Below are 461,373 nucleotides of genomic sequence, written 5' to 3'. Positions count from 1 at the left end.
GTTGTGTCTTTTACCGCCAATCCGAACTCTGTTAAATCGCCACCATCAAGCAATTGTAAACTGGTGCCATTTAAGACACCTCCTGGAACGTGTATGGTAAGCTGATAGACAGGATCTGTTACAGGGCTCTCATCAGTTTTTTGCAGTTCCGCGAACACTCGACCAGATTCCGGACCACTAACAACTAACTCTCCAGATACATACTCAACGTCATATTGAGACGCCCCAACCAAAACAGACACTCTGCTTCCCTCGCTGGGCAATGTGGATAAAGCCGCCCCAGTTAAAGATGGCAGACCGGCCGTAGATCTTAAATCAGACACTAAAGTTTCGGAAATAGAGGCGAGTGAAACGTCAATCAATTCATTGGTATTTACAGAGAATTCAGCTGCAGTTTCCGATCCGTTTAAACGGGCGGATAGTGTAAAGCTTGTGTTGGAGGCTGCTAAGCGCAGCCCATCTGGACTGACTTGCGGCACTAGAATATCGGGGTCAACTTCAATCGATATATCGCTAACCGATCCCCCTGCGGTCAAGTCAACACGGACACCGCCCTCTTCTTTCGACAACGTTTGCGAATTGGCAGTCACAGCAGCATCAAGGCTGGATGTCACCTTGAAAGCGCGCGGCGAGCGCAAGCTTAACGAACCAACAATTTTAGTATCCACATTTAAAGCGGTTTCACTTGAAAGTTCAGAAAAGTTCTGGTCAAGCGAATTCACCGTTAACAGTTCACCCTCAGGGTTTGTAATGGAAATATCCAACCCATCTGATTGCACCAATACGATGCGAGAGCCATCCGCCGAAACGTCAGCGGTGATACCCGTTTGTTCGCTTCGTTGGTTAATCTTAGCAACCAAAGGAGACAAATTTGATTCCCCAAAAATACCGGAAATTGAAACCGGGCTTGAATTTCCAGATGAAAGTTCAAACGAGATATCTCCAGAAATAGAAGCGCTATCATCGAGCCGCAAAGAGGCGTAGGTTTTCGCTTCTGCAACAAACCCAAAAGGTTCTAGTTGAGTATTGATATCCTCAGCGATGGTTTTCATGTTGACGCCCGAATTCACGGCAATATCGACATTCACGACACCGTCTGCCGTGTCAGTTCCTAAGCCCGATGCGCTTATGGTGGTGGTCTCGAACGTTAACGTTTGCGCAGAGATTGGGTTGAAAATCCTGCCCTGCTGGATCAGCGACCCCAAGGATCCACCGGTTAGAATACTGGCAGCGCTTTCAACCGTTGAATAGCCACCCGGCAGCAGGTTATTGATCTCGGCACCACGATACCCGACCCCACCTGTTGGGTTTAAGTAATCCGCACGATATTCGGCTTCTGAAGTAAAACCGTTGGTTTCAGTAAGAAAAATATGGGCCTCACTGGTTGACAATGGGACCCCGGCAACCTGGCGCCCTTCGCGCGTGAACACCCGGAAGCCTGAAGCCGTTTCAGCCGCTTTAACAACCGCATTTGCCTCGCTGATTTGACCCTCAATTTCAACTTTGACCTGACCGGAAGTAAAGGCCGTGTTACCTGTAAGCTTTAAACCACCCTCAAATCCTGAGGCAAATAAACCAAGATCCCGCAGGCTTACCGAACCTGTCTCATTCGGTGTCGTGAAAGTTAAGACGCCTTTATTCAGATAATCCGCTAGATGTGCCTTATCGCGCGCATTTTCGCGCAAGTTATCTGAGATTAACGCTTCGTAACTATTGCCGCTGAGAACAAAAGAAAAACTTTTTAAGTCGCTTAGTTCGTTAAAATTCAAAGTCAAAGACGGGTCTTGTCCAAACGATGCCAGCTCTAAATTTTTTATCCCGGCGGGTATATAGGCGACAGCACCGCCATTTAAAAATTCTGAGTAAGAAACAGAGGAAAGAGAGTTATTCGTCACATCCGTAAGCGAGGCAAGCGGTGGAGTTTTCATTTCGATCGCTGAGCTGGACATTATGGCTGCGCCCGCATTGGCGCTATTTGGTGTTATAACAAAATTTGACGCCGCTGCGATTTGTCGTCCATCGGTTAATAAAAAGGATAATCGGTCCGCTTCACCATCTGCTTTCGTAAGACGAAAACTATCACCATCCTGAGCTGTGTTCCCGACCTTAACAATCACGCCATCTAAGTCAATTTGCGAGCGCCCCGTTCCCAACACATCATTGTTTTGGCTGTAAGCTGTCCAGAAGCCTGATCGCCCATTAAAACGAAACGTCGCATTTTCAACCAAATCAACCTGTCCTGGCACCGTCAACACGCTAATATCGAGGTCTTGGCTATTATTCAGATCAGGCACCACGTCAAACTGCCGCGCTGTAAACATCGCGCGTCCAAAGTCACCGTCATAATCAATACCATTGCCATGGGCCATATTAAGCTCTGTAACCAAGCGATCAGCAAGAGCATCAACTTGAGAATGCGTATCTTGAATGACGGACAAGGCCGTCGACAGCCCTTTGAGCCCGCCATCGTCAAGCGTTTTTACAACCCGTGAACTGCCAATCTTATAGCTAACGCCATTCTCATCGCCGTGTACTGGCTGGATTTTATAAGCGGTTTCTCCATCTAAAAGTACCGGTCCGGTAGAATGCTCTCCTAATCTTATATTGACATCAAAACGTGGGCTGTAATTGACCGTTATCCGTGCCTTTTGAGAAATTTCTGAGATGAGGCGATCGCGTTCATCCATCAAGGCATTTGGCGGTGAACCCCCTAAATTCGAAGAACGTAATTTACCATTCACAGACCCCAAAGATTCCACAAGCCGGTTCACCTCGTTCACTTCTTGATCAATCGTGCCGGAAATCTGGGTTTCTAAATCCCGTAAAACAAAAGCTGTAACGTTAAAGGCGTTGGCTAAGCCGTTGCCTTGCTCGATGGCCGCGGCGCGCGGCGCCAAATCACCGGGGCTTGCCTCAACATCCGATAAGGTGCGAAAAAATTCAGTAATCTGCGAGGATAAATCACCCTCTCCGGGCAAAATAGCATTTTCTAACCGCTCCATAGACTCCACAAAAGTTTGTGACGATTGAAACCGGCTTTCCGAGGAATTTGAGCTTGAAGCTAAAAAAACATTATAGGCCCGGCGCACCTCGCCCAAATTGACACCTAAACCAATTTGAGAGGTGATTGTGGTCAGCCCGCTTTGACTGCCTGAAACCTCGGTCAAATCAGCACTGCGCTTGCGATACCCTTCGGTATTCACATTCGAGATGTTTTGACCGGTCACATTCAGCGCTTGACGTTGCGCCTGAACCGCCGTTTTGCCTATGTCAAATAAGCTTGCCAACCAACTCTACCTCGTTATTTGCGTTCGAATTGTTGAACAAGCGCCTCTGCAATGCCAAGGCTGTTACGTTTTGAGATTGTTTGCGAAAACTCTTGATCCATCATATCTAAGAACGGCTTCGTTCCAGAATTGCTTAGAATATCATCTGATAACTTCGCAGCTCGGCTCGATTTCATCAATTCATTGACAAAAATCGCTTCAAATTGTTGCGCAACCTCTTCCAAAGAGGCTCTGCGATCAATGCGCTCAAGCGCCGAAGGCTCTGCCCTGGCGCTGTGCGAAACAAATGCTCTGACTTCATCCACCATCGTATTTCCTAAATAATAATCAACTGCGCACGCAGCGCGCCAGAAACCTTCAACGCTTCCAATATGGCCACCAAATCAGATGGCGTTGCGCCAACAGCATTGATCGCATCGACGATATCTGTCAGCTGAATGCCCGGATCAAACACAAAGGCTTTGGCCATTTTCTCTTCTGCATCCACGGCGCTGTCCGGGGTTACAACGGGCGCGGCCGGCGTGGCCACAACGCCTGCGTCATTAGCAACCACATTGGTCTGCGTTTGCACGTTTGGATCTTCGGTCACGCGCACGGTCAAGCTGCCATGAGTGATAGCGGCTGGCGTTACGCGCACATTTCCATTGATGATGATTGTGCCTGTCCGCGAATTCACAATCACCTGCGCGGGTGGTGTGGCAGGTTCCACTTCAACGTTTTCAAGCAGGCTGACAAAGGATACACGCTGCGTTGGATCCGCTGGCGCTTGCACGCGAATAGAGGAGCCATCAATCGGAACAGCCGTTCCCTGCCCAAAAATATCATCAACCGCGCGTGACAAAGAGCTGGCGGTTGAAAAGTCACTGCGATGAAGGTTTAAGATTAAAAACTCGTTTTGTAAGAAAGGTGTCTCGACCATTTTTTCAACAGTCGCCCCTTGAGGAACGCGGCCAACCGTAGGAATATTTACGGTTAATGATGATCCATCGGCCGCAGCAACGCCCAAGCCCCCGACAGCCAGATTTCCCTGCGCAATCGCGTATGTTTGCCCGTCTGCACCCAAAAGTGGTGTCATCAAAAGTGTTCCACCGCGCAAAGATTCTGATGCGCCCAGCGCCGATACGGTTACATCAAGCGTTTGACCAGGTTTGATAAACGGAGCCAAATCTGCCGTTACCATCACTGCAGCCGCGTTGGCCCCCGACAAACCAGAGGTTTCCGTTGACATGCCAAAACGCGACAGCATGGCCTGCATAGATTGTAAGGTGATCCCCAAATTGGCGTCGCCCGTTCCCGATAAACCGACAACCAAGCCATATCCAACCAATTGGTTATTGCGCACCCCAGCCAAACTGGCCAAATCTTTTATACGATCCGCATGGGCTAGGCTGGCCAGCCCTGAAAGCCAAAAGCAGAATGCAAAATTAACCAAAAGTCTCATTGTTTATCCTACTTAAATCGGTGAAACGACGCTGAAAACCTTTGACAACCAGCCCTTTTTAGACGTGTCCGCCAATTCGCCGGCGCCAATATAGGTTATTTCGGCATTGGCAAGGCGGTTAGAGTTCACGATATTTCCGTTGCCAATATCTTGCGGGCGCACGATCCCTTTAACGCGCACATACTCATCGCCATTATTCAGCGTCAGCTTTTTCTGGCCCAAAATTTCCAGATTTCCATTTTGGTACAGGCGCACGACCGAGGCCGATACCAATCCCGTTACAGCGTTGGATTGAGAGGCCGATCCAGAGCCCGTAAAGGCCTGCGTGGTACCCAACCCGTAATCTGTTGAGCCAGCATTGGGGAATACGCCTTTCGGCAATGTGACACCGAAGCTGTCATCTTTGCCACTCGTCGCAGATTGCGATTTAGTGGCCTGAAAGCTTTCATTCAACGAAATGGTAAGGATATCGCCAACTTTTGACGCTTTTCGTTCCGAAGCGAATAAGCCTTGAGCATTGCCATCAAAAATCGCCCCATCAGCCACCTGTGTGGTTTCGGTTTCTTCTGGGAACACCGGTGCGAACTCATCGCTGGCCAATTCTTCAACATAGGTCGAACAAGCCGAGAGCCCGATGCAAAACAGAACCGAAAAAAGAGTTATGATGCGCATTTATGTAAGCCTACAGGTTATTAGAGATGTATTTCATCATCTCATCCGCAGCGGTGATCGATTTCGAACTCACCTCATAGGCGCGCTGCGTTTCAATCATCTCGACCAATTGCTGCACAACGTTCACATTCGAACTTTCCAAAGACCCCTGCACCAATTTGCCGCGGCCTTCCGTGAACGGAATTCCGATGGCTGGCGCGCCGCTGGCAGCCGTTTCGACCAAGAAGTTTTCACCCAACGCTTTCAATCCGCGCGGATTGGCAAACCCCGCCAAAGTGACTTGGCCCAATTCGCTGGGCGCTGCCTCACCCGCCAGTAATGCGGTTACCAGCCCATCTTGCGAAATATTGATTTGTGAAGATCCAGATGGGATGGTGATTTGAGGTTGCAGCACATAGCCACTGGATGTGGTCATCAGGCCATCTGCGTTTCGCGAAAAAGTACCATTACGCGTATACCCAATATTCCCATCAGGCATAAGAACTTGAAAGAACCCGTCGCCATCAATGGCCACATCCAAGGCGTTATCAGTGGTAATCATGCTGCCTTGAGCGAATTTTTTCTCAGTACTCACCGCGCGCACACCCGTACCAAGCGCCAAAGAAGAGGTTAACGCCGTATCTTCAGAGGTTTGATCACCGCCAGAACGTGATATTTGATAAAGCAAGCTTTCAAAATTCACCCGGTCACTTTTAAAACCAACAGTATTCACGTTGGCAAGATTGTTTGAAATCACTTGCATGCGTGTTTGCTGCGCGGTCAAACCGGTTTTTGCGACATACATTGCTGAAGAAGACATTTTGGCACCTCTCTTTTGCAACTAGTAATGCAAATGATGTGCCAAAATTTAAAACGGGCGACGTTTATTGAAATAAACCAGGCCCCACTTTCAAACAACCATGGGCGGCTCTAAACCGTAAGCCTGCGCTACAAAAGGGCTTTCTTAAGTACCTGGAAGGCGCATAATGCGCGTGGTTGCTTCGTCTAGGTTTTTAGCTTCTTTGATAAATTTGACGTTCAGCTCAAAATATCGCTGGCCCTCAATATTCGCCAAAAGCGCATCTAAAGCAGTGGCGTTGCTACCTTCCAAAAAACCTTGGGCCACTTCGGCGCGCTGATCCGCAACCGGCATTTCATTTTTATTATAGGGGCGAATATAGCCATCTATCGATTTCACCAATTGCGCGTCTTCGGCCAATGTCGTCCCTAAGATCGCGATTTGTTGCCGTGTTCCGTCCGGCGCATCAATCGGCTCAATCAGCACCACGCCCGACTCGTCAATGATCAAATCACGATTTTGCGGCACGTTGATTTTATTCATATCGTTATCAAGCATGAAATTGCCGGCACCATCGGTCAAAAACCGATCTGCAGTTATGGCGAAATCACCGCGCCGTGATAAGGCGATATCAGCACCGTTTTTAGGCTCGATAAAAAAATACCCTTGATCGCGAATGGCGAAATCCATCCGCTCATCCGTGCGTTGGATTGCGCCGTTTTGCGAGGAAAACAGCGTTTCCTGGCTGGCCTGAGCGAAATATCGGCTTTGATATTGGTCCATATTGGCCAAAAAGGTACTTGCGCGCACAGTTGACAGGTCTTTTTTGAAACCTGGCACGTTTAAATTTGCCAGATTTTGCGCGTTTACCCTTTGGTCAAAGCGTGAATTCGAAAGAGAATTCAACGCTGTGTATATCATCCGATCCATATCAGACCCCTGCTATGCCCGCCTTAGCCTTACGAGCGAATATTAATGATCGCCTGCGTCAGCTGGGTCGAGGTTTCAATCGCTTTTGACGACGCTTGGAAGTTCCGTTGCGCTGTGATCAAGTTCACCAGCTCTTCGGTAATATCCACGTTTGAGCGTTCCAAAGAACCTGACTGGATCGAACCGAAGCCTTCCGCACCCGCTTCCCCGAAGGTCGGCGTACCAGAGGTGGCCGTTTCAACGAAGGTCGCGTTACCAATCTGCTTCAAACCGTTTTGGTTGTTAAAGTTCGCTAGAACGATTTTACCCAAAGGTCGGTTTTCACCGTTTGTATAGTTGGCGCGCAACAAACCGGTCGCATCAATGTCCAAACCATCCAAACGACCAGATGTAAAACCATCCTGCTCAAGGTTGTTCACCGCAAATGGCTGCGAAAGCTGTGTTGACGCACTATAATCCACATCCAGCGAGATCGAGAAACCCGCCGCCTGTTGTTCATAGTGAACACGGTTTAATGGGCTAATAATTTGACCCGTTTTATCAAACGTCAATTCGCCTTCATCAACATATAAAGGATAATAATCCGTCACTAAAGTTGCAGGAGGCGTTTCCACGATTTCACCCTCGGAATTCACATAGAGCGGTACCCCAGTTGGACTTAAAGCCTGAACCAAGTTCACAATTGTTGGAACAGAACCAACCCCCAGAGGAACATCGTCTAGACCAAGTTTCGCCGCCCCTTTTACCTTAATTGTGGATTGGTCACCCGCTGTTCCCGTGGTGAAAACAAAATTGTTTGTATCTGCTTGATATTTAACAGTTACCCCGCCGACAACGTTCCCAGTTTCATCATCCGAGATCTGGTTAATACGCGTTTGCAATTCTGCGGCTAGAGTAGAGCCAACATAATTTCCAGAAGGCACTTGAATGATACCGCTGATACCATTGACCGATACGTTAAATACATTTGCATTACCAGTGGACGACAAGTTAAAGATCTCGTTCAGCGGTTCGGTTGCTGGCGCTCCAACGGCGCGCGCTGGCTCGGAAGCTAATCCCCGAGCGTTCTCGAAGGTAATGTCGCTTTTACTTGCGCCCACACCCATCAGGCCATTGTCTCCAACCCCCATATACACGGTAGCCGTGTCAAAGCTTGAATTTACCACTGACCCGTCAGTCGAGCTAATCGCGTAGCGACCAACTTGAATATTGGACGCATTCTGATCGCTTTCGACGCCTAAAGCACCGTCTGCATTAATTGCTTCACCTGTAGTTCCAGACAAGAAGGTAAAGGTTTTGGTGTCACTATTATATACAACACTTGCGCCAAAACGCTTCGCGTTAATCTGCATTTCTCCGCCGTCAGCGACAAAAGAATCTGCACTTATCACCGCAGTAGAGCTGATTTCAGTTTGTGGAGAAGAATCTGACGCAGGGATACCAATATTATTCGTACCATCGGCGTCAGATGCACCGTATACTTTGAATGCCCTATAATTTGAATCTGTTCCAGGTCCAATAGCAGTGTGATTAACACCAAATTGGAACCGCTGGTTGACAGCATCATAGGTCATTTTGATGGGTGGGTTTTTCTCATCAACCCAAACGGTTTTGTTCGAGAAGCTCGTCGCATCTAATCCTAGCGCGGACAAAGAGTTATCTGCCAAGGCAAGTGAAGTAAGCCCCGAAAATACCTCGTCATGAGAAATAAATTCTGGAGAAGAGTTCTCAGGAACGGGTGTATAAGTTTTGCTAGGATCTAGAGTTATAACAGCACCGGGACCATAATTATCGTCACCATCGGAAATATTTCCAGAAACTAATTTAAACATTTTACCTGCTTCAACGCCTGAATCTTTATCAAACGTGCTATCAAAGGACAACACTGGTTTAATACGCCCAGTGCCCTCTAATGTAGTATTTACAGCAGTAAATATTGTGCCAAGCGTTTGATTTTCTTGGATTTCTGCAGTTTCGCTTACAATGTTATTTGTTGACAGTACAGATTCGAATAATGTGGTATCTTTTATCAAACCTTTTGCCGTCGTTTTTGCAGGATATGTAAGCGTAGCTTCTTCCGTCACATCATCTGGTAAAGAAGCTGTCCGGGTATTTGCGTTAGATGAAATTGTATCACCCGCCGCATAGGTTGTGTCACCAATTTTTACAGATCCTGAAAGAACTTTATATTCTTGGTTCGCTTTTAACGTAATACTCGCGTCTGTCGTGACAGGAATCTCGGGGTCGGACGTACTAAATGTCGCTAATGTGGATGTTGGTCCATAAGTCACCCCATCATACTCAACAGAGCCACTGGTGACAGTATATGAGACACCTGGCTGGAGGGTGGAAGACACTTCATCTACATCAAGACTAATTGGCGTGACTGTAAAGGCGTTCTTGGCTTCTCCCGGACCATATAAAACGCCTCCGTAAACGACCGAACCTTTTGTCACATTATAGGAAGATCCCTCTGATACCGCCATTTGAGCAGTTTTTGGCTGTAGTGTCGCTTCGCCACCAATGGCCTCCATTTGACCATCCGCGGACCGGTCTGCTTGGAATCTATCATTCGTGGTGATTACATTTGTAACGCCAGAGTCATTTCCCACGATTTGAGCCGTAAAGGTTGCGTCTGCAGTTGCTACAAGTGCCGGAGTGATATTTGCAACCGCTGAAGCAGAGTTAACTATTTGTGGAGTGAGCGTCGCTTCAACTGTGGTTGACGCATTCACCACTACTAGAGCCAACTCGGACGCGCCCGTTGCAGTAAATACCGTTGAGCCATCCCCTACGATATAGTTGGGAGCCTCGACCGCTTCTTCATCGCCAGCCTGCATAGATCCTGTAATGACTTTATATACAGCACCTTCTGCAGGTGTAATCGTATCCTCAACGTCTAACTCAGTATTAGCCTCCGCTGTGAAAGCCGCGCCCGCAACAATATTGCTACCCTTATAAGTTACCTCAGCGCTGGTGACATAAACACCGGCTTCAATTACTGGTGTATAAGAAACCTCGGCTTCGGTGCTTTTGGCTGCAGGAATTGTAGCGGCAGTAAAGTTTGCGCCTTTAGCAACATCAGCACCGTTATAGCTAATTTGTTGATCGGCGCTATAAACTCCACCAACCACAAGCCCAGGATTTGAAGTTCCGCTTGCGCTTACCGTCAAGCTCGGCACAACAAACGTTGCATCTGCATTAACGTCAGCACCATGATACTTTATGGCCACATCGGTTTTATAGGTCGCACCAACAGTAAGAGCCGGCGTGGTAGTGCCTGCAGCAGCGGTGATATCCTTAACCGCATCAATAACGCCAGCCTGAGAACCCAGAGGAGAGTAACTGTTACCGTTATATGAAACGGACCCAGTCGTTACCTTATAAGAGTGCTCCGCGGTAGGATCAAACACCACGTCTTTTGCCACATTTGTATTGGCGGAAGCGGCATAGGTAAGTCCATTATGCTTTACGACACCAGTCGTTATTTCATAGGTGGTTCCATCAATAACGTCTTCTTTGTCACCGCCTTCGTTAAGTTCTATTGTACTGGCACTCGATGTCAGGCTTGTGGTTGACGTATTGGTATCGAAGGTTGCGTTTGCACCAGCGTCAGCTGCAAAATTTGTTGTGCCGACCGAAGTTATGTAATATTTACTGCCAGCCTTCATTGCACCCTCTGCGGATACGGGAGCCGCACCAGCACCAGCTTCATTATGCTTAAAGGAATGGCCAGAGGTTGTGGTTTCCCGCAGAACAATTTTCTTATTGTTATAGCTATTCACAGCCCCTTGTGGCTGCAAATGTTCGCCCTCAAAGAAAGCTTCAACTTCGGTTGAATCATCACTCAGGATATAGGCTTTTGAAAACACATCTTTTTCGGCAGCTGCCCCTTTGGTCAGAACAAACCCACCATCCGGAAATCCTTCACCAGTCGTATTGATTGTGATCGAATTATCTTCGTCGATGCTAAGAATTGTCAGTTCCCGGCCGTTGATTACGCTCGATTGATTGTCAAAGTCACCCGCCAGTCTTACTACCTCACCAACCTCAAAATTACCTGTATCCGCAACATCAATTGTTAAAAGGTTATTCGATGAATCGTACACAACCGCGCCAAAATCCTGCACTTCTTGCTTATTATTATAAACATCCAAAGTTGGCACTTTGTTGTAATAAGAGTAAACTAAATGCTTTTCGACCGACGGGCTAGTGGAAGTACCGGTACTGGTATAATCAAACGATATGACTTCAGTTTGGTCATAAATCGACTTCATTTGCCCGCCACTAGAGCGCGTGAATAAATTTGAATTAACCCCTAAGTCGTTCCCTTGATTAACCACATAATCATTCATGGTGTCGATTATGCGTACCTGCGCATGAGCCATAAATTCTTCTCGTGTGAAGTCTGGAGACGACCCACTGGTATCAATACCCACCTGCGTGGTCACGTAAGAGGACTGCAAAAGGTCAATTGAAACAGGTGTATTCAACCCACTCAATGTCCCATCACCGGTGTTTAGGGTATAAAAATCAACAGTTAATGTATCATCAACGTTAGAACGGATTTGAAGTTTGTTATCATCTCCATAGGCGTTATTTATTGCGCGCTCAACCTCCTCTGCAAGCTGAGTAGCATTATAAAACCCAGGGCGCAGGTCAATACTGACCGGAACGTCACCGTCATCCACATTTACCAAAAGAAAATCTTTGCCCCAAAAGATTGAACTGTCTGGATTGTCAGCCTCTCTTGTGGCATTGAATTTTATTGGGTCGTTGGTTATTTCGATGAGCTTGTTGCCTTCTTCGCCAAAGTCAAAACCACTTTGAGAGCCTGTAAGTTTTGCAGGCTGAGAGGGTATTGTTTGGTTTAGGTCATCTTTTCGGTAGAGCGCGGAGCCCTTACCTTCCGAAAAGTAGTTATCATCAGGAATACTTGCCACGGTTGTTTCATTGCCGAAGCGATCGATATAAATCTGTTCGTTGTTATCGTTTACTGAAGCAACCAGATCCGGGTTAATCACGGTTTCGTCAATCACCAAGCGCGTATCATATTTGTTGGTGGGGTCATCCGCCGTCGCTGCTTGTGTTTTGATAAAATACACGGTCGCAATTGTAGGGTTACCCAAATCGTCAAAGATGGTCAGCGAGGTTGAATTTGTGAAACTTTCAGGATCTGAGGTGCTGAACTGATATCCATCCGCGAATTTTGGATTATCTGTAATCACAGGCGCATCCGCTGGCAAGTTGATGGCCAGATCGATGTTACTTGTCGCTTTTGGTTCACCCGAGGTTACCGGCAATTGCAAGGGAACCGCGTCATTGATGGTTTTCGAAGTCACAGATCCATCTTCGTTCACCGGGTAGGTCAGCAAGAACTGCCCTGTTGAATCAACAACGTTTCGGTTGTTATCCACGTTAAAAGAACCATTTCGCGTATAAACCACCTGGCTTGATGTTAACGAGGGTTTCAACGCAAAGAAGCCTTGGCCTGAAATCGCCAAATCAAGCGCGTTCAAGGAGGCGGCAATGTTACCTTGGGTAAACTGCTGCTTAACGCCTTTCAAGATCGAACCCGAACCAATCGATGAAGATGAGTTCTGCAATGGAGACGTCGCGAAGATATCCCCAAATTCAGCTCGGCTTCGCTTAAAGCCGGTGGTTCCGACGTTTGCAATGTTGTTTGAGGTGGCGGCAATATCAGCCTGCGAACCATTCAATCCGGTAAGTGCGGTATAAAACGACATTTGTTAGTCTCCCTTAACCCTGGTAACGTCTTCGATTACATCCGATACCGCAGAACATTTGCGGCATCGACGGTTTGATCATTTTCTAATTCAAGATTGGTGGCGCCGGTGTCTTTGTTCAGCTCGGCTCCAATCACTCTGGCAAATAAATTAGGCTGAAGGCTTTCCATGCCCTCGCCATAATTCACCATCACATCCACACGGATATTTTTACTTCCATCCCGATAGGCTTGCGGCAGATCGGTCCATTGAAAGCCAATCATTCCAGAAGCTTGGGGACCCATGACTTGCTCATTAAGCAATTCATTGGTGGCAGCGTCATAAAAATTCACCCGCGTATCAACTGCGGTTTTATCCAGCTCGAACACACCGTGTAATTCACCATTTGCATCGGCTGAGGTCTTGTCACCGGGCACCAAAACCGAGTGACCCATCACATTCGAAATCGAGGCAACGCGGAGTTGTTGAACCTCTGCGGCCATGGCTTTCATCGAGCTGGCCATTTCCTCAATACCAGTCACGGTCGAAAACTGGGCCATCTGCGCGATGAAATCGCCATTATCCATTGGAGCCATCGGATCCTGATTTTGCAATTGAGCTGTCATCAGGGTCAGAAAATCTTCTTGCCCCAATTTATCACTAGACTCGTTTACAACATCGCTGGCGCTTTTGATGCCCAGCTTGTCGAGGATCTCTTTTTGCGTCTGCGCGCTTGGGTTATTGCCGATTTCCATCATTTACACTCCAGCTTACTTGCCCATATCGATCGTGCGCATCATCAAGGCGCGCATGGTCGATAGAACTTCCAAATTATTTTGATATTGCCGACTGGCTTCCATCATCTCGACCATTTCTTCATCAGAATTGATCGGGGCCTTATACACAAAGCCATCTGCATCCGCGTTCGGGTGACCAGGTTCATAAAGCTTTTCTGCTTCACGCTCTAACGCCACGATTTCATCCGCAGTAACGCTTGCCATCCCGTCATTTTCATATTGATCGCTAAACACGGTTTGAAAAACCGGGCGAATTGGTTTGAAGGCTTCTTCGGGGGTACTTGCCTTACTTTCCATATTGGCCAGGTTTGAGGCAATCGTGTTCAGACGCACCATCTGGGCGCCCATCGACTGGCCTACAACGTCAAATATGTTCTTGATATTGTTCATCATTCGCCCTTTATCGCCGTCATCAAGCCGCCAAGCCGCTTGTTGAGAAAGTTAAGAGACGAGATGTAGCGCAAAGAATTTTCCGAAAACTCCATCTGCTCAACCGCCATTTCCACCGTGTTGCCATCGGCGGATGGGTTCATAGATTGACGGAACTTAAGCTTCTCAGACGAGGCTACACCGCTGAAACCAAAATGCTGCTCATACGACCTTTTCAGCGAACCTTCACCCGCTTTGGCCTTTAAAACCTGTTCAAAATCGATATCACGCGCCTTGAAACCCGGCGTTGCCGCATTGGCTATGTTTGAACCAATGATCATGTTCCGACGCTCGCGCAGTTTAAGCGCATCGGCGTTGAAGCTAATATAATCCTTGAGAACTTGCATATTCTAACGTACGTTCCTGCCAAACTTTGTTTCAGGAAGAAACTTGCAAGTATTGTGCCAAAATGGAGATGTTGGTTATGGCCAAGCCCCGGCAACCCGCAAAAAAAACCGCCCCAAAGTCAAAAAAAGCTGCGGCAGAGGCGCCCGACGTTGATTTGGGGAAACTGCTGTCAGAAAAACTGAGCAAGCTGCCTTTGGGAAAATCGCTATCAGTGCTGGAACAAATTTACCAAGATATCGACGATCTTACCATGCGCTTGGATGTATTGATCTACCGTATCCAAATTTTAAAAAAGCGAACTCTGGGGCTAAAACGTGGTGAGTTTATAGATATGAACGAAGTGCTCAATCTATTAGAAGGCACTGAGACCAATCTGGCAGCAAAAGCCAACCTGATGGCAAAAGCCGCCGGCGATGTTGCGGAAGAAGCACCGGCAGCACAAGAGGATACACCCGTTGAATGGGTTAAGCTAAAGCTCCTCAAGGAAACCGAAATCAACGGTATAAAGCTTTCTGCTGAATCGACCGTTGCCGTTGAACAAATAGCTGCAAAAAAACTTCTCGAAGATGGCGTGGCCGAGGCCGTCGAAGAGCCCGCGGAAGAAACCGCGTAAAATGCACCTAGCGCAATGAAATCCTTTTTAACACTGGTGGTTATCCTCTCAGTTGCCATTGGCATATTTTACACCGTCACCTCATCCAACCTGCTGGTGCGCTATTCTTATGACGTATATGCCTGCGCTTCCCCATCTGGAGAAACGATTGAACTGAAATTCAACGATATCGAAATCGGCGAGAACGTCGTTCTCACCAGCGCAAATGTCGAAAGTACTCTTGAAATTTTACAAGCATCTCAAGAAACCGTGATGTTCAAAAAACAAAGCGAAACTTTTACGCTGGAGCGCGAAGACAAGCGACTGTTGCGCGAACTGGACGCGCTAGTGTCAATTTTGTATTGTGACGTTTCAAGTTTTCGGATGTAAACTAAACAAAACATCAATTTCTCCGTTAACAAACTAAAGCGAGGGAAGATCAAGTGGCAAGCACAGGCAGCTCGACATCCGGTACGACCACCACTGGCAGTGAGATCATATCCAGTGTCAACCAATCTGGTTCGGGCATTAATCTAAAAAGCTTGGTCACGGGGTTGGTCAATGCGGAAACTTCCGTTGCGCAATCGCAGATTACCAAAAAGGTTGAAAACACGAACCTTGCAATCTCGGCCTTTGGAACATTGACATCAAAGCTCGACACCTTGAACACCGACTTGACCACGCTGAAAAGCAATACAGCGCGCTCAGTCGCCAGTTCAAATACCGCCGTTATCCTATCTGTCACAGATGAAACGATCGCAAACGATGTGTATTCTGAAATTGAAGTCTCAGCACTTGCAGCCGGTCAAGTCACAACCTTTGACTTGACGCATGCGTCCTTGCTCAATTCGGGATCGCTTAGCGCCTCTAGCACAATCGACACTGGCACAATCAGTCTTACAATCAACGGAAACAGTACAAATATTACCATCGGCTCATCCAATAATACCCTGCAAGATTTGGTGGATGAAATTAACGCAATCACTGGCATGCAAGCCACATTGGTTGATCAAACCGGCAGCGGCGGGTTGGCCCTGATCTTACGCTCAGACACGGGAACAGCGAACGCGTTTTCATTGAGCAGCTCAGATGGGTTACAAGAGTTCAACACATCAGGGTCCGATGCGAGTTCAAGCCCAATAACACTGACCCAAACAGCCGCGGATGCCGCCTTCACGGTGGATGGATTATCTATGACGCGCTCGTCAAATTCAGTCACCGATTTGTTTGGCGGATATCAGCTGGACCTGACGGCCGTGACATCAGATGCGGTAACGATTGCCTCATCGTTAGAAACAGACGATGCCAGCACGCGGATGCAAAGCTTTCTAGACAGCCTGAACACGATTAAATCATTCCTCACCGAAGAAACAAAACGTGGCTTAAACGGCGCAGAGCCGGGGGTGTTGGCCGGCGATGTAACGGCCCAATCCATCCTGCGTAAATTATCCTCATTGACCACAACGGCAATCACAGGGTTTGGCGGCACGGATTATTATCTGGCAAATTTGGGTGTGCAAACCGAAAGGGATGGCAGCCTCTCTTTAGATGAAGATGCGTTTGAAGCCGCGATCACCGCCAATCCAGACATCTTGGATGTGGTGTTTTCTTCAAAATATTCTTCGAGCATTGCAAATCTGACAGCCAGCGGGATCAGCGCTTACCCACCTGAGGCAGGGGCCTATAGTTTTGCCTATTCAAGCGGCAGCACGGCCACGTTAAACGGGGAAACTTTAACCGCGGTTACGAATGGCGATAGCCAAAAAGTGTTCACCGGCACCGCTGGCGATGCGGATAATCTCAGCGTCACGCTGGTTACCGATACCGCAACAAGCGGAACAGTATATTACGGACGCAGCTTGATCGACACACTGCAGGATTATGTCACATCGCTCACCGCCTCTTCGGGTGATATTAAAACCCGCACCAACGCGCTGAATGAAGACATATCAACCTTTGCGGATGATCAAAGCGATCTAGACGCAAAAATCGAAGCATTGACCAATGATTATAACACCAAATTCGGCTCGATGGAGGCCATGGTCACGCAGCTCAATAAAACCGGCAAATATCTCACATCCATGATGGATGCGTGGAATAAGAAAGACTAGAGCTGCCAAAGGCTTCCCCAGGTTAGCCCAATTTACATGCTATATTGCCGTTTTCAGCCTTGCAACGCTGTTGAGATAAAAGTTCGGCTTTGGATTTTAAAAAGATTGCCGCTTACTTTAAGGTACTGATTCACACGAAGACGAGTATGGCGCCACAAACCCCTAGTAGAGTAGGGATTTTATAATCCATTAGGTCTTGCGCATTATGAAGTATCACCGCGCCCAAAATTCGGCGCATCTGTATCTTGGCCGGCTTCGATAATACCGCGTCGAATTTCTCGGGTTCGGGTAAAATACGCGTGTAAATGATCGCCATCTTCGGTTCGAATAGCCCTTTGAAGCGCAAATAGCTCTTCTGTGAAGCGGCCCAGGATCTCAAGCGTCGCCTCTTTATTGGTTAAAAACACATCCCGCCACATCGTTGGATCAGAGGCTGCAATGCGCGTGAAATCGCGAAATCCCGCGGCTGAATATTTAATCACCTCGCTATCGGTGACGCGGCCCAAATCATCCGCCACACCCACCATCGTATAGGCGATAAGATGCGGCGTATGGCTGGTAACGGCCAGAACGCGATCGTGATGATCGGCATCCATAAAATCAACGTTAGACCCCATCGCAAGCCATAAGCGATGCAGCGCATCAACAGCCTGTTTGCTGCTATTCTCAGTGGGCACGATTAAACACCAGCGATTGTCAAACAAACTGGCAAATCCACTTTCAGGGCCCGAATGTTCGGTGCCGGCCAAAGGATGCGCAGGCACAAACTCAACCCCATCGGGCACATGCGGCATCACCGCATCGATCACCGCCCGCTTTACCGACCCCACATCGCTTAATGTGGCCCCAGGCTTTAACGAAGGTGCAATTTCGGCAACCAAATCGCCCATAACGCCAACGGGCACGCAAAGCACCACCAAATCTGCAGTTTCAACCGCCTCACTGGCGCTGTCATAGACGCGATCGCACAGGCCGATCCGGCGCGCTGTCTCGCGGGTTTTTGCAGAGCGAGCATAGCCCACAACCTCACCGACAACGCCGCTGCGCTTTATCGACCAATACATCGAAGAGGCGATCAACCCCAAGCCGATCAAAGCCACGCGCTGATAGATTTGGCTCATGACGCGGCCCCTTTAAATTGACCAACTGCCTCTGCAACGCGCTGACAAGCGGTTTCATCACCAATTGAAATCCGCAAACAATTGGGCAGTTTATATCCCGCCACGCCGCGCACAATCAGGCCTTGCGATTTCAAATAGCGGTCGCACTCTTCCGCCTCTGACTGCGACTGAAACTGCGCCAGAATAAAATTGGCTAAGGAGCGATCAGAAGAAACGCCATGCGCCTCCAAAGCCTGCGCCAACCAGGCGCGCAAACGATTGTTTTCATCGCGGCATTTTTGAACATAGGCTTGATCTTTGACCGCGGCTTCAGCCGCTGCCAATGCAGGCGCGGATAAGTTGAAAGGGCCGCGGATGCGCGACAGGGTGTCAATCACAAAATTGGCACCATATCCCCATCCCACGCGCAGGCCACCAAGCCCGTAGAGCTTAGAAAAGGTCCGCGTCATAAACACATTTTCATGCGCCTCAACGAGCTTTGCGCCGCCATCAAACCCCTCAACATATTCGACATAGGCGCCATCCAGCACGCAAAGCACATGCGCCGGCAGCCCCTCTACCAGACGCTGTATTTCGCGATCCGCCACCATGGTGCCGGTTGGATTATTGGGGTTGGCCAGAAACACCAAGCGCGTACGCTCGCTGCAGGCGGCCAATATTGCGTCAACATCCGTGTGACGATCGCGCTCGGGCACCTCAACTGGCGTGGCCCCAGCCGCCAAGGCAGAAATGCGATACATCGCAAACCCATGTTCGGTATGGATCACTTCATCGCCGGGCCCAGCAAATGCTTGGCAGAGCAATGTAATAATTTCATCGCTGCCCACGCCGCAAATCATGCGCTCGGAATCCAGATCATATTCTGCGGAGATCGCCGCGCGTAAGCCCGCATGATCTGTCGAGGGGTATCGATGCAACTCAAAAGAGGTGCGCCGAAAGGCTTCGATTGCAGCGTCAGAGGGGCCGAATGGATTTTCATTTGAGCTCAGTTTAACCACGTTGCTCACACCCTCAATATGAGAGGAACCACCCTGGTAAAGCTCGATTTGGCTGATCCCAGGCTGCGGTAAAATTTTTGCCATGCTCATCCTCCGTCTCTCTTTCTTCTTAACGATGCCCTGAAACCAACACCAGCGCCAAAACGCAAAAGGCCGCAGCAGTTTCCTGCCACGGCCCCAAACAGGAATGCGCTTTGATTAATTCTGCGCGTAATATTCGATCACGAGGTTTGGTTCCATCATCACCGGATATGGCACATCACCAAAGCTTGGCGTACGCACGAATGTGGCAGACATTTTAGAATGATCTGCGTCCACATAATCTGGCACGTCGCGCTCGGCCAATTGCGTAGCCTCGATCAAAACCGCGATCTGACGTGATTTTTCACGCACTTGGACAACATCGCCTTCTTTCACGCGATATGACGCAATATTAACGCGGCGTCCGTTCACGGTCACGTGACCGTGATTCACAAATTGACGCGCTGCAAACATCGTTGCCACGAATTTTGCGCGATACACTACCGCGTCCAAGCGACGTTCCAGCAAGCCTACAAGGTTCTCGCCTGTATCGCCTTTGATACGCTCGGCTTCGGCATAAATACGACGAAACTGCTTCTCGGTGAGATCGCCGTAATACCCTTTTAGCTTTTGCTTTGCGCGCAGCTGCAAACCGAAATCACTTAATTTAGCTTTGCGACGCTGGCCATGTTGCCCTGGGCCATATTCGCGGCGATTTACGGGGGATTTGGGGCGACCCCAAATATTTTCGCCCATGCGGCGATCAATTTTATGCTTGGCAGACGTGCGTTTGGTCACGGCTGATCTCCTTCTGTTAATTGTCGAAGGGCGTTGTCCTCTGAATTGCTTCCGACAGGCATCCCCTTGCGGGGGCCACCAACACCAATGAAGCCGCGCTTATATAGGCACAGAAGGCAGAGTCAATCCTGCACCTCTATTTTTATTGGGCGAAGTTTCGATGCCGGAAGCCGGCTATAACGCCACCTGTGAATGGCGAAAACACCCCACCAAATGATCATTCACCATGCCCGTTGCTTGCATAAACGCATAGACGATTGTCGGGCCACAAAACTTAAACCCCTCAGCCTTTAAATCTTTTGAAATTTGCGTGGATAAGGGCGTGTAATTGGGCACCTCGTCTAAACTTTTCCAATGGTTTATCAAAGGCGCAAACTTCACATAGGCCCATAAAAAATTTGCAAACCCGACGCGCTGTTCGATTTTCTGCCACACCCTTGCGTTCGAGAGGGTTGCCTCAATTTTACCTCGATGTCGAATAATCCCGGGGTTTTGCAGCAATCGTGCAACGTCTTTTTCGGACCAGCTTGCCAGTATATTGGGATCAAACCCAGCAAAGGCTTCGCGAAAATTATCCCTTTTTTTCAATATTGTGATCCAGCTTAACCCGGCTTGGAACCCATCCAAAATCAGTTTTTCCCAAAGCGCACGGCTATCGGTTTCTGGAACGCCCCATTCCGTATCGTGATAGGCACGATATACCGGATCTTGCCCATGCCACCCACAGCGCGACCGATCTTCCATTTTATTCATTCACCTTTTTTGCTTTGTTAGAGGTTTGTTATCTAATTTTTTGCAAGCTTTCCTCGGATCCAGAATGGAGTAAATCATGCAAATCGGCAATCCTCTGGATATATCCAGCGAAGACACGTCTCCTTTGGCTTTTGCAAACGCCCAAAATGAAAAAAACATTCTGCGCAGGGTGGTCCGGGCTGTAGACCAAAACGACACCCTGCTTGCCTTCCAGCCGATCGTCAAAAGCGCCGAGCCCAATTTAGTTTTCTGCTTTGAAGCGCTGGTTCGGATCCGCGAAGCATCAGGCCAGATTATACCCGCATCGAAATTCATGCCGCTGATCGAAGAATTAGAGATCGCGCGTACCATCGATTGCCATGCCCTTGCTCTTGGTTTGAGGCGTCTGCGCGATCACCCGAACCTATATCTTTCGATTAATATGTCAGCGCGCTCGATTGGATATCACAAATGGACTGACATTTTATCAAAGGCACTGCAACGCACCCCCTCTATCGGCAAACGGCTTATTTTGGAAATCACCGAAGGTTCTGCGATGCGGCTTCCAGAAATTGTGATCCCGTTCATGCGCGATTTATCGCAACGCGGAGTTGGTTTTGCCTTGGATGATTTTGGGTCTGGGGCCACGTCGTTTCGATATTTGAAAGATTTTCAGTTCGATTTTTTAAAAATTGACGGGCAATTCATCAAAGATGTCGAGCATAATGCGGATCATCAGGTTTTGGTGCACGCCTTATTATCCATCGCACGCCATTTTGGCATGTATACAATAGCCGAGGCGGTTGAAACATCCGCAACAAGCGCTTGGCTGAACAAGAGCGGCGTAATATGCCAGCAAGGGTATTTTTTCGGACGCCCAACGCTGAGGCTTGACTGGCCAGGAGCCGAGATCGCGTAGCGCGCGCGCCTCCCAGCTCCTTTGCACATCTTTATAAATCGCGGTGATGGGGCATATTGTATGTTCGCCCCTATAACGCTTAACGTGGCGTCAGCGCGCTCGATATCAGCAGAAAGCAATCTTGTGTTGCTGCGATGCAGCATTTGCTTTAAACACTCGCGCAAGCACGTTCAATTGTTTTATCAATGCAAATTTGGAGACCACCATGACCAATGTCGTAATCGCCTCTGCAGCCCGAACAGCGGTTGGCAGCTTTAACGGATCCCTTGCAACGACGCCCGCCCATGATCTTGGCAAAACAGTGCTTGAAGCCCTGGTCGCGCGCGCCGGTATCGAGAAAGCGGAGGTCTCTGAAACAATTCTCGGGCAAGTGTTAAGCGCAGGCCAAGGCCAAAACCCAGCGCGTCAAGCCCATATCAATGCAGGCTTGCCGATTGAAAGCGCGGCATGGGGCATCAACCAAGTCTGCGGATCGGGCTTGCGCGCCGTTGCCTTGGCCGCTCAACATATCCAACTGGGAGATGCGCAGATTGTTGCCGCGGGTGGACAAGAAAATATGTCGCTCTCTCCGCATGTCGCGCATTTGCGCGCCGGTCACAAAATGGGCGATGTCAGTTATATTGACAGCATGATCCGAGATGGTCTCTGGGATGCTTTCAATGGCTATCATATGGGTCAAACCGCAGAAAACGTGGCAGAAAAATGGCAAATTAGCCGCGAGATACAAGACCGTTTTGCCGTGAATTCTCAGAATAAGGCAGAAGCAGCCCAGAATGCGGGTAAATTTGTTGATGAGATCGTGCCGGTTGTGATCAAAACGCGCAAAGGCGAAATTGTCGTGGATAGGGATGAATATATCCGCCATGGTGCAACGATGGACGCGATGCAAAAGCTGCGCCCAGCTTTCGCGAAAGAGGGCAGCGTCACAGCTGCGAACGCATCAGGTTTGAATGACGGCGCAGCGGGTGCCTTGCTAATGAGCGCCGATGAGGCCGAAAAACGCGGGATCACACCTTTGGCGCGGATTGCCTCTTATGCAACGGTCGGACTTGACCCTTCTATCATGGGCGTTGGGCCGGTTTATGCCAGCCGCAAAGCGCTTGAAAAAGCCGGATGGTCTGTGGACGATTTAGATTTGGTTGAAGCCAACGAAGCGTTCGCCGCGCAGGCCTGTGCTGTCAACAAAGATATGGGCTGGGATCCTGATATCGTCAACGTCAATGGTGGCGCCATTGCCATCGGGCATCCTATTGGTGCCTCAGGCGCGCGGGTTTTGAATACATTGCTTTTCGAAATGAAGCGTCGTGATGCGAAAAAAGGGTTGGCAACTTTATGCATTGGCGGCGGTATGGGTGTGGCCATGTGCCTAGAGCGCCCCTGAATAAATCACAAACCACTAAGAAATGTTATTGCTAAATATATACAATATTTGTAATAATATTTCTAATGCAAAAATAGGAGAAGATAATGTCAAGAGTCGCGCTGGTTACAGGCGGAACCCGCGGAATAGGCGCCGCTATTTCGATCGCAATGAAAACCGCCGGCTATCAGGTCGCGGCAACTTATGCCGGAAATGACGCCGCAGCTGCGGCGTTCACGGCAGAGCATGGCATAAAAACATTCAAATGGAGCGTTGCCGATTATGATGCTTGCGTTGCCGGCATCGCCGAGGTTGAGGCCGCGCTGGGGCCCGTCGACGTGCTGGTCAACAATGCCGGTATCACGCGCGATGCACCTTTTCACAGAATGACGCGCGCGCAATGGAGCGAGGTTATTGATACCAACCTCTCTGGCGTCTTTAATATGACGCACCCGCTTTGGCCCGGCATGCGCGAGCGCAAATTTGGCAGAGTGATTACAATCAGCTCGATCAATGGTCAAAAAGGCCAATTTGCCCAAGCCAATTATGCGGCCTCTAAGGCTGGTGATTTGGGGATGACAAAAACCCTTGCCCAAGAAGGCGCACGATATGGGATCACCGCAAATGCAATCTGCCCGGGATATATCGACACAGATATGGTTAAAGACCTGTCTGAAAAAGTGATCGATGGCATCGTGGCGCAAATTCCAGCGGGGCGCCTTGGTCAAGCAGAGGAAATTGCACGCTGCGCGGTCTTTTTGGCCGCTGATGGCTCTGGCTTTATCAATGGCGCAACTTTAAACGCCAATGGCGCGCAATATTTGGCTTAAGCCAAGGCATCTGCTTACTTTATAGTTATGGTTTGGGCAGCGCTATGTGCGCAAAACGCTGCCCAAAATATGTGAGCGTTTCCCTAACACGGTCAGGGGAGGCCATGGCAGCACAGGCTGTTGCAAAAAATCTGCGGGCGATACCTGGATAGCCACCTCTGCCGCGCGACGCGCTCGCCCTTACAGAACCTCTTTGATCTGCAGCTATGGCGCGGCGTTTTTTAACGAGATCAAACAGGGCTTTCCATCCGCCACTTATAATAAAAAGCAGGGGCATGGGTAAATGACCTTTCTTCATCGGCGAAATGCGATTTTACAAAAGCTGTAAGCTGTAAGCTGTAAGCTTCGGTGGTGCAAAATGGTCCGGGGCGTATAGAGCTAAATCCGAACTGAAACATACCCCAATAATTGCAGATGTTTAAAAAATAACCCTCAACAGCGTCGCAAAAGCCCGTCGCCTAACATGGGGTAAACCGATTGAATGCCAAAGCTGCGACATATTCGATTATGCCAAGCCAACGCGCATGGCCATCGAATGACGCGTTGCCTGGCGCTATTTCCGGCCTAAAGCATCGCTGGAAAAACCTGATCAGGGGGTCTATGGCCATCCGCAAATGTCTTGATATTGATGATAACCTTTTCGCCCATTTCAATGCGCCCCTCTATCGTGGCAGATCCCATATGCGGCAATAAAACCACGTTTGCCAAACGGCGCAAATCAACGTTCACATCCGTGCCATGCTCGTACACATCCAATCCTGCACCGGCCAGCTCGCCGGCTGACAGCATCCGCGTTAGAGCATTTTCATCGATCACCTCACCACGGGAAGTATTTATGATCACCGCGCTTGGTTTCATAAGCTTCAAGCGCCGCGCGTTCATCAAATGAAACGTCGACGGCGTATGGGGGCAATTAATCGATAGAATATCCATTCTCGCCACCATTTGATCCAGACTTTCCCAATAGGTGGCCTCAAACTGGCTTTCAGTTTCTGAATGCAGGCGTTTGCGATTGTGATAATGAATTTGAACGCCAAAGGCGCGCGCGCGCTGCGCAACCGCTTGACCAATGCGGCCCATCCCAAGGATACCCAGGCGGCGGCCTCCCAAGCGCCCCCCCAAAAATCCGGTCGGTGACCAACCCGACCATTGGCCCGATTGCATCATGCTTAAACCTTCAGGAATCCGGCGCGTCACTCCGAGCATCAGCGCCATCGCCATATCCGCCGTATCCTCAGTCACCACGCCAGAGGTGTTCGAAACCAGAATGCCACGTTGATTGGCAGTTTTCACATCAATATGATCAACACCCGCCCCAAAATTAGCGATCAACTTTAGATCTGGGCCAGCTTGCGCCAATAAAGCCGCATCAATATCATCGGTGACGGTCGGCACCAAAACATCGATTGTCTTCATCAAAGCGCCCAGCTCGGCCCGCTCCATCGGAGTATCTTGGTCGCGCAGATGAACATCAAACAGCTCTTTCATACGCGTTTCGACCGCTTCAGGAAGACGGCGCGTCACGGCTACGCGAAGTTTATCTGATGGCATATGAGCCTCTTTACTGACACAGCTGTTACCCGCATAAAGTGACGTAAGTTGCATCAAGGCACAAGAACCTCTAGATAAAAAATTGAAACAGGATTTCGAGCGTCAAACATGCTGCGCATTATAGCCCCAATCGTTCTCAGCTTTTTATTGGCCAGCAGCCTTTGCGCACAAGAGCGCGGCCCAGTGACCAACCTGCCCATGCCGCGCTACGTGTCTTTGAAAGCCAGCAAAGCCCATGCCCGCCGCGGGCCTTCCTTATCGCACCGGATTGATTGGGTGTTTACACGCAAAAACATGCCTTTGGAAATTTATGCCGAATATGAAAACTGGCGGCGGGTGCGAGATATCGACGGCGCCGGAGGCTGGGTGCATTATTCGATGCTCTCTGGTGTCCGCAGTGCGATTGTAACGACCGACATGCACCCCTTGCTTTCACGCCCTGATCGCAGCAGTGCCTTGCGCGCACGGATTGAACATAATGTCATCGTCAGCATCGACGAATGCACCTTGGATTGGTGCCGCGCAAGATCCGGTCAATTTAAAGGATGGCTGCCAAAAGACACGCTTTGGGGTGTTTACCCAAACGAATTGCGCGATTAGCGGCGCTCTAAAACCATCACGTTTGCTTATTTAACGATTTGCCAATCTCCATCCGCGCTGCGACAGGCCTGGCCATAGCCTTGCTCTTTACGCCCACCAACGATGATTTCTTGCGTATATTCGCGGCACACCGTGTCAGCGCGATAAAACGTGCGCGTTGGCTTTACGCTGCCACTATTGCCGCTATCGGGGTTCTTCCACGCAACGGCTGTATTCGTGGGCGAGGTTTCAAGCGCGGTTTGATAATTATTATTCAACATCCGGCGATCCAACTCATCCAGAGAGGCCCCAATATCTGCCCCGATTACCATACCGGCCACAGCGCCCAAAAATGTCGCAAATTGCTGATTATCAGACCCCTCGGCCATCTGATTGGCTAAGGCGCCCCCCACAACCGCACCGCTCAGCGTGCCAATTGTTTCTTTACGGCCTGGCTCGCCCGGTGCTTGAGAAACACCGCCGCCGGCAGTTTGGCAGCCCGCCAAAGCGATCATAAGAACCGATATTATCACGCGTTTTCTCATAGCATTCTCCTGTTACGTCAGCGCCAGCGCCCGTCGATATAAATATACAAATATCATGCCGTAGAAACCAACTGATTTAAATAGCCAACTGACACCTACCGGCAAAAATCCGCACATAAAACACCCGCTGCAAAATGTAGATTTTGCTTGCACCAGACAGAGTAACAATGCCCGATGCCACGCAAACTATGATTTTCAATCAAAAACGTTCATAAAACCTAGATGAAACGCAGCAGGGTTGATCCAAAGCCCTGGCTATCCCCCGGCGTCAAAATTTGGGTAAAATTATTGTGATTGAGTGATAAGTATCAAGCTTTCGGCCGAGAGAACGGACAGCTTGAAATCATAGTCGCCCTTGGCAAGGCGTAAAAAGAAGTTGCCGAATCCATAAAAAAGGTGGGCACGAGGCCCACCAGTCTTTTAAGGGAGGAAATGAAGACAAAAACCAACTTCACATCTTATAATACGGCTTTCTTATCAAATCGTTTAGCTGAAGCGCGGAGCATTAAAATCGGAATGTCGGCAAGGTCATTGCGCCAAACGCTCGAAAACCTCTTCGACCTGCACCAGCCGTTTTTCAGAGATAGAAAGATACGCAGCTTCAGCAAGAAGCAGGGCCTGACGCCCATCTTCAAAGCCAACCTCTGCGGGTTTATGGTTTTTCACGGCCTCAACAAAAGCAGCGATCTCTGCCATAAAGGCTTCGTGATAGCGCTCTAAAAAGAAATGCAAATAGGGCTGGCTTGTTTCGCTTTCCTGCGCCGAGTAGCGGCGCAACTCATACAGCTTGCGATTATCGCTGATCAACATGCCCGTTGAACCTAGCAATTCCAATCGCTGGTCATAGCCATAAACCGCCGTTCGCGAATTATTAATCTGGCATTGTTTGCCATCCGCCGTCCGCATGACGATCATCGCGCTGTCAAGATCGTCTAGCTCCTCCATCAACGCAGGATCGATCAAACGCCCCCCCATCGCCATAACCTCTGTCGGGGTTTCGCCCAGAATAAAGCGGGCCAAATCAAAATCATGGATGGTCATATCGCGCAGCAATCCACCGGCGCTTTCATAATAGGATCTGGGCGGCATTTCAGGGTCGCGCGAGGTTATAATCACTTGATGCAAATCACCAATATCTCCGTTCAATAAACCTTGGCGCGCGGCCCGATGGCCCGGATCGAAACGGCGGTTAAAGCCCAGTTGGATCAACACATCGCTGCCCGAAATTCTTTCTGCGCAGGCATTGACGCGTGCGAGACTGAGATCAATGGGTTTTTCACACAGCACCGGCTTGCCCGCAGCCACCGCCATTTCAATAAAATCCGCATGGGTTTCGGTTGTGGTGGCGACCAATACAGCATCCACATGACCCGAGGAAAATATGTCTTGCGGGCTAGATGCTGCCGGTACACCGTGCTGTTCGGCCACGGCAGAGGCGCTTGGCACGTGGACATCATAGACCATAGCCAATTCAGCATCTGCGTGGCGCGCGATATTATCTGCATGCATGCGCCCTATCCGTCCACATCCCAAAACCGCTATGTTGAGCATTTCTTTTCTCCTAAAATAACAGGGTAATCGGTTCGTTCACAGGCTTTACACTGAGCGCTCTAATGTCAAGCCTCAGCAGCTGCGCCCGCAACGGCTTGAGCAACTTGAAAATATGCCCAAGCACTCGAACCAACATTAAACCAAAATGAGAAAAGCAAAACGCCCGGAAAAATATTCAAGACAGCGTCATGCCATTAAGAATAGCGCGGAATGACAAGTTTCGCCCTGCGGCGCGCTAAGCATCCGCAATCAGATCTTCAACTTCTTTGCGCAAATGTGACGGAATATTGACCCCGTTTTGGCGGGCGTCTTGACGCTTTTGACCACGGCTTGCGCCGGGCAGGCGCGTACCGCTTTGCTCCAAGATGGCCGAACATAAAGCGCTGAGGCGGGTTTCGAATGCCTGGCCACCGAATTTTTTTGGGTCAATCGCTATGATCATTTGCCCCACGCCAGGGGGCGCGCCTTCTGCGTCAAAAAAGGATGTGGCCTCAAAGCTATGATTGGCACCGATCAAACTGGCAGATAGAATTTCAACCATGAGACTTAAGGCGGCACCTTTGGCATCGCCAAGGGGCACCATTGAACCGGCCAAAGCCGCTTTGGGATCAGTCGTCGCTTGGCCATTTCGATCCAAAGCCCATCCTTCGGGGATCGAGTCGCCGGCTTTATCAGCCGCCATCACTTTACCTCTGGCGACTTTGGATAGCGAAAGATCAATTACCAAAGGCGCCGCATCGGCTCGAGGGCTGGCAAACGCAATCGGGTTGGTGCCAAACACCGGTTGGCTTCCCCCCCAGGGCGCCATCGCTTTGGGCGTATTGGCAAACATGAGGGCAATCATGCCTTGCTCTGCCAAGGCCTCGACATGCGCGCCCATTTGACCGGCATGATGTGATCTTATGATCCCCGCAGCCGCTATGCCTGTTTCTGGCAGGCGCGTCAGCAATTCCGAAATTGCCAAAGCGATCGCGGGAAAAGCAAACCCGTTTTGCGCATCAACTCGTATCAGCCCAGCGCTGCAGATTTCAAGCTGCGGAACCGCGGTTCCATTCACTTTGCCCGACCGCGCCTGCAACGCATAGCTTTTCACCCGCGATAACCCATGGCCTTTTTGTCCATCAATTTCTGCGGCAACCAAAGCTGCAGCAACCGTAGCTGCATTGGCCTCAGAAACCCCAGCTTGTACAAAAGCCCGGCTTACGAAGCGAACCGCATCCGCAACACTTAATGTGGTTATATTCTCGATATCAGTCATGCCATCTCCCATTTGCCTGCCCTCTAACCTGTTTCATTCGCGGTTAGAAGCTGGAAATGACCGATTTTGTTTCAAACAGAGGCCGCGTTCAGCGCCGCCAATACACCGCGCAGTTCAGCCAAACCCTTCAAGCGCCCGATATAAGGATATCCCGGATGCGTGCCAGCCCCCTTATCGCCCGCCAAAGCATGGCCGTGATCTGGCCGAAAATAAATCGGGCGACCCTGTTGTTCCGCATGCCGACGATGCGTTTCAGCCTGTAGAATTTCCATCACCTTTACCAGATCGACATCCCCGCCCAGATGATCTGATTCATGGAAAGATCCATCGGGTGATTTTGTGACATTGCGCAAATGCGCGAAATGCACACGTTGCGCAAAAGCGCGCGCCATTGCGATCAAATCATTCTTAGGATGCGCCCCGAAACCACCCGTGCAAAACGTGACCCCATTCTCATCCGCCTCTACTGCCTCTAAAATCCAAGCGATATCAGATTGCGTTGAGACAATACGCGGCAAGCCCAGAATATCCCAAGGAGGATCATCTGGATGAATGCACATATTTACGCCAAGCTCTTGCGCCGTGGGAATGATTTCCTGCAGAAACCGCTTCAAATTCGCCCTTAAATCTTTGTGTGTCAGCCCCTCATATGCCTGTAAAGCAGCGCGCAAGCCAGCCACATCATACCTATCATAAGCCCCCGGCAAGCCCGTCATAATCGAAGACAACAAACGGTCTTTATCTTCCATATCCGCCTTTTCGAACCATAGCTGAGCTTGCGAAATCACCTGTTCGGCGTGATCGTCTTCCGCGCCGGGGCGTTGCAAGATGAACATATCAAAAGCTGCCATCTCAACCGCAGAATAGCGCAGCGCTTGGCCGCCCGATGGCATCTGCCAATCCAGCGTTGTTCTGGTCCAATCCAGAACAGGCATAAAATTGTAACAAATCGTTTTAATGCCGCAGGCCGCAAGATTGGCCATTGATTGTCGATAATTTGCAAAAATACGCGGCAAATCGCCTTCGCCTTTTTTGATATTCTCATGCAGCGGCAGACTTTCCACCACTTGCCAAGATAAGGGCCGAGCGGCCTGCGCAATAAGCGCTTGCCGCGTTTTGATCGCCTCCTCATCCCATACGTCTCCATATGGAATTTCATGCAATGCAGAAACCAATACCCCCGCGCCAGATTGGGCAATATGATCCAAAGAAATCTTATCAAGCGGCCCGAACCAACGCCACGATTCAATCATTGATCTCTCCCGTTTTAAAAGCTGGAGCACAGGTAAAACGCACGGCTTTTTCAAAAGCCTTGCGCGCACCAGCGCGTTCCGGCTGAGTGTCCGGCACGATTGCATAAACCACGTGATTGTACAATTTGGATCTTAATCGCGCACCTCTCTCTCAAAGTGGGCTGCAAAGCCTCTGGATTGACCATCCCCACTTACGCAGCTGAGGTTCTAGGTTTTAGCTTGGTTTTCGCGAGTAGAAACAAAAAAAGGCCCCCCCAAAAAAAGGGGGCCAAAGTAACATTGAAACGTCTGGGAGGATCGCGTTCAATGATGCACAAAATTCGGGAGGAATTAAGGTTTGCGCATTACGGGTGTCATCAGAGACCGCGCCTGCACAGCCGAAGCTTGGTTTTCAGCGGCTCAAGGCTCGTTGTGAATACGCTCTAGCCCTTCACGCCTAGAGTTTCAGCGCAACTGCTTAATAAGTCCCCACAAAGAAACTTTTAAGCGGGGGGGATCTTTGATAAAAAAGATCCGGCCCAGCGCATAACGATTGATTGCAGGGCGCAACGCAGTCCAATTGGGCGGCGCGTTGGCCCCATGCGTGATTTGTTCAAAGCGAGCAAATGGCCTCAGACACCTATTGAGTTTGCCCAGTAACTTAGGTTTAAAATTTAACGACTTAAGATCTGAAACCATTTGCCAGAGAGATGATGCGTCAGATAAACAGATTGAGCGCCCCTGTTTAAAGCGCCTATTAAAACGCATGGCATCTGCCCTACAAATTTGGATATAAAATGACCTATACGCCCGCATCTTCACGCTATGACGCAATGGTTTACCGCCGATGCGGTCAATCCGGTTTAAAACTGCCGGCAGTATCTTTGGGCCTTTGGCATAATTTCGGCCATGATTTTCCACATCAAACCAAACGAAAAATCTGCCAAACAGCGTTTGATCATGGCATCACACATTTTGATCTGGCCAATAATTATGGACCACCGCCCGGCAGTGCGGAAGCAGCCTTTGGTGATATTTTGCGCCAAGATTTCGCCGGCTATCGAGACGAATTATTGATAAGCTCAAAGGCCGGGTATAATATGTGGGATGGCCCCTACGGAGAATGGGGCAGCCGCAAATACCTGATTGCCTCTTGTGATCAATCGCTTCGGCGGATGGGTTTGGACTATGTAGATATTTTCTATTCACACCGATTCGATCCAAATACACCTTTAGAAGAAACGATGGGCGCTTTGGATCATATCGTCCGCTCTGGGCGGGCACTTTATGTAGGCATTTCAAGCTATAACAGCAAGCGCACGCAAGAAGCCGTGGCAATTTTGAAGGCGCTGGGTACCCCCTGTCTGATCCATCAGCCAAGTTATAATATGTTCAATCGTTGGGTCGAAACCGATGGTCTGCTTGACAGCTTGGACAGCCTTGGCATGGGGTCAATCGCCTTCACGCCTTTGGCCCAGGGGCTTCTCACAAACAAGTATCTTAACGGAATTCCCAGCGATAGCCGCGCCATGCAAGAGAAAAGCCTTGATCGCGGCCGGATCGCCGATGCGCTGGTCGAGGCCTTGCGCGGTTTAAATGCTATTGCAGAGGCACGCGGTCAAACCCTGGCCCAAATGGCACTGGCGTGGGTGCTGCGCGAAGGGCGCGTAACCTCAGCGCTGATTGGGGCGTCAAAGCCCGAGCAAGTGGTGGATTGTGCCGGTGCGATCCAGAACTTAGAGTTTAGCGAAGATGAACTTCGGCGCATCAATGCCTATGCCACTGATCGAGACCTGAACCTATGGGCCGCCTCATCCGAGCTTGCATAATCAAAGCCCCGGATGGGCCTTGCCAAGTGGAGGATCGATGCCGGATGTGCCGCCCAAGAAGCGTGCGCCTCTTACGTCTTAACCATCATGATAAGCCGGGCCAGCAGCACAAGCGGGCTCTGTGGCAGATCTGCTCTGAAGCCTTTTTGCCCAAGTTTAATTTTAAAACTTTACACAAGCTTTCCCCGCGCTGCCACTGGGATACAGGCAACCACTTGGTCGCCCCGAATGGCGACTAATTGATCAAACATATTTACAGACACACAAACATGGTTGGGGATGACGCGGACGATCTCTCCTATCTCAGGTTTGCGCGCAGTTTGGGATAAATCTAAAAATCCGTGTTCTTCTGCAAATTTATCAATGCGAGCGTTTGGATATTCAATAATATGCCCATAGCCATCTAAGCCTCCTATATCCGAGGTGAAGGTTTTTGAACCCGCATCCAAAATACCGCGCTCGGCGCCAGCTCGGCTCACAACGCTGGTGAAAACGTGATAAGCGCACGCTTCTTGCGTGGCGAACCCCGCGGCGATCATCATCCGATCATTGAAAATACAGGTTCCGGCGCGATGCTCGGTTGCGCCGCGCAGCTGCCCGATATTCTTGAAATTTGGCGTTCCACCGGTCGAAACGATACCTGCTATGAGACCAAGATGGTTTAATCCCGCCTGCACCGCATCAAAAAAACTCTGGGTGTGTGGCCAGCCGTTTAACGGCGGGTAAAACAACAAGCCAGCAAACCTCAAATGCGGATCATCTTTAATCACCTGTGCCAAATCTAAAGCTTGCTGTGGGGTCTCAACGCCGGCACGGTTTTGCCCCGTATCGCATTCAATCAGAACCTCTAAAGGGCGCCCTGCATCTTGCGCAGCCTGCGCATAGGCGGTTAAGCTCACGCGATTATCAGCACAGACTTTCAAAGCGACGCGCTTTTGCAACGCAGCCAACCGACCCGAGCGCGCAGCGCCCAGCAGATTGGTTGCAATCACGATATCGCTTATCCCGGCATCCGCCATAATTTCAGCCTCGCCAAGTTTCTGACAAGTGATCCCCTGCGCCCCCGCAGCAATTTGCATTTTGGCCAAAATTGGCGATTTATGCGTTTTTATATGGGGCCGATTGGCAAGGCCTTGGGCGGCGCATAAACGCTGCGCTGTTTGGATATTTTGCTCAACCTTATCAAGATCAATAACAGCGCAGGGTGTGCCAAAATCGCGCATAATGGTTTGTTTCAACGTATGATCAATTGGCCTCATAACAGGTCTGCCCTTCAGATTTAACACTCGCAATTGAAGCTTACGTCGATCGGGCAAATAGCGCCACTTTAAACTCGCTAAGCGCCCTAAAATAGCGTAGCCTTTTGGCGATGAAAAAACAAAAGTTAGGCACCAGCGGGCTCAGCGTCACACCCGTGGCCTTTGGTGCATCGGCGCTGGGCAATATGCCCGATACCTATGGGTATGAGGTAAGTGAGGCGCGCGCGCAGATCACCTTGCAAAAAATCTTTGAGGGGCCAATCAATTTTCTGGATACATCAAATAATTATGGATTGGGGCGCAGCGAAAGCCGGATTGGGCAAGCGATCAAAGCGCGAGGGGGGTTACCTGACGGCTTTGTGCTAGCCACAAAGCTTGACCGTGACATGCAAACAGGGCGCTTTGACGCCGATCGGGTCGCGCGCTCAATCGAAGAAAGCCTGACGCGCCTTGGCCTGAATTGCATTCCACTTCTACATCTTCATGATCCCGAACACGCGCATGACTTAGACGAAGTAACCCGCGATGGCGGCGCAATTGATGCCTTGTTTAAACTTAAGGAACAGGGCTTGGTCACCGCCGTCGGTCTTGCGATGGGCGCGCTGGACATCATGTTTCCGATCTTAAAAGCATATCCGTTTGACAGTTTGATTAGCCATAATCGGTTTACTTTGTTGAACCGTTCAGCAGGCCCGATGTTTGACTATGCGCAAACGCAAGACATTGCTGTTTTCAATGCCGCTCCCTATGCAGGGGGCGTACTTGCCAAGGGCAGCCATATCCTACCAAAGATCACCTATCAGCCCGCCAATGCAAAGCAGTTGCAACCCGTACGGGCTTTGGAAGATGTCTGTTCCCGCCACAACATCCCCTTAGGGGCAGCCGCGTTGCAATTTTCTCTTAGTGAGAGGCGTGTGACATCTACAATTGTGGGCGTTTCCAGACCCGAGCGCGTGGAGGAAACGCTTGAATGGGCGGCGCTTGAATTGCCAGAACCCGCTTTGGCAGAATTGGCACAACTTACTTTTGACCTTGGCGATCCGGAGGCCGATCGCGTCTACAAGCCAGGCTAATATTCACCACGTCTCGCCGCGAAACTTTGGGCCGAAGCTATCCGCTCACGTAGGGCGTATCTGTTGGCCGATACCAAAGCTTTTGGTTGTGCAGGCTGCCTAACACAGATTGAATCTCCGAAATTTCTTTCTTTCCAGTCAAGCATGTCTTTTCGTTCGAAGACGAACTTTTCGACAATTGGTTCAACCGAAAACGCAGTGCGTCCTCTACGATTTCCAGCTCTTTTAATCCCATTTCAAAATTCGTATTATATCCCATGAGCCCATCCTGTTGACGCGTTTAAAGATCAAAAATTTCGTATACGAAACAGATATAAATTAATTGAAATTTTATCAAGGCCGCATTTGGTTAAATTTTTTAAAAGGCTTTTCTATTTTTTTTACACGCCATCGCGCTTAAAGGTACCCTCAGTTTTGAACGCCACACCGCTCTGTAGAATTCTCAAATTGGGTAACTGCACTGCCCTTTTTTATTGAATTGCACCCGCCGCATCTCTGTGAAGCACCGAGTGAAACGCATCGCCTAAGGCCGACACTAAAATTCACAGCGTTTTTACAGAGGCTTTCATAGACGCTTTTACAGACGCGTTATCAGCTCTGCCCCCATGACGAACAGCACGAACGCCACAAGCGTGGCGCCTAGGGTCAAAAACAACTTACCATTGCCCCCCTGAGCTGCCGGAAAAGGCATTTTCTTCCCTCTTGAGCGTCTAAAAAACAAAAGCAGGACAGCAATGACCAGAAGAATTGGAAGAAACCTTAAAACAAGCGCCATGATGTTTCCTTGAGATACGAGACGTCCAGATAATAGCCAAGATAAAAGGAATAAGAAACGTGAAAACCCGTTTTCAACCGCGGCATTTTTTAACTTTTGATCCAAAATGACCAAATCAACACATCCCACGCGTTTTGTTACGGGTCCACTCGTCCGAATGGGAACGTATATTCAAATGGCTGGCTAGCAGCGCGGCCCTCTGCGCAATGTAGGTTTGGGAAAAATGCGCCCACTGATGAGCGCATGTACAACGCCCCCTTAAAAGTCCATGCTTGAGGACCGCGGTTTTCACCGGTGTTCGAATTTTATCAGGTAAAGGCGAAAGCCAAGGCCGGAAATCGCCCATAAAAACGAGGCGGCAGCGCGCAATCTGCGGCTGAACGGCATCTTATATTTGAAAAATGCCATGCTCTATGATGTTTTTTATTGGCAAGCACCCAACCAGCCCATAGGTAGCGGTATGACTTGGATAGATCGGCTCACATTATTTTCGCAACTTGATTTGGCAGCCGTCTCTTTGCTCTTATTTTCTTTTATCGCCATTGGCGGGCTGATCGAATATGCGCCGCGCGCGCGCCCCTCGGTATCACAATTAATGGCAGAGCACCGGCGAAATTGGATGCAGCATATGGCCGCCCGCGATGTGCGCATTTTTGACGCGCAAGTTTTGAATGGATTGCGTCAAGGCACTGCTTTTTTTGCCTCGACCACAATGATCGCTACGGGGGGTGCATTGGCACTGATCGGCAATGCAGATCAATTGATCGGCGTCGCTATCGACCTTAATCTAAATGCCAGCTCTCAGGTGGTTTGGGAAATCAAACTGTTGCTGCTTTTATTTTTTCTCACCAATGCTTTTTTAAAATTTGTTTGGGCACACCGTCTGTTTGGCTATTGCGCCATATTGATGGCGGCGGTTCCAAATGACCCCAATGACCCGCTGACGCTACCAACAGCGCGCAAAGCCAGCGAAGTGAATATTACCGGCGCCCGCAGCTATAATCGTGGTTTGCGTGCGATCTATTTCTCGCTCGCTGCTGCTGCTTGGCTGGTGGGGCCAATAGCGCTTATTGTCGCCACTTTGATCACGCTCAGCGTTTTATTACGCCGTGAATTTCTTTCCCATTCGCGTCTGGTCTTGCTAGATCAAGCTTAGGGCCAACGCAAAACTGCTAAGGGGCAAAAGCATCAATTCCGTTTGATCGACCAACTTGCCTTGCATACCAATCTATGCTTCAATTTTAACTGCGGGCGAAAGTCGTCCAAACACATCCAAGTTGAAACTGATAGCAACACGCTTCGCGGGGCTTGACCTGTAGAGATAGACAGCCTACCTCAGCGCTGCGCATGAGAATCATGGGCCGAGTCTCCGCCACCTTGATAAAACGGATTAAAAAATGAACAGATTACTTCCCGGAATCGCCGCGATGGCGGCTATTGTCGTTGCCTCAAATATTTTGGTGCAGTTTTTGCTGCTCGATGGGCTTCTTACCTGGGGGGCTTTCACCTATCCGCTCGCCTTCTTGGTCACCGATCTGATAAACCGGCTCTATGGGCCTGGAGACGCGCGTAAAGTCGTATTTTCAGGGTTTGTGACAGGTATCTTCTGCTCCTTAATCGGCAGTCAAATTATGTTGCAAGGCGATGGCTATGAGTATCCGGCGGTGGCTTTGCGCGTCGCAATTGGCTCTGGAAGTGCCTTTCTCGTGGCTCAATTGGTCGATGTGTTCATCTTTAATCGGCTGCGCAATGGCCAATGGTGGCGCGCGCCTCTTGCGTCTACGATTGTGGGATCCATCGTGGACACCGCTTTGTTTTTTACGATTGCCTTTTCGGCAAGCGTTTCGGTTTTTTCCGATGCGGCCAACGATGAGATCTCATGGGCTTGGGACCTTGTGCCATTGCTAACCGTTGGGAGCGACGCCCCGCTTTGGGTGTCTTTGGCCGTCGCGGATTGGATCGTAAAATTGTCAGTTGCCCTGATAGCATTGGTTCCGTTTCGTATCCTGGCCGGCGCAAGTCGGTAGAAAAATAAGACCGGTATCCAGCACAGGCAACGGAGAACCTCCCTGTTTGGCGTGCATTAAATCTTTGCATGAAAAGATGGCTTTATACTGCTCTAAAAGGGATTTAATATAACGCATTCCAATGCGCCCATTCAGAGTTAGGTTCAAAAAATGCGGAAAAGAAAAGCAATCGATTTGCAACTGCCCTTTTTTCAACCTCTTTGGCGGCGCATTGGCGTGGTTGCAGCTTGCGTTTTATGGACGGGGCTCGAATTATGGGGGGATAATCAAATTTGGGCTATGCTTGCGCTCTGTCTGAGCCTTTATGCCGCCCATCAATTTTTTATCGCTTTCGATCCTCAGGAGCCTACTGAGACGTCAGATGAACACTCGAAGCAGAAGAAACCATAAGGATTTTCTACCAGCGCATCAAACAAACTTGCATGTCATAGCTGATGCAATTGCGACAGAGTATTGAGAGCTCTGGTATATAAAAAGCATCACCGCCCCAGAATATGCCTTAGAGTTTCCCGTTAACGCGGGTGCATGACATAACGAAAGCTGCCCGCGTCAGTTTTAGACAGTCGCGTGATATGGTCTGGGTCTCTATATGTCCTTTTCAATCCAATATCTCTTAATCATCTGCAAAAAAGGTCCTTCAGAGGCGCCTGCAAGCTGGGCATCAGCGAAGCCTACAGCGCAACTTTTCCAAAGGATTAATCCAGCTCTCGTATTCGGGCGCGATGTTCCTTCACTGTAATGAACCCATTCGCGCCCCCTCTCCATTTAAAATGAATTGGATGTTGAACTTCCCCAAGCCACGCACACAAAACGTATTTAGCAAAACAAAATCAACCATATAGCCAGAGATCACCAAAGGAGCTTTATTTATAATCGCGTCATTCATCCCCCCATATTATTTGAACCTAAGGAACCTGCGCTGTAATATTAGGCAATGGCTCCGTACTCAAAACCGTTTGCTTTTTCGATCAATTTTACGCCGCCCCTAAAGACGCTTTTTGCATCTTTTTTGTAAGGGTTTAGATTTAAAAACCGTCACGCTTCTTTAAAAGCCGCTGGAGCAATAATCCTTTATGGTTGAGCAAGCGCCATGCTTCCAGATATGCGTAAGCTTCGTGCAAAACGCATCGTGAAAACGTGGGTCTTCGGCAATATCACCGTATAAATTTGTATCACTCAACCATAGGCTTGGGCTTTCTTTTGCGCGCTTTGCCAATGCGCTTAAAAAGCTCCAATTCGGATCATTGGCGGCTATGGTCGAACCATCTTCACGTATCCCATAGCACATTCTTGCCCAAATTGCCTCAACCAGAGCAAGCCCTGCAACCGCAGTATCACAAGACAATGCCGCCCGAATTGTGGGGTGTAAAAAGCCGCTATGCCGCGCGGCGCCATCAAAAGCGACGCGCCTGACAGTATCCTTAATTTTTGGGTTAGCAAAGCGGCTGGCAACAAGGCCAACATAATCTTGTGGTTGCATGCCCGGAACTGCCGCCACGTGGGGCACAATTTCCCGGCGCTGCACTTGTTCAAAAAATGAAGATATTTCATCGTGTTGCATGCATTGATCTATGGTATTCAGACCTATTATCTCACCCAGATTTGCCAAAATTTGATGGCCAGCATTCAAAATTTGGATTTTCATAGATTCAAAAGTATGCACATCAGATGACATCGTTACTGAAACTTTTTCCCAGTTTGGACGCCCTGCGCAAAAATCATCTTCTATCACCCATTGGCGAAAATTTTCGTGAGTCACGGGAACCGCATCGTCAATCCCAAGGGTTCTAACCAGCTCACATTCCAAAGGCCCCGTCGCTGGAACGATACAATCAACCATTGAGTTTGGAAACGAACACTTCTGATCAATCCAGACAGCCAAATCAGGGTCAGAAAGGGCGGCCAAAGAAACAACAGTGCGCCGCAATATAGCACCATTGCCTTGTAAATTATCACAGCTTTGGCCGGTAAAAGGGCCCACACCAGCCTCTCGACGCAGCTTCAGGGCCGCTATCATCGCACCAAATACTGTTTTGGGGGTTTCTGGGTATTTTGCATCATGCTGAATATCTGGATGCGCCGCATCTAAAGAAGAGGATAGCGGATCGATATAATATCCGCCCTCTGTAACGGTTAAAGACACGATACGAATATCTTCTTGTGCCATACGCGCAATTAAGTCAGCATTTCCCTCTGCGATCGGCACATAATCGATCATCGAACCAATAATCTCAGCTGATTGACCTTTTGGGTCTAGCTCAATCAGAGTTGTCAAAAAATCCTGCGCGAGTAGTTTCTGTCGTTGTTTGGAATCGAACTCACGCACGCCGGCACCGACAATTGCCCAGTCCATCGCCTCGCCCGCTTGCATCAATTGGTGAAGAAACCACGCTTGATGCGCTCTGTGAAAATTTCCCAAACCAATATGCACGATACCGGCCTTCAGCCGCGCGCGATCATAAAGCGGCTTTTTCACATTCCCGGAAATCTTATCCAAAGTCGTATTAGAAAGTTTCAGCAAATCTTTTTCTAGCGTCGCCTTTATCATCCGTTCATCCACCGCTTAAGATCTATGTCTGAACAATAAGAAACGGCATAATCGGCATAATCGCCCGCAATGGCTTTGCCACATTTAGGAATAATTTCACCTGCCACGTCTATATTTAACGTTGAATTTTCTTCTTGTCGTCTCATTCAATCCGCTGTCCTTGCGCATCAAATTTATGGATAACGTCTTCACGTGGAGAAAGGCTGATTTTATCGCCATATTTGAAATTTACGTCGCCCGGCGCGCGAATGGTGATCGAGTCGGCCAGCCCTGTATCATGCACGTGTAAGAACGTGTCCGATCCTAGATGTTCAGCTACGCCAACGGTGCCATGCCAAATACCAGCTTCAGATAAAACGTCGATATGTTCGGGACGAATTCCAATTGTGGCAGCCCCGCGCCTCGACGCCTCCTCGCCTTGCGAAAAGTTCATCTTTGGCGATCCAATGAATCCTGCGACAAATAAATTCTTTGGTGTTTTGTACAGCTCGAGAGGGGACCCAACCTGCTCAATGCATCCCCCTTGCAAGACAACAATCTTATCCGCCATCGTCATTGCTTCGACCTGATCATGCGTCACGTAAATCATTGTATTTTGCATGCGCTTATGCATTTCACTGATCTCAAGGCGCATTCCAACCCGTAAGGCAGCGTCAAGGTTCGATAGCGGCTCATCAAACAGAAACGCTTTGGGATTGCGCACGATCGCACGGCCGATGGCAACCCGTTGACGCTGCCCGCCGCTCAATGCCGCGGGTTTTCGATCGAGGTAATTTAACAGGTTTAGCGATTTAGCGGCGGCATTCACTTTCTCGTCAATCTCGGCTTTGCTCATCCCTTCCATTCGAAGCGGAAAGCCAATATTCTTGCGAACGCTCATATGTGGATATAAAGCATAGGATTGGAAAACCATCGCCAGACCGCGTTTAGAAGGCGAAACCGCAGTCATATCTGCGCCATCGATGTGAAGTTCACCAGAAGTAAGATCTTCCAAGCCTGCGATCATGCGCAACAGCGTAGATTTCCCGCACCCTGACGGTCCCACGAAAACCGCAAACTCACCCTCTTCAATCGTGAGGTTCAATGGTGGAATGACCTGAGTTTCACCAAAGCTTTTGGTGACTTTATCTAATACGATTCTTCCCATGATCTTTCCTTATTTCACGGCGCCAAAGGTCAATCCTTTGACCAATTGTTTTTGACAAAACCACCCTAACACCACGATCGGTCCGACCGCGGCAGTTGAAACTGCAGACAAGCGGCCAAAGAATAACCCTTCAGGTGCGCGGTTCCCTTCGATGAGTTTTGAGAGCGTAGCCGCATCGATCGTTGTCAGCCGGACGGTCCAATAGGCTTCATTCCAGCAAAAAATAAAAATCAACAAAGCAGTTGAGACAATACCTCCCCAAGCCAGCGGCACCAATATCTCTTTAATTTCACCCCAGGTGTTCACACCATCCATCTGGCCTGCTTCGATGATATCCTTAGGGATTTCTTTGAAATATGTGAACAGCATCCAGATCGCTAAGGGCAGGTTGATCAAACTGACTACGGTGATAACCAAAATATGCGTGTCATAAAGCCCCAGCCCTTTGGCCAAGAAAATCATCGGGTAAAGAACAGCCGCGGCAGGTAACATCTTTGTTGATAGCATCCACATCAACACATCTTTTGTCGCCTTACTTGGATTAAACGCCATCGCATAGGCGGCAGGGATTCCGACAATAAGATTAAAAAACGTAGCGGAAATCGCAGTGATTGCCGAATTTTGAGCAAATCGCCAATAATCATAGTTTTCCGTCATATTTAGATAATTCTCTAGCGTCGGCGTGAAGAACAGTAAAAACGCTGGCTTCACCGCATCTGCATCGGTTTTAAAGCTCGTTAAAACCATCCAAAAGATTGGGAAAAAGAAGAAAAGCCCGACACACCACGCTAAGACAGGGCGCGCAAATTTTACAAATTTTGAGGTTTGTGCAACAATTGCCATTATTCTATCCCCTCATTCCATCAAGGTTTTGCCAAGCATCCGAAGCAGGAAGATCGCAACGATATTGGCCAAAATAACCGCAATAATGCCGGTGGCGCTGGCAGCGCCGATGTTGTTATTCGCAAATTCACCGATCAAATAAGGCAGGTTTTTATTGCCATTCCCGCGGCTGACAATCTCAATTTCAGCGTAGAGAGATAAGTGAAAAATCGCCTGAATCATCACCACAATTGCGATTGGCCGGCCCAGATGCGGCAAAGTTAGAAACCGAAATTGCGACCACGCACCCGCACCATCCAATATGGCGGCTTCCTTTTGCTGTATGTCCTCAGATTGCAGCGACGTCATAAAGATAAGCACTGCGAAAGGGGTCCACTGCCAGGTCACCATCATAATTACTGCATAGGCAGATGTTTGCGTTGCGCGGAAGGAAATCGGCTCAAACTCAGGCCAAAGTGAAAAGAAATTGCCCAGCAGAGGTGTATTTTGCAAATTTTCAATAAGCTGATTTAAGCCCTCTATGGCGAGCCCTTGCAAACCGAGCACAGGATCAAGGATCATGTTAATCCACAAAACCGCATTCACGGCCGGCATCACGAAAAATGGCGAAATTAGAAGAACCCGAACGATACCTTGGCCCGGAAATGACTTGTTGATCAAAACTGCGATGAACACGCCCAGCACCACTGTGAGTATGATAATGCTGCATACGATGAGAAGGCTGTTCTGAATTGCCAACAAGAAATCTTTGTTATTCAAAACAAATTCATAATTTCCAAATCCACGCCAGTTACTGATCGCTGGTTTTGTCCATTCGGGGCGGCGCAAACTGTTCAACACATATCGAATGAACGAAAAATACAGCGTCATAGAAAGCGGTACCAGCATCCAAACGAGAAGGAGCAGCACTGCGGGCGTCTGGAGTAGGCGTGGAAGGCTTCGATCTGACATTATACTCTGTCCATTATTGATAGAACCCAGCGTAGTACTTCAAAGAAGCTCTCATTGCTTGCTTTTTATACAAGCCATCTGGAAAAAATTGGGGCTCAGATGGATTATCTGAGCCCCAATTTCACTTTCGGGAGAAAGTTTAGTTATAGCCCGCTTCTGACATGATCGCTTCAGCTGCTGCTTGTGAGGCTGCAAGCGCGTCTTGCACGGATTTCGCACCTGATAACGCTGCCGCCATTTCCTGCGCAACCGCGCTGCCCACTTCTGGGAATTCTGGAATTGCTGCAAACTGAACACCAACATAGGGTTTCAGATCTGTCGCCGCAGGCGCCGCGGATTCAATCGCCGCCATTTCCGCTGCTGCAAAACCTGCAACGGCTTGGAATTCTGACAATGCATAAGTTGAAGCCCGTTGACCTGTTGGAACAGATCCCCAACCGAAATCTGGATGGTTACCTACGGCCTGAACATAGTCTTTGGACGTTGCCCATTCGATGAAAGCTTTTGCAGCATCAGCATTGGGTGATCCCGCTGGAACTGCCATCGCCCACGCCCATAGCCAGTTTGCACCAACAGGGTTACCCGCGTTTGGTGATTGTGCATATGCAACACCGTCAGCTGTTAAGAATGAGGCCGCGATTGTCGCATCAATCCACATGCCACATTTGCCCTCGTTATAAAGTGCAAGGATTTCGTTGAATGAATTTCCTTCTGAACCAGGAGGTCCATAATTCCCCAATAGATCTACATAGAAGTTGATCGCTTCTTCCCAAGCGGCTGTATCGATTGTTGGACGCATATCTGCGTCAAACCAGGCACCGCCGAATGAATTCACAACAGTTGTGATGAAGGCCATGTTGTCACCCCAACCTGGCTTACCACGCAGGCAGGCGCCGTAGACGCCATTGTCGGGATCATGCATTGCGGCCGCTGCACCTTTGATATTCGCCCACGAATCGTTATCACGAACCACAACACCAGCGGCATCCGTCAAATCTTTGCGATACATGACCATCGAAGATTCACCATAGAATGGAGCTGCATACATCGTACCCTCATGCGACAAGCCCGCGCGGATCGCCGGCAAAATATCGTCCATGTCATAATCTGCGCCAAAGTTGAGCGGTTCAATCCAACCCGCCGCACCCCAGATTGGTGCTTCTTGCATACCGATATTAATGATGTCGTATTGACCGCCACCAGTTGCGGTATCTGATGTCACTTGCTCGCGCAGAACGCCTTCCTCCAGCGCCACCCAGTTCAGTGATACGCCTGTTTCCGCTGTGTAGGCTTCTGCAACTTTTTGCATGTTGATCATGTGACCGTTGTTCACGATCGCGATTGTCAGTGAGTCTGCAGCGTAAGCCCCGCCAGCCATCATGGCCACCGCGCTTACCGCAAACAGTGATTTCTTAAAAGACATCCTGGAACCTCCCTAATTGGATGATGCTCGACATCCTAGATGGATAAGATACGCGACGTCAATATTTAATTTACGCGTGTAAAATTTTATAAATACTTGCGTTAATGCAATGGCTTATGCTGAGCCGCGCATAATCAAACGCCCTTCAAAGAGCTTCACTTCACGCTCTGGGCTTTTTTCATTCGAATCAATGATCTTCATAATCGTATCAACACTGCATTGACCTATTGCCGCATAATCCTGTGAAACAGTTGTCAAAGAAGGGCATGTATATCGTGAGAATGGGTGATCATCATGGCCGGCCACCCGCAAATCACATCCGTCAGCATGCCCCACGCGAAGACCCGCCTCAAAAGCCGCTGACAGCAAGCCTATGGCCAGCCGATCATTCGAACATAAAAGTGTATTTGTTCGAAGGCGGCCATCTGAAATGACTTTCCCTCCCTCTAAAAAACCAACTTCTTCAAAGTTCCAGCCCTCACCGTCAACCTGTATTAATTCAGGCTCACGACCGAGCTTCTCCATCGCAGCAAGATACGCCGTACGTCGCTTAAAAGCGTTGGGGTTTATTGGGTTTTTCATCTCAAAGAACGCTGGAGCCTCACCCGTTCTACACAGGTATTCAACAATTAAACCAATGCTTTGGTTATTGTCCGAGCCGAAAAAAGCTTCACCTGCTTCGTCAAGATTGGCATCAAATAATACGGTTGGCACTTCGCGCGTAAATTCATTTACCCGCCTTTGATCAGACGCTCGTCCTAACGGCGCTAGTAGCACGCCTGCCGGTTTAATAGATCGCAAGCTTTCAAGATTGGTGATTTCTTGTTGCGGCCCACCATGCGAGCTGAGAAGAAGTGGATTATAGCCTGCATCAATAATCAGCCCTTCGATCGTGCGCGCAATCCCTGCAAAGAACGGATCGGTCAAATTAGGCACAACCAATCCAATATTTTTTGTTTGCCGTCTGTTCTGATTAATTGCGTAGATATTCGGACGATAGTCAAATTTCTCTAAAGCCGCTTCAATTTTGAACCGTGTTGATTTTCGCACGCTTTCAGGCGCGTTAAAATATTTTGATAAGGTCGGTCTAGAAATGCCGCACACGGATGCAAAGTCTTCCATGTTTTTTATTTTATCGTTCATAGCGAACTCCACTCAATTCACGGAAGTTTAACCTCAATCAATAACTTCACACGGATATATTATTACTTAACTCGTGTAAATTTTAAATTTCTTTTTACACCAAGTGATAAATGAGGCTCCCAGTTTGTACAATTTTGCATAAATCCTGATTCAGGCTCGCTAATGGTTGCACTTGCAAACCGCCCAGATCTGCCTGCTAAAGTCCTTTGCCTGATTTTTAACAAAGTCGGCTTCAGGCACCATGATGTTCACCTCTTCCTCAAAAAAAACATCTAAGCTCGGGATAAATGAAGGGGCGGCTTTACTGTGTGGCGCATAGTATTGCCCTATAAGGCATCTTCACCTGATCCATGGCGCCTTTCTTTTGCCTATAATTGAGGCCGGCAGAACCAAGCCTGCAGATAAACTTATTGGCTCAGCGTGCAAAGAGAAGCCCCACGAAGGGATGCGATAAAAATGTTTTATTACGGCGTTAATGAAGGTGGGTGGTTGCCGACACACTTATGCGCGCACCATACGCCTGGCTCGCGGGCCGTTATAGGACGCCCCCCCCCAACTTAAATCAATAGTCTTTTCGCAGCGTGATTTTCTGTCTTTTTGCGGCAGCGCAGAGGGTGATTACAGCCGCTTAGAAGGCTGGTCTTCTTTGATCGGGATCAACGTTAAGCCATTTTTAAGGCAAAAGCCCCCTAACCGGATCTTCATGCACCTCGGTGATTGGTGGCCGCGCGACTACCAAGTCTTAATCAAAAACTGGGGGTTCGCTGATGCTCCAGATATTTTATTGCGGTTGGTGTATCAGCCTTTGCCGAGGTGGCATAAGTAAAGCTGAATGGACGTCAAATCTTCACAAATCAAGATCCAAAAACAATGCTTGGAGAATTCAAAGAATCTGCATAGCAAACCTGACCTCACTGGATACGAAGGGCTGGTTTACGTTTCTGCATTGTTAAATTGAACATGACTAAGACGTCCTTTCCGTGCGATTGAGGCATCAGATTATAGGTTTCAAAACCCCATGGAAACGTGGGAAATTGCGTCAGGGCTGGACATGTAAAAACGGAAATGTACACTAAAACTAGACGATAGTCGAAAGGTTGGGACATACGGTGCGCTATGGCAGAGTCTAATTATGGGTCTCGCGATAAACGAGGGCATTATAGGCCCCATGAGCGTGTGGGTTATCCTCCGATCTTTATTTGGCCGCTACAGCCGCGCGCCGCGCTAAAATGGGTTTTTGCGGTGCCAGGGTATTTAGTGCCTTGGAATGTTTTTTACATATGCGTGGGTGTTCTTTCCTGGTTTTTGCTCTCCCCGCCGTTAGAGGCTTATGCAAAAATATCATTTCAAACATTTTTTCTCGTTTTTTTAAAAAACAGTGCGTTGGTTGCGCTTTATTTTGGGGCGTTTCATTATCGCCTTTACACTCGGCGCTCTCAGGACACTGACTTTAAATTCAACCCCAGGTGGCCGGCCGCCAAATCAAAACAGTTTTTGTTCAATGATCAAAACTTAGATAATATCTTTTTGACATTTTTCAGTGGTGTTACAATCTGGTCTGGTTTTGAACTTGGTCTGCTGTGGTTCCCCGCAAATGGCTATGTGTCAGTTCTTTCGGTGAAAGAAAACTGGATTTACTTTATCGTGATGCTTTTGCTCATTCACTTATGGCGGGATTTGCATTTCTATCTGGTGCATCGCCTGATACATTTTGAGCCGCTATACTCGCTGGCCCATCGGATACACCATAAAAATATAAACCCTGGGCCTTGGTCAGGATTGGCAATGCATCCGATTGAACATATTTTTTATTTTTCATGTGCCGTTTTGTATTTATTTTTTCCGTTCCACCCAGCCTTTATTATCGTGACACTTGTGCATGCCGGATTAAGCCCTGCGCCGGGCCATGTTGGCTTTGATCGTATTAAGTTAGGTAAGGGCGAAAGCTTTGACCCAGATAGCTACGCACATTATCTCCACCACAAATATTTCGAATGCAACTATGCTGATGGTATATTGCCGCTTGATCGTTGGTTTGGAACCTTTCACGACGGAAGCGATGAGGCACAAACCCGCCTGAAAGATCGCCTGAAAGAGAAAAAATTAAAAAACAGGTTTAGCCGCTAAATATCGAAATACCTACGTCTAAAGCGGGATCACGGATTAGGCTGTAAGGGCGAACTTTTATGAGTTTATATGCACGTCGTAATACTGAATTCATATAGGCGTGGGTGATCCCAGCCCCCTCTCAACCTAGACCAAATGACACTACAATTTATTCTTTATCGTCTGCTCTGAGGGCTGTCTTTATTTTCAGAGCTTAAAAGTTGCCCCCAATGCCCATACTAAAAGTATGACTGGTATGTGCAAATGGCATTTGCAAAATACACTCTTTTAATTAAGCTTTTAATAATATTAGATAAATAGATCGCCAATTCTTGCCTAGGCCAAAGAATTATTTGGGGGTAAGGTGTTTTGGGATCAATTCAATCTACTTCAAGAAAGGCGTTAACGCTTTGAGGCTAGGTAAAAAATTGTATGATGTAATGATATCAAAATCTTTTGGCTGCGCTGTATTTTGTGAAACTTCGAGTGTAATCGACGCAAAATGCGGTACAACAGAGATACCAGCAAATTACCCACCCTATCCATCAACTAAAAGGAGAGAAGAATGAAACTCAAGCGTATGATCACTATCGGTGTTATGGGGCTTGGCCTTGCGACACCTGTGGCGGCCGAAGATTTCACCGGCACGCTGGCCAAAGTGGCTGAAAGCGGCGTTATAACCATTGGCCATCGTGAAAGCTCAGTGCCTTTTGCCTATCTAGATGAAAACCAGAAGCCAATCGGATATTCGATCGACCTATGTATGAAAATCGTCGACAAAGTGGCCGAAACAGTTGGCAAAGATCTGGAGATAAAATATGTGCCGGTTAACCCAAAGACGCGCCTCGCTTTAATGGCGAACGGCACCATCGATTTAGAGTGTGGCTCCACAACGAACAAGCTGTCTCGGCAACAACAAGTTGAATACCTCGCCACGACATTTGTAACCGGGACGAAGTTGTTGGTGAGAAAAGACAGTGGCATCTCATCGGTTGCCGACCTTGGTGGCAAAGCCGTAGCCCTAGCTCAAGGCACGACCAACGAATTGGCTGTAAAAGCCGCGGTAAAAGAATTAGGGCTAGATGTTAAGGTACTGCCTGTCAGAGATCACGCAGAAGGTATGTTATCTTTAGAAACCGATAGAGTTGATGTCTATGCTACGGACCACATCCTTCTCTTTGGCTTAATTTCTAAATCGAAAAACCCGGATGATTTTGAAGTTGTTGGAGATTTCTTGTCTTTTGATCCATACGGTTTAATGGTGCGTCGGAACGATAGCGCCTTTGAATTGGTGGGCAAAGCTGCTCTTGCCGATGTTTTCCGCTCTGGTGAAATTGACGCGATTTATTCCAAATGGTTCGATCCGCTTGGTGTGCCGGCAACGCCGCTTCTGAAAGCCTCCTTTACTCTGAACGCGCTGCCAGAGTAACCTTAAGCAGGTTCAAAATTTCGGGCGCCTGATCGGGCGTCCGATCCTCTCTAGCGGGAACAAAATGCCATATGGATTATAACTGGAATTGGTCAGTTTTATGGGATGAAACCTATCTTGGCTGGCTTATATCAGGCGTACAATGGACGTTCGCGGTCGCATTGGCAGCTTGGGTTATCGCTCTGACAATAGGCATAATAGTCGGCGTGGGCCGTACGCTTCCGTCAAAGCCGATTGCATTCATTTGCACCACATATGTCGAAATTTTTCGAAATGTTCCTTTGCTCGTCCAAATGTTTTTATGGTATTTTGTCGTTCCAGAATTGGTGCCTCAGGACATTGGGCGCTGGATGAAAAGGGATATGCCCAACCCCGAATATGTGACCGCCGTCGTCGCGCTAGGGCTATATACTGCCAGCCGCATTGCAGAGCAGGTACGGGCCGGCATTCAGGCAGTTGGCACTGGTTTGACATCTGCCGCCTATGCGAACGGATTTTCTGTATCTCAAACCTATCGCTATGTGCTTTTGCCTATTTCCTTCAGACTTATCGTGCCCCCAATGACCTCTGAATTCCTAACAATCTTTAAAAATTCTTCGCTGGCATTGACCATCGGTTTGCTCGAATTGACAGCTCAATCGCAACAAATAGCGGAATATACATTCCAGGGCTTTGAAGCCTTCACAGCAGCAACCGTAATATATATTTGCATTGCCTTGACAGCAACGTTGATAGCGCAGTTGCTGGAACGCCACGCAAAAATCCCTGGCTTCGTAGAAAAGACATAGATCATGGGCGATTTCGACTTTTCAGTTATTGTGGATAACCTGCCATTTCTTTGGAAAGGGTTGCAATTGTCATTATGGCTAACCTTTCTTGCCGTCATTGGTGGTATGATCCTAGGCACTGTATTGGCTTTAATGCGCTTATCTGGAATATTGCCTTTATCGCTTTTCGCAGCCACTTACGTTAACCTGATCCGGTCAGTTCCACTTATTCTTGTAATTTTTTGGTTCTACTTTTTGGTCCCCTTGGCCATTGGACGGCCAATTGGGGGATTTCATTCTGCGCTGATCGCTTTTGTTATGTTCGAAGCGGCATATTATTCGGAAATTATCCGTGCAGGGATCCAATCTATCCGCCAAGGTCAAATTCATGCAGGTCAAGCCACTGGGCTGAACTATTGGCAAATCCAGCGTTATATCGTGCTTCCACAGGCGTTTCGCAATATGATACCAATCCTCGTGACTCAAGGTATCATTCTCTTCCAAGACACATCTCTGGTATTTGTTGTGTCTTTACGTGATTTCATGACGGTGTCTTCAATCGTCGCCCGCACAGAGGGGCGGCTTGCAGAGATGTATGTCTTTGCAGCCCTAGTCTATTTCATTATCTGCTTCACCGGATCTCTATTGGTCCGCCGGCTTCAAAAGGCAAAATTCGCATGATTTCGATCGATAAAATCTCAAAGTGGTATGGCAATTTCCAGGTCCTTACAAAGTGCAGCACAACGGTTGAGAAAGGTGAGGTTGTGGTTGTGTGCGGGCCGTCCGGATCGGGAAAATCGACCTTGATAAAATGCGTCAATGGCCTCGAACCCGTTCAAGACGGAACTATCAAAGTTGAGAACATTGAAGTCACTAACAAGCGCACCGATTTAACAACCCTTAGATCCCGGATTGGCATGGTCTTCCAGCATTTTGAACTTTATCCCCATATGTCAGTGCGTCAAAATTTATGCCTGGCACAAGAAAAAGTGCTCAAACGATCCAAAGATGAGGCCAATGCAAAGGCAGAAGCATTGATTGCCCGCGTCGGTTTGTCCGAACATATTGAAAAATTTCCCGGTGAGCTTTCTGGTGGACAGCAGCAGCGTGTTGCGATCAGCCGCGCATTGGCAATGGATCCCATTGCAATGCTGTTTGATGAGCCAACTTCAGCGCTTGATCCTGAAATGATCAATGAGGTGCTCGATGTCATGATCGAACTGGCGCAGGAAGGCATGACCATGATGGTCGTTACGCATGAAATGGGCTTTGCACGCAAGGTCGCAGATCGGGTGGTGTTCATGGATGAGGGATGTATTGTCGAAGATCGCGTGACCAACGATTTTTTCAACAACCCTGACAGCGATCGGGCCAAAGACTTCTTGTCTAAAATCTTACACCATTAATGTTGACGTTTCGTCATCAGGTTTTTCACAATCGCCTGCATCTGCGCAATCAAACAACCATCGCCCACTCAGCTTAGAACAAACCACACTACAATTTATTCTTTATCACCTGCTATTAGAGCTGTCTTTATTTCTAGGGCTTTGGGAATTTTTCCTATGTCTTTAGGATCACTCTGCGATACCCTCTTTAAGCATTTTCTTTTTCTTTAGCCTTCTTATGCTAAGCCCTTAAGCTACCTCTTCGTGCCACGTTAGGGCACTTAAAGCTTAAACATATTGAACATTTTCGCTCTCCAGCAAGAGTTCAATTTCATTCGGCACTTTAAGGCCATTTGAAACCTTTTGGTCTAACTCCGTCTCCAACTCTAAGATTTCATGACATCTAATCGTAATTTCATCGAGATCTGCGAGTGGAATGGCAATTATTCCGTCAGGATCAGCGATAATCACATCGCCTGAGCAAACCTCTACACCAGAAACATTGATATTCAGCCCAACCGTACCTGGTCCTTTACTAACGGGTGATGCAGGCGTAAGCCCTGAACACCATGAAGGAAACCCTACCTTTTTCAGACCATTTAAATCGCGCATTGGCCCATCGGTAACGAACCCCGCTGCACCGCAATTTTTTAGCATACCAGCCACACGATCACCTGCTGCTGCACAACCCTGATAGCCACCAAAAGATGACACCACTATGTCTCCTTTTTCTATAAACTTTAAAGACGCGAGAAGAGCAAGGATATCCCCGGGACCAGTATCTACCGTCAAGGCTGGACCAATAATTCTCGGGATAGTTGAGCTTGAAGTGTCAAAGTATTTGATGGCTTTTGTAAAAGCCCCTTTACCCCACATGGCATCGTTTGCAACGCCCGTCGGAACCATATTCAACGCTTCGATCTGCTTGGCAGACGGTCTAGGCAGATTTTTTGAAATCCGTAACAATTTTGGTTCTTCTATCATTCATATATCCAATGTTTTGAAAGCAATCACGACTGGATTACAGCCTAAGTAAAAACTTCAAGTTGTCTAGCTAAGTAGGCTTAGAGCTTCTCTGATGCCCTTTTTAAGCCCTTCTTTTTTGACACCGTGCTTGTGCTTCGCCCTTAAGCTGTCTGCTCGTGCCCCCCTAGGGCACTCTGGTATAGGTCCGTTAAGCCAACACCTGTTCCATCTGCTCTCGCATGCCGTCATCTGGTCGACACTCTCTCCTGCCCAATGCTAAGGCAGTGCTTTTATAAAAATGTTATCAGTAGGTTATGTATCGGTAAACTGCTTAAATCAGCCTAAACCTGGTACCCACGGCCGGACTCGAACCGGCACGGCCATACAGACACTAGCACCTGAAGCTCTAATTCGCTTCGTGTTCATTATCAGACACTTACGTCAATTCCTGCGTATAAATTCACACGGTGAAGACAGCCTGTCAATACACGACCTATCCCTTAATGTGTGCCAATGTGGACCAAATGTGTGACAAGATGTGTCCAAGGAGTGGGACGACAGAAGACCACTCGATGTAGCTAATTCATCAAACTCATTCCAAACGGTAAGCAATCTGTTTCGATACAATAAGTGGTTACCATATGAGGGGTACGCATGGGCCACACCCCCTGTGCCCGTTATATATACTTGGGCTTTGACAGCGAGGTGAGCTGTGGGTGTGTTAACCAATATCATGTTGCTAGTTTGTAGAGGCTCCTCAAAAACGTCTGAGTAATGTATATAGGCTAGCTTATAGCCAACTTATCTGTTATTATTTCAATAGAGATAATATCTCTTAACCAATTAATTATAAACAATAATAAGGAGATTAAATGACTTCAAACAACTCTGATACCAATAATATCAACTATATGAACTCAAGGCCATTAGACGTTCACACATGGTCAGATTATTCTGAAGTGAATGACTTTGTGGATGATATTTACCTACTTCTCAAATCAATCAAAGGACACAAGAAGGGCAATAAGAGGCTGCTCAAAGTGCTGTTGCTTGATCTGTATGTAGCTTGGTGCGCTGACCCTAGTTTAAAGATCATGTTTAGCCGAGATAATAATGCCTACAAGGCCAAGTCCAGATACAATGAACTGCATATCAGCAAGAAGATCCTAGAGATCGTAGATGTTCTGATAGCGGAGGATATCATTTACGAAAAGCGAGGCTTTAATGATCGGGTCAGGGGAGTTGCTTTCAGATCACGTCTTTGGGCCACTGATTGGTTGATTGAAAAATTCAAAGCAGCAAGGTTCAGCCAATTCCACATCCATTCTCATGAAGCAAGGGAGCCTGTTGTTTTACGGGATAAAGCTAAAAAAGACATTGAAGATTACAAAAACACGCCCTTTGTGATCTCTGCAAGATCACTGCTTAAAGATTACAATCAACTCTTAGCCAATACCCATATCGATATTTATGATTTGGAAAAACCTGTCCTTGAAATTGGTGAGGGCAAAAAAAAGATGCGTCTTCAGATCAATCAGCAAGACAAGTTTGTAAGACGGATTTTTAACAACAGTAGATGGGATCAGGGAGGTAGGTTCTATGGTGGTTGGTGGCAAAGATGCCCGAAAGATTACCGTAAGAAGATCAAGATGGATGGCATCATGACTGCGGAGGTTGATTTCTCTGGGCTGCATATTGTGATGCTTTATGGGCAGCAAGGGATCAACTATTGGGCGGAGATCAATGAAGATCCGTATCAGCTGCATGGCATCAATGATATTGATCCAGATATAAACCTTAGAGCAGCGTTAAAACTGCTTATGCTCACAGCCATAAACGCTGATGATGAGGCAAAGGCCTTCCAAGCCTTTAGATTTCAAGCAGAGACTGGGCGCCCAGAAAAAAACCTTAAGAACGACCAACTCAAATCAATGCTAGAAGCTCTTAAGCGCAAGCATGAACCAATAGCGCATAAGATGGCATCAGGGGCTGGTATAGACCTCATGTTCCATGACAGCCAGATCACTGAGCGACTGATTAAGCGCTTCACCTATCATCACCAATGCCCAATTCTAACAGTGCATGACAGCTATGTGGTCCCTTTTGGATATGATCGTATTTTGCACAAAGAAATGCAGTCTGCCTTTGAGCTCATCACTGGAGTGACACATCCCGTAGTCGAGCACACCACTGATTACTTTGATACGATAGAGGATGAGCCCCATCCGCCTGATATCAAGCAACACGAAGGGTCTTATTCAGCCAAGCCAAGCAAGAGGCATCAGAAAGAGTTGGGGCTATTTAAAGAGTTTAAAGCAAAGCCAGATCAGGAAAGCTGGGTTCCTGAATGGACGATGGTTTTTTGATTTAATCACTCTGAAAATAGGTATCAAATTGGCACCAGTTTTGCAGTATCACTATGAGATGATGCAAATTAAGGCTAGTAAGGGTGCCATATTTTTTGATGCAATCAATAGAAACAATACGCTTTAAGAGCGTAAACTGCACTTAGGGCTCAAGCCGTAAATGCTTTCTATTGGAACTAATACTGAAGCCATAATGGCCCAAGCTGCAGCTTCTTCTGTCACTCGTGACATGGAGACAGCCATGCATCGCTTATCTACGGGTAAGCGGATTAATGCGGCTGCTGATGATGCTGCAGGGGTGGCAATAAGTTCTAGGCTGGATAGCACTGTGAGAGGCTTAAACCAAAGCATCCGTAATGCTCTTGATGCTCAGGCTCTGATCGACACTGCAGAAGGAGAAATGCAGGAAATAGAAACCATTCTGCAAAGGATTAGAGAATTATCGATACAAGCTGCCAATGATACCAACTCTGCGGATGATCGAACTAATTTGAATGCAGAGGCCCAAAGCCTTCTTACTGAAATTGATAGAATATCTTCCTCTACCACTTGGGCGGGGCAAAGCCTTCTTGATGGTACTTTTACTGATAAAAGCTTTCAGGTCGGGACAGGGACTATGGCTGCTGATCAGCTTGTGACATCTATTGCAGGAGTCAGTCCAAGCGACTTGGGAATAGGCCCTACCGAAGAAATCCAGGATAAAAAAACAATAAGCGTTGTTCCACTTGGGTCAGAGGTACAGGTTAATACCTCAACTTATGACTTTCAGAACGTTCCTGAAATCATAAGCTTAACTAATGGAAACCAAGTTATTATATGGCAATCACCCCACGAAGGATTTGGTTACCAAATATACGCACAAAGATATGACTCATCAGGAAACACCATCGGATCTGAATTTAATCTTTCGTCTGATAAAAACTTTAGTTCATCGTGGGTTTCCGCCGCAGCGTTGAGCGATGGTAGTTTTATAGCCACGTGGTCAACATATCGAAAAGATGGTTCTGGGTATGGAGTCTACGGGCAGCGTTTTGCCTCCAACGGCAATCTTCTAGGCGATGAATTTCTGATCAACACGGAAACTTCTGATATGCAAAGAAATTCATCCATTGCTGCTTTAGCTGATGGGGGCTTTGTTATAGCTTGGGAATCAGACCAACAGGACGGTTCCAATGCAGGTATTTATGCCCAACGATTTTCGTCTACTGGAACGAAAGTTGGAAGTGAATTCCAAGTGAACACGTATACTGAAGGTAGGCAAGATAACCCTTCAGCATTTTCATTAGAAAATGGCGGCTTCGGTATTACTTGGTCTGGCGGACCAGGTATCGTCACACAACTGTATAACTTGGATGGCACTCCCAACGGCTCTCCATTTAAATCTAGCGATAGTGGCTATTTATCTTTCGCTGGGGGCTTTTCTTCAGCTAGTTTGAGCTCAGGTGGCTCTGTAACAACGTTTTCACAGGATGGCAGTGTATATGCCCAAAAACATGATGCTGATGGAAATAAAGCCGGCTTAATTTATCAAGTAAACAATGATAACGAAAACTCACATTATTGGTCTACTGTTACTCCGATCAACTCTGAATACTATCTGGTGACATGGACTTCTAGCGACTCCGACGGCAGTGGAGTTTATGGAAGGGTAATAAACGAGCTTACGGACACCGTATCAGATGTGTTTTTATTAAACAAACATGAGACCTCAGCCCAACAACAGGCAGCAGCGGTTAAAATTGGTGATGATGAGTTTTCGGTTACTTGGTCATCAAATAATCAAGATGGAAGTGGGTATGGAGTATTCAAACAAAGGTTCCAGATAAGCGAAAATATCGTATCAATATCACTTGGAAAGAAAAATAGAATAAACTTTTTCAACCAGGAAAACTCCCTTACCTCGATCCAGCACATAGACCAAGCCTTGCAAACCCTGAACTCACAACGAGCCTCACTTGGCGCTATATCAAATCGCCTTGATCATATTGTGGCCAACAACACCAATGCTGCTACCAATGTATCCAAGTCATTAGGTCGCATTCAGAATGCTGACTTTGCTGCTGAAAGCACAAGCTTAGCGAAGAACCAAATTCTACAGCAAGCTTCTACTGCTATGCTGGCTCAAGCCAATGCTTCTAAGCAGAATATTCTAGAACTTTTGCAGAGTTGATTTTGGTTCTATCAAAGAACACCGTGATCTGTTCCATCCGATACCCATTCCCATAACTATTCCCAATTGAACTTACTGACGACCATCCACCAATCTGATCAATCAGATCCATTGGGCATTCCACAGATCTCAGACGGTCTCTGAATGTATGCCTAAGGCAATGCGCAGTAAGGCCATCAAAGTCCTTTTTGAGCCACTTATTGAGGGCATTAGACGCATGCGTAGCGTAGCACTTTCCATCTCTAATATATCTTGGAAACAGGTAGGTATCGTCTGCCTGCTTGAATGCTTGTTCTATAGCCAGCTTGGCATATCCGACCAAGGGCAAGGTTCTCTGGCTGCTCCTAGTTTTCAATCTTCTTGCTGAATTAGGCCGTATATAGATCAGGTCATTCTCAAGATCGATATCCTCAAGCTTCAACCCCACGATTTCTGCTAACCTACAGCCTGTTTCTCCTAAAAGTGGCATGAGCAACTTGACCTGACTACCTGAGGCTAAAGCCTTATCGTATCCCCATTTCAGCTGATCGTTGGTAAAGGTGCCTCGCTTATTGCTATCTTCACCTTCTCCCTTGATGAACAGTCTTGAAAAGGGGTTACGCTTATCCAAGTCCAGCTCTGCATAGGCGTAATTAAGAATAGCAGACAGGCTGTTGATACGTCTTCTGATAGTGGCGGTCTTGTTCCCTTTCATTTCCAGATGACGAACAAACAGCTTGGCATCCTCTCGAGTGTACCGGCTGACATCTCTATCACCAGCAAGAGATATGAACGGGTCTACAGCCACCTTGATTGGCTTATGATGGACTGATCGAAGGGATAGGTATTCACTCACGTAATCAGAGAGCAAGCTTGGCCTTGGCTTAAAGCTAGTTACGACAGCAATAACATCTATTGGGATGATGCCTGTCGTATTACTCCAAGACCCCTCCAATACATTACCCAGACGTTTTGCATAAGCTTCAGCTTCTTCAGGGCATTTAGACAGCGCTTGCCTGATGAATGGACCATAGGCTTTCACTGCGTGCTTAGGCACACGGCGGTTATAATAATAGGTGCCTGAACGGCATAATGTGTACGGAATGTGTGACACGACGGTCTCCCTCGATGATTAAACTCGAAGGAATTTCAATAAGTTGTCAGCCTAAATCTGGTACCCACGGCCGGACTCGAACCGGCACGGCCTATTAAGCCCAGAGATTTTAAGTCTCTTGTGTCTACCATTCCACCACGTGGGCAGGAACCAGATTTTTACACTTGCCGTTACTTTAAGTTCCAACCACCAAACAGTGTCACTTTTACGTCCACCGGTCGTTTTATTATCAAGAGCGCAGCACGTGCACACGCCTCATATCTCAAAGAACCACAGTTTATTCTCGAGCCAAACTCTGCCACCTGTTACGGTTGAAGACGATCAGCTCAAGGGCGTTGCTATCAAGGTAACTGCGAGGGGTAAAGTACCTTTTATGCTGGAAATGAGAATAAACGCCGCAAAGCGGTTAAAATAATTCAACCACATTAGCTTGATCGCAGCTTGATAAATTCACAGGCTCGCTTCTATTGCCCAGCCTACAATCTGTCCCAGCACGCGGCGGCCCATTAAAACGGCCAAAGGCACTGGCCAATCAATAGAAATTTTCAATGCAACCGCGAGCCAAGCGGCACCGCGCGATCTGGGCCCACCAACACAATACCGCCATCATCGCCAGAGACCCCCAGCACCAAAACTTCGGACATAAAGCGCCCAATCTGACGTGGTGGAAAATTGACCACCGCCAATATCTGCTTCCCAAGCAACTGATCAGGCGCATAATGCTGGGTGATTTGCGCTGAACTTTTTTTCACACCCAGTTCAGCGCCAAAATCGATCCACAGTTTAATCGCGGGTTTACGCGCTTCGGGATAGGGCGCCGCATCAACGATACGCCCCAGCCGGATATCAACCTTGGTAAAATCGTCAAAGGATATTTCAGCCATTGGCCAAATCTCGCGAACGGTTTACCGCTGCGGCCACAGTTTCGCGCATCAAGGCATCAAGCCCCCCTTTGGCTTGCATCAAAACCTCGAGACCGGCTTGCGTGGTGCCATTTGGGCTGGTGACATTGATCCGTAATTGCTCGGGCGTTTCCTGCGATGTGGCGGCCAAAGTCCCGGCGCCGGCCACTGTCGCCTTAGCCAATTGCATCGCCACATCTTCGCCAAGCCCTTGTGCACGGGCCGCCGCAGCCAAACAATCGATCATATAAAACACATAGGCCGGGCCCGAGCCTGACACCCCCGTGACCGCGTCCATCTGCGCCTCATGCTCCAAGCGAAGGGTCTGGCCAATGGCGCCCAAAAGGCCCTCGGCCAATACCAAGTGACGTTCTTCGATCCGGTGATTTCCCGATAACGCCGTAATACCTTGTCCAATCGCGGCTGGTGTGTTTGGCATTGCCCGAATAATTGGAGTGTGCGGGCCCAATATCGCTTCAAAACCGGCAATTGTAATGCCCGCAGCGATCGATAAAAATAAAGTGGTTCCATTACCGAATTTGGACATTTGAGGCAAAGCCGCTTGCATCAATTGGGGCTTTACCGCCACCAAAACCAACGCCGGATCAGATGGAAGAGCTGCATTCAAATGTATATCTTGCTGTTGAAGCCACGCTGACGGATGCGGGTCTAATGCCCAAACGGACTGAGCTGGAAGCCCTGAACTCAGCCATCCCTCCAGCATCGCTGACCCCATTTTTCCGCAGCCAAGCAGCACCAAACCACGCTGCGCAATATCTGAAAAATCCATAGCCCTCCCCTATGGGCACTCTGCCCAAATATAGGGAAAGTTTAGGCCCGCCCGTACGCCTCTGCAATAGCCACTTGCATCGCATCTTTCGCCGAATGATCGCCATAAACCACCAGTTGAAAGGCTGGGTAATACCGCTCGGACGTGGCAACTGCTGACGAAATTAATGTGCTTATTTGATCTGCGCTGGCGACTTGCCCGCCAGACAATAACAACCCATAGCGATAAACCATCAAAGATTGCTCGGTCCAATAGGTGAAAGCACCGGCCCAGCATTGATCATTGATTTCGTTCAAGGCCTCGAACAAGACGCCATGTTTATGCGCGGGCGGTTCCATCTCAAAAGTGCACACCATGCGCAAGGTTTCATCATAAGCCGACCAGGCCAAAGTAATAGAATACGTCCGCCAGCGCCCTTCAACAGCCATTGCGATTTGATCCTCTGCAATGCGATCGAAATCCCAAGCCTTATGCTCTGCGATATTTTCAACGATGTCGATTGGATGGATATCTTCTTCAAGAAAGCTTTCGGTCAATGCCATAGCGCCACCTCTTACGTTTTTAGTGGGGGGATATGGCAGTATCCCTACCACTTGGTGCCTGCTCTACAGAGTGCTGCCGATTGCTGCACCCCTACCACATATGGTTATATGGATTGACCTTCCTGTAAAGCTAAATCTTAGCAGGACCTACAATAAGTTGTGGATATCTTGGTTATGCCTACGACATAGGCGGATATCAGCCGTTATTTTAGCGCAAAAAATTAGGCTGGTTCCAAAAGGAACCAGCCGCATATTTCTGCTTAATCGGGTTCAAAAAAACCGCTCAGCGTCTTAAGAATTTTATTTTCCCTGCTCCAACGCCTCGAGCCGCGCGGCCAGCTCGGCATTTTCTTCACGCGCTTTGCGCGCCATAGCCTGCACCGCATCAAATTCCTCACGGGTGACAAAATCACGATCAGCCAACCAACGGTCAATCATTGACTTCATCGCCGTTTCAGCTTCTTCGCGCGCACCTTGTGCCACGCCCATTGCGTTGGTCATCAGTTGAGAAATATCGTCAAACATTTTATTTCTGGTTTGCATTGGACGCTCCATCGTTACATGTACCTCTTATATGGGGCTTTCCACGCATAGTCTCAAGCACCAGTTTACATTCTGCGGTGTTCATGAGATCGCTAGAGAGGCAAAATGATTATATTTCCTGATATCTCTCCTGAGATTTTCTCAATCTCTGTTTTCGGATTGTCCTTCTCCGTTCGTTGGTATGCTCTGTCCTATATTGTCGGTATTTTATTGGCATGGCGCATGGCGCTTGTCGCGTTGCGCCGATCAGAGCTTTGGCCCAAAAACCTTGCGCCAATGGCCGCTCGGGACTTTGAAGACCTGCTAACCTGGATGATCCTTGGCATATTACTTGGGGGGCGCTTGGGTTATGTGCTATTTTATCAGCCTGCCTATTACGTGGCACACCCTTTTGAAATTGTAATGATCTGGACGGGCGGTATGGCCTTTCACGGTGGTTTGCTGGGGGTCGTAATCGCGGCGTTTTTTTACTTTCGCCGCAATCTTGTTCCTTATGCAAGCGGCGCGGATGTGATCGCCCTATCCACGCCCATGGGGCTTTTGCTTGGGCGCTTGGCAAATTTTATCAATGCCGAGCTCTGGGGGCGGCCCACAGATCTGCCATGGGGGGTGGCGTTTCCCGGCCAAGCCGCACAAGCCTGTGGCCAAGCCGCGGGCCTCTGTGCGCGCCATCCCTCGCAGCTTTATGAAGCGGCGCTTGAGGGTTTGTTGCTGGGCCTGGTGTTGGCCGCGATGGCGTTTCGCTACGATGCGCTGAAGCGCCCCGGCTTGATCACTGGTGCTTTCTTTACAATATACGGGCTGTCGCGCTGCCTTGTTGAATTGGTACGCCAGCCCGATGCGCAGTTTCAAAGCCCCGAAAATCCTTTGGGATATGCGCTGAACTTTGACGGCTTTGGGCTTACGATGGGGCAGCTTTTATCCCTGCCGATGGCGCTTTTGGGCATGGCTTTGATACTGCGGGCTTTTCGCAAATCATGACTGCGCTTGCACCACTTCTTAAACAGCGCATCGCGCAAACCGGCCCCATTGCGATAAGCGAATATATGCAGACCTGTTTGCTGCATCCCAAGCATGGCTATTACACAACCCAAGCAGTTTTCGGCCAGCAAGGCGATTTCGTGACGGCGCCTGAAATTAGCCAAATGTTCGGCGAATTATTGGGCCTCTGTTTGGCGCAAACCTGGCAGGATCAAGGGCGCCCCGATCGCTTTATCCTTTTAGAACTGGGCCCTGGGCGCGGCACTTTAATGGCAGATATTTTGCATGCCACGCGCACTCTTGATGGGTTTCATGCCGGTGCCCAAATTCATCTACTGGAAGCCTCGCCTCAACTGCGCGCTTTGCAAAGAGAAAAACTGCAGCCGTTTCAACCCGTCTGGGCTGAGCAGGTTGCAGATCTTCCAAATCTTCCCATTTTCTGCATCGCCAATGAATTTTTTGACGCGCTTCCCATCCGGCAATTCCAATTCGAAGCCACTGGCTGGCACGAACGCCTGATCGGTTTGAAGGATGGGGCTTTTCACATTGGCTTAACCAGCGCGCCCACCCACCTTCCCGCATTAGACCATAGGGTTGGCGAAGTTCAAATTGGCGATATTGTTGAACTGAATACCGGCGGTCAAGCGATTGCCAAACAACTTGGCCATCATATAGAAGCGCAGGGCGGGGCCGCGTTGCTGATCGATTATGGCGATTGGGAAACTTTGGGGGATACGCTGCAAGCGGTGTACCAACATGACATAACCGAGTTTTTAAGCGCACCCGGATTGGCGGATCTTTCTGCGCATGTCGATTTTGCGGCTTTGGTATCAAACCTTACCTGCAAACACAGCCGACTCACCCCGCAAGGCGTTCTGCTCGAACGTCTGGGAATAACCGCCCGCGCGCAAGCTTTGGCCAAACGCTTAAGCGGCATGGCGCTAGACCAACATATCGCAGCGCATAAACGCTTGACCCATCCTGCGGAAATGGGAAATCTGTTCAAAGCCATCGCGCTATACCCATCCACAACCCACGCGCCTGCAGGATTCACTGAATGAGTTTGAAACGCCTAACATCCCCGCTTTTATCACCGATAAACCACGGGTTTTATACGCGGCTTGGCGGCGCCTCTTCAGGTATTTTTGAAGGGCTGAACTGCGGCACCGGATCTTCGGATCAAGCTGAAATCGTGCAGATCAACCGAAGCCGCGTGGCAGAAGATATGGGCGGTGATTTAAGCGATCTTGTCACGGTTTACCAAACCCATTCCGCAACCGCGCTGACAATCGCCTCGACCGGAAATCCAGAAACCGCAGCAGATGCCATGGTTTGCGCATCGCCCAATATCACCTTGGCTGTGCTGACGGCCGATTGCCAGCCCGTGCTATTCGCCGACCCCAATGCCAAAATCATTGGGGCTGCCCATGCCGGTTGGCGCGGCGCTTTGAACGGAGTGCTGGACGCCACAATCGACGCTATGGAAGGGTTGGGCGCACAGCGCGAAAACATTGTCGGCGTGATCGGACCCTGCATCAGCCAGCCCGCTTATGAAGTTGGTCAAGACTTCATCGAACGCTTCTTAGAAGCAAGCCCCGATAACCACTGTTTTTTTAGCAACGCCAAAGCCCCCGAGAAATATCTATTCAACCTGCCAGGCTATGGACTTTTCAGATTGCGAAAAGCGGGAATAAAAGCAGCCGAATGGACGCAATATTGTACCTATTCAGACCCCAAACGCTTTTTTTCATATCGGCGCGCCACGCATCAGAAACAAGCGGATTACGGGCGTTTGATTTCCACCATACGGCTTTCTTGAGCCTGCACCGCGTCTTGTAAAGTGGCGTTACGCTTTTTTGGCCAATCGCTCTTCTAAAACGTCAAAGGGCACGCCAGGCTCTTCCTTCGCGCCTCGGATAACCAAGGATGTTTTCACGCTTCCCACATTCTCTGCGGTGAGTAAATCCGAGGTAAGAAACGTTTGAAAACTGCTCAGATCAGGCGCAACGCATTTAAGCATGAAATCAACTTCGCCGTTCAACATATGACATTCGCGCACCAGCGGCCAGTCAACGCAGCGATCTTCAAAGGCCCGTAAATCTGACTCCGCCTGGCTTTGCAGCCCTACCATGGCAAAAACTTGAACTTCAAAGCCCAATTGCCGGCTGTCAACTTTGGCATGATAGCCTTGAACAAAGCCCTGATCTTCCAATGCGCGCACGCGGCGCAGACATGGCGGCGCTGAAATTCCAACACGGCGTGCCAATTCTACATTCGTCATTCGGCCATCGGCCTGCAACTCAGCTAAAATGAGCCTATCAATAGGGTCTAAACGGGTTAACGGCATTTAAATTCTCCACAAGCTACGTTTTTCTTACAGCAAGCAAGCCCTACGCGCAATAATATTTCACAAATCCGCAAGATTATTCCAACTCGTTAATTTATAGGCAGCAGCAAGAGTTTTAAATATCTTGGGGGTTTTCCAGCTTAAAAGACACCGTTATACCGTGCCGAGCAGAATTTAAATGATATCGGAATCATCATGTCAGAGACCCGCAATACCAAAGTTTTGATCATTGGATCAGGCCCCGCAGGCTATACGGCCGGTGTTTATGCCAGCCGCGCTATGCTTGAGCCCATTCTGGTGCAAGGGATTGAGCCGGGCGGTCAATTGACCACAACAACCGAGGTGGAAAACTGGCCCGGGGATACGGAAGTACAAGGCCCCGATTTGATGATCCGTATGGAGGCGCATGCAAAAGCGATGGGATGCGAAATTATCGGAGATATAATCAGTGACTTGGATCTCAGCCAACGCCCCTTCACCGCCAAAGGCGATAGCGGCGCGGTCTACACTGCAGATGCAGTGATATTAGCCACTGGCGCACGCGCGAAATGGCTTGGCCTACCGTCGGAAGAAAAGTTCAAAGGATTTGGTGTATCGGCTTGCGCCACCTGCGATGGATTCTTCTACCGTGGCCAAGAAATTGTGGTGATTGGCGGCGGCAATACCGCGGTGGAAGAAGCGTTGTTTCTCACCAATTTTGCAAGCAAAGTCACCTTAATCCACCGCCGCGATGAATTACGCGCAGAGAAAATTCTTCAAGACCGTTTGCTCAAGCATCCAAAAATCGAACCTTTATGGTTTCACCAATTGGATGAGGTGATCGGAACCGACAGCCCGCTCGGCGTTGAAGGCGTACGGGTGAAGAACGTCAAAACCGGAGAGATCACTGAAATTGCCTGCAAAGGCGTGTTCGTGGCCATCGGGCATTCCCCCGCGACAGAGCTGGTTAAGGATGTATTGGAGACCCATAGCGGCGGCTATGTGGTGGTCGAACCGGGCAGCACCCGCACCTCAATCCCCGGCGTGTATGCGGCGGGTGATCTCACCGATGATACCTACCGGCAAGCGATCACCAGCGCAGGCATGGGATGTATGGCCGCCTTGGATGCAGAGAAATTTCTAGCTGAAAACGACTAGAATATACCAGTCAGACTGTCACAGGACGCAATGCGGGCCTTTATATCTGGAAGTGAATATATTTCAGGGGCCTTGCCACGGGAAAATCGCCTGTCAAAGCTCCAGCATGATCGCTCGCCTGATCCTAAAAATATCTGCGTAAAAAACCGAGACAAGTGGTTTGGAGTTGTCTTAGAGCCGCAAATCAACCCTCAACAGCTCGCCTATTTTCTTGCTTTTTGAATTTTAATCGTTTGCACCACAGTCTCGGGTTGAGTTTGCGTTAAATCAATATGCAGTAAACCATTTTCCATGAGCGCTTCGCCCACATCCACACCGTCGGCCAAAACAAAACTGCGCTGAAACTGACGCGCCCCAATCCCGCGATGCAAAAACACACGCGTGTCACTTGTCTCTTGCTGCCGCCCTCGAATAAGCAATTGGCGATCCTCAAGCGTGATCGATAAATCTTCCTCGCGAAACCCCGCAACGGCAAGCGTAATCCGATAAGAGCTGGCCGAGGTTTGCTCAATGTTAAAAGGCGGGTATCCTTCATTCCCAGATTTCGCCGCGCGCTCAAGCAGCCGTTCCAGTTGCTCAAACCCCAGCATATGCGGGTAAGACCCCAAATTTAATTTTGCCATCGACACGTCCTTTTTAGAAGCGACAGTCCGTAAAAAGCCCCAATCTGGCGGCTCTTGCAGTAGATATGGGAAACCAAAATGATAAAGACAAGGGCTTTGCAGCCCAACGCCTTTCCGGTAAACTAGAAACGTAACAAGCCAGTAGATGTGAATGATCAATACCAGCGACCCCGCCTTAGAAAATGATGAAGTTTTAAAGATCCAATTGGCAGTGTTTAAAAGCGAACACCGCGATCTGGATGATGCGATAGGTGCTCTGGTTGAGAAGGGCACCGCAGATCAACTGACCCTGCAGCGGCTTAAGAAAAGAAAATTGGCGCTTAAAGATAAAATATCGCGTTTAGAGGACCGTTTGACCCCTGACATTATTGCCTAAGCTAGGGCAATCCTTATACTGCGCGTTTGAAGCCAAGGACCAAAGAATGACACAGCCGGACATCGGAATAATTATGGGCAGCCAATCAGATTGGCCAACCCTGCGCAACGCTGCCGAAATTTTGGATGATTTACATCTTCCCTATGAAACCAAAATCGTATCGGCCCATCGCACCCCAGACCGTTTGTGGACCTATGGTAAAACCGCGATCGATCGGGGTTTAAAGGTGATTATTGCCGGCGCTGGTGGGGCAGCGCATTTGCCTGGCATGATGGCGTCAAAAACCCCGTTGCCGGTGATTGGCGTGCCCATACAAACGAAAGCCTTATCAGGTGTGGATAGCCTCTATTCGATCGTACAAATGCCAAAAGGCTTTCCCGTAGCAACGATGGCGATTGGGGCTGCAGGGGCTCAAAACGCGGGGCTGATGGCCGCTGCAATTTTGGCCTTGAGCGATCCAGAGCTTGCGGCGCGTTTGGCGCAGTGGCGCGCCAATCTCACCGCTTCAATCGCGGATGAACCCCTTGATGAATGAGCCTTTAAAAACTGGCGCCGTGATTGGTATTTTGGGCGGTGGACAATTGGGCCGGATGCTTTGCAGTGCCGCCAGCAGGTTGGGGCTGCGCGCACATATTTTCGATCCCGCCTCAGCGCCCCCTGCCGCCGATGTGGCTTACGCCACCACCTGCGCCGCCTATGAGGATGAGGCTGCGTTGCGCCGCTTTGCAGCCGATGTTGATGTGATCACCTATGAGTTTGAAAATATCCCCACATCGGCTTTGGATATTTTAGAAAAGCTTTGCCCAATTCGACCCGGGCGTGAAGCCTTGCGTATTTCCCAAGACCGTTTGACGGAAAAAGATTTTCTAACAGGCTTGGGGTTGAAAACAGCCCCCTATCGCGCGGTTGATACGCGCCAAGACCTGAGCGAAGCCGTGGACACGCTAGGGCTGCCCGCCATATTGAAAACCCGGCGCTTTGGCTATGATGGCAAAGGGCAAGCGCGCTTATCCACCCAAGAAGATCAGGCTCCGGCCATCGCTGATATGGCCGGGCAAGCGGCAATTTTAGAGGGCTTCATTTCCTTTTCAAAAGAAATTTCAATCATTGGCGCGCGCAACAGCGCCGGCGATGTGGCTTGCTTTGACCCGGGCGAAAACATCCACCAAGCGGGGATTTTGCGTACGACCAGCGTACCTGCGCAAATCAACGCCACGCAGCGGATGGATGCGGTGCTTTTGGCCGCCAAAATTATGAATGCGCTGGATTATGTAGGCGTTATGGGCGTTGAGCTTTTCGTCACTGGGCAGGGTCTAATCGTCAATGAAATCGCCCCACGGGTTCACAATTCGGGGCATTGGACGCAAAATGGCTGCGCGGTTGATCAGTTTGAACAGCATATACGCGCCATCGCCAATTGGCCGTTGGCCGATGGCAGCCGGCATAGCGATGTCACAATGACAAATTTGATCGGGAATGATCTTGACGCGCTTGAAGCCCTGTCTTCGCAAGCCGGCACCGCGCTGCATTTATATGGCAAAGCCGAGATAAAACCGGGCCGTAAAATGGGCCATTATAACAGCGTCCGGCCCAAAAGCTAACGCGCCGTGGAGCGAAAGGCCGTTAGGCAAGCGCATTATCTCAAACAAGGCCTGTCATCCTTGCCGCCAAACTTCCTGTAAGATGCACAGCTCGACCCTGTGCAAACGTGCCTTCGACTGCGCGACTGCGCCCCTCCAACACCACCATATCAGCCCGTTGCCCAATGGCCAGATGCCCCCGATCATTGAGGCCCAAAATCTGGGCAGGGCGGGACGAGACCAACGCCCACGCCTTGGCAATGCCAATATCAGCCTCTAAGCTTAGCGCGGCCTGGCAAAGCGATGGGTAATGATAATCCGAGGCCAAAGCATCGCAAAGCCCCTCTGCCAACAAGGTCGAAACGCCAATATTGCCTTTATGCGATCCACCCCGCAACAAATTTGGCGCACCCATTATTACCGGCGAACCAAGGGTATGGGCCTGTTTTGCAACCTCATAGGTTTCCGGAAATTCACAAATCGAAACGCCCATCTGCGCCCAAATCTGACGCTGTTGAGCGCTGCGGTCATCATGGCTGCCCAATATCGTCTGCGCTCTGAGCCGTGCTCTTAATCGCAATAGTGCGGCAGGAACTTGATCATGCGCGTCATGCATCTGCTTTAACAACGTCAGATGTGCTTCAGGATTGCGGCCGCTTTTTAATGCCTGACCCGTCAATCGGGGGGGGCGTTTTCCTGCGGCCAGTGCCCCGTGGGGAATATGATCATTGAACACGATATAGGGCACTTGGAACCTGGTGCACAAATCTGCAAAGCGCTCATAATGATCCAGCATATGCGTTTCAAAGCGCAGCTGCGCGCGCAGGGTTAACGGGCTGCTTTGTTGAAAACATTGCAAGGCCTGCAAAAACTTTTCAGCAAATTCGGGGCCGCGCATGCCCCCTTCCCAGCTGTAAAATTGCGCCAGACACGCCGTGGTAATCCCATGCGCCGCCAATTCAGATTGTACGGCAGAAAATCCTGTTTGCAAATTTTTCACCGCGCCCCGCCTTGGCGCAAGATGGCGCTCAAACCCATCGCCATGCAGGTCAATAATCCCTGGCAGCACAAAAAATCCGTCTAGATCAAATGCAACGCTTTGCGGGGCGCTCGCTACCACGCCCTTTTCAATATGCAAGGGTGCACGCGCCACGCCCGCTGGCGTTAAAACATCGGCATTGTAAAAAGAGAAAGAACTACCGGTCATTAATCAGCACGTTTTGCAACGCCTCACGATCACTCATCTCAGGATCAAACTGGCCCGTTTCAAGATAATCAAGCGTTTGCGCCAAAACATTTGGCGCATTCATGATGAACGTATGCGTGACTGGCAGAATGATATGATCGCGCATTCCCTCAACCTTGGTGGCTGCAACCGATACTTTCCCGTCATCCGCCCCATCAATCAATGCAGAATAAGCAGGGTTTAGCGTGTGAGATCCGGCTATAATTCCCAAATCAAAGGTGACCGCGGGCAAACTCAATACCAAACCATCCGTCCCCAATTGCGCTCCCGCCGGGCCATTGATCCACTTAAAGGGCGGTAAGGGGCCCAAAATATCAACCAGCTCACTGCCTTGATTGGGCGGTGCTAGCATAACCACGCGGCCAAGATTGTCGGGGGTTTGATGTGCCAGCCAATAGCGGGCCAAGATACCCCCCATGGAATGCGTTACCAAATGGGTTTTCGCGCTTCCACAGGCGGCAAACCCCTGCGGCAATGCGAAATCAGACAAAGACTGAATAGTTTGTTTGGTTGAAGGATAATTTACTTTTACCGTTTGATACCCTTGCCGCTGCAACACCTCTTCCAGCAAAACCAGCGAAAACGCGGACCGCCCCAGCCCATGCAACAACACCACACAATCTGCAGAAACAGGCTGTATGAACCCCGCGATAAAAAGAAAAAGATAGCGGATCATTTTGCCCTCTTGGCGGTAGATTCGCGATCGCCGCCTTTGCCCGGCGCATCAAAAGACCAAGTTGCAAAGCCAATACCACCCAAGACCACCGCGCTGGCAAGGGCAAACTGCCAAGTCATGGCTTCAGCTAAAAACACCATACCGCCGAAAGCTGCCAAGACCGGCACGCTTAACTGCGCTATTCCCGCCACAGCAGTAGATAAACGCGGCAATACTGAATACCAAAGCGCGTAGCCCATTCCGGAAGTCACCGCGCCGGACACCACCGCCAGAACACCCCCGTATAGGCTTAGCTGCGCAGGAAGCAGATATAAGACGGCCGCCGCAAAAAACCCTGTATAAAAGAAATTAGCGCCGGTATCGGCCAAAGCATCAAGGCTTGCGCGCCCCAACAGCGAATACACCCCCCAGCCGATACCAGCTGCCAGCATCAGCGCGGCGCCCCATGGATCAATGGCAGCGTGCTGCGTCGGCCAAAGCAGCCAGACCAACCCCGCAAAAGCGATCAAAGCTCCGATCCATTTCCGCGCTGTCAGATGCTCTTTTTTAATCAATGCGCCTGCAAACATCACAAGCTGGATCACGCCAAAAAGGATCAAAGCGCCAATCCCCGTTGGCAGCGAAATATACGCCAGCGAAAACGCAACCGCGTATAAGCTTAGGCTGATCACACCCCAAAATTTGAACGCTGGAACCTGAAGCCGCTTATCGCGCCACCCAATCAACAACATCAAACAAAGCGCCCCCGACAGCAAACGTATCGCGGCAAAGGCCCATGGCTCAAGCCTGTCAGCTCCAAGATCAGGCGCAAGCGCCGCACGATTCAGAACTGAATTGGCCGCAAATGCCAGCATCGTCAATGTAGTGAGTAAAATTAAGCGCATCCAAGTTTTCCTCAACCGCTCGGCTTTACTGGCCCTAGCGCAAGTTGAGGCAAAAAAAAAGGCCCAGCTACACAGCTGGGCCCCAATCTTTTTTGCGGTTAAGCAGCTTACATCATGCCGCCCATGCCGCCCATGCCGCCCATATCGGGCATGCCGCCTGGAGCACCACCGGCGCCTTCTTTGGCCGGCTTATCTGCAACCATCGCTTCTGTTGTGATCAACAAACCGGCGATTGAAGCGGCATCTTCCAACGCCGTCCGCACAACTTTGGCAGGGTCGATAACGCCATAAGCGAACATATCACCATATTCTTCGGTTTGAGCGTTGAAGCCAAAGGCCGCATCGTCGCTTTCGCGGATTTTGCCAGCAACAACAGCACCGTCAACGCCTGCGTTTTCAGCGATCTGGCGCAAAGGCGCTTCGATTGCTTTGCGCACGATTGTGATACCCGCGTCTTGGTCAGAGTTTTCACCAGTCACACCAGCCAACGCATTAGCCGCTTGGACCAGCGCAACGCCGCCACCCACAACAACGCCTTCTTGAACCGCAGCGCGGGTCGCATTCAGCGCATCATCAACGCGATCTTTGCGCTCTTTCACTTCCACTTCGGTCATTCCACCAACGCGGATCACGGCAACACCGCCAGCCAATTTGGCAACGCGCTCTTGCAGCTTTTCACGATCGTAATCAGATGACGTTTCTTCGATCTGATTGCGGATCTGCGTCACGCGTGCTTCGATTTCAGCTTTCGCACCGGCACCGTCAACGACGGTTGTTTCGTCTTTGGTGATTTGAACCTTCTTGGCTGTGCCAAGCATGTCCATCGTTACTGATTCAAGCTTCATGCCCAGATCTTCGCTGATCACCTGACCGCCGGTCAAAATTGCAATATCCTGCAGCATCGCTTTGCGGCGATCACCAAATCCAGGAGCTTTAACAGCCGCAATTTTCAAGCCGCCGCGCAATTTATTCACAACCAAAGTTGCCAAGGCTTCGCCTTCAACATCTTCTGCAATGATCAATAGTGGTTTTTGAGATTGAATCACAGATTCAAGCAATGGCACCATTGGCTGCAAAGAAGACAGTTTCTTTTCGTGCAGCAAGATCATGCAATCTTCCAACTCAGATGTCATTTTATCTGCATTGGTCACAAAATAAGGTGACAGATATCCACGGTCGAATTGCATGCCTTCGACAACGTCGGTTTCTGTTTCCAAGCCTTTATTCTCTTCAACAGTGATCACACCTTCATTGCCAACTTTTTGCATCGCATCCGCGATTTGACGGCCGATTTCAGCTTCGCCATTGGCAGAGATTGTGCCAACCTGCGCCACTTCATCACTATCTTTAACTTCGCGAGACGCCGCTTGGATTGATTCAACTACTTTCGCTGTTGCGACATCAATGCCCCGCTTCAGATCCATGGGGTTCATGCCCGCAGCAACTGATTTCAGGCCTTCGCGAACGATCGCTTGCGCCAAAACTGTTGCGGTTGTTGTGCCGTCGCCGGCTTCATCATTGGTGCGGCTGGCCACTTCTTTGACCATTTGCGCGCCCATGTTTTCGAACTTATCTTCAAGTTCGATTTCTTTGGCAACTGACACACCGTCTTTGGTGATCCGTGGTGCACCAAAAGATTTATCCAGAACAACGTTCCGACCTTTTGGACCCAAAGTTACTTTTACAGCGTCAGCTAAAATATTTACGCCATTGAGCATGCGATTGCGTGCATCTGTGGCGAATTTGACGTCCTTAGCAGCCATGTGCTTTTCCTCGTCTTAATAAATTGAAATTAGGGGAGTGCGACTTAGGACAGAACGCCCAGAATATCGCTTTCTTTCATGATCAACAGCTCTTCGCCATCTACGGTGACTTCTGTACCTGACCATTTGCCAAACAAAATTTTGTCGCCATTGCTGACCGCCATTGCGATCAATTCGCCGCTGTCTTTGCGAGCACCCTCGCCGCAAGCGATTACAACGCCTTCAGCAGGCTTTTCTTTTGCACTGTCTGGAATGATCAATCCGCCAGAAGTTTTTTCATCGCCTTCAAGGCGACGGACCAGAACGCGGTCGTGAAGCGGTTTTAATGCCATCTCTTAGGCTCCTTACGCTCAAATTAAATTTGACCCTCATGGGCCATTAGCACTCACGTTGTGTGAGTGCCAACGGAGCTGATGTAAGGAGCGACCTCTTTAGAGTCAACCACGCCCACTAGAAATTTGCATCCAAATTCAGGTTTTTTTTAAATGCAGCGTCGAGCGCATTCGTTTTTTGACAAAACGCGTTCAAATAGAGGCTTGTGATACCAATCCGCGCCCCTTCAAAAGCGCTTCGACACCCGGCAAACGTCCCCGATAGGCCAGATAAAGAAGTTCGGGATCTTTCGAGCCACCCGCGGCTAGGATATTTTTTTCAAGCGATTGCGCCAAATTCCGATCAAACGGATCACCTTTTTCTTCGAACGCGGCAAATGCATCGGCATCCATCACTTCAGACCACATATAGCTGTAATAGGCGCTGGCATAATGCCCCCCTGAAAATACATGTGCGAATTGCGGTGTTGCATGGCGCATCCCAATCGCTTTGGGCATATCAATTTGGTCAAGAATATCTGCCTGCCGCCGCATGATGTCAGTTGGTATATCGCCGGTATGATAAAATAAATCGACCATTGCAGACGCCACATATTCAACGGTTTGGAACCCCATATCATAGGTGGCCGCGGCCAAAACTTTTTCAAGCAAGGCTGGCGGCATTGACGCGCCTGTTTCCGCATGTGTTGCAAATCGTGCCAAGACTTCGGGCACATCAAGCCAATGCTCATAAAGCTGGCTGGGCAATTCCACAAAATCACGGGGCACTGACGTGCCGGAAATCATCTCATAAGTTACGTCGGACAGCATCTGATGCAAAGCATGGCCAAATTCATGAAATAAAGTGCGCGCATCATCATAAGACAGCAACGCAGGATCGCTTTTGGCAAAATTGCACACGTTGATCACGATCGGCGTTTGTACTTTTGGAAATTTTGCCTGAGCGCGCATCGCGCTGCACCAGGCCCCCGAGCGTTTTGAGCCACGCGCAAAATAATCGCCAATGAATAGCGCCACATGCGTGCCATTGCGGCGCACCTCCCACGCGCGGCAATCCGAATGATAAAGCGGCGGGTTCACTTCTTCGAAGCTCAACCCGAACAAACGGTTCGCGCAGTCAAACGCGGCGGCGATCATCTGATCCAGTTGGAAATAGGGTTTTAATTGTGCCTCGTCCAAATCAAACTCTACAGCGCGGCGTTTTTCGGCATAATAGCGCCAATCCCATTTTTCCAAATCGTCATTTAAACCTTCTGCGCGCATCATCTCCTGCAAAACGCCTGCATCCTGTTCAGCGCGTGCCTTTGCCGGTTGCCAGACGCCTTTAAGCAATTTTGACACATTTTCCGGCGTCTTCGCCATTTCAGTCTCAAGTTTGAAAGACGCAAAATCAGGATAGCCCAAAAGCTCTGCCATCTCTTGGCGCAGCACAAGCATTTCTAAAGCCAAGGATCTGTTATCATGCGCGCCGGTATGCGCGCCGCGCGCGGCCCAGGCCTGATAAGCCTTTTTTCGCAAGTCGCGCTGCGCAGAGAATTGTAAAAACGGCACAATAATCGATCGCGACAAAGTCACAATTGGCGCCTCAACACCCCGCTCAACGCCCGCGGCCTTGGCCGCATCAATCAAAAATTCCGGCAGACCGTTTAAATCTTCCGGCCCCAATTCCAAATGCCAGCTGCGCTCATCGTGCAAAAGGTTTTGCGAAAACTCGGTGCCTATCACAGCCAAACGCGATTTGATTTCTTTCATACGCAACTCAGCCGTATCGCTCAACGCAGCGCCGGCGCGAATGAAATTGCGATGCGTCAGCATCAATACGCGCTGCTGTTCCTCTGAAAGATTCAATTCGGCGCGGCCGTTCCAAAGCCGATCAATCCGGCCGAACAGCGCCTTATTTGTATAAATTTCGGAACTATGCGCGGAGAGTTTGGGGGAAAACTCTCGCATCAATGCCTCGCGCGCGGCGTTGCTGTCTGCCCCAGAGAGGGTATAGAACACCGATAACACCTGATGTAACGCTTTGCCTGTGGCGGCCAATGCCTCAATGGTATTGGCAAAGCTGGGAATTTGCGGGTCATTCGCAATCTCTAAGGTTTCTGCGAGATCTTCTGCCAAAGCCGTTTCGAAGGCTGGCGCAAAATCAGCATCAGAAATTTCAGCGAAAGGCGCCAATCCAAAGGCGCCTGTCCAGTCACTTAAAAGAGGGTTGCTCATACTCATCTTTCCTTCAAAAAATCACCGCGGCATTGACCCCGCGCCGGACCAAATCCCCAAGGATGCACGCTCTATCGAGCAAGCATTTAACCACCGCATATCGGGCAGTCCGTGCGGGGCGTCATTTTTAGCTTTCTGGTCTCACCATAAAGCGCGTCATAAATCAGCATATGCCCCCGCAGCGCCGTGCCCGCTTCACTTAGAAGCTTCAGCGCCTCTGCGGCCATTATCGCCCCAACCACGCCAGGAAGCGGCGCGAAAACGCCAGCTTCTGCACAGCTGGGTGCCAGACCCGCGGCAGGGGCGGAGGGAAAAACACAGGCATAGCAGGGGCCAAAGGTTTTGGGGTCAAACACCGCAACTTGCCCCTCCCATTGGCTTAACGCCCCAGAAATCAGCGGCATTCCCAAAACCACAGCCGTTTCATTGGCCAAATAGCGGGTGTCAAAATTATCGCTGCCATCCAATAGCAGATCAAATTCGGTGCATAACTCGGCAGCAATATCCTTGGTGAAGCGGCGATGATAGGGGCGTATCTCGATATAGGGGTTTTGCGCCAGCATCATCGTTTGCGCCGAAAACACCTTTGGCGTGCCAATCGCGGCATCTTGGTGAATAACCTGTCGTTGCAAATTTGAATTTTCCACCAGATCATCATCAATCACGCCAATCGTTCCAACCCCAGACGCGGCCAAATATTGTAAAGCCGGTGCCCCCAGCCCGCCCGCTCCGATAACAAGAATTTTTGCTTGCTTAAAATTCTTTTGTCCAACACCGCCGATTTCGGGCAGCATGATGTGACGCGCATAGCGTTCTAACTCTGTGTCGTTAAACGTGTCCGTTTGGCCAGGCGTGTCCCCTCCCGCGGTCTGCGTGCGTTCCGCCCGCCCCCGCAGGGCCCGCAATCCCAGCCGATAGATTAAAATAAGACCTATAAACCCACCCAGCAACGCCAAGGGAGCGACAGAACCACCCGTCGCCAGAATTAAAGGGTGCTGAGCTGGCAAAACCAAATGGGCAAGTATTAAGGCCGCATAAAGCGTTGCAATCACGGAAAAGCGCACTCCAGGTGGTACTTTCAGGCGTGCGCCAAAAGCCCAAAACCCCAGCGCTAAAATGATCAACCAAAGCATCAGCTGCGTCCTGTAGATCCAAAGCCGCCCGCATTGCGGTCGCTGCCGGCCATCTCATCTACATGCACAAACTGCGCTTGAATGACGGGCGCCACAATCAGTTGTGCGATCCGGTCTCCGTGTGCAATCAGAAACGCTTGCGGTCCGCTATTGTACAAAATCACACCGATTTCTCCACGGTAATCGCTGTCAATCGTTCCCGGTGCGTTCAAAAGCGTAATCCCATGCTTTAACGCCAGACCGGATCTTGGCCGCAGCTGAATCTCAAAGCCTGACGGTATTGCAACGCGCAACCCAGTGGGCACCAGCAGGCGGTCGGCGGCCTTCAAAATCATCCCAGATGCGCGCAAATCAGGTGTTAAATTAGCACGTATATCTGCGCCGGCTGCGCCGTCAGTTTCATAACACGGCGCGCCAAGCGTTTGATCTGCGCCCTCAGACCATGTAAACTGGACCTCAACCATGCGCCGTTGACGCCTTCTCAACATGGTCAATGATCTTTTGCACCAAACGCTCCGCCACTTGTGCCTTGGACGCTCTGGGCCATTGATCCACCCCAGCCTGTTCAATGCACAAAATCGCGTTTTCGTCGCCGCCCATAATGCCGGTTTTGGCCGAAACGTCATTTGCTAAAAGCCAATCACAGCCCTTTCGCATGCGTTTTGCCTGCGCATTTTCCTCAAGTGCTTCGGTTTCAGCCGCAAAGCCGATTACCAAATCTGGGCGATTGTCGCGGCGTTGCGCCACCGAGGCCAAAATATCGGGGTTTTCCACAAAACTTAAGGTTGAAAGCCCACCCGCCTGTTTCTTGATCTTTTCGTCGCCGGGCAGTTCCACACGATAATCCGCCACGGCCGCCACAAAGATCGCGATCTTGCACGGTAGGGCTTTCTCAACGGCTTGCGCCATCTCTAAAGCCGTTTCAACGCGTGTTATCTGCGCGCCGAGGGGCGGGTCTGCTGCCGCGGGCCCCGAAATGAACATCACGTCAGCACCTTGATTGACCAACGCTTGTGCTATCGCGCTGCCCTGCCGACCAGAAGAGCGGTTCGCAATATAGCGCACGGGATCAATCGGCTCATGGGTTGGGCCTGACGTAACCAGAACCCGCTGGCCTGCCAGCGGACCGCGGGTAAAATGCATTTGCACAGCAGTCAAAATATCAACGGGCTCAGACATACGACCGGGGCCAAATTCACCACAGGCCATATCTCCAGCCTCGGGCCCGATAATTTTTACGCCATCAGCTTGAAGCTGGCGCAAATTGCGCTGTGTGGCAGAATGTTCCCACATCCGCACATTCATAGAGGGTGCAATCAATACAGGCGTATCCGTCGCCAAAAGCAGCGTAGAGGCAAGATCATCGGCCCGCCCCTGCGCCATTTTCGCCATCATATCGGCCGTGGCAGGTGCGACCAAAATAAGATCAGCGCTGCGCGATAATTCGATATGGCCCATTTCTGCTTCCGACGTCAAATCGAACAATTCAGAATGTACTGCTTCACCGGCCAGGGCGGCCACCGAAAGCGGCGTCACAAATTCTTGCGCCGAGCCTGTCAAAACAGGGGTCACGGCTGCGCCCGCCGCACGCAATTTGCGGATTAAATCCAGCGATTTATACGCGGCTATGCCGCCCGTGATGATTAACAAAATGCGCTTTGAGCTTAACATTCACGCTCCAGACCTGAGAGACCTATTTGTAAAAGGTCTCTTGCCAGTTCGCAAGGGACGCTCCTGAGATAAAAATCTACGCATGTTTTAAACACACAGCCTGAGATCCCGCCACCGTTCCACAGATCAAAATCTGGGCAAAGAAACCACTAGCCGGCGCTCGATAGGGACTTGCCGATCAAAAAAAGCTCACCACTTCTTGCGAGTTTTTTTCAAGGTATTTGCGCATTTTGGAAAAGGCCGCCGCCTCTAACTGCCGCACTCTTTCTTTTGACAGCCCCAGCTCTTTGCCCAAACTTTCCAGCGTGCGCGGTTCTTCTTGTAGCTTGCGCTCGCGCACGATGAACCGTTCGCGATCATTCAGGGCGTGCAGGGCTTGTAAAAGCCACCGCCGCAATTGATCAGTGTCGTGCTGGTCTTCAATCAAATCCTGCGTTTGCGCGCCTTCATCTTCGATCGTGTCAATCCATTCGCGGCCCTCATCCTCGCTGGATTGCGTGGCATTCAGCGAATAATCCGAGCCTGACAGGCGGCCATCCATCATCTCAACATCGTTGAGCGGCACGCCAACCTCGGTCGCAATAAGTTGGTGCAACTGATGGCGATCAAGCCGATCCCCGCGCTGCGACGCTTCGCGCTCTAGCTGCGCTTGAACGCGGCGCAAGTTGAAAAACAATGATTTTTGGCTGCTGGTCGAGCCGGTGCGCACCATCGACCAGTTGCGCATCACATAATCCTGCACGCTGGCTTTGATCCACCAAACGGCATAGGTCGAAAATCGCACGCCCCGATCCGGGTCAAATTTATCTGCAGCCTTCATAAGGCCTAAACCCGCTTCTTGAATAAGATCGTTCATCGGCGCACCGTACCGCTTAAACTTTGCCGCCATGGAAATCGCCAATCGCATATAAGCTGTGATCAACCGATGAAGCGCTTGCTCGTCTCGGTGATCTCTCCACGCGTAAGCTAATTTCAACTCAGTTTCTGCATCAAGCAATTCAGCCTTCATCGCACGACGTGAAAAAGACATATCGGGGCCAGCATCTAAAGCCATAAAACTTACCTTTCCGAGCGGAGGCGATCTAATGAGATCTCATATTGCGTTTACTGATAGTGTTACGCACGATAAGAACGTTTGGATCACTTTGGAAAATGAATGCAGCATCACATTACATTGGTTATCGGCGGGGCAGCGTCTGGCAAGTCGCTTTGGGCTGAAAATTATGCGCTTAGCGCGACCGAGCGGCCCCTTTATATCGCCACGGCTCAGGCATTTGATGCAGAGATGAACGAAAAAATTGCCATGCATCGCGCGCGCAGAACGGCGCGGTGGGATCTCAAAGAAGCGCCGCTAGATTTGGTGGGGGCGCTGTCAGGCCTAACGTCTGAAAGCTGCGCTTTGATCGATTGTCTGACCATGTGGCTCAGCAATCACCTTTTGGCAGATACGCCTTTAGAACCTTTGGGAGCAGACTTATTAAAGGCCCTTAGCATATGCCCAGCCCAGCTTGTGTTGGTAACCAATGAGGTAGGATATAGTGTAGTTCCAGAGAACGCTTTGGCGCGTAAATTCCGCACCGCGCAAGGGCAGTTGAACCAAAAGCTTGCCGCAGCGGCAAATAAGGTGGTCTTGGTCACCGCTGGCTTACCATTGGTTCTAAAAAACTCGGATCCGTGATGAGCCGATTGTTTCTGGTGCGCCACGGACCGACCCATGTCAAAGCGATGGTTGGGTGGACGGATGTCCAGGCAGACCTCACGGATGCCGCAGCGCTGGCGCGTTTGCGGGCGAGCCTGCCACAAAAGGCCTTGATGGTTTCGTCAGACCTGCGCCGCGCGATCGATACAGCCGATGCGCTACAAGTGCGGCAAACGCGCCTGCCGCATGCAATGGGTCTGCGCGAGATGCATTTTGGCGATTGGGAAATGAAAACCTTCAATGATGTGAATGCCACCGACCCGGATGGCATTTTTGCATTTTACGACACACCCGGCGATGCCGCCCCGCCCAAGGGCGAAAGTTGGAATATGTTCTCGGCGCGCGTCGATTCTGCCATCGATACGCTGCAGGCCAAATATCTCGGCAGCGATTTGATCATCGTTGCGCATTTTGGCGTGATATTGCGGCAATTTCAAAGGGCCAAAGCCATTTCTGCCTATCAGGCTTTTGCTCAAAAGATAGACAACCTATCGCTCACAGAAATTGAGATCACGGATCAGCGCTGGCGCGTTATCCGGGTGAATGCGCTTATTTAACCCTCTTTGCAATTTTAAACCCAGTTGCCATTGTTTTTTGCAAAGCGCCCAACCGATAGTTGTGTGACCAGGCATCTGCGGTCGCCCAGCGCGTTACGCTGACAGTCGCGTTTCACCACTCCACAAATGAATCGGCGCAACGCGTTTGGCAAGCTAAGCACCAGATAATGATTCTGCATAGCCAGAACAAATCAAAATTCACACGCTACCGGTGCAACGTTGGATAAAATATTTGGCCCGTGTTCAACGGTTTGATCCAACCCAGCTTGCGGCCGTTTCTTCAGCGCGTTGCCACAGGGCCGCCCTAGGAAAGGGCAAGGCTGAGCTCACAAGCATAATTGTAAATCGTAAAGAGCCTTGCGGAGAAATGGTCCAAGCCCATTTTAAGGGTTTGATAAGGTTTATCAAACACCATGGCCGCTTATAAGGGATCTGTAAGCGATGATTGCGCGGGTTGTTACGGTTGCGTTTTGTGGGCTGGATGTCCGCTCGGTTGAGGTGGAATGTGCTGTGGCCGCAGGGCTTCCGGGCTTAACCATCATTGGACTGGCCGATAAGGCCGTCAGCGAAGCGCGCGAGCGTGTAAGATCTGCGCTGCACAGTTTATCTTTGGCCTTGCCGCCTAAGCGGATTACCATCAGTCTTACGCCAGCCGACTTGCCCAAAGAGGGTGCACATTTCGATCTTGCAATCGCGCTGGCCATGCTTAGCGCGATCGAGGCAATTCCCGGTGATTGCTTGCAAGAAACTTTAGCCATTGGCGCTTTATCTTTGGATGGCAGATTGAACGCCGTGACCGGCGCGCTGCCCGCCGCGCTTCACGCAGCCGAACTTGGGTTATCGCTTTTATGCCCGCAAGCCTGCGGAGCTGAAGCGGCATGGGTGGAAACAACGCGCGTCATATCAGCGGATACATTGGGCCGTTTGATACAACATTTAAACGGTCAAGCCGTTATATCCCCTGCGGCCCCTGGTTTGGTTTTTCTACAAAACCCCAACAAGGATCTTGCGGATATCAAAGGCCAAGAGCGCGCAAAACGCGCCTTGGAAATCGCTGCAGCGGGGCGTCATCATACGTTTCTTGTTGGAACACCCGGTTCGGGAAAATCAATGCTTGCAGCCCGGCTGAAAGCCCTTTTGCCCGAGCTAAACGCCAAGGAAGCGCTGGAAACTGCGATGATACACTCGGTCAGCGGCTTGCTGGAAGAAGGGGGTATTTCACGCTCTCCACCGTTTTACGCACCCCATCATACGGCGTCTAAAGTGGCGCTGGTTGGGGGCGGGCGCAAAGCCCAACCTGGCGAGATTTCGCTCGCCCATAACGGTGTATTATTTTTGGATGAACTGCCCGAATTCTCACGCGAAGCGCTTGAAACCTTGCGCCAGCCGCTTGAAACGGGGGAAATTTGGATTGCCCGCGCCAGCGCACATATTCGCTATCCGTGCCGGTTTTTATTGATCGCCGCAGCCAATCCCTGCAAATGCGGGTATCTGTATCAAGCAGAGCGTGCCTGTAACAAGGCCCCCCATTGCGGCGCACATTATTTTCAACGCTTATCCGGGCCGCTTTTGGATCGCTTCGATCTTTGCGTACATGTAGAAGCCACCTCTTTCACCTCTTTGCAAAATCATGAGCTTGGTGAAACGACCGGTGATATTGCGGCGCGCGTACGGGCCGCACGGCGCTGCCAGAGCCTTCGGTTTTCCGCCCATGACGGGATCCACAGCAACGCAGATGCACATGGCAAACTGCTCACCCAAACATGCGCTCTTGCAACTGAAACAATCAGCTGGCTGCACAAAGCCTTGGATCATTTTCAACTTTCGCCGCGCGGCTATCATCGTATGCTGCGGGTTGCGCGCACCATCGCCGACCTAGAGGGCAGCGACACAATCGAAAAACCACATCTAAGCGAAGCGCTGAGTTTTCGCCCCTTCCCAGCCTCTGGAGAGACGGCCAAGCAAGCAGGCTGACCCAGCTTGGCGGCTAGGAGCTCATCAACTGCGTCGCCCAAAACCCCCAAAGGGCACCTCATACGCCACTTCAAACACGCTCTTCTTTAGCAACTCGGCTAGGGCGTCACACTAGTTTTTGTTCAATCGCCTGCCAAATATTTGCGGCAATATTAACGCCATCAAAGCGCTCAAGCTCTTGAATCCCTGTAGGTGACGTCACATTAATTTCGGTTAAATACTGCCCGATCACATCGATGCCCACAAAGACCTGGCCTTTTTCGCGCAAAAGCGGACCAATACGCGCGCAGATTTCTAAATCGCGCGGCGTAAGCTTAATCTTCTCAGGCCGCCCGCCTACATGCATATTAGAACGCGTTTCGCCCTTAGCAGGCACCCTGTTAATCGCGCCCACTGGCTCTCCATCCACCAAAATCACCCGTTTATCCCCTTTACTCACATCTGGCAGAAACTTCTGCACGATCAGCGGTTCGCGCGAGAAGCCGCTGAACAATTCATGCAAAGATGTCAGATTGCGATCATCTTCTTTGAGCAAAAAAACGCCTGCGCCGCCATTGCCGTAAAGCGGCTTTAAAATAACATCGCCATGGGCTTGGCGAAACGCTTTCAAGATTTTCAAATCGCGGGCAATCGCTGTTGGCGGCGTTAAATCCGGAAAATCAAGCACCAACAGTTTTTCGGGATAATTGCGCACCCAAAACGGATCATTCACAACCAGCGTTTGATCTTTTAACCGATCCAATAAATGCGTTGTCGTAATATAATGCATATCAAATGGCGGATCCTGGCGCAGCCAAACCACATCAAATTTGGCCAGCTCGACCTCTTCTTCTGGCCCAAAATCCACATGCCCACCCGCAACCCGCTGTACCGTCATGGGATATCCGCGCGCAGTTATTTTCCCGTTTTGATAGGCCAGCGTGTCAGGCGGGTAATAAAATAAGCTATGCCCTCGTGCTTGCGCCTCTTCGGCCAGACGAAACGTGCTGTCTGCTTCAATATTAACCGCCTCAATAGGATCCATCTGAAATGCGATTTTCACGGCGCGCTCCTGCGATATGTTTTCAGCTTTGATTACAACTTGAGCCAGCTAAATAAAACCCATCTCTGATGGTTCTTGAAAATCCTCTGAAAAAAATACGTTTTCTACAATTAAAATGGCGCCGAAACGATCGATCAAAGCCAGATCAAAGCGCATCGCCATGCAGGGCGCAGATCGCACCTGCCCCATAAACACCTGCGCAGCAGCAATAATGCGGCGTCTTTGAAACGCTGTTAACAGCTGCGCAGCTCTTTCATGATTTTGCGATTTCTTGACCTCAACAAAAACCCAACAGACCGAGGTTTTGAAAATCAGATCTATTTCGCCGGCCAAAGATCTCCACCGCTGCGCCTCCAAGTGATATCCGCCAGCTCTATATGCTTTTGCTATTTTGTTTTCAGCGGCTAAGCCTGAATAATAAGCCTTGTTTCCTTTAAGGTTTCTGCTCAATGTTCAAAGCCATCTGATAAATTTTGCGTTTCGCCACGCCATGCGCCTGCGCCACAAACTCAGCCGCGTCTCGCACCGACATTGATTGCAATGCTATTTTCAACTGCGCTTCTATATCACTTTCATTAACAGGAGATGACTGCGCCCGGTCAATGATCACGACAATCTCGCCTTTGACAGGCCCAGTTTGCGCCTTGGCCAACAACTCTGCCAATGTTCCGCGGCGGATATCTTCAAACTTTTTGGTTAATTCGCGGCAATACGCAGCCTGCCTATTTTCGCCATAAACCGCGCAGGCATCCTGCAAAAATGGCACAAGACGTTTAGGAGATTCGTAAAACACCAAAGTTGCTGGCACGTTTAACAAATTCCTCAAAGCCGCAAGCCGCGCAGATCTTGCGTTGGGAACAAAGCCTTCAAACAAAAAGCGATCGGTGGGCAAACCGGCCAGCGTCAGCGCGGTTATCACCGCGGATGGCCCGGGCGCTGTGGTGACCAAAACACCAGCCTCAGCGGCCGTTTTACTTAGGTCAAAGCCCGGATCAGCAATAAGCGGCGTTCCCGCCTCCGACGCATAGGCAACAGACCGGCCTTCTAGTAAATATTGCATTAATTTAGGCCGCATGCGCGCGCCATTGTGATCATGATAGGCCAATATCGGGCGCTCATTCAAAGCCACGCCGTGAATATCCATTAATTTTCGCAGGCTTCGGGTATCTTCAGCCGCTAAAATATCAACATTTGTTAGAATATCGAGCGCACGCAAAGTGATGTCGCGCGCGGTCCCGATCGGGGTGGCCACAAAATAAAGCCCTGGTGCCAAATGGATGTTGCGCTTACTCACGGCTTTGCCCTTATCATTCTTAGCTTTCTTGTCGCACCGGCGAAAGAGCTGTGCTAAACCCCTGTTAAAGGAGCGTATGTATGAGAGTATCTATTTCATTTCGTCATAAAGGTCTACGCGCGCTGGCCGGGATCTTGCTGGCAGCTTTTATAAGCGCCTGCGCGCCTGACACATCAACGATTGACACCGCTCCCAGGCTGGCTCCCCAAGAGCCCATTCCAATCGCATTGTTGGTTCCGACATCTTCGCAAAACGCCGCCGAGATCGCCGGAAGTTTAGAGCAAGCCGCGCGAATGGCGGTTTCTGATTTGGAACCGGTCAAAATTGACCTGCGCGTTTATGACACTGCAGGGCGCAGTGATATCGCCGCGCAACAGGCCCAAACCGCGGTTGATCAGGGTGCAAAAATTATCATTGGGCCGCTTTTTGCTGAAGCCGCAAACGCCGCGGGCCTGGCTGTCGCGGATGAAGGTGTGAATGTTTTAAGCTTTTCAAACAGCAGCGCCATCGCCGGTGGCAACGTCTTCGTGCTTGGAAAGACCTTTGACAATACGGCTGAAAGGGTGGTCGGTTATCTTGCACGATCAGGAAAACAACGCGCTGTGATTGTTTACCCGGATAATCTGGAAGGGGAAGCAGGGCGCAGCGCTTTGGAAAAGGCCGCCCAATATTCCAGCTTAAAAATCGCGCATAGTCAGGCGTTTGAGTTCTCGCAAGAGGGGGTTGTTGCCGCGATTCCGCTCATTCGCGCCGCTGTCGAGATTGAAGAGGCCGATACTATTTTATTAACCTCAACAACGGCCGGCGCTTTGGGGCTGTTGGTGCAATTGCTGCCCGAAGCTGGGATTGATCCCGCCAAAGTGCAATATGCAGGCCTTGCACGCTGGGATGTGCCGGCGCAAACTCTGGCGCTCTCAGGCGTGCAGGGGGGGCTGTTCGCTTTGCCCGATTACGCGCGCGCTCAAAGTTTTTCAACGCGCTATGAAGCGACATTTTCCAGTAAACCACACCAGCTTGCGGGCCTGGCATATGATGGCGTCGCCGCAATTGGCGCATTGGTCGCCCGTGGCACCAACAACGCGTTAGGCGCAGCAGCCTTAACCCAAACAGCCGGCTTTGAAGGCGTCGATGGTATTTTCAGACTTAGGAAAGACGGCACCAACGAGCGTGGTCTGGCTATCGCAACGATCCAAGACAAACAGGTGGTAATTCTTGACCCAGCGCCCGCAGCATTCGAGTTCTTCAGCTTCTAATCTGTCGATGCTTCACTTCGACAGGCCCGATCTACCAATGATTTCGCCAGCTGAAATGATTTTCGACTCTGAAACTATGGTTGCCTTTATCAAAGCCAACCTAGTCACGTTGTCAGACAGTAAAGACATAAGGGCGGGCTTGGCGACAGAGCTGAAAGCGCGTCAAATTGCGGGTATGGAACATATTGCCCATGCTTTTTCTAAAAGCCCGTTCAGCGCGCATGAGGTGACCAGATCTTACACTTACCTGACCGATTGTATTGTTAAAACAACCTGGTTTGTCGCCTCAACCTTCGTGCATCCCCTCGCCAATCCCACCGAAAGCGAGCGACTTTCTGTTGTTGCGGTCGGGGGGTATGGCCGCGGCGAAATGGCTCCGTTTTCCGATGTTGATTTGCTTTTTTTAACCCCGTATAAAATCACGCCTTGGGCCGAAAGTCTGATTGAAACGATGCTCTATATCCTTTGGGATCTTAAGCTGAAAGTGGGGCATTCATCACGCACTGTAAAAGATTGTCTGCGCTTGGGCGCGAATGATTATACGATTCGCACCGCCATGCTGGAACAGCGCAACCTCTGCGGTGATCAAAGCCTTGCCGACGCACTATCCGCCAAGCTTTGGAGTGATTTATTCTCGGGCAGCGAAAAAGAGTTCATTGAGGCGAAATTGCAAGAACGCGAAGCCCGGCATGAAAAGCAAGGCGGCCAGCGCTATATGGTCGAGCCGAATGTCAAAGAGGGAAAAGGCGGCCTGCGCGACCTGCAATCGCTGTTTTGGATTACCAAATATGTATATCGATCCACCTCAACGGCCGATCTGGTCTCGTTAAACGTTATCACGCCGGAAGAACATCAAATTTTCGTCAAGGCAGAGGCTTTTTTATGGGCAGTGCGCAGCCATTTGCATCTTATAAGCGGGCGCGCGGTTGAAACTTTATCCTTCGATATGCAAATCGAACTGGCTGATCGCATGGGTTATCATGACCGCGCGGGCCGGCCAGCGGTTGAAATTTTCATGCAAGATTATTTCCGTCAAGCAACCAGCGTTGGGGATTTAACGCGTATTTTCTTAACGGCGCTCGAGGCAAGCCATGTCAAAAGCGAGCCACTTTTAGAACGGATTTTTCGCAAACGCCCCACTGTGAAATCCGATTATATGGTGCTGCATAACAGGCTGAGTATCTCCGCGCCTGAAAATTTTCTGAGCGATCCGCTTAATCTGTTGCGGTTATTCGAAGAAGCGCTGCGGACTGGCCTGCTGATACATCCAGATGCGATGCGGTTAATCTCAGCCAATCTGCATTTATTTGACGAAACCCTGCGTCAAACCCCCGAAGCACAACGGATTTTTCTGGATCTGCTCTTAAAACATGGCAATCCAGAACGTGCCCTGAGACGGATGAATGAATTGGGGGCCTTGTCAGCCTTCATCCCCGAATTTGAGCCCATCGTCGCGATGATGCAATTCAATATGTACCACAGCTACACGGTGGATGAGCATACGATCCAATGTATCCGGAACCTTGCCCAGATAGAGCGCGGCGAATTGATCGAAGAATTGCCCATTGCCAGTTCTATTTTGAAAGAGGGTCTGAACCGGAAGGTGATTTACGTTGCCCTTCTGCTGCATGATATCGGCAAAGGCCGCAATGAAGATCATTCGGTGATTGGAGCGCAAATTGCGCGCAAAGTGGCTCCGCGGCTTGGCTTGAACAAAGCTGATGTGGAAACCGTAGAATGGCTTGTGAGATACCATTTATTGATGTCTGATTTGGCGCAAAAACGCGATATTGCTGATCCTCGAACGGTGCGCGACTTTGTCAAAGCCGTGCAAACCCTCAAGCGCTTGGATCTGCTAACCGTGTTGACCGTCTGCGATATTCGCGCTGTTGGTCCCAACACTTGGAACAATTGGAAAGCGGTTTTGATCCGGGCACTCTATCGGCAGACCCGCCGCGCGTTAGAGAATGGCCAAGACGCTTTGAACCGCGAATCGCGTGGCAGCGAGGGTAAGAAAAACCTACGTCTGCATTTAGAAGATTGGGATGCCAAAGACCTTAAAACCGAAGTTGCGCGCCATTATCCCCCCTATTGGCAGGGATTACATGTCACCGCGCATGTGGTGTTTGCCGGTTTGCTCCGCGATTTAAAAGAGGATGAAATTGCCATCGACTTCTATGCAGATGGAGACCGCGCAGCAACCCGCGTGTGTTTTGCCTGCGTCGACCATCCCGGCATTTTTTCCAGCTTGGCGGGCGCTCTGGCACTGGTGCGGGCCAATGTCGTTGATGCGCGCAGCTATACCACCAAAGATGGGTTTGCGACGGCAGCGTTTTGGATTCAAGACGCGGCGGGAAACCCTTATGAGCCCGAAAAGTTCAACCGTTTGAAACAAATGATCAATAAGACATTGATGGGCAAAGTGGTGGCGCGAGTTGCGATTCAGGATAAAGACAAATTCAAAAAACGCGAAAAAGCCTTTAAAGTTCCGACCTCTATCAGCTTTGATAATGACGGCTCCGAAATTTACACGATCATCGAAGTCGACACGCGGGATCGTCCGGGCCTGTTGTTTGATCTGACACGCACTTTGGCCAATACCAACGTCTATATCGCATCAGCAGTCATCGCCACTTATGGCGAACAAGTTGTTGATAGTTTTTATGTAAAAGACATGTTTGGTCTGAAATTTTACAACCAATCCAAGCAAAAAATGCTGGAACGCAAGCTACGCGAAGCAATCGAGCTGGGCGTTGAGCGCGCTTCAACATGAGTGGGCCGCGACTGCTCAAAGGCATTATGACAGTCGGTTTTTGGACTTTGCTCAGCCGCGTGCTGGGCATGGCCCGCGAGGTCTTGCTCTATATGATGATTGGCGCAGGGCCGGTGTTGGACGCGTTTGTGGTAGCATTTCGTTTGCCCAATATGTTTCGGCGGTTCTTTGCAGAAGGCGCTTTTAACGCCGCTTTTGTGCCTCTGTTTTCAAAGCGCCTTGAGGCCCAAGACAACCCGATCGGATTTGCCAGCCAGGCGATGGGCGGGCTTGCCTTTGCGCTGGCGCTTTTGACAGCGCTGGCGCTGGTGTTCATGCCAGCGCTTGTCTGGCTTACCGCGCAGGGGTTCGTGGGCGATGCCCGCTTTGATATGGCAGTTGAATATGGCCGCGTGATGTTTCCTTATATCTTTCTTATCTCGCTCAGCGCTCTGCTGTCTGGTGCGCTGAATGCCCAAGGGCGCTTCGCTATGGCCGCCGCCGCGCCTGTCTTCTTAAATATCATCATTATTTGCGCGCTTTGTCTGGGATGGGTGATGAACCATGCGGTCATCTATTATCTGATTTGGGCGGTTCCAATTGCGGGGATTGTGCAATTGACCGCGCTATGGCGGGCGGCGCAGGCCGCCGGGCTTCCGATTCGGTTGGGACGGCCCAGCTTTAGCCCCGAAATGCGACAGCTGGTGCGGATTGCGGTACCCGCAGCCTTGGCCAATGGCGTGCTGCAAATCAATTTATTGGTCGGACAATTGGTCGCCAGTCAACATCCCGGCGCCGTCAGTTGGCTTTATGGGGCTGACCGCCTGTATCAGTTGCCCCTGGGCGTGGTTGGAATTGCTGTGGGCATTGTGCTCTTACCCGAATTGTCACGACGCTTGCAGGCAAATGATCAAGCAGGGGCAAAACAAGCCTTTTCAAGCGCAACCGAAATCACATTAGCGCTGAGTTTACCGGCCGCAATGGCGCTCTGCGTGGTGCCCTATCCTTTCGTCTCTGCGCTTTTTGAACATGGCGCAACCTCCCGCCTTGACGCGCAAGCGATGGCACTTGCGACCGCTATCTACGGATTGGGCTTGCCCGCTTTTGTGCTGCAAAAGCTCCTGCAACCATTGTATTTTGCGCGCGAAGATACGCGCAGGCCTTTTCGATTTGCGCTTGTAGGCATGGCGATCAATGCCGCCTTAGCCATCGGTCTTATGCCATTTATTGGCTGGGTGGCCGCGGCCATTGCCACCAGTCTTTCGGCTTGGGCAATGGTCGGGCTGCTGTTTTGGGGCGCGCGCGGCTTTGACAATATTTTAAAACCGGAGGCCGGTTTGAAAAACCGCTTGCTGCGCATGTGCATTGCCAGCCTTTTCTTAGGGGCTGCTCTTTACGGCATACAATTTTTTATCAGCCCCGCTGTCACCAGCGTTTCCGGGCGAATTTTCTATGCGCTCTTCTTGGTAATCGCGGGCGCGGGATTATATCTTTGGCTGGGTGAAAGATTAAAGGCCTTCTCGCTGCAAGAGATAAAGGCCAGTTTTAAAAAGCCTTAATCACGGCGCAGCGCTTGCATTAGACGCGCAAGCCCACCCGGAAGCAATAAAACAGATAGGGTGAAGCCGCCTAAAAATCCGGCCAAATCGGCGATCCACAATAATCTGCCGCTCAAGAATATTCCAAAGACAAGCTGGATCCCGATCAGCATCGCAATCATGTTAAACGCTTTGCCTGCCGGCGCCTGCTGCGCCTTTAATGACACCCAAAGCAGAAAAGTATAGGCCCCGATTAACCCATAAATCCCTGGAAAAGCCCCAAATAACCAGCCTGCCTCTGGCGCAATCAGGCAGTAAACCAACGCGCCCAGCGCCGCTGACACAAAAAAGAACATTAATACGGCAGGGGCGGAAAACACGCTGCCAACCATTTTGCCCATCGCCAAAAACAGCGCACAAGCGATCGCTGCCTGCATAAAAGACGCATGCAAGAAGGAAAACGTAACAAAGCGCACCAAATGTTCCGCGCCGTAATCCTGAGTTTCGCGCATCCATGACACAAGATTTGTGTTCATTCCATAGCGCTCAATCGCAAAAAACCGCCAAGAGGCGTCAAACCCTTCACCCAAAACCCCAATCGATGCCAAGGCAAATAGGGCCTCTACCCCCGCAATCATCAAAAAAAGCGCCATGACGACGGGCGGCATCGGGTTCAACGCCGCAGCTTTGGGTGTTTCCGGATTGAAAGACATCGCACTCCCTTTGCTTGACGGGCCTTGAAGCTGCAGTTAATCGACACGCAGTAGATTGCCCTTTGGAGAACACTTATGTCGGATGCCGCTCAAACACCATCCCCAAGCCCATTTGAAAAGCGCGTTTTTTCAGGTGTTCAGCCATCGGGCGGGTTAACGCTTGGCAATTATTTGGGCGCCGTAAAGCGGTTTGTGCATATGCAAAGCCCCAACCATGAATCCTTATATTGCATGGTGGATCTACACGCGGTGACCGTCTGGCAAGATCCGGCCAACTTGCGCAAAAACACCCGTGAATTGGCGGCGTTTTTTATTGCTGCCGGATTAAAACCGGAGCAGTCAATTTTATTTAATCAATCCGCAGTTCCCGAACATGCTCAATTGGGGTGGATTTTCAATTGTATCGCCCGCATGGGGTGGATGAAGCGGATGACCCAATTCAAAGACAAAGCTGGAAAAAATGCAGAGAATGCATCGCTTGGCTTATTTGGATATCCCGCATTGATGGCCGCAGATATTTTACTCTATCACGCAACCCATGTGCCCGTGGGCGATGATCAAAAGCAACATCTTGAATTAACAAGAGATATTGCAACCAAGTTCAACCATGATTTCGGGGTGGATTTTTTTCCAATTACCGAGCCGGTGATCGGGGGGCCTGCGGCCCGCGTGATGAGCTTACGCGACGGATCAAAAAAAATGTCAAAATCAGACCCTTCTGACCTGAGCCGCATAAATATGAGCGATGATGCAGACAGCATTGCCCAGAAATTCCGCAAAGCCAAAACCGACCCCGATGCCCTACCTTCCGAAGAAGCCGGATTGGAAAATCGCCCCGAAGCGCGCAATTTGGTGGCGATCTATGCCGCTTTGGAAGATCAATCCGTTGACGCGGTTCTAAATGACATTGGCGGCAGACAATTTTCCGAGTTCAAACCAATGCTGATTGACCGCGCGGTCGCCACGCTTTCACCAATTTCGGCTGAAATGAACCGGTTGATGCAGGAACCGGACGAGATCGACCGTGTATTGGCCAATGGGGCCGAGCGGGCTCGAAAAATTGCTCAGCCCATATTGAACCAAACTTATGATATTATGGGGTTGCTGCGCAGTTAAGCCCTGCTGCCTGCGCTCACAAAGCAAGCAATCCCATAAACTTCCCAGTCTTACTAACGCCGCGCGAATAGGGTTCGGCAGGCTCTTGCATGCGAACCCGTCTTTTGTCAGGGTGCCATAAAGAATGCCTCGTCGTGAGCTGGGGTATCCAAAAGGAGGGGTCAATGGCAACGGGCAGCAACATAAAAACCTTTTTCAACGGCCAATGGCATGATGGCGATATTGCTGTGATGAAAGCTGCCGACCATGGGGCTTGGTTGGGCTCAGGCGTCTTCGATGGGGCACGCTATTTTAACGGGGTTGTCCCCGATTTGGAGGCGCATTGTGCGCGGGTAAACGCGTCAGCAAAGGCCCTAATGCTCACCCCAACATATAGTGTTTCTGAGATGAAAGCCCTGATCTGGGAAGGGCTTGCGAGCTACGCGACATCCGCCGCGGTTTATATTCGCCCCATGTATTGGGGGATAGATGGGGATCTGACGGCCATCGTTCCAAGCGCTGACACCACAGGCTTTGCCATTTCGCTTGAAGAAATCCCCTTTGCAGCCCCCAAAACCAGCGCAACCTTGGGGCGCACGCAATTTCGCAGGCCTATTTTAGAAAGCGCCGTTGTAAATGCAAAAGCTGGCTGTCTCTATCCTAATAATGCGCGCATGCTGGTAGAAGCGCGCCGCAACGGGTTCAGCAATGCGTTGGTTGCAGATGCTATGGGCAATGTGGCAGAAACTGCCACGGCAAATATTTTCATGGCGCGCGATGGCGAGGTGTTTACTCCGGCGCCAAATGGCACGTTCTTAGCCGGTATCACGCGCGCGCGTCATATCACGCATTTAAAAGATATGGGCATTCCTATTCATGAAACCGTTTTGAGTTTTGATGATTTTTACGCCGCAGATGAAGTTTTTATGACCGGAAATATGCAAAAAATCACACCCGTCACCGCGATTGAAGAAACACATTTTCAAATCGGCCCGATTGCCGGGCAGCTTAAAGAGGCTTATTGGGACTGGGCCTCATCAACCTCGGCCTAAGCGCCTTTGCGCAACAATGCGCAGGCTGCTGAAATCAACCTTGCGTTGGATGGCGCCTTCGCGCATCATATGCAGCTGAGGAGATCACATAGATGCGTAAGTTTTTGCTAATACTCGACGACAGTCAAGAATGTCTGAACGCAATGCGCTTCGCGGCCATGCGCGCTGCGCGAACCGGTGGCGGCGTTGAAGTGCTGGCCGTGATCCCACCTGAAGAATTCAACCATTGGATCGGCGTCAGCGATATCATGCGCAGCGAAGCGCGTGAACGCATTGAAGTGCATTTTGAAGTCTTCGCCAAATGGATGCGCGATCGGCAGGGCATAGATCCTGAATTGGTGATCCGTGAAGGTGAACCGATTCAAGAGATTTTGGCGCAAGTTAAGGATGATCCTGAAATCGGCGTGTTGGTTCTGGGCGCAGGCACGGATAAAAAAGGCCCCGGCCCGCTTGTGACGCAGCTGACCAAAAACGCAGGCTCTTTGCCCATCCCAATGACCATTGTTCCGGGGGATTTATCCAAAGAGCGACTCGAAGCAATTACCTAAAGCCAGAACGCGCCTCACCATCGCGCTCATTGGAATATTGAGTCCTGGTTGTCATTCAGACATCGTTTATTTTGCAAAAAACCTGCTATTTAAGCTGATGCAAGACGTGCGTGTAGCCCCTCTAAGGAGTGCACGTTGCTTAAGCCGCCCCGCGCTTGTGGTTGCAATCTGCTGTTTGCGGCAGCCTCTTCCCGCAGCAAAAAGAACAAATCGGCCGGCGAGGCGGCAAGCGCGTGATGTTTGTCGTACAAGCAAATAATTTTGCACGGCCTTAGTCCCTCATGCGCAACGACACGGTTGATTTATAAAAACGGCTTAGCTCCAACGCTTACGAAAAAGTTGTGAAGTTTAAAAATATTTGGCATTCTTTGGAAATTTATAGAGCCGGTATGGAATTAAATTAGAACGATTCTAAACATTGACAAAACGCCGCGGCTCTCCATATAAAGAGCCAGAAGAGAGGCGCTCAAAATGTTTATCCAAACCGAATCCACCCCCAATCCCGCAACATTAAAATTCTTGCCCGGGCAAACCGTCTTAGAAGCGGGGACGGCTGATTTTCCCAGCAATGAGGGCGCCGAAAAATCGCCTTTAGTGCTACGTATTTTTGCGGTTGACGGCGTAACAGGCGTTTTTCTGGGGCGCGATTTCATCACCATCACCAAAGAGGATGCGGTCAATTGGGACCACGTAAAGCCGGCTTTGCTGGGCGCAATCATGGAGCATTTTCAGTCGGGTGATGCTGTGATGACGGATGAGGGGCTAGGCTCGGGCCATGCTGAACATAGCGGAGAAGATGAAGTTATTGTGGGGCAGATCAAAGAACTGCTGGACAGTCGCGTTCGCCCTGCTGTGGCGCAAGATGGCGGTGACATCACATTTTACGGATTTGAACGTGGGATTGTGTATTTGCAAATGCAAGGTGCTTGCGCGGGCTGCCCATCGTCAACCATGACGTTGAAAATGGGAATCGAAAATCTGCTCCGCCATTATATTCCCGAGGTCACTGAAGTGCGCCCTGTCGGTGGTTGATCAAACGGTTCTCGCTTTTGATACATCGGCCGCGCATTGCGCGGCCGCTTTGCTTTGCAATGGCGTGATCCTCGGCACCAGATTTGAAGCAATGCAAAAAGGTCAAGCCGAAGCCTTAGTTCCACTTATACAAACCCTATTGGCCGAAACGCAAACTAGCTTATACAAAATTGGCCGCATTGGCGTCGGCCTTGGGCCTGGTAACTTTACCGGCATCCGTATTTCCATCAGCTTGGCCCGAGGGCTGGGCGTGTCTTTGGGTTGCCCTGTGATCGGCGTCAACAGCTTTGAGGCCAGCATAGAGGATAAAGCCAAAGAAACCCTAATCGCAATACAAGCCATCCGAGACCAGTTTTACACGCTCAGCAGCGCAAATTTGCAGGCTGCCCCTCAAATGAGTGATGCGCCGACCCTGGCCACTAGCCCGATCCCAGTGCTCTATCGGCCAAAGCCAGATCTACTGGTCGCAAACATAGCGCGCATTGCCGCCCAAAGGGATGTGAAAACCGTAACGCCCCCTGCCCCTTTATACGTACAACCTGCAGATGCCGCGCCAAGCCGCAATCCCGGACCGAAGATCCTGCAGCCGAACGCGTCCTGAGTTTGACGGGCTAAATGCAACAGAATACCATCTTGCAGCCGTCAGATATGGCCAAACTTCACGCGCAATCAGGGCTTGAACAACGCCCTTGGACAGCGCAGGAATTCGCCCAGCTTTGCGCCGCAGAAAATTCTCTGCTGATCAAGCAAGACTATGGCTTCGCGCTGGGAAGGGTCATACATACCGAGGCCGAATTGCTGCTGCTCATCGTATCACAGGCGCAGCGAAAGCAAGGATTGGGGAAAACCTATTTGCAGCTTTTTGAAGAAGCTGCACGCCAGCGCGGTGCCAAAAACTGTTTTTTGGAAGTTGGCGCCGAAAATACCGCCGCGCGCGCACTATATCAACAATGCGGTTACGCAGAGCAAGGCTTGCGCAAAGCCTATTACCGCAAAATGAATGGCACCCGCGAAGATGCTTTGGTTCTGGCGAAAACTTTGGCTTAGCGCATTTTATCATTGGTTTTATATTGGTTTGCAGAAAAATCGGTTGACCCTAGCAAAGAGTTTCGTCCTTAATGATGGATGATCTTAGAGTAAGGCAACGCGTTCTGCTTTTCCTTTGGACACAAACACAAGATGGGGAGACATCCATGACGATTATACAAAGATTTTTAGGCGCGACCGCGGCGCTTGCATTAACAGCTGGCGCAGCACTGGCGGATCCTGCGCTGATTTTTGACTTGGGCGGGAAATTTGACGCTTCCTTCAATGAAGCCGCTTTCTCTGGCGCAGAACGCTGGGCAGAAGAAACCGGCGGGTCATTTGCTGAAATTGAACTGCAATCAGAAGCACAGCGCGAACAGGCACTTAGACGATTTGCCGAAGCGGGATACAACCCGATCGTTGCCAATGGGTTTGCGTTTGCAACCGTTCTGAGTGAAGTCGCTAAAGATTATCCAGACACAAAGTTCGCTATTACTGATGGCGTAGTTGATGCGCCCAATGTACAAAGCATGCTATTCGCCGCCGAGCAAGGTTCGTATATTGTGGGTGTTTTAGCTGCTTATGCAACAAAAACGAACACTCTGGGTTTCATTGGCGGAATGGATCTTCCATTCATATCTGATTTTGGCTGCGGATTTGTTCAAGGTGCTAAATCAGTCAATCCAGACCTAAAAATCCTTTGGAATATGACCGGAACCACACCAACGGCTTGGAATGACCCCGTGAAGGGATCTGAATTAACCCGTGCTCAAGCCAGCCAGGGTGCCGATGTGATCTATCATGCCGCGGGCGGCACAGGCGTTGGCGTTCTTCAAACAGCCGCCGATTTAGGAATTTTAGGAATTGGTGTTGATAAAAATCAAAATCATCTTCATCCTGGATCCGTTTTGACATCTATGCTCAAACGGGTTGATAACGGTGTTTACGACGCTTTCAAAGCTGGAAACGATCTGACGACTGGCTTCAACGTGATGGCCTTGGCTGATGGTGGCGTTGGCTATGCGATGGATGAGCATAATGAAAGCTTGATCTCAGCAGAAATGAAAGCGGCAGCAGAAGCAGCGTCTGACGCCATCATATCAGGATCAACTACCGTACATCTTTTCAGCTCAGACAATACATGCCCAGGTATGTAAGTTGTCTTAAGAAAGCCGTGCAGATAAATCTGCACGGTACCTAATTTTATGAATATAAAAAATGATATACCAGCCATAGAACTTGTGGCGGTCTCAAAGTCGTTTGGCAATATCCAAGCTAATAAAGATATCTCAGTTCGGGTAATGCCCGGAACAATACATGGGATTATTGGCGAAAATGGCGCGGGAAAATCCACGCTTATGTCAATTCTTTATGGATTTTATAAGGCGGATAAAGGCGAGGTGTTCATCGCTGGACACCAGACCCAAATCCCAGACAGCCAAGCGGCAATAGCCGCGGGTATCGGGATGGTGTTTCAACATTTCAAACTGGTGCCAAATTTTTCGGTTTTGGAAAACATTATCCTTGGTGCGGAAGACGGCGCGATGTTGCGCCCGTCGCTGGCCAAAGCCCGCGAAAGCCTGCTCTCTTTGGCGCGCGATTACGAGATGAACGTTGATCCGGATGCCATCGTTGAAGAGCTTTCGGTGGGCCATCAACAGCGCGTTGAAATCCTGAAAGCCTTATACCGTCAGGCCAATATTTTGATCTTGGACGAGCCGACCGGCGTGTTAACCCCGTCGGAAGCCGATCAGCTCTTCCGCATTTTAAAACGCCTGCGCGACGAAGGCAAAACGATCATCCTGATCACCCATAAATTGCGCGAGATTATGGACATCACAGATACGGTTTCGGTAATGCGCCGCGGCGAAATGACCGCAACGGTTAAAACAGCCGATACCAATCCCGAGCAACTGGCCGAGCTAATGGTCGGGCGCAAGGTTTTGCTTCGTATTGATAAATCCGCAGCGCAGCCCGGCAAAGAGCTGTTGCATGTGAAAAACCTGCAGGTCACAGACGAGGCCGGTGTGCTGCGCCTGAAAGGCGTCAGCTTTAATATCAGAGCCGGAGAAATTCTTGGCATTGCCGGGGTGGCGGGCAACGGCCAATCAGAGCTTTTAGAGGTTTTGGGCGGCTATCGCACAGCGCAGGGGCAGATATTAGTCAATGGTGCGCCCATTGATATCACTGGGCAGAATGCCGATGGGCAAAGCCGTCGCAAACATGGCATTGCCCATGTGCCAGAAGATCGGCAGCGCGAAGGGCTGATTATGGATTTCGCCGCTTGGGAAAATATTGCCTTCGGCTATCATACCGATGAAAAATACCAATCCGGTATTTTTATGAACAATGCGGCGATCAAACAAGATGCCAGCGAAAAGATGCAGCGCTTTGACGTACGGCCACCAAATCACAATTTAACGGCAAAAAGTTTCAGCGGCGGCAATCAGCAAAAATTGGTTTTGGCGCGCGAAATTGAGCGGGACCCAGATATTTTATTGGTTGGTCAGCCCACACGGGGTGTGGATATCGGCGCCATCGAGTTCATTCACCAACAAATCATGACGCTGCGCGAGCGAGGCAAAGCGATTTTACTGGTTTCTGTCGAGCTAGAAGAGATCATGTCATTGTCAGATCGGATTGCGGTGATGTTTGATGGGCAGATTATGGGCGAGCGCCTTCCAAACGAGACCAATGAAAAAGAATTGGGGCTTTTGATGGCCGGCATTACCGAAGAGGTGGCATGATGGAAAAAATGCCAGCTTGGGCCGATGTAGTGTTGGTGCCGTTGATTTCGTTGCTGTTGGCAGCGGCGATTTCTGCCTTGGTGATCATGGCGATCGGAGAAGACCCGGTGGCCGCCGTGAAAATGATGGTGTCGGGCGCGCTTGGCTCCACCTATGGCTGGGGCTACACGTTATATTACGCCACAAATTTCATGTTTACCGGCCTGGCGGTCTCCGTGGCGTTTCACGCCAAAATGTTTAATATTGGCGGCGAAGGCCAAGCCATGATCGGCGGCTTAGGCGTGGCGTTGATGGCCTTATTTATTCCCTGGCCACATTGGTCATTGGCGCTGATATTCTGCAGCATAGGCGGGGCTGTGTTTGGCGCATTATGGGCCTTGATACCGGCAATTTTACAAGCCAAACGCGGCAGCCATATCGTAATTACGACGATTATGTTTAATTTCATGGCCGCGGCTCTACTCAACTATCTTCTGGTCAGCATTTTGCGTCCTGTCGGCGCAATGGATCCGGCAACAGCCTCGTTTCCAGAACCTACGCATTTGCCAACCTTGCATGATCTACTGATGCCGCTGGGCATACAATTTTCAAAATCAGCGCCAGCCAATATCAGCTTGCTGCTGGCTCTTGCCGCGGCAGTTTTTGTTTGGGTTTTAATTTGGCGCACTCGGTTGGGCTACGCGCTCAGAGCGTTTGGCCATTCGGATACGGCCGCGCAATATGCAGGAATTAATCCAGTTAAAATTACTGTTTTAACAATGCTTATTTCTGGTGGGCTGGCCGGTTTGATGGCTGTGAATACAACTTTAGGAGAAGCAGAGCGTTTGATTTTAAACGCCACCGAGGGCGCGGGCTTTATCGGCATCGCCGTCGCTTTGATGGGGCGCAGCCATCCTTTTGGCGTGGTGCTCGCCTCAATCTTATTTGGATTCTTATATCAAGGCGGCGCCGAATTGGCGCTTTGGACATCGATCCCACGCGAGTTAATCGTGGTGATCCAAGCCTTGGTTATCTTATTCACTGGCGCGCTGGATAACATGGTACGGATGCCGATTGAACGGCTGTTTATCGCCTTGCGCGGGTCAGGAGACCGGGATGGTTGATGTCTTAAATGATCTATTAACGGTGCTGGACTCCACCTTGCGGCTAGCAACCCCATTGCTTTTGGCCTGTTTGGCGGGGTTATTTTCAGAGCGCGCCGGCATTTTTGACATCGGATTAGAAGGTAAAATGCTCGCAGCTGCGTTTTTCTCGGCCGCGGCTGCGGCTTTAACCGGCTCGGTTTGGATCGGCTTGGCCAGCGGCATTGCGGCCTCATTAGCGTTATCCGCAGTTCATGGTCTAGCCTCGATTACGTTTCGGGGCAATCAGCTCATCTCGGGGGTGGCGATTAATTTTCTCGCCGCTGGGATGACCGTGCTGATCGCGCAAAGCCTGTTTCAGCAAGGCGGGCGGACACCTTCGCTTTCTGGTCAGGCGCGGTTTAACCCGGTGGATCTGCCCTTTGCCGAGCAAATAGAAACGGTGCCGTTGCTCGGACCTATCTATGCCGAGCTTTTTTCTGGCCACACAATTTTGGTCTATGCAGCTTTGGCCATGGTGCCCCTGACCTGGTGGCTTTTATACCGCACCCGATTTGGGTTGCGCTTGCGCGCCGTTGGAGAGGCGCCCGAAGCCGTTGACACGGCGGGCGTTTCGGTCATTCGCCTGCGCTTTACGGCGGTTGCAATTTGCGGTGTTCTATGCGGCATTGCGGGGGCGTATCTGTCCACCGGACTGCAAGCGGGTTTCGTAAAAGATATGACCGCAGGGCGCGGCTATATTGCTTTGGCCGCATTGATTTTTGCCAAATGGCGGCCATGGTATGCGCTTATATCTTGCCTGCTCTTCGGGTTTTTACAGGCCCTCGCCTTACGTCCCGACCTGATCGAGAAATATCTGTTCTTCAAGGTGCAAATTCAGTTGCTCGATGCGCTTCCCTATATTCTTACAGTGATCATTCTGGCCGGGTTTGTTGGCAAAGCAATTCCACCGCGCGCAGGCGGCGAGCCTTATGTAAAGGAAAGATAGATCCAGTTTTGAGCTTTTCTTAAGGCCTAGGCTGCTAAAGTCGCAACGAATGTTGCAATTGCAGCAGAGAGTGGTTTAGGAGGGCACATGTTGATTTACCTTCCTATCGCTGAAGTTTCTGTAAACGCCTTTTTGCTGCTCGGGCTCGGGGGGCTGGTGGGCGTGCTGTCTGGCATGTTTGGCGTCGGGGGGGGCTTTTTGATGACGCCTCTGCTGTTTTTTATTGGTATCCCGCCGGCGGTTGCCGTGGCGACGGAAGCCAACCAAATTGTGGCGTCATCATTTTCTGGTGTTTTGGCGCATTTAAGGCGTAAAACTGTCGATTTTAAAATGGGTACGGTCTTGATGCTGGGTGGGCTTTTAGGAGCCGCAATCGGGGTTGTGTTGTTTAACCATTTGAAAAGCCTTGGCCAAGTGGATTTATTGGTAAAGCTTTGCTACGTCGTGTTTCTTGGCATTATTGGCGGGCTGATGTTTTTCGAAAGTCTGCGCGCAATCCGCAGAACTTCGCGCAATGCGGCACCCCCTAAAAAATCACGCCAGCGCGGCTGGGTACAAAAACTGCCACTCAAGATGCGTTTTCGCACATCTGGCCTTTATATTTCGATTATCCCACCCCTGATCGTGGGTGTGTTTGTCGGCATACTGGCCGCAATAATGGGCGTTGGCGGTGGGTTTATCATGGTGCCTGCGATGATTTACATTTTGGGAATGCCCACAAAAGTGGTGGTCGGGACCTCGCTCTATCAAATCATTTTTGTCACCGCTTTCACCACCTTGTTACACGCAACCACAAACTATACCGTCGATGTCGCACTGGCCGTTTTGCTTTTGGTTGGCGGCGTGATTGGCGCTCAGATTGGCACGCAAATCGGTACCCGCTTGAAAGCCGAGCAGTTGCGCATTTTATTGGCCATTATGGTGCTCATGGTCTGCGGCAAGCTGGCCTTAGATCTGCTGATTCAGCCCAGCGAGCTATATTCCATTGGATCGGCAGGGGGTCACTGATGCGCCTGTTCGTTTGTTCCGCCCTGATCATGCTTCTAACCAGCCCCTTTGTTCTTGCAGAGAAGGTTGTTTTGGGTATGAGCCAAGATGAGGTGGCCATCACGGCCACGTTCGATGGCTCAAATATTTTGGTTTTTGGCGCAATTCAGCGCGATGCGCCAATCCCTGAAACCCCCATTGACGTGATCGTGACCGTCTCGGGACCCAGCGAACCTTTGGATGTGCGGCGCAAAGCCAAGCGTTTTGGGATTTGGGTCAATACCGATACAGTGCAAGTGGATGCGGCGCCCAGCTTTTATGCAATCGCGACAAGCGCTCCTTTGGGCGATATTTTAACCGAGACAGAGGACCTGCGGCATAAAGTGTCCATCAACCGCGCCATCCGCTCCGTAGGCGCACCAATGAATATTCTGGATGCACAAAGCTTTACAGATGCCGTGATCCGTATTCGAGAGGCCAACGGCCTGTACACATTGCAGGAAGGCTCTGTGTCAATAGATCAACAAACCTTGTTTCGGACCTCAATCAATATGCCCGCCAACCTCACCGAGGGCGATTATAGCACGCGCATTTTTATCACGCGCGATGGCGCTGTTGTCGATCAATTATCCACCACGATTGACGTGCGCAAAGTAGGTTTAGAACGGTTTTTATTCTCGCTGTCGCGCGAGCAACCCCTGCTATACGGGCTGATGTCCTTGGCGATTGCAATTTTCGCAGGATGGGCGGCCTCGGCGGTGTTTCAAGTGATTAGAAACCGCTAGACGGTTTAGCGAGGCGCCATTCTGATTGCGCCATCAAGGCGGATCACCTCACCATTCAACATGTCATTCTCAACAATGTGGCCGACAAGGCTGGCATATTCTTCCGGTGCGCCCAAACGCGAGGGAAACGGCACTTGTTGACCTAAAGACTGTTGAACCTCTTCTGGTAAGCCCTGTAACAAAGGGGTCAGAAAGAGGCCTGGCGCAATGGTGCAAACGCGGATTCCGCTGGCCGCAAGGTCACGGGCCATGGGCAAGGTCATCCCCACAATACCGCCTTTAGACGCCGCATAGGCAACTTGCCCGATTTGTCCGTCATACGCGGCCACCGAAGCGGTGTTGATGATAACGCCGCGACCTCCATCAGCAGTGACAGGCGCCGTTTTTGCCATCAGAGCAGCGGCCTGCGATGCGCAATTGAACGAGCCGGTCAAATTTACCCCAATCACCTTTGCAAACAGCGCTGGATCATGCGCCACGCCGCGCGAAACAGTTTTCGCCGCGGGGCCAATTCCAGCGCAATTTACCAAAATATGCAAGCCGCCCGCGCGCGCCTCCAGCGCGGTCATAGCCCCTGCCACCTGCGCTGCATCGGATACATCCACCCGCTGGAACTGGCCAGAAACCTCTGCGGCGGCGGCCTCGCCCTGCGCCGCATCCATGTCAAAAATTGTAACCTGCGCACCGGCCTTCGCCATAGCCCGCGCCGACGCCGCGCCCAGGCCAGACGCGCCCCCTGTCACCACAGCGATTGTCTTGTTGTTTATCTGCATAGAAATCTCTTCAAGCTTTTTGACTCAAGCAGAGTAATGCGCTTCGCGCGATAAGGTCAATATTGCAAAGTTAACGCCGCGTTTGCTGCCCTTTTCTTCTGGCTCAATCTGCGCCAGACTGCGCCTTAGTCAGCACAACCGACGAGATAAAAATGCCGCGTACACCCCCTGCAGCTCGAAGCGCCTATCTAGCTTTTTACCAACTTCCCACGCGCTGGATGGATAATGATCAATATGGCCATATGAATAATGTGATCCATTATTCCTTAATCGACACGGCCGTAACACATTGGCAACTTGAGCAAGCGGTGTTTGATATGTCAGGGACAAAAACGCGCTTCTTGGTCGTGGAAAGCGGGTGCATCTATCACGATGAGGCTGGATTTCCCGATCTTATCCATGCGGGCATTCGTGTGGGTCATATCGGCACCTCTTCGTGGCGTTATGAGGTTGGTTTGTTTCGGAATCAGCGGCAAACCGCCTTTGCAGAAGGTTTTTTTGCGCAGGTACAAGTTGAGTCTGAAAGCGGCGCTCCCCTGCCTCTTGATCCTGAATTTCGCCGATGTTTGGAAACGCTCTGCCCTCCAGAGACACCGCTTTAACTTGATCTGTTAGATTTTACAGCTTGCAAAAACCGTTCGGGCATCCAGATAAAACCCTTTGTTAAAATCAATGCTAAACCCTAGAGCAAGTTCATTCTACATTGGTAAGCCTTTACATCGCCTATCCACGCTCTGCGTCGCGCATGATAAAGGAAGCAAATGACAAAACCCTATATAAAAAATCAAACAAAACGCGCCTTAAAGCCGCGCGGTCTGGTTCCAAAAATACGACAGCGCAGCAACCAGCCTTAGAAAAATCCAAATCTAGCCTAGACGCCTATGCCTAAGAATTGCCGTTCTTTACCCGAGGGTGAGCCGCCCTTAAACCCAGAGGTTTTGGCCGCTACATGGGCGTAATATGGTCGCGCCAAAGCGGATGCATTAAGCCGTTTAAAACCCAGCGCGTTACTGCCCTGATTGCCTTCCGGCCTCTAAAAATACATCAAACAAAGGAGCAGAAGAACAGGCGTGTTTTAAAGTAAGCCTACCTGCATTGCGACGCCATGGATTGCGCGCTGATTTATAATTTTCTCCCTGAATAAAATAAGACAAACATTTATCGAACCGCCGCTCAGGAAGGTCAAAATCTTTCGCCCATCCATCATAGTCAAAACGATACCCCCGCATATTGCCCACCGAATTTATAGAAGACGAACCGCCGACAACGCGCCCACGCGGCGTGTATATAGAGCGCTCATGCAAGGGTATTTTATTTGCGCTAAGTCAATTCCAATTCAGCCAGCGCTCTCGCAACACGCGATAAACGCCTGCGGGCATATGAATGAAAAGTTTCTTATCAAGCGGGCCGGCCTCAAACAACAAAACCAGACAGGTGGAATCAGCGCTCAATTCATTGGCAAGAACGCAGCCTACAGATCCGGCCCTAAGAATAATAAAATCAAAATCTAGCTTTTTCTTAATGGTTTATTTCATTACATTCTAAAATGGCGGGCCAAACCTAAGCCTACTCAGAAAAGTAATTTCAAACACTCTTTATCTGCCCAGCAGAGCCCCAACGTTAACAGGAGATAATGATGACACCATCAAGACGGCTTGCGGCAGAGGCGTTGGGCACATTTTCACTTCTGGCAACTGTCATCGGCTCGGGCATTATGGCAGAGCGTCTGGCAGATGGAAACTTAGCGCTGGCCTTACTGGGAAACACCATTCCCACAGGGGCGATCCTCGTGGTTTTGATCACTGTTTTTGGGCCTATTTCAGGGGCCCAATTCAACCCTGCGGTTACGCTTTGCTTTTGGTTGCGCGGTGAGATGAACAGGCAAGAGGCATTGTTTTACATATGCGCCCAGATCTTTGGCGGAATTTTGGGTGTTTTTGCCGCGCATATGATGTTTGATCATCCCTTGATTGACCCCTCTACAACCATGCGCAGCGGGCTTGGCCAATGGATCGGTGAATTCATTGCCACCTTCGGCTTGATTGGCACAATCCTCATTTGCGTAACGCTCCGCCCCGCTGCACTTGCCATGTCGGTCGGGCTTTATATCACCGCAGCCTATTGGTTTACCTCCTCGACATCCTTTGCAAACCCTGCGGTGACCATAGCAAGAGGATTTTCGGATAGTTTTGCCGGAATTACACCCTCTGACATACCAGCTTTCATTGCAGCCCAACTGATCGCAGCCGTATTGGCGACGATGTTTTTTGCTTGGCTGTTGCGCGAGGCAGAAACGCCAACCAGCCAGTAACGAAACAGACATCAGCACGCCTTTATGCAACCCATATTCCCATTAGGGCTTTGACTGGTTTCAACGTTTTTTGATGATTAGAAAAGCTTATAAGCAAGATAAAATCAGCAATCGTAAACCTCGCACCACTCTGCAATAACGATAAAACGCGGCGATACGAAAACTTTTCTAAGCAAAGCTCTGTGCCAATTAGCACGCGGATTCAATCGTCGCGTCCGGTCTAAGCGGATATCACGCACGTATATTTTTACAGAACACAGGTTGGGGCGCCTTTTGGTTTATCAAGGCCTAAACGGATCCTGTAGGGGCTGTGAAAACAGATAAGTGCTTAGGAAAACATCTGTTTTGCGCAGGAAACTCCTGCGCAAAACACGGCTGTAAACATCAAAAAAGTGGTTTTTGATGCTGGGAGGTTCAGCCAAACATATCGGATGTGATCCCCGTATACCAATCTTCGGATTCCAGATAGGTTTGCTTGCGAATGTCCGCCGTTTCACCCGTTTTTGAGATAAAGCCATCCACTTTTGCGATTTTTTCATCCGTCGCCTTATAGGTCGCTCCCACCTTCACCCCATCATCTGCATTGATCAAAGACCAGCAGGTATTGGCAAATTTCGCCGGGAATATTTTTGAGCCGGTCAACGCGCCGCGCACCGCATTGGCGCAGACTTTCGCTTGGCTATTGGCCGAGAAACCGGATTTGGGCATATCTCCTTGTTGGGATGCATCCCCCAAAACATACACATCCGCATCAGCTTTGGTTGACATATCAGCTGCGTTTACCGGCGCCCAATTGCCATCCGTAACGCCGGCCAAGGCAGCAATCCGGCCAGCTTTCATCGCTGGAATAACATTGCAGGCATCCACATTGATGCTTTCACCATCAATCGATATCGTCATGGCACTTGGATCCACCGCAACATTTTCGCCCCCAAATTCAGATCCGATCCAATCAATCATTCCGGCATAATGCGCATTCCAACCTTCTTGAAATAACGCCATTTTTGAAAATTTCGGCTTTGGATCTGCAACGATAATCTTTGCTGTGGGGTTATGCTGTGAAAGATAATGTGCCACCATAGAGACCCGCTCATAGGGTCCAGGGGGGCATCTATAGGGGTTGGGAGGGGCCACCATCGCATAGGTGCCGCCCTGCGGCATCGCCATAATTTGCGCCTTTAGAAGCTCGCTTTGGGATCCGGCCTTATATGCATGCGGCATCGCGTTCTGCGAAGATAGATCCCAGCCCTCAACCGCGCCCTCTACAAAATCGATTCCCGGCGACAAGATAAGTTTGTCATAGGGCAGCGCGGATCCCCCCGCCAAGCTTACCATTTTTTTATCACGATCAACGCCAATGGCCCAATCATGCACGACGTTGATGCCACTGGCAGCAAGCTTACCATATGTGTGGCCGATATCGTCAAACTCCTTTACCCCGCCTAAATAAAGGTTCGAGAAAAAGCAGGTGTAATAGGTGCGAGTTGGCTCAACCAAGGTCACATCAACTGCACCTTTGCTATCTTTTGCAATATAACGCGCTGCGGTGGCTCCCCCAGCTCCGCCGCCCACCACGACCACACGTGGCTTTGCATGGCTGCCCGCGTGCAAACTGGGTGCAGAAAGAAGGGCAGCTGCCGCCGCTGAATTACCAATAAAACCTCTTCTGGTTAATGACATTTTATTCTCCCTTTGGTTTATAGTTTTCAGTTTTTTAAAGTCTCGAAGTAATGCGCCAATGCCGCGATCTCTTCATCTGTGAGCCGTTTTGCGATCAATTGCATGGCCTGGTTCTCACGATACCCTTCGCGATACGCAAAAAGGGCCGTCACAAGCTCATGAGCGGGCTTGTTCATTATGGTTGGAATGGTCATGTCCTGCCCTGACCTTTGGTGGCAGGTCATGCATTCGCTAGAAAGATATTCACCATACTCCAAATCGCCCTCAAGCGCTAATAATTCTTCAGGAACATCAAAACTCGCTTTTGCCAATCCGTTGGTCCCGGCCTTATCTGTTTGCGCAAGGAAGGCGATCAAATTCTGGCGATCGGCGGCAACTTTCAAGCCAATGAAATTCATCTTTGTGTGTTTCAAAAAGGCTTTTGGATGCGTCAGAAACTGATCCAGCTGCGCCGGCGACCAGATTAAACCGGCCGTTGCCGCCTGTTGCAGAGCTTTTGAATATTTAAACCCCTCTACCTGCCCCGCCCTTGCATCCACAATTGCAGCCAAATGCGGGCCAGAAAGCGCGCGTGCCTCCTCTGATAATGCATGACAGGAGGCGCATTTCTTTTTAAACAGCGCAGCGCCTTGCGCAAGATCGCCGTTGGCAAAAGCTAGGGACGTGCCAAAGATGCTTAGAGAAATGCTAAAAACCACCCCCAAAATTTGCTGCACAGCTATGCTCCCTCGGCGTTCAAATAGGCAATGATCGCATCAATATCCTTTTCCTTTTTAAGGCCAGAAAATGACATTTTAGTGCCCTTTATTGATTTTTTCGGGTTGGCCAAAAAGCTTACCAATTGCGCCATGTCCCAAACCTGACCGGCTTCTGCGGCTTTTTTAAATGCCTTGGAATATCGAAACCCGTCAATTGTACCAATTCCGCGGCCCAGAATATTATTCAAATGCGGGCCTGAGCGGCTTTTTGCTTTGGGTCCAACTTGATGGCAGGCTTTGCATTTACGAAAGACTTTCTTACCCGCGGCAACCAGCTCTGGCGAAGCGGCGGCTTCATCCACCACAGCCGGCGAAACAACGGCTTCCTTTTCTGCTGCTGGTGCGGCAGCTGCTACTTCAGCGGCCTCGGACTTTTCAGTGCTTTCTGCTGCGGTTTCATCCGGCGTTACATCAAGGATCGATGCCCGCATCGTAATCTCAACCCTGTCTTTACAATCTTGCATACAGGGCTCGGAGCGCCACAGCGCGTATTCCGTTTCAGGGCGATCATCAACCACAAATCCACGCGCATTATGCATTTCAAACTCGGCAAAATTAGTATCGCTCAATACAAAATCTTCATCCACCAAATCATTGGAGTAAAGCATATAGGCAACAATCGCATAAACCTCATCTGCTGACAGGCTTTGCGCTTCGCCAAACGGCATTGAACGGTTTACATAATCCCAAACGGTTGACAGATAAGGCCAATAAGATCCAACCGTTTTCACCGGATCTTTATCGCCAAGCGTTCCAAATCCACCTGCCAAAACCGGCCAATTATCCACGCCCTCCGCAAAATCGCCATGACACGAAGCGCATTTATCGGCAAATACCTCCTCGCCATAAAGCGCATCCCCGCTGCCGGCGGGAAGCCCCGTGCCATTGGGGCGAATATCAACATCCCAAGCCGCGATCTCTTCTGGCAGCGCTGCGCGCCCCAAGCCCAGCTTGTCGCCAGCAAAAACAGTTACGGGAAGAACAAGAACAGCTGCGGCCCAAAAAAGTTTAAGACACTTCAACATTTTCGACCTCTCCGGTTGGTTTGACATGCCAGGTTTGAATGCAATTATTATGGTACACGGAATTTTCACCGCGCAATTCGCGCAACTGTTGTTTGCTGGGTTGCACATAGCCCGTTTCATCCAATGCGCGGGCCTGCAGCAACATTTCTTCACCTTGCCAATCCATCTCAAGGTAAAACCGCGCTAACGCTTTGTTGCTTTCGTGATTGGACAGTCGCGCTGTTTCCCAGTTGCGCCCGCCATCTTTAGAAATATCAACTCTTTTGATGGACCCGTGACCTGACCAGGCCAAACCTGTGATCACCAAAGCTCCTGGACCATGCTGTATTGGCGCTTGCGGGCTGGGGGAAGTAATCACCGATTTTGCATCCATAACCCAGGTCCATTTTCGCGCCGTGCCATCTTCTAAAACATCGGTATATTTCGAAGTTTCTTCACGGCTTTCCACGGGCCCATCCATCACCTCGATGCGGCGCAACCATTTCACCCACATATTGCCTTCCCATCCGGGAACCACCAAGCGTATAGGATAGCCATGCTCTTTGCGCAGAGCTTCACCATTGGCCTTAAACGCCACCAGCACATCATCAAGCGCTTTTTCCATAGGAATCGAGCGGCCGTTGGAAGAGGCATCAGCGCCTTCAACATACACCCATTTGTCTTGCAGATCGCCCGCCGCGGCTAATCCGGCTTCTTGTAACACGCTGCGCAAAGACACGCCGGTATATTCCATATTATGGATCATACCGTGAGTGAACTGAACACCGTTTAATTGCGCGCCCGCCCATTCCATTCCAGTATTGGCCGCACATTCGCAAAAATACACATGGTTTTCGCGCGGCAAGCGTTCCAGATCGGCATAAGAAAACACCAAAGGCTGATCGACCAAGCCGTTTACCATCAAACGGTAATCACTTTTGCTAAGCTCTATGGCGCCGGAATGATGGCGCTCAAAAGCGCAGCCCTGGGGCGTAATCGTGCCATCAAGGGCATGAATCGGCGTGAAATTTATCGAAGAAATCGGACTTGCGGTCAGCCAAGGCACGCTGCGCCGCACCACATCGCTTTCAAATTTAATCGGCAGCCCATAGGGCGTGGCATCCACCCCATCACCGGTGACTGATGCCCAGTCTTGAACCTCGGTGATAAGAGGATCAGCCTGGGTTCCGCTGGCCGCTTGGGCCGTTACGATGCCGGCCATTGTTGCGGCGCTTCCACGCAAAAATGCCCGCCGGGATTGGGGATTGGGTGTAAACTTCAAAATAGGCACCTCCACATCATCTTAACCTGTCAAATATACACGCGATTCGGCGCCGAACGCTTGTATTTTGAACCAATTTCCTCAGATATTGACGGAAGCTTGTTCAAAACGCAACAATAAATTCAAATGTTTGAATTTATTGTTGCTTGCCAGTTGTCATGCTATAAAAACAAGATGGAATTATAGGGTCAGTACCGACCACCGCCCAAAACCAGACAAACGTTAAAACCGTTTGACGCCATCAAATTGAGTCACCCCATACCGGTCAAAAAATACCGGCTGAACGGAACACCGAAAAGAAAACAGAATGCTCAGAAACGCTCAGTATTTAAAGTTACCCATCTATGCATTGGGGATTTTTATAAGCTGTCTCAGCGCCACGCTTGGAACAGCCAGTGAAGATATTGCAGATCAATATCCGCAATCGCCTTTATACCAAAAACCAATTGAGTTTTTTCCACAGGTGTTTTCTGCCATCGGGGCAACCGCCCCGCCCACATATGAAAATTCCGGCCATAACAATAACCTGTCTTTTATCATTACGGGCGACGGCGTGGTGGTCATCAATGCCGGAGCCTCTTATCTTTTGGCGCAGGCGCTGCATGAGGAAATCAAACAGCGCACCCGCCAACCGGTGATTTTGGTTATAAATGAAAACGGCCAAGGCCATGCGATGTTGGGGAATTCCTATTGGGTCGATCAAGGTATTAAGGTTTTGGCGCATGAGGATGCAGATGCCGAATTTGCCGATCTTGGCTTTTCAATTTTGGAAACCATGCGCGGATATAATCGCGAAAACGCCGAAGGCACGCGGCTGCAAAGGCCCACTCAAACCTTTAGCGATACCTACACGCTCACGCTGGGTGCGTTTGAGATTGAAGTCTTATATTTGGGCCCGGCGCATAGTCCGGGGGATATCGTAGTATGGTTACCCAAGCAAAATCTGGTGATTGCAGGCGATATGGCCTTTCACGAACGCATGTTGCCGATTTTTCCCCATACAAACGCGGCCGATTGGATCGAAACTTGGGATACCGCATTTGAACCTTTGGGCGCAACGCATATCATTCCCGGCCATGGGCACCCAACCGTGATGCCCCAAGTCCGGCGATACACGCGTGATTATCTGGCATTTTTACGCCGTAAAATCGGTGATCTGATCGAGGAGGGCGGCGAGTTAGAGCAAGCGTATTATATTGACCAAAGCCCCTATGCGCATCTTGATACATTCGAAGAACTGGCCCGGCGCAACGCCGGATTTGTGTATGAGCAAATGGAATTTGAATAAAAGACGTATAATCCAGCATTTCGCTTAGAGGCTGGAAAAATCCAAAATGATTTTTATATTTCAGAATATAATTTTGAAATATATTAATTTTTTAAAATATTTTTTCAAAAAGCTCGTTTGATTTTCTATTTAAAAGAACTTTATAGCAGGGCTAACGCTATTTTTGAGATCGATTATGTTATTTGACCTGTACGATATTCCGTTTGAAGCTCAGGCCGTATACCTGCTATTTGGAGGTGTATTGGGCGTTTTATTTGGTGCTTTGGCATTGTTAACTCGGTTTTGCTTACGTCAGGCGGTGACGGGGGAGAGCGCGCAGGGCATGGCTGCTAAGTCAGTTTGGGCAACCGCGTTTATAGCCGCGGTTTTGGGCAATTTAGCCTTGGAATATGCCGGGTTTATTGAGCTGTCAGAGCATCGTTTATTTGCCCCTAACCTGCCTATTTTAGCGCTCTTCCTGGGCGGGGGACTGTTTGGGATCGGTATGGTTTTGACCCGCGGATGCGTGTCGCGTGCGACCATCCTGCTGGGCACCGGCAATTTACGCAGCCTCTTCGTTCTCCTTATTTTTGCTATTACGGCGCATGCTACATTGAAGGGTGTTCTTGCCCCACTGCGGGTATTGATTGGCGCAATACAGATTGATCTATCGGTCACCTCGCTGGGGGATCTACCCGGCGGGCCAATTTTCTGGGCTTTAATGCTGTGTGGCGCGGCTACGTTCTGGCTGATCTTAAATTTTCCATCCAAATCTGTCTTCGTTGCCGCGATTGGATTAGGGCTGTTGGTGCCGATCGGGTGGGCGGGCACTTCGGTGCTTTTGAATGATCCATTTGATCCGCTTCCGGCGCAATCTTTTGCTTTTACGTTACCATGGTCAGAGCTGCTTTTTTGGACGATTGCATCCAGCGCAATCACAGCAGGGTTCGGACCGGGCATGGTCGCGGGGGTTTTATTGGGTAGCTTCTTTGCAGCAGGGGTGACGGGGCAAATTAAATTACGCGGGTTTGACAAAACAAGCGACATGCCTCGGTATCTTTTAGGGTCGGTTTTGATGGGGTTTGGTGGCGTGCTTGCCGGCGGGTGCAGCGTCGGAGCTGGCTTGTCGGGGGCTTCTAACTTATCCATTGCAGCCTTGCTTGCGCTTGCAGCAATGATCTTTGGTGCGCGCGTAACTGCAAAGTTGTTGGAAAGAACACCGGGGCTGCCCGCTATCGCTTAAGATAACAGCCTAACCTATCGGGTCAAACAGCGCCAAACCCTATTCAGCAGCTTTTGGGCAGCGGGCCAATTGGCATTGCGACCACAAGGCGCTGAGCGCAGAAATAAGATGCTCAAGGTCTTGGTCGCTATGCACAGGTGAGGGCGTAATCCGCAAGCGCTCACCACCCTTGGGCACGGTTGGGTAATTGATCGGTTGAATATAAATTCCATATTCATTTAGCAGCAAATCTGAAATGAACTTACATTTGATGGGATCCCCAACCATCACCGGAATAATATGGCTGTCATTGGCCAAATGCGGAATCGCAAGTTGATCAAGACGGCCGCGTATTTCTTTCACTTTTCGTTTCTGCTCGGCGCGCTCTTGGATGCTGTGCTTCAAATGCCGCACCGACGCCAAAGCGCCGGCAGCAATCGCGGGCGGCAGCGCCGTGGTAAATATATATCCGCTTGCGAATGAACGAATGAAATCGCAAAGCGCACGCGAGCCCGTGATATAGCCACCCACCACACCGAAAGCTTTTGCCAACGTGCCTTCAATCAAAGTGATCCTATCCATCACGCCGTCGCGTTCTGCGATCCCCGCCCCATGCGCCCCATAAAGCCCCACCGCATGCACCTCATCTAAATACGTCATCGCGCCATAATGATCTGCCAAATCACAAATTTCCTTGATCGGGGCTATATCGCCATCCATCGAGTAAACGCTTTCAAATGCGATAATTTTGGGTTGCTCACGCGGCAATGCGCAAAGATGGGCTTCCAGATCGGCAAGATCATTATGCTTCCAAATGCGCTTTTCCGCCCGGCTATGGCGAATGCCTTCGATCATAGAGGCATGATTGGCCGCATCTGACAAAACCACGCAGCCCGGCAACCGGCTGGCCAAAGTACTCAGGCTCGCCCAATTTGACATATAGCCACTGTTAAAGAGCAAGGCCGCCTCTTTCCCATGCAGCGCTGCAAGCTCTTGCTCGAGATCAACATGCGCATGGCTAGAGCCAGATATATTGCGCGTACCGCCCGCGCCAGCGCCACTTTCCTCTAATGCCGCATGCATCGCTGCGATAACATCAGGATGTTGGCCCATGCCCAAATAATCATTCGAACACCAGATGGTAACGGGTTTTTCCTGGCCTTTATCGCGCCAATCGGCTTTTGGGAAAGCACCTTTTTGGCGCTTTAAATCCACGAAAACCCTGTAATTCCCCTCTTGGCGCAACTGCCCCAACTCGGATTGGAAATAAGCCTGATAGTCTATCATCGTGTAGCCACAGCCCTTTCTTTACCGGCCAATAATGTCGACGCTTGTGTTGGGCGCCACAGAGACAACCCCCATTTTTCGAATATGAGCCTCAACCACATCCCAAATCATCGGGCCTTCAGTGCCTTCATTCACGCTTGCCCAGCCTGCCACTTGATAGTTCCGCGTAGGGTCAATCGGCTCACCCGTTTTCAACAAGGTCATTTCGGTTATCCGGCTGCCCTGGGGCTTAGAAATATCAATTCTGTAACCAAGCCCGCCCACGCGCACCATATCCCCCCCCTGCTGGTAATAAGGGTCAGGGTTGAACAGGTTATCCGCAACATCTTCTAAAATGATATGCAAAAACTCACCGCTCATTTCGGTGCGATAGGCATTGGGATAACTCATTGACGTAACGTTCCATAAATCATCACGGGTGATCTCTTGATCCGGCAAGATCGACGGCCCCCAACGTACACCCGGTGATAAGGCAATATCGGCATCGCGCTCAGAAATCAGGGCATCGCAAATAAGATCATCCCAAGTCCCGTTAAAATTGCCGCGCCGATACAGCACTTGATCCTCGCCCGTTTTCCCAATCACTTCTGACAATTGATCGATAAACGGAGCGCGCTGCGCGTCAATCAGTTTTGTCATTTGTGGGTCGGGCGCAATCACATCGGCAAAAATAGGGATCAGCTTATGGCGAAAGCCCATCATTCGCCCTTGGCGAATATCAAGATCCACGCGCGAAACAAATTTGCCGTTTGAGCCAGAGGCCACGATGATCGTATCCCCCACCAAAACCGGTTCCGGCAAAGCATCATGCGTGTGGCCAGATAAAACCACATCGAGCCCTTTCACTTTGCCAGCCATTTTCTTATCAACATCAAAACCGTTATGGCTGAGGCAGACAACCAGCTCGGCCCCTTTTGCGCGCACCTCATCCACCATCTCCTGCATCCGCTCATCGCGAATTCCGAATGAGTATTCGGGGAACATCCAGCCAGGATTGGCAATCGGCATATAGGGAAACGCTTGCCCGATCACCGCGATTTTTACCCCGCCCCGCTCAAAGAATTTATAGGGTGGAAAAAGATCCGTGGGCTCATCCCATTCAGAATCGAAGATGTTTTGCCCCAAAGCAGCAAAGGGGAGGTTTTCAACGATTTCATTTACCCGCTCAGAGCCAAGCGTAAATTCCCAATGAAAGGTCATCGCATCCGGCTTGAGCGCATTCATCACATTCACCATATCTTGGCCTTGCGTGTGATAGCAGGAATAGCTGCCATGCCATGTATCCCCGCCATCCAGCAACAACGCCTCCGGGCGTTCGCTGCGGATTGCATTGATCACTGTGGCAACCCGATCCAGCCCGCCCACGCGACCATAGGTTTGCGCGAGCGCCGAAAAATCAGACGAGCTAAGCGCATAGGCAGAGGCGCTGCCATCCTTGATACCGTATAATTTACGAAAATCGCTGCCCGTAATATGGGGAACCCGCCCTTTATTCGACCCGACGCCAATATTGGTATCCGGCTCTCTGAAATATATGGGTTTTAATTGCGCATGAATATCCGTGATATGGATAAGGGAGACGTTCCCAAAGCTATCAAACTCCAATAGCTTATCTTGAGTCATTTGTTGCTGCGCGGACAGACGGCTCCATGCTCCAAAAGAAGACGCCCCATAAACCGCAGTTGTGGCCATAGCCATTTGCAGAAAATCTCGCCTTGCTATCATTATAAACCCCTATCACATGCATTTTATTGAATATATTTAGATGAAGAAAACCCCGAGCGTTTGAGCGCCCGGGGCCTTTGGATCAGTTACGTACTGATGGTGTTTCGACAGTTAACCCGTTCCCGCGCGACGCGAGATACAATTCCAACGCTTGGAACTCTTCGCCGCCTTCTTTATAGGGCGTTGCGCGAATATTTTTCATGCAACCTTTGAAGCGGCCATGAATAGAATTAAGCTTTGCATTTTTCAAACGATAGGTGGGAAAACCATTCGTCTGCCCTTGCGACAGATGATCGGCGCGGATCATATTGCCATAATTGTCTTCATGACAATTTGAGCAGGACATATCCAATTGCCCAACGCGCGTGTAGTAAAGCTCTTTGCCTTTTTGCCACTGCGCCGCAGCATCCCCATCAAACTTAACATTAACGGGCATACCGCGCGATTGCAGGCCAATCAGAGCCGTAATCGCTGTCATGTCGGCGGATGACCATTTCCAGGCATCTGCCCCCATACGCTCAGTCCGGCAATCATTGACCATATTCTCCATCGAGACAACATCGCCATCCACAACCCGCGGCATTGAGGCACGCAGCCCTGCAAAGTCTTCCACATTTTCATGGCAGCTCGCGCAGGATTTACCTTCAGAGCCATCTACTTTTGCGTAAAGGTCGATGCCTTTATCTACAAAAACGAACCCTGGATTTTCGAAATCATCCATCTGCAGGGCTTGCGTTTCGTCTGTTCGAAACACCCAGCCAGAGAACACTTCATCCAAATTTGGCGTATGCGCTTGCGCGGCCACGCGCGTTGTCATGGCTTGTCCCTCAACGGAGAGAGTGTCTGATTCACCCGCTTGCGCAAGACCCCCGATCAAGACCAGAGCTGACGCGCTTATAAGCTTTGTCACTGTCATTTTTATCCTCCCTTTATTATCTGCGACGCTTACCCAACCGCTATATTTTTTGCCGTTTCATAAACTGAGCCGTCATCATCGTACCAAGTGAATTTAAATTCACCCGTTTCAGGAACGACTGCATCAAATTTAAAGTAAGGATTTGTTGAAATTGCTGGTTCAATTATAACGTCAATGACGCTTTGACCATTAAACTCACAGGTAAACCTATTGATGATCGAGCGAGGAATTTTATTGCCATCTTTATCTTTACGCTGACCAGATTCCATTTTATGGCTGATCAAAGTTTTGATTGTGATCATATCCCCTGCAGCGGCCGTTTTGGGCACTTTAACGCGGGGTTTTACACCTTTTGCCATTGTTATTCTCCTCTTTAGCCGCCGCAACCGCCAATGGTCACTTTGACCGTGGCTTGCGTAGTTTGAAATGAACCATCTTCCATTTTTGCGACCGCAATCACATCCTGGGTTTTGGCAAGGCGAATACGTGTTGAGCCGCTGCGCGCTGCGCTCATCGGCCCAAAATTAAACGTCGCGACGGCCGGCACTGGATTTCCAGCGGCTAGAATCATGATGCTGCTGGCGCCAGGCGCTGAGACCGTGATCGGAACCGTATTTCCATTCTCTGCAATTTCAGGTGCATCCAATTCGATCGCACCGGCAACCGCATCAGCACCACCAGTGAAATCCGCAATATGCTCATCAACAGCCGAGGCCAAAACGGGTATTCCGCAAAATGTGGCCACAGCGAACGCAGAGGTTCCTGCCAGCATCATATTTCTTCTCGTCAGTCCCATACTGCCCTCCTATTCTTCTTTAAGTGTTAAAAGATACGCCACAACATCTTCAACTTGCTGGGCATTCAAAATCGATTTGCCTTGAAACTTTTTCAAGTTTCGTTCAAATCCGCCATCTTTGTAAAATGCGGGCATAATCGTGCCCTCAAACATCATCTTAGAATTCACGACGATACCGCGCAATTCCGCCGCTTCCCACCGGTCAGCCACGCCATCAAGCGCCGGGCCTACTTCTCCGTGAAACGACTGATCGCTCATATCTTCATTGGCATGACAGGCCAAACAATTGCCCTGCTTGCGGTTCATAAAAACCTTGCGGCCCGCTGCTGGATCGCCGGCTTGCGCCGTTAAAGTTACGCCGATTGCGCCATCATTAAACACAACATTTGCTGGCATAACATCCCCAGCGAATGCTGAGGAGCCAGCAAATAAGCACACCAAGGTCAACGAAAAACGTCCCATGTTCCCCCCTTTTTTATTAATTATTATGGCTTCACGTTAGACATCACGGCGCAATTACGCAAGCATAAATTCATATTCTTGAATTTAATTGGCATCTTTTGCCGCGCGCCTTAATTTAAACTGTTTTGCGTGATAGCGCTGAAAATCGCCATCTTCCTCGGTGTCATAGAGCTTGGTGTTCACCCAAGTCAGTAAATCAAAGGTCATGCCACCACTGAAGGCTCCCGGCATCACCGCGACCGACGCCTGCGCGGCATCGAGTTGGTCGTCAATATCTTCGGGTAAAAACATAAATGAGGGGGTGAATAAAATGCGCCATTTGCGCGCGATGTCTTTTTCACTGAGCACTTCACCATCAAAATCGGTGACTTCCAAATCACCGTGTAGGTTCAATTGTACGACGAAAAAGTTTTCCTCGATGTAAGAAGACACGCGAGGCTGCACAAAAACTTCCTCATGCATTTTTTTGCAATAAATGCAGCCGCGCTGCTCGAAGATAACAGCCAATCGTTTCCCCTCAGCATTGGCCTCTGCCAAATCTTCACGCAAATCTTTGAACGTATCGCGCATCCAAGATTCTTTATACATGCCATCATCGCCAATTTGGCCCGCCTGCCCAACGCTGCCAAAGCTGACCAAAAGTAAAACTGCAATCAAACGTCTCATGTCGATCTCCTATCCAAAGGTCCATAGGTCCGGTTTAGCCTGTAACATCCAATTGGCGATCACGCTCACGCTATCAGACGCAATCAGCAGACCAAATAAGACCAATAAGGCACCGGTTATCTTTTCAATCTGCCCCAAATGGCGCCGAAAGCTTTGAGCCCAGCGCAAGAACGGCGCTACAAACAGACTTGCTATAATAAAAGGGCTGGTCATCCCCAACCCATAGGCAAATAACAACTGCATAGCGGCTCCAACCGTATCGCTGGACGCAGCCGTAAATAAAATCGCAGCCAAAATGGGCCCCACACAGGGCGTCCAACCAAAGGCAAAGGCCAACCCTAAAACAAACGCCATGGCAAAAGAGATTTTTTGCGTATCCCCCGCTTCAATCTTAAACTGTTTGTACAAAATCCCTATTTTCAAAACGCCCAAGAAATGTAGCCCCATCACAATAATGATGAGGGCGGCCACCCATCGCAATTGGGCGAACCACTCTCGCACCAACCCGCCAAAGCCACTGGCCGCCGCACCCATTCCAACAAAAATTGTGATCATGCCAGCTGAAAAAAACAGCGCAGAAATAATCGCACGGCGCTGAACAGACCGGTCTAAAGCATCCATAGCTTTGAGCTCATTCAAGCCAACGCCCGCAAGGTAACTGAGATAAAAGGGAACGATCGGCAACACGCAAGGAGAGGCAAAAGATAACAAACCCGCGCCGAAGGCTGCCATTAAAGAGACGTCGAACATATCTCACACCTTGCCAAATAAACACATTCATATTATTAAATATGATATTGAAACGTCAATGGTTAAAAATGAACATTCAAACTTTCATCGCTGGCGTTAGTATTGCGCTGACTTCAATGCAGGTTTCAGCCTCTGAATTGCTTATGGTGGAAGAAAAAGGCTGTTATTGGTGCGAGCGCTGGGATCAAGAAATATCTGCGATTTACCCCAAAACCAGCGCCGGACAATACGCCCCGTTGCGCCGGGTGGATATCGATGCGCTGCCCAATGAGATCCGTTTTAACCGCGGCGTAATGTTTACCCCAACATTTATTCTAATCCACAACGATGTAGAATTAGCACGTATAGAAGGCTATCCAGGCGAAGATTTCTTCTGGCCCTTATTAGAGGATGTTCTGGCAGCCCACACCCCATTCAAGGAGAATCGCCCATGAAAAAACTAGCGTTTATTTGTATGTGCTGGGCGGGGTTCGCCTCTGCCGAAGACAGCGCATTCGTCGAATTTAGGGCGTTAAAACCAGAAATTGCGCTGCGCATGGCGCAAGCTGCGATGGAGTCTTGTCGTGCGGGCGGCTATCAAATTGGTGTGATCGTGACCGATCGCTTTGGTATTCCACAAGTCTATTTACGAGACCGCTTCGCCGGGCTGCATGTATTAGAGACCGCAACCCGCAAAGCTTGGACCGCGGTAACATTCCGAACCAACACGGCCGACATAGCAGCCCTTACCGAAGCCGGCGAAGAGCTTTCTGGTCTGCGGCAATTGGAGAAAATCATGCCTGTGGGTGGTGGGCTTCCCGTGTTAGACGGGGATGGCAGCCTTGTTGCGGGAATTGGTGTATCCGGGGCGCCAGGTGGCACCTTGGATGAAGATTGCGCCGCCGCCGGCATCAGCGCAGTTGAAGATGAAATCGCTTTTTAAGGAAATTCGATGGCCCTCCCCATAATCTCTGAAAACGTATCGCAAACCGAACTTGACGATATGATGGACAACGCGCTCACCGCCTCAAATTTTTTGAAAGCGATCAGCCATGAGGGGCGATTGATGATTTTATGCCATCTGGCATCGGGGGAAAAATCTGTTACCGAACTTGAATCGCTTTTGGCCTCGCGCCAAGCGGCGGTTTCACAGCAGCTTTCGCGTCTGCGGCTTGAAGGGTTGGTGCATCCGCGGCGCGACGGCAAAGTAATCTATTACCGGCTGGCTGATAAGCGCGCAACGCGGATTTTAGACGTTGTCTATGATATTTTCTGCAAATAACAAAACTTGACTGCGCCGCAATAAAACAGTCTGCTCAGCGTGCATCAAAGCCAACAGCCAAGGAAAGTTTAGCATGGTTCTGCACAGCATTCCTGAAGCACTTATGGGAACCTTAATTGGCTTCGCAGGCGGTATTCTATTGGGCTTGGCCGCACGGATCGGGCGGTTTTGCACCTTAGGCGCAATTGAAGATGCCCTTTATGGTCAGAACAATAATCGGCTTCGCATGTGGGGAACCGCGATTGGAATGGCGGTACTGCTGGTGCATTTGGCGCTTGCACAAGGCTTGATCTCTACCTCTAACAGTTATCCGCTTACGGTGCCTTTCACGCCGCTTCTTACGGTCTTCGGCGGGCTGTTATTTGGGCTAGGCATGGCATTTTCTGGCAATTGTGGCTTTGGAGCCTTGGCGCGCTTAGGGGGCGGAGATCTGCGCTCGTTCGTGATTGTATTGGTGATGGGGGTAAGCGCTTATGTAACGCTAGGGGGACCGCTTTCCCCTCTTCGGATCTGGCTGGTCGAGCTGCTAAGCGTGCAACCTACTACCGCTAGCTTTTCAGCGCTTCTTTCAAGCTCAACCGGTATGCCTGCAAGCTATATTGGCCTGCTATTGGGCGCGGGTGTTTTCGGATTTTCGGTTTGGAACAGAGCCTTTTGGGAAGAGAAAGGCAATGTCATCTGGGGCGCCTTGGTCGGCCTTTCTGTTGCAAGCGGGTGGATTGGCACGCATCTTATCGCGCAGGTCGGCTTTTCAGGTTTGCGCCCTGTTTCGCATGGGTTCACCGCCCCCGTGGGCTCGACAATTTTATATTTCATGACCTCGTCCGGGCAGACCTTAAATTTTGGTATCGGATCGGTCTGCGGGGTCTGGGCTGGCGCATTGACGGGCAGCTTGATGAAAGGGCATTTTCGATTAGAAGCCTGTGAGGATCCGCGCGAGCTCCAGCGCCAAATCACCGGTGCTGTAATGATGGGTATTGGCGGGGTATTGGCGGTCGGATGCTCGGTTGGACAGGGTATTTCTGCGATGGCCTTGCTGTCGATAAACGCACCGCTGGCGTTATCCTCTATATTCATCGGCGCGTATTTCGGCCTGAACCATCTGATTTCAGGGCGGTTGATTTAAACAAAGAGCGGCGCCTGCGTGTAAAATGACAAACCTTCCACTGAAGCTTCACCCAAGCGGGTCTCATGAGCCTATCGGGCTATGTCAGCAGGCATATGGAACCAGCCTTTTGGAAAGACGCCTAAGATGATCATCTTACAGATCATGCCCCTAGCACAGGCTTTACGACTTGCTACAAAAAAGGAAAAGCAACGCGAGTTTGCCTACTCTGCGCGGCTTTACCAAGATATTTTGAACAGATTTCCCAAAAACACAGCTGCGCGCAAAGGCCTTAAATCCGTTCAAAACCGGCCCGCCTTTGAAGGCCCCTTCCCCCAAGAGCCTCCAGAAGACCAAATTCAACACATAACAAAGCTTTACAATAACGGAGCCTTGATCGCTGCATCTGAAGCTGGCGCAAGCCTTCTGCGCGAATTTCCAGAAGCAGCGACCCTTCACAACCTGATGGGTGCTATCGCAATGGGCCTTGGCGCTTTTGCCCAGGCTGAAACCAGCTTTGAAAGAATGAAGCTTATTGATCCTTATTCTGCGGAAAACCATTACAATTTAGGCCATGCAAGATCAAAACAAGACAAAACTAACCTTGCAATTAACAGCTTTCAGCTTGCTATTTTGCTCAACCCGGAATTTTCCAACGCTCATAACAGCTTGGGAATTGCGCTGAAAAGCGCCGGCCAAATAGAACCGGCCCTTCACAGCTACCGCAAAGCTATCGAAATAGACCCAAATTTCGCAGAGGCGTTTTACAATATGGGTAATCTGTTCAAAGACGAGGGCAATCTAGAAGATGCTAAACGTTGCTTTAAATCCAGCCTCGCAATCGAGGCGGGCCTTTGCGAAGCGCATTTTAACCTTGGCGTAATCTACAAAACCCAAGGGAAACTTGACCAGGCAATCAACCGCTATTCACAAGCTGTTGAGGTTAACCCGATGCTTCATGAGGGCTATAATAATCTGGGTTTATGTCTGCAAGATCAGGGGGATTTAAGCGCGGCGCTGAAAACTTTTCAGGCGGCGGTTAAGCTGCAACCAGATTACACGGATGCTATCTATAATATGGGCAATGTTCTCAAAGATATGGATGATTTTGCCGGTGCCGTTTCCTGCTTTCAAGATCTAATCAAAATTGATCCAAGCTATGATAGAGCGCAACATCTTCTAAATGCCCTAACGGGGCAAACCACGCAGACCCCGCCCCAAGATTATGTTGAAAGCTTGTTTGAAGAATATGCACCCCATTTCGAGCAGGACTTAATCCATAACTTGCATTACACAGCCCCTAAGCGTCTTGTTGATGCCCTTTTGCACCTATCCGCTCAGAAAAATTTAGGGTCGGTTTTAGATTTGGGATGCGGAACCGGGTTGATAGGCTGTGAAATCAAACGCTTTGCCTCTTATATCGAAGGCGTTGACCTGTCAAAATCGATGATTGAGCAAGCTGAACGAAAAAACATCTACGATAGGCTGATTCTTTCCGACATTAACGCGTATTTAGCAAAAACCAGCTTGGATTTTGACTGTATCATGGCAGCCGATGTGTTCATTTATCTTGGTGATTTAAGCGAAACCTTCCAGCTGATAAATGCCGGCAAAAAACGGCCGGGCAAGCTCGCTTTTTCAACAGAGCATCTAGAAAAAGGGTTGTTTCAGCTTGAACGATCGGGGCGCTATGCGCATTCAAAGCATTATATAGACTCGCTTTGCAGTCAATTTGGCTACGTGCTGTCGCATTTTTCCACCATACAGCTTAGAAAGGACAAAGATGCGTTCCTAACTGGTGGGCTATATATACTTGATTTCTAACGTTGCGCTGCTTGAGGGAACCCCCTTTGGCCAGCAAAGACAATTTCAACGGAAAAATTTACAGTTGAGAACCCGTTGATATTTTTTGTAACTCCCCCTAGCAAACCTCATTAAGATGCATAAACTCTGCGTTCATAAGAGTAATGAATGGGTCAACTCGGATGTCTAAATCAGCCCCTTTATCCACGCGTATTGGCAAAGCGCGGGTCACATCTGCGCCAGAGGTTGCGGCGCGCGCCAAACGCGGCATTGAGGCCTATACGCAAGCGATGGCCCAAAATGGCACCCCGATGGCACATATCATAGAGAAAATGGCAGATGGAACGGTCGCGCAGGGCATTGGCCAAATTGGCCTATCTGCTCTGAACCCAAGCAGTTTGGCTTGCGCGAAAGGCTGCGCATTTTGCTGCATTTTGAAGGGCGAAGATGGGGGCACGATCACAGAAATTGAAGCGGTCGAGATGTATAATGCGCTTTCTGTTTTGCAAGATGATCCAGATGGGCGCAATTGGACACCAAAAGCTTGCCCATCGCTGGATCCGGAAACCCTTGCATGCCGGACATATGAAGCGCGCCCTGTCATTTGTAGATCTTATATTTCAACAAGCGTCACAGCCTGTGAAAAAGCTAACAAAGGTGAGGCGGCAACCGGACAGGGCACCCTGCCTCCCTATCACACATATCTTGCGGCGCACGGGATAAGCCGGGCTGCGCTGAAAGGAACCAAACGCGTTTCGACTTATTCCTTGTTTGAGCTCGCATCTCAAGCGATCGACGGCGCATCGCTCGAAACCGCTTTGGCCAGATCCAAACATTCTGCTTCAGAGCTAGAGGCCGAGCTCAAACGCAGTAAACAAGATCTGTCCCGCGCAAGATAATTTTACCCCATGTGCAACAAAGCTAAATAGAGCGCTGAATTTGTGAACGCTCATTATAGCAGCTTCAAGCAGCCTTTTCATCTGTTCCAACATAAAGAATTGCAACCGTAAAACGCCACTAAACGAGAAAGCCTATGAAACCATTTTAACGAGGCAAACACCGCAAACCTACCTTTGCGCAGCTTTAAATCGCGCCAAAGCTCAAGTTTTAAAATTACTTAATTGAATGATTTGTTTCAAACTCTGCCAAAATTCGTATGATATACCTGCAACATAAGACGATGGTGCATTCTATGGCAGACAATGAAAACGAATATGATCACATTGTAATCGGAGGCGGCTCAAGCGGCTGCGTGGCAGCAGCTCGCCTCGTCTCAGAAGGCGGGCGCCGCGTGTTGCTATTAGAAGCAGGGTATTCACATCGCCATCCATTATTAGATATGCCACCGGGTATTTTTAAACTGATCAATGGTAGCAAATACATGACCTATCATCAGACGGTGCCGCAACCGCATTTGGCAAATCGTGTGCATGATATTCCCCAAGGCAATGTGCTTGGCGGCGGCTCTTCCGTTAATGCGCAATGCTATATCAGAGGTAGGCCTTCCGATTATGATGAATGGGATCGCATAGCGCGCGGTAGCAATGATGGGGCTGATTGGAGATGGGATACCGTGTTGAAGCATTTTACGCGGATGGAAAATAACAACCGTCTGCAAAATCATCTTCACGGTGTTGAAGGCCCCTTACTGGTGTCTGATCCGGGGCATGTTGATGCGATCTCTAGATGGTTTGTGCAAACGGTTCAGGAAAAAGGCGAACCCTTTAATCATGATTTCAATGGCGAAACGCAGCGCGGTGTGGGGTTTTATCAATTTATGAACCGTAGCGGAAAGCGCAGCAGCGCTGCATATGCCTATCTTGCACCATTAGCAAAAGATTCCAGAATTACGGTTAAGCTTCGCAGTAAAGTGAATAAAATAAATATTGAAAACGGACGCGCACGCAGCGTCACATATGTTGATAAAGCCGGAGTCCAAAAAACAGCTTATTCGAATTCAGATATTATTTTAGCGGCCGGCGCTTTGATTTCGCCTAAATTGCTAATGTTGTCTGGTTTGGGCCCTGCCGATCATCTCACATCGCATGGGATAAATCCGATACGCGATCTCCCTGGCATTGGTCAAAATTTAATTGATCACCCAGAAGTACCTGTCCTCTCTTTGGCAAACGGCCCTTTTGGTTACTACAAGCAAGCCAAGGGCTGGCGTATGCTGAGAAATGGTCTGCAATTTTTGCTGTTCGGGAGCGGCCCAATCACAACCACAGGCTTTGAAGCCGGTGCGTTCATCAACCCAACAGATCCCGATCAACCCCCGTCAATCCAAGCGTTTTGCGTACCCGCAGTGTATTTAGACAGAGACCTTTTACAAGTTTTTGATGAGGATTATGGTGTCACCATTACCACCGTATTGATGAAGCCTAGATCGCGCGGAACCGTTGCATTGCAATCATCCGATCCAAATGACATGCCCCTCGTCTCACCGAATTTACTTAAAGATCCAAGAGACATGAACATAATGATCGACGGCCAGCGTTATTTTCGTGACGTGTTACAATCAGGGCAACTTGGAAAGCGCATTAAAACTATTATTGCGCCCGCCGAACCAGATTTAAGCGATGAGGCAATGGCAGCGCATTGCCGAAAATTCGTCAAAACAAATTATCATCCAAGCGGGACTGCGCGCATGGGGGCCCATGATGATCCACTTGCTGTTTTAGACAGCCGGTTGGCAGTGCGCGGTATCGAAAATCTGAGGGTCTGCGATATGTCGGCTGTGCCGAATATTACGGCCGGCAATACAAATGCTGCCGCAATGATGTTGGGCGATCGGTGTGCAGATTTTATAATGGGCACGGCTTAAAAGAAAAAAGCGCCTTGCCGCTTATTGAACGGATTTGATGCCGCGATAAGCGCGTTGGAACTTCACATATTCTTCGTAAAAGTTTTCCGATAGTGAATAATCCGGCTCGATCACCTCACTGATCTGCGGCGCCCCCATTGCCTCTTCACTGCCATACTCACCGCAGGCAACCATCCCAAGGCGAACCGCCCCAAGCGCAGCCCCGAATTCACCCTGGCTGGGCACCTCTAAAGGAACGCCAAGCACTGTGGCGATCAACTCAAGCCAATATTTTGAGGCGGTACCACCGCCGATGGCAATAAGCTTGCCCAAATGCGCTTCCGTGTCCGCCAAAGCCTCAAAACTGTCTTTCAAGCCGAAAGAAACCCCCTCCAAAACAGCGCGGGTTAGATCTTCACGCGAGGTTTCTGTTCCAATGCCTGTGAAACTGCCCCGAATTTCCGAATCATTATGTGGCGTCCGTTCACCCGATAAATAGGGTAAGAAACGCACACGGCCCGGCCTTGCAACTGGGCCATGAAGCGCATCGGTTAAAGACGCAGGAGAGGTTTGTGACATAGCAGCCAACCAATTCAAACTATTTGTAGCCGAGAGCATCACCCCCATTTGATACCAGCGTCCGCTGACGGCGTGGCAAAATGTATGCACCGCGGTTTGAGGCGCCGGACGGTAATCGCGCCGCGCGGCAAGCAAAACCCCCGATGTACCAAGTGAAACAAAGCCCTGCCCTTCCTCCATCGCTCCTATACCACAGGCAGCTGCAGCGTTATCGCCAGCGCCACCGGCCACTGCAACCTTCTCAGAAAGGCCCCATTTACGCGCAAGTTTACGCCGCAATCTCCCTGCCATCTCGCAGCCTTCTACAAGCCGGGGCATTTGATCCAAGCGCATGTTGCTGGCCTCTAGCAAATGATCCGACCAACTCCGGCGTCCGACATCGAGCCACGATGTACCCGCGCTATCCGACATATCTGCAACATATTCGCCAGTGAGGTAAAAATTTAAAAAACCAGCGGGCAAAACAACCTTTGCAACTTGAGCGAAGACTTCCGGTTCATTTTCGCGCACCCAAACCAGCTTGGGAGCTGTAAATCCGGGAAACACAATATTACCCGAAAGGTCTTGTATTCTTTTATCTGCATCAAGTTTGGCGGCTTGATGGTTTGATCGGGTGTCATTCCACAAAATGCACGGTCGCAATACGGATCCTGATTTGTCTAACAGCACAGCCCCATGCATATGCCCCGCAACTCCGATACTTTTAATATTCAGAAATTCTCGATAACGCAGACGTAGCTCAGCAATCGCATTTTCCAGCGCCACGATCCAGTCTGCCGGATCCTGTTCCGACCAACCCGGCGCAGGTTGCGAAACTGAATAAGCACGCTCGGTTGCGCCAATCGGAAGGCCGTGTTCGTCGGCCAACAAAACACGAAGCCCAGACGTACCCAAATCTATCCCCAGATGTGCCAATTAACCGCCCTTTAAATATGACTGAATTGCAGGGTTCACACCCTGCGTGGCCAAGATCTGAAACCATTTGCAAAATGCGTTTCTAAAACGCGTATTTTCAACCAAGTCACCATAAATATTCTGTTGCTCAAGCCAAATACATGGGTTCGCCACAGCGCGTTGTGCACAGGTTTTCAAAGTGTCCCAGCTTGGATCATTGGGCGCAATTTCAGACCCATTTTCACGCCGTCCAAGACACATTTTAGCCCAAGCAGCTTCTGTGAAAGCCAAGCCACTTATAGCAGTATTTTGAACCAAAGCATCGCGCAAGCTTGGCAAGACAAACCCTGGATGCCGGGAAGAGCCATCAAAGCAAACGCGCCGAACAGTGTCCTTCACAGATGGGTTTAAAAATCGTTTTTCAACCAATTTAACATATTGAGCTGGCGTCAAACCGGAGACCGGAGCGACATGCGGTATAATTTCAGCCACTTGAATTTTATTAAAAAGTTTCCGGATCAGATCGTTTTGCATAGCGGTCGAAATAAGCTCGATTCCCAAAAGTTCAGCGCTGTTCGCAACGATTTGATGCCCCGCGTTTAAAATACGAATTTTTTGAGATTCAAAGGCAAGAACATCTTCCGAAAAGGTAACGCCCGCCTCTTGCCAATTTGGACGACCTGCGCAAAATTTATCTTCGAGAACCCATTGCCGAAAATTTTCATGCGTGACGACAACAGGATCGGCAATTCCCATTTTTGCGGCCTGCGCCGATGCCTCTGCTCCGCTGGCCGGTACAATGCAATCCACCATCGAATTGGGAAATGTAGCCTTTGCGTTAATCCAGGCAGCCAGATCAGGATCAATAAGCTCGGCTAATCCCAAAATAGTTTGGCGCGCAACTTCCCCATTGCAATGTAAATTATCACAGCTCAGCACGGTAAACGCGTTTTGCCGGGCCTGACGGCGCAACCGAAAAGCTTCTACGATCGCCCCAAAGGCCGTGCGGGGCCGACGCGGGTTCTGCACATCAAACATAATATCCGCATGTTGATGGTCAAAGCCGCCACCTGCTGACTGAACGTAATAGCCCCCTTCTGTCACGGTTAAGGAAACGATGCGAATTTCTGGATTGCACATTTGCGCGATCAATGCGCCGTTATCCGTTTCAACCGGTAGATACCCGATCATAGAGCCGACAATCTCAACCGACATACCTTCGGGATCCAATTCGATCAATGTCGATAAATAATCCTGCTTTTGCAAATTTAAGCGCATCTCAACATCATAGGGGCGCACCCCCGCGCCAATGATTGCCCAGTCATGCGCGTCGCCGTTTTGCATCAGCCTGTGCAAATACCACGACTGATGGGCCCGATGGAAATTGCCCACACCGATATGAACAATACCAGGCGTCAATTCGCCTCTGTTATAATTTGGGCAGAAGGCTTTGTTTCGCAGCAATGCTAAATTTTCGTTTTTCAATGAGGTTGGTGGATGTAGCATTTAATCGACCTCTCGTTGAATGTAATCTCTGCCGCCTCGGGACAAAAATAAGTCTGTTGCCGCTTTCAAATTTGACACAACCGCGGCGGCGCCTTTTGCGCGCAAGAGAGAAGCATGTTTTTCTCTTATTCCAGCTAAATGCGATCCACCGACAAACCCTAACACCGTCATGCCGGCCGCACAGCCGCCCGCAACGCCATGCGGAGAATCTTCAAGGACAAAACAATTCTCGGGCGCAAAGCCCAATTGGCTGGCCGCCAATAAAAACAAGTCAGGTGCAGGTTTGCCCAAATTCACTTGCTCTGCACTGAAAGCCCTATTTTGCAACCAGCCCGATAGGCCGCTATGTTCCAACGTTTTTTGCATACGCCGCAAGGAACCACCGGTTGCCAATCCAATGGGCACCCCTGCCTGCTCAAGGCTAAGCAGCATCTCAAAAGCGCCTTTTATAAGAGGTACTTTCGTTTCATATTCGGCAAAAAGCCGCGTTTCGAAACGCGATACAAACCTATCCGCATTGAACCCTTCGACTTGATCGGCCAGTTCCTTGCAGATTTTCTGCATAGAAATACCTAGGAATTTATCGCGGATCTCTTCAAAACTTACCGTCTCAATACCCAATCGTAACATCTCATCAACGATGGCTTGGATGGACAAACACTCGGTATCGACCAGGCATCCATCAAGATCAAATATGACCGCCTCAGCCTGTCGCATGATTTTTTATATGTGTCTTAAGGATAAAACGCGAAAACGCTTCCTTCCTAAAAGAGCTGCGTGGTTCCAGCCGGCCCATGGCTATGACGGCGGCATAACCGCACGCGCTCTTTTTGAACAATAGCTGGTATAGCCGTCTGGAAAGGTTAACGCGCAACGGCTAAATCCGATTTTCAGACTGCGCATCAAAGAGATGTACATGTTCGGGGTTGATCACAAAATTAACGTGCATTCCCGGCTTTGAAGAAAGCCTATCTTTGACCAATGCATCGATTTTCTGAGCGCCAGATTTTGCATATATCTGCGTTTCTGAGCCCATAGGCTCAAGAACAGAAATTTCAAAGGACATCCCGTTTTCCCCCAATTCAATATGCTCGGGGCGGATACCATATGTCACGCGATCCCCTGATTTTACTGGCGCGTCCGGGATGGGGAAGATAAGTCCGTCATCGGATAAGAAATGCAACTTACCATCATCACCATCGATTTTTCCCTGTAAGAAGTTCATCGAGGGAGAGCCGATAAAGCCCGCCACAAACACATTTTGTGGGGTATCATATAAATCAAGCGGTGTTCCAATCTGTTCCACCCGGCCATCGCGCATCACCACGATACGATCTGCCATCGTCATCGCTTCAATCTGATCATGCGTCACATAGACGATCGTTGTGCCGAGCCTTTGATGAAGCTCTTTGATCTCAACACGCATGGTTACGCGCAACTTCGCATCCAGATTGGACAGCGGTTCATCAAACAAAAAAACTTGCGGATCGCGCACAATAGCGCGCCCCATCGCAACCCGTTGGCGCTGCCCTCCGGAAAGCTCTTTTGGGTAGCGTTTCAAGTAATCAGTGAGATCCAGAACCTCTGCCGCCTTTTCCACTTTTTCTTTAATTTCCGCTGGCGGGCGCTTGGCCATTTTCAAAGGAAACCCGATGTTTTCAAAAACTGTTTTATGCGGGTAAAGGGCATAGCTTTGAAAAACCATGGCAATATCACGCTCTTTTGGCAGAACATCATTCACCACTTTATCGCCAATCGATATAGTGCCTTGGCTTATTTCTTCCAAGCCCGCCAGCATGCGCAGCAATGTCGATTTACCACAACCAGACGGGCCCACCAAAACCACGAACTCACCATCTTCGATATCAACGCTCACACCATGCAGCACGTCAACTGCACCGTAGCTTTTGAACACGTTGTCTATTCGTACATTGGACATCAGAGCGCTCCTTATTGCGGCAGTTCGATTTGCATTTTGACGTCTGCAGGGGGGGCAGAGGCCGCGATTTCAAAGGCGCTAATGCTTTCAGAAAAGTCGAACTTTCTTGTGATCAAAGGGGTTAAATCAATCGCCCCCGTTGCCAGCATTTCGACGCAGCGTGGAAATGCATGCGCATATCGAAAGATATTCTCTATGCGTGCTTCACGCACCATAGCCGCTCCGGTATCATATAAAATCGGATCGGGTTGCCCGCCAATCATCACCACACAACCGCCCGGGCAAAGTGGCTCAAAAACGGTTGCCGCTGCCGCCGCATTTCCCGTTGCCTCAAAAACAACATTCGCACCCCATCCGTCGGTATCCCGCGTCACAATCTTCGCGATATTCTCAGATTGTGCGTGAACTGGCACCAATGCGGGGCTTAAACTTGCGGCAATTTCCAACTTTTTTTCCGCTAAATCGCTTATGTAGACGCGGGCGCAGCCTGCCGCGAGGGCAGATAAGGCCGTAACCAATCCAATCGGACCTGCTCCTAAGACAACGGCAATGTCCCCAGGTGCAATCTGTGCTTTGCGCGCCGCGTGCACACCCACCGCCAATGGTTCAACCATAGCAGCCTGTGCAAAATCTACGCTATCGGGCAGCTTAAACGTAAATGCTTCGGGGTGCACACAGGTCGGGCGTAGAATACCATGAATGGGCGGGGTGGCCCAAAAGCGCACGGCCGGATCAACATTGTACATTCCAAGACGGGCTGCTTTGCTGTCGGGGTCTGGGAGACCCGGCTCCATACAAACGCGGTCACCGATCTGCAACCGCGTCACGAGCGATCCGGTTTCGATCACCGTACCCGAAGCTTCATGCCCCAAAATCATCGGCTCATTCACGACAAAGGGACCAATCCGGCCATATTGATAATAGTGAACATCTGACCCGCAAATACCAACCGTATGCAATTTAATGCGAACATCCCGCGGCCCCAGAACCGCCTCCTGGCGGTCAATTTCAGGAAAATCACGCAGAGATAATTCACCTTTTTTTTCGAGTATGAGCGCGTCCATTTTGCTACCCCTTCTTGATTATAAATATTGCGGCAACGAAAGAAATTACATTAGCGGTCCAGATCGAAAGCCCCAGAGGTTCAAAAAACCGAAACCAAAAAAGTGACAGGGCGACCCAGAGCACAACCGAAATAAAAAACCTATCGAACCAATTGGTTTCGATGGGCAAGAACCCTGGCTGTTTTTGAGGGTCGGTCTGCAGCGTATCCTGTTTTCTTGAAGCGCTTTTACCACGCAATCCGTTTACATCTTGCATCGCCTATCCTTTCACCGCACCAAATGTCAGACCCGCCACGATATGTTTTTGAACCACGCCAAAAACAAGCAAGGCCGGAATAAGCGTAAAGACTGAAATCGCCGCCATGATGCCCCATTCAGTACCCGTCGTGGTAACGTATTCCGACAGGCCTGTGGTAAGCGTCCGGGCGTTAAAATTGGTTAGGGTTGCCGCAAGCAAATATTCATTCCAAGCAAAGACCCAGGTCAAGATCAACGTCACCGCTAAACCAGGCCGGCAGAGGGGAAACACAATTTCCGTAATTACTTTCCAAGAAGAGGCCCCATCGACGAAAGCCGCCTCATCCAATTCTTTTGGGATGCCGTCCACAGTCGGCCTAAGGGTCCAAATCGCGAAGGGTAGATTAAAGGTGCAATATACCAAAATCATTCCAATGCGTGTGTCCAACAACCGCCACTCACCCACGGTGTACACCTGCGTCATCAATAAGAAGAGTGGCAACAAGAAAACCGCCGGGGGCGCCATGCGATTGGTAATTGTCCAAAAGAAAATAGACTCTTTTCCGCTCATGTTGAAACGCGACAACGCATAGCAGGCAAAAAAACCCAAGCTTGTGCATAAAACGGCATTTCCCGAGGATATAATAATAGAATTCAGCATGTAGCTGCGCAGCAAACGGTCCCCCCAAACCTTGGTGTAATTTCCCCAAAACGGATCACTGACCAATAAATCTGGGGTGCTAAACAATTGAACGGCCGGCTTCACCGAGATGACAAACAGCCAGTAGATTGGGAATAACGTGAGAAAGCTTACGATCACCCAAAATATAATACCGATAAGGGGGTTTTTCCGTTTCATTTGCTCAGCTCCGTTTTGTTTGGCGCGGCGCCAACATCGTTACGTATAAGAGCCAACATGCGACAATGGTAAGGTATAGCACGATCACTGAGATTGTTGACCCGTATCCATAATTGGTTTTTGGGAACACCTCTTTGAAAATATGAACGCCCAGAAAACGCGTTGCCGAGCCAGGGCCACCCCCCGTGAGCATCCAAACCTCATCAACCGTGCGCAGCGCATCCATCAACCGGATGAAAACGGTTGCCACCACCGCAGGGGCAATCATCGGCAGAGTGATATGCCAAAAGGTCTGCGCCTTGCCCGCCCCGTCGATTTGTGCTTGCTCAAATGGGTCTGCAGGCAAGGAGACAAGCGCCGCCATCAAAGTTAAAGTCACCAGCGGGGTCCAGTGCCAGATATCCATGATAACGATCGTGGCAAAAGCAGCTGGCGCAGATGTTCCGATATTCATCGTGATCCCAAACCATTCGTCAAGATAATGCGGGATGATCCCAATTGATGGTGTGGTCATCAACTTCCAAACAGACCCCACAATGATTGGGGCCATGATCAGCGGCAACGTATGGATGGTTCTGAAGAATCCTTTCCCGGGGAAATCTTTCATAAAAGCCTGCGCCAAAAGATAACCAATGATCAATTCTGAAAAAACAGCAAAAAACACGAACATAACCGTCGCGCCGAGCGAATTCAAAAACGCTTGGTCAAAAACAATTTTGCGAAAATTATCGGCACCGTTGAAAATCATCGTTGGATCTGCGGCAAAGGGATTCCATGAATGAAAAGATACAAAAACAACATAAATAAAAGGCAATACGCCAAAGAAAAATAAGATCACCAATGTGGGAAAAAGAAGGATCCAACCTAGACCTCGAGAATTCATAACATATTTCCTTAAGAAAACACTGTGTGGCTTGCATCTGCGACGTGACCGTCGGCTTGTATCGCTTTGGCTAGCCGATATTTGTGTCGCCGCCAATCTGATGGCGACGACTTTAGTATCGTATTATGGAGGATAAAACGCCTTTTCAGGCCAAAATCCATCCAAAATACAGCGGGAGATCCAGCTTATTTGCGATATCCAAGGCTCGTCAACTCTGCCTCGGCCGCATCCGCCATCTGATCAAGCCCATCGCTTACGCTGAGGTTTCCAAGCAGAATCTGATAGAATGTTGGCGCTGTGGCTTCGCGAACTTGCGCATGGAAAGGATAGGCAGGTGCGCCTGCAAATAAGTACCCTTTATCCTTGATCATGTCATAATATCCATTCAGCTTTTCATTCATAGCGACCACTTTGGGGTCGTCATAAGTTGCCTTATTGGTCACCCTAGGCGCTGCAACGGCCCAATCCGGTTGCACTTCATTTTGCCCGATATATTGCAAGAACAACGCTGTTGCCTCCTTATTTTTGGAAGAATGAGGCATGCCGAAAGCGCCGCCATCGTAATAGCCGATATAGCCGTTGCCTGCCTCTGCATCACCCAATACGCCGGGCGCTAAGGGCGGCAACGCAACGCCGACTTTTCCAACAACCAACGATTTACTTTCATCGGCCACAATCCATCCGGCATTTTCACCGTAGACCAATCCTTGTGCAGCGCGTCCGGCGCCGAAGGTGGTCCCAACTTCTGTCCAAGTGGATGCAGGCGATTCAGGCGGCGCAATATCCCGCATATCCAACCACCATTGCATCGCAGCCTTCGCTGCAGCTGAGTTCATGCGACCCCCATTGGCCACCGATGCGGCATAATTGTTATCTGAATCGATACCCCAATTATAGACCCCAAATGTCGGCGCGATCGATTCATAATACTCATACCATGAGGCAACATGGCCGGTATGAGCCTGTGCAGTTGTTCCCCAAAGATCCATATCATTGGCCTCACCATAGGCGGTGAAAAAATGCGCAATCTCGGAATAATCATCATGATTTGTGGCCGGCTTTAGATCATGCCCCGTTTTTGCCTTGAAGGCCGCCTGAATGGCAGGATCGTTGAATAAATCCGTCCGATAGAGATATACTTTTAAGAACGCCTCCATGGGTACCCCATAAAGATCTCCATCCGAGCCTTTGAAGTAATCTGCAAAGGTCGTGAAATTGTCTTCGCTATAAGTCGGCGCTTGCAAATCGGGATTGGCCGCCAATAAATCTGACAAATTGGTCATAAAATCGCGCGCTAGATAAGAGTAAATGATATCCTGCTCGATATAAACCATATCATAGATGCCACTGCCGGCTTCCATATCTTTGATGCCTTTATCGTACATCTGATCCCAAGACGTTGTTTCGATATCAACTCTGATACCCGTCAAGGCCTCAAACTCAGGTGCCAACACCTCTCTGATAAACATTGAGGGGGGAGACGATTCCGTTACACCGCGGATCGTAGTTCCTTTATATGGCTCGGCCGCTTTTTTCCAAAATGCATCATGCCCGCCTGCGAAAGCAGCAGATGCTGCGATCCCAATCGCTAAAGCTGAAGCACCAAGTTTCAATGCATATTTCATTTTGCTTTCCTCCACTAAGTTACAAGCGCGTGCGTTGAATTCTGAAAGCCTAGAGCAGATAGAATCACGCATAGCTCTCGGTCAAATTACAAATGTAATGTCATTCATGCAAATGTTTTTTTACAATTGTAATAAACTTATTACTATTGTATTTATGAGCGCTTAATAATATGAAGAACTAGAAACGGCCAAACCAAAAAGATGGAAATGAAACGCATGGATGACTCTGAAGCCTTTGTAACAGAAGTCTGCCTGCACTACTTTGGCAACGAGATGACCCAATCTGAGATTGCAACCCAAATGGGGGTTACGCGGCTGCGGGTTAATCAAGCAATCCAGCATGCAAAAACCAACGGGATTATTAAATTTCAGATCGACACGCCCTTTATTGTAAGGTTTGAAAAACAACAACGCCTGAAAGACGCGTTGGGACTGAAACGGACCTGTATCGCACCCGTCAATGAAAACGATTACAGCTATCACCGGGCAACCGGCGCAGCCTTGGCGTCATTTATGAACGAACGTCTGCGCGAAAAAGCCTGGAAGTCAATCGGTGTCTCTTGGGGCATCACGTTAGATTTCGCCATTCAGAATTTGACAAAACAAGCCCATCCGCTCCTCGAAATTGTTTCAATTCTGGGCGGAACAGCGCAAGGCTCTTCCTTCAACTCTTTCGGAATTGCATCCGGTTTCGCGGATATTTTAGGCGCTTATTACAGCTTATTAATGGCGCCAATCTATTTGGAAGAGGCGATCAATAGAGACCTATTCCTGTCACAATCCTCTATTGAAGAACATTTTGAAAAGTTCAAAACGCTAGATGCGGTTTTGCTGACATGCTCGAATGTAACCGAAAAATCATTTCTGATTAGCAATGGGTTACCCCCTGAACTGCCTCGACAGCTGATTGAGGCGGGCGCAGTTGGCGATGTTTTGGGCAGGTTTCTTGATAAAAACGGTGATCCGGTTCTGCCGGAAATTGACGGTCGCATCATCGGCATGCCCCTCGAGGAAGTAAAAAACATTCCCGAAAAAGTAATGGCCGCGGCAGGCGAACATAAAATATCCATAATATTGGCCGCATGCCAAAAGGGCTTTGTTGACACACTTATTACAGATGAACCTACTGCTGATTTATTATTGACCGAAATAAATAAAAGGATGGGCGATAAGCCAAGCAACAATCGCTAAGGGCGGAAACGATCCCCGCATCAACAACGTTCAAAAGTCGAAAACATCACATTCTAGGAGAAAAATATGAGCCTTTCACAATTCCGCCTAGATGGCAAAACAGCACTGATCACAGGCGCAAATCGAGGCATTGGTTTAGCTATTGCGCAGCTTTTTTTGAAGGCTGGCGCGCATTGCATGTTGACCAGCCGTTCACAAACCAGCGCTTTAAACGCGTTGTTAGAGGGCAATACTCAAAAAGCCCGCTGGATCTCGGCAGATGTCACAGACGTGCAAACACCCGATAAGATTGTAGCAGAAACGTTAAACGCGTTTGGGGCGTTAGATATATTGGTAAACAACGCCGGCATTGCCGATAATGGTGATTTTCATAATTTTTCTGATAGCCAGCTTGAAAGTATCCTGGCGACGAACTTTACGGCACCTTTTCGGATTGCCCGCGAAGCAATAAAACCCATGCTATCACAGGGGGCAGGTTCAATCGTAAATATGGGTTCCATTTCAGGGTTTGTGGCAAATAAACCGCAACTGCAAGTCGCGTATAATTCATCAAAAGCAGCAATCCATCAAATGACCACGACGATGGCCTTTGAATATGCCTCCCGCGGAATAAGGGTGAATGCATTGGCGCCCGGCTATATCATATCAGACATGACAGCGGGCGGGATCGAAAATGCAGAATGGAATAAAATCTGGACAGAAAATACGCCGATGCAGCGATTTGGAAAACCATCCGAAATGGCAAACTGCGCGCTCTTTCTCGCATCTGACGCCGCCTCATATGTAAACGGCGCCACATTGGTCGCCGATGGTGGGTATTTAACACATTAGCGCGTAGTACGACGGAGCGTCACAGAAAAGTTTCCAAGGTAGGGATCAAATCGGGCGCGTTAAATCGCCGTTAGGCAGCACTCTTGAACCGTATATGAAAACATCTGCTTCAGGTTTAAAACAAGGCGTAATCGAGTAGGGAAAATCCGTTTTGGCACACAATATACTAGCACCTGATGCCCTTGGTCCTACCGTTTGTATTGGTGAAATACTCGTTGAAATTATGGCCAAGACACCCGGCAATACGTTTCTTGAAGCGCAAACGTGGGTTGGCCCTTTCCCCAGTGGAGCCCCAGCCATTTTCATCAATCAATGTGGAAAAATCAGCGGCAATGCCGCCATGATAGGAGCCGTGGGCAAAGATGATTTTGGGCGCATAAATCTGAAGCGGTTAGCGGCTGACAATGTAGATATCTCGGGCATTGCTGTTGATCCCGACTATCCAACCGGAAGCGCCTTCATACGATATCAAAAAGACGGATCGCGCAAGTTTATCTTCAATATCGCACAATCTGCAGCGGCGCGCTTCACATGGACCGACATAGTATCGGAGGTGATCGCGCGCGCAGGGCATCTTCATATAATGGGCTCTGCGCTTGTGATGCCAAACACCTGGCCAGTGATCGAGAAAGCGCTCACCATACTAAAAGCCAAAGGCGGCACGCTGTCACTGGATCCAAATCTGCGCTCAGAGCTGACTTATGACAGGCGCATCCAAGCGCGATTTGCGCAATTGATCGATGCCGCAGATCTCTTATTGCCTTCTGGCGCAGAGCTGGAACGCGCTGCTGGTGTAGAAGGTGAAAGCGCCGCGGTGCAAAGCCTGTTTCAACGGGGCCTAAAAGAAATTGTTTTAAAACGTGGCGCCCAAGGGGCCACTTGCTTCCGGTCTGGCAAAGCCCCGATCAATGCCTTGGCCTTTGACGTACAAGAAGTTGACCCAACCGGTGCAGGGGACTGTTTTGGCGGTGCCTATGTTGCCTGTCGCCGTATGGGGTGGCCGCTGGCAGACGTATTAACATATGCCTGCGCGGCCGGCGCGCGCAATGTTACCAAATATGGGCCCATGGAGGGGGCGGGCACGCGATTGCAACTTGATGCGTTTATCCAAACCACAAAGAGGCTGGATAAATGAGTGTGACACTAGATAACTTAGCGGCGCTTCGATCGTCAGGGGTACAAAAGGGCATAACCTCTGTCTGCTCTGCACATCCAAGCGTAATTCGCGCCGCGCTGCGCCACGGGCGGGACGCCGAAGCCACCGTTTTGATAGAAGCCACCTGCAATCAGGTTAACCATCATGGCGGTTATACAGGCATGACGCCCGAACGCTTTGCCAAGCGTGTTTATAGAATTGCCAAAGAAGAAAATTGTCCGCAAAACTTAGTGGTTCTTGGAGGTGATCACCTTGGGCCCAACCCGTGGCGTGATCAACCTGTTAATCTGGCCATGCAAGAAGCCAAAAAAATGATTGCTGCTTACGTGGCCGCCGGCTTTCAAAAAATCCATCTCGATACTTCTATGGGCTGTGCTGGTGAGCCGATAGCTCTCAATGATGAAACTACGGCGCTAAGGGCCGTTCAACTGGCCAAAGTGGCCGAACGCACAGCGCGCGAACAAGCCCAATTCATGCCATTTTATACAATAGGTACAGAAGTGCCGCCGCCGGGCGGCGCGGATCACAAACTCTGTGAACTCACGCCGGCCACCCCGATAGCCGTGCGGAAAACAATCGAAATACATCGCCAATTTTTTGAGCAGGCCGGATTGGCGGATGCCTTTGCCAGAGTGATTGGGCTTGTTATCCAACCAGGCGTTGAGTTTGGAAACCACAATGTCATTCGCTATGACCGCGCGAAAGCGAAAAGGCTGGCGCATATATTAACGCCAGCAGACGGGCTGGTCTTCGAAGCGCATTCCACAGATTATCAGGGGGTATCTTCGCTGTCAGAGCTCGTGCAAGACGGGTTCGCGATCCTCAAAGTTGGGCCAGAGCTCACCTTCATTTTGCGGGAAACTTTCTACGCGTTGGATCTTATTGCCTCAGACCTACTCCCCGGGTATCAAAACCGCGCGCTCAAGCAACAGATGGGCTTGCTTATGGAGGAGGCTCCAGAGCATTGGAATGGGCATTATTCTGGAAACGTAGAGGCGCAAAAATTTCTGCGCCATTATTCGCTATCGGACCGAATTCGATATTACTGGACGCACCCCAAAGCTGTGCGTGCGATCAAAAACCTCACAACAGCGCTTGACGGTAAACTTGTTCCTTTGCCCCTATTTTGGCAGCACATGCCGGCCGCTGCAGAATTTGCAGATAGGCCACTCAACGTCGAAGATATCGTTATTTGGCGGGTGACAGAATGCCTTAAATCCTATCACAGGGCCTGCAACCCTGCACGCGAAAATTAGATTTTGCGCGGAAAAAACAATGTCGATGTAAGGCAAAAATTTTGATTAAAAACGATGCAGAAAAGGATAAACAAGATGTCTCATACGTTACAAGGAAAAGTTGCAGCCATCACAGGCGCCGCCTCAGGGATTGGGCTGTCAACGGCTGAAGCGCTGCTTGCCGCCGGTGCAACCGTGGTGTTTGTTGATCGCGATACGGACGCGCTTGAAAAAACCTGTAAAAGGCTTGGCAGTAACGCCATTCCATTGGAAGTCGATTTGCTGAATAGCTCCAGTTGCGACAGCCTGCTTTCTGGTATTTTACAAAAAGCTGGCCAATTGGACATTTTCCATGCAAATGCCGGCTCTTATATCGGCGGCGATTTAACCGAAACAAAAGACGCCGGTGCGATAGATCAAATGCTCAATCTCAACGTCAACGCCGTGATCAAAAATGTTCATAATGTGATACCGCATATGATTGAACGCGGCACGGGCGATATCGTGGTCACCTCGTCAGTTGCAGGCCATTTCCCGATTCCGTGGGAACCTGTTTATTCCGCGTCAAAATGGGCAATAACGTCTTTTGTACAAACGATGCGCCGCCAACTTTTCAAACACGGTGTTCGCGTTGGTTCTGTCTCACCAGGGCCGGTGGTCAGCGCGTTGCTAGCCGATTGGCCAGAAGAAAACCTTAAGAAGGCAAAAGAGAATGGCAGCTTGATGGACCCTAATGAAGTTGCTGACGCCATCCTTTACATGCTGACACGCCCGCGCACTGTTACAATCCGCGACATGGTGATACTACCAACGCAATTTGATATTTAAGCAGACCGTCTTAGCAGGGTTTTATTGAAAGGATATCACGGTTCCTGGCCAGAGTGATCGATATAACGAAGCCCTTGATGTTCAAGCTGCGCGCCAAAGTCTGAATTTGTGTTATTCTTTCGCGCTCTCATTTTAGACATTATGCCTCGGGAAAATTTAAGCGCGCTTGGCGGCCCCACCCTACTCTCACTTCAAGGCACTCTGACAAACCTAAAGTAGCGTAATAAAGACGCCTCAAAACACCAGCTTTGCGCGTTGCGCTGAGTTCTCTACGGATTAGCTACTGCGTTCCCATCAATATATTTGCGCGGGGTCCACAGGGATATAACGCTCAGACTAGGAGCAAAGCTTCTGCGGCTAAATATTTTCCCATAAGCCTGCATTTCTTTGCAAAAATAGAGGCGGAAAAGCGTTAAATTTTAGGATGAACGATCTCGGCCTGGATAAAAGAACCGGAAATGAAAGTTTTCAGTATTGCCGCGAAATATCGTTTTTTGCTATATCCGTTATTATGGAAAAACTTGACGCTATATTATCTTTTTTGCCAATGCGTTTAAAAAAGGCACGCCGTGCCAAAGGATTATCGCTTGACGCCGTGGCCAAACTATCCGGTGTCTCGCGCAGCATGGTCAGTCAAATCGAACGCGGCGAGTCATCGCCAACGATTTCAACCTTGTGGAATTTGACCAAAGCGCTGCAAGTGGATTTCGCCGGGCTGCTTGAAGATGATCAGGAAAGCCGCGTGGAAATTCTGCGCAGCAATGATGTCCCAACGATCGAGAATCATGGCACTGGCTGCTCTATCCGTATTCTCTCCCCCCCCGAAGGTGCCGGACGGCATGAAGTCTATGAGTTGCGATTTAGCGCAGGCGGGGCGTTGGACAGCCTGCCGCACGCGCAAGGAACACGCGAACATTTGACGATCATTGAGGGGCAGTTAAGGGTGACCAGTGGCGAGGCTGTCGAACAAGTGGTCGCAGGTGACACCGCGCGCTACGCGGCGGATGTTGCGCATAATATCAGCGCTGACAGCCCTGCTCGCGCATTTTTGGTGGTGCATGGGCGTTGAAATTTCTTACTTTGCGGATCTTTATCCAATTTAACATAAATCCAATATTGCGGAATAAATTCTAATATGTAATCCTCTATGCAAATGGAGGATGCTGAAATGAACGCATTTTTAAATCACATTACAGAAACCCTTGCGCAGATTGATGCGGAAGGAATGATGAAGCGCGAGCGCCTTATCTCCTCACCGCAAGCTGGAAAAATTACAGCAAACGGTAAGTCAGTGATCAACCTCTGCGCCAATAATTATCTTGGATTGGCAAACCATCCTGATCTGATTGCCGCAGCAATAAACGCTATGGGCTCCAATGGGTTTGGAATGGCGTCTGTTCGGTTTATCTGTGGTACGCAAAATTTGCACCGTGAATTGGAAGAGCAGCTCGCCCGTTTCTTGAATAAGGATGACACGATCCTTTTTGCAGCCTGCTTTGACGCAAATGCCGGAGTGTTTGAGCCGCTGCTCGGGCCCGAGGATGCGATCATTTCAGACGCGCTAAACCACGCTTCAATCATTGATGGCATAAGATTGTGCAAGGCCAAACGCTATCGTTATGCACATTCTGATATGGCCGATCTCGACGCACAGTTGAAAGCAGCAAAATCAGATGGCGCGCGCTTTATCATGATCGCGACAGATGGCGTGTTCAGCATGGATGGAACGCTTGCAAAGCTTCCCGAAATTACAAAGCTGGCGGAAAGATATGGCGCAGTTGTTATGGTGGATGATTGCCACGCTACAGGTTTTATGGGCCCAAAGGGGGAAGGCACCGCTGCGCATTTTGGCGTGGAGGTCGATCTTATAACGGGCACGCTTGGAAAAGCCCTTGGCGGTGCGATTGGCGGTTATATCGCCGGATCGCAACCCGTCATTGATCTGCTGCGCCAACGTGCGCGCCCCTATCTATTTTCCAATTCTCTGCCACCCTCAATCGTGGCCGCAGGCATTGAGGCCGTTCGACTGGTTGCACAGGGCCACGCCTTGCGTACGCAACTTTCTGAAAACGCTGCTTATTGGCGCACCGGTTTGACACGATTGGGCTTTGATCTGCTGCCGGGCGACCACCCTATCATTCCCGTAATGTTGGGAGAGGCGCGTCTGGCGCAGGATATGGCAGCCGAGCTGTTTGAAGAAGGAGTCTATGTCAGTGGTTTCTTCTATCCCGTTGTGCCCCGCGGCCAAGCCCGAATTCGCACGCAAATGAACGCTGCCCTCACAACAGATGATCTAGAACGTGCCTTAGGCGCGTTTGAGCGCGCGGGTAAAGCTGTTGGAGCGTTAAAATGAGCGCTGAAATGAGCGCATTGATTAAAGCCCATGCCCGCGAAGGCCTGTGGCTGCGAACGGCTCCAGTCCCAGAAATCCAAGCGGATGACGTGTTGATCCGTGTCAACAAAACAGGTATTTGTGGCACGGATATCCACATTTGGAACTGGGATGAATGGGCCCAAAAAACGGTTCCGGTTCCTTTGATCACCGGCCATGAATTTGCCGGAGAAATCGTTGAAATTGGTCGCAACGTCCGAGGGCTAAATTTAGGACAAAGATGCAGCGGTGAAGGCCACCTTATCGGTAAACAATCGCGTCAAAGCCGCGCCGGTAAATTTCACCTCGATCCGGAAACACGCGGCATCGGCGTTAACGAGCAGGGCGCGTTTGCAGAATACCTGCGTCTGCCTGCATTCAACGTTGTACCTTTGCCAGATGACATCAGCGACGATATCGGCGCGATCCTAGATCCTTTGGGCAATGCCGTTCACACAGCCTTGTCGTTTGATCTGTTGGGCGAAGATGTGCTGATCACCGGCGCAGGGCCGATTGGTATCATGGCGGCGGCGATCGTACGGCATGCAGGGGCGCGCAATGTGGTGATCACAGATATAAATCAAAACCGTCTTGATCTTGCGGCAACACTCGCAGACGTGGTTCCCGTAAATGTGAGTAAACACGATCTGTCTGACATTCAGGCCCAATTAAAGATTGCGCAGGGCTTTGATATTGGGCTTGAAATGTCTGGCAATCAAATTGCTCTCACTCAGATGGTTGAAGCGATGGTGATGGGTGGGCGTATTGCTCTTCTTGGAATTCCACCTGGCAAAAGCCCTGTGGATTGGAGCCGCATTGTGTTTAAGGCGATCACGATCAAGGGTATTTATGGGCGTGAGATATTCGAGACCTGGTATAAAATGATTGCCATGCTGCAAAACGGATTGGACGTGTCTGGAATTATAACGCACCGGTTCAAAATGAAAGACTACGCCAAAGGATTCGCGGCAATGAAATCTGGGCAATCAGGCAAGGTTGTCTTGGATTGGCGGGATTGCTGACACGCGCAACCTTGCCCCTCGCCTTCGTTTTTGGTTCGGAGCACCTGGCCGCTTTGGTTGGCTTTGCGGGCAGATGTTTTAATGTCCACTACGCCCATTCCCCGTTTCTAAAGACAGGGGTGGGGTCATTCGCACCATCAAGACCATCAATATTCATGGATTGAGATCCGATCATCCAATCAACATGGATCATGCTGCTGTTGCCCCCCCGGTCAATAACCTCATCATTGGACAATTTATCGCCCTGCTGGAAACATTTTGAATAACATTGGCCAAGAGCAATATGGCAAGCGGCATTTTCATCAAACAGCGTGTTATAAAAAAGCAGGTTGCTTTGTGATATCGGGGACCCATGGGGAACCAAGGCCACCTCGCCAAGGCGGCGCGCCCCTTCATCAGTATCAAGAAGCTTCAGAAACACGTCTTCGCCTTTCGAGGCGCTTGCTTTCGTTATAACACCGTCTTTAAAAGTAACCGCGATATCTTCGATCAGCGTGCCTTGATGCGAGAGCGGTTTGGTAGAGGTCACATACCCGTTTACCTTCAACGCATGTGGGGTGGTAAACACCTCTTCTGACGGAATATTCGGATTACAGGTCACCCCGTTTCGGGCGGTGGATGCACCTCCCATCCATTCATGACCATCTGCCAAACCCACGGTAAGATCCGTTCCCTCCCCATAAAAATGAAGCGCCGCAAAGTTTTTTTTGTTGAGCCACTCGGTGCGTGCGCGCAAGTTTTTGTTATGCACCGCCCACGCTTCATTCGGATCTGATGTATTCACCCGCGACGCATTGAAGATAGCCTCTGCCAGCGCAATTTGTGCATCCGCATCACTCATCTGCGGGAAAACAAGCTTCGCCCACTGCAGGCCGGGCCAAGCTATAATATTCCAGTTGATATCAAAGCGCGTAATTCTTTCCCGAAGCGGCGATGAGGCTTTCGACATTGCTTGGTTGGCCCGGCCCACATATTCTGGATTTTGCCCAGAAAGCAGCATTGGATCTTCACCAACCACAGCAAGCCGTGCGGTATTTTTATCAAAAGCAGCAGCCATCCCCTCAAAGAGCCAATCTGTCGTTTTGTCAAAAGACTCGGGGGCTGCGTGTTGATATCGGGCAAGGGTAATTTCCGGATCAGTATAAAAGGGGGTAACAAGCCCAGCCCCTGCTTTATAGGCATGATGCGCAAGACGTCTAACCAATGGCGCCGCTTCCATTGGAGCGGTTATCAACAGGTCTTGGCCCGGCTGCAGAGCAACCCCTGTTTTAATCGACAGCTGTGCAAGCTTATCCAGCGCGTGGCTTTCATCCCAATTCATTTTTGTCATAGCTGTCGCCCTTCCACCATTTAACGCAGGGCTGATAATGCAAGTTTCTCAAGGATGATCAACCACCCCAAATGCTTTCACGCCTTCTGTGACCATGTCTTTTCCGATCTTCGCTCAAATAAGCATGATCTGCGAATGTTTGATAAAGCGATTTAAGCTTTGCGCGTTGAGAGGTTATACGTTTGGGGCCGCGCTGCGCCCTACATTTACAAGGTTTGCATTGTTCTTCCTTCGCCCCCTGTCAGATCGGCGCCAGCGGGCCTTGAGGCAGGGCTAAGCGCAGATTTTATAGCACGAAAGCCTTCGGAAAACCGGCCACCGCGGGCCGTTGTGATCCTCAATTCCTAAAGGCCAACCGCCCTATACGTCTCTCGATCCGAACGCTCTCATAACCGCTCTCGCCGCGCAGCCTCAAGGCTGGCACTGCATGCCAGGTCTTGCGCGTCTATGCCGATTTTGCGCCTTAGCCTGCGGCTATCTGTTTGGCTTTTTCAACCAAGACTTCCGCCTGACGGATCGAAGCATAATCGATCAGGCGACCATCAAGGGAAACCGCGCCTTTTCCACTGGCCTCAGCTTCGGCCATAGCATCCAATATTCGATTGGCGCGGGTGATCTCTGCTTGAGAGGGACTCATAACTTCATTGGCCAGTGCGATCTGACTTGGATGAATCGCCCATTTGCCTTCGCACCCCAAAACAGCGGCCCGTTTTGCAGCCGCCCGATAGCCGTCCGGATCTTGAAAATCGCCAAACGGACCATCAATCGGGCGCAAGCCATTTGCGCGGGCAGCAACCACCATGCGCGCCAAAGCATAATGCCACATATCACCCCAATGCACATAGCGTGATCCGTCCTCTGCCGGGTCAGTAAGAACCGAGTAATCCGGATTAACACCCCCAATTATGGTGGTGCGCGCGCGCGTCGAGGCGGCGTAATCCGCCACGCCAAAATGCAGGCTTTCATTGCGTTTTGAGGCGGCTGCGATTTCGGATACGTTTTGCATGCCCAAAGCCGTTTCGATTATATGCTCAAATCCAATGCGTTTTTTATAGCCTTTCGCATCTTCAATCTGCGTGACCATCATATCAACCGCATAGACATCTGCAGCCGTTCCAACTTTTGGAATCATAATCAAATCCAACCGTTCGCCAGCTTGCTCAACAATGTCTACCACATCGCGATACATGTAATGCGTGTCTAATCCGTTGATCCGGATTGACATCGTTTTATGCCCCCAATCAATCTCATTTAAGGCTACAATAATATTTTTACGCGCCTGCTCTTTTTCATCCGGAGCCACCGCATCTTCGAGGTCAAGAAAGATAACATCTACATCAGATTTTGCCGCTTTTTCAAACATTTGAGCTTGCGACCCGGGCACAGCCAGTTCAGATCGATTCAGCCGCGCCGGAGCTTGTTCAACAGGAAAGAAAGACATGGTTTGAACCCTTTTGTTGTGAAATATTATTGCAATTAATGCCCAGTAAATGTAAAAAAATTACCCTGTCAATTAAAAATTTATCAATCCACTTTGGCTAGGTTTTGAAAACTATTCGTCTATTTTAGATCGAGACACATAGTAATGTGCGATCGCCTGCGCGCGATTGTTCACACCCAATTTGTCAAAAATATTCGACATGTGAAATTTAACGGTGTTGATCGAAAGTTCCAATCGGCTGGCAAGTTGCTTATTTGTCAAACCCTCTGCAAGCGAGTCAAGAATAAGCCTTTCCTTGCGGGATAAAGTGGTGATCGGATCGTTGCGCAGTTCTCGAATATCCAGGAACGGAAACACCATTTTGCCCGCCGCAACTTCAATGCATGTTTGCACCAGCGCGTCTATCGGTGCCGATCTTGAAACGAACGCGGCGGCCCCTGCCGCCATTGCTTGCCGCGGAATATCACTGTCTTTATCATCGCCATAGATCAAAATCCGCGGAGGCACGTTTTGGCTGCGCAAAACATCAATGAGTTTTGCGGCTCCTAAATCCCGAATGGTCCAGTCAATCACGCAAATCTGCACATCTATCCGCAAAATCACCGCCAGAAAGCTTTCTGATGTACCGCTGGTTGCCACCAAAGAAAAGCGGTCATCATCTTCGAAAACTTCCGACATGGCGGAAAGAACCAACGGGTTTCCATCCGCAATCATTATATCGATTGGCAGCTCTTTTTCAGTCAACATAGGCTTCTCTCACCTGAATTTACCACCCGTTTGGCGCTCAAAACAAAGTTTTGACCCTATTACCACCATTATGGGTGGGTAATTTCCAATACTATTAGATGTCCAAAGGCAGGAAGTACTGATGTTTGTTTCCATTGTCAAACAAAATACATTGTCGTCGACGCAATGAGAATCGGTTCTTTAGGAGGCATCATGTTAGAGACCCAAATCTTCACGAAGTTAGAAATTCCAAATACAATCGCAGCGGGGCCCGGGCCAGGAAATACCGACGAGCGCGTACTTGCCGCCTATGCGGGCGCCGGTCTTGCTGACCATATGCACGCGGATGTGTTGCGCGGAATGGTCGAATGTAAACGAATGTTGCGTCAGGTCTGGGGAACGCAAAACGTGCATACCTTCGGCGTTGCCGGAACCGGATGGAGCGGCCTTGACATGATGTTCAGCGGCGTACAGCCGGGCGACAAAGTGGTGATATTCGTAAATGGCACCTTTTCAGGGATTGACGGATTGACGGCGCGAATGCGCGCCGCAACCGCCGAAGAGCTTGCGCAAAACCCGCTAGACCCCCAAGCGGCATCCGTGATTGTGGTAACAATCGAGCATGGAGCCTCAGTAAGCGGCGATGTGATTGAAGCGGCATTGCAAGAACATAAACCCAAATGGGCGGCGATGGCGCATTGGGAAACCGGATCTGGGCGGATCAATGATCTTGAAGGGTTCAGCGCAGCCTGCGAAAAATATAACGTTTTGGGCCTTGTAGATGCGGTGTCATCTTTGGGGGTTGGCGCGTTCCGGATTGATGATTATCCGGGCATCCATGGATGGGCGTCTTGTCCGCAAAAAGGTCTGTCATGTTTGCCCTTAACCTATGCACCTGTCTCGTTCTCGGACCGGTTCATCGAAACGCTCAATACCAGCGGCACGCGCACCTTTGTACATCATCCAGTTATGGAAGCCCGTCACTGGGCGATTATAGAGGGAAAAGATGTTGAAAAAGGTACCTATCATCGCACCCATTCCGCTTATGCCGTGGCCGCGTTTCATGAAGCGCTTCGGATTACGCTGAACCAAGGTTTAACGGCCCGTGCACAGGAATATGCCTATCATGAAGCTGCGTTGCGTATCGCGGTTGAAGCGATGGGCTGCGAGGTGACCTCGAATATGACATCCTTGGTTGTGTTAAACCTGCCAAAGGCTTTGGCAGGGCGCGAAATGGAGCTTGTGCAACATTGCCGGGCGCAAAATTTTGGAATTTGGCCCACGCTTTCTGAGCCAGTGCAAGTGCGTATTGGCATTTTAAACCTACTCTCCCAATCCGCAGTAACCGATATCGTGTTGCGTTTCGCGCAGGCAATCCGGGATTTGGGTGGAGAGGTAAACGATGCGCGCGTGATGGCGGCGCTGGATGCATCCTATAAGCCAGCGGTCGCCGCCGAATAATCCCCCCACTCTGCTGCTCCAGTCTTAAGGAAAAGATCATGGATATCCACGAATACCAGGCGAAAGAAATCTTGGCTAATTTCGGCGTGGAGATACCGCCGGGCGCTTTGGCATATAGCCCAGAGCAAGCCGCCTATCGCGCCCGCGAATTGGGGGGCGAGTGTTGGGTTGTGAAAGCTCAGATACATGCGGGCGGTCGCGGAAAAGCCGGTGGCGTAAAGCTTTGCCGCAGCGATAATGAGATCTTCACAATCTGTGAATCTTTGTTCGGACATAAGCTTGTTACGCACCAAACGGGCGCCGAGGGCAAAGGCATTTACCGCGTCTATGTCGAAGCGGCAGTGCCCATCGAACGAGAGATTTATCTGGGCTTCGTTTTGGATCGCACCTCCCAGCGGGTCATGATCGTTGCATCTGCAGAGGGCGGTATGGAAATCGAAGATATTTCCGCGGAACGGCCAGACAGTATCGTGCGGGCGACTGTAGAGCCTGCCGTTGGTTTGCAGGATTTTCAATGCCGACAAATCGCTTTTAAATTGGGGATCGATCCGGCACTGACGCAGAGCATGGTGCGCACCCTAAAAGGCGCTTATCGGGCCTTTCGGGAATATGACGCGACAATGGTCGAAATAAACCCTTTGGTGATTACGGGGGATAATCGCATTTTAGCCTTGGATGCGAAGATGACCTTTGATGACAATGCCCTCTTTCGTCATCCAAATATCAGCGAATTACGGGACAAAAGCCAAGAGGACCCCCGCGAAAGCCGAGCAGCAGATCGCGGCTTAAGCTATGTGGGGCTTGAAGGGAATATCGGCTGCATCGTCAATGGCGCAGGTTTGGCCATGGCCACGATGGATACCATTAAATTGGCGGGGGGTGAGCCGGCGAATTTCCTAGATATTGGTGGAGGCGCTACACCCGAACGGGTGACCAAAGCCTTTCGACTGGTCTTATCAGATAGCAATGTTCAGGCAGTGCTGGTGAATATATTCGCTGGTATCAACCGCTGCGACTGGGTCGCAGAAGGCGTTGTGCAAGCCTTACGGCAAGTCAGTGTAAACGTGCCTGTGATTGTAAGATTGGCAGGAACAAACGTTGAAGCAGGGCAAAAAATACTTGCAAAATCGGGGCTCCCGATCATTCGCGCAACAACTTTGAATGAGGCTGCCGAACGTTCTGTTGCCGCTTGGAAAAGCGGCAATTCGGATATAAAAAAATTGAGGGCCGTCACATGAGTATTCTTATTGACCAAGATACCCGCGTCATCGTTCAGGGCATTACCGGAAAAATGGCACGATTTCATACGGCCGATATGCTGGCCTATGGCACCAATGTGGTGGCGGGTGTCGTGCCCGGAAAAGGTGGCCAAACCGTTGAGGGACTGCCGGTTTTTGACACCGTAGAAGAAGCCGTTGCGCAGACAGATGCAAAAGCCAGTTTGGTCTTTGTGCCCCCCCCCTTTGCCGCTGACAGTATTATGGAAGCCGCAGATGCTGGCATTAAATACTGCGTTTGCATCACCGATGGCATCCCTGCTCAGGATATGATTCAGGTCAAACGGTATATGTATCGATATCCCAAAGATCGGCGGATGGTCCTGACGGGGCCAAATTGCGCGGGCACAATCAGCCCTGGCAAGGCTTTATTGGGGATCATGCCCGGCCATATCTACTTGCCGGGTCATGTTGGCATCATCGGTCGCTCTGGCACCCTTGGATATGAGGCTGCGGCACAGCTGAAAGCCCATGGTGTAGGAGTATCTACATCGGTTGGGATCGGCGGGGATCCGATTAACGGATCTTCATTTAAAGATCTATTACAGCGCTTTGAGGAAGATGATGACACGCATATCATTTGCATGATCGGCGAAATAGGTGGGCCACAAGAAGCCGAAGCAGCGGCCTATATCCGCGACCATGTGAAAAAACCAGTCGTGGCATATGTGGCGGGTTTAACCGCGCCGAAAGGGCGCACGATGGGCCATGCTGGCGCGATAATCTCGGCCTTTGGCGAAAGCGCAAGTGAAAAAGTTGAAATCCTATCTGCGGCGGGCGTTACCGTTGCTCCTAATCCCGCGGTCATCGGTGATACAATCGCAGACGTTTTGAAAGAGGTCGCGTGATGAGTGGAGCCTTAATCATGAATAAAAAACCACGCGTTTTGGTAACGCGGCGTTGGCCATCGGCAATCGAAAGCAAATTATCGGAGGAATTTGACGCTGTATTCAACCGCTCAGACACCCCCCTTAACGCAACCGATTTTCGTCAGGCGTTTTCGGATTTTGATGCAATTTTGCCAACGGTCACCGATAAATTGGGCCCCGAAGTGCTGGATATGGCACAGGCGCGCACAAAAATATTAGCAAATTACGGTGTTGGCTATAGCCATATTGATACCCATGCGACGCAGAAATTGGGAATAACCGTCACGAATACCCCCGATGTTTTGTCGGATTGCACCGCAGACTTGGCGATGACGCTTTTGTTGATGGTTGCGCGGCGGGCCGGCGAGGGCGAGCGTGAAATCCGCTCTGGTAATTGGTCAGGTTGGCGCCCCACGCATATGATGGGGGCTAAAGTGACAGGAAAAACATTGGGAATTGTCGGGTTTGGCCGCATCGGACAGGCGATGGCGCAGCGCGCCCATCATGGCTTTGGGATGAAGATCGTGGTGCATAATCGCTCTGCGGTAAAACAGGCAATTCTCAAACGGTATAATGCCACGCAAGTTGCGACGCTTGATGATTTATTGCCGCAAAGCGATTTTGTGTCCCTGCATTGTCCGGGCGGCGCTGAAAATCGCCATTTGATGAATAACCGCAGGCTCGAATTGATGAAACCAGACGCTTTTTTAATAAATACGGCCAGAGGAGAGGTGATCGATGAATATGCGCTCGCGCAATCGCTTATGTTTGGGTGTATCGGCGGCGCCGGCTTGGACGTGTATCAGGGCGAACCAAAGATTTCATCCCATTTATTACAATGCGATAATTTAGTCGTACTTCCCCATTTGGGCAGTGCCTCAATCGAGACCCGAAACGAGATGGGAAATAGAGTGGTTCAAAATCTGATAGAATTCTTCAACGGCCGTGAACCTCTGGACAAGGTCGCTTAAAAGCGTTCAGGCGTGATCATTCCATTTGAGCTATCAAGATAGAGTGCACCTGCTTATGTGAATTGGCCACAGCTGCGTTTTGCCCCCAAATACCCAAGAATGGCAATGAAGCGATCGGAATCAAAACGCAGGGCAAGCCGGTTCCCGAAAAGCGCGAGCCGAATGGCCTTGGCCTCTTTGCGGAAGATTGCGTGCAAGAGTGGGGTGCCCAAAGATTGTCTTTCCATAAGGGTTTCGATTTCGAACGGATAGACGCCGCCAAGGGTCGAAAAAGTCGTTTCCCAATCGGTATAGAGCCATCCAATTTCATATCCAAATTTTGCAATGCAAGAGCTTTACTACTGCACTCTCAACGGTATTCCAAAGATCCGAAATCAGTCTGGCGAAACGAGCAAGAGGGGTGACGATAAACGGGGCTCCCCTGTGCGTAAGCCTCTGCCTTTTCAAATTAAAAATGGTAGGAAGAAAGGCTCAATATTCCTTCAGAAAAAAATTCAGATACCTTAAAGGTGAGCTTCGTTATTTGTGCCTCTGGGTATATTTCTGATTGCCAGAGGCAATAAGAGCAGAACCAATCAGCGCAAGGAATTGCCTTTATCAATAGTCTGACGGGTTAATGATAAATGTTGAGTGATCAGTGATGGTAACTTTAGCGATAGAGCATTCAAACATTAGACATGTTGCGCCGCATTTTCTTTACCTAAATTCAGGATTTGGGTACACCTTATATGTTAGATTTGCCTCAAAGAAATCTGCAGTGATCTCAAAGGGTATGTTGCAAACGAATAAAAGATCCACAAACATCGCTTAAAAAACGACTTTGACGCAGCTTGCAACAAATTCATTCACAAGAATAGGTCAGAGACGGTTTTGTTAGATGGCGCGGATCTGGAATTGGTTTATCACGCAGGCAATGTGGATTTTGAACGCGTAGATTGTGCGTAAATTCACGCGCAGAAACTATTTAAATTTCATCAGAAATAATTTCTTCTCCAGTAAATATTATCACTTGGGTGGCGGCGTTTTTTCAAAACTTGGAACATCTTTGGGTATGATGTGATACGGCTGTTGATCAATGCAAAAAATTGCTGCCTTAGGACTAAACCAAGAGTGATCGTCCAATGTGCCAATTTTCAAAACCAACATGCCCGGTCGAGGAGGGCTTTTGACACAGATATGCGTACCACAATTTCCGCAAAAATATCTGATCCGCGGGGAGTCTAAATCACGCCTTGAGAATGTTTTCAGTTCACCCTTTGTGACACGAAACGTCTCTTCCAAAATTACGATAGAGGCATTTGCTTCACCGCCCGAAAGATAGCGGCATTCTCTGCAATGGCAGAGCAATTGAGATTGTATCGGATCCTCAAACTCAAACCGAATATCTCCACAATAACATTTTCCAGTATGGGTCATCTAACCACCTTTTCTGCGTTTGGGTTCATCAATTTTTGGAGCGTAATATGCAATTGTTTCATGGGTCTCTTTTGCATTTATGTCTCCCACGAAAGTTGCTTTGGAACGCATAAATGCTTCTCTGTCTAACTCAAACCAAAATGTGGGTGGATCAAGCGTGCCTGCAGTTACCCCGATTAATCCCTGTCTTACTTCTAATTTGATAAAGACAGTTGTCGCGCAGGTATCGCAAAAGAATGTTTCCCACTGCGTACCACTTTCGCTCGTAAAAGTGTATTCCTTAGCTTTACCTGCGGTGATTTTGAAGTTTTCATCTTTAAAATACGCAAGCGTACCAAATGCTGATCCCGTTCGAAGTTGACAATATCGACAATGGCACACGGCACCGATCTCAGGGGTTCCCATCACTTTATATCTGAGATCACCACACAGACATCCGCCGTTGTGTTCTGACATCGAAAAACCCCTCTCGGTCTAAAATTGCTTGGCCGAATACTGCGTTACTCTAGAGATCATCCTAACCGCTTTAATTGCAAGTTGAACACCCAGTTCTGCTGTGGGGCGGTTAAAACTATTCCGCATATGCATCGTGAATTTTTGTTATTGCCATTTTAGCAGCATATTCATGCAAAGAGGCCTCCCTTCGGTCGCCTCGTATGTTTCCCTTTTGCCTCGCAGAAATTTCAGAAACCAATTCTCTAAATACAAGATCACCTTCTAAATCATGAAGGTCTATATATGATAGCAGATTAGAAACGGCTTCTTCCTAACCTGTGATGTCTTTCAACTTACCTTCTATGCTCTGAAGGTTCTGCAGAAGTTTCCCAATCTTTTCATCCATGATTGGTTGAGATAGGGCGACTGCTCATCTTTTTTTATGTGAGGCAGAGAGCTGCCTGATTTAAAAGAGGCTCTGCTCCATCTATGGTATTGCTTGTGCTCAAACAGTAGCCGATCCAGAGCCTCCTTTACGAAAGCCCCTCAGAATTCCGAAACCCTTGACGACCGACAGGTGGAGAATGCGTGTGTATCCCGCTTATATCAGCGTGATTGGTATATACTATGTCTTCTCTCTTGTTAAAGAAGAGAGATATGAGTGTAGGCAATATGGATGAATCTAAAAAATGTCCGGAGGGTTTTCCTAGAAAACGTTAAAGAATTATCAAGCAAACTGCATTGTTTCAGCTGCGTCAAGCTTCTTGGCCGGGTTTCCGGCCTGTTTGTGTTCCGTGCATTTCCAAGCGTCTATCTTAACGCTAACGGGCGCCGCCTAATTCCAAGCACCCAGCGTGCTTGCTTGAGAATTTATTTGATCTAACCGCTCTAAATTAACGATTGTGGATAGCATGAGCCGATCTTGGCTCCAATCACCTGAACGCTGGATCGCCACTGCGCATAACAGCACAGATGCCACAAGCGGCACAATGAAACAGAGAGTCAAAATACGCGGGCGCCGCATATGATTGGCATGAAGAAGCGACACGACCCGCTGTTCTAAAAAGCTTTTTCTACCTTCTCGCCAAGACAAGCGATCTGCTGTCACCAAGGTGACCTTTGGAAACGCGATCAAAAAGCTTCGATCTTTGCGTAGGGTTCTTTGGCAAACGGATAGCAAAGTTTCGCAATAAGAAACGATATCAACCCGACCTTTTTTTAGCACTTCGCTGTCACAGCTTAATTCGCGCAAATGTTCCACTTGCCGCTTCCAGGCGTGATAAGCCGGGTTCCAAAAAAAGATTGGCTTTAAAACTTCGAGTAAAATCTCCCATTCGATATCGCCTTGCCGCAAATGCTGCAGCTCATGCGCCAAAGATACTTTCATCTCATCCTTTTGGCCAAGCATATGGGACGGGATCACAATATAGTAATTTCGCAAACCACGCGTTGAGAAAGGCACCAATATCCGGTCAGATAAACCGATTTTTACCCGCCCCAACTTACGCCAAGCGTGGCTTTGACGCACTATTCTGTAGAGACAAAATGCTGAAAAAATTAGCCTCCCAACAGATATCACACCCCCCAATAGAAATACGGCAATTATGCTTGACGCGCCCCATCCAGCAGCATTTGCTACATTTTCGGTTACAGCGCCCCGGACTGCCAAAAGACGCTCTAGATCGGACGCTTTCATATCAAATCCACCGCTTAAATAATGCGAGACAACTTGATCCGACAGATTGAACTTTAAATGCGCGGTAAACCCGTGTGTTTGCAAAGCATTCAACATTAAAATCAAAGCAGGGGAAATAAGAATGGCCAAGAATAAAGCGTTCAAAAGTTTCAAATGGCTTCGATAAGCATGCTGTAAGCCAAAGGATCGTAATAGATAGCGACAGATCCACCACCCGGAAAATGCTACTAAAATCAAAATATTTAATGTGATAAAAACATCTAAAATTGCACTAATCGATATCATTTTTTAACCTCTTATCCACAAGTTCACGGATTTGAGACAAGGCTTCTTCTGTCAGAGAATCGTCATTCACCAAACGTGCAACCAAAGAGGCAGGCGCATCGTCAAACAATTTGGTGGACAGATCTTTTAGCGAGCGCGCTTGATAAGCCTGTTTTGCCAAAGCCGGTTGATAAACATGGCTTTTGCCTTCTTTGCGGCTGGTAACAAATTCTTTTTGCTCTAAAATCCGAAGTATTGTTGCTGCGGATGTATAGGCCAAACCACGCTCATTCGGCAGTTTGTCCAGCACATCGCGCACAGTGGCTTCCCCTAAGGTCCAAAGCTTACTCATAAATTCCAACTCAACTTCAGTCAGAAATTCATGTTTTTTCTTCTCTCTCATTAAATTTGGTCCTCGGGCTATGTTTGCCGTGCTTACCATATCAGTAAACACGAAGCATCATTAATTCCAAAGTGAAATTTCACACTTTCCAAAAGCAGAAAACCATCCACCCAATACTGATCGCCACTGGCCACCATAATGGTTGCCCCATCACGCCAAGCCACGCCAAAAAGATATAAGCTGCCCCCAATAACGAAATAAACAATCTATCACCGCGCGTGGTCGTTAAACCCAACACACCGCGCCGCTCATCGCCACCCGGTCGACGTATTTCCAAAACGGTGATTACTGCCATCGCTGAGAAGATTCCGCAAAACAGCAGAAATGTAGCCGGTGTCCAGGCCATCCAAAAATCTGGCCATAACGCGGCCGTCCAAGAAAATCCAACCTCTTCTTTTTTTGCCGCCACTTTTCCCCAACCAGTGGCGAGCGCTTGATTCAATGGCAAAACCAAGAATAGGAATGAAATAAAGCGAAACATCACACCCTTCCCAGGGCAAAACCCTTAGCTATGTAATTGCGTACAAAATAGATAACGATTGCCCCCGGAATAATGGTCAGCGTTCCGGCGGCAGCCAGCAAACCCAATTCATATCCGGCAGAAGAAGCCGTTTTGGTCATCGTTGCCGCAATAGGCTTTGCCGCAACTGCAGTCAGCGTTTTAGCCAATAAAAGCTCGACCCATGAAAACATAAAGCAAAAAAAGGCTGCAACGCCGACTCCAGCTTTGATCGTTGGCAAAAAGATAGAGATGAAAAACCTTGGAAAAGAATACCCATCAACATAGGCGGTTTCATCTAGCTCTTTGGGAACCCCCCCCATAAAGCCTTCTAAAATCCAAACCGCTAAGGGGATGTTGAACAAGCAATGCGCCAGCGCAACGGCCAAATGGGTGTCAAATAAACCAACCGAGGAATAAAGCTGAAAAAATGGTAGGGCGAATACAGCCGCCGGAGCCATACGATTTGTCAGCAACCAGAAAAACAATTGTTTGTCGCCTAAGAACCGATAGCGCGAAAAAGCATAGGCCGCAGGCAGCGCCACGCTGACGGAAATAACTGTATTGAGCGATACATACAGGATCGAATTATAATAGCCCCAATACCAAGTTGGATCGGTGAAAATGACGCGGTAATTGTCAAAGGTAAATGTTTGCGGGAACAGGCTAAACCCAGATAGAATCTCGCCCGTGGTTTTAAAGCTCATCGCCACCAACCAATAAATAGGCAACATCAGAAACAGAATATAGATAATCGGAATTAATGACCGTTTTCTCATTTTCGATCATCCTTTGTCATCAAAGTGTAGAACAGCCAGCTCACCAACAAGGTGATGGCGAAATATATTAAAGACATTGCCGCCGCAGGGCCCAGATCAAACTGACCAAGCGCTATTTTCACCAAATCAATCGACAGCAAGGTGGTTGAATTGCCAGGACCACCACCGGTTAAGACGAAAGGTTCCGTATAAATATTGAAGCTGTCCATGAAGCGCAGAAGAATGGCGATGGTCAGCACCGTCTTCATTTTCGGCAATTGAATATAGCGAAACACTTTCCAGGGTGATGCGGCATCAATTTTAGCCGCTTGATAATAGGCGTCGGGAATAGAGACCAACCCAGCATAAGATAAAAGCACCACAAGCGAGGTCCAATGCCAAACATCCATCACAATAATGGTCACCCAAGCCGCAAAGGGATTTTGTGTCATATCGTAAGTGATGCCCAAAACATTGTTCATCAAATATCCCAAAAGACCGATTTCAGGCAGGGTAAAAATATTCCACATGGCCCCAACCACATTCCATGGGATCAACATCGGCAACGCCATCATGACCAAGCAAACCGAAACCCAGATCCCATGGCGCGGCATAGAAAGTGCAATGATAATGCCCAAAGGCACTTCAATAATTAAAATTGAGGCTGTGAATAAGAATTGCCGACCCAACGCGGCTTGAAAACGCTCAGAGCGCAGGATTTGTTCAAACCAATCCACCCCCTGCCAAAAAAACACGTTGTTTCCAAAGGTTTCTTGCACCGAATAATTCACAACCGTCATGATTGGAACCAACGCGTTAAAGGCAACCAACAACAAAACAGGCAAAACGAAAAACCATGCTTTCTGATTTTCAGTTTTCATGTTTGTGCCTCCGTTGCGATCCATCCATCCCGATAAAGCCGCGTGTGATCTTGACGAAATGCCAAATTCACCCAATCGCCTTTCGCGGGCATCTGACCTGCACCGACGGCTTTGATGTGACTGGAACCTACAACAACTTCCACGATAGAATGCCGCCCAACATCAGAAACTTTATAAACTTGGCCCGGAATGCCGTTCTCGGCAAAGGAAATAAATTCCGGACGTATTCCCAATTGAAGCTGGCCGCCTGATCCAATTACAGGTCCTTCCAACGCCATCACATGATTTTCAAAAAGTACCTCGCCATTTTTCAGCGTAACCGGCAGGATATTCATGCCCGGAGATCCGATGAAATGCCCTACGAAAACATGCTGTGGACGTTCGAATAATTCCACTGGGGTGCCGATTTGTACAACCTCGCCCTCTTGCATCACCACCACTTGATCGGCAAAGGTCAAAGCTTCTGTCTGATCATGCGTGACATAAATCATCGTAGCCCCAACCCGCTGATGCAGTTCTTTAAGTTTGGACCGTAATTTCCACTTCAAATGAGGGTCAATGACGGTCAGAGGCTCATCAAACATCACCACATTCACATCTTCGCGCACCAACCCGCGCCCCATAGATACTTTTTGCTTATTATCGGGAGATAGATTTGATGCCCGGATATCGAGCATGTCTTCAACCTCTAACAAGGCGGCAATTTGCACCACCCGGCTGGCGATTTTGTCTTCATCGACGCCGCGATTGCGCAGCGGAAAAGCAAAGTTTTCGCGCACCGTCATCGTGTCATAAATGACTGGGAATTGGAAAACCTGGGCGATATTGCGTTGATCAGGTGGAAGATCGGTAACATCGCGATCATCGAATAAAATGCGCCCCGATGAAGGTTTTAACAACCCCGAAATAATATTCAGCAAGGTAGATTTTCCGCATCCCGACGGCCCCAACAGCGCATAGGCGCCACCATCTTGCCAATCAAGGTCGATTTCTTTGAGCGCATAATCCTGAATATTTGCAGGGTGAGGCAAATAAGAATGGCGCAATTTAGACAGCGTTATTTTGGCCATCAGGCAACAAACCTCCCATCCGGGTCGAAGTAAAATGCTTGGCTGACATCCATGAAAAATTCATGCTCCTGCCCCACATTATAACGGTAGACGCCATGGGCAAGAGACACCCAGCTATCTGCGCCCATTTGGAAATGCGCACTGGAATCCGAGCCGGATAATTCTGTTACCAAAACGCGCCCTGGAACGGCGATGCTTTGCGCATTTTGGGCCGTAGGGGTAACGTGGTGGGGGCGAATTGCCATTGTGTAAGTACCATCTGGCAAAACGGCCGCGTCTCCGCTTAGCGGCCAACTGGGCCCATTATCGATTTGCGCCAAAGCGCCTTTTTTAACAATAATGGCTGTGTTGATTGGAGGGTCGGAAAAGACCCGAGCTGCGGCAAGGCTTTGCGGGGACCGGTAAATGTCAGCCGTCGGACCGAATTGGGTTGTAACCCCGTCATCCATAAGCACCGTCTTTCCGCCCAACAGCAACGCCTCTTCCGGCTCAGAAGTCGCATATACCACCACGGCTCCGCGCCCCGCGAATAATTCAGGCAATTGTTCGCGCAGTTCTTCGCGCAACTTATAATCCAGATTTGCAAGCGGTTCGTCTAAAAACACCGTGCGGCTTTCCTTGGCAATGGCGCGCGCCAAAGCGCAGCGCTGTTGTTGGCCTCCGCTTAATTCATGGGGGCGTCGTGCCAACATTGGGCGCAGCTGTAAAATATCCGCAGCCTCTTCCACACGCCCGGCGATTTCTGACTTGGCCATACCCGCTACGCGCAGCGGAGATGCGATATTGTCGAAAACGGTCATATGGGGGTAATTCACAAAAAACTCATGCACCAAACTGATATTTCGCTTTTGCGTTGACAGCTTTGAAACATCTTCTCCATTCATCAATATTTGACCCGTTGCCAAAGGGTCCAAACCCGCCATCAATTTGATCATCGAGGTCTTTCCAGAGCCTGTTTGACCCAGAAGTACGTTAAAGTGACCCGGTTCAAAAAGCAGCGATGTTGGTTTGACATGCGTGATCCCGCGGATCACTTTACTCGCCCCTCTCAGCTCTAAGGTCATTGGTTATCTTTCTACATTCAATATCGGTGTATCATTATGAAACGGCCAGAGCTTGGCAACAGCTCTGGCCTGAATTGGCCCCATTTGGATAGGGCCAAACTTTGTTACTTATTCCAACGGGCTACAAGTTCATCATAGTTTACCGTCTGACCTTGTGGTTTTTCGTTGTCGAGCTTCGCTTTCGCGCCGCCTTTACCCAACCATACAGATGGATCTTGCTCCTCATTCAAACGAGGACCACATCCGCCATAGACATTGGCAGCTTCATCCGCAGCTTGCATCCGTGCCATGGTGATATCCATTTCTTCGGCCAAGCGATCCATCGCTTGCTGTGGCGTAAACGCACCTGAATTCACATCTCCGATTTGCTGCCACCAAATTTGGGCCAGCTTTGGATAATCAGGAACGTTGATCCCAGTGGGTGACCAAGCGACGCGATCAGGTGAGCGATAGAATTCGACTAAGCCCCCCAGTTTTGGAGCACGCTCGGTGAACGAGGCATGGTTGACCGAACTGTCGCGCGTAAATGTCAGACCGACATGTGATTTTTTCACATCGATAGTTTTTGACGTCACGAATTGCGCGTAAAGCCAGGCCGCTTGCGCACGCTCAGATGGGGTGGATTTTAAGAATGTCCAAGATCCCACATCTTGATAGCCAACCTTTTGGCCTTTTTCCCAATATGGACCATGCGGTGAAGGTGCCATCCGCCATAAGGGGTTGCCGTCGCTATCAACCGTGTTGTTGCCCTCTGACTGCGGCTTCACCATATCTGCCGTAAACGCTGTATACCAGAAAATCTGCTGGGCCACATTGCCTTGGGCCAAGGCTGGCAAAGATTGGTAGAAATCGTAGGATGCGGCACCGGGAGGGGCATAATTGCGCAGCCACTCATCCCATTTGCGGATTGCATATACCGCCGCTGGGCCGTTTGCCGCCCCGCCACGTGAGACAGAGGCGCCGGCAGGGTTACACGATCCCGCTTCCATGCGAATGCCCCATTCATCAATTGGCACACCGTTCGGCTCACCTTTGGAACCGGTACCAGCCATTGACAGCCACGCATCCGTCATCCGCCAACCAAGATCTGGCGCACGTTTACCGTAATCCATATGGCCATAAATAGCGACGCCATCCACTTCTTTCACATCATTTGAAAAGAAATCGGCAATGTCTTCATAAGCAGACCAGTTTACTGGAACACCCAGCTCATACCCATATTTTGCTTTAAACGCCGCCTTGTTGTCGGCATCGTCAAACCAATCCTTGCGGAACCAGTACAAGTTGGCAAATTGCTGGTCAGGCAATTGATACAGGTTGCCATCGGGACCTGTTGTGAATTGAATGCCCATAAAATCGTCTAGATCAAGCGTGGGCGATGTTGTTGCAGCCCAATCGCCGGCCATTTGTTCCGTTAGGTTATACGCCAATTGCAAACGTGAATGGGTTCCAATCAAATCAGAATCGTTCACATACCCATCATAAAGGTTGCGCTGCGTTTGCATCTGCGTTTGCACCGCTTGCACCACTTCACCTTCGCCCAGAATCTGGTGATTCACCTTAATTCCAGTAATCTCTTCGAACGCCTTGGTCAGCACTTCGCTTTCATATCCATGGGTTGGAATGCCCTCGGATAAAACATTTACTTCCATGCCACTATAAGGCTTTGACGCTTCAATAAACCAATTCATTTCGGCCATTTGCTCATCCTTTGACAAGGTCGATGGCTGGAATTCTTGGTTAATCCATTTCTGGGCTGCTGCCTGATCGGCAATAGCAGTCCCATGCCCTGCAATGACAGCCAAAGCCGCCGTTGCAGAGAGTAAATACTTACGCATAGTATATCCTCCCGAAAAATTTTTAACCGGTCTTTGCCGGATAATGATATCGTAATATTATGGAAATATAACTGTCAAACTAAAAATTTAGTAGATTGAAAATAAAAGTGAAATGTTTAAAAAACAATAACTTGTATAGCATCATTTCTCAGTACTACTAATTTTTATATTCTCTAATAAGGTTTCTGGTACTGGTGGTTTCATGTTCAATGCGTGATATGGCCTGATACGGTTTTATTGCCTAAGCCAAACATTGATGGCGATCTGGGCTTGTCTTGTGGTGTGGACCCATTCAGCGTTAAGCGCTTCTTTTCGCAATGTCCCGTTAAACCGCTCATTATACTATGTGTCGGGCAAACAGTATCCCACACTGTTTTCTAATCCCTCCACATTCCCAAGGCGAGCCCGGATAGGTTTGGATAAATGCGAGACATGAGAGACCAAGCCATATGTTGTCTCTAGATCATACGTAAGTTTGAGCAATTCATTTTATCGTTAATAACAATCAAAAGCGTGCCGTACTGCTCAGGCTTTAAAAAGACCACGTTTTTATACTAGTCGTTTTTTCACAATTCGGATGTCGTTTAAATTGGCGCGCGCAAGGATTGGATGCTTACGCTGAGTATTGCCGATCGCGGAGAGTATGATGACAGAACCTTCCAAAACCCCATCAAATTCAAACTGGAATTATCATCCAGAGTTACCGCTAGCTGATAATTCTATATTCAAATGGCCACCAGATCCAAACTTCGCAGCAAACTGGCTCCGGACCAACTGGTTAAACCTATCCGAACGTGTTCTGATGTTGCTGCTCGCCATTTTACTGTGGATTTGGGTCTATCCAGATTTGGAAGCCGCTAAGGAATTTTCTTCTGGCTGGATAGCCCAGGTTTGGATAATCAACCTTGCCCTATTAAGCAGTATTGCCGGAGGGCTGCATCTTTGGTTCATCAAGTACAATAAACAAAACAAGAACCTTAAATTTGACCGTCGCGACCAAGGCAAAAACAACAAACTTTGGAATTTCTCTGATCAGGTTAAAGACAATATGTTTTGGTCGCTTGGCTCAGGCGTTATTCAACTAACCGCCTTTCAAGTGGTTACAATGTGGATGATGGCCAATGGATATGCGCCTACCGTAACGCTCAGCTCAAATCCTATTTGGTTTCTTCTGGCATTTTTGCTGCTCCCAATATGGTCGGCCTTTCATTTTTATTGGGTGCACAGGTTGTTACATGTCCCGCTCCTTTACAGAAAAGTGCACTCTCTACATCATCGCAACGTCAACATTGGCCCATGGTCTGGATTATCCATGCATCCAGTTGAGCATTTTCTTTATCTGTCATCCCTATGCATTCACTGGTTTGTTGCCAGCCACCCAATACACTTGATTTTCCATATTATTTACCAAGGGCCTGGTGCCGCTATAACCCATACTGGTTATGAAGGTCTGCTGATTAAAGACAAACGCCGATTAGCGTTAGGGACGTTCTATCACCAACTGCATCACCGATATTACGAATGCAACTATGGCAATCAAGAAATGCCTTGGGATAGATGGTTTGGAACGTTCAATGACGGAACGGTTGAAGCAACGCGTGTCACCCGTGAACGCAAGAAAACGATGCATAAATAAAATACATCAAAATCTTAAACGCATAGATTTTATAGCTGTCTCCAATCACAGGACATGCAAAGTTGGCCAACAAAAATCTCTTTCTAAAATTAGCTGAAGTATTCAACGGAAATCAAGAGATTGAAAGATTCGCCTCGCAAGAACTGATTGCAAATGCGCATACACCACTCGTTTTAGGGTCAGGAAAACCTTTGGCATCAGACTTCATCAATACGATGCAGTATGAGTACGCTCATCCCATTTGTTCCTTGATCCTAGAGATCCCCTTTGACTGGGCTCCACCAGAAACCTCAAATAGTAGATTATATAAGCAACATAGTATTTTCAAAGCGCATGTAGAGCTTCTTGGGCCTGATGGCTTAGTGCATTCAAATAAAGTACGGATAGGCCTGTATGGAATGCTCCCACATTCAGAATATGGCATCCGAACACATCCTGCTGAAGAAATATATATAATGCTCGCGGGTAATTGCCTTTGGAAGCGTGGCGCGCAGGCCTACCAGTTAGCAGGCGTTGGAGGGCGATCATATCACCCATCTATGTTACCCCATGCAACTAAAACTGAACAGTCCGCCTTTATGTCAGTCTATCTGTGGGCTGGTGATTTATCGAAAAAACAATATTCATACGATGGTCTACCTGATGAATAATGAGAGCTATTTGCATCTCGGAGGTCTGAGACACTAAAAAGACTTTGTTCTCCCAACAGGGTTAAAACACAGTGGTTGCATTTAATGGCGGAAACACACTTTTACAATCAGCAGCTAACTCAAGCGACTTCGAACACCGATGCGCCTCTCATGCCTACAATAACACACTGAGGGCGTTTACCTAATCTTTGACCTCAATATCTACTTTGCTCAATTAAAGGGCATCTTTATCAACTGGGCTATGGCGAGATCAAATTCCCGCAACGTAAATATTGACGACTTCTTGGATAAGGGGTGGGCTTGGTTTGTTCAAATAGGGAGTTGGAACATGAAAAATTTAGCTACTGCGGCACTATTAACATGCTTTCCTGCGTTGGTATTTGCAGGTGGACATGGAAGCTTAGGCGGACATGGAACTGGAGTTACAATTGATACTCATGTCATGGAGGGAAAGACTGGCGGTCTAGTTATGCAGACTACACAGGATGTATGGATCTGGGACAATCCACCAGAAGGGTTTCCAGCAGCATCGACCGCTACATGCAACCAATACATCGCATTTGGAGCCACACCGCAGCCTATTGGCGGAACGTTTGTATGCAGATCAGTAGATCCAGACGGTGATGTAACGCTCAATACTGGGGCGTTTCAACCAGACGGTTCGGCTATGATAACAAGTATAGCAGCAACTGGAAAATGGGCCGCATATGTTGGAGCGAGCTGGATTGGAAAAACAACTATCCAAGCGGGTGAAAACGGCACAGTATACACGTTCACACCCACAAATTAGAAGAAAAAGAGCGAGCAGGACGCAACTTGCTCGTTTCAATTTCATTATTAAGGATCAAAACATCTACAAGTATACCAAACTGCGTTTTTGATTAGGCAAAATGTTAGGACCAACGACTCTGTTCATTCATTAGGGTCCAGACACAGTGTTTAAGCCTGCAATCACGCCCCACAAACACGCAAAAAAGTGTGTGTTTGGTGTGCTTTTGAAAAACACACGCTTAACGTTTATCAGTAAAAGCTAAATCATTGATATCGTTTTGAAATATGGTGCCCGGGGGCGGATTTGAACCACCGACACGAGGATTTTCAGCAGCGATGGCGTTAGATTAACACTCAATTACAATATGTTATATAATAATTTATGAGGTGTGTGCAAAGGTGTGTTTTTACTATTTCGTTTGATGTGTAGGAAGCACTGTGTCTTGACCAAATGGCAAAACGCAACTTCATGCTCGGCTACTTACCGTTCATTCATATAGTTAACGGGCTATCATTTAGCAACTAATACAAGCGCACTCGCCCCAAGAATCAATGAGCCTATTTCGTTAAAGTTACGAAGGTTAAGCTTCTCAAAAAAATACACGATTATACCGAGAGGTTTTCACTTACTTATAGTGCTCAAAATCCAAACCTTCGGAGCATGGAGACCTCTGCTTTTCTTCTTACACGATGACATGCCCATGTGCCTAAAAACATTTCACTTTTCCCAGTACAAAAGTATTAATGTTAGTTAATTTACATAATTTGTAATATTTATTACATTTATGGTAAATTTTTTATATATTTTTAAGAAATATGATGATAAAACATCTGTACATGTCAACTTTTTCTCAAGTGGGAATTGGGGCAGACTGATATTTTTTCGTTCAGTGTCGAAAACAAAAAGTGGGAGTGAAAAATGAAATTATTAAAAAATATAAGAAAAATTAGCACGTTAACAGCTGCGGCAACTTCAGTCATGATGTCGGCGGCAACTGCTACGGAACTTACGGTGTATACTTCAGTTGAAGCAGATAGTTTCAAAAAATATGTTTCTGCATTTAATGAGTTGCATCCAGACATCAAATTAAATTGGATTCGTGACTCCGCCGGAATACAGACTGCCAGATTACTTGCAGAGAAAGAAAACCCTCAAGCAGATTTTGTCTGGGGTCTTGCCGCCACTAGTTTGATGTTACTTAAGGCTGAAGGAATGACTCACCCATATGCCCCTGCAGGGGTAGAAAAGCTTGATTCTAAATTCGTTGATAAAGCAAATCCACCACATTGGATTGGCATGGACGCTTGGATAGCAGCGATGTGTGTCAATACAGTGGAACTGGAGAAAAATAATCTTCCAATGCCTGCATCTTGGGTAGATTTAACAAAACCAATATATTCGGGCCATGTTGTTATGCCAAACCCCAATTCTTCCGGCACTGGCTTTCTCGATGTAACAAGCTGGTTGCAGATGTTTGGCGAAGAAGGCGGTTGGGCGTACATGGATAGTCTCCATGAAAATGTAAACTGGTATACTCACTCCGGATCTAAACCCTGTCGTCAAGCTGCTGCGGGGGAAGTTACAATTGGCGTATCCTTTATGTCGCGCGGCGCAAAATTGAAGAATAAAGGGGCGCCGATTGAAATTATTCTTCCTAGCGAAGGCGTGGGTTGGGATATGGAAACCGCAATGATCATGAAAGGCACAAAGCATTTAGATGAAGCTAAACTGTTGATGGATTTTGTCGCGTCTCGCCAAGCCAGTGAAATGTATAACAATGCGTACGCAGTTGTAGCTTATCCTGGTGTAGCAAAGCCGGTTAAAAATATGCCGACCGGGTTTCTCGATGCAATGATTGATAATGATTTCGAATACGCCGCAAGCAATCGGGTAACAATCTTGAAGGAATGGCAGTCTCGTTACGACACAAAATCTGAGCCGAAAAAATAATTCAGGCCACGAACATACGTCCCGCTCTCCGATCCAGCTATTACCTGCTTGATCGGAGGGCTCACTTATTTCCAAATATTGAAAATGAAAAACAATGAGTAATAAAATAGATCAGACGTATTTAAAGGTTCGAGGCCTTACCAAAAATTTTGGTAAATTTACCGCCTTAAAAGATATTTCTTTAGATATTATTGAGAATGAATTTGTTTGTTTTTTGGGTCCATCCGGATGTGGCAAAACAACATTACTCAGAGCCATTGCTGGCCTCGACATACAGACTTACGGGACTATTAGCCAAGGCGGAAAAGACATTTCATCTTTACCACCCTCAGAACGTGACTTTGGCATCGTTTTTCAATCGTATGCGCTTTTTCCCAATCTCACCATAGCGAAAAATGTATCAGTCGGACTTGAGAACTTGGGCGCAAAGTCCTTGCATATAAAAAACCGCGTAGATGAGTTGCTAGGTTTGGTTGGCTTGATAGACCAAAGTGATAAATTTCCGTCTCAATTATCGGGAGGGCAACAACAGCGCGTGGCATTAGCTCGCGCCATGGCGACTTCCCCTGGTTTGTTACTGCTTGATGAACCGCTAAGTGCATTAGACGCTAAAGTCCGAAGCCACTTAAGACATGAAATAAAAGAATTGCAACGCAAGCTCGCCGTTACAACTATCATGGTAACCCATGACCAAGAAGAAGCTTTAACCATGGCAGATCGAATTGTCGTCATGGATAACGGTGTCATCGAACAAGTTGGCACGCCGGAAGAAATTTACAGCTCTCCTAAGACCAAATTTGTCGCTGACTTTGTTGGTACGACTAATTTTTTACCTTCAATCATCACTTCAAAAGACCGCGTAAAAGTTGGCGATGTCGTCTTGGCATGTCGGACTGAAGGCTTGCCAATTGGATCATCAGCTATGGCGTCTATACGACCTGAGGATGTTAACGCTAGAAACGTTAGCGATGGTGATCAAAATGTGCTTCAAGTCGAAGTTTTGAGCCTTGAATTTCTAGGTTCTTTTTACCGAGTAAAACTAGGACTTTTTGATCTAAAAACTGATATTCTCTTAGCTGATTTTTCAAAAAGCATCATACGACTTCTCGACTTAGAAGTGGGCTCAAAACTTAAAGTAAGTTTACCACAACAATTTATCAAAATTTACTGAGAATATAAGAAGAACTATAATGACCCTTAACATTGAAAACACCTCAGTTGTAAAACAGAAGAGTAGTCGTGATGACAGAACGATGCGGGTCTGCATGTGTCTTATTGGACTATTTTTGGCGGTTGCAATAGTTCTTCCTCTTTATTCCATGCTTTCAAAAAGCCTTGAAAATAAAGCAGGTGATTTTGTTGGGCTTTCAAATTATCAAGATTATTTCTCGACTCCTGCCCTTTTTCAATCAGCATTCAACAGTTTTTTGATTTCGGTGATTGGTACTTTCATAGTTTTAACAATCGCGTTCGCCTACGCTTATGCACTGACAAGGACTAAAATGCCATTTAAATGGTTTTTTAAAATTGTAGCGATTGTTCCCTTATTAACGCCATCGATGTTAAGTGGAATTTCTTTAGTCTATTGGTTTGGGAACCAAGGTGTTGCGAAAAGCTTCCTAATGGGTGAACCTATTTTCGGCCCCATAGGGATCGTACTTGGATCTGTTTATTGGGTATTTCCCCATGCTTTAATGATCATAATAACGGCGCTCTCAATTACAGACGCAAGATTGTATGAGGCTGCTACAGCACTTCGAACATCAAAGTTAAAAACCTTTTTTATGGTTACAATTCCTAGCTGTAAATTTGGACTTATCAGCGCTGGCTTTGTCGTTTTTACTCTCATTTTTACTGACTTTGGCGTACCCAAGGTTATTGGCGGAAGCTATAATGTTTTAGCAACAGATATTTATAAGCAAGTAATTGGACAGCAAAACTTTCAAATGGGTGCCGTAGTAGCAGTTGTTCTACTAACTCCTGCGATTATTGCCTTCTCTGTAGATAGGTTCGTGCAGCGAAAACAGGTAGCTCTGCTATCTTCAAGTGCGGTTCCTTTTGCACCGAAAAACAACAATGCCCTAGATTATACCATGTTGGTGTTTTGTTCATTTGTTGCATTTTTGATTATCTGCATGATTGGTATGGCACAATACGCATCTCTTATAACTTTTTGGCCTTATAACCTCTCATTTACCCTCGAAAATTTTAATTTCGATCTGGTTGAGGGAGGAGGCTGGGGCTCATACTTTAATTCAATAAAACTATCAGTATACACCGCTCTTATTGGCTCCATCGTAATATTTTTTGGCGCATATCTAGTTGAAAAAGGGCGAGGTTTTCAGTTTGGACGCAATACTTTTCATGCCATCGCGATGGTCCCTCTCGCTGTGCCAGGAATGGCGTTAGGTTTAGCCTATATCTTCTTTTTCAATAACCCAAATAATCCTTTGAATTTTGTTTATGGAACGATGGGAATTTTAGTTATTTCAACAATCACTCATTTCTACACGGTATCTCACCTAACCGCGACAACTGCGCTAAAGCAAATGGATCCAGAGTTTGAGTCAGTTTCGGCATCTCTCAAAACACCCTTCTTTCGATCATTTCAAAAGATAACACTACCTATTTGCATACCAGCAATTTTAGATATTTCCGTTTACTTATTCTTAAATGCTATGACAACTGTTTCCGCGGTAATTTTTTTATATTCGGCTAATACAAGATTGGCATCTATTGCCGTTCTCAACATGGATGATCAAGGCGAATTAGCAATGGCGGCGGCCATGGCAATGATGATCGCATACACGTGTGGAGCCGTAAGGCTTCTGTATGCCATTGGCTCAAAAAGTTTAATTATTCGAACCCAAAAATGGCGTGATAAATGAAAAATAGTTATGCCAATAAACCATCACTAAAATTTTCACAGATGACTGACAGTGTCAGCAGGCTTTACGACGCATATTTACTGGATCTAGATGGAACAGTCTTGCTAGGTGACAGTCTAATTTTAGGTGCTGCAAAAGCTATAAAATTTCTAAAGAGCCAAAATAAACGTGTTGTCTTTATCAGCAACAATTCGACATCGACAGCTGCAAGCTATGCACAAAAATTAACTTCATTAGGGGTGCCTACTGAAAATGATGATGTCATTAATTCTTCTATGGTCCTTATAAATTTTTTAAATGAGAATATTCCAAACGGACGTTTACTCGTTATTGGAGAAACTGCTTTGTGCAATGACTTAATACATAACGGATATGATATTACTAATAGCGACAGCAACGTAGATGCTGTGATCGTAAGCTTTGATCGAAGCTTTAATTATCAAAAACTTCAACACGCTTTTGATGCTATTCAAAATGGTGCAAGATTTTTTGCTACTAACGGAGATAAATATCGGCCTCTTAAGAACGGCGGCCAACCCGATGCAGGCGCAATCGTGGCTGCAATAGAAGCATGTACAGGTAAACTTTGTGAAGTGAATGTCGGAAAGCCATCTCGTCACACAATTGACTATCTAATGTCCAAATGTCTTGATGCTGAAGCGGAATGTATTGTAGTCGGCGATCGTCCGGAAACAGATATTCAAATGGGTATTAACTCCTCAATTGATACAGCATTAGTGCTTTCCGGAGTAACTAAGGAAAAAAACATTAAAGATATAGAAATTGAGCCTACTTATATAATAGAAAGCGTAGAGAGTTTAGTTCCAGGAGACGCTACAAAGTGAGTTGTAAATGTTGTTCGACTAAACCTTAGTAGAAAACCTTGTCTTGTTTAAATGGCTCGAAGCTTTTGATGAAATGAAATAATCCTCATGCTTAACTTAAAAGATATTAATCTCAATGTAAGACACTACAAGATCATCGATTTTGTTCGTGAGCATGGCTATGCATCCATAGAAACTCTTACTAGGCAATTCGGTGTATCTGCTCAGACTGTGCGACGCGACATTATATACCTGGACAATCAAGCTGTTTTGAAGAGGCATCATGGAGGCGTAGGAACGTTACCAGGAACAAAAAGCCTCTCTTATTCTAGTCGAGAAATTGAAAATGTGGGAGCTAAAAACGTAATTGGCGCTGCCATTGCATCGCAAATCTCTAACGGTGCATCACTCTTTATTGACATAGGCACAACTATGGAGGCAGTGGCCGAAGGCTTATTGAGCCATGAAGGCCTGACTGTGATAACTAATCATATTGGAGTGGCACTAATTTTGAGCCAGAATCCAGATTTCACAATATTGATACCGGGAGGACAGCTCCGCTCAAGAGATAAGGCCATTACAGGGGACTCAGCCCTAGAATTTTTAAACAAAAATAGAGTTGCTTATGGTATTTTTGGCATAGGCTCAATCACTGACGAGGGGCATTTATTAGACTACGATTATCGTGATGCTCAGCTTTCGCGCCACGCTATGGAGGTTTGTAGTATCAAATTTGTAGCGGCCGATCATTCAAAGTTTAATTCTGAAGCAATGATGCCCATTTCACATGTATCGGAAATAAACACGTTTTTTACCGACAAAATGCCTCCCCAATCAATCGTAAATTCTTTAAGGGAAAATGATACGAATTTGTTTGTTGGCTCAGCTAAAATATAATCTTTCTGCTATTCATTTTATGTAATTCTTGCGCTCCCTTTTAAAATTACTGAATTTCACTCGCTACTGGCCTGTGCTTATTGACCTCGCTTGCTAACTCGGGAAAAAACTGAGGCCATCATCATCGGACAAATTCATAGCTAGCTCGTAGCTGCCATGGGTGTGCGAGATGTAAAATTTCACAGAGCTTAAAATTTATTAGAGAGAAAAGTTGACTGATCGTTAGTGACTGTTTATGATTGATTCTTAAGTTTTATGATTTTATATGATCGATTTTTTGCATTGGAACATAGGAAGTTAGAAATGAACATGTCCGATACATTTGAATTAGCTGAGGTCAGACGTGGAAAAGTTGCTGATCTAGTAGCTTCTAGGGGCGCAATGACCTTGCGAGATTTATGTGACCATTTTGGTGTTTCAGAGGCCACAATGCGCCGAGATTTGCAGACGCTAGATAAAGAAGGGCGCGTCGCACGAACCCATGGGGGCGTAATGCGAAAAGCTAGCGTGATTGGTGATCTGCCGAATGATCAGCGTAAAATGGTTGGCGCAGACGAAAAACGCAGAATCGGGTTGGCTGCAATAAATCTACTGGACGGCGATGAGGTTGTTTTCCTAGATGCGGGTACTACTGCGCACGCTATTGCCGTGCAGGCAGCCAAAAAACCAAAGTGTACCTATGTCACTACTTCGCTGGGCATAGCTCAAAAGTTGCAATCAAATGGTGTATCAAATTTTTACCTAATAGGGGGAGCGTATGAACCAATCAACGATTCATTTGCTGGTTCTTTAGCAATCGAAGCGTTAAGGACATTGTCCTTCGACATTGCCTTTATCTGTTGTACAGCTATTGATCTAAAAAGTCGTTCGATCAGTGTTGCAAGTGAAGCATATAGTCAGGTCCAAAAAGAAGTCTTGGCCACTTCACGAACAAAATTTGTCATCGCAGATCACAGAAAATTTAAGCCTAGCGCTTTTATGCGTACAGCAAAATTTTCTCAAATTTCGGGCATCATAACCAATCAAGAAATACATACGGACGATCTTGATGCGCTTCGCCAAACTAAGCTTGATGTCGTGCTGGCATGAGCGCTAAAGGGATTTCGCTTGCAGTTCGCAACCTCCGAAAAAGTTGGGGCGTGACAGATGTTTTAAAGGGAATTGATTTTGATATCCATGCTGGCGGATTTATAACCCTTCTTGGACCGTCAGGATGCGGTAAAAGTACTGCTTTAAAATTGATTTCTGGTCTTGAAGACGTCACTAGCGGTCAAATTCTTCTGGACGGTCAGAACGTTACCAGTAGAGCTGCATCGGATCGAAATATTGGCATGGTATTTCAGAATTATGCGCTCTTTCCGCACATGAATGTTTCTCAAAATATAATTTACGGACTTAAGGTGCGCAAAGTAGCAAAAGCTGCTCAGCAAGCTGCGCTCAAGCGTGTAGTCGACTTAATGGATCTAAGCTCACTTCTGGCCCGCAAGCCCGCGCAACTATCTGGCGGTCAACAACAGAGAGTAGCTTTAGCCCGCGTTCTAGTTTCTGAGCGCCCAATTGTCCTGATGGACGAGCCATTGTCCAACCTCGATGCGAAGTTACGGGTAGAAATCCGCAGTGAAATTCGTTCACTTAACAAAGAGCTGGGTATTACTGTTGTCTATGTGACGCATGATCAAAGCGAAGCCTTATCTATGTCGGACAAAGTTGTCCTCCTAAACGATGGACAGGTCTCTCAGATAGGAACTCCGGAAAACCTTTATGACAGCCCAGCTAATACCTTTGCTGCGAGTTTCATTGGCACACCTCCGATGAATCTATTGGCGGCTGAAGATTTAGAGTATCCAGACTGGGTTTCCGCGACTAGTGGCGCGCGGCAAACGGACCTTATCGTCGGTGTACGCCCCGAATTAATGGAAATAAATACTCCGAACAAAGGCTTCACTGCAGTTTGCTTCGTCAAAAGTGTCGAATACGAAGGGAATATTTTTCTTGTTCAGCTGCGCACTAAATCCGGTGCGCCCTGCATCCTTGCCCATCGCGGGCCTGATGCGCCATCTCCCGGAGATAACATCATTGTAAACTGGGGTAATGAAGAGACGCACTTGTTCTCAAAACGAACAGGTGAACGAATTTCGAGCAAACAATAATAATGGCAAAAATTGCTGACAATTTTCACCAACTGGGAGGACACCCAAAATGAAGACTTTGAAATATCTTACTACCTCTTGCTACGCTGGAGCTATTATAGGACTCTCTGCTGCTAGCACTTACGCCGCAGAACTGGAATTTTACTTTCCAGTCGGGGTAAACGCACCAGCGGTAGAGACGATTCAAGCGCTAACTGATGAATGGGCAGCACAGAATCCGCAACATACCGTTAAAGCAATATATGCAGGAAATTATGTGGAAACGACAACAAAGGCGCTAACAGCGGCGAATGCAGGCAAGCCGCCTCAAGTTGCCGTTTTATTGTCAATTGATCTTTTCACATTAATCGAAGAAGACGTAATTCTTCCAATTTCAGATATAGCTAACACACCCGAAGATCAGAAATGGATTGATGGATTCTACGATGGTTTCATGAAGGACGCCGAATTCGAAGGAAAAACTTATGCTATTCCGTTCCAGCGCTCTACACCCGTATATTACTACAACAAAGATGCATTCCGCGCTGCAGGACTCGATCCAGAATCTCCACCTAAAACCTGGGATGAAATGATCAAAATTGGGAAAGCATTGACAGTCAAAGACGACAATGGAAACGTCACCCAATGGGGTACTAGAATTCCAACTTTGGGTCTTGGTGGCGCTTGGTTGTTTGGTGGTCTGGTAGTGTCAAAAGGTGATGTGCTGACCACGGAAACTGGTATCGAAGCAAGAATAGACACGCCTGCAACTATCGCTTCTTTGGAATTTCTACTTGATCTATCCGAACAAGGAGTCATGGCACCCGGCGGCATTTCATGGGGAGACACGCCAAAGGCCTTCCTCGAAGGACAAACTGCTTCAATGTGGACTTCGACAGGGAACTTAGCTTTCATAGAAAAGAACGCAACTTTTGATTGGGGTGTCGGTTTTCTTCCCGGTGGTGATGGCCCAGGCGCACCTATTGGAGGTGGCAACTTCTATATTTTCTCTGACACGACTGATGAGGAGCGCGAAGCTGCCTTAGATTTTATAAAATTCATGACAGCACCAGAGAATGCAGCAACTTGGAGTATAGCGACAGGTTACGTTGCACCGCGTCCTGATGCTTGGGAAACACCTGAGATGAAAGCTTATTCGGAGCGTTTGCCTCAAGCGTTAGTCGCTTTGGATCAATTGCAATACGCTGAGCGCGAGTTCGCGACTTTTCAAAGGGCGAAGGTGACCCAATATCTTGTTGATGCAATTGAAAGCGTAGTTACAGGAAATTCTGAACCTGCCGCCGCGTTGAAAATTGCACAAGAAGGTGCTGATGCTGTGTTGAGCGATTACCAGTAATCTAAAACTAGCAAAAGCCCCGCGCGCTTCTCCCGTCGCGCGGGGCTTAAAGGCGATCACAAATGAGCGTAGTTAAAAATGAATAAGAAAATACCATTTAATTTAGCGATAATTATGCTCATCCTACCCTGCCTATTATTGATCGCTTTTACACACTACCCTGCGGTACGAGCTCTGATAAACTCTTTTTGGAACAACGCTAGTTCGCGAAGACCATCAAAATTTGTTGGTATTGAAAATTATCAAACCCTATTCGAAGATGATCGCCTTGCTCAGGTAATGTTTAACAGCACCATTTATGCTCTTGGAACAATACCTGTGGCGATTGGTATGGCGATTGGTATGGCACTTTTAGTAAACGCAAGGCTTCCTGGAACTTGGCTAATGCGCTTATCCTTCTTCATGCCAACAATGTTGCCAATGATTGCGGTTGCAAATATCTGGCTGTTTTTTTACGCGCCCGGGATCGGGCTAGCTTCTCAAATATTAAGTTTGTTTGGTCTACCCCCCATAAATTTTTTAGGTAGTACCGAAACATCGTTACTTTCAATGATGTTCGTCGCCGTCTGGAAAGAAGCAGGGTTGTTCATGATTTTCTATCTCGCCGCGCTTCAAGCCGTACCAGAAAACCTTAAAGACGCAGCAAAGTTAGAGGGGGCAAGTAACACGCATGTTTTTTTGACGATAGTTTTTCCTCTTTTACGCCCAACTACTATCTTTGTCGCCGTCAATGCACTCATTAACGCTTTTCGTTTGGTAGACCATGTAATTGTTATGACACACGGAGGGCCTAACAATTCAAGTGCCCTACTTCTTTACTACATTTATGAAGTGACGTTTTCGCAGCGTGACTTTGCGTACGGCGCGACCCTGACTGTTGTGATGGTCTGTCTTTTAGGAGTTCTTGCTGCGGTTCAATACTGGCTGCTGAATCGGAAGGCACATTATCAATGACACATGGATTAAACAGAATTATGTGGTCGACATTGGGCATAGTGCTTGCGGCAATCTGGGGACTTCCTTTTGTATATTCAGTGTGGACTGCTTTCCATGACGAAGTTTATTCCGCTAATTTCGTTTGGAATGCTCCCCTTACTATAAGTAATTTCTTTGAAGCTTGGAAGGCGGCGCCATTTGCTTTGTATTTCATGAACACTTTCCTCATGATCACGATCGTTCTTATCGCAAACCTTATTCTCTGCACACTAGTGGCTTATGCTTTCGTTCGGTACAAATTTAGATGGTCGGGATTCCTATTTGCGTTGATCATGGTTCAACTTTTAATTTCACCCGAAATCCTAATTGTTGAGAACTACCTTACCCTGTCACGATTAGGAATGATCGACACAATCTTAGGTATTGCTTTGCCTTATCTGACTTCTGCTTTTGGTATATTCTTGCTCCGACAAACTTTTATGACAGTACCAATATCTCTGGATGAGGCAGCACAAATTGAAGGGGCTAGTGCATGGCGTATCCTATGGGACATCTATGTGCCGTTGGCAAAACCTGTCTATTTGGCCTATGCACTTGTGTCGGTTAGCTTTCACTGGAACAACTTTTTGTGGCCTCTGATTGTGACTAATTCACCTGAAGTGAGACCTGTCACAGTCGGTTTGAGTGTATTTGCAACTGTCGAAAGCGGCGTGGAATGGTCTCTAGTAAATGCCGCAACCTTAATGACAACTGCGCCATTAATAATTGCTTTTGTACTTTTTCAACGCCAATTTGTCGCCAATTTTATGCGCGCTGGCATCAAATAGCTACTCGGAGGCCTAAATGTTAATTGCGCATATTTCTGATTTTCATATTTTTGCGGATAATCCCGAGTCTATGCTAGTGCGTAAAGATGCTGCCGATGTAGCACGAAAGGTCATTGCAGACATTAAAGACCATATACCGGCTTTGGACGTTGTGATTTTCACAGGCGACTTAGCAGATGGTGGTTCACCGGAAGACTACGATCTCTTAAAAGAAATTTTATCACCACTTTCAATACCAGTCTTTGTAATGCCAGGTAATCACGATAATCGTGAGAACATGTACCGTGCGTTTAAAGCTACCACCCCTTTCGAACCAAGCCCAAATTTGAACTATGAAGCAGTTGTGAATGAACTGAGAATTCTCGCTCTAGATACCCTAGTTGACGGCGCGATCCACGGAGCACTAAATTCAGATCAGCTTGATTGGTTACAAAGAAAACTTCAAGATCAACATTCCGGTCCCACCATAATTGCAATGCATCATCCGCCATTCCCGTCCGGCGTCACTGCTTATGACAAAATAGGTTTAAAAGCAGGAAAAGAGAGACTTGGAAAAATAATTGCGGAGTATAAAACTCAACTAATAATTTTGGCAGGGCACATACATCGCCCATTTCAAGCACTTTGGCATGGTGCTTTTTGCCAGGTAAGTGGTGGTTCTGCTTTTCAACACGGTTTAGACCTTAGAGCACATTCGATAGATCCCGGCGGAGTTTCAGAGCCGTACTCCTATCATATCTTAAGTTTCAAGGGGTCAGAAAAATTTATTAATCATGTAAGGTATGTTAGGCTGTGACCCTCCCACTAATTCCAAAATGTGCAAATATTATTGAGACCATCGCCCGCAAAGCTGGTGATCTTGCTCTCTCACATTTCTTTGAGCTTAGCTCTTTACCCGTCGAAGCCAAAGGCCACCTCGATTTGGTGACAGTTGCAGACAAAGAAGTCGAAGCCTTTATTACGCGTGAACTAATTGCAACCTTTCCAAATGATGGAGTATTTGGAGAGGAAGGTGCATCGCGAAAAAGTCAATCTGGACGAACATGGGTTGTTGATCCGATTGATGGGACATTCAATTTTGTTCGCGGCGGCGATCAATGGGCCGTGTCCATCGGACTATATGAAAATGGATATCCCATATTAGGCGTGCTTCATGTTCCAGTTAAAATGCAAACATTCGTTGGCGGAAAAGGTCTTCCCAGTACTTTTAATGGAAAGCTCATGGATCAGCGTAAAGGAATGAAACCAGAACAGGCAGCCTGTTGTATTGGTTTTCACCCCGCAACATCAATTAATCTACGACTAAACACTCTTCGTTTCGTCTTAGAAAATGCGCAAATGTCGTTTCGAACTTGCGGCTCGGCCACCTTGTCTTTGATTGAGGTCGCACAAGGGCAAGTTGATGGCTATCTGGGAACAGGTGACTCTACCTGGGATCTGATGGCAGCGATTGCGATATTAGAACAGGTTGGAGTCGGATGCACAGTAGATTGGACGAAAACTGATCTTAATGACAAGCTACGTTTTGCCTGCGGAACTCCAGAATTTCTTGAAGCAGTCACTGGGCTAGTTCCATATGGCACTACTTTTTCACTAGATTAAAAAGAAGTAGGTTTAGCGCGGTTATTTAACTATGCATCGCTAGACATAAAGCAACGGATGATAAATTCACTTATTGACGCCTCAAACTGTAGTGTTTCAGCGGAATTCGCGACGTAGTTTTTAACGAATGTTGGTGTCTAACTGGATCTGAGAGGTGCTTGTGCGGCCTTTGGCTTGAGCCTGTCATAATCTGCCTGTGAGATCGCCGCGCTGATTGCACTGGGCATGCCGGTTTTGGTGACTTGCGACTTTGGTGGTTTTGAGGGTTTTGGGATACTAGGCATTGGTGGTTTTGGTTGCCCCACAGTCTTTGCCAGTTTTGACCTCTTCTTTGGTTTGGCATCCTTGGACTTGAGGCGCGTGTCTAAAGCATTCGCGAGGAAGCTTGTGGTGTTTGCAAAAAGTTTGATGTCATCCACAGCTTGCTCAACACTGGTGCTTTTTGCGCCATTCTCAATCACATCAATGAGCTTGCGCATCTCCTCTCTTGCATCATCCATGTTGTTTCCTCCTCATGCACCCATACGCTCTGGTTGCTTCCAGATGGCATGGGACTGCTTGGCGATTGCATGCTCACAGAGGTCTTTCAGGCGATCAAATGTAGCGACCCAAGTTTGGTGATCTGTTTGATCACTCGACCTCAACTTATCTGCATAATGTCCAAGTTTGTGGGAACACACACTTAGCGCTTCCACACTGGGTTCTAGTCGGTGAAAACGCAGTGTTCTGATGTAACCCTCACTTCTTCCCAGCCAGCTTGTGCAAAACTCTGGTGTGTTTTGAATTGCACCAGAACCTCTCAACTCATCGCGTATATGTTCCAATAATCTTATGCTCATAATTAACTCCCTAAATAACTTACACAGTTATTTATCTCATTGCGCTGTGTACAACTGGAGACCCTGGGCACACCAAAACCGGCAAAGACTCGGGAGACACAATGTTGGCCCATACTGGGTCACCCGACTGTGTTTGCCCCATAGTGGAATTATCTCTTATCTCTCAGGGGAAACTGCCCCTTGCCCACATTCTCTATATACTGCTCTGCAATGCGCAGGTGACGCTGCACGGACAACTGCTTGCGCCGATAAATCTTCTTTTCAATTTTGTATGTTGAGAGGTTGAGACTACGTCTGGATTGAAGAGTTTCACCATCCACAATGTGATTGATGCGAAGACCCACTAGATCGGCCAACTCTGCATCTTTGAAGTTTGGATGCCTCTGCTTTGCATCCCAAACGAGAAGATGTTCATGTAGTGCAGAGAGGATAGGCTTCGTTGCCACTGGATACTTCGCCCGGCTGGGCAACTTCTGGCGCGCCGCCTTTTTTATTTGAGGTTTCACTAAGCGTTTGAACTGACGTGTTGTAATAGCAAGCGATGTTTCCAAAGGAACCTTTATGATGAGCGTGTAATCATCTGCAAGCTCCCCTGCCTCAGCAGCTTTAACCTGTCTTATGGGTGGCTCAGCAAAGATCCAGTTATGCGCGCGCCACCAATCCCAGAATTCGCCTTCGTGCACATTGCCAAGGTCTGCATAGACCTTGGCATAGCGCCCTCGCCCACCCTGCGCACAGGTACGTTTGTACCCCTCATGGCGCCTTAGATACTCCCACCAGTAGTAATAGACCGAACAATGCCAAGGCTCTGCCTCTGGAAAAGGCGGCGGTGGCAGCACTCTTTTGCTGCGTTTGGGATCTTTTACGGGCCACGCATAGGCAAAGTGCAATGGGCGATCTTTAAACTCTTCCATAAAATCAATCCAAAATGATGCCAATTATAATTTATATTAATGCTTTTTATATCGGCATCAAACTTTGAATTACGTTTGTTTCATCGACACGGCAATCACGCCAGTCGCAGTTTTAAACTTTGGAGAACTAAAAATGACAAACGTAACTCAAAACACAAATATAGCGCCAAGCCTAACGTCCGTTATCGATGAGATGATTGCAAACCGCATCAAATGGCAAAACGGCACCTATGCAGCAAGCAATGCAGAGCTCTATGCAATTCTAGGCAACTGCTTGGAGCTTTTTAACAAAGCCAAAGACGCCAAAACTGGTTTAGCCAAAGCCATTACGGAGCAATTGGAAGAGCGCGGTATTGGATATAACAGCTCAACCAGCCTAGCTTTGAAGATCATCCGCCTTGTATTTGTTGGGCCTAATATGGAGCAAACAATTGCAAGCCGCGCATTCTCATATGCACGCGTTCTTAAAGTCGCTTCTGACGCAGGACAAACCGGCGATACGCTTGAGACGTTCATTACTGACAATCACGGTATTGATGAGATCCGTCGCGCCAATAAAGAAGGGCTGAGCGAAGCGGATAAAGCCAAGCAGAACAAAGACTATGCAGAAACCGTATTAAGCGATGCAAATGGTATTATGCAGATCGAGATGAGAGACGAGCTGCAGCCCGCAGATGGTGAACAATTCAGCCTGGCCCTTATTCGCAAAAATACGGATGGAACCGGCACTATTGTGTTTGGTACAGATAAATTGGTTCCAATAAAAACTGTTCTCACATTGGCAGGCAGTCAACTTAAAGAGCAGGCAAGTCAAACAGAGCAAGCGGGCGTTGCAAAGCGCAATGAAGAGCAGCGCAAAGCCAATCTAAAAAGTTTGAGCCAAGAAATGGAGCCGCAGTCGTTTCAACCTGCCTTACATGTCGATGTCACTGAGTTAAATGGCGCAGCTATCCCTGCGGAATAATCAGCCTTGATAAGTGAGCAGTCTTTGCACTGCTCACTATTTCTCTTCGAAAGGAACAATTAAATGAAGTTTGAAGAAAAGCATCGCCCCAAAACTTTGGACGATATTATCTTTGTGGACGCTTATGTCGAACGTATCGTCAAAGAAACTGCCGCCAACAAAAGGCACAAGCATCTTATTCTGCACGGACCACGCGGCGCTGGTAAGAGCGAGACCGCAAACCTGATCATGAAGAGTAGATACACAGAAGAAGACGTGAACATCGCCAAATGCTCAGTGCATGCAAGCGCGTTAGAAGATAAGAGTTTGGATATTCTCACCGGTAATTGGAACTACCAACGCGCCTTTGGCATGTTGAACGGATGTTTGGTCATAGAAGAAGTGGATCAACTAAAGCCCGGCATGCAGCAAACATTGCGCGCAATCGTCGATGAGCATACTTTTGGCATTATCATCTGCACCACAAATAACCTGCACCGGATTGATCAGCCACTCCAAGATCGTTGTCGATGCCTAGAGTTTACCTATCCAACCGTAGATCAATGGCTTCCCCGAGCCAAAGCCATATTAGATACTAACGGTATCTTTTTAACCGAAGTTCAAACCCAGCTATTGCTAAAAGGGTTTGAAGGCAGTGGACGTAAAATGATGGATTGGTTGGAAGATACAATTTTGGATTTTACCTCAGATAAGTCTGAGTTTGATCAGCTTCTTGAAGCCCGCACTGGATCCTAAAGCTTCTTACCAGCTTACTGAAGAGCCGCTCATTTTTTGGGTGGCTCTTTTTTATATTATCCGGTCGTCCAAACTTACCGTTGAGCATATGCTTTTGTAAAAGGAGCTAGGCTTGCAGCCCGACGTTGACAGAACAGTCCAATCTATTGCCCTTTTAAACGATCAAGCCCGCACCACTCTCACCAATTGCAAACTCATCATCACACGAGGCATAGATTTGCTAGGTAACGACGCTGTGGATTACATCTTAGATTTGGTGAAAGGTTTTGATGACTTCTCTGAGCGCAATGACCCATTTGGCGAACATGACTTTGGAGCCATCGAATATGAAGGCAATACTGTCTTTTGGAAGATCGATTACTACGACCTTGATCTGATGAACCACAGCCCTGATCCAAGTGATCCACATGTGACCAGACGTGTGCTCACAATAATGCTTGGAGAAGAATATTAGGTGTAGTTCTAACTTCTTGAATATCTTTATCGTCAATCGCATCTGCTTCGCATCTACGAGTGTTCAGCTATCGCCGAACTCAGATACTTCGTCTTAACTAATTCAGTTCAATTGAGTTCGTTTCCTTTATTCGATATTGCAAAGAGCAGTCAGATCAACGCCTGTAAAGGCATCAATCTAAAACTGCTCAATGCATCTGTTGCACATCGCTTGTCAGCCCGTATCACCAAACCCTTTGGAGGGAAGAGCAGGTTTTGCGATCATCTCTATTACTGGCGTATCACACGCCTACACAGAACCCATACGGTCAGGCAAACCTGTGCAGTGACGGATCCCTTGCGGGGTTGTCTTCCGTCTCACTTTTAGAAGGCGTTCCTTCTCAACCATTACGACTTTGCAAACGTCGTCACCAATTTTGTGATATGCGCGTTTAAGGCATCCTGCCAGCAGCAGGGTAGTGCAAAGAAGACGAACAACGGGCAGTTCGATTTATGCTGACGTTTTCAAAGTACATCACCACAGCGCAATTATAATCGACGCGCCAATCTTGATCTCGTTTACTTTGCCTTATTCAGCCTGTGTTTTTGCCTATATGTTTATTTATCAACTTTAACAAAAAACCTGACTTAAAACTGGTTCGCTTTAGAAAATCCTATTACGCTACTCAGTACACATAAATTGGCACGCTTGACTTTATTCGGTTTAAGGCAGAGTGGTTGTATAACAAAGGCTCATTTGCTTTTGGGTTTGGAGCCAAGTGACATCTAATATTCGTGCGATACTTGTTTGTTTGCTAGCCTATGTTTGTTTCGACCTAATGGCTGTACATGTCCGCTTTCTCTCGGTCCGCTATTCCCCGCAGGAACTCTCAGTTTACAGAAATGTTGTAGGAATTCTTCCTACTATTGCTCTATTGGCCTACAACCGTGAGCTCAGCTTTAATCTCAGAGCATATAAAATAAAACAGTGGAAATTAGCTATTGGGAGGGGCCTTTTTGTAGCTCTAGCACAACTCCTTTTTTACACAGCATTAGCTAATATGGAATTAGCAACAGTATCTGCGTTGGGCCAAACAAATGCAGTATTTATAGTATTAATCGCGATAATTTTTTACCACGAAAAAGTTGGTGTTTGGAGGTGGGGAGCAATTGCAGTCGGTTTCACTGGTGCTCTTTTGATTGTTCGACCCGGCTCTGACGTATTTACTTGGACTGCAGTAATGCCGATTGGAGCAGCATTTTGTTATGCGGCGTCTATGGTCACGTTAAGAAGTTTCGACAAATCAGTTTCAAGTGCCATTTTGTACTTGTACTCAGCTTCAGCTGCGGCTGTTGGAGCCATTTTATTAGCCGCTACATCTGTTGATTTCAGTCCAATTCAATCGTTTAAAGACGGACTGTTAATTTGCAGTATGGCAATATCTGGTGGCTTTGGCGTTATCTTCTTAATGTACGCTTTTCGTAATGCGCCCGCAGCAGTGCTTGCCCCGTTTAGTTATTTCGGCATCATAACTGCTTTTTGCTTTGGCTGGTTCATTTTTGGAGAATTTCCAATCGACACCCTATTCCCTGGAGTTTTCTTAATAATATTTTCTGGCCTGACTATCCTCTGGAGAGAACAGCGTCATAAAAATGAATAGCTGCAAATCGCTATCCATAGGAAATGTTTGAGTACAATAAAAAAATTAAAGTTGTTGTTTGAGCAGCCTTACATTGGCACCTGCCGAGATCGTCAAGTCAAAATAAACACAAAACCTCATAGAACATACATTGTATGAGATTATAGTTGATCCCATTGAAATCATTGAGGATATTTATTGGCAGATTTCGGTCGCCGAACCTAAACCTCAGACTTTATACTCAGAGCTAACAAAACATTATGTTTAAGGAGCTTTGAGATGCGACAGGCACAAACACTAAACGAAGCGCAGTTTCGCAGAGTATTACACTACTGCCGCAGTCGCCGTCATCCAGTTCGTGACACGACAATATTCATGGTTAGCTTTTATGCAGGCCTGCGCGCCAAAGAAATTGCGGCGCTTAAACTAGGAGACGTATTTGTTGAAACAGGTTCTGTGCGAGAACAATTTATTCTGGGCGTGGATCAAAGCAAAGGCAGGCAGCGCAGAACTGTGTATCTCAATCAGCGCTTAAGGAAAGCGCTTGTCACCTATGCCAAAAGTAAATGTTTGCAAGAGTTAAATTGTCCCCTGTTTGAAAGTCAAAAAGGCGGTCACTTTTCAGCAAACACAATGTGCCAGCTATTTTTAGACATCTATAAAGCCTGCGGTTTTAAAGATGCCTCCAGTCATAGTGGACGCCGCACATATATCACCCGATTAGCAAACAAAGGCGTAGGAGTACGGTTGCTCGCCGAACTTGCAGGGCATTCGCATATCAGCACAACGCAGAGATATATTGATGTGAATAGTGATCAGCTTAGTCAGGCAGTTGAATTGCTGTGACAGGCAGGAGCTAACCAGAGCGGACATTCATTCAAAGCGCAGCGAATGGCAGCTGAGAGCCCAAAGTAGCCGTTGCTGCAAAGCGTCGACTGAAGGAATAAGCGGGAGGCTAAATCCTTTCCTCAAAAGTGCAGAACATAGTGATTGGCCTGAGCCGTCAAAAGCTAAATGAGAAGCGTCTTCAGTTCGGCAGAAAACAAGGCAGCACCTCTTCAGGTGCCACCAGTTTGTTTCGGCCAATAATACTACTTCAAAATGATTTCCGGCCCCATGATGAGGTTGGGTAGAAAGGTCGAAATCCAAGGCACGTAGGTTACCAAGATCAAGAAAACAAAAAGAACGCCTAGGAATGGAAGCGCAGCCTTGACGACCGACATCATTGGCATGCCAGCAACGCCTGAAGTGACAAATAAATTTAACCCAACCGGTGGCGTGATCATACCAATTTCCATGTTAACAACCATAATGATGCCGAGGTGAATCGGATCAATGCCCAGTTCTATCGCAATTGGAAAGACCAGTGGCGCGACAATCACAAGTAATCCTGAAGGCTCCATGAACTGCCCACCAATCAGCAGGATGATGTTCACGACGATAAGGAACATAACCGGTCCGAAGCCCGTCGATAACATTGCATTAGCCACATGTTGTGGAACTTGTTCATCCGTCAGAACATGCTTAAGAATGAGCGCGTTTGCGATTACAAATAAGAGCGTAACGGTGAGTTTGCCTGCTTCCAGCAGCGTGTGCTTTGTATCGGGATGGAAGAAAGCTGTCACCAGCGCCCAAGGCTGACGCCATAAAGAAGTGGTCCCTCTTGGATCCTCTACATAGGCAGCGGAAAGATCGCGCGGGCCTTTTTCGGCAAGTGGACCCATATCTTTGTAGATAAAGTTGGCAATGAAGAATGCATAGACCGCAGCAACCGCGGCCGCTTCGGTTGGGGTGAATACCCCGCCATAGATACCACCAAGGATAATCACGATTAAGAAAAGGCCCCAACCGGCTTCGCGTCCCGAGGCAAAAACCTCTCTCCATCCTTGCCATTCGCCTTTGGGTAAGTTTTTCACCTTTGCCATGACATAAATCGCGGTCATAAGCATAAAGCCAGCCAAAAGTCCCGGGATGACGCCAGCGAGAAACATCCGCCCAACCGAAACTTCCACCGAAGCCGCATAGACAACCATCACGATAGAGGGTGGAATAAGAATTCCCAGCGTACCTGCATTGCATATCACACCTGCAGCAAAATCCTTTGAATAGCCAACTTGGATCATACCTCCAATAACGATCGTTCCAATTGCCACGACAGTTGCTGGTGAAGAACCTGACAGGGCTGCAAACAGCATGCAGGCAAAAACGCCGGCAATGGCCAGCCCACCGGGCAAGTGTCCGACACAGGCAATTGAAAACCGGATGATCCGCTGGGCAACACCTCCAGTTGTCATGAACGAAGAGGCTAGAATAAAAAACGGGATCGCAAGCAGCGTATAGTGGCCCTCGAAGGCGCTGAACAGGGTTTGGGCCACTGATGCAAGTGAACTGTCAGAAAAGGCTAGCAGAAACAGCAGGGAGGACATGCCAAGTGCGACCGCGATCGGTACACCGATAACCAGCATGCCGATGACTAAGGTAAAAAGTAGAACAACTTCCATCAGGATTTCTTTCTCAACTGCTCACGAGCATCTTGGATTTCATCTTCAACCTCATGACTGGCCACCAAACGGTCAGCCGCGCCGACCCAGAGAGCCCATGCAGCTTGTAGAAACCGGAAAAGCATCAAAGCCATTGACAATGGCAGAACGAGATATGGCAAAAGGCGTGGGATTTTCTCGTATTCTTCGCCTTCATTGAAGACAGTTTCCATCCATCCTAATATGGCGGGATGCGGGATGTCATTGACCTCGTACCATCCTTTGTCGCGGTACTTTTCTTCAAAACCGAGCGGAAACCAACGCCCCTCCGTGCCCGGCAGATTGGCGAAATTCGCCCAGTAGTCCCAAGCTCCTTTCAGCATTAGGAAGCTGAAGGCAACGCATACAGCCACAGCAACCAACCCCAAGACGCGGCGTGATTTCGAAGTTAGAATATTGACGACGATATCGACACCAAGATGTGAACCCTTTTTGACGGCATAAGAGGCACCGAGGAGTACCAACCAACCGAAGAGAAAGACAGTTAGCTCAAGAGCCCAAAGAATGTTTTTGTTGAACCCGTACCGCGCCACGACGTTGGCGAATGTAATCAATGTCATTACGCCAAGAATGGCTGAGATCAACATCTCCTCAATACGATCGGTAAACGATTTTGAGTGATTCATAATTTAACTTTCCAAGCATGTTAGAAGGCGTCCAAAACGCCTCCGAACAGGTTGAATAAAGAGACTTTAATTAAGGGATTGTGCTGCGTTGATCATGTCCTGACCAACATCATCCGCGAATTGATCCCAGACTGGTTTCATAACATCAACCCATGCCTGACGCTCTTCAGGCGTTAGAGTCCGAACTGTGCTGCCCGCCTCAATTATAGCTTGCCGGTTGGCTTGGTTTACAGCAAAGGATTGAGCATTGCGAAGCTCAGTTACCTCGTTCAAGATCGTTAAAAACTGGTCGCGGACATCGGCTTCCAGGCTATCAAGCCAATCAACACTGGTCACAACCAGATAGTCAATAATACCGTGGTTGGTTTCCGTGATACCGTCCTGTACTTCGAAAAACTTTTTACCATAAATGTTTGACCACGTATTTTCTTGCCCATCAACGACACCTTGCTGTAACCCACCATAGACTTCAGAGAAGGCCATTTTTTGTGGAGCTCCTCCGAGTGCTTCCATTTGGGCAACCAAAACGTCTGACGACATCACACGGAATTTAAGACCATTAGCGTCTGCTGGTGGCATCAACGGTACATTGGCAGACATTTGTTTCATACCGTTATGCCAGAATGTCAAACCTTGAAGACCACGCTTTTGCATACTGTCTAGCAAAGCCTGCCCAGCATCAGAGCCTTGGAATGCATCGACGGCTTCGATGTTCTCGAACATGAAAGGCAAGTCAAAGATACGGAACTGTTTGGTGAACTTCTCAAACTTTGACAGCGAAGGCGCTGCTAGCTGCACATCATTCTGAAGCAATGCTTCAAGAACTTTATTATCGTCATAAAGGGTTGAATTTGGAAAAACCTCCATACAGGCCTTGCCGTTCATCTCATCATTGACGCGCTGCTCTAGCAACTTGGCTGCTATTCCCTTTGGATGTTTGTCAGTGTTGGTAACATGGCTAAATTTAATAACGGTTTCGCCTGTATCGCAGGCGGCAAACGCGGACGTAGCACCTAATGCACACGTAAGAGATAATGCGGTGTTCAACAGAAATTTCATGATATCCTCCTTTGGTTCTTTTTACCGCGTTCCCTGATTTCTTCTGGCGCGGCTTCTGTTGAAAAAGACTACATGGGATTGACGCAAGAATTAGTCGGCAAAACTGTTCAGTTTTTACGATTAAATATTCAGGTTTAATCTGAAATAATGGATAAAAGTTAAACATACCCAAGGAGTTCAAAATGTTTGAGGGTTTCGTGCGCGAGCGTATCGAAGGAGACGGTGCGACTTTGTTTGTTCGCCGCGCTGGACCTCAAGATGCACCTCCGCTTGTTCTTCTTCACGGTTATCCGCAGACATCTGCTATGTGGCACGGTGTGGCACCAATTCTGGCACGCTCTTATCAAATCGTCTGTCCCGATTTACGCGGATATGGTCAATCAGATAAACCAGCGTCAAATGCATCGCATCAGCCCTATTCAAAACGTGCTATGGCCAATGATGTTGTCGCTGTGATGCGGTATTTGGGTCATGAACGGTTTCTGGTTGGCGCCCACGATCGGGGGGCGCGGGTGGCGCATCGGATGGGTTTGGATCATCCTGATCGAGTTGCAGCTATGACTTTGCTTGATATTGCACCTACCCGCGAAATGTATGCCAATACTAGCGTCGAATTTGCGCGGGCTTACTGGCACTGGTTTTTTCTGACACAGCCAGACCCGCTGCCCGAAAAAATGATCGGAGCAGATCCCGAAACGTTCTGGAAGATGAAATGCTTTAAACAGGCAAAGGGCAAAAACCCCTTTTCCTGCGAAGCTCTGACTGAATACTTGAGCGCCTTCGCGAACCCCGAGGTCATTCATGCAAGCTGCGAAGACTACCGTGCCGCCGCGAGCATCGATATTGAACATGATAACGCAGATCAGGAACGAAAACTCGACATGCCACTCTTGACGCTCTGGGCAAAACGCGGAGTAATCGAAACATGCTTTGACGCACTTAGCCTCTGGCGGCAGCGGGCAGAAAAAGTTGAGGGCGAGGCGCTCGATACCTCTCACTATATGGCTGAAGAGAGCCCTGAAGACATAGCAGAGCGCATGTCTGACTTCTTTTTCCGCAATCCGATCCATATAAAGGAAACTGCTCAATGACCCGCACGCTCTACGATAAACTGGTGGATAACCATAAGGTTTGTGATCTGCCCGATGGCGATATGCTGATTTATGTCGATTTTCACATCATGAATGAATATACCAGTCCGCAGGCGTTTTCTGGTATGGAAAGTAAGGGGTTAAAGGTCTGGCGTCCGGAGGCACATCTGGCCGTGGTCGATCATGTTAACGCCACCCGCAGTGTCGAAGCACCGGATGCACAATCAAAGCTGCTGATCGATAATTTGGAAAAAAACTGTACCAAGCATCAAATCGCATTTTACGGTTTGGGTGATCTCCGCCAAGGCATTGAGCATGTTATAGTTCCAGAGCAGGGCTTGGTCGCGCCAGGCATGCTGATAGCATGCGGCGATAGCCACACAACAACCTATGGAGCCTTCGGGGCTTTGGGGTTTGGCATTGGTACTTCTGAAGTTGAACATGTTTTGGCAACGCAAACGCTACGATATAAGCGTATGAAGACAATGCGCGTTACAGTTGAGGGCACTACAGCACCAGGCGTCATGGCAAAAGACATCATAATGAAGGTGGTCCAAGTCGTGGGTGCAGGTGGAGCCAACGGCTTTGCTGTTGAGTTTGCAGGCTCAGCTATTGTCGGTCTTGATATGGCCGGCCGTATGACCGTGTGCAATATGGCAGTCGAGCTGGGCGCCCGCGCGGCTTTAATCGCAGCAGATGAAACCACCGAAGCGGCGCTGACAGGATACCCGCACAGCGGTCAATTTGCATTTAGCGGTGAAGACTGGGTCAGCGATTCCGGAGCCATATTTGACAAGGAAGTTACCGTTTCAGGGGCCGATATCGAGCCTTTGATCACTTGGGGCACCAGTCCAGACCAATCAGTACCGATAACAGCGAACGTACCTTCTGCTTTCGATTACGTCTCTCCCAAAGCTAAAGCGGCGCTGGAGCGCGCATTGCAGTATATGGGGCTGACAGAAGGGCAAGCTGCCCAATCGATCAAAATCGACACGGCCTTTATCGGCTCGTGTACCAATAGTCGTATCGAAGATCTACGAGAGGCAGCCAAAATATTGGAAGGCCGGCAAGTGGCTGAGGGGGTTGAAGCTATCGTAGTTCCTGGGTCCGCCATGACACGCCTAAAGGCGGAATCCGAAGGCCTTCGCACCATTTTCGAGACCGCAGGGTTTGAATGGCGCCCTGAGGCGGGCTGTTCGATGTGTCTAGCGATGAATGACGATATTGCTATGGAGGGGGAACGGGTAGCTTCATCGACTAACCGGAATTTTGAAGGGCGGCAGGGCCGAGGCGCACGCACCCATCTAATGTCACCCGCAATGGTCGCTGCAGCAGCCGTTTGTGGGCATCTGGCTGACATACGAGATTTTGAGTGAAAGACAAACCAATGATAAAAACTATTAAAGGAATCGCCGCCCCCTTGCCACTGGCGAATGTTGATACGGATGTGATCATGCCGAAACGGTTTTTGATTACAATCAGCCGCGAAGGCTTGGCAGATGGCACCTTTGCCGATCTGCGCTTTGACGCAGCTGGCCAAAAGCGGCAAGAATTTATTCTAAACAAAACGCCTTGGACGCAAGCAACAATCTTAGTTGTCGGAGATAATTTTGGATGCGGTTCAAGCCGAGAACATGCCGTCTGGGGAATGCGCCAATTGAAGATTGATGCCTGTATAGGAACAGGGTTCGCTGGGATATTTTATGATAATGCGCGTAAAAATGGTCTTGCTTTGCCGGTCGTATCTCCTGAAGTGCGAGACTTACTTTTACAATTTTCGGATAATCAAAGCGGCGCAGAGATTTCCATAAACCTTGAGCGCCGTATGATTGCCGCAGGTGAAAGTTCGGTGCCGTTCGAGATGGATGATGCCACGCGAATAGCGCTGATCCGAGGCCGCGACGATACGCTTGACACGTTGAGCTACGCTTCTGCAATCCGCGAATTTGAGACTGGATTGGATGAAAAAATGCGGATAAGCGTTATAAAATGAACCTGCAGAGGATATTGGATTGGACATAAGACAACTGGAGTGTTTCATCGCTGTCGCCGAAGAACTTCATTTCAGGAAAGCAAGCGAACGCCTAGGGCTAAGCCAATCCGCTCTCTCTGAACGGGTTTCTTCGTTGGAACACGAACTGGGCGCCCGACTGTTTTTTAGAACTACACGACAAGTCAGTCTGACCCAAGCCGGATCTGAATTTGCACAAGATGCAAAAAGGATCCTGACCGATATTGATAAATCGGTTTCCAATGTTCGCCACACCGCCGAGTCGGACCTTCACCACATTCGCGTAAGCGGTGTTGACGAGGCAATTTCGATGTTACTACCGCAGGTTCTACTGACATTTCGGCAGACCGATTTTAAGGTGCATGTACAGGTTCTGGAAATATCGTCATCCGAACAACATTCCCACGAGTTGATTGCCCATAGAACTGATGTGGCCTTCGTACGGACGCGCCTAGAAGATGACTTTATTTCCAGCGAACTTTTGCATCGTCAACCCATCGTAGTGGTCCTTGCCGAGACGAATCCTCTTTCAAGATCGGTATCCCTGTCCATAGCAGACATCGCGGATCAACCAATCGTGGGTTACCCTAAGCACGCGCGACCAATCCTGCACGAGGCTTTGTGGAGTGGTTTTCGAAAAATTGGTGCCCAGCCAAATATAGTTTGTGAGATTATTGACAAATCCACCCTGCTGCAGTTTGTCGCCCATGGGCTAGGAATCGCCTTGGCACCAGCCTGGGTCAAGAATATTGCACCGCCTGGGATCTCTTTCGTCCCCTTTGAACCCTCCGAAAACCTGATCGATTTATATGTGGCATTTCGAAAGTCGGGTAACTCCGAGACTGTTAAAAGGTTCGTTGAAACCGTCAGAAAAAGCATTATCCAGGCGACTTAATTGCAAATATTTTTTGCCAATGGCTGCGTATTGCTTCGGCGCCTTTTTTGAAATTAAAACGTTATTAGGACTGGACGTCAGCAACTTATTAAGTAGGCGCAAAATTACGCTTTGTCCGCATAGCAGTCGTAAGTTGATCACGCAGCGAATGGCGGCTTAGAGCCCATTTTGTACCTTAGATTTCTTCGCTGCGTGCGCTCGCAGCGTTGAAATACTGCACGAGCGAAGGGAAACATCTTGCCTTGCGGCAAAAGAAGCTGCCATTCGGAACCTGATAAAATGCAGAAGTCAGCGCGGTGCTGATGATTGGGTTTGGAGGGTGGATTGGAGGGCATATTATGCCAAGAGTACAACTTCCCGCAGTCACTCCGAAACATCGAGCTTGGAATAGGGGTCGGATTATCGGTCAAAAACGGCCACTCTTGCGAAACAAATTTGGGCAATCCGAACACGGCTTGAAATGAGCGGAAACATTCGTGATCTCGTTTTGTTCTATGTGGTTATGGATAGCAGGCTACAAGGCTGTGATCTCGTAGGCTTGAGCGTAACAGACTCAGTACAAGAAGATTGCGTCCGCGAACGCGTCAGTTATTCAATGCAAGACAAAACGTCCTATTCAATTCGAGCTAACCCAAAACACAAGAGATACGGTTGGCGCATGGATTACGTCATCAAAAATGATCATGTGCCATTTCATGTTTCCTAGTCGCTTCCCTACAGACCACATATTTCGACGAGACAATATGGACGGCTGGTGCGCGATTGGCTAACTGCAATTGGTCTCTTGCCGGATGCCTACGGCACACACTCACATCAAAGAACCAAAGCGGCGGAGATTTATCGAAAGACCGGAAATCTGAGAGCCGTCCAATTTCTTTTGGGTCATACCAAGGTTGATAGCACCGTCCGATACTTGGGTGCATTTTAGCAGATCGTTGGGAACGCATTCCTACTCTTCGCTCCATTGGATTTTTAAGCTTCCGGCTGGAGGTTTAGTCGCGAGGAATTCTGACACTTCTTCCAAAGATGATCTGTGCGAAACCACCTGATCTGCTTGCGAACCCAAGCCTGCGATAACCTCCAACGCGCGGGGGATGTTGTGGTTTAGGGAATGCGATCCGGCAAGGGTCAGTTGGCGTCGGAAAACCTCGAAAGGAGAGATTTTGATCCGTGCATAAGACGGGCAAACACCGAAGTACAAACCCTTGCCACCGTTGGCCATGTAGCTTGTCAGCTTAGCGGCAACCGCTGGTACGCCGGTGGCCTCAACCACCAGGTCAGCACGGCTCTGCCATTTGTCTAGGTTGGCTGAACCGGACGCGACGGCCTCAAAATCAAAACCTGCGGCCAACGCAAGTCGGTTTTCGGAGATGTCGGCAAACGCAACCTTAGACACCCCTTGCGCGCGCAGGGCCATGCCCATCAACAGCCCCATCGGTCCTGCGCCGAAGATAAGTGCCTCTTCCATCCAAGGGGCGTGAACGGCATTGACACCATTTAGGACACAGCCCATCGGCTCTGCCAAGGCAGCGCGTGAAAAGCCGATATCGCCGATGGGGTGAACGTTGTCGGCACTGACAAGGCTGAGGCTCGCAAAGCCACCATGTGTCGTAACGCCGTATGCGCTAAGGTTATCGCAAAGATGCGCCCAGCCACGTTGGCATGCGCGACATGTGCCGCATTCGAAATTGGGATCAACAGCGACACGATCACCTGTTTTTACGGTTGTGACATTCGAGCCAGTCTCGACCACCACGCCCGCATATTCATGACCCGGCACAACTGGGAATGCGCCTGTACCGTAGTTGTCCTTGAGAACTTCATAGTCGGTGTGACAAATGCCACTGGCTTTGACCTCGACTACCACATCATCTGGACCCGGTTTTGGGTCAGGTAGATAGGTGAATTTAACCTCATTCTTAGCGGTGAACAGAACGGATTTCATAGGGCTTATCCTTGAACGTATGTGCGAAGCGCAGCTTCTAGGCCGTCTGCCCAGATCAGCGACAGCCAATGCGAAAAGCTGGCTTGGAAAGCTGCATTGTCTGCGAGGTCACCATAGAGATCACGCTGGTTCAACCATGCAAGCGGATCAGCCTTCGCGTCTTTGGCGGCTGCGTTGAGGCTGTCCCAGATCGGATCGTTTGGCTCGATAACCGAGCCATCCTCGCGGGTGCCTTCGCATATGCGCGCCCAGATAGCTTGCGATAAGGCAAGGCCGTCAAAGGGATCACCCTTTGCCAGCGCATCATGCAAGGTGGGCAGGATGAAACCGGTCTGGCGTGACGATCCATCAAAAGCGACACGGCGCACTGTATCGATAATCTCTGGGTTGGAAAAACGGCTATCGATCAAATCAACATAAGCCGCGGGCGACATTCCAGGCACAGGATCAACCTGAAGCGCAATCTCGGTCCCGGCGGTCTTGCGGAAGAAATCTCCGATCAAGGGATGCGTCATGCAATCTGCGATGAACTCTATCCCTAAAATCTCGCCTGCGTCGGCGATCAACTGATGACCACCGTTCAATATACGAATTTTCATTGCCTCAAAGCTGTGAACATCGTCCGTGAACGTCGCACCCACCTTTTCCCAATCAGGACGACCGGCGCAAAATTCATCCTCTATGACCCATTGGCGAAAGTTCTCGTGCGTCACCGGGGCCGCATCTTCAATACCAAATGTTTTGACCAGCTCTAGTTCCTTAGGGCCTGTCGCCGGAACAATGCAATCGACCATCGAGTTCGGAAACGTGCAATGCGCATCAATCCATTCCGCCAAATTCGGCTCAGACAGCCGTGCAAGAGACACCAGTGTTTGTCGTAATATGTCGCCATTGCCTTGTAGGTTGTCACAGCTTTGAGCGGTAAATGGGCTAGTGCCTGCGTCACGGCGGATTTTCAAAGCGGCAATCATTGCGCCAAACGCAGTTCGCGGACGATTAGGATGCGCGGCGTCGTGTTTGATATCGGCGTGGTTGGCGTCGAACGCTTTGGTAACCGGATCGATGTAATAACCACCTTCGGTCACGGTTAGCGCGACGATCCGAATTGCGGGGTCGGCCATCTGAGCAATGAGGGCTGCATTGTTTTCCTCAACCGGAACGAACCCGATCATTGAGCCGACGACCTCGGCGGAGCGTCCCTTGGGGTCAAGTTCGATCAGAGTGGTCAGGTAGTCTTGATCTTTCAGGCGCAACCGTTGCGCCTCGTCGCATGCGCGCACGCCTGCGCCGATGATGCCCCAATCCATGGCCTGACCACCTTGCATCAGGCGATGTAAATACCACGACTGGTGAGCGCGATGAAAGTTACCAAGGCCAATGTGGACGATTCCAGGCCCTATCACCGAGCGGTCGTAGGTCGGGGCCGCGACCTCCGCCGGAAAGTTGCCCAAAGATGCGTTGCAAAGTGCCGACATCAGCTCATCCAATTCCCGCCGTCGACATTCAATGTCTGGGCAGTAATGTAGCGTGCCGCATCTGAAGCCAGAAAAACGCAAGGATCTGCCACGTCGCGGGGATCGCCCATGTGACCCAAGGGAACGGCCTCACCAACTTCGCGCTTCTTTTGACCTTTTGGTTTGTTCTCGTAGGCAGCAAATTGAGCGTCCACAACCTCCCACATTGGCGTATCAATCACGCCGGGGGCTATGGCGTTGACGCGAATGTTGTCAGTGGCGAGCTCTAACGCCAACGATTGGGTGACAGAAATCACGGCCGCCTTGGTCGAGCAATAAAGGGTGATGTTTGGCTCGCCCCGGCGCCCGGCCTGACTTGAAAAGTTGATGATAGAACCACCACCGCGTTTTTTCATCAAAGGCACAACCGCTTGGCATGCGAAGATCGTACCACCAACATTGACGTCATATTGGCGGCGGTAATCTTCTGGCGTGATTTTATCGAGCGATGCCATGTTGAAGATGCCAGCGTTATTGACCAGTATGTCGACCCCGCCCCAGGCTTGTTCAACTTTCGCAAGGCCCTCAGCGATAGAGGCAAGGTTGGTGACGTCCATCTTAACGGCCATGCCGCCAACGGCCTTAGCAGTGTCTGCCGCATCATCTTCGCGTAAATCAGCCACGGCAACTGAGCTTCCAGCCTCCGTCATAGCTTCACATATGGCACGACCTATCCCACGCGCACCCCCAGTGACGAGCGCGATCTTCCCATCCAGAATACTCATGAAATGCGTAGCCCATCTGCGCCGAACTTGTGGATCAAATCAGGGTTTGGTGTCAGGTAGATGGTATCGCCGAAATGTGCGTCCACTTCACCACTTGCACGCACTGTGATGGGTTCTGCGAACCCGTCGACAGTCACATGTAGGAATGTATCTGACCCAAGGTGCTCGGACACGCCGACAGTACCTTTCCATTCGCCGCTTTCCTTGGACACCAGCAAATGTTCTGGACGGATACCGATTGTGTGCGCATCAAATCGCTGCACTTCGGATCCTGCGATCAGGTTCATTTTCGGTGACCCGATAAAGCCCGCGACAAACTTGTTGCGTGGGGTACGGTACAATTCTAGCGGGCTGCCAACCTGTTCGATCACACCGGCCTGCAACACAACGATCTTATCGGCCATGGTCATCGCTTCGACCTGGTCGTGGGTCACGTAGATCATTGTCGTGTCGAGTTTTTTGTGCAGCTCAGAGATTTCCATGCGCATACCGACGCGCAGCGCAGCGTCAAGGTTCGAGAGCGGCTCGTCAAACAAGAACGCCGCAGGTTCGCGGACAATTGCACGGCCAATCGCCACACGTTGACGCTGACCGCCAGACAATTGGCCGGGCTTGCGGTCCAGATAATCGGTCAGGTTCAAAGCCGCCGCAGCCGCATTGATCCGCTTGGTTTGCTCATCCTGGCTCAGCTTCGCCATGCGCATCGGGAAGGCGATATTCTTGCGAACAGACATGTGCGGATAGAGCGCGTAGGATTGAAACACCATCGCCAGACCGCGCTTGGCAGGTGGGGTGTCGGTGGCGTCTTGTCCATCAATTTCGATATTGCCTGATGTCGTATCTTCAAGTCCTGCGATCAAACGTAGCAAAGTCGATTTACCGCAACCTGAAGGGCCAACAAAGACCACGAATTCTCCATCCTCGACAACTAGATCCAGTGGTGGAATGACTTCTATGTCACCGAATTTCTTCTGAACTTGCTTGAGCTGTATTCGTCCCATTTTCTAATTCCTTACTTAACAGCACCGAAGGTCAGGCCCCGGACAAGTTGTTTCTGGCTGAACCAACCCATGATGAGGATCGGCGCGATGGCCATAACCGACGCGGCGCTCAGCTTGGCGTAGAATAGGCCTTCGGGGCTTGAATAGCTGGTAATAAATGCCGTTAGTGGAGCAGCCTTTGCAGCTGTCAAGTTGAGCGTCCAAAACGCTTCGTTCCAAGCCAGAATAATGTTCAACAATATGGTCGAAGCCATGCCTGGAATAGCCATTGGCGTCAGAACGTAAAGAACCTCTTCGCGCAAAGTCGCACCATCCATACGGGCAGCTTCCAAAATTTCACCGGGAATTTCTTTAAAATATGTGTAGAGCATCCAGATGATAATCGGCAGGTTGATTAGCATCAAAACAATGGTCAAACCAACGCGCGTATCGAGCAGGTTAAAGTCGCGAAACAGCAAATAGATCGGAACCAACACGCCCACCGGCGGCAGCATCTTTGTAGACAGCATCCACATCAGCACGTTCTTGGTGTGCTTGGACGGCACAAAGGCCATAGACCATGCAGCCGGAATCGCGATCAAGAGCCCGAGAAACGTTGAACCTAGTGAGATGATGACCGAATTTGAGAAGTGCTTGAAGTAATCAGACCGCGCCTGAACCGTGCTAAAGCTTTCCATCGTCCAGTCAGAGCTGAACAAAACCTCCAAGGGTGCACGAATTGCGTTTTCTTCTGTTTTGAGCGCGAGGACGACAATCCAAAGGATTGGGAAGAACATTAAGAATCCAATTGTGCCTGCGATGGCTGTGTTGATTGTCTTAGTCTTGTTTGAGACTGCGCGTGCCATAGTCCGTACTCCCTCAAGCATCCAGGTTCTTGCCGATCATCCGCATCAGGAAGATCGCAACGATGTTGGCTAGGATAATGGCGATTACACCTCCCGCGCTGCCCATGCCGACATCAAACTGCAACAACGAAGAGACGTAGATCAGGTAAGTCAAATTAGTCGTGGCTGTCCCAGGGCCACCGTTTGTGGTCACCAGAATTTCTGCAAAAATCGACAGCAAGAAGATGGTTTGGATCAAGATCACAACCGTAATCGCGCGCGCCAGATGCGGCAGCATGATAAAGAAAAAGCGGTTCCACCAGTTCGCCCCGTCCATCTCGGAAGCTTCCAGCTGCTCTTGGTCCAGCGATTGCAGAGCAGTCAAAAGGATAAGCGTCGCAAAGGGCAGCCACATCCACGAAACGATAAACGTGATTGAGGTGAGCGGGTATTGTCCAAAGAAATCGATTGGGGGGAAACCAAGGCCCGTCACGATACGCCCAAAGATTCCGTTGACCGGATTCATGAACATGTTTTTCCACACCAGCGCAGACACAGTTGGCATCACAAAGAAAGGCGCGATGACCATGATACGAATCAGGCCGGTGCCAAACATAGGCCTGTCCAGCAGCAACGCGGCACACAGGCCGCCGATGGTTGTAATCAGAAGGACACCACTAACCAACACAAGAGTGTTCTTGATGGCATCGGTAAAGCTGGGGTCGGTGATGAACCAATAATAGTTATCCCAACCAGCCCAAGCGCCAGAACCAGGTTGAAGCAGATTGTAGTAGAGAAACGAGAAATAGATCGTCATGCATAGAGGCACCAACATCCAGCCAAGGAGAAGCAGCACCGCAGGCGAGATCATTAGACGAGCAGCTGAACGAGATGCTTTTGTGGCCATGTATTTCGCCCTCCCAAAACGAAATGCGTATCAACACTTGAGGAACGGCCCACGAAAGGCCTTTGCAAAAATGGTAATGGATTAGCTAGAGAGTTTGAATTGGGCCAAAGTCAGTGACCTCGGCCCAATCAGAAATTGCGATTACTTGATGTAACCTGCCTTTGTCATTTCGCGCAGTGCGAATGCTTGGCTGTTGGCCAATGCTTCTTCAACAGAAGACTGACCAGCTAGAGCCGCTGCGACTTGCTGACCAACGTAGTTACCAATGCCCTGGAACTCAGGGATCGCTACGAACTGAACGCCGGTGTAAGGCGTTGGCAGAAGTGTTGCGTCTGCTGGGTCAACAGACAAGATAGCGTCCACTACAGCTGGCGCGAAAGGTGCGGCTTGGATGCGACGCGCATCTTCTTCAACCGACTGACGTGTACCCGAAGGGACAGCAACCCAACCTTTGGATTCGCCAACCATTTCGAAATACTCTTTCGATGTGCCCCACTTCAGGAAGCTTTTCGCAGCGTCGACTTTTGTTGAGCTTGCTGGGATCGCAAGAGCCCAAGACCAGAACCAGCCAGTACCTTTTGCAGTTGCCTGCATTGGCGCTTTTACGAATTCTGTTTTGTCAGCAACGGAAGATGTCGCTGGGTTACGAACGTCGCCAGCAGCGGATGTCGCGTCAACCCAAGTTGCGCATTTGCCGTCTTTGAACAAAGCACGGTTTTCGTTGTGACCGTTTGCAGATGCACCGGGAGGGCCCGAGTTAAGCATCAGATCAACGTAGTAAGTGACGGCAGCGTTCCACTCTGGGCTGTCCAGCTGTGGTACCCAGTTTTCGTCGAACCAGCGTGCGCCGTAAGCGTTTGCAAGGGTACCAACGAACGCCATGTTCTCACCCCAGCCGGCTTTACCGCGCTGACAGGTACCATACATTCCGTTGTCTGGATCGTGAACGGCAGCAGCCAATTCCGCGAACTCAGTATATGTGATTTGCTCTTGTGGCATCTCTATGCCAGCCGCCTCGAAGACGTCTGTGCGGTAGAAAGTGAACGATGTTTCGGAATACAGCGGCAGGGCGTAGAGATTGCCGTCTGCAGACAAACCGTTGCGAACCAGTTGAAACACGTCTTCTAGATCATAATCCGCGTCGTCCGCAAAATCGTTCAATGGTGTCAACCAACCGTTAGCGCCCCAGATCGGTGTTTCATAAGCACCAATGAACATGATGTCGAAAGAACCGCCGTTCGTCGCAATGTCTTGCGTTGTACGCTGGCGCAGAACGTTTTCTTCCAAAACAACCCAGTTGATTGTGTTGCCAGTTGCTTCTTCCCACTTCGGAGCAAGCTCTTGCATGGTGATCATGTCCGCGTTGTTAACGGTCGCGATTGTGATTTCTTCTGCTGTAGCCGTGGATGCGATCGTCGCCGCGAGGCTAAAGCCGACTGCTGTGTTCAGCAATGTGCGTTTGATAGACATCAGTGTCCTCCCTTAAATAACACCCGCAGACAATCGCGCAGGATCGGTAACGAGTCAAGAAATTTTTACACATGTAAAAGATTTAAAATAGAATCCTCAAACCTTTATGGCGATCTAACTATGCCGATTCGCGAACTTTCAGGGACGACTCCTCAAAGCTTGTCGATTTTTCTGCGTCATGCTCGCCTAGAATGCGCTCCACCAAAACCTTTACGCTTGTGTTGCCAATCCCGTCGATATCTTGACCCACAGTTGTTACCGCCGGGAACATATATTGACTCAAAGGATGGTCATCATGTCCGGCAATTCTCAGTCCGCTATGACCATCAGTTGAGCGCGCGAAAAGACCATGCTTGTTGGCCGCTCTTATAGCCCCAATAGCAATACGATCATTGGCGCAAAGAATAGTGTCAGACATATGTCGCCCGTGGCTGAAATGGGCATCCATAACATCAAGCCCAAACGCCTCAAATTGCCAAGATTCTGCCGCGCCACGTGTCTCGACAAACTTAGGTTCAAATCCCAATCTATGGGCCGATTCAATATAGGCCGCTTCACGTTCAAGCGCGTTGTTGTTCAATTTCGGCATGCCTAGAAAAATCGGAGAAGTTCCTGTTCGATCAAGATACTCTACAATGACAGCAATACTTTGTTTGTTATCAGTGCCGACGAAATCTGTTCCAGGAACATCCTCTTCAGGTCGAGAGTCTACAAATACAATCGGGAAATCAGCGCGTGCAGACCGGAAAGTTTCATTCGAACTATCTAACCCTAATGGCGCGATAATGGCGCCATCCGCACTCATGGATCGCAAGCGCGCCACAGCCTGAATTTCACCCTCCGCATTCCCGTCTGAGCCTTGGGTGATAACAGTGTAGCCCTCGGCACGCGCGGCACTCTCAATAGCTTCCAAAAGACTGGTAAAAAACAGGTCGTTGTAATGCGGAACAATGACGCCGATTAGACCAGACGACTTTCTGTTTTGCCGCGTGGCAATAAAGTTATAGACGTAGTCCACCCCTTCAAGACGCGCTTTGATTTTGTCGGAAGTAGAAGCGCGCACACTGTCAGGGTCTTGAAAATAGCGCGACAAGGTTGGGCGTGAAATACCGATGATCTCAGACAGCTCTTTCATAGTCGAAATTTTCTGCTTAACTTTAGTCATCAGACGGGCCTCCTCTCCCGAACTCCCACCTGATCTCAATATCGGGCGCAGTGAGTATGTCGAACTTTGACACATGTTAAAATTTTGTCTAGACAGAATTTCAAAGGGAGAGATTCATGTCTAGGAAAAAAACAATTGCGACCGTTGGGGAAATGCTTGTCGAATTTGTATCTCACGACCGCAATTGCGCTCTCGAGAAAATTTCGGACTATTCCGGCCCATATCCCAGCGGTGCCCCGGCCATCTTTCTAGATCAAGTCGCTCGAATGGGAGCACCAACCGAAATGATCGGTGGCGTTGGCGATGATGGGTTTGGACTCTCAGTGTTAAACCGACTCAAAGAGGATGGCGTCGGCACGGACGGCGTAACAGTCTCTCCAAATCTCAGCACTGGCGTCGCATTCGTGTCCTACTATGACAGTGGCGACCGCGACTTCATCTTCCACCTTGCCGGAACGGCGGCGGACGCATTCGACGTGCCGCTATCCCTTCTAGATCCAAAAAACACCTTTCTGCATGTCTCGGCCTCATCGCTTGGTGCTGCATCGATGCGGGACAAAATCATGGAAGTGGTGCGCAGTGTTTCAGATGGAGGGGGTCTGATTTCTTGCGATCCGAACGCCCGCACCGAACTTATGATAGATCCTGCTACGCGAGAGGCGATGCACGACGTCATGGAGCGAAGCTATTGCCTACTACCCTCCACTAGCGATCTTGAATTCCTGTACCCCGACCTTTCTGAGGATGCTGCCATCGATAAGCTCCTAAACGCCAAGGCCGAGATCGTTACGATCAAACGCGGTGCGGCTGGTGCAACAGTTGTTGGCTATGGCGAGCGACATGATTTCCCAGGCCATACGGTTGAAGAGATTGACCCAACAGGTGCTGGCGATTGTTTCTGTGGCACCTTTGTCTCGCTTTTGGCGCAAGGTGCTTCGTTGTTTGAGGCTGGTCAGCGCGCCAATGTGGCGGGCGCTATCGCCGTCACGCGCCGAGGCCCAATGGAGGGCAATTCCACGCTTTCTGAGATTACGACATTCCTTTCCAACATGACGTCCAAGGAGCTCTCTGCATGAGCCTTATTCACGACCTTATCGCCCGCAACCGCGCTGGCGAGCCCGTAGGCTTGCCTTGTTTTTGCACTGCAAACGAACATGTCCTGCGTTCCGTTCTCGCTTATGCCGCCGAGACAGGGCTGCCAACGGTGATCGAGGCCACGAGCAATCAGGTTAACCAAAACGGCGGCTACACCGGCATGACGCCAAAAGACTTTATGACTTGGCTCGAGGGCATGGCTGCAGAGGCAGGTGTGCCAATGGATCAATTGATCCTTGGTGGCGATCACCTTGGCCCGAACCCTTGGAATTCTGAGCCGCTTGAACAAGCGATGGAAAAAGCCCGCGAAATGGTGAAGTTATATGTTGAGGCAGGGTTCACCAAGATCCACCTCGACGCAAGTATGGCCTGCGGTGGCGAGCCGAACCCTAGTTTCGCACAAATCGCCGATCGCGCCGCTGATCTGTGCGCTGTGGCCGAGGCGCATGCGCCTGATCCTACTAAGCTGATCTACATCATCGGCACCGAAGTTCCGATACCGGGCGGCGAAATTGAAGAACCCGACGCGCTGGATGTTACCTCGGTTGACCGGTTTGTCGACACTATCCGCACGCACCGAGAGGCATGGACGGCCCGCGGTCTTGACGCCGCCTGGGGCCGCATCGTGTCAGTTGTCACGCAACCTGGCGTAGATTTTGGCCACACCTCGATCTACCCTTTCGAGCCAGAGAAAGCCCAGCCTTTGGCCAACGCGATCCTATTTGAAGCCGGCCTGACCTATGAGGCCCATTCCACGGATTATCAAACGACAAAAAGCCTAGCTGATCTGGTCCACAGCCACTTCTTTTTCCTCAAAGTAGGTCCTGAACTGACCTTCCGTTTCCGCGAAGCTGTTTGGGCCTTGGCGCAGATTGAGGAAGAGCTTGAGGTCCAGAACCCGTCTAATATCCGCTCTGTCATGCACGATCAAATGGCGACCCATCCGGGCAATTGGCAGAACTATTACAGCGGAACCGAGGACGAACTTCGCATCCAAAGGATTTACAGCTATAGTGACCGTATCCGCTATTACTGGGCGAATGACACGGTTTCTGCGGCCCTGAGCATTCTCATCGACAATCTGAAATCCAAACCAATCCCCGAGACCATCGTTTCACAAGAGTTTACAGGCCTCGAATTTGGCGACATGCCGAACGATCCGAACGACTTGATCCAACAACAGGTACAACGCTGTATCCGGCGGTATTTCAAGGCATCTGGGCACTGAAAGTAAAACTGTAATTGAAACGAATATGACGGCCAGATCGAACAAAGTTAGGTAGAAAACCGGCATGCAGAAATGCACTGTCGTTCGTTTTCTTCTCTCCCTGTGATTTTTATACGCAGTAAAATCATTGGACAGCTTTAGCGTGCAACGGCACGTGCCGTTTGGATGACCGCTTCGGTAACGCTAGCAGCTTCAAGGTAATAGGCGCGCCGCACATGCGAACATTTTCTGCGTCAGCACACGCTGCAAGTGCATCAGGCTGGTTTGTCCGCAAAGCAGACATTGGGGTCTACTGCAGCGAATGGCAGCTGAGAGCCCATTGCGAGAGTGCCAAAACCCCACTGCACGCGCTTGCAGCACGAAATATGCTGCCAGCGCATTGGGCGGCGTCTGCATTTGGGGATTCCCAAATCATCCTTTGTCTGATTCCAGATCAAAAACAGGGAGGTGATCTTGAGCAGGCGGGTTTTGACGGATAGGCAGTGGGCCATTATCGCGCCTTTGGTTCCGGGCAAGAAAGGGGGTCGCGGGCGCACCGGAACAGACAACCGCTTGTTCCTGGCCCCAATCCTTTGGCTAGCGCGAGGCTTTAGACAAGGCGATACTGCGCGGCTTTGTTACGCAAGAAGGGCAATCCTTTGTCCATCACGGCCTGGAAGTCGGGAGCGACGGGTCGCCATACGGACAATCCATGCGCAAGTTCCGGCGGCATATTGATGAAGCTTTCCATCGCCAGACCACCTGTGAAATTAATTGCAGCCAATGTGGCAAAAATCTCGTCCCAATCGCAACAGCCCTCACCGGGTGTCCCACGATCACTTTCGGAGAGGTGTATGTATTTGAGATGCTCACGTGCATCGAGAATGCCGCTAGCAGCGCCCTTTTCCTCGATGTTCATGTGGTATGTATCGAGATGAATAAAGATGTTGTCTGATCCGATACGCTCGATCATGTCACGGGCTTGCCAACCGGTATTGAGGAGATGCGTTTCGTACCTGTTGACAGGCTCAATGCCGAACCGGAGGCCCAGTGATTTTGCGTAGCTGGCACAGGCTTCCAGAGCGCGCGCTACGTTTGATAGTTCGGCTTCAGTCGGAGGCATGTCAGTGCGTTCCCCGATCCCGCCATAGGTCACGCCAGAGACAGCCTCTGCGCCCATTTCGTTGGCTTTGTCGAAGACCCCTTTCATGAATGCGATTGCGCTTTCGGGATCTCTCGATGGCCAAACGGCCTCCGGCAATCCGAGCGAACAGACCGCCCTCATATCATTGTCTTCTAGAAGCTTTCGCGTGTGCGCTGCGTCTACTGACGGCGCATCGAGCAGTGCGATTTCCAGAAAATCCATTTTGTAGTCGACAGCAGCTTGCACCGCTCGCTCGGTACCTTCGCGGTCCCATTTCATGGTCCACATGCTGGTATGAACACCAAATCCCTCCAATTTAATTCCTCCTGTTATTGGTTAGGTAGAGACGTGCTGCAGCCCAGCGAAGGGCCATGACGCCGATTAAAAACAGACCCCAGACGGCTGTGGCCAAGTGTTGGTTTGCACCGATTAGGTTCAAACCAGACGAAAGAGCTTGTAGGGTGCAAAGAGCGAGAACGACCGGGGCAACACGTCCGAAGCCGCCGAAGGGATCGAGGCCTCCAAGGAAGCAGGCCAAGACAGTCACCAGAAGAAGCGCTTCGCCGTGCCCAACCCGGACCGAGTTGAAGCGTGCGGCCATCAAGATGCCTGCGATTGCGCAGACGACGCCCGAAAGTGTGTAGATCATCATTAATGTGCGGCGTGTGTTGATGCCGGAATACTCTGATGCCTCGATGTTTGAGCCGATCATGTAGACAGAGAAACCATGCTTTGAGTGGCTTAAAATGATGTGCCATAAAAGCGCAACGCCCAAGAAAATCAGCAACGGGATTGGTACGCCGAGGATAGATCCGTGACCCATAGTTTCCATGAACGGTGGGAACCCCGAGATGTCGCCCCCCTTCGTAAGAAACTCTCCCAACCCACGAAGAAATATCATCATCGCAAGCGATGCCAAAATAGGATGGGCTCCCAAATAAGCAACGACTAGCCCCATCAAGAAGCCAGACAACGCACCAACGATAAGGGCTGCCAAAACACCAAGTGCGAAAGCCCCATAACCTGCCTCGGCACCACCAAACTTGATGAGAACAGACGCCAGCGCCAGACCCGCAATATTGGCTTGGAAGATAATGGCGAGGTTCAATCCTCCTGATAGAATGGGCACCATCATCGCCAAAGTCAGAAGTCCTAGAACCGGCAGCTGGAAGGCCATTGACCCAAAGTTTGAGCCTGTCAAAAAGAGTGGCGTGGACGACGAGAAGCCGATAATGACTACCGCGAGGCCTCCAAGAAGAAACAAGTTCTCGGTCCCTATTGCGGTTTGAGCACGTTTAAGTAGCGTCATTGTTCGACCCTCTTTTCAGTTTTTTTTGGGGTCGCTTCAAGAGAGAGGACATGTCGATCTTCACGTTCGACGTTGAGATGGCGATCAAGATCGTCGCACCGATAATCATTTGGAATGCAAAAGGTGAGACCCCAAGCAGATTGAGGCCGTTCTGAGTGATGGCAACAAAGAACACACCTAAGACACATCCAATGACGGTTCCTCGACCACCACCAAGTCGTGCGCCGCCAAGCACGACAGCAGCGAGAACATCTAGTTCCCGGCCGTAAAGTGCGTTTGGAACCACCTCCTTTGCTATGTTCACCTGCATCAGGCCACCAATACCGGCCATCATGCCACACCATCCAAAGGCAATAGCCTGCATGAGCGCAATGTTGACACCTGCGCGACGCGCTCCTTCTGGATTATCCCCGAAGGCATAGAGTTGGCGGCCAATATTCGTGCGGCGGATGAGGATCGCAGTCGCAATCAAGCATACGGCCATAATAGCTACTGAAAGATGCAGTTCAGACCAAACGCCCGATGCCGATTGGTACTCAAACAAGAATATTCTATCGACCCACCAGTCAGGCAACGTATAGATACTGCGGCCTTTGGTGAAAAACATCAGTAACCCGAAGAACGCATTGAATGTGGCGATCGTGATAACGATCGAAACGATGCGAAACCCGTGGATCAAAGCCGCATTGATCAAGCCTAAACCAAGCCCCAACGACCCTGCTGTAAGAATACCGAATGCCCAATTGCCGCCTCCGATGACGCCAAATATCTGCGCTGCGAGATACTGAACCATCGATGCAGCAACGGCGAATGAGATGTCGATGCCGCCCGCTACGAGAACGACCAGTAGCCCAACGGCCCAAATCAGATTGATTGAGTTATTGTTCAAGAGCGACGTAAGGTTCGCGACGGTTAAGAACGTATCTGTCGTCAGACCGAGGCCGATGATCATAATCATCAAGACGACGAAAAGGCGGATTTCAACTATATTTGCGGAGAGAGCTTTACGCATAGATTTGCTCCTCCAGATCAGGCACGGAAACGGATCGGGGGTCATACTCAGCTTGGACCCGACCATCCGCCATGTGGAGAATGCGGTCAGAGTTAAAGTAGGCTTCTGTGATCTCGTCCGTGATCAATAGGATCGCCAGTCCTTTGTCCGCAAGTTCGCGCACAATCCTAAATATCCCCGCACGCGCCCCGACATCCACACCAACAGTTGGGCTGTCGAGAATGAGTAGCTTGGGTTCTGTCGCGAGCCATTTGGCCAGGACTACACGCTGTTGATTGCCACCTGACAAAGTGGAAACAGCGTCGCTTGGCGTCCCAATTTTTACCGCAAGTTGTTCTATCCAGCTGTCGACCAAGTTGGTCTTTTTTCGGCCTGAGATAAGGCCTGTCGTGGCAAGAATACGGTCTAAGACAGAGGTGACCGTGTTGTCTGCAATTGACTGAGGTTGAACGAGGCCAAGCGTCAAACGGTCTTCTGAAACATAAGCGATGCCATGGCCAATTGCTTCGCGGATTGAACGCGGTTTTATTGGGCTGCCATCCAGATGAATGGTTCCTTCATCGAGCCGCGACATCCCAATAAGCGCATGAGCCAACTCCGTCCGCCCAGCCCCGATCAAGCCAGTCATACCTAACACTTCGCCTTGCCGGATGGAAAACGAGACGTCTTCAAATTCTCCGTTCCGATGCAAGTTCTGTACTTCCAACATTTTGCTGGCGTCAGACTTGTCTCGTGCGTGGATTTCAGTCTCCAGCGTGTGACCGGTCATCAACTCGCCTAGACGGCTTTGGGACATACCTTTAGTCGGATAGACACCGACCAGCTTGCCATCTCGGACAACAGTTACACGTTCGGCAATGTCTAGAACTTCCGCCAATCTGTGGCTTACGAAGACAACCGCCACGCCTTCAGCAGAGAGGTTACGGACAATTTCCAGAAGTGCATCGGTTTCACTCTGAGTGAGCGACGCTGTTGGTTCATCCATGAAAACGAGTTTGGCATTGCTCATCAATGCCCGAGCAATCGCTACGACTTGGCGTTGTGCAATCGGCAAAGCGTTCAAAGGCATATCAAGGTCGAGTGAAACCCCGAGCCGGTCCATAACAGCGTGCGCGCGGGACCGGATGCTCTTGAGGTCAGCCAATTTCGGGCGGCCACCCACAAGCTCATCAAAGCCGATGTTTTCGGCAACGGTCATGTGCGAGAACAATGCGAGATCTTGCCAAATTACGGCGATCCCGTTGACGCGCGCGCGTATTGGACTGTTTGTCGTTATCTTTTGACCGAATACTTCGATCTGCGTTCCGTCATCTGGCTGATAAACACCCGTCACAATCTTGATCAGGGTGCTCTTTCCACAACCATTCTCCCCTGCCAAACAATGGACTTCGCCAACTCGTACATCGAGAGCTACTTTATCCAGGGCTTGGACGCCTCCAAAGCGTTTGGAAACATGCTGCATTCGCAATGCATAAGCTTCTTCTGATCGGCTCATAGCGCCAATACCTCTTAAACCGGTGGGTCCGCATCGGTATCATTTTGGGGAAATTTAGAAAAATGCGCGCCGCCTTGGGAGCCGGCGGCGCGCAAATCAGGCAATAGAACTTAGAGGCCTTTTTCGGCCAGTACGTCCACAGTTTCAGCGTTAATCTCAAGGAGATTATCAGTGATGATGTTGCGTGTTGCCGCATCAGGGCTGACTGCGCCAAGACCCTCTATCGTGGTACCTTCAGTAATCTCAGCACCTTCCACGAGCATATTGCCAAGCGTCACGAAAACGCGTCCAGCTTCGGCCGGATTCCACATGTAACCACCAGCAATTACGCCATCTTTGACAAGCTGACGACCCTGACCTGGTGAGAAAGGACCCATAACGTGAACCTGTCCTGCAAGACGACGCTCTTCGATCGCACGACCGGCACCGATCGGTCCTTGGCTACCAAAAGCCAGAATACCTCGCAGATCATCGTTTGCAGCCATCAGATCAAGGGCGGTTGAACGGCTGTCGTCAACGCTCTCAGCTACGCCGTAACGATCACCGACTTTGGTCAGACCCTCACAGTTCCCATCCAACCAAGAGACAGCAGCGTCGGCCCAAGCATTGTGCAGTGGCACGGTCAGAGACCCAACATACACAGCGTAGCTGCCTGGCTTCTCTGCACTTTCACAGAGGAGCTGCGCGTGTGCCTCACCGAAACCAACTGCTGATGCCAGCTCAAAATTCCAGTCGACGTTGTTTAGGCCAGGGCCTTCATGTGCGATAACTGTGATGCCGGCTTTGCGTGCTTTTGTCAGAACCGGCTCAAGAGCGGCTTCGTCGTTCGGGACAACTCCAATGACATCCACGCCTTTTGCGATAAGATCTTCGATCGCACGAACCTGCAACGCAGGGTCAGCAGAAGTTGGCCCAATCATCTCGGCGGAAACGCCAAGCTCTTCGGCGCGCTCTAAGATACCCTGCTCCATGGCGTTGAACCAAGGGATACCGCCGATTTTAACTACGATGCCCATTTGGACATCTTCAGCCATGGCTGAGGTACCCAGTACGGTGGCCAGAGCAAGTCCAGACAAAAGTGTATTACGGAAATTCATGATATTCCTCCCTGATGGGCCTTGATTGGCCCGTCTCCAAATTAACTGCCAGCATGTCCGCCCTCCTCTTGAAGACTGATCAAGTTAGCTCCGCACTATCGATGGTGCATTTACTTGTTAGAGTCAAGCACTATCGATAGTGCATCTAGTTAATATTACGCCAAGAACAGACTCAAGAGCATTTGCGCTATCGATAGCGTCAAGCTATAGTTTGACAGAAATACTTAAAGAAAAGTGGCAAACTAACGTGACAACAGGCAGCAAACAGACGATATACGATATCGCAAAAAAGGCCGGTGTCTCGGCGTCTACAGTTGGGTCAGCGCTCAACGGATCATGGAAATCTCGCCGAATCAGCGAGACTACAGTCCAGCGCATTCAAGCGATCGCCGACGAGATGAATTACTCCGTAAATTTGCAGGCGCGCGCACTACGAAGTGCAAAGTCTGGTCTTGTTGGGATGATCCTCCCTCAGCACGACAACAGGTTTTTCTCATCAGTAGGACAGTGCTTTTCTAACGAAACCCGTTCACGACACGCCCTACCCGTCATAGTCTCAACACGAAGAGAACGAGACCAAGAACTCGAAGCCGTACAGGGCCTCATTAACGCCTCAGTCGATGCACTTATGCTTGTTGGAACCTCACACCCTGAAATACTTAGTGAGGTGTGCCAGAAGGCAAAGGTCCCGCACGTATTTCTGGACCAGCCATGCAGCAATGCACCATCCGTCGTGTCCGAGAATAAGGGTGGCGCACGTAAACTCACAGAAGTCTTGCTAGCCGAGAATAATCCCGACTATTCTGAGGAGGTTGTCTTTCTTGGTGGCAATGCCAAACTACCCGCGACAGCTGAACGCGTAGTTGGCTTCAAAGAAGCGCTGTTGGAGCATGGTCATGAACCAACCAACTACAGAATATTGGCTTGTGGTTATCAACGGTCTGCTGCGAGAGAGGCTCTGGCAACACTCTATAAAGAGCGGCAGAAGCTACCGTCTGTCATGCTCATCAATTCTATCGGGTGTTTTGAAGGCGCTCTCCAGTTTCTGAGTCAGTTGTCAAATTCTGAAGTGGACGCTTGCGCAATCGGTGCGTTTGACTTCGATCCCTTCGGAGGCCTTCTACGACACCCGGTGCCAATGATGCGCCAGAGAGCCGAAATGATGGTTAAACGCGCGTACCAGCATCTTGACGATAAGGATTCCGCGCCACAAATCACATATATCGAACCGGAATTAATACTGCCGAACCACTTGCACGCGAGTTGACGGCTTGGAAACAAACTGAGGCACAGCCCGATTCAGCGCACCCTTCCCTTCGCTGAAGTCAGCGTTAGAGATCAAAGCGCTACCTAATGTCAATCGGCATTGAACTTTGACCCCGTATCGGCGTCCAATATTGACCCTTTTTGTGCTCAGCAGGCCCGGCGCTGCATAGTCTTCATATAGAGCAGCTGCGGCGGGTCTGCGGTGTTTCGGATTTGCGCTATGCGCGGTTCCTGAAGCGCCAGCTTTCGTTGCCGGTCTGGAAGATCTCGCAATTCTTGAAGCCGGCTACGATGTAATAATTATTTCTGCAGACCTGTCCAGTCGCGACGCGGCGGGCGAGCTAATGCTAAAGTGATCGAGCAAGCAGGCCAGATCGAACAAAGTTAGGTAGAAAACCGGCATGCAGAAATGCACCGTCGTTCGTTTTCTTTTCTCCCTGTGATTTTTATACGCAGTAAGATCATTGGACCGCTTTAGCGTACAACGGCACGTGCCGTTTGGATGACCGCTTCGGTAACGCTAGCAGCTTCAAGGTAATAGGCGCGCCGCACATGCGAACATTTTCTGCGTCAGTACACGCTGCAAGTGCATCAGGCTGGTTTGTCCGCGTAGTAGCCGTTAGATGATCATGCAGCGAGTGGCAGCTGAGAGCCCAAACCGACCGATTCTGCAGAGTGCATGAATGGTAAAAATCCGCTTCAAAGCAGCCTTTTGGGGGCGCTTATTCGTAGTGGCCGCAGCATCAATATCTCTCCAAAGTGCCGTCGCTTAAGGCGGTCGATTGAAAGCCGAGAGAACTTGTGCTGCAAGAGCTCTTGCGTTTTCGTTCGGATTGACGGCGGTTCGGAGCACGATTTGCGTGTATGGAAGCTTGGGCAGGTCCTCGTTCACACAAATGGGCTGGGTGCAATTTGTAATGCGGCTGAGCGGTAGTGCGGCCACTGCAAGATCCGCCCGGATCGCTGCGAGCTGCGATTCTGAAACATTTGAAAGATAAGCAATTCGATAGGGAATTCCAGCACGTTTCAGAGCATCGAGAGCCGCGAGACGCCATGGGCAACCAACGGATGCAACCGCCAAGCGCAAAGGACGTTCTTGGCTGCGCTGTCCGTTCTTATGCGCAGCCCAAACCAGAGGTTGCTCATGGAGCAGCCGATCTCTTTCGTCTGGTGGCGCGCCACCACCGATGGTCAAAATCGCAACGTCAAGTTCCTTTTTCGCCAGCATCGCAGCCAAATCCTGTGCGTCACCCGAAATTATTTCAACCGTGACACGCGAATGCGCTTTGGAAAACCCGGCCAATATCTCGGGCATGCGGGTCTCAGCATTCTCCAGGCATATGCCGACTCGCACCTCCCCTTCGATATCCGGGCTGTGCAGTTCGCTGACAGCTGTATCGTGCGCCTGCACAATACGGTGTGCATGAGGCACTAAACGTTCGCCTGCTGCAGATAGTCGCATGGCCCCGTCAGAGCGTTGGAAAACAGGGGCACCAATCAGCCCTTCCAGCTTTTTCATTTGCATAGACACAGCCGCAGACGACCGCGCAACACGTTCAGATGCGAGCTTGACCGAACCGGTATCAGCCACCGCTATGAACGTCTTCAACACGTCAATCTCAAATCGCATCGAGCCTGGGATCAATGGAGCATTCATGTTATCATCTTCAGAATTACTTAATTTACATGTCAACAAGTTTTGCTTTACTAAATTTTAAAAGTTGGGTCAACCTTGACTTTCGACACATAAATTTCGTGCCGTTGCGATGCTGGGCAGGTTGCCAAGACCTTTGCAACGCAAGTGCGGCCAACGGGAGAATAAGCTGATGAAATACACCGAAGAACATGACTGGCTTAGGGTTGAGGGCGAACTCGTGGTTGTCGGGATTACCAAATTCGCAACTGAACAATTGGGCGATGTTGTCTTTGTCGAATTGCCAGGTCCGGGTACGCTTGTGAGTCGGGGAGACGAGATTGTTGTCATCGAAAGCGTCAAGACAGCGAGTGAGATTTCGGCTATGTATGATGGTGAAATTGTCGCTGTGAACGAAGCGCTGGTGGAGACGCCTAGTCTGGTGAACGAAGATCCGACTGGTACGGCTTGGTTTTTCAAGATCAAACTGGCTGATATGGCGGTTCTGGATGCCCTGATGGACGAGGCCGCTTATAAAGATATGATCGCGTGAATACTTTCGGATTGCAGCTGCTAAAAGGAGTAGAGATGACACGCATAGAGGCGCCACAACATCTGCCTTCGGTGGATCGCCTTGTGAACACGCCAGCTGTGCAGAAATTCGTGCGTGATCATGGCCTGGCCTTGGTCACACGCTGTACGCAGGGTATCTTGGCGCGGGTGCGCCTTATGGTGCTGGCTGGTGAATCTACGGATATGGCTGCGCTGATCCAACTGCTGTCTGACGAGATTGAACATATTTTGCTCCCCTCACTCCGACCGGTTTATAATCTGACAGGCACTGTGCTGCACACCAATCTTGGTCGCGCGCCACTGCCTCAATCCGCGATACAGGCGATGGTGGATGTTTCGCGTGGCGCAAGTAACGTGGAATTTAATTTGGAAACGGGCAAACGCGGTGATCGGCATAGGCATGCCGAAGCTCTGCTGTGCCAGTTAACCGGGGCAGAAGGCGCGCTTGTTGTTAACAACAATGCAGCAGCCGTGTTGCTGACGCTCAACAGCCTGGCGCAACGCAAAGAGGTGCCTGTTTCGCGAGGTGAACTGATCGAGATCGGTGGGGCCTTCCGCATGCCGGACATCATGGCACGCGCAGGATGCAAGCTGGTGGAAGTTGGCACAACAAACCGGACTCATAAAGCAGATTTCGACGCCGCGATCGGCCCTAAAACTGCATTGCTGATGAAGGTCCATACCAGCAACTTTGAGATAAAAGGCTTTACCAAAAGCGTCTCGGAGGAGGACCTTGCGGAGATCGCACATCGTTACAATCTGCCCTTTGTCACAGATTTGGGAAGCGGCACTTTGATTGACCTAGAGCCCTACAATCTCCCGCACGAAACAACTGTCACAGAAGCTTTAGCGTCTGGGGCGGATCTGGTGACATTTAGCGGTGATAAGCTACTAGGTGGGCCACAGGCGGGCATCATTGCGGGCCGCCGCGATCTCATCGACAAACTCAAACGCAACCCCATGACCCGGGCCATGCGGCCCGACAAGATCACCTTGGCGGCCCTACAAGCTGTTCTGAGGTTATACACCAACCCCGAGTGCCTAGTGAAAGAGCTGCCGACATTGCGTCTTTTGACGCGCAACCCTGTGGAAATCGAACAGTTAGCTGGCCGCTTGGCCTCGGTCCTTCAAGACTGTTGCAAAAAATTCGAAGTTGTAGTCTCGCGCACTCATAGCCAGGTGGGCAGCGGTGCCCTGCCAATCGATAGATTGCAAAGCGCTGCTCTCAAGATAACGCGGCCGGATTTGCGCCGCCCCGGTGCTGCGTTGAACAGGCTTGCCAAGACTTTTCGCGAATTGCCGGTTCCAGTGATTGGGCGTATTTCCAATGATGCGCTTTGGTTTGATCTCAGATGTCTTGAAGACGAAGAGGGGTTCGTCGGAAACCTACAAGATCTGAAGATGTCATGATCATAGCAACGGCAGGACATGTGGACCACGGCAAGACCGAACTGGTAAAGGCGTTGACCGGAATTAATACAGACCGTCTGCCGGAAGAAAGAGCCCGCGGGTTGTCTGTGGATCTCGGATTTGCCTATCATACTCTGCCCGACAATACGATTTTGGGTTTCGTTGACGTCCCCGGTCATGAGAAGTTCATTCGCAACATGCTTGCAGGTGTCGCGGGTATCGATCTGGGTTTGCTTGTGGTTGCTGCTGACGACGGGGTAATGCCGCAAACACGCGAGCATCTTGCCATATTGAGCCTCATGGATATTCGCCAGTATATAGTCGCCTTGACCAAGATTGATCGCGTGTCGTTTGACCGTGTTGACGACGTCGCCGATCAAGTGAATAGACTTTTGACCGCTGCAGGGCATGAGGGCGTTACTATTTATCCCGTCTGCGCGCCTGAAAACAAAGGCATTGGGGCGCTGATGAAAGCGCTGAAGTCACGTGTAAAGGAAGCGAGCGCTTGGACAGCCGAGCATCATTTTCGTATGGCCATAGATCGGGTGTTCACGCTGAACGGTGTTGGCTTGGTTGTCACTGGAATGGTCTTTTCCGGGGCCGTCCGTACCGGCGAAAGCATGACACTCTCGACCGATGGATCCCAGGTTCGCGTGCGCGGTATCAGGGCGCACAATACTGCAAGTGATAGTGCAAAAGCGGGAGATAGATGTGCCATCAACATCGTCGGGCGCGGCCTGAGCGAAGCGTTGATTCGGCGCGGGAACTGGCTGATGCATCCCAGTTTATACGCCCCGACACGGCGAATCGACGTCGAGGTACAAGTGCTGGCGAACGAAACCGGCCCACTAAAACACTGGACACCCACCCATCTGCATATCGGTGCTGATCATCTTTCCGCCCGCGTCGCAGTTTTGTCAGGCGGTGCTATCCCTGCGGGTGGGCAAGGATTGGCTCAATTGGTGGTATCGCGGGATGCCTTTGCCGTTCATGGCGACACTTTCGTGCTGCGCGATCAGTCTGCCCAACGCACGATTGCCGGTGGACGCGTGATTGATCCTTTTTCTCCAAAACGTGGGCGCGCAAGGCCCGCCCGGATCGCAGCGCTGAACGCTTTGCAACATCAAAACGTCACTGATGCCCTCAGGGCACTGACCGGCGGCAGTGAAACCGGGGTCCTGCTTGCTCCGTTTTCAGTTGCATACAATCTTCCTGGACCACGGTTAGACATGCTGATTGAAACGCTTAGTTTGCGGCGGGTGGGCCAAGAATCAAAGCAACGGGCTTTCTGCGAAACACAATGGCGCAGGCTAGGTGCCAAAGTTGTCAAAGCGGTTGAGGGATTTCATCGCTCAAAGCCGATGTCACCCGGTGCAAGCATCAAAGACATTCAAATGGCGCTCTCGCCCCACATCGAGACTTCAATCCTTGAAGATTCGCTTGGCACCCTGATCGAAGAACAGCGATTAAACAGCCGGGGCACTCGCTTTCATTTGCCGTCGCACAGCATCCGGATCTCCGGGCGAGACCAGCAGCTTCTCGACCGTGTGGCCTCTAAACTTGCGCCACGGTCAGGCACACCGCTCAGCCTGCATCAGGCCGCGGCGGATCTGAAAGTTGACGTGAAGACCCTGGAAATGACTTTGAAAACAGCCAGCAGAATAGGCGAAATGGTTTTGATTGGTAAAAATCGATATGCGCCAACGCCCTTCGTGGCAAAGCTTGGCGTGGTTGCCGAGCGGCTGGCTACAAATTCTGCTGATGGGTATTTCACGACTGCCGAATATCGTGATCAAACGAAGCTGGGCCGAAACTTTGCCATAGATGTTCTGGAGTATTTCGACCGGGTCGGTTTCACAGAAAGAAATGGCAACAAGCGTTGCATCCGGCGTTCCGTCACAGATGTTTTCGCGGTATCATCTGATGCTTAATAGGGAAGAGGATCGCACCCCGGTGGGGCGCCTAGACTTCAAATCTAGTGAGGGGCGTACAACGTCCTTGGTGGGTTCGACTCCCACGCTCTTTCGCCAAGTACTTATTCTGTGCATTACAAAAGTGAAACTTAATTAGCACAAGGTGAAGTAGGTTGTGCGCGTTCTGGATCTTCTAGTATCCAACTTGAATGGCAGCTGGTTGATGTGCCCTTACAACTTGGCCAACCACTGCGCAGTTTGCAACCATATTCTCTTTAAGTTCGGTCATTAGGGCCTCCAGATTCGCCTCGGGCACTGCCATCAGTAATCCACCGGAGGTCTGCGCATCTGCCAAAAGCAGTTGATGGCTTGAACTGATACTGGCAGAAAATTCTGTTAGCGGTGCTGCAGTTTCAAGATTTCGGCGAGTACCAGCGGGACATAGACCCTGCTCTAGGAGCGCCTCTACACCTTCGAATAGGGGTATTTTTCCGTAGGATAGGTTTGCCCCAAGTGCAGTTTGAGCAGCTATTGAAGATGCTTTAAGCATATTGCCAAGATGCCCAAGTAGGCCAAAACCGGTTACATCTGTCGCAGCCTTTACGTTTTGCGACAACATTACCGATGCTGCAGCGCTATTTAGAGTGGTCATCGATGTGACTGCCTCATCTAACCCGCTAGCTGGCAAGTATCCACGTTTGGCTGCTGTGGTTAATACGCCTGTTCCAATCTTTTTGGTTAGAACCAAATAGTCACCTGCTCGCGCACCAGCATTATGAATGATTTTTTCTGGATGTAACAAGCCGGTCACGAATAGACCAAATTTTGGCTCATTATCTACAATTGAATGGCCACCGGCAATAGCAATTCCGGCTTGACTGCAAATACTAGCGGCTCCCTTTAATACTGAGCCAAGTTGATCCATACCCAACACTTCGACTGGCCAGCCAACAAAGCTGAGCGCACTTATTGGCTTTCCGCCCATTGCATAAATATCACTAAGTGCATTAGTGGCTGCGATTCGCCCATAATCAAACGGATCGTTAACAATGGGTGGGAAAATATCAACTGTTTCCACAAGCGCTAGTTCGGCTGAAAGCCGATAAACTGCAGCATCGTCTGATCCTGCGTGGTCCACTATCAAATTGGGATCATCCGATCTGGGCAGATTGGCCAGTGCTTTAACGAGATCGGTTTGCGCAATCTTGGCAGCGCAGCCTGCTGATTTCGCCATATTGGTAAGAGAAGGTATAGAGGACATTGTGAGTAAACCTTTCATTGTGTTCTAAAATCAAAGTAAAGGCCGTATATGTCAAAATATTACCTACCAATACAACCGCCAGATATTTTGAGATAGGTGCTTATTGCAGTATTGCTCTCTATTCATCCATCTGCTGCCGGCGTCACCAACCGGCTGCTGACGTTCCCGGCAATGGCCCCTCGGACCAGAAACGAGGCGCCATAAGGGACATTTCTACAATCTGAAGCATCACTTTGTTGTCGGATGCGATCGATACGGCTTCCAGCAAAAGCAACATCCGTCCGGTCTTACTCTCTTCCCAAAACCATTTACCCATTAGCTCCAGATCATCAATGCTGTCGCGGTGCGTTCGCGTCTCGGTGAAATAGGCTTCCAGATCCTCTACCACGAGCTTCAACAATGGAATGGCCGGCATGCCCCTTCTGGGGCTTTGGGGAATTTCCCCATTCAGGAAGCCCGCCACAAAGGGCGCTAACTCTTCGATCTCTAACCCACTGGCCCCGACCGTGGTACGTCCTCGTGCAGCAACCGCAGCCTCATAATCCAGTCGTAGAGCAGCCATTTCAGCCTTCACCTCGGCCAGAACAGCGTTCACATCGCCAATATCTTCAACACTCAAAACAAGCTCTGGCGGCAGCGCATAACCCATGCGCCCGTCTTTCACGGGGATGACCTCTGAGAAATCGCTGATCACCGGGCCGCTATCTGTGCCCAACAGGCCAAACGCCTCGCGTATGACTTTTTTCTGGAACACCGGATCATTTGGCTTGCCCATGCTTCGACCCATTGGGAAATCCAGAAACAGTGACCGAGGCGGTTTTATCGCTTCAATGTGCTCGCGCACAAAGCCAACCAGAACGGTCGATAAGCCTTCGGATTCAAAGTAATGAGCCAGCCCGCACACGGCGCGCGTACAAAATGGTCATATAGGTATCAGAAAAACCGTATTCACACCGTCCTGCTTCATTCGCGCGGCGGCTTGGCGGGCGGATTTCTCCATGGTGACTGGGTCAGCGGCCCCCATGAAAGAATAGTGCTCTTCTGCAACCGAACCGATTTCGCCGTCATCGGCCATCTCTTTAAGCCGTTCAAGTGGAATGATAGTGTTCAGGTCTTGCTGCCAGGCCGACCGGTCAAACTCCACTGCGACATGGGTCATCACCAGATCGCGGTCCGTTTTATCAAAGGCCCGGAAATCTTTTGCCAACCAAGAAAAAGGCTTGTCCCCGCGCCGATGAACGGCTGCTGTCGAGACAATTGAAATCCGCCGCTTATTCGCGGGCACGGGTTGCGTCCATGAGGGATCGTAAACGACTGGCAAGTCGAGATTTGAAATGAAGCCCCGGGCGACAGCGGGCATCTCTGATATCTTGGTCAAATCACATCTCCTACGAAGGAATGGAACGCGGTGTTGCCCTACAATGAAACGCCAGGAGCGACGCTGCAAGCGAAACATTCTGAATACTACATTCAGTGTAGTTGAACTGTTGTTAGGCGAATTTGAGCCCGTGCGAGCTGCAACAGAGGCATTGATCCTGAAACGGCACCCTTATCGCGCCTTGGGGCAGCAACGGCAACGCTACGGGATAAGCTAATACGATTAATTCAGACCCTGTCGGAAAGTTTGAGCGACTTTCGCCTAATCCAGTCTTGTCAGAAGCCTCATTAGGGTATCGGCCAATACATCAAAACCGGCTGTCTTTCAGTTGCTAATTTCAGCCTGTCAAGCGTCATACCCGAAGTCGCAAATTATCAAAACCAGACTGTGGTGCAAAGTGCAGCAAACGGCAGCAAGGTCCGCATAGCAGACATTTACGTCTTCAGCCGCGAAGGTCAGCTTTGTAATATTTTATCATTTAAGCAGTGATCTATTGATGTGAACGGTTATCAGCAATGTCAGGCGGAGGAATTACTCTAAATCTACCCAAACAAGGTCTACTTTGATTTTTTCAAAGAACGCCTGCAAGCCTTCTAACGTGATGCCCAATGTACGATCATTAACTAAAGGGTGCACATAGATCTGCTGGCAGCTTTTTAATCCACTATCAATGAACAACTGAACTCCCGTTTCAACACCATTAATCATGGCAAGCGGTGTGACAGCCCCAGGGCGAACACCTAGGTTTTCCATCAGGCGCTCGGCAGAGCCAAAAGAAAGCCGCCCAGTTCCCAGTTTCGTATTCAGAGTTTTGAGATCTATCTTTCTATCCTGCTCGGCGACTAAAAGCACATTGCGCTTTTTATTATCTCGCAAATAGAGATTTTTAATATGACCTCCACCCTGTTCTGAAGATAGAAATTGCCCTTGAACCTTCTTGGAATCTTCAACGGTCCTCAGAGGCACATGATCAGCGCGAGTGTACGCAATCCCCCAATTATCCAGCCGTTCCATTATCGCATCTGATGAGATTGGAAGGCTGTCTTGGTATTTAGACGAGGCATCAGCTGTGTCGTTCATGTTAACGCCTTTTCCTGATACTCGGCTCTACTGAGCTCATATCGTTTGCCCGTGAGCATGTCTTTCTTAAGCCTTGGTGTAAGATGGCTGTAGTGGCGTTCAATCATGCCAATGCTGGTGCCCATCTGTATGGCCAGTGCATGTATATCCATACCATCGTTTATCAAAGCGAATGTCGCGTAAGTATGGCGCAAGCTGTACAGTGTTCTGTTGAGACCTGTGCGTGGGCATTTGATCAGCTCGCTCTCTTTCATGAATGCACGGAAGGTCTGGTGTATATTCTTACTCACTGTTCCATCCGGCAATCTGAACACAGGCAGATCCACTCGCTCCTTCAATAGTTGTTCAAAGCTCATGTGATTGAGATCGTCCGCGCGTTCATGGATGCGTTTGAGGTAATTGATGGTTCCGCTTCTGCAGATGATATCCCGCCTGCCCGTTTTCCCTGTCACGCTCATTTCTAGGTATTGAAGACCATTTTCCTCAAACAGCGTGATGTGTTTCCAGTTTAGGTTAAGTGCTTCAGTCCCATGGCGCATACCCGTGTTGGCCAATATGAACACATAATCCCGCATGAGATATCGCATGTCAGTGGGCTTGCCCACTTTGCCCTGTTTGATCCAGTGCGGCAGTTTGCGGATCATGGTTGCGTATTCTTCGCGCGTAAAATCTGGACGCCGTTCGCTCTTCTCACCCTTGTTCACAAGCATTGGGACATTCTTATGTGCCAGAAAGCCCCTTGCCACAGCTTCATCAAACACGCGGTTCATTGCAGAATTATGTGTGTTGAGTGTACTTGCTTTTGGCTCCCTACCCATCTTTGCTCTGCGCCACTCATAGAAACTTTGCACCTTCTCATAATCAACGGAGGTTACGTACTGTGAGCCAAAATAGGGAATGAGGTATCGCTCGATGCAAACGATGTAATCCGCATAGACTTTCTTGCCTAACCCAGCGTCCAACTGTTTGCGCATATCAGTAATTGCAAGCCGCGCTACATCTGCAAACTTCTTGGTAATCACAGGAAGATCGTTCTTATGTCTGAACTTATATTCTAGATAGGTGTCACGGGCGATTTCTTTGGCCTCATTGAGATCTTTTTTCCCAGTGCTGATCCTAATAGCTTTGCCATCAATGCTAAATGCAGCCTGCCATCTTCTACTACGTTCGCGGCGATACACACGAACCTCACCATCCAAGATCAACACAGTATCATCTCGCAAATGTCGCACGCCAATCTCCTTGCCAAATTATATGGCTCACAATACCGACAAGTCTACCAATGTGTGTTTTTGATTAGGAGAAATCCAAAGAGCAAAGACTCTGTTCATTCACTAGGGTTAAGACACAGTGGTTGTGCCCGGAATCTCACCCCACAAACGCAGCAAAAAGTGTGTGTTTGGTGTGCTTTTGATATTTTATGTGGTTTGGATCAAACACTGTGTCTCCAACCAATGGCGGAAACACAGTTCCTTTTAGCTATTAATCCGAATGCGTATGTGCAGACATCTTATCCTGACGTTCAAGATCAATTGGAACAGTCATTGTCACGTCCCCTGCATGTTCAAACGTTAGGGTCACTTCAATCATATCGCCATGTTCCAACGACCGCGTCAGCCCCATGAACATCACATGATCACCGCCCCGTTTTAACGCATGCATGCCTCCTGCGGGGATGATCATACCATCTTCAAGCTTGGTCATCTTCATCACGCCATTCTCTTCCAGGTGCGTATGAAGTTCGACACGCTTCGCCACATCAGATGCAGCCGCAACCAAACGATCTTCCTGATCGGAGTGGTTATGAATCATCATAAATGCGGCGCCCGATTTAGCAACTTTGCTTGCGACACGCGCATAGGCATCCATCACCATGATATTGTCCGCGAATACAGATGTGCTTGAGAACACTGCGACACATGCCGCTGAGAGTAGATTTCTGACTTTCATTTTTATCTCCTGATTTTTTGATTTGGGTTTGAAATCAAGAGTAAATGGGTGGACCCCGCTGCTGGAAACCATCGAACGGCACAGACGCGCGTTGGGCTTGAGTCGTCCAATAATGGTGCACCCGTGCGTCGACATCGTGTAACGTCACAACGCCGGTTGAAATGTAGGCAAGCGCTAAAGCAGAAATGCAATCTGGACAGTGCGCTTGTTTCTTTATCGGATTACTATTCCCATCCAGCATGACCACAATCATTGAACCGCCAGCGCAAACAGGAACGATATGAGCGACATCTTGTTGATGCGGCATCGCATAGGCACGCGAAAGCATAGAAATCATCAAGGCAAGGATCAAACTTATGCGAACAAAATTGTGAATGGAACCACCCGACATCAGGACACAAAGAACCTGCCACACTGCGACAGGGTCTTCAATAACAACCAAACGTCACAGTCATGGCTTTTCTGCAATATTACTTCTCAGCGTGCATAATTATAAGCTAAGCGCACAAATTAAAATGCCGATGGCGACGGTCCATAAAGAAATTGCTCTGATGGCGATCTTTACCCATTTCGCTTTAAGCGTATTCAAAATCAATCCAGAGATATTTGCAGTCGCTGCAAGCACCAAATTCAATCCAAAAATCAGTCCTAGATAAATGGCAAAGGGCAACTCAAATAATTCATGTCCTTCTAACGCACTCAGCATCGAAACAATGCCTAAAACTAATGCAAATACTTTAATTTCGATGATGCGACGCTGCGGAGCCAAAGCTGCAGTTAACGCAACAACTACACCAATCAAAAGATATATGAGAATAATCGTAACATTGACGAGAGCCGGCAAGGGTACTCCCAAGACATTTCCTATAATATTGGCTGGTCAGGCGCTTACTAGTCCATCAGTTTTCTATAGATAGATCAAAAGGCCTAATGCTACAATCGGCAGTAGTAACCGCACGTCCTTCAATATTACCGTGGTACCTTCCACAAACATATCTTAGGCACCCCCTTTCGCTAAAAACGAATGTACTTGAGCAGGGGCGCCTAAAAGCACTGCAAAGAATAAGGTCGGATAAAAAATTTTCGTACTAAGCGAGGCCGAACAAGAATGCAGCACCTACAAAAGCAATCACACTGCCAACAATCCTAACCATTTTTCCCCTAATTCTGATTGGACAAGAAACCCGAAACTAATTCCCACAGCGTGTAAATGTCCTGTGCCAATTACTACATTGACATTATCGCTCCATGACCTTTCCACGAGACTTCACATGCACGGTTTAGCTATGCCCGAATACCCCCCCCCTGGCTCTTCGCAATACGAGACGAAATATGAAGCTAAGATAATACGAGCGGCCGGTATTCGAAGAATTTGCTAAGAAACTTCCTGTAAGTTTATTTGGTTAGGCCAAGAGCCGAAAACCTAAGACTGTGTTCTTTCACTAGGTTGCAGACACAGTGTTTAAGCCCGAAATCCAGCCCCATAAACACGCAAAAAAGTGTGTGTTTGGTGTGTTTTTGAAAAACACACGCATAGCGTTAGTGTCGAGAAAATAAGCCATTGATATTTATTTGAAAAGTGGTGCCCGGGGGCGGATTTGAACCACCGACACGAGGATTTTCAGTAGCGATGGCATTAGATTAATATTCAATTACAACATGTTATATAATAATTAATTAGGTGTGCAAAAAAGTGTGTTTTTACTGCTTCGTTTGCTCTGGAGAAACCACTGTGTCTTGAACCAATGGCGGCTGCACCGGTCTCGCGATCTGTCGATGCGGCAGCGTACCATGATCCTAAATGCGGTCCGTGCACATTGCGCAGAGTTTGGGATCATTGCAGCTCAGGGGGCTCGAAAAGTTTCTGAACTGGTCATTAGCCTTCGTAATGATGACACGCACGCAGTGCCGCAGATAGGTGTATGTGCCCTTTTGTCCTTGGCATCTCAACTTGACAGTTTGGAACAAGAAGTCCGTAGAATTGAGCGCCAGCTTTTGGCGTGGCATCGACAAAACGCTGCGAGCCAGCGGCTTGAGACCATCCCGGGTATTGGCCTTATCACGGCGACTGCGCTGGCCGCGAGCGTGCCTGATCCGACTGTCTTCAAATCTGGCCGACAGTTTGCAGCTTATCTTGGCCTTGTGCCTCGACAGAACTCTTCGGGAGGTAAGGATCGACTTGGACATATATCGAAGATGGGTAACGGTTATTTGCGTCGGTTACTTGTTATTGGCGCTAACTCCGTCACGCGACGGGCACCAACCATTGACAGCCGAACGGGCACTTGGGAGCGCTCGCTATTAGAGCGCAAACCAACCCGAGTTGTGAGCGTGGCCATTGCCAATAAGACTGCGCGCGCCGCTTGGGCATTGCTCTCGAAAGGAGAAAGCTACAAGGCCACACCTGCGTTTTGAGCGCAGCAGATACAACCGGCGCCTAATATCGCCGCAACCGAATGCAAGGGCAGAAGTAGGTGATGATGATCAAAAGGAACTGAAGTTAGGACACCCCGAGGCACTGTCTGGGCTCACAAGCTCGCTAGTCTGATTGGGACCTAACGTGCGGACTTCATCAAGGCCAGCGGTAACATCAACCGCATCAAAAGGTCGAACACATAACCGCGACCTGCAACCATCAAAGTCACTCAAATTAATCCTTGCAAATAAGGAGCCGTGCACACATGACAGTGCCGCTCCACATATTCATCTAAATGTTCAGGATTAGGCTTAAAATAAATCACCGTCAGTGTTTTCATCGATTTCTCCCATTTAGGGGTCATTCGCTTTGGCTAGTATCTAAACAATTAACCTATTCTGGCCATCCAAGCCGGAGCAGCTCATGCCACTTGAACAAAAACCCGATTGCCCTCGACCTTTACTGGATAGGTTTTCAAATCTACAAAAACTGGTGCCGACAAAGCCTTGCCCGTGCAGATATCGAACCGACCACCATGCAGCGGGCATTCGATCACGCAGTCAACTACAAGGCCCTGTTCCAGGCTTTCCTCTTCATGCGTGCACATTACATCACTGGCAAAGAACCCTTTTTTTGTGTTGTAGATCGCATAGCTATGGCCATTGTGCTCCCAAGCAATCAAATCTTCTTCGTCGATATCTGTGGTTTCACAAGCGTCAATCCATTGGGTCATTGGTGTGTCGGGCTCCATTTATCGAGGGCTTCAAGAAACTTCTCATTCTCACCGTCATACATCGAAATATTGGTTTGCGGATACGGGAAGTTACCTGCGGTTACTTCGCTATGGAATTTGCCAAGGGCGGCAACACGCTCGTCATGGATCTGTTTGTGCAAACGTCCCACATGGCCAAAGGCATAGGCGTGCTTTGGCGGTTTATCCTCTTCGCTGGCTTCACCACAGATATCGGCCACGAAGGACATGATTACATCGCCCGCCATGCCTGATCCTAGAGAGAAGGTTACAATCGATGTCCTATTGTTTACGGCTTCCAGAACCTCTTTGGCAATGCATTCGGCCTCAACAGCGATTACGCCCACATCCTCCATACGCTTTAACGTCTCATAGATTTTCAATGCCTCACCAGCTTTGCGGCCCCACCCGCGCAGGCCTCCGCAATAGTGGCTGAAGGTCGGGATCAACCCGATATGGCTCTGCACCGGTATGCCCTCGCGGGCCATCATCTCCATCGCTTCAAATGATCGCAGGGTGTAATATAGGTCAGCGCCGCGTCTCATTGCGTCGAAGGCGTCGGCGAGGAGTTCATCATTTGAACCCAATTGCGCCCAGGTATTGGCAACGCTAGTGAAATGTGTTGGTGCGATGCTGCGTACATCTTCAATCTGATCGGTGCCGACAGAAAACAGGTCAATTCCTGCCTCGACGCAAGCCTGGACTTCGTCTTTGTTGGACGGATTTGCGATAGAAAGTTTGCAACCCGAGCCTTTTAGCATTTGTAGATCGGCAATGGTGTAATTGCGGACCGCAGGTTTACGGCTGAAATCATAGATACGTTTCATCGATTACATTGTCCTTTGTGCAATTGGCTTCACTGGGCCACCTTGAGTGATCATATGCGGGGCTTGCCTGATGCTGGGCGCCCTGGTCGACAGGCCAAGCGAGCGGCGGAGGGTGACCACAAAAATCTCCCAGTTGGTACGGAAAAACCCGGGGTCGGGTTGCGGCACCTGCTCTTTCACGGCATCGGCCAGTCGAGGCAAAGCATGGAACGGGACCTGAGGGTAAAGGTGATGCTCCATGTGGTTGTTCATGTTCATGTAAAGAAACTTCGCCAGCCAGTTGGTGCGAAAGGACCGTGTGCTTTCAAGAATCGACGGGGAGTTTTCTTGTAGTTCGGCATGCTGGATCAGACCGAATAGAAGCATGACCGGTGCACCAAAAATACGGGGCAGAACAACCAACCAGATCGGCCACCAAATGCCAAAGAAGGGTGCCGCTCCGATCACGGCGTAAAGGGCCAGCATGATGCGTGCGTTGCGAGTCATCTTTGAGAACTCTTGCTCTGGCGAGCAGTTGCGCATCATGTCAGTATATTTCTTTGTAGCCAGCAGCCAGAACACATGCACATGAAAGCGCAGCAAACCAAAGCCGGTGATCTCTGTAATCCATCCCTTCAGACCTATTGGTGTATCGAAAGGGAACTGTGCGTCCTTCTCAGGCCACCATGTGAAGGTATGATGTGAGGTGTGGGTGTAGCGTCGGTGTAGCGGTTCTTCTAGATATATCAGCGAAGATACCCACAGTACTGCTTCGTTCAACCATCGTGTTCTGAATGCAGTGCCGTGCGCGGTCTCGTGGCTCAAGGAATAAGCGGGAACAGTCAGCAAAACTCCATGCACAAACATGGCCAACCAAACCCACCATGTTCCAAGGGACATCCAAACCAGACTGCCGGTCAAGGCCAGCGCGATAAGCCATTGTAATATATATATTACACCCGGTTTATCAGATCGGGAGGCAATCGATTTCAACTTTTTTTTATCCAATTTTACGCCAGATGACGCTGCATTGGTTGGAAAATCATGAGTCACTATAAATCTCCTCAGCTTGCGTAATTTGAGTTTTCATCGTTGAGGATTGCCTTGATCTCTTCCAGATACGACACCGCCAAATGCGGATATTCTTCCATCTCAACTGCAGTCTTCTCAGCTAAATCATCGCTCATGACCCTTAGTCTTTGACCCGTTTGAAGAGCTCGGATGTATGTTTCTGCGGCGCGTTCAAAATAATAGAGACGATTGAAGGTCTCTGCTACGGTATCACCAACCACAAGGATGCCGTGGTTTCCCATGATCATAATTTTCTTTTTCGTGTCAGACATCAGCGATGCGCATCGTTCTCCCTCATCTCCGGTGACAAGGCCGCCGAAACCATCATCAATGACATAGCGATCAAAGAAGGTAGCGGTATTTTGATCGACTGGCAAAAGTCGACTATCTTTCAAACTGGCTAACACTGTTGACCAGATTGGATGAGCGTGCATTGCGCATTTCGCTTGTGGGCAAAGCCGATGTAGCGCGCCATGCAAACCCCATGCAGCTGGGTCCGGAGCATTCGGTGCGCTCATGGTTTCAGTGTCCTGCGCATCGAACAGCATCAAATCTGTAGCGCAAACCCGCGAGAAGTGCTTGCCAACCGGGTTCATAAGGAACTGTGTTCCCTCATCATTGGTCGCCAAGCTAAAATGGTTTACGACCGCTTCGTGCATGTTCAGCCGCGCAGTCCAACGCAGTGCGGCTGCTAAATCTACGCGTTCCTGCCAGTGTCCTATATTCGCTCCATCAATAGCGAGTGTATTTTCTGTCATCAGCATAAGTGCAACCTCCTCGCGAAAATGTTATGGACACGATGGAGTATGATCATCTGGGGTAAGAGGCGAAACATACCCCTCACGGATGACGCTCTCATCGTGGGCTTTGCGGCTAAAAACCTCTCGAACCATGGGCACAAAGGTCTCGAGTGGTTCCATAGGATAGTCTGGATCAAAACTGGATTGATCCCACCGTTCACAAAATTCAGCACAAGAATCAAAAAGTGGATGATCTCGGAATTGATCGCGCGCGTCTTTGTCCCAGCCATAATGGTGGGCGTAATACAGCATCTGAAAAATGCCATGATGTTCAACGGTCCAGGCAACGTCCCATCGCACAAATGGTCGGATAACTTCTGCTGACATGCGATCATGATTCTGTGGCGCTAGCCCGTCACCGATATCATGCAAAAGTGCGCCAACCACCCAGTCTATATCAGCACCATCGCGGAGCGCGCGCGTGCCAGATTGCAACCCGTGGTCCAGGCGGGTGATTCTATATCCCTCAAGTGTGGTTTCACCAGCCTTGCGCAATTCGGTCAGGACCCGATCTGCAGTCAAAGCAAGAAAAGGTTTTTCTAGCTTGGCTAAGAGCGCATATTCTGTGGCCGTGCCATCCTTCATTGAAGTAAAGTTAACTTTCTTATTCATTGGACTGTTCCTTTTGTATACAAGCTTACAGTGCCGCAGACGAGAAACTCTATGCCCTTCCAGCTGTTTCTACGTACATGCGCTCGAGTTCTGCCTGACGTTCCATAGAATCAGGATCAAGGTCTGATGAGGCAGGTATGTCGGTTCTAAAGTGCTGATAAGCATCTTCTCCGCGCACCAATATTGCACTGTCATGGTCATGCTTAGTTTGTCGGACATGGGTTGCCAAATATTGGACATTCAATCCAATGCGACGGTCTTCGGACTTGTTGGGCATTGACGCATGGAGCGTCCAGCCGTGATGGAAGGTAGCCTCACCTGGGCGCAAAGGACAAAGTTCAGATTGGTCTTCATCTACAGATTTGACTGTCTGACCCTGCAGTAGAACATTAGTATCGTCTTCGGTCGCGGAATGCTCGACCTTACCCATTTTATGACTGCCCGGTATCATCTTCATGCACCCACTTTGTGCCGTAGCCGGAGAAAGTGCCAGCCACATGCTAACTTGATCATCGTGGCTCAAACCCCAATAAGTAAGGTCCTGATGCCAGCTGACGTGGCTTAGAGTGTGTGGCTCTTTGATAATATAGGTAACGTTGTAGAGTAGGATGTTGGGACCTATCATCTGTTCCACCATATCCAGAACCGAGGGCAATGTCGCCAATTCCAAAGCAGATGTCATGAAGGTGTGTGCTTTGGAACGATAGTGCAAAGAGCCGATTTGCTCTTCGGTTTTTTCAAGTCTATTGCGATGGAGGTTTGCCGTCTCTTCGCTCAAAAAAGGAACAGGGGATACATATCCACTTTCTTCGTATTGCTTTAAGTAAGCAGCGAAATCTAGCGCCATAATCTCTCCTCACTAAATTCAAAAATTGAAGTGGTGCGCGTATTTGCTGTTATCAGCATAAGTGCCACCTCCCTACGAATAAGTCACAGACACAATGGAGTATAATCTGGTGATTGAAAAATGATAAATTCTAAGTATATTTATAATTTAAAGTAATGTAATTGGATCATGACATGACGCAATACAGCCAAGGATTGCCACCGCTAAATTGGTTGCGCAGTTTCGAGGCCTGCGCCCGGTTAGGGTCATACACCGCCGCGGCAAAAGAGCTTAACATCACCCAGCCAGCCGTGTCGCATCAGATCCGACTTCTAGAGGCACATCTACAACAAAACCTGTTTATGCGTGATGGTCGCAGAAAATGCCTTACGACTGCCGGCCACGACTATGTCTATTTCGTGCAAGAGGCCTTTGACCTACTGCGTGTTGGAACACGGTCGGTTTTTGATCCAGATCGCGGCAAATCACTGACACTGCGTGTTAACATGGCCTTCACCCTATTCTGGTTGATTCCACGATTGGATAGCCTATATCAACGCCACCCATGGATACGGCTGAACATCCTGCCCCATATCTCTGATACAGAGGAACGACCTTCCAATTTTGCGATCGAAATCGTCAATCTCGTTACGCGATCCCAAAAAAACTATCGGCCTCTGCGGGATGAATACTTCTTCCCGGTCTGTTCACCGGCATTGGTGGCATCAGGGGGCCTTGATGGTGTCCCTTTATTCGAGAGCGCTAGCACGACCGCGAATTGGGAAACCTGGCATGGCTCCAAACATTCGGGCCCTGTGCTCAGACCCGTCAACATTTCCTCGACCGTGGTGATTTCCCTTAATGCTGCAATCAATGGCGTGGGCATGGCACTGGCGCACACCAGCTTGTTCGAGACCGCGTCAGCGGCTGGGCATCTTGTTCGGCCCTATGACGGTCAGATCAAGATGCGGGAACGGTATTTCGTGAACCAGCCATGGGAAAAGGAGCAGACAGCGGCTACTCGCGCCTTTCTGGAATGGCTGGATGATCAGCTTACATCCTAAGCCAAATCTTACAGGGTCTGCCATCAGTTCCCATGGAACAGACTGGGCTGATTGCGTAGATCATGGTTTCAGGCTAAGCGTAACCATCACAAACCAAAAAGTTGTTTGGATCAGAAAAAAGGCTGACTTTAGAGCTACGTCTCAAAACATTTGCTTCTGAAGACAGACTTCTGCTTTTTGAAGGAACGAAGCAACAATCATAGCCTTCAGACAATATCCCGAAAATATGCACCCGTAAATTAGCATCAATCGCGGACGTAGCTTGCTCATCAAGCTGAGCGATACCTTTGACTGATGCAACCGCTAAAAGGCAACTGTTGGCATAAGGAAAGTGCAAAGGCTTATTGTTTAGAGCAAGTCAACCCCGGTAAGTTCATGCCGGGTGCCTCGGGTAAAAGCGGAGACTCGGTGACGATTTGTTCCAGCCCAATTTCTTGAACCCTCTTAGTTAGTTTAAGGTCGGCAATCGGAACATCTCGGGATGGATATAGACAAGTCCCCTGACGTTTGCTTGTCTCGGCGTCACATCAGAACACAGTCTTGTCCAAAATTGGATTTTGCAAATCGGGCTTGGTATTGATCGGCTCGACCTTAAGCGCAATATCTGGATGACTTTTTGTAAAATTCGAAAGCCGTGGCCCAAGCCAGCGCGAGATGAAAATGCTATGCGCACCCACGCAAAGCGTATCATCTGGCCCATCGCGCAAATCGGAAATCACTGTTTCAAGCTGCCCAAAGCGGCGTTTTGCAGCCCCCCACAGTATCTCTCCCTGAGGGGTCAGCCGGATGTGGGTATGGCGGCGTTCGAACAGCGGAAAGCTGAGCTCGCCCTCTAATTTGGATATCTGGTAACTGACTGCTCCTTTTGACATGTGCAATGCTTCACCAGCCACGGTGAAGAATATTCTCAAGCTGTCTAAAGACCAAAATCGCATGGAGTTGTTTAAAATTATTGAACAAATAGGTCAAATTTTTAGATTTGCAGAAACTCATAACCTCCGCTTAGGTCATAACGAAGACAAAAAATAAATTTCCAATCAAGGGGGAAAACATGACTGATAAATTTGTAAAACAGCAACAATCCTTGCTTATGCGGGGTCTTATCGACCGGCGGCAGTTTATGACATCTGCACTCGCAGCCGGTGTTGCTGTTCCAGCAGCCTTGGGTCTGGCGACACAAGCTTTCGCCGCAACACCGAAAAAAGGTGGGATGATGCGGTTCGGCATGGGCCACGGCTCAACAACAGACACACTGGACCCAGCCACCTATGAGAATGCTTGGAGTCAAAATGTAGGATATGCCTTTTCAAACCACCTTACTGAAGTGGGTCCAAACGGACAACTTCGCCCTGAACTTGCTGAAAGCTATGAAGCCTCGGCCGATGCTGCCACTTGGCGGTTTAAGATCCGCTCAGGCGTAGAGTTCCACAATGGCAAGACCCTTACGCCGCAAGATGTTGTAGACAGCTTCAACCATCACCGTGGTGAAGATTCAACATCCGCAGCCAAAGGATTGCTAACCGCGGTCAATGAAATCTCAATTGACGGCGACACCGTTGTGTTTGCTCTTGCTGATGGCAATGCTGACTTCCCGTTCATTGTATCAGATTACCACTTCTCAATACGCCCATCCAATGGTGATGGCACAATGGATTGGAGTTCAGGGATCGGAACTGGCGGATTTGTTCTGGACAGCTTTGAGCCTGGCGTTGCGGCAAAATTCACCAAGTTTCCAAATTACTGGAAAGAAGGCGCAGGCCACGCAGACTCAATCGAAATTCTGTCGTTGATTGATGGGACAGCGCGGCAGAATGCTGCGATGAACGGCGACGTAGATATCATCGACAGGGTTGATCCCAAAACAGTTAACCTGATGGAGCGTGTGCCAAATCTTAATGTTCAAGAAAGCACCGGCACATTGCACTATACCTTCCCAATGCGGTTAGATGTTGCGCCGTTTGATAACTATGACCTGCGTATGGCGCTTAAACATGCTGTAAAACGTCAGGAATTGGTTGACAAAATCCTTCTCGGACATGGTGCCTTGGGCAATGACCATCCGATCTCGACTGCGAACCCCTATCATAATGGTGATCTACCACAACGGGAGTTTGACGCAGACAAAGCGGCCTTCCACTACAAGAAATCTGGCCACTCGGGTGCGATTCAGCTGTCTGCAGCTGATGCAGCATTCGCAGGCGCGGTTGATGCGGCCCAGTTGATTGCGAACTCAGCAGCTGAAGCGGGTATCAACGTTGAAGTGGTACGTGAGCCATCTGATGGGTACTGGTCAAACGTGTGGAACAAAAAAGGCTGGTGCGCTTGCTATTGGGGCGGCCGTCCGACCGAAGACTGGATGTTCTCAGCAGGTTACACCAACGACACCGAATGGAATGATACAGCCTGGAAGGGCACTGATTCATCTGCTCGGTTCAACGAATTGGTTCAAGCAGCACGTAAAGAGCTCGACACCTCAAAACGTCGCGAGCAATATTACGAAGCCCAGTCACTGGTTAATGATGATGGCGGCGCATTGGTTCCAATGTTTGCCAACTATATCTCAGCCGTGAACAAAAGAATTGGACAACCAGAAGAAAGGGCAGCCAACTGGGATCTTGATGGCGGAAAAGCCGCCGAGCGTTGGTGGGTCGAAGGCTAACTTCGCAATAACATTTGTACAGGCCGACCCCTGTTGGCCTGTACAATAACTTAATCTAACAGAGCGGTGATTTCCCTTGCATCCTGTATTTAGAACGGTTCTTGAGCGTTTAGGCTTGGGGCTTGCCACACTATTTATCGTCTCAATCATTATTTTTTCGGCCATAGAAATGTTGCCCGGTGACTTTGGCGAAGCCGTACTGGGACAGGCCGCCACCAAAGAAACTGTGGCTGCATTTCGCCGTGAACTTGGGCTGGATGAACCCGCTTACATGCGATACGCGCAATGGATCGGCAATGTTGTGCAAGGTGACCTAGGCACCTCATTCTCTGGCCGAAATGCTTCTGGGATAGACCGGTCCCGCCCCGTGGTTGATCTTATTGCGCCACGATTGTGGAACACTTTGTTTTTGGCTTCTATGACAGCGATTATAGCGGTCCCCATTTCCCTTGCGCTTGGTATATCCAGCGCGCTTTATCGCAACTCGATCTATGATCGCACCATAAATACGGCCACTTTAACCACCATTTCTTTTCCTGAGTTTTTCGTCGCCTATATTCTTATTTTGCTGCTGGCTTCGCTCTGGCCGGTGTTTCCATCGCTGGCAAATGTAGATGCCGCAACACCCTTGGCAGAGCGAATGTTTAAAGCCGCCCTGCCCGCTATGACGCTCACGCTTGTGATTGTTGCACATATGATGCGGATGACCCGGGCCGCCATTATAAATTTGCTTGCCAGCCCCTATATCCAAATGGCGCGTCTGTCTGGCGCATCCCAAACAGAAATCATCATCAAACATGCACTGCCCAATGCCTGGGCACCGATTGCCACTGTGATCGCCTTTAATCTTGCATATCTGGTGGTTGGGGTTGTGGTCGTGGAAGTGGTATTTGTCTATCCGGGCGTCGGTCAGCTGATGGTGGATGCCGTGACCAGTCGGGATATTCCGGTCGTTCAAGGCTGCGCCCTGATTTTTGCCATGACCTATATCCTGCTTAATCTGACGGCCGATATCATTGGCATCATAACAAACCCGAGGCTTCTGCACCCGAAATGACACAAGACCCTGAAACCTATTCTGCACTCGGCGAAGTCGGCGCTTTTCAAGAACGCCGTACTCTTTGGACAAGAATAAAGCTGGATTTAAAGAAATCACCGATGACCGCCCGCTTTGGGATGTCTGTTATTCTTATCTACGCTATTGTCGCCATCTTTGCGCCGCTCCTGGCACCCTATGGCGAAGCAGAAGTGTTCCCAGTGCCCTATGCGCCTTGGAGTTCTGAGTTTATCTTTGGCACAGATCAAATTGGTCGCGATATTTTCTCGCGGATGATATATGGTGCTCGCAATACTGTTGGCATTGCAGTTGCAACGACATTATTAGCATTTCTCATTGGTGGTGCTCTCGGGCTTGCAGCGGCCATAAACCGGTCCTGGCTAGATCAGTTTCTAAGCCGGACAGTGGATGTTTTAATGGCCATCCCCAGTCTTATTTTTGCGCTGGTTCTGCTGTCAATTTTTGGCTCAACCGTAATTAACCTTATAATAATAATCGCCGTTCTAGACAGCACGCGCGTGTTTCGCCTGACACGCGCAGTGGCCATGAATGTTGTGGTTATGGATTATGTTGAAGCCGCTCGCCTGCGGGGCGAAGGTATTGGATGGATTATGCGCCGCGAAATTCTGCCCAATATCATGCCGCCTCTGGTTGCTGAGTTTGGGCTGCGTTTCTGCTTCGTGTTTCTTGCAATTGCAGCGCTGTCTTTCTTGGGTGTTGGCATTCAACCGCCCACTGCGGATTGGGGATCAATGGTCCGCGAAAATGCGTCTTTAATCCAATTTGCGCAATATGATCTAAAAGCCGGTCTAACCCCCCTGCTGCCTGCATCAGCGATTGCACTGCTGACAGTGGCAGTAAATTTTGTCGTGGATTGGTTCTTGCACAAAACAAGTGGTATTCGCGATGAGTGATAGCGGTCAAAAAGGTGATATCCTGCTTGATATCAAAGGCTTGAAAATCCAAGGATTTTCAGACGAGAAGTGGCATGACATCGTCAACGGTGTTGATCTGACACTGCGGCGCGGCGAAGTCATGGGGCTTATTGGCGAATCCGGCGCAGGCAAATCAACCTTAGGACTTGCCGCCATGGGATACACACAACCTGGCTGCAAAATAACAGCCGGGGAAATCATCTTTGACGGCGTAGATCTGGCAAAGTTAAGTGACGCGGAAAAGAGGAAGTTCTGGGGCAACCGGATGACCTATGTGGCACAATCTGCCGCGGCCTCTTTCAATCCGGCACATCGGCTCATCGCACAGACCACAGCCTCTACCATTCGCGCTGGCCTTAAAGATCGCAGCGAAGCTTACAGCGATGCGCGTATCCTTTATGATGCATTGAATTTACCTGACCCCGAACATATTGGTGACCGCTACCCGCATCAAGTGTCAGGCGGGCAATTGCAACGCGTCATGACCGCAATGGCAATGTCACCGCGGCCGGATTTAATTGTTTTTGATGAGCCAACCACAGCTTTGGATGTGACAACGCAGGTGGAAGTGTTGTCTTCAATGCGCAAAATTGTTGAAGAGTTTAATACGGCTGCGATTTACATCACCCATGATCTTGCGGTGGTGGCCCAGATGTCAGATTTTATAAAAGTTCTGCGCTACGGCTATGAGGTGGAAGAAGCCCCGACCCGTGAGATGTTAAGTACGCCAAAAGAAAGCTATACCAAATCGCTTTGGTCAGTGCGTGCGTTAGAAAAGCAAGAGCAAGAAATAGGTCAGAGCATCTTGTCCTTAAAAGGCATTGATGCCGCCTATGGCGCGTCAAAGGTTTTGTTCGACGTCGATATCGAAGTTCCCAAAGGATCAACTGTCGCAGTGGTTGGCGAATCTGGTTCGGGAAAATCGACAACGGCGCGGGTGATCACCGGCCTGCTGCCGCAAACCGCCGGCAGTGTTCATTTTGACGGCACCGAATTGCCACCAGCATTGGCAGATCGCAGCAAAGACCAAAAGCGCCGTATTCAAATGATTTATCAAATGGCGGACACGGCGATGAACCCGCGTCAAACAGTGCGCGATATTATAGGCAGGCCGCTGGAATTCTATCTTGATCTGCGCGGCAAAGCCAAAAATGACCGTATTACTGAGTTGCTTGAGATGATTGAACTGGACGGCCGCTTTCTAGAGCGTCTTCCAAGCGAATTGTCAGGGGGTCAGAAACAGCGCATTTGTATCGCCCGGGCTTTGGCCGCCAATCCAGATTTTGTGATTTGCGACGAAGTTACCTCGGCTCTTGATCAGATCGTTCAGGAAGGCATTCTAAAGCTGCTGCTGCGTCTGCAAAAGGAATTGGGAATAACCTATCTGTTTATTACACATGATATTTCAACGGTTAAAGCCATTTCGGATCAGGTCGTGGTCATGAACGAAGGAAAAGTCGTTGAACAGGGCCGAAAAACCGAAGTCTTTCAACCGCCACATCCCGATTATACTGAGTTATTGCTGTCTTCCGTGCCCGAAATGGATCCAGATTGGCTAACAAACCTAAATGCCAAACGCGCCGATTTGAAAGGTTAAGCGATTATCTAAGGTCCCTTTTAATCTTTTGCGAGATGTCCTTTTCGAAGATCAACGCCTCGTTTTCATAAGCCTCTAGGCGTGCTGTAAGATGAAAATACTCGGCGTCTGAAACCATTTTGGCATATTAAGATTTAGAGCAGCCAAGCGTTCATGCGTCGATCCACTTTAAAAATGATTCAAAAGAATAAGCGATCCATATTTTTAAGTCTGCACCAACAACCAATCAATCATTGCCTGTACCTGAGCTGCATGCAGATCTTTTGTGAAAACAAGATAATAACCCGATGTATCAAGCTTGCGATCTGTCAACTCTACTAACTGCCCACTTTTGATTTCCGGGGCGACTAAGTCATCCCACAAGGCAATGCCTTGTCCATCAATAACTGCCCGCACTCTGCTATTTGAGTCCGGAATCGTTAGACTGGATTTGCTTGGCAGATATGGTAGGCCTGCGGCTCTGTGCCAAGCGCGCCAACCAGCATCACCTGAACTATCCCCCAGGAGAGGTACCTGTCTAACTGCAGCCTCTATTCCAAGACTTTCTACTTTTTTTGCGATTGTTGCATTTGCCGTTGGCACGGAGGGCAATCTCAGTAAAAGCCTGCTTTCGTATTCCTTCCACTCACCAACTCCCCACAAAATCGCAACATCTACATCCTTTGTTTTCAAATCAGCGATAGAATTAACAGGCTCTATTCGCAAACTGACACCTGCATTTTTCTCAAAAAAATCCATAAGCCTTGGTGAGAGCCATCGCGAAGAGAAGTAGGTCAGTGTACCAATACAAAGTGCCCTGGTATTCGAGCCGCGAATATCTTCAATTTCTTGATCAATTTGTTGAAGCGCATTCAGAGAGACATTCCATATTCTTCTCCCATTTTCGGTGAGCTGAAGGCGCGCATTGCTCCGCTCAAACAGTGCAAAACCGAGGTTCTCCTCGAGTTTGTTTATTTGATAACTTATCGAACCTTTCGATAAATTGAGATCAGTCGCAGCCGCGGTCATTGATTGCTTTCTGGCGACAGCATCAAAAACTTTCAGCGAATCATAAGATCTAAATTTCATAAAAGCTGTTTAATATTTTAAAACAATTTGTACAAATCTTTAGTTTTGCAAAATATTAAGAGACCATTTATTTATCAAAATTACATCAAATAATCCAGATTTGGTCGTCTTAAATTCATAAACGAGCTCACAGTATGACACTAGAACTTTCTGATTTTCGCTTCGTGGCAAAAGCGCTTCCAAACAAGGGACAACGACCTCGCGAACTTGCGCGTACAATGCCAGCACACCCACTGAGTTACATGGAGCTACCACATGATCCAGAATATACGCTTTACAACTCTAGACTAACACCCGAAGCACTAAGCACTGCGTCTGACGATGAAATGTATTGGGCGGTACGTACCAATGTTATTTTTCGTCACACGGGTGAGCTACCAATTGAGATAAGCGGACCAGATGCTGAAACACTTTTAAACAAGGTGTTCACCCGTAATGTATCAAGGGTCAAACCAGGCCGATGCTCATATCAATTCGCATGCTATCATGATGGGGGGATGATCACAGACGGGGTATTGCTGCGATTATCTGAAGATCGTTTTTGGATGGCACAGGCAGACGGCGATCTTTTCAGCTGGTACAAAGCACATGCCGAAGGGTTGGATGTAAAAATCCATGATCCGAATGTCTGGGTAAGTCAGATACAGGGCCCACGTTCACTGGAGCTATTGGCCGCTGCTCTGGACGGACCGATGCCAGATCCATTCCGCTATTTCGACTGCGCCGAGGTTTCTATTGCTGGTCAGACTTGTTGGATCAGCCGTTCAGGCTTTACTAACGAACTTGGCTGGGAAGTATACTTACTTCCAGACACAGATATTGCGGCCATTGGCGACAGGATCATGGAGGTAGGTTCGGCGTTCCATATCTTACTCACCGGGACACCGGTATTCCGCGCACGTCGGATTGAGGCTGGCTTATTAAATGCAGGATCGGACTTTGGGGCGGAAACCACTCCTTTCGAAGCTGGACTTGGGAATTTTGTCGACTTCGACAATCGTGATTTCATCGGACGCAAAGCATTAGAGGTTGCAGATAAATCATCAAAAACCTGGGGTATGCGTGTAATGGGGGGAGTTTCTCAATTGGGTCGCGTAATGTGGGTGGGCGAAACTGTTGTTGGACGCGTTTGCTCGTCAGGATATTCACCATACCAAAATTGCGGTGTTTGCATTGTTCGTATGGACGACCCCGCCATAGGACCCGGCACCAAGGTAAATGTGCTCTGTGCAGACGGTTCTATTCAAGAAGGCGAGCTCTGTACTCTGCCAATGTATGACGCTGACCGCTTGATCCCTAGGGGCAAACTGGTGGATATCCCAACCAAACCGACGGTTGAGGAATGACCTTCATGCCCAGCGTTTCAACTGAACGCTCTAGGAGTTGCCAGCCAGAGATGGCCTCGGCCGTTTCCACACACTTTTCTTTTTTACTATTGAGATCGTTCTCCTCTTTGGATCTTTGTGCTGCGCTGGACGTGTTGAATGAGGCTAACCAGTTTGACCAGACGCCCAAATATTCGTGGTCTTTGTTCGGTTAGTTAAACAATGAACGAAACTGCACCTATTGGAATGTATCATGTATAACACCTGGCTAACCACGTCGCATTTTCCTGCGCACGCAGACATTGAAATCCGGGAAATTACCATCGGTACATTGCTGCGCGAGGTTGCTGCAGCACGACCAGAAGCGGAGGCCTTGGTCGAAGTCAGGCAGGACGGATCAGGAGGGCAGCATTGGACCTATGCGGAACTTCTGAAAGATGCCGAGCGGCTGGCCAAAGCGCTCTCCACACGGTTTGTCCCCGGCGAACGGGTGGTCGTCTGGTCGCCCAACAGTCCAGAATGGGTCCTATTGGAATATGCCAGTGCGCTATCCGGTCTAGTACTGGTGACTGCTAACCCGGCCTTTCAGGCACGCGAACTGGCCTATGTGCTTGAACAATCCGGCGCAGTTGCACTGTTTTTTGTCCAAGAATTCCGCGGTAACCCGATGGGCCAAATTGGGAAGGAAGTCGCCGCGAGCATCCCATCGTTGCGCGAAGTCACAGACATGGAAAGCGCAGCACTTTACACACAAGGCTCCCGCCCGATTGCTTTGCCCGATGTCGCCCCGGACGACGCCGCGATGATCCAATATACATCCGGCACCACCGGCTTTCCCAAAGGCGCGGTGCTGAGCCATCGCGGACTGGTCAACAATGCACGATTCTACGCGTCCCGCTGCGGGGTAACTGCGGCAACGACTTGGGTCAATATCATGCCGATGTTTCACACCTCGGGCTGCGGCATGGTCACACTCGGCTGCCTGCAGGCTGGGTGCCGCATGGTTCTGATCAGCCTGTTCGATGCGGATGTTGTGCTTGACCAGTTGGAGGCAAACGGTGCGGACATCATCCTCGGAGTGCCAACCATGGTGGTAACCTTGCTCGATGCACAAGAAGCTCGTTCGCGAGACCTGTCGACCCTGAAGCTCGTCAGCTGCGGCGGCTCGATGGTCGCGCCCGAATTGGTGCGAAGGGTACAGACCTTGATGGGCGCCGGGTTTTCGACCCTCTATGGCCAGACCGAGCATTGTCCGGTGATCACGCAACATCATTTAGACGACAGCATTGACGACATCTGCAACACTGCTGGCCAAGCAGTGGCGCAGACCGAGGTTTCGATCCGCAGCGTCGATGACAATCGCGCCGTCGCCGTAGGAGAGGTCGGGGAAATCTGTGCCCGCGGCCCCTGCGTCATGCTGGAATACAACGACAACCCGAAGGCCACATCCGAGACCATAGACGGAATGGGTTGGCTGCACACCGGCGATCTTGGTCGAATTGATAAACGAGGCTACGTCACAGTCACGGGTCGTGTGAAAGAAATGATCATCCGCGGCGGCGAGAACCATTTTCCCGCTGAAATTGAAAACTGCCTGTTGGAACACGCAAGCGTGGCCGAGGTCGCTGTCGTTGGCCTGCCAGACCCAAAATGGGGCGAGGTTATAGGCGCGTTCATCAGGAGCAAAGGACTGCTCGACAAGGGTACGCTGCACGCTTATTGCCGCGCAAACATGTCACCACAAAAAACGCCGAATGTTTGGGTGCAGGTCGAGGAGTTCCCCCTGACCGGCTCAGGCAAAATCCAGAAATTTATTCTCCGCGATCGTTTTGTCGCCGGGGAATATGCTGAACTCTGACTAACAGGAACCACCATGCAGGACGCAACCAAACACTTCATTAATGGCCAGTGGATTAATTCGATTGATGGACGCGAAACGGCAGTCGAGAATCCATCGACTGAAGAAAGGATTGCAACAATCACTTTAGGTGGTGTTGCTGATGTCGAGATGGCCGTCACTGCGGCTAAGGACGCCTTTCCAAGCTGGGCAGCAACTAACCCTTCGGAAAGGATCGCCGCATTGGAGCGGTTGATGGAAGTCTACAAGACACGGGCTGGAGACATGGCGCAGGCTATCAGCATTGAAATGGGTGCGCCGATTGCGCTGGCAAAGACAGCACAGGTCGGTGCCGGAGCCGGGCATCTCAAAAATACCATTCGGGCCGCCAAAACTTTTGTCTTTGAAAGTCCTTTAGGGGATCACGCGCCAGGTGATATGATCTTATACGAGCCAGTTGGTGTCTGCGCCCTGATAACCCCATGGAACTGGCCGATGAACCAGGTGATGCTAAAAGTAGCACCAGCGCTTGCGGCAGGCTGCACTATGATTTTGAAACCATCTGAGCTTTCTCCGCTCAGCTCCAATCTATTGGCTGAAATGATTGATGAGGCAGATTTTCCTCCTGGGACATTTAATCTGGTGAACGGTGATGGTGCCGGTGTTGGCGCGCATCTCACCGCGCACCCGGACGTGGACATGGTCAGCTTCACCGGGTCAACTCGAGCTGGGGTCGCGATCAGCAAGGCTGCGGCAGATACCGTGAAACGCGTTAGCCTCGAACTAGGAGGCAAAGGAGCCAATATCATATTTGCTGATGCCGATGAAAAGGCCGTCACGCGTGGCGTCCGGCACTGCTTCAACAATTCGGGCCAGTCCTGTAACGCACCAACCCGGATGTTGGTAGAACGCGCGATTTACGACCAGACCGTTGAAACCGCCCGAGCCGTAGCCGAGAAAACAGAGGTCGGACCGGCGGACATCGAAGGCCGCCACATCGGCCCGGTTGTGTCTGAAGCACAGTTCAACAAGATCCAATTCCTTATTAAGCGTGGCATGGATGAGGGTGCCAAGTTGGTTGCAGGTGGTCTGGGCCGCCCCGACGGGCTGAACCGAGGTCGTTTCGTGCGCCCCACAGTCTTTGCCAACGTCAAGCAAGATATGACGATTTGGAGGGAGGAAATCTTCGGGCCTGTGCTGTGCATGACACCCTTTGACTCAGAAGAAGAAGCCATCACCCTGGCGAATGACACGCCCTATGGTCTAACCAATTATGTACAGACCGCGGACAAGACACGTGCCCGGCGGGTGGCGCGGCGTCTAAGATCTGGTATGGTTGAAATGAACGGAAAATTCGGCGGTGCTGGTTCGCCTTTTGGAGGCATGAAACAGTCCGGCAATGGCCGTGAAGGCGGCACGTGGGGTCTTGAGGAATTTCTTGAAGTCAAAGCAGTGAGCGATTGGGATTAAATATGACAAAGGTTCTTTTTGAACGGGACGGCCGGATTGGTAGAATCACTCTAAATCGACCAGAAGTTTTAAACGCAATTGATGACGACCTGCCAACTGAATTATCTGAAGCAGTCGCACGGGCAGATGCAGATCCAAACATCCATGTGATGGTTTTATCTGGCGCGGGTAAGGCATTTTGCTCAGGGTACGATTTAGCGCATTATGCGAGTTCAGATGGGCCTAATAAAGTTGTACAAGACATGCCTTGGGATCCGATGCAGGATTTCCAATTTATGTGGCGAAATACTCAAGCTTTCATGTCTCTGTTCCGCGCAATGAGGCCAGTAATTTGTAAAGTCCATGGCTTCGCTGTAGCTGGTGGTTCAGACATCGCACTTTGCGCGGATATGATAGTAATGGGTGACGATGCAAAGATTGGCTACATGCCAACGCGGGTTTGGGGGTGTCCAACAACGGCAATGTGGGTACACCGACTTGGACCCGAAAAAGCCAAACGCATGATGTTCACTGGAGATAAGATAAATGGAATTGAGGCAGCCGAAATAGGCCTTGTACTTAAATCCGTGCCAGACGATCAGCTTGATGCCGAGGTCGAAGCGCTTGCAAGTCGTATAGCGTCAGTACCGATCAATCAGCTCGCCATGCAGAAGATGGTGATCAATTCAGCCGTTGAAGAGAAAATCAATCAAACGCAACGACTAGCTACCCTTTTAGACGGCATGACGCGACATTCACCCGAAGGCTTGAATTTCAAAGCAAGGGTTGAAGAAGTAGGATGGAAGCAGGCTGTAGATGAGAGAGACCAAGGAATCTTCGATTGGACTCAAAACGACTATTTATCGACTACGCGAAAATAGCTGCATTAATGCAACAAAGGCAACTTTCCTGCTGACTGGTGATTTTAATTTTTTTTGTCGTATACAGCCGCACTTGAAACTTTGCTTTTAGCAAACCGTGTTGTTAATCAGGAAGTATTTGCAGTTACCGTTATTAGCAAGCGCGTCCATGACGTTGTATCTCCTATGTGTCCAGCCCCCAAATTATGTACCATTTTTCAATAGAGTTTCTGGAGCTGGCGGTCTCATGTTTAGGGCTTGGTGAGGGCGGATGTGCGCTTCCTAGCTGCTGATGCCAGAGCTGGAATTTCAGGGTTTAGCTAATCTAGCAGATATTTCTTTCAATCGAATTACTTGTTGAATGAAAAGAGGGAAGCTGACAATACTGCCGGCGTAATTGAAAACATACATTATGATCGAGAATACGAGACCGTAACTCAGTATCCCTGCACCAATTACAGTTATAGGCGTATAGATAAACACCGCAATAACCCCCACCCATATTACAAAGTAATTAATAGTCTCAAGGTCAGACAGCTTTACATTCCATCTCATTAACTCCTGATAAAAACTTTTGATAGCAATGGAGTCTCTTGCGGTTAGGACGTCTACTTGTTTCTCAAGTTGATTATTGTATTTTGTATTAAGCTTATAGTTGAATTTTCCAGTTATGGTATAGATAAAAACAATAAGGCCCAGTATTGAAAGGCAAGCAAAAAAGACATCGATATTCAAAGTAGCGATGATGGCAAGAATGCCGACTACAGAAATAAGTGCATTTATCATTTCAGGCATCGAATTTTCAAGAAATTCCACAAATTCAGTTAGAAGGCCCGTCCGGGCTGATATTCTGGAAACCGATGCGTCTTTGTTTGTTTCGTTTTGGATCATCTCGGGGGTAATTCTGCAGTAAATTCCAGAGTAGATGCGTGTGTCGTAGAATCGTCTTGCACTTCCTACGATTAGTGCTGCCACTCCAGCGATAGATAAATAGAGCACTCCATCGATACTGTCTTCCAAAAGACCGTCGATCGCAATTCCAATTAGAAGTGGGAAAAGAATTCCAGTCAGTGCTTCTAGCGTCACCAAAGCGAATGTAAACAGTATTTTCCATCTAAATCTGAGAAGGAGGCTATTTATTGAAAAGTTTGTCATTGGGGCTTTGCCTATTTTCAAGTAATTTGTATTAAACAATTATTACACTTACGCAGTGCAACACTGGCGTCGTCTGTTGTGGACTATCTTCTTAAAAACACAGGTTCGTGCATCGTGTCAGGGATCACCGCCCGCAGCAATGACAATATTGTCGGGGCCAGTTGTAATTGATTTACCAAGGTATTTTCCCCATCACCCGTCGCGTTCCCGAAATAGTATAGCGCAAATTCCTGTTGAAGCGTGTCATGCCCTCCATGGTGACCGCGTGCATCCTGACCATGATCGGCGGTGACGATCACATCATATCCCATATCGCGCCATTTTGTGATCCACGGGGCCAGCATGTAATCCATCATGAAACAGGCATGATCCATTTCTGTACTGTCGTGATGAAACCGATGTCCCATGCTGTCCAGTGTGCAGGTGTGCAATATGCCGTAATCCAACCCAAAGCGATGACACAGCATCGTTAGGGTTGCAAACAGGTCGGCATCAGAGGGTGTCATTTGATTGTTGTGACCATATCCCGCCATCGTATGAAATCGGCCGTGATTGATGCTGCTGCTTTCTGATTCATCATATTCAATGTCGCGCACAGGATCAAAAGGCGCACGATTAAAGAACTCTGACCAAAAACTATGCGTCACGGCCCCTGTTATCAGATCAGATTTACGTGCCTGTGAAAAAATATCTGGCTGGGACAGACGAAAAATCGTGTCGTTGCCTGTCACCCCATGGACCTGTGGTGTGACGCCCGTATGGATCGAGGCATAACACGATGCCGATGTGCTGGGCAGCACCGATGACATTTTGAAACGTTGCGCACCGCCTGATTGTACCCACCCCTCAAGGTTTCCAAACAATCGCACCCAATTGCGATAGGGAACGCCATCCAAAATAATAAGAAGGAGTTTTTGCGTCATCCAACCCATTCCTTAGTATTATCCTCGCCCACTGTCTTTACTGTTCTATCCACAGTCACGGCTCCGTCAAGCTTGTCAGTTCCGAATTGCGAGATATAGGCGAATTGGTCTAACGTACCATAAGACCAACCGACAAGCGTGATGTTGTTGAGGTTCAGCGCTTCGATGAATGCGTGCAGGTCTGCGCCCCGTTGATCATAGAAATGCCCGCCTTCAGTTTTTGAGGACTGCCCCTGACCGCGTGGGTCGTATGAAATGGCTCAGTATTCATCAGAACCCTCGAATTCCTCAAGTTGTTTTTCAAATACAGCGGAAGACATGCCCCAACCCGGAACGAACAGAATGGTTTTGTCGCCGGAGCCCGCCACTTCGTAATACAAGGTCAAATCATCGCTGACCTGAACGGTTTCTGCTATAACCGTTCCTGCACTGAATGAGCTGATCATTGCAATCGTCCCCAGCGCAGCCGTGTGTCTCAAAAGTTTACGACAGCTGCTAGAGTCTTTTTTTAAGAATTTTGGTAACATGGTTTTTCCCCTTTGTTTGGTCAAGTTGGATTTGTTATACGACGCTATTCCTGCTTCAGGTCGGAGCGCCGAGCCGATTGAAAATCTCGTAATGAACAGTCAGATCCTGCGGGCTCAATTTCGACTAGGCACGAATGTGCAATGGGGCCTTGACCCAGCTCGGATGTGCCTTTGTCTAGACAGAGTACGTTGGGGTTACCTTGTTGGCACAAGTCACCGTCGTCTTGGATATTCAACCATGCGCCAGTGCTGATCTGGGTCACACTCTGTCGGATGTCTTCTGACAGAACGGCTGCACAAAGGCAGGCGCCGCGGCTGTTGAATACTTTGATGATATCATGCTGTCTGATTCCTCGCGCCGCGGCGTCTGAAGGGTGCAGCAGGGCAGGTTCATATCCGCCGATGCGATTTGCCTCGGACAACGGTCCATGATCAAGCTGGCTGTGCAGCTTGTTTTTGGGCTGGTTGGAGACCAGGTGCAATTGGTTTTCCTTGGCATTCCCCAGCCATTCTGCCGGGTCCATCCAAATTGGGTGACCAGGACAGTCATGATACCCAAAGCCTGCAATACGTTCCGAGAATATCTCGATCTTACCACTTGGCGTACGAAGCTTGTGGGTCTCCGGATCGGCTCTGAAATCTTCAAGCATGATATGCGGTTTTGCTGGCACAGGCAGCTTATGCCAACCTTTGGCCCGTAATTCATCAAATGGCGGCAGGTCCACTTCGTCTCTTGCTGCGGATTGGCGTGAGGCATCGTAGAGCCACCTGATCCACTCCCCGGCATCGCGACCTTCGGTGTATTTTTCTTCGATACCCAGATGCTGGGCGATCCCGCTAAAGATGTCGTAGTCATCTCGCGCCTGTCCTGCGGGTGGCACCGACCTGCCCATCATCACCAGATAGGGATCGCGTGGCGAAAGGTTAATATCATCACGTTCCAATGGTGTCGTGCAGGGCAGGACAATATCAGCGTGTTGGGCGAGTGCGTTCCAACACCAATCGTTGACGATCACCGTCTCGGGCCTGGCCCAGGCACGGCGCAGGCGATTCAGGTCCTGGTGATGGTGAAACGGATTACCACCAGCCCACCAGACCAAGCGGGTGTCGGGGTAGGTATAAGTTTTTCCATTGTAGTTGAATGATCCACCTGGATTTTCCAGTAAATCAGTGATGCGGGCCACGGGAATGAAGGTTTTAACTTTATTGCGCCCCTGCGGCAGCGCCTGAAATCGGGGGAACGCGCGTTCCAACCCAACGGTGTTTGTCGTGCCATAGCCAAAGCCAATACCTCCCCCGGGCAGGCCGATCTGCCCCAACATCGCTGCCAGAACCGTGCCCAGCCAGAACGGTTGTTCCCCATGATCCTGCCGGGTGAGTGCCCATGCAACAGATATCATCGTGCGTCCCGTTGCCATGCGGTGCGCGAGGGTGCGGATCGTATCAGCAGGCAAGTCACAGATTTCGGCAGCCCAATCTGCGGTTTTGGCAACGCCATCCCTTTCGCCTGTCAAGTATGTTACAAATTGGTCGAAACCAACCGTGTAACGGTCGAGAAAGGTGTGGTCTATCAGATTTTCGCTCAGCAGTACATGCGCCAGACCGATCATCAGTGCAGCATCTGTTGACGGACGGGGAGCAAGCCAATCCGCCTCAAGAGCCTCTGGTACATCTGACCTGAGCGGTGAGATGTTGATGAATTTAACGCCCGCGGCTTTTGCCTCCAGCAAAGCGGGGCCTGTTCGGTGCGCACCCACGCCACCTTGTCCGATGGCCGCATTTTTGAGGGGAAGCCCGCCAAAGGCCACCATCAGGTCACAATCAGTGATGATTGATTGCCAACTGGATGCACCATAGATAAACTCAGCCCCGCCCAGTACATGCGGCAGGATCACCTCGCCGGCAGCCAGACTGTAGGTGTTGACTGATTTAGTAAAGCCACCTAGCAGATTCAGAAACCGCTTTAAGTGGCCCTGCGCGTGGTGGAACCGCCCTGCGCTGGCCCAACCATATGACCCTGCAAAGATGCTCTCATTCCCATGGTCGCCAATTACACGTCGTAGTTCCTTAGCGACCAGACGTTCGGCCTGGTCCCAGCTAACCTCAACAAAATCCTCCCTGCCGCGCAGATGGCCACTCGTACCCGGTCCACCCTCCAGCCAACTTTTGCGCACCATTGGGGCGGTAATTCGATCTGGGCCATTCAACACACTGACATAGCCCTGCCCGATGGAGGATGGGTCTGGATCTTCCTCAAAAGGATGCAGAGCAACAACCTCGTTATTATGGACCTCAACCCGGTAAGTGCCCCAGTGGAAACTGGTCAGTGGGAATTCGGCTTTATTTGTCAAAACAGGCCCCTTTTCAGCAAACTTCTAAAAGCGCAGCTGCGCCCATGCCTCCGCCAACACACATGGACGTGACCACGTATTTTACGCCACGACGCTTCCCTTCAAGCAGGGCATGCCCAACCTGTCTCGCACCTGTCATGCCGTAGGGGTGGCCGACCGATATGGCACCGCCGTTCACGTTGTAGATTTCTGGATCAATCACAAGATGGTCGCGGCAATAGAGAACCTGGCAGGCAAAGGCTTCGTTAAGTTCCCAAAGGCCGATGTCTTCGATGCGAAGACCTGCATTCTTCAGAAGCTTTGGAATTGCAAAGATCGGGCCAACCCCCATCTCTTCCGGTGCGTTTCCGGCAACTGCCATACCGCGATAGATACCTAGCGGTGTGAGGCCCTGTTGCTCAGCCATTTTGCTTTCCATGAGCACACAAGCCGAGGCTCCGTCAGAAAGCTGGCTTGCGTTTCCGGCAGTGATCACACCGCCTTCGACAACCGGGTTCAATGCCCCAAGTGTTTCAGCCGTCGTGCCAGGCCGGTTGCCTTCGTCTTTTGACAAGGTCACCTCTTCCAGGGTTTCCTCTCCGGTTTCGCGGTTTTTGCCCCGCTTTATCGCAGTGATCGCAACGAGCTCTTCATCAAAGGCGCCAGCGGCCTGAGCCCGGGCCGTCCGACCTTGGGAAAGTGCTGCATATTCATCCTGGGCGTCACGACTGATCTTATAGGTCCGCGCAACATTTTCCGCCGTCATCAGCATCGGCATATAGGCATGCTCAGATTGGGCGATAACGTTTGGATCTTTCTCATCGCCCGCCCATTTCAGATAGGCATTCTGCAGGGCGGAAATATTCTCCTGCCCGCCAGCAACGGCGACGTTCTGACCATCCACAATAATCTGCTTTGAAGCCGTCGCAATGGCCATCAAACCCGATGAACATTGCCTGTCGATCGTTTGTCCTGCCACCGTATTGGGAAGGCCAGCAGCAAGCGCAGAAAGCCGGGCGACATTCATGCCTGCTGTTCCCGCCGTAAGGACCGACCCGATGACGACATCTTCGATCAAACCGGGGTCCACACCTGCACGTTTAACCGCGTGCTCAATGGCGTGCCCCATCATGGTCGGGGATTTGATGTTGTTCAGCGCACCTTTGAAGGCGACCCCAATTGGTGTTCGGGCGGTCGAGACGATAACAGCTTCTCTCATGTTCTCATCCTCATCATCGCATCAACTGCTGTGCAGTTTCCAAAGGTATCCAAGATGATTGGGTTCACATCCAATTCTACAAGTCTGTCACGATATTGATCGGAAAATTGGGCAACTTGACTGACAACTTGCACCAGCGAGGCAATGTCCTGTTGGTCCAGCCCCAACTTACGTACCAGGCTCAGCCGACGTATCGCGTCTTCGATTTGCACAGCGCTTACAGGTAGAAGCAGCGTGGCAAAATCCCTCAACTCTTCCACATCAGTCCCGCCTCGACCTATCACAAGTACATGTCCAATTCCAGGTTTGTGGCTCACACCAACAATGAATTCAGCCCTAGGCGCTTCAACCATGTTTTCGATTAGGAAATGACTGGTGTCGAGGCGGGCATCGTATCGACTAACAGAGGTCTGGATGGCGCTGATAGCTTGCTTCAAACCAGATGCGTCATTGATATTTAGATGCACAGCGCCTGCGCGGTTCTTATGCAGCAGATCTTCATTAAGCAGTTTGACCGCCAACGGAAACCCAAGAAGGTCTGCTGCAGCAATAACTTCTTCGAATGTGCCAGTCGCGTGGGCCGGAACTGGGATGTCATGCTCTGCAATCAAAGCTTTACCCATTTCCTCGTTCAGGGTGACCAACGACCCGGTCAAAACTGCTGGTGTGGACAACAAACGGTTCTCAACATCGGCCAAAACCTGCGCGCGCAAAATAGAGTATTGCGCCACAGTTCTTATCGCGCAGAGTGTGTCATCCAACCCCTGCAACGTGACTACCCCTGCATTGGCTAACCGGAGCCGCAGATCAGCAGGCAAACCATCGGGCAAGACACTGGCAATGACCACGGGGCAATCCATGCGGTTGTTCAGCTGGATCAACCCTTCAAGTGTCGGCCACCAGACATCGGCCACGTCCAGCTCACGTGGCCAATCGACAAAATAGACAAGCAGATCGCAGCGATCATCCATCAAGAGCCCCATGCCGTTGTCCGAGGTATCAGGTGTAGACATCGCGGCCCAGGGCAGGTTCCAATCCAGCGGGTTCATCAGAGAAACCAGCTCTGGGACGGTCTGACGCAATGCGTTGCGTTGCGCCTTTGTGGGTGCAGGGAAATCCAGTCCGACATTACGCCCCTTTTCCCCAATCATCGCTGCGTAACCGCCAGAATTGGCCGCAGCAACAACGCGGTTGCCTTTGGGGGGCTTGGGACTGCCCAGTAATTTGAGCGCCTCTATCAGCGCCTTGGGAGAACCTGCTTCGACAATTGCGAACCGACGGAAAAGGGCTGACCAGATTTCGTTGTCCACGGCCAGGGTGCCGGAATGGCTTTGCGCCAGTTCAGCACTTTCCTGCGTACCACCAGCCTTCAGCGCTACAAGCGGCACACCCTGTTTCACCGCACGCATGGCGGCGGTACTGAAGGCGGATATATCCACGATCCCTTCGAGGTAGAGACCGATGGCACGCACGCGGGGGTCATCCAGCATGGCGTCGATGTAATCGGCCACGTTGAGAACGGCCTGATTGCCCATCGAAATGGCATAGCCCAGCGGCAGGGCCTGTTCGACATTGGTCACCGAATAAGCGACATAACCTGACTGGCTGATCAGGGCGACACCATCGCCCGCAACAGGCGAAAACACGTTGTCACCGCCCCAGACGGCCATGCCATCAAACATGTTCATCACGCCCAGGCAGTTCGGGCCAACAAGCGCCAGATCACCCGCCGCTGTGACCAGTCGTGTTTGTAGGGCCGCGCCGTCCTCTCCCGTTTCGGCAAATTCACCGACAATGGAGACGGCGCCACCAGCGCCCATAGCGTTAAGCTCGGCTACCACGTCAACCGTGCGCTCACGCGATACGGCAATTAGGGTCGCATCCGGCGGTTCGGGCAAATCCGCAAGGCTGGGCACGCAAGCGACGCCAGCAAGTTCGGTGTATTGCGGATGCACCGCCCAGATGTGCCCAGTAAAGCCGGACTTACGGGTGGCGTTAATACAGTCTTCAACGGCTTTGCCGCCGACAAAAGCGATGTGGCGCGGTTTCAGGAGACGTTTGAGGTTTTCGCGGCAAACGCTGGACGCGGTGTCTTTCATCCCTTGAACTCCATGACCTCAAGGCCGCGAGGAATACGTTTCTCAGAGTCAAAAAACGGTAATTTATGCAGGGCAAGAGGATACTCAATGCCATCTCGGCCCTTCACTATGAAAGCATTGGCCGACATAGCCGCAGGTGTTTCGAAAAGGACATAGCCAATACCCGTGCCAAGAGTCGGTGACATCTCAAACGCTTTTACACGGCCAACTGCTACGCCGTTCGCCATAACAGACGCTCCCCACTTAATATCATTCGCCTCTGTCACAAAACCGGAAAAGCGTGGAGCAAATTCGGCGGCCTGCAAGGCATCCCTTCCAACGAAGTCATGGCCAAAATCTACAAAGTCCCCTAGCCCCAGATCAAACGGCGTCGTATCCCAGCCCATGTCGGTGCCGTAGTTCATGATCCCCGCCTCGATCCGGCGCGGGTTCATGGAATAGGTTGATAAGACCTCCATCCCATGCGGTGCGCCTGCCTCAAGCAGGTGAGACCATAAAGCGTTTCCATCGACATTTGGATCCATGTTGTAGACCTCAAAACCCAGCTCGCCAGTCCAGCCTGTTCGGCTAATCAGAACGGGCTGACCGCCCATGGTGACCTGTCTCGAATGGTAATATTTGAACCTTTCCGGGGCCCCGCCATCAACACAGGCATCTAGTATCTCGAGGCTGGTTGGCCCTTGGATCTGAATTGCCCAGGCGCCCGGATCACGGATTTCCACGTCATGGCCGAGGCTCAACGCCTGAAGCCAAGTAAATACGTCGCGGTCCGCATGAACATACCAAAACCAATCTTTCGCTAGGCGAAAAATCACGCCATCACAAGCAATGCCGCCACCGTGGTGACACATCAAGCCATAACGCCCCCGATCTACAGCCATGGTGCTGACGGGCCGAGTGAACACATAGTCAAGGAACGCCGCTGCGCCCTGACCACGAATTTCCAACGGGCGTTCAGGCACATCAAATATACCCACACGGGTGCGAAGCACGCGATATTCATCTGCGATGGAGCGATCGAATGTAACAGGGGTCAGCCGCCCTTCGTGATCGCCATACGCGGTAGTGAGATCGCACGTCGCCTTGAACCAGGGTGAACGCGCAGCGCTTGAAATGATGGGCAATACCATTCCGGCCATGTGTTTATTTCCTTTTGCTATGGTCTTTATGGGTTTGTTAGATAAATATTGGTCAAACCTACCAATTTTGCGGGATAGGTTAGGTCAGTACCGGCTAAGTCATGATTACTTCATCCCCGCTAATTGTAGACCACCAAGGCCGTCCCACTGATTGCTTGAAATAGCATCGAGCAGAAACTCAGCGACATCTTCTTTGGTAATCGGTCGTGCAAAAGTTCCGTCACCGCGAAAAACGCGATATTTCCCGTTTCCGGGTTTCTCCTTCAGGGCAGCAGGGCGGACCAATACATATGGGACCTTTTCTTCACGTGATATACGAGCATCCGCTCGTTCATAATCAGCGAAACTAGAACGCCCACCTATCATTTGCAGCATTTGTTTGACGATCCAAGACGTGCCGCCACACCCGATGCTACTTAGGAACAAACATTTTGGCGGGTTTGATTGTTCAGCGGCGGTTTGCAAAATTGCCTCGGCCGCTTTTTCCATAATCAACACACCTTTGACATTGCCAAGGCAACTGACAACGACATCAGTGCCGCGAATAAGTTCCGCGACATCCACTGGGTTTGCAACGTCGCCCTTGAGTGCAGAAAGACTTGCATCTTTTCTCAGTTTTTCGGGCGTCCTAACTAAGGCTTTGACCTCATAACCGGCGGCAAGCGCCTTGTTGAGAAAATGGCCTCCAACTGCACCAGTTGCGCCTAAAAGTGCAATGTTCATGGCTCACCTCTTCTATGGATATTTGCCTACTAACCCGGTAGGGCGCGGCCGATGATGGCGTCGAGATCCAGCCCCTTCGGTAAGGTCCCAAATGCGCCACGATAGCGTGGAGCGAGGCGACTGGCGCAAAAGGCATCGGCAACAGCGCTGTTACCATAACAGGTCAACAGCGCCCCTTGTAAGGTCAGTGCCATCATCTCGGTCACCATGCGCATTCGGCCCTCCAGCCCCTCTTTGTCTGCCAGTTCATCGCGTAACTCGTCGATTGCCCGGTCGAGATTGGGATGGTTTCCACGCGCTTTCTCTAGTTCTGTCATCAAAGCAGGGATCGCCTCGCGCTCGCGCCCAATAGCGCGCAGCACGTCCAAACCCATGACATTGCCGGACCCTTCCCAGATCGAGTTTAGCGGCGCCTCGCGATAGAGGCGCGGCATGATGCTTTCCTCGACATAACCTGGGCCTCCATGACATTCTAATGCCTCGACCACGAGGCTCGGGCAGCGTTTGGTATTCCAGTATTTAGCCACCGTCGTCCCGATGCGTGCCAGAGCCGCCTCGGCCGGATCATTCGCGTTGTCCATTGCTCGCGCGATCCGCAATCCGAGAGCTAACGCAGCTTCAACCTCTACTGCCATATCAGCAAGAACGTTCTGCATAAGTGGCTGTTGGATCAATCGTTTCTGAAATGCTGACCGGTGCGTGGTGTGATGGAGCGCCTGCACCAGGGCCTGCCGCATGATCCCCGCCGAAGACATAGCGCAATAGAGACGATTGCCCGTCACCATCTCGATGATCGTCCGAATACCGCGGCCTTCCTCGCCCACCATCACACCGTATGTATCCTGAAACTCCATTTCGGTCGAGGCGTTGGATTTGTTGCCCAGTTTGTCTTTCATCCGCTGAATAAATAGATTGTTGCGTGTGCCGTCGGGCCGCCAGCGAGGCACCAGGAAACAGGAAATTCCCATGCCCTCAGTATTGGCCAATACCAGAAAAGCGTCGCACATAGGGGCCGAGCAAAAGAACTTGTGCCCGGTCAGCAGGTAACCGTCGCTGTCAGGCCGGGCCACTGTCGAATTGGCGCGCACGTCCGATCCGCCCTGTTTCTCGGTCATGAACATGCCGATCATCGCGCCGGTCTTCTCGTGCGCAGGGATATCACGGCGGTCATATTTGGTGGACAGGACGCGGGGCATCCATTCTTCTGCAACTGCGGGCGCCATGCGCAGGGATGGCACAACGGAATACGCCATCGCCATCGGGCACATCACGCCACCTTCGGGCTGGTTGAACATGTATGTCAGAACAGACTGACCTACATGGCCTGCGTTCCCTTCATTATGCCAAGCGAAATTGTGAACTTGGTTGGATATCGCGAGATCCATAAGATCATGATAGGCCGGATGAAACTCAACCGCATTGATGCGCATGCCGTATCGATCAAATGCGCGTAGTTCCGGCCCATTTCGATTGGCCTGATTAGCTTTATCAAAAGTTTCTTCCAACCCTGTTAATTGCCCGACATGCGCAAGATGTTCAGCGTGAAATGCTCCGCCCTCAGCATGAGTCCAGTGCTGCAGCGCATTATCATCCTGCCAGAGGTTCTGGTTGCCCATATGCGGAGGCATATTGGTTACCTCATGAGTTGGCAGTCTCGCTATTGGGTCGCGTAATGACATGAGGGATCTCCTTTGGGACCAATCAAACAATTAAATTGCAATTGACGCAAACTTAGTTTTTTGATCACTATGTTTAAAATAATTAAACACAGATATGCGTTTTCGATCATTTGACAGTCTCAACATTTTCCGCACTGTAGCTGAGAAAATGAGTTTCACGGCGGCAGGCGAGGCCTTGAATATGTCCAAGGGCGCCGTGAGCTACCAGATTGCCAAACTGGAAGATGAACTGGGCGTACCCCTTTTCGAGCGCCGCCACATGCATATCCGTCTCACGGGTGAAGGCACGCGCCTGAGAGATGCTGCTGCAAAGCATTTTGGTCTTATCGAGTCCGTAATGGACGAAATAAGGTCAAACGTTGAACAACCACTCTGCGTAGGCGCTCATAGCTGGTTCATCGCTCGGTGGCTTGGCCCGCGACTGTCTGACTTCACGCAAAATCACCCAGATATCGCGCTGAGGGTGGAGCCGATCAACACGACGGCAGATCTGAACAATCCGATGTTGGATATGACCGTGTTCTGGTGTGATGCCGAGACCGGCAATCGCCAGGGGACACATCTTTATCCATCGCGCACTGTGCCGTTGGCCAATCCTGAAATCGCTGAAAGAGCAGGGGAAATCGGACTTGCCAACCTTGTCACTGAGGTGCCGCTTTTGCCTGATGCATCAGGGATGGAAGGCTGGAAACTCTGGCACGCGCTGGCGGGGTTTGACTATGACCCTCGACATAAGCCTGTGCATTTACCGGATGCAAATAGCCGCCTGCAAGCAGTTATATCAGGTAATGGCATCGCCCTTCTGGATGAACTGGCAAAGCCCGAGATTGATTCAGGCTTGTTGAAGCCAATTTCTGACATATGGCTGGCAGGGTATGGCTATTACGTGATCCCTTCAAAAAACCAAGGCACTTCTACGGCAGCGATACGGTTTGAAGAGTGGCTCCGAGATCAGCCTTTTTGATCGCCTCAAAGTAACCTTGGATATGGTCGTACTCGCCGAATTATGTGGAATGGTCTTGTCAGAAAAAACCACCTTGCCCGACAGCATCTTGGAAATTAACTTCTGTGACATGCCTAATACTGTATTCTACCGCCACTTCAGAACCAGTCCTGAGATCATCCAACATGCGGTGATGCTGTATCTTGCGGGACTTAAATTTACACCAAAAAAAAATTCTCTTTCGCTACCGGATGCAAATACCCGCCTTCAGGCAGTCATATCTGGAAATGGATTAGGGATGCAGGACGAGTTTGCAGAGCCAGAGATAGAAAGCGGTCAGCTTGTTTGGTTGTCAGAAATTGCTATTTCTAATTTCGCTTACTGTATCGTCATACCAACGAAGGGGCAATTATCGCCAGCTGCAAATATCTTTGTAGACTGGATGAGAGCGCAGGACTTCTGAAACCGAAAAAGTCGTCGTCAAATCATTTTCTGGTAACTCGAATGAACTGCGTTCTTTCACTAGGTTGTAGACACAGTTTACCCAACCCTGCCAAACCAAAGCTCAACCCATTAACCAACAGGATCACCCCATCATTTTAAGTGCCGCTGCCTCACTTGCTCTGATAAAGTCCTGTGCGCGATATCGCCAATCTAGTTCGCCTAAACGGAGTTCACTGTGGAGAGGTTCGTTGATATTGCGAGGGATTTTAACGCCTGCAAAACCAAACACAGCCATTTCCTCTGGCGTGAGATAACTGCGCACAAAAATCTTTTGGTTTCGGCTTTGCCAGCATAGCGTGGAGAAGTTTCTGATGGTGTGATGCCGCGCAAGCTCTGCAGGCAGGGCTAATCTTAGATCCCCACCGTTCGTATCTGTGTGGTGTGCGTGGATATCATTCCTCTTATTGAAGTGTTCAATCACTGTTTCAAAGAAGCCCTGTACCGCACGCGGTGCTGTTACAATTTTTGCATAAAAGTTTTCTCGGCTAAGTTCGCCCATGTGTCACCTAATTCGTATTTAACTATGTGTCTTAAGAGATAGAGCAACTGGGATTAAATTCCCTTACACGCGCCCAAAATTGTACAGTTTTGGCGAGATTTGCGGCGTAATTCATTGCGGGTGTTGGATTTTAACTGCTGCCTAGCGGTGCCTGCGCACCCTGCGGCTTCAGCCTGTCATAATCTGCCTGTGAGATTGCCGTGCTGATGGCAGGTGGCATACCGGTTGTGGTGTCTTGTGGCTTAGGTGTATTCGCAGACTTTGGGATTGCAGCCACGGGTGGTTTTAGTTGCCCCACAGTCTTTGCGGATTTTGACTTACTCTTTGGCTTGGCGTCTTTGGTCTTGAGCCGCGTATCCAGCGCGTTGGCGAGGAAGCTGGCTGTATTTGCGAAGAGTTTAATGTCGTCCACCGCTTGCTCAACACTGGTGCTTTTTGCGCCCTTCTCGATTACATCAATGAGCTTGCGCATTTCTTCTCTTGCATCATCCATACTGTTTCTACCTCATGCACCCATGCGCTCTGGTTGCTTCCAGATGGCATGGGACTGTTTAGCGATTGCGCTCTCACAAAGGTCTTTCAGGCGATCAAATGTAACGACCCACGTCTGGTGGGCTGTTTGGTCACTCGACCTCAGCTGATCTGCATAATATCCAAGTTTGTGGGAACACACACTTAGCGCTTCCACACTGGGTTCTAGTCGGTGAAAACGCAGTGTTCTAATGTAGCCCTCACTTCTTCCCAGCCAGCTTGTGCAAAACTCTGGTGTATTTTGAATTGCACCGGCACCTCTCAACTCATCGCGTATATGTTCCAATAATCTTATGCTCATAATTAACTCCCTAAATAACTTACACATTTATTTATCTCATTGCGCTGTGTACAACGGGAGACTCTGGGCAAACCAAAACCGGCCAAGACTCGGGAAACACAATGTTGGCCCATAGTGGGTCAACCGACTGTGTTTGCCCCATAGTGGAATTATCTTTTCTCTCTCAGCGGAAACTGCCCCTTGCCCACATTCTCTATATACTGCTCTGCAATGCGCAGGTGACGCTGTACGGACAACTGCTTACGCCGATAAATCTTCTTTTCAATTTTATCTGTCGAGAGATTGAGGCTCTTTCTGGATTGAAGAGTTTCACCATCCACAACGTGATTGATGCGAAGACCCACTAGATCGGCCAGCTCTGCATCTTTGAAGTTTGGATGCCTCTGCTTTGCATCCCAAACGAGAAGATGTTCATGTAGTGCAGAGAGGATAGGCTTCGTTGCCACTGGATACTTCGCCCGGCTGGGCAACTTCTGGCGCGCTGCCTTTATAATTTGAGGACGCACCAAACGCTTGAACTGGCGCGTTGTGATCGCCAGTGATGTTTCAAGGGGCACCTTTAGGATCAGCGTGTGATCGTCCCCCTGCTCTCCTGCTTCAGCTGTGCTTACCTGTCTTATGGGTGGCTCAGCAAAGATCCAGTTATGCGCGCGCCACCAATCCCAGAATTCGCCTTCGTGCACATTGCCAAAGTCTGCATAGAGCTTGGCATAGCGCCCTCGCCCACCCTGCGCACAGGTACGTTTGTACCCCTCATGGCGCCTTAGATACTCCCACCAGTAGTAATAGACCGAACATTGCCAAGGCTCTGCCTCTGGAAAAGGCGGCGGTGGCAGCACTCTTTTGCTGCGTTTGGGATCTTTTACGGGCCACGCATAGGCAAAGTGCAATGGGCGATCTTTAAACTCTTCCATAAAATCAATCCAAAATGATGCCAATTATAATTTATATTAATGCTTTTTATATCGGCATCAAACTTTGAATTACGTTTGTTTCATCGACACGGCAATCACGCCAGTCGCAGTTTTAAACTTTGGAGAACTAAAAATGACAAACGTAACTCAAAACACAAATGTAGCGCCAAGCCTAACGTCCGTTATCGATGAGATGATTGCAAACCGCATCAAATGGCAAAACGGCACCTATGCAGCAAGCAATGCAGAGCTCTATGCAATTCTAGGCAACTGCTTGGAGCTTTTTAACAAAGCCAAAGACGCCAAAACTGGTTTAGCCAAAGCCATTACGGAGCAATTGGAAGAGCGCGGTATTGGATATAACAGCTCAACCAGCCTAGCTTTGAAGATCATCCGCCTTGTATTTGTTGGGCCTAATATGGAGCAAACAATTGCAAGCCGCGCATTCTCATATGCGCGCGTTCTTAAAGTCGCTTCTGACGCAGGACAAATCGGCGATACGCTTGAGACGTTCATTACTGACAATCACGGTATTGATGAGATCCGTCGCGCCAATAAAGAAGGGCTGAGCGAAGCGGATAAAGCCAAGCAGAACAAAGACTATGCAGAAACCGTATTAAGCGATGCAAATGGTATTATGCAGATCGAGATGAAAGACGAGCTGCAGCCCGCAGATGGTGAACAATTCAGCCTGGCCCTTATTCGCAAAAATACGGATGGAACCGGCACTATTGTGTTTGGCACAGATAAATTGGTTCCAATAAAAACTGTTCTCACATTGGCAGGCAGTCAACTTAAAGAGCAGGCAAGTCAAACAGAGCAAGCGGGCGTTGCAAAGCGCAATGAAGAGCAGCGCAAAGCCAATCTAAAAAGTTTGAGCCAAGAAATGGAGCCGCAGTCGTTTCAACCTGCCTTACATGTCGATGTCACTGAGTTAAATGGCGCAGCTATCCCTGCGGAATAATCAGCCTTGATAAGTGAGCAGTCTTTGCACTGCTCACTATTTCTGTTCGAAAGGAACAATTAAATGAAGTTTGAAGAAAAGCATCGCCCCAAAACTTTGGACGATATTATCTTTGTGGACGCTTATGTCGAACGTATCGTCAAAGAAACTGCCGCCAACAAAAGGCACAAGCATCTTATTCTGCACGGACCACGCGGCGCTGGTAAGAGCGAGACCGCAAACCTGATCATGAAGAGTAGATACACAGAAGAAGACGTGAACATCGCCAAATGCTCAGTGCATGCAAGCGCGTTAGAAGATAAGAGTTTGGATATTCTCACCGGTAATTGGAACTACCAACGCGCCTTTGGCATGTTGAACGGATGTTTGGTCATAGAAGAAGTGGATCAACTAAAGCCCGGCATGCAGCAAACATTGCGCGCAATCGTCGATGAGCATACTTTTGGCATTATCATCTGCACCACAAATAACCTGCACCGGATTGATCAGCCACTCCAAGATCGTTGTCGATGCCTAGAGTTTACCTATCCAACCGTAGATCAATGGCTTCCCCGAGCCAAAGCCATATTAGATACTAACGGTATCTTTTTAACCGAAGTTCAAACCCAGCTATTGCTAAAAGGGTTTGAAGGCAGTGGACGTAAAATGATGGATTGGTTGGAAGATACAATTTTGGATTTTACCTCAGATAAGTCTGAGTTTGATCAGCTTCTTGAAGCCCGCACTGGATCCTAAAGCTTCTTACCAGCTTACTGAAGAGCCGCTCATTTTTTGGGTGGCTCTTTTTTATATTATCCGGTCGTCCAAACTTACCGTTGAGCATATGCTTTTGTAAAAGGAGCTAGGCTTGCAGCCCGACGTTGACAGAACAGTCCAATCTATTGCCCTTTTAAACGATCAAGCCCGCACCACTCTCACCAATTGCAAACTCATCATCACACGAGGCATAGATTTGCTAGGTAACGACGCTGTGGATTACATCTTAGATTTGGTGAAAGGTTTTGATGACTTCTCTGAGCGCAATGACCCATTTGGCGAACATGACTTTGGAGCCATCGAATATGAAGGCAATACTGTCTTTTGGAAGATCGATTACTACGACCTTGATCTGATGAACCACAGCCCTGATCCAAGTGATCCACATGTGACCAGACGTGTGCTCACAATAATGCTTGGAGAAGAATATTAGGTGTAGTTCTAACTTCTTGAATATCTTTATCGTCAATCGCATCTGCTTCGCATCTACGAGTGTTCAGCTATCGCCGAACTCAGATACTTCGTCTTAACTAATTCAGTTCAATTGAGTTCGTTTCCTTTATTCGATATTGCAAAGAGCAGTCAGATCAACGCCTGTAAAGGCATCAATCTAAAACTGCTCAATGCATCTGTTGCACATCGCTTGTCAGCCCGTATCACCAAACCCTTTGGAGGGAAGAGCAGGTTTTGCGATCATCTCTATTACTGGCGTATCACACGCCTACACAGAACCCATACGGTCAGGCAAACCTGTGCAGTGACGGATCCCTTGCGGGGTTGTCTTCCGTCTCACTTTTAGAAGGCGTTCCTTCTCAACCATTACGACTTTGCAAACGTCGTCACCAATTTTGTGATATGCGCGTTTAAGGCATCCTGCCAGCAGCAGGGTAGTGCAAAGAAGACGAACAACGGGCAGTTCGATTTATGCTGACGTTTTCAAAGTACATCACCACAGCGCAATTATAATCGACGCGCCAATCTTGATCTCGTTTACTTTGCCTTATTCAGCCTTTGTTTTTGCCTATATGTTTATTTATCAACTTTAACAAAAAACCTGACTTAAAACTGGTTCGCATTAGAAAACCTCATAGAACATGTATTGTATGAGATTACAGCTGATCCTATTGAAATCATTGGGGATATTTATTGGCAGATTTCGGTCGCCCAACCTAAACCTCAGACTTTATACTCAGAGCTAACAAAACATTATGTTTAAGGAGCTTTGAGATGCGACAAGCACAAACACTAAACGAAGCACAGTTTCGCAGAGTAGTACACTACTGCCGCAGTCGCCGTCATCCAGTTCGTGACACCACAATATTCATGGTTAGCTTTTATGCAGGGCTGAGAGCCAAAGAGATTGCGTCACTTAAACTGGGCGATGTGTTTGATGAGACAGGCGCTGTGCGAGAGCAATTTATTCTGGAGGTGGATCAAAGCAAAGGCAGGCAGCGCAGAACTGTGTATCTCAATCAGCGCTTAAGGAAAGCGCTTGTCACCTATTCCAAAAGTAAATGTTTGCAAGAGTTAGATCGTCCCCTGTTTGAAAGTCAAAAGGGCGGTCACTTTTCGGCAAACACAATGTGTCAGCTGTTCTTGGACATCTATAAAGCCTGCGGTCTTAAAGATGCCTCCAGTCATAGTGGGCGGCGCACTTATATCACCCGACTGGCAAACAAAGGTGTGGGAGTGCGGTTGCTCGCTGAACTTGCGGGGCATTCGCATATCAGCACAACGCAGAGATATATTGATGTGAATAGTGATCAGCTTAGTCAGGCAGTGGAGTTGCTGTGACAGGCAGGAACTAACTAGAGCGGACATTCATTCAAAGCGCAGCAAATGGCTGCTAAGAGCCCGTAGTAGCCGTTAGATGATCATGCAGCGAATGGCAGCTTTGCAGAAGCTTCGAAACCGCATCAAGCAGAGATGGCTCAAACCGGCCTTTGAGCGGCACTGTGGCGACAGTCCGCTATCAACCCCGTGTTCATTTGCGGCAATCGGAGGTGGGACTTGTCGCCCAAAAACTGCGCTTTCTGGCAGCGACGGAAGACCTACCCCAGGAGAACCCCGAAAAGCCCTTGCCGAAACCGGTTTCGGAACTCAAGGTGAGTCGCAGGGAGAATATCATGGGACACGCACCTACAGTTTTTTCAGAAGGTCCAAGCCGCGGCCGCGTCACGATTAATGAGGTTGCGGACGCTCTGCATTTGACCAAATCGACAGTGTCGCGTGCCCTCAACGGATATCCAGACATTTCGGAAGCGACTCAACTTCGAGTAAAGCGGATGGCGGAGCGAATGAACTATCAGCCGCTCAGCCATGCTCAGGCGATCAAGACGGGGCGAACCCGATCACTTGGATTTGTGTTGCAGCTTGCAGATCATGACGCCCAGCGCCCTTTCCTAGCCGAATTTCTTGCTGGACTATCAGCCGGATCAACAGCGCAGGGCTATACTTTGACAGTCGCGTCCGCAGACAGTGAGACACACTTGATCGAAACATTCCGCACACTTTTACGGGAACGTAAGGCGGATGGTTTCATCCTGCCGCGAGCTATGGTTTCCGATCCACGCGTTGAGTTGTTGCGCACCGCAAAGGTGCCGTTTGTCCTATTTGGTCGACAGGCCGACCCCGAGGGGTGCTGCTGGTTCGACATACGCGGCGAAGATGCAATGCAAGAGGCCGTGATGCATTTGTCCGAGCTTGGACACAGACGGATCGGGTTCATCAACGGCGGCACTATCTATTCATACGCAAAATTGAGAGGCGAGGGTTTCCGGGCAGGCATGGCGCAGGCCAGTATGGCCGTTGATCCAGATTTGATTTGCGAAAATGCGGTCACTTTGGACGACGGTCGTGAAGCGGCGGCTTTTCTACTTAAGATGGCGCATCCACCAACGGCGATCGTTTGTGCGGTCGATCAGGTGGCTTTGGGCGTTTACTTGGCCGCGGCTGACCTTGGCATCACAATCGGGCGCGAGCTGTCAGTTGTCGGATATGACGGCATCCAAGAAGGCGCGCATGCCCAGCCCCCACTTACCACCTTTGCTGTCGACAATCGGGCCGCTGGGGTCGAATTAGCGACCCTGCTGGTCAAATGTATTCGGGGCGAGCCGTCCGAGAACCTACGCAAGACTGCGAATGCGGCCTTCGTCAGGCGCGGGTCAACGGGACCTTGCATCAATCTTTAGAATTCGAACCACCAAAATCTCAAGGGAGGAGACACTATGACCATCAAAAGAAACTCACTATTGCGCTCAGGAGCGGCCATGGCGATTGCCTTGTCCGCAACAGGGCTTGCGGCCGATGAACTACGGTTCTGGACTACCGAGGAGCAGCCCGAACGTCTTGCCCGTCAAGAAGCTATGGCGGCTGATTTCGCCGCCGCTTCCGGTCACACTGTCGAGGTCATTCCGGTGACCGAAAATGACCTTGGCACACGCGCAACGGCGGCCTTTGCCGCGGGCGATTTGCCAGACGTGATCTATCATCCGCTTCAGTATGCTGCCCCATGGGCCGAAGCAGGAATTCTGGACACGGATGCTGCAACAGATGCCATCGAAGGTTTGGGCGGCGATACATTTGCCCAGGGCGCATTGAGCATGGTTGCGGTGGACGGCGGTTATGCCTCCGTGCCAGTGGACGGCTGGACGCAGATGCTCGTCTATCGCGCTGATTTGTTCGCGGAAAAGGGCCTTGAACCACCAAATTCTTACGCCAACGTTCTGGCGGCTGTCGATGCGCTGCACAATCCACCAGAGATGTACGGCTTCGTCGCTGCCACCAAGATTGACGAGAACTTCATGTCTCAGGTTCTTGAGCATGTGTTCCTTGCCAATGGTGTGTCTCCAGTCGATAGTGGTGGGGTTCGGGCACTGGACGAAGCGGCTACAATCGAGGTGTTGGAGTTCTACAAGGCCATCGCCGAAGCCTCGCCTCCTGGTGATCTGTATTGGGATCAGTCCCGGACCCTCTACTTTTCGGGCAATGCGGCAATGATCATTTGGTCACCGTTTATCCTGGACGAACTTGCGGGTCTACGTGACAGCGCTCCGCCCACGATCAACGACGACCCAACCTCTTCCGATCTGGCGGCAGCCACCGGAATCGTGACCAACTTTGCTGGTCCATCCAATCCCGATGGTGCGGCATGGGGCGATGTGCGCTACTTCGGTATCACATCTGACGCGTCGACAGATGCAGCGATGGAGTTCGTTCAGTACTCTATGTCCGACGGCTATGGCGCAACGCTGGCAATTGCCCCCGAAGGCAAGTTTCCGGTCCGTCGCGGCACAGCGGACAACCCGACCGAGTACGCAGACCTTTGGGCGACGCTGGACGTTGGCGTCGACCGTAAGGCACCGTTAGGCGACCTTTACGAGGCGTCAATGATCGAGGAAATCGTTGGAGGTTTGGATGTCGCACAGCGCTGGGGCGTTGCTGAAGGCCAGCTTTCTGCAGCCTCTGCCATCATCAATAGCCAAGTTATCAACCGTTTCGTACGCGAGTACATCGACGGCGAGCGTGACGCAGCAGCAACCGTTTCTGAACTGAACGCTGCCATCGCGGCTGTTCAGTAAGAGCGATACCGGACACCCCGCTAGCGGGGTGCCCGTACCCAACCATATCATTCCCAAAAGGAATTCAGATGGCAGATCTCGGCCCCCCCATTGGCACCGGATCACTCGGCAAACGAGAAGCGCGTTTGGCGTGGGGGTTGTTGTTTCCAACGATCACAGCTGTATCGCTGGTCGTTGTGTTACCGCTGCTCGCAATCTTCTGGATTTCCTTCAAACCCGTCGAGCTCGCAGATCTGCGCCCGCCTGAAGTTGTGCTGCGCGAAGACATCCGTGGCAATTATGACGCTGTGGGCGATGAAGCAACGGTCCGTTACCGACTGCGTAATTCATCCCAGGACCATCCGATAACAGGCGTGACCTTTTTGGACACCCTGCCGCTCGGACTTGTTGTACAAGACCTAGACCCTCGCTGCGTTCTGGACAGGCGCGCCCTGTATTGTGACCTCGGCAACTGGGAACCGGGCACCCGTGACACCCTGACAATCCCCGTAAGGGTCGAACAAGCCTATCTGGACAACGAATTGCGCCCGCAAGACAGCCCTGCTGTAACGACCGGTGTGTCATCAAACATCCTGACCAACAGCACATTCACGCTTGAGAACTTCAAAAGGGTCTTCAACGGCGGTGAGTTTTTTGAGGTACTTTGGGTGACGTTTTTTTATACTGTCTTTGGCACCGTCGGCGCGCTTCTTGTTGGTCTATTCGCGGCGCTTCTGCTGAACAAATCTTTCCGTGGCCAAGGTATTCTGCGAGGCCTCTTTCTGTTTCCCTATGTGGCCCCGATTATCGCCGTGGCTTTTGCCTGGCTCATTCTGTTTGACCCTTTTTCGGGTTCGGCAAACGCATTGCTAATCCAGATGGGTTTGACCCCTCAGGCGATCAACTTCTTCGGCGATCGCCCCTTGGCCCTGATCATGGTCACCGTCTTTGAAATCTGGCGCTATTTCCCACTTTCGTTCTTGTTCATCCTTGCGCGGATGCAAAGTATCGACAGTGATATGTATGAGGCCGCCGACATGGACGGAGCCTCGCCATTCCAGCAGTTCTGGTCTCTCAGTGTTCCACAACTACTGGGCATCCTTAGCGTGCTGTTCTTGCTTCGCTTCATCTGGACTTTCAACAAATTCGACGACATTTTCTTGCTGACCGGAGGCAACGCGGGCACCCGCACGTTGACGGTGAGCGTCTATGAACAGGCTTTCGCGGTCTCCAACATTGGCGCGGGCGCCGCGGTGGCAGTCGTAATCTTTGGCTGCTTGCTTACGTTCTCGATGTTCTTCCTCAAATACATCTCCCAAGAGGAAGGCCTATAAAGGCGATGCGCTTCAATTTTATCGCCAGCCCACTGCTGGGCGCCCTATGGATGATTGTTCTGTCTACTACAGTCACTGTCCTGATGAGCTTTGCTTCGGGCGAGCCGTTTCGCCCGCACATCGGGCTATCCGTTTTGTGGGGAGGCGTGATCGGCTTCGCGATTGGTCACAGATGGGGTAGTTTCATTGGGGAAATCTTCGCAGGAGCGGCGTTGCTCGCCCTTATCATCTTCGGATATGGGCCTCTAGTGACGGGCGAAAACGTTTCAACATTCTCCACTATATTTGCTGCCGTTCTCCTGTCGGTCGCCTTTTTTTGGTCCACCCACTACATCCTTATTGACCTCCCGACGGGTGCCTTGAACCGGCATGAATTCGAAGGCGCAGTGATCCGCTTCTTTACCGGCTTTGGCTATATCTTCTTCACGGCCATCGTGCTTATCCCCTTCTATGTTATGGTCATGACGAGTTTCAAAAACCAATCAGAGCTGATGCAGAACCCACTCGATTTCTCGATTGACCTCGGGAAAGGATCAGAACTTTTCCGATCCTATTATGAGCTGTTCAACCAATTCAATTTTGGCAGCTACCTGCTGAATTCATTCTTCATCTCTGTGATTACGGTCTTAATAACGCTCACCTTCGCAATCCCAGGTGCTTATGCCGTGGCGCGGTTACGATTCCGTGGGCAAGCCGCGTTCTCGCGCTCGATCCTGTTGATCTACATGGTACCGATGATCGTTTTAGCGCTGCCAATCTACATCGCTTTCTCAGCAACGGGCCTGCGCAACACCTTCATCGGCATAGTGATGATCTATCCTGTGACGACGATCCCTGTCGCGCTCTATATGCTCCAAGGCTATTTCCGTGGCCTACCGTCAGAGGTTGAAGAAGCGGGATTGATGGATGGCCTTAGCCGCCTCGCCGTGATCTGGAAGATCACCCTGCCAATGTCTTTGCCAGCACTGGCGTCGGTGTCTCTCTATGTGTTTATGATCGCTTGGAATGAATTTCTACTGGCGTTCATGTTGCTGGATGACCCGTCAAAATTCACGCTAACAAGGGGCATCGCTTCGCTTAATTCCTCTGAAATTCCACGCCAGCATCTTATGGCTGGGTCCGTGATCGCTACCGTGCCAATAATGGCACTCTTCCTCGGCCTCGAACGCTTTATAACGAAAGGGCTGACCGCTGGGTCAGTGAAGGGATAGTATGACGTTAGACGAACAAGCCCGCGATGTTCTGCGCAAGAATGACAAGGGGGGCTATACGCTCCCGACCCATGGGCTTTATCCCTACCAGTGGAACTGGGACAGCGCCTTTGCCGCCTGGGGGTTTACGACGTTTGACCCTGATCGCGGATGGACCGAACTGGAAACCCTAATGTCAGGCCAATGGGAAGATGGAATGCTTCCGCATATTCTGTTTCACCGTATTGACCCCGGTTACTTTCCCGGTCCAGACGTTTGGCAGGGGCGTGGCCCAATCCCCTCATCTGGCATCAGCCAACCACCAGTCGCGGCGACCTTCATGGCCAAGATGCTGGCCATGGACCCCAGCGGCGAACCTCGCGCTCGCGCGATTTGGCCTAAGCTCAATGCTTGGCATCGCTGGTTCATGGATTGGCGCCTAGATCAGGGTGCGGTCTGCGTCACCCATCCTTGGGAGGCCGGTCGCGACAACGCCCCTGATTGGGATGGTGCAATGAAAGCGATCAATGCCGATGACGTGGGCGACTACACACGCAGGGACACCAGCCATGTCGACCCCGCGATGCGCCCCACAAAATACGACTATGACCGCTATCTCAAACTGGTACAGCTTGGAGTATCGGTTAACTGGGACCAGGACAAACTGCGTGATATCAACCCCTTCCGAGTTGCCGACCCCACGATGACCTTTACCTTACTGCGCGCACAACGGGACATGGCCGCGATGGGCCGGCGTTTTGGTGAAGGCGTATCAGAAATCGAAGGCTGGATTGAGGTCCTTGAAGCTGGTGCAGAGACCCTGTGGAACCCAGAAATTGCAGCATATGACAGCCGCGACGTACACGCAGCTACATTCAACGGTGTCCTTTCGAATGCCTCCGCATTGTGTTGGTATGCGGGCCTCAATCATGAACGCGCTTTGCCGGCAATTGCCCGCATGTTGAACGCCGCCCGCTATGGGCTTGCGAGCTATGACCCTGAGGGCGAAGGATTTGAACCACTGCGTTACTGGCGCGGACCGACATGGCCGATCATGAGCTATCTCGTTGGGTCCGGTATGGAGGAACAAGGCGTCACCGATTTGGGTGCGCGTATCCGTGATGACACCGCGCGCTTGATGGAGCTTAACGGTTTCGCGGAATACTACAGCCCTCTGGATGGCACACCTGCAGGCGGAGAGACATTCACCTGGACCGCGGCCGTCTGGCTAGGATGGGCCGGGGACAATCGAGAAAACCAACGAGGAAACGCCTGATGTCGTCAATCAAACTAAATGCAGTTGAGAAATGGTTTGGCGCAACTCAGGTCATAAAGGGCGTAGATCTTGAGATTGAAGATGGCGAATTCGTCATTTTCGTTGGTCCGTCCGGATGCGGAAAATCTACACTTCTGCGGATGATAGCCGGGCTGGAGGAAACGTCGCGGGGGCAAATCATGATTGCGGACCGTGACGCCACAGCAGAGTCGCCTAGCAAGAGGGGGCTGGCAATGGTCTTCCAATCCTACGCGCTCTACCCGCACATGTCGGTGCGCGATAACGTCGGCTTTCCTTTGAAATCCGCAGGGCTGCCAAAGGCCGAAGTCGATGCCAAGGTCAAAGAAGCCGCCCATGTCTTGAAGCTTAACGATTACCTAGACCGTCGCCCCAAAGACCTGTCCGGCGGGCAACGTCAGCGCGTCGCCATCGGCCGCTCAATCGTCCGTGATCCAACCGCGTTCCTGTTCGATGAGCCGTTATCGAACCTTGATGCTGCCCTGCGGGTCGAAATGCGCTACGAAATCGCCAAGCTGCACCAAACCCTGCAATCAACGATGATCTACGTGACGCATGATCAGGTCGAGGCAATGACTCTGGCCGACCGAATTGTTGTTCTTGATTTTGGCAAGATTGCTCAAGTGGGTAGCCCCCGCGAGCTTTATGAACGCCCCGCCAACTTGTTCGTCGCTCAATTTATCGGCTCACCTCGGATGAACATCGTCCCAAGCACGGCAGTGAATGGGATAAGACTGCCTGAAAATGCGACAAAGGTTGGTGTCCGCCCGGAGCATATCGAATTGGTCAACCCCGGAGCAGGTTTGATCGACGGAACGGTCGATGTGCTGGAATACCTTGGCGCCGATACATTCGTGATCCTCAAGTGTGAAGACGCTGGGCAAATCACGGTACGTGTAAATGGAAATTCGACCTTAAGGCCCGGTGACTCAGTTGGTCTGCGCATCTCCAACGATCTGTTTCACACTTTCAATTCAGACGGGCTGGCCATTCATTAGATTAGCCAATGTAATCAGTCTGGCTGTGGTGGATTTGACCCCAAAGCGGAACTTGGTGATTTCCACTGCAAGTGTCGCCGTGGAAAAGTAGCCATTGGCTAAAAATTCTCTAATGCTTGCTTTGTCCGCGTAGTAGCCGTTAGATGATCACGCAGCGGATGGCAGCTGAGAGCCCGAAGCAAAAGTATCGAGTCTTTGCTGAGCGCACTCGCAGCACAAGAAACGCTACTTGAGCGAAGAACCCCATGGTTCTACGAGGGTAGATGCTCCGAGATTGACGTAGACTGTAGCAAATGCCTTGACCTAATTCACAAACTGCGGAGGTTATGTTTAAGCTCTCTCGATGGCTAACTCGATTTTCAGCCTACTCCATCAGATTTCCAAAAGTTAGGTTGGATTGCGAAATAAACGCTTGGAGGATTTATAAATTGTTCGGAAACGCGCTGACTTTAATCGAGCGGCTCAAGAATTGTTAAAAAACTGCTAGAAACAGATCAGTTGTTAAACGTCTTTTCCTAGATCATTTTGCGCGTAACGATTTGAGCCAACCAAGGCTTTCCTCTGTTGAGGCAACAGGCTTGTATTCCGCGCCTAATGGCGCATCCCATCCCAAACCTTCAAGGCGCTTAATAAATCTTAGGAAATCGAAGGTCCCATGCAACGGCTCTCCTCGGTCGGGAACTGCGGCGAATTGAATATGTCCAATATAGGCAAACACATCTTGCAGGCGCGTCTCGACATCACCTTCGGTTCGACCCACATGATAACAATCAAACATCAGCCTTACATTCGTGAGTCCAACTCTGCGCAGTATTTTGACGGCTTGAGGCGTTGTTTTTAAAAAATACCCAGGCGCATCATAAGCATTTAGTGGTTCGATCAGTATCATCTGGTCATGTTTTGCAGCCTTTTGACCAACCCGGAGCAAGGTATGAACAAATGTATCTTCGGCTTCCTGGCCATCAGCATTCCCTGCCATCACATGGACCATCCGTGCACCGATATCACGCGCATAAGCAAGCGCTTCGTCGGCATGAAGGCAAGCCTCTTGCACGCGACCCGGAACAGCCGCAAGGCCCATCTCACCGATGTCGACATTACCACGCCGTGTATTCAGGCCAAGCATTGTTAGTCCGGTTTCGGAGAGGGCTTTGCGCACATCGCGAGCGGCAATATCGTAAGGCCAATGACATTCGACAGCGTCAAATCCGGCACGTTTCGCCGCTCTTATCGCATCAGGTAACCAAATCTCATTCCATAGAAAGCCCAAATTCGCAGAGAACCTCATTTTTTTACCACTCAACATCAAATTTTGTTATAATAGCCTGCACCTGACGATCGGTTAATGTAGAAACCGGTAAGTGTTTGGTTAACATTACTAACTTTGCAGTGGCCTCCAATTCCTCAATGGCGTTGCAGGCGGCTTCGACATCTTTACCAGCCACGACCGGTCCGTGGTTGGCCAGCATGACAGCGCTTCTTTTTCCAGCAAGTCCGCGCACGGCTTTCCCTAGCTCAGGATCACCAGGCAGAAAAAACGGCAAAAGCTTTACCCGGCCCAATTGAATGATTGCATAGGGCGTCAGGTGAGGAAGAAAATCATCTTCATCCGTATCGTGCATGAGAGACAAGGCAACCGAATGGCATGAATGCAGGTGGACAACTGCCCCCGCACTGTTGCGGGTTTCATAAAAGGCCTGATGCAGCGGCATCTCTTTTGTCGGTAGATCACCATCGATGTGGCGACCTTTCGCATCAAACCGGGCAAGCCGGGCGGGGTCTAACCGCCCAAAGCTGCATCCTGTGGGAGATACCAAAAGCCCGCCATCGTCAGTCCGCGCCGAGATATTTCCGGTGCTTCCATGTGTTAGCCCACGCCGAAACAAAGACGCAGCTAGCATGCAGATGGATTCGCGTAATTTAATTTCGTTCATGTTTTTGCCTGAATAATAGAATCTGCTCTGACGAAAAAATCATCACCACCGAAATTGCCTGATTTCAGGGCAACCGGGAGTATCGGGCGGCCTGATGCACCCAGCGCCATCGTCCACGGTACACCAGGATCAATCTCGGATCCGATCCGTAATGCGGCAACGTCGAGCGCAGAAACAACTGCACCAGAGGTTTCCCCTCCTGCAACGATAATCTGACCGGTCTGAGGCTCGGTCGCAAGAGTGCTCGCCAATTCAGAAAGAATCTCTTCAACTATCTTTCCTGCTCGATCCGAGCCGAGTGTGTCTTGCACGCTTTTGACGTATTCAGGATCTCCAGAACTATGGATTAATACTGGTCCATGAAGCAATGCGTCAGCTGCTTGATTTGCTAAATCATTGCTTGTTTGGCTACCGTCGTTCAAAGATATGGGATCAATCTGCAAGATGTATCCGCCAGCATCTCGAAAGCACTCAATCTGACGCAGTGTGGTAGCCGAACAGCTTCCTGCAAGGATGAGCGTATGGCCCTCCCCGGTATGCTGCTCATTGCTTAATGGAACATTGGTCGGTACGTACCTTCCCGCCTCCGCAAAAACCTGAGCAAGTGGCTTAGCTAATCCTGAGCCACCTGCGAAAAACTCGAAGTTTTGTAAGACCTCTGCCCAAATGCGCAGATCTGCTCCGTCGATAGCATCCCCAATGACGTGGCGTGTTCCATCTTTTCTTAAGTTTGTCATTTTCTCGCAAACACGGATCGGACCAGCTTTAATATCAGCATGTTCTATCAGTCCGACTCTGCGGTCCGTCTGCAGTCCCAACCAGCTGACCAAATTTGCGTCGGTCATGGGGTTCAGTGGATGATTTTCCATACCAGATGCACTCAAAAGCGCATTGCCGACGAAAAGGTGGCCTTTGAAGACCGATCGACCATTGACCGGAAGCGCGGGAACATGTGCAACAAGACCACAACCCAATGCATCTGCAAGCGCGTCACTGACCGGACCAATGTTGCCTTCAGGAGTGGAATCAAAGGTCGAACAGTATTTGAACTGGACGCATTGAACCCCCATATCTAGCAAGGATTGTAAAGCCGATAAGGACTGGGAGATTGCATCATCAACAAGAACCGAGCGGGTCTTGAGGGCAATAACCAGAGCATCAGCATCAACCGGAAACCATGGCTGGGGTGGCCCAATGGTTTGAACGACCTGCATACCACCGTGACGCAACATCGAGGCGATATCCGTACCACCGGTAAAATCGTCCGCAATTATTCCAAGAATTGGTTTGGGCATTTTCAAACGACCCTATTTGGTAAGTCTGCACCCGAGAAAAAGGCTTCAATATTTTCTGCGGCCATGATTCCCATTGCAGTGCGCACTTCATAGGTCGCCGAACCAATATGCGGCAAGAGCGAGACATTCTCGAGTTTTCGCAGTTGATCAGGAACTCGTGGTTCATCCGCGAAGACGTCAAGACCAGCACCGGCAATACGGCCTGCAACCAGGGCGTCTACAAGGGCTTCTTGATCGATACTGTCACCGCGTGCGGTATTCACTAGATAGGCCGTCGGCTTCATAGACGCGATATGCGATGCAGTGATTGGAGGTGAAAGGCTACCACCTGGCACATGGACACTAACGACGTCCGCCTGAGACATGACCGCTTCGATGCTTTTCAATGGCAGAAAATCAGGATCTATATCGGGTACAGGGGAACGGTTATAATAGATAACCTTCATTCCAAATCCCAAAGCAGCTCGGCGCGCGGTCGCACGGCCAATGCGCCCCATTCCGACTATGCCTAGCGTTTTGCCTTGGATACTGGCCCCTAACCCATCGACGATTGAGAATCCGGTCCACTCGTTAGTGCGAAGCGTCCGCTCTGCACAAAATGTATGTCGTGTTGCCGCAAGAATAAGAAACATTGCGATATCCGCCGTGGCATCGGTGAGGACATCTGGTGTATTAGAAACGGCGATGCCCATAGCTCGAGCAACGTCGGTATCGATGTTGCTAAACCCGACTCCGACATTCGCAATCATGCCGACTCGACGAGACGAGCACTGCAGCATTTCCGCTTCAACTTGATCGCTAACGGTGACGACCAACGCGTCATATTCTTGCATTGATTTGTACAACTCATCGCGAGCCAGTGGTGCGTCGTCTGGATTGAAGACAACATCGAAGTTCTCTTTCAAACGCTGTTCAACGCTAAACGTAAGTTTGCGTGTCACACGAATCTTCGGTGTCTGATTTTCCAACACTCAGGTTCTCGCCTGCTCAAATTTTTTCCAGGCCTCTTCGAGCTTTTCGATATTGAAACCTGGCGCGCGCGCGGGAATCAACACAATGGATTCGTTTTCGATAACAGTTTCGATAGCCTGCTTCAGGTTAAGTATGACTTCTTCTGGGATTACCAACGCGCCATGGCGGTCTGCATGTATGAGTTCACCCTGTGAAACATGCATCCCCAAAATGCTCACACTAGTCCCGATTTCGACAACATGCACGTAACCATGGCTCGGTCCGATCGAACCTGCCAGAACTGGAAATCCGTCATCAATCACATCAAGATCGCGCACCACGCCATTCGTGACGGCTCCCTGTAAACCTAATCCCTTGTGAACGGCAACATGCACCTCACCCCACCAGCCAGCGATACAATTGGGATAGTCGACATCTTCGACGACCGCGACGGTGGGCCCACTTCCGCCCGCCATCAAACGGAAATAGTCCATACGGCGCGCCCGGATGACCTCTTCGGGTTCAATAGGCGGAGCAAGACCAGAAATCTTGGCAGTGCGCGCAAATCCGACAATAGCGGGATCGCCAGGTTTGGAATGCTGCATGGTGCCACGTGTAAAGCGGTTAAAACCTCGTTTGCCCTGAGCCACTTCAATCGCGTTGCAAACGGTTGGAGTGTCAACGGATTTCAAGAGTTCAAAAAGTTCTGACATACAGTCATTCATTTGATTAGCTCCTCTAGATACAATTCCAAAACCGCTTTGCAGGCGTGTGGATCTTCTAACAATGCATAATGACCCAGCCCCGCAAGACAGGTAACCGTCCCATTTAGTGCTGCACCGGCTGCATCCTTCGCGAGAGAAAAAGGTGTCATTCTATCTTCACTACCTGTCAGCGCAAGAACTGGGTATCTGGCATTCGCAAGGGCAGAGCACGCGCCTGGTCGTTCAAGGGCTAAGGTGGTTTGCTTAGATATGTAAGGTCCACATGCTTCAGCCATATCGAGGATCGTTTCCAACACAATTTCCGCATTCATACCGTGAATTTCTGGGACACGGGCGGACATGGCTTTTCGCCCACCATGCGCTAGCACGTCATTTTCAAGATCGCGGCGCAATTGGTATTTCTCAGGATCATCGGCATGTGGGTTCACTCCGAACAAAACCAGCAGGCCAATATCCAGCCTGTCGGCCAGATGGGCTGCTACGCCTGCACCCAGAGAAAAGCCACACACAACCGAACCTGGGGGCACGTCCTCTGTGAGGAGGCGTTCATATTCATCAACTGACTGATAACGAATAGGAATTACAGTTCTTTGGCTTTGAGATACGCCAAGTGCATTAAGAAAAGGCAAAAATACCTCACCTGTACACAACGTACCCGGCAGCAAAAACCATTGTTTTGATATCATGCTATCAGTATCCATCGTTAGACAGCCCTGAGCTATCAGTGTATGCTCCTAACACACCGCGAACGGCCGAAACGCTGCTCTGTATTAGATTATTGAAGTCGTTCCCGGGTGTGACCAAATTGAAGCCTTGCTCAACTCGGCGCTTTGCCTCTCCAACATCACTGCAAAAAATCCCAGTAGGGCACCCTTTGTTCTGCGCACGTTCAAGAATAAATGAGATCGCCGCCTCGGACTCGGATCTTGGAAACTCCAGCGATCCCTCCATGGAGAAGGCCAGATCATTTGGCCCAATGTAAATCATATCGATGCCTGTTACGTCCAAAATTTCATCGATGTTTTCAACGCCATCAAGAGTTTCAATCATAGGAATCGCCATAATAACGTCATTGGCTTTGGCAACATAATCTAGCCCGCCATAAAGTAGGCCGCGCGCTGGTCCAAAGCTTCGCTCACCGATTGGCGGATAACGGCATGCTGCAACGAGCGCTCGCGCATCATCTGCTGTCGAGATCATGGGGCAAATGATGCCATAGGCACCTGCATCCAAAAGGCGCATAATCGACGCTTTGTTGAGTTCCGGCACGCGAACCAGTGGTGTTGCTGGTGTTGCTGATATCGCCTGCAGCATATGCAACGCATCCGAAAATCCCAGCATCCCATGTTGCATATCGACAGTAACAGAATGAAACCCGGCCTGGCCCATCCCTTCCGCAGAGTAGCTTGATGGGATAGCTAGCCATGCGTTTACAATCGTCTTACCTGTCGTAATCCGGTCTTTCACCTTATTTGAACGCATAATTATCCAGCCCAGCCATAGTTGGGCAACAGCGAAGCCTTTGCCACAAATCCGCCTGCATCCAGGGCTTTCCCGTCTTTCCATGCCGCGTCAAGAACCTCAGGCCGGAAGCGCGGCCATTTTCGGTGATCTCCAGATACAACAATGAGAACCTCAACCGCGTCGTCGCCTAGACATTGAAATCTACGAACAACGCCCGCCGGGATTGAATAGGTCTCCCAAGCGTTGAGATCAACAGACACGTCACTACCTTCATTTAAGTACAGACGCACGGAACCATATCTTATTATCAACACCATTTTTTCATCAAGAACAAAAGGACTGACTGTTTGGCCGGCTTGCATCTTTAGCCATTCCATTGAAAACGTATGCGGATTTGTAATTCTGGGATTATGGTCACGATTCTGGCTGATGCCATATCCAAGAATAGGTGCAATTTCGGCGCCACAATTTGGGAGTCCTGCATCGATAAAGGCCGGACGAAAATCGCGGTCGGACTCAGCAACAATACGCTTGGTCATCTCGCTCGGTGAAATGTCTCTGATTGCGGCCAAATCTTCGGCTGGCATCGGCGGGATTGTTTCACCTTCAGCAGGTACCGGATCGCCCTTGGAGGTATCAATCAGAGTGTTATTTTTCGAAATAAACAGCCCGTATTCCGCAGCCTCAATCATAATGTCGGGGTGGAAAACCACACCGCCCGTATTGTCGCCACCAAGCATTGTAAAAATCCAACCATCATCGGTGCCGGTATTGGTAAACCCACGGAAGATCCAAGTCGGTACAGACAGAACGTCACCTTCCGAAGCTTCAAAGCTATGTTCGCCATGTGCTCCCCATCGGAAGGTCCAACTACCTTTTTGAACGACGAACACCTCTGCTGTGAAATGAATGTGAAGATTGTTGGTAATCCCACTTGGCATTGCAGCTGCACCCACATTAAAGCCATGCGGCTCGGGTAGATTTACCACCTGATCGTTTGACGAACTTACGCCCGGTCCAATGATCGAGTAATTCTCTTTTAAGTGGGAACCAGGTTTTTTGCAGTCAATGAAAGCAACCGTACAACTGGCGTAGTCAGATCGTTTCACGTGTCGCGCATCCGCTTGTTTCTGTGTCAATTCTAAAGTGGCAGATTCGGTCATGAGTTGAGTCTTTCTCCAGTTGATTTATCGAAAAGGTGAAGTTTCTCAGGTTTTCGTGGTGCAATATGACAAACCTCATCAATGTTAGCCTCAAAGTCAGCTGGCCCTCGCACACATATTGATGTTGCACCGTCCTTTATAGTCACAAGAGTCGCATCACCAGTCAGTTCCAGAGCGTAAACCGGAGCCATAATAGTAGCCCGTTGCCGCTCGACGATCTCCAGATCTTCAGGTCTCACCCCCAAGACTACGTCGCACCTGTCAGAAAACTGTACGGGGATTTTGACGCCCTTCGCTACAAAGAAACCATTCTCGACTTCTCCCTTGATGAGGTTCATAGAAGGAGATCCAATGAAACCAGCGACAAAAAGATCGACGGGTTCCGAGTAGATTTTCTTTGGCGTATCCAGCTGGACGATGCGACCTTCGCGCATCACTGCAATCCGAGTAGCGAGCGTCATGGCTTCCATCTGGTCGTGGGTGACATATATTGTAGTGACCCCTAACTCATGATGCAGATGCTTTAATTCAGCACGCATTGTTACGCGCAGCTTAGCGTCGAGGTTCGACAGGGGCTCATCCATCAAGAAAATCTTTGGGGTACGAATGATGGCGCGTGCCAGTGCCACACGTTGGCGTTGACCACCTGACAGCTCAGATGGACGACGTTTGAGCAATTCTTCCAGTTCAACTTTTTCCGCAATTTCAAGAACGCGTGCAGTGCACTCTGCCTTAGATATTCCGCGAAGTTTGAGCGGATATCCAATATTTTGCGCAACAGTCATATGCGGATAGAGCCCATAATTCTGAAACACCATCGCGATATCCCGATCTTTTGGCGGCTTGTCATTTACGCGATCATTGTCGATCAGGACATCCCCGGATGTAATATCTTCTAGCCCTGCAATCATACGCATGGTCGTTGTTTTACCACAGCCCGACGGGCCAAGAAGAACAAGGAACTCCCCCGCTTCGATAGTCAGGCTTTGTTTTGGCAATGCTAGAAAACCACCGTAACGCTTTTCTATATCTACCAAACGAACTTCAGTCATTGTTAGATCTTCCTTTATTTGATCGCACCGGCAGTCATGCCGCGTGTAAAGTGTTTCTGTATGATCATCGCCATGATGAAAATTGGCACAGTGATCATGACACCGGCAGCACTCATCAATTCCCAAAGGTCGCCGCGTTCAGTTCGGAAACTAACCAACCCAACCGGAAGCGTCACCGCATCTCGACGGGTCAGGATCAACGAGAATAGGAACTCATTCCAGGTCAAGATGAAGCAGAAAATCGATGACGTCAGGATTCCAGGCGCTGCCATCGGCAAAACAATGTCGCGAATAACCCTAAGGCGTGAGGCCCCGTCGATCATCGCCGCTTCTTCGCTGTCCACCGGGATGGCATCGATAAAGCCTTTGATCATCCAAATTACGAAAGGCGTGACAATTGCAAGATTTACAATAATCAAAGCGATCCGCGTATCGAGCAGCCCAAGAGAACGAAACATCAAAAAGAACGGAAGCACGATGACAACTGCCGGGATGAATTGTGTTGAAAGAACCATAAAAAACAATATCTTGCGACCTTTTACCCGAAACCTAGAAAAGCTATAGGCTGCCAAAGAGGCGCAAGGCACGGAAATCAACACAGTGACGCCTGCAACAATGGCCGAGTTCAGTACCATGCTGCCCAAATTCCAAGGTTCGGCAAAAACCATAGCAAAGTTATCAAGAGTAGGTTTAAAATTCAGGCTGATCGAATATGCGTCGCGGGGTCGTTTTAGCGACGTCAGAAACATCCAGAAGATCGGAAAAAGGACGATCAAGGAAACAAGTAATAGCAATGCTCGTTCAATCGTCCAAAAGATGTGCTTTTTCATGCTGTTGCCGTATTCTTATCACTCAACAGCATGCGGACATACCAAGCCGAGATGACCATCATAATGAGCGTCAGAATCCAGGCCAGCGCCGAGGCGTAGCCCATATCGTACCATTTGAAACCAACGTTGAATACAAAGTACGCTAGTGTCTCAGTCGATGTTCCTGGTCCCCCGCCAGTAAGCGTGACAACCTGATCAAACATCTTCAGGGCAAAAATAGTTTTCAGGATTGCGGTGACCAGAAGAACTCCCTTCATTTGCGGAAGCACAATTTCCCAAATAACGCGGAATCCGGAAGCGCCATCAATTCTTGCAGCCTCTTCGGTTTCACGCGGAATGGAAGCTAAGCCACCAAGGCACATGAATGTCATGTATGGCGTCCAATGCCAGACATCGGTTACGACCAGAACTGCCATGGCCAAGTCTGGGTCGGCAAGCCAAGGCGTGCCCTTTAAACCAGGAAAAATCGAGCCCAAACCAACAGCCAGAACACCAAATTCTGGATTAAACATGAACCGATAACTGACTCCGATAAGGGCGGGACTCATCGCAAAGGGTAATATAAGGATAATTCGCGTAAATGTGTGCAGCGGGCCTCTACGGCGCAGAAGCAAAGCCAGTGACATCGCTAAAACAAGGGTCAGAACGACACTTGCCACCACGAATATGACTGTCACCCAAAGCGAGTTTTGAAATCCAGTTTCAGCGACTGCATGAGCATAATTTTGGAGTCCCACAAAATCATCTGGCGTGCGCTGCCGGGTTAGGTCCCACTCACGAAATGAAGTTATAAAGGAATATGCCAGTGGGTATATGGTCGTGGCCACAACAATCACAAAGGCCGGAACTAGCAAGGCATAAGAAAGGAAACGATCTTGCATAACAGAGTCAGACTTTCAGCTCAATTATTTGTATGGTCGGCACACAATTCAATATACCGACCATACTCTGGGAAAGAAGGAACACTAGCGAATACGCGAAATTTCCTCAGCAGCCGCATCAAGAACACCGGATACATCGTCAGATCCACCTGAAGCCAGGCTTGAAATAGCATTCTCCAGTATCTCTGAGATCCGCGGCCAATCTGCATCAAAACCCATGCCAGGAGCTGTCGCCAAAGCATCAGCAGCAGCCTGATGGATGCCTCCCCAGCGTGCATTAACTTCTGGATCACGCAGGTTTGAGAAATGCACTGCTACAGTTTCGTTGAGGTTCTTGTCCAACAGCACATCTCGTTCTATTGCGGGATCAGTCAGCCAGCCCAGATACTCAATGGCTGCATCACGATTGCGCGACCCTTCTGTGACACCAAATATCCAAGTGTTGGTAAAGGTTGTCCGTTCAGCTCCAGCGACAGAAGGCAAAGCCACAACGCCCAATTGTTCATCTGTTACTGTAGACTCTTCAGGATCAGTCAGTTGAGAACGAACCCACCACCAAAGTGGTAGCATAGCAGAATTACCCTGCTTAAAGCTGTTAACAGCATCCTGCTCTACGTATGCCGCAGCCCCGGTTGGTACGATTTCGTGTTTCAAAAGCAAATCAATGAACTGCTGTGTTGCAGCCACACCGGCTTCTGAGTTGAAGACAGGCTCGCCATCCTTTCCGAACAAATCACCACCGTGGCCCCAAAGCAAATTGATCCAGACCTGAAGGTTCTGACCGTTGAGCTTACCATAGGGCAAAGCGATACCTGCAAGGTCACTTGCTGCCTGCACGGCCTTGCCAGCCTCAACAACTTCGGTCCACGTTGTAGGCGGCTTCACACCAGCCTGGTCCAGGATGTCTTGACGATAAAACAAAAGTTGGACATGACCGCGCACAGGCAAACCATGAAGTTGGCCGTCTATATAGCCGTGACGAAGATGTGCCGCCGGGAAATCGGACAGATCGGTCCCCTGCGCCGCAATGCCTTCATCAATTGGATCGATCAAGTTTTTCAGAGAGCTGACCCAACCATCCATGATCGAAACGACATCGTAGTCTCCTGCCCCACCGACCATTTCTGCGGTCAGGGCTTCTTTCATGTTTGGAAACGGTACGTAATCAATAACGACATCGATACCAGTTGCCTCTTCAAAGGCAACCATGCGTGCCTCATGCGCCTCGAACTGACTTGATTTCACAATGAGCGCGTGAATGGTTTGACCGTCGTACGGTCTCCCGGGGGTAGCCTCCCAGGCGAACGCCGAACCGACAAACAGAGCGGTCGAGAGCGCCAGTGCGCTTGACAGTAGTTTCATCTTTTTCCTCCCAAAAGGTTTCTGAAGTCAATTTATTCGACACAAACTATATTTTGTCAATATTATTATTAATAATTTTTACAATAATCATTACGATAATCCTATTGTACCTTAGACCCAATTATGGAAATTATAAACGCAAGGAGAAAACACATGCAAAACACTCTCACTCAGCAGATCGAAGACGATATCGTCTTTGGCATTCTTTCGCCTGGCGCCCGGCTCACTGAAGATAGCATAATCGAACGCTACTCGGTAAAACGCCATGCGGTACGTACCGCATTTACGGAACTGAAAGCGCGCAGAATGCTCATACATGAGCCAAATCGTGGTGTAGAAGTTATCTCTTTCACTCCCGATCAGGCAGAAGAATTATATGAAATTCGTCTTATTTTAGAGAGTTCAGCAGCAAAAAAAACCAAATTACCGGTGGCTAAAACTATCTCCGATCAACTGTCCGAGATCGCAAATGCTCACAAAGATGCCTATCATAGCGGCGATTTTCGAAGTGTTTTCCATCTTAACAAAGATTTCCATAGAGTTCAATTTTCTTGCTGTAGCAATAAAAACCTTGTTAAGATGGTAGAAGAATTTGCTCGAATTGTTCAACCTATTCGCGTCATGCAGTATGGCAGCGACGAGCACATGTCATTGATTATAAATCAACATTTCACGATCATCGATGCAATGAAAGAGGACTCTCAGGAACGGTATATTCAAGCCACGAGAGATCACCTTCCCATTTCGGCAGTACGCGCTTTCCGTAAACATTATGACCGTCTTCATGCAAAACAAAATCGCATTGATAAGGTATAACGACAGTCACCGTATGTTAAGTAAACGGTCAAGCACCTCAAAAAGCATAGACTGATTAACAGTCGTACTGGTCTTGTGCGAACAGCGACCTGTTATCAGCTATGTTAGGCGGAGGAATTACTCTAAATCTACCCAAACAGGGTCTACTTTGATTTTTTCAAAGAACGCCTGCAAGCCTTCTAACGTGATGCCCAATGTACGATCATTAACTAAAGGGTGCACATAGATCTGCTGGCAGCTTTTTAATCCACTATCAATGAACAACTGAACTCCCGTTTCAACACCATTAATCATGGCAAGCGGTGTGACAGCCCCAGGGCGAACACCTAGGTTTTCCATTAGGCGCTCGGCAGATCCGAAGGACAACCGTCCTGTTCCCAGTTTCGTATTCAGAGTTTTAAGATCTATCTGTCTATCCTGCTCAGCAACTAAAAGCACGTTGCGCTTTTTATTATCTCGCAAATAGAGATTTTTAATATGACCTCCACCCTGTTCTGAAGATAAGAATTGCCCTTGAACCTTCTTGGAATCTTCTACGGTCCTTAGAGGCACATGATCAGCGCGTGTGTACGCAATCCCCCAATTATCCAGCTGTTCCATTATCACATCTGATGAGATTGGAAGGCTGTCTTGGTATTTAGACGAGGCATCAGCTGTGTCGTTCATGTTAACGCCTTTTCCTGATACTCTTTGCTTAAGCACATTTTGAGACGACTATGATGGCCTTGTCAGACAAATACGGACATGCCTCTCAAACTACCAAACTGCTTGCGCATTTGGTCTGACATGCTGTTGTCCTCAATACAGATCATACGCAAGCCATTAGCATACTTTGCCCACTCTAGGATTGCTCCGCCTCCTTGGTCGCCAATCGAACACCCAACCAAGCCAAGTTCTGTCAAAGTAGCAGGAAGAGAGGCTGCTAAAGTGCTAGCACCTTCGTCACCAATGGCATTGTAGCTCAAGCTAAACGAAACAAGTCTAGCCAGCTCAGAAACTGTTGTTCTATCCAAAGCGTTTGCAATGAGCTTTACATCAGAAGCTGTCATTTGGGCATTCCGCAAATGTAAATTCAAAGCAGCCGAGCTAATCGCACTTTTAGCCAGATGATCAGCAGCTGTGTTTGCCACATCCGAACCAATCGCTCTAAGTGCAATCTGAAGACTTTCTTCAAGAGGTAATTCGCTCGATTGCAAACTATTTCTGGCCATTAATGTTCCTGAAGTTGTGGCTAAAGCGAAAGAAGCAGCACCAAAAATCATCCCTAATCCACGTCGAGTATATGTTGAATGGCCTCGCTTAATTTCTTGGTCTTGGCTCATGATCACACCTACCTACAAATTAACTTTATCATATCAAGTTTATCCAATCACGTCAGCATACTCATCACGGCTAAGCTCATATCGCTTACCCGTTAGCATGTCTTTCTTGAGCCGTGGTGTAAGATGGCTGTAGTGGCGCTCAATCATGCCAATGCTCGTGCCCATCTGTATGGCTAAGGCGTGAATATCCATTCCATCGTTTATCAAACCGAATGTCGCGTAAGTATGGCGCAGGCTGTACAGTGTTCTGTTAAGACCTGTGCGTGGGCATTTAATCAGCTTGCTCTCTTTCATGAATGCACGGAAGGTCTGGTGTATATTCTTGCTCACTGTTCCATCGGGCAGTCTAAATACCGGCAGATCTACGCGCTCTTTCAGCAACTGCTCAAAGCTCATGTGTTTGAGGTCTTCTGCACGCTCATGAATACGCTTGAGGTAATTGATGGTTCCACTGCGGCAGATGATATCCCGCCTGCCCGTTTTCCCTGTCACGCTCATTTCTAGGTATTGAAGATCATTTTCCTCAAACAGCGTGATGTGTTTCCAGTTTAGGTTAAGTGCTTCAGTTCCGTGGCGCATACCCGTGTTGGCCAATATGAGCACATAATCCCGCATGAGATATCGCATGTCGGTGGGTTTGCCAGCCTTACCTTGTTTGATCCAATGCGGCAGTTTGCGGATCATTGTGGCGTATTCTTCACGCGTAAAGTCTGGGCGCCGTTCGCTCTTCTCACCCTTGTTTACAAGCATAGGGACGTTCTTATGTGCCAGAAAGCCCCTTGCCACAGCTTCATCAAACACGCGGTTCATCGCAGAGTTATGTGTGTTGAGCGTACTTGCTTTGGGCTCCCTGCCCATCTTTGCTCTGCGCCACTCATAGAAACTTTGCACCTTCTCATAATCAATGGAGGTCACATACTGCGAACCAAAGTAGGGAACGAGGTATCGCTCGATGCAAACGATGTAATCTGCATAGACTTTCTTGCCCAATCCAGCATCCAGCTGTTTGCGCATGTCAGTAATTGCAAGCCGCGCTACATCTGAGAATTTCTTGGTAATCACAGGGAGGTCGTTTTTATGTCTGAACTTATATTCTAAGTAAGTGTCTCGCGCGATTTCTTTGGCTTCATTGAGATCTTTTTTCCCAGTGCTGATCCTAATAGCTTTGCCATCAATGCTAAATGCAGCCTGCCATCTTCTACTGCGTTCGCGACGATACACACGGACCTCACCGTCCAAGATCAACACAGTATCATCTCGCAAGTGTCGCACGCCAATCTCCTTACCAAATTATATGGCTCACAATACCGACAAGTCTACCAATGTGTGTTTTTGATTAGGAGAAATCCAAACAGCAAAGACTCTGTTCATTCACTAGGGTTAAGACACAGTGGTTGAAGTTGGAATTACGCCCCATAAACACGCAAAAAAGTGTGTGTTTGGTGTGTTTTTGAAAAACACACGCATAGCGTTAACATCGGAAAATTAAGCCGTTGATATTACTTTGAAAAGTGGTGCCCGGGGGCGGATTTGAACCACCGACACGAGGATTTTCAGTCCACTGCTCTACCCCTGAGCTACCCGGGCACTGAAGCGCCTGAGCCTTCAGTGCGGCGGTTTTAGGACCTGTAGCACAAACTGTCCAGAGCTATTGCTATAAATTCTTGTTTCTAGATCAAATTTCTACCGCAATCCGATCAAATCAATCAAACGGCCCCGCGCCGAGGGTAAGCGATCAATCCCCAAATTCGCGCATACATGGCCCGCCAGAAAATGCTCGGTCACGCGCAAGCCCGAAACAATCTCTTTATCCTCGAAAGCAGATGCGCCTAACATGACGGGCGGCAAGGGCAATAAGCGCTGCGCCCAAGCGCCAGCCCCTTCGGCAGAGACTGCGCGCCCTGTTTTTGGCGAAACATAGATTAAATTGTCGCGCGCACCCGTGGCCGCACAGCGGCTAAGATCCAACCCATAGCCAAGACTGTCCAATAACAACATTTCCCACTGAAGATAGGCAAGCGGCCAAACATTGCCCTGCCCTAAAAGATCTAGCAATTGCTCGCTGCGCTGATAAAGCTCTGGCATGGCTTCACGCTCCGGCATCAAGCGCGACAGCAGTGTTGTAACCGCATTCAAGCCCGCCAAAGCCAATCGATCGCTTAGCGCAGCGGCGCTGCGGCTGCGTACAGGCTCGATTGTGAACTTTCCCAAATGCGCCTCTAACCTGGCTCGCCAATGAATATCAACTTGCGAACCCGGCTGCAAAACCGCGGCCATTTTGCGCGCCCGCCCGCCCGGCACAACCCCCAGATGCCGCCCTTGGCTGGGCGTTAGAACATCTACAATGACAGAGGTTTCACCATGCAAACGGCGGCTTAAAACGATTCCCGTATCGCGCCATTCCATTTTGTTACCCTATCTCACCAACGCCCCTTGGCGAAAGCTTACCATAGCGATCTGCGTTTTACACATAGTCATCTAAAAAATGCCGGCCCGCACGGTCTTCAAGTTCGATCACCCAAAGATCCGGATCAAATCCCAATTGTCGTTGCAGCGTTGTATCAATTTGTTCTTCTGTGCCTTGTTCAAGCTGTTGCCAGACACGATCGCCAGTTTGCAGGTCGAACCCGCGCTGAAACAGGCGGGCCTGACCGTCTAATGTTGCCAGTTTGACAAGCACCGCGCCAGCGGTATCATCCCCATGCGCCAATATATAGGCTGGGATGTTTTCAAGCGCCAGACGCCGCAGATAGGCTTGCACCCAAAAGGCAGCGGTCAGCCGCGTCATCCATTTCCATCCCTAAAATCTAAGCCCATTTCACTGTAGCGTGCCGCATCTTCCAGCCATTTCTGCCGCACTTTCACTTTGCAAAATAGATGGACGCGACGCTCTAAAAAGCCTTCCAGTTCTTCGCGCGCCGCTTTTGATACGGCCTTGATTGTTTCGCCCTTATTGCCGAGCAAAATACCCTTATGCCCATCACGCACCACATAAATCACCTGATCTACGCGGGCGCTGCCATCGGGGCGCTCTTCCCAGCTTTCTGTTTCAACCGTCAGCTGATAGGGCAATTCCTGATGCAATCTCAGCGTCAATTTCTCACGCGTCATTTCAGCCGCAATCATCCGCAGCGGCAAATCAGCGATCTGATCTTCCGGATAGAGCCATGGGCCTTCGGGCAGCTCTTGCCCCAGCCAAGCCCGCAAATCTGGCACACCATGCCCGCGCTCGGCAGAAATCATGAAGGTTTTCTCAAAAGCAAAAGCCGCATTCAACTGCTGCGTCAAAGCCAGAAGCGCATCTGATTTAACCCGATCAATTTTATTGATTGCCAGAATAACACGGCGACCCTCTAGCTCTTTAAGCTGGTCTATAATGCTCTGAACACCAGAGCTGATGCCGCGATGCGCTTCCACCAGAAGCACAACAATATCTGCATCCATCGCGCCGCCCCAAGCCGCCGCCACCATCGCCCGATCAAGACGCCGCCGTGGTTTGAAAAGCCCCGGCGTGTCCACGAATACCAATTGCGCGGCTCCTTCCATGCAAATCCCGCGAATACGCGCGCGTGTTGTTTGCACTTTATGCGTAACAATCGATACTTTCGCACCAACCATTCTGTTCAAAAGCGTCGATTTCCCAGCATTGGGTTCGCCAATCAGCGCAATAAAGCCTGCCTGGGTCATGTGTCCGCCTCCATTGTGTCTAAAAGAGCTTGCGCCGCCGCTTGTTCTGCAGCGCGTTTGGTGCCGGCTTTGGCCCGCGCTGACGGGCCATCGGAAAGTTGGGCCTCGATTTCAAAAACTGGCGCATGATCCGGTCCGTCGCGCCGCTTGGTGAGATAGGTTGGAGGTGGCAATCCGCGGGCCTGTGCCCATTCCTGCAGCGCGGTTTTGGCATCGCGGGTATTCTGCCCATCAACGGTTTGCAAACTGCGGTGCCAGAGGCGCAACACAAGCGCCTGCGCCGCCTCCATGCCACCATCAAGATAAGCGGCCGCAATCACGGCTTCCATCGCATCCCCCAGTAAGGTTTGCTTGCGACGCCCCCCTGTCATCATTTCTGATCGACCCAGTTTTAACACCGCTCCCAGATCAATATCGCGCGCGATTTCGGCGCAGGTTTCTTTGCGCACCAGCGCGTTATACCGCAAAGCCAAAATACCCTCAGACGCCTCTGGATCCTGCGCCAACAAAGCTTGCGCGATCACCAACCCAAGCACGCGATCACCCAAAAACTCTAAACGCTGATAATCCCGGCGAGTACTTGTGCCTTTTGAGGCATGCGTGACGGCTTCAATCAAACCAGACGGCTGTTTAAACCGATAGCCCAGCCGAGTTTGAAAAAGCGCCAGATCACTAGCGATTTTCACTGAACCGCCTTAAAAAACCGATCTGAACGCCAGGTCCAAAAATACAACATTGAGCGCCCAGCCGAGGAGAACATGATGCGATCGGCGCGCCCGATTAAATCCTCATATTTCACGAATCCAACGCCATTGCTTGCTTGGCGTACCCGGCTATCCGTTGAATTGTCCCGATTGTCACCGATGAAGAAATATTCACCTTCTGGCACGGTGAAAATACCCGTATTATCCAATGACTGTTTCCCGATATTCAGCGTGGTGTAGGTTACGCCATTGGGAAGCGTTTCTGCAAAACGTTGCTTTTCACAAATGCCCCCCATTCCAACAGCCCCATTCGCGCAGCGCGGCCGGTTTCCAAACGCACCTTGCGGTTCCATAATTTCTTCAAAAATACCATCTGGCTTTTGCGCAACGGTCTGCCCGTTGATCACCAATTGGCCGTTTTTCATCTGCACTTTATCACCGGGCATTCCGATCAAACGTTTGATGTAATCGCGCCCCGAAACCGGATGGCGAAACACCACCACATCGCCTTGTTGGGGCGTGCCTCCAAACAAGCGCTTATTGTCGTTTCGGGTGAACCCGCACAGATCCTTTGCATCGACATTCAATCCCAAACGCGGAATGATCAGGCTGGGACAAGATGCGTAGGAATAGCCATAGGCCATTTTATTCACAAACAGAAAATCACCGATCAACAGCGTTTCTTTCATCGACCCTGATGGGATCCAAAATGGCTGAAAAAATAAAGACCGAAACACCCCTGCAAGCAGCAAAGCATAAACAATTGTTTTTATCGTTTCAAAGATAGAAGCCAGCGGTGATTGGGCTTCAGTGGCCATGACGTTCTCCTGCATCCAGATTTGGGCTTAAATGGGCCTTTGCCGCATGCGTGTCAAGGCAAGAGGCGGGCCTCAATGACCACGAAAGCTTGTGCCCAAGGATGATCATCGGTCAGGGTCACATGCACCACGGCGTGATGCCCCTCGGGAGTGAGGCTGTTTAACCGTTCTAGCGCCCAGCCAGATAAGGCCATCACCGGTTGGCCCGTTTTCAAATTGCTGACGGCCATATCCTTCCAGCTAATGCCCATACGCAAGCCTGTGCCCAGCGCTTTTGAGCAGGCTTCTTTTGCGGCCCACCGCTTGGCATAGGTGCCTGCTTCATCTTTGCGGCGCTTTGCCTTGGCCTGTTCGGTATCGGTAAAGACGCGGTTGCGAAAACGGTCTCCGTGGCGTTCAAGAACCCCTGCGATACGCTCAATATTCGCAAGATCTGTTCCGATCCCCAAAATCATGCGGGCGTACGGGCCGCATCCATCAGGCGGCGCATTTCTTCAATTGCTGGTGCAAGCCCGCGAAAAATTGCCTCACCGATCAGGAAATGGCCGATATTTAACTCTATCACTTCGGGAAAGGCTGCCACAGGTTGTACAGTATCATAGGTCAGACCATGACCCGCATGCACTTCTAAACCAAGACTATGGGCAAAACTGGCCATTTCGCCCAACCGCACTAACTCTGCATCGCGTTCCGCAAAGCGCCCCTCTGCGTGCAAATCGCAATACGCCCCCGTATGCAATTCGATCACTTGCGCCCCGATGCGGTTTGCGGCTTCGATCTGCTGCTGGTCCGCGGCAATAAAAATAGAGACACGGCATCCGGCTTCGCGCAATGGCGCAATATAATGCGCAAGTTGGTTTTCTTCGCGCGCGACCTCTAGGCCACCTTCTGTGGTGCGTTCCTCGCGCTTTTCGGGCACCAAACAAATAGCATGCGGCTTATGACGCAGCGCAATTTCTTGCATTTCAGCGGTTGCCGCCATTTCAAAATTTAGCGGCACGCGCAGAATATCCATCAATCCATCAATATCCGCATCAGAGATATGCCGGCGATCCTCTCGAAGATGCGCCGTAATACCATCCGCCCCTGCCTCTTGCGCCAATTGCGCCGCCTTCAGCGGATCCGGATAGGCGCCGCCCCGCGCATTGCGCACGGTTGCAACATGATCGATATTCACACCCAGCCGCAGCTGTCCTACAGGCTTCATGCAGCTCTCCTTCGCTCTATATAGCGTAAACTAGTGCGGACGATGCGTTTCGTCATCAGATTTCAAAGCTTTTTTTCGAAGCGCAATTAATTTTTCACGCAAGGCACCTTTTCGGCGCTTTTGATAGGCCCGAATGATCGGCACACTGAGATAATATCCAACCGCCCCGGTCACAACGCCCGGAAAAATACCACCCACCATATAGGGAAAGAAAATTTCGTTATAAAAGGTCATGAGATTGGTCCAATCAACCTCTTCCCCAGAATAGCCTGCTAATAAATTATCTCTTAGATCGCGCCAGGCATCTAAAAACTTACCCCCAAATGAGCGGGTGCTTTCCACATTTTCCGTTCTATGACCCAAGATAAAATGACCGGTCTGCAAGGACACAAGCCCAATCGGGATATAGGTCAGCGGATTGCCGAAAAACGTCGCAAGCAACGCAGCCAGAGCGTTGCCATTAAACACGCGCGCCAGAAGAATGGCGGCAACAAAATGCAAACCGTAAAACGGAGTGAATGTTGTAAAAACGCCAACCCAAATGCCGCGCGCAATGCGCTCGGGCGTATCGGGCAAGCGCCGGACCCGATGTTTCACGTATTGAAACGCCCGCGACCAGCCACCTTTGGGCCAAAGCAAGTCGCGCATGATGTTTATCACCGCTCGCCGGTCACGTCGTTTAAATACCACAGGGCACCTCTGATTCTTCTTAGCTTTCGTTTACGCCGCGATGCGCAGCGCGTAAACGACGAACTGAGGCCACTTCACCTTCTGCCTGCAAAACCGTGCTGACCGCATGAAGCTGTTCGATATCGCGCAGATCCACATCAATATTCAGGCGATAAAAATCAGGGTTTCGATCGATAAACTCAAGATCCGAAATATTTGCCCTCTGTTCCCCAATCAATGTACAGACGCGCCCCAAAACGCCCGCATCATTGCCCAGCGTCATCTGCAGTGTCACCGGATAAACAGCCGCGTGCTGCCCGGAATGCCAATGCAAGTCCAGCCATAATTCCGGCAAATCTTCGTAATCCACCAACATTTGGCAATCAATTGAATGCACTGCAACCCCATGCCCATGCGCCGCAATCCCAACAATCCGCTCACCTGGCAAGGCCTGACAACAAGGCGACCGGTTGAAGGATTGCCCCGGCGATAGGCCGATCACCGCGCGGCGCATATCAACATCAACAGCTTCTTTTCCACCCAGCTTAGGATAAACGCTGCGCACCACATCGCGGGCGCTAAATTCAGCGCTTCCCATGCGTGCCAATAACTCATCAAGATCGCCGACACCCATTTTCTTGGCTGCTGTTTCAAGTACTTTATCCGTGGCGCGTTTGCCCACATGCTCAAAAGCCGCGCGCGCCAATTCCTGGCCCATCACGATGAATTTTTTACGATCTGCCTCTCTGAGGGCGCGTCGAATAGCGGTTTTGGCCTTTCCAGTCTCGGCCATTTGCAACCAAGTGGGTTGCGGATTTTGACCCTGCGCGGTGATGACCTCAATCGATTGGCCATTGCGCAGACGGGTCCATAGGGGCACGCGCAGCCCGTCGACTTTCGCCCCCACGCAAGCATTGCCAATCCGCGTATGAATGGCATAAGCAAAATCGATCGGCGTTGCGCCTTTCGGAAGCTTGATCACATCGCCCTTTGGCGAAAAGCAAAACACTTTATCCGAATACATCTCGAGCTTCACGGCCTCAAGAAAATCAAAATGGTCATGATCGGAATCAAACTGTGCGATCAGCGAGTTAATCCATTGAAAGGGATCCACAGTGAATGGGTTTTCACTGCGCACGCCATCCCGATAAGACCAATGGGCCGCCACGCCGCTTTCCGCAACATCATGCATTTGCTGGGTGCGGATTTGCACTTCAACGCGCTTACCGTCTCGGCCGGAAACGGTGGTATGTATCGACCGATACCCATTGGATTTTGGTTGGCTAATATAATCTTTAAATCGACCCGGCACGGCCCGCCAGCGTTGATGGATAACTCCCAGCACGCGATAACAATCGGCTTCACTCTGGGTGAGGATCCGAAACCCATAAATATCTGATAGCCGCGAAAAAGCTAAATCCTTTTCCTGCATTTTACGCCAGATCGAATAGGGCTTTTTGGCCCGCCCGAACACTTGCGTCGAGATATTGGCCTTGTCCAATTCATGGTTCATATCGCCGGTAATGCGCAGAACCACATCGCCCGTTTCTTTTTGCAATTTGATAAAACGGCGCATGATGGACGAGCGCCCTTTGGCATTCAACACCTTAAAAGATAGGTCTTCCAAATCTTCGCGGATCGATTGCATGCCCATCCGGCCCGCAAGGGGTGCAAAAATATCCATGGTTTCACGGGCTTTTTGAACTTGTTTTGCCGGGCGCATCGCGCGGATGGTGCGCATATTGTGAAGCCGGTCCGCCAGCTTGACCAAAATGACCCGCATATCCTGCGCAATCGCCATCAACAGCTTGCGGATATTCTCGGCTTCTTTGGTTTCAGTGGAACTGAGCTGCATATTGGTTAACTTGGTGACCCCATCCACCAATTTAGCGACTTCTGGGGTAAAGCGATCTGAAATATCCTGAAGCGTTGAGCCGGTATCTTCAACAGTATCATGCAATAAGGCCGTCACAATCGAGGCATCATCCAACCGTTGGCCGGCCAAAATTTCCGCCACGGCGACGGGATGCGTAAAATACGGCTCGCCAGATTTACGCAATTGCCCTTCATGCTTCATCCGCCCATACGCATAGGCTTGCATGATCAGCTTTGAATTTGATTTCGGATTGTATTGAGCAACCTGTTCAGCAAGACCTTCAGCAGACAGCATATGCGCATAAACCCTTAAGGCAGATTACCCTTGGCCTTGAGCGGCCATCAATGCACGAAGCAGTTTTTCTTCTGACATATCATCATCCGCAGGCTGATCCGCTTCACCGCCCATCAACAGGGCCATTGCGTCTTCTTCGGGCTCATCCACTTCGATTTGCGTTTGGTTTGATTCGATCAGACGTTCCTGCAACGCGCCGGAGGATTGCGTTTCATCCGCAATCTCACGCAAAGACACCACGGGGTTTTTATCGTTATCGCGATCGACCGTAATCGGTGATCCTGAAGAGATCTCGCGCGCCCGGTGAGCTGCCAGCATCACAAGGTCAAACCGATTAGGAACTTTATCGACGCAATCTTCTACGGTAACCCGGGCCATTCTCTACTCCGCCTCACTTTGATCAGAAAGCGCTTCCTTACGCCCAGATGCCCCAAATTACAAGAGCCAATCAAAGAGCGCGCAATTCCGCGCGCAAAGCCTTTGGCAATGCCTCAAACATCTGCGCGACGCTCAATCCCAACACTGGATGACACCACTCTGGTGCAATCTCCATCAGCGGGCCCAGAACGAAGGCCCGCTCATGCAGGCGTGGATGCGGTAAAATCAAAGTACCAGGCGCTTCATTTCGTTGTTGCGCGGCGTCTAAGTGATACCAACGTCGAAATTCAGCCATATCCGGCACAACGGCATCCGCGCAAAATAACAGATCCAAATCCAAACAGCGCGCGCCCCAACGTTTGATCCGGCGGCGCCCAAAATCAGACTCCACTTGATGCAGGGCACTTAGAAGACCCTCCGCAGGTAGGCGTGAACGAATCAGGGCTGCAGCGTTTACGAAATCGGGGCCGCTGCCTGCGGGAAAGCTTGCTGTCTGGTAAAATCGACTCACCCGCACAACCTCGATCTGTGGCAGTTGCGAAAGGGACTTTAACGCCGCATGTAATAGCTCAGCTGAGGTCAGGCCTTGCCAAGTTTCATTGCTTCCCAACGCAATCGCGCTATTTATTTCGGATAGGTAGTTTGACCGATCCTTTGGCGTGTTCATTTGACTTGCGAGCCCGTTGAAAATAATTAAATTGTGCGACCGAAACGGCGACTTTGATGCGAAGGCTCACCGATATAAGAGCCGCTGTTTATTTGAAAGGAAATTAAATGTTTTACAAGGACGAACGGCTGGCGCTGTTCATTGATGGATCCAATCTATACGCGGCAGCCAAATCGCTTGGCTTTGACATAGATTATAAACTATTGCGCACAGAATTTATGCGCCGTGGCAAATTGCTGCGCGCATTTTATTACACGGCATTGCTTGATAATGAAGAATATTCGCCAATTCGTCCGTTGGTCGACTGGCTGAATTACAACGGCTTTACCATGATCACAAAAGCCGCGAAAGAGTTCACCGATAGCCAAGGCAGGCGCAAGGTCAAGGGCAATATGGATATCGAATTGACCGTGAATGCAATGGAACTTGCACCGCATGTCGATCACATCGTTTTGTTTTCGGGGGATGGGGATTTTCGGCCCTTGGTTGAAAGCCTGCAGCGCCAAGGGGTACGAGTATCCGTTGTGTCGACGGTTCGCAGCCAACCTCCAATGATTGCCGATGAACTTCGCCGCCAGGCGGATAACTTTATCGAGCTGGAAGGTCTCAGGGATGTGGTGGGTCGGCCTGTGCGCGAAGACGATGGCACAGACGAAATTTATACGCCCGAATAACGCTTATCTCTGGGCATTTGGATCAATCGGGCCGCGCCAGCGGTCCACCATCTGCGCCAATTCCAACGTCGACACAGGTTTTGTCAGCTGCGCGTCAACCCCGTGCAAGACCGTCGCAGTGGCTGACGCGCTGCGGCCTACAGCAATCAACGCTGTTTGAGGTCCGTGACCCGCCGATTGAAGCGCGCGTATCTCAGTGATCACACTCTGGCTACTCGCCTCGATAAGCACAGCGTCAATGAGGATCAGATCAAAGGTTTTATCGCGCAATACCAGCAAAGCATCTTGAAAACGTGAGGCTTCGGCAACCACGCAGCCCAATTTTTCAAGCTGATGTTTCAAAATCAGTCTGCTCACCTCATTTTGATCGATCAATAAAATATGTGCTTGTGCGGGCCCCTGAATTGGGCCGATAGGTTTGATGCTCTGTAACCCTGCCTGGGTGCGAGACGGCTGCGCCGCATGTATCTCAGATAAGGCGCGCCAAACCTCTGAGGGCAACATGGGACGCCGTGCAAGAACGCGACGCCCTGAAAATATCTTTTTAAAATCAGGATGTGCGCGGGAGGCAAACGTTACCACAGGCAGATCTGGATCATGCATAGATATATCACGAAACAACTGATCTTTTTGCAAATCCCCCAATCCAGAATTTGCAATCACAATAAAAGCCTGTGACGCGCTAGTTTTAAGAAATTCGAGCAACGCGCCCGGCTGGTCAAAACTGTGCCAAATGGCGCCTGTTGCCCGCACATAGCGCTCGAATGCCCTTGGCGGTTTCCCCGGTTGGTGCAAACAAAGCACCTGTTCAGACTTCAAGCACGGAATATTCACTGACCCTTCCGGATTCACCATCGGCAACAAAATTTCAAACTTCGCTCCACTGCCCTTTATGCTATCAACTCTTATCGTACCGCTCATTTTACTGACCAGCTGATAGACGACAGACAGCCCCAACCCGGTTCCGCCAAAATCCAACCCTGCGCCGCTTTCCAGTTGCAGAAACGGCTCAAAAATATCTTGATGATTTTTCACATCAATCCCAATGCCATTATCCGATACAGCAATTAGTAAGCGATCCTTTTCATCCCGGGTTAAACATAACGAAACCGCCCCGGTCTTGCCCGGTACGCTCGCTGTGGAAAATTTGACCGCATTGGTGAGTAAATTCAGGATAATTTGCCGTAAGCGGCCAGGATCAACGTCAATTCTCTGGGGCAATTGAGGATCAAAACTCAATGAAAACTCAACGTTTCGAGATTGCGCAAAGGGCAGTATTCCTTCAACAATATTTTCAAAGAGCTCTAAAAGAGCCGTTGGTTCAGGATGTAACGCAACCCGGCCCGCCTCAACTTTTGAACTGTCTAGAATTTCATCAACTAGCCGCAATAACACCGCAGAGCTATCACGCATAACTTTGATCAACCGCGCTTGCTCATGATCAAGTTGTTTCGCTTCAAACAACTCTAAGACGCCCATGATCCCATTCATTGGGGTGCGGATTTCATGGCTCATATTTGCAAGAAACCTCGTTTTGGCAATATTCGCGGCGGAAGCCTTCTTATTAGCCTGATAAAGATATCGGCTGTAGGATTTACTAATCGTTCCGACCGCAGAATATTGAATAATCAAAATAATAAAAACGGACAACACCGCCAATAGGTCCACATAGCGCAGGGCCAAAGGGTCAGACACGACCATTATGCCCAGAAGATCATCTTCCAGCCCCCAGCGGGTGATCCAAGCCATTATGCTGATCAGAACAAAAAATATTATATAAGCGCGTTCTTTCTTTACCGAAAAAACTAAGAATGCCCCACCGGCAAAGCCTGTGTAGAGAATGGCAGCGCAACTGTTCTTACTCACGAGTAAAATCCCAATCGTGACCGCAACCCAAGTACACCCCACCCAGAGCAAACGCACCAAGAGATGAAAGCGCGTGTTCAAAAAAACAACGGCAATGAGCGATGCAAGTATCGTGATTGCCGCGGGAATAAAAAAACTTAATTGCTGCAAAAAAAAGCCCATTGCAGCCCACATGATCGATAACACCAAGGTGACCCAAGCGGATATTCGAATAATTTCAAACCGCCTTGCCTGGGTTAATTCTTCTATCTTCACATCAATTTCTAGGGCGTGCGCCATTTTAAATACTCAAAGTCAAAAAATTCTTTTAAAAATAATATCAGCCCGTATATCACAGTTGAAAAAACATGCAAAATCTTCGGCCATCGACCTAGCCAATGAAATTAAATATTTACCCTGCGCCTTGGCTTAATTAATCTATGCCTAACAATAAAAAATTTTCTCTGGAAAAGGGGTGTAACGATAATGCCGTTAAAGGATCTAACTTTATATCTTGCGGCACCGCGCGGGTTTTGTGCCGGCGTGGATCGGGCAATTCAAATTGTTGAGCTTGCTTTGGGAAAATGGGGGGCACCAGTCTATGTGCGCCACGAAATCGTGCACAATAAATTTGTGGTCGATGGATTGCGCGAAAAAGGCGCCATTTTTGTAGAAGAATTAGATGAGTGCCCGGATGATCGACCGGTTATTTTTTCCGCCCATGGCGTGCCAAAGGCAGTGCCAGCAGAGGCTGCAAAGCGTGAAATGATCTATGTCGATGCCACCTGCCCTTTGGTGAGTAAAGTGCATATTGAGGCCGAGCGTCATCACGCGGCAGGGCTACAGATGGTAATGATCGGCCATGAAGGACATCCCGAAACAGTGGGTACGATGGGCCAATTGCCGACGGGAGATGTTCTTTTGGTGGAAACCTCCGAAGATGTGGCAAAGCTAAACATACGCGATCCTGAAAAATTGGCGTTTGTGACGCAAACAACGCTGTCGATTGATGATACCGCGGATATTGTGGCTGCCCTTAAACGGCGCTTCCCGAATATTGTAGGGCCGCATAAAGAAGATATTTGCTATGCAACAACCAATCGGCAAATTGCGGTCAAAGAAATCGCGCCTTTGGTGGATGCATTACTGGTGGTCGGAGCTCCCAATTCTTCCAATTCAAAACGTTTGGTGGAAGTGGCGTCAAAGGCTGGCTGTTCTTACACACAGCTCGTTCAGCGCGACACCGAGATTGACTGGCGTGCTTTGGAGGGCATTCAATCGGTGGGGCTTACGGCGGGGGCATCTGCACCTGAGGTTTTGGTCAATGAAATCATCGAAGCATTTCGCGCGCGCTATAAGGTGACGATTGAGCATGTGGAAACCGCGCAAGAAAACGTAAATTTCAAAGTTCCACGCGTGTTGCGCGAAGCCGCCTTATGAGCGCGATTCAGCCCGCCCAAAATAGGGTGCTTCGAAAAGTTTCACCCTCTCGTTTAAAGCAGATGGCCAAGGCCAAAGCCCGAGATCCTCACAAATGGTAAACATCCCACGCTCCGCGTTGGTTTTGGGCTTGGCCGGCGTACTGCCATTTTTCTGGGGCGTGGCAACGCTTTATTCTGATGCCTTAAGCCTTTGGACCCTGCGCACAATTGGTCCGCGGTTCAACGGCCCCTATGTGCAAGTTTATTACGGGGCAATTATCTTGTCATTCATGTCTGGCGTACTTTGGGGCTTCGCGACGAAAACCTCCGGCCGACAGGCCACAATTGGCTATATATTATCTGTTTTACCCGCCTTGTGGGCGTTTTTTATGACTGGGAACGGCCCGACCTCGGCCTCAATACACCTAATGACCGGATTTGCTGGCCTGCTGCTTTTGGATTGGTTTTTTTGGGCTCAATCTTTGGCACCGCCATGGTGGATGCGCTTACGGGTATTGCTGACGGCTTTGGTGCTTGGCTGTTTAGGCTTAGGGGGTTTGTAATGGCAGCCGATCAGGAAACCATCGCTGTTTATGATGGCAAAAGGCAAGATTACGCCGCGTTGAAACCGGATCCGCAGCAGAATAAAGCAATGCGTGATTTTTCAGCTCAACTCGCTCCTGGAGCAAAGGTTTTGGATTATGGTTGCGGGCCTGGCGCCTTTGCCCGCGCCTTTGCAGATCAGGGCTTTCAAGTAGAGGCTTTTGATGCTTCAAAAGAGATGGTCGCACTGACCCAAGCCGATCAGCGAATAAAGACATGGCAAGCGAGTTTTGAAAAGTTTCGAGCGCGGCATCGCTATGATGGGGTTTGGGCCAGTTTCTCTTTATTGCACGCCCCGCGTGAACAAATGCCAAATTTGTTAATGGCCATTCAATGCGCGCTTAAACCCAGCGGCTGTTTTACACTGGCCTTGAAACTGGGTAGCGGATCGCAGCGCGATAGCCTAGGGCGGCTCTATACCTATTATAGCCTGCCAGAGTTGCACGGCTTGCTAACAAAGGCGAAATTTGACTGGCTGAGTCATATTGAAGGCAGAAGTATTGGGCTGGATGGCACCCAATCAGATTGGGCAATCATTCATACGCGGATCCAGAATGGCTGACTTATTTGCCTATACAGATGGCGCCTGTTCGGGCAATCCAGGCCCCGGTGGATGGGGTGTCTTGTTGCAGGCGAGCCAAGCCGGTAATATCGTTAAAGAGCGCGAATTAAGCGGCGGCGATGGTGCAACGACCAACAATCAAATGGAGCTGATGGCCGCGATCATGGCGCTTGAAACGCTGGATCGCGCAAGCACGTTGACCATCGTGACCGATAGCACCTATGTCAAAAACGGTGTCACCCAATGGATTCATGGCTGGAAGCGCAACGGTTGGCGCACAGCGGCGAAAAAACCGGTCAAAAATGTAGAGCTATGGCAACGGCTTGATCTGGCGCAAAGCCGCCATCAGGTGACATGGGAATGGGTCAAGGGCCATGCAGAGCATCCGGAAAATGAACGGGCGGATGAATTGGCCCGCGCTGGTATGGCCCCCTTTAAAATATGAGCAAACCTATCGTGCAAAAGGTTTGCCCTATTGTTTCACGATGCTCAAATGCGACGCCAGAAATCTTAATGTTTCGGCATCTGCTGGCCGGTATACAGTTGGTCAAAGGCACCGTTGAGCCTTCAGAAAATCCAGCAGATGCAGCGCGGCGCGAACTCTTTTAAGAAAGTGGTCTCGTCTCAAAACAGCCATTATTTTTCATTGGAAAAAACACCCGAATGGTTTGCGGATAAATTTGGTATTTTAATCACCTCGATCTGCTTTGCACACGAAATCAATGGATCCATTTCACCCCAGATGATGGGGGCATCAAGCTGCAATTTTTTTGGCATGCCCTGCTGGCGCCACCGCCGCCAGACTGCGGCGCTTTATATGCGCACGTGTTAAATTATGCGCGCCCACTGCTCCTTAAGCAGCTAGAGCTTTAACGGCGTTTACGGCGAAAAACCGCGTCACTCCAGTTTCGGATGTGCCGCGTCATGCGCTTCGACAGCCATTCCAGATTGAGGGCAGGCTTTGGCACTGGTTCATGCTTTTGGCGCGCCAGATCACTTGGATCAGCCGGCCTGAACATTCGAAGCGCATTCTTACCCTGTAACAGGCGAAAATGCTCAAACATAACAACTCATAATTTAAAAGGGGATCTGGCCTCTTAAAGGCACATTAAGCGGAGCGTTATCACCAACAAGCAGGGTAAAAAGCATCCAAGCCGGCTAACTCTCTCGAACATCGTATGATCATGGCGCTCTCTCCATAGGAAGTTGAGCCTAACTATAAAGATCACCGCTGAAATTACAGCTATAAGTAATAAATAAATATTTCTACTTTAGGGTGAAATCAGCAAACTCGCCTGCGCCTTTTTCCGTGGTGAATCGTATCTTATCGCCATTCAATGCGACCTCTTGGCAATTATGCTCGAATGTTTTTCCACCCCAGTATAACACGCGGCAAAAATACCGATCTTCCCAAACCCAAGTGCCCGTAACTTTCATAGCCGCCGCTTTGCCCGTTATTGTTCCGTCTGGCTTCACCTGCAACCTGATCAGCGGGCGCTTTAAATCTTTTCCTTCAATGACAGATAAAAAATGATCACGCTTGGACAATACAACAAATTCGGCCCAAGCGCTGACGGGCAAAAAGATCGCCATGCCAACGCAAGTAAAGATCCCAACAAATAAACCACGCATGCTGTTTACCCTGAAACGATTGTTATGACGGAGACGTATTTCATTGATCCGATGAAGCAAATCACATTTGCGTGTTGCTTGAGGCTAAAGGCCCAAAACATCCAGCATATTATATTCACCTACGGGTTTATTTTGCGCCCATTGCGCAGCTTTCAACGCGCCTTTGGCGAACAGCAAACGGTCAGTGGCCACGTGGCGCAGGGTGATCCGCTCGCCAACCCCCGCAAACAGCACATCATGCTCTCCAACAATATCCCCCCCGCGAATGGCCGCAAACCCGATATGGCCTGTTTGGCGCGCACCGGTGATACCGTCGCGGCCGCTATCGCGCATCTGCGCCAGATCAATGCCACGCCCCTCTGCAGCCGCTTCGCCCAGCATCAGCGCTGTGCCAGAGGGTGCATCAACTTTCTTGTTATGATGGGCTTCAATCACTTCAATATCAAAATCTTCATCTAACGCCGCTGCAACTTTCTTCGTAAGCTGCACCAACAGATTTACCCCCAGAGACATATTGCCCGCCCGCACAATCACCGTTTTTTCGGCGGCTTTTGCCACCGCGGCAAGATCCTCATCGCTCAGCCCCGTGGTTCCAATCACATGGGCGGTTCCGGTTTGAGCAGCTTGCTTTGCAAAGGCCACTGTTGCCGCAGGGCTGGTGAAATCGATAACAACATCGGCATGGGCAAAAACGTTGTCCGCTTTATCCTGCACAATCAAACCTGTTTCAGATTTCTGCATCACACGTCCCAAATCTTGGCCAACCCATGGATGATCGGGCCGCTCTAAAGCCCCAACCAAGGTAGCTGTTTCGCTGGCATGCACGCTTTCGACCAACATTTGGCCCATACGCCCAGATACTCCGGTTATGGCAACGCCAAGCAGATCTGACATAATACGCTCCTATTTTTCTGACTTTCTTCCTCATAACCTGCCAAAGCTGGCTTGGCAAAGCCCAAGGAAGCGCGTAGAGCAAATCTATGGGAAAGAATAAATTTCATGATGGGCCCGGCCCGTCTCAACGGCAATTGCGCGTCGGTGAATTGATCCGCCGCACTTTGTCAGACATTCTGATACGCGGCGATATTCATGACCCAGACCTCAACAGGATGTCGGTGACTGTCGGGGAGGTCAGTACCTCACCTGATTTGAAAATTGCCACCGTTTATGCCTGCCCATTGGGCGGTAATGGAGGGCCGGAAATGATCGCCCTTTTGGCAAAAAATAAACATGAGATACGCCGTGCAATTTCGAAAAACTTAACGCTAAAATACACGCCGGATCTACGATTTCGATTGGATGAAACCTTTGATCGGATGGATGAAACACGCCGGTTAATGGCTCAAAACACCGTACGTCAAGATCTGGAAGACGAATAGCGTTCCGCTAAATGCAAGCGTGATCCTAGGGCAGGCACCATAAATCTATATTAAATTACTGAAATAATTGACATTTTAAAGGATTGTGAATTGAAAGTCCCACTCATAGTCCCACAGGCGGTTTTAGGCTGAATTCCAAAACCGATTCCCAGTGCTCGAAAAAATGTCAGTCAAATCAAACTCAAACAATTTAGAAAGCGTGTGAGCGGCGGCTTTTACGAAATAACATATTGAAATCAAATTAAAAAATGTCGGCCCATTAGACTGTCTTACAGACGCGTACTCAAAGTTAGTCAACCTTCCATAAATCCATCACCTTCAGGCGCTCAATAGGGATCGGAGGCTCTTCTGAATGCGCTGCGCTGTGGCAATTTCGACAAAGCGGTAACACGTCTTCAACCTTAGTTTCTCTCTCACCCTGAGCTATGGGATTAAGATGATGAATTTCAATCATGCTTTGTATTTTGGGCCGCTTATCACAACAATAACATTTGAACTCATAAAACTTTAAGGCCTCCCGGCGCACTGAGGGATCCCTTTCAAATTTTGTCAGCTCATATGTTTTCTTTGCACCCTCTTTCCAGCTTGCGTTGAAACGCGTTGGCAGAAAGTTGCCCAACTGGCTATAGCGCTTGTCACAGATATAAAAATCACATCGACTGTCTGGTGTTCTAAGGCCGCGGCCAATAACTTGACGCATGCGTCTAACTGCAAGATTTCGACTGCTTATATAGTGGGTAAGTGTTTTACCATCTAACTCAGTTGGCTTCCCAAAAGGTATCCTGGGAACTACTACAGACGCCCAGCGGATCGGTGTATCAAGCCCCGCCCATGCCCCTGTAGCAATCAAGACGCCCTCTTCCTGGACCCGCTCAGCGGCCATCGCAGAGGACTCTTTTCTCTCGCGTACTATTGCTTTAGGCAGGAGTTTTGCCAAAGCTTCTGCATCTTCAAAACTAGGTGGCACAACCAAGCAGGGTTTTTTGGCACCCTCAACAATAGTCTCTATGGTCTGCTCTTTTGGATAATGAATTTTTAGATTTCCATGATGCTCTGGATCAATTTGACGGGAATAAATGCTTGTAGTTTTTATGCCCAATGACCTTTTAAAGTCATCGAATGAATTTGAAATACTTAGTGTGGCGCTTACAAAGGCAACATTTGCTTGATTAGAAATTGTGCTCAGCAAAAGCCCTGGCATTCTATGATTGAGCTCTAAATCTCCGTTCGAATTTTTCCCCACTGTGTAATACCATTTAGGATTGCTATGCGCTTTTTTAATTAGTCTAGCCCTGGCGCGCAGATCTGCTGAAATAGAGGGTACTGATAATTGCTGTAATATTTCCGAAACCGAACGATACTCTAAACCAAACGCCGAAATTTCTGCATCCAAAATTGTTAAGTCTTGTTGTAGTGCCGCGTCTTGTGGAAGGCCGTCTGCCTCGTCAAAAATAATATATGCTCGCTCTATTATTCCATTGTAGCCGCCCTGAAGCATTTGATCGATCATGACGCTCGCAGAAGTGCAGAGCATAATATCCGCCTCTTTGGCGGCCTCGTTCGCTTCTAAGTATGTATCTTGCGCGTCAAAAAAGCTTGCAGGTCTGAAAGCTTTAACTTTCGCGCCTACTGCTTTTAAATCCTGTGATTGCAGTAGCTGATCGATTAGCTGATGACTTGGAAAAACAATTGCCGTTTTTTGGCCGTAATCAACGAGTGCTTTGAGATAGGCGCGCGTTTTACCCAAACCAGTTCCGCCTTCGAGCAGCAAGGGCCCATCTAGCTTTGACTGATGAAGGCAAATGGTTTTGTAAAAGGTTTCTTGTTCTTTGCTTCTAAACATAAACGATAATTCCTTGAGAGTTTAAAAAGTAACCACTCATATCCAGAGTGGCTCCATCAAGTCAGTTGGGCCGGATGCTTGACACAGACTTGTAGTAACCACTCATATCCAGGGTGGCTCCATCACGGCGAACAGTGTTCTGGCAAGCCATATTCTTGTAGTAACCACTCATATCCAGGGTGGCTCCATCTAAGTGATTTTCACAACCTTTCAAACCGCTGCTTGTAGTAACCACTCATATCCAGGGTGGCTCCATCCAGCAAAAAACAACTTAATTGTGAAGAACTCTTGTAGTAACCACTCATATCCAGGGTGGCTCCATCACAGCGTTGCGGCTCACTCGTTGTTTTGCGCTTGTAGTAACCACTCATATCCAGGGTGGCTCCATCAAGGGGCTAATCTTAAAGGTGCTTTTCTTAACTTGTAGTAACCACTCATATCCAGAGTGGCTCCATCATTTTACAGCTGAGCCAAGGTCTAGCCTCCTTGTAGTAACCACTCATATCCAGAGTGGCTCCATCTGTATCACGTTACTGGCCGAATAAATTACACTTGTAGTAACCACTCATATCCAGAGTGGCTCCATCAGATCCATCGTAATACTCTGTATTGATTTATAAAACTTCCTTTTCCTTTCATAAATTTTCTACTTCAATAGGCTTATAACCGCCAAAGCGAATGGTTTTTTTATGCTCTCCGTCAATGGAAACCGTAAATTCGCCTTCTATTTCACCGCAACCCCGAGCAGAGGCCGCACCCAAAACTGGGTCGCGACTCAAATCATCCAAACCAGCTTCTAATATTTCTAAATCCATTGGCTTATCATTCACCACAACGATTTTTCCAAACAATTTCAAGCCAGGAGGCAGAGCGTAGCACTTAACCGGTAAAGGCGACGACACCTTCATCATATCGCCCATTTCGGTAAGAACCTCATTATATTTTTTTTCAGCTTCTTTCTTTTGAGCTTCTAAGTCTGCGGTAACTTCCTTTTTTCGTTTTGCGGCAGCAATATCACGGTTTAATTTTTCTACATTAGTTTGCCATTTTGATCGCCTGCTGTTCAAGTCTTTCCGATTATAAAAACGGTCCTGATCTTCCTTTGACAAACTTTGTAAAATTTCATCAGACACGTCTAAATCTTTGCGAAATGTTTGCAGTTTATTTGGCTCCACATTATTTTCTGGAAAGAAATTGCTTACGCGCAAACGACTGGCAATACCAATGCCGCTTCCATACAGGTCTAAAATGGGTGAAGCCTCACGCGTTTCTTTAACCTCCACTAAATCTATTTCACCGGCTTCTTTTTCACTCTCGGCATTCTGACCGATTACTTCATTGTAGGCCTGTTTAAGCGAGTAGTGCTCCCCGCGTTCAGCAGCGGCTTTCATTTCTCGTTTAACATACCCTCGGCGCAAACGGCCGCGCAAAGTAGTTGCTGGCAGGAAACCAGTCGGCTCTAAAGATCCATCTTCTACATACCGAGGGATCATGGGAAATCCGCCATACTCTTCGCCACCCATGGATATTGAAAGGGGCTCAACGAGTGTAATTTCACCTGTCAAAATCAGCATTTTCTTCTCCCACTCATAAAATTAACATGCCATAACCGAAAGCGCGGGCTGTCGACCCAACACCGGTTTCCATTGCTTTTTTAAATTTCTGTTCATCAATTACCTTTAAAGTCCCAGCAAAATCTGTGTGATCAATTTGGAAGGACCTGGATCCACCATCTGTGAGTTTCTTCATCTCGCAGGAACAAGTTACCGTTAAAGGCTCAAAGCCAAATTGCTCTCCCTTGGTCCTGAGCCAACCGTGCCTGATTTGATAATTTGATACCGGAAAATAGCGGTGCTTTCCTTTTACTTTTTTCGAAACGCATGCCCGCAGTTCAAATCCAATAATCGAGCTCCCACTGGGAATTTCTACGGCAGTGCCAGTCTCCGTTATCTTTTTTTCAGTCCTTATCAATAAAGACTTCCCGCGATCTAAGAATAGTGGAGCATCACCCTCAGTTAGGCCTTCAACTAGTTGATGAAGCTTATAACCCACTATGGTTTCTGGCTTTGGAATCACATGATCACGCAGCATTTTTTTTATCCATATTCACCAGCCGCTTGTGGAAATTACTGCCGGTTTCTTCTGGCGTTTTTGTGAAATCAAAGGTCTCCACCCCCTTTGGGCTACAGATCCTAACCGCGCGCAAATCAAGCGTTAGAAATAAATTTGAAATAGGGATTGGCGCTTTACCAAATAATAAAAACATCCTCGGAGTGTCGTCCCAACTCTTAAGCTCCTCCAAGAAAGACATGCTTTCTGGCCTTGGATCACAAGCAAGCCCTGAAATGTCTAAATTTAATTTTAATGAGCTTGTACCCGGCCGAATGATCGCCCAACCGAATGCCAATCTTGTTGGCTTTGGTTTTCCCTTTAATGGATAAGAAGCTCGCAGGACTCGGCTGGCATCCATATGTAACTTATTACTACGCTCAGAAGAAAAATACTTTCCAAAATGATCATGAAAAAAAATAAAGCTGTTCATTTGATAAACTCCGGCACATAGCAGATAGCCCTATGCGCTGGTTCCCAATAGGGGGGCTTCCAAGATGCTTCGATCTTTAAAGCGTTATCATTTCCTTCATATAAGACTTCCGGTATTGGCCGCAGTGGGTTTTGATTTAGACCAAGTAAACCATCATATTTACCCGGCTCTACCCTCCAGTTCTTCACCTGTCCAAAGCCACTTCCGCGACGCTTTCCTATAAATTCAACATTAGCCAGTAGTCTTCCTATTTCCGACCTGTCGCCTTCACAATACCAGAGTATTTCAGGGGCTATGAACGACTTATAAGTATTGAAAATATTTCCAAAATCGCGTTTTCGTTTTGCACTAACTTTACGAAGTTTGCCCTTACTGGTTTTTTTAAATACGTCTGGCGAAAAGTCGTGATCCCAGCGCATACTGGCCGAAAAGGTTTGATCTTGTTTTGCATCCGGGAACATGATCGCAGCACTTGCATGAAATAACTCGCCTGACCGATGTAGGGGCAAGCCATTATGAGCCTGTTCAAGATCCTCTGTCGTCTCAAAAACAATAGCCGCTAGTAAAGCATCAAAAGTCATAAAGCCCCCACCAATTATTATTGGGGATGCAAGTTCGGCAGTAATTAATAAATTTTCCAAGGCTTGAGACATAGAATAAGCTTTCCTCAAAAGAAGGCTTAAATCAATACTTAAAATTTACAGGGCTCAAAGAAATAAGCGCCGTATTTATTATAAATATCACATTAATACGTAATTATGATGCATATGATATATGATCAATATGATACTTAAGGCATCTATTTTGCGACATAACCCTGCTCAAGCTTCATAATCAAATCTTTATCTTGGAGAGCGTATAGTATTTTTGAGATCTGCCCCTGATCTTTTCCGATCATCTTAACAAGCTTACCCTGAGAGCAGCGGGGATACTGTTTAATCAGGTCATACACCTCCAGTTGAGCCGAACCTAGACCCGCGACTTCTGCGTCCTCACAAAAATCATATCCCGCACCGTTCCAAGCTAAGTAGAACTCGTTTTGTTCAACATCTTTGCCAGTTACATGAAGTTTACGGTCTTTTTCCCAATGATGTTCTCCATCACCAGAATCGTTTCAACAGTAGCAGTGATACCGGTACTCCCAAGGATCTGCTCTAATGGGGATAAGCTTACTTCCGTTGTCTTTTTGGTATGATGCACGACCAGAATTGCAATTTTTTGTTTGTGAGCAAGTTTGCGAAGCGCAGCGTATTTATCAACGGAAACATTATAATTACCAGTTTTTTCATGTGGCTTTAAAACGCTCGCACAGTATCAATAATGATACAGCTGGGCGCGTAACGCAAAGCAATTTCTTCCAACTGCCATCAGTATATTTGACGGATTTTCGAACGTTCTTCTCTGACCCATCAACGTAGACGTGCTCTCGCAGCGGCTTTTTAGACTTTGGTGAAACGGAATGCTTATTCTCGATTAAACCATTATCTTCCAAAAATTGCGCAGCTTCTTGCGTGTTTGAAGCACGACCTAAATGCTGAATTAGATCCAAAACAACACCGCCTTTTGAATGTTCATGGTCATAAAAACAGTCTTTATTTAAGTCCAAAGACAGAGAGCCTTTGTTACCAATCCGCCATTCAGATGGAGACTTACTAAGAATTTTCAGATCGAGCAGTTCCGCTGCAGCGGTAATCTTGCAAGGTGCAATCATGGTCTTTGCCCCTGCCGTAGGCGTTCTTTGATCCATTTATTAATCTGGTCTTCTTCTCAGTAGAGCCGACCGCCTAATTTAAGCGGAATTGGTAAGCGCGCATGTTCAAGATCCAGATATATTGACGAGCGAGCCCGGCCGCCAAGTTTGTTTCTGAGTTCGTCAAAGGTAATCAACTTCATGATCAGCTATCCTCAAATGAGTTAAAACTGATCTGGACATGCCACTATGAATTTATTGATTAAATCTCGGGATATTCTTCAGGATTTTTTTGATATAAACGAAAGTTCACACCAAGTTCTTTCATGCCTCGGCACACCGAATTTTCTAATCTTTTTGCGGTTATCATAGTCTTAGGAAAATAACTCTTTCCATCCGGGAGAAGCGTCTTTCCCCGTTTGTCGCCGACAGTTTTTAAAATTGCCTCGCATTGCTGAGCCAAGTCCACCCATTTCCTTATCGGCATCGAACGTTTTTGCCATTTTACAAGATTTAAAATTATTGCGGCCCGCTCGCTATCTATGGAATTGAGCTTGATCGGGCGGCCTCTACGTGAACGCTTTTTGCTGTTATCCAAAATTTTGTGCCTGCAATATAGGCCTAGGAGCAATAGGTCCTTACAGTCAGCTTTCGACATACCGCGGGTAAGAAAATCAACTACATCACCTTCGCATTCTATCGGTCTAAGCAAAGTTTCTGCTGTCCATGTGTATGTCATAAATCTAAACCCTTAGCTTTATTATATTCGACGATTGAGTTAAAAAATTCGCCCAATTACTCAAAAGCTCTCGGCGCTTTTCCAAATAATCAGAGCGCTGATAACTTCTGTAAGCTTGGTCCCCAATTGCATGGCCCAACATAGATTTCTTTAACTCATAATCAGCATCTGTGGTTTCTGCTAAATATGTCTCCAAGCTGGCTCTAAATCCATGTGGGCGTTCTTGCATACCTCGACGCTGCATTACGCGCGCCATGCTTACATCGCTAATGACCCCTTTACGCAGACCGGGGAATAAGAAACCATCACGCGAAAATCTTCTGGCAAAATCAATAATATCAAGAGATGCATCTGAAAGCGGAATACGAAAATCAGCAGTTTTGCCAACTCTACCCTTCATATTTTCCGCAGGGATAATCCAAGTATCCTGATCTATTTGAGAGGTCGTCATATATCTTACAGGCCCCGAGCGCGAACCTGTGAGGATTAAGAGCTTCAGAGCTAATTGGATCGGCGTATTCTCATTCAAGCTTTGATAGAATTCTGGGACTTTTTGCCATTCGAGAGATGGTGTTTTTTTGGATTGGTGTTTAGACTTTCCCAGCAGCTCCTTTGCAAGCGGAACCACATTTAGATCAACTGACAGCCCCATTGCGGCTGCATGCTGAAGCACATGACCAACGCGACCTAGAGCCTTTCGAGCACTGTCTGCTTTAATATGCCAAATAGGCTTAAGCACTTCAAAAATATCGCGCTGATCAATCTCCTGCACATCACGGTTCCCAAGTTTTGGAATAATGTGCACCTTTAATGGAGAGAACCATCGTCCTGCTGAGCCATCATGCTTAAGCTCTGGCTTTTTCGCCTCAAAGGTGATTTTTGCCACCGCATGAAAACTATTGTCCGAACCAGCAGCCTCTATAGCAGCTTTTTGACGTTGTTTAATGGGATCTATCTTTTGAGCCACAAGAGTTCGATACTCTGCCAGTAGCTCTCGCGCTTGGGCTAACGAAATTTGTGGATAAGTTCCCAACCCCATATCGCGGCGCGCAGAATATAGCGTATACCTATAAACCCATTTAGCTGAATTTGCGCCCTTTACACATATAAGACCGCCCCCATCATATAGCTTGCCGGGGGGGCTATTTTTGATTTGGCGATCGGTTAAACGCTTTTCGGCTGGCATTTCAGTCCCACAGTTTTCATAGGATAGTATAGGATAGATTCGGGTTTGGATAAATGTGCTAAATTCTCAAATAACTGATTATATTATATAATTTATTCAACGATGAATAGAAAAGACAGAGATAAATAAGTGTTCGGTTCCTAGGGCAGGAACCGTTATTCTCAACTGGTGTCCCGAGCATAGCCTGCCGCGGCCCATATCCGATAACCCGGCCGGCTTTGGGTTTGAACATAATGTCTTCGTTGTTTTTACGCGCCCGCGCCGCGATATGAAGCTTCGCTTTATCCATAACACCCGCGGTTTTGCAACGCGCAGATCATCATCCGTCCAAAAGCAAAAAAGGGCCCCTAAAAGGCCCTTTTCAAAACGTATAGACCGCGCCGTAGCTTGGTTCATTTTTCGCCTTGAGCAAATATCAATTCAAAGCGGGGCGCGGCGCATTTGCCCCGTCGCCCGAAGAAATTTCGATCCTGCGCGGTTTCAACGCGTCTGGAATTTCATGCTTCAATTCAATATGCAGCATTCCGTCGGCATGGCTGGCACCATTCACGCGAATATGATCCGCCAAATGGAAACGGCGTTCGAAAGATCGAGTGGCAATACCGCGATGCAAATACCGCCCTTCCGCCTCGGTCTGCGGTTTTTGTGCGGCAATGCTCAGAGTGTTTTCCTTAACATCAACGTTTAAATCCTGATCCGAAAATCCGGCCACGGCCAAAGAGATCCGATAGGTTTCTGCATCGGTTTTCTCGATATTATAAGGAGGGTAGCTTGATTGCGTGGTCTGATTTGAGGCCAGCCGATCCATAAGTGTGGCCATGTGATCAAAGCCAACACTGGCACGATATAGCGGTGTAAAGTCAAAATCTCTCATAGGTTGTCCTTTCTGAAGCAACAACGTGGGGCCCTGTCATTTGTAGACCAGAGCGTTAAAATACAGGCCCTTTGCGGCGCCTGTGATCTTTAAGTGGGACTCTACTTTTGCAGTTTCAAGCCCCCCAGAAGCCAAAAAATAATCCTGAAGCTTATGGGCGCGCGTAAAGCCGCGCATACATGCGCGCCAAAGCTGGCTGCAGCGCCGGGCCCAGCGCAACATCCTGACCATTCAACTGTGCTTTGGCGGAAATCAGCGAGACCATGGTGAAACGCCCATCGGGGTATTTGTAAAAAACTGGGGCCCCAGAGGATCCGAATGTAACCTCGCAGGCCAAGACAAGCATGCCAATTTGATCACCGGCTGCGCGGCAATTTTGTTGTATATGCGGCCCGTCAGATTTACCGCGCTGGTAAGAAACCAATGCCAAAGCAGCACCCAAAGCGGGGAACCCATCCACCTTAAACGGCATAGCTGCCCCGACAGGTACAGCCTCTTTCAATTCCAGCAGCGCAATATCGTTACGGATCCGGCGGGTCTCAAAAAATATATCTTCAAACTGGTAATCCGGATGCGTGACCGCCCGCTTGATCGCTGTTGTGAAATAGGCTTTTCCTGCGCGCCACCCAGCCTGAAAGCGCAATTTTTCCGCAGAAAATGCCTGCCCTGTGGCGCTGTCAAAAAGACAATGCGCTGCCGTGACAATGATTTTTTCTGACACCAAAGACGCCGTACAAAACCCGTCACCCTGATCAATTGACAATCGCCCAACCGAGGGCAGAAGGGTCGCGATTTCTTTTTGCGAGAGCAGATGGCTGTCTTCGGCGTGGCTGGGCAGTGCCAGCCCAATGTAGCAGATAAGGCACCCCGCCAGCATCCAATAATATGTTGTTAAAAACCAAGAGCGCATGCCCCCATGGCTAAACGATCATCGGATCGTCCGAAAGGACAAATTGCTCAGCGCAGACGTGGAATTCCATCACCATGCGAGGCATGGCCCGCCCGCAACGCCGCCGGTTGCGGCCCCCCGGTCGCCCAATCCAAAAGCTCAACGCTATGCACAACAGGCACGGCGGTTCCAGATCCAATTTGCATCATGCAGCCAATATTACCCGCAGCGATGATATCCGGCTGCAAGGCTTCAAGATTTGCCACTTTGCGCGTTTTCAATTGGCTGGATATCTCTGGTTGCATCAAATTATAGGTGCCCGCTGATCCGCAGCATAAATGCGGATCTGCAGGTTCCAAAACCGTAAAACCAGCCTTTTGTAAAAGCGTTTTGGGGAATGTTTTGATTTGCTGACCATGCTGAAGCGAACAGGCCGCGTGATAGGCCACCTTGATATTTTTTTGCTCTAGGTCGGGCATGTCGAGCTGCATCAAAAGCTCGGATACATCCATCGTCAGCTTTGAAATCTGCGCAGCTTCTTCCGCCAAATCACTGTCGCGGAACATGTGGCCATAATCTTTTACCGTGGTGCCACACCCGCTTGTATTGATCACCACCGCGTCCAAATCGCCATGGTCTATTTCGCTTTGCCACGCCCGAATATTTTGCGCGGCTGCCGCATGGCTTTCGGTGGTTTTGCCAAGATGATGCGTTAAGGCACCGCAACACCCCTGCCCCTGCGGAATAACAATTTCGCAGCCCAACCTCTGAAGCAGACGAATGGTTGCATCATTTATATCCGTATTCAGCGCGCGTTGTGCGCAGCCGGTCATCAAGACAACGCGTTTCTTGCGCGCGATGCTTGGCACAAAGCTTTGCGGATCATCATTGCGGCTGACAGGAGGGACCTGTTTTGGCGCCATCGCGATCATCGCACGCAGCCGTGGATCGGGCAAAAAACGAGCAATAGGCCGCGCCATTTTCGCCCCCAAAAGGGCAAGCCTAAACCGCGTTGGATAGGGTAAAATTTTCACCAGAGCCCAGCGCAACAAGCGCTCAAAAAGCGGGCGTTTATACTTATCTTCGATATAGGCGCGCGCATGATCAACCAGATGCATATAATGCACCCCGGAGGGGCATGTGCTCATACAAGCCAGGCATGACAGGCAGCGGTCGATATGTTTTACGGTTTTTTGATCCGGCACACGGTTGTTTTCAAGCATGTCCTTGATCAGATAAATGCGCCCGCGCGGACTGTCTAATTCATCGCCCAAGACTTGATAGGTCGGGCATGTAGCAGTGCAAAACCCGCAATGAACACAGGCCCGTAAAACCTCATTTGAGCGTTTAAAATCGGGTTCTAGCAACTGGTCTTCGTTGAAAAAAGTTTGCATATCTCAGTCCATCAAGCCGGTGTTTAAAATCCCGCGCGGATCAAATTTCTGACGAATTTTTTGGCTCAGCACGGCAAGCTGGGGCGCCTCTGGCTGAAACCGGGGAAGCGCACCCTTTTGGCCACGGATGCAGGTCGCGTGACCCCCAAACCCCTGCAAAGCGGGGCGCGGATTGGCACCGGCCTCTAAAACCCCCCAGATCAATCCACCTGACCAATCCAAAAAGCCCTTCTGCAGGCCTGCCGCCTGACATACCGCAGGCGCATCACTTGGCTTGACAGAAATACGCCAAATATCACCTGGAAGATCGGCCAGCGCCTCAAGATTGCGTACAGAATGCCATAAATCAGCAGAGGCGTCTTTTGGCAGGCGCGATATCTGGGCGCCAAAACGGCCCAAAACCTCAGAAAGTTTTTCAGCCCGATACCCAACCGACTTCAAAAAACCTTCAATGCGGATATATGTTTTCTGAGCCATCATGTCATATGCGGCGCCAGACACATCATAGGGGGTGGCCAAAGCGCCAGTCATCGCTTTGACCGCCTGCTGACTATCAAGCCCTTCCAAAACAAAGGTGATTTCGGTTTCTGAGGCGGGCAGCACTTTAAAGGCCACCTCGCTCAGGACGCCCAAAGTGCCACAGCTGCCAGAAAGTAATTTCACCAAATCATATCCGGTGACGTTCTTCATCACCCGACCGCCATTGCGAATAACCTGACCCTGGCCGTCTACGCATTCGATGCCCAGCAAAAAATCCCGCGCCGCGCCCGTCTGAATACGCCGCGACCCACTAATATTGGCCGCGAACACCCCGCCGATGGTAGAGCTCTTTTGGCCGCCCAGTATTTTGTGATAGCGCATCGGCTCAAACGCCAATCGTTGACCCTGCGCAGCAAGCGTATCTTCAACCTCTTGCAGCGAGGTGCCCGCCCCTGCGACCATGGTCAATGCGCCCGGCTGATAGGCTTTGATTCCCGCCAAACCCGTGGTCTGAAGGGTCGCCCCCGCTTCGGGTGCAATGCCGCGGCTATCGCCGCCAACGATCCGCAAAGGAGCCTCTGCAGCGCGCATAATATCTGAAAGATCAGCTGTGGTTTGCGGCGTCATGATCATGCTTCCAACGTTGGATTATTCAGCAGCAAGCTGCGCCGCGCGATGCGCCTGCGCGCTTTCAAGCGGAAAAACTTTAGCCGCATTGAGCAACCATTTAGGGTCAAAAACATCCTTGAGCCACATTTGTGCCTCTAGGTCCATTGGACCAAATTGAACATTCATCAAATCACGTTTTTCAACACCAACCCCGTGTTCTCCGGTCAAACAGCCACCAACTTCGACGCATAGTTTTAATATCTCAGCGCCAAAGGCTTCGCAGGTTTCCAGATCCCCCGGCTTATTGGCATCATACAAGATCAGCGGGTGCATATTGCCATCACCCGCATGGAAAACATTGCCAACGGCCAGGCCAAATTGTTGACTTAACTCGCTTATGCGGCGCAAAACATAAGGCAATTCGCTCACCGGAATTGTGCCATCCAGGCACATATAATCATTTATCTGCCCCATGGCGCCAAAGGCAGATTTACGCCCCAACCAGATGCGTGCGGCCTCATCCTGATCCCGCGCCTGCCGCAATTCTACCGGATTATGGCGGCTGGCAATCGCCGTGATTTTTTCCAATTGCTCGTCAATTTCCAAAGCGCTGCCTTCGACCTCAACGATCAAAAGCGCTTCGCAATCAGGATAGCCGGCGCCGGAAAACGCATCGGTCGCTTCGATGCAGGGGCGATCCATAAATTCGATCGCTACGGGCAAAACCCCCGCCTGAATAATATCCGACACGCAGGCTCCGGCCACTTCATTACTGTCAAAGCCCATCAAGACCGGTAGCGCTCCTTCTGGCTTGTGCAAAATCCGCAACGTTGCTTCCGTCACCACGCCCAATTGCCCTTCCGAACCACAAATCACCCCTAAAAGATCCAAACCGGCCGCATCAAGATGCGCTCCACCGATGTCAACAATATCGCCTTGCATGGTGACCATTTTCACCCCCAACAAGTTATTCGATGTGACGCCATATTTCAGACAATGCGCGCCGCCAGAATTCATCGCAATATTACCGGCAATCGCGCAGGCCAACTGGCTGGAAGGGTCCGGGGCATAAAAGAAACCTTGCGCCTCAACCGCGCCGGTCACGCTGAGGTTGGTGCGCCCCGTTTGAACCTTGATAACGCGGTTTTCATAATCGGTTTCAAGCACGTCATTCATCCGCGCCACGCCCAAAATAAGACTGTCTGCGGTCGGCAAGGCCCCGCCGGCCAATGACGTTCCCGCCCCGCGCGGCACAACGGGCACATTCATCTCGTGACATAGCTTTAAAACGGCAGCGACTTCTTGCGTGCTGCGGGGCAAGACCGCAGCCATAGGGGGGCACCGATAGGCCGATAACCCATCGCATTCATAGGCTTTGGTTTCCACAGGATCCGAGATCACAGAATCGCTTGGCAATAGAGCATGCAACCGGCGCACCAATTCAGCTTTGCGCGTCAAAACATCGGGATTTGGCCGGGGCATCTGCATTAAACTCTCCTTATTGGTAAGCTTTTATAACCAATTTTGACTATTTGCAATATGTTTGCTTAAAAAGAAAGCATAATCCGTTCTTCCCCCGCAGGGCTTCTGCTGATGGTTTACGAGGCTGCGTAAAGATACCAGCACCAGAATAACATTGAGATCCGGTGCTTGCTGCGGCATGCAACAGGTCAGTGGTAAACGCAGAGACACCATAAAAGGGCTATACGCGTTTTCTGCCCTCGCGCAGCCAGGCCAGCACCCCAATTAAAGATACCAAAAACGCCGCCAGCCAGCCCGGAACCAACGAAAACTGACTCAATTGAACATTTTCGTAAGCCTGTCGGGGCGTAATCCCAAGCCACCCGCGCCCAGCCGCAGCGCGCCCTATATTCACGGCTCTTACGCGCGGCAGACCCTCCTGCAGCCAAAAGACGCCCCCCGAACTTTCTTGTATGATTGGCATCATCAGGCTGGCGGTGCTGAGCGGGTTTTCAAACTCTTTTGGGGTGGCACTGCCAATCGCAAAAGCGCGCGTGAGCGCTCCATCCGACATCTTAAAAAGCCCTGTTTGGGTATTTTTATAAAGGCCTTGAAACTGACCCGGCGCGCGTTCTTCTAAGAGAAGTTTTTGCGAAATTCCAGACGGCGCAACAACCTCAACCGGATCTACTACGGCGTTTAAACTGCGTCGGGTGATCAAAACACCCTCCTCCATTTGCTCTGCACGCAGCGCCTCCTCTTCCAATTCTGGCTCACTCATCAGCCAATGCGCCAAGCGGCGCAGCAATTCTTGTTGCGGCCCTCCCCCTTCGAAATTACGATCCCACAGCCAGGCGTGATCAGAGGCCAATAAGGCCACGCGCCCGGCTTTAAACCGGTTTAATGTCAAAAGTGGCAGGTCTTGGACGCCCTTTAAAATCACATCGCCTTCGAGCGGCAGCAATTCAATCTGGCGCATCCAACGCCCCCAATCGCCAGTCTCTGGTAATTGCGCGGTCACCGGGTGGCGCTGCCCAAATTCGGTTAAAGCCGGCAAAAACCCGTTTTCAATTACCTGCGCGGTGGGTGCCCCCGGAAGAATCGGCTGCAGGGGAGATCGAAACAACGAATTGGCCGAGGCATATTCAGGCCCGGCCGCCACCAAAACAGCGCCGCCATCGCCGACATAGCGCACAATGTTTTGCAAATAGGCCGGTGGCAGGATACCGCGCCGCTTGTAACGATCAAAAATAATCAAATCAAAATCATCAATTTTTTCCAAGAAGAGCTGGCGGGTTGGAAAGGCGATTAAGGATAATTCATCAACCGGTACACCATCTTGTTTTTCCGGCGGGCGCAGAATTGTAAAATGTACCAAATCCACTGAGCTGTCCGATTTCAATAGGTTGCGCCATGTGCGCGTGCCCGGATGCGGCTCGCCCGAGACCAGCAAAACCCGCAATCGCTCGCGCACGCCGTTCACGGACAGCATCGCTGCATTGTTGCTTTCACTGACTTCCCCCGCCAAGGGCTCTACGCGAAATTCAAAAATATTTTCACCGCCATGCAGGGCCGATAATTCCACATCAACTTCGGTTCCGACCGGCAGGTTAAACTGCGTTGGCGGCGCACCATCCACCGAAATGAAAACATCTGCGCGCGGATCGGCCCGGGTTACAGCCCCGCTCTCTTCAATTTTCAACGTCACCGTGACCGGCTCACCCAAAATCGCAAATGCCGGAGCATTTTTAATCTCTAACTTGCGGTCAAACTCATCCTTTTCGCCCGTGAGCAGCAAGTGAAAAGGCGCTGGGAAGGAAAATCCGGGCAGCGGGCGATCATGCACTTGCCCATCAGACAAGGCGATCACCGCAGCGATTTGGCCCGCGGGTTCTTGCGCCAAGGCTTCGCGCAACGCAGCAAACAGCGCAGTGCCCTCTTCTTTGCGATCCTCTATAGAAATTTTACGCACCTCAGCGCCGAATTGGCGTTGAAGCGTCTGCTCTAAAACCGTTTCGGCCGCCTCTAAGCGCGCAATGCGGCCAGCCAAACGGTTCGAAGCCGTTTGATCCTTTAAAAGCAGCACAATATCGGGTTTCAGAATTCGTTCCTCGCGGAGCAATTGCGGGTTTAGCAAAGCCCCGAGCAAAAGCAAAAACGCAGCCATACGCCACGCCCAGCCCCGCAATCCCCGCAGCAAACCAAGCCCAGCCGCCAGCGCGCAGATCACCAACAGGCCAATCCAAACCGGCAGTGGCAATAAAGGATCAAGGAAAACGCTATAGCTCATTGCCCAAGCCGCTCAAGCAATGCAGGAACATGCACCTGGTCGGATTTGTAATTTCCGGTCAACACATGCATCAGCAGATTAATGCCAAAGCGAAACGCGATTTCGCGCTGTCTTTCCCCGATATATCCGCGGCCCACGGGGTATAGGGCGCGCCCCTGCCTATCGACCGCCCAGGCCGCGGCCCAATCATTGCTGCCAATCAATATCGGGGTCACCCCGTCATTGCGCACTTGAAAGGGCAAGCCGCTTTCACCAGCGTCACTCGCCATGCTTTGTGCCACCCAAAGCGGGCCATTTCGAAACCGGCCGGGAAAATCCTGCAATAGATAAAAACTGCGCGTCAGCACATGCCCCTCTGGCACCGGCTCAAGCGCAGGCACATCCAAGATGCGCGCGAGGCGCCGCAACACTTGGTTTTCGCGGCTTTGGCTTGTGATCTGGCCAAGATCGGCATCGCGCGTATCGATAAACAGCACACCGCCCGTTTGCATAAATCCGTTCAATTTATCAGCCGCTTTAGCGCTCAGCGCTGGCTGATCGGGACTGATCAACCAGTATAAAATCGGGAAAAGCGCCAGTTCATCCTCGTCCAAATTCACGCCCCGCGGTTGCCCTGGCTCAACCGATGTGCGCTCTCCCATGCGGCGCGATAGCCCATCCAGGGCTTGAAAAGCCAAAAGATCCAGCTTTGAATCCCCTGTTATGACATGCCCCAACGTCACCGTTGAGCTGGCCGCTGTGACATCACTTGGCAGCCTGTTTTGGGCATGAACGGTGGTTGGATTATGAGCCAAAGTGGCGGTGGCCAAAATCGCCCCCGCGATTATGGTGCGGCCACTCAGCGCCAAACTGGCCAAAACATCCACCGCCAGAGCAATAAGAGCCAAGCTTAAAAACCACCCGCTGAGCTCGCGTGTCTGTTGCGTGACATCTAGTTTTTGTACCCAGTCCGGCCAGATCATGGGCGCCAAATCTGCAGATTTTGGCTCAAGATTGTGAGACGCCAGCTGCCCCTTAAATTCATACAAGCCTGGCGGGCTAAGCGCTCCAAAGCGCCGCTGCTGTAACTGCTCGGCCTCAATTCCTGGCAGGTAATCCGCATCCATTATTTCACCAAAGCCATCCAGAACCTGAACTGGACTCCACACCGTCCCAGCCGCCAACGGCACCTCATCCTGCCAGCCCCGCGCCGCGTTCAGCCGGTTAAGCATATCCAAGAATAAACCACTTAAGGGTAAGTTGCTCCAGTCTGTATTGGCGGTGATATGCCAGAACACGATCTGCCCCGAACCAGCTTCTTTGCGGGTGATCAGTGGCGTTCCGTCTTGCAACCGGGCGAGAACACGCGCGGCCAAATCTGGGCTGGGTTGCGCCAAAACCTGGGCCCTCACACGAATATCAGGGGGCAGGGTCAAGCCGGAAAACGGGCCATCAAGCGCAAAGGGCTCAATTGCTTTAGGTTGTTCCCAACTCATTGCGCCGCCAAGCCGACGCCCGCCTTGCCGCAACACGACTGGCAGCAAAGGATCTTCGCGCAAGGCCGCTGGATTTGCAGCCGCCAATCTTGGGCCCGCAAACCGCACCAATGTCCCCCCAGCTTTCACCCAATCCAGCAGCGGTTCAGGATCGGCCAAAGGCAGCATATCGGCCCAAATGATAAGATCAGGATTGGCCAGCAAAACCTGCTCTAACGCCCCAGTGATGAAGGCCACTTTTGGCGCCAACGCCTTTTGAACAAAATGCAGCGGATCTAAAAGGTCCAAGCTTTCGGCGCTTGCCGGCCCGCCAAATAAGGCCACTTCGGCGCGCTTAATTTGATTGCCCAACAAATAAAGCGCCGCCGCATGATCTTGCCCCTCAATCTCAAACCTTTCAAGCCGTGATAAAACTTCTGCTGGCGCTTTAAACTTTACCTCCTGATCTGTTTCGCCAGCGATCAGATTAAGTGTTTCGCGCAGCAAAACCGTTCTTGTTCCTGCAGGATCGCGGCCAATTCCCAAAATACGTACCGAGCGATTTGATCCATGCGCGCTGCGGCGCAGGCTTAGAGACACCTGCCCTGCCGCGTATTGCAACTCGCCCAGCGTCAAAATTTCAGTCTGTGCAGAGATCAAACGCACCCTGCCTGCCGCGCGCAACCGCTGCAGGATATCTTGACGAGCGCCGTCATAATCTAAACCATCCGAGAGCCAAAGCGTGTCAAATTTTAGGCCTCTTAACGCCTCTAGCTGCGCGTTCACCTGCGTCCATCGCGGGGCATAGGGGCGCGGCTGTAGCGTTTCGATTTCTTGCACCACCGCTTGCGCGCTTTGAAATGCAATCGGGTTTGGAGCGGTTGCCAGAATCACGCCAACCCGTTGCCCCGCCCGCGCAGCTTTGCGCAAATCGGCCTTTAACATATCCCGTTGAAACTGGAACTCAGGTGCTGCGGCCCATGCGCCATCCACCACGATCAAAAGGTCTGGGCCGCGATCAAGCTGCGTTTGCGGGTTGAGAATCGGACCTGCAAACCCAATCAAAACCGCCGCAATTGCCAGGCTGCGCAAAACAAGCAGCCACCAAGGCGCATGCGCGCTGGTTTGGGTTTCATCTTCCAACCCCAGCAACAAACCCACCGCCGGAAACAGCCTTTGCACAGGTGCGGGCGGCAGAGCCCGCAACAAGATCCAAAGAAGCGGCAGAAGCAGCAGCCCCCAAAGCACCCAGGGGGCGTTGAACGCGATGGCGCTCCAGCCCAGCATCAGCCGCGGCGCCCCTCTTGGCCAAGCGCTTTATGCAATTGTAAAAGGGCCGATATTGGGTTTGCATTGCTGACATAGTCGATCAACTGCCAGCCTGCGTCTTTTGCTAAATTTGCCAATCCATCGCGCCGCGCCGCCAAGCGCTGTAAATATTGCGCGCGCAAATCTGCCGCCTGTAAACTGTCATGCTGCAGGCGTTTAAGCGGGCTTTGAAAAACAGCCCGCCCGCGATAAGGAAACTCAACCTCTGCGGGGTCTAAAACCTGCAATATCACGCCATTAATTCCGGCATCAACGGCTTTGCTCAACGCCAGTTTTAACGGATCCAAATCTCCCAGAAAATCTGAGATGAACAGCGCGCGGGCATTCGGTAGGAAAACCGGTTCCAGAGCTGTGGTATATTCTTCAAGGCCAGGTTTTAAAAACGCATCCGCCAATCTGAAAATCTGTTTACGGCCACGCGCTGGGGGCAAACCTGTGGTCGCCAAACCCACTTTTTCACCGGCTTTCTCAGCTGCAATCGCCAGCGCCAAAGCCAAAACCCCCGCCTGCTGAAATTTTGAGGGGGTCGTTTGAGATGAAAATTGCATCGAGCGGGCGCTATCCACCCAGATCTGAAGCGATTGCGCGGTTCTCCATTCTTGCTGGCGCACAAAATACCCGTCACTTTTGCCCGAGCGGCGGTGATCAATTGCCCGCAGCGTATCCTGCTGCGGTTGATAGGGCCGATATTGCCAGAAATCCTCACCGACACCCGACCGGCGGCGGCCATGCCCGCCCATCAGCGCGTTTTGCGCCAAGCGGTCTGCGGCCAAAAGCAACGCCCCTAATGGGTCCGCCAATTGCCCCGCATTGCCATGAAGAGAGGCTGCTAAACTCATGCCGCAGCGCGCGCGTGGTCAAGCTGATCTGCAATACGGCGAATAAGATCCGACAAATCCACCCCATTGGCCTGCGCCGAATAGCGCAACGCCATGCGATGCGCCAAAACGGGAACAGCCAATGCCAGAACATCCTGCACCGAGGGCGATAAGCGGCCGTTCAAAAGCGCCCAGGCGCGCGCAGAAAGCATTAAAGATTGCGCCGCGCGCGGCCCCGGGCCCCACGCAACCGTATCGCATAGCTCTTTTGACGCCGACGCATCCTCGGGGCGACAGGCGCGCACCAAATCAAGGATAAAGTTAACCACGCTGTTTCCTATTGGCATTTGCCGAACCACCCTTTGCGCCGCCATCAACCGTGCCGGATCAAACACCTGCTCAACCCGCACCTGCCCCACACCGGTGGTTTCAAGCAAAATCTCGCGCTCGGTCTCGCGATCTGGATAATCCAAAGTGATTTGTAGCAAAAACCGGTCCAGCTGCGCCTCTGGCAACGGATAAGTTCCTTCTTGTTCAATTGGGTTTTGAGTGGCCAAAACGTGAAATGGCTGCGGCAGCGGGCGCGTTTGCCCGGCGATCGACACTTGCCCTTCTTGCATCGCTTGCAGCAAGGCAGATTGCGTGCGCGGGCTGGCGCGATTGATCTCATCTGCCATTAAAAGCTGGCTGAAAATCGGCCCCTCAATAAACTTAAATTGCCGCGCCCCATCGGGCTTCGTTTCCAATATTTCAGACCCTAAAATATCAGCCGGCATCAGATCAGGTGTAAATTGCACGCGTTGGGTGTGCAGCCCCAGCACGTGCCCTAACGTGTTCACGAGCAGGGTTTTTCCCAGCCCAGGCACCCCAACCAACAATCCATGCCCCCCCGATAACAGCGCGGTCAGGCTTAGATCTATAACCGATTTCTGACCGATGAATTTCTTAGCAATTTCGGCCTTCATCCGGGCCAAATCTGCCGTTAGATCTTCTATCTGATCCGCAATATCCTGTGACGAAGACATGGCTTTTTCCCCTTTGACAAATATATAGGTGTTATTGAGTGTATTGCGACAAAACAAAATGGCAAAACCAATGAGTGCAGAAAAAATACCATCGCCCAGTGCTGAAGGGCTGGCGCAGGCTGCAAGAGCCGCCAGCGACGGGCGCAAATTGCCGCCTGTCCACTTGTGGAATCCGCCATTTTGCGGGGATCTGGATATGCGCATCGCCCGCGACGGCACCTGGTTTTATCAGGGCACGCCCATCGGCCGCTTCGAGCTGGTGCGGCTATTTTCATCCATCCTGCGCAAGGACGGAGATAGCTACGTCTTGGTTACCCCGGTTGAGAAAGTGGGAATCACCGTCGATGACGCCCCCTTTGTGGCTGTCGATTTTGAAAATATCGGCACCCCAGATAGGCCCGTTTTGTGCTTTGAAACGCATGTTGGTGATTTTTCGCAAGCCGGGCGGGAAAACCCCATTCGCGTTGAAAAGCACCCAGAAACTGGCGAGCCCGCGCCCTATATTCATATCCGAGCCGGGCTAGAGGCTTTGATCGATCGCAAAAGCTTTTACCGCTTGGTCGAGCGGGGCGAACAAGCCGAGCATCAGGGCCAAACTTGGTATGGCATTTATTCCGATGGGGTGTTTTTTCCGATTATTCTAGCAGATGAGCTCAATTAACTTAGCTGGCTGCAAACCGGCGCTATTTTCACAAGGGCCTTTGGGTAGATCGTTAACCTTTTAAGACGCAGGCGAACAGATTTTATGCGTCGATTGGCACCACGTCGAACTCAACAAAATCGTTCCAGCGTTCAAACCAAAGATCCTACAAAACAGGGCTCTGCGTCTCCATCAACTAATAGCAGATCAACAAATCTTTATTTGGCCAAGAATTCAAATAATAAAGCCCATTTGGGAGCGATCAGCCCTGCCTTTGAAACCTTTCATGGGCTGCGTCCCAACACCCCGCTTTAAACCGCTCTATCACCATATATTTTTGCATGACCACGCCTAAAACCCCCATATCTGCCGGTTCTTCCAGCCTGCCCTATGGCGGGTAAAGGCCCGGCTTGCGAAAAGAAAGATCCGCTATTTTAACGCAGCGCTCTCAGTCACCTGAGATCATAGCGCAGCGGCTTGATCCAGCTCCGCTTGCCGGTGGTGTTTTTGTAGATTTTAAGCCGAATTATAAATTTCCCAAAAGGCTTACAAATGTTGGACCCGGTGATTAAACCTTAGCCCACTGAGAGAGATCTTGCTAAAATTTTATGTTTGTAAACTTATTCCCTTATTAGGATGTCAGACGAACAAACCTAAACTCAACCCTAAAACACACTGAAAGACTGTGGCGGCGCATAATATAAAACCGCTGGTAATACGCGATAAACTCCGTCTAAAACATAAGTCGAAAGACACGCGAGCAAGTGTTTAAAACGCGATCCGCAGCCCATCATGACCCAGATAAAACGGACCATCCCATATCGGGCGAATGGCGGCCAGCCACTCAGCTTCGCCAAAATCTGGATCATCCGACGGGATAAGGTGGTTCAACGCCAAGGCTTTTACGTTGGCAGCCACCGCAATCTTTGCAGCCTCTGCCGCCGTGCTATGCGCAGCATAAAAATGCGCCCGCAAGCGTTCATCACCATTGCCAACCCGGGTCAGCAACGCCTCAATCGCTGCTTCCAGCATTGCCTCATGCACCAAAAGATCAGCCCCTTGCGCGAACCCGGCCAGATCCGGAAAATACGCCGTATCGCCGCTAAACACGACATGCGAACGCGCCGTTTTAAACGATAAGGCAAACGTGTCCACCAATGGCGGGTGGATATTGCGCAAGGCCGAAACCTGAATATCGCCCAGTTGCACCACATCTGGTGTATCGATCACATGAAAACGCACCAGCCGGCGCAAATCCGGGCGCCCTTCATCCGCGATACGCAGATCGATATCCGCCTGCATCGAGGTCAGAAACCCTGCCCAATAGGCATCAAGCCCGGCAGGTCCGTATATCTGCACAATCTTAGTGAGCCCGGCGGTCCAAGCCGTGTGCAACAAAGGGCCCAGTTCTAAATAATGATCCGAATGCAAATGCGTGATAAAAATATGACGAATATCTTTCAACGCCAAGCCTTGATCAATCAAGCCCCGAGCCACGCCCAAACCGCAATCTATGACAATCGGGCAGCCCTCTAAGTGCAAAAGATGCGCGGTGGGCATTGTAGAGCCGGGGCGGATTGCAGGGCCACCTTTGGTGCCAAGTAACGCCAGATAATTCAAAGCAAAGCCCCCTCGTTTACATCCCCGCATTTGCGTTTCTTCGCCATCCAACCGCTTTACCAGATGACTTATCCGCCAATTTTAAAACGACTGCACAAAAAACAGCGTGCAAATGGGCTCTGTTGCAAATCAGAAACTACGCTTTAGCGCCAAAATTTTCCTGATAAAACCGATACCAGTTCTCTCCCATAATGCCCGCCACTTCCAACTCTGACATGCCTATTTTGCGCAGACCTTCGGCGATATTTCCAAAATCACGATTGTCTTGAAACCAGCTTGGCATTGGAGGAAATCCCGGCGCGCTGGCAGAGCCTTCGCCATAATCAATCGCTTTGCTCCAGCGGCCTACGCGCATCCATTCCACCACGCGATCGGGTTGATCTTGGCACAGATCAGAGCCAAGCCCCAAATGCTGCGCCCCATAGCGCGCAGCCGCCTCGGCGATCATCTGACAAAAGCTTTCAAGCGTGCAGGCCGATTTATCTTTTAAATGATGCGGATAAAGTGAAAATCCGATCATGCCGCCCGCTTCGGTAACGGCTTTGATCACCTCGGGGCGTTTATTACGCAAGGCGGGCTGCCACTCATAGGGGTTGGCATGGGTGATGGTGATCGGGCGCGTTGAAATCTCGGCCGCCTCAATGGTTGAGCGATCCGCAGAATGACTCATATCCACCACCAGACCAACGCGATTCATTTCGCCAATAACCTGCCGTCCCATGCGGGTAATACCGGGGTCTTCTGCCTCATAACACCCTGTGGCCAGCAGCGATTGGTTATTATAACTCAGCTGCATGAACCGCGCGCCCAAACTATGCACAATTTCCACAAGCCCGATATCATCTTCAATCGGGCTAGGGTTTTGAAACCCGAAAAAAATAGCCGTGCGATTGCTCGCACGGGCACGATCGACATCTTCAGCAGTCAAGCCTTTCATGATTAAATCGGGATAGGTCTCAAACCAACGGTTCCATTGCTCAAAATTCAAAACCGTTTCGCGGAAATTCTCATGATAGGCAATCGTGACATGCACCGCATCAACGCCGCCCGCCTGCATTTGGCGAAAAATCTTTTCCGACCAATTTGCGTATTGCAGGTTATCAATGATCCTCATGCAGGCATACCCGAGGAAATATAGGCCGTTTTCACCGCCGTATAAAATTCAGCCGCATAACTGCCCTGTTCGCGCGGCCCGTAAGAGCTTTCCCCTCTACCGCCGAATGGCACATGATAATCGGTGCCTGCAGTGGGCAGGTTTACCATCACGCAGCCGGTTTTGGCATTGCGCCTAAAATGCGTGGCCCGCGCCAAATTGGTGGTAACAATACCAGAGGTCAACCCGAAGCGCGTATCATTGACCACGCTCAGCGCTTCGTCATAGCTGTCCACTTTGATCACCGCCGCCAGCGGGGCAAACAGCTCTTCGCGGTTGATCTGCATGGCATTGGTGCTGTTGATGAACAGCCCGGGGGACATGTAAAACCCCTCGCTCGCGCGTTCAACTTGCTGCCCGCCGCAGACCAATTCGGCGCCTTCCGATAGGCCCAACGCCACGTTAGCAAGGTTTTCCTGCAATTGCTGGGCGCTCACCACGGGCCCGATTTGAGTGCCAGCCTCAAGCGCGTGACCCACCACCATCGCCTGGGCACCTGCAATCATTTTTTCAACAAACGCATCGTGAATTCGCGCATGCACCACCAAACGCGAGGACGCAGTGCATTTTTGGCCGGATCCCCCATAGGCCCCGCCCAGCGCCAAAGAAACGGCCAAATCAAGATCCGCATCCTCCATCACCGCCAGCGCATTTTTTGATCCCATCTCCATCTGCACTTTGGTCAGGTTTTGCACTGCCGCCGCTGCAATACCTTTGCCCACAGGTACCGAGCCGGTAAAGGATATTGCGTTTACTTTCGGGCTTTCCACCAAGGCCTGCCCGATGCTGCCCCCGGCGCCCATGACAAGGCTGAACAAGCCCTTTGGAATATCTTGGCGGGAAATAATCTCGGTCAGCGCCACCGCCGAAGCAGGGGTCAAATTCGCTGGTTTCCAAATCACAGCATTGCCATAGGCCAACGCCGGAGCGATTTTCCAAGAAGCGGTTGCGGTTGGAAAATTCCACGGCGAAATGATCGCCACCACCCCAACAGCCTCGCGGCGTACGTCAATTTCAATGCCCTCGCGCACCGACTCTGCCGTCTCGCCCATTTGGCGCAGGGTTTCTGCTGCATAATAAGTGAAGAACTGCCCGGCGCGGTACACTTCGCCCTTGCCTTCGGCGACGGGTTTACCCTCTTCGCGCGACAGTAACGTGCCAAGCTCTTGGGCGCGCGCCATCATTTCGGTGCCAATCGCCATCAGCACGTTATATTTGCGCTCGATCCCATAGGCCGCCCATTCGCGCTGCGCCTGCTGCGCTTGCGCCAAGCTTGCATCCAATTGATCTGGCGATGCCTGCGCGAACAAGCCGATTAAATCCGAAACATCAGACGGGCTTCGATTTTCAATTTCACTGCTGCCAGCAACCCAGTCTCCGGCGATAAAATTTTTATTTAACTCTGACATTCTTATCCCCTTTACGGATCACTTTTTGCTTTAATGCGCCTCAGCCCAATGCGCCCCTTGCCCCGCGTCAACGATCAACGGAACGTCCAGCTTCACGATCGGATCTGCGGCGTTTTCCATAACCCCTCGCGCAGCATCAATCAATTGATCCACCGCGTGGCGTTCCACTTCGAATAGCAGTTCATCATGCACTTGCAAAAGCATCTTCGCCGGCAAATCAGCGATCGAATGCGGCATTCGGATCATCGCTCGGCGGATAATATCCGCCGCGGTGCCCTGGATCGGCGCGTTGATCGCCGCGCGCTTGGCAAAGCCTGCGGTTGGACCTTTGGCATTGATCTCAGGCGTATGGATGACACGGCCAAACAGGGTTTCCACGCGGTTATTGGCTTTGGCGAAGGCAACCGTATCGTCCATATATTCTTTGATCCCCGGAAACCGTTCAAAATAGCGATCGATAAACCCTTGTGCCTCGCTGCGCGGAATACGCAAATTGCGCGCCAGCCCAAAGCCTGAAATACCATATATAACGCCAAAATTAATTGCTTTGGCTTGCCGACGAATATCCGGCGTCATCTCGTCCAATGGCACATCAAACATTTCCGAAGCCGTCAGAGCGTGGATATCTTGCCCCTCACGAAAAGCTTGCTTCAGACTATCAATGCCCGCGACATGCGCCAGAATGCGCAATTCGATTTGGCTGTAATCCAGGCTCACCAAAACCTTGCCCTCTTCGGGAATAAAGGCTTCGCGAATGCGTCGACCATCCTCACTGCGCACCGGGATATTCTGCAAATTCGGGTCGGTAGAGGCCAAACGACCGGTATTGGCCCCAGCGATTGAGTAAGAGGTATGCACGCGGCCCGTTTCGGGGTGGATATGATCTTGCAGCGCATCGGTATAGGTGGATTTGAGCTTGCTCAATTGACGCCAATCCAGCACGCGCTTGGGCAAGTCATGTATGGTGGCCAAATCTTCCAAAATATCCGCTCCAGTGGCGTAAGCCCCCGTTTTACCTTTCTTGCCCCCCTCATAGCCCAGCTTGTCAAACATAATCTCGCCCAGTTGCTTTGGACTGCCCACATTAAAGCTTTCCCCCGCCATATCGTGAATTTCAGCCTCAAGACCCGCCATTTTCTGTGCAAAGGCGTTGGACATGCGAGACAGCGTATCGCGATCCACTTTGATCCCGGTCATCTCCATCTGGGCCAAAACTGGTATCAAAGGCCGCTCAAGCCCCTCATAAACGCGAGTCACTTTCTGAAGATGCAATTTGGGCTTCAAAAGCTGCCAAAGGCGCAGCGTGATATCAGCGTCCTCAGCAGCATAGGGTGTGGCCTCTTCAATCGGCACAAGATCAAAGGTAACCGCTGATTTCCCACTTCCCAAAAGTGGTTTGATCGGAATAGGCGTGTGGTCCAAATAGCGCTGCGATAGACTGTCCATGCCGTGATTATGCAAGCCCGCATGCAGTGCATAGGATAACAGCATGGTATCGTCGATCGGCGCGATGCGAATGCCCTGCCGCTCAAGAATTTTGGCATCATATTTCATATTTTGGCCAATTTTCAGGATCGCCGGATCTTCCAAGATGGGTTGCAAAAGCCCAATCACCTGATCCATCTTCATTTGGCCCGCAGCTAATTTTGATGATCCGAATAAATCATCGCTGCTGCCTTCTTTATGCGATATCGGAATATAACAGGCCTCACCCGGCGCGACCGCCAAAGAAATCCCCACCAGCTCAGCGCGCATTTCATCCAGAGACGTGGTTTCCGTATCGATGGCCACATAGCCACGCTGGCGGATTTTATCGATCCACGCGTGCAAAGATGCAAGATCATGTAGCGCGCAATAAGCGCTACGATCAAAGGCCGGCTGTTCGATAAGCGCGGGCGTTTCAAGCGCAGCGGCGGTGGCAATTTGGGGCGGTTCCGCGCCCAGCTTGCTGGCGATACGCGCCGTTAATGTGCGAAATTCCATTTCCGCCAGAAAACCCAATAGGGTTTCGGGCTCGGGCGCGCGCACTTCTAAATCCTCCAGCGTGAAGTCTAGCGGCGTGGCGCAATCCAGCTCGACCAATTGACGTGATAGGCGAATTTGCGCGGCATGATCGATCAAGGTTGCGCGGCGTTTGGGCTGTTTGATCTCTTCAGCCCGCTCTAACAGCGTTTCAAGATCCCCATATTCATTGATCAAAAGCGCGGCTGTTTTCACCCCAATACCTGGCGCGCCGGGAATATTATCCACGCTATCTCCGGCCAAAGCCTGCACATCCACAACCCGCTCGGGGAAAACACCAAATTTTTCGAACACGCCATCGCGGTCAATATGGCGGTTTTTCATCGCATCAAACATATCAACGCCGCCCCCAACAAGCTGCATAAGGTCTTTGTCTGAGCTGATAATCGTCACCCGTCCACCTGCATCGCGCGCCTGAACCGATAAGGTTGCGATGATATCATCGGCCTCATAGCCTTCGACCTCTTCGCAGGCGATATTGAACGCGCGCGTTGCAGCGCGCGTCAGGGGCATTTGCGGGCGCAGATCTTCGGGCATTTCATCGCGATTGGCTTTATATTGATCATAAAGATCATTGCGAAACGTATGGCTGCCTTTGTCAAAAATCACCGCAACATGGGTGGGCGCATCGGGGCCAGTATTGCTTTCGACATAGCGCTGCAGCATGTTGCAAAACCCGCTCACCGCGCCCACAGGCAATCCATCTGAATTGCGGGTTAAAGGTGGCAAAGCGTGATAGGCGCGAAAGATGAAAGCCGAGCCATCGATCAAGTGCAAATGGTGCCCTTTGCCAAAATTCATGCTGGGTTTTCCTTTTTGAACAAATATTTTTACAAGAGGATTACATGAGCAAAGGCAGCTTGACCATCATCTTTGTGATCCTTTCAACATTGCTGCCCACTATGCCTTCGCGCAGATGAACAACCGCGCAGGCCCACCGGATAGCAGAGGCAAACCTGCAAGCCAGGGCGGGGCGCCGCAAACGAGAACCTTCGCACTATTTTATCCGCACCCCCAGTGGCAAAGCCAAAACGACCGGCTTCCTTCGCGCCGCTCGTGGACGCAAATATATTGCAGATTTGAAACAATGAAGTTGCATTTTGGGCTGGTCGGCTTTGCCCGTGATAATGCCCGGCGCGGGCCAGCCTCAGTTTGTTTGGTTTGCAAAAGCCTGCGCCATTGCCTTTTGGGCATGGTCGCTTGCAGGATGGCGCTGTCGCACAATTTGGAAGCGGGTAAAACCAAGCGGAATTTCTTTGAAAAACATGTCTGGCGTTAAAAACACCAAAGACGCAGAACGCGCGCCGCGCTTCTTTTGGAGTGATCCCTCAGCCCCCACCTTCGCGACCGCTGGGCGGCCAACGGCGCACCTTAACCCAGCACCGCCTCTGCAAAATCGCGATGTATAATTTTACAATCGCAATAGGGGCACTCTACCCATCCGGTTTCTTTTGGTATCTGCAGCCAAACACGCGGATGGCCAAGCGCCCCTCCACCGCCATCACAGGCGATGCGAAACTGATCTACCACTCTGGTTTCTGGTGCGTCTGTTGTCATTTCCCATTCCCTTTTTTTCGCGCTTAGGCTACCTGCCTTATGAGCGATCAGGGAACAAAGGGTCAAGAGCATGTTACCACATACAGCAGTGGAAATTTCTGGGCTGTCAAAAATTTATAACGCTTATAAGAGCCAACCTGCTCGGCAAGCCCTCTATGATTTAGACTTATCAATCCCGGCGGGATCCGTTTTCGGGTTGCTGGGCCCGAACGGAGCGGGCAAGTCGACCTTAATCAACATTCTGGCCGGTCTTGTGCGGAAAACCACGGGACAGGTAAAAATTTGGGGGTTTGACCAAGACAGGAACCCAAGGCAATCACGCGCGGCGATCGGCGTTATGCCCCAAGAGCTGAACCTTGATCCTTTTTTTACGCCGCGCGCCGCGTTGGATGTGCAAGCCGGACTTTACGGAATTCCAAAATCGCAACGTCGTAGCGAAGACATTCTTGCAATGGTCGGCCTTAGCGAAAAAGCCGATGCCTATTCGCGGTCTTTATCCGGTGGTATGCGCCGGCGCCTACTTTTGGCAAAAGCCTTGGTGCATAGCCCGCAAATATTGGTTCTGGATGAACCCACAGCCGGCGTTGATATCGAATTGCGGCAAACGCTTTGGGACAATGTTCGCCGGTTGAACCAAGAAACCGGCATGACGATCATTCTAACCACGCATTATTTGGAAGAAGCCGAAAAAATGTGTGATCAGATTGCAATTATGAACCATGGAAAATTGATCGTACAAGACAGCACCCCAAATCTGCTGGCGCAGCTTGATGGAAAAACCATGCATATTCAGCCTGAAGAGCCGGTTCAAACGCTTCCAACCCACCCGGATATGACCAGTAGCCTGAATAAGGATGGGTCTTTGAATATTCGCTACAGCGCCACGAAAACCTCAGCCGAAGAGGTGTTTCAAATGCTACGCCAAAATCAAATCGCCATTCGCGATGTCAAAACCTCGCAAGCCGATCTTGAAGACGTATTTTTAGAGTTGACCAAATCGGCTTAAACAAGAATATTTTCAGCCTAAACCGTTGAAAGCATCCGTCCCAAGCCACGCCCGCCCAAAATATGCAGATGCAAATGCGGCACTTCCTGCACCCCGTCTGCACCGGCGTTGGAGATCGCCCGAAAGCCACCGCCGCTTGGCACATCCACCCCCATTTGCTTGCACACCGCTGCAATGGCGCGCGTGAAATCAACGATCTCATCGGCGCTGGCCGCCGCGGAAAAATGATCAAAACTCACATAGGGGCCTTTGGGAATAATCAGCACATGCACCGGTGCTTGGGGCTGAATATCTTCAAACGCCAAGCTATGCTCGGTCTCCAACACCGTCTTGTTTGGGATTTCACCCCTTAAAATTTTTGCAAAAATATTATCCGGATCGTATGTATAGCCCATTTCACCCCCATGGCTTCACTCTCAAACTCTGGGCAAATCCTAACAGGATGCGCAAAAGCGCAAAAGCGTTAAACGGGCTCTTTCAAAGAAAAACCCGGCAGGCTCGGGGGGCTACAACAAAAAATATCGCGCGCAGCTTAAACTATGCTAGCCTGTTGCTATAATTTTTTGAGCCACCGTTTAATTTTTATATTGAGATTTTAGAGATGGATTTACCAGGGCTTTGGATGCCGAAAAGCGAAACAGTTTTATACCGCTCGCTGCCCAAATGCGCCTGTTCCAGCATCGGGCAATTGTTATATTTTTCGGACCATGGTCACTTTTTCAAGGGTGAATTTCACAATCTGAAAACCGGTCTTCATAAATGGGATTTTGACACCAGCCGCAAAATATTGATGGCGCATGTGACGGCGCGAACAACCTTCACATTCAGCTGCGTTAGAAATCCCTATGCGCGCATCGTTTCCGCGTTTTTAGACAAAATTTGTAGCCCGCAGCATGATGGTATGTTTTACAGTCACAAGATCCATGAGATCTTAAGCCAAGCCTATGGTCTTGATCCAAATATGATAGAGCCTGCATTTTATGGCGATCCCGAGGCGCGGATCAACGCCTTTCGTCGCTTCTTAGTCTTTGTTCACGATTGTGCCCGCAGTGATAGCATGGCCCAGCTGGATATTCACTGGCGTCCAATGGCCGCGCAACTTGGTGATTTTATTCGGCAAGGCGGGCGTTTTGATAAAATAATCTGGGTTGAGTATTTTGATCATGGCATGGATTATATTTTTGATCACCTTTCACCAAACCACCGGCCGCAACACGTATCACACACCCAGTTTAACAAGGTAACGAACAGCTCAAACCTCCCGTTAGAGGCCTATTTTGATCAAACAGCCCTTTTCCTGATGGAAGGTATTTACCAGCAGGATTTTGAGCTTTTTGGTTATCGATTAAACGATCCCAAAAACGCAAATCCAGAGCGCGAAATACATTTGGACAACCTGCATACCGCCCTCTTGGAAAACCCGGGGTAAGCTTACAACAGCGCTGCCGCCTCAAACAAACCGCGCACCGAGGTTTCAGGCCGAGCGCCAATATGGCGAATAACCTCGCCCGCCGCGATGCATCCCATTTTACAACAAATCTCAATGGGCTGTTTGGTCACCAAGCCATATAAAAATCCAGCAGCGAATTGATCGCCCGCGCCCGTCGCATCCACCGGGGTGATTTCGTCAACCGGCACGTCCACGCGCGCCCCCTTGGCGATCACGCTCACGCCCTCACCGCCTCTGGTGCAGACCACCAATTCGCAAATCTCTGCGGTTTTCGCCAGCGCCGTTTCAAGATCATCGGTTTCAAACAAAGATTTAATTTCAGCGTCATTGCCGATCACGTAATCCAACTCATGCTCAATCAAATTCAGAAAATCCGCGCGGTGCCGTTCAACGCAGAAGGGATCGGAAATCGCGATTCCGGCCTTGCCACCGGCTGAACGGCAAGCCCGCGACAGCTCGACAAAGGCTTGTTTGCCCTTATCCTTATCGAATAGATAACCTTCCAAGAATACATATTCAGCCTCTTTTGCCACGCTGCTCGAGACATCTTCGGGGCCCAGCTCCGCCGAAATTCCCAAATAGGTGTTCATCGAGCGTTCCCCATCGGCAGAGGTGAAGATCATCGAACGTGAGGTTGGTAAATGCGCATCCTGAACTGGCGGGTTCACAAAATGGGTTCCACCTTCCTGCATGGCTTGCGCGTAAAACTGCCCCAGCGCATCGTCTCTGACGCGCCCCACAAACGCCGTTTCAAGGCCCAGTGCGCCCAAACCTGCCAACGTATTCGCAACCGCGCCGCCCGCCGCTTGAACGCGGTTTTCCATTGCATCATACAGCGCTTCCGCGCGCTCTTTTTCGATCAGTTGCATGATGCCTTTTTCAATGCCCATCCGCTGAAGAAACGTATCACTTGATTGGCTGATCACATCAACCACGGCATTACCAATACCCACAACTTTGTATTTTTTCACAAAAACTGCTCCTTCAGCATTATAGATCTTTATCTTCATAGGCGCATAGGTCGCGGATCAAACAGGTTGCGCATAAGGGTTTACGTGCTTTGCAATGATACCGGCCGTGTAAAATCATCCAATGATGCGCGTGCAATTGGAAATCAGCGGGAATATGATCTTCCACCGCCCGCTCGACATCCTCAACGGTTTTCCCAGGCGCAATTTTTGTTCGATTTCCGACTCGGAATATATGCGTATCAACGGCCTGCGCCGGATGCCGCCACCACATGTTTAAAACCACATTCGCCGTTTTACGCCCGACGCCCGGCAAAGATTGCAGGGCCGCACGTGAATTGGGCACCTCGCCGTCATACTCCTCAACCAATATCCGGCTCAGTTTGATCACATTCTTGGCCTTATTGCGATAGAGGCCAATGGTTTTGATATGCTCAATCAGCCCCGCCTCCCCCAATTCCAGCATTTTCTGCGGCGTGTCAGCAATTTTAAACAATGCCCGCGTGGCTTTGTTGACGCCCGCATCGGTGGATTGCGCGCTCAGCGCCACAGCGACCACAAGCGTGTAGACATTTACATGATCAAGCTCGCCCACAGGCGCGGCATCAGCCGCTTGAAACCGCTGAAAAATTTTCCGAATGGTTTTATAATCAAGCTGCTTTACCATATCGAAGGCATATGCCGTTTTCTCGCCCGGCTCACAAGAGCTTTGCGGCATTTTAAGCAAGAAACGGGTCGCTTTCAGGCCCGAAGATTTCTACTCTGAGGGCACATAGTGACAAGGTGCCGCATGAATAAAGAGTCTACAGCCTATTCGTATCGCGTGATAGAACGGGCGTTAACCGAAATAGACGCGGCTGATCACCCGTTGAACCTGACGGAATTGGCGCGCCGGCTGCAATTAAGCCCAGCGCATTTTCAGCGATTATTTTCAGAATGGGTGGGAGTTTCGCCCAAGAAGTATCAGGAATATCTAACGCTGGAACATTCCAAACACTTGCTGGCAACGCGTCACAATCTACTGGAAACCAGCCTCATAACAGGATTATCAGGCACCAGCCGGTTGCACGATCTTTTTATCCGCTGGGAAGCCATGACCCCGGGCGAATTTGCTGCAGCCGGCGCCACTTTGGAGATTACTTATGGTTGGACTGAATCTCCGTTTGGTGAGACGTTGGTGATGCGCACAAACCGGGGAGTCTGCGGCCTTGCATTCGCCGCTGATATTGGTCGAGAGGCTGCATTTCAGGATATGGCCACGCGCTGGCCAATGGCTGCTCTAAGGCCAGAACAAACGGGGCTTTCAAGCGCAGTTGAGAATCTGTTCAAACCCAAAAGCAGCGCCAAGCTGCACTTAATCGGGGCCCCGTTTCAAATCAAAGTGTGGCAGGCGCTGCTGCAGATCCCCTCGGGGCATGTTTCAACTTATTCCGATATTGCTCGCGCGATCCAAGCCCCCAAAGCCGTTCGGGCGGTTGGCACCGCGGTCGGCCGCAATCCGATAAGCTGGTTGATCCCCTGCCATCGGGCGCTGCGCAAAACAGGTGCTTTGGGCGGATATCATTGGGGCTTGCCAGTCAAACGCGCGCTTCTGGCCTATGAAGCCGCCCGCCAAGACAGCGCCGACCGTAGCCAGCTGCCTTCATAAAGACCCATTTAAAAAGGCGACTGCCTGTGAACAGCCCGTAAGCACAGCCCTGGCAGGTTATGGCCGCTCAAGTGCAATGGCAGTGCCCTCGCCGCCGCCGATACACACAGCAGCAATGCCCCGCTTCACATCACGCCGCTCCATTGCATGCAGCAACGTCACAATAATCCGCGCGCCTGAAGCCCCAATTGGGTGTCCTAGCGCACAGGCTCCACCATGAACGTTGATGATATCGCCAGAAATATCCAGCTCGTTCATGAAGGCCATTGGAACAACAGCAAAGGCTTCATTGACCTCCCATAAATCTACATCTTCCACCCGCCAGTTCAAACGGTCTAATAATTTACGCGTTGCAAAAATTGGCGCGGTCGAAAACCATGCAGGCTCTTGCGCGTGGCTGGCATGGCCCAAAATGCGCGCGCGGCAAGGCAGACCCGCCTGCTGCATATGCGTCTGGCTTGATACAATCAGGGCTGCGGCCCCATCAGAAATAGAAGAGGCATTCGCCGCGGTCACACTGCCATCTGCCCGAAAAGCGGGTTTCAGATGCGGAATTTTTTCCGGCTTTGCGTTTAAAGGCTGTTCATCCTGCATCACAGCATCATTGCCTTTTTTACGCGCCAAATTGAATGGGGTGATTTCTTTCTCAAAGGCCCCGGAGCTTTGAGCCTCACGCGCCCGTATCAGCGAGCGCAACGCATAATCATCCTGCGCTTCTCGCGTGAATTGGTATTTTTCGGCGCAATCTTCAGCAAAACTGCCCATCAAGCGGCCATTCTCATACGCATCCTCTAGCCCATCTAAAAACATATGATCTGCCACTTGGCTATGCCCCAAACGGGCCCCGCTGCGCATCTTGGGCAATAGATAGGGGGCGTTTGACATGCTCTCCATCCCGCCAACCGCCATCACCTGTGTTTGGCCAAGCGCGATCTGGTCAAAGCCGATCATCGTTGCCTTCATCCCCGAACCACACATTTTGTTCAACGTTGTTGCAGGCACCTGCGCGCCAAGGCCGGCGTGAAAACTGGCTTGTCGCGCCGGCGCTTGCCCCTGCCCCGCGCCAAGCACATTGCCCATCACAACCTCATCGACCGAACTCAGAGAAGTTTGCTGTAAAGCCGCCTCTATCGCCGCCCCCCCCAGCCTTGCTGCGGGCACAGCATCAAACGCCCCTTGAAACCCACCAATTGGCGTTCTGGCCGCGCCGCATATCACCACGTTTTCCATCAACTCTCTCGCTTTTTTTTCAGGCATACAAAAAAGTAACCTTTGCCGTCTAGTGTAACCACAGCGCATAACACAGAAGTCAGCGATGCAACTTAAAATTATTGATCAGCCCGGGTGCCTTTATCTCAAAGTGCAGGCAGAGCGGATTGATGCCGCCGCTGCGATTCAATTTAAGGACCTGATGCGCCGGGCGCTTACGCCAAGCCTGCAGCAAAAGATCATCGATTTAGAGCAGGTAAATTTTATTGATTCTACGGGGCTTGGCGCGCTTATCAGCCTACAAAAAGCACAGCAAAACGCATCAAAACTTACCATTTGCAGCCTACACCCACAGGTGGCCAAAGTCTTCAAACTGACCCGTATGGACGAGGTCTTCGATATTTATGCCACCGCTGAAGCCGCGCTGAAGGCGGCCAGTGCGGCGCCCGCTTTCAAGGCAGATGAGGATTGAATATCCGCATCAACTTTTCCTTTGATCAAACGCAAGGGTTTTGGCCGGTCCGGGATATATTAGAAAGAATGGCCGAAGAGGTGGGCGCAGCGCAAGGCGCGGCATTTGCATTTTTCCCGATATCGTTGGTCGTCGCAGAGGTTTTAAACAACAGCATTCAACATGGCGTAAATTTTAAAAGCTCCGGTCAACTCAGGGTGCGGCATCTCAGCTGTCAAAACTGCATTGAAATCATACTGATCGATACAGGTTGCGCGTATCCCCCCCCAAAAATGCCCTCGGGCACAGACCCGCTGAACCCCTCTGAAAGCGGATATGGATGGATGATCATCCTCCAACTTTGTACAAGGATCCAGTATCGTCATAAAAGCGGGCGAAACCTTTTGCGCCTCTGCCTACCCATCAACGCGCCTTAAGCATAAAGGCCCCATCTGCGACATCGCCGCACCCAAATAGCGCGGTTTCATGTTGTTTTAAAAGCCAAGCACGTTAAGTAATGTTATGAATCTACAACAAGGTGACCTCATGCGCGATTTCCATTTTCCCGGTCGTTCCGCAGTTTACGCAGAAAACGGCATGTGTGCGACATCACATCCTTTGGCTGCGAAAACCGCGCTCGAGATATTGCAGCGTGGCGGCAATGCCATGGATGCGGCGATTGCAGGGGCCGTCTTGCTGGGGCTTTGCGAGCCCCAGATGACGGGGCTTGGCGGAGATTGTTTTGTTCTCTTTTCTCCCGCAGGCAGCGATGAGATTCGCGCAATGAACGGATCGGGAAAATCACCGCAGGCGCTGCAAGCCCAATTGCTACGCGACCAAGGTCATAAGGTGATCCCGCAGCGCGGCGTGGAGGCGATAACCATTCCCGGCGCCGTGGATGCCTTTTGTACGTTGAGTAATGATTGGGGCAAACTTGGCCTTGATGCGCTGCTGGCGCCAAGCATTCACTATGCTGAAGCGGGCATTCCCGTCGCCCCGCGGGTTGCCTATGATTGGGCCGGCAGCGTAGATGTGCTGCAAGGCAGCGCTAAAGCAGATTACTTACTCTCGGGAAAAGCACCTCAAGCAGGGCAAAAAATTGCCTTCCCAAAACAAGCTGAAGTTTTACGCGCGATCGCAAAAAATGGCCGCAGCGGCTTTTATGACGGCGCCGTTGCAGAGGATATCTTAAACACGTTGACCGCGCTTGGTGGGGTACATTCCAAAGAAGATTTCAGCGACCAAATCGCGTTTTACACGGATCCGATTTCGGGCCACTATCAGGGAATGGACTTGGTTGAGCATCCACCCAATGGTCAGGGCGCCACAGCCATTTTGCTGTTAAACATATTATCACATTTTGATTTGGCCGCTCTGGCGCCCTTCAGCGCGGAGCGCGCGCATATCGAAGCCGAGGCCACCAAATTGGCCTATGATGCGCGCAACCGCTTTATTGCGGATGCGCGGATGACCGATGCCACCGCGCATTTGCTCGCACCAGAAACCGCGGAAAAACTGGCTGCTTTAATCGATCCTAATGCCGTAATTCAAGATGTGACAGCGATCAGCGAGACGGTTCATAAAGACACTGTCTACATTACAGTTGTTGATAAAGACCGAATGTCGGTTTCGTTGATCTACTCAATCTTCAACACATTTGGTTCTGGCATTTCGAGCGATAAATTCGGGATTTTGATGCATAATCGTGGAGCAGGATTTAACCTTATTCCCGGGCATCCCAATGAATTGCGGGGCGGGCACCGCCCGATGCATACCATCATCCCCGGCATGCTGTGCAAAGGTGGAAAGCCTGTGATGCCCTTTGGCGTTATGGGGGGGCAATATCAAGCGAATGGCCATGCCCGCGTTTTGACGAATATGCTCGATTACGGTATGGCGCCGCAGGAGGCACTAGACGCACCGCGCAGCTTTGCTGAATTGGGCCATTTGAAAGTTGAGCGCAGCTATGATCCAAAAGAGGTGCAAAAACTAGCAGATATTGGCCATAAAATCGAGCAGGATATTGAACCAATCGGCGGCGCTCAGGCGATTATGATGCATGAAAACGGTGTGCTAGAGGGCGCCTCGGATCCTAGAAAAGATGGCTGCGCACTGGGTTACTAACGCTCAGGCTGATCCTGCGGGGGGCGCCGCATGCTAGCCGCTCGCGCGGCGGGTCAATTCAGTTGAAAATGCAGCGGATATTGGCCATTTTCGAAGGGACCGAAGAGATCAGGAATATCGGGATGATCGACGGGTTCACCCGAAGGGTCTTCCACGAGATTTTGTTCTGACACATAGGCCACGTAGAAACTGTGATCGTTTTCTGCAAGCAAATGATAATAGGGCTGCTCTTTGACCGGGCGATGATCCTCTGGAATCGACTCATACCATTCATCCGTATTGCTGAATTCTGGATCAACATCAAAAATCACCCCTCTAAAAGGGTGTTTTTTATGACAAACAACTTGCCCGAGGCGATATTTAGCATTTTTCAAATACATCAGGTAGCCATCCTACGCGTTGCGCGATCCGGCTTCAAGTGCCCAGAAGTAAATTTGCCCGCGCTTCGATCCAAGCGGCTTTCACGATTGCCAAAGCACTGAGATCTTTTTCAGGCCAGCTCTGCCAAACATGACGCAGTTTAAATGTATCAAATAGAGGCATAATAATGCTTTTGCGCTAACGGTTTGGCCTTTTGAAATCATCCGAAACTTGATAACCTATAAAAAAACAAAGTTGAAATGACCATGAGCAGAACGATCATTATATTATGCCTGGTTTTTACGCTGGGATCCTGCAGCATCTTTAGCACCGGCGATGTAACGGGCAACCTTGACAATGCCTGCTCTATTCTTGACCAAAAACCGCAGTTTGCCCGCGCCTTCAAGGCAACCAAGCGCCGTTGGGGCGTGCCCGTTAACGTTCAAATGGCGATCATCCATCAAGAAAGCCGTTTCAAAAGTAAGGCAAAAACGCCGCGAAAATATATTCTGGGCTTCATTCCAAATGGCCGCCAAAGTTCGGCATATGGCTATGCGCAAGCCCTGGATGGCACTTGGAGCGAATATAAGGATGATACCGGCCGGATCTTAGCCCGCCGCAGCAATATTCGTGATGCATCGGATTTTATGGGCTGGTATATGACCAAAACAAAGCGGCGCAACGGGATCTCGCTGGCCGATACACGCAATCAATATCTCGCCTATCATGAGGGGCAAACCGGGTTTGCGCGCGGCAGCTATAAGCGCAAAAAATGGTTGATCAATATTGCCGGCAAAGTGGCCAATCGCTCAGATATGTATAAGCGGCAATTGTCACGCTGCGGGCGGCTTTAACGCAGCTTGCGCTTCTCAATATTCAGCAAAATATTGAATATCGAATCTTTAAGTGAGACGCCTTTTTGTAAATCCTCAAGCGCAAGTAACGTTTGATCGCCTTCAGGCGTTTCAATAATCCATTGCGCCAACTCTAATGGGTTATGCCGCAACACAAGCGTGATTTCACCGCGCTCGGGATGTTGCGGATGCTGCAAGGACAACGATGTTCGCTTTCCGTCATAACGATGATCCGTAATCAAAGCAGATTTTTGAAGATCAATCCTATCCTGCAAAATCAGGGAAAGCGGCGTTCCAGATGTTGTGAAACTGGTTGGCTCACCATCGCCTTTAGGATCAAAAATCGCCATTTGTCCGGCAGAGACCAGCACCAATACTTCCGATGGGATTTGATATTCAAAGCGTAAGCGCCCCGGACGCTTCATAAAAAACTGTCCCTGCGCAGAGGATCCGTCAGCGGCAATTTGAACAAACGTCGCCTGAATGCTGCGCAAGCTATTTAGATGCGCGGAAATATCCGCCAAAGAGGCTTTTTCTGCATGACCAACGCCGGCTAACCCAAAAAAAATACCAAGCGAAATTGAAAATATACGTTTCATATATGCAGTCTAGTCATCCCAGAAGCCACCGCCAGCGAAAGTCGCAATTTTGTGACCTCTCGCGCAAGGTTACGGTTGCTCTGGCACCAAAATATCACGCTTTCCAACATGGTTTGCAGGGCTAACAAGGCCTTCCTCTTCCATTTGCTCAACCAAGCGGGCCGCCTTATTATACCCTATGGCAAGCTTTCTTTGGATGTAGCTGGTCGAGCATTTGCGATCCTGCAAAACAATGGCCACGGCTTGATCATAGAGCACATCTTCGCCTTCAGATGCCCCGGTCAACCCCAGCACAAGGTCAATTGAGTCAGATTTATCGTCATCTGGCCCTTCAACGACACCACTTTTATAATCGGGCGGGCCGAAAGATTTCAAATGGCTGACAACTTCTTCAACTTCGGTGTCGCTTACAAAAGGCCCATGGCAGCGGGTGATCTTTGAACCGCCCGCCATGTAGAGCATATCCCCCATACCAAGCAGCTGCTCAGCTCCCATTTCGCCCAGAATCGTACGGCTGTCGATTTTACTGGTGACTTGAAACGAGATCCGGGTGGGAAAGTTGGCTTTAATCGTTCCCGTAATCACATCAACTGATGGGCGCTGCGTTGCCATGATCAAATGAATACCCGAGGCACGCGCCATCTGAGCAAGGCGCTGAATGCAGGCTTCGATTTCTTTACCGGCCACCATCATCAAATCCGCCATCTCATCCACAATCACCACGATATATGGCATTTTTTCAGGCAGAAATTCTTCAGTTTCAAAAACTGGCTCGCCGGTGGCATCATCAAACCCGGTTTGGATCGTGCGGCTGAACATTTCGTTTTTGCCTAAGGCATCCGCCACGCGCCCATTATAGCCGTCAATATTGCGCACGCCCATTTTTGACATTTTCCGGTAGCGCTCTTCCATTTCACCAACCACCCATTTCAAAGCCACAACGGCTTTCTTAGGGTCGGTCACAACCGGGCTGAGCAAATGCGGAATGCCATCATAGACGCTGAGCTCCAGCATTTTCGGATCGATCATAATCATCCGGCACTCATCGGGTGTGAGCTTATAGAGCAAGGACAAAATCATCGTGTTGATCGCGACAGATTTGCCAGATCCAGTGGTGCCTGCAATCAGCAGATGCGGCATTTTTGCAAGATTGGTTACCATCGGCTCGCCGCTGATATCCTTTCCCAGCGCCAATGGCAGGCGGTGGCTGCTATCGCCAAAGGCTTTCGCCGAAAGAATTTCGCGCAAAACCACTTTTTCGCGTATGTCATTGGGCAATTCTATCCCGATGATAGAGCGGCCCGGCACCGTGGAGACGCGGGCCGATAAGGCCGACATTGAGCGCGCGATATCATCAGATAAACCGATCACACGGCTGGCTTTTAAACCCGGCGCCGGCTCTAATTCATACATCGTAACAACCGGCCCAGGCCGCACGCTGACAATATCCCCCTTCACCCCATAATCATCCAAAACAGATTCGAGCAGCCGCGCGTTTTCTTCCAGCGATTCATCAGACAATTGATGCCGCGCTACGCTGATTGGGCTGGCCAACAGGCCCAAAGGCGGCAATTCAAAATCGGTTTTGGGGTCTTCAAATTTTAAGCTTGGCTGCGCTTCTTGCTGCGCGCGCGCCGATTGCGCTTGAGACACTTTCAGTGGCGGGTGAACGATTGTGCGCGCCTCGGGGCGGGGTATCGCGGAGCGCAAAGAAAAATTGGTGTCCTGCTCGCCATATTCGGGCTCTGGATAAAGCGGTTGCGCATCTTCATCTCCAGCGCTTGAAACCAAAGCTTGCCCCTCTGTCTGAAAGACTTGCGAAGATCGATCCGCCGAAAGCTGCGGCTCGCGGCGTAATCCGGTTAAAAGCGGTTCGCCCAGTGCAAATTGTGATGGCACTCCAGCAGCGCCTTCTGGCGAAGCGTCTTGAGGCTGAAACACGTGCGACTGAGCCTCAGATGCGGCATCCTCAAAGGCGGGTTCAACCCGTAATCGCGATTTCACAGCATCACTGATCCGCGCCTGCAAACGGTCTTCCGGGCCAGCCGGCGCAGAGCTATGCGCGTGGCTATTGAGCGGCGGTTCTAGAGGCGAGGGATCTTCTTCGCGCTTGATAAATCCAGGCAATCTGGAAAATAAACCCCGCTTCACCTCTGTGTGAGGCACGGCCAAATCTTGGGAAAACTCAGATGGAGCCTGGGGCACAAATGTTTCGGAACCTCCGCCTCGGCGGATAATATCCGAGGGCGCAGAGGCATCAACCTGTTGGGTGCGTGCTGCAAGCAAGCGCATACTGCCCCGGCCAAGGCCTCTTGCGACTGCGCGCCCGGATTGCAACACCCCCCCGCGCAGGAATCGCAGCGCATAGCCAAGCTCGCGCTTAGAGACGCCCAAACAATACAGCCCAATCAGCACCAAGGTGATCCCCGTTGCAAAAGATGTATAGGTTAAGGTGGGTTGCGCCGGCAAAGGTGACAGCCGCAAAAGCGTTTTCAAAACCGTATCGCCAAACAAACCACCAAGGCCAAAATTATTACCCCAGCTGGCAGGTGGCACAAGCCCAGCGGCGTAAATTGCAAAAACCGCAACGCCGAAGGGCGCAAAAATCAACCGCCCCAACGCCCGATGCGCGCCGCGATGCAATAGGCAGCGCAGCCCCCAGACGGCCTGTATCGCGACCAACGACCAGGCCGATAGACCGAAAATCAACATGATCGGGGCCGCAATCATCGCCCCAAACGAGCCCAGAATATTTTGTACCGGTGCATCAGAGGCAGAAAGCCAACTGGGATCTTCAGGTGCATAGCTGGTAAACATCATGGCGGTCAGCCCGCTTAGAGCCAAAAGTCCTAGGCCCAAAAACTCTACCGCGCGCCGTTCCAGAGCGGCCTGCAACGCGCTGTCAAAAATGGGGGGTCTTACTCTTGCAGAAGGATATGCCATTGGGGCCTCTTAGGTGTAAAGACATGCATGCAGCCGCGTCAGCGCCTGCTCAGTTATTGATTTTGGGGCCACCAAGGCAACCCGAATGAAACCATGCCCGGGATTTCCGTCGGGCGTGTCGCGCGCCAAATAGGCACCCGGAAGAACGCGAATACCGGTTTCGCGCCATAATTTAAGCGCAGCCTGTTCTCCATCCTCAACAGGCAGCCAAAGGAAAAATCCGGCCTCTGGGCTGATATAACCGGGCACAGACCCGAAAAGTGCATCCGCTATGTCGAATTTTTCTTGGTATAATCCGCGATTTTCGATCACATGTTGCTCATCCGCCCAGACAGCTTCTGCCACCCGCTGCAAAGGCAATGGCAAAGGCGCCCCCGAATAAGCTCGCAAATGCTTCATCCGCGCGATCGTTTGCGGCCCCGAAGCGGCAAAACCCGAGCGCAGCCCGGGCAGATTTGAGCGCTTTGACAGCGAATGGAACACCACCACCCGTTCAGGGTCAGCGCCAATCTGATTTGCAATCTGCAACGCCCCTGACGGCGCGCCCTTACGATAAATCTCCGAATAACACTCATCCGCGAAAATCTTGAAATCGTAGGTTTCAGCCAGTTCAATCAGAGATTTCAGATAGGCGGGCGAAGCCACTGCCCCCTGCGGATTGGAGGGCGAACAAATATAGGCAATGGCGGTTCGATTAAGCACGTCAGGGCTTAAACTGGCATAATCAGGTAAAAAGCCGTTTGCAGCCCGCGCGGTCACCAAATGGGGCTGCGCCGCGACCGAAAAGGTTGCTGCAAGATAAACCTGATAAAAGGGATTGGGCAGCAAAACCAATGGCGGTTGTCCGGCTTTGGCTTCTGGGCATAACGCCATGGCGGCGTTGTAAAGCCCTTCGCGGGTGCCGTTCAAAGATAAAATATCCGTCACTGGATTGACGCAAACGCCATATCGCCGCGCAATCCATGCCGCGATATTGCTAAGCAATTCGGGGCTGCCATCATTGGGCGGGTAGGCGTTGAATTCAGACATATGCGCGACCAAGATATCTTGAATCCACGCAGGAAAAGCGTGTTTGGGCTCACCAATTGACATAGCAACGGGTTCGCCGCCCGGAGGGTGCGAGTCTAACAGCGCGCGCAGGCGCGGAAATGCATAAGCGGGAAGGTTCGAAAACCGCTCAGGAAACGCCATATATGCCTCAATCAATCGGGATCATTTTGCCCCGTTAAGGTGCAGACTACCGAAGCAAAGCGCTTTCGTCTATACAAAGCCAAAAAAAATAAAAAAATAGGGCAAAAAAACGTTTTTTCGCTCCTAGGGTGCCCTCTTTAGGCCAAAATTGCAGCCTCAGCAGCCTGTGCAAGGCGCAAAAGCCCCTCTTCTGCGCCTGGCGGTCCCATCAGCATCAGCCCACAACTTGGTGTGCCACTTGGTAAGGTAATCGCGCATAATCCCATAAGATTGCCGATCCGTGTATTGCGCAGCGCCAGCAGGTTTTCCTTTACATAATAGTCAGCATCTTCCATCAGCCGCGCGGCATTGGGCGGTAAAATCGGCGCGGTTGGGCATAAAATGGCGTCATAGCCAGCCGTAAGCGCAAGATAGTCCTGCCGCAACGCCGCAAGCATTTGCGAGGCGGCGATATAATCGCATGCGGCAAAATCAGCCCCCCCCCGAAAGCGATTTAAAATTTCTTCAAACATCACCTCGGGTTGTGCTTCAATCACCGTTTTCCACGTGCCATAGGCCTCTGAAGCAAACAATATCGGGCTTAGTGGCATCGCTTTGGAAACCGCCTCGATTTCAATATCCTCAACCATCGCGCCCGCTTTGATCACCTTTGCCAATGCCGTTTCAAACCCTAAAGCTGGGGCCTCTCGCAGCTCATCAAACGCAACCGTTTGCAATACACCAAGGCGCTTTCCACGCAAACTGCTTGCGGTTAAATCCGCTGGGGTCCGGCCTTCCAAAGCCGCCAATAACAACGCGGCATCTTCAACCGTTTTGCTGAGCGGGCCAACCGTGTCAAACGTAGCACATAGCGGCACCACCCCCTGAACCGAGACGCGGCCAGCTGTGGTTTTCAAGCCCACCAAATCATTCCACGCCGCTGGAATGCGCACTGAACCGCCCGTATCCGATCCGATCGCTCCAGCGGCCAAATCACACGCGATAGACGCCGCTGCCCCCGAAGAAGACCCGCCCGCCACCGCCGCTGCATCATTGATGCAGGCTGGTGTCGCGGTGACAGGGTTCAGACCCAAACCGCTGAAAGCCAGCTCTGACATATGCGTTTTGCCCAGGCAGACCAAACCTTGCGCCGTCGCGTTTGCCAAAACCTCAGCATCCTCCGCCGGCACCCGCCCCGCCAAAAGAGCCGAGCCTGCCTCGGTTGGATATTCGGCGCTGTCAAATAAATCTTTCCAACTGATCGGCACACCATCCAATGGCGATCGCAATCCGCCAGTTTTCGCCCGCTGTTGCGCCGCTTCAGCTTCAACGCGCGCGCGGTCAGGCGTTTTGCAAGCATAAATTCGGCTTGTATCTGCATGCGCTTTCATCTGCTCAAGATAGGCCTCAGTGAGCTCAACCGGATCCACACGGCCTGCGGCGATCGCCCTACCTTGTTCTGCAGCACTCATCTTTAAAACTGAGCTCATTCTTATATCCCCACAATATGTTACCCCTAGACTAGCGTCATCACCGCGCATGGACAATGCGTAGAAAAAGCCCATATTACAGCGCATGATGAAGAACGCAGATATCGCAATTGTGGGCGGCAGTTTAACCGGCGCCGCCACGGCCTTGGCCGCCGCGCAAGCCGGGTTTCGGGTGGTTGTTGTTGATCAGCTTGCGGCCCATACGCAAGTCGAGCAGGGCTTTGACGGGCGCTCTTACGCGATGGCTCTTACCTCCGTGCGGTTGCTTAAGGCCTTGGGGCTTTGGGCGGATCTTGCAGAAACGGCCCAGCCTATCTTGAAAATCAAAGTTGCCGATGGCAGCCCCAGCACGGGCCCCTCGCCTTTATTTATGCAATTTGATCATGCCGAAATTGAAGAAGGTCCGATGGGGCATATGGTCGAGGACCGTTTCTTGCGCCCCCTACTTCAACGGGCGATGGCGCGCTATGAGACCATTGAGTATATCGCTGGCACCGCGCTGATTGAGCAGTCGATATCGGGCAGTGAAATGCAGCTGACCCTGTCAGATGGGCGCCAAATTTCAACCAGCCTTTTGATCGGGGCAGATGGGCGCAAAAGCCCCTCTGCGGGCCGCGCCGGAATCAAACGCATCGGCTGGGAATATGGACAAACAGCGCTTGTTTGCGCAATACAGCACGAGATCCCGCATAATGGGGTGGCCTGCCAATATTTTTTACCGGCCGGCCCTTTGGCAATCTTGCCCTTAACAGAAAACCGCGCATCCATCGTGTGGAGCGAAACCGCGCAAAACGCCAAACAGATCATGGCGCTGAGCGAGGCCGATTATCTGTCGATATTGCAGCCCCGTATTGGCGATTATCTAGGCAAAATCAGCATGGCCGGCCAGCGCTACAGCTACCCGCTTGATCTGACTTTGGCGGAAAGTTTCGTTGCGCCAAGGTTGGCTTTGATCGGCGATGCCGCGCATGGCGTGCATCCCATTGCGGGCCAAGGTCTGAATGCGGGCCTGCGCGATATCGCAGCGCTTGTGCAAGTTCTGAAAGAAGCAAAATTGCGCGGCGAAGATATTGGGGCCAGTGCTACGTTGATGCGCTATCAAGAATGGAGGCGCTTTGACGCAACCAGTCTGGCTTTGGCAACCGATACATTCAACCGTCTATTCTCAAATGATAATAGCCTGCTAAGATTGGGGCGCGACATGGGGATGGCCATGATCAACGCTGTACCTAAAGCCCGCCGCAGTTTCATCCGCGAAGCCGCAGGATTAACAGGCACATTGCCCGATTTGATGCGCTAACAAAGCATCCTGAAATGCCTGTTTGAAAAATATTTTTCAAGCGTACCCCACAGCCCTGATCACCGCAGTTTGAGCCTTGAGGCAGGGCATCGAGTAAGCCGCGTTCACGCTTAACTCTTAGATTGTGGCTTGATTAAAATAATTTATAACTGCCCAAAGCCCAGCAACCAAACAGCGTGTTTCTTATGACTCAATCTGTCGACAAAACATTGCGTGACGCCGCCGCGCTGCACAAAGCCGGCCGCATCGCTGAGGCCATAAAGCTGTATCAAGCGGTATTGACCAAATTCCCAAAAAACCCGCGCGCATTAAAAGCCCTTGCTATGCTTAAAGGCGTATCAGCCCCTGCAAGGCCAGGGCAAATGCCCCTGACAGAGTTCAATGCGCTCAAAGAACAGTATCAAAAAGGAAATTTCATTGACTTGGCAAATCAAGCACAAGGCCTGGCAAATGCTTTTCCAAAAGACAAAGCCTTACTCAACTTGCTTGGATCTGTGTTCAACCAACTGAACCAAGCTCAAGCAGCCATCACGTTGCTGAGTGGCGCCTTACGCTTGGATAGGTTTTTTATCGACGCCCAATTCAATCTGGGCATCGCCCACCAAAAAAATCAGGATCTGGCAAACGCGATTGCCTGCTTTCAAAACGTTATAGAGCTTGCGCCAAATAACGGCGCGGCACATTTTAAATTGGCCAATGCTTTTCGGGCAAATTCTGAATTTCAAAAAGCGATTCTACATTATAAAAAAACGCTTACTTTAGAGCCGAACCATGCCCCCGCGCATTGCAATTTAGGGCTCTCATTGCAGGCAATCGGCGATATCGCGCAAGCTATTCGCCAGTATCAAGCAGCGCTTAAAATTGATCCCAAATTTGTTCCAGCGCAGGGTAACTTGGGCAATGCAATGATGGCACAAGGCGCGTTTGAAAATGCGATTAAAGCATTTTTGAAAACGCTGAAGTTGCAGCCTGAAAATTATATCACCTCTTTAAACCTTGGCCGCGCGTATAAAGAAAACGGTGATTTCCAAGCTGCCTGTAACGCCTTTAGCAAAGTGATTTCGATGCAGCCGGAATTTTCTGAGGCGCATAACGATCTTGGCTTAACGCTTTATGGCCAAGGAAAATTGGAAACCGCGCTTAAAAGCTATCAAAAAGCCGTAGACCTAAATCCAAATTACGCAGATGCCTATAACAATATGGGTGTTGCCCATCAAGAATTGGGCGCAGTGACGCGCGCGATTGAAAGTTATCAAAAAGCCATAGCGATAAACCCGAACCATCTTGTGGCATATGGTCAAAAAATGTTCCAGCAAGCCAGCCTATGCGATTGGAGCGCGTTGCAGCAAGACCGAACGATGATTGCAACACTCGGTGTGAGCACACCCGATGTTACGCCTTGGAATATGTTGGGGTTTGAAGATCATCCAATGCGCCATTTGCAGCGTTCAAAACTTTTTGCTGAGAAAAAATATAATCAAAAACCCCTCGCCGAAGCCGCGCGCCCTGCACAGCGCGCTAAACCGGTGCGCATCGGATATTTCTCGGCAGATTTTCATGATCATGCAACCATGTATTTGATGGCGCGCGTGTTTGAAAAGCATAGCAAATCAGACTTTGAAATATACGCCTATTCTTATGGGCCAAACACCAATGATTGCATGCGCAAAAGGCTTACAGCCGCCGTGGATAAATTTCACAATGTGCGCCAGTTGAGCGATTTTGACATCGCCGCTTTGGCGCGCGACCATGAAATTGATATAGCGGTCGACCTAAAGGGCTATACGCAAAATACCAGACTTGGCATTTTCGCCTTCAAAGCAGCGCCGATACAGATCAGTTATATCGGGTATCCGGGCAGCCTTGGAGCGCCTTTCATCGACTATATTATTGCCGATCCAGTCGTTATACCTCGCGCATATGAAAGCGCTTATTCTGAGAAAATTATCTTTTTACCGCATAGCTATCAGGCCAATGATGATATGCGCCCAATCGCAAACACCGTTTATAGCCGATCCCAGCTTGGCTTGCCTGCAGACGCTTTTGTGCTCTGCTGTTTCAATAATTCGTATAAAATAACCCCCTGTGAATTCGACATTTGGATGCGCCTGCTATCGCAAATCGAGGGCAGCGTACTGTGGCTGCTGGAGGCAAATAAATGGGTCTCGCAGAACTTGCGCAACGCCGCCCAAGCCCGCGGGATCGATCCAAGCCGTTTGATCTTTGCGCCAAAGCTTGCCCATCACGAACATTTGGCCCGCCATAGCTGCGCGGATCTTTTTATAGATACGTTCAACGTGAATGCCCATACCACGGCCAGTGATGCGCTTTGGGCCGGCCTTCCGCTGGTCACAAAAGCCGGCAAAGGCTTTGCAGCGCGGGTTGCCGCCAGCCTGTTAACCGCCATCGGACTGCCCGAGCTAATCGTAGAAACCGAGGCGGCCTATGAGGCGCTTATTCTTGATCTGGCACGCTCGCCCCAGCAGCTTCAGACGGTTACAGAAAAGCTTGCGCAAAACCGCAGAACCAGCCCGTTATTTGATGCAGGCTTGCTTACCAACCATTTGGAAACAGGCTATCGCGCCGCCTATCAGCGCTGGGTTGAACAGAAACCACCCGCGCATATACGTATTGCCCCCTGACCCCCGAACAGATCCCGTGCAGAACTGCTTGCAGAGCAACCTACCCATTGCACGCGCTTTTCGTGGGGCCAGATGGGCTTTATTCGCAGCCTAAAAGACGCTTGTTTTCATTTTTTATCGACGCTTTGGTTTCAGCGCCAAGCCAGGTGCATAATCTCAGCGCGCCGCGAGGCAAAAGCCTCACGCCAAAGGGCGCGCTTCATCAAGCAGTAAGACCGGAATACCATCGCGAATTGGATAGGCCACGCCCGCGGCTTTTGACACCAATTCTTGACGATCGGGCAAATATTCAAGCCGCGTATGCGTTTGCGGGCAAACCAAGGCTTCGAGCATCCGCCGATCTGCCTGCGCCGCCGCATCAGTCATTGCAACATCTCATCAGAATTGCCACCGCGCATACTGTATTCAATCAAGGTGATCAGCGTTTCCCGACGCGTCATCAATGAGGGGGCTTCGAGCAAAGCTTGTTTATCTTCGCTTTCAAACTCAAGCAGCATCGACAACGAATTGATCAACAATTCATCATCAGCGTCTTTCAAGGTTTCCCAATCCGTCGATAAACCGCGATTTTCAAAGTAACGCTCCAACAATTTGAAAAACGTTTGACGTCTAAATCCGGGATCTTTTTCAGATTTTGCAAGGTCACCTTCAAAGCCCGTCCAAGAGGTTTCAAAGCGGCGATAAGGGGTAAACCCGTCTACTTCTGCGCCGATACGATAGCGTGATACCCCACTCAGCGTCACCATATAACGGCCATCTTCAGTTTCCGAAAATTGGGTCACGCGGCCGGCACATCCAATCGCTTGCATGCGGTCCGAGGCTTTTTTCCCGCGGGGCTGTATCATACCAATCAAGCGATGCGGTGTTTTCAAAACATCTTCGATCATCGCAAGATAACGCGGCTCAAAAATATGCAAAGGCAGACGCGAGCGAGGCAGCAACAACGCCCCGGGCAGGGGGAATACGGGTATGATATCGGGAAAATCAGAAGAATTTGTCATATGCAAATATTAGCGCCCGATACCGTTCAGGCAAATATCATCGAGCTTAATTTGCGTCGGCCCGCCAAAACGATCGGATCATTTGGCTTTAACGCATCAAATATGGTGAAAAGCTGCGCGCGGGCGGCGCCTTCATTCCACTCACGGTCGCGGCGAAACAGCTCTAAAAGCTCGCTCACAGCCGGTTCAGCCTCACCAGCTGCATATAGCGCCTGCGCAAAATCTAACCGCGCCTGATGATCATCCGGATTTGCCGCAACCGCGGATCGCAAATCCTCAAGCGGGCCGGCATTTTGGCCCTGTTTGGCCAACTCAAGCTGAGCGAAGGCGGCTTCCAATTCTGGGCTCTGCGCAATCTCAGCAGGGGCTCCGTTCAGCACAGCTTCTGCTTGCTCTAGATCGCCCAAAGCAATATGGGCACGCACCAAACCGCCATAGGCAGCCGGATTATTTGGCTCTTCTTCCAGCACGGCGGCAAAGGTTTGGGCGGCATCCTCCGCAGCACCTTCGGCCAGCATCTCTTCAGCCGCCTCGATCGCATCCGCCAAACCGCCCCCCGGCGCCCCATCGCCAGCGGCCACCACGCGCTCTACAAATGCTTTCACCTCCGAGGCGGCAACCGCGCCTTGAAAGCCATCAATCGGCTGGCCTTTCCAAAATGCATAAACCGTCGGAATTGACTGCACGCGCAGCTGCTCAGATACCATCGGGTTTTCGTCAACATTGACTTTCGCCATTTTTACGGCGCCATTGGCGGCGTTCACCGCCTCTTCCAATTGCGGCCCCAATGTTTTGCAAGGCCCGCACCATGGCGCCCAAAAATCAACAATCACAGGAATAGTATTGCTGGCCTCGACGACTGCGGTCATGAATTCGCTTTCGTTCACATCAGCAATCACATCAGCCGCTGCCGGCGCGCTGGGTTGTCCTAATTCAAGCATTTGCTACCTCTTTAATTATCTTAAATGGTTATATGGCGATTGTGGCGCGAAATTCAAAGGTCAAAGCTGGCAAAAACCGGCACATGATCACTGGGTTGCTGCCATCCGCGCACGTCGCGCAGAATTTTTGACGAATGGGCAAGCGGCGCAATATCTTTGCTGGCCCAAATATGATCCAACCTGCGCCCCTTATCCGCTGCGTTCCAATCTTTGGCGCGATAAGACCACCAGCTATATAAAAGCCCCTCCGGGATATCCTGGCGGGTCACATCCACCCAATCACCCGCAGCTTGAGTTTCAGCCAAAGCGGCAACTTCTATCGGCGTGTGGCTGACCACTTTCAGCAATTGCTTATGGCTCCAAACATCATCTTCGCGTGGCGCGATGTTTAAATCTCCCACAAGTATTGATTTTTGCGGCTTGGCGGCACCAAAATAATCACGCAAATCCGCCAGATAATCCAATTTCTGACCAAATTTTTCATTCACAAGCCGGTCCGCGACATCGCCGCCTGCCGGCACATAGACATTATGGATCGTCACCCCGTTGTCCAGACGGCCGGCAATGTGGCGGGCATGGCCCAATCCTGCGAAATCTTCCCCAGCGGCTTCTTCCATCGGCCGCTTAGAAAAAATCGCAACGCCATTATACCCCTTCTGGCCCCGTGCAACCATGTAAGGATAACCAATTTCGGCAAAAACCTCGGCGGGAATTTTCTCAACCGGCGATTTACATTCTTGCAAACACAGCACATCCGGCGCCTTTTCTTGCAGCAGGCGCGCCACCAGATCAACGCGCAGGCGAACAGAATTAATATTCCAAGTGGCAAGCGTAAAAGACATCACAAGGCTCCTTTCAAATGTGCTAGAAGGCCTCTAGCACAGGGCCTGTTGATGCAACAGCGTTATTCAAAGGAATAGCTGACCACTTCATACTCAATGCCATCAAAATCATGAAAATAAAATCGCGACCCTGGTTCATATTCTGCATGGTCACGGGGTGTAAACCCCGCTTTTTTCGCGCGGGATTCGCAGGCCACAAGATCGCGCACGCAGACTCCAATATGAGTCAAGCCGCCCAGAAAACCATCTGGATCAGACGGTGTTTTCTGCAGATCTGCAGGGCAATACAGCGCCAGATACTGAGCGTCTGTTCCAACGTGAACCGTATATCCAGTATTTAGTGCTGGACCCTGCCAGCGTATGCGCCACCCAAAAACTGTTTGCATCCAGGCCGCGGTTTTTTCAGGATCAGAAACCGTAATATTCGCATGCTCTAAACTAATATGTTCCACCCTATACCTCGCATCTTAAAAATACCTGATTCTTCTGATAGCGGTTCAACCATGGTTTAAGACAAATGGTTTTTGAAAGATGCAGGAAATTTCTATCCGCTTTCTGGCAAGGTGCACGGGTATTGCTGCCTCGGCATTGCGCTATTATGAAACGCGAGGTCTTTTAAAACCACGGCGCAACCGTGCCGGTCAACGGCGCTATCCCCGCTCGGATATCCGCCGCGTTTCAATTGTAATCATAGCCCAAAAATGTGGTTTCCGCCTGCGCGACATCAAAAAATTGCTTGCACCTTTATCGCAGAACCGATCGCCAACCGCCGCTGAATGGGCCTTGGTCTCGCAGGCCATGCGGGCTGAATTGAATAGAAAAATCCAGCAAACAACCAACTTACGGGATCAATTGGAAAGCTGCATTGGCTGCGGTTGCCTTTCGATGAAAGCCTGCCATTTGTTCAATGCGCAGGATCACCTGGCCAAACAAGGGGCCGGTCCAACGCGGTTTGCACTGCAGGCGGCGCCTTTTCCGGCATCCGATTCGGATTAAATCCCACCAAAATGCTCCGCCAAATAGACTAGGCCACCAATTTATATCCGCCCGCCGCTGTCACCAAAAGACTGGCCTGCGATGGATCCACTTCAATCTTTTGCCGCAGGCGGTAAATATGCGTTTCCAGCGTATGGGTTGTGACGGCCGCATTATACCCCCACACCTCATGCAATAATTTTTCCCGTGGTACGATCACAGCGCCGGCGCGCAGCAGAAATTTTAATATATTGGTTTCCTTTTCAGTCAGTCTGACTTTTTGGCCATCCGCACCCGTCAAGATCTTATGGGAGGGTTGGAACGTGTAGGGCCCCAGCGTAAAACTTGCATCCTCTGACAACGTATGTTGGCGCAATTGGGCGCGCAAACGGGCCAAAAGCACAGCCATTTTGAAAGGCTTTGTAATGTAATCATTGGCCCCTGAATCCAAACCAAGGATCGTATCCGCATCACCATCATGGCCGGTCAACATCACGATCGGGCATTTCACATTCTGCTTTCGCATCACCTTGCACAGCTCGCGACCATCCGTATCTGGCAACCCAACATCCAAGATAATCAGATCAAAGCTTTTTTGCGCGATATGGTGCAGCGCCTCTTGCCCGTTTGCAGCCTGCTCCACCATGAATTCCTGCGTGACGAGCAGTTGATCTGAAAGGGCGTCTCGTAGATCATCCTGATCCTCAACCAATAAAACCGAACTTACCTGCGTCATTTAACCCATCCCTCTTCTGTGCCTTTAGACATGGGAAACTTTAAATCTTTATGCAAGACTTCTCTCCGGTTGTTCACGCGGACGTGTGGGATTGTGAGGGTTTTGCAGCCAAATCACCCAAAAATGAAACATTGACCCGCTTCTGCGTTTCCAGCACAACCCAAACGAAGCAATGTGAAGGGTTTGCAGGCGCAAAATGAGGGTCGCGTTAACAATCATTGAACAAATCGCGCGCGCGCGTACTGATTTGCGCATGGGCGTGCCCGTGATCTTAAGCGCCGGGCCAGCGCAAACTTTGGTGGTGCCCATCGAAACGCTGAGCCAGGCGCGGCTAGATCAGATGATTGCGTCCAAGCATCACCTGCATATGGTGCTGACCAAACAGCGCGCAGAAACGCTGAAAATTGCTGCCTATGACGGCGATCTGGCGCGGCTTGCGCTGCCTGCAGATCGCAATTTGGCCTGGCTTCGAAGCCTTGCAAACCCGGTCGATGACCTCAGTGTTCCGTTGAAAGGTCCGTTTCAAACCCTGCGCGGGGGAGAGGTTCACCTGGATCGGATTGCGCTGGCCTTGGTGAAATCGGCGCATCTTTTGCCGGCTGCGCTGATGGCCAGCCTTCCCGGATCAATAAGCGGGCCGGATCTTGCAATGCTGACGCGCCTGAACGCCGAGCAAACCAAACCGTTTTTAGAGGCGCAAAGCGTGTTATCTTCGGTTGCAGCAGCGCAAATCCCAACCGCGCCTGCAGCAAACACCCGCTTACATGTGTTTCGACCTGATGATGGGGGTGAAGAACATTACGGGCTGGAAATCGGTCTTCTTGACCGTGCCCAACCCGTCTTGGTGCGTTTGCATTCGGCTTGTTTTACCGGCGATGTTCTGGGCAGTTTAAAATGTGATTGCGGCCCCCAATTGCAGGGGGCGCTGCAGCAGATGGGGCAAGAGGGCGCGGGCACTTTGCTCTATCTCAACCAAGAGGGGCGCGGAATCGGCCTGACAAATAAATTGCGCGCCTATGCGTTGCAAGATCAGGGCTTTGATACGGTAGAAGCCAATCACCGCTTGGGGTTTGAAGATGATGAGCGCGATTTTCGCCTCGGCGCTTCAATCCTGCGCAAATTGGGCATTTCGCAAATCCGCTTGCTTACCAATAATCCGGCAAAGGTGGCGATGATGGAGCAACAAGGCATCACCGTCGCAGAGCGCGTGCCCTTAAAGCGGGGGGAAAACCCGCTCAACGCAAGCTATTTGTCGACAAAGGCGCAAAAATCCGGGCATCTTTTGTGAGGGTGAGGCCAAAGGATATCGTGCTTACCAAACGCGGCCTGCGGTTTCAGGGCCGATACTATCCTTGCAGCATTGGGCGCGGCGGCATCAGCGATCGTAAGCGCGAAGGCGATGGGGCAACCCCGTCCGGCAGCCATGAAATCGTTGGCCTGCTCTATCGCCCCGATAGGTTAGCAGCACCAACCGACTGGGCGCACCCGATTGGCCCAAGCGATCTTTGGTCGGATGATCCAACCGATCAAGACTATAATATGATGGTGCGGACGCCCTATTCAGGCCGCCATGAAAGGTTAATGCGGGCGGATCCGCTTTATGATCTGATAATCCTCACCAATTGGAACTGGCCCTATGCTGTGAAAGGCCGCGGTTCGGCGATCTTTTTGCACCAATGGCGGCGGCCGCATTATCCGACCGAAGGCTGTATCGGCGTGTCGCGCACGGATCTGCGCCGCATCGCCAAAGGCCTTAGATTTGGCACTAAGCTGGTGATTGCTTAGCCGCTGGCACCCGATTGCCAAAAATAGCCGATCCAACGCGGATATGCGTGGCGCCATGGGCGATGGCCAATTCAAAATCTGCCGACATGCCCATCGATAACCCTAACAAGCCGTTGCGCGCCGCCATATCGGCCAAAAGCTGAAAATGGGCGCCGGCCTCTTCTTCAGCCGGTGGAATACACATCAGCCCGATAATCGGCAAATCAAGCGCGCGACAATCGGCGATAAACGCATCGCAATCGGCGTTTAAAATCCCGGCTTTTTGCGGCTCGGACCCCGTGTTAACCTGAATAAACAGTTTTGGACATTGTCCCAGTTCCTGCGCCAATCGGGCCAAGGCGGCTGCCAGTTTTGGCCGATCAAGTGAATGTATCACGTCAAATAGCTGCATCGCTTGGCGCGCTTTATTGCTTTGCAACGGCCCCAAGAGGTGCAGATCTATGCCGGAAAACTCAGCACGGAAATTCGGCCATTTTTGCGCCGCCTCTTGCACTCTATTCTCACCAAAACACCGATGCCCTTGCGCCAACACCGCGCGCACGCGTTCATCGGGTTGCACTTTTGACACGGCGATCAATTCAGGAGGGGTTTTAATGCCCGCCGCGGGCGGCGCAACCGCCTCAACCGCGCGTGTAATCCGCTGTTTAATTTGATCCAGGCTCATGCGCTTTTCTCTTCGCTCGTAGTTTATCCTCAATAGGATAGGGTTTTACGGGTGATTTCAACCTTCGACGCTGTTTTAAACCTTAAAGGAGCGCGCAACAGAACCCAAACAACATGCCGATCGAAATTCGAAAGCCATATGCAATGACGCGGCGTTTTAAAGCCGCGCTGCCGCACATCACCCCGGATAGAACCGGCCCCCGCATTCACAGGCGCCAAAAGCTGCAAAAGCAGGACGTCCATAAAAAAAAGAGCAGCCCATAGGCTGCTCTTTCCATCCAAACTAAGTTGTTTAACTTAGAATGAGAATGCTGCTGAAACTTCTGTTTCTTCTTGGTCGTTGCCTTTGGCAACCAGCGTTACGCCGCCCAAGTCATACGTCAATGTTGTCAGCGTTTCGGCTTCATCACCATATTTGCCCACATCGCCTGTGTCTTTCGCATAAGCAATGGTCAAAGCGCCCATTGTATATGAGATTGACAATTCGTTTTCGGCTGTATCAGCTGCTGTGTTGCCATCAGTTTCAGATCGTGCTGTCAAAGCCATTCCACCAACTGTTGTTGTGATACCGACATAGTGGCTTTCGATTTCATCTGTACCAGCAGACAAAACGGTTCCGCCCATTGTGTAGGTCACTTTGGCGTCATAATTTTGAGTAGCTTGATCATCTGCATCATATGACACTGACATTGCGCCCATTGTGTAACCAACAGATACAGTGTTGATGGTGTCAGAAGCTGTGCCGTTGCCATCATTGTCTTTCACTTCAAGACCAATTGACAGACCATTTGCTGCATAAGCGATCTTCCAATCACCTTCGCTCTCTTCCAAGCTGGTGGCCGCTGTATCACCTACAAGACCGCCCAGATCGTTGGCATCATATGTGTATGACAAGCCGTTTGAGCTCATTGAGAACGCGCCCAGAGCATTGCCAGGGGTCGTTTCGTCAATTGTCATGCTGCCTGAATATGCAACGCCGCCGGCTTCACCTGAACCAGACACAACGAAATCGAATGTGTTGCTATATGCATAGCCTGTACCTGCGGTACCAACGTTAGTTGTACCTTCTACACCTTGAACGCCTGCGGCGCCGGCTTGGAACTCTTCACCAAAGTTGCCATACGACAATTTTGCTGAAGCGCTGTAAGATACGTCCGCTGCTGCATAACCTGCAGTCAACGCAATCGCTGTAGTCGCGAGAAGAACATTTTTCATCTTTTTTTCCTCGAAGTTAAAACTTAGATAGCCGCACCGGTAGTCAGCGCGGCGTATGAAACCCTCTTGTCGTGTTTCGGGGGTGTTTTGCAAGCTTTGCCATGCGCGGCCGACAAGAGCGGCTTCAATCTGATGCAGGAATGCCACAGTTTGCCAAACCAGTTCGGCACTGCATGTCGCCATCCTGCGTGCCCTTTCGGGCGGCCACTGCCCGATGCGCAAAGCCAGCAGATACCCGAACCAGCCATTGCGAGAAAGCCCAGCGCGGCTCTGGACGCTGCGCGCCGAAACCACTATCACCATACCAACAGAAATGCTTGCAAGGAATTCCAAAAAGATGCGCTATGAGGCGGGTGAAATAGAAGCGAAATGGCAACAAAGCTGGGAAGACGCTGGCGTCTTCACGGCCACACGCGATCAAAGCAAACCAAAATATTACGTGCTTGAGATGTTTCCCTATCCTTCGGGGCGGATCCATATGGGCCATGTGCGCAATTACACAATGGGCGATGTGATTGCCCGCCATAAAATCAGCACCGGGCATAATGTGTTGCACCCGATGGGCTGGGATGCGTTTGGAATGCCGGCTGAAAACGCCGCGATGGCAATAGGCGGCCACCCCAAAGATTGGACCTATAGCAATATCGCCGATATGCGCGCGCAAATGAAGCCGCTTGGCCTGTCGATCGACTGGTCGCGCGAATTTGCCACCTGCGATCCGGAATATTATGGGCAACAACAAGCGCTGTTTTTGGATTTCTTAAAGAAAGATCTCGTCTATCGTAAAAACGCTGTGGTCAATTGGGATCCGGTGGATATGACCGTTTTGGCCAATGAACAGGTGGAAAACGGCCGCGGGTGGCGCTCGGGCGCGTTGGTCGAGCGGCGCGAGCTTACGCAGTGGTTTTTCAAAATATCCGACCATGCCGAAGATCTTTTGCAGGCGATCGACGGGCTAGATGATTGGCCTGCCAAGGTCAAACTGATGCAATCCAATTGGATCGGGCAATCGCGGGGGTTGGAATTTGCCTTTGATGTGATCGATGGGCCGACCGATCATTCACAAATTGCTGTTTACACCACGCGCCCGGATACATTGCTTGGCGCATCTTTTATTGGTATTTCGGCCGATCATCCGCTGGCCCGGCAGCTCGAGGCCTCAAATCCCGAGATTGCAGCCTTTAACAAAGAATGCCGGCAGATGAGCACCTCGGAAGCCGATATGGAAAAAGCCGATAAAAACGGCCTTGATACGGGGTTGCGCGTGCGCCATCCGCTAAACCCTGACTGGACTTTGCCCGTTTGGATCGCGAATTTTATTTTGATGGATTACGGCACCGGAGCAATTTTCGCCTGCCCTGCGCATGATCAACGCGATTTGGATTTCGCTCGCAAATATGACCTGCCCGTGATTGATACCTTTTTTGCGCTCGATAATGACACGCCGGTTGCGGATCTGGCGTTTGTGCCCCCTAAATCTGAAAAAGTGAAATGGGCCAACCACTTCGCCGGGCTCGACATGGCCACCGGGCAAGAGGCAGTGGATGCCACGATTGCCTTCGCCGAAGCACAAGGCTGGGGCAAGGGCGTTACCAATTACCGGTTGCGCGATTGGGGCTTGTCGCGCCAGCGCTATTGGGGCTGCCCGATCCCCGTTGTACATTGCGATGCCTGCGGCGTGGTGCCCGAGAAAAAAGAAAACCTGCCCGTGATTCTGCCCGATGATGTCAGTTTTGACAAACCCGGAAATCCGCTGGATCGCCACCCGACATGGCGCAATTGTGCCTGCCCCGCCTGCGGGAAACCGGCTTTGCGTGAAACCGACACCATGGACACATTCGTTGATTCCTCTTGGTATTTTGCCCGCTTTACCGCGCCGCATGCCGCGCAACCCACCACGGCCGAAGATATCGCCTATTGGATGAATGTGGATCAATATATCGGTGGGATTGAACACGCGATTTTGCATTTGCTCTATTCGCGCTTCTTCTCGCGGGCGATGCAGCTTACCGGGCATTTGCCAAGCCGTGCGAATGTTGAGCCGTTTAATGCGTTGTTCACGCAAGGCATGGTCACGCATGAAATCTATCAGACCCGTGATGGAAAGGGACGCCCCGTCTATCACCTTCCTGAAGATGTAAGCGATGGGAAATTGGCAGATGGCAGCGCTGTCGAAATTATTCCTTCGGCAAAAATGTCAAAGTCGAAGAAAAACGTGGTGGATCCGGTGCATATTATTTCAGCTTATGGCGCGGATACCGCCCGCTGGTTCGTGCTCTCTGACAGCCCGCCAGAACGCGATGTGGAATGGACCGCCAGCGGCGCGGAGGCTGCGCATCGCCATCTTAGCCGCGTCTGGTCGCTGAGTGAAAAGATCGCGCAAATGGATATGGCGCAGACCGGGAACGGGGATGAGGCCCTGCTCCGCGAGATGCATAAAGCCATCCGTGATGTCACGCTGGGCGTGGAATCATTTGGCTTTAACGCCGCGATTGCAAAGCTATACGGCTTTACCAACACGCTGGCCAAATCACAGGCCGGCGGGCGCGTGCAACGCGATGCGATGCGGATATTGGCGCAACTGATGGCGCCAATGACCCCGCATCTGGCAGAGGATATCTGGGCCCGGCAAGGCGGCGACGGCTTGGTTATAAACGCCGCATGGCCGCAGGCAGATGAGGCTATGCTGGTTGAAACCACGCTCACGCTGCCAATTCAAATAAACGGCAAGCGGCGGGCGGAAATAACCGTTGCGAAGGATCTCGCAAAAGACAAGATCGAAGCCCTGGCTTTGGCGGAAGAGGCGGTGCAGCGCGCCTTAAACGGGGCTGTTCCGAAGAAAATTATTGTAGTGCCGGGGCGCATTGTGAATGTGGTGGTTTAGGCGCAATATCCTTTACAGCGCAAGCCTTTTGATAGGGCTGGCGCTTGCCGGATGTACGCTTGAGCCACTTTATAAATCGGGATCAGAGACCGCAGATTTTCTGCAAAATATCGAGCTGGATGTGCCCAAAGATCGCGACAGCTATGTGCTTTATAACCGCCTTTCAGAGCGGCTACATAGCGGGCAAGGAACCCGATATCTGCTCAGCATTACGCCGCGCAAAAGCGAAGCCAGAGCAGGCATCGCTGCGGACGGCCGAGCGCAACGCAAGATTGTAACCGGCTTTGCTGATTATACCATTGTTCAAATAGCCGATGGAAAAGAGGTGCAATCGGGCAGCGTAAAATCGTTTACCGGTTACGCACAAAGCGGCTCTAATGTGGCAATTCTAGCCGCGAGCAATGATGCCTATGACCGCCTAATGATCCAGCTGGCCGATAAAGTATTGGATGCCCTGATCTTGATCCAACCCCAGGCCAAGCCATGAAACTGCCCGCGCGCGATATTGCCACATATTGCGCCAAACCCGACCCCAATCGGGCAGGAGTTTTGATCTATGGTGCCGATGCGATGCGCGTATCGATGCGCCGACAAAGCATGATCCTAGCGCTGTTGGGCCCCCAAGGCAGCGAAGAAATGCGCCTCACACGCCTCTCTGGTGCCGACTTGCGCAAAGACCCGGCCGCCCTGATTGACGCCGTGAAAGCGCAGGGATTTTTTCCAGGTCAACGGGTGGTGTTTTTGGAAGACGCGGCCGATGGGCTGACCAAAACCATTGCCGCCGCGTTGCAGGATTGGCAGCAAGGCGACGCCCAAATTATCGTGACCGCAGGGCAATTGCGGGCCTCTTCAAACTTAAGAAAAACCTTTGAAACGCATCCTAATACCTATGCGATTGCCATTTATGATGATCCTCCCAGCCAAGCTGAAATAGCCGCTGAATTGCAAAAGGCCGGGTTGCAAAATCCTGGCGATATCGGCCTGAAAGCGCTTAGCGCTTTGGCGCGCGAATTGGAGCCGGGCGATTTTCGGCAAACGCTTGAAAAGCTAGCGCTTTACAAACTGCATGATGCAACGCCTCTGGGGCTGGAAGATATCCAAAACTGTGCGCCAAATTCCCAAGAAGCTGCGCTAGATGATATTCTATGGGTGGTCAGCGAAGGGCGTGCAGAGGCGATCGGACCCTTAATGCAGCGGTTAAAATCGCAGGGAATGCAGCCCGTAACCTTATGCATAAGCGCGGTGCGGCATTTCAAAATTCTATTCAGCATCGCCAGCGACCCAGCAGGTGCCAGCGCGGGCATTTCAAAGCTTCGACCACCGGTCTTCGGCCCACGGCGTGACCGCTTTCAACGCAGCGCGACGCGCTGGAGCCTGTCTAAATCTAAAATGGCGCTTCAAACGTTAACCGATCTCGATCTACAATTGCGCTCGGCCAATCAACACGCGCCCGCCTTAGAGCTTGTTGAGCGCGCCCTCATCAGGCTGGCCATGGCAGCCCAAAAATAAAAAGGCCCGCCAAAAGCGAGCCTTTAAAATTTCTACTAGAGCGCAGATTTAGCGGGTACCGGATAATCCCATTTGGTCGCCAACAGCCACCATATCCGACAGCATTTTAGCGGCATCATCAACAGGGCCAGGCTCGTTTACAAACGCGTCTTGCGCCTGCCCATAGGCAGATTTCGCTTCTTCCACCAACGCCTCAAAGCCCTCTTGGGTCAGCTCAGCGCTTGGCACCGCTTTTTCGGCCAGAACCGACACACTTTCGCCAATTTCAGCAAACCCGCCCGTGACAACGTATTCCTCGCTTCCGGCTGCGGTTTGAACCCGCAAAATACCGGGGCGTAAAGACGTGATCACCGGCGCATGACCCGGCATCGCCATCAAATCCCCATCCGCGCCTGGAATCAAAACTGCTTCCACTTGCTGAGAAGATAATAGCTTTTCTGGGCTCACCAGATCAAATTGCATCATATTCGCCATAAGAGGCTCCTCTAGGCCGCGCTTGCAGCCAGTTTTTCGGCCTTAGCGATCACTTCATCGATGCCACCGACCATATAGAATGCTGCTTCGGGAAGATGATCATACTCGCCCGCGACAACCGCTTTGAAAGAGGCAATGGTTTCGTCCAAAGGCACCTGAACACCATCAGAGCCCGTAAACACTTTCGCCACGTCAAAGGGCTGCGACAAGAAACGCTCGAGCTTACGCGCCCGAGTTACCGCCAGCTTATCATCTTCGCTCAATTCATCCATGCCCAAAATCGCAATGATATCTTGCAAGGATTTATAACGCTGAAGTACCTGCTGCACATCCGTTGCAACCGTATAATGCTCTTCACCGATGATCATTGGGTCAAGCAACCGTGAGGTCGATCCCAGAGGATCCACCGCCGGGTAAATACCTTTTTCCGAAATCGCACGATCCAAAACTGTGGTCGCATCCAAATGCGCAAAAGAGGTGGCCGGCGCGGGGTCAGTCAAGTCATCCGCAGGCACGTAGACCGCTTGCACTGAGGTAATTGAGCCCGATTTCGTGGAAGCGATGCGTTCTTGCATCGCACCCATATCGGTCGCCAATGTTGGCTGATATCCCACCGCTGACGGGATCCGGCCCAAAAGCGCAGACACCTCAGAACCCGCTTGCGTAAAGCGGAAAATATTATCAACGAAGAACAGCACATCAGATCCCGTATCGTCGCGAAACTGCTCGGCCAAAGTCAGACCAGATAAGGCAATCCGCATCCGCGCTCCGGGAGGCTCGTTCATCTGGCCATAAACCAACGCGATTTTTGACTCTTCGAGATTGTCGGGCACAATCACACCCGATTCAATCATCTCATGGTACAGGTCATTACCTTCACGCGTCCGCTCGCCCACACCGGCAAAAACCGACACGCCCGAGTGTACTTTAGCGATGTTATTGATCAATTCCATGATCAAAACGGTTTTGCCAACGCCAGCACCGCCAAACAGACCAATTTTCCCACCTTTTGTATAGGGGGCCAGAAGGTCAATCACTTTGATCCCAGTGACCAAAATTTCGGTTTCTGTAGATTGCTGATCAAAATCCGGTGCATCGCCATGAATACCGCGCGTTTCGGTTGATTTCACAGGCCCCTGCTCATCGACCGGATCCCCCGTTACGTTCAAAATCCGGCCCAATGTTCCATTGCCAACGGGCACTTGAATGGGGCCACCTGTGTCAGACACCTGCTGTCCACGCACCAATCCTTCGGTCGCATCCATCGCGATCGCCCGCACTGTGTTTTCACCCAAATGCTGCGCAACTTCTAAAACCAGATTTTTACCGTTATTGTCCGTGGTCAGCGCGTTCAAGATTGGCGGTAAGTCTTCGCCAAATTGAACGTCGACAACGGCGCCGATCACCTGAGTGATTTTGCCTTTTGAGTTTGCCATAGTTTCGTCTCCGGTCTTTAGAGCGCTTCTGCGCCCGAGATAATTTCAATAAGTTCGTTGGTGATCACGGCTTGACGTGACCGGTTGAACTCGATGGTAAGTTTGTCGATCATATCGCCTGCATTGCGCGTGGCGTTATCCATTGCGGACATGCGCGCGCCTTGCTCGGACGCGCCATTTTCCAGCAAAGCGGAAAAAATCTGCGTTGCCACGCCGCGCGGAAGAAGGTCGCTTAAAATCGCTTCTTCGCTGGGTTCGTAATCATAAACTGTGCTATCCGCTTCGGTTTCTTCCTCAAACGCAGCTGGAATAACCTGCAGCGCTGTTGGCACCTGCGTCACCACATTTACGAATTTTGAATAGAAGAGCGTTGCAACGTCAAACTCTCCAGCATCAAAGCGAACAACCACATCGCGCGCGATGGCTTGGGCATCGCTATAGCCAACCCGTTTCACTTCGGTCAGATCAACATGGTCAATAAACACATCGCCAAAATCACGTTTCAGCTGATCGCGACCCTTTTTGCCCACTGTCAGGATTTTTACGGTTTTCCCCGCCTCCTGAAGCTGTGCGATATGGGCCCGAGCGCGTTTGGCAATGTTGGAATTAAATCCTCCACACAACCCCCGCTCTGCGGTCATGACAACCAGCAAATGCACCTGATCTTCGCCCGTACCACGCAACAATTTTGGCGCGCCCTCGCTTTTGCCTACAGAGGCTGCCAAGCCGGATAACACGCCCATAAACCGCTCGGCATAAGGGCGCGATTGCTCGGCACTTTCCTGCGCCCGCCGCAGCTTTGCAGCTGCGACCATCTGCATGGCTTTGGTGATCTTCCGCGTGTTTTTAACGCTGGAGATGCGGTTTTTAAGATCTTTTAGATTTGCCATCTAGCAGATCTCCTACGCGAAATCGGCGGCGAACTCGTCAAGAGCAGCTTTAATTCTATCTTGGGCTTCGCCTTTGATCTTTGGATCCTCATCGGTGATGAAGGCCAAAAGATCTGCATGCTTGCCGCGCAAATGCGCCAAAAGCCCTTTTTCAAAGCGACCAACATCGCCCACGCTGATCCCATCTAAATATCCATTTGTTCCCGCGAAAATCACGCAAACAATCTCGGCATTGGTCAAGGGTGCATATTGGGGCTGCTTCATCAGCTCGGTCAGGCGCGCGCCACGGTTCAGCAATTGCTGCGTGGCCACGTCAAGATCTGAGCCAAACTGGGCAAAGGCTGCCATTTCGCGATATTGCGCCAATTCCAACTTCACAGGGCCGGCGACTGTTTTCATCGCTGAGGTTTGCGCAGAAGATCCAACGCGTGACACCGATAGACCCGTGTTCACCGCGGGGCGGATGCCCTGATAAAACAGTTCGGTTTCCAAAAAGATTTGGCCGTCCGTGATCGAAATCACGTTGGTTGGAATAAAGGCTGACACGTCGCCGCCTTGCGTTTCAATCACCGGCAGCGCCGTCAAAGACCCCGCACCATTGTCTTCGTTCAGCTTTGCAGAGCGCTCGAGCAGACGTGAATGCAAATAGAAAACATCGCCCGGATAGGCTTCACGTCCGGGTGGACGGCGCAGCAACAATGACATTTGGCGATAGGCCACAGCCTGTTTGGACAAGTCATCATAAATGATCAGCGCATGGCGGCCATTATCGCGAAAATGCTCGGCCATAGCTGTGGCTGAATAAGGCGCCAAAAATTGCAAAGGTGCCGGGTCCGACGCGGTCGCCGCAACCACGATTGAATAGGCCATCGCACCGGTTTCTTCCAGTTTCTTCACCAATTGGGCAACCGTTGAACGCTTTTGACCCACGGCCACATAGACGCAATACAATTTCTTGCTTTCGTCGTCGCCAGCCGCTTCGTTATAGGATTTCTGGTTCAAGATCGTGTCCAGCGCAATCGCCGTTTTACCGGTTTGGCGATCGCCAATGATCAACTCACGCTGGCCGCGGCCAATCGGGATCATCGCGTCAACAGATTTCAGACCCGTGGCCATCGGCTCATGCACCGACTTACGCGGGATAATGCCCGGCGCCTTCACATCGGCAACGCCGCGCGTTTCGGTTGCGATCGGCCCCTTGCCATCCAACGGGTTGCCAAGGCCGTCAACCACACGGCCCAAAAGCGCGTCACCAACAGGAACATCCACGATTGATTTCGTGCGCTTGACGGTATCGCCTTCAACGATATCGCGGTCAGACCCGAAAATAACCACACCCACATTATCGGCTTCTAGGTTTAATGCCATGCCTTGAATGCCGCCGGGAAATTCGACCATTTCGCCCGCTTGCACATTATCAAGACCATAAACCCGCGCGATCCCATCTCCAACGGAGAGCACGCGCCCCACTTCTGCCACTTCAGCCTCTTGACCAAAGTTTTTAATCTGCTCTTTGAGAATTGCAGATATCTCGGCTGCTTGGATACCCATTTATCCGACCTCTTTCATTACATTCTGAAGGGCGTTAAGTTTGGACCGGATCGACGTGTCGATCATTTTAGATCCCACCTTAACAATTAAACCACCGATAAGATCTTTATCGACAGCTGCATTAATTTTCACATCCTTGCCAATCTGCGCTTTGATCGCGGCAGTCAGCTTGTCAGTTTGCGTTTTCGTAAGCGCTTTGGCCGATGTCACATCCGCCGTTTCTTCGCCCTTTTGCTCAGCAATCAGCGCGCGCAACTGGCCAATCAATGCCGGCACAACAAACAAACGCCGCTTGCTGGCCATCAAAGCCAAGGTGTTTGACAGATCCTCCGACAGCCCCAATTTTGCGGCCACAGCCGCAATCGCCTGACCTTGCGCGCCACGGCTCAACAAGGGCGATTTGAGCATCGCGTTGAAATCCTCACTCGTATCAAGCACCTCGGATAACACGTCGATGTTTTTTTCAAGATCAGCGACTTGATCCGCCTCTTGGGCGATTTCGAAAACTGCCAACGCATAACGGGCAGCGATGCTGGACGTAAAAGAAGCTGGTTCGGACACTGTTATCCTTCCACTGTCAGGCCAGATCAGACCTCGCACCACGCGATCATCACTAAGCGTTAGAAGATCTGCGCAAAGCAAATCAATAAAATCGGGGCACGTTTAGCAGAGCCTTTCCCGCCTAGCAACCGCCCTTGCTACATTTCGCAAGATCAAAAAAACCAATAAAAACAAAGCGCTTTTTAAAAACACAAGCTATTGCCTATTTTTAAGCCAAAAAAATCGCACCGTGATATCGAAAAACACGATTCCTCAGCCAAACTCAGCAGCGTTCTTTCGCCCGTTCTAAGGCCGGTTTGGGATCAGCGGCGCGCAACCCCTCTAGCACGCGCAGGGGTCGCGCCCGCAAGACGGGGGTTTTCATCCCCGGCAGCGGCGGCGTGCGCGTTGACACTTCCAGCATCAATACGCCGCCGGCAAGCCGCGGCAGCCGATTGCCAATACGCTCAAGAAACGGTCCCATTTTTTGCCAACTGCGCCGATTGGAAGGGATCTGAAACAGGGCAGCCGAAGCTTTTTGCGGCAAAAAGCCGTGAAGTCGCAACTGTGTTTCCAGCTGGCTGGTGCTGTAAGGCCTGCCAAACCCCATAGGCGTTTTATCGCTACGCGACCACAATCCAGCCCGATTGGGCACGATAAAAAGCGCCCGCCCACCCGGCCCCAAAACACGGTAAGCTTCTTGTAAGACGGTATTGGCATCCTCGCTGGTTTCTAGCCCGTGTAAAACGATCAACCGATCCACATGCCCCGTTTCAAGCGGCCAAAACCGCTCATCAGTCAGAACGGATACGTTCTGCGACGGGTTGGGCCAGGCCAGCACCCCCTGAGGGCCTGGCATTAAGGCAATCACGCGGCGCGCCTGGGGCAAAAAGGGCCGTAATAAAGGGGTTGCGAACCCAAAGCCGGTAATGGTTTGGCCGCTCAGATCTGGCCAAAACTGCAAAACTTTATTGCGCAATGCGCGCTGCGCGGCGCGGCCAAGCGGCTCACGATAATAAAAGTTTCGAAGATCTTGTACATCAAGATGCATTGCACCGACCTCTCGGATACGCCAAACATATATCAGTGTAGCAAGTGAAAGAAGGATTGCCTATGCCATATGAGCTGATAACCATCCCCTGCCGATCGGATAATTACGCATTTCTTCTGCGCGATCACGCCAGTGGTGAAACGCTACTGGTTGATGTGCCCGCCGCCGCGCCAATCCTTGCAATCTTGAAAGAAAAAGCATGGTCTCTCACGCATATTCTATTAACCCACCATCACGATGATCATGTTGCGGGTTTAGCAGATGTTTTGGCCGTGCATCGCGCGCAAGTGATCGGCGCAGCCGCGGATCAACATAGATTGCCCAGCTTGAACCGAGCGGTTGTTGCGGGGGATACGCTTGTTATCGGATCGCAGCGGGGGCGCGTGATGGATGTGCCCGGGCATACGGTGGGGCATATCGCGGTTTATTTCGAAGCGGCCAAGCTACTCTTCTCTGCTGACAGTCTGATGGCGCTGGGTTGCGGCCGCTTATTTGAAGGGACGGCAGAGCAAATGTGGCAAAGCTTGGATGCGATGCGCAACCTGCCGGCAGACACGCTGGTATGCTCGGGGCATGAATACACGCTGGCCAACGCGAAATTTGCAATCACTATAGAACCGCAAAATACGGATTTGATCAAACGCCAGGCGGATACGATCGCGGCCAATCAACAGGGCAAGCCAACGGTTCCTTCGCGTCTATCACTAGAGCGCGCCACCAATCCATTCTTAAGGCCTGAAAGCCCCGAGATCCGAGAGCGGTTGCAAATGCCCGGCGCCAGCAATGCGAAGGTTTTTGCCGAGATCCGGCGTCTAAAAGATAAGTTTTAGTTATTAAATTCGCTATGAAAACGGGAAAAATGAACAAACTGGCACAGTTTTCGCAAAAAAAGACTTGAAGCCGCAAAAATAACGACCACACTTTAAGGTACAGCAATCATGTTGGGGCCGACCCCCGACGCAACTTAACAGGAGCACCCAACGTGCCTTCATTTTCAACCACGCTCGAACAGGCAATCCACGCAGCTCTTGGCTTAGCAAATAAGCGATCGCATGAATTTGCAACGCTTGAGCATTTGCTCTTGGCGTTGATGGATGAGAAAGACGCAGCGCGGGTGTTGCGCGCCTGCGATGTGGATACAGAAGAGTTGCGTGAAACCTTGGTTGAATTCATCGAGACCGATCTGGCATCTTTGGTGACCGAAGTGGAAGGATCAGAGGCGGTGCCCACTGCTGCGTTCCAGCGGGTGATCCAACGCGCCGCGATCCATGTACAATCGTCAGGCCGCACCGAAGTGACCGGCGCAAACGTCTTGGTTGCAATCTTTGCTGAACGCGAATCCAACGCGGCCTATTTTCTGCAAGATCAGGAAATGACGCGCTATGATGCGGTTAATTTCATCGCGCATGGCGTGGCCAAAGACCCCAATTTTGGCGAGGCGCGGCCCGTCTCGGGCTCACCCGAATTCGAAGAGGAAACCAGCGCGCCTGAAAACGTAAAAGAAGACGAAAAGAAAGAATCGGCGCTGGCCAAATATTGCGTTGATTTGAACGTCAAAGCAGGAGAGGGCGATATTGACCCGCTGATTGGCCGCAGCCATGAAGTTGAGCGCTGCGTGCAGGTTCTGTGCCGTCGTCGCAAGAACAACCCGCTTTTGGTCGGCGATCCAGGCGTGGGCAAAACCGCCATCGCAGAAGGCTTGGCCCGCAAAGTGGTTTCAGGGGAAACCCCGCAAGTTTTGGCCAACACCACGATCTTTTCGCTTGATATGGGCGCGTTACTGGCCGGGACCCGGTATCGGGGCGATTTTGAAGAACGCCTTAAAGCGGTGGTGGATGAATTGGAAAGCCATCCGGATGCAGTTTTGTTTATTGATGAAATCCACACCGTGATTGGCGCAGGCGCGACCTCCGGCGGCGCTATGGATGCCTCAAACCTGTTGAAGCCCGCGCTGCAAGGTGGAAAATTACGCACAATGGGTTCGACTACTTATAAAGAATACCGTCAACATTTTGAAAAGGATCGCGCGCTCAGCCGCCGCTTCCAAAAAATCGATGTGAATGAACCCAGTGTCGATGATGCGGTGAAAATTTTGCAAGGTATCAAAGGCTATTTTGAAGAGCATCACAGCATCAAATATACCGGTGATGCGATCAAGTCAGCGGTCGAGCTATCAGCGCGCTATATCAACGATCGCAAGCTGCCAGACAAAGCAATTGACGTGATTGATGAAGCCGGCGCTGCGCAGCATTTGGTTGCAGAAAGCAAGCGGCGCAAGACCATAGGGATCAAAGAAATCGAAGCGGTCGTGGCGAAAATTGCGCGCATTCCACCCAAAAACGTCAGCAAAGACGATGCTCTGGTGCTGAAGGATCTTGAAACCAGCTTGAAACGCGTGGTCTTTGGGCAGGATCCAGCAATTGATGCGCTGGCCTCAGCGATCAAACTGGCGCGGGCCGGATTAAGAGAGCCGGAAAAACCCATTGGCAGCTATTTATTCGCCGGCCCAACCGGTGTTGGGAAAACAGAAGTTGCCAAGCAATTGGCCGACAGTCTTGGCGTGGAAATGCTGCGCTTTGACATGTCCGAATATATGGAAAAACACGCGGTCAGCCGGTTGATCGGCGCGCCTCCGGGCTATGTTGGATTTGATCAAGGCGGGCAGTTGACAGACGGGATTGACCAGCACCCACATTGCGTTTTGCTGTTGGATGAGATCGAAAAAGCCCATCCCGATGTGTATAATGTGCTGTTGCAAGTGATGGATCACGGCACTCTCACAGACCATAATGGCCGCTCGGTTGATTTTCGCAATGTGATTTTGATTATGACCTCGAATGCCGGTGCAGCTGAGCAAGCGAAATCGGCGATCGGATTTAACCGCGACCGCCGCGAGGGCGAAGACACCGCCGCGATTGAACGGCAATTTACCCCAGAGTTTCGCAACCGTTTGGATGCTGTAATAAGCTTTGCACCATTGCCGAAACCCGTCACTATGCAGATTGTTGAAAAGTTTGTTTTGCAACTTGAAGCGCAATTGATGGACCGGCATGTCTCTATCGAAATCACTGAAGCCGCCGCCGAATGGCTGGCAGATAAAGGCTATGATGAGAAGATGGGTGCGCGCCCGTTGGGCCGGGTGATCCAAGAGCATATCAAAAAGCCTCTGGCCGAAGAATTGCTGTTTGGAAAGCTGGCCAAAGGCGGCTTGGTGAAAGTTGGCGTGCGCAAAGGCGAATTGCATCTTAAATTGGAAGGACCGCAAAATCCGCGCCTGACCAATAATAAGCCGCCTTTGCTGACCGCAGATTAAAACAGCGCGCATCTGACCGGCGGTGTCAAAGGCGGCCGGTCATGCTGCCAATGCCCCAAGGGCTTGGCGCACCAAACGAGGCCTCGCTCTGTTTCTTTAGCGCTCGGTTAATTTCAGCTCAATGCGCCTGTTTTGGCTGCGGGCCTGCACCGTATTTGCCGCATTGACGGGTTGAAATTCAGCAAAGCCATTCGCCGCCAAACGGTCAGCTGGTATATTGAGCTGCGAAATCATGAACTTGACCACGGATAAAGCGCGCGCCTGGCTCAGCTCCCAATTGTCTTTGAATTCTCCCGTACCGCTCAGCGGTTGGTCATCCGTATGCCCATCAACGCGGATAATCCAATCTATATTCTGCGGAATTTCCGACATAATCTTATTCAATATGCTGCCCACTTTTACGATTTCGCTCTGGCCAAGCCGCGAAAGCTCGGCCGCGCCGGGGGCGAATAACACCTCTGAAGAAAACACAAACCGATCGCCGACAATGCGTACCCCAACTTGATCCGCGAGCAATATGCGCAAGCTTCCAAAAAATTCTGATTTATATTTTGCCAGATCTTCGGCCTGGCTGGCCAAAAGGTCGCGCTCGGCCTCTAGTTTAAGCTTTTCCGCCTCGAGCCTTTGGCTCTCGGCCTCTTCCAGTTTTAAACGGCGCCGCTGCTCGGAAGCGGCCCGCGCCAAAGCCGCATTGAGCCGGTTACCAAGGTTTTGCAGCTGCGCCTGACTTTCGACATCTTTCTCTTCGGAAATCTCCAATAAATCACTCACTTTCGCCAATTGCTGCCGCAATGCGGTAACCTGCTGGTTCAACGCAGCAGCTTGGCGCTCTGCCTTCAAAAGCTGCGCGTCGCTTTTTTGCAACTCTTGCGACTTGTCCAGCAAGGTCTGCTGGGCTTGCTTCAGCAAAATTTCCTGCTGTGCGCGCGCATCCAGCTGCGCGGCAAAATCCTGATCGGCTGCGAGTTTTGCCGCCAAGGCCGCCTTTAATTGCGCGGCCACTTTATTCATATCGGTTTCGGCAGCCAATTTCGCGGCAAGCGCCGCCGCTAGGTTTTCTTCAAGGCTGGCTTTTGCCGTTTCAGCCTGCGCGATTTCTGCAGCCTGCGCGATTTGAGCGGCCTGCGCGGCGGCTTGATTTGCCGCTTGATTTGCCGCCTGATTCGTGGCCGCCTCAAGCTCTTTTGTGGTCGCATCGACCTTTGCTTGCAAAAGCGCGCGCGCATCTTCTGCCTGCGCAACGGCAGCCAAGGCGGCGCTGAGCTGCGCCTGTAAGGCCTTTGCCAGCTCAAGCGCGCTGGATTGATTATCTTGGCTTTCCGTTCGACTTTTTTCGCTGTTCTCCAGCGCAGTTTGCAAGCGTTTAATCGCATCCGCTTGCTGGGCCTGCGTTTGCGATAGAGTGCGTTCTTGTATTTCCAACTGCGCCCTTTGGCGCTGCAAGGCGGCGATTTGATCTTCCAACAACAATTGCCGCGCAAGCGCCGCGGCCAAAGCCACTTCGGTTTGATCTAGCTCTGCAGCGCCATCGGCAACCTGCGACTGCAAGCGCTGAATATCTTGATCGCGATCGGCCAGTTGCAGCTGCGCTGCACGTAAAGCCAACACGCTGTCTTGCAGACGCGCCGCAACAAGTTCCTGCGCGGCTTCGGCCGCCGCCAACATGGTAAGCGTTTCTTCCGCAGCGCGGCGCTGCTCTTCCAGCGCCAAGCTCATCGCTGTTAATTCCGCGTCGGCGTTTTCAAGCTTTTTGCGCAGCGCCTGCGCCGCCGCGGCTTCTAGCAGCCGCGCTTCCTCTTCGGCGCTTAAGCGCTGTTGCAGAGCTTCCAGATCCGCAGATTGCTGGTTTAAAAAGCTTTTTTGATCACTATTTTCGTTTTTCAGCGATGCGATCAACGCCTCAAGCGCATCGCGCTCAGCCGCTTTGCGGCGCGCCTCTTCCACCGATTTGTCAATTTCTGAACGCGCCGTTGCAAGGGCCAAATTCAACGCCTCTTGCTGAGACATCAAAAGAGATTTTTCCCCTTCCAAATCAGTAATCTGCGCAGTTTTCTCGCTTTGGGTTTTTAAAAGGCCGGCAACCTGCGCTTCAAAAGAGGTGATTTTCGCCTGGGCACTGACCAATTGTTGCTGCGTTGAATCACGCTGAAAAGTCAGTTGATCGATCAAGTTGGCCTGCGCCATCAATTCGGTTTGGGTATCGCTTAGCGTAGAGGTCAAGGCGCCCACTTCGCCTTTTAAAGCGCTCACTTTTTCTTGCTCGAGGCCAAGCGCTTCTGCAATCGCAGCGATCTCGGCACTTAGCAGGTTAAGTTCATTTTCTTGCCCTGTGATGGTTTCGCGTAAGACGAATTGAACAACCATAAAAATGGTTAAAACAAACATTAACACCAAAAGAAGGCCAGTCATCGCATCCACAAAACCTGGCCAGATTGAGGCTTGAAATCGATGACCAGTTCGGCGGGAAAGTGCCATGATCAGCCCTTATCATCAGAGCTGGTTGATCCGCCGTCACCCGATGGCCGGCTGGCGCTGGCATGCAAAATTGCAGCGCTCAAAGCGTTTATTTCTGCGCGCAACGCCACGGTGCTTTCCTGGCGGCCCGCGGCCATTTCTTCGGTCAGATGCAAAAGCTGAACATCAATCGAGCGCAAACGCATGCGGCTTTCAGCATCCGCCGCCTCGCTATTTTCAATATTGCGCAAGACTTCAAGCAGCTTTTCTTGGCCGCCCGCCACCCGCAATAACGCGTCATTGCTGGGTGCATTGGCCTCAATCCGAGCGGTCAACTGATTCAGGCTTTCCGACAAGCCCCGCAACCCATCATCCACCATGGCCCGCCCGGCATCCGCTTGCGTAAACATCATTTGCATGGCTTCCATATTCTCGTTCATTTGATCTAGCACGGTGCCCAGAATATTTTGCTCATGGCTGGCTTCGCCATCCCCGTCACCGGAGGAAAATCCTAAACGCGTGATCGAGGAAAGCCATTCCTCCAATTCCCGATAAAAGCGGTTTTGGCCGTGGCTTGCAAACAGCTCTAAAAGTCCCACCACCAAAGAGCCTGCCAAGCCCAGCAACGAGGATGCAAAAGCAATTCCCATACCGCCAAGCTGGCTTTCCAGCCCGTTCATCAACCGGCTGAAAACGGCAAAACCCGACTCGCCGGCTTTCGGAGCCAAAGAGCGGATGGTATCAACCAAGGCAGGCACCGTGGTTGCCAATCCGTAAAACGTGCCCAAAAGCCCCAGAAAGATCAGCAGATTAACAATATAGCGGGTGATCTCCCGCGCTTCTTCGATCCGCGTTCCAACCGAGTCTAGGATCGAGCGTGTTGAGGATGCAGCAATTTGCATCCGCGCGCCGCGATCTCGCAACAAAGTTGCCAGCGGCGCCAGCAGCTGCGGGGCCGTTGACTCTGAAATACCTTGATTGCGCACAAAGCTTTCGATCCAGCGCACCGATGAAGCCAGCTGAAACACCTGCACAAAGCAACTGATCACCCCGATACAAAACACCAAACAGATAAAGCCGTTGAGCCAAAGGTTAGACTGCACCACCGGCATGATGCGCGGCGCGGCAATGACAGCGCCAAAGCCGGTTAGGCCAACCACAAGCAACATCAGCATGCCTTGGCGTATGGGGCGCGAGAACTGAAGTTTGAGTTCTAGATCAGCTTTATGCATGATGTTTTACCTTGATTGGGAAACGGGGCCTATCCATGGCTGACACCGGGGGAGGCCCCCCGACCCTTTTCGGCAAGCCTTGCACGCACGTCTTGTGCCAGCCATTGAAGATCAGCATCTTGGATCGACAACTTCTCCATTTGTTCAACCGTTTTAAACAGATATTCACTATTATCGCCGCGCCCACCGCGCGCTGTTGCAATAATGCGGGCTTGCTCTTCCAATGACAAGCCTTGGCAGTATTGATCATTGGTTTGATCGATCACATAGGCCAAAGCCTCAAGCTGCCCGCCCTCTGGCAAATCCAAGCGCACGGTTTTTTCGTAATACGCGGATGAGACCAGCTCGCGCTCTCTCAAATAAACAAGAACTTGTGCTTCATCTTTGGGCGCGATGCGAAAGGCCAAACCATCACATATCGCCGCGTTGGCGGCGTCTAAAGCTAACACCAAACCAGGCGCAGCAGGCGTGCCACGATGGTGGATTGACCGCATGCAAAAATTACGGCGATAGCCACTTAACCGCGCCAACCGCTTTTCTACAAAGTCAAAGCCCGGGTTCCACAATAACGACCCATATCCAAAAACCCACATCTGCATTTGTCTGGCCCTTCCAAGTTAGTGTCTGTAAATACTAATTTGCCGCGATCGGAAAGGGGCCAAGAATGCAACGTTTGATTATTCTCGTATTGGGTATCGCGATCCTTTGGTCCGGGTTTTGGTTCTGGGGGGCGGAACGCAACAAGGCCGGTATTGCGGCCCTGGTCGCGGGGGCTGAAAAGAGCGGATGGCAAGTTCAGTTTGACCAGATCAGCCAAATGGGATTTCCAAATCGCTATGATGTCACCTTGCGTAACCCGCAAATCGGCAATGCTGCGGGTACATTCGATTGGCAAGCGGCGTTTTTGCAAATCATGCGCCTGACCTACACCCCGACCCATTGGCTTATTATTTGGCCCGACACGCATGATTTAACGCTTGCAGGTCAGCCCGTGCGCCTCACCAGTCAAACTTTGCGCGCCTCGGTAACCCAGAGCGAGGGCGCACAATGGCGCGCAACGGCAACCGCTGAAAATTTAACCTTTACCGCCAATCCAGGTTTAAGCTTACCCGTTGAAAACGTACAAATTTCGATCGAACAACGCTTGGAGAAAACACGCGTTTACGCTAAGGGAACCACCGCGCAACCGCTCAGCCCCGACGCAGAGATGACGCTAGAGCTTTTCGCCGACCTGCCAGATATGCACGACAATAAGGCCACGCGATCAGCCCAGAATATTATTATAAAAATGAATGGGAAAACGCTTATTTCTGATGGTATGGTCAATTTTCATGGGGACATGCCGCCCCAAGGCTGGCTTGGCATTAAAGTGGCAAACCTAAACAGCGGCTGGGCCGTTCTAACCGCGCTAATGTTGCCCTTAAAAGCCCTTTTGGGCGATCAAGTGGCCGATATTTCTTTAAAATTTGATTTGGGCAGCTGAAACTTTTGGCGCCAAACAGATTTATTTTCTAGCCTAAGATAGAATTTTATTCCTATAGTTTAGCATAAGCTGCGCCGGCCAAGCCGCAGCATCTCAGGCCCATAGGGCCGATTTAATAGGGAGAGTAACATGCCAATCAAGACTGGAAGACTTCTAAGAATCAGCGCCGCAGCTTTGGCTTTGACTGGCGGCGCCGTTGCCGCCGCGCAAAGCGATCTCACCGTTGCCCTGCAACTCGAGCCCCCGCATTTAGACCCCACCAGCGCTGCCGCTGGCGCGATTGACAGCGTGCTTTATTCAAATGTGTTTGAGGGGCTTACCCGCTTTGCCTCTGACGGATCTATCATTCCCGGCCTGGCAAAATCATGGGAGATTTCCGAAGATGGCACCAGCTATACATTTCATTTAAACGCCGGCGTCACCTTTCATGATGGCAGCAGCATGGATGCCCAAGACGTCAAATTCTCATTAGATCGGGCGCGCGGGGAAGACAGTGCCAATGCCCAAAAGGCGCTGTTCGCCGGCATTACGGATGTAAGCGTTGTTGATCCGCTGACCGTCAAAGTGAGTTTGGACGCCGCCAATGGCAGCTTCTTGTTCAACATGGCTTGGGGCGATGCGGTGATTGTTGCCCCCGAAACGATCGAAACTATCAAAACAAACCCAGTGGGAACCGGGGCGTTTGAATTCAGCAATTGGGTGCAGGGTGATCGCATTGAGCTGACTCGCAACGCCGATTACTGGGGAACCCCTGCGGCACTAGAAAGCGCAACGTTTAAATTCATCTCCGATCCCACAGCGGGATTTGCGGCGATGATGGCCGAAGATGTGGATGCGTTCGTGAATTTTCCAGCTCCTGAAAACCTACCACAATTTGAGGCGGATCCGCGCTTTCAAGTGATTGTAGGCTCCACAGAAGGCGAAACTATTCTTTCTACCAATAACAAAATGCCGCCTTTGGATAATGTAAAAGTGCGCAAAGCCATCGCGCATGCGATTGATCGCCAAGCGATCATTGACGGGGCGATGTTTGGCGTTGGCACACCGATTGGCACGCATTTCGCGCCGCACCATCCAGACTATCTCGATCTGACGGCCAACTCGGCTTATGATCCTGATTTGGCCAAACAGCTTTTGGCCGAAGCCGGGTTTGAGAATGGCTTTGAAACCACATTGAAACTGCCGCCGCCCTCTTATGCACGCCGCGGCGGCGAAATCATCGCAGCGCAGTTGCGCGCGGTGGGGATTCAAACCGAAATCAGTAATTTGGAATGGGCACAATGGCTCGAGCAAGTGTTCCGCGGCAAGGATTATGGGCTCACAATCGTCAGCCATACCGAACCGATGGATATCGGAATTTATGCGCGTCCGGATTATTACTTCCAATATGACAATCCAGCTTTTCAAACTTTGATGACCGATCTCAGATCAGAAAGCGATCCGGCGACCCGCAGCGCGATGTTGCAAAACGCACAAACGATCATTTCCGAAGATTATGTGAATGGATTTTTGTTCGAACTGGCCGTACCAACCGTTGCCAATGCCAAAATCCGCGGTCTGTGGGAAAATGCCCCCACGCAAGCCACAGATCTGACAGGGGTCAGCTGGGCGAATTAAATCGGCGCGAAAACAAGGCGCCAAAGGGGGCTTTACGGCCCCCTTTTATTTCGCTGGACCCGCGCATCGCCTGTGCCTAATCTGAACCAATGATACCCTATATTTTCAAGCGGTTATTATCCTTACTGATCAGCCTATGCCTGGCTTCTATCGTCATTTTTACGGTGGTCGAAGTGGCGCCCGGAGATCCGGCCGCCTTCATGCTTGGAATAAACGCCCAAGACGATACCATTTTGGCGCTGCGCAAAGAACTGGGATTGAATCAGGGTAAATTTGCGCGTTATCTTTCTTGGATCGGCGGGATGCTGAGCGGTGATTTTGGCCTCTCTTATACCTATCGCAGCCCAATCGCCGATATGGTGGGTGAACGTCTCTGGGTGTCGTTGCCATTGGCGCTTTATGCGCTGGGATTAAGCGTTCTCATCGCTTTTCCAACTGGGCTTTATGCAGCGGCGCAGCGCGGCAAACGCGGCGATGCTATGGTCATGGGCGCAACGCAATTAGGGATTGCGATTCCGAATTTTTGGTTTGCGATGATCCTTGTGGTGATTTTTGCAATTAAGCTGCGCTGGTTTTCAGCCGGTGGCTTCGCCGGATGGGATGATGGTGTGTTCAGCGGGTTAAAATCGCTGACCTTACCGGCGATCGCATTGGCCTTGCCGCAAGCGGCTATTCTGTCGCGCGTGATGCGCAGCGCGTTGATCGAAACCTTAAGCGAAGATTATATTCGAACCGCACGCGCCAAGGGCTTGAGCAAACGCGCCACGCTGTGGCACCACGCCCTGCGCAACGCCTTAATTCCGGTTTTAACGATTATTGGATTGCAATTTTCCTTTCTGATGGCTGGCGCCATCATTATCGAGCAAGTGTTCTTTCTGCCCGGGTTGGGCCGTTTGGTGTTTCAGGCGATCACCCAGCGCGATCTGATCGTGGTCGAAAGCGTGGTTATGCTGCTGGTCTTTGCCGTGATCATGGTCAACTTTCTGGTCGATCTGGCCTATGCGGCGGTTGATCCGCGCTTGCGGAGCCAAGCATGAAGCTGGGGGGCTCATTTCTCATCGGCCTTCTGCTCAGCGCAGCTATTGCCAGCACCGCGCTGCTCTCTTTTATTTGGGTGCCTTATGATGTGACCGTGCTCTCCATCGGCGAAAAATTGCAGGGCGCCTCTCGGGCACATTGGTTCGGCACTGATCATTTCGGGCGCGATTTGCTGTCAATGATCATGGTCGGGGCCCGCACCTCACTGGCGGTGGCCTTGGTGGCCGTGGGCATTGGCATTGGGCTTGGCGTGCCCCTCGGGCTGGCAGCCAGCGCAAGGCAAGGTGGCTGGCTGGACGAGGTCATCATGCGGAGCAATGATTTGATTTTTGCCTTTCCCTCTTTGGTGATTGCGATATTGATCACCGCGCTTTTTGGCGCAAGTGCGGTGAATGCAATCATCGCGATTGGGATCTTTAATATCCCGGTCTTCGCCCGCGTAACACGCGGCGGTGCGCTCAGCCTTTGGCAGCGCGAGTTCATTCTGGCCGCGCGGGTCTGCGGAAAATCGACTGGTCGCATCGCGATCGAGCATATTCTGCCCAATTTGAACAATTTGCTGATCGTGCAGGGCACGATCCAATTCAGCCTTGGCATTTTGGCGGAAGCCGGCCTGAGCTATGTGGGTTTGGGCGCCCAACCGCCTACGCCCAGTTGGGGGCGGATGCTGGCAGATGCGCAAACCATGGTCAGCTTCGCCCCGCATCTGGCGTTGGTGCCCGGAAGCGCGATCATCCTCAGCGTGATAGGGCTCAACCTGATGGGCGATGGTTTGCGCGACTTGCTGGATCCAAAACTGCGCGAGGCCCCCCGATGAGCCTTCTTAACGTACAGGATTTGACCTTAACGCTTTACGGGTCCCCAATTTTAAAACAGCTTAATTTCACGCTGGAGCCCGGCGAAATTCTGGCGCTTACAGGTGAAAGCGGCTCTGGAAAATCGATGACTGCGCTTAGCCTTTTGCAATTGCTGCCCGATGCCGCAGGGTTGAGCGGAAAAATTACCCTGGATGGTACAAACCTGTTACACCTCACCGAGCCGCAGCTTTGCGCCCAACGCGGCGGTATAATGGGGATGGTGTTTCAAGAGCCGATGAGCGCGTTAAACCCCGTACAAACCATTGGCGCGCAAGTTGCTGAGGCGCTTCGACTGGATCCAAAGACAAACGCAGCAGCGGCCCAAAACCGCGCCGGCGCGATCCTAGGGCGGGTTGGACTGGCCCCCGAACACGTGCCCCCGAGCCGCTATCCACATGAATTATCAGGTGGTCAAAGGCAGCGCGTGGTGATCGCCCTAGCGATTGCGCGACAGCCAAAATTACTCATCGCGGATGAGCCCACAACCGCGCTTGATGTCACAACGCAAGCGCAAATTCTGGCGCTGCTCAAACGCTTGGTGCGCGAGGATGATATGGGGCTGATCATGATCACCCATGATTTGGCCGTGGTGGCCGATATGGCGGATCGTATCGCGGTGATGCATCAGGGTGAAATTGTGGAACAGGCAGCTACAAGCAAAATTTTAAAGGCAAGCACGCATCCGTACACGCAAAAGCTGCTGCAAGCAGCCAGCCATATGGCGCGGCAACCCAGCGCAGAACACAGCCCTAGGCCGTTGCTAGAGGTGGCAAATGTCCGGCGCAGTTATCCGGCCAAACGGCCATGGCCCTGGATAAAACCACCCCGCAATATTGCCGTCAAGAATGTGAGTTTTTCGCTTCAGACAGGCGATCGGATGGGGCTGGTGGGGGAATCAGGCTGCGGAAAATCTTCGTTAACGCGGGCAATATTGGGATTGGATCCAATCGAGAAGGGCACAATCACCCTGAATGGAAAGGCAGTTTGGGGCGCTTCATCCGCCATCAGGCGGGATCTGCAAGTGGTGTTTCAAGACCCCTATGGCTCTTTCAACCCGCGCCATAAAGTGGCCAAGCTCATTCAAGAGGCGTTTCATCTCTATGAGCGCCCACCGCTGCGCGAAGATCAAGAGCATCGCACCTGCGATGTCATGCGCGCGGTTGGCCTGAACCCGGATGATCGTGACCGCTATATCCATGAATTTTCAGGTGGCCAACGCCAGCGTATCGCAATCGCTCGCGCCTTGATAACACGCCCGAAACTGGTGATTTTTGATGAGGCGGTTTCGGCGCTTGACGTCTCGGTGCGGGCGCAAATTCTTGATCTGATCGCAGATTTGGCAGAGCAATACGGCCTCAGCTATCTGTTTATCAGCCATGATCTCTCAGTTGTGCGCAGCATCACCGATACCTGTATGGTTATGAAGGAGGGGGAGATTGTTGAACAGGGGCCAACCGCTTCGATCCTGAATACCCCCACCCATCCTTACACCCAGCAGCTGCTCCGCGCTGCGCCGAAACTGCCCAAAATCTTGACAGGAGCTTAAACCATGCCGCTTCCAAACTTGCCCTTTAACCCTGCCTTTTGCTTTATTGATGGCCAGTGGCAGCCCAGCAGCACCGCTCAAACGCTTGGATTGATCAACCCCTCAAGCGGGGCGGCCTTATCTGCGATTGCGGATGGCCGACCTGAAGATATCGATTTGGCTGTGGTGGCGGCGCAGCGGGCGGCGCGGGGCGAATGGGGGCGCAGCACCGCACTAGAGCGCGGCCGGCTGCTCGTGCGGCTTGGCGTTTTAATCTTAGAACATGTCGAGCTGTTGGCGCAGATTGAAGCATTGGATGTGGGCAAACCGCTTAAGCAAGCGCGCGCGGATGCTGTTGCCATGGCGCGTTATATGGAGTTTTACGGCGGCGCCGCCGATAAGATCCACGGCGAAACCCTACCATATCTTGAGGGATATACGGTTTATACATTGCGCGAGGCGCATGGCGTGACCGGGCATATCGTGCCTTGGAATTATCCCATGCAAATCATTGGGCGTTCGGTGGGGGCCGCCTTGGCGATGGGCAATTGTTGCGTTCTCAAACCGGCAGAAGAAGCCTGTCTTAGCGCGCTGATGTTCGCCGAATTGGCGCGGCAGGCCGGCCTACCCAGCGGGGTTCTGAACGTGGTGCCGGGGCTGGGCGCGCAAGCTGGCGCAGCGCTTGCGGCGCATGATGGCATCAATCACCTTAGTTTCACCGGCTCGGTGGCCACCGGGCGGCTTGTACAGGCAGCAGCGGCGCAAAATGTTGTGCCGGTGACCTTGGAGCTGGGGGGGAAATCTCCGCAAATCCTGTTTGAAGATGCGGATGTCGCCGCAGCGCTGCCCTTTTTGATCAATGCGGGCATTCAAAATGCCGGACAGACCTGCTCGGCCAGCAGCCGGATTCTCGTGCAGCGCAGCCTTTATGATACAATTGTTGAGGCAATGGCCGCCCGCTATCAGACGCTGGTTGCAAAGCCGGCGATAGAAGATGGCGATTTGGGGCCGCTGATTTCGCAGCGGCAAAAAGCGATTGTCGAAAACTTCCTAAGTCAAGGCCATGACCTAACTTTGGCAGCGACAGGTCAAATTTCAGACACAGCCCCCGCCGCGGGGGCCTATGTCAAACCACATCTGTTTTGCGATGTCGCCCCCAGCCATAGGCTAGCGCAACAAGAGATTTTCGGACCGGTGCAGGTTATCATTCCCTTTGACAGTGACGAGGAAGCGTTAGAGATCGCCAATGGCACTGACTATGGATTGGTCGCCAGCCTTTGGACACAAAACGGGGCGCGCCAAATGCGCTTGGCCAAAACGCTTAAATCGGGGCAGGTCTTCATCAATAATTACGGAGCTGGCGGTGGTGTCGAATTGCCCTTTGGAGGCCGCGGCCTATCCGGCCATGGGCGCGAAAAAGGCTTTGAAGCGCTTTATGGGTTTTCATCTTTAAAAACTGTGGCAAGCTATCACGGATAACCGAAAAGAAAGGGAGCGGCCAATATGCGACTTGCAGGAAAAACAGCCATCGTAACAGGCGCAGCCTCGGGCTTTGGCTTAGGCATTGCCGAAAAGTTCTTGGCCGAGGGCGCCAAGGTCCTAATGGCCGATATCAATGGTGAAGCCGTGGCCGATCAGGCCTCGCGCTTGGGAAAATTGGCGATTCCAATGCGCGCAGATGTGGCAAGTTCTGCGTCAATTGCGCAGATGCATGACGCGGCGCAGACAGCGCTTGGCGCGGTCGATATCATCGTGAACAATGCGGGCGTTACGCATTTACCCAGCCCGTTAGAAGACGTCAGCGAAAAAGATTTTGATCGCGTTTTTGCCGTGAATTGCAAATCTATCTATCTGATTTCGCGCGCGTTCGTTCCAGCACTGAAAACCCGCCGCAGCGGCGTGATTTTGAACATTGCCTCAACCGCCGGTGTCTCTCCGCGGCCAAATTTGAATTGGTATAACAGCTCAAAAGGCTGGGTAAACACCACCACCCGCACGATGGCGGTTGAGCTAGCACCCTTTGGGGTGCGGGTGAATGCGCTGAACCCGGTGGCCGGAGAAACCCCGCTTCTTACCTCATTCATGGGCGAAGACACGCCCGAGATGCGCGCAAAGTTCCTGTCTACCATTCCACTTGGGCGGTTTTCCACCGCAGAGGATATGGGCAATGCCGCCTGTTATTTATGCTCGGAGGAAGCCAGCATGGTAACCGGGGTCTGCATGCAGGTAGATGGCGGGCGCTGTATTTAACCATGACACCGGGACCCAAAAACCTGATCACAGATATCGCGGGCATAATGGTGGGCAATGCCGAAGACCAGCGGCTGAAATCCGGCGTCACGGTGCTGCGCGCCGCGCAGCGCTTTACCGCCGCTTATGCGGTGATGGGCGGTGCGCCGGGCACGCGCGAGACGGATCTGCTGGAACCGGATAAATCTTTGCAACAGATTGATGCTTTGGTGCTGTCGGGTGGCTCTGCCTATGGTCTGGATGCGGCCAGCGGTGTGGTCGAGCGTTTGCGCGCCCAGCAGGCGGGGTTTGCGGTTGCTGGCACGCAGGTTCCAATTGTGCCAGCAGCGATTCTGTTTGATCTCAACAATGGCGGCGAAAAAGAATGGGCGCTATCGCCCTATCCCGCGTTAGGGCGTCAGGCTTTTGACGATTTGAGCGCAGAATTCCAACTGGGCAGCGTAGGCGCGGGATGCGGTGCCACCACAGGGCGCCTAAAAGGCGGCCTTGGCTCGGCCTCGTTCATTCTGTCAAATGGAATTCGTGTGGGCGCAATCATGGCGGTCAACGCCGTCGGCAATGCAACAGGCGAAGATTTACGGCATTTCTGGGCTGGACCTTTCGAAGCAAATGGTGAATTTGGCGGATTGGGCGGGCCACAAGCTTCGCCTCAGCCACACGCTTTCAGGTTGAAGAATCTTGGACCCTTGGTTGAGGGGGAAAACACCACAATCGGAATAGTCGCCACGGATGCTAGCCTCAGCAAAGCAGCGGCCAAACGCCTTGCCATCAGCGCCCATGATGGTGTGGCGCGCGCGCTCATTCCTTCGCATATGCCCCAAGATGGCGATTTAATCTTTACAGCGGCAACGGGATCAGCGCAGGGGCAATTGAGTCCAACCGACATGGCCGAGCTGTGTCACGGCGCCAGCCTTTGCGTTGCGCGCGCCATCGCGCGGGCCATATATCATGCTGAAAAAGCCCCCAATGACCGTTTGCCAACATGGCAAGAGTGCAATCGTTAGTCAGCCTTTTTCATGGAAAAAATCATAGATTTTTTGCGCTAAAGAAGCCGATACGCCCTCAACCGCTTTCAGATCGGCCAAATTGGCACGCCCCACGGCTTTTGCCGATCCAAAATGCGCCAAAAGCGCCCGCTTGCGTGCGCCACCGACACCGGCAATTTCATCCAAAGGCGAGGCCCCAATGGCTTTGCTGCGTTTGGCGCGATGGCTGCCAATGGCAAAGCGATGAGCCTCATCGCGCATGCGTTGAATGAAGTATAAAACCGGATCATTGCGCGGCAAACCAAAGACCGGCTTGCCAATGCGGTAAAACTCTTCCTTACCCAAATTGCGATCAACGCCTTTTGCAACGCCGACCATCGGAATATCTTGCACGCCAAACTCGGCCATGATCTGCGCCACGGCCGAGACTTGCCCCGCGCCACCATCAATCACCAGTAAATCAGGCCAATCCCCGCTTTGCCGCGCCGGGTCTTCTTTGACCAAGCGCTTAAACCGCCGCGTCAGCACTTCTTTCATCATCCCAAAATCATCCCCCGGCGTCAGATCATCGCCGCGTATATTGAATTTGCGATAATTGTTTTTGGAAAACCCATCCGGGCCTGCAACAATCATCGCCCCAACCGCAAAACTGCCTTGAATATGCGAGTTGTCATACACTTCGATCCGCTTGGGGGGCGACTCAAGCTCAAATAGTTCTGCAACACCACGCAACAATTTGGTTTGTGTCGCTGTCTCGGCGAGTTTGCGCGCCAAACTTTCTTTTGCATTGCGCAACGCGCCAGAAATCAGCTCTTGCTTTTCACCACGCTGGGGTACCAAAATTTCCACCCGCCGGCCGCGTTTATCGCTGAGCAGTTCGGTCATCAGATCCATATCGTCAAACCCATGCGAAAGCAGAATCTGCCGCGGCGGCTCTTTACTGTCATAAAATTGGCCCAAAAACGCCTCAAGAACTTCATCATGGCCCATATCGGCGCTAATGCGGGGGTAAAAATCACGGTTCCCCCAATTTTGATTGGCGCGAATGAAAAACACCTGCACGCAGGCCTGCCCCCCCTCAAGATGCAAGGCGATTATATCGGCTTCGCTGACGCTGCGCGGGTTGATGCCCTGCGTGGTCTGAACCTGCGTTAAGGCGCGAATACGGTCGCGCAGCGCGGCCGCGCGTTCAAATTCCATTGCTTCGGAGGCCTGCGCCATGCTGGTGGCGAGCGTTTCCTGAATTTGCGTTGATTTGCCCGATAAGAATTTTTGGGCATCCTGCACGGCGGCACCATATTCTTGCTTTGACACGCGATCCACGCATGGGCCGCTGCAGCGTTTGATTTGATATTGCAGACAGGGGCGAGTGCGGCTTTCAAACATCGCATCTGAACAATTTCTCAACAAGAACACCCGTTGCAGCTGGGCAAGTGTACGATTGACAGCCCCCGCCCCAGCAAAGGGGCCATAATACGCCCCCTTTTCGCTTTTTGCGCCACGGTGCTTTTTAATTTGGGGAAAATTATGCTCTGTGGTCACGAGAATGTTGGGAAAAGATTTATCATCGCGCAGCAACACATTATAGCGCGGTTTTAACTGCTTGATTAAATTTTGCTCCAGCAGCAACGCTTCGGTCTCGGTCTGCGTGGTTAAAAACATCATCTGCGTTGTTTCAGAGATCATACGGGCAATGCGCGCCGAATGTCCGGTTGGGCGCGCATAACTGGAAACGCGTGCCCTGAGGTTGCGGGCTTTGCCCACGTAAAGAACGCGCGATTGATCATCGAGCATCCGATAGACGCCTGGCGAGGTTTCAAGCGATTTTGTATACTTTTGTATCAGCGCGTAGCCTGTATATGCCATTTTTATCGCCTTCGTCTGGTCTGGCTACCGATCTGGCCATGATTCTGTTTGTCCTGCAATGATCTGGCGTCGGTTTCAAGGAAAAAGCTGTCCACTGATCCTGTGGATAACATTGGGGGTAACTCTGAATTATTGGAAATTTTCCTTTGCTTTTTGGTAACTTCCCCTATTTGCCTAAAAAATAGGCGTTTTTGTAAGGTGCTGTTATCATTTGATATTTTAATTAAATTATACGCAAATGACTGAAAACAAACCATTTTTGTTAAAACGCTGTCACAATTATGTAACCCCGTGTACAACTTGGGCGCCGTGGCTTACTCAACCCCAAGCACATCTGGCGTTTTCCAAGCCAAATGTTGGCCACCATCTGCGCAAATCAACTGCCCCGTAACCGCCGAAGCATCCAAAAAATACCCCAAAGCCGCAGTAATATCAGACGCATTTGCGCCGCGTCCCAGAACCGTATGTTTCCGTTGGTCTTGAAAATGATCCGCCGATTGGCGCGCGCCCTGCAAAGTCGGCCCGGGCCCAATCGCATTCACCCGGATATCAGGGGCCAAGCCCTGCGCGGCCGTTTGCGTTAACGCCCAAAGACCCATTTTAGCGATGGAATAGCTGGAAAATTCAGGCGTCAATTTACGCACGCGTTGGTCCAACATATTGATCACCAAAGCTTGCGCCAAAGGCTCGCCTTGGTCATCCTGACGGGCGCGGGGGGCCTGCCGCGCAAAACATTGCATTAACACGAATGGTGCCCGCAAATTGCTTTCAATATGGCGATCCCAACTGCGCCGCGTGGCGCTTTCCAGCGTATCATATTCAAAAATAGAGGCATTATTGATCAGGCAGGTTAAATTGCCCCCAAGGCCGTGTACCGCCCGATCAACCAGAGTCTCAACTTGATCTTCTTGTAACAAATCGGCCTGTAACGCGATGGATTTCCGGCCTTTGGCGATAATCTCTTGCACAAGGCTTTTTGCGGCTGTTTCAGAGCTGGCAAAATGCACAGCCACGTCATAGCCACGATCTGCAAGATAGAGCGCCATTGCGCGCCCAAGCCGTTTTCCTGCACCCGTTACCAAAGCCCGCATCATTCAAATCCCTTTGCGTTACATAACCACCAACCAAACATAGACCAGATATGCGGCAGTCAAGAGTGCGCCCATTAAGCGGTTGATTCGCAATCGGTAAACCACGAAGGGGGCAAGGATCAAAGAGGCAGCCAGCATCACCCAAAGATCCGCCGATAAAAGCTGCGGAGAAACCGGAATTGGGCCCACAAAGGCGGTGACGCCCATAATTGCCAACAGGTTGAAAACGTTGGACCCGATCACATTGCCTAGCGCCACATCCGCTTGCCTGCGTATTGCACTGGCCAAAGTGGTTGCCAATTCTGGCAGCGAGGTTCCCAAAGCAACCAAGGTCAACCCGATAGTGGTTTCGCTGATTTGATAGCTGCGGGCAATTTCAGTGGCATTATTCACCAAAAGATTTGCGCCATATGGCAATCCCACCAAACCAATGCAAATCAACCCGGTTATTTTCCAAACCGGCAGCGCTGCATCTTGCACGGCGCCGCCCTCAAGGCTGATATCCGCCGCATCTGCGCGCTTTGGCTCCTGCAGCGTATCGCGCAAAGCTAACCCCAGCACGACTGCCAGCGCCGCCAGCAAAATCATCCCGCTGCCATAGGAAAACACTCCAAGCGACGCCAAATAAATAAACAATAGGCTGCCACCGATCATCAACGCATAGTTTTTTCTTAGATCGGTTTTTGCCGCATCAAGCCCAAACAACACTGCAGGCAACCCCAAAACCATCAGAATATTTGCAGTATTTGATCCCACCACATTCCCAATGGCCATTCCGGGCACCCCGGACAGCACCGCTTGAATAGAAATCAGCAGCTCGGGCGCTGATGTCCCAAAAGCCACAATGGTTAATCCCACAATAAATGCCGGAATCCCAAGCCGATCGCTGAGCGCAACGGCACCTTTAACCAGAAAATCTCCGGACATCACCAAAATGATCAGCGCCAATGCAGAGAGCAGCCAAGTCATCAGGCCTGCCTATTTGGAACCGCAAGAGCAGCCGGATGTGCCCAATCGGAAGCGGCCGCACGCATTGCATCTCATCGCTTCCAATTTGGTTTGTCCGGGCAGTTTGATCCGTCCAAACATCGCCAAAACAGCGATCCCAATCAAGAATAGGAAAACAATTTTTACGATCATATCACAAACCAAAGCGGCCGAACGCAGCCCTTTCCTCAAAATACAGATCCGCAGATTGGACAAGTGAAGATGAAAACCTTTGCAAGACGCCTTTTTTCTGCCCGTATGTTCGAAATTTCACGTTTTCGCCAAAACGCTGTTTCATCACCGGCACCAGATGGCCAAGCCCATCCGCTAGGCCGACGGATACAGCTTCTTCGCCCACCCAAATTTCACCCGTAAACAAATCTTCGTCATCGCTCAATTTAGCGCCACGCTGCTTGGTGACATGTGCGATGAAAACGCTGTGTATCTGCTCAAGTAGTTTTTTCAACCGATCAACATCTTCGGGTTTTTCCGGCTTAAAAGGATCCAATGTCGATTTTGAAGCACCTGCGGTATAAACGCGCCGTTCAATCCCATAGCGCTGCAAGAGATCATGCGCTCCAAAGCCAGCCGAAATAACGCCGATTGAGCCCAAAATTGAACTGTCATCTACGTAGATTTCATCGGCGGTGACGGCCAACCAATAGCCACCTGAGGCGGCTACATCTTCCACAAAAGCAAACACTGGAAGGCTATTTTCAGCCGCCAACCGGCGGATCCGCGCACCGATTAAAGACGATTGCACCGGCGAACCGCCGGGCGAGTTGATCACCAGCGCCACCGCATCCGGTTTGCCTTTGCTGAAGGCTTTTTCCAAAACAGGCGCCAGCGCCTTATCATTCAACTGGCCGCGTGATCCACCCGAAATCACCCCAGAGAGATGCACCACAGCCACGGATTTTTTGGCTTTCATAAAAGGCAGTTTAAACTTCATACCCTGTATGTAGAGCCCTTGCCGCACGGGCACAAGACGCGCCGCGCAGGAAGGTTGCAAAATCCCTGCAAACCCTGCTTTTTAGCTGCGCAACCGCCAACCCGTTCTAAAAATCCACATAATCGCGGCAAAACACAATAAAATGAAGCCAAAAACTGCTAGCAAGCTGACCATGATAGGCACGTCCGCGGTTCCAAAAAAGCACCACCTAAACGCAGAAACCAAATAGACCACGGGATTAAACAACGAGATCGTCTGCCAAAACGGGGGTAGCATGGAAATCGAATAAAACGTTCCGCCCAAAAATACCAAAGGGGTGATGATCAACATCGGGACCATTTGCAATTGTTCAAAATTACCCGCCCAGATGCCCACGATAAAGCCCAATAAGGCAAAGGCGATACTGGTCATGACAAGGAAAAACAGCATGGCCAAAGGATGTATGATCGTCAGGTCAACAAATAATAATGAGGTCAACAGAATAACCAGACCGGTAAAGATCGCCTTGGTGGCCGCAGCGCCAACATATCCCACCACGATTTCCGCAGCGCTGATCGGCGCTGAAAGCACCTCATAGATACTGCCAATGAATTTTGGAAAATATATTCCAAAAGCACCATTTGAAATGGCCTGTGTAATCACCGTTAACATGATCAAACCCGGCACAATAAAGCTGCCATAGGCAATACCCTCAACCTGCGAAATCCGGCTGCCCATGGCGGCGCCAAACACGATAAAGTAGAGCGAAGCGGACAAAACCGGCGAGACAAAGCTCTGTAGAATTGTACGAAAAAACCGCTGCATTTCAAATTTATAAATGGCTTTTACCGAGTGAAAATTCATGCCGCCTCGCTGACCAGCTGTAGGAAGATTTCTTCCAAAGATGATTCGCCCGTTTGAAGATCTTTGACTTTGAGCCCCAAAGCCAAAATTTCCGAAAACAGCTTTTCGATCTCCGGTCCAGCCCCCGTCAAATCATATTGATAAATCAACGACAGACCATCCGCAGCCAAGGTCACACCCAAGGCCAAAAGCGGCGGCGGCAGTATTGGTAACGGGCTCAACAAATCGATCTGCAACTGTTTTTTACCCAGCCGCTGCATCAACGAGTCTTTTGCCTCGACCAGTTGCAACGCACCTTGATCGATAATCCCTATCCTATCTGCGATGGCTTCGGCCTCTTCGATATAATGCGTGGTAAGAATGATCGTTACGCCGCTGGCGCGCAGCCGCTCAACCAGCGCCCACATATCTTTGCGCAATTCAACATCCACACCGGCTGTGGGTTCGTCTAGAAACAACAAGCGCGGTTGGTGGCTCAAGGCCTTGGCAATGCTCAACCGGCGTTTCATTCCCCCCGATAAGGTTCGAATTTGGGACGTTTTTTTATCAGATAATGACAGCGCCGCCAGCAAAGAGGATAGATACCCCTCATCTGGTTCTTTGCCGAATAAACCGCGCGAGAAGCGCAGCGTATTTTCAACCGTTTCAAAAGGCTCTAAGGCCAGTTCTTGCGGCACCAAACCGATCAAACTGCGCGCCGCGCGATATTGCTGCACGATATCATAACCGGCCATTTTTACCGAACCCGCGCTGAAGCGCGAAATTCCACAAATTGTTGAGATTAACGTGGTTTTACCCGCACCATTCGGCCCAAGAAGCGCCAAAATCTCTGCCTCGTGCACGTTCAAATTTATATTTTTGAGCGCGTGAAACCCGTTCGCATAAAATTTCGACAGGCCGCTGATTTGCAAAATATCCGACATTCATCTCTTTTCATGTCACCAAGCTACGGCCCCGATGCCGGCTTTGGGCTCAGACCTAATCCAGAACGCAGAGATTGCAAACACCGCTGCGCAAAATAGCCGCCCGAACCTGAACCGTTTTGCCCCCGAGGAAAAGATTTAGCCAGATGCTCCTTCGCGCACGGTCTCGATCATCAACTTCACATTTTCTGGATCTGCATCCGGTGTGATCCCATGCCCTAAATTGAAAATATGAGGCCCCTTGCCCAGCGCTTTTACGATGCGCCTTGTGTCATCAACTAGCTCTTGCCCCCCCGTCACCATATGCGAGGATTTCAAATTGCCCTGCACACAGCCATCAACTTGCACATGGCTCGCAACCCATTCCGGGGTAACCGAATTGTCAATCGCCACGCAATCCGCACCGGTTGCTTTTGCAAAACCGATATAATTATCTCCAGCCTCACGCGGAAAGGCGATCACCGGCACCTGCGGATAACGTTGCTTGAGCGCTTGCGTTATGCGGCGCGCCGGCGCCAACGCATAATGTTTAAAATCATCTCCGCGCAAGGATCCCGCCCAACTGTCAAAAAGCTTCACAACTTCAGCCCCTGCGTCGATTTGGGCGCTTAAATACTCGATCGTCGCATCGGTTAGCAGGTCAATTAAACGTTCAAACAGTTCTCGGTCTTGGCGCTTCAGCGCGTGTGCAGGCGCCTGATCTGGGGTGCCCCGCCCCGCAATCATATAGGTTGCCACGGTCCACGGGGCCCCAGCAAATCCAATCAGCGTTGTTTCAGCGGGAAGCTCTTTTGACAAAATTCTCACCGTCTCATAAACCGGATCCAAGGTTTTATGGATTGCCGAAACCGGCTTCAGCGCATCAAATTCCGCACTTTTGGTTAAGGTGGACAGGCGTGGTCCTTCCCCGGTGACAAACCACAGATCAGCCCCCAAAGCTTGTGGCAGCAGTAAAATATCGGCAAAGAGAATCGCCGCATCAAACCCATAACGGCGAATAGGTTGCAACGTCACCTCGGCCGCCAACTCACTGTTATAGCAAAGTGAGAGGAAATCGCCCGCCTCAGCGCGCGTGGCCCGATACTCAGGAAGATAACGGCCCGCTTGCCGCATCATCCAAATCGGTGGTGTCTCCAAAACTTCACCGGCCAATGCACGCAGTATTTTTTTATTCTCAGCCATAAATTACCCTTCTTTCGTGCCTAGCTCACCACTTCCGACATTAATGTCAAGCATCGGTTCTTGTCATGTGTAGTTTACACTATTAAAACGATAATTATGACTCAGCAATACCCCACCCCCGCTTCACCGCTGCGCATAGGCACAAGAGGCTCCCCTCTGGCGCTTGCCCAAGCCTACGAAACCAGAACACGCCTCTCTCAGGCGTTTGACATTGCAGAAGAGGCGTTTGAGATCGTTGTGATCAAAACCACGGGTGATAAAGTGCTCGACCGACCGCTCAAAGAAATCGGCGGCAAGGGCTTGTTCACGCGTGAAATCGAAGATGACATGCTGTCAGGAAAAATTGACATAGCAGTGCATTCGATGAAGGATATGCCGGTTTTACAGCCCGATGGGTTGGTTTTAGAAACCTATTTGCCGCGGGAAGACGTACGCGATGCCTTTGTATCGCTGCATCATGACGATCTGGCCAGCCTGCCCGCAGGCGCTTTGGTCGGCAGCTCCTCGTTGCGCCGCAAAGCCCAACTCACCCATCGGCGGCCTGATCTTGAAGTGGTGGAATTTCGCGGCAATGTGCAAACCCGTTTGAAAAAACTTGAAGCCGGCGTGGCAAGCTGTACGTTTTTGGCAATGGCAGGTTTAAACCGCTTGAACCTATCACATCTGGCAAAATCGGCGCTTGACGTCGCGGATATGCTTCCGGCGGTTGCACAGGGGGCCATCGGTATAGAACGGCGCGCGAATGATATGCGGGCCGCTGAAATGTTAGAGGCCATTCATCACGGGCCAACAGGGCAACGTTTGGCCGCCGAGCGGGCATTTCTGGCAGGTTTGGACGGATCTTGCGAAACTCCGATCGCGGGTCTGGCCGAGCTGAAGGATGGACAAGTGCATCTGCGTGGCGAAGTGTTGCGTCCAGACGGATCAGAAACCTTGGATGAGGCAATGAGTGCGCCCATCGAAGATGGTGCTTTGCTTGGGACCGAAATGGCCAATAGGTTGCTAGAGCGGGCCGGCCCCGGTTTTTTTGACTGGCGCCACGCGTAATCGGATTTAATCGGCCGCGGGCACCACTTTACCTGGATTCATGATATTATTTGGATCAAGGCTGTGTTTGATCGCCCGCATCACCTGCAAAGCCGCTTTATTTTTACGGCGCCGCATCGACGGTAATTTTGTTAAGCCTATGCCATGTTCGGCGGAAAAGCTGCCCCCCATGCTAAGCGTTACATCTTCAACCGCTTCCATAATATCATCCTGCACGGCTTTGTCGTGGCTTGCGGGCCAAACCGCATAATGCACATTGCCATCGCCCAAATGCGACACCACCAAAGCTGCGGCCTGCGGATCTATCTCTGCCAGACGTGTTTTCATCTGATCTAAAAACGCCGCAACAGACTCAAGCGGAAGCGCTATATCATTATTGACCAATCTTGGATGGCTGGCCGTTACTTCTGCCGCCTGCTCGCGGCGCTCCCAAAATGCAATGCGCTGGGCTTGATTCTGCGCCACCACCGCATCAAGAATCGCGCCCGCTTCAAGATGCGCTGCCAGCAGCGTTTCGAAATGTTGCATCAATTTGGGCTGGCCCGTCACATCCTGCGCCGCCAAATCCGCGCTGGTGCTGGCAAGCTCAACCAAAATATTGGTGTCATGAACCTGTGCAAAAGGCTGGCGGGCATTTGGAAACAGCTTTTGGTGCTGCTCCATGTAAAACCCGGGCATATATTCAAACGCCTCAACCGCGCCGCCCGTCGCGTGCTGAAGATCGTTCAACAGCGTCAGCGCGGATGCAAGCGATGTAGTGGCGATCATTGCCGTTGCGTATACTTTGGGTTTTGCCTGCAATTTCATCACGGCCGCGGTGATAATCCCAAGCGTACCTTCAGCACCGATCATCAAATGCTTCAAATTATAGCCAGAATTGTCTTTATGCAGCTCTGACATCAGGTTCATAATTTCACCATTGGGCAGCACAACCTCTAGGCCAAGGCACAGATCGCGCGTGTTGCCATAGCGCAAAACGTTTGATCCACCCGCGTTGGTGCTGAGAACGCCACCAAGCGTTGCTGACCCGCGCGCGCCGAAAGTCAGCGGAAATAAAAGGTCTTCGGCATCTGCTGCGGCGTGAAGATTCGATAAAATCACACCTGCCTCAACGATTGCCACTTTTGATTTGGGCCGAATTTCACGAATAGCGGCCATCCGCTCGAGCGATAGAACAAGCGCCGCCTCGCCGCAGGTGCCCCCGGCAAGGCCCGTATTCCCCCCCATCGGTACAAGTGGAATCTTCAGCCGATTGGCCAATTTCACCACCTCTGACACCTGCTCTGTGGTTGCTGGGCGAATGATCGCCCGGGGTTGCCACTGATATTGATGAAGCCAATCGCTGCTATAGCGCGCCATATCTGTGCCCGTCAAAACATGGCGCGGCCCAACGATCTGGCCTAAATCAGAAATCAGTTGATCCATCATCACCGCCTCGAACAGTTATAAAAGGAAGCAAGCCCATGCCAGGCGCGTTTATCGTGCAGCTCCATAAGGCCTAATACCATTTGGCCACGGGGGGCAGGCTCATCAAAACCGCATCCGCATCATGGCCGGTTGTCAGACCAAATTTGGTGCCGCGATCATACACCAAATTATATTCTGCATAAAGCCCGCGATGGCGCAGTTGAACCTCTTTATCCTGCGCATCGAACGCGTCCTGAAGATGTTTTTCAACCAGCGGAATATAGGCGGGCAAAAAGGCCCGACCGATATCTTGGGTCAAGGCGAAATCTGCAGCCCAATCGCCGCTATTGCGATCATCCATAAAAATCCCCCCCACGCCGCGCGCCCGTTTGCGATGCGGGATATAAAAATACTCATCCGCCCATAGCTTCAATTTCGGATAAAGCGCGGGGTCGTGGGGATCCAGATGCGCTTTTTGTGTAGCATGAAAATGCGCGGTATCTTCAGAATATTCGATGCAAGGGTTCAAATCAGATCCGCCGCCAAACCACCAGGCATGCGGGGTCCAGAACATCCGTGTGTTCATATGCACCGCTGGACAATGCGGGTTTTGCAAATGCGCCACCAGCGAAATCCCTGCCGCCCAAAACCGCGGATCCTCTTGCATGCCAGGAATGCCCATGCGCGCCGCCATGGCTTTTTGCGCTTCCGCCCCCAGTTGCCCATAGACGGTTGATACATTGACCCCCACTTTTTCAAAAACGCGGCCATTGCGCATTACGCTCATCAAACCGCCGCCTGCATCCGAGCCATCGTCCGAGCTGCGTTTGGTTTCTTTCACGTCAAATTGGCCAATCGGCGCATCCGCAAAAGGCCCTGTAGCATGCGCGGATTCAAGCGTTTCAAAGGCCGAGACGATTTGATCACGCAAGCTGCGAAACCAAGCGCTCGCCTGTTGTTTTTCAATCTCTGTAATATCGCCCATGATTTTATATCCGCTGCTCTTGATGAATTGGTGCACACCATTGCCTGTGAGGCAGGCACCGTCAAGCGAAACACAAAGCATTTTAATCAGCTGCGGGGCTTAATGCGCGGGCGCTTCAACGGGATCAATCAAGGTTCTTCCACCATCCACGGTAAGAATTTGGCCCGTCACAAAGCCAGAACTTTCCGAGGCTAAATATTGCACGGTTTCCGCCACATCTGACGCGGGCGCAATCCGCCCCATCGGTGTGTGATTTTCAATATCTTTGCGGAAGGATGGTTGCTCTTTTAAAGCCATTTGCAGGCTTGAGGACATCACCGAGCCGAAGGCAACCGCATTCACGCGGATCCGGTGCGGCGCCAAGCCAACCGCCATTGAGCGCGTCATCTGATCTAGCGCCGCAGTTGACATGGAATACGCCAGCAAATCAGGATGCGCGCGGCGCGCCGCGACGGAAGATAAGTTCACAATCGATCCCGCCTGCCCCAGCTCTTGACCCGCGCTTTGTTTAATCATGCGCTTGGCCACCAATTGTGATAGGCGCAGGCTCGTCATAACATTTTGTTCCAGCATTGTCTCAACGGACTTATCATCTTGATTCAGAACATCAGATGGCATCACCTGACGCGATGCATTGACCAAAATATCCACTTGGTCAAAACTGTCTAACGTCGCAGACAGCAAATTTGCGATGGTCAATTTTTCGCGCAGATCTCCCGCGAAATATTCAACCTGAGCCCCATCTGGCACGGCCGCAACTTCTTTGGACAAGCCCGCTTCATCCATATCAGCGCACATCACATTCGCCCCAAGCGCCGAAAAATGCCGCGCAATAGCGAGGCCAATTCCATGCGCGGCCCCCGTCACAATGGCCGTTTTCCCATCAATTGAAAAAGACATGAGCGCCTCCGATTCGCTGCGCATCCTACCGGATTTATGCCTTGCGAGCGAGAGGCCGTTCTGCGGTGAGGATTTTGAACCCATTTGCCTGCGCCAGCGTCTGCCACTGCTTGAAACAGGTCGATAAGGTGGTTTCGTAAGGCAATGACCGGTTGGCCACCAAAAACAAACGCCCCCTAGGCGTTAAATTGTCCGCGGCAGCGCGAATAAAATCTTGGCCCAATCTTGGCTCTGCGGCGCGGCCAATATGAAAAGGCGGATTCATAATCACGGCGTCCAGCTTTTGTGGTGCCCGCCACTGCGCCACATCCTGCCATTCTGCTTGTACCCGCGGATCGGGGCAGTTTTTGGCCAGACAATCCAAAGCGGCACGATCTGCCTCAACGCAATACAGCTTTTTAAGCGCCGGCGATTGCAATAAATGCCGGCTTAGATACCCCCAGCCTGCGCCAAAATCTGCCACATTTCCTGAAATATCACTGGGCAATGTCTCGGCCAAAAACCGCGAGGCCTGATCAATAGCATCGGCAGAAAATACGCCCGGGCGAGTGACAAACCCCTCTTCGATGGGCTCAAACGCATCCGCTTGCCATTGGGGCAGGCCGGTTTCTGGGCGAAACCATACAAGTTTACCATGGGCTTTGGAAACTGAACCCAAAAGGGTTTCGTGCCCTTTCAGCGCTTTGATCAGGCTTTCGATGCCTTGGCTCTTGGCCCCGTCAACCAGAACCACGCCATCTGGAGCGGCGCGGCTGGCTGCAAACACCAAATGCCGCGCCAAACGCTTTGAGCGCGGTACATACACCACGGCCAGATCAACTGGCGCTTCAGGCCGCTCGCGCCATGTATAGCCTGCGGTTTCAAGGGCGGTGATTTGCGGCTTAAATCGGTGCAGGAATTGCAGATCCAACCGCTTTAAAGGGGCCAAATCCAGCGCCTGTTCCGGGTGCAAAGCCAGGCAACGGCCGCGCTCGGGTAAGCGCAGGCCAGTCTCCACCAGCGCATGATCTAAACGGGAATGGAACATAGGAAAAGAGCGCCCTGTGTTTGAATGTTCAGGCGCCGCCTACTCTTTTTCCATCGTGCATTGCAAGGGGTGTTGGTTTTGGCGCGCCGAATCCATCACCTGGGTAACTTTGGTTTCGGCCACCTCATGGCTGAACACCCCTACAACCGCCAAGCCTTTTTTATGAACTGTCAACATAATATCAAATGCTTGCGCGTGGTTCATGCCAAAGAAGCGCTCAAGTACCAACACCACGAATTCCATCGGTGTATAATCATCATTTAACAGCAAAACTTTATACAGCGGTGGCCGTTTGGTCTTGCTGCGCGTATCAACCAAAACATTCTGATCTGTGTCATTCTCAGATGAAGCGATCACATCAAGATCAAACCCTATCATATCATCCTCGGACTAAAGCTGCGCTGCGTTCGCTTTAATATAACGTGTCTTGCTTAAGAGAAAAGGGTTGAGGCTTCTATAAAAGAAGAAACCGACCCCTCCCATATATGCGCTCTGCTTCAAACTTGATAAATAAATGAGCCTTTTGCAAAAATTTATGCACTCCCTTGTCAAAATTATCATACGGATAATTACAAATAGACCGTTTCTCGAACGTCACGCGCATTGTTGTAAAACCTACCCAGCCAGATCTTTCGCCCAAAACCCAATTCTTTAGAACAAAAACGGCGCCAACAACCCTAACCGCCAACGCTGCGTTTTTGAAGCATTGTGATTTTACCACAACAGGGCAGCCCAAAGGGATGGCCACGCGGCGCCAGACCCTGCGCAGCCATTCTCTTAAATTTCTATTTTAACCATAGAATTGAAAGCTTTATTCGTAGAGTCTGATGTGTTACACATAAAAAAAATAAAAAGTCAGCCAAAAAATTGGCGGCATGAGGCAGATAAGGACGATCAAAATGGTAAGACGGCATAAAAAGCCGGCTCGCATCGGGCTATGTATTGCAGCAGCGATTTGGATGATGGTCATCGTACCGCTCAGCGCCAGCGCCGCCCCTTACGCAGCCATGGTGATCGATGCCCGCACCGGCAAAACCCTACATTCAGAAAACGCCAACACGCGCTTACACCCCGCCTCTCTTACCAAGATGATGACGCTTTATGTGGTTTTTGAAGCCGTTGAGGCCGGCGAAATCTCACTGGATAAGAAGGTACGCATTTCGCGCGCGGCAGCCTCAGAGCCACCTTCAAAACTGGGGTTTCGCGAAGGCCAGCGCGTGGCGCTGCGCCATTTGATACGCGCCGCGGCGATTAAATCTGCCAATGATGCAGCAACCGCGCTTGGCGAAGCAATTGAGGGCTCGGAAGCGGCCTTTGCGCGGCGAATGAACCGAACCGCAAAAGCTTTGGGCATGACCCGTACAACTTTCAAAAACGCCCATGGCCTGACCGAGAAAGGGCATTTATCAACAGCCCGGGATATGACCATTTTGGGGCGGCACTTATTTTACGACTATCCCGATTATTATCATTTATTTTCACGGATCACACATAAAGCAGCAAATAAAAATGTGCGGAATACAAACCGCAAATTCTTAAGAAATTACAAAGGCGCCGACGGTATTAAAACCGGCTATACGCGCGCTGCCGGTTTTAATCTTGTGGCCTCAGCGCAGCGAAATCAAGAACGGGTCATCGTAACCGTTTTTGGTGGAAAATCCACCAAAACACGCAACGCGCAAGTGGCCAAACTGATGGATTTGGGCTTTCGTGAAGCGCCAAGTCAAGCGCGGGTTTCAAAGCCCACCAAACCGACCTATGCGCAAGCGGGCATAACCACCCGCCAGCATATGGCTCCGAAAACCAGCCTGCGCCCCAAAGCGCGGCCCATACTGGGCGAGACAAGCGAAAACCTTGCCAATCAAAACCTGCAAAAGCACGTGAAAAAAGCCTTAGAACAAGCGCAAAATCAGGGGGTTAAAAACCCAGATGTTACGCTTGCAGGCTTAGGGCCAAAACCGCGGCCAAGAGATACCCGCCAGAGCACACAGAACGCAGCCGAAATCCGCGAAATTGTCACGCGCATTTCAGCCCAGAGCGGCCAGCCGGATTGGGCGATCAATATTGGCCGGTTCGCAAGCCGGTTCGCCGCTGAAAAAATGCTTCTGCGAACCGCGCTCTCAGAAATGGCCACATTGCAGGGCACACAGCGCAAGATAATAATCCAAAGATCCGGTTATGATGCAAATTTTGTGGGCCTAACGCGCGAGGGCGCAGATCTGGCCTGCCGCAAGCTGCAGGCGCGCAGCATCAATTGCTTGATGATTGGCCCTGGCTAAACCGACCCTGTGTCCAAAGGCATTTCGGCAGACGGCCCAAACGCCGCCGCCATCAAACCGCGGGTATATTGCGTTTTGGGTGCCTCAAACACCTCAGAAACAGGCCCATGTTCCACCACGTCACCCTCTTTCATCACGATCACAGTATGCGACATAGCGCGTACAACACGCAAATCGTGACTGATGAATAAATAAGCCAGGCCGTGGGCTTTTTGTAGATTACGCAACAGATCAACAATTTGCACTTGCACCGTCATATCCAGCGCCGATGTGGGTTCATCCAACACAACCAGCTTTGGCCGCATCACCATCGCGCGGGCAATCGCAATGCGCTGCCGCTGGCCCCCTGAAAACTCATGCGGGTAGCGGTGCTGCATCTCAGGGTCCAGCCCAACCTCCTGCAAAATCTCTTCCACCAGATCCTCTTGCGATCTGCCGCTTGGCGTGCCATGCACCCCCAACCCTTCTGCAATGATCTGCGCGCAGGTCATTCGTGGCGACAGTGACCCGTAAGGATCTTGAAACACGATCTGCATATCCTTGCGCAGCGCGCGCAAATCGCGGGTTTTAAGCGCGCCAATATCGCGCCCGTCAAATGCGATTTTTCCCTCGAAAGAAATCAACCGCATGATGGCCATCGCCAAAGTTGATTTCCCCGATCCACTTTCCCCCACGATGCCAATAGTTTCACCCGCCCGCAGCGTTAAACTGACATCATTCACCGCCTTCACATGTCCAACGGTGCGCTTCAACACGCCACGCTGGATGGGAAACCAAATCTTAGCGTTCGTGGCTTGCGCAATCACAGAGGCAGATGGGTCAAACGGTTGCGGCGCCCCGACCGAATGCGCATTTAACAGTTTTTGCGTATAAGGGTGCTGGGGGGCCTTGAATATATCTTTGGTGGGCCCGGTTTCTACGATTTTCCCATCCTGCATCACGCACACGCGATCCGCAATCTGACGCACAATTCCAAGATCATGGGTAATAAACAGCATCCCCATCCCATCCTGTTGCTTCAACAGCATCAATAAATCGAGAATCTGTGCTTGAATAGTAACGTCCAGCGCGGTGGTCGGTTCATCCGCGATTAAAAGCTCAGGTCCATTCGCCAAGGCCATCGCAATCATCACGCGCTGGCGTTGCCCGCCCGACAATTGATGCGGATAGGCGCCCAAGCGGGACGCGGGATCGGGCAGGCCAACGCGCTCAAGCAACGCGATAATCCGCGCCTCTATCTCTGCGCCTGTCAGGCTTTGACGCGGATCCTGATGCAGCTCAATTGACTCGCGCAATTGCTTTTCAATCGTGTGCAATGGATTCAAGGAGGTCATCGGCTCTTGAAAAATAAAGCTGATTTCATTGCCGCGCACTTGCTGCAGCAAATCCCGGCTTGCCCCAACCATTTGCTGGCCATTATAACGGATAGAACCCGTGACTTTTGCATTCGCCCCCAGCAACGCCACGCTGCTCATCGCGGTCACAGATTTGCCAGATCCGCTTTCGCCAACCAAAGCCACCACTTCACCGCGGGCCACCTCAAAACTGACCCCGCGTACCGCGTCAACCTGCCGCCCATCCTGCGAAAACGCCACGTTGAGATCTTGGATTTGCAGCACGGCGCTCATTGAAACGTCTTTCTGGGGTCAAACGCATCGCGCACCCCTTCGAAAATAAACACCAGAAGGGCGAGCATAATGGCAAAAGTGAAAAAGGCGGTGAACCCAAGCCAAGGCGCTTGCAGGTTTTGCTTGGCTTGCAGCGTCAATTCGCCCAAAGACGGGCTGGAAGAAGGCAGGCCAAAGCCTAAAAAATCTAAACTGGCCAAGGCACCGATGGTCCCGGTAACGATAAAAGGCAGAAGCGTTAGGGTGGCCACCATCGCATTTGGCAACATATGGCGAAACATGATCGTCCAATTGCTGACACCCAGCGCCCGCGCCGCGCGCACATATTCCAAATTGCGCGCCCGCAAAAATTCAGCGCGCACCACACCCACCAACCCCATCCAACCAAACAAGACGGTCAACACCACAAGCAAGGTGAAGCTTCGCCCCAATATCGCAAACATGATGATGATGATGAATAACGAGGGCACACCGCTCCAAATTTCGATAAAACGCTGAAACAAAAGATCGGTCAAACCACCAAAAAACCCCTGCACAGCGCCCGCAAAAATACCAAGCAGGCTGGACAGGGTGGTAACGATAATCGTGAACACGATCGACAAGCGAAACCCATAGATCACCCGCGCCAGCACATCGCGTTTGGTGTCATCCGTTCCCAGCCAATTTTGCGCATTCGGAGGCAAAGGCGCCGCGCCCGGGCGCTCGACAGACGTATCATAAGAATAAGGGATCAGCGGCCATAAGGCCCAACCCTTTTCAAAACCTGGGGTTTCGGGATCAAACACGCCGCTTGAAATTTGTGCGATCACCTCTTCTGGCGTGTCAAAGCAAATCTCCAGCCCACCGCTGCGGATTAAGCATTGCACCACGGGATCGCTATAGACCGCTTCGGTTTTGAAATCACCGCCAAAGGCGGTTTCGGGATAAAAATTTGTAATCGGGGTGAAATATTCTCCGCGATATTGCACCAAAATAGGCTTATCATTGGCGATCACTTCTGCAAATAGCGACAGCCCAAAGATCACGCTAAAGATCCAAAGCGACCAATAGGCACGCCGGTTGCTTTTGAAGTTGCGCCAGCGACGTTGGTTGAGCGGCGATAAACGGCTCATCCTTCGCGTCTTTCGAAATCAATTCGCGGATCTACAAACACATACATCAGATCCGATAAAATCCCCACGACCAACCCCATCAATCCAAACACAAATAATGTTCCAAAAATGACCGGGTAGTCCCGCGCAACCGCCGCTTCAAACCCCATGCGCCCAAGCCCGTCGAGCGAGAATATGGTTTCAATAATTAAAGATCCGCCGAAAAACACCCCAATGAATACCGCCGGAAAGCCCGCGATCACAATCAGCATCGCGTTGCGAAACACATGCCCCCACAGCACGCGGCGATCGCTTAACCCTTTGGCCCTTGCTGTAATCACATATTGCTTTTGGATTTCATCCATAAAGCTGTTTTTGGTGAGCAAGGTCAGCGTGGCAAAGGCTGAAATGGTGGATGCAATAATCGGCAAAGTGATGTGCCAGAAATAATCTACGATTTTTTCGCCCGGCGAAAGCTGATCAAAATAATCTGATGTGAGCCCACGCAGCGGAAATATTTGCAAAAAAGAGCCCCCAGCAAAGAGCACAAGCAGCAAGATTGCGAATAAAAACCCCGGAATTGCATAGGCGACAATAATCACCCAACTGGTCCAAGTATCAAAGCGCGAGCCATCCAGAACCGCCTTCCTGATCCCCAAAGGAATCGAGATCAGATAGGCCAGTAGCGTTGACCACAGCCCCAGCGAAATCGAAACAGGCATTTTTTCCAAGACCAAATCCACCACGCTGATCGATCGAAAATAACTTTCGCCAAAATCAAACCGCAGGTAATTCCACAACATGGTTAAAAACCGCTCTAGGGGCGGCTTATCAAAGCCGAATTCCTTTTCAAGCTCGGCGATAAATTCTGGGGGCAGCCCACGCGCGCCAACATAATCGCTGGTTTCACTGGCTTCTGCCACTTCGCTGCTGGTGCCTGAAAAGCTTTCAAACACATCCCCTTGGCCTTCCATATTGGCCAGAACCTGTTCAATTGGCCCACCGGGCACAAATTGCGTCAGCGCAAAATTGATCACCAAGATGCCCAACAAAGTCGGAAGCACCAATAACAGTCGCCGCGCGATATAAGCGCCCATGGGTTACGTTACCTCAATACACCGGCCGATTTTAACGCGGCGGCTTTCTGGTCATTATACCACCAATAATCCAAGTACCCCAGCGAATATGGCGCGATGATGTCAGGATGCTCATACATATCCCAATAAGCAACGCGATGCGTGGCGTTATACCATTGAGGAATCCAGAACCGGTAGGCCCGAAGTGCGCGGTCAAGCGCTTTGACCGCTGTGCGTAATTCAGCTTTGCTGCTGGCGGCGGTGACATGATCGATCAACGCATCAATGCCAGTCGATGAAATCCCAGCCGAGTTAAACACGGAGACATCCGCTGTTTCAGAACCAAAATACTGCTTTAAGCCTGCGCCGGGCTCTAAATTCATCGAGAATTGATCCGTGATGATATCAAAGTCAAAATTGCGCGTACGATCGGTATATTGCGCAGGATCGATGCGGTTATAAATTGCGTCTACGCCGGCGGCGCGCAGGTTTTCAACAAAAGGCAAAACCACGCGATCAAAGGCTGGGCTGCGTTCGATAAATTCGATCTGCAACGTCTCGCCTGCCGCGTTGCGCCGCATGCCATCTTCGCCAACGATCCAACCTGCAGCCTCCAGCAAGGCTGAGGCTTTGCGCAGGTTTTTACGATCTGTTGCCCGCGGCCCAGACTTGGGTGCCATCACCGCGTCATCGGTTAAGATACCTTCCGGAAGTTGGTCGACAAGCGGCGTTAGCAAGGCCAGCTCATCTACACCGGGAGGCCCCGAGGCGGCCATGTCAGAATTTTCCCAAAAGGAATTAATCCGCGCATATTGTCCGTAAAACAGCGATTCATTTGACCATTCGAAATTGAACAAAAGGCTCAGCGCAGCGCGCACTTGTGGATCAGAAAATTTGTCTTTGCGCAAATTCATCGCAAAACTTTGACCCGTGGCCATGCCCCCGTCGGGCAGAGTTTTTTTGACCATATGACCGTCATCCAGAGCCGAAAAATCATAACCGGTTGCCCATGTTTTCGAGGAATTTTCGATGCGCACCGTGTAAGCGCCCGCTTTGAAGGCTTCGAAAGCTGCATTGCCATCTGCAAAATACTCAACCCGTATCTGGTCAAAATTGCTGCGGCCGCGATTGATTGGAAGATCTTTGCCCCAATAATTGGGGTTGCGCGTATAAATCACGTTGCGGTTAATCTCATAGCGATCGAGCAGATACGGCCCAGAGCCGATCGCGGGCTCCATGCGGCTTTCATCCAACCTTGCGCCCGTACGCTTAAACCAGGCCTGCGACATGACCGGCAATCCACCCACGGTGGGGATCCGATCGCGCAGGGGCGAGTCGGGCAAGAATGTATATTGCACCGTCTTGCTATCGAGCACTTCGACGGTTTGAACAAATTCGCCAAGCACGGCGCGAAAACTCACCAGCCCCTGCTCAAGAAACAAATCATAGGTGAATTTCACATCCTGCGCGGTTACCGCGCTGCCATCGGAAAACCGCGCTTCGGGGCGAATGTGGAAGCGCACCCAACTGACATCTTCAGGATATTCAAGGCTTTCAGCCAGCAACCCATAGCTCGCGCCTACCTCATCTGCGGTGCCCTCGAGCAGGCTTTCAAACGGCGCCGAGGCCAAGGCAGCGGCGCGCCCTTTGCGCGAATAAGGGTTCATTGAGTCGAACGTACCAAACCCCCAAATCGAAATTTCACCGCCTTTGGGCGCGTTTGGGTTGACATAGGCGAGATGCGCGAAATCTGCTGGATAGTTCAATTCGCCAAAAAAGGAATAGCCATGGGTTTTTGTGCTATGACTCTCTGCCCAGAGGCTGCTGGCCAAAAGCAGAGTTGCCCATCCGAAGCATAAGCCAATCCAAACTCGGCTGTTTTGAACGCTCCACGATGTCGTTTTCACCACTGTTTTGCTTGAATGTCGTACCACAGGCCGCACCTCCCTTTAACGCTAATGATAAACATAGGCTACGACACAAAATATCCAAGCCACAAAACAACACAAAGTTTTGATGCATGGGCTTTATTGGGAAGCGTTCTGATAAAACGGTATCTATGCGCAATATGGGCCTCGAAGAGCCTAAGCCCTCTTGCTGATCACAAGCTCAGCGAAGCGTGCGCAGCGGCCGTTCGCAACGCTTCAGAGACTCTAAAGGAATTTTCTACGAATAGCTTACTGAGCGGCCTCAGCCAAATATGCGATCACATTCGCCCGGTCTTGAATTTTCTTAAGACCCGCAAAACCCATTTTGGTGCCAGGCGCATATGATTTTGGGTTTTCCAAAAACCCGTTCAGATTTTCGATTGTCCACACATCTGCCACTTCGATCAAGGCGCCCGAATAGCCATATCCATCTGCCGCAGCAACGTCGCGATCCACCACTTGATACAAATGCGGGCCGGTGCCATTGGCGCCATCTTCCAACTTGTGGCAGGCTTTACATTTGCCAAAGACCTTCGCGCCTTTGCCCGTATCGGCCATCGCCACCAATTCGGAAAAATCAACTTCTTCTTCCTCTTCGGCTTCCTCTTCAGCGGTTTCTACTTCAATATAATAGCCAGCCGCGTGTTCTTCGCCATGCCCGCCCCCCATATGATAGACTTCCTCGGCAACCCAATTGCCAAGCAAAAACACCAACAATGCGCCGCAAAGGCTGCCCACAACTTTGGTAAGTGTCATCGTGTCTAGCATTGCGTGAACTCCATCTGAATATGCCTGAGCGCTTTCTAATCGCTTCCACTCGCGGTATGCAAGGTGTAGAAACCGCGACGAAACGACCAAGTTGAAGAAAAGCAGAGAAAAATGACCGGAAAAATCGCATTTCAAGGCGAGTTGGGAGCGTATTCCCATGAAGCCTGCCAAGAGGCGCGCCCCGATATGACGCCGTTACCCTGCCGAAGCTTTGAAGATGTGATCGAAGCGGTGCGCAGCCATCAGGCGGATTTGGCTATGCTGCCAGTGGAAAACTCAACCTATGGACGGGTGGCCGATATCCACCGCCTCTTGCCCGATTCGGGGCTGCATATCATTGGCGAAACGCTCACCCGGGTACGGATCAGTTTGATGGCCTTGCCCGGTGTGCCCTTATCCGCGATCACGCAGGCTTTCGCGCATCCGGTCTTGCTGCCACAAGCACGGCGTTTTTTAAGCGATCACGCGATTGCGCCGGTCAGCGCGGTTGACAGCGCGGGCGCCGCGGCTGATCTGACGCAGAGTCAAAACCACGAACGCGGCGTTTTGGCCAGCGCTTTGGCTGCCGAGATCTACGGGTTGAATATTTTAGCAAAAAATATCGAAGATCATGGCCATAATACGACCCGGTTTTTGCATATGGCTCGCGCCCCGGATTTCACACGCCGCGGCTCTGGCACGATGATGACCACGTTTGTATTTCAAGTGCGCAATATTCCGGCCGCGCTGTATAAAGCCATGGGTGGGTTTGCCACAAATGGCGTTAATATGACCAAATTGGAAAGCTATATGGTGGGGGGCAGTTTTCAAGCCACCCAATTTTACGCCGATATCCAAGGTCATCCCGAGGATGAGAATGTGCAATTGGCCCTAGAAGAATTGGCATATTTTACTTCAGAGCTCAAAATTTTGGGGGCTTATCCCGCAGATACCGCGCGCTGAGCCTTCAACCCTATATTTTTTACAGACGCGCCATGGGCCTGCTGCTTTAGGGCAGCGCTAAGGCCAGCGCGATATAATGCTCAATTCCGGCTTGAAAACGCTTTTGTGTTTTATGGGCCGCCAGTTGGATCGCTTGTAAGCGCATGAACATGCGAAGGCTTAACGGGTGCAGCGTGCAGGAAATGCGCAAAAAGCATTGCGCTTCATCGCCAGCCTCAAGCGCAATATCGCACCGAATGAATAGCGCGGCCTCCTGCAGCTCAAAGCTCCAGTCTTGCGGCGTATCAAAACGCGGCACGCTTAGTTCAGGATATCGCATTTTACCACGAAACCAAAACTCTAAAGCCCAGTTACAGCTTAAAGGCTTTTGCAAATCGCCCCGCCGATCCTGCAAAATGCCCTGCGCTTCAGCAAGCGCTTCAAAGCGTTGGAAATCTGTCAGCCTTTGGCTGACGAACTCCAGCGAATGATTCAATCTATGTCGCGCCGTTAAATGCATCGGCCTATGATGATTAAAATGAAGTTAGTCTAAACGATCTGCAAGCCAATGCTGTAAAAGAAAATGCGCGATAGATCCAGCCCGGGCGGGCAGAATATCGGTGCGGATCCCCGCTACGATATCATTCAGCTCGGCCTTGCTGATCCAAAGCGCATCCTGCAATTCGTCGGGATCTATGGTGATATCTGTGTTGAGCGCCTCGCCATGGCAGCCAAACATGAGCGAATTTGGGAAGGCCCAAGGCTGTGATGCCAAATAGCTTACCGACCCCACTCGGATGCCCGATTCTTCCAAAACTTCGCGCCGCACCGCCGCTTCGATGGTTTCTCCAGGTTCCACAAACCCCGCCAAAAGCGAATACATCCCCTCGGGCCAATGCGGAGAGCGCCCCAAAAGGACGTTTTGTCCAGAGGTGATCAGCATGATCACAACAGGATCCGTGCGCGGGAAATGGCTCGCCGAACAGCGCGGGCACACCCGCTGCCAGCCCGATTGTGCGCTATCGCTGGCCGCCCCGCAACGGGCACAAAACCTATGCGATGCGTGCCAATGGAACATCGCCTTTGCGGTTGCGGATAATTCTGCATCGCGCGGCGACAAGGCTGTCATATACGAGCGCAATTCGCAAAATCGCAGCCCTTCTGCCAACTCTGGATGATATTGCTCTGACGGATCGTTAAAAGCACCCTCTGGCGGAAGGTCCTGATCGTTTGGCGACCAACTGGAAATATCAAAGGCAAAGATACGCTGCCCCGCCTCTTGGCCCAAAAAAACCCAAGGCGCCCCCACCGTTAAAGGCTGCGGCAGGAGCAATCGCACTAGGGGCGTTTCTGCGGCCTTATCAACCAGAATTTTACCCCGCCATAAAAGAATGACCTGATCGCCAGCTTGCGGTTGGCCCTGTGCGCTGCCCCGCAACTCTGCTGCACGATCAAGGGCCGACCCTCCAAATGTCACGGTTTCTGCCAGTTTCATTCTTTGCCCTCTCTTTGCCTTAAGCGCCCTGATGACATGATGATCAAGGCAGAGCAATCACCCGCGCGGGGAGGTTGCAGTTTTTTTTAAAACCCCCTAAGAGAGCAGGTGAGAGGTTGGCGCGGGCAGGCACCTCGCCAACCCGGTCAGATCCGGAAGGAAGCAGCCGTAACGAGCCCCGCTTGGGTCGTTGTCCAGCCTCTCACTTTTTTCTCACTCTTCAAAGGCGGCGCGCGCCCAACGCTCTTGCTCAGGCGTTTCGATGGCACAGGGCCGAACAGCGCGCAGATGAGACAACGCCACATCAGCGGATAGACCCGTCCGGCGCATAAGCCGCAAAGCGACCATCCCCGAGCGACCGCAGCCACCGAAGCAATGCACCAAAACCCGCCCCCCTTGGCCAAGCATACGACCTGCCTTTGCCTCAACCGATTGCCATCGCTTGGCATTTTCCGGCTTTGGCGTTTGATAATCTAAAATTGGAAAATGGCAGCACTGGATGCCTTGGGCCTTTAAATCTGCCGGAAAATCTGCAGCGCCCACGGGTTTCATTTCAGAGCGCTCCGTCAGGCTCAGCACCAAATCTGGGCGCCAAGCCAGAATCGCCGCAAAATCATTCAGATAGGGCGAAAACCGCCCCGGAAGCGGGCATAAGGCCAGCGCCGCATCGCCAATCGCAACGTCAAAAATTGAAAACACGCGCAGGCCTCCCTTTTTCGATCAGCCGTCTCTGCAGCCCCTAGACCTTCGCCTCACAACAGCTTAGCGTATAGGATAAGAGTATAACCGAGACCCAGCATGAGCGAAACCCCGACCCAAGGCTATCAAGTTCTGGCCCGCAAATACCGGCCAGAAACCTTTACCGATCTTGTTGGCCAAGAGGCGATGGTGCGCACGTTGCGCAACGCCTTTGAGGCAGATCGGATCGCGCAAGCTTTCGTGATGACAGGAATTCGTGGTACGGGCAAAACAACCACCGCGCGGATCATTGCCAAGGGTATGAATTGCATTGGCGCCGATGGCAGCGGCGGGCCCACCACCGAGCCCTGCGGAACATGCGAGCATTGTGTGGCGATTATGGAAGGCCGCCATGTGGATGTGCTGGAAATGGATGCGGCCAGCCGGACCGGCGTTGATGATATACGAGAAATCATCGAAAGCGTGCAGTATCGCGCCGCCAGCGCGCGCTATAAAATCTATATCATCGATGAAGTTCATATGCTGTCGACCAATGCGTTCAATGCGCTGCTGAAGACGCTGGAAGAACCCCCCGAGCATGTGAAATTTATCTTTGCCACAACCGAAATTCGCAAAGTGCCGGTCACGGTATTGTCGCGCTGCCAGCGGTTTGACCTGCGTCGGATCGAGCCAGATGTGATGATCGCGCTTTTGAAAAAAATTGCCGCGGCGGAGCAGGCAGAAATTGCTGCCGATGCCCTAGCCCTCATCACGCGCGCCGCCGAAGGCTCAGCCCGGGATGCCACATCGCTTTTGGATCAGGCGATCAGCCATGGCGCTGGAGAAACCTCGGCCGAGCAAGTGCGCGCAATGTTGGGACTGGCAGATCGCGGCCGGGTGATGGATCTGTTCGAAATGATTATGCGCGGCGATGCCGCCTCTGCGCTGAGCGAACTGGGCGGGCAATATGCCGATGGCGCAAATCCTTTGGCCGTGATGCGCGATTTGGCCGAAGTTACCCATTGGGTTTCGGTTGTTAAAATTACCCCAGATGCGGGAGAGGATCCAACCGTTTCTCCTGACGAGCAGATGCGCGGATTGAGCTTGGCCAAGGCCTTGCCAATGCGCGCCCTGACCCGCATGTGGCAAATGTTGCTGACCAGTATTGAAGAAGTGTCACAAGCACCAAACGCGATGATGGCGGCCGAAATGGCGGTGATCCGGCTTACCCATGTGGCAGATCTTCCCAGCCCCGAAGAGTTGGTGCGAAAATTAAAAGACATACCACCCCCTCCCGCAGGGGCGGGTTTAGCCAGCAGTTCGGGCGGCAGTTCGGGCTCTGGTGCTGGGCTAAGCGCCGCAACCGCTTTAACCGACAAACCGGGCGCGATTGCCACTGCATCCCCGACGCCATCCGCGCAAAGCCCCAGCGGCAATCAAAATGTCTCGACCCCAAGCGCGGTACTGGGCGGCGCTGAACAGGCTTTGGCCCTTAACACGCAACAGATGCTGGCCGCCTACCCCAGTTTCGATCATATTATAGATCTGATACGCGCGCAGCGCGATGTTCGGCTTTTGGTCGAAGTGGAAAGTTGCGTACAGCTGGCGCGGTATCAGCCGGGGCGGATTGAATTCGTTCCCACCGCTGATGCGCCCGCCGATCTTGCCCAACGCCTAGGCAGCCGGCTGCAATTATGGACGGGCCAGCGCTGGGCGGTGAGCTTGGTAAATGATGGCGGTGCCCAGACCATAGCGCGAATGCGCAGCAGTGCAGAAGAGGCGCTGAAGGCAAAAGCCTTAAGCCATCCGCTTGTAAAAGCGGTGTTTGACAGCTTTCCAAAGGCGCAGATCATAGAAATCCGCACCCCTGAAGATTTGGCTGCGGAGGCCGAGACCGACGCGCTGCAGCCCGTCGAAGACGAATGGGATCCGTTCGAAGAATAAGGTGGACCGCTTTCTGTCACAGGGTTTTAGGTCCGTTCTGATAGGCTGAAAAAGCGTTAGAGGCGTCATCCAAGACGCTGCTCTAATACATGGCGCATTATCTTGCCGGTGGTGCTGCGGGGAAACTCGAATTCGGCGATAAAATGAAAGGCTTTGGGCAGCTTATAGCGCGCAAGCGCTGTGCACAGATGCGCCAAAATATCTGCCTCGCTCAAACTGGCATCTTTGCGGGCAATAAAGGCAATGGGAACTTCTCCCCAATGGTGGTGTTTCTGACGCACAACCGCGGCCTCTAAAACCCGCGGATCTGCCAAAATTAGCCGTTCGATTTCGGCCGGGTAAATATTTTCTCCGCCTGATTTGATCAGATATTTACGACGATCTACAAAGCGTAAGCCTCCATCTGAGCCGCGCTTGAACATATCCCCCATATGAAACCAACCATTTCGGAAATCCTCAGCATTGGCTTTGGGGTTGTTCCAATAGCCACTGAACAATGCCGGGCTGCGAATCGCCAATTCTCCGGTCTCTCCTTCGGGTACCTCCTGATCTTGCGCATCAACCAATTTGATTTGGCAGAGCGCGCTTTGTTGTTTGTCCAAGCTGGTCGCAATGTCACCAATCCCAATATGGCCTGCGGATGCAGGGGCAAAGCCGGTTTCGGTGGCACCAAATGTGTTCAGATAAGGCGCCTGAAAAAGCGTTGTGACTTCGGCAATTTGATCCAGCGGCACCAAATCCGCCATAACGCCAACCCATTTTACAGATTTTACACGGGCCTCTTTGGCTCGCATCGCCGCAAGAAGCGGCGCAATCATTCCGGGCATCAAAGTCAACCGCCCCAAGCTTTCGGTGGCGATCAAATCTGCAAGCTGATCTGGTTGAAACCCGTCCACCACGATAACGGTTCCTCCAAGTATCAAGGTTTTAAACACCGTATCCGTTGAGACCATGTGGAACAAAGGCGCCCAAGCAATAAACGCATCCTCAGGATCGGCTGGCATATCCAGCATTTGCGTCGCGGCCCGCGCGATTTCCGCCCGATGGCTGATCAAGGCGCCTTTCGGCAGGCCGGTGGTGCCGCTTGTGTAAAGAATGACGATGCCGTCTTCTGGCGTGGCACGTTCCGGCACAGCGCTGCTGGAATAGCCCGTCAGAGCTTCAACCCAGACATCATCGATCATTTGAACCGGCGCGATATCGGCCAAACTTTCTGCCTGCGCCTGATTGCGCGGCGAGGCCAGCAGAATTCGTGGTTCAACCAAGCTCAGGCAATGGCGCAGCTCGTCATGCGTCAAACGCCAATTCTGACAGGCCACGATGGCGCCAATTTTAGCAGCCGCCAGAAACACTTCAATATATTCAATCCGGTTTTCTGACAAAATCGCAATACGGTCTCCACGTGCAACACCGCGCGCTGTAAAATAATGCGCCATGCGATTGCTGCGTTGATCAAGCTGGCGATAGCTATAGCCCGTGATGGCATCCTTCACGGCCAGATGATCCGGGCGCAAGCGGGTTTGCACCTCAATCAAGGCGCTCAACGTCAAACCCGCCGCCTGAACGGCCAGAGTGGGATCAATTCCCGTCAATATTGGCTCTTGGCCCTGCATATCCCTCTTCTTTCTGCGCGGCAGCGCTCATCCATGGGCCAAAGTTAAATCCTGCAAGCATGGTTTGTAAATCACCTGCAGCGCAGATTGGCGATCAGCGCGGATAGCCGCCCCGTCAAAACGCTTGTTTTTGGGCGTAACACTGCGTAGGAAAGAGCATCGAAGACAAAGGGGATAGAACATGTTCAAAGGCTTAGGCGGCATGGGCGATATGGCCAAAATGATGAAGGCTGCAACCGAAATGCAGGGCAAAATGGCCCAAATGCAAGAGGATATGCACAACATTATCGTCACCGGTGAAGCCGGCGCGGGCTTGGTAAAAGCCAGCTGCACGGCAAAGGGCGATTTGACCGGTTTGGATATCGATAAATCTATATTTTCGGGTGATGATAAAGAAGTTGTTGAAGACCTGATTCTGGCGGCGATCAAAGATGCCCAGCAAAAAGCGGCTGAGCGCGCCAAAGATGAAATGGGCAAAATGACCGAAGGCCTTGGCTTACCCCCTGGGATGAACCTGCCGTTTTAAGAGGGCGCCATAGATTTTCAAACCATATCAAAAAACGGGTAAGCGCTTGCGATGAGCAAAACCAAAGATATTGATGCTTTGATAGAGCTCATGGCGAAACTGCCCGGCCTGGGCCCGCGCTCTGCCCGCCGCGCGGTTTTGCATTTGATCCGCAAGCGCGCCTTATTGCTAACCCCGCTTGCCGATTTGATGCAAACGGTTGCGGTAACCGCGCAGGAATGTCTGAACTGCGGCAATATTGGGACCGAAGATATTTGCGATATTTGTCGCAACGAGCGGCGCGCCACGGGGGAACTTTGCGTGGTGGAGGATGTCGCCGATCTCTGGGCGATGGAGCGGGCGAAGGTTTTCAAAGGCCGCTACCACGTTTTGGGCGGATGCCTCTCGGCGCTGGATGCGATCGGACCCGATGAATTGCGGATCCCTAAACTTATTGATCGCGTTAGCAGTGAAAATATCACCGAAGTGATCTTGGCGCTGAACGCCACCATCGAGGGGCAAACCACCGCGCATTATCTGGCAGATCAATTGGAAAGCCGCACCAAAGTCACCACGTTGGCGCAAGGCGTGCCCATAGGCGGTGAGTTGGATTATTTAGATGACGGCACCATCACCGCCGCTTTAAAGGCGCGCAAAGCGGTCTGATTCAACAGCCTTGCAGCGGCATCCGGCGGCTTGGGCCGAATGCGCGCAGCAAAAAAAGATCAATCGTCCAGTTCTGGCTGATCGCCCTCGGGCAAATTGAAAAAGCTATCCGCATCCAAAAAGTCATCTTCTGAAGTGTCAGCAGGCTCATCTTCGCGCAGCGAAAAGGATTCTAACCCTTCAATCGCAGCAGGGATTTTTGGTTCTGCCGGCATTGACAAAGATTGCTCAGTGCTCACCAACTTACGACGCTCATCATCGTCCATAACGGGACCATCGGCGGCCTTTTTCGCAGCTGCTTTTTGAACAATCGCATCAAGTTCAGATTGTTTGCACAGGCCCAGCGCAACCGGATCAATCGGCTGGATGTTTGAGATATTCCAATGCGTGCGTTCACGGATGGCTTGGATCGTGGGTTTGGTTGTGCCCACCAGCTTACCAATTTGCCCATCGGATAATTCGGGGTGGAATTTCACCAACCACAGGATTGACGCTGGTCTGTCTTGGCGTTTGGAGAGCGGCGTGTAGCGTGGGCCGCGGCGTTTTTCTTCCCCCTGCGCGGCGGCGTTGAATTTCAGCTTCAATTTATGCAAAGGATCAGCCTCGGCCGCCGTAATCTCAGATTGCTCAAGCTGATTATTCGCAACCGGATCAAATCCTTTCACCCCAGTGGCCACATCACCATCTGCAATGCCTTGCACTTCGAGTTCGTGCATTTGAACAAAATCTGCGATCTGTTTGAACGTCAGCGTGGTATTATCGACCAGCCAAACCGCGGTCGCACGGGCCATAATTGGTTTTGACATAGGGTTACTCCTTGCTACATCTGGCGTCACGTAAACCTCTCCCGGTGCCTGAAAGTCAGGCTGCCTTGCGTAAGGCGGGCTTCCGGTGTCGGGGAACTTACTGATGCTATATATAAGGCATATCGAAAAGAAAAGAGGCCATGCAGAAGTTTATACAGATCATATGTGTCGGGCTTTGGGTCTTTACGGGCCATAGCGCAAAAGCGCAGATGTTTGATTATTACGTGTTATCGCTCAGCTGGTCGCCCAGTTGGTGCCAGTTAACCGGGCTCAAGCGCGGTGCTGAACAATGCGATGCCACGCGTGACCTCGCGTGGATTTTGCACGGGCTCTGGCCACAATACGAGAATGGCTGGCCAAAATTTTGTAAAACGACGCAGCCCGCGCCAACGCCCAAACAGCTCAAAACCATGCGCCATATTATGGGCAGCGAAGGCTTGGCGCTGCACGCTTGGCGCAAGCATGGCACCTGCGCGAACCTTGCTGCGGATGATTATTTTCAGGCCTCGCGCGCCGCGTTTGAGGCAATTCGAAAACCAGACCAGCTGACCCTGCCGCTTTCCGAGCAGCGTTTTGCACCGACCAGTCTGATAGACAGCGTTCTGCGCGATAATCCCCAATTGCAACCCAATAACCTGGTGGTGACCTGTCGAAAAGGGTTATTGCATGAGCTGCGGATCTGTTTGGATAAACAACTCTCCCCGCGTCGCTGTGGACGGGATGTTTTACGCGACTGCTCTGATCCTTATATCAGCGCGCCAACGCCGCCCTAGGCATACGCGGCGCGGCGCAGCAAGACCAAGCCCATCACAAGCAAAACCAGCAAAGTGACCCGCCGAAACAGCTTTTGATCGATGCGCGTTTGAATCTGCACCCCAAGCCACATCCCAAGCGCCGCGGGCAGGACAAGAAGCGCCGAAAACTGCGCCGTTGCGAGGGTCAATATACCCGATCCTATATGCGCCACCACCAAGGCCACAGCGCCCAATCCGTAAATCACGCCTTGCACCCGTATTTGTTCGATTTTATTTGTATTCAAAGCGGTCAAATACGCCACAATTGGCGGCCCCCAAATGCCCGAAACGCCACCCAAAAGCCCCGCGATACTGCCAAAGATGATGCTGGCCTTAGGCCCCGCGCGCATCACGGGCAAACCAAGGCCACATAGTTGCAAAAGCGAAAAACATACGATCAGCCCACCCAAACTGCCCAAAAACAATATATCTGGAAGCACCGAGGCCAGCTGAGCACTGATCAAAACGCACACCAACCCAGTGATCAAAAAAAGCCGAAAGCGTTTAACGGATTGCCAGGCTGCGGCGCGGCCCTGTGCAAAGGCCTGCCAGATATTGGTGATTACGGTTGGCAGGATAAGCCCTGCCAAAGCCAATTCTGGTGGCACAATTAAGCTGAGCCCCGCGATGAACACCATCGGCATGGCAAATCCAACCACACCCTTGATGAACCCCGCGCAGCACCCCACACCAATCGCAACGATCCAATGCCACTGAGACATATTGCTTAAAATCAAATCCATCATGGGGCTTTATCACAGGCAATTCAGCGCAGTTAGAGTAAATGATTACGTTTACCGCGAAATTTTTGAACAAATTTAAACATTAATTTGAATTTATATTGCGCTGCAGTTGCAAAAGGCTTATCAGGGGCGCAAGCAAAAGGAGCCGTGTTATGCCAGATGGATCGAAGCGTAATTTTTCAGATGAAAATGTAGTATTGAAAGATTTGCTCACACTGACAAAAACCGCAACGCAACGCCTCGAGCAGTTGCTGCAACGGGCCAAGGTGCATTGCCAAGGCGTGCTGTGTGACGAGGGACGCGTTGATCCGCTTCGGCTTGAAACCCATCAGGTCCAAGCGCATGGGTTGGCTTGGCTGGCCACCTATACCGAATCGCTGCGCCAAATGCACAATTGGGCTGCCGCGCTGGCGGCTGAAAACCAATTTTCAACGTCAAACCAGTTAATTTTACAAATTGGGTTTGCCGAATATCTGCAGCAAATCATCGGCGGTATTCCGATGAGTCAAAGCGAAATCTTGCGACCGCAAGATATCGGGTTAACCCCGGAAGACATAGGGGACTTTCAGCAAGGCGCTGTTGTGCAGTTGATGGAAAGCGGCAATAGCCAGGCCGCGAAAACCCTTTTGGTGACGCTGATGCAAGAGGATCAAGGCAATTTGATTTTCGGCACCAGCGGGCTTGATGAAGAGCTGGAAATGATCCGCGAACAATTTCGCCGATATGCTTTGGAACGCATCGAGCCGCACGCGCATGAGTGGCATTTGCAAGATGAGCTGATTCCGATGGATGTTATTGGCGATTTGGCAGAATTGGGTGTGTTTGGTCTGACAATCCCAGAAAATCTTGGCGGGTTTGGCCTGTCCAAAGCGTCAATGGCGGTTGTTTCAGAAGAGCTATCGCGCGGCTATATTGGGGTTGGATCTTTGGCCACCCGCTCTGAAATCGCAGCTGAGCTGATTCTATGCGGCGGTACAGATGATCAAAAAGCAAAATGGTTGCCCAAGATCGCCAGCGGCGAAACGCTTCCCACTGCGGTTTTCACAGAGCCAAATACCGGGTCTGATTTGGGCGCCCTGCGTACGCGGGCGGTAAAATCTGAAGATGGCTATCGTATCACTGGCAATAAAACCTGGATCACCCATGCCTCACGCACGCATGTGATGACCCTTTTGGCGCGCACGGATCCGCAAAGCAGCGACCATCGCGGCCTGTCGATGTTTCTGGCCGAAAAAACCCCCGGCGACGATGCAAACCCATTTCCCACCCCTAATATGACCGGCGGCGAGATTGAAGTGTTGGGCTATCGGGGGATGAAAGAATACGAACTTGCTTTTGACGGGTTTGAGGTGGCATCGGAGAACCTGCTGGGCGGCGCCGAGGGTAAGGGTTTTAAGCAATTGATGCAAACCTTCGAGAGCGCGCGCATTCAAACAGCGGCCCGCGCCGTGGGTGTGGCACAATCGGCTTTGGATATATCGCTGCAATACGCGCAGGATCGCAAACAATTTGGCAAACCCATCATCGCCTTCCCGCGGGTGGCCAATAAATTGGCCATGATGGCAGTTGAAATTATGATCGCCCGCCAGCTGACCTATTTTAGCGCCTTTGAAAAAGACAATGACCGCCGCTGCGATGTTGAAGCGGGTATGGCCAAACTGATTGGTGCCCGCGTGGCCTGGTCAGCGGCGGATAATGGGTTGCAGATTCATGGGGGTAACGGCTTCGCGCTGGAATATAAAATCAGCCGCATTCTTTGCGATGCACGGATTCTGAATATCTTTGAAGGCGCTGCAGAAATTCAGGCCCAAGTGATCGCACGGCGCGTATTGGAAGCCGCCTAAAGCGCGGGCGCAACCAACCGCCATGTCTAGGCGGGCGGCGGTATATCAATGCCGCCACGCCAAGGCTTAATATCCAGAACCGGTGTGCCGTCAAATCCGTCAGTGGCATCAATTTCAAACGTGCCAGAATCAGGATCAATGGCTAGGATTTGAACCGCCTCCATTGCGATTGGATTGGGGCGCACCGGGCTGCGCAGCGCAAAGGCACCGCGCAATCCATCAGCATGCGAGGGTGCTTGAAGAATAATATCACGGCGCGCGCGATCAAACCAAAGCAGCAGCCAAATCAGATCACCCACCGCCAGCCCGGTAAGACCCGGGCGGAATTCTGGCTGTATTTCCACCACCGCGCGCCCCGCATCACGTCGGCGGGCTTGGGTTAAGTTTTTTGGACAATTTTCCCGCTGCCAGGGCGACCGAATTACCCCAATAAAGGCCAAAGTTGCATCCGCGCGCTCGGCCGGATCGGGCATCAGCACCACCTCTTGTGGACGCAAGGTTGGATTTGGCGGCATGCGGACCTCTTGAATGAATGCGTTCTCATATCAATGTCAATAAATCTACGCAAAAGTCAAAACATGCCCCATCCGGATTTTAGGCCACGATGCGCCTTAAATGCAAATTTCCGCCCCTTAAAACGATGCCTCCGGCCGAAAGGCCTCTGGAATATGGTCTTGTTCCAATAGCATCAAATCCGCCATGACCTGCGCAATTTTAGGCGCCATGCCAAACCCGATCTTGAAGCCACCATTGGCAATGAACGCCTCCGAAATCAAAGGATGCCGGCCCAAAACCGGAGCGCGACTGCGGCTTCTGGGGCGCAACCCAGCCCAGCGCGCAACCACAGGCGCGCCTGCGAGTGCGGGGAAAATCGCATAAGCTTTGTTGAGCAAGGCCTCAAGCTGCGCATCCGTGCTGGTGGCCGCGCTGAAATCGCGCTCTGATGTGGATCCGATCGCGAGCGTTCCATCTTCATGCGGAACAAAATGCAAAGCCTCTGCAAAAACCTGCGGATGCTCTGCGCGATCGACCTGGAGCAACGCGGCTTGGCCTTTCACAGCCCCCCCGAACGAGCGATTGCGCGCCCCGCTGATGCGCGCCAAATCATGCACGCCGCTGGCCCAGAGCACGCGGCCTTGATCATCGCCCTCAGTTGAAATACTCGCCCCTAAACTGCGCAACGCCTCGGCCAAAGCCAAACAAGCCGCATGCGGATTGATGCGGGCCGATAAATCATCAAAGATCCAATATCCAGAGGCCGAGTCGGGCGCCCAACTGGGGCGCTCGTTCAGCACATGCCAGCCCGCTTGCCCCTGCCAGAGCTGACGCGCATTTTCGCCCCGCGCCAGCGCCAGATCAAGCGCCGCATTCTCGGGCAAGGGCTGCACGCGGCCCAAACGCGCATAACCGGCTGATAGGCCAGACGCAGCCTGCACAGATGTCCAAAAGCTGTCAGCCATCATCAGACTTTCGAATTGAAAGGCTTTTTTGGAATTCCAGTTTTCGGGCACATGCGGCGCCAATGCCCCAACAAGGCCACCGCTGGCCCCCGACGCCACACCATAAGGATCGATCACCTGCACAGAGGCGCCGCGCCGCAAGCATTCCCACGCGATGGACAGGCCAAAAATACCCGCCCCTCTGATCGTTACATCGACCATTGCCAACCCTCTTGCTTCTGGTGCATTGTCCCTATCGGCGCAGCGCGTCATTCACAAGGCCTCTGAAATGACACCCCAAGATCCCAAACTTGAATGGCGCGCGCAAAATGTGCCCGTCTCTTTGCAATTTGATGACCCTTATTATTCATTGGAAAGCGGGTTTGAAGAAAGCAAGCATGTGTTTTTAAACGCCAATAGCTTGCCAGAGCGTTTGCATGATGGGTTCTCGATCGCAGAATTGGGGTTTGGCACAGGTCTAAATTTTCTAACCCTGTTAGACAGCTGGCGGCGCATAGATCGCCCGGGCCGCTTGCTGTTCACCAGTTTTGAAGCCTTTCCCTTAAGCGCGAAAGATATGATCAAAGCGCAGGCTGCCTTTCCGATGCTGGAAACGCTGAGCGCAGAATTCGCATCGCTCTGGGAAACCCTTCTGACCACCGGACAAATTGAAACCACCGATATTACGCTCAGGCTTGTGCAAGGGGATGCCCGGCTGAGCCTGCCCCTGTGGCAGGGGGCAGCGGATTGCTGGTTCCTCGACGGGTTTTCACCGGCTAAAAACCCCGAATTATGGCAAGCAGATCTGTTGCAAGCGCTGTATGACAAAACCCAGGCAGGCGGCAGCGCCAGCACCTATAGCGCCGCTGGCGAGGTACGGCGTAATCTTCAAGCGGCAGGGTTCAACGTGGCTCGATTGCCCGGCTTTGGGCGTAAACGGCATATGAGCCTGGCCACCAAAGGATTAATCGATGCAGAATAACCCCAAATTTGGGATTTTTTTGATGATCCTGACCACTTTGATTTTTGCAGCGCAAGATGGAATATCACGCCATCTGGCAACGGAATATAATGTCTTGATGGTGGTCATGATCCGCTATTGGTTCTTTGCCGCTTTTGTCATCGCCCTTGCCAATCGCAAGCCCGGAGGGCTGCGCAAGCAGGCCTACACCCGCCAGCCGGCATTGCAAATCTTCCGCGGCGCGCTTTTGGCGGTGGAAATCTGCGTCATGATCAGCGCCTTCGAGCTGCTGGGCCTGATCGAAAGCCATGCCGTTTTTGCCTGCTATCCTTTGTTGATCGCCGCTTTGTCTGGACCGATCTTGGGCGAGCAAGTGGGTTGGCGGCGCTGGATTGCGATATTTGTCGGATTTATTGGCGTTGTCATCATTCTCAATCCAGGCTCGGATGTTTTTTCAACCACCGCCGCGATACCGCTTTTATCCGCAATCTTATTCGCGCTTTACGGCCTGCTGACGCGCTATGCTGCCCGTCAAGACGCGGCGGAAACCAGCTTTTTTTGGACCGGAACAATCGGCGCTATCGTAATGAGCGCGGTCGGTATCTGGTTTTGGCAACCAATGGTGCAAACCGATTGGCTGTGGATGGCAGCGCTTTGTATCACCGGGGTTTTGGGGCATTGGCTGTTGATCAAATGTTACGAAGTGGCTGAAGCCAACGCGGTGCAGCCTTTTGCCTATTTGCAACTGGTCTTTGCCTCGATGATCGGTCTGAGCGTGTTCGGCGAAACATTAGAACAGAATGTGCTGATTGGCTCAAGTTTGGTGATTGCGGCCGGTCTTTTCACGCTTTGGCGCGAGCGGCTAAAAGCTGTCCCCTGAAAGCTGCGTCAGAAATGCCTGCGGCAAAGGCGTTTTTCCAAGCCGTGCGCGGTAGACAGGCAGGCTTTCGGTAACCCGCATCACATAATTCCGGGTTTCTTGAAATGGTATCATCTCAATCCAATGTACGGTATCCTGCTGTGGATTGCGCGGATCACCCAATGTTCGGATCCATGCATCCACGCGGCCAGGCCCAGCATTATACGCCGCTGCCACCAACACGATATTGCCATCATATTTTTTATTCAATTCTGCTAAATATGCCGAGCCGAGGCGGGCATTATACGGCCAATCATCTCGCGCCCGCGCGCTGCGGTAGCGCAACCCAAGCTTTCGGGCCATTTCGCGCCCGGTGCGCGGCATCACCTGCATCATGCCCAACGCCCCCACTGGCGAGACTGCACCGGTCCGAAATTCAGTTTCTTGGCGTGCGATCGCCAGCGCCAGCTCACCAGAGGTGCCCGCAACCACACGCTCACTTAACGGATGCAACGCAAATGTTGGCCGCGGAAAATAGCGTCCTTGGCTGGCGGCACGCTTGCCAAGCATCACCAGAACCCTTGGTTTTTCGAGCTCTTCCAAAAAATCAGCCAAATACAGAATCTGCGGATCCGGCAGAGTTTCTGCCATATGCGTTAGAAAACGTTCGGCCAGCAGATCCTGCTGGGCGGCAAATAAAACGATGGACGCTTGAAAGACTGAGCTGCCTTGAAACGAAGCCCCGCGCCAATCAGGCAAAGAGCTGCGGACAAAATCCGGCGCGTTCAAGACACGACCCGCCAATTCAGCGCTAAGCAATCCATAAAATGTTGTGGGGTAGCTGGCAGCGCGCTTGATGCTTGCAGCCATCGCCTGATTGCGCCCCATTTGCGATTGTGCCAATGCCAGCCAGTAATGTCCGCGCGCCAAGGAAATTGGCGTTTCCACCGAGGTGAGGAAATCGCTGAAATGCTTTTCTGCAGCAGCGGGCTTTGCCAAAAATTTCAGCGCGGTATAACCGGCAAGCCAATCAAGCTCGGCCTTTTTACTGCCCGCGCTTAAATGGTGCTGCGCTGCAATTTTATAGGCGGTTTCATAGGCGCCCTTGCGCAATAAATCACGCGCCAAACGCCGCCGTCTTTCGGCCCACGCAGGGGGATAACCAAGCGTTTTGGCCGAGCTGCTTTGCTCTAAAATCAGCGCCAAGGCCGCATCCGCGCGCCCCTTACGCGCGCGCCAAATAAAGCGCGCATGCACCAATAACGGATCCGACTGCAAAGATTTTGGAACCCGGGCAATCAATCCATCAACGCCCGGCTTCTGTTGCACCAAAGCCAGCCGAGCCCGCGCCAAAGCGGCCTCAGGCTTGGGCACCAAGGCCAGCATATTGCGCGCCTGCGAGATATGATTATGCCAGAGTAACCAGCGCAATCGTGAAACATGCAAGCCTGATAGATCCGCTTGGTAGCGCGTCAAAAACCGCGCTTGAACAGCTTTTGACATGGATAACCCAAGCCAAGCGTCTTGCACCACCAGCGTTGCCGTCTCTGGGCGGTTCATCGCCTCCAAAGCCCGAGCGTGTATCAAGGCGCCCTGCGCCGTCTGCGCGGCGGTCTGCTGAAAAAACGCCAGCACTTGTTCGGGGCTGGCATCGGCAAAACTTGCTTCGGCATTTTTGCGCAAATAGGGCAGCCCCGGCCAATCTGGGCGACGTTTCAAAAATGATAAGGCCGCGGGCGCCGTCCCCTTGCCGGCGCGGTGCAAATGCCATTCGATCACATCCCGCGCAACCGGCCCCTCTTTTGCCGCAAAACGCAGCGCAAGATCCCATTTTTCAGCCGCCATCGCCGTGAAGGCTTGAGAAAAAGGGCGCGGCACGTCGATCAGCGCAAAGGACGTGGCTGGTAAGAGCAAAAAAAATAGGAAGACACGCAACATCGCTTGCAACTTTTGCTCCAAAAAGGCTAGACACTGAAAGTGTAGCGCAGCCTTCGCCCGAAACCAATTGCCTCTTTTGCATCGGCGAAGCGTTGCCTAATATCAATCTGGGATCAAAGAGCCGATGCGCTGCCCGACCCAACCAGCTAATCAAGGACGTCCGTCATGTTACAAGGATCTATGCCCGCTTTAATCACGCCCTTCAAAAATGGTGCCGTGGATCTTGAGGGTTTGAAAGCATTGGTTGCGTGGCATATTGCTGAGGGAAGCCATGGTTTGGTGCCGGTAGGCACAACCGGAGAAAGCCCCACCTTAAGCCATGAAGAACATGAAGCAGTGGTCAGCGCGGTTGTCGAGGCCGCGGCTGGGCGCATTCCGATTGTGGCCGGCGCGGGCTCGAACAATACCGCCGAATCGCTGCGGTTTATGCATCACGCCAAAGACGTAGGCGCAAGCGCCGCTTTGGTGGTGACGCCCTATTACAACAAGCCCACGCAAGAGGGGCTCATCGCGCATTTCAAAACATTGCATGATTCCTGCGATCTGCCGATTGTGATTTATAACATACCGGGCCGCTCAGTGGTGGATATGTCACCCGAAACGATGGGTGTATTGGCCAAGCTGCCGCGTATTATCGGCGTCAAGGACGCAACGGGGGATTTGGCACGCGTCTGCGAACAGCGCATCACATGCGGGCCGGATTTTCTGCAGATCTCGGGCGAGGATGCAACCGCGCATGGGTTCAACGCGCAGGGTGGTATTGGGTGTATTTCGGTTACAGCGAATGTTGCGCCCGCGCTGTGCGCGCAGTTACAAGAGGCCTGTTTGGCAGGAGATTATGCCGCTGCCTTAACCATCCAAGACAGGCTAATGCCGCTGCACCAGGCGATTTTCACCGAACCCGGTTTGGTTGGAGCGAAATACGGCTTATCGCTTCTGGGCCGCTGCGAAGATAGCGTGCGCTTGCCGCTTACCCCACTGAGTGATGCAACAAAAGCGCTAATCAAGCAGGCAATGCAGCATGCGGGGCTGCTGAGCTAGGTTTCCAATCGCTCACAGAAGCGGCTGTAACCGCCACTGAATGTAAAACTACCCTCTTTTTGTTGGACTGCGCTTACTGCAGCGCGACACGCAACGGCATGTGCTCGGTGGCGTTTCGAAACCAGCGCCGAATTTGTGCTCGTTCGCCCTCTTCCATCCATGTGACATTCGCCGGGGGCATCGCGTGACTGGCCGCCGATTGCAAAAACACGGCCCTGGCCTCTGCCGTGATGTCAAATTCGGTTTCCAAATATACCTGTTTGGGTGCGCGGCGGATTCCGTCATAAACCGGCTCGCGCGCATGGCACATCGAACAGCGCCCCACCACGATATCATGAACCGCCGCATACCCGTCAGCATTGGCAAACAGGGTTTGCTGTTCAGACATCACCCGACTGTCCAAATCTTCGTCTTGCCAAAGCGGCAGCCCTGACAGCCAAATCACGCAAATAAACAAAATAACGGTGGCCGGCCATGTCCAAGTTGGGTTCCCCGCGCGCGCATGGCGCGTGTTAAAATAATGGCGAATAGTGACCCCCATCAAAAACACCAAACCCGCTATCAACCAATTATACTGGCTGGCAAAAGCCAGCGGATAATGATTGCTCAACATCAAAAAAATCACCGGCAAAGTTAGATAATTATTATGGGTCGATCGCAGCTTGGCGATTTTACCATATTTCGCATCGGGGCTGCGCCCCGCCTGCAGATCTGCCACCACAATGCGTTGATTTGGCATAATTATAAAAAACACATTGGCAGACATGATGGTGGCAGTGAAGGCGCCCAAATGCAGCAAAGCTGCGCGGCCAGTAAAGACCTTATCATAGCCCCAAGCCATCGCCACCAATAGAATGAATAGTAAAACCATCAAAGCTGTTGGGGTATTTCCAAGCCGTGATTTGCATAAAGCATCGTAAATAACCCAGCCCACAGCCAAGGATCCAGCCGAAATCAAAATAGCCTGTAAAACGCTGAGTTCCGCTTTTGCCAAATCAATCAGATACAGCTCAGCACCTGCCCAATAAACCACCATCAGCAACGCCGCGCCCGATAGCCAAGTCGCGTAGCTTTCCCATTTGAACCAGGTTAAATGCGCGGGCATATCGCTGGGGGCCACCAAATATTTGCGCACATGGTAAAAGCCACCGCCATGCACTTGCCATTCTTCGCCATGCGCGCCTGCGGGCAAATCAGGTGCTTTGCGCAGCCCTAAATCAAGCGCGATAAAGTAAAACGAAGAGCCAATCCATGCAATCGCCGTGATCACATGCAACCAGCGCAGGGCAAATTCAAACCAATCCCAGATTAGAAACAGCTCATACATTCTTATTCTCCACAGATTTTGCTAGCTGCCGCGATAGGTTGAATACCCGTAAGGAGACAGCAATAACGGCACGTGATAATGATCGGCGCTGCGCATTTCGAATCGGATCGGAATCATGTCCAGAAAAACCGCAGCCTCCTCAATCTGCCCCTGCGCGCGCAGATAGGCGCCTGCGTGAAAAATCAATTCATAACTGCCTAATTTAAAAGCATCTTGCGGTAAAATCGGCCCATCGGTGCGACCATCTGCATTTGTTATTGTGGTTTGTAAAGCGATCGGGCCAGACTCAGGCACATGGCGGATTAGCTCTATTTTCAGTCCCGCAGCGGGGCAGCCCCGCGCGGTATCCAAAACATGGGTTGTCAAATAGCCTTGCATAAGTACTCTTTTCACAAATCAAATCCCGGCTATATTGGCTGAATTTTCAAAAGGCACAAGCCTGTGCGGCAACTGGTCCTAAGCAGAAATAAAATTTAACATATATTGCGCCGGTAGGGCCATGATTGGCGGCAGTAAGGAGAGCAGAAAATGAACCGCTATACACGCGACATGCGCGGATACGGCGCCACCCCGCCCCATGCGAACTGGCCAAATAAGGCGAAGATTGCGGTGCAATTCGTGATCAATTACGAAGAGGGTGGCGAAAACTGCCTATTGCATGGCGATACAGCTTCGGAAGCGTTTCTGTCAGAGATCGTTGGGGCGGCGCAATGGCAAGGGCAACGCCATTGGAATATGGAAAGCCTTTATGATTATGGCGCACGGGCCGGATTCTGGCGCGTGCACCGGCTGTTTACCGAACAGCAGATCCCAGCAACGGTCTATGGCGTTGCCACAGCTTTGGCGCGCAATCCCGAGCAAATGCGGGCGATGCAAAGCGCAGAGTGGGAAATTGCCAGCCATGGCTTAAAATGGGTCGAGCATAAAGACATGCCGCATGCAGAAGAACAGGCGCAAATCGCCGAGGCTGTGCGGCTGCACACTGAAGTGGTGGGCGAGCGGCCGCGCGGCTGGTATACGGGGCGCTGCTCAATGAACACAGTAGACCTTGTGGCTGCGCAAGGCGGGTTTGATTATATTTCGGATGAATATGCGGATGATCTGCCTTATTGGCGCAAGATTAACGGGCATGATCAGCTGATTATTCCCTATACGTTAGATGCCAATGATATGCGCTTTGCCGCCCCCCAAGGGTTTAATTCAGGTGATCAGTTTTACAGCTATTTGAAAGATAGTTTTGATGCGCTTTACGCCGAAGGAAGCGCAGGCGCTCCCAAAATGATGTCAATCGGGCTGCATTGCCGGCTGATCGGACGCCCGGGGCGCATTATGGCGCTGCGCCGCTTCATGGATTATGCAAAAAGCCATGAAGATGTGTGGTTTGCCCGCCGCATTGAGATCGCCGAGCACTGGGCCAAGCATCACCCCCCGCAGCCATTTGAGCGGCCCTCCTCCATGCAAAAGGATCAATTTATAGAGCAATATGGCGGAGTATTTGAACATTCGGCTTGGATCGCCGAGGGCGCGTTTGATCTGGAATTGGGGCCTGCGCATGACAGCGCGATCGGGCTGCATAACGCGCTGGCGCGGATCTTCCGATCCGCCTCTGGTGAGGCCAGACTGGGTGTTTTGCGCGCGCATCCGGATCTGGCGGGAAAACTGGCGCAGGCAGACCGTCTTACCGCCGAGTCGACCTCAGAGCAAGCCTCGGTGGGCCTTGATGCATTAACCGAGGCAGAGCATGCCGAATTTACCCAGTTAAACGCAGCCTATGTGAAAAAGCACGGTTTCCCGTTCATCATTGCCGTGCGCGATTTTAGCAAGGCGGAGATCTTATCAGCCTTTCAAACGCGGCTGGCGCATGACAGCGCGGATGAGTTTGAAACCGCGTGCCGGCAGGTCGAGCGCATTGCCGAGCTGCGTTTGCAGCAACTGTTGCCATGAGCCAAGAGATCGTCACCCAGCCCCTTACTTCCACCGCGTTTGCTCCATTTGGCGATATTTTAGAGGCAAAGGGCACAGCCGATAAAATCATCAATCAGGGCCTTTGCGGGCGATTTCATGATTTGGCGCGTTTGAATTTTTCCGATGGTAGGGCAGGCATAAGCCTCTTTAACGCCACGCCGCGCACCCTACCCTATCAATTAACGATGATGGAACGCCACCCTGAAGGCTCACAAGCTTTTATTCCGATGAGCATGAATCGCTTTCTAATTATCGTGGCTTCAGACAAAAACAACCGCCCCGGCAGGCCCCTTGCCTTCCTGTCAGATCCCGGTCAAGCGATCAATTTCCATCGTAATATTTGGCATGGAGTGTTGACCCCGCTAGAGGATCCTGGGCTGTTTGCAGTGGTAGATCGGATCGGATCAGGAGAAAATCTAGAAGAGATTTTCTTTGACATACCATATATAGTTGTACCACAAGGTTCCTAACCGTTCAAAAAAGAGGCGGTATTCTAACTATTTAGTCAATAGGAGGACAAGATGACATCGACATCGAATAACAGCTACAGCGATCCGAATATAACGCCGCCGCTGGGGCAAGCATTGCCGCTTGGCCTGCAGCACGTATTGGCAATGTTTGCCTCAAATGTCACACCCGCGATTATTGTCGCCGGTGCCGCAGGGCTTGGTTTTGGCAGTCCAGAGCAAATCTATCTGATCCAAATGGCGATGCTTTTCGCGGGTATTGCAACACTGTTTCAAACCATTGGCATTGGCCCAGTTGGGGCGCGTCTGCCGATCATGCAAGGCACAAGCTTTGCCTTTGTCGGCGTGCTTGCTGGGCTGGCAGCCACGCAAGGGTTAAGCGTTGCGCTTACCTCATGCATCATCGCAGGCCTGATCCATTTTGCGCTTGGCTCGGTGATCAGCAGCATTCGCAGTTGGTTCCCACCTTTGGTCACCGGCTTGGTGATTTTGGCAATTGGCCTTTATCTTATCCCTGTGGGGATTAAATACGCCGCTGGCGGCGCCGCAGACTTCCAGATGACAGCAGACAGCTTTGGTTCGCTGAAACATTGGTCGGTCGCACTGACTGTGATCATCGTGGCGCTTTTGGTTAAATTCCGCACCTCGGGCGCATTATCCAATGCAGCAATCTTAATTGGCTTGCTGGCCGGCTATGCGCTGGCCTATATGCTTGGCATGGTGTCCTTTGGCGGCGTGGCCAAAGCCAGCATGATCACCAACTTGCAAGTCATGCCTTACGGGTTCGAGTTTAATCTCGGTGCGGTGATCGCGGTAACCTTGATCTCGATCGTCTCGGCGGTTGAAACAGTTGGCGATGCCTCGGCCACAACCAAAGCCGGCGCCGGGCGCACGGCAACAGATGAAGAAATTTCTGGCGCAACCTATGCGGATGGTCTGGGCACGGCGGTTGCCGGGGTCTTTGGCGGCTTGCCAAACACCTCTTTTAGCCAGAATGTAGGGATTGTTGGCATGACCGGCGTGATGAGCCGGCACGTGGTCACGATTGCTGGGATTATCCTGGTCTTGGCCGGCTTGCTGCCAAAAATCGGAGCCATAATCGCCTCGATGCCAATGCCAGTTTTGGGCGGCGGAGTGATTGTGATGTTCGGGATGGTAGCGGCTGCGGGAATGAACGTGTTGTCTGAGGTGAAAATGACCCGCCGCAACATGATCATCATCGCCATATCACTGACGGCTGGTTTGGGGCTGAACTTGGTTCCAAGCGCGGTTCAGTATTTGCCGGGCGTTTGGAAAACACTGGCCACCTCTGCCGTTGCACCAACCGCTTTCTTGGCGATTGTGCTGAACCTGCTGATACCAGAAGAGGATTAAATCCCCCCATTTGGGATAAAATATTCCTATGTCCGCCGCCTTTGCGGCGGACATAGATCTTAAAACTCTGTCTTAATATGAACTATTTTTTCAATTCAGTTCCAAAGCGCTTGATTTCACGCGCAAAGGCAGCAAGATTTAAACCATGAACAGTATCACCGCCTTCCCGCAGGAGCGATCCAGCGAAACCGTATCCTTTCAACGTTTAGAGCTAAACATCATCTTATCGCTTTATGGGCGTATGGTGGCGGCTGGCGAATGGCGTGATTATGGCATTTCCGCGCTGCGCGATGTGGCGATTTTTTCGGTGTTTCGCAGAACCGCAGAGCATCCGCTCTACCGAATTGAAAAACGCCCAAAGCTGCGCCAGCGGCAGGGCCAATATGCGGTGATTGGCATGGATGGTCAGATTTTGAAACGCGGCCATGATCTGGCAACCGTTTTGCGCGTGCTCGAGCGCAAATTAATCCGGGCTGTGGATTGACCTGAATGTGTGAAATGCGCCTCAATGTATGAAAACGGCATCACGCTTCTGGGCGGAGGTTTAATAGGAGCCAGCTGGGCTGCGCTTTTCCTAAGCAAAGGCGCTCGCGTTACGGTTTATGAGCCCAAAGCATCTGCCGAAGACGAGATCACCGCCTATATAAAAACCGCCTGGGCAGATTTGGCGAAACTCAGCCCGCTTAGCGCTGCAGTGCCTTGGGCGCAGCTGTCAATAACCACAAACTTAAAAACCGCCTGTCAAAACCCCGATTGGGTTCAGGAAAACGCACCAGACCGACTTGATCTAAAGCAAAAGCTGTTGAAAGAGGTTGAAGCCTACCTTCCCGCTGATACCCCGATCGCCTCGTCAACAACCGCGCTGCTGCCCAGCGCTCTTCAAGAGAAAATGCGATATCCCGAGCGGCTTTTGGTTGGCCACCCGTTCAACCCGCCCCATTTGATACCCTTGGTTGAAGTGGCGGGCGGTGCGCGAAGCGATCCGGCGCTTCTGCAGCAGGCTCGGCAATTTTATGAGCATTTCGAGCGCGAAGTGATTGTGTTGAAAAAAGAAGCCATCGGACATGTTGCCAACCGCCTCAACGCGGCGCTTTATCGCGAAGTGGTGAATATCGTGGCCGATGATATCGCCAGCGTTGAGGATGTTGACCGGGCGATGGTGCACGGGCCCGGCTTACGCTGGGCATTTTTAGGGCCCAATCTGGTTTATCATCTGGGAGGTGGCGCGGGCGGCTATGCCCAATATCTGCAACATCTGGGGCCCAGCCAAGAAGCCCGCTGGCGCGACCTTGGAACGCCAGAGCTGTCCAGCGACATTAAAGACAAACTGGTGAACGGGCTCGAAAGCAGCCTAAACGAAGCCTCGCCTGCACAATTAAGAGCCCAGCGCGATGCCGCTTTGGTGGCGCTGCTGCAACTTAAGAAACAGCTTCGGCCCCCTTCTGAAAACGCATAATCCGCAAAAGAAACAAACCTATCCAAATGCACCCTAGAAATAGAACAAATAGTGAACATATAAGGACGTATGTTCGCGGAACTCTCGATAACATCCAATTTCACCTTCCTCACCGGAGCCTCGCATCCCGAAGAATATATGGAGCGGGCGGCTTTGCTCGGCTATCCGGCAATCGCCATTGCCGATGTCAATTCGGTTGCAGGCATCGTGCGCGCGCATAGCCAAGCGCAAAAAATTGCACGCCAAGTCAAACTCAGACAAGCGGCGGATATTTACGGGCCAGCGGCACCGGCTCAGGATCAATTCTACGTTTCGGCAGCCATTTTAAATATACCGCGCGTATTGCCCGCCGCGCAATTGGTGCTGCAAAGCGGATTGCGCGCGACCACGCTTTGCCAAACCCGCCTTGGCTGGGCAAATTTATGCCGGATATTATCAAAGGGCCGATTGCGGGCAAAAAAGGGAGCCTGCATTTTGGATTTAAACGATCTGCTAGAACATAGCGGCGATCTCCATCTGCTGCTGCATCCGCCACCAGCGCTTCACCAGCAAGGCGGCGGGCAAGACTGGCGGGAACAAGCGCATCAGCTGACCCGTCGCTTTGAAACCAGAATGCATATGCTCATGGCGCCGGCCTATGACGGGCAAGATACGCATCGTTTTGCGGCCATCGCCGCCCTCGCCCACCAGTTAGGCCTGCCGCTTTTGGCCAGTGCCCGACCGATTTTGCACCATGCAAGCCGGCGCCGGCTGGCCGATGTTTTAACCGCTATTCGCAACGGTAAAACAGTCGAACAGCTGGGGCGTTCGGCCCTCGTCAATGCCGAGCAGCGGCTGCGCTCCGAAGCTGAAATGCACCGAATATTCCACGCTTATCCAAAGGCACTTTCCACCTTGCCTGCGCTTTTGAAAACCCTGCATTTTTCCCTTTCAGAGCTGCGCTATGATTACCCCTCAGAGCGCGATGGCCATGAAACCCCCGATCAACGCTTGCGTCGTTTGGCCTATAATGGTTTGGCCTGGCGCTATCCAGATGGCGCCTCGCAGAAAGTAAAAACACTGCTTGAGCATGAACTTAGCTTGATCGCAAAATTGGCCTATGCGCCGTATTTTCTCACCGTACATGATATTGTAAAATTTGCCCGCGACCAAAATATCCTCTGCCAAGGGCGCGGCTCTGCGGCCAATTCCGTGGTGTGCTATTGTTTGGGCGTTACCTCGGTCAGCCCGGAAATTGGCACGATGGTGTTTGAGCGTTTTGTCTCGGAAGCCCGCGACGAGCCCCCCGATATTGATGTTGATTTCGAACATGAGCGGCGCGAAGAGGTGATCCAATATATTTACCAACGCTATGGCCGCCACCGCGCTGGGCTTTGCGCCACGGTGGTCCATTACCGCGGCAAACGCGCCATTCGCGAAGTTGGCAGCGCAATGGGGCTCAGCCAAGATACGCTGGCTCTGATCGCCTCCCAATTATGGGGTTTTTTCAGCAGCGAAGGACCAAGTGCGGAGCGGTTGCGCGACATCGGGCTTGATCCCAGCGACCGCCGATTGCGTCAAACTTTGGCCTTGATCGAAGAGATTATCGGGTTTCCACGCCATCTCAGCCAGCATGTGGGCGGGTTTGTGATCACCGAAGGGCGGCTGGATGAATTGGTGCCGATTGAAAATGCCAGTATGGAGGATCGCACCGTCATTTGCTGGGATAAGGATGATATTGATGCGTTGGGGATTTTAAAAGTGGATGTGCTGAGCCTGGGCATGCTCAGCTGTCTGCGCCGGTCATTTGAATTGATCCGGCAACATTTGGGCCAAGACTATACGCTGGCCAGCCTGCCGCCCGAGGATCCCAAAACCTATCAAATGCTCTGTAAAGCCGATAGTATTGGCGTGTTCCAAGTGGAAAGCCGCGCGCAGATGAACTTTTTGCCACGGATGCAACCCCGCTGTTTTTATGATTTGGTGATCGAAGTGGCGATTGTGCGGCCAGGCCCCATTCAGGGGGATATGGTGCATCCTTATCTGCGCCGGCGTAACAAAGAGGAAACCGTTGAATTTCCCTCGGATGCATTGGGGGATGTGCTTGGCAAAACGCTTGGCGTGCCGCTGTTTCAAGAGCAGGCGATGCAAATCGCGATTATCGGGGCGGGGTTTAGCCCCGATGAGGCCGATCAACTGCGCCGCGCATTGGCCACGTTTAAAAAGCACGGCAATGTCGGCGCGTTAAAAAGCCGGTTTTTAAATGGTATGCGCCAAAATGGCTATGAAGCCGAATTTGCCGAGCGCTGCTTTTCTCAAATCGAAGGCTTTGGCAGTTATGGATTTCCCGAAAGCCATGCTGCCAGCTTTGCGCTGCTGGTCTATGCCAGCGCTTGGATAAAATGCCACCATCCAGGGATTTTTGCCTGCGCGCTTTTGAATTCGCAGCCCATGGGATTTTATGCACCAGCTCAAATCATTCGTGATGCCCAAAATCATGATGTGGCGATCCGGCCTATTTGTATCAATACCAGCCATTGGGAAAATAAGCTGGAGCCGGATGGGCGTGGCGGTCTGGCTTTGCGGCTTGGCTTTCGCCAAATCAAAGGGCTGCGCGAAGAAGAGGCCGGCTGGATCGCCGCCGCGCGAGGCAATGGCTATCAATCTATCGAAGATATCTGGCGCCGCGCCGGCACCCCTCCACACGTCTTGACGCGCTTGGCCGAAGCCGATGTTTTTGCATCTTTAGGCCTCTCACGCCGCGCGGCGCTTTGGCAGGCAAAAGCCATCACAGCCCCCAATCAATTACCGCTTTTTGCGCATGATATGGATGGTGAAGCGATCCAAGAACCGGCTGCCAATCTGCCTAAGATGGGGCTGGGGGAAGAGGTGGTAGAAGATTATATTGCCACACGCTTCAGCCTAAAGGCCCATCCCGTTGCGCTGATCCGTCCGCTTCTTACCCCAGAATGCACAGAAAACAATTGATCCATGCAGAGGAAACACCGCTCATGGTCAGGCTGCTAAAGATTGGCTAAAAAAGTTAAAACGGCGCGGGGCTGCGAAATTTCAGCCCTTTGCCCGTTTCAGGGTGTTTGAGGCGAAGCTCTTCCGAATGCAGCATCATCCGCGGATATTCTGCCGCGGCGTCGCTGGCGTAAAACGGATCGCCTAAAATCGGATGACCAAGCGCCAAACAATGCACGCGCAATTGATGCGAGCGTCCGGTTTTGGGTTTTAAACGCAAACGGGTTTCCGTGTCTTTCGCACGCATCACCTGCCACTCGGTAACAGCCGGCTTTCCGGTTTCATGGCACACCATCTGCCGCGGCCGGTTGGGCCAGTCCACAATCAAGGGCAAATCCACGATGCCCGTTTTGTCCTGCACCTGCCCGGCAACAAGCGCAATATAGGTTTTTTGGGTTTTGCGCTGCTCAAATTGCAGCGATATATGCCGCTGCGCATGCGCGCTCAGCGCAAAGACCATCACGCCGGATGTATCCCGGTCAAGCCGATGCACCAATAGCGCGCTGGGGAAAACCGCTTGGACCCGGGTAATCAGACAATCGGCCAAATGTGGCCCGCGCCCGGGCACCGATAGCAGGCCCGCCGGTTTGTCCACCACAACGATCTGATGATCATCGTAAAGGATATTCAATGGCTCATCAGGAGGAGAATACGCACTGCTCATATCAGGGGCATAACGCGCGCGCAGAACCCTGTCTATCCCCAAGGCTTTGCGCTGCCATTAGGGAGGGATTTGCCCATCAATAACACAAAATATACCAAAAAAGAGATCGCTGCTGCCTATGCAGGTTTCAAAACCCTCATTGATAGATCACCTGTTGCTTTCTGATCGCAACTTCACAAGACCAAATGAAATACTCAAGTCATCATAATGAACAGGGATAGCGCTGCCCCCTGCACAGATGCGATGTGATTTATGATCCAAATAGCATTGACGCTTGCCCCACCGACCACACTGCATTTTTGAATAATTTTTAATATCCAAAACCTCTTCATATACTTTTTAGGTTCATGCATCTTTTTGAGTTTTTAGGCACATTAAGCCTGAAATAAAGGCCCCGTACGGCGTTGAGCATCCGCATTCAAACCGCCATGAGCGCGCCCCCAACCAAGGCCAGAACGGCTTTTGTAAAACTAACCCTATTTGGAATTTGTTCCTCGGCTTCAACCCGCCCTATCTGAGCATGCAAAAAAAATGAAAAAAGAGTTGATTTTTTCATTAACGTCTGAAAATGAAAAAATAGTAATGTTTTTCACGGAGCAGCTATGGCCGCGGCAGCCGCATCATCACTCAAATCCTTAGGGGCGGATCTGCGTTCGCTGCGCAAAGCGCGCGGCCAAACTTTGGCACATTTGGCAGAACAGGTTGATAAATCAGTCGGTTGGCTGAGCCAGGTCGAACGCGATATTTCGCAACCCTCTATCGACGATTTGCGCGCGCTTGCAGCGGCGCTTGATGTTTCGATCTCGGTGTTTTTTGGACAAAGCGAACCCCCCGCCGATGAGGCCGGTTTTGTCGTGCGCCATGGCGCGCGCCGGCCTCTAGGCTCGGGCGAGGCGGGCTTGGTAGAAGAGCTGTTATCGCCCGATTTGACGGATGATTTTGAAATGCTCCATTCTACGTTTGAACCTGGTGCTGCGTTAAGCGCCCCCATCAGCCGCCCCACGCAAGAAGTCGGGTATTTGCTATCAGGAAAACTGGATATGGTGATTGCGGGCAAAGCCTTTACCATCCACCCCGGCGACAGCTTTCGCATCCGCGGAGAAGCGTTTCAATATGCCAACCCCTATACAACAGCGGCCGTTGCGATCTGGGTGATCGCGCCGCCCGTCTATTGAGGCGCTGATGAGCTTTGAAGCCTGGATCATATTTGTCAGTTTTTGGGCATTGTTTGTCACCACGCCGGGGCCCAACGCGCTGAACTGTATCACGGTGGCCCTGCATTACGGCTTTAACACCGCGCTTTTTTGCGTGCTGGCGATACTGACACAAGCATCGTTGTTTCTAACCCTTTCGGCATTTGGCATCACCGCGCTCATCGCCGCCTCCCCTTTGGCATTTGACCTTTTCAAATGGTTGGGCGCAGGGTTTTTGATCTATTTGGGCCTACGGGGGTGGATCAGCGCGGCGCAACCCGTTACCGCGCAAAAACCCGATCATCGGAAAATCTATGTCAAAGCCTTTATGATCGCCACGATCAATCCCAAATCAATCGCTGGATATCTGGCGGCTTTCAGCCAATTTGTTCAGCCGGATATTCCGATATGGGCGCAAATGGGCACGATTTTTCCCACCGCGCTTTGTCTGACCACATGCTCTTACCTTTGCTATTGCGCGATCGGGGCAAAGCTAGGCCAAACCGCAATAAATGCCGTTTTCAGCACAAATTTGCGCCGCATTATGGCACTCTTCTTTGTGTTTTACGGAGTTCTATTGGGCAGTAGCCAAATGGGAAAAGGGGTTTGAGCATGAGGGCGTGCATCAAAGGCGCCTGCGGGCGCGGAGCAATCAAAATTGAACGCCCCAAATCCTTGCGCGATGTTATCGCCTGTCAATGCGGCCAATCTTGCAAGCTGGCCTGCCATTACGGGGCCGCAACGGCAATGCCCACTGAAAGATTGGTTTTTCACTCCAATGCGCGCTTGCAATGGTATAAATCCTCGCAGCATGTTCGACGGGGGTTTTACAACATCTGTGGCTCAAATTTATTTTACGATGATGAGCAGCACTCTGAAATTGCCATCAGCCCTCGCGCGCTTGAAGACCAAGATGAGCTGTCTTTAACAGCGCAGATTTTCACCGCGTCTAAGGGCGCCTTTTATAAGGTTTACGATCAATTGCCCCAGCATCAGCAGTGGAGCGGCAGATGGTCAGACTAGCTCAAAACGCTTCAAATAACTTTAATGCAGAGGCACACAGCCGCGCCATTCGCGAAGCAGCCCAGCAGGTGGGCGCACTCACCAGCCTCACATCACAGATCCTAATATTTGGCCTTAAGGAGTAAGGGGACCATGTCAGAATTTCCATCAACAGCACGCGTTGTTATCATCGGAGGAGGCGCCGTGGGCGCGTCCTGCCTTTATCATTTGGCCAAAGCCGGCTGGCGCGATTGTGTTCTGCTGGAAAAAAACGAATTGACGGCGGGCAGCACCTGGCATGCGGCGGGCAATGTGCCCACCTTTTCCACCTCTTGGTCGGTGATGAATATGCAGCGCTATTCTACAGAACTTTACCGCGGGCTTGGCAAGGCTGTGGATTATCCGATGAATTACCATGTCACCGGCTCGATCCGACTGGCCCATTCGGACGCGCGCATGCAAGAATTCCAGCGCGCCAAAGGTATGGGCAAATCCCAAGGGATGGAGCTGGAAATTTTGGGATTGGATGAGATCAAAGCCCGCTATCCCTTTCTCGAAACACATGACCTGAAAGGCGCGCTATACGATCCCAATGATGGCGATATTGATCCGGCGCAGCTGACCCAAGCCTTGGCCAAAGGCGCACGTGATCTGGGGGCACAAATTTTACGGTTCACCCCCGCCACTGGGGTTGCGCGCGAAAATAACGAATGGATTGTAAAAACCGAAAAAGGCGATATTCGCTGTGAATATGTGGTGAATGCAGCGGGCTATTACGCCCAGCGCGTTGGCGAATGGTTCAAACCTTATGGCGGACGTACGCTGCCAATGATGGTGATGAGCCACCAATATATGCTCACCGATGAAATCCCCGAGCTTGAAGCCTGGAGCGCTGAATCAGGTCATAAGCTGCCGCTGCTGCGCGATGTCGATAGCAGCTATTATCTGCGCCAGGAAAAACACGGGCTGAATTTGGGGCCTTATGAGCGCAATTGCAAAGCCCATTGGGTAAATCCCGAAGATCCAATGCCCGAGGATTTCAGCTTTCAGCTGTATCCGGATGATTTAGAACGCTTGGAATGGTACGTTGAAGATGCGATGGCGCGGGTGCCCTTGCTGGGCTCTGCCGGTGTGTCAAAAGTAATCAACGGGCCCATCCCCTACGCGCCAGATGGAATGCCTCTGATCGGGCCAATGCCCGGCGTACCCAACGCGTTTGAAGCCTGCGTCTTTACCTTTGGCATCGCGCAGGGCGGTGGCGCGGGTAAAGTGCTGGCTGAATGGCTGACCGAAGGCCAAACCGAATGGGATATGTGGTCTTGCGATCCGCGGCGCTACACCGATTACACAGATCCAGATTATTGCGTGCAAAAAGGCATGGAAGTCTATGGCCATGAATATGGCATGCATTTCCCCTGGCATGAATGGCCCGCCGGGCGCGATAAAAAGCTTTCTCCCAATCACCAGAAAATTCTAGAGCTGGGCGGTGTCATGGGCGCCTATAACGGCTGGGAGCGCGCCAATTGGTTTGCCAAACCTGGCGATGATACCAGCGAAGAAACCAGCAAAACCTGGAACCGCGCGGGGCCATGGGAGGCGCGTATCCGCGAAGAATGCGAAGCCGTGCGCGATCATTGCGGCGTGCTTGACCTGCCCGGGTTTTCACGATTTTGGATCCAAGGCACGGGGGCTGATGCTTGGCTGCGCGGGTTTTGCACCGGCGCCATTCCAAAAATCGGGCGAATGAATTTGATCTATGTGGCGGATCGCCGTGGGCGGATCCTCACCGAATTATCCTGCATTCGGCTAGATGTGGATAATTTTGTGTTGATCACGGCCGCCACGGCGCAATGGCATGATGGGGAATTGATCAAGAACAGCCTGCCAGCCGAGATTTCATTGCGCGAAACCACAACCGAGCGCGATACACTCATCGTCACCGGCCCCAAATCGCGCGATATCTTATCCATGATCAGCGATGCGGATCTATCGCGCGGCTGGCTGACCCATCAATGGGCAAATGTGGTCGGTGAAAAAGCCTTTCTGATCCGCGTATCGTTCGCCGGTGAACTGGGCTGGGAAATCCATGCCGAAAACGATGCAATGCCGGAAATTTATGCCGCCGTTCTAGAGGCCGGCGCCAAACCTTTCGGAATGTACGCGCTGAACTCACTGCGCATCGAAAAAGGCTACCGGGCCTGGAAGGGTGATTTATCCACCGATTATTCGATGCTGGAAGGCGGGCTGGAACGGTTTGTGAAATTTGACAAACCCGAAGCGTTCACCGGCAAAGCTGCGCTTCTAAGCGAAAAACAACAAGGCAGCAAAAAACGCTTTGTCACCCTGCGCGTTGATGCGGGCGCCTGCGATGCACCTTATATGTCAACGCTATGGCACAATGGTGAGATCGTTGGAGAAACCACCTCTGGGGCTTGGGGCTATCGGGTGAATGCCTCGCTGGCCTTGGGCATGTTGCGCAGCGATCTGAGCGCGGCAGGGACCGAAGTTGAGGTTGAAATTTACGGTGAACGGCGTAGAGCAATCGTACAAACGGATGAGCCAAGTTGGGATCCGCAAAACGAAAGGCTGCGTGCATGAAAGACATAACCCTATTGGACGGATCCATTGGCCAAGAGCTGGTGAAACGCGCCGGTAAAAAGCCTACTGCTATGTGGTCAACCGCGGTGCTGATTGATCAACCAAATCTGGTAAGAGAGGTTCATAACGACTATTTTTCAGCCGGGGCGAGCGTGGCCACGACCAATACATATCCGGTTCTAAAAGACCGGCTCGAGCGCGAGGGATTGGCCGATCAAATCGAAACCCTTTGGGCGCGCGCGGTGCAAACCGCCTGCGCGGCGCGCCAGGCCCATGGCGCGGGCCGTGTTGCTGGTGCAATTGGCCCTCTGGTGGCCTCTTATCGCCCTGAACTTTGCCCGCCCGCGGCAGAGGCGGAAGCGCTTTATGCAGATATCGTGGCTGCGCTGGCGCCAAATGTGGATGTTTTTATATTAGAAACAATGTGTTCGGCCGATCAGGCTGAGGGGCTTCTAAGAGCCACGGGTAAAACCGATACACCCAGCTGGCTGGCGGTTTCCGTGGATGATTTCAATGGCAAAACGCTGCGATCGGGCGAGCCGCTCGAGGCTTTAAAACCCGTGCTCGACCGTCATAAGCCTGACGCCGTTTTAATCAATTGCGCCCGCCCCGAAGCGGTAAATGAGGGCCTTGAGATTCTAAAAGATTTTGGGCTGCCTTTTGGCGCTTATGCCAATGGATTCACTAAAATAACGGATGGGTTCCTGACCGAAGCGCCAACTGTGGATGCGCTGCAAGAGCGGCAGGATTTAGACCCCAAAGCCTATGCGACCCATGCGATGGGCTGGGTTGCTCAGGGCGCCAGCATCATTGGTGGTTGCTGCGAAGTTGGCCCAGCGCATATCGCAGAAATCGCAAAGCAACTTTCGCAAAATGGCTATCGCATTATTTAACCCGCTAAAAGCGCGCGCCTGAGCGCGCCCAAAAAAACGAGGTATCCGCACATGACAAACCTTCCTTCTCACGCGCGTGTCGTCATCATCGGTGGGGGCGTTATCGGCTGTTCTGTGGCCTATCACCTGGCCAAACTGGGATGGAAAGATGTGGTGCTGCTTGAACGCAAACAGCTGACCTCGGGCACCACATGGCATGCCGCCGGATTGATCGCGCAATTACGCGCCAGCTCGAATATGACCAAACTGGCAAAATATACGCAAGAGCTCTATGGGGCATTGGAGGCTGAAACCGGCGTCTCTACGGGGTTTAAACGGGTTGGATCGATCACCGTTGCCTTGACTGACGAACGCAAAGAGGAAATTTTTCGCTCTGCCGCGATGGCACGGGCCTTTGGCGTCGATATTGACGAAATCACCCCAACGGAAATCGGCGAAAAATACCCCCATCTTAACTTGGAAAACGTGAAGGCCGGCGTATTTCTAGACAAAGATGGCCAAGGCGATCCGGCAAATATTGCCTTGGCTTTGGCAAAAGGGGCCCGTCAAGGTGGAGCGCTGATCCAAGAACGCGTTAAAGTCAGCGCGATTGCCCGTCAAGGCCGACGGGTGACCGGTGTTGACTGGCGGGCGGAAGATGGCAGTAGCGGCCATATCACCTGCGATATGATCGTGAATTGCGCCGGAATGTGGGGCCATGAGGTGGGCCGTATGGCGGGGGTCAATGTGCCGCTGCACGCTTGTGAACATTTTTATATCGTCTCAGAACCCATCAAAGGGTTGAGCCAACTTCCCGTGCTGCGGGTGCCCGATGAATGTGCGTATTATAAAGAAGATGCCGGAAAAATGATGCTAGGTGCCTTTGAGCCACAGGCAAAACCCTGGGCGATGAATGGCATTCCTGACAGTTTTGAGTTTGATCAATTGCCCGAAGATTTTGATCATTTCGAACCGATTTTGGAAATGGCGATCAACCGCATGCCAATGTTAGGTGAAGCCGGCATTCATACGTTTTTCAACGGCCCGGAAAGTTTCACGCCCGATGATGCCTATCATTTGGGCCTTGCACCTGAAATGGATAATGTCTGGGTAGCGGCCGGGTTTAATTCGATCGGCATTCAGTCGGCCGGTGGCGCGGGTATGGCGCTGAGCCAATGGATGGAGAGCGGCTCAAAGCCCTTTGATCTGGGGGATGTCGATATTAACCGAATGCAACCTTTTCAGGGCAATAAACATTATTTATTCGAGCGCTCAAAAGAAACGCTGGGCCTGCTTTATGCCGACCATTTTCCCTATCGGCAAAAAGCTTCTGCACGCCATATCCGGCATTCCCCGTTTCATTCAAAACTCGATGCTGATGCCGCGGTTTTTGGCGAAGCTGGCGGGTGGGAGCGGCCCAACTGGTTTGCCAAGCCAAGCCAACAGCGCGCCTATCACTATAGCTGGAAACGCCAGAACTGGTTTGACAATGCCGCCCAAGAGCTAGCCGCCTTAAGAACTGGCGTGGGCATGTATGATATGTCATCATTTGGAAAATTGCGCGTCGAAGGCCCCGATGCAGAGGCGTTTTTAAACTATATCTGCGGCAATGATTTATCGGTACCAATTGGCAAAATTGTCTATACGCAGTTTCTCAATCACGCAGGTGGTATTGAAGCGGATATCACAGTAACCCGGCTCAGCGAAACCGCCTTTATAGTGATAACGCCCGCCGTAACACGCTTGGCCGATGAAACTTGGATGCGCCGCCATTTAGACGACCGCGCCGTTGTCATCACCGATGTGACCGCAGGCGAGGCGGTGATGGCTGTGATGGGCCCGCAGGCGCGCCAGCTGTTGCAAGCCGTATCTCCTAATGATTTTAGCAACGAGGCCAACCCCTTTGGCACGATGCAAGAAATCGAAATCGGCCTAGGTTTGGCGCGTGCACATCGCGTCAGCTATGTGGGTGAGCTGGGCTGGGAAATTTACGTCAGCAGCGATATGGCGCTGCATCTTTACGACACGCTGAGCGCAGCGGGCACCGCCTTTGATCTAAAACCTTGTGGCATGCATGCGATGGATTGCGGGCGTATTGAGAAAGGCTTTCGCCATTTCGGCCATGATATCACCTGCGAAGATCATGTCTTAGAAGCCGGCTTGGGGTTTGCTGTTAAAACCAATAAACCCGAATTTATCGGCCGCGATGCGGTGCTGCGCAAGAAAGAGGCGGGGCTGAACACCCGCCTGCTGCAATTTCAACTGCAAGATCCGGGTCCGATGCTCTATCACAATGAACCCGTGCTGCGTGATGGCGAAATTGTAGGCTATCTCAGCTCGGGCGCTTATGGCCATTCCCTCGGGGCTGCGATTGGCATGGGTTATGTGCCCTGCAAGGGCGAAACCAGAGAGGATCTTTTGGCCTCGGCGTATGAAATTGACGTTGCTGGTACGCGCATAAAAGCCACAGCCTCACTGCGGCCACTCTATGATCCAAGCGCCACGCGGGTGAAAGCCTAAGTGTCACATCACAGATAAACATTTTATCCATGCGGGCTGTTACCTGCGCAAAGCCGTTAACATGCAGTTCATATCCGTATGACTGGCGGTGCGGCGCAGGCTTTTGCGCCGCACGAAGCCAAGCTTAACATAGAGGTTAATATGCAAACAGTAGATCATGTAAAATGGCTGGCGACAGCCGTTCAATTGGTGGGGTATGGTTTAACCGGAATGGGGATCACCCCTTGGAATATATATTTATTTTTTGCAGGTATTCTGCTTTGGTTCGCAGTGGGTGTGATGTGGAAAGATCGAGCCATTATGGTGGTGCATATTGGCGCGTTCATCTCGCTTCTAGGCGGGTATCTCAGCGCCGCTTAAACCGTCAGTTTTTTTTGAATTTCTGTGCTCTCCCTTTGCGCCTCTTACAAATTTAACCCTATAATATTACGCGCTTTAAAAGCCGAGCACGGCTAAATCACACCAGCCCAAAATACCGGGAAATACCGAACACATAGAGGCAAAAAAATACAATATTGATCCATTTTAACTGCGGTTCGCTACGCAGCCACGCGCAAAAAATCCAAATCGCACAAAAGGGCAGTGAAAAGAACATCGTATAGGGGTAAAAATCAAAAACCACCGCTGCGACGCTTAACAGACCAAACACCAGGGCAATATTTTTCAACCGTTGTTCGGCCGTTTCTGACACTTCAAACGCCCCGCGACGCACATCTTGCATAAGCAACTCCTTCTTCTTTGCTGCCGGCCTTTATAGGCAAGGCCAAGATTTCGTAAATAAAAGCGCCTAGCGGCGTCAATGATGACCGTGTCCAGTTTTAAAGGTTAGGGCACACTTTAATGCATGTTCTTTGACCGCACCCTATTGCTTAACTCATATGCAGAGACCCGATTATAATGTGCGACCGGCCACCCTCAAACCGCCATGGCCTGTCGCTATATCTCGCAAACCGCCCTCTTGCATGCTGCGGCAACACCTAGGATAACACAGCCCAACCCACATGTCTTCTGCTCTTAAAAAGCCCCACGCAAAATAGGCGTGCACGGGCTGGTTGAGCCTGCTCAACGCAAGCTGTAGCTTTATGAAACCTGAAGCACAATCTTACCGATATGGGCGCTGCTTTCCATCCGCTCATGCGCGGCTGCAGCCTCTTCCAAAGCAAAACTGCTATCCATCACCGGTGCAATCCGCTCCTCTTCCAGAAGCGGCCATACGTTTTGCAACAAGCTTTGGGCAATCCGCGCTTTTGCCAAATCAGACTGCGGGCGCAGCGTGCTGCCGGTTAAGGTTAAGCGCCGCGTCATCATCTGCACAAAATTCAGCTCTAGTTTGGGACCTGCCAAGAACGCGATTTGTACCAACCGCCCATCATCGGCCAAAGCGTTGAGATTGCGCGGGATATAATCGCCTCCAACCATATCCAAAATCAGATGGGCGCCGCCCTGTGAACGCAGCGCCGCCACAAAATCCGCCTCGCGGTAATTCACCGCTTGCTCAGCCCCAAGATCCAAACAGGCCTGACATTTTGCAGCGCTGCCAGCCGTCGTGAAAACCCGCGCTCCAAATGCATGGGCCAATTGAATCGCTGTGGTGCCAATACCGGATGATCCTCCATGCACCAAAAACCGCTCACCGGCCTGCAATCCCCCGCGCATAAATACATTTGACCACACGGTGAAAAAGGTTTCAGGCAAGCAGGCCGCCTGCTTTAAATCCATACCATTCGGGACCGGCAAGCAATGCGCAGCAGGGGTGACCGCATATTCTGAATAGCCCCCACCTGGCAGTAAGGCGCATACCTGATCACCCAGCTGCAGATTATGCACGCCAGCCCCTAATGCGCAGATCGTGCCCGAGGCTTCCAACCCCGGCAAATCGCTGGCCCCTGCCGGTGGATCATAGAGGCCCGCGCGCTGTAAAGCATCAGGGCGATTGACCCCGGCATAGGCCAATTTGATCACCACATCGCCATAATTTGGTTGCGGCACAGGGCGGGTGCAGAGCCGCAGCATAGACGGACCACCCGGTTTCTCAATCTCAACGGCGCGCATTCTTGAAAGGGCAGCGAATTCCGGCTCCTGAACCGCGCTCATGATCGACCACGCCATTGACCGGGCAAAGAGCTCACTTCAGAAGGAGAGGGCGCTTTGATTTTGCTGAAAATCTTGCTTGGGCCGGCGCTTAAACGGCTGAATACAGGGTTTTCCCGCATCTTATGTTTGAAGCTTTCAAACTGCATGACATTGGCGATACGCCGCTCTAAAAAATCCCATGTTGCTTGATAATTGACGCTGTCATCGCCCAACCAATATAAAACGCAGGATGTATAAACCGCGCTTAACGTTGTGCGTTTACTATACCAATTGAGATCGCGCGAGCTATCCCCAATCGCCTGCCATATGGCATCGCTTGTGCCCCAGATTAATTTGGCACCTTCAAGCGTGTTTTGCGGCAAAGCAAATAAGGTTGACCCCCGTCTAACCGCTTCTTTATCCGCCACCGCCTGTAATCGAGTTCGCACCGCAAAGATGATTTTCTCGCGAATTTTTAATTCTGACAAATCCGCAGCCTGCATCGCCTCTAGCATTGCCTGATCGCCTGCGCGGTGAAAGGCAACCGCCAGATCCAAGGCCCCACGTGGAAAATGCAAACGCGCCGCTGGCTCGGATATCTGCGCATCAGCACAAGCCGCCCGGAAGCTGGTTTCAGACCAACCGTCAAAGGGCACATGCATCAATATGGCCGCGAGCAACGCTTGTGTTGCGTCATGTTGGGGATCATTCATACTCTTCACAACCTTCTCTAAATGCCAACTCTAGACAAAATAGCCGCGCCTTGCTAGAGGACCAGCTCCTGCGACTTTATGCAACTTTAATCTAGAAAGGTGGTGACAACCACATGCAGGTAAGTGTTCGCGAAAACAATGTTGATCAGGCGCTACGGGTTCTGAAAAAGAAGCTGCAACGCGAGGGCGTTATTCGAGAAATGAAGCTGAAGCAACATTTCGAAAAACCGTCGGAGAAACAGGCGCGCGAGAAAGCGGAGGCGATCCGTCGTGCCCGCAAACTGGCCCGTAAAAAGGCCGAACGCGAAAATATGATGTAAAAGCCCACGCCTTTGGGCAAAGTCGTTTGACCCCCATGATTAACGTCGTGGGGGTTTTTATTTTACCGGTGACGCAAATGGCACCGCAGATCTATAAAGCGGGATGAAAAAGCCCGCGCCCCCGCTCCAAGCTTGTGACCCCGGACTTGTGGCACGCCTCAGCTTTGAGTAGATTTGCCCAAATTAGACAATCAAGGATTTCATAATGGATTGGCCCAATCTTATAAAGACCGCGAGCGCCCGCGTGACGCCCTATATTCGACAAACGCCAATTGTGACATTTGAAACCCGCACCGTAACGCAGCCTGTGACCCTTAAATTAGAGCAATTGCAACACGCTGGCAGCTTCAAAACCCGCGGTGCCTTTAACACTTTGCTTGGCACAGAACCGCCCGCGGCTGGGTTGGTGGCAGCCTCGGGGGGCAACCATGGCGCCGCCGTGGCTTACGCGGCGCAAAGGCTGGGCTTTCCCGCCCGCGTGTATGTGCCGGAAATTGCCGGCCCAGCAAAGACTTCCCTTATCCGCGCCTGCGGCGCCGATCTTCAGGTGGTGCCAGGGGCCTATTCAAACGCCTTAGAACAAGCCAAAGCCTGGGAAGAAAAAACCGGCGCGATGCAAATTCACGCCTATGATGCTGAGGCCACGGTTGCAGGCCAAGGCAGCTGTTTCGTTGAATGGGAACAGCAGGGGCTAAATGCAGATACGGTGCTTATCGCGGTGGGCGGCGGCGGGCTTATCGCCGGCGCTTTGGGATGGTTTCAGGGGCGGTGCAAAATTGTTGCCGTTGAACCAGAACGCTGCGCCACGCTACACGCGGCACTGAGCGCAAGCGCCCCCGTGAATGTTGAGGTCTCGGGCGTTGCGGCAAATGCTTTGGGCGCGCAAAAAATTGGGACTATCTGCTTTGATCTGGCGCAATCTACCGGCATAGAGTCGGTGCTTGTTTCTGACGCTGCCATCACGCAGGCCCAGCGCAGGCTTTGGCAAGATAATAAGCAGGTGGTTGAACCCGCAGGCGCGGCCGCTCTGGCGGCTGTGCTCAGTGGCGCCTATACACCTGAGCCAGACGAGCGCTTGGCAGTTTTGGTCTGCGGGGGCAATATTGCCTCAGACCCGCTTGCATAACGCCGCTCAGTAAATCTTTGGCACGTATAATTTATCGGGCAGCACGCGGCGTTCATAATCAGGGTTAAACACCCGTTCTGGCAAAGTAATCTTTTCAGACGGCATATCCTGATAGGGAATCTTGCCCAGAATATGTTCGATACAATTCAGCCGTTCGCGCTTTTTATCGTTGCCTTCCACGATATACCAAGGCGCCTCTGGAATATTGGTACGGGCAAACATATCTTCTTTGGCTGTTGTATATTGCTCCCAACGAATGCGGCTTTCCAAATCAATCGGCGAAAGCTTCCATTGTTTCATCGGATCATGGATGCGCATCAAAAACCGCATCTGCTGCTCTTCATCTGAAATAGAAAACCAATATTTCAAAACAAGAATACCCGAACGCACCAACATGCGTTCAAATTCAGGTACATCGCGAAAAAACTGTTCGACCTGATCTTCTTCAGCAAAACCCATCACCCGCTCAACACCGGCGCGATTATACCAGGAGCGATCGAACAAAACAATTTCTCCACCCGCTGGCAAATGCGGGACATAACGCTGAAAATACCATTGCGTCTGCTCGCGCTCTGAGGGTTTTGGCAACGCCACAACCCGGGCAACCCGTGGATTCAAGCGTTGCGTAATGCGCTTTATCACACCGCCCTTGCCGGCGCTGTCGCGCCCCTCGCAGATGATTAGGATTTTGGCACCTGTGGCTTCAACCCAATGCTGCAACTTGATCAGCTCCATCTGCAAGCGCAACAGGTTGCGATAATAGACCCGCCGATCCAGCATATCCGGATGCTTATCCTTGTAAATCTTGCGGATCTCTTCGGTCAGCATCGGTTCGCTGAACTCATTTTCATAGAGCTCATCCAGCGTATCTTCCAATTCGGCTTCCAGCCAATCGCGCGGGGTTGAGGAGGTTTCGTTCATTCTTATTCCTTTGTAATGCGAACCATAATAAACGCTGCAATGGCAGATGTCACTGAGGTTACAATTCTTGGCACGACAAGCGCGCTTGGCGCGGTTATTCTTGCGCTCCTGCAATCGTCAAAGCGTTGACAGTCTGCAATACAGCCCAAATGCGCCAAACAGAGCCACCCACAGAAATCCTCTGCTTAATGTGTAAAGGGCGAGATTGAGCTTGCAGGGTCTTTGGAAAATAAATACACTTTAAAAGTGTTTCTTGTTTTTGTATTTCTCTTTAAGTTTTGTAATGTATTTTTTTAAATTTCTAAAATCCGCGATACTTTCCTTGGCGGCCGCGGTTTCAACCCAAGCCGTGTCGGAAACCGCCGCAGATCTGGTTTCCACGATACAGCATCCGAATTTTCAACATATCTATCTCATCACCGATCCTGACGCTCGGTCTTTTGAGGCCAGATTGATTTTCCAAAACGGTGAATTAGACAACCCCTACGCTGAAGGGCTTGCGCATTATGTCGAACATTTGGCTTGGCTCAACGTGACGCAAAGCAAAGATTTTGAGGCCCTTCGCCATTCTAATGCATGGACCAATTTAACCAGCACAGCCTATGTCACGCATAGTTCAGAGACGTGGTTAACCAAAGAGTTGCAGCGCTTGGTCGAGGTTAGCGCTCCCTTCACCTTGGCTAAAAGCTTTATGTTGGAAGAGCGGGATATTATCCTGCGCGAATATGAGGCGAGTGTCGCAGAAAACCCTTATTTCGAAATTGAACAAAATATAACTAGAGCACTTTACCCAAGCTCACCATGGGCGAGATCGGTACTTGGATCCCCGACTGAAATAGAAGATTTCAGCTTAATCAACGCAAAAAAATTACACCGTAAAAGCCATGAATTGGGCAATGCCGTTTTAATCGTTACCGGGAATATTTCAAAGACCACCTTACAAAAAGCATTAAGAAACTTAAATTCCCCAAAACCTGCCGCTCCCATTGCGCCGACACCTCTGCCCACTCCTGAGGTCGGAAACGAACGTGTCGCGGCAGATATACACGTTGCAAGGCTTGGCAGCCCGACTTTATTCTATCGAAAACTAATTAAACGCCCCCCCTGCTCGGATGCGGCCTTTTGCGATCAAACAGTTCGAGTTTTACGCGCAGCGCTCGACTCATCTTTACCCGGCGGGATAGCCGGCCCTTTACGGTTTGATAATTTTTTCGCGCGCAGCTTCTGGTTTGACTTGCGCGCCATAGGGTCAAAGCATCTGCTAATTGAATTCACAGCAGAACCCGATTTGAATATTTCTTTAAGCAAACTCGAAACCGAATTTACCAAAGTTTTCAACGAAATCGTCCAGCAAGGTATCCCCGAAAAAACAATCAAACAGATCAAAAAGCGATTTCAGGGTCACCTTAACGACGTTTTAAAACGCAAAAATTACAGAAAAAACCTTCTTATTGATCGGGTGTCCAACCGTCAGCCTTATTACGGGCTCACAGCTGAACGGCGGGCTCTGCGAAGCGTCACCGCGCAAAAGATCAACGATTTGTTAACCGCCCTCGGCCAATCCGGACGCACAGTTATCTACCGGGCAAATGAATTATGAAAAAGGAAAATCCAAATGATAAGATGTTTTCTAATTTTTGCGACAAGCATGCTTTTGAGCTGCCAAGAGGATGATCTAAATGCAGATGCCAGTGACGAAACACGTCCAGCAGAATTCAAAATGTTACCAGAAGAAAACCGCAGCGTTATTTTGGCCACGACCCCCCTGGGGCATACATTTCATTTTATGCCGATCTATGAACCCGGTGTAACGGATATAACGATCATGATTGCCTGGCCTTCCAACTGGGCCTATGAGGCATCGCGCAATCCGGCCGTTCCATATATTGGCACAGAAACCCTTTTAAGTGGAGGAACGGAAGATATTTCTCCAAAGGAATTGAATGAATTTCTATCGGACAGAAATTCAGGCGGATCGCTCACTCCCACTGCAGACTACGTGTATGGCGAAATCAACTTTCCAAAAGACTACCGCGAAGACGTCATTAAACTCGCCTCTGATACATTGCGCAGCCCGAAATTTGATCCACGTTGGGTTCACAGAATTAAGGGTTCAATACGCCAAAACATGCAGTCTGCGGATTTAAAAACAGAAACAAAAATGTGGAATTTAGCTCGAAAAGCGAATTTGGGCGATAACCCTCTATACCATTTTCTGACGTTGCCCGATCTTAGGGTGATTGATGAGGTATCTGTGGATATGTTACGCCAATGGCATAAGCAAACCTTTACGCAATCAGGCTTAACAATCGTGGTCACTGGCGCCATTTCCCGGCAAGATGCCGGCAAATCAGTGGATACCTTGCTTTTTGATCTGCCAAAAGGTCGCGTATCTCCACCGCATGACGTAAACGTAACGATAAAACCGCAAACCGTTTTTCTGCATGTACCAGAGGCTGAGAAAACAACAATCGGGATATTAGGCCGCCTACCTGCCACCTCTCAGGGCAATGACTTAACCGACCGCTTAGCCTTATCGCATTTTTCGCAAAGCGGGTCAGGCCCTTTATTTTCTGCTCTGCGCACCGAACAGCGCGCGAGTTATGGCTTTCAGGCTGGATTTTTCAATTATAACCGCCAGAATAGAGCCCTGATTATAACCGGCGCCGTTGCCGCAGAGCAAGCCGCAGAAGTGGCGGCAGATATCCCCGAAATATATGAAGAATATCGCTTAGATCCCAATTTTGAAACCTTGGCAGATCTGCGAAATGGTATGGTTAATCAGACACAAAAAAATGTCACCTATGTAAATATCGCTGCCCAAACAATTTTAGAATTGGCCCTTGATAAACGCGATCCAAAAATCGCTCCAAAACTACATAACGAATTGGCAAAACTACATTCGCAAGATCTGAAATCAAGAATGAAAACCGTATTCCCACCCAAAAGTGAATTGGCGGTTTTCGCAGCAGGGCCAAGCAAGAAGGGCTGGTCGGATGCCTGCGTTATTTCAAAAATCGAAGCGCTTGATGACTGTTAAGGCTGAAAGAAATCTAGCAGATATTTTTCAGCTCTCGATGCACAAATATTCCATAAACCCGCGCGGTCAGCATGCGCAAATTTACAAAGGCAAGGCCGTGGTTTTAAAAACAGTGCGCAGCGCAAATAACGATTGCATCTGCGCCACGCCGGGCAGCCGGGCCAAAGATTGACGATGGATGCGGGCGTAATCCTCTGTGCTATCAGCCACCACTTTCAGCAAATAATCAGCGCTGCCCGCCATCAGATGGCACTCTAAAACATCGGGTACCCGCGCAACGGCTTTTTCAAAGCTATCCAAAATTTCATCCGCTTGACCCGATAAGGTGATTTCCACAAAAACCGTGGTCGGCTTTTGCAATTTGCGCGGATCCAGCAAGGCCACATAATCTTTTATATAGCCCTCTGCCTCCAGCCGCTGGATCCGCCGATGACAGGCTGAGGCAGACAGGTTTACCCGTTCAGCCACATCCGCATTTGACATTCGCCCCTGCCGCTGCAGGATAACCAAGATTCGACGATCCGTTGAGTCAATCTGCATATCTTGCAATAATCTTCTAATATTTTATCAATTATTTATATTATATTTGAAAAATAGTGTAATTCAATCACAATCTTTTCAAGAAAATTGCGTGTGATACCTGTCATAATTTGCGCAAAGCAAAAAGGAGCTCAACATGCAAATAGGATGTCCTACAGAAATTAAACCGCAAGAATTCCGCGTTGGAATGACACCAAATGCGGTAAGCGAAGCCACCCGGCACGGGCATAAAGTGATGGTTCAGGCAGGTGCAGGCGCTGGATCGGGCTTTTCGGATGCTGAATATCAAAGCGCCGGGGCGCAAATTGTTGAGACAGCAGAAGAAGTCTTCACCAGTTGCGATATGATCGTAAAAGTCAAAGAGCCTCAGGCCGTTGAGCGCGCTCAATTGCGCGAAAATCAACTGTTATTCACCTATTTGCATTTGGCACCGGACGCGGCGCAAACGCAGGATCTTTTGGCCTCTGGTTGCACTGCAATTGCCTATGAAACAGTAACCGACCAGGCGGGCGGATTGCCTTTATTGGCGCCCATGTCCGAAGTTGCGGGGCGCTTGGCACCGCAAGTTGGCGCATGGACCTTGCAAAAAGCCAATGGCGGGCGCGGCGTACTCATGGGCGGCGTGCCAGGTGTTTTACCGGCCAATGTCTTAGTCATTGGGGGCGGCGTTGTCGGCACACATGCCGCTAAAATTGCCGCGGGTATGGGCGCAGATGTCACCGTGCTTGACCGTTCTTTGCCGCGCCTGCGATTTTTGGATGATGTCTTTGGTGGGCAATTTAAAACGGGGTATGCCAATAGCGCACTAACCGCCGAGTTGGCCAGCGCCGCCGATATGATCATCGGTGCCGTATTGGTACCCGGCGCCACAGCGCCAAAATTGATCACAAAAAATCAATTGAACAGCTTAAAACCCGGCGCCGCGCTGGTAGATGTGGCGATTGACCAGGGCGGCTGCTTTGAGACATCGCGCGCCACAACGCATCAAGATCCGATCTATCAAGTGGATGGGATCCAACATTATTGCGTGGCCAATATGCCCGGCGCGGTTGCGCGCAGTTCTACGCAAGCTTTGGGCAATGCCACATTGCCGTTCTTATTGGCGCTGGCAGATAAAGGCTGGCAGGCCGCTTGCGCTGACGATCCCCACCTTTTGAACGGCTTGAATATTCACGCCGGAACGGTGACCCATGCCGCTGTGGCAGACGCATTGGGCTATGCACTTAGCCAGCCCAATCTAACGCTTAAAACCGCAGCCTAAAATACAGGCTAAAACACAGGCTAAAACTTAGACCTCCCGCTGAAGGGCCGTGCGAATATCGATTAATATATCCAACTCGCTCGGCCCTGAAGGCGCGGCATCAGGCGCAACCTCTTCCGCTTTGCTCTGCGCCTCTTTAAGCTTATTGACGTAACGTACCAGCAAAAACACCACCCAAGCGATGATCAAAAAATTGATCACGGCCATGATAAACGCCCCATAGGCAAACACCGCAACCCCCGCCTCACGCGCCGCTGCAAGAGACACGAAATCGCCCTCGCCCCGCAGAACCACGAATAAGTTACCAAAGTCGACCCCGCCCAAAAATAATCCAATCAACGGATTGATCAAATCCCCGACCATTGATTTGACGATCGCCGTAAACGCCGCACCGATAATGATGCCAACGGCCATATCCATCACATTGCCTTTGGCAATAAAACCTTGAAACTCTTTCAACATAACGTGCCTTTCAAAAATAAATTTAAATAATAAAATAAAAAATCAGCTCTGAGGCTGCGCGTCTTTTAAGGCATATTTAGCGTGTCTTGTATATTTTTAATTGTTTTTAGGCCGCAAAAAAAGGGCCCAAAGGCCCTTGATCACTCTGCTTAAAATCCAGCCCGGCGCTTTTAAGCCGGTAAATCGCCCGAAAGAATATAGGTTAGTATCGCAACGACTTGGCTGGGATCTTGCGCAACGGCCAAAGCCGCTGCGTCAACTTCTTTCAACGCATGCTGATGCTCTGCCCCATGCAGTACGATTAAAGATTTCCCCAAGGCGGCCGCATAGCCTGCATCAAAGGCCGCGTTCCATTGCTTATATTTCTCGCCAAAGCGAACCACCACAATATCTGCCTCTTCGATGCCTTTACGGGTGCGCATCGCGTTCAACTTTGCGCCTTTATGGTCGTGCCAAAACTTGTTGGATTCTGCGCCCAAAATGGCAACGCCGCAATCATCACTGGCGGCATGATCCGTGACTGGGCCGGTAAACACCACATTAAGATCCCGCGCACCATGCGCGATTTGATCGCGCCAATCTGTGTGAATCTCACCAGATAAATAAACTGTTAGCATCATGACCGTTTCCTCATCCAAAGGTTTTACTTACGCGAATTTGCATTTTACATCCGCAAGGCGCCGCCTGTTGCAGAGGCCACTTTGGCCACAATTTTGGCGCCCACGGCTTCAATCTCAGCATCTGTCAGCGTCACCTCTATGGGCTGCAAGCGCACCCGAATAGCGATTGATTTTCGATCAACCCCTAAGCTGCCACCGATAAATTCATCGAACACGCGCACATCGGTAATCAGCGTTTTATCCGCGCCTTGCGCCGCGTTCACCAAATCCAGCGCCTCGGTTTTATGATCCACGACGAAGGCAAAATCACGCTCGACGGCTTGCAAATCTTTTAGCTTCAGCGCAGGCCGCGTGGCCGAGTTGTTGCGCGGCAAGGGCACCTCATTGGGCCAAATGGTGAAGCCAACGGCCGGCCCTTTGATGTCAAAAGCCGCCAATATTTTGGGATGCAGCTCACCAAACACCGCCAATGTTTTTTTCGGACCCAAACAAATCTGACCATGCCGGCCCGGATGCCACCAAGGCGCCGCGCCGCGCCGTATCTGCGTTTTCACAGGCGCTCCAATTGCGCCAAGGATCGACAGAGCATCGGCTTTGGCATCAAAAAGATCTACATCGCGGTCAGAGGCATGCACGTCTTTCGGAGCGCTGCGCCCAATCAAAAGACCGGCAATTTGCAAATCTTGTTCCTCGGGCTCACCGCCGCTAAAGACGGGGCCAATTTCAAACAAGGCAAGATCTGCAAACCCCCGCGCTTGGTTGCGCTGCGCCGCAGCCAGTAGCCCGGGCAACAGATCAGGGCGCATATGGCTCATATCCGCGCTGATCGGGTTTTCAAGCCGGGTTGCATCACTACCAGCGCCAAAAAGCGCGGCCGCAGCTTGATCGATGAATGAATAGCTTACGCATTCGTGAAAGCCCAAAGCCGCGCCTGCGCGCCGGGCAGCTTGCTCGCGTTTTTGCACGGGCGATAAAATCGGTTTGGGCACGCCGGGTAAGACCCGGGGCAAGGGCTTGCCCTGCAATTTTGTTAAGGAGGCTATCCGCGCAACCTCTTCCACCAAATCCGCCTCGCCCAGAACATCCGGGCGCCAACTGGGCACATGCGCCGTTTTGCCATCCAGCACAAAGCCAAGCGCGGTCAGGCTTTGGCGCTGCGTAGCCTCGGGGATTTCCATACCAACCAAAGATTGAATGCGATCCGTATCCAATCGGTAGGCGCGCGCATGATCTGGCACCGCTCCCGCCATCACCACCTCAGAGGCCTCACCGCCGCATAAATCTAGGATCATCGCCGTGGCAGCTTCAACGCCTAAGGGTGTCCAAGCGGGATCGATACCGCGTTCAAACCGATAACGCGCATCAGAATTAATTTTCAGCGCGCGCCCCGTATAGGCGGTGCGCACCGTCTCAAAAAACGCCGCTTCCAGAAACACAGAAGTTGTGCCCTCAGAGCAGCCACTGTGCAATCCCCCCATAATTCCGCCCAGGCTTTCCACCCCGGCGGCATCGGAAATCACCGTCATACCTTCGCTCAAAGTATAGTCTTTATCATCCAAGGCGGCGAAAACTTCGCCGCCCGTCGCACGGTGCACCCGCAAGGCTGAACCTTCAACCTTATCCGCATCAAAGACGTGCAAGGGGCGGTTGTTATCATAGGTGAAAAAATTCGTGATATCGACCAGCGCCGAAATTGGACGCAGGCCGATCGCTTTCAGCCGGTCTTGCAACCAGGCAGGGCTGGGGCCATTTTTGACGCCGCGAATAACCCGGCCAAAGAAAACCGGACATTGCGCTTGCGTATCCTCATCAATCGTAACCGAGATTGGGCAGGGAAACTGACCCATAACCGGTTCGACCGGATAGGGTTTCAACACGCCCAGCCCGCGGGCGGCCAAATCGCGCGCAATCCCGCGCACGCCCAGCGCATCTGGGCGATTGGGCGTGATCGCAATATCAATTAGAGTATCCACTTTCGATGGATCATTTTCAGCCAAATAATCAACAAAACTTTGCCCGACTTCGCCAGATGGCAATTCAATAATCCCGTCATGCTCGTCGCTTAATTCCATTTCGCGTTCGGAACACATCATGCCAAAGCTTTCGACACCGCGAATTTTGCCGACCCCGATCGTAGTATCAATGCCTGGCACATAAGTGCCCGGCGTGGCAACCACCACGGTGATGCCCGCGCGCGCATTCGGCGCGCCACAAATAATCTGCAACTCACCCTGATCAGTGCTTACTTGGCAGACGCGCAGTTTATCTGCATCCGGGTGTTGCTCGGCTGCAATCACCTTGCCAATTCGGAAATCACTCAACCGATCCGCCGGGTTTGACACCTCTTCCACTTCAAGCCCGAGATCGGTCAAAGCGTATAAAATATCGTCTAATGCAGCATCAGTGTCCAGATGGTCTTTCAGCCAAGAGAGCGTGAACTTCATGACAGGCCTCCGTGTAAATTGGGCTGATCCAGGCTGGAAAACCCGTAATGACGCAGCCATCGTAAATCACTGTCGAAGAAGGCGCGTAAATCCGGAATTCCATATTTCAGCATGGCGATGCGATCGATGCCCATACCAAAGGCGAACCCCTGCCACTTCTCCGGATCGATGCCACCAGCTTGCAGTACTTTGGGATGTACCATGCCAGAGCCCAGAATTTCTAACCAGTCATCCCCCTCGCCCACTTTCAACTGCCCGCCTGCCCAACTGCAACGGATATCCACCTCAGCAGAAGGTTCCGTAAACGGGAAATGCGAAGCGCGAAACCGCAACTCAACATCATCAACCTCAAAATAGGCTTTTACGAATTCTTCCAAAACCCATTTGAGATTGGCCATGGAAATATCTTTATCAATTGCCAAACCTTCTACCTGATGAAACATCGGCGTATGGGTCTGATCGTAATCTGCGCGATACACGCCGCCGGGGCAAATCACCCGCACTGGCGCGCCAGTTTTTTCCATCGTGCGAATTTGTACCGGACTGGTATGCGTGCGCAGCACGTGGGGGGGGCGATCATCACCCTCTGCGCGATGCATGTAAAACGTATCCATTTCCGCGCGCGCCGGGTGATGCCCGGGGATATTCAACGCGTCAAAATTATACCAATCTGTATCAATCCGCGGGCCTTCAGCCACGCCGAAACCCATATCGGCAAAAATCGCTGTGACTTCTTCGGTTACCTGCGAAATCGGATGGATCGTACCGCGGCGTTGATCACGCGCTGGCAATGTAACGTCCAACCATTCAGTGCGCAAACGCTCGTCCAGCGCGGCATCAGCCAGCGCGGCTTTACGCGCCATCAGCGCCGAATTCAGCTCTTCTTTTAACGCGTTCAGCGCCGGGCCCGCCACTTGCCGCTCTTCGGGTGTCATCTTACCCAATTCGCGCAGCTTCAGGCTGACCTCGCCTTTTTTTCCAACCGCTGCGAGGCGGGTTTCTTCCAAGGCGCTTTCATCCTGCGCAGCCGCAATCGCAGCTATATATTTTTCGCGTAGACCATCCATAGATCTTCTCCAAATCCAGACGCCCTCTGCTATCATATTTGGAACCGGGTGCAACCCGCTTAGCAGGGCAGGCCCAAGCCCGACAGGCTTTATAAACTAAGAAAGCCTCCGATCAAATTGGCGGCCTTGGCCAAAATAAAAAAGCACCGCAAACGCTGTTTGCAGTGCTTTAAAACTCAATTTTTAAACGCTGGTTTAGGCCAAGGCCGCCTTGGCCTGCAAGACAATCGCCTCAAACGCTGCCGGCTCATGCACGGCCAGATCGGCCAGAACCTTCCGGTCAACCTCAATACCCGCCAAGCCAAGCCCATTGATAAAGCGCGAATAGGTCATCGCCTCATCATGACTACGCACGGCTGCGTTGATCCGCTGGATCCACAAGGCCCGAAAGTTGCGCTTCCGGTTATGCCGGTCGCGGGTTGCATATTGATTGGCTTTATCAACCGCCTGCGCCGCGACTTTAAACGTGTTTTTACGACGTCCATAATAGCCTTTCGCAGCTTTTACGATTTTCTTGTGACGGGCGTGGGTTACGGTACCACCTTTAACGCGTGACATATCTTATCCTCCTCAGCGCGAATAGGGCATCATCGACTTGACGATTCTTTCGTCAGGCGTTGACATCACTGTTGTGCCGCGGGCGTTGCGGATGAATTTACGGGTGCGTTTGATCATTCCGTGGCGTTTGCCGGCTTGACCGGTTTTCACACGGCCATTCGCCGTTACTTTGAACCGCTTTTTGCAGCTCGATTTGGTCTTCATCTTAGGCATTTCCGTCTCCTGTCTTAACAAAGGTCGGTTTATACGCGACTC

435 protein-coding genes, 3 tRNA genes, 1 other RNA gene, 1 pseudogene and 1 CRISPR repeat array (1 of these 441 cut by a window edge) are annotated in these 461,373 nt (G+C 50.6%); of the genes and pseudogenes, 184 read left to right on the top strand and 256 right to left on the bottom strand.

All coding sequences use genetic code 11. From position 1 onward, the window contains the following. The 10 genes from flgK to flgB form a co-directional block, all read right to left on the bottom strand. Positions 1 to 3,287, bottom strand: the 5' portion of a protein-coding gene (flgK, locus tag UM181_09995) for a flagellar hook-associated protein FlgK (protein WQC61665.1). It extends 1,477 nt beyond the left edge of the window; the window shows 3,287 of its 4,764 coding nt (coding positions 1-3,287); the start codon lies at positions 3,285 to 3,287; its stop codon lies off the left edge, out of view. A 14-nt stretch (positions 3,288 to 3,301) separates the two neighbouring features. After that, entirely contained in the window at positions 3,302 to 3,595 is a 294-nt protein-coding gene (locus UM181_09990; protein ID WQC61664.1) for a rod-binding protein, read from the bottom strand. Positions 3,596 to 3,603: 8 nt separating this feature from the next. After that, on the bottom strand, positions 3,604 to 4,728 hold the full coding sequence (locus UM181_09985) for a flagellar basal body P-ring protein FlgI (protein WQC61663.1): 1,125 nt from the start codon (positions 4,726 to 4,728) through the stop codon (positions 3,604 to 3,606). A 12-nt stretch (positions 4,729 to 4,740) separates the two neighbouring features. Beyond that, positions 4,741 to 5,400, bottom strand: coding sequence for a flagellar basal body L-ring protein FlgH (locus UM181_09980; GenBank protein WQC61662.1), 660 nt, complete (start codon positions 5,398 to 5,400; stop codon positions 4,741 to 4,743). Positions 5,401 to 5,410: 10 nt separating this feature from the next. Continuing rightward, complete coding sequence (flgG, locus tag UM181_09975; GenBank protein WQC61661.1) at positions 5,411 to 6,199, bottom strand: flagellar basal-body rod protein FlgG; 789 nt, start codon at positions 6,197 to 6,199, stop codon at positions 5,411 to 5,413. 144 nt (positions 6,200 to 6,343) lie between these two features. Next, positions 6,344 to 7,108, bottom strand: coding sequence for a flagellar hook-basal body complex protein (locus tag UM181_09970; protein ID WQC61660.1), 765 nt, complete (start codon positions 7,106 to 7,108; stop codon positions 6,344 to 6,346). A gap of 29 nt (positions 7,109 to 7,137) precedes the next feature. Further along, a complete protein-coding gene (locus UM181_09965; GenBank protein WQC61659.1) occupies positions 7,138 to 12,855 on the bottom strand; it encodes a flagellar hook-basal body complex protein in 5,718 nt (1,905 codons plus the stop codon). 35 nt (positions 12,856 to 12,890) lie between these two features. Then, complete coding sequence (locus tag UM181_09960; protein WQC61658.1) at positions 12,891 to 13,592, bottom strand: flagellar hook capping FlgD N-terminal domain-containing protein; 702 nt, start codon at positions 13,590 to 13,592, stop codon at positions 12,891 to 12,893. Between the two features lie 12 nt (positions 13,593 to 13,604). Further along, positions 13,605 to 14,021: a flagellar basal body rod protein FlgC gene (flgC, locus tag UM181_09955; GenBank protein ID WQC61657.1), complete on the bottom strand. Its 417-nt coding sequence runs from the start codon at positions 14,019 to 14,021 to the stop codon at positions 13,605 to 13,607. Continuing rightward, positions 14,021 to 14,407: a flagellar basal body rod protein FlgB gene (gene flgB, locus UM181_09950; GenBank protein WQC61656.1), complete on the bottom strand. Its 387-nt coding sequence runs from the start codon at positions 14,405 to 14,407 to the stop codon at positions 14,021 to 14,023. The genes flgC and flgB overlap by 1 nt, the downstream gene beginning before the upstream one ends. A gap of 212 nt (positions 14,408 to 14,619) precedes the next feature. Here flgB and UM181_09945 point away from each other — a divergent pair, with 212 nt between their 5' ends. From UM181_09945 to fliD, 3 genes are read left to right on the top strand one after another with little or no spacing between them, the layout of a single operon-like run. After that, positions 14,620 to 15,021, top strand: a complete 402-nt coding sequence (locus UM181_09945; protein WQC61655.1) for a hypothetical protein — start codon at positions 14,620 to 14,622, stop codon at positions 15,019 to 15,021. Between the two features lie 15 nt (positions 15,022 to 15,036). After that, positions 15,037 to 15,390: a hypothetical protein gene (locus tag UM181_09940; GenBank protein ID WQC61654.1), complete on the top strand. Its 354-nt coding sequence runs from the start codon at positions 15,037 to 15,039 to the stop codon at positions 15,388 to 15,390. A gap of 53 nt (positions 15,391 to 15,443) precedes the next feature. Then, positions 15,444 to 17,111, top strand: coding sequence for a flagellar filament capping protein FliD (fliD, locus tag UM181_09935; protein WQC61653.1), 1,668 nt, complete (start codon positions 15,444 to 15,446; stop codon positions 17,109 to 17,111). 203 nt (positions 17,112 to 17,314) lie between these two features. On the opposite strand, the gene UM181_09930 is transcribed toward fliD, so the two are convergent. The 4 genes from UM181_09930 to UM181_09915 all read right to left on the bottom strand — a co-directional run bounded on the left by UM181_09930 (position 17,315) and on the right by UM181_09915 (position 20,793). Beyond that, on the bottom strand, positions 17,315 to 18,232 hold the full coding sequence (locus UM181_09930; GenBank protein ID WQC61652.1) for a prephenate/arogenate dehydrogenase family protein: 918 nt from the start codon (positions 18,230 to 18,232) through the stop codon (positions 17,315 to 17,317). Next, complete coding sequence (hisC, locus tag UM181_09925) at positions 18,229 to 19,314, bottom strand: histidinol-phosphate transaminase (protein WQC61651.1); 1,086 nt, start codon at positions 19,312 to 19,314, stop codon at positions 18,229 to 18,231. The genes UM181_09930 and hisC overlap by 4 nt, the downstream gene beginning before the upstream one ends. Positions 19,315 to 19,428: 114 nt before the next feature. Continuing rightward, positions 19,429 to 20,049 carry a 30S ribosomal protein S4 gene (gene rpsD / locus UM181_09920; protein WQC61650.1) on the bottom strand — a complete coding sequence of 207 codons (621 nt, stop codon included), beginning with the start codon at positions 20,047 to 20,049 and terminating at the stop codon, positions 19,429 to 19,431. Between the two features lie 174 nt (positions 20,050 to 20,223). Further along, positions 20,224 to 20,793 carry a DNA-3-methyladenine glycosylase I gene (locus UM181_09915; protein WQC64732.1) on the bottom strand — a complete coding sequence of 190 codons (570 nt, stop codon included), beginning with the start codon at positions 20,791 to 20,793 and terminating at the stop codon, positions 20,224 to 20,226. A gap of 85 nt (positions 20,794 to 20,878) precedes the next feature. On the opposite strand from UM181_09915, the gene UM181_09910 reads away from it, so the two are divergent. From UM181_09910 to phbB, 3 genes are all read left to right on the top strand, one after another. Then, positions 20,879 to 21,700: an EAL domain-containing protein gene (locus UM181_09910; protein WQC61649.1), complete on the top strand. Its 822-nt coding sequence runs from the start codon at positions 20,879 to 20,881 to the stop codon at positions 21,698 to 21,700. A gap of 205 nt (positions 21,701 to 21,905) precedes the next feature. Further along, positions 21,906 to 23,081 (top strand): acetyl-CoA C-acetyltransferase, encoded by a 1,176-nt coding sequence (locus UM181_09905; protein ID WQC61648.1) that lies wholly within the window; start codon positions 21,906 to 21,908, stop codon positions 23,079 to 23,081. An 86-nt stretch (positions 23,082 to 23,167) separates the two neighbouring features. Further along, the gene (gene phbB, locus UM181_09900) at positions 23,168 to 23,890 is read left to right on the top strand and encodes an acetoacetyl-CoA reductase (protein ID WQC61647.1); all 723 of its coding nucleotides are present in this window, start codon (positions 23,168 to 23,170) and stop codon (positions 23,888 to 23,890) included. A gap of 564 nt (positions 23,891 to 24,454) precedes the next feature. Here phbB and UM181_09895 read toward each other — a convergent pair. Next, a complete protein-coding gene (locus tag UM181_09895) occupies positions 24,455 to 25,441 on the bottom strand; it encodes a D-glycerate dehydrogenase (protein WQC61646.1) in 987 nt (328 codons plus the stop codon). Positions 25,442 to 25,549: 108 nt separating this feature from the next. Between UM181_09895 and UM181_09890 the strand changes: the two genes are divergently transcribed. Continuing rightward, positions 25,550 to 26,041, top strand: coding sequence for an SH3 domain-containing protein (locus UM181_09890; protein ID WQC61645.1), 492 nt, complete (start codon positions 25,550 to 25,552; stop codon positions 26,039 to 26,041). A 26-nt stretch (positions 26,042 to 26,067) separates the two neighbouring features. Here UM181_09890 and UM181_09885 read toward each other — a convergent pair whose 3' ends face one another. The 4 genes from UM181_09885 to uxuA all read right to left on the bottom strand — a co-directional run bounded on the left by UM181_09885 (position 26,068) and on the right by uxuA (position 30,627). Then, positions 26,068 to 26,565 (bottom strand): RT0821/Lpp0805 family surface protein, encoded by a 498-nt coding sequence (locus UM181_09885; protein WQC61644.1) that lies wholly within the window; start codon positions 26,563 to 26,565, stop codon positions 26,068 to 26,070. A 528-nt stretch (positions 26,566 to 27,093) separates the two neighbouring features. Next, positions 27,094 to 28,116, bottom strand: coding sequence for an inositol 2-dehydrogenase (gene iolG, locus UM181_09880; GenBank protein ID WQC61643.1), 1,023 nt, complete (start codon positions 28,114 to 28,116; stop codon positions 27,094 to 27,096). A gap of 235 nt (positions 28,117 to 28,351) precedes the next feature. Beyond that, complete coding sequence (locus UM181_09875; GenBank protein WQC61642.1) at positions 28,352 to 29,374, bottom strand: Ldh family oxidoreductase; 1,023 nt, start codon at positions 29,372 to 29,374, stop codon at positions 28,352 to 28,354. Positions 29,375 to 29,445: 71 nt separating this feature from the next. After that, on the bottom strand, positions 29,446 to 30,627 hold the full coding sequence (uxuA, locus tag UM181_09870) for a mannonate dehydratase (GenBank protein WQC61641.1): 1,182 nt from the start codon (positions 30,625 to 30,627) through the stop codon (positions 29,446 to 29,448). Positions 30,628 to 31,403: 776 nt separating this feature from the next. On the opposite strand from uxuA, the gene mgrA reads away from it, so the two are divergent. Beyond that, entirely contained in the window at positions 31,404 to 32,435 is a 1,032-nt protein-coding gene (gene mgrA, locus UM181_09865; protein ID WQC61640.1) for an L-glyceraldehyde 3-phosphate reductase, read from the top strand. Positions 32,436 to 32,605: 170 nt separating this feature from the next. On the opposite strand, the gene UM181_09860 is transcribed toward mgrA, so the two are convergent. Next, entirely contained in the window at positions 32,606 to 33,694 is a 1,089-nt protein-coding gene (locus tag UM181_09860) for a D-TA family PLP-dependent enzyme (protein WQC61639.1), read from the bottom strand. A 110-nt stretch (positions 33,695 to 33,804) separates the two neighbouring features. Here UM181_09860 and UM181_09855 point away from each other — a divergent pair, with 110 nt between their 5' ends. After that, complete coding sequence (locus UM181_09855; protein ID WQC61638.1) at positions 33,805 to 34,767, top strand: aldo/keto reductase; 963 nt, start codon at positions 33,805 to 33,807, stop codon at positions 34,765 to 34,767. Positions 34,768 to 34,804: 37 nt separating this feature from the next. Here UM181_09855 and UM181_09850 read toward each other — a convergent pair whose 3' ends face one another. Next, entirely contained in the window at positions 34,805 to 35,026 is a 222-nt protein-coding gene (locus UM181_09850) for a hypothetical protein (GenBank protein WQC61637.1), read from the bottom strand. A gap of 318 nt (positions 35,027 to 35,344) precedes the next feature. Then, positions 35,345 to 35,542 (bottom strand): hypothetical protein, encoded by a 198-nt coding sequence (locus UM181_09845; protein WQC61636.1) that lies wholly within the window; start codon positions 35,540 to 35,542, stop codon positions 35,345 to 35,347. Between the two features lie 460 nt (positions 35,543 to 36,002). On the opposite strand from UM181_09845, the gene UM181_09840 reads away from it, so the two are divergent. After that, the gene (locus UM181_09840) at positions 36,003 to 36,698 is read left to right on the top strand and encodes a DUF599 domain-containing protein (GenBank protein ID WQC61635.1); all 696 of its coding nucleotides are present in this window, start codon (positions 36,003 to 36,005) and stop codon (positions 36,696 to 36,698) included. A 241-nt stretch (positions 36,699 to 36,939) separates the two neighbouring features. Next, a complete protein-coding gene (locus UM181_09835; GenBank protein WQC61634.1) occupies positions 36,940 to 37,569 on the top strand; it encodes a queuosine precursor transporter in 630 nt (209 codons plus the stop codon). Between the two features lie 1,045 nt (positions 37,570 to 38,614). On the opposite strand, the gene UM181_09830 is transcribed toward UM181_09835, so the two are convergent. From UM181_09830 to UM181_09800, 7 genes are all read right to left on the bottom strand, one after another. Beyond that, complete coding sequence (locus tag UM181_09830) at positions 38,615 to 40,117, bottom strand: mannitol dehydrogenase family protein (GenBank protein WQC61633.1); 1,503 nt, start codon at positions 40,115 to 40,117, stop codon at positions 38,615 to 38,617. Beyond that, on the bottom strand, positions 40,114 to 40,263 hold the full coding sequence (locus tag UM181_09825) for a hypothetical protein (GenBank protein ID WQC61632.1): 150 nt from the start codon (positions 40,261 to 40,263) through the stop codon (positions 40,114 to 40,116). The genes UM181_09830 and UM181_09825 overlap by 4 nt, the downstream gene beginning before the upstream one ends. Next, positions 40,260 to 41,264 (bottom strand): ABC transporter ATP-binding protein, encoded by a 1,005-nt coding sequence (locus tag UM181_09820; protein WQC61631.1) that lies wholly within the window; start codon positions 41,262 to 41,264, stop codon positions 40,260 to 40,262. The genes UM181_09825 and UM181_09820 overlap by 4 nt, the downstream gene beginning before the upstream one ends. A 9-nt stretch (positions 41,265 to 41,273) precedes the next feature. Beyond that, entirely contained in the window at positions 41,274 to 42,107 is an 834-nt protein-coding gene (locus tag UM181_09815) for a carbohydrate ABC transporter permease (GenBank protein WQC61630.1), read from the bottom strand. 12 nt (positions 42,108 to 42,119) lie between these two features. After that, complete coding sequence (locus tag UM181_09810; GenBank protein ID WQC61629.1) at positions 42,120 to 43,058, bottom strand: sugar ABC transporter permease; 939 nt, start codon at positions 43,056 to 43,058, stop codon at positions 42,120 to 42,122. Positions 43,059 to 43,197: 139 nt separating this feature from the next. Next, on the bottom strand, positions 43,198 to 44,439 hold the full coding sequence (locus UM181_09805) for a sugar ABC transporter substrate-binding protein (GenBank protein ID WQC64731.1): 1,242 nt from the start codon (positions 44,437 to 44,439) through the stop codon (positions 43,198 to 43,200). 156 nt (positions 44,440 to 44,595) lie between these two features. Continuing rightward, positions 44,596 to 45,624: a LacI family DNA-binding transcriptional regulator gene (locus UM181_09800; GenBank protein WQC61628.1), complete on the bottom strand. Its 1,029-nt coding sequence runs from the start codon at positions 45,622 to 45,624 to the stop codon at positions 44,596 to 44,598. Between the two features lie 1,494 nt (positions 45,625 to 47,118). On the opposite strand from UM181_09800, the gene UM181_09795 reads away from it, so the two are divergent. The 5 genes from UM181_09795 (at position 47,119) to UM181_09775 (ending at position 51,332) form a co-directional block, all read left to right on the top strand. Continuing rightward, positions 47,119 to 47,751 carry a sterol desaturase family protein gene (locus tag UM181_09795; protein WQC61627.1) on the top strand — a complete coding sequence of 211 codons (633 nt, stop codon included), beginning with the start codon at positions 47,119 to 47,121 and terminating at the stop codon, positions 47,749 to 47,751. 544 nt (positions 47,752 to 48,295) lie between these two features. Next, complete coding sequence (locus UM181_09790) at positions 48,296 to 49,159, top strand: amino acid ABC transporter substrate-binding protein (GenBank protein WQC61626.1); 864 nt, start codon at positions 48,296 to 48,298, stop codon at positions 49,157 to 49,159. Positions 49,160 to 49,230: 71 nt separating this feature from the next. Next, entirely contained in the window at positions 49,231 to 49,947 is a 717-nt protein-coding gene (locus UM181_09785) for an amino acid ABC transporter permease (protein ID WQC61625.1), read from the top strand. A gap of 3 nt (positions 49,948 to 49,950) precedes the next feature. Next, positions 49,951 to 50,607: an ABC transporter permease subunit gene (locus tag UM181_09780; protein WQC61624.1), complete on the top strand. Its 657-nt coding sequence runs from the start codon at positions 49,951 to 49,953 to the stop codon at positions 50,605 to 50,607. Then, positions 50,604 to 51,332, top strand: a complete 729-nt coding sequence (locus UM181_09775) for an amino acid ABC transporter ATP-binding protein (protein ID WQC61623.1) — start codon at positions 50,604 to 50,606, stop codon at positions 51,330 to 51,332. Before UM181_09780 ends, UM181_09775 begins: the two co-directional genes overlap by 4 nt. 267 nt (positions 51,333 to 51,599) lie before the next feature. On the opposite strand, the gene UM181_09770 is transcribed toward UM181_09775, so the two are convergent. Further along, positions 51,600 to 52,295: an RraA family protein gene (locus UM181_09770; GenBank protein ID WQC61622.1), complete on the bottom strand. Its 696-nt coding sequence runs from the start codon at positions 52,293 to 52,295 to the stop codon at positions 51,600 to 51,602. A gap of 854 nt (positions 52,296 to 53,149) precedes the next feature. On the opposite strand from UM181_09770, the gene UM181_09765 reads away from it, so the two are divergent. Together UM181_09765 and UM181_09760 are read left to right on the top strand one after the other, a co-directional pair. Further along, the gene (locus UM181_09765; protein WQC61621.1) at positions 53,150 to 54,643 is read left to right on the top strand and encodes a hypothetical protein; all 1,494 of its coding nucleotides are present in this window, start codon (positions 53,150 to 53,152) and stop codon (positions 54,641 to 54,643) included. A gap of 160 nt (positions 54,644 to 54,803) precedes the next feature. Beyond that, entirely contained in the window at positions 54,804 to 56,813 is a 2,010-nt protein-coding gene (locus tag UM181_09760) for a flagellin (protein WQC61620.1), read from the top strand. On the opposite strand, the gene UM181_09755 is transcribed toward UM181_09760, so the two are convergent. The 6 genes from UM181_09755 to UM181_09730 form a co-directional block, all read right to left on the bottom strand. Then, positions 56,779 to 57,906 carry a tyrosine-type recombinase/integrase gene (locus UM181_09755; GenBank protein ID WQC61619.1) on the bottom strand — a complete coding sequence of 376 codons (1,128 nt, stop codon included), beginning with the start codon at positions 57,904 to 57,906 and terminating at the stop codon, positions 56,779 to 56,781. The genes UM181_09760 and UM181_09755 overlap by 35 nt on opposite strands. 58 nt (positions 57,907 to 57,964) lie before the next feature. Further along, positions 57,965 to 58,051: transfer RNA gene (locus tag UM181_09750), tRNA-Leu, on the bottom strand. A gap of 400 nt (positions 58,052 to 58,451) precedes the next feature. Then, positions 58,452 to 58,790 carry a tRNA-binding protein gene (locus UM181_09745; GenBank protein ID WQC61618.1) on the bottom strand — a complete coding sequence of 113 codons (339 nt, stop codon included), beginning with the start codon at positions 58,788 to 58,790 and terminating at the stop codon, positions 58,452 to 58,454. Then, a complete protein-coding gene (gene proC / locus UM181_09740; protein ID WQC61617.1) occupies positions 58,783 to 59,598 on the bottom strand; it encodes a pyrroline-5-carboxylate reductase in 816 nt (271 codons plus the stop codon). Before proC ends, UM181_09745 begins: the two co-directional genes overlap by 8 nt. 41 nt (positions 59,599 to 59,639) lie before the next feature. Further along, positions 59,640 to 60,140 carry a YbjN domain-containing protein gene (locus tag UM181_09735; protein ID WQC61616.1) on the bottom strand — a complete coding sequence of 167 codons (501 nt, stop codon included), beginning with the start codon at positions 60,138 to 60,140 and terminating at the stop codon, positions 59,640 to 59,642. 300 nt (positions 60,141 to 60,440) lie between these two features. Further along, on the bottom strand, positions 60,441 to 60,683 hold the full coding sequence (locus UM181_09730; protein ID WQC61615.1) for an accessory factor UbiK family protein: 243 nt from the start codon (positions 60,681 to 60,683) through the stop codon (positions 60,441 to 60,443). A gap of 105 nt (positions 60,684 to 60,788) precedes the next feature. On the opposite strand from UM181_09730, the gene lgt reads away from it, so the two are divergent. The 3 genes from lgt to pgeF are packed head-to-tail and all read left to right on the top strand — an operon-like array spanning position 60,789 to position 63,483. Then, the gene (lgt, locus tag UM181_09725; GenBank protein ID WQC61614.1) at positions 60,789 to 61,664 is read left to right on the top strand and encodes a prolipoprotein diacylglyceryl transferase; all 876 of its coding nucleotides are present in this window, start codon (positions 60,789 to 60,791) and stop codon (positions 61,662 to 61,664) included. Next, entirely contained in the window at positions 61,661 to 62,725 is a 1,065-nt protein-coding gene (locus UM181_09720; GenBank protein ID WQC61613.1) for an SAM-dependent methyltransferase, read from the top strand. The genes lgt and UM181_09720 overlap by 4 nt, the downstream gene beginning before the upstream one ends. Then, positions 62,722 to 63,483, top strand: coding sequence for a peptidoglycan editing factor PgeF (pgeF, locus tag UM181_09715; protein WQC61612.1), 762 nt, complete (start codon positions 62,722 to 62,724; stop codon positions 63,481 to 63,483). Before UM181_09720 ends, pgeF begins: the two co-directional genes overlap by 4 nt. Positions 63,484 to 63,510: 27 nt before the next feature. On the opposite strand, the gene UM181_09710 is transcribed toward pgeF, so the two are convergent. After that, a complete protein-coding gene (locus UM181_09710) occupies positions 63,511 to 64,011 on the bottom strand; it encodes an Lrp/AsnC family transcriptional regulator (GenBank protein WQC61611.1) in 501 nt (166 codons plus the stop codon). 195 nt (positions 64,012 to 64,206) lie between these two features. Between UM181_09710 and trxB the strand changes: the two genes are divergently transcribed. After that, a complete protein-coding gene (trxB, locus tag UM181_09705) occupies positions 64,207 to 65,148 on the top strand; it encodes a thioredoxin-disulfide reductase (GenBank protein WQC61610.1) in 942 nt (313 codons plus the stop codon). Positions 65,149 to 65,351: 203 nt separating this feature from the next. Here the strand turns inward: trxB and UM181_09700 are convergent, their stop codons facing one another. Next, entirely contained in the window at positions 65,352 to 65,771 is a 420-nt protein-coding gene (locus UM181_09700; GenBank protein WQC61609.1) for an Hsp20 family protein, read from the bottom strand. A gap of 151 nt (positions 65,772 to 65,922) precedes the next feature. Between UM181_09700 and UM181_09695 the strand changes: the two genes are divergently transcribed. From UM181_09695 to UM181_09685, 3 genes are read left to right on the top strand one after another with little or no spacing between them, the layout of a single operon-like run. Beyond that, positions 65,923 to 66,147 (top strand): DUF465 domain-containing protein, encoded by a 225-nt coding sequence (locus UM181_09695; protein WQC61608.1) that lies wholly within the window; start codon positions 65,923 to 65,925, stop codon positions 66,145 to 66,147. Positions 66,148 to 66,193: 46 nt separating this feature from the next. Beyond that, complete coding sequence (purE, locus tag UM181_09690; GenBank protein ID WQC61607.1) at positions 66,194 to 66,682, top strand: 5-(carboxyamino)imidazole ribonucleotide mutase; 489 nt, start codon at positions 66,194 to 66,196, stop codon at positions 66,680 to 66,682. Then, positions 66,675 to 67,748, top strand: coding sequence for a 5-(carboxyamino)imidazole ribonucleotide synthase (locus tag UM181_09685; protein ID WQC61606.1), 1,074 nt, complete (start codon positions 66,675 to 66,677; stop codon positions 67,746 to 67,748). The genes purE and UM181_09685 overlap by 8 nt, the downstream gene beginning before the upstream one ends. Positions 67,749 to 67,788: 40 nt before the next feature. Here the strand turns inward: UM181_09685 and UM181_09680 are convergent, their stop codons facing one another. From UM181_09680 to UM181_09635, 10 genes are all read right to left on the bottom strand, one after another. Further along, positions 67,789 to 68,934, bottom strand: coding sequence for an alpha-D-ribose 1-methylphosphonate 5-triphosphate diphosphatase (locus tag UM181_09680; GenBank protein WQC61605.1), 1,146 nt, complete (start codon positions 68,932 to 68,934; stop codon positions 67,789 to 67,791). Further along, positions 68,924 to 69,649 carry an alpha/beta fold hydrolase gene (locus tag UM181_09675; protein ID WQC61604.1) on the bottom strand — a complete coding sequence of 242 codons (726 nt, stop codon included), beginning with the start codon at positions 69,647 to 69,649 and terminating at the stop codon, positions 68,924 to 68,926. Before UM181_09675 ends, UM181_09680 begins: the two co-directional genes overlap by 11 nt. Next, the gene (locus UM181_09670) at positions 69,646 to 70,533 is read right to left on the bottom strand and encodes a DMT family transporter (protein WQC61603.1); all 888 of its coding nucleotides are present in this window, start codon (positions 70,531 to 70,533) and stop codon (positions 69,646 to 69,648) included. The genes UM181_09675 and UM181_09670 overlap by 4 nt, the downstream gene beginning before the upstream one ends. A gap of 107 nt (positions 70,534 to 70,640) precedes the next feature. After that, positions 70,641 to 72,296 (bottom strand): chaperonin GroEL, encoded by a 1,656-nt coding sequence (gene groL / locus UM181_09665; protein ID WQC61602.1) that lies wholly within the window; start codon positions 72,294 to 72,296, stop codon positions 70,641 to 70,643. Between the two features lie 44 nt (positions 72,297 to 72,340). Beyond that, positions 72,341 to 72,628 (bottom strand): co-chaperone GroES, encoded by a 288-nt coding sequence (locus tag UM181_09660; protein ID WQC61601.1) that lies wholly within the window; start codon positions 72,626 to 72,628, stop codon positions 72,341 to 72,343. A 192-nt stretch (positions 72,629 to 72,820) separates the two neighbouring features. Next, positions 72,821 to 74,845: a M3 family metallopeptidase gene (locus UM181_09655; GenBank protein WQC61600.1), complete on the bottom strand. Its 2,025-nt coding sequence runs from the start codon at positions 74,843 to 74,845 to the stop codon at positions 72,821 to 72,823. 86 nt (positions 74,846 to 74,931) lie between these two features. Further along, positions 74,932 to 75,978 carry a HesA/MoeB/ThiF family protein gene (locus UM181_09650; GenBank protein WQC61599.1) on the bottom strand — a complete coding sequence of 349 codons (1,047 nt, stop codon included), beginning with the start codon at positions 75,976 to 75,978 and terminating at the stop codon, positions 74,932 to 74,934. Further along, positions 75,978 to 76,442: a dUTP diphosphatase gene (gene dut, locus UM181_09645; GenBank protein WQC61598.1), complete on the bottom strand. Its 465-nt coding sequence runs from the start codon at positions 76,440 to 76,442 to the stop codon at positions 75,978 to 75,980. The genes UM181_09650 and dut overlap by 1 nt, the downstream gene beginning before the upstream one ends. Further along, the gene (gene coaBC / locus UM181_09640; protein WQC61597.1) at positions 76,435 to 77,649 is read right to left on the bottom strand and encodes a bifunctional phosphopantothenoylcysteine decarboxylase/phosphopantothenate--cysteine ligase CoaBC; all 1,215 of its coding nucleotides are present in this window, start codon (positions 77,647 to 77,649) and stop codon (positions 76,435 to 76,437) included. Before coaBC ends, dut begins: the two co-directional genes overlap by 8 nt. A gap of 178 nt (positions 77,650 to 77,827) precedes the next feature. Then, positions 77,828 to 78,703, bottom strand: coding sequence for an RNA polymerase factor sigma-32 (locus UM181_09635; protein WQC61596.1), 876 nt, complete (start codon positions 78,701 to 78,703; stop codon positions 77,828 to 77,830). A 102-nt stretch (positions 78,704 to 78,805) separates the two neighbouring features. Between UM181_09635 and cobU the strand changes: the two genes are divergently transcribed. The 3 genes from cobU to UM181_09620 all read left to right on the top strand — a co-directional run bounded on the left by cobU (position 78,806) and on the right by UM181_09620 (position 81,879). Then, positions 78,806 to 79,327, top strand: coding sequence for a bifunctional adenosylcobinamide kinase/adenosylcobinamide-phosphate guanylyltransferase (gene cobU, locus UM181_09630; protein ID WQC61595.1), 522 nt, complete (start codon positions 78,806 to 78,808; stop codon positions 79,325 to 79,327). Then, positions 79,327 to 79,905 carry a histidine phosphatase family protein gene (locus tag UM181_09625; protein ID WQC61594.1) on the top strand — a complete coding sequence of 193 codons (579 nt, stop codon included), beginning with the start codon at positions 79,327 to 79,329 and terminating at the stop codon, positions 79,903 to 79,905. The genes cobU and UM181_09625 overlap by 1 nt, the downstream gene beginning before the upstream one ends. 441 nt (positions 79,906 to 80,346) lie before the next feature. Then, a complete protein-coding gene (locus UM181_09620; GenBank protein ID WQC61593.1) occupies positions 80,347 to 81,879 on the top strand; it encodes a YifB family Mg chelatase-like AAA ATPase in 1,533 nt (510 codons plus the stop codon). Between the two features lie 106 nt (positions 81,880 to 81,985). On the opposite strand, the gene gshB is transcribed toward UM181_09620, so the two are convergent. The 3 genes from gshB to rsmI are packed head-to-tail and all read right to left on the bottom strand — an operon-like array spanning position 81,986 to position 84,215. Next, the gene (gene gshB, locus UM181_09615) at positions 81,986 to 82,921 is read right to left on the bottom strand and encodes a glutathione synthase (protein ID WQC61592.1); all 936 of its coding nucleotides are present in this window, start codon (positions 82,919 to 82,921) and stop codon (positions 81,986 to 81,988) included. A gap of 48 nt (positions 82,922 to 82,969) precedes the next feature. Further along, the gene (locus UM181_09610) at positions 82,970 to 83,371 is read right to left on the bottom strand and encodes a YraN family protein (GenBank protein WQC61591.1); all 402 of its coding nucleotides are present in this window, start codon (positions 83,369 to 83,371) and stop codon (positions 82,970 to 82,972) included. Further along, positions 83,355 to 84,215 carry a 16S rRNA (cytidine(1402)-2'-O)-methyltransferase gene (rsmI, locus tag UM181_09605; GenBank protein ID WQC61590.1) on the bottom strand — a complete coding sequence of 287 codons (861 nt, stop codon included), beginning with the start codon at positions 84,213 to 84,215 and terminating at the stop codon, positions 83,355 to 83,357. Before rsmI ends, UM181_09610 begins: the two co-directional genes overlap by 17 nt. A gap of 80 nt (positions 84,216 to 84,295) precedes the next feature. Between rsmI and UM181_09600 the strand changes: the two genes are divergently transcribed. The 3 genes from UM181_09600 to murJ are packed head-to-tail and all read left to right on the top strand — an operon-like array spanning position 84,296 to position 89,779. Then, the gene (locus UM181_09600; protein ID WQC61589.1) at positions 84,296 to 85,468 is read left to right on the top strand and encodes a penicillin-binding protein activator; all 1,173 of its coding nucleotides are present in this window, start codon (positions 84,296 to 84,298) and stop codon (positions 85,466 to 85,468) included. A gap of 7 nt (positions 85,469 to 85,475) precedes the next feature. Further along, a complete protein-coding gene (locus UM181_09595) occupies positions 85,476 to 88,241 on the top strand; it encodes a [protein-PII] uridylyltransferase (protein ID WQC64730.1) in 2,766 nt (921 codons plus the stop codon). Beyond that, positions 88,238 to 89,779, top strand: coding sequence for a murein biosynthesis integral membrane protein MurJ (gene murJ, locus UM181_09590; GenBank protein WQC61588.1), 1,542 nt, complete (start codon positions 88,238 to 88,240; stop codon positions 89,777 to 89,779). Before UM181_09595 ends, murJ begins: the two co-directional genes overlap by 4 nt. Here murJ and UM181_09585 read toward each other — a convergent pair. Continuing rightward, the gene (locus tag UM181_09585; protein WQC61587.1) at positions 89,776 to 90,471 is read right to left on the bottom strand and encodes a rhomboid family intramembrane serine protease; all 696 of its coding nucleotides are present in this window, start codon (positions 90,469 to 90,471) and stop codon (positions 89,776 to 89,778) included. The genes murJ and UM181_09585 overlap by 4 nt on opposite strands. A gap of 75 nt (positions 90,472 to 90,546) precedes the next feature. Between UM181_09585 and trpS the strand changes: the two genes are divergently transcribed. The 12 genes from trpS to UM181_09525 all read left to right on the top strand — a co-directional run bounded on the left by trpS (position 90,547) and on the right by UM181_09525 (position 101,813). Then, a complete protein-coding gene (gene trpS / locus UM181_09580) occupies positions 90,547 to 91,587 on the top strand; it encodes a tryptophan--tRNA ligase (GenBank protein ID WQC61586.1) in 1,041 nt (346 codons plus the stop codon). A 164-nt stretch (positions 91,588 to 91,751) separates the two neighbouring features. Then, positions 91,752 to 92,618 (top strand): branched-chain amino acid aminotransferase, encoded by an 867-nt coding sequence (locus tag UM181_09575; GenBank protein WQC61585.1) that lies wholly within the window; start codon positions 91,752 to 91,754, stop codon positions 92,616 to 92,618. A gap of 92 nt (positions 92,619 to 92,710) precedes the next feature. Further along, positions 92,711 to 93,166: a universal stress protein gene (locus UM181_09570; protein ID WQC61584.1), complete on the top strand. Its 456-nt coding sequence runs from the start codon at positions 92,711 to 92,713 to the stop codon at positions 93,164 to 93,166. A gap of 471 nt (positions 93,167 to 93,637) precedes the next feature. Next, positions 93,638 to 94,198: a NifU family protein gene (locus UM181_09565; protein WQC61583.1), complete on the top strand. Its 561-nt coding sequence runs from the start codon at positions 93,638 to 93,640 to the stop codon at positions 94,196 to 94,198. Continuing rightward, positions 94,191 to 94,799: a tRNA (adenosine(37)-N6)-threonylcarbamoyltransferase complex dimerization subunit type 1 TsaB gene (gene tsaB / locus UM181_09560; GenBank protein ID WQC61582.1), complete on the top strand. Its 609-nt coding sequence runs from the start codon at positions 94,191 to 94,193 to the stop codon at positions 94,797 to 94,799. The genes UM181_09565 and tsaB overlap by 8 nt, the downstream gene beginning before the upstream one ends. Positions 94,800 to 94,813: 14 nt before the next feature. Then, entirely contained in the window at positions 94,814 to 95,245 is a 432-nt protein-coding gene (locus UM181_09555) for a GNAT family N-acetyltransferase (protein WQC61581.1), read from the top strand. A gap of 146 nt (positions 95,246 to 95,391) precedes the next feature. Beyond that, positions 95,392 to 96,381, top strand: coding sequence for a BMP family ABC transporter substrate-binding protein (locus UM181_09550; GenBank protein ID WQC61580.1), 990 nt, complete (start codon positions 95,392 to 95,394; stop codon positions 96,379 to 96,381). Positions 96,382 to 96,429: 48 nt separating this feature from the next. Continuing rightward, the gene (locus UM181_09545) at positions 96,430 to 97,971 is read left to right on the top strand and encodes an ABC transporter ATP-binding protein (GenBank protein ID WQC61579.1); all 1,542 of its coding nucleotides are present in this window, start codon (positions 96,430 to 96,432) and stop codon (positions 97,969 to 97,971) included. Continuing rightward, a complete protein-coding gene (locus UM181_09540) occupies positions 97,971 to 99,074 on the top strand; it encodes an ABC transporter permease (protein ID WQC64729.1) in 1,104 nt (367 codons plus the stop codon). The genes UM181_09545 and UM181_09540 overlap by 1 nt, the downstream gene beginning before the upstream one ends. Beyond that, on the top strand, positions 99,067 to 100,041 hold the full coding sequence (locus UM181_09535; GenBank protein WQC61578.1) for an ABC transporter permease: 975 nt from the start codon (positions 99,067 to 99,069) through the stop codon (positions 100,039 to 100,041). Before UM181_09540 ends, UM181_09535 begins: the two co-directional genes overlap by 8 nt. Positions 100,042 to 100,128: 87 nt before the next feature. Next, positions 100,129 to 101,049: a sulfite exporter TauE/SafE family protein gene (locus UM181_09530; protein ID WQC61577.1), complete on the top strand. Its 921-nt coding sequence runs from the start codon at positions 100,129 to 100,131 to the stop codon at positions 101,047 to 101,049. Next, positions 101,049 to 101,813 (top strand): TIGR02186 family protein, encoded by a 765-nt coding sequence (locus UM181_09525; protein WQC61576.1) that lies wholly within the window; start codon positions 101,049 to 101,051, stop codon positions 101,811 to 101,813. The genes UM181_09530 and UM181_09525 overlap by 1 nt, the downstream gene beginning before the upstream one ends. Before the next feature lie 5 nt (positions 101,814 to 101,818). Here the strand turns inward: UM181_09525 and UM181_09520 are convergent, their stop codons facing one another. After that, positions 101,819 to 102,586, bottom strand: a complete 768-nt coding sequence (locus UM181_09520; GenBank protein ID WQC61575.1) for an SDR family NAD(P)-dependent oxidoreductase — start codon at positions 102,584 to 102,586, stop codon at positions 101,819 to 101,821. Positions 102,587 to 102,738: 152 nt separating this feature from the next. Here UM181_09520 and UM181_09515 point away from each other — a divergent pair, with 152 nt between their 5' ends. Both UM181_09515 and UM181_09510 read left to right on the top strand, forming a co-directional pair. Beyond that, positions 102,739 to 103,188, top strand: coding sequence for an acyl-CoA thioesterase (locus tag UM181_09515; protein ID WQC61574.1), 450 nt, complete (start codon positions 102,739 to 102,741; stop codon positions 103,186 to 103,188). 1,034 nt (positions 103,189 to 104,222) lie between these two features. After that, positions 104,223 to 104,897: an MIP/aquaporin family protein gene (locus UM181_09510; GenBank protein WQC61573.1), complete on the top strand. Its 675-nt coding sequence runs from the start codon at positions 104,223 to 104,225 to the stop codon at positions 104,895 to 104,897. Between the two features lie 414 nt (positions 104,898 to 105,311). Here UM181_09510 and UM181_09505 read toward each other — a convergent pair whose 3' ends face one another. Genes UM181_09505 through soxC form a run of 4 tightly spaced genes read right to left on the bottom strand, consistent with a single transcriptional unit; the run spans position 105,312 to position 109,561 of the window. Continuing rightward, positions 105,312 to 106,577 carry an NAD(P)/FAD-dependent oxidoreductase gene (locus tag UM181_09505; GenBank protein WQC61572.1) on the bottom strand — a complete coding sequence of 422 codons (1,266 nt, stop codon included), beginning with the start codon at positions 106,575 to 106,577 and terminating at the stop codon, positions 105,312 to 105,314. Between the two features lie 26 nt (positions 106,578 to 106,603). Beyond that, positions 106,604 to 107,293 (bottom strand): c-type cytochrome, encoded by a 690-nt coding sequence (locus tag UM181_09500; GenBank protein ID WQC61571.1) that lies wholly within the window; start codon positions 107,291 to 107,293, stop codon positions 106,604 to 106,606. 2 nt (positions 107,294 to 107,295) lie between these two features. Further along, on the bottom strand, positions 107,296 to 108,360 hold the full coding sequence (locus UM181_09495) for a c-type cytochrome (GenBank protein WQC61570.1): 1,065 nt from the start codon (positions 108,358 to 108,360) through the stop codon (positions 107,296 to 107,298). Next, positions 108,344 to 109,561, bottom strand: a complete 1,218-nt coding sequence (gene soxC / locus UM181_09490; GenBank protein ID WQC64728.1) for a sulfite dehydrogenase — start codon at positions 109,559 to 109,561, stop codon at positions 108,344 to 108,346. The genes UM181_09495 and soxC overlap by 17 nt, the downstream gene beginning before the upstream one ends. 367 nt (positions 109,562 to 109,928) lie before the next feature. Here soxC and UM181_09485 point away from each other — a divergent pair, with 367 nt between their 5' ends. Together UM181_09485 and UM181_09480 are read left to right on the top strand one after the other, a co-directional pair. Next, the gene (locus UM181_09485; protein WQC61569.1) at positions 109,929 to 110,909 is read left to right on the top strand and encodes an MBL fold metallo-hydrolase; all 981 of its coding nucleotides are present in this window, start codon (positions 109,929 to 109,931) and stop codon (positions 110,907 to 110,909) included. Between the two features lie 175 nt (positions 110,910 to 111,084). After that, the gene (locus UM181_09480) at positions 111,085 to 112,131 is read left to right on the top strand and encodes a YeeE/YedE family protein (protein ID WQC61568.1); all 1,047 of its coding nucleotides are present in this window, start codon (positions 111,085 to 111,087) and stop codon (positions 112,129 to 112,131) included. A gap of 39 nt (positions 112,132 to 112,170) precedes the next feature. On the opposite strand, the gene hemA is transcribed toward UM181_09480, so the two are convergent. The 8 genes from hemA to UM181_09440 form a co-directional block, all read right to left on the bottom strand. Continuing rightward, positions 112,171 to 113,394 carry a 5-aminolevulinate synthase gene (hemA, locus tag UM181_09475; protein WQC64727.1) on the bottom strand — a complete coding sequence of 408 codons (1,224 nt, stop codon included), beginning with the start codon at positions 113,392 to 113,394 and terminating at the stop codon, positions 112,171 to 112,173. A 24-nt stretch (positions 113,395 to 113,418) separates the two neighbouring features. Further along, entirely contained in the window at positions 113,419 to 115,122 is a 1,704-nt protein-coding gene (gene soxB, locus UM181_09470; GenBank protein WQC61567.1) for a thiosulfohydrolase SoxB, read from the bottom strand. Positions 115,123 to 115,204: 82 nt separating this feature from the next. Further along, positions 115,205 to 116,038, bottom strand: coding sequence for a sulfur oxidation c-type cytochrome SoxA (gene soxA, locus UM181_09465; GenBank protein ID WQC61566.1), 834 nt, complete (start codon positions 116,036 to 116,038; stop codon positions 115,205 to 115,207). A 29-nt stretch (positions 116,039 to 116,067) separates the two neighbouring features. Continuing rightward, on the bottom strand, positions 116,068 to 116,397 hold the full coding sequence (gene soxZ / locus UM181_09460; protein WQC61565.1) for a thiosulfate oxidation carrier complex protein SoxZ: 330 nt from the start codon (positions 116,395 to 116,397) through the stop codon (positions 116,068 to 116,070). Positions 116,398 to 116,411: 14 nt separating this feature from the next. Further along, positions 116,412 to 116,834 (bottom strand): thiosulfate oxidation carrier protein SoxY, encoded by a 423-nt coding sequence (soxY, locus tag UM181_09455; GenBank protein WQC61564.1) that lies wholly within the window; start codon positions 116,832 to 116,834, stop codon positions 116,412 to 116,414. A 9-nt stretch (positions 116,835 to 116,843) separates the two neighbouring features. Next, complete coding sequence (soxX, locus tag UM181_09450; GenBank protein ID WQC61563.1) at positions 116,844 to 117,296, bottom strand: sulfur oxidation c-type cytochrome SoxX; 453 nt, start codon at positions 117,294 to 117,296, stop codon at positions 116,844 to 116,846. Between the two features lie 84 nt (positions 117,297 to 117,380). After that, positions 117,381 to 117,962 carry a thioredoxin family protein gene (locus UM181_09445; GenBank protein WQC61562.1) on the bottom strand — a complete coding sequence of 194 codons (582 nt, stop codon included), beginning with the start codon at positions 117,960 to 117,962 and terminating at the stop codon, positions 117,381 to 117,383. A gap of 9 nt (positions 117,963 to 117,971) precedes the next feature. Continuing rightward, positions 117,972 to 118,712 carry a cytochrome c biogenesis protein CcdA gene (locus tag UM181_09440; protein ID WQC61561.1) on the bottom strand — a complete coding sequence of 247 codons (741 nt, stop codon included), beginning with the start codon at positions 118,710 to 118,712 and terminating at the stop codon, positions 117,972 to 117,974. A 68-nt stretch (positions 118,713 to 118,780) separates the two neighbouring features. Between UM181_09440 and UM181_09435 the strand changes: the two genes are divergently transcribed. The 7 genes from UM181_09435 (at position 118,781) to UM181_09405 (ending at position 125,705) form a co-directional block, all read left to right on the top strand. Next, positions 118,781 to 119,146: a hypothetical protein gene (locus UM181_09435; GenBank protein ID WQC61560.1), complete on the top strand. Its 366-nt coding sequence runs from the start codon at positions 118,781 to 118,783 to the stop codon at positions 119,144 to 119,146. Then, positions 119,143 to 119,634 carry a heme-binding protein gene (locus UM181_09430; GenBank protein ID WQC61559.1) on the top strand — a complete coding sequence of 164 codons (492 nt, stop codon included), beginning with the start codon at positions 119,143 to 119,145 and terminating at the stop codon, positions 119,632 to 119,634. The genes UM181_09435 and UM181_09430 overlap by 4 nt, the downstream gene beginning before the upstream one ends. 9 nt (positions 119,635 to 119,643) lie before the next feature. Then, complete coding sequence (locus UM181_09425) at positions 119,644 to 119,973, top strand: metalloregulator ArsR/SmtB family transcription factor (GenBank protein ID WQC61558.1); 330 nt, start codon at positions 119,644 to 119,646, stop codon at positions 119,971 to 119,973. A gap of 103 nt (positions 119,974 to 120,076) precedes the next feature. Next, positions 120,077 to 121,099, top strand: a complete 1,023-nt coding sequence (locus tag UM181_09420; protein ID WQC61557.1) for a YeeE/YedE family protein — start codon at positions 120,077 to 120,079, stop codon at positions 121,097 to 121,099. A gap of 126 nt (positions 121,100 to 121,225) precedes the next feature. Next, positions 121,226 to 122,902 (top strand): tetratricopeptide repeat protein, encoded by a 1,677-nt coding sequence (locus tag UM181_09415; protein ID WQC61556.1) that lies wholly within the window; start codon positions 121,226 to 121,228, stop codon positions 122,900 to 122,902. A gap of 161 nt (positions 122,903 to 123,063) precedes the next feature. Continuing rightward, on the top strand, positions 123,064 to 123,780 hold the full coding sequence (locus UM181_09410; protein ID WQC61555.1) for a YkgJ family cysteine cluster protein: 717 nt from the start codon (positions 123,064 to 123,066) through the stop codon (positions 123,778 to 123,780). A gap of 293 nt (positions 123,781 to 124,073) precedes the next feature. Continuing rightward, the gene (locus UM181_09405; GenBank protein WQC61554.1) at positions 124,074 to 125,705 is read left to right on the top strand and encodes a GMC family oxidoreductase N-terminal domain-containing protein; all 1,632 of its coding nucleotides are present in this window, start codon (positions 124,074 to 124,076) and stop codon (positions 125,703 to 125,705) included. 21 nt (positions 125,706 to 125,726) lie between these two features. Here UM181_09405 and xylB read toward each other — a convergent pair whose 3' ends face one another. The 9 genes from xylB to UM181_09360 all read right to left on the bottom strand — a co-directional run bounded on the left by xylB (position 125,727) and on the right by UM181_09360 (position 135,270). Next, positions 125,727 to 127,178 (bottom strand): xylulokinase, encoded by a 1,452-nt coding sequence (gene xylB / locus UM181_09400; GenBank protein ID WQC61553.1) that lies wholly within the window; start codon positions 127,176 to 127,178, stop codon positions 125,727 to 125,729. Beyond that, positions 127,179 to 128,663 (bottom strand): mannitol dehydrogenase family protein, encoded by a 1,485-nt coding sequence (locus UM181_09395; GenBank protein WQC61552.1) that lies wholly within the window; start codon positions 128,661 to 128,663, stop codon positions 127,179 to 127,181. It abuts the gene before it with no gap. Next, entirely contained in the window at positions 128,664 to 129,380 is a 717-nt protein-coding gene (locus tag UM181_09390; protein ID WQC61551.1) for an HAD family phosphatase, read from the bottom strand. Between the two features lie 160 nt (positions 129,381 to 129,540). Further along, positions 129,541 to 130,602, bottom strand: coding sequence for a sn-glycerol-3-phosphate ABC transporter ATP-binding protein UgpC (gene ugpC, locus UM181_09385; GenBank protein ID WQC61550.1), 1,062 nt, complete (start codon positions 130,600 to 130,602; stop codon positions 129,541 to 129,543). Positions 130,603 to 130,613: 11 nt separating this feature from the next. Further along, the gene (locus UM181_09380; GenBank protein ID WQC61549.1) at positions 130,614 to 131,666 is read right to left on the bottom strand and encodes an NAD(P)-dependent alcohol dehydrogenase; all 1,053 of its coding nucleotides are present in this window, start codon (positions 131,664 to 131,666) and stop codon (positions 130,614 to 130,616) included. Between the two features lie 4 nt (positions 131,667 to 131,670). After that, positions 131,671 to 131,922, bottom strand: coding sequence for a DUF2160 family membrane protein (locus UM181_09375; GenBank protein ID WQC61548.1), 252 nt, complete (start codon positions 131,920 to 131,922; stop codon positions 131,671 to 131,673). A 3-nt stretch (positions 131,923 to 131,925) separates the two neighbouring features. Continuing rightward, positions 131,926 to 132,762, bottom strand: coding sequence for a carbohydrate ABC transporter permease (locus UM181_09370; protein WQC61547.1), 837 nt, complete (start codon positions 132,760 to 132,762; stop codon positions 131,926 to 131,928). Between the two features lie 4 nt (positions 132,763 to 132,766). Next, positions 132,767 to 133,645: a sugar ABC transporter permease gene (locus UM181_09365; protein ID WQC61546.1), complete on the bottom strand. Its 879-nt coding sequence runs from the start codon at positions 133,643 to 133,645 to the stop codon at positions 132,767 to 132,769. Between the two features lie 185 nt (positions 133,646 to 133,830). Continuing rightward, positions 133,831 to 135,270 carry an extracellular solute-binding protein gene (locus UM181_09360; GenBank protein WQC61545.1) on the bottom strand — a complete coding sequence of 480 codons (1,440 nt, stop codon included), beginning with the start codon at positions 135,268 to 135,270 and terminating at the stop codon, positions 133,831 to 133,833. A gap of 207 nt (positions 135,271 to 135,477) precedes the next feature. Between UM181_09360 and UM181_09355 the strand changes: the two genes are divergently transcribed. The 8 genes from UM181_09355 to tdh all read left to right on the top strand — a co-directional run bounded on the left by UM181_09355 (position 135,478) and on the right by tdh (position 143,904). Continuing rightward, a complete protein-coding gene (locus tag UM181_09355) occupies positions 135,478 to 136,461 on the top strand; it encodes a sugar-binding domain-containing protein (protein ID WQC61544.1) in 984 nt (327 codons plus the stop codon). A 66-nt stretch (positions 136,462 to 136,527) separates the two neighbouring features. Continuing rightward, entirely contained in the window at positions 136,528 to 137,292 is a 765-nt protein-coding gene (locus UM181_09350; GenBank protein WQC61543.1) for a glucose 1-dehydrogenase, read from the top strand. 151 nt (positions 137,293 to 137,443) lie between these two features. After that, positions 137,444 to 138,427, top strand: a complete 984-nt coding sequence (locus UM181_09345; GenBank protein ID WQC61542.1) for a sugar kinase — start codon at positions 137,444 to 137,446, stop codon at positions 138,425 to 138,427. Continuing rightward, complete coding sequence (locus UM181_09340) at positions 138,424 to 139,704, top strand: class II D-tagatose-bisphosphate aldolase, non-catalytic subunit (protein WQC61541.1); 1,281 nt, start codon at positions 138,424 to 138,426, stop codon at positions 139,702 to 139,704. The genes UM181_09345 and UM181_09340 overlap by 4 nt, the downstream gene beginning before the upstream one ends. 75 nt (positions 139,705 to 139,779) lie before the next feature. Further along, a complete protein-coding gene (locus tag UM181_09335) occupies positions 139,780 to 140,511 on the top strand; it encodes an SDR family oxidoreductase (protein ID WQC61540.1) in 732 nt (243 codons plus the stop codon). A 547-nt stretch (positions 140,512 to 141,058) separates the two neighbouring features. After that, positions 141,059 to 141,580: an XRE family transcriptional regulator gene (locus UM181_09330; protein ID WQC61539.1), complete on the top strand. Its 522-nt coding sequence runs from the start codon at positions 141,059 to 141,061 to the stop codon at positions 141,578 to 141,580. A 99-nt stretch (positions 141,581 to 141,679) separates the two neighbouring features. Continuing rightward, positions 141,680 to 142,864, top strand: a complete 1,185-nt coding sequence (locus UM181_09325) for a glycine C-acetyltransferase (protein WQC61538.1) — start codon at positions 141,680 to 141,682, stop codon at positions 142,862 to 142,864. An 8-nt stretch (positions 142,865 to 142,872) separates the two neighbouring features. Beyond that, on the top strand, positions 142,873 to 143,904 hold the full coding sequence (tdh, locus tag UM181_09320) for an L-threonine 3-dehydrogenase (protein ID WQC61537.1): 1,032 nt from the start codon (positions 142,873 to 142,875) through the stop codon (positions 143,902 to 143,904). 88 nt (positions 143,905 to 143,992) lie between these two features. Here the strand turns inward: tdh and UM181_09315 are convergent, their stop codons facing one another. From UM181_09315 to UM181_09305, 3 genes are all read right to left on the bottom strand, one after another. Next, a complete protein-coding gene (locus UM181_09315; protein ID WQC61536.1) occupies positions 143,993 to 145,234 on the bottom strand; it encodes an aminopeptidase in 1,242 nt (413 codons plus the stop codon). Positions 145,235 to 145,697: 463 nt separating this feature from the next. Further along, the gene (locus UM181_09310) at positions 145,698 to 146,675 is read right to left on the bottom strand and encodes a CoA ester lyase (protein WQC61535.1); all 978 of its coding nucleotides are present in this window, start codon (positions 146,673 to 146,675) and stop codon (positions 145,698 to 145,700) included. 111 nt (positions 146,676 to 146,786) lie between these two features. After that, positions 146,787 to 147,422: a response regulator transcription factor gene (locus tag UM181_09305; protein ID WQC61534.1), complete on the bottom strand. Its 636-nt coding sequence runs from the start codon at positions 147,420 to 147,422 to the stop codon at positions 146,787 to 146,789. 192 nt (positions 147,423 to 147,614) lie between these two features. Between UM181_09305 and UM181_09300 the strand changes: the two genes are divergently transcribed. The 4 genes from UM181_09300 to UM181_09285 are packed head-to-tail and all read left to right on the top strand — an operon-like array spanning position 147,615 to position 151,979. Continuing rightward, positions 147,615 to 148,862, top strand: a complete 1,248-nt coding sequence (locus tag UM181_09300) for an aminotransferase (protein ID WQC61533.1) — start codon at positions 147,615 to 147,617, stop codon at positions 148,860 to 148,862. Between the two features lie 38 nt (positions 148,863 to 148,900). After that, positions 148,901 to 150,100 (top strand): malate--CoA ligase subunit beta, encoded by a 1,200-nt coding sequence (locus UM181_09295; GenBank protein WQC61532.1) that lies wholly within the window; start codon positions 148,901 to 148,903, stop codon positions 150,098 to 150,100. Beyond that, positions 150,097 to 150,987 carry a succinate--CoA ligase subunit alpha gene (gene sucD / locus UM181_09290; protein WQC61531.1) on the top strand — a complete coding sequence of 297 codons (891 nt, stop codon included), beginning with the start codon at positions 150,097 to 150,099 and terminating at the stop codon, positions 150,985 to 150,987. The genes UM181_09295 and sucD overlap by 4 nt, the downstream gene beginning before the upstream one ends. A gap of 17 nt (positions 150,988 to 151,004) precedes the next feature. Next, positions 151,005 to 151,979, top strand: coding sequence for a D-glycerate dehydrogenase (locus tag UM181_09285; protein ID WQC61530.1), 975 nt, complete (start codon positions 151,005 to 151,007; stop codon positions 151,977 to 151,979). 53 nt (positions 151,980 to 152,032) lie between these two features. Here the strand turns inward: UM181_09285 and UM181_09280 are convergent, their stop codons facing one another. From UM181_09280 to UM181_09230, 11 genes are all read right to left on the bottom strand, one after another. Continuing rightward, positions 152,033 to 152,206, bottom strand: a complete 174-nt coding sequence (locus UM181_09280; protein ID WQC61529.1) for a hypothetical protein — start codon at positions 152,204 to 152,206, stop codon at positions 152,033 to 152,035. Positions 152,207 to 152,984: 778 nt separating this feature from the next. Beyond that, complete coding sequence (locus UM181_09275; GenBank protein WQC61528.1) at positions 152,985 to 153,395, bottom strand: GFA family protein; 411 nt, start codon at positions 153,393 to 153,395, stop codon at positions 152,985 to 152,987. Further along, entirely contained in the window at positions 153,396 to 153,851 is a 456-nt protein-coding gene (locus tag UM181_09270) for a GFA family protein (protein WQC61527.1), read from the bottom strand. 814 nt (positions 153,852 to 154,665) lie between these two features. Next, positions 154,666 to 155,811: a M56 family metallopeptidase gene (locus UM181_09265; protein WQC61526.1), complete on the bottom strand. Its 1,146-nt coding sequence runs from the start codon at positions 155,809 to 155,811 to the stop codon at positions 154,666 to 154,668. Next, the gene (locus UM181_09260) at positions 155,798 to 156,193 is read right to left on the bottom strand and encodes a BlaI/MecI/CopY family transcriptional regulator (GenBank protein ID WQC61525.1); all 396 of its coding nucleotides are present in this window, start codon (positions 156,191 to 156,193) and stop codon (positions 155,798 to 155,800) included. The genes UM181_09265 and UM181_09260 overlap by 14 nt, the downstream gene beginning before the upstream one ends. A 79-nt stretch (positions 156,194 to 156,272) precedes the next feature. Further along, the gene (locus UM181_09255) at positions 156,273 to 156,539 is read right to left on the bottom strand and encodes a DUF2160 domain-containing protein (GenBank protein ID WQC64726.1); all 267 of its coding nucleotides are present in this window, start codon (positions 156,537 to 156,539) and stop codon (positions 156,273 to 156,275) included. A gap of 134 nt (positions 156,540 to 156,673) precedes the next feature. Then, a complete protein-coding gene (locus UM181_09250; protein ID WQC61524.1) occupies positions 156,674 to 157,471 on the bottom strand; it encodes a carbohydrate ABC transporter permease in 798 nt (265 codons plus the stop codon). Then, positions 157,468 to 158,331 (bottom strand): sugar ABC transporter permease, encoded by an 864-nt coding sequence (locus UM181_09245; protein ID WQC61523.1) that lies wholly within the window; start codon positions 158,329 to 158,331, stop codon positions 157,468 to 157,470. Before UM181_09245 ends, UM181_09250 begins: the two co-directional genes overlap by 4 nt. Next, positions 158,328 to 159,401, bottom strand: coding sequence for an ABC transporter ATP-binding protein (locus tag UM181_09240; protein WQC61522.1), 1,074 nt, complete (start codon positions 159,399 to 159,401; stop codon positions 158,328 to 158,330). The genes UM181_09245 and UM181_09240 overlap by 4 nt, the downstream gene beginning before the upstream one ends. After that, positions 159,401 to 160,465: an ABC transporter ATP-binding protein gene (locus UM181_09235; GenBank protein ID WQC61521.1), complete on the bottom strand. Its 1,065-nt coding sequence runs from the start codon at positions 160,463 to 160,465 to the stop codon at positions 159,401 to 159,403. The genes UM181_09240 and UM181_09235 overlap by 1 nt, the downstream gene beginning before the upstream one ends. Positions 160,466 to 160,569: 104 nt before the next feature. Then, positions 160,570 to 162,303 carry an ABC transporter substrate-binding protein gene (locus UM181_09230; protein WQC61520.1) on the bottom strand — a complete coding sequence of 578 codons (1,734 nt, stop codon included), beginning with the start codon at positions 162,301 to 162,303 and terminating at the stop codon, positions 160,570 to 160,572. Positions 162,304 to 162,949: 646 nt separating this feature from the next. On the opposite strand from UM181_09230, the gene UM181_09225 reads away from it, so the two are divergent. From UM181_09225 to UM181_09155, 15 genes are all read left to right on the top strand, one after another. Then, positions 162,950 to 163,939, top strand: a complete 990-nt coding sequence (locus UM181_09225; GenBank protein ID WQC61519.1) for a sterol desaturase family protein — start codon at positions 162,950 to 162,952, stop codon at positions 163,937 to 163,939. Between the two features lie 62 nt (positions 163,940 to 164,001). Next, a complete protein-coding gene (locus UM181_09220; GenBank protein ID WQC61518.1) occupies positions 164,002 to 164,589 on the top strand; it encodes a dimethylsulfonioproprionate lyase family protein in 588 nt (195 codons plus the stop codon). 328 nt (positions 164,590 to 164,917) lie between these two features. Then, positions 164,918 to 165,379 (top strand): hypothetical protein, encoded by a 462-nt coding sequence (locus UM181_09215; GenBank protein ID WQC61517.1) that lies wholly within the window; start codon positions 164,918 to 164,920, stop codon positions 165,377 to 165,379. A gap of 900 nt (positions 165,380 to 166,279) precedes the next feature. After that, positions 166,280 to 167,311, top strand: coding sequence for a putative 2-aminoethylphosphonate ABC transporter substrate-binding protein (locus UM181_09210; GenBank protein WQC61516.1), 1,032 nt, complete (start codon positions 166,280 to 166,282; stop codon positions 167,309 to 167,311). A gap of 94 nt (positions 167,312 to 167,405) precedes the next feature. Further along, positions 167,406 to 168,482: a putative 2-aminoethylphosphonate ABC transporter ATP-binding protein gene (locus tag UM181_09205; GenBank protein WQC61515.1), complete on the top strand. Its 1,077-nt coding sequence runs from the start codon at positions 167,406 to 167,408 to the stop codon at positions 168,480 to 168,482. 19 nt (positions 168,483 to 168,501) lie between these two features. After that, the gene (locus UM181_09200; protein WQC61514.1) at positions 168,502 to 170,199 is read left to right on the top strand and encodes a putative 2-aminoethylphosphonate ABC transporter permease subunit; all 1,698 of its coding nucleotides are present in this window, start codon (positions 168,502 to 168,504) and stop codon (positions 170,197 to 170,199) included. Continuing rightward, a complete protein-coding gene (locus UM181_09195) occupies positions 170,196 to 171,044 on the top strand; it encodes an HAD-IIA family hydrolase (protein WQC61513.1) in 849 nt (282 codons plus the stop codon). The genes UM181_09200 and UM181_09195 overlap by 4 nt, the downstream gene beginning before the upstream one ends. Positions 171,045 to 171,131: 87 nt before the next feature. After that, entirely contained in the window at positions 171,132 to 171,920 is a 789-nt protein-coding gene (locus UM181_09190) for a DeoR/GlpR family DNA-binding transcription regulator (protein ID WQC61512.1), read from the top strand. 303 nt (positions 171,921 to 172,223) lie between these two features. Next, positions 172,224 to 173,009, top strand: a complete 786-nt coding sequence (locus UM181_09185) for a DeoR/GlpR family DNA-binding transcription regulator (GenBank protein ID WQC61511.1) — start codon at positions 172,224 to 172,226, stop codon at positions 173,007 to 173,009. Next, positions 173,006 to 174,070, top strand: a complete 1,065-nt coding sequence (locus UM181_09180; protein ID WQC61510.1) for an ABC transporter ATP-binding protein — start codon at positions 173,006 to 173,008, stop codon at positions 174,068 to 174,070. The genes UM181_09185 and UM181_09180 overlap by 4 nt, the downstream gene beginning before the upstream one ends. A gap of 49 nt (positions 174,071 to 174,119) precedes the next feature. Then, the gene (locus UM181_09175) at positions 174,120 to 175,406 is read left to right on the top strand and encodes an ABC transporter substrate-binding protein (protein WQC61509.1); all 1,287 of its coding nucleotides are present in this window, start codon (positions 174,120 to 174,122) and stop codon (positions 175,404 to 175,406) included. Positions 175,407 to 175,484: 78 nt separating this feature from the next. Continuing rightward, positions 175,485 to 176,360 (top strand): sugar ABC transporter permease, encoded by an 876-nt coding sequence (locus UM181_09170; protein WQC61508.1) that lies wholly within the window; start codon positions 175,485 to 175,487, stop codon positions 176,358 to 176,360. Then, the gene (locus tag UM181_09165) at positions 176,357 to 177,169 is read left to right on the top strand and encodes a carbohydrate ABC transporter permease (protein ID WQC61507.1); all 813 of its coding nucleotides are present in this window, start codon (positions 176,357 to 176,359) and stop codon (positions 177,167 to 177,169) included. The genes UM181_09170 and UM181_09165 overlap by 4 nt, the downstream gene beginning before the upstream one ends. Positions 177,170 to 177,185: 16 nt before the next feature. Next, positions 177,186 to 177,965 (top strand): metallophosphoesterase, encoded by a 780-nt coding sequence (locus UM181_09160; GenBank protein ID WQC61506.1) that lies wholly within the window; start codon positions 177,186 to 177,188, stop codon positions 177,963 to 177,965. After that, a complete protein-coding gene (locus UM181_09155; GenBank protein WQC61505.1) occupies positions 177,962 to 178,771 on the top strand; it encodes an inositol monophosphatase family protein in 810 nt (269 codons plus the stop codon). The genes UM181_09160 and UM181_09155 overlap by 4 nt, the downstream gene beginning before the upstream one ends. A 137-nt stretch (positions 178,772 to 178,908) precedes the next feature. Here the strand turns inward: UM181_09155 and UM181_09150 are convergent, their stop codons facing one another. The 3 genes from UM181_09150 to UM181_09140 all read right to left on the bottom strand — a co-directional run bounded on the left by UM181_09150 (position 178,909) and on the right by UM181_09140 (position 180,524). Continuing rightward, positions 178,909 to 179,271 (bottom strand): hypothetical protein, encoded by a 363-nt coding sequence (locus UM181_09150; GenBank protein WQC61504.1) that lies wholly within the window; start codon positions 179,269 to 179,271, stop codon positions 178,909 to 178,911. A gap of 12 nt (positions 179,272 to 179,283) precedes the next feature. Then, positions 179,284 to 179,610, bottom strand: coding sequence for a DUF6626 family protein (locus UM181_09145; protein WQC61503.1), 327 nt, complete (start codon positions 179,608 to 179,610; stop codon positions 179,284 to 179,286). A 149-nt stretch (positions 179,611 to 179,759) separates the two neighbouring features. Next, positions 179,760 to 180,524 (bottom strand): hypothetical protein, encoded by a 765-nt coding sequence (locus UM181_09140; GenBank protein ID WQC61502.1) that lies wholly within the window; start codon positions 180,522 to 180,524, stop codon positions 179,760 to 179,762. Between the two features lie 133 nt (positions 180,525 to 180,657). On the opposite strand from UM181_09140, the gene UM181_09135 reads away from it, so the two are divergent. From UM181_09135 to UM181_09115, 5 genes are all read left to right on the top strand, one after another. After that, the gene (locus UM181_09135; GenBank protein WQC61501.1) at positions 180,658 to 181,488 is read left to right on the top strand and encodes a hypothetical protein; all 831 of its coding nucleotides are present in this window, start codon (positions 180,658 to 180,660) and stop codon (positions 181,486 to 181,488) included. A gap of 63 nt (positions 181,489 to 181,551) precedes the next feature. After that, positions 181,552 to 182,223, top strand: coding sequence for an AAA family ATPase (locus tag UM181_09130; GenBank protein WQC61500.1), 672 nt, complete (start codon positions 181,552 to 181,554; stop codon positions 182,221 to 182,223). Positions 182,224 to 182,368: 145 nt separating this feature from the next. Beyond that, on the top strand, positions 182,369 to 182,677 hold the full coding sequence (locus tag UM181_09125; protein WQC64725.1) for a DUF3768 domain-containing protein: 309 nt from the start codon (positions 182,369 to 182,371) through the stop codon (positions 182,675 to 182,677). A gap of 757 nt (positions 182,678 to 183,434) precedes the next feature. Next, a complete protein-coding gene (locus tag UM181_09120) occupies positions 183,435 to 184,316 on the top strand; it encodes a DMT family transporter (protein ID WQC61499.1) in 882 nt (293 codons plus the stop codon). Between the two features lie 258 nt (positions 184,317 to 184,574). Continuing rightward, positions 184,575 to 185,141 (top strand): tyrosine-type recombinase/integrase, encoded by a 567-nt coding sequence (locus UM181_09115; GenBank protein ID WQC61498.1) that lies wholly within the window; start codon positions 184,575 to 184,577, stop codon positions 185,139 to 185,141. A 245-nt stretch (positions 185,142 to 185,386) separates the two neighbouring features. Here UM181_09115 and UM181_09110 read toward each other — a convergent pair whose 3' ends face one another. The 3 genes from UM181_09110 to UM181_09100 form a co-directional block, all read right to left on the bottom strand. Then, positions 185,387 to 186,796, bottom strand: coding sequence for a TRAP transporter large permease (locus UM181_09110; GenBank protein WQC61497.1), 1,410 nt, complete (start codon positions 186,794 to 186,796; stop codon positions 185,387 to 185,389). Continuing rightward, positions 186,796 to 187,461, bottom strand: coding sequence for a TRAP transporter small permease (locus UM181_09105; GenBank protein ID WQC61496.1), 666 nt, complete (start codon positions 187,459 to 187,461; stop codon positions 186,796 to 186,798). Before UM181_09105 ends, UM181_09110 begins: the two co-directional genes overlap by 1 nt. 66 nt (positions 187,462 to 187,527) lie before the next feature. Beyond that, complete coding sequence (locus tag UM181_09100; GenBank protein WQC61495.1) at positions 187,528 to 188,520, bottom strand: DctP family TRAP transporter solute-binding subunit; 993 nt, start codon at positions 188,518 to 188,520, stop codon at positions 187,528 to 187,530. A gap of 182 nt (positions 188,521 to 188,702) precedes the next feature. On the opposite strand from UM181_09100, the gene UM181_09095 reads away from it, so the two are divergent. The 5 genes and pseudogenes from UM181_09095 to UM181_09075 all read left to right on the top strand — a co-directional run bounded on the left by UM181_09095 (position 188,703) and on the right by UM181_09075 (position 193,445). Beyond that, the gene (locus tag UM181_09095) at positions 188,703 to 189,611 is read left to right on the top strand and encodes an alpha/beta hydrolase (protein ID WQC61494.1); all 909 of its coding nucleotides are present in this window, start codon (positions 188,703 to 188,705) and stop codon (positions 189,609 to 189,611) included. Next, complete coding sequence (gene leuC, locus UM181_09090; protein WQC61493.1) at positions 189,608 to 190,987, top strand: 3-isopropylmalate dehydratase large subunit; 1,380 nt, start codon at positions 189,608 to 189,610, stop codon at positions 190,985 to 190,987. The genes UM181_09095 and leuC overlap by 4 nt, the downstream gene beginning before the upstream one ends. An 11-nt stretch (positions 190,988 to 190,998) precedes the next feature. Then, the gene (gene leuD, locus UM181_09085; protein WQC61492.1) at positions 190,999 to 191,604 is read left to right on the top strand and encodes a 3-isopropylmalate dehydratase small subunit; all 606 of its coding nucleotides are present in this window, start codon (positions 190,999 to 191,001) and stop codon (positions 191,602 to 191,604) included. A 19-nt stretch (positions 191,605 to 191,623) separates the two neighbouring features. Then, positions 191,624 to 192,517, top strand: coding sequence for a LysR family transcriptional regulator (locus UM181_09080; protein ID WQC61491.1), 894 nt, complete (start codon positions 191,624 to 191,626; stop codon positions 192,515 to 192,517). Positions 192,518 to 192,855: 338 nt separating this feature from the next. Continuing rightward, a pseudogene (locus UM181_09075) lies at positions 192,856 to 193,445 on the top strand (tyrosine-type recombinase/integrase). 21 nt (positions 193,446 to 193,466) lie between these two features. Here the strand turns inward: UM181_09075 and UM181_09070 are convergent. From UM181_09070 to UM181_09035, 8 genes are all read right to left on the bottom strand, one after another. Further along, positions 193,467 to 194,462, bottom strand: a complete 996-nt coding sequence (locus tag UM181_09070; protein WQC61490.1) for an alcohol dehydrogenase catalytic domain-containing protein — start codon at positions 194,460 to 194,462, stop codon at positions 193,467 to 193,469. A 5-nt stretch (positions 194,463 to 194,467) separates the two neighbouring features. After that, positions 194,468 to 195,937: a mannitol dehydrogenase family protein gene (locus UM181_09065; GenBank protein ID WQC61489.1), complete on the bottom strand. Its 1,470-nt coding sequence runs from the start codon at positions 195,935 to 195,937 to the stop codon at positions 194,468 to 194,470. Further along, positions 195,937 to 196,701, bottom strand: coding sequence for an L-iditol 2-dehydrogenase (locus tag UM181_09060; GenBank protein WQC61488.1), 765 nt, complete (start codon positions 196,699 to 196,701; stop codon positions 195,937 to 195,939). Before UM181_09060 ends, UM181_09065 begins: the two co-directional genes overlap by 1 nt. Further along, positions 196,698 to 197,702 carry an ABC transporter ATP-binding protein gene (locus UM181_09055; protein WQC61487.1) on the bottom strand — a complete coding sequence of 335 codons (1,005 nt, stop codon included), beginning with the start codon at positions 197,700 to 197,702 and terminating at the stop codon, positions 196,698 to 196,700. Before UM181_09055 ends, UM181_09060 begins: the two co-directional genes overlap by 4 nt. An 11-nt stretch (positions 197,703 to 197,713) precedes the next feature. Continuing rightward, positions 197,714 to 198,547, bottom strand: a complete 834-nt coding sequence (locus tag UM181_09050; protein ID WQC61486.1) for a carbohydrate ABC transporter permease — start codon at positions 198,545 to 198,547, stop codon at positions 197,714 to 197,716. Between the two features lie 13 nt (positions 198,548 to 198,560). Continuing rightward, the gene (locus UM181_09045; protein WQC61485.1) at positions 198,561 to 199,433 is read right to left on the bottom strand and encodes a sugar ABC transporter permease; all 873 of its coding nucleotides are present in this window, start codon (positions 199,431 to 199,433) and stop codon (positions 198,561 to 198,563) included. Positions 199,434 to 199,574: 141 nt separating this feature from the next. Beyond that, a complete protein-coding gene (locus tag UM181_09040; protein ID WQC61484.1) occupies positions 199,575 to 200,903 on the bottom strand; it encodes a sugar ABC transporter substrate-binding protein in 1,329 nt (442 codons plus the stop codon). A gap of 118 nt (positions 200,904 to 201,021) precedes the next feature. Beyond that, a complete protein-coding gene (locus tag UM181_09035) occupies positions 201,022 to 202,068 on the bottom strand; it encodes a LacI family DNA-binding transcriptional regulator (GenBank protein ID WQC61483.1) in 1,047 nt (348 codons plus the stop codon). Positions 202,069 to 202,184: 116 nt separating this feature from the next. Between UM181_09035 and UM181_09030 the strand changes: the two genes are divergently transcribed. Both UM181_09030 and UM181_09025 read left to right on the top strand, forming a co-directional pair. After that, positions 202,185 to 203,144, top strand: coding sequence for a sugar kinase (locus UM181_09030; GenBank protein WQC61482.1), 960 nt, complete (start codon positions 202,185 to 202,187; stop codon positions 203,142 to 203,144). Beyond that, the gene (locus UM181_09025) at positions 203,141 to 204,391 is read left to right on the top strand and encodes a class II D-tagatose-bisphosphate aldolase, non-catalytic subunit (protein WQC61481.1); all 1,251 of its coding nucleotides are present in this window, start codon (positions 203,141 to 203,143) and stop codon (positions 204,389 to 204,391) included. Before UM181_09030 ends, UM181_09025 begins: the two co-directional genes overlap by 4 nt. 589 nt (positions 204,392 to 204,980) lie before the next feature. Here the strand turns inward: UM181_09025 and UM181_09020 are convergent. The 5 genes from UM181_09020 to UM181_09000 form a co-directional block, all read right to left on the bottom strand. Next, entirely contained in the window at positions 204,981 to 205,829 is an 849-nt protein-coding gene (locus tag UM181_09020; protein WQC61480.1) for a sugar phosphate isomerase/epimerase, read from the bottom strand. 1 nt (position 205,830) lies between these two features. After that, the gene (locus UM181_09015) at positions 205,831 to 206,823 is read right to left on the bottom strand and encodes an ABC transporter permease (protein WQC61479.1); all 993 of its coding nucleotides are present in this window, start codon (positions 206,821 to 206,823) and stop codon (positions 205,831 to 205,833) included. Next, positions 206,810 to 207,835 carry an ABC transporter permease gene (locus UM181_09010; GenBank protein WQC61478.1) on the bottom strand — a complete coding sequence of 342 codons (1,026 nt, stop codon included), beginning with the start codon at positions 207,833 to 207,835 and terminating at the stop codon, positions 206,810 to 206,812. Before UM181_09010 ends, UM181_09015 begins: the two co-directional genes overlap by 14 nt. Continuing rightward, positions 207,828 to 209,330, bottom strand: a complete 1,503-nt coding sequence (locus tag UM181_09005) for a sugar ABC transporter ATP-binding protein (GenBank protein WQC61477.1) — start codon at positions 209,328 to 209,330, stop codon at positions 207,828 to 207,830. The genes UM181_09010 and UM181_09005 overlap by 8 nt, the downstream gene beginning before the upstream one ends. A 110-nt stretch (positions 209,331 to 209,440) precedes the next feature. After that, the gene (locus UM181_09000; protein ID WQC64724.1) at positions 209,441 to 210,364 is read right to left on the bottom strand and encodes a substrate-binding domain-containing protein; all 924 of its coding nucleotides are present in this window, start codon (positions 210,362 to 210,364) and stop codon (positions 209,441 to 209,443) included. A 274-nt stretch (positions 210,365 to 210,638) separates the two neighbouring features. On the opposite strand from UM181_09000, the gene UM181_08995 reads away from it, so the two are divergent. Further along, positions 210,639 to 211,694 carry a LacI family DNA-binding transcriptional regulator gene (locus UM181_08995; GenBank protein WQC61476.1) on the top strand — a complete coding sequence of 352 codons (1,056 nt, stop codon included), beginning with the start codon at positions 210,639 to 210,641 and terminating at the stop codon, positions 211,692 to 211,694. A gap of 768 nt (positions 211,695 to 212,462) precedes the next feature. Here UM181_08995 and UM181_08990 read toward each other — a convergent pair. Then, the gene (locus UM181_08990; GenBank protein ID WQC61475.1) at positions 212,463 to 213,350 is read right to left on the bottom strand and encodes a LysR substrate-binding domain-containing protein; all 888 of its coding nucleotides are present in this window, start codon (positions 213,348 to 213,350) and stop codon (positions 212,463 to 212,465) included. Positions 213,351 to 213,519: 169 nt separating this feature from the next. Here UM181_08990 and gcvH point away from each other — a divergent pair, with 169 nt between their 5' ends. From gcvH to UM181_08970, 4 genes are all read left to right on the top strand, one after another. Then, positions 213,520 to 213,879 (top strand): glycine cleavage system protein GcvH, encoded by a 360-nt coding sequence (gene gcvH, locus UM181_08985; GenBank protein ID WQC61474.1) that lies wholly within the window; start codon positions 213,520 to 213,522, stop codon positions 213,877 to 213,879. Between the two features lie 35 nt (positions 213,880 to 213,914). Further along, the gene (gene selA, locus UM181_08980; protein ID WQC61473.1) at positions 213,915 to 215,309 is read left to right on the top strand and encodes an L-seryl-tRNA(Sec) selenium transferase; all 1,395 of its coding nucleotides are present in this window, start codon (positions 213,915 to 213,917) and stop codon (positions 215,307 to 215,309) included. Next, a complete protein-coding gene (selB, locus tag UM181_08975; protein ID WQC61472.1) occupies positions 215,306 to 217,240 on the top strand; it encodes a selenocysteine-specific translation elongation factor in 1,935 nt (644 codons plus the stop codon). Before selA ends, selB begins: the two co-directional genes overlap by 4 nt. A gap of 3 nt (positions 217,241 to 217,243) precedes the next feature. Next, positions 217,244 to 217,339: transfer RNA gene (locus UM181_08970), tRNA-Sec, on the top strand. A gap of 76 nt (positions 217,340 to 217,415) precedes the next feature. On the opposite strand, the gene selD is transcribed toward UM181_08970, so the two are convergent. From selD to UM181_08930, 8 genes are all read right to left on the bottom strand, one after another. Next, entirely contained in the window at positions 217,416 to 218,501 is a 1,086-nt protein-coding gene (selD, locus tag UM181_08965; protein ID WQC61471.1) for a selenide, water dikinase SelD, read from the bottom strand. A gap of 124 nt (positions 218,502 to 218,625) precedes the next feature. After that, a complete protein-coding gene (locus UM181_08960; protein WQC61470.1) occupies positions 218,626 to 219,258 on the bottom strand; it encodes a hypothetical protein in 633 nt (210 codons plus the stop codon). Between the two features lie 147 nt (positions 219,259 to 219,405). After that, on the bottom strand, positions 219,406 to 219,861 hold the full coding sequence (locus tag UM181_08955) for a glycine/sarcosine/betaine reductase selenoprotein B family protein (GenBank protein ID WQC61469.1): 456 nt from the start codon (positions 219,859 to 219,861) through the stop codon (positions 219,406 to 219,408). 531 nt (positions 219,862 to 220,392) lie between these two features. After that, complete coding sequence (locus UM181_08950; GenBank protein WQC61468.1) at positions 220,393 to 220,941, bottom strand: prolyl-tRNA synthetase associated domain-containing protein; 549 nt, start codon at positions 220,939 to 220,941, stop codon at positions 220,393 to 220,395. After that, positions 220,938 to 222,173: a site-specific integrase gene (locus tag UM181_08945; protein WQC61467.1), complete on the bottom strand. Its 1,236-nt coding sequence runs from the start codon at positions 222,171 to 222,173 to the stop codon at positions 220,938 to 220,940. Before UM181_08945 ends, UM181_08950 begins: the two co-directional genes overlap by 4 nt. 250 nt (positions 222,174 to 222,423) lie before the next feature. After that, a complete protein-coding gene (locus UM181_08940; GenBank protein ID WQC61466.1) occupies positions 222,424 to 222,891 on the bottom strand; it encodes a copper chaperone PCu(A)C in 468 nt (155 codons plus the stop codon). A gap of 34 nt (positions 222,892 to 222,925) precedes the next feature. Beyond that, positions 222,926 to 223,333, bottom strand: a complete 408-nt coding sequence (locus tag UM181_08935) for a hypothetical protein (GenBank protein ID WQC61465.1) — start codon at positions 223,331 to 223,333, stop codon at positions 222,926 to 222,928. 48 nt (positions 223,334 to 223,381) lie between these two features. Then, entirely contained in the window at positions 223,382 to 223,747 is a 366-nt protein-coding gene (locus UM181_08930; protein WQC61464.1) for a hypothetical protein, read from the bottom strand. Positions 223,748 to 224,574: 827 nt separating this feature from the next. On the opposite strand from UM181_08930, the gene UM181_08925 reads away from it, so the two are divergent. After that, positions 224,575 to 225,306: an IS110 family transposase gene (locus UM181_08925; GenBank protein ID WQC61463.1), complete on the top strand. Its 732-nt coding sequence runs from the start codon at positions 224,575 to 224,577 to the stop codon at positions 225,304 to 225,306. A gap of 422 nt (positions 225,307 to 225,728) precedes the next feature. Here the strand turns inward: UM181_08925 and UM181_08920 are convergent, their stop codons facing one another. Genes UM181_08920 through UM181_08895 form a run of 6 tightly spaced genes read right to left on the bottom strand, consistent with a single transcriptional unit; the run spans position 225,729 to position 230,194 of the window. Further along, on the bottom strand, positions 225,729 to 226,040 hold the full coding sequence (locus UM181_08920; protein WQC61462.1) for a non-heme iron oxygenase ferredoxin subunit: 312 nt from the start codon (positions 226,038 to 226,040) through the stop codon (positions 225,729 to 225,731). Beyond that, a complete protein-coding gene (locus UM181_08915; protein ID WQC61461.1) occupies positions 226,037 to 226,885 on the bottom strand; it encodes a 3-methyl-2-oxobutanoate hydroxymethyltransferase in 849 nt (282 codons plus the stop codon). Before UM181_08915 ends, UM181_08920 begins: the two co-directional genes overlap by 4 nt. Positions 226,886 to 226,888: 3 nt before the next feature. Beyond that, complete coding sequence (locus UM181_08910) at positions 226,889 to 227,917, bottom strand: fatty acid desaturase (GenBank protein ID WQC61460.1); 1,029 nt, start codon at positions 227,915 to 227,917, stop codon at positions 226,889 to 226,891. Between the two features lie 11 nt (positions 227,918 to 227,928). After that, the gene (locus UM181_08905; protein WQC61459.1) at positions 227,929 to 228,699 is read right to left on the bottom strand and encodes a class II aldolase and adducin N-terminal domain-containing protein; all 771 of its coding nucleotides are present in this window, start codon (positions 228,697 to 228,699) and stop codon (positions 227,929 to 227,931) included. 24 nt (positions 228,700 to 228,723) lie between these two features. Next, positions 228,724 to 229,347, bottom strand: a complete 624-nt coding sequence (locus UM181_08900; GenBank protein ID WQC61458.1) for an HD domain-containing protein — start codon at positions 229,345 to 229,347, stop codon at positions 228,724 to 228,726. Between the two features lie 49 nt (positions 229,348 to 229,396). Beyond that, on the bottom strand, positions 229,397 to 230,194 hold the full coding sequence (locus UM181_08895; GenBank protein ID WQC61457.1) for a phytanoyl-CoA dioxygenase family protein: 798 nt from the start codon (positions 230,192 to 230,194) through the stop codon (positions 229,397 to 229,399). A gap of 173 nt (positions 230,195 to 230,367) precedes the next feature. Between UM181_08895 and UM181_08890 the strand changes: the two genes are divergently transcribed. Further along, a complete protein-coding gene (locus tag UM181_08890; GenBank protein WQC61456.1) occupies positions 230,368 to 231,237 on the top strand; it encodes a LysR family transcriptional regulator in 870 nt (289 codons plus the stop codon). Positions 231,238 to 231,764: 527 nt separating this feature from the next. On the opposite strand, the gene UM181_08885 is transcribed toward UM181_08890, so the two are convergent. Next, on the bottom strand, positions 231,765 to 232,172 hold the full coding sequence (locus UM181_08885; protein ID WQC61455.1) for a LysR family transcriptional regulator: 408 nt from the start codon (positions 232,170 to 232,172) through the stop codon (positions 231,765 to 231,767). Between the two features lie 116 nt (positions 232,173 to 232,288). On the opposite strand from UM181_08885, the gene UM181_08880 reads away from it, so the two are divergent. The 4 genes from UM181_08880 (at position 232,289) to UM181_08865 (ending at position 237,485) form a co-directional block, all read left to right on the top strand. Continuing rightward, complete coding sequence (locus UM181_08880; GenBank protein ID WQC61454.1) at positions 232,289 to 233,896, top strand: ABC transporter substrate-binding protein; 1,608 nt, start codon at positions 232,289 to 232,291, stop codon at positions 233,894 to 233,896. A gap of 76 nt (positions 233,897 to 233,972) precedes the next feature. Beyond that, a complete protein-coding gene (locus UM181_08875) occupies positions 233,973 to 234,953 on the top strand; it encodes an ABC transporter permease (protein WQC61453.1) in 981 nt (326 codons plus the stop codon). Continuing rightward, positions 234,950 to 235,867 (top strand): ABC transporter permease, encoded by a 918-nt coding sequence (locus UM181_08870; protein WQC61452.1) that lies wholly within the window; start codon positions 234,950 to 234,952, stop codon positions 235,865 to 235,867. The genes UM181_08875 and UM181_08870 overlap by 4 nt, the downstream gene beginning before the upstream one ends. Further along, a complete protein-coding gene (locus tag UM181_08865; protein ID WQC61451.1) occupies positions 235,860 to 237,485 on the top strand; it encodes an ABC transporter ATP-binding protein in 1,626 nt (541 codons plus the stop codon). The genes UM181_08870 and UM181_08865 overlap by 8 nt, the downstream gene beginning before the upstream one ends. Positions 237,486 to 237,689: 204 nt before the next feature. Here UM181_08865 and UM181_08860 read toward each other — a convergent pair whose 3' ends face one another. Beyond that, positions 237,690 to 238,553 (bottom strand): LysR substrate-binding domain-containing protein, encoded by an 864-nt coding sequence (locus UM181_08860; protein ID WQC61450.1) that lies wholly within the window; start codon positions 238,551 to 238,553, stop codon positions 237,690 to 237,692. Positions 238,554 to 238,687: 134 nt separating this feature from the next. Here UM181_08860 and UM181_08855 point away from each other — a divergent pair, with 134 nt between their 5' ends. The 4 genes from UM181_08855 (at position 238,688) to UM181_08840 (ending at position 244,045) form a co-directional block, all read left to right on the top strand. Then, the gene (locus tag UM181_08855; protein WQC61449.1) at positions 238,688 to 239,899 is read left to right on the top strand and encodes an aminomethyltransferase family protein; all 1,212 of its coding nucleotides are present in this window, start codon (positions 238,688 to 238,690) and stop codon (positions 239,897 to 239,899) included. A 232-nt stretch (positions 239,900 to 240,131) separates the two neighbouring features. Further along, positions 240,132 to 241,736 (top strand): AMP-binding protein, encoded by a 1,605-nt coding sequence (locus UM181_08850; GenBank protein WQC61448.1) that lies wholly within the window; start codon positions 240,132 to 240,134, stop codon positions 241,734 to 241,736. 15 nt (positions 241,737 to 241,751) lie between these two features. Then, positions 241,752 to 243,185: an aldehyde dehydrogenase family protein gene (locus UM181_08845; protein WQC61447.1), complete on the top strand. Its 1,434-nt coding sequence runs from the start codon at positions 241,752 to 241,754 to the stop codon at positions 243,183 to 243,185. Positions 243,186 to 243,187: 2 nt separating this feature from the next. Then, a complete protein-coding gene (locus UM181_08840) occupies positions 243,188 to 244,045 on the top strand; it encodes a crotonase/enoyl-CoA hydratase family protein (GenBank protein ID WQC61446.1) in 858 nt (285 codons plus the stop codon). A gap of 288 nt (positions 244,046 to 244,333) precedes the next feature. Here the strand turns inward: UM181_08840 and UM181_08835 are convergent, their stop codons facing one another. The 9 genes from UM181_08835 to UM181_08795 form a co-directional block, all read right to left on the bottom strand. After that, the gene (locus UM181_08835; protein WQC61445.1) at positions 244,334 to 245,179 is read right to left on the bottom strand and encodes an ABC transporter six-transmembrane domain-containing protein; all 846 of its coding nucleotides are present in this window, start codon (positions 245,177 to 245,179) and stop codon (positions 244,334 to 244,336) included. A gap of 83 nt (positions 245,180 to 245,262) precedes the next feature. Further along, entirely contained in the window at positions 245,263 to 246,102 is an 840-nt protein-coding gene (locus tag UM181_08830; protein ID WQC61444.1) for an alkaline phosphatase family protein, read from the bottom strand. 260 nt (positions 246,103 to 246,362) lie between these two features. Next, entirely contained in the window at positions 246,363 to 246,629 is a 267-nt protein-coding gene (locus tag UM181_08825; GenBank protein WQC61443.1) for an alpha/beta hydrolase, read from the bottom strand. Between the two features lie 44 nt (positions 246,630 to 246,673). Beyond that, a complete protein-coding gene (locus UM181_08820; protein ID WQC61442.1) occupies positions 246,674 to 248,980 on the bottom strand; it encodes a molybdopterin-dependent oxidoreductase in 2,307 nt (768 codons plus the stop codon). 13 nt (positions 248,981 to 248,993) lie between these two features. Then, positions 248,994 to 250,178, bottom strand: coding sequence for an acetyl-CoA C-acyltransferase (locus UM181_08815; protein ID WQC61441.1), 1,185 nt, complete (start codon positions 250,176 to 250,178; stop codon positions 248,994 to 248,996). After that, entirely contained in the window at positions 250,175 to 252,277 is a 2,103-nt protein-coding gene (locus tag UM181_08810) for an acetate--CoA ligase family protein (GenBank protein ID WQC61440.1), read from the bottom strand. The genes UM181_08815 and UM181_08810 overlap by 4 nt, the downstream gene beginning before the upstream one ends. Beyond that, complete coding sequence (locus UM181_08805; GenBank protein WQC61439.1) at positions 252,274 to 253,407, bottom strand: aminomethyltransferase family protein; 1,134 nt, start codon at positions 253,405 to 253,407, stop codon at positions 252,274 to 252,276. Before UM181_08805 ends, UM181_08810 begins: the two co-directional genes overlap by 4 nt. 114 nt (positions 253,408 to 253,521) lie before the next feature. Beyond that, entirely contained in the window at positions 253,522 to 254,139 is a 618-nt protein-coding gene (locus UM181_08800; GenBank protein ID WQC61438.1) for an NAD(P)H-binding protein, read from the bottom strand. Positions 254,140 to 254,168: 29 nt separating this feature from the next. Then, a complete protein-coding gene (locus tag UM181_08795; GenBank protein ID WQC61437.1) occupies positions 254,169 to 255,818 on the bottom strand; it encodes an acyl-CoA dehydrogenase family protein in 1,650 nt (549 codons plus the stop codon). 94 nt (positions 255,819 to 255,912) lie between these two features. Here UM181_08795 and UM181_08790 point away from each other — a divergent pair, with 94 nt between their 5' ends. Both UM181_08790 and UM181_08785 read left to right on the top strand, forming a co-directional pair. Beyond that, the gene (locus tag UM181_08790) at positions 255,913 to 256,782 is read left to right on the top strand and encodes a LysR family transcriptional regulator (protein WQC61436.1); all 870 of its coding nucleotides are present in this window, start codon (positions 255,913 to 255,915) and stop codon (positions 256,780 to 256,782) included. Beyond that, entirely contained in the window at positions 256,751 to 257,224 is a 474-nt protein-coding gene (locus tag UM181_08785) for a LysR substrate-binding domain-containing protein (protein WQC61435.1), read from the top strand. The genes UM181_08790 and UM181_08785 overlap by 32 nt, the downstream gene beginning before the upstream one ends. 123 nt (positions 257,225 to 257,347) lie before the next feature. Here the strand turns inward: UM181_08785 and UM181_08780 are convergent, their stop codons facing one another. From UM181_08780 to UM181_08770, 3 genes are all read right to left on the bottom strand, one after another. After that, positions 257,348 to 257,764, bottom strand: a complete 417-nt coding sequence (locus UM181_08780) for a hypothetical protein (protein WQC61434.1) — start codon at positions 257,762 to 257,764, stop codon at positions 257,348 to 257,350. 130 nt (positions 257,765 to 257,894) lie between these two features. Next, the gene (locus UM181_08775; protein ID WQC61433.1) at positions 257,895 to 258,257 is read right to left on the bottom strand and encodes a hypothetical protein; all 363 of its coding nucleotides are present in this window, start codon (positions 258,255 to 258,257) and stop codon (positions 257,895 to 257,897) included. 488 nt (positions 258,258 to 258,745) lie between these two features. Then, a complete protein-coding gene (locus UM181_08770) occupies positions 258,746 to 259,510 on the bottom strand; it encodes a hypothetical protein (GenBank protein ID WQC61432.1) in 765 nt (254 codons plus the stop codon). A gap of 133 nt (positions 259,511 to 259,643) precedes the next feature. On the opposite strand from UM181_08770, the gene UM181_08765 reads away from it, so the two are divergent. The 10 genes from UM181_08765 (at position 259,644) to UM181_08720 (ending at position 270,605) form a co-directional block, all read left to right on the top strand. After that, complete coding sequence (locus UM181_08765) at positions 259,644 to 260,474, top strand: hypothetical protein (protein ID WQC61431.1); 831 nt, start codon at positions 259,644 to 259,646, stop codon at positions 260,472 to 260,474. A 63-nt stretch (positions 260,475 to 260,537) separates the two neighbouring features. After that, a complete protein-coding gene (locus UM181_08760; protein WQC61430.1) occupies positions 260,538 to 261,209 on the top strand; it encodes an AAA family ATPase in 672 nt (223 codons plus the stop codon). Between the two features lie 145 nt (positions 261,210 to 261,354). Next, a complete protein-coding gene (locus UM181_08755; protein ID WQC64723.1) occupies positions 261,355 to 261,663 on the top strand; it encodes a DUF3768 domain-containing protein in 309 nt (102 codons plus the stop codon). A 794-nt stretch (positions 261,664 to 262,457) separates the two neighbouring features. Beyond that, positions 262,458 to 263,024, top strand: a complete 567-nt coding sequence (locus tag UM181_08750) for a tyrosine-type recombinase/integrase (GenBank protein WQC61429.1) — start codon at positions 262,458 to 262,460, stop codon at positions 263,022 to 263,024. Positions 263,025 to 263,356: 332 nt separating this feature from the next. After that, a complete protein-coding gene (locus tag UM181_08745; protein WQC61428.1) occupies positions 263,357 to 264,421 on the top strand; it encodes a LacI family DNA-binding transcriptional regulator in 1,065 nt (354 codons plus the stop codon). Between the two features lie 36 nt (positions 264,422 to 264,457). Continuing rightward, a complete protein-coding gene (locus tag UM181_08740) occupies positions 264,458 to 265,810 on the top strand; it encodes an extracellular solute-binding protein (protein WQC64682.1) in 1,353 nt (450 codons plus the stop codon). A gap of 68 nt (positions 265,811 to 265,878) precedes the next feature. Continuing rightward, positions 265,879 to 267,123: a sugar ABC transporter permease gene (locus UM181_08735; GenBank protein ID WQC64681.1), complete on the top strand. Its 1,245-nt coding sequence runs from the start codon at positions 265,879 to 265,881 to the stop codon at positions 267,121 to 267,123. Next, complete coding sequence (locus UM181_08730) at positions 267,120 to 268,334, top strand: carbohydrate ABC transporter permease (protein ID WQC64722.1); 1,215 nt, start codon at positions 267,120 to 267,122, stop codon at positions 268,332 to 268,334. Before UM181_08735 ends, UM181_08730 begins: the two co-directional genes overlap by 4 nt. A gap of 1 nt (position 268,335) precedes the next feature. Next, the gene (locus tag UM181_08725) at positions 268,336 to 269,589 is read left to right on the top strand and encodes a hypothetical protein (protein ID WQC64680.1); all 1,254 of its coding nucleotides are present in this window, start codon (positions 268,336 to 268,338) and stop codon (positions 269,587 to 269,589) included. Continuing rightward, entirely contained in the window at positions 269,589 to 270,605 is a 1,017-nt protein-coding gene (locus UM181_08720; GenBank protein WQC64679.1) for an ABC transporter ATP-binding protein, read from the top strand. Before UM181_08725 ends, UM181_08720 begins: the two co-directional genes overlap by 1 nt. Positions 270,606 to 271,125: 520 nt before the next feature. On the opposite strand, the gene UM181_08715 is transcribed toward UM181_08720, so the two are convergent. From UM181_08715 to UM181_08660, 12 genes are all read right to left on the bottom strand, one after another. After that, positions 271,126 to 271,893, bottom strand: a complete 768-nt coding sequence (locus UM181_08715; protein ID WQC64678.1) for a TIM barrel protein — start codon at positions 271,891 to 271,893, stop codon at positions 271,126 to 271,128. Between the two features lie 4 nt (positions 271,894 to 271,897). Further along, positions 271,898 to 272,539 carry an aldolase gene (locus tag UM181_08710; GenBank protein WQC64677.1) on the bottom strand — a complete coding sequence of 214 codons (642 nt, stop codon included), beginning with the start codon at positions 272,537 to 272,539 and terminating at the stop codon, positions 271,898 to 271,900. Beyond that, the gene (otnK, locus tag UM181_08705; GenBank protein WQC64676.1) at positions 272,536 to 273,834 is read right to left on the bottom strand and encodes a 3-oxo-tetronate kinase; all 1,299 of its coding nucleotides are present in this window, start codon (positions 273,832 to 273,834) and stop codon (positions 272,536 to 272,538) included. Before otnK ends, UM181_08710 begins: the two co-directional genes overlap by 4 nt. A 2-nt stretch (positions 273,835 to 273,836) precedes the next feature. Then, complete coding sequence (locus UM181_08700) at positions 273,837 to 274,805, bottom strand: D-glycerate dehydrogenase (protein WQC64675.1); 969 nt, start codon at positions 274,803 to 274,805, stop codon at positions 273,837 to 273,839. Next, on the bottom strand, positions 274,806 to 275,510 hold the full coding sequence (locus tag UM181_08695; protein ID WQC64674.1) for an RraA family protein: 705 nt from the start codon (positions 275,508 to 275,510) through the stop codon (positions 274,806 to 274,808). It abuts the gene before it with no gap. After that, positions 275,507 to 276,211: an alpha/beta hydrolase gene (locus tag UM181_08690; GenBank protein ID WQC64673.1), complete on the bottom strand. Its 705-nt coding sequence runs from the start codon at positions 276,209 to 276,211 to the stop codon at positions 275,507 to 275,509. The genes UM181_08695 and UM181_08690 overlap by 4 nt, the downstream gene beginning before the upstream one ends. Beyond that, the gene (locus tag UM181_08685) at positions 276,201 to 276,992 is read right to left on the bottom strand and encodes an aldolase/citrate lyase family protein (GenBank protein ID WQC64672.1); all 792 of its coding nucleotides are present in this window, start codon (positions 276,990 to 276,992) and stop codon (positions 276,201 to 276,203) included. Before UM181_08685 ends, UM181_08690 begins: the two co-directional genes overlap by 11 nt. A gap of 2 nt (positions 276,993 to 276,994) precedes the next feature. After that, entirely contained in the window at positions 276,995 to 278,137 is a 1,143-nt protein-coding gene (locus UM181_08680; protein ID WQC64671.1) for a cupin, read from the bottom strand. Continuing rightward, positions 278,134 to 279,189, bottom strand: a complete 1,056-nt coding sequence (locus UM181_08675) for an ABC transporter ATP-binding protein (GenBank protein WQC64670.1) — start codon at positions 279,187 to 279,189, stop codon at positions 278,134 to 278,136. Before UM181_08675 ends, UM181_08680 begins: the two co-directional genes overlap by 4 nt. Positions 279,190 to 279,203: 14 nt before the next feature. Beyond that, positions 279,204 to 280,019 (bottom strand): carbohydrate ABC transporter permease, encoded by an 816-nt coding sequence (locus UM181_08670; protein ID WQC64669.1) that lies wholly within the window; start codon positions 280,017 to 280,019, stop codon positions 279,204 to 279,206. Next, positions 280,016 to 280,900, bottom strand: a complete 885-nt coding sequence (locus UM181_08665) for a sugar ABC transporter permease (GenBank protein ID WQC64668.1) — start codon at positions 280,898 to 280,900, stop codon at positions 280,016 to 280,018. Before UM181_08665 ends, UM181_08670 begins: the two co-directional genes overlap by 4 nt. An 84-nt stretch (positions 280,901 to 280,984) precedes the next feature. Continuing rightward, positions 280,985 to 282,262 carry a sugar ABC transporter substrate-binding protein gene (locus UM181_08660; protein WQC64667.1) on the bottom strand — a complete coding sequence of 426 codons (1,278 nt, stop codon included), beginning with the start codon at positions 282,260 to 282,262 and terminating at the stop codon, positions 280,985 to 280,987. 153 nt (positions 282,263 to 282,415) lie between these two features. Here UM181_08660 and UM181_08655 point away from each other — a divergent pair, with 153 nt between their 5' ends. Continuing rightward, on the top strand, positions 282,416 to 283,078 hold the full coding sequence (locus UM181_08655; protein WQC64666.1) for a GntR family transcriptional regulator: 663 nt from the start codon (positions 282,416 to 282,418) through the stop codon (positions 283,076 to 283,078). 117 nt (positions 283,079 to 283,195) lie between these two features. On the opposite strand, the gene UM181_08650 is transcribed toward UM181_08655, so the two are convergent. The 15 genes from UM181_08650 to folK all read right to left on the bottom strand — a co-directional run bounded on the left by UM181_08650 (position 283,196) and on the right by folK (position 294,700). Beyond that, entirely contained in the window at positions 283,196 to 283,744 is a 549-nt protein-coding gene (locus tag UM181_08650; GenBank protein WQC64665.1) for a prolyl-tRNA synthetase associated domain-containing protein, read from the bottom strand. A gap of 62 nt (positions 283,745 to 283,806) precedes the next feature. Further along, a complete protein-coding gene (locus tag UM181_08645; GenBank protein ID WQC64664.1) occupies positions 283,807 to 284,400 on the bottom strand; it encodes a hypothetical protein in 594 nt (197 codons plus the stop codon). Positions 284,401 to 284,439: 39 nt separating this feature from the next. Then, positions 284,440 to 285,672: a site-specific integrase gene (locus UM181_08640; protein WQC64663.1), complete on the bottom strand. Its 1,233-nt coding sequence runs from the start codon at positions 285,670 to 285,672 to the stop codon at positions 284,440 to 284,442. Between the two features lie 240 nt (positions 285,673 to 285,912). Continuing rightward, positions 285,913 to 285,987 (bottom strand) — tRNA-Phe (locus UM181_08635). Between the two features lie 96 nt (positions 285,988 to 286,083). Next, the gene (gene recO / locus UM181_08630) at positions 286,084 to 286,806 is read right to left on the bottom strand and encodes a DNA repair protein RecO (GenBank protein ID WQC64662.1); all 723 of its coding nucleotides are present in this window, start codon (positions 286,804 to 286,806) and stop codon (positions 286,084 to 286,086) included. A gap of 58 nt (positions 286,807 to 286,864) precedes the next feature. After that, positions 286,865 to 287,188, bottom strand: coding sequence for a DUF1491 family protein (locus UM181_08625; GenBank protein WQC64661.1), 324 nt, complete (start codon positions 287,186 to 287,188; stop codon positions 286,865 to 286,867). Beyond that, positions 287,185 to 288,087: a GTPase Era gene (era, locus tag UM181_08620; protein ID WQC64660.1), complete on the bottom strand. Its 903-nt coding sequence runs from the start codon at positions 288,085 to 288,087 to the stop codon at positions 287,185 to 287,187. The genes UM181_08625 and era overlap by 4 nt, the downstream gene beginning before the upstream one ends. After that, the gene (gene rnc, locus UM181_08615) at positions 288,084 to 288,773 is read right to left on the bottom strand and encodes a ribonuclease III (GenBank protein WQC64659.1); all 690 of its coding nucleotides are present in this window, start codon (positions 288,771 to 288,773) and stop codon (positions 288,084 to 288,086) included. The genes era and rnc overlap by 4 nt, the downstream gene beginning before the upstream one ends. Then, positions 288,770 to 289,609, bottom strand: a complete 840-nt coding sequence (gene lepB, locus UM181_08610) for a signal peptidase I (GenBank protein WQC64658.1) — start codon at positions 289,607 to 289,609, stop codon at positions 288,770 to 288,772. Before lepB ends, rnc begins: the two co-directional genes overlap by 4 nt. A gap of 53 nt (positions 289,610 to 289,662) precedes the next feature. Continuing rightward, positions 289,663 to 290,064 (bottom strand): holo-ACP synthase, encoded by a 402-nt coding sequence (gene acpS, locus UM181_08605; GenBank protein WQC64657.1) that lies wholly within the window; start codon positions 290,062 to 290,064, stop codon positions 289,663 to 289,665. Continuing rightward, entirely contained in the window at positions 290,061 to 290,816 is a 756-nt protein-coding gene (locus tag UM181_08600) for a pyridoxine 5'-phosphate synthase (GenBank protein ID WQC64656.1), read from the bottom strand. The genes acpS and UM181_08600 overlap by 4 nt, the downstream gene beginning before the upstream one ends. A gap of 30 nt (positions 290,817 to 290,846) precedes the next feature. Continuing rightward, the gene (locus UM181_08595; GenBank protein ID WQC64655.1) at positions 290,847 to 291,506 is read right to left on the bottom strand and encodes a DUF2062 domain-containing protein; all 660 of its coding nucleotides are present in this window, start codon (positions 291,504 to 291,506) and stop codon (positions 290,847 to 290,849) included. A 19-nt stretch (positions 291,507 to 291,525) separates the two neighbouring features. Next, positions 291,526 to 293,655, bottom strand: coding sequence for a bifunctional (p)ppGpp synthetase/guanosine-3',5'-bis(diphosphate) 3'-pyrophosphohydrolase (locus UM181_08590; protein WQC64654.1), 2,130 nt, complete (start codon positions 293,653 to 293,655; stop codon positions 291,526 to 291,528). A gap of 24 nt (positions 293,656 to 293,679) precedes the next feature. Next, complete coding sequence (gene rpoZ, locus UM181_08585; GenBank protein WQC64653.1) at positions 293,680 to 294,033, bottom strand: DNA-directed RNA polymerase subunit omega; 354 nt, start codon at positions 294,031 to 294,033, stop codon at positions 293,680 to 293,682. 70 nt (positions 294,034 to 294,103) lie between these two features. Next, the gene (folK, locus tag UM181_08580; protein ID WQC64652.1) at positions 294,104 to 294,700 is read right to left on the bottom strand and encodes a 2-amino-4-hydroxy-6-hydroxymethyldihydropteridine diphosphokinase; all 597 of its coding nucleotides are present in this window, start codon (positions 294,698 to 294,700) and stop codon (positions 294,104 to 294,106) included. A 107-nt stretch (positions 294,701 to 294,807) separates the two neighbouring features. Here folK and UM181_08575 point away from each other — a divergent pair, with 107 nt between their 5' ends. Beyond that, the gene (locus tag UM181_08575; GenBank protein WQC64651.1) at positions 294,808 to 295,374 is read left to right on the top strand and encodes an NYN domain-containing protein; all 567 of its coding nucleotides are present in this window, start codon (positions 294,808 to 294,810) and stop codon (positions 295,372 to 295,374) included. 3 nt (positions 295,375 to 295,377) lie between these two features. Here the strand turns inward: UM181_08575 and UM181_08570 are convergent, their stop codons facing one another. Next, the gene (locus tag UM181_08570) at positions 295,378 to 297,240 is read right to left on the bottom strand and encodes an ATP-binding protein (protein WQC64650.1); all 1,863 of its coding nucleotides are present in this window, start codon (positions 297,238 to 297,240) and stop codon (positions 295,378 to 295,380) included. A 94-nt stretch (positions 297,241 to 297,334) separates the two neighbouring features. Here UM181_08570 and UM181_08565 point away from each other — a divergent pair, with 94 nt between their 5' ends. The 6 genes from UM181_08565 (at position 297,335) to UM181_08540 (ending at position 300,414) form a co-directional block, all read left to right on the top strand. Continuing rightward, complete coding sequence (locus UM181_08565; GenBank protein ID WQC64649.1) at positions 297,335 to 297,652, top strand: hypothetical protein; 318 nt, start codon at positions 297,335 to 297,337, stop codon at positions 297,650 to 297,652. 53 nt (positions 297,653 to 297,705) lie between these two features. Then, positions 297,706 to 298,659, top strand: a complete 954-nt coding sequence (gene ispH / locus UM181_08560) for a 4-hydroxy-3-methylbut-2-enyl diphosphate reductase (GenBank protein WQC64648.1) — start codon at positions 297,706 to 297,708, stop codon at positions 298,657 to 298,659. A 94-nt stretch (positions 298,660 to 298,753) separates the two neighbouring features. Further along, entirely contained in the window at positions 298,754 to 299,203 is a 450-nt protein-coding gene (locus tag UM181_08555) for a DUF3429 domain-containing protein (protein ID WQC64647.1), read from the top strand. Beyond that, positions 299,203 to 299,805 (top strand): class I SAM-dependent methyltransferase, encoded by a 603-nt coding sequence (locus UM181_08550; protein WQC64646.1) that lies wholly within the window; start codon positions 299,203 to 299,205, stop codon positions 299,803 to 299,805. The genes UM181_08555 and UM181_08550 overlap by 1 nt, the downstream gene beginning before the upstream one ends. Then, positions 299,798 to 300,250, top strand: a complete 453-nt coding sequence (gene rnhA, locus UM181_08545; protein WQC64645.1) for a ribonuclease HI — start codon at positions 299,798 to 299,800, stop codon at positions 300,248 to 300,250. The genes UM181_08550 and rnhA overlap by 8 nt, the downstream gene beginning before the upstream one ends. Further along, positions 300,247 to 300,414, top strand: a complete 168-nt coding sequence (locus UM181_08540) for an NUDIX domain-containing protein (protein ID WQC64644.1) — start codon at positions 300,247 to 300,249, stop codon at positions 300,412 to 300,414. The genes rnhA and UM181_08540 overlap by 4 nt, the downstream gene beginning before the upstream one ends. 260 nt (positions 300,415 to 300,674) lie before the next feature. Here UM181_08540 and UM181_08535 read toward each other — a convergent pair whose 3' ends face one another. The 3 genes from UM181_08535 to dapB all read right to left on the bottom strand — a co-directional run bounded on the left by UM181_08535 (position 300,675) and on the right by dapB (position 302,331). Beyond that, positions 300,675 to 300,869 carry a hypothetical protein gene (locus UM181_08535; protein WQC64643.1) on the bottom strand — a complete coding sequence of 65 codons (195 nt, stop codon included), beginning with the start codon at positions 300,867 to 300,869 and terminating at the stop codon, positions 300,675 to 300,677. A 202-nt stretch (positions 300,870 to 301,071) separates the two neighbouring features. After that, entirely contained in the window at positions 301,072 to 301,437 is a 366-nt protein-coding gene (locus UM181_08530) for a dihydrodipicolinate reductase (protein WQC64642.1), read from the bottom strand. An 84-nt stretch (positions 301,438 to 301,521) separates the two neighbouring features. Further along, positions 301,522 to 302,331, bottom strand: coding sequence for a 4-hydroxy-tetrahydrodipicolinate reductase (gene dapB, locus UM181_08525; protein WQC64641.1), 810 nt, complete (start codon positions 302,329 to 302,331; stop codon positions 301,522 to 301,524). Between the two features lie 86 nt (positions 302,332 to 302,417). On the opposite strand from dapB, the gene rbfA reads away from it, so the two are divergent. Further along, positions 302,418 to 302,816, top strand: coding sequence for a 30S ribosome-binding factor RbfA (gene rbfA, locus UM181_08520; protein WQC64640.1), 399 nt, complete (start codon positions 302,418 to 302,420; stop codon positions 302,814 to 302,816). A gap of 289 nt (positions 302,817 to 303,105) precedes the next feature. Here the strand turns inward: rbfA and UM181_08515 are convergent, their stop codons facing one another. The 17 genes from UM181_08515 to UM181_08435 all read right to left on the bottom strand — a co-directional run bounded on the left by UM181_08515 (position 303,106) and on the right by UM181_08435 (position 323,439). Beyond that, positions 303,106 to 304,659, bottom strand: coding sequence for a DEAD/DEAH box helicase (locus tag UM181_08515; protein WQC64639.1), 1,554 nt, complete (start codon positions 304,657 to 304,659; stop codon positions 303,106 to 303,108). A gap of 22 nt (positions 304,660 to 304,681) precedes the next feature. After that, a CRISPR array of direct repeats spans positions 304,682 to 305,248; the repeat unit is 36 nt; unit sequence CTTGTAGTAACCACTCATATCCAGGGTGGCTCCATC. A 46-nt stretch (positions 305,249 to 305,294) separates the two neighbouring features. Beyond that, positions 305,295 to 306,233 carry a hypothetical protein gene (locus UM181_08510; GenBank protein ID WQC64638.1) on the bottom strand — a complete coding sequence of 313 codons (939 nt, stop codon included), beginning with the start codon at positions 306,231 to 306,233 and terminating at the stop codon, positions 305,295 to 305,297. 13 nt (positions 306,234 to 306,246) lie between these two features. Beyond that, positions 306,247 to 306,750, bottom strand: a complete 504-nt coding sequence (locus UM181_08505) for a type I-E CRISPR-associated protein Cas6/Cse3/CasE (GenBank protein WQC64637.1) — start codon at positions 306,748 to 306,750, stop codon at positions 306,247 to 306,249. Then, complete coding sequence (locus UM181_08500; GenBank protein ID WQC64636.1) at positions 306,740 to 307,201, bottom strand: hypothetical protein; 462 nt, start codon at positions 307,199 to 307,201, stop codon at positions 306,740 to 306,742. Before UM181_08500 ends, UM181_08505 begins: the two co-directional genes overlap by 11 nt. Next, positions 307,198 to 307,854 (bottom strand): hypothetical protein, encoded by a 657-nt coding sequence (locus tag UM181_08495; GenBank protein ID WQC64635.1) that lies wholly within the window; start codon positions 307,852 to 307,854, stop codon positions 307,198 to 307,200. The genes UM181_08500 and UM181_08495 overlap by 4 nt, the downstream gene beginning before the upstream one ends. Positions 307,855 to 308,486: 632 nt before the next feature. Further along, a complete protein-coding gene (locus tag UM181_08490) occupies positions 308,487 to 308,948 on the bottom strand; it encodes a hypothetical protein (GenBank protein ID WQC64634.1) in 462 nt (153 codons plus the stop codon). Between the two features lie 205 nt (positions 308,949 to 309,153). Further along, a complete protein-coding gene (locus UM181_08485; GenBank protein WQC64633.1) occupies positions 309,154 to 309,489 on the bottom strand; it encodes a hypothetical protein in 336 nt (111 codons plus the stop codon). Between the two features lie 145 nt (positions 309,490 to 309,634). Further along, entirely contained in the window at positions 309,635 to 310,816 is a 1,182-nt protein-coding gene (locus UM181_08480; GenBank protein ID WQC64632.1) for an integrase arm-type DNA-binding domain-containing protein, read from the bottom strand. Positions 310,817 to 311,231: 415 nt separating this feature from the next. After that, on the bottom strand, positions 311,232 to 311,690 hold the full coding sequence (locus UM181_08475) for an Hsp20 family protein (GenBank protein WQC64631.1): 459 nt from the start codon (positions 311,688 to 311,690) through the stop codon (positions 311,232 to 311,234). A 151-nt stretch (positions 311,691 to 311,841) separates the two neighbouring features. After that, positions 311,842 to 312,600: a trypsin-like serine protease gene (locus tag UM181_08470; protein ID WQC64630.1), complete on the bottom strand. Its 759-nt coding sequence runs from the start codon at positions 312,598 to 312,600 to the stop codon at positions 311,842 to 311,844. Between the two features lie 47 nt (positions 312,601 to 312,647). After that, a complete protein-coding gene (gene glcF / locus UM181_08465; GenBank protein WQC64629.1) occupies positions 312,648 to 313,973 on the bottom strand; it encodes a glycolate oxidase subunit GlcF in 1,326 nt (441 codons plus the stop codon). A gap of 3 nt (positions 313,974 to 313,976) precedes the next feature. Next, positions 313,977 to 315,080 carry an FAD-binding protein gene (locus UM181_08460; protein ID WQC64628.1) on the bottom strand — a complete coding sequence of 368 codons (1,104 nt, stop codon included), beginning with the start codon at positions 315,078 to 315,080 and terminating at the stop codon, positions 313,977 to 313,979. 21 nt (positions 315,081 to 315,101) lie between these two features. Continuing rightward, on the bottom strand, positions 315,102 to 316,550 hold the full coding sequence (locus UM181_08455; protein ID WQC64627.1) for an FAD-linked oxidase C-terminal domain-containing protein: 1,449 nt from the start codon (positions 316,548 to 316,550) through the stop codon (positions 315,102 to 315,104). A 214-nt stretch (positions 316,551 to 316,764) separates the two neighbouring features. Further along, a complete protein-coding gene (locus tag UM181_08450; GenBank protein WQC64626.1) occupies positions 316,765 to 318,813 on the bottom strand; it encodes a hypothetical protein in 2,049 nt (682 codons plus the stop codon). Then, positions 318,810 to 321,554, bottom strand: a complete 2,745-nt coding sequence (locus UM181_08445) for a DUF4159 domain-containing protein (protein ID WQC64625.1) — start codon at positions 321,552 to 321,554, stop codon at positions 318,810 to 318,812. Before UM181_08445 ends, UM181_08450 begins: the two co-directional genes overlap by 4 nt. Beyond that, on the bottom strand, positions 321,554 to 322,435 hold the full coding sequence (locus UM181_08440; GenBank protein ID WQC64624.1) for a DUF58 domain-containing protein: 882 nt from the start codon (positions 322,433 to 322,435) through the stop codon (positions 321,554 to 321,556). Before UM181_08440 ends, UM181_08445 begins: the two co-directional genes overlap by 1 nt. Then, complete coding sequence (locus UM181_08435) at positions 322,432 to 323,439, bottom strand: MoxR family ATPase (GenBank protein WQC64623.1); 1,008 nt, start codon at positions 323,437 to 323,439, stop codon at positions 322,432 to 322,434. Before UM181_08435 ends, UM181_08440 begins: the two co-directional genes overlap by 4 nt. Positions 323,440 to 323,509: 70 nt before the next feature. On the opposite strand from UM181_08435, the gene UM181_08430 reads away from it, so the two are divergent. Beyond that, on the top strand, positions 323,510 to 324,100 hold the full coding sequence (locus UM181_08430; protein ID WQC64622.1) for a DUF1285 domain-containing protein: 591 nt from the start codon (positions 323,510 to 323,512) through the stop codon (positions 324,098 to 324,100). Between the two features lie 747 nt (positions 324,101 to 324,847). On the opposite strand, the gene UM181_08425 is transcribed toward UM181_08430, so the two are convergent. The 5 genes from UM181_08425 to UM181_08405 all read right to left on the bottom strand — a co-directional run bounded on the left by UM181_08425 (position 324,848) and on the right by UM181_08405 (position 331,840). Beyond that, positions 324,848 to 325,699: an MBL fold metallo-hydrolase gene (locus UM181_08425; protein ID WQC64621.1), complete on the bottom strand. Its 852-nt coding sequence runs from the start codon at positions 325,697 to 325,699 to the stop codon at positions 324,848 to 324,850. A 136-nt stretch (positions 325,700 to 325,835) separates the two neighbouring features. After that, on the bottom strand, positions 325,836 to 326,813 hold the full coding sequence (locus UM181_08420) for a membrane dipeptidase (protein WQC64620.1): 978 nt from the start codon (positions 326,811 to 326,813) through the stop codon (positions 325,836 to 325,838). Next, the gene (locus tag UM181_08415; protein WQC64619.1) at positions 326,810 to 328,261 is read right to left on the bottom strand and encodes an aldehyde dehydrogenase family protein; all 1,452 of its coding nucleotides are present in this window, start codon (positions 328,259 to 328,261) and stop codon (positions 326,810 to 326,812) included. Before UM181_08415 ends, UM181_08420 begins: the two co-directional genes overlap by 4 nt. A gap of 30 nt (positions 328,262 to 328,291) precedes the next feature. Next, positions 328,292 to 331,084, bottom strand: a complete 2,793-nt coding sequence (gene polA, locus UM181_08410; protein WQC64618.1) for a DNA polymerase I — start codon at positions 331,082 to 331,084, stop codon at positions 328,292 to 328,294. Positions 331,085 to 331,654: 570 nt separating this feature from the next. Next, positions 331,655 to 331,840 carry a zinc-finger domain-containing protein gene (locus UM181_08405; GenBank protein ID WQC64617.1) on the bottom strand — a complete coding sequence of 62 codons (186 nt, stop codon included), beginning with the start codon at positions 331,838 to 331,840 and terminating at the stop codon, positions 331,655 to 331,657. Between the two features lie 70 nt (positions 331,841 to 331,910). Between UM181_08405 and UM181_08400 the strand changes: the two genes are divergently transcribed. After that, positions 331,911 to 332,846: an ABC transporter ATP-binding protein gene (locus UM181_08400; GenBank protein ID WQC64616.1), complete on the top strand. Its 936-nt coding sequence runs from the start codon at positions 331,911 to 331,913 to the stop codon at positions 332,844 to 332,846. Positions 332,847 to 332,863: 17 nt separating this feature from the next. Here UM181_08400 and UM181_08395 read toward each other — a convergent pair whose 3' ends face one another. Further along, a complete protein-coding gene (locus UM181_08395; GenBank protein ID WQC64615.1) occupies positions 332,864 to 333,241 on the bottom strand; it encodes a histidine triad nucleotide-binding protein in 378 nt (125 codons plus the stop codon). A 227-nt stretch (positions 333,242 to 333,468) separates the two neighbouring features. Here UM181_08395 and UM181_08390 point away from each other — a divergent pair, with 227 nt between their 5' ends. Beyond that, entirely contained in the window at positions 333,469 to 334,275 is an 807-nt protein-coding gene (locus UM181_08390; GenBank protein WQC64614.1) for a sulfotransferase family 2 domain-containing protein, read from the top strand. Between the two features lie 2 nt (positions 334,276 to 334,277). Here the strand turns inward: UM181_08390 and UM181_08385 are convergent, their stop codons facing one another. Beyond that, entirely contained in the window at positions 334,278 to 335,267 is a 990-nt protein-coding gene (locus UM181_08385; GenBank protein ID WQC64613.1) for an adenosine kinase, read from the bottom strand. Between the two features lie 19 nt (positions 335,268 to 335,286). Next, complete coding sequence (gene nth / locus UM181_08380) at positions 335,287 to 335,931, bottom strand: endonuclease III (GenBank protein ID WQC64612.1); 645 nt, start codon at positions 335,929 to 335,931, stop codon at positions 335,287 to 335,289. Positions 335,932 to 336,054: 123 nt separating this feature from the next. On the opposite strand from nth, the gene UM181_08375 reads away from it, so the two are divergent. Next, complete coding sequence (locus tag UM181_08375) at positions 336,055 to 336,912, top strand: bifunctional helix-turn-helix domain-containing protein/methylated-DNA--[protein]-cysteine S-methyltransferase (protein WQC64611.1); 858 nt, start codon at positions 336,055 to 336,057, stop codon at positions 336,910 to 336,912. Between the two features lie 57 nt (positions 336,913 to 336,969). On the opposite strand, the gene UM181_08370 is transcribed toward UM181_08375, so the two are convergent. Next, positions 336,970 to 338,142: a thiolase family protein gene (locus UM181_08370; protein WQC64610.1), complete on the bottom strand. Its 1,173-nt coding sequence runs from the start codon at positions 338,140 to 338,142 to the stop codon at positions 336,970 to 336,972. 85 nt (positions 338,143 to 338,227) lie between these two features. Between UM181_08370 and UM181_08365 the strand changes: the two genes are divergently transcribed. Beyond that, positions 338,228 to 338,593, top strand: coding sequence for an STAS domain-containing protein (locus UM181_08365; protein ID WQC64609.1), 366 nt, complete (start codon positions 338,228 to 338,230; stop codon positions 338,591 to 338,593). Positions 338,594 to 339,118: 525 nt separating this feature from the next. Next, positions 339,119 to 340,696 carry a gamma-glutamyltransferase gene (gene ggt, locus UM181_08360; GenBank protein ID WQC64608.1) on the top strand — a complete coding sequence of 526 codons (1,578 nt, stop codon included), beginning with the start codon at positions 339,119 to 339,121 and terminating at the stop codon, positions 340,694 to 340,696. Positions 340,697 to 340,749: 53 nt separating this feature from the next. Here ggt and hspQ read toward each other — a convergent pair whose 3' ends face one another. Both hspQ and UM181_08350 read right to left on the bottom strand, forming a co-directional pair. Then, positions 340,750 to 341,076: a heat shock protein HspQ gene (gene hspQ, locus UM181_08355; GenBank protein ID WQC64607.1), complete on the bottom strand. Its 327-nt coding sequence runs from the start codon at positions 341,074 to 341,076 to the stop codon at positions 340,750 to 340,752. A 34-nt stretch (positions 341,077 to 341,110) separates the two neighbouring features. Next, complete coding sequence (locus UM181_08350; protein WQC64606.1) at positions 341,111 to 341,239, bottom strand: hypothetical protein; 129 nt, start codon at positions 341,237 to 341,239, stop codon at positions 341,111 to 341,113. Positions 341,240 to 341,322: 83 nt separating this feature from the next. Here UM181_08350 and UM181_08345 point away from each other — a divergent pair, with 83 nt between their 5' ends. After that, on the top strand, positions 341,323 to 341,910 hold the full coding sequence (locus UM181_08345) for a transglycosylase SLT domain-containing protein (GenBank protein WQC64605.1): 588 nt from the start codon (positions 341,323 to 341,325) through the stop codon (positions 341,908 to 341,910). On the opposite strand, the gene UM181_08340 is transcribed toward UM181_08345, so the two are convergent. From UM181_08340 to UM181_08325, 4 genes are all read right to left on the bottom strand, one after another. Then, positions 341,907 to 342,509: an outer membrane lipoprotein carrier protein LolA gene (locus UM181_08340; protein ID WQC64604.1), complete on the bottom strand. Its 603-nt coding sequence runs from the start codon at positions 342,507 to 342,509 to the stop codon at positions 341,907 to 341,909. The two genes, UM181_08345 and UM181_08340, sit on opposite strands and share 4 nt — an antisense overlap. Before the next feature lie 69 nt (positions 342,510 to 342,578). After that, a complete protein-coding gene (locus UM181_08335; protein WQC64603.1) occupies positions 342,579 to 345,452 on the bottom strand; it encodes a DNA translocase FtsK 4TM domain-containing protein in 2,874 nt (957 codons plus the stop codon). A gap of 9 nt (positions 345,453 to 345,461) precedes the next feature. Beyond that, the gene (locus UM181_08330) at positions 345,462 to 346,643 is read right to left on the bottom strand and encodes an aminotransferase class I/II-fold pyridoxal phosphate-dependent enzyme (protein WQC64602.1); all 1,182 of its coding nucleotides are present in this window, start codon (positions 346,641 to 346,643) and stop codon (positions 345,462 to 345,464) included. A 137-nt stretch (positions 346,644 to 346,780) separates the two neighbouring features. Next, positions 346,781 to 348,112, bottom strand: coding sequence for an amidase family protein (locus tag UM181_08325; protein ID WQC64601.1), 1,332 nt, complete (start codon positions 348,110 to 348,112; stop codon positions 346,781 to 346,783). An 85-nt stretch (positions 348,113 to 348,197) separates the two neighbouring features. On the opposite strand from UM181_08325, the gene UM181_08320 reads away from it, so the two are divergent. Then, positions 348,198 to 349,412, top strand: coding sequence for an FAD-dependent monooxygenase (locus UM181_08320; protein ID WQC64600.1), 1,215 nt, complete (start codon positions 348,198 to 348,200; stop codon positions 349,410 to 349,412). Between the two features lie 185 nt (positions 349,413 to 349,597). Next, positions 349,598 to 352,054, top strand: a complete 2,457-nt coding sequence (locus UM181_08315) for a tetratricopeptide repeat protein (protein ID WQC64599.1) — start codon at positions 349,598 to 349,600, stop codon at positions 352,052 to 352,054. A gap of 180 nt (positions 352,055 to 352,234) precedes the next feature. Here UM181_08315 and UM181_08310 read toward each other — a convergent pair whose 3' ends face one another. From UM181_08310 to UM181_08290, 5 genes are all read right to left on the bottom strand, one after another. Further along, positions 352,235 to 352,420, bottom strand: a complete 186-nt coding sequence (locus tag UM181_08310; GenBank protein WQC64598.1) for a Trm112 family protein — start codon at positions 352,418 to 352,420, stop codon at positions 352,235 to 352,237. Beyond that, positions 352,417 to 353,055, bottom strand: coding sequence for an LON peptidase substrate-binding domain-containing protein (locus UM181_08305; protein ID WQC64597.1), 639 nt, complete (start codon positions 353,053 to 353,055; stop codon positions 352,417 to 352,419). The genes UM181_08310 and UM181_08305 overlap by 4 nt, the downstream gene beginning before the upstream one ends. A 26-nt stretch (positions 353,056 to 353,081) precedes the next feature. Beyond that, positions 353,082 to 353,996, bottom strand: coding sequence for a co-chaperone YbbN (locus UM181_08300; protein WQC64596.1), 915 nt, complete (start codon positions 353,994 to 353,996; stop codon positions 353,082 to 353,084). Between the two features lie 53 nt (positions 353,997 to 354,049). Then, positions 354,050 to 354,838 carry an exodeoxyribonuclease III gene (locus UM181_08295; protein WQC64595.1) on the bottom strand — a complete coding sequence of 263 codons (789 nt, stop codon included), beginning with the start codon at positions 354,836 to 354,838 and terminating at the stop codon, positions 354,050 to 354,052. Positions 354,839 to 354,900: 62 nt separating this feature from the next. Next, positions 354,901 to 355,290 (bottom strand): VOC family protein, encoded by a 390-nt coding sequence (locus UM181_08290; protein ID WQC64594.1) that lies wholly within the window; start codon positions 355,288 to 355,290, stop codon positions 354,901 to 354,903. A 79-nt stretch (positions 355,291 to 355,369) separates the two neighbouring features. Between UM181_08290 and soxR the strand changes: the two genes are divergently transcribed. After that, positions 355,370 to 355,834, top strand: a complete 465-nt coding sequence (gene soxR, locus UM181_08285) for a redox-sensitive transcriptional activator SoxR (GenBank protein WQC64593.1) — start codon at positions 355,370 to 355,372, stop codon at positions 355,832 to 355,834. Positions 355,835 to 355,862: 28 nt separating this feature from the next. Here soxR and UM181_08280 read toward each other — a convergent pair whose 3' ends face one another. Continuing rightward, on the bottom strand, positions 355,863 to 356,549 hold the full coding sequence (locus tag UM181_08280) for a response regulator transcription factor (GenBank protein WQC64592.1): 687 nt from the start codon (positions 356,547 to 356,549) through the stop codon (positions 355,863 to 355,865). A gap of 196 nt (positions 356,550 to 356,745) precedes the next feature. On the opposite strand from UM181_08280, the gene ribA reads away from it, so the two are divergent. Beyond that, the gene (gene ribA, locus UM181_08275; GenBank protein WQC64591.1) at positions 356,746 to 357,837 is read left to right on the top strand and encodes a GTP cyclohydrolase II; all 1,092 of its coding nucleotides are present in this window, start codon (positions 356,746 to 356,748) and stop codon (positions 357,835 to 357,837) included. 2 nt (positions 357,838 to 357,839) lie between these two features. Next, complete coding sequence (locus UM181_08270; protein ID WQC64590.1) at positions 357,840 to 358,334, top strand: L,D-transpeptidase family protein; 495 nt, start codon at positions 357,840 to 357,842, stop codon at positions 358,332 to 358,334. Here the strand turns inward: UM181_08270 and UM181_08265 are convergent. Beyond that, the gene (locus UM181_08265; GenBank protein ID WQC64589.1) at positions 358,315 to 358,998 is read right to left on the bottom strand and encodes a YggS family pyridoxal phosphate-dependent enzyme; all 684 of its coding nucleotides are present in this window, start codon (positions 358,996 to 358,998) and stop codon (positions 358,315 to 358,317) included. The two genes, UM181_08270 and UM181_08265, sit on opposite strands and share 20 nt — an antisense overlap. Positions 358,999 to 359,294: 296 nt before the next feature. Further along, complete coding sequence (locus UM181_08260; protein WQC64588.1) at positions 359,295 to 360,395, bottom strand: hypothetical protein; 1,101 nt, start codon at positions 360,393 to 360,395, stop codon at positions 359,295 to 359,297. A 154-nt stretch (positions 360,396 to 360,549) separates the two neighbouring features. Between UM181_08260 and leuS the strand changes: the two genes are divergently transcribed. From leuS to UM181_08245, 3 genes are read left to right on the top strand one after another with little or no spacing between them, the layout of a single operon-like run. Then, positions 360,550 to 363,096, top strand: a complete 2,547-nt coding sequence (gene leuS, locus UM181_08255) for a leucine--tRNA ligase (GenBank protein WQC64721.1) — start codon at positions 360,550 to 360,552, stop codon at positions 363,094 to 363,096. Then, positions 363,083 to 363,583 (top strand): hypothetical protein, encoded by a 501-nt coding sequence (locus tag UM181_08250; GenBank protein ID WQC64587.1) that lies wholly within the window; start codon positions 363,083 to 363,085, stop codon positions 363,581 to 363,583. Before leuS ends, UM181_08250 begins: the two co-directional genes overlap by 14 nt. Next, positions 363,580 to 364,605: a DNA polymerase III subunit delta gene (locus UM181_08245; GenBank protein WQC64586.1), complete on the top strand. Its 1,026-nt coding sequence runs from the start codon at positions 363,580 to 363,582 to the stop codon at positions 364,603 to 364,605. The genes UM181_08250 and UM181_08245 overlap by 4 nt, the downstream gene beginning before the upstream one ends. Before the next feature lie 48 nt (positions 364,606 to 364,653). On the opposite strand, the gene UM181_08240 is transcribed toward UM181_08245, so the two are convergent. From UM181_08240 to UM181_08215, 6 genes are all read right to left on the bottom strand, one after another. After that, complete coding sequence (locus UM181_08240; GenBank protein ID WQC64585.1) at positions 364,654 to 365,079, bottom strand: F0F1 ATP synthase subunit epsilon; 426 nt, start codon at positions 365,077 to 365,079, stop codon at positions 364,654 to 364,656. An 11-nt stretch (positions 365,080 to 365,090) separates the two neighbouring features. Beyond that, positions 365,091 to 366,515 (bottom strand): F0F1 ATP synthase subunit beta, encoded by a 1,425-nt coding sequence (gene atpD, locus UM181_08235; GenBank protein WQC64584.1) that lies wholly within the window; start codon positions 366,513 to 366,515, stop codon positions 365,091 to 365,093. 17 nt (positions 366,516 to 366,532) lie between these two features. Then, on the bottom strand, positions 366,533 to 367,405 hold the full coding sequence (locus UM181_08230; GenBank protein ID WQC64583.1) for a F0F1 ATP synthase subunit gamma: 873 nt from the start codon (positions 367,403 to 367,405) through the stop codon (positions 366,533 to 366,535). A 12-nt stretch (positions 367,406 to 367,417) separates the two neighbouring features. Further along, positions 367,418 to 368,956 carry a F0F1 ATP synthase subunit alpha gene (gene atpA, locus UM181_08225; protein ID WQC64582.1) on the bottom strand — a complete coding sequence of 513 codons (1,539 nt, stop codon included), beginning with the start codon at positions 368,954 to 368,956 and terminating at the stop codon, positions 367,418 to 367,420. Continuing rightward, positions 368,957 to 369,517 carry a F0F1 ATP synthase subunit delta gene (locus UM181_08220; GenBank protein ID WQC64581.1) on the bottom strand — a complete coding sequence of 187 codons (561 nt, stop codon included), beginning with the start codon at positions 369,515 to 369,517 and terminating at the stop codon, positions 368,957 to 368,959. It abuts the gene before it with no gap. A gap of 262 nt (positions 369,518 to 369,779) precedes the next feature. Continuing rightward, entirely contained in the window at positions 369,780 to 370,547 is a 768-nt protein-coding gene (locus UM181_08215; protein ID WQC64580.1) for a methyltransferase domain-containing protein, read from the bottom strand. A 62-nt stretch (positions 370,548 to 370,609) separates the two neighbouring features. Here UM181_08215 and gloB point away from each other — a divergent pair, with 62 nt between their 5' ends. Beyond that, positions 370,610 to 371,377: a hydroxyacylglutathione hydrolase gene (gene gloB, locus UM181_08210; GenBank protein ID WQC64579.1), complete on the top strand. Its 768-nt coding sequence runs from the start codon at positions 370,610 to 370,612 to the stop codon at positions 371,375 to 371,377. A 152-nt stretch (positions 371,378 to 371,529) separates the two neighbouring features. Then, a complete protein-coding gene (gene clpA, locus UM181_08205; protein WQC64578.1) occupies positions 371,530 to 373,860 on the top strand; it encodes an ATP-dependent Clp protease ATP-binding subunit ClpA in 2,331 nt (776 codons plus the stop codon). Positions 373,861 to 373,956: 96 nt separating this feature from the next. Here clpA and UM181_08200 read toward each other — a convergent pair whose 3' ends face one another. Genes UM181_08200 through UM181_08190 form a run of 3 tightly spaced genes read right to left on the bottom strand, consistent with a single transcriptional unit; the run spans position 373,957 to position 378,145 of the window. Next, entirely contained in the window at positions 373,957 to 376,335 is a 2,379-nt protein-coding gene (locus UM181_08200) for a peptidoglycan -binding protein (GenBank protein WQC64577.1), read from the bottom strand. A 2-nt stretch (positions 376,336 to 376,337) separates the two neighbouring features. Then, positions 376,338 to 377,546, bottom strand: coding sequence for a biopolymer transporter ExbB (locus UM181_08195; GenBank protein ID WQC64576.1), 1,209 nt, complete (start codon positions 377,544 to 377,546; stop codon positions 376,338 to 376,340). Between the two features lie 29 nt (positions 377,547 to 377,575). Next, positions 377,576 to 378,145 (bottom strand): gamma-glutamylcyclotransferase, encoded by a 570-nt coding sequence (locus tag UM181_08190; GenBank protein ID WQC64575.1) that lies wholly within the window; start codon positions 378,143 to 378,145, stop codon positions 377,576 to 377,578. Positions 378,146 to 378,210: 65 nt separating this feature from the next. Between UM181_08190 and UM181_08185 the strand changes: the two genes are divergently transcribed. The 8 genes from UM181_08185 to UM181_08150 all read left to right on the top strand — a co-directional run bounded on the left by UM181_08185 (position 378,211) and on the right by UM181_08150 (position 387,320). Continuing rightward, positions 378,211 to 379,029: a DUF2125 domain-containing protein gene (locus UM181_08185; protein ID WQC64574.1), complete on the top strand. Its 819-nt coding sequence runs from the start codon at positions 378,211 to 378,213 to the stop codon at positions 379,027 to 379,029. Positions 379,030 to 379,158: 129 nt separating this feature from the next. Next, the gene (locus UM181_08180; protein ID WQC64573.1) at positions 379,159 to 380,646 is read left to right on the top strand and encodes an ABC transporter substrate-binding protein; all 1,488 of its coding nucleotides are present in this window, start codon (positions 379,159 to 379,161) and stop codon (positions 380,644 to 380,646) included. 89 nt (positions 380,647 to 380,735) lie between these two features. Next, positions 380,736 to 381,683 carry an ABC transporter permease gene (locus UM181_08175; protein ID WQC64572.1) on the top strand — a complete coding sequence of 316 codons (948 nt, stop codon included), beginning with the start codon at positions 380,736 to 380,738 and terminating at the stop codon, positions 381,681 to 381,683. 2 nt (positions 381,684 to 381,685) lie between these two features. Next, a complete protein-coding gene (locus UM181_08170) occupies positions 381,686 to 382,501 on the top strand; it encodes an ABC transporter permease (protein ID WQC64720.1) in 816 nt (271 codons plus the stop codon). Beyond that, a complete protein-coding gene (locus tag UM181_08165; GenBank protein WQC64571.1) occupies positions 382,498 to 384,087 on the top strand; it encodes a dipeptide ABC transporter ATP-binding protein in 1,590 nt (529 codons plus the stop codon). Before UM181_08170 ends, UM181_08165 begins: the two co-directional genes overlap by 4 nt. Positions 384,088 to 384,090: 3 nt before the next feature. Next, on the top strand, positions 384,091 to 385,545 hold the full coding sequence (locus UM181_08160) for an aldehyde dehydrogenase family protein (protein ID WQC64570.1): 1,455 nt from the start codon (positions 384,091 to 384,093) through the stop codon (positions 385,543 to 385,545). Between the two features lie 24 nt (positions 385,546 to 385,569). Further along, on the top strand, positions 385,570 to 386,316 hold the full coding sequence (locus tag UM181_08155; GenBank protein WQC64569.1) for a glucose 1-dehydrogenase: 747 nt from the start codon (positions 385,570 to 385,572) through the stop codon (positions 386,314 to 386,316). Positions 386,317 to 386,318: 2 nt separating this feature from the next. Further along, entirely contained in the window at positions 386,319 to 387,320 is a 1,002-nt protein-coding gene (locus UM181_08150) for a P1 family peptidase (GenBank protein WQC64568.1), read from the top strand. On the opposite strand, the gene uvrC is transcribed toward UM181_08150, so the two are convergent. The 7 genes from uvrC to hemE all read right to left on the bottom strand — a co-directional run bounded on the left by uvrC (position 387,321) and on the right by hemE (position 395,146). Then, the gene (uvrC, locus tag UM181_08145) at positions 387,321 to 389,168 is read right to left on the bottom strand and encodes an excinuclease ABC subunit UvrC (protein ID WQC64567.1); all 1,848 of its coding nucleotides are present in this window, start codon (positions 389,166 to 389,168) and stop codon (positions 387,321 to 387,323) included. Positions 389,169 to 389,482: 314 nt separating this feature from the next. Beyond that, positions 389,483 to 390,262 (bottom strand): SDR family oxidoreductase, encoded by a 780-nt coding sequence (locus tag UM181_08140; GenBank protein ID WQC64566.1) that lies wholly within the window; start codon positions 390,260 to 390,262, stop codon positions 389,483 to 389,485. 15 nt (positions 390,263 to 390,277) lie between these two features. Next, a complete protein-coding gene (locus UM181_08135) occupies positions 390,278 to 391,231 on the bottom strand; it encodes a calcium/sodium antiporter (GenBank protein ID WQC64719.1) in 954 nt (317 codons plus the stop codon). Between the two features lie 169 nt (positions 391,232 to 391,400). Next, on the bottom strand, positions 391,401 to 392,198 hold the full coding sequence (locus UM181_08130; protein ID WQC64565.1) for a S49 family peptidase: 798 nt from the start codon (positions 392,196 to 392,198) through the stop codon (positions 391,401 to 391,403). An 81-nt stretch (positions 392,199 to 392,279) separates the two neighbouring features. Then, positions 392,280 to 393,041, bottom strand: coding sequence for an ABC transporter permease (locus tag UM181_08125; GenBank protein WQC64564.1), 762 nt, complete (start codon positions 393,039 to 393,041; stop codon positions 392,280 to 392,282). Continuing rightward, positions 393,038 to 393,964, bottom strand: a complete 927-nt coding sequence (locus tag UM181_08120; protein WQC64563.1) for an ABC transporter ATP-binding protein — start codon at positions 393,962 to 393,964, stop codon at positions 393,038 to 393,040. Before UM181_08120 ends, UM181_08125 begins: the two co-directional genes overlap by 4 nt. A gap of 138 nt (positions 393,965 to 394,102) precedes the next feature. Beyond that, positions 394,103 to 395,146, bottom strand: coding sequence for a uroporphyrinogen decarboxylase (hemE, locus tag UM181_08115; protein WQC64562.1), 1,044 nt, complete (start codon positions 395,144 to 395,146; stop codon positions 394,103 to 394,105). 96 nt (positions 395,147 to 395,242) lie between these two features. On the opposite strand from hemE, the gene hemC reads away from it, so the two are divergent. Continuing rightward, positions 395,243 to 396,193, top strand: a complete 951-nt coding sequence (hemC, locus tag UM181_08110; protein ID WQC64561.1) for a hydroxymethylbilane synthase — start codon at positions 395,243 to 395,245, stop codon at positions 396,191 to 396,193. A 6-nt stretch (positions 396,194 to 396,199) separates the two neighbouring features. Here the strand turns inward: hemC and UM181_08105 are convergent, their stop codons facing one another. The 5 genes from UM181_08105 to clpS form a co-directional block, all read right to left on the bottom strand. Next, positions 396,200 to 397,618 (bottom strand): FAD-binding oxidoreductase, encoded by a 1,419-nt coding sequence (locus UM181_08105; protein ID WQC64560.1) that lies wholly within the window; start codon positions 397,616 to 397,618, stop codon positions 396,200 to 396,202. Between the two features lie 73 nt (positions 397,619 to 397,691). Continuing rightward, positions 397,692 to 398,585, bottom strand: a complete 894-nt coding sequence (gene hemF / locus UM181_08100; protein ID WQC64559.1) for an oxygen-dependent coproporphyrinogen oxidase — start codon at positions 398,583 to 398,585, stop codon at positions 397,692 to 397,694. Between the two features lie 99 nt (positions 398,586 to 398,684). Next, positions 398,685 to 399,485 carry an SDR family oxidoreductase gene (locus tag UM181_08095; protein ID WQC64558.1) on the bottom strand — a complete coding sequence of 267 codons (801 nt, stop codon included), beginning with the start codon at positions 399,483 to 399,485 and terminating at the stop codon, positions 398,685 to 398,687. Positions 399,486 to 399,519: 34 nt separating this feature from the next. After that, the gene (locus UM181_08090; GenBank protein ID WQC64557.1) at positions 399,520 to 400,512 is read right to left on the bottom strand and encodes a class I SAM-dependent methyltransferase; all 993 of its coding nucleotides are present in this window, start codon (positions 400,510 to 400,512) and stop codon (positions 399,520 to 399,522) included. 39 nt (positions 400,513 to 400,551) lie between these two features. Next, a complete protein-coding gene (clpS, locus tag UM181_08085) occupies positions 400,552 to 400,890 on the bottom strand; it encodes an ATP-dependent Clp protease adapter ClpS (protein ID WQC64556.1) in 339 nt (112 codons plus the stop codon). Between the two features lie 521 nt (positions 400,891 to 401,411). Here clpS and UM181_08080 point away from each other — a divergent pair. Further along, positions 401,412 to 402,791: a D-alanyl-D-alanine carboxypeptidase family protein gene (locus tag UM181_08080; protein WQC64555.1), complete on the top strand. Its 1,380-nt coding sequence runs from the start codon at positions 401,412 to 401,414 to the stop codon at positions 402,789 to 402,791. On the opposite strand, the gene UM181_08075 is transcribed toward UM181_08080, so the two are convergent. The 5 genes from UM181_08075 to UM181_08055 all read right to left on the bottom strand — a co-directional run bounded on the left by UM181_08075 (position 402,788) and on the right by UM181_08055 (position 409,282). Next, positions 402,788 to 404,419: an ABC transporter ATP-binding protein gene (locus UM181_08075; GenBank protein WQC64554.1), complete on the bottom strand. Its 1,632-nt coding sequence runs from the start codon at positions 404,417 to 404,419 to the stop codon at positions 402,788 to 402,790. The genes UM181_08080 and UM181_08075 overlap by 4 nt on opposite strands. Beyond that, positions 404,416 to 405,531 carry an ABC transporter permease gene (locus tag UM181_08070; GenBank protein WQC64553.1) on the bottom strand — a complete coding sequence of 372 codons (1,116 nt, stop codon included), beginning with the start codon at positions 405,529 to 405,531 and terminating at the stop codon, positions 404,416 to 404,418. The genes UM181_08075 and UM181_08070 overlap by 4 nt, the downstream gene beginning before the upstream one ends. Then, positions 405,528 to 406,607: a microcin C ABC transporter permease YejB gene (yejB, locus tag UM181_08065; GenBank protein WQC64552.1), complete on the bottom strand. Its 1,080-nt coding sequence runs from the start codon at positions 406,605 to 406,607 to the stop codon at positions 405,528 to 405,530. Before yejB ends, UM181_08070 begins: the two co-directional genes overlap by 4 nt. Before the next feature lie 8 nt (positions 406,608 to 406,615). Next, positions 406,616 to 408,520 carry an extracellular solute-binding protein gene (locus UM181_08060; protein ID WQC64551.1) on the bottom strand — a complete coding sequence of 635 codons (1,905 nt, stop codon included), beginning with the start codon at positions 408,518 to 408,520 and terminating at the stop codon, positions 406,616 to 406,618. Between the two features lie 243 nt (positions 408,521 to 408,763). Then, entirely contained in the window at positions 408,764 to 409,282 is a 519-nt protein-coding gene (locus UM181_08055; GenBank protein ID WQC64550.1) for a cytochrome c family protein, read from the bottom strand. 111 nt (positions 409,283 to 409,393) lie between these two features. Between UM181_08055 and UM181_08050 the strand changes: the two genes are divergently transcribed. Further along, positions 409,394 to 410,224, top strand: a complete 831-nt coding sequence (locus tag UM181_08050; GenBank protein ID WQC64549.1) for a prephenate dehydratase — start codon at positions 409,394 to 409,396, stop codon at positions 410,222 to 410,224. 46 nt (positions 410,225 to 410,270) lie between these two features. On the opposite strand, the gene UM181_08045 is transcribed toward UM181_08050, so the two are convergent. Next, on the bottom strand, positions 410,271 to 410,699 hold the full coding sequence (locus tag UM181_08045; protein ID WQC64548.1) for a hypothetical protein: 429 nt from the start codon (positions 410,697 to 410,699) through the stop codon (positions 410,271 to 410,273). 48 nt (positions 410,700 to 410,747) lie between these two features. Further along, positions 410,748 to 411,698 (bottom strand): NAD(+) diphosphatase, encoded by a 951-nt coding sequence (gene nudC / locus UM181_08040; GenBank protein WQC64547.1) that lies wholly within the window; start codon positions 411,696 to 411,698, stop codon positions 410,748 to 410,750. A 109-nt stretch (positions 411,699 to 411,807) separates the two neighbouring features. On the opposite strand from nudC, the gene ffs reads away from it, so the two are divergent. Further along, positions 411,808 to 411,906, top strand: an RNA gene (ffs, locus tag UM181_08035) — signal recognition particle sRNA small type. Between the two features lie 5 nt (positions 411,907 to 411,911). Here the strand turns inward: ffs and UM181_08030 are convergent. Further along, the gene (locus tag UM181_08030; GenBank protein ID WQC64546.1) at positions 411,912 to 412,397 is read right to left on the bottom strand and encodes a dual specificity protein phosphatase family protein; all 486 of its coding nucleotides are present in this window, start codon (positions 412,395 to 412,397) and stop codon (positions 411,912 to 411,914) included. 99 nt (positions 412,398 to 412,496) lie between these two features. On the opposite strand from UM181_08030, the gene UM181_08025 reads away from it, so the two are divergent. After that, positions 412,497 to 414,320, top strand: a complete 1,824-nt coding sequence (locus tag UM181_08025; GenBank protein ID WQC64545.1) for a DNA polymerase III subunit gamma/tau — start codon at positions 412,497 to 412,499, stop codon at positions 414,318 to 414,320. A 65-nt stretch (positions 414,321 to 414,385) separates the two neighbouring features. Here the strand turns inward: UM181_08025 and UM181_08020 are convergent, their stop codons facing one another. Then, positions 414,386 to 415,933, bottom strand: a complete 1,548-nt coding sequence (locus tag UM181_08020; protein ID WQC64544.1) for an AMP-binding protein — start codon at positions 415,931 to 415,933, stop codon at positions 414,386 to 414,388. Between the two features lie 181 nt (positions 415,934 to 416,114). Here UM181_08020 and UM181_08015 point away from each other — a divergent pair, with 181 nt between their 5' ends. Then, a complete protein-coding gene (locus UM181_08015) occupies positions 416,115 to 416,459 on the top strand; it encodes a YbaB/EbfC family nucleoid-associated protein (protein ID WQC64543.1) in 345 nt (114 codons plus the stop codon). 51 nt (positions 416,460 to 416,510) lie between these two features. Further along, a complete protein-coding gene (gene recR, locus UM181_08010) occupies positions 416,511 to 417,104 on the top strand; it encodes a recombination mediator RecR (protein ID WQC64542.1) in 594 nt (197 codons plus the stop codon). A 59-nt stretch (positions 417,105 to 417,163) separates the two neighbouring features. Here the strand turns inward: recR and UM181_08005 are convergent, their stop codons facing one another. After that, entirely contained in the window at positions 417,164 to 417,910 is a 747-nt protein-coding gene (locus UM181_08005; GenBank protein ID WQC64541.1) for a DUF1013 domain-containing protein, read from the bottom strand. A 140-nt stretch (positions 417,911 to 418,050) separates the two neighbouring features. Between UM181_08005 and UM181_08000 the strand changes: the two genes are divergently transcribed. Beyond that, positions 418,051 to 418,683 carry a ribonuclease T2 gene (locus tag UM181_08000; GenBank protein ID WQC64540.1) on the top strand — a complete coding sequence of 211 codons (633 nt, stop codon included), beginning with the start codon at positions 418,051 to 418,053 and terminating at the stop codon, positions 418,681 to 418,683. On the opposite strand, the gene UM181_07995 is transcribed toward UM181_08000, so the two are convergent. Further along, the gene (locus UM181_07995; protein ID WQC64539.1) at positions 418,680 to 419,447 is read right to left on the bottom strand and encodes a sulfite exporter TauE/SafE family protein; all 768 of its coding nucleotides are present in this window, start codon (positions 419,445 to 419,447) and stop codon (positions 418,680 to 418,682) included. The genes UM181_08000 and UM181_07995 overlap by 4 nt on opposite strands. A gap of 152 nt (positions 419,448 to 419,599) precedes the next feature. Between UM181_07995 and UM181_07990 the strand changes: the two genes are divergently transcribed. Next, a complete protein-coding gene (locus UM181_07990; GenBank protein ID WQC64538.1) occupies positions 419,600 to 421,291 on the top strand; it encodes an acyl-CoA dehydrogenase family protein in 1,692 nt (563 codons plus the stop codon). Between the two features lie 26 nt (positions 421,292 to 421,317). Here UM181_07990 and tsaA read toward each other — a convergent pair whose 3' ends face one another. Together tsaA and UM181_07980 are read right to left on the bottom strand one after the other, a co-directional pair. Next, complete coding sequence (tsaA, locus tag UM181_07985; GenBank protein WQC64537.1) at positions 421,318 to 421,806, bottom strand: tRNA (N6-threonylcarbamoyladenosine(37)-N6)-methyltransferase TrmO; 489 nt, start codon at positions 421,804 to 421,806, stop codon at positions 421,318 to 421,320. A gap of 117 nt (positions 421,807 to 421,923) precedes the next feature. Continuing rightward, positions 421,924 to 423,003, bottom strand: coding sequence for an FAD-dependent oxidoreductase (locus UM181_07980; protein ID WQC64536.1), 1,080 nt, complete (start codon positions 423,001 to 423,003; stop codon positions 421,924 to 421,926). 16 nt (positions 423,004 to 423,019) lie between these two features. On the opposite strand from UM181_07980, the gene mnmD reads away from it, so the two are divergent. Together mnmD and UM181_07970 are read left to right on the top strand one after the other, a co-directional pair. Then, the gene (gene mnmD, locus UM181_07975; protein WQC64535.1) at positions 423,020 to 423,712 is read left to right on the top strand and encodes a tRNA (5-methylaminomethyl-2-thiouridine)(34)-methyltransferase MnmD; all 693 of its coding nucleotides are present in this window, start codon (positions 423,020 to 423,022) and stop codon (positions 423,710 to 423,712) included. Next, a complete protein-coding gene (locus UM181_07970) occupies positions 423,702 to 424,571 on the top strand; it encodes a DMT family transporter (protein ID WQC64534.1) in 870 nt (289 codons plus the stop codon). Before mnmD ends, UM181_07970 begins: the two co-directional genes overlap by 11 nt. On the opposite strand, the gene UM181_07965 is transcribed toward UM181_07970, so the two are convergent. Further along, a complete protein-coding gene (locus tag UM181_07965; protein ID WQC64533.1) occupies positions 424,554 to 426,488 on the bottom strand; it encodes a lytic transglycosylase domain-containing protein in 1,935 nt (644 codons plus the stop codon). The two genes, UM181_07970 and UM181_07965, sit on opposite strands and share 18 nt — an antisense overlap. Positions 426,489 to 426,653: 165 nt before the next feature. Here UM181_07965 and dapA point away from each other — a divergent pair, with 165 nt between their 5' ends. Next, on the top strand, positions 426,654 to 427,529 hold the full coding sequence (dapA, locus tag UM181_07960) for a 4-hydroxy-tetrahydrodipicolinate synthase (GenBank protein WQC64532.1): 876 nt from the start codon (positions 426,654 to 426,656) through the stop codon (positions 427,527 to 427,529). A gap of 73 nt (positions 427,530 to 427,602) precedes the next feature. Here dapA and UM181_07955 read toward each other — a convergent pair whose 3' ends face one another. After that, entirely contained in the window at positions 427,603 to 428,856 is a 1,254-nt protein-coding gene (locus tag UM181_07955) for a urate hydroxylase PuuD (GenBank protein ID WQC64531.1), read from the bottom strand. 21 nt (positions 428,857 to 428,877) lie between these two features. Then, positions 428,878 to 429,234, bottom strand: coding sequence for a hydroxyisourate hydrolase (gene uraH / locus UM181_07950; protein ID WQC64530.1), 357 nt, complete (start codon positions 429,232 to 429,234; stop codon positions 428,878 to 428,880). Between the two features lie 150 nt (positions 429,235 to 429,384). On the opposite strand from uraH, the gene puuE reads away from it, so the two are divergent. The 6 genes from puuE to UM181_07920 all read left to right on the top strand — a co-directional run bounded on the left by puuE (position 429,385) and on the right by UM181_07920 (position 437,085). After that, entirely contained in the window at positions 429,385 to 430,800 is a 1,416-nt protein-coding gene (gene puuE, locus UM181_07945; protein ID WQC64529.1) for an allantoinase PuuE, read from the top strand. Continuing rightward, positions 430,797 to 431,291, top strand: coding sequence for an ureidoglycolate lyase (locus tag UM181_07940; protein ID WQC64528.1), 495 nt, complete (start codon positions 430,797 to 430,799; stop codon positions 431,289 to 431,291). The genes puuE and UM181_07940 overlap by 4 nt, the downstream gene beginning before the upstream one ends. Positions 431,292 to 431,342: 51 nt before the next feature. Beyond that, a complete protein-coding gene (locus UM181_07935) occupies positions 431,343 to 432,662 on the top strand; it encodes a nucleobase:cation symporter-2 family protein (protein WQC64527.1) in 1,320 nt (439 codons plus the stop codon). 145 nt (positions 432,663 to 432,807) lie between these two features. Continuing rightward, positions 432,808 to 433,146 (top strand): DUF2794 domain-containing protein, encoded by a 339-nt coding sequence (locus UM181_07930; GenBank protein ID WQC64526.1) that lies wholly within the window; start codon positions 432,808 to 432,810, stop codon positions 433,144 to 433,146. Positions 433,147 to 433,170: 24 nt separating this feature from the next. Continuing rightward, complete coding sequence (locus UM181_07925; GenBank protein WQC64525.1) at positions 433,171 to 434,118, top strand: 3-hydroxyacyl-CoA dehydrogenase NAD-binding domain-containing protein; 948 nt, start codon at positions 433,171 to 433,173, stop codon at positions 434,116 to 434,118. 69 nt (positions 434,119 to 434,187) lie between these two features. Further along, a complete protein-coding gene (locus tag UM181_07920; protein WQC64524.1) occupies positions 434,188 to 437,085 on the top strand; it encodes an error-prone DNA polymerase in 2,898 nt (965 codons plus the stop codon). A 55-nt stretch (positions 437,086 to 437,140) separates the two neighbouring features. Here UM181_07920 and UM181_07915 read toward each other — a convergent pair whose 3' ends face one another. Continuing rightward, positions 437,141 to 437,788, bottom strand: coding sequence for an RluA family pseudouridine synthase (locus tag UM181_07915; GenBank protein ID WQC64523.1), 648 nt, complete (start codon positions 437,786 to 437,788; stop codon positions 437,141 to 437,143). Positions 437,789 to 438,390: 602 nt separating this feature from the next. On the opposite strand from UM181_07915, the gene UM181_07910 reads away from it, so the two are divergent. The 7 genes from UM181_07910 (at position 438,391) to UM181_07880 (ending at position 446,333) form a co-directional block, all read left to right on the top strand. Then, positions 438,391 to 438,963: an XRE family transcriptional regulator gene (locus UM181_07910; protein ID WQC64522.1), complete on the top strand. Its 573-nt coding sequence runs from the start codon at positions 438,391 to 438,393 to the stop codon at positions 438,961 to 438,963. A 7-nt stretch (positions 438,964 to 438,970) separates the two neighbouring features. Beyond that, positions 438,971 to 439,591, top strand: coding sequence for a LysE family translocator (locus UM181_07905; GenBank protein ID WQC64521.1), 621 nt, complete (start codon positions 438,971 to 438,973; stop codon positions 439,589 to 439,591). A 2-nt stretch (positions 439,592 to 439,593) separates the two neighbouring features. Beyond that, positions 439,594 to 440,004 (top strand): hypothetical protein, encoded by a 411-nt coding sequence (locus UM181_07900; GenBank protein WQC64520.1) that lies wholly within the window; start codon positions 439,594 to 439,596, stop codon positions 440,002 to 440,004. Between the two features lie 132 nt (positions 440,005 to 440,136). Further along, a complete protein-coding gene (locus UM181_07895) occupies positions 440,137 to 442,581 on the top strand; it encodes an FAD-dependent oxidoreductase (GenBank protein WQC64519.1) in 2,445 nt (814 codons plus the stop codon). Next, complete coding sequence (locus UM181_07890) at positions 442,578 to 443,474, top strand: homocysteine S-methyltransferase family protein (GenBank protein WQC64518.1); 897 nt, start codon at positions 442,578 to 442,580, stop codon at positions 443,472 to 443,474. The genes UM181_07895 and UM181_07890 overlap by 4 nt, the downstream gene beginning before the upstream one ends. Before the next feature lie 51 nt (positions 443,475 to 443,525). Continuing rightward, positions 443,526 to 445,973 carry an FAD-dependent oxidoreductase gene (locus UM181_07885; protein WQC64517.1) on the top strand — a complete coding sequence of 816 codons (2,448 nt, stop codon included), beginning with the start codon at positions 443,526 to 443,528 and terminating at the stop codon, positions 445,971 to 445,973. A 141-nt stretch (positions 445,974 to 446,114) separates the two neighbouring features. Continuing rightward, positions 446,115 to 446,333, top strand: coding sequence for a DUF6552 family protein (locus UM181_07880; GenBank protein WQC64516.1), 219 nt, complete (start codon positions 446,115 to 446,117; stop codon positions 446,331 to 446,333). Between the two features lie 97 nt (positions 446,334 to 446,430). On the opposite strand, the gene UM181_07875 is transcribed toward UM181_07880, so the two are convergent. The 3 genes from UM181_07875 to UM181_07865 form a co-directional block, all read right to left on the bottom strand. Continuing rightward, on the bottom strand, positions 446,431 to 446,694 hold the full coding sequence (locus UM181_07875; protein WQC64515.1) for a peptidase: 264 nt from the start codon (positions 446,692 to 446,694) through the stop codon (positions 446,431 to 446,433). 359 nt (positions 446,695 to 447,053) lie between these two features. Then, positions 447,054 to 448,067 (bottom strand): NAD(P)H-quinone oxidoreductase, encoded by a 1,014-nt coding sequence (locus UM181_07870; GenBank protein ID WQC64514.1) that lies wholly within the window; start codon positions 448,065 to 448,067, stop codon positions 447,054 to 447,056. Continuing rightward, positions 448,064 to 448,759: a COQ9 family protein gene (locus UM181_07865; protein WQC64513.1), complete on the bottom strand. Its 696-nt coding sequence runs from the start codon at positions 448,757 to 448,759 to the stop codon at positions 448,064 to 448,066. Before UM181_07865 ends, UM181_07870 begins: the two co-directional genes overlap by 4 nt. Before the next feature lie 113 nt (positions 448,760 to 448,872). On the opposite strand from UM181_07865, the gene rpsU reads away from it, so the two are divergent. Both rpsU and UM181_07855 read left to right on the top strand, forming a co-directional pair. Beyond that, entirely contained in the window at positions 448,873 to 449,079 is a 207-nt protein-coding gene (gene rpsU / locus UM181_07860; protein ID WQC64512.1) for a 30S ribosomal protein S21, read from the top strand. Between the two features lie 205 nt (positions 449,080 to 449,284). After that, entirely contained in the window at positions 449,285 to 450,205 is a 921-nt protein-coding gene (locus UM181_07855; GenBank protein ID WQC64511.1) for a threonine/serine dehydratase, read from the top strand. Between the two features lie 6 nt (positions 450,206 to 450,211). Here UM181_07855 and ppk2 read toward each other — a convergent pair whose 3' ends face one another. Next, entirely contained in the window at positions 450,212 to 451,126 is a 915-nt protein-coding gene (gene ppk2 / locus UM181_07850) for a polyphosphate kinase 2 (protein WQC64510.1), read from the bottom strand. Positions 451,127 to 451,409: 283 nt separating this feature from the next. On the opposite strand from ppk2, the gene UM181_07845 reads away from it, so the two are divergent. Continuing rightward, complete coding sequence (locus UM181_07845) at positions 451,410 to 452,726, top strand: insulinase family protein (protein ID WQC64509.1); 1,317 nt, start codon at positions 451,410 to 451,412, stop codon at positions 452,724 to 452,726. Positions 452,727 to 452,741: 15 nt separating this feature from the next. Further along, a complete protein-coding gene (locus tag UM181_07840; protein ID WQC64508.1) occupies positions 452,742 to 454,166 on the top strand; it encodes an insulinase family protein in 1,425 nt (474 codons plus the stop codon). Between the two features lie 81 nt (positions 454,167 to 454,247). On the opposite strand, the gene UM181_07835 is transcribed toward UM181_07840, so the two are convergent. After that, a complete protein-coding gene (locus UM181_07835) occupies positions 454,248 to 454,706 on the bottom strand; it encodes an Lrp/AsnC family transcriptional regulator (protein WQC64507.1) in 459 nt (152 codons plus the stop codon). A gap of 136 nt (positions 454,707 to 454,842) precedes the next feature. Between UM181_07835 and ald the strand changes: the two genes are divergently transcribed. Beyond that, the gene (ald, locus tag UM181_07830; GenBank protein WQC64506.1) at positions 454,843 to 455,967 is read left to right on the top strand and encodes an alanine dehydrogenase; all 1,125 of its coding nucleotides are present in this window, start codon (positions 454,843 to 454,845) and stop codon (positions 455,965 to 455,967) included. A gap of 27 nt (positions 455,968 to 455,994) precedes the next feature. Here ald and mscL read toward each other — a convergent pair whose 3' ends face one another. The 6 genes from mscL to rpmI form a co-directional block, all read right to left on the bottom strand. Continuing rightward, a complete protein-coding gene (mscL, locus tag UM181_07825; GenBank protein ID WQC64505.1) occupies positions 455,995 to 456,429 on the bottom strand; it encodes a large conductance mechanosensitive channel protein MscL in 435 nt (144 codons plus the stop codon). Positions 456,430 to 456,599: 170 nt separating this feature from the next. After that, positions 456,600 to 457,049: a YtoQ family protein gene (locus UM181_07820; GenBank protein WQC64504.1), complete on the bottom strand. Its 450-nt coding sequence runs from the start codon at positions 457,047 to 457,049 to the stop codon at positions 456,600 to 456,602. A gap of 44 nt (positions 457,050 to 457,093) precedes the next feature. After that, a complete protein-coding gene (gene pheT, locus UM181_07815) occupies positions 457,094 to 459,493 on the bottom strand; it encodes a phenylalanine--tRNA ligase subunit beta (protein ID WQC64503.1) in 2,400 nt (799 codons plus the stop codon). Beyond that, on the bottom strand, positions 459,490 to 460,560 hold the full coding sequence (gene pheS / locus UM181_07810) for a phenylalanine--tRNA ligase subunit alpha (GenBank protein WQC64502.1): 1,071 nt from the start codon (positions 460,558 to 460,560) through the stop codon (positions 459,490 to 459,492). Before pheS ends, pheT begins: the two co-directional genes overlap by 4 nt. A 195-nt stretch (positions 460,561 to 460,755) precedes the next feature. Beyond that, positions 460,756 to 461,118: a 50S ribosomal protein L20 gene (gene rplT / locus UM181_07805; GenBank protein ID WQC64501.1), complete on the bottom strand. Its 363-nt coding sequence runs from the start codon at positions 461,116 to 461,118 to the stop codon at positions 460,756 to 460,758. Between the two features lie 12 nt (positions 461,119 to 461,130). Continuing rightward, positions 461,131 to 461,331 carry a 50S ribosomal protein L35 gene (gene rpmI / locus UM181_07800; GenBank protein WQC64500.1) on the bottom strand — a complete coding sequence of 67 codons (201 nt, stop codon included), beginning with the start codon at positions 461,329 to 461,331 and terminating at the stop codon, positions 461,131 to 461,133. Between the last annotated feature and the right edge of the window lie 42 nt (positions 461,332 to 461,373).

It is taken from the genome of Alphaproteobacteria bacterium US3C007, from assembly GCA_034423775.1.
Taxonomy (GTDB): domain Bacteria; phylum Pseudomonadota; class Alphaproteobacteria; order Rhodobacterales; family Rhodobacteraceae; genus Thalassovivens; species Thalassovivens spotae.
Note: the sequence above shows the minus strand (reverse complement) of the source record. Positions and strands in the feature narration are given on the sequence as shown.

Coding starts and splice junctions, on each gene's coding strand:
- UM181_09990 (WQC61664.1), bottom strand. CDS start 3,595: ATGGTGGATGAAGTCAGAGCATTTGTTTCGCACAGCGCCAGGGCAGAG.
- UM181_09985 (WQC61663.1), bottom strand. CDS start 4,728: ATGAGACTTTTGGTTAATTTTGCATTCTGCTTTTGGCTTTCAGGGCTG.
- UM181_09980 (WQC61662.1), bottom strand. CDS start 5,400: ATGCGCATCATAACTCTTTTTTCGGTTCTGTTTTGCATCGGGCTCTCG.
- flgG (WQC61661.1), bottom strand. CDS start 6,199: ATGTCTTCTTCAGCAATGTATGTCGCAAAAACCGGTTTGACCGCGCAG.
- UM181_09970 (WQC61660.1), bottom strand. CDS start 7,108: ATGGATCGGATGATATACACAGCGTTGAATTCTCTTTCGAATTCACGC.
- UM181_09965 (WQC61659.1), bottom strand. CDS start 12,855: ATGTCGTTTTATACCGCACTTACCGGATTGAATGGTTCGCAGGCTGAT.
- UM181_09960 (WQC61658.1), bottom strand. CDS start 13,592: ATGATGGAAATCGGCAATAACCCAAGCGCGCAGACGCAAAAAGAGATC.
- flgC (WQC61657.1), bottom strand. CDS start 14,021: ATGAACAATATCAAGAACATATTTGACGTTGTAGGCCAGTCGATGGGC.
- flgB (WQC61656.1), bottom strand. CDS start 14,407: ATGCAAGTTCTCAAGGATTATATTAGCTTCAACGCCGATGCGCTTAAA.
- UM181_09940 (WQC61654.1), top strand. CDS start 15,037: ATGAAATCCTTTTTAACACTGGTGGTTATCCTCTCAGTTGCCATTGGC.
- UM181_09930 (WQC61652.1), bottom strand. CDS start 18,232: ATGAGCCAAATCTATCAGCGCGTGGCTTTGATCGGCTTGGGGTTGATC.
- hisC (WQC61651.1), bottom strand. CDS start 19,314: ATGGCAAAAATTTTACCGCAGCCTGGGATCAGCCAAATCGAGCTTTAC.
- UM181_09915 (WQC64732.1), bottom strand. CDS start 20,793: ATGGAAGATCGGTCGCGCTGTGGGTGGCATGGGCAAGATCCGGTATAT.
- UM181_09910 (WQC61649.1), top strand. CDS start 20,879: ATGCAAATCGGCAATCCTCTGGATATATCCAGCGAAGACACGTCTCCT.
- UM181_09905 (WQC61648.1), top strand. CDS start 21,906: ATGACCAATGTCGTAATCGCCTCTGCAGCCCGAACAGCGGTTGGCAGC.
- phbB (WQC61647.1), top strand. CDS start 23,168: ATGTCAAGAGTCGCGCTGGTTACAGGCGGAACCCGCGGAATAGGCGCC.
- UM181_09895 (WQC61646.1), bottom strand. CDS start 25,441: ATGCCATCAGATAAACTTCGCGTAGCCGTGACGCGCCGTCTTCCTGAA.
- UM181_09890 (WQC61645.1), top strand. CDS start 25,550: ATGCTGCGCATTATAGCCCCAATCGTTCTCAGCTTTTTATTGGCCAGC.
- UM181_09885 (WQC61644.1), bottom strand. CDS start 26,565: ATGAGAAAACGCGTGATAATATCGGTTCTTATGATCGCTTTGGCGGGC.
- iolG (WQC61643.1), bottom strand. CDS start 28,116: ATGCTCAACATAGCGGTTTTGGGATGTGGACGGATAGGGCGCATGCAT.
- UM181_09875 (WQC61642.1), bottom strand. CDS start 29,374: ATGACTGATATCGAGAATATAACCACATTAAGTGTTGCGGATGCGGTT.
- uxuA (WQC61641.1), bottom strand. CDS start 30,627: ATGATTGAATCGTGGCGTTGGTTCGGGCCGCTTGATAAGATTTCTTTG.
- mgrA (WQC61640.1), top strand. CDS start 31,404: ATGACCTATACGCCCGCATCTTCACGCTATGACGCAATGGTTTACCGC.
- UM181_09860 (WQC61639.1), bottom strand. CDS start 33,694: ATGAGGCCAATTGATCATACGTTGAAACAAACCATTATGCGCGATTTT.
- UM181_09855 (WQC61638.1), top strand. CDS start 33,805: ATGAAAAAACAAAAGTTAGGCACCAGCGGGCTCAGCGTCACACCCGTG.
- UM181_09850 (WQC61637.1), bottom strand. CDS start 35,026: ATGGGATATAATACGAATTTTGAAATGGGATTAAAAGAGCTGGAAATC.
- UM181_09845 (WQC61636.1), bottom strand. CDS start 35,542: ATGGCGCTTGTTTTAAGGTTTCTTCCAATTCTTCTGGTCATTGCTGTC.
- UM181_09840 (WQC61635.1), top strand. CDS start 36,003: ATGACTTGGATAGATCGGCTCACATTATTTTCGCAACTTGATTTGGCA.
- UM181_09835 (WQC61634.1), top strand. CDS start 36,940: ATGAACAGATTACTTCCCGGAATCGCCGCGATGGCGGCTATTGTCGTT.
- UM181_09830 (WQC61633.1), bottom strand. CDS start 40,117: ATGATAAAGGCGACGCTAGAAAAAGATTTGCTGAAACTTTCTAATACG.
- UM181_09825 (WQC61632.1), bottom strand. CDS start 40,263: ATGAGACGACAAGAAGAAAATTCAACGTTAAATATAGACGTGGCAGGT.
- UM181_09820 (WQC61631.1), bottom strand. CDS start 41,264: ATGGGAAGAATCGTATTAGATAAAGTCACCAAAAGCTTTGGTGAAACT.
- UM181_09815 (WQC61630.1), bottom strand. CDS start 42,107: ATGGCAATTGTTGCACAAACCTCAAAATTTGTAAAATTTGCGCGCCCT.
- UM181_09810 (WQC61629.1), bottom strand. CDS start 43,058: ATGTCAGATCGAAGCCTTCCACGCCTACTCCAGACGCCCGCAGTGCTG.
- UM181_09805 (WQC64731.1), bottom strand. CDS start 44,439: ATGATGGCTGGCGGGGCTTACGCTGCAGACTCACTGACAATCGCGATC.
- UM181_09800 (WQC61628.1), bottom strand. CDS start 45,624: ATGAACGATAAAATAAAAAACATGGAAGACTTTGCATCCGTGTGCGGC.
- UM181_09790 (WQC61626.1), top strand. CDS start 48,296: ATGAAACTCAAGCGTATGATCACTATCGGTGTTATGGGGCTTGGCCTT.
- UM181_09785 (WQC61625.1), top strand. CDS start 49,231: ATGGATTATAACTGGAATTGGTCAGTTTTATGGGATGAAACCTATCTT.
- UM181_09780 (WQC61624.1), top strand. CDS start 49,951: ATGGGCGATTTCGACTTTTCAGTTATTGTGGATAACCTGCCATTTCTT.
- UM181_09775 (WQC61623.1), top strand. CDS start 50,604: ATGATTTCGATCGATAAAATCTCAAAGTGGTATGGCAATTTCCAGGTC.
- UM181_09770 (WQC61622.1), bottom strand. CDS start 52,295: ATGATAGAAGAACCAAAATTGTTACGGATTTCAAAAAATCTGCCTAGA.
- UM181_09765 (WQC61621.1), top strand. CDS start 53,150: ATGACTTCAAACAACTCTGATACCAATAATATCAACTATATGAACTCA.
- UM181_09760 (WQC61620.1), top strand. CDS start 54,804: ATGCTTTCTATTGGAACTAATACTGAAGCCATAATGGCCCAAGCTGCA.
- UM181_09745 (WQC61618.1), bottom strand. CDS start 58,790: ATGGCTGAAATATCCTTTGACGATTTTACCAAGGTTGATATCCGGCTG.
- proC (WQC61617.1), bottom strand. CDS start 59,598: ATGGATTTTTCAGATATTGCGCAGCGTGGTTTGGTGCTGCTTGGCTGC.
- UM181_09735 (WQC61616.1), bottom strand. CDS start 60,140: ATGGCATTGACCGAAAGCTTTCTTGAAGAAGATATCCATCCAATCGAC.
- UM181_09730 (WQC61615.1), bottom strand. CDS start 60,683: ATGCAAACCAGAAATAAAATGTTTGACGATATTTCTCAACTGATGACC.
- lgt (WQC61614.1), top strand. CDS start 60,789: ATGATTATATTTCCTGATATCTCTCCTGAGATTTTCTCAATCTCTGTT.
- UM181_09720 (WQC61613.1), top strand. CDS start 61,661: ATGACTGCGCTTGCACCACTTCTTAAACAGCGCATCGCGCAAACCGGC.
- pgeF (WQC61612.1), top strand. CDS start 62,722: ATGAGTTTGAAACGCCTAACATCCCCGCTTTTATCACCGATAAACCAC.
- UM181_09710 (WQC61611.1), bottom strand. CDS start 64,011: ATGCCGTTAACCCGTTTAGACCCTATTGATAGGCTCATTTTAGCTGAG.
- trxB (WQC61610.1), top strand. CDS start 64,207: ATGTCAGAGACCCGCAATACCAAAGTTTTGATCATTGGATCAGGCCCC.
- UM181_09700 (WQC61609.1), bottom strand. CDS start 65,771: ATGGCAAAATTAAATTTGGGGTCTTACCCGCATATGCTGGGGTTTGAG.
- UM181_09695 (WQC61608.1), top strand. CDS start 65,923: ATGATCAATACCAGCGACCCCGCCTTAGAAAATGATGAAGTTTTAAAG.
- purE (WQC61607.1), top strand. CDS start 66,194: ATGACACAGCCGGACATCGGAATAATTATGGGCAGCCAATCAGATTGG.
- UM181_09685 (WQC61606.1), top strand. CDS start 66,675: ATGAATGAGCCTTTAAAAACTGGCGCCGTGATTGGTATTTTGGGCGGT.
- UM181_09680 (WQC61605.1), bottom strand. CDS start 68,934: ATGACCGGTAGTTCTTTCTCTTTTTACAATGCCGATGTTTTAACGCCA.
- UM181_09675 (WQC61604.1), bottom strand. CDS start 69,649: ATGATCCGCTATCTTTTTCTTTTTATCGCGGGGTTCATACAGCCTGTT.
- UM181_09670 (WQC61603.1), bottom strand. CDS start 70,533: ATGCGCTTAATTTTACTCACTACATTGACGATGCTGGCATTTGCGGCC.
- groL (WQC61602.1), bottom strand. CDS start 72,296: ATGGCTGCTAAGGACGTCAAATTCGCCACAGATGCACGCAATCGCATG.
- UM181_09660 (WQC61601.1), bottom strand. CDS start 72,628: ATGGCATTAAAACCGCTTCACGACCGCGTTCTGGTCCGTCGCCTTGAA.
- UM181_09655 (WQC61600.1), bottom strand. CDS start 74,845: ATGAGCAACCCTCTTTTAAGTGACTGGACAGGCGCCTTTGGATTGGCG.
- UM181_09650 (WQC61599.1), bottom strand. CDS start 75,978: ATGCTTTGGTTGATCATTTTAGCGCTGGGGTTTTGGGCTTTTGGCGCA.
- dut (WQC61598.1), bottom strand. CDS start 76,442: ATGGTTGAGGTCCAGTTTACATGGTCTGAGGGCGCAGATCAAACGCTT.
- coaBC (WQC61597.1), bottom strand. CDS start 77,649: ATGTTAAGCTCAAAGCGCATTTTGTTAATCATCACGGGCGGCATAGCC.
- UM181_09635 (WQC61596.1), bottom strand. CDS start 78,703: ATGGCTTTAGATGCTGGCCCCGATATGTCTTTTTCACGTCGTGCGATG.
- cobU (WQC61595.1), top strand. CDS start 78,806: ATGCAGCATCACATTACATTGGTTATCGGCGGGGCAGCGTCTGGCAAG.
- UM181_09625 (WQC61594.1), top strand. CDS start 79,327: ATGAGCCGATTGTTTCTGGTGCGCCACGGACCGACCCATGTCAAAGCG.
- UM181_09620 (WQC61593.1), top strand. CDS start 80,347: ATGATTGCGCGGGTTGTTACGGTTGCGTTTTGTGGGCTGGATGTCCGC.
- UM181_09600 (WQC61589.1), top strand. CDS start 84,296: ATGAGAGTATCTATTTCATTTCGTCATAAAGGTCTACGCGCGCTGGCC.
- UM181_09595 (WQC64730.1), top strand. CDS start 85,476: ATGCTTCACTTCGACAGGCCCGATCTACCAATGATTTCGCCAGCTGAA.
- murJ (WQC61588.1), top strand. CDS start 88,238: ATGAGTGGGCCGCGACTGCTCAAAGGCATTATGACAGTCGGTTTTTGG.
- UM181_09585 (WQC61587.1), bottom strand. CDS start 90,471: ATGTCTTTCAATCCGGAAACACCCAAAGCTGCGGCGTTGAACCCGATG.
- trpS (WQC61586.1), top strand. CDS start 90,547: ATGTCGGATGCCGCTCAAACACCATCCCCAAGCCCATTTGAAAAGCGC.
- UM181_09575 (WQC61585.1), top strand. CDS start 91,752: ATGGCAACGGGCAGCAACATAAAAACCTTTTTCAACGGCCAATGGCAT.
- UM181_09570 (WQC61584.1), top strand. CDS start 92,711: ATGCGTAAGTTTTTGCTAATACTCGACGACAGTCAAGAATGTCTGAAC.
- UM181_09565 (WQC61583.1), top strand. CDS start 93,638: ATGTTTATCCAAACCGAATCCACCCCCAATCCCGCAACATTAAAATTC.
- UM181_09555 (WQC61581.1), top strand. CDS start 94,814: ATGCAACAGAATACCATCTTGCAGCCGTCAGATATGGCCAAACTTCAC.
- UM181_09550 (WQC61580.1), top strand. CDS start 95,392: ATGACGATTATACAAAGATTTTTAGGCGCGACCGCGGCGCTTGCATTA.
- UM181_09545 (WQC61579.1), top strand. CDS start 96,430: ATGAATATAAAAAATGATATACCAGCCATAGAACTTGTGGCGGTCTCA.
- UM181_09540 (WQC64729.1), top strand. CDS start 97,971: ATGGAAAAAATGCCAGCTTGGGCCGATGTAGTGTTGGTGCCGTTGATT.
- UM181_09535 (WQC61578.1), top strand. CDS start 99,067: ATGGTTGATGTCTTAAATGATCTATTAACGGTGCTGGACTCCACCTTG.
- UM181_09530 (WQC61577.1), top strand. CDS start 100,129: ATGTTGATTTACCTTCCTATCGCTGAAGTTTCTGTAAACGCCTTTTTG.
- UM181_09525 (WQC61576.1), top strand. CDS start 101,049: ATGCGCCTGTTCGTTTGTTCCGCCCTGATCATGCTTCTAACCAGCCCC.
- UM181_09520 (WQC61575.1), bottom strand. CDS start 102,586: ATGCAGATAAACAACAAGACAATCGCTGTGGTGACAGGGGGCGCGTCT.
- UM181_09515 (WQC61574.1), top strand. CDS start 102,739: ATGCCGCGTACACCCCCTGCAGCTCGAAGCGCCTATCTAGCTTTTTAC.
- UM181_09510 (WQC61573.1), top strand. CDS start 104,223: ATGACACCATCAAGACGGCTTGCGGCAGAGGCGTTGGGCACATTTTCA.
- UM181_09505 (WQC61572.1), bottom strand. CDS start 106,577: ATGTCATTAACCAGAAGAGGTTTTATTGGTAATTCAGCGGCGGCAGCT.
- UM181_09495 (WQC61570.1), bottom strand. CDS start 108,360: ATGTTGAAGTGTCTTAAACTTTTTTGGGCCGCAGCTGTTCTTGTTCTT.
- soxC (WQC64728.1), bottom strand. CDS start 109,561: ATGGCCGGCATCGTAACGGCCCAAGCGGCCAGCGGAACCCAGGCTGAT.
- UM181_09485 (WQC61569.1), top strand. CDS start 109,929: ATGCTCAGAAACGCTCAGTATTTAAAGTTACCCATCTATGCATTGGGG.
- UM181_09480 (WQC61568.1), top strand. CDS start 111,085: ATGTTATTTGACCTGTACGATATTCCGTTTGAAGCTCAGGCCGTATAC.
- soxB (WQC61567.1), bottom strand. CDS start 115,122: ATGATAGCAAGGCGAGATTTTCTGCAAATGGCTATGGCCACAACTGCG.
- soxA (WQC61566.1), bottom strand. CDS start 116,038: ATGACAGTGACAAAGCTTATAAGCGCGTCAGCTCTGGTCTTGATCGGG.
- soxZ (WQC61565.1), bottom strand. CDS start 116,397: ATGGCAAAAGGTGTAAAACCCCGCGTTAAAGTGCCCAAAACGGCCGCT.
- soxY (WQC61564.1), bottom strand. CDS start 116,834: ATGGGACTGACGAGAAGAAATATGATGCTGGCAGGAACCTCTGCGTTC.
- soxX (WQC61563.1), bottom strand. CDS start 117,296: ATGGGACGTTTTTCGTTGACCTTGGTGTGCTTATTTGCTGGCTCCTCA.
- UM181_09445 (WQC61562.1), bottom strand. CDS start 117,962: ATGAGACGTTTGATTGCAGTTTTACTTTTGGTCAGCTTTGGCAGCGTT.
- UM181_09440 (WQC61561.1), bottom strand. CDS start 118,712: ATGTTCGACGTCTCTTTAATGGCAGCCTTCGGCGCGGGTTTGTTATCT.
- UM181_09435 (WQC61560.1), top strand. CDS start 118,781: ATGAACATTCAAACTTTCATCGCTGGCGTTAGTATTGCGCTGACTTCA.
- UM181_09430 (WQC61559.1), top strand. CDS start 119,143: ATGAAAAAACTAGCGTTTATTTGTATGTGCTGGGCGGGGTTCGCCTCT.
- UM181_09425 (WQC61558.1), top strand. CDS start 119,644: ATGGCCCTCCCCATAATCTCTGAAAACGTATCGCAAACCGAACTTGAC.
- UM181_09420 (WQC61557.1), top strand. CDS start 120,077: ATGGGAACCTTAATTGGCTTCGCAGGCGGTATTCTATTGGGCTTGGCC.
- UM181_09415 (WQC61556.1), top strand. CDS start 121,226: ATGATCATCTTACAGATCATGCCCCTAGCACAGGCTTTACGACTTGCT.
- UM181_09410 (WQC61555.1), top strand. CDS start 123,064: ATGTCTAAATCAGCCCCTTTATCCACGCGTATTGGCAAAGCGCGGGTC.
- UM181_09405 (WQC61554.1), top strand. CDS start 124,074: ATGGCAGACAATGAAAACGAATATGATCACATTGTAATCGGAGGCGGC.
- UM181_09395 (WQC61552.1), bottom strand. CDS start 128,663: ATGCTACATCCACCAACCTCATTGAAAAACGAAAATTTAGCATTGCTG.
- UM181_09390 (WQC61551.1), bottom strand. CDS start 129,380: ATGCGACAGGCTGAGGCGGTCATATTTGATCTTGATGGATGCCTGGTC.
- ugpC (WQC61550.1), bottom strand. CDS start 130,602: ATGTCCAATGTACGAATAGACAACGTGTTCAAAAGCTACGGTGCAGTT.
- UM181_09380 (WQC61549.1), bottom strand. CDS start 131,666: ATGGACGCGCTCATACTCGAAAAAAAAGGTGAATTATCTCTGCGTGAT.
- UM181_09375 (WQC61548.1), bottom strand. CDS start 131,922: ATGCAAGATGTAAACGGATTGCGTGGTAAAAGCGCTTCAAGAAAACAG.
- UM181_09370 (WQC61547.1), bottom strand. CDS start 132,762: ATGAAACGGAAAAACCCCCTTATCGGTATTATATTTTGGGTGATCGTA.
- UM181_09365 (WQC61546.1), bottom strand. CDS start 133,645: ATGAATTCTCGAGGTCTAGGTTGGATCCTTCTTTTTCCCACATTGGTG.
- UM181_09360 (WQC61545.1), bottom strand. CDS start 135,270: ATGAAATATGCATTGAAACTTGGTGCTTCAGCTTTAGCGATTGGGATC.
- UM181_09355 (WQC61544.1), top strand. CDS start 135,478: ATGAAACGCATGGATGACTCTGAAGCCTTTGTAACAGAAGTCTGCCTG.
- UM181_09350 (WQC61543.1), top strand. CDS start 136,528: ATGAGCCTTTCACAATTCCGCCTAGATGGCAAAACAGCACTGATCACA.
- UM181_09340 (WQC61541.1), top strand. CDS start 138,424: ATGAGTGTGACACTAGATAACTTAGCGGCGCTTCGATCGTCAGGGGTA.
- UM181_09335 (WQC61540.1), top strand. CDS start 139,780: ATGTCTCATACGTTACAAGGAAAAGTTGCAGCCATCACAGGCGCCGCC.
- UM181_09330 (WQC61539.1), top strand. CDS start 141,059: ATGCGTTTAAAAAAGGCACGCCGTGCCAAAGGATTATCGCTTGACGCC.
- UM181_09325 (WQC61538.1), top strand. CDS start 141,680: ATGAACGCATTTTTAAATCACATTACAGAAACCCTTGCGCAGATTGAT.
- tdh (WQC61537.1), top strand. CDS start 142,873: ATGAGCGCATTGATTAAAGCCCATGCCCGCGAAGGCCTGTGGCTGCGA.
- UM181_09315 (WQC61536.1), bottom strand. CDS start 145,234: ATGACAAAAATGAATTGGGATGAAAGCCACGCGCTGGATAAGCTTGCA.
- UM181_09310 (WQC61535.1), bottom strand. CDS start 146,675: ATGTCTTTCTTTCCTGTTGAACAAGCTCCGGCGCGGCTGAATCGATCT.
- UM181_09305 (WQC61534.1), bottom strand. CDS start 147,422: ATGTTGACTGAAAAAGAGCTGCCAATCGATATAATGATTGCGGATGGA.
- UM181_09300 (WQC61533.1), top strand. CDS start 147,615: ATGTTAGAGACCCAAATCTTCACGAAGTTAGAAATTCCAAATACAATC.
- UM181_09295 (WQC61532.1), top strand. CDS start 148,901: ATGGATATCCACGAATACCAGGCGAAAGAAATCTTGGCTAATTTCGGC.
- sucD (WQC61531.1), top strand. CDS start 150,097: ATGAGTATTCTTATTGACCAAGATACCCGCGTCATCGTTCAGGGCATT.
- UM181_09285 (WQC61530.1), top strand. CDS start 151,005: ATGAATAAAAAACCACGCGTTTTGGTAACGCGGCGTTGGCCATCGGCA.
- UM181_09280 (WQC61529.1), bottom strand. CDS start 152,206: ATGGAAAGACAATCTTTGGGCACCCCACTCTTGCACGCAATCTTCCGC.
- UM181_09275 (WQC61528.1), bottom strand. CDS start 153,395: ATGACCCATACTGGAAAATGTTATTGTGGAGATATTCGGTTTGAGTTT.
- UM181_09270 (WQC61527.1), bottom strand. CDS start 153,851: ATGTCAGAACACAACGGCGGATGTCTGTGTGGTGATCTCAGATATAAA.
- UM181_09265 (WQC61526.1), bottom strand. CDS start 155,811: ATGATATCGATTAGTGCAATTTTAGATGTTTTTATCACATTAAATATT.
- UM181_09260 (WQC61525.1), bottom strand. CDS start 156,193: ATGAGAGAGAAGAAAAAACATGAATTTCTGACTGAAGTTGAGTTGGAA.
- UM181_09255 (WQC64726.1), bottom strand. CDS start 156,539: ATGGCCTGGACACCGGCTACATTTCTGCTGTTTTGCGGAATCTTCTCA.
- UM181_09250 (WQC61524.1), bottom strand. CDS start 157,471: ATGAGAAAACGGTCATTAATTCCGATTATCTATATTCTGTTTCTGATG.
- UM181_09245 (WQC61523.1), bottom strand. CDS start 158,331: ATGAAAACTGAAAATCAGAAAGCATGGTTTTTCGTTTTGCCTGTTTTG.
- UM181_09240 (WQC61522.1), bottom strand. CDS start 159,401: ATGGCCAAAATAACGCTGTCTAAATTGCGCCATTCTTATTTGCCTCAC.
- UM181_09235 (WQC61521.1), bottom strand. CDS start 160,465: ATGACCTTAGAGCTGAGAGGGGCGAGTAAAGTGATCCGCGGGATCACG.
- UM181_09230 (WQC61520.1), bottom strand. CDS start 162,303: ATGCGTAAGTATTTACTCTCTGCAACGGCGGCTTTGGCTGTCATTGCA.
- UM181_09225 (WQC61519.1), top strand. CDS start 162,950: ATGACAGAACCTTCCAAAACCCCATCAAATTCAAACTGGAATTATCAT.
- UM181_09215 (WQC61517.1), top strand. CDS start 164,918: ATGAAAAATTTAGCTACTGCGGCACTATTAACATGCTTTCCTGCGTTG.
- UM181_09210 (WQC61516.1), top strand. CDS start 166,280: ATGAAATTATTAAAAAATATAAGAAAAATTAGCACGTTAACAGCTGCG.
- UM181_09205 (WQC61515.1), top strand. CDS start 167,406: ATGAGTAATAAAATAGATCAGACGTATTTAAAGGTTCGAGGCCTTACC.
- UM181_09200 (WQC61514.1), top strand. CDS start 168,502: ATGACCCTTAACATTGAAAACACCTCAGTTGTAAAACAGAAGAGTAGT.
- UM181_09195 (WQC61513.1), top strand. CDS start 170,196: ATGAAAAATAGTTATGCCAATAAACCATCACTAAAATTTTCACAGATG.
- UM181_09190 (WQC61512.1), top strand. CDS start 171,132: ATGCTTAACTTAAAAGATATTAATCTCAATGTAAGACACTACAAGATC.
- UM181_09185 (WQC61511.1), top strand. CDS start 172,224: ATGAACATGTCCGATACATTTGAATTAGCTGAGGTCAGACGTGGAAAA.
- UM181_09180 (WQC61510.1), top strand. CDS start 173,006: ATGAGCGCTAAAGGGATTTCGCTTGCAGTTCGCAACCTCCGAAAAAGT.
- UM181_09175 (WQC61509.1), top strand. CDS start 174,120: ATGAAGACTTTGAAATATCTTACTACCTCTTGCTACGCTGGAGCTATT.
- UM181_09170 (WQC61508.1), top strand. CDS start 175,485: ATGAATAAGAAAATACCATTTAATTTAGCGATAATTATGCTCATCCTA.
- UM181_09165 (WQC61507.1), top strand. CDS start 176,357: ATGACACATGGATTAAACAGAATTATGTGGTCGACATTGGGCATAGTG.
- UM181_09160 (WQC61506.1), top strand. CDS start 177,186: ATGTTAATTGCGCATATTTCTGATTTTCATATTTTTGCGGATAATCCC.
- UM181_09150 (WQC61504.1), bottom strand. CDS start 179,271: ATGGATGATGCAAGAGAGGAGATGCGCAAGCTCATTGATGTGATTGAG.
- UM181_09145 (WQC61503.1), bottom strand. CDS start 179,610: ATGAGCATAAGATTATTGGAACATATACGCGATGAGTTGAGAGGTTCT.
- UM181_09140 (WQC61502.1), bottom strand. CDS start 180,524: ATGGAAGAGTTTAAAGATCGCCCATTGCACTTTGCCTATGCGTGGCCC.
- UM181_09135 (WQC61501.1), top strand. CDS start 180,658: ATGACAAACGTAACTCAAAACACAAATATAGCGCCAAGCCTAACGTCC.
- UM181_09130 (WQC61500.1), top strand. CDS start 181,552: ATGAAGTTTGAAGAAAAGCATCGCCCCAAAACTTTGGACGATATTATC.
- UM181_09115 (WQC61498.1), top strand. CDS start 184,575: ATGCGACAGGCACAAACACTAAACGAAGCGCAGTTTCGCAGAGTATTA.
- UM181_09110 (WQC61497.1), bottom strand. CDS start 186,796: ATGGAAGTTGTTCTACTTTTTACCTTAGTCATCGGCATGCTGGTTATC.
- UM181_09105 (WQC61496.1), bottom strand. CDS start 187,461: ATGAATCACTCAAAATCGTTTACCGATCGTATTGAGGAGATGTTGATC.
- UM181_09100 (WQC61495.1), bottom strand. CDS start 188,520: ATGAAATTTCTGTTGAACACCGCATTATCTCTTACGTGTGCATTAGGT.
- UM181_09095 (WQC61494.1), top strand. CDS start 188,703: ATGTTTGAGGGTTTCGTGCGCGAGCGTATCGAAGGAGACGGTGCGACT.
- leuC (WQC61493.1), top strand. CDS start 189,608: ATGACCCGCACGCTCTACGATAAACTGGTGGATAACCATAAGGTTTGT.
- leuD (WQC61492.1), top strand. CDS start 190,999: ATGATAAAAACTATTAAAGGAATCGCCGCCCCCTTGCCACTGGCGAAT.
- UM181_09070 (WQC61490.1), bottom strand. CDS start 194,462: ATGAAATCCGTTCTGTTCACCGCTAAGAATGAGGTTAAATTCACCTAT.
- UM181_09065 (WQC61489.1), bottom strand. CDS start 195,937: ATGTCGGCACTTTGCAACGCATCTTTGGGCAACTTTCCGGCGGAGGTC.
- UM181_09060 (WQC61488.1), bottom strand. CDS start 196,701: ATGAGTATTCTGGATGGGAAGATCGCGCTCGTCACTGGGGGTGCGCGT.
- UM181_09055 (WQC61487.1), bottom strand. CDS start 197,702: ATGGGACGAATACAGCTCAAGCAAGTTCAGAAGAAATTCGGTGACATA.
- UM181_09050 (WQC61486.1), bottom strand. CDS start 198,547: ATGGCACGCGCAGTCTCAAACAAGACTAAGACAATCAACACAGCCATC.
- UM181_09045 (WQC61485.1), bottom strand. CDS start 199,433: ATGGCCACAAAAGCATCTCGTTCAGCTGCTCGTCTAATGATCTCGCCT.
- UM181_09040 (WQC61484.1), bottom strand. CDS start 200,903: ATGTCTATCAAACGCACATTGCTGAACACAGCAGTCGGCTTTAGCCTC.
- UM181_09035 (WQC61483.1), bottom strand. CDS start 202,068: ATGACTAAAGTTAAGCAGAAAATTTCGACTATGAAAGAGCTGTCTGAG.
- UM181_09030 (WQC61482.1), top strand. CDS start 202,185: ATGTCTAGGAAAAAAACAATTGCGACCGTTGGGGAAATGCTTGTCGAA.
- UM181_09025 (WQC61481.1), top strand. CDS start 203,141: ATGAGCCTTATTCACGACCTTATCGCCCGCAACCGCGCTGGCGAGCCC.
- UM181_09015 (WQC61479.1), bottom strand. CDS start 206,823: ATGACGCTACTTAAACGTGCTCAAACCGCAATAGGGACCGAGAACTTG.
- UM181_09010 (WQC61478.1), bottom strand. CDS start 207,835: ATGCGTAAAGCTCTCTCCGCAAATATAGTTGAAATCCGCCTTTTCGTC.
- UM181_09005 (WQC61477.1), bottom strand. CDS start 209,330: ATGAGCCGATCAGAAGAAGCTTATGCATTGCGAATGCAGCATGTTTCC.
- UM181_09000 (WQC64724.1), bottom strand. CDS start 210,364: ATGGCTGAAGATGTCCAAATGGGCATCGTAGTTAAAATCGGCGGTATC.
- UM181_08990 (WQC61475.1), bottom strand. CDS start 213,350: ATGAATGCTCCATTGATCCCAGGCTCGATGCGATTTGAGATTGACGTG.
- gcvH (WQC61474.1), top strand. CDS start 213,520: ATGAAATACACCGAAGAACATGACTGGCTTAGGGTTGAGGGCGAACTC.
- selA (WQC61473.1), top strand. CDS start 213,915: ATGACACGCATAGAGGCGCCACAACATCTGCCTTCGGTGGATCGCCTT.
- selB (WQC61472.1), top strand. CDS start 215,306: ATGATCATAGCAACGGCAGGACATGTGGACCACGGCAAGACCGAACTG.
- selD (WQC61471.1), bottom strand. CDS start 218,501: ATGAAAGGTTTACTCACAATGTCCTCTATACCTTCTCTTACCAATATG.
- UM181_08960 (WQC61470.1), bottom strand. CDS start 219,258: ATGGGCAAGCCAAATGATCCGGTGTTCCAGAAAAAAGTCATACGCGAG.
- UM181_08950 (WQC61468.1), bottom strand. CDS start 220,941: ATGAACGACACAGCTGATGCCTCGTCTAAATACCAAGACAGCCTTCCA.
- UM181_08940 (WQC61466.1), bottom strand. CDS start 222,891: ATGAAAGTCAGAAATCTACTCTCAGCGGCATGTGTCGCAGTGTTCTCA.
- UM181_08920 (WQC61462.1), bottom strand. CDS start 226,040: ATGACCCAATGGATTGACGCTTGTGAAACCACAGATATCGACGAAGAA.
- UM181_08915 (WQC61461.1), bottom strand. CDS start 226,885: ATGAAACGTATCTATGATTTCAGCCGTAAACCTGCGGTCCGCAATTAC.
- UM181_08905 (WQC61459.1), bottom strand. CDS start 228,699: ATGCTGATGACAGAAAATACACTCGCTATTGATGGAGCGAATATAGGA.
- UM181_08900 (WQC61458.1), bottom strand. CDS start 229,347: ATGAATAAGAAAGTTAACTTTACTTCAATGAAGGATGGCACGGCCACA.
- UM181_08895 (WQC61457.1), bottom strand. CDS start 230,194: ATGGCGCTAGATTTCGCTGCTTACTTAAAGCAATACGAAGAAAGTGGA.
- UM181_08890 (WQC61456.1), top strand. CDS start 230,368: ATGACGCAATACAGCCAAGGATTGCCACCGCTAAATTGGTTGCGCAGT.
- UM181_08885 (WQC61455.1), bottom strand. CDS start 232,172: ATGCGATTTTGGTCTTTAGACAGCTTGAGAATATTCTTCACCGTGGCT.
- UM181_08880 (WQC61454.1), top strand. CDS start 232,289: ATGACTGATAAATTTGTAAAACAGCAACAATCCTTGCTTATGCGGGGT.
- UM181_08870 (WQC61452.1), top strand. CDS start 234,950: ATGACACAAGACCCTGAAACCTATTCTGCACTCGGCGAAGTCGGCGCT.
- UM181_08865 (WQC61451.1), top strand. CDS start 235,860: ATGAGTGATAGCGGTCAAAAAGGTGATATCCTGCTTGATATCAAAGGC.
- UM181_08860 (WQC61450.1), bottom strand. CDS start 238,553: ATGAAATTTAGATCTTATGATTCGCTGAAAGTTTTTGATGCTGTCGCC.
- UM181_08855 (WQC61449.1), top strand. CDS start 238,688: ATGACACTAGAACTTTCTGATTTTCGCTTCGTGGCAAAAGCGCTTCCA.
- UM181_08850 (WQC61448.1), top strand. CDS start 240,132: ATGTATAACACCTGGCTAACCACGTCGCATTTTCCTGCGCACGCAGAC.
- UM181_08845 (WQC61447.1), top strand. CDS start 241,752: ATGCAGGACGCAACCAAACACTTCATTAATGGCCAGTGGATTAATTCG.
- UM181_08840 (WQC61446.1), top strand. CDS start 243,188: ATGACAAAGGTTCTTTTTGAACGGGACGGCCGGATTGGTAGAATCACT.
- UM181_08835 (WQC61445.1), bottom strand. CDS start 245,179: ATGACAAACTTTTCAATAAATAGCCTCCTTCTCAGATTTAGATGGAAA.
- UM181_08830 (WQC61444.1), bottom strand. CDS start 246,102: ATGACGCAAAAACTCCTTCTTATTATTTTGGATGGCGTTCCCTATCGC.
- UM181_08825 (WQC61443.1), bottom strand. CDS start 246,629: ATGTTACCAAAATTCTTAAAAAAAGACTCTAGCAGCTGTCGTAAACTT.
- UM181_08815 (WQC61441.1), bottom strand. CDS start 250,178: ATGAGAGAAGCTGTTATCGTCTCGACCGCCCGAACACCAATTGGGGTC.
- UM181_08810 (WQC61440.1), bottom strand. CDS start 252,277: ATGAAAGACACCGCGTCCAGCGTTTGCCGCGAAAACCTCAAACGTCTC.
- UM181_08805 (WQC61439.1), bottom strand. CDS start 253,407: ATGGTATTGCCCATCATTTCAAGCGCTGCGCGTTCACCCTGGTTCAAG.
- UM181_08800 (WQC61438.1), bottom strand. CDS start 254,139: ATGAACATTGCACTTTTAGGCGCAACTGGTGCAGTTGGAGGCCATTTT.
- UM181_08795 (WQC61437.1), bottom strand. CDS start 255,818: ATGTCATTACGCGACCCAATAGCGAGACTGCCAACTCATGAGGTAACC.
- UM181_08790 (WQC61436.1), top strand. CDS start 255,913: ATGCGTTTTCGATCATTTGACAGTCTCAACATTTTCCGCACTGTAGCT.
- UM181_08780 (WQC61434.1), bottom strand. CDS start 257,764: ATGGGCGAACTTAGCCGAGAAAACTTTTATGCAAAAATTGTAACAGCA.
- UM181_08775 (WQC61433.1), bottom strand. CDS start 258,257: ATGGATGATGCAAGAGAAGAAATGCGCAAGCTCATTGATGTAATCGAG.
- UM181_08770 (WQC61432.1), bottom strand. CDS start 259,510: ATGGAAGAGTTTAAAGATCGCCCATTGCACTTTGCCTATGCGTGGCCC.
- UM181_08765 (WQC61431.1), top strand. CDS start 259,644: ATGACAAACGTAACTCAAAACACAAATGTAGCGCCAAGCCTAACGTCC.
- UM181_08760 (WQC61430.1), top strand. CDS start 260,538: ATGAAGTTTGAAGAAAAGCATCGCCCCAAAACTTTGGACGATATTATC.
- UM181_08750 (WQC61429.1), top strand. CDS start 262,458: ATGCGACAAGCACAAACACTAAACGAAGCACAGTTTCGCAGAGTAGTA.
- UM181_08745 (WQC61428.1), top strand. CDS start 263,357: ATGGGACACGCACCTACAGTTTTTTCAGAAGGTCCAAGCCGCGGCCGC.
- UM181_08740 (WQC64682.1), top strand. CDS start 264,458: ATGACCATCAAAAGAAACTCACTATTGCGCTCAGGAGCGGCCATGGCG.
- UM181_08735 (WQC64681.1), top strand. CDS start 265,879: ATGGCAGATCTCGGCCCCCCCATTGGCACCGGATCACTCGGCAAACGA.
- UM181_08725 (WQC64680.1), top strand. CDS start 268,336: ATGACGTTAGACGAACAAGCCCGCGATGTTCTGCGCAAGAATGACAAG.
- UM181_08720 (WQC64679.1), top strand. CDS start 269,589: ATGTCGTCAATCAAACTAAATGCAGTTGAGAAATGGTTTGGCGCAACT.
- UM181_08715 (WQC64678.1), bottom strand. CDS start 271,893: ATGAGGTTCTCTGCGAATTTGGGCTTTCTATGGAATGAGATTTGGTTA.
- UM181_08710 (WQC64677.1), bottom strand. CDS start 272,539: ATGAACGAAATTAAATTACGCGAATCCATCTGCATGCTAGCTGCGTCT.
- otnK (WQC64676.1), bottom strand. CDS start 273,834: ATGCCCAAACCAATTCTTGGAATAATTGCGGACGATTTTACCGGTGGT.
- UM181_08695 (WQC64674.1), bottom strand. CDS start 275,510: ATGAATGACTGTATGTCAGAACTTTTTGAACTCTTGAAATCCGTTGAC.
- UM181_08690 (WQC64673.1), bottom strand. CDS start 276,211: ATGGATACTGATAGCATGATATCAAAACAATGGTTTTTGCTGCCGGGT.
- UM181_08685 (WQC64672.1), bottom strand. CDS start 276,992: ATGCGTTCAAATAAGGTGAAAGACCGGATTACGACAGGTAAGACGATT.
- UM181_08680 (WQC64671.1), bottom strand. CDS start 278,137: ATGACCGAATCTGCCACTTTAGAATTGACACAGAAACAAGCGGATGCG.
- UM181_08675 (WQC64670.1), bottom strand. CDS start 279,189: ATGACTGAAGTTCGTTTGGTAGATATAGAAAAGCGTTACGGTGGTTTT.
- UM181_08670 (WQC64669.1), bottom strand. CDS start 280,019: ATGAAAAAGCACATCTTTTGGACGATTGAACGAGCATTGCTATTACTT.
- UM181_08665 (WQC64668.1), bottom strand. CDS start 280,900: ATGCAAGATCGTTTCCTTTCTTATGCCTTGCTAGTTCCGGCCTTTGTG.
- UM181_08660 (WQC64667.1), bottom strand. CDS start 282,262: ATGAAACTACTGTCAAGCGCACTGGCGCTCTCGACCGCTCTGTTTGTC.
- UM181_08655 (WQC64666.1), top strand. CDS start 282,416: ATGCAAAACACTCTCACTCAGCAGATCGAAGACGATATCGTCTTTGGC.
- UM181_08650 (WQC64665.1), bottom strand. CDS start 283,744: ATGAACGACACAGCTGATGCCTCGTCTAAATACCAAGACAGCCTTCCA.
- UM181_08645 (WQC64664.1), bottom strand. CDS start 284,400: ATGAGCCAAGACCAAGAAATTAAGCGAGGCCATTCAACATATACTCGA.
- recO (WQC64662.1), bottom strand. CDS start 286,806: ATGGAATGGCGCGATACGGGAATCGTTTTAAGCCGCCGTTTGCATGGT.
- UM181_08625 (WQC64661.1), bottom strand. CDS start 287,188: ATGACGCGGCTGACCGCTGCCTTTTGGGTGCAAGCCTATCTGCGGCGT.
- era (WQC64660.1), bottom strand. CDS start 288,087: ATGACCCAGGCAGGCTTTATTGCGCTGATTGGCGAACCCAATGCTGGG.
- lepB (WQC64658.1), bottom strand. CDS start 289,609: ATGGCCACTGAAGCCCAATCACCGCTGGCTTCTATCTTTGAAACGATA.
- acpS (WQC64657.1), bottom strand. CDS start 290,064: ATGATTTTGGGGATCGGAACAGATCTTGCGAATATTGAGCGTATCGCA.
- UM181_08600 (WQC64656.1), bottom strand. CDS start 290,816: ATGAAGCCTGTAGGACAGCTGCGGCTGGGTGTGAATATCGATCATGTT.
- UM181_08590 (WQC64654.1), bottom strand. CDS start 293,655: ATGCTGTCTGCTGAAGGTCTTGCTGAACAGGTTGCTCAATACAATCCG.
- rpoZ (WQC64653.1), bottom strand. CDS start 294,033: ATGGCCCGGGTTACCGTAGAAGATTGCGTCGATAAAGTTCCTAATCGG.
- folK (WQC64652.1), bottom strand. CDS start 294,700: ATGAACACGCCAAAGGATCGGTCAAACTACCTATCCGAAATAAATAGC.
- UM181_08575 (WQC64651.1), top strand. CDS start 294,808: ATGTTTTACAAGGACGAACGGCTGGCGCTGTTCATTGATGGATCCAAT.
- UM181_08565 (WQC64649.1), top strand. CDS start 297,335: ATGAGCGATGCAAGTATCGTGATTGCCGCGGGAATAAAAAAACTTAAT.
- ispH (WQC64648.1), top strand. CDS start 297,706: ATGCCGTTAAAGGATCTAACTTTATATCTTGCGGCACCGCGCGGGTTT.
- UM181_08555 (WQC64647.1), top strand. CDS start 298,754: ATGGTAAACATCCCACGCTCCGCGTTGGTTTTGGGCTTGGCCGGCGTA.
- UM181_08550 (WQC64646.1), top strand. CDS start 299,203: ATGGCAGCCGATCAGGAAACCATCGCTGTTTATGATGGCAAAAGGCAA.
- rnhA (WQC64645.1), top strand. CDS start 299,798: ATGGCTGACTTATTTGCCTATACAGATGGCGCCTGTTCGGGCAATCCA.
- UM181_08540 (WQC64644.1), top strand. CDS start 300,247: ATGAGCAAACCTATCGTGCAAAAGGTTTGCCCTATTGTTTCACGATGC.
- UM181_08535 (WQC64643.1), bottom strand. CDS start 300,869: ATGTTTGAGCATTTTCGCCTGTTACAGGGTAAGAATGCGCTTCGAATG.
- UM181_08530 (WQC64642.1), bottom strand. CDS start 301,437: ATGCGTGGTTTATTTGTTGGGATCTTTACTTGCGTTGGCATGGCGATC.
- dapB (WQC64641.1), bottom strand. CDS start 302,331: ATGTCAGATCTGCTTGGCGTTGCCATAACCGGAGTATCTGGGCGTATG.
- rbfA (WQC64640.1), top strand. CDS start 302,418: ATGGGAAAGAATAAATTTCATGATGGGCCCGGCCCGTCTCAACGGCAA.
- UM181_08515 (WQC64639.1), bottom strand. CDS start 304,659: ATGTTTAGAAGCAAAGAACAAGAAACCTTTTACAAAACCATTTGCCTT.
- UM181_08510 (WQC64638.1), bottom strand. CDS start 306,233: ATGCTGATTTTGACAGGTGAAATTACACTCGTTGAGCCCCTTTCAATA.
- UM181_08505 (WQC64637.1), bottom strand. CDS start 306,750: ATGCTGCGTGATCATGTGATTCCAAAGCCAGAAACCATAGTGGGTTAT.
- UM181_08500 (WQC64636.1), bottom strand. CDS start 307,201: ATGAACAGCTTTATTTTTTTTCATGATCATTTTGGAAAGTATTTTTCT.
- UM181_08495 (WQC64635.1), bottom strand. CDS start 307,854: ATGTCTCAAGCCTTGGAAAATTTATTAATTACTGCCGAACTTGCATCC.
- UM181_08490 (WQC64634.1), bottom strand. CDS start 308,948: ATGGATCAAAGAACGCCTACGGCAGGGGCAAAGACCATGATTGCACCT.
- UM181_08480 (WQC64632.1), bottom strand. CDS start 310,816: ATGCCAGCCGAAAAGCGTTTAACCGATCGCCAAATCAAAAATAGCCCC.
- UM181_08475 (WQC64631.1), bottom strand. CDS start 311,690: ATGAGAGATTTTGACTTTACACCGCTATATCGTGCCAGTGTTGGCTTT.
- UM181_08470 (WQC64630.1), bottom strand. CDS start 312,600: ATGCGCTCTTGGTTTTTAACAACATATTATTGGATGCTGGCGGGGTGC.
- glcF (WQC64629.1), bottom strand. CDS start 313,973: ATGCAAACTTTTTTCAACGAAGACCAGTTGCTAGAACCCGATTTTAAA.
- UM181_08460 (WQC64628.1), bottom strand. CDS start 315,080: ATGACGCCGCAAACCACAGCTGATCTTTCAGATATTATGCGCGCTGCA.
- UM181_08455 (WQC64627.1), bottom strand. CDS start 316,550: ATGCAGATGCCCCGGCCAAATCCCGATGTTTTGACGCGCAAAGCTGAA.
- UM181_08450 (WQC64626.1), bottom strand. CDS start 318,813: ATGAGCTATAGCGTTTTCCTTGATCCTTTATTGCCACTGCCGGTTTGG.
- UM181_08445 (WQC64625.1), bottom strand. CDS start 321,554: ATGCTGGGCTGGAGCGCCATCGCGTTCAACGCCCCCTGGGTGCTTTGG.
- UM181_08440 (WQC64624.1), bottom strand. CDS start 322,435: ATGAGTTTAGCAGCCTCTCTTCATGGCAATGCGGGGCAATTGGCGGAC.
- UM181_08435 (WQC64623.1), bottom strand. CDS start 323,439: ATGTCTTCGTCACAGGATATTGCGGATCAGATAGAAGATCTAACGGCA.
- UM181_08430 (WQC64622.1), top strand. CDS start 323,510: ATGAGTGCAGAAAAAATACCATCGCCCAGTGCTGAAGGGCTGGCGCAG.
- UM181_08420 (WQC64620.1), bottom strand. CDS start 326,813: ATGAGGATCATTGATAACCTGCAATACGCAAATTGGTCGGAAAAGATT.
- UM181_08415 (WQC64619.1), bottom strand. CDS start 328,261: ATGTCAGAGTTAAATAAAAATTTTATCGCCGGAGACTGGGTTGCTGGC.
- polA (WQC64618.1), bottom strand. CDS start 331,084: ATGAATTTTGGCAAAGGGCACCATTTGCACTTGATCGATGGCTCGGCT.
- UM181_08405 (WQC64617.1), bottom strand. CDS start 331,840: ATGACAACAGACGCACCAGAAACCAGAGTGGTAGATCAGTTTCGCATC.
- UM181_08400 (WQC64616.1), top strand. CDS start 331,911: ATGTTACCACATACAGCAGTGGAAATTTCTGGGCTGTCAAAAATTTAT.
- UM181_08395 (WQC64615.1), bottom strand. CDS start 333,241: ATGGGCTATACATACGATCCGGATAATATTTTTGCAAAAATTTTAAGG.
- UM181_08390 (WQC64614.1), top strand. CDS start 333,469: ATGCCGAAAAGCGAAACAGTTTTATACCGCTCGCTGCCCAAATGCGCC.
- nth (WQC64612.1), bottom strand. CDS start 335,931: ATGGTAAAGCAGCTTGATTATAAAACCATTCGGAAAATTTTTCAGCGG.
- UM181_08375 (WQC64611.1), top strand. CDS start 336,055: ATGAATAAAGAGTCTACAGCCTATTCGTATCGCGTGATAGAACGGGCG.
- UM181_08370 (WQC64610.1), bottom strand. CDS start 338,142: ATGGAAAACGTGGTGATATGCGGCGCGGCCAGAACGCCAATTGGTGGG.
- UM181_08365 (WQC64609.1), top strand. CDS start 338,228: ATGCAACTTAAAATTATTGATCAGCCCGGGTGCCTTTATCTCAAAGTG.
- ggt (WQC64608.1), top strand. CDS start 339,119: ATGCGCGATTTCCATTTTCCCGGTCGTTCCGCAGTTTACGCAGAAAAC.
- hspQ (WQC64607.1), bottom strand. CDS start 341,076: ATGTATTTGAAAAATGCTAAATATCGCCTCGGGCAAGTTGTTTGTCAT.
- UM181_08350 (WQC64606.1), bottom strand. CDS start 341,239: ATGCCTCTATTTGATACATTTAAACTGCGTCATGTTTGGCAGAGCTGG.
- UM181_08345 (WQC64605.1), top strand. CDS start 341,323: ATGAGCAGAACGATCATTATATTATGCCTGGTTTTTACGCTGGGATCC.
- UM181_08340 (WQC64604.1), bottom strand. CDS start 342,509: ATGAAACGTATATTTTCAATTTCGCTTGGTATTTTTTTTGGGTTAGCC.
- UM181_08335 (WQC64603.1), bottom strand. CDS start 345,452: ATGGCATATCCTTCTGCAAGAGTAAGACCCCCCATTTTTGACAGCGCG.
- UM181_08330 (WQC64602.1), bottom strand. CDS start 346,643: ATGGCGTTTCCTGAGCGGTTTTCGAACCTTCCCGCTTATGCATTTCCG.
- UM181_08325 (WQC64601.1), bottom strand. CDS start 348,112: ATGAGCTCAGTTTTAAAGATGAGTGCTGCAGAACAAGGTAGGGCGATC.
- UM181_08320 (WQC64600.1), top strand. CDS start 348,198: ATGATGAAGAACGCAGATATCGCAATTGTGGGCGGCAGTTTAACCGGC.
- UM181_08315 (WQC64599.1), top strand. CDS start 349,598: ATGACTCAATCTGTCGACAAAACATTGCGTGACGCCGCCGCGCTGCAC.
- UM181_08310 (WQC64598.1), bottom strand. CDS start 352,420: ATGACTGATGCGGCGGCGCAGGCAGATCGGCGGATGCTCGAAGCCTTG.
- UM181_08305 (WQC64597.1), bottom strand. CDS start 353,055: ATGACAAATTCTTCTGATTTTCCCGATATCATACCCGTATTCCCCCTG.
- UM181_08300 (WQC64596.1), bottom strand. CDS start 353,996: ATGCTTGAATTAGGACAACCCAGCGCGCCGGCAGCGGCTGATGTGATT.
- UM181_08295 (WQC64595.1), bottom strand. CDS start 354,838: ATGTCTTTTACGCTTGCCACTTGGAATATTAATTCTGTTCGCCTGCGC.
- soxR (WQC64593.1), top strand. CDS start 355,370: ATGCAGGAAATTTCTATCCGCTTTCTGGCAAGGTGCACGGGTATTGCT.
- UM181_08280 (WQC64592.1), bottom strand. CDS start 356,549: ATGACGCAGGTAAGTTCGGTTTTATTGGTTGAGGATCAGGATGATCTA.
- ribA (WQC64591.1), top strand. CDS start 356,746: ATGAGGGTCGCGTTAACAATCATTGAACAAATCGCGCGCGCGCGTACT.
- UM181_08265 (WQC64589.1), bottom strand. CDS start 358,998: ATGAGCCTGGATCAAATTAAACAGCGGATTACACGCGCGGTTGAGGCG.
- UM181_08260 (WQC64588.1), bottom strand. CDS start 360,395: ATGGCGACATGCAGTGCCGAACTGGTTTGGCAAACTGTGGCATTCCTG.
- leuS (WQC64721.1), top strand. CDS start 360,550: ATGCGCTATGAGGCGGGTGAAATAGAAGCGAAATGGCAACAAAGCTGG.
- UM181_08250 (WQC64587.1), top strand. CDS start 363,083: ATGTGGTGGTTTAGGCGCAATATCCTTTACAGCGCAAGCCTTTTGATA.
- UM181_08245 (WQC64586.1), top strand. CDS start 363,580: ATGAAACTGCCCGCGCGCGATATTGCCACATATTGCGCCAAACCCGAC.
- UM181_08240 (WQC64585.1), bottom strand. CDS start 365,079: ATGGCGAATATGATGCAATTTGATCTGGTGAGCCCAGAAAAGCTATTA.
- atpD (WQC64584.1), bottom strand. CDS start 366,515: ATGGCAAACTCAAAAGGCAAAATCACTCAGGTGATCGGCGCCGTTGTC.
- UM181_08230 (WQC64583.1), bottom strand. CDS start 367,405: ATGGCAAATCTAAAAGATCTTAAAAACCGCATCTCCAGCGTTAAAAAC.
- atpA (WQC64582.1), bottom strand. CDS start 368,956: ATGGGTATCCAAGCAGCCGAGATATCTGCAATTCTCAAAGAGCAGATT.
- UM181_08215 (WQC64580.1), bottom strand. CDS start 370,547: ATGCATCTTGATGTACAAGATCTTCGAAACTTTTATTATCGTGAGCCG.
- gloB (WQC64579.1), top strand. CDS start 370,610: ATGCCATATGAGCTGATAACCATCCCCTGCCGATCGGATAATTACGCA.
- UM181_08200 (WQC64577.1), bottom strand. CDS start 376,335: ATGGCACTTTCCCGCCGAACTGGTCATCGATTTCAAGCCTCAATCTGG.
- UM181_08195 (WQC64576.1), bottom strand. CDS start 377,546: ATGCATAAAGCTGATCTAGAACTCAAACTTCAGTTCTCGCGCCCCATA.
- UM181_08190 (WQC64575.1), bottom strand. CDS start 378,145: ATGCAGATGTGGGTTTTTGGATATGGGTCGTTATTGTGGAACCCGGGC.
- UM181_08185 (WQC64574.1), top strand. CDS start 378,211: ATGCAACGTTTGATTATTCTCGTATTGGGTATCGCGATCCTTTGGTCC.
- UM181_08180 (WQC64573.1), top strand. CDS start 379,159: ATGCCAATCAAGACTGGAAGACTTCTAAGAATCAGCGCCGCAGCTTTG.
- UM181_08175 (WQC64572.1), top strand. CDS start 380,736: ATGATACCCTATATTTTCAAGCGGTTATTATCCTTACTGATCAGCCTA.
- UM181_08165 (WQC64571.1), top strand. CDS start 382,498: ATGAGCCTTCTTAACGTACAGGATTTGACCTTAACGCTTTACGGGTCC.
- UM181_08160 (WQC64570.1), top strand. CDS start 384,091: ATGCCGCTTCCAAACTTGCCCTTTAACCCTGCCTTTTGCTTTATTGAT.
- UM181_08155 (WQC64569.1), top strand. CDS start 385,570: ATGCGACTTGCAGGAAAAACAGCCATCGTAACAGGCGCAGCCTCGGGC.
- UM181_08150 (WQC64568.1), top strand. CDS start 386,319: ATGACACCGGGACCCAAAAACCTGATCACAGATATCGCGGGCATAATG.
- uvrC (WQC64567.1), bottom strand. CDS start 389,168: ATGGCATATACAGGCTACGCGCTGATACAAAAGTATACAAAATCGCTT.
- UM181_08140 (WQC64566.1), bottom strand. CDS start 390,262: ATGATGCGGGCTTTGGTAACGGGTGCAGGAAAACGGCTTGGGCGCGCA.
- UM181_08130 (WQC64565.1), bottom strand. CDS start 392,198: ATGAAGTTTAAACTGCCTTTTATGAAAGCCAAAAAATCCGTGGCTGTG.
- UM181_08125 (WQC64564.1), bottom strand. CDS start 393,041: ATGAATTTTCACTCGGTAAAAGCCATTTATAAATTTGAAATGCAGCGG.
- UM181_08120 (WQC64563.1), bottom strand. CDS start 393,964: ATGTCGGATATTTTGCAAATCAGCGGCCTGTCGAAATTTTATGCGAAC.
- hemE (WQC64562.1), bottom strand. CDS start 395,146: ATGGCTGAGAATAAAAAAATACTGCGTGCATTGGCCGGTGAAGTTTTG.
- hemC (WQC64561.1), top strand. CDS start 395,243: ATGACTCAGCAATACCCCACCCCCGCTTCACCGCTGCGCATAGGCACA.
- UM181_08105 (WQC64560.1), bottom strand. CDS start 397,618: ATGGATCAACTGATTTCTGATTTAGGCCAGATCGTTGGGCCGCGCCAT.
- hemF (WQC64559.1), bottom strand. CDS start 398,585: ATGGGCGATATTACAGAGATTGAAAAACAACAGGCGAGCGCTTGGTTT.
- UM181_08095 (WQC64558.1), bottom strand. CDS start 399,485: ATGTCTTTTTCAATTGATGGGAAAACGGCCATTGTGACGGGGGCCGCG.
- UM181_08090 (WQC64557.1), bottom strand. CDS start 400,512: ATGTTCCATTCCCGTTTAGATCATGCGCTGGTGGAGACTGGCCTGCGC.
- clpS (WQC64556.1), bottom strand. CDS start 400,890: ATGATAGGGTTTGATCTTGATGTGATCGCTTCATCTGAGAATGACACA.
- UM181_08080 (WQC64555.1), top strand. CDS start 401,412: ATGGTAAGACGGCATAAAAAGCCGGCTCGCATCGGGCTATGTATTGCA.
- UM181_08075 (WQC64554.1), bottom strand. CDS start 404,419: ATGAGCGCCGTGCTGCAAATCCAAGATCTCAACGTGGCGTTTTCGCAG.
- UM181_08070 (WQC64553.1), bottom strand. CDS start 405,531: ATGAGCCGTTTATCGCCGCTCAACCAACGTCGCTGGCGCAACTTCAAA.
- yejB (WQC64552.1), bottom strand. CDS start 406,607: ATGGGCGCTTATATCGCGCGGCGACTGTTATTGGTGCTTCCGACTTTG.
- UM181_08055 (WQC64550.1), bottom strand. CDS start 409,282: ATGCTAGACACGATGACACTTACCAAAGTTGTGGGCAGCCTTTGCGGC.
- UM181_08050 (WQC64549.1), top strand. CDS start 409,394: ATGACCGGAAAAATCGCATTTCAAGGCGAGTTGGGAGCGTATTCCCAT.
- nudC (WQC64547.1), bottom strand. CDS start 411,698: ATGAAACTGGCAGAAACCGTGACATTTGGAGGGTCGGCCCTTGATCGT.
- UM181_08025 (WQC64545.1), top strand. CDS start 412,497: ATGAGCGAAACCCCGACCCAAGGCTATCAAGTTCTGGCCCGCAAATAC.
- UM181_08020 (WQC64544.1), bottom strand. CDS start 415,933: ATGCAGGGCCAAGAGCCAATATTGACGGGAATTGATCCCACTCTGGCC.
- UM181_08015 (WQC64543.1), top strand. CDS start 416,115: ATGTTCAAAGGCTTAGGCGGCATGGGCGATATGGCCAAAATGATGAAG.
- recR (WQC64542.1), top strand. CDS start 416,511: ATGAGCAAAACCAAAGATATTGATGCTTTGATAGAGCTCATGGCGAAA.
- UM181_08005 (WQC64541.1), bottom strand. CDS start 417,910: ATGTCAAAACCAATTATGGCCCGTGCGACCGCGGTTTGGCTGGTCGAT.
- UM181_08000 (WQC64540.1), top strand. CDS start 418,051: ATGCAGAAGTTTATACAGATCATATGTGTCGGGCTTTGGGTCTTTACG.
- UM181_07995 (WQC64539.1), bottom strand. CDS start 419,447: ATGGATTTGATTTTAAGCAATATGTCTCAGTGGCATTGGATCGTTGCG.
- UM181_07990 (WQC64538.1), top strand. CDS start 419,600: ATGCCAGATGGATCGAAGCGTAATTTTTCAGATGAAAATGTAGTATTG.
- tsaA (WQC64537.1), bottom strand. CDS start 421,806: ATGCCGCCAAATCCAACCTTGCGTCCACAAGAGGTGGTGCTGATGCCC.
- UM181_07980 (WQC64536.1), bottom strand. CDS start 423,003: ATGACGCGCTGCGCCGATAGGGACAATGCACCAGAAGCAAGAGGGTTG.
- mnmD (WQC64535.1), top strand. CDS start 423,020: ATGACACCCCAAGATCCCAAACTTGAATGGCGCGCGCAAAATGTGCCC.
- UM181_07970 (WQC64534.1), top strand. CDS start 423,702: ATGCAGAATAACCCCAAATTTGGGATTTTTTTGATGATCCTGACCACT.
- UM181_07965 (WQC64533.1), bottom strand. CDS start 426,488: ATGTTGCGTGTCTTCCTATTTTTTTTGCTCTTACCAGCCACGTCCTTT.
- dapA (WQC64532.1), top strand. CDS start 426,654: ATGTTACAAGGATCTATGCCCGCTTTAATCACGCCCTTCAAAAATGGT.
- UM181_07955 (WQC64531.1), bottom strand. CDS start 428,856: ATGTATGAGCTGTTTCTAATCTGGGATTGGTTTGAATTTGCCCTGCGC.
- uraH (WQC64530.1), bottom strand. CDS start 429,234: ATGCAAGGCTATTTGACAACCCATGTTTTGGATACCGCGCGGGGCTGC.
- puuE (WQC64529.1), top strand. CDS start 429,385: ATGAACCGCTATACACGCGACATGCGCGGATACGGCGCCACCCCGCCC.
- UM181_07940 (WQC64528.1), top strand. CDS start 430,797: ATGAGCCAAGAGATCGTCACCCAGCCCCTTACTTCCACCGCGTTTGCT.
- UM181_07935 (WQC64527.1), top strand. CDS start 431,343: ATGACATCGACATCGAATAACAGCTACAGCGATCCGAATATAACGCCG.
- UM181_07930 (WQC64526.1), top strand. CDS start 432,808: ATGAACAGTATCACCGCCTTCCCGCAGGAGCGATCCAGCGAAACCGTA.
- UM181_07925 (WQC64525.1), top strand. CDS start 433,171: ATGTATGAAAACGGCATCACGCTTCTGGGCGGAGGTTTAATAGGAGCC.
- UM181_07920 (WQC64524.1), top strand. CDS start 434,188: ATGTTCGCGGAACTCTCGATAACATCCAATTTCACCTTCCTCACCGGA.
- UM181_07915 (WQC64523.1), bottom strand. CDS start 437,788: ATGAGCAGTGCGTATTCTCCTCCTGATGAGCCATTGAATATCCTTTAC.
- UM181_07910 (WQC64522.1), top strand. CDS start 438,391: ATGGCCGCGGCAGCCGCATCATCACTCAAATCCTTAGGGGCGGATCTG.
- UM181_07905 (WQC64521.1), top strand. CDS start 438,971: ATGAGCTTTGAAGCCTGGATCATATTTGTCAGTTTTTGGGCATTGTTT.
- UM181_07900 (WQC64520.1), top strand. CDS start 439,594: ATGAGGGCGTGCATCAAAGGCGCCTGCGGGCGCGGAGCAATCAAAATT.
- UM181_07895 (WQC64519.1), top strand. CDS start 440,137: ATGTCAGAATTTCCATCAACAGCACGCGTTGTTATCATCGGAGGAGGC.
- UM181_07890 (WQC64518.1), top strand. CDS start 442,578: ATGAAAGACATAACCCTATTGGACGGATCCATTGGCCAAGAGCTGGTG.
- UM181_07885 (WQC64517.1), top strand. CDS start 443,526: ATGACAAACCTTCCTTCTCACGCGCGTGTCGTCATCATCGGTGGGGGC.
- UM181_07880 (WQC64516.1), top strand. CDS start 446,115: ATGCAAACAGTAGATCATGTAAAATGGCTGGCGACAGCCGTTCAATTG.
- UM181_07875 (WQC64515.1), bottom strand. CDS start 446,694: ATGCAAGATGTGCGTCGCGGGGCGTTTGAAGTGTCAGAAACGGCCGAA.
- UM181_07870 (WQC64514.1), bottom strand. CDS start 448,067: ATGAGCGCGGTTCAGGAGCCGGAATTCGCTGCCCTTTCAAGAATGCGC.
- UM181_07865 (WQC64513.1), bottom strand. CDS start 448,759: ATGAATGATCCCCAACATGACGCAACACAAGCGTTGCTCGCGGCCATA.
- rpsU (WQC64512.1), top strand. CDS start 448,873: ATGCAGGTAAGTGTTCGCGAAAACAATGTTGATCAGGCGCTACGGGTT.
- UM181_07855 (WQC64511.1), top strand. CDS start 449,285: ATGGATTGGCCCAATCTTATAAAGACCGCGAGCGCCCGCGTGACGCCC.
- ppk2 (WQC64510.1), bottom strand. CDS start 451,126: ATGAACGAAACCTCCTCAACCCCGCGCGATTGGCTGGAAGCCGAATTG.
- UM181_07845 (WQC64509.1), top strand. CDS start 451,410: ATGTATTTTTTTAAATTTCTAAAATCCGCGATACTTTCCTTGGCGGCC.
- UM181_07840 (WQC64508.1), top strand. CDS start 452,742: ATGATAAGATGTTTTCTAATTTTTGCGACAAGCATGCTTTTGAGCTGC.
- UM181_07835 (WQC64507.1), bottom strand. CDS start 454,706: ATGCAGATTGACTCAACGGATCGTCGAATCTTGGTTATCCTGCAGCGG.
- ald (WQC64506.1), top strand. CDS start 454,843: ATGCAAATAGGATGTCCTACAGAAATTAAACCGCAAGAATTCCGCGTT.
- mscL (WQC64505.1), bottom strand. CDS start 456,429: ATGTTGAAAGAGTTTCAAGGTTTTATTGCCAAAGGCAATGTGATGGAT.
- UM181_07820 (WQC64504.1), bottom strand. CDS start 457,049: ATGATGCTAACAGTTTATTTATCTGGTGAGATTCACACAGATTGGCGC.
- pheT (WQC64503.1), bottom strand. CDS start 459,493: ATGAAGTTCACGCTCTCTTGGCTGAAAGACCATCTGGACACTGATGCT.
- pheS (WQC64502.1), bottom strand. CDS start 460,560: ATGGATGGTCTACGCGAAAAATATATAGCTGCGATTGCGGCTGCGCAG.
- rplT (WQC64501.1), bottom strand. CDS start 461,118: ATGTCACGCGTTAAAGGTGGTACCGTAACCCACGCCCGTCACAAGAAA.
- rpmI (WQC64500.1), bottom strand. CDS start 461,331: ATGCCTAAGATGAAGACCAAATCGAGCTGCAAAAAGCGGTTCAAAGTA.